Source organism: Pseudomonas sp. TTU2014-080ASC (genome assembly GCF_001446935.1).
GTDB lineage: Bacteria > Pseudomonadota > Gammaproteobacteria > Pseudomonadales > Pseudomonadaceae > Aquipseudomonas.
Genome location: NZ_LKKK01000012.1, coordinates 57,309 through 402,545, shown reverse-complemented (window position 1 = coordinate 402,545; position 345,237 = coordinate 57,309). Strand labels below are relative to the sequence as shown.

Below are 345,237 nucleotides of genomic sequence, written 5' to 3'. Positions count from 1 at the left end.
AGTACTAATTGCCCGTGAGGCTTGACCATATAACACCCAAACAATTTGTGGTGTCAGACCGTTGAAGTCGACAACAATCCGAAAATTTGCAGCAACTACAAAGCAATCACATACCCAATTCGGGATAACGCCTTAACCGCGATATCCCAGCTGAATCGCTTGACGACCATAGAGCATTGGAACCACCTGATCCCATCCCGAACTCAGAAGTGAAACGATGCATCGCCGATGGTAGTGTGGGGTTTCCCCATGTGAGAGTAGGTCATCGTCAAGCACCTATACCAAAACCCCCGATCAGGCAACTGATCGGGGTTTTTATTTGTCTGGATTAAACTTCGCTGATGCTTTCGGGCTGCGTCTCCACTGCCCTTATTCAGGCTAGAACTCTCTCTGGATTTTGTTCTGAACAGCTTCAGGCAGCTCTGCCGCTGCAAGCATGTGCGGCTCGGCATGCATCTAGGCACGTTGCACGATTGTAAGGTTCTGAGTGTTATCACCGCACTGATGTTGCTCTGTGTGGTTTCTTCGCATGGGGCCTCGCCTGAACCTCGTCGCCTGCTCTGTTGTTGCATGCTTGTCTACAGAAGGGGCTCAGTGGTTTAACGTACGCGGAGATCGTGGATGGTTAGCTGTGTGGGCTGCTGCGAAGTGCTCCTTGCGTAGGCGCGCGCTATGACGTCTAGGCGTGTTTGAAACTGAGGGCTAAGTTCGTGTGAGAACTTGCTAATTGATGCGCTGTAGGGCGTTATCTCGCGTCAGGAGTAACGGGGTTGTCGAGCTTCTTTTCATGCTGCGATAAATAGATCTTCAGAAACAACAAACCCCGCACAAGGCGGGGTTTGTTTATTCAGCGTAACGGCTTAGAACGCAGGCACTACAGCGCCTTTGTACTTGTCGTTGATGAAGGCTTTAACGTCTTCGCTCTGCAGAGCTTTGGTCAGCTTCTGTACAGCTTCGCTGTCCTTATTGTCGCTGCGAGTGACGAGGATGTTTACGTAAGGCGACTCGCTGCCTTCGATGGCCAGTGCATCCTTGGAAGGATTCAGTTTGGCTTCCAGCGCGTAGTTGGTGTTGATCAGTGCCAGGTCGACCTGTGTCAGTACGCGGGGCAGGGTAGCTGCTTCCAGTTCACGTACTTTGATGTTCTTCGGGTTTTCCACAATGTCTTTCGGCGTAGCCAGGATGCCTGCCTCAGGCTTCAGCTTGATGACTCCGGCTTTCTGCAGCAGTAGCAGGGCACGGCCACCGTTGGTTGCATCGTTAGGGATGACGACATTGGCGCCTTCTGGCAGCTCATCCAGGGTTTTAATCTTGCTGGAGTAGGCACCGAATGGCTCTACGTGGATGCCGGCCACGCTGACCAGATCGGTCTTACGGCTCTTGTTGAACTCGTCGAGGTAAGGCTGATGCTGGAAGAAGTTGGCGTCCAGGCGTTTCTCGGCGACCTGTACGTTCGGCTGAACGTAGTCGGTGAATACCTTGATCTCCAGTTCAACGCCTTCTTTAGCCAAGGTCGGTTTGACGAACTCGAGCAGTTCGGCGTGTGGAACGGCGGTAGCCGCGACGGTCAGGCTTTCAGCGTTGGCGGAGAAAGCAGCCAGTGCAGCAAATGCAGCGATAAGTTTCTTCATGACTCACTCCTTGTTGTGATTTCTATAGCGACTACGTGCCGCCCTACTTTCTTGAAAAATGCACGACTAGCTTGTCGCCAGCCGTTTGTAAAATTTGAACCAGAACCAGCAGCAGGATGACGGTTACCGCCATCACATCCGGTTGGTAGCGCTGATAGCCGTAACGCACGGCCAGATCACCCAGGCCGCCACCGCCGATCAAACCGCTCATAGCTGTGTAGGAGACCAAGGTAATGGCGGTTACGGTTATGGCGGCGATGATGCCCGGCAAGGCTTCAGGCAGCAGAGCATTGGTGACGATTTGGCGCGTGGTGGCCCCCATGGCCTGGGTGGCCTCGATGATGCCGCGATCGACTTCGCGCAGAGCAGTTTCCACCAAGCGGGCGAAGAAGGGCGTGGCACCGACCACTAGTGGCGGAATCGCGCCGGCAACACCCAGCGAGGTGCCGGTGATGATCACGGTGAAAGGGATCATCACGATCAACAAAATCACAAACGGCACTGAGCGTAGGATATTCACGATCAGCGAGAGTACGCCGTATAGAGCTTTCTGTTCGAACATCTGGCGCGGGCCGGTGAGGAACAGCAGTACGCCCAGCGGTAGGCCGAGCAGCACGGTGAACAGCATGGAGCCACCAAGCATGCTCAGGGTGTCGATACTGGCGTAGCCAATCTCTTCCCAGTCGACGTTGGGCAGCAATTGAGTGAGTAAGGCTTCCATTAGCGCAGCACCTCCAGATGCACATCAGCGGCGGCAAAGCGCTCAAGGGCAGCGTCGGTGTCGCCGCCGGTCAGGGCCAGGGTCAGTTGGCCGTAAGGGGTGTCCTTGATACGGTCGATGCGTCCGGCAAGGATGCTGTAATCCACACCTGTTTCACGGGCCACGGTACCCAGCAGTGGCGCATAGGTGGCGTCGCCCTGGAAGGTCAGGCGCAGGATTCGGCCTGTGACGTTATCGAAGTCGGCATGTTGGTCATTTTCATCCACATGCTCGGCTTCCTGAACGAAGCGCTTGGTGGTTGGGTGTTTTGGGTGCAGAAAGACTTGCGAAACTGGCCCCATCTCGACGATGACACCTGCGTCCATCACTGCAACGCGGTCGCAGACGCGGCGGATAACATCCATCTCGTGGGTGATCAGGACGATGGTCAGATTCAGTTCGCGATTAATCTCGGCCAGCAGTTGCAGGACCGATGCCGTGGTCTGCGGGTCCAGTGCGCTGGTGGCTTCATCACACAGCAGAATCTTGGGATCGGTAGCCAGAGCGCGGGCAATGCCGACGCGTTGCTTCTGCCCACCGGACAATTGCGCGGGGTATTTACGCGCATGGTCGCTCAGGCCGACGCGGGCCAGGAGCGAGGCCACACGCTGGTCGATCTCGTTGCGAGTCAATTTACCGGCCAGTTTCAGCGGCAGGGCGACGTTGTCCGCTACGGTTTTCGAAGACAGCAAGTTGAAGTGCTGGAAGATCATGCCGATCTGCTGACGCAGTTCGCGCAGGCCGTCGGCGTCCAGTGCGGTGGCGTCTTCGCCGTCGATCTCGATACGTCCGCCGGAAGGCTCTTCAAGGCGGTTGATCAGGCGTAGCAGAGTGCTTTTACCGGCGCCGGAATGGCCGATGATGCCGAATACCTCGCCGCGGGCGATCTGCAGGTCGCAGGGTTGTAACGCGGGGATGTCCTGTCCACTGACGCGGTATGCCTTGTGGACCTGATGAAAGTTGATCACTGATAAAACCTTTTGGGTTCTTGAATACGCCGGGTAGGCATAAGTGGTGGCTAGTCTACCCAGCACTTCTTAGGCCGCAAAAATCTTTGTAGACCTATGTTTATAGCTAAATTGCCTGAGCAGTTCTTATCACCAGAGTGCTCATGTTCCGATGCCTCGCTGCATTCAGGGGCAATCTGTCACAGGGACCGCTCAATACTTCGGCAGGAGGATCAGCCGTGGGGTTAACTGCTCGGGGTCAACTTCTGCGCTGTACAGCACTTTGAGCCCCGGACTCAACTGCAAGATGCGGCCATCAAGCGCTGCTGTGAGCATGGCTACATCCTGACTGTCACGAACTTCGATGCGTACCGAACGGGCGGACTGGACGACCTCAGCAGCGACCTCATCCAACACCTGACTCAAGGTCTCAGAATCATCCAGTGCTGGCAGTTCGATGACGATGCTGTTGGCGTGAGCGATGGCCTGATTGATGCCGGTGGTCAGGGCCGGTGCTTTGGGCAACAGACCACGGGCACGGCTCAGTGCGCTGGCGGCGGTGTTCACGTCGCCTTTTTGCAGAGCGCTTTGGCCGAGTTGCAGGTAAGCATCAGCGAGCAGGCGCTGGTAGCGCTCCAGTTCAGATTTGCTGCCGGCGCTTTCTTGCAAGTTTTTAAGTTGGCTCTCAGCGGATTCCAGATCACCCTTTTCAAGGGTTTGCTCGAACTGCTGAAGCGCATGGGATAGGTCTTCGCGGGCGGGCTCTGCCGGCTGCGGGGCGCTCTGGCATGCGGCCAGAAGCGAAACTGCAAACAGAAAAATGCCCCTTAAAACCAACGGAATCATGGCGGCGCGTCTCGAGTTGTTCAAAAAACGTGCAAGTTTACACCGCACAGACTAACTACACCAAATCAGTCAGGCATTACGCTTGGGCAGCGCAAAGCTCAGAAGAAATAGTGCCGCAGCGGTAACAACAATGGATGGCCCGGCCGGAGTGTCTTTGAACCAAGACAGGCTCAGGCCTCCGCAGACGGCAACAATCCCCAGTAGACTGGCACCCAGAGCCATTTGCTCAGGTGTGCGTGCATGCCGCTGGGCTGCCGCAGCCGGGATGATCAGCAGCGAGGTGATCAGCAGCACGCCGACTATTTTCATTGCCACGGCAATAACCACGGCAATCAGCAGCATCAAGCCGAGGCGGATTGCAGCCACAGGCAGCCCTTCTACTCTGGCCAGCTCTTCATGCACTGTGATGGCCAACAGGTGTCGCCACATCAGGGAGATTACGATCAGAACCAAAGCGCTGCCGCCGATGATCCAGGCCAGATCGGTCGGCCCTACTGCCAGAAGATCGCCGAACAGGTAGCTCATCAGGTCGATACGCACATCCTGCATAAAGCTCAGGGCGACCAGTCCCAGGGACAGTGTGCTGTGGGCAAGAATGCCCAGCAGGGTGTCGGAGGCTAGTGGCTGCCGGCTTTGCAGTGTTACCAACAGTGTGGCGAGTAGAACGCAGCCGACAGTTACTGCCAACGTCGGACTGACATCTAACATCAGACCCAGTGCGACACCGAGCAGCGCAGCGTGGGAGAGAGTGTCACCAAAGTAGGCCATGCGCCGCCAGACGACGAACGAGCCCAACGGTCCGGCAACAAGTGCCAGCGCCAAGCCTGCGAGCAAGGCGTAAAGGAGAAAATCAGGCATGCTTACAGCCATCTCCGTGGATGTGAGGTTTGACTAGGCCTTTGATGACCATGCCAGGTTTGTCTGGGGCCACCACGTCGCCGTGGGTGTCGTGCTCGTGATCGTGGTGGTGGGTATAGATCGCCAGGCTCTTGGCGTCCTGACCGAACAGCTCGACAAAGGCCGGATCGAAGCTGACCTGTTCAGGGTGGCCTGAGCAGCAGACATGACGATTCAGGCAGACCACCTGATCGGTCGTGCTCATAACCAGGTGCAGGTCGTGGGAGACCATCAGGACGCCGCAGCCGTAGCGGTCACGCAGCTGGGTGATCAGTCGGTACAGTTCGGCCTGACCGGCTACGTCGACACCTTGAACCGGTTCGTCCAGTACCAGCAATTCAGGCTTGCGCAGTAGGGCGCGGGCGAGCAGAACGCGCTGCAGCTCGCCGCCAGAAACGCTTTGTAGCGGGCTTTCGATAATGTGCGCTGCGCCCACTTCCGCCAAAGCCGCTTCGATGGCCGGGCGGTTAGCGCCGGGTACCAAGCGCAGGAAGCGCAGTACCGAAAGTGGCAGGGTCGGGTCGACATGCAGTTTCTGTGGCATGTAACCGACACGTAGCTTCGGCTTGCGCCAGACACTGCCGGTGCTGGCTTTGAGCAGGCCGAGCACGATGCGCACCAAGGTGGTCTTGCCTGCGCCGTTCGGTCCGATCAGGGTGACGATTTCACCAGGTTTGACCTTAAGTTCAACTGTCTGCAGGACGTTCTGCCCTGATAACGTCACGCTGACCTGACTAAGGCTGATCAGGTTGTCGTTCATGCCGGCTCCCGGCAGCCAGAGCACAGGCCAACGACTTCGACTGTTTGGCTTTCAACAGCGAAGCCAACGCCGGCTGCGCTGTTAACGATGGCGCTGCTGATCTCGGCATTCTCTAACTCAATGGCTGCATGGCAGGTGCGGCAGATCAGAAACTGACCCTGATGAGCGTGCTCAGGGTGGCTGCAGCCGACAAACGCGTTGAGGGAGGCAATGCGGTGAACCAGGCCGTTCTCCAGCAGAAAATCCAGGGCCCGATAAACGGTTGGTGGTGCCGCGCGGCGGCCGTCGGATTCGCTCAGAACCGCCAGAATATCGTAAGCCCCCAGCGGTTTGTGACTCTGCCAGACCAGCTCTAGCACGCGCTTGCGCAGTGCGGTAAGGCGCAGCCCCTGACGTTCGCAGATGCTTTCCGCTTCGGCCAGTGCGTGGCTGACACAGTGGGAGTGGTCGTGGGGACGTGAAGCCAAGGGTGCTTGAGTCATGGTCATCCGGCCAAAGACGAAAGAAGTGAGAGACGTTATTATATTACTTCACCCTTATCCTTGAGTGTGCCGTCTTGCGCCTTTTGTCCGCTATCAGTCTGATCTTCGTCTTATTTGTCCCCAGTCTTGCTGTACAGGCTCAGCCAGTTGAGGTGCTGACCAGCATCAAACCGCTGCAACTGATTGCCGCTGCGGTGCAGGATGACCTTGGCCAGCCTGAAGTGCTGCTGCCGCCAGGTGCTTCGCCACATCACTATGCCTTGCGACCGTCTGACGTACGCCGCGTGCGGGAGGCCGACCTGATGTATTGGATCGGTCCGGACATGGAAACTTTCCTTATGCGTGTACTCGAAGGGCGCAGCCGTCCCGATGTGCCTGTACAGAATTTGAGTGGCCTTACCTTGCGCCATTTTGCTGAGTCGGACGATCACGGCGACGAGCACGAGCATGATGGTCACGATCACGGCAGCGAGCTGGCCGCCAAACACGATCATGACCATCGTCCTGGGAGCTTAGATGCGCATCTGTGGCTGCTGCCGGCTAATGCCAAAATCATTGCGGCCAAAATGGCGCTGGACCTGGCTGAGCTCGACCCTGCTAACGCTGAGCGCTATCAGGCCAATGCGCAGGCCTTTAACCAGCGTCTGGATCAGCTGGACCAGCGCATCAAGGCGCAGATCAAGAGTGTCAGCAACAAGCCTTATTTCGTTTTTCACGAAGCGTATGACTACTTTGAGAGCGCCTACGGCCTGAAGCATACCGGTGTGTTCAGCGTGCTGGCGGATGTGCAGCCCGGCGCACGGCATGTTGCCGCCATGCGTGAGCGTTTGCAGCAAACCGGTCCGGCCTGCATCTTCAGTGAGCCGCCACTGCGTCCTCGTTTGGCGCAGACATTGAGTGAAGGCTTGCCGGTTAAATTGGCAGAGCTGGATGCCATGGGCGGCTCTCTGCCTGCCGACAGCAGTGGTTATGAAGCCCTGATTGAGAATCTGGCAAATGAGCTGGTCGGCTGCCTGAACTCGCTTTAATAAGCTCCGCTGCGGGAGTTCCTGTGTTCAGTAAAGATTTTTCAGGTTATGCCTGGCCACAGCACCGACCAGCGTAGTGGTGACTTTGCCGAGCGGTCCTTTGCCGTTCTGTGCTCTGAGTATTTTTGAAAACGCTGGAGTATCGCCTTCCTGCAGGTCGCTGTCGGGCTGCGAGGGGGCGCTTCTAGCAGCGAGCTGTAACGCTGGAGGCGATAGCGTTGCATGCGCAGTACTGTCCAACGGCAGGAACTTGTGGTTGATTGCCAGTGCTGCGAGTAGATTCGGGGCGGCGTTGAGCGTTGCGGTCCTGGTCACTGTCAGAGCAAATCCGCAGCTTAGGATCAAAAACGATACCGTCACCCTGCCGCCTTCTTCATTCTGCCGGAAACGGCTGTGGCCGCTGTCAGCGAAAATCTGGGCTTTAACGATGTCAGCACGTTTTACCGGGCCTACAGACGCTGGTTTGATCGGTCGCCCGTTCTGAGCCGGGCGACCGTAACAGCAGAGGCTAAAGTCTAGAGCGCCAACGGCAGCGGAAGGTGGGTCTTCAGGCGATGAGTCAGGCGCTGTTCAAACTCAGCTGGGTCGTGAATCAAAACCTCTTGCCCGGCAAACGATTGCGCAGCAATCAGGCGTGACAGCCAGAAGCGAACGCAGGCAATGCGCAGCATGCACGGCCATAGTTCAGCTTCGGTGGCGGTGAATGGGCGCTGGCTGGCATAGGCGCCTAGCAGTGCCTGGCTTCTTTTCTCATCCAAACTGCCGTCTTCGTTGGAGCACCAGTCGTTCAGAGCGATCGCCAGATCGTAGAGCATCGGCCCGGAGCAGGCGTTATAGAAGTCGATTACGCCTGCCAGATGATTGCCATCAAACAGCGCGTTGTCGCGGAACAGATCAGCGTGCAGATTGGCTTTGGGCAGGGCTTGCAGGTGCGGCTGCAATGACTGGATCTCGTCCAGCACACTAGTCAACAGGGCCGCTTGATGGGCAGATAAGTGCTGCGCCTGAGCCGGGCCTTCATTCAGCATCCACTCCAGCCCCCGGTCACTCTGGCGGCTCAGCGGGTTGTCGCGTGTGGCCAGGTGAATGCGTGCCAGCAGGCTGCCCACCTCCTGACACTGATGGGCATTGGGTGCCTGGACATGCTTGCCGCTCAGTCGTGGCTGCAACAAGGCTGGTTTACCCGCCAGGCTACGCAGTGCATTGCCGTCAGTTGTGCGCAGCGCGTAGGGCACTGGCAGGCCGGCAGTGTGCAGAACGTCCAGCAGTTCAATAAAGAACGGCAGATCGGCGCTTGGTCCCCGCTCGATCAGGGTTAGTACAAACTCGCCCTGTTCAAGGCTGATGAAAAAATTGCTGTTCTCACTGCCGGCTGCAATGCCCTGAAAGTCGATCAACCGACCCAGGTTGTAGGGCGTGAGAAATGCTTCGAGCTCTGTGCGCTCAAGCGGGGTAAACACCGACATTACAAAGTTGCCTTCTTACCAACTAAAAATTTCCCAGGCCGGAATCAACATATCCGGGCTGTCCGAGCGTATGAACTTGCCGTCGCTGCCATCGGCTCGCACCAGGAAGTAGGGCTTGCCGTTTTTCGGAGTGACTTTAATCGCGTACAGGAAACCATTGAGACGGTATTCGTGGATGGTGCGATCACCGTCCTGACGAATGGTTACATCCGGTTCCGCGCTGACAGGTTCTTCTGCGTGGGCAGTCACGCAAGTAACCGCGAGGAGTCCGGCCAGCAACAGGCTATTCAGTGTACGCATGATACCCTTACCTTTTTGTTTGCAATGGTGTGGCCATTCTAGCCTCGCCCCCGCTGAAAAGGTTGATCTTGAACATGAGCCAAGCTCCGTTAGTCCTCGTGGACGGTTCCTCTTACCTGTACCGTGCCTTTCACGCGCTGCCGCCGCTGACCACGTCCAAAGGGCTGCCAACCGGTGCGGTCAAAGGCGTACTGAACATGCTCAAGAGCCTGCGCAAGCAGTATCCGAAGAGCCCGTTTGCGGTGGTGTTCGATGCTAAAGGCGGCACCTTCCGCGATGAAATGTTCGCCGACTACAAGGCCAACCGCCCGTCTATGCCGGATGAGCTGCGAGTGCAGATTGAGCCTTTGCATGCCAGCGTCCGGGCGCTGGGCTATCCACTGTTGTGCGTTGAGGGCGTAGAGGCCGACGATGTGATCGGCACTCTGGCCCGCCAGTGCGCAAACAGCGGGCGCGATGTGGTCATCTCCACCGGCGACAAGGACATGGCGCAGTTGGTTTGCCCGCACGTTACGCTGGTCAACACCATGACTGGAAGCGTCTACGACATTGATGGCGTGAAAGAGAAATTCGGTGTCGGTCCTGAGCTGATCATCGACTACCTCGCGCTGATGGGCGATAAAGTCGACAACATTCCCGGCGTACCAGGTGTGGGTGAAAAAACCGCGCTGGGCCTGCTGACCGGCGTGGGTGGCGGGCTGGATGTGCTCTACGCCAATCTGGATAAAGTTCCCGAGCTGCCAATTCGTGGTGCTAAGACGCTGCCTGCCAAGCTCACTGAGCACCGGGAGATGGCCTATCTGTCTTACGCGCTGGCGACCATCAAACTGGATGTGCCATTGGACATCGAGATTGACTCCCTGCATCCAGGGGAGGCCGATGTACCTGCGCTGATGGAGCTGTACAGCGAGCTGGAGTTCAAGAGCTGGCGTGATGAGCTAGTGCGCAACAACCCAGTGGCCAAACCGCAGCCCAAAGCTCTGGATGATGACCTATTTGCGCTGACTCCGAGCGCCAGTGCGCCGCAAACCGCAGCTGAAAAGCCTGAGGCCGCAACTGATACGCCTGCTGAGCCTGTCCAGTCGGCTGTGTCGGGCGAGTACCGCTGCATCCTTACTCAAGACGACTTCGATGCCTGGTTGAAAACTCTCGAAGGCGCTGAGCTGATCGCATTCGACACTGAAACTACCGGGCTGGATTCGCAGCAGGCGCAGTTGGTCGGCCTGTCTTTTGCGGTCAAGGCGGGTGAGGCGGTGTATATCCCGGTCGCGCACTCCTATATGGGCGTTCCGGCGCAGCTGGATCGCGATACGGTGCTGAAGGCCCTGCAACCCATCCTGGAAAACCCGAACAAGCTTAAAGTCGGTCAGCACGCCAAGTACGACATGAACATTCTGGCCAATGCCTCTACGCCAATCAGCGTGCAGGGCGTGGCTTTCGACACCATGTTGGAATCTTATGTGCTGGACTCCACCGCTACGCGCCACGATATGGACAGCCTGGCCCTGAAATATCTGGATCACAGCACCATCCGCTTTGAAGACATTGCAGGCAAAGGCGCTAAGCAACTGACTTTCGACCAGATCGAGTTAGAGCAGGCTGCACCTTATGCCGCAGAGGATGCCGACGTGACGCTGCGTCTGCATCACCACCTGTGGAGTAAGCTGCAGGCTGAGCCGAGCCTGGCCAAGGTGTTGCAGGAAATCGACATGCCGCTGGTGCCGGTGCTGGCGCGTATTGAGCGTCAAGGCGCGCTGGTGGATGCCAATCTGCTTGGCCTGCAAAGTCAGGAACTGGGCGAGAAGCTGGTGGCGCTGGAGCGTCAGGCGTTTGAGATCGCCGGTGAGGAGTTCAACCTGGCTTCGCCCAAGCAACTGGGCGCGATCCTCTATGACAAACTGGGCCTGCCGGTTCTGAGTAAAACCGCCAAAGGCCAGCCTTCCACTGCTGAAGCCGTGTTGCAGGAACTGGCGGATCAGGACCACGAACTGCCCAAAGTACTGATGCAGTACCGCAGTCTGAGCAAGCTCAAGAGCACTTACACCGACCGCCTGCCGGAGCAGATCAATCCGCGCACCGGGCGTATTCATACCAGCTACCACCAAGCGGTGGCAGCGACTGGTCGTCTTTCTTCAACCGATCCGAACCTGCAGAACATCCCGATCCGCACCGCTGAAGGCCGCCGCATCCGCCAGGCCTTCGTCGCTCCCAAGGGCTACAAGCTGCTGGCTGCCGACTACTCGCAAATCGAACTACGCATCATGGCTCACTTGGCCAAGGACGAGGGCTTGCTGGAGGCCTTCCGCAATGGCCGTGACGTGCACAAGGCAACGGCGGCAGAGGTATTCGGTGTGCCGCTGGAGGAAGTCACCAGCGATCAGCGTCGCAGCGCCAAGGCCATCAACTTTGGCCTGATCTATGGCATGAGCGCGTTTGGTCTGGCCAAGCAGATCGGCTGTGACCGTAAGCAGGCACAGGCCTATATCGACCTGTACTTTGCCCGCTATCCGGGGGTTCAGGCCTATATGGACCGCACCCGGGAACAGGCTGCGGAACAAGGCTATGTTGAAACCCTGTTCGGCCGCCGTCTCTATCTGCCGGATATCCATGCGAAGAACCCGGCGCTGCGCAAAGGTGCTGAGCGCACTGCGATTAACGCGCCGATGCAAGGCACAGCCGCTGACATCATCAAACGCGCCATGGTCGCTGTGGATAACTGGCTGACCGAATCTGGGCTGGATGCCAAGGTCATCCTGCAGGTGCACGACGAATTGGTGCTGGAAGTGCGTGAGGATCTGGTTGAGCAAGTTACCGAGCAGATCAAACCGCTTATGGGCGGAGCAGCGGAACTAGACGTGCCGCTGTTGGTGGAAGTCGGTGTGGGTGGAAATTGGGACGAAGCGCACTAAGCTTGGAAACAGGTGCCGTTGATCACGCAGACGGGTTACCGGCACTTATTGCTCAATTGCCTTTTTTATCTGATATTTATAACTAATGGATTTAAGTGGTGCTGAACTTTCCTAAGTTCGGGCCGGTCAGAGATTAGGAATGGCAGAGATGCCCTTCGATGCTCCTTTGTTGTGTTAAGTGTTGGCAGACATCTGAACCCCGCCCTAGCGGTTCAGATTATTAAACTCCGAATCTCCCTCCCCATAAGAGGTTCGGAGTTTTTTTTTACCTTCAGTCCTGTGCTTCTTCTTCCGCTTGCGCAAACTCTCCAAGCTCCAGCCACTGGGCCAGAACTTTCTGCGCTTCATCAATGCCCTGACGCTTTGGTGCAGAGAACAGCTGGATAGTAATCCGGTCGCCCCAGCGTTTACGGATTTCCTGCTGAACCTTGAGCAGCGTGTTCTTGGCTGCACCAAACGCCAGTTTGTCTGCTTTGGTCAGCAAGATGTGCATCGGCATGCCGCTGGCAGTGGACCAGTCGAGCATCATTTCATCGAATTCAGTGAGTGGGTGACGGATGTCCATCATCAGGATCAGACCGCGCAGGCACTCACGGCTGCCCAGATAGGCTTCAAGGTGTTTTTGCCAGTGCAGTTTCAGTGGGATTGGCACTTTGGCGTAGCCATAACCAGGCAAGTCGACCAAGCGGCGTTCTTCATCCAGACTGAAAAAGTTGATCAGTTGAGTGCGCCCCGGAGTTTTCGACGTGCGGGCCAGGCTGGCGTGGGTCAGGGTGTTCAGGGCGCTGGATTTACCGGCGTTGGAACGTCCGGCAAAGGCGATTTCAAAGCCGCTGTCTTCAGGGCACTGCTCAACTTTAGCTGCGCTGATAAGGAAGCGGGCCTGCTGACAAAGGCCAATAATCGGGTTTTTAGCTTGCATGAGGGTATCCGTGGGGAGGGCTTGGGCGCGTGACAGATAGGCTGCCCTTGCGACATATGAGCGCAGTCTGCTTTTGTGTGCCTGACACAGCAAGCTGCCTCGTTTCCGTTTCAATGACGCCAGTATATAATGGCGCAGATTTTGTGTGCGCTTTCTACATTTATGTTGGGTAGGGTGCGTGGAGCAGGTCAAGATCAACTGCCGCTAGAAGCAGGTAGCTCCCCTCCTGGTGAGGATGATCTGATGACAAAATTGTTGTTTGCAGCCAGTGTATTGGCACTGTCCTTTAGTGTGCAGGCTGCACAGGACACAGAAGCTGTTTATGCGCGTTCGTGCGGGATTTGCCATAACGGTCAGATCCCAATCGCCCCGGCGCGTGGTGACAAGGCCGCCTGGCAACCACGACTGGAAAAGGGCCATGAGGCTCTGGTACAGAGTGTCACCAGTGGTCTGAATGCCATGCCGCCGCGTGGGATGTGTATGGACTGTAGCGCTGAGGATTACCTGGCACTCATCAAGTTGATGTCAGAGTAAACCCGGCTTAATAAACTATTTCTCTTAGCCGTAAATTGGATTAGCTGATGAACAAAGTACTCGTGAGTCTGCTGTTGACCCTGGGCATCACCGGCCTGGCACATGCCGCAGGCAATGCTGAAGCCGGCCAGGGTAAAGTTGTTGTGTGTGGTGCCTGCCATAATCCCGATGGCAACAGCGTTGCGCCTAACTTTCCCAAACTAGCCGGTCAGGGCGAGCGCTACCTGCTCAAGCAGCTGAAAGACATCAAGTCCGGCGCTCGTCCGGTTCTGGAAATGACTGGCATGCTGGATGCCCTGAATGATCAGGATCTGGCAGATATCGCAGCTTATTTCGCCAGCCAGAAAATGAGCGTTGGTGCAGCTGATCCAAAACTGGTTGAGCGCGGTGAAGCGCTGTTCCGTGGCGGCAAACTCGACGAAGGCATGCCAGCTTGCACTGGTTGCCATTCGCCGAACGGTGCCGGTATTGCCGCAGCGTCCTACCCGCATCTGGGTGGCCAGCACGCACAGTACGTTGCCAAGCAGTTGACTGACTTCCGCGAAGGCAACCGTACTAACGATGGTGACAGCATGATCATGCGTTCCATCGCTGCCAAGCTGAGCAACAAGGACATCGAAGCACTGTCCAGCTACATTCAGGGTCTGCATTGATTCTGTAAGAGTTTGAAATGTTCTGCGTAAATAGGGTGGCTTAGGCCGCCCTATTTCGTTGTGGGCCCCGCTACAATGGGCGGAACCGACTGCACTCTGATTGAGTCGAACCCCACTCAACTGCCTGTACTGTTTGCTCTTCAAGGAGTTATTCATGCGTAATCTGATTCTCAGTGCTGCACTTGCCACTGCCAGCCTGTTTGGCGTGGCTGCTCATGCTGAACCAATTGAGGCGGGCAAACAGTACGTCGAGCTGAGCAATCCTGTTCCGGTGTCTGAACCGGGCAAGATTGAGGTCGTCGAGCTGTTTTGGTATGGCTGTGGCCACTGCTACAAGTTTGAAGACACGATCAATCCGTGGATTGAGAAGCTGCCTGAAGATGTGAACTTCCGCCGTATTCCGGCGATGTTTGGTGGCATGTGGAACATCCACGGCCAGATGTTCATCACGCTGGAAGCGATGAAGGCTGAGCACAGCGTTCACTCCGCCATCTTCAACGCCATCCACGTGCAGGGCAAAAAGCTGGCAACCCCTGAAGAAATGGCTGACTTCCTCGCCACTCAGGGCGTAGACAAAGACGAGTTCCTCAAAACCTACAACTCCTTCGCTGTGAAGGGGCAGGTGGAGAAATCCAAGAAGCTGGCTATGGCCTACCAGATTACCGGTGTGCCGGTGATGATCGTGAACGGCAAATACCGTTTCGACATTGGCAGCTCGGGCGGCCCGGATCAGGCTCTGCAAGTTGCCGACTTCCTGATCCAGAAAGAACGTACTGCTCAGTAAATGTCCTACTTGGATGAGCATGTAAATGCTTAGACGCTGGCTGCCAAGGCGATCGATTGACCTGTGTGATCCACGGGTCAATCCGGCCTTTGAGCCACAGCAGGCGTGGCCTGAAAATGGCAGCCTGCGACTCCTCAGTTTCAATATTCAGGTTGGGATCAGCACTCAGCGCTATCACCATTACCTGACCCGCAGTTGGCAGCATGTGCTGCCTACCGCCGGACGCCACCACAATTTGCAACGCATCGCACAAGTCCTGCACGACTTTGATCTGGTTGCATTGCAGGAAGTAGACGGCGGCAGTCTGCGCTCTGGCTATGTTAATCAGGTCGAGCATCTCGCGCGCCTCGGCGCGTTCCCGTATTGGTATCAACAGCTCAATCGCAATCTCGGGCGATTGGCACAGCACAGTAACGGTGTGCTCAGTCGTTTGCGTCCGTCGCTGCTGGAAGATCATCCGTTACCGGGCCCGCGAGGGCGTGGGGCGATGCTGGTGCGTCTGGGGGAAGGCGAGGATGCAGTGGCGGTGGTGATGATGCATCTGGCGTTGGGAGCACGGGCGCGAACCCGCCAGCTGGCCTATATTCGCGAGCTGCTCAGTGATTACCGGCATCATGTGTTGATGGGCGACATGAACACTCACGCCACTGATTTATTGGAGCACTCACCTTTGCGCGATCTGAGTTTGCGCGCACCGCAGGTGGCTGCCACCTTCCCCAGCTGGCAGCCGCAGCGTTGTCTGGATCACATCCTGCTGAGTGCTGATCTGGAGTTGGAGCGCTGCGAAGTTCTGCCGTTACCGATCTCGGATCACCTACCTGTCGCAGTACAAATTCGCTTGCCCACTTCACGTTGAGGGGTTGGTACGCCTATGCTTCGTGCATTTACAAGCATGGATCCGAACCATGAGCGACGACGCCCAGCGCTGGAAAAGTAAGTACCTGGAAAGCCTGGAACAGCAGGAAAGCCTTGAGCAGCGCTGGGAGGCGCGCTTAGATCTGCTGCGCCGAGGTCTGGTGCGCAGTTCTCTGGCTGCCGAAGGCAGTGACAAGGCCGTGGATAGCTGCATGCAGGAGCTGCGCGAGCTGCTGCGTCGCAATGATATTGATGCCGGCATGTCTGCGCTTATTCCGCGTCTGGAGAAAGCCGTACTGCTCTCGGAAAAGCGCCGTGAGGAGCGTATCGAGCAAAACATTGCCGGTGTCAGCAAGCTGGCCAGCCAGTTGCTGGCCATGGACCTGCCTCGGGATGTGCGCCGCTCACTTAAGCAGTTCAGTCGCCAGGTTGAGCAGCGCGCCAGCCATTCCAGTGGCATTCCCGCCCTGCTTAGTGAGTTGGGTACGCTCCAGGGGCAGGTGCTGGAGACGATCAGTTCTGATGCGCCACGCCCGGGTTTTTTGCAGCGTCTTTTTGGTGGCGCAGCTGAGTCGGAAGAGGAGAAGTTGCAGAGCGCCGCAGTCGTCAGCGAATCAGCTGTACCGGTACCGGTACCGGTGACGGACTCTGATGACGAGCCTGAGGCGGCCCAGCAGTCGCCCCAAAATGCACCGGAATCACACTCGGTTGTTGCCGCGGAGCCTGTGCTCGCGCAAGTGGCTGCGCCGACGGTCGCCAGCGAGGTGTCTCAGGGTGTGACCAGCTCCGTTGAGGTTGATGAAGATCTGGCTGACGCAGCTGGCTCTGAAGCAGTGTTCGAAGAAGATGCTTATTCACTGCCTGATCCCCTTGAGCCCGGTTACAGCACAGTGGCTCCGCACATTGCCGAGAGCCTTACACGCCTGCTGGATGAGCTGGAGCTGCCCGCTCACCATCTGGACCAGGGGCAGGCCCTGCGCGAACGTATCTATGGCGGGCTGAACTGGTACGAGCTGGTGCCGGTGCTGGACGATATCGTGGTGCTGATCCGGGCGATGTCCAATACTGGTGAGCAGGAGTTCGTCAGTTACCTCAAGCAGCTCAATCAGCGTTTGGAGTCGTTCCTCGGCACACTCAGTGAAACCCATGAAGGCTATAGCGAGTCGGTCGAGAGCGTGCGCAGCTTCAATCAGGAGTTGCGTGAGCAAGTCAGCGGGCTGCAGGCCAGTGTGCAAGATGCAGTGGATTTACCCAGCCTCAAGGAGTCGCTGGAGGCGCGTCTGGATGGCTTGCTGAGCACTGTTGTCGAGCATCAGAAAACCCATGAAGGACGCGAGGCGTTGATCACTCAACGGCTGCAGCAGCTCACTGAGAAGGTGGCTGAGATGGAGCAGGAAGCCCAGGGCTTCCGCGATCACCTTGAAGAGCAGCGCCAGAAAGCACTGATTGATCCGCTGACAGGATTGCCTAACCGCGCAGGCTGGAACGAACGCCTGGAGTTGGAGGTGGCGCGTTTCAAACGCTACGGTGGTGAGTTGTTGATGGGCGTGCTGGATATAGATTTCTTCAAGCGCATTAATGACACCTATGGGCATCAGGCTGGCGACAAGGTGTTGCGCATCATCGCTACGGAGCTTTCCAAACGCATCCGTAAGACTGACTTCATCGCGCGCTTTGGTGGCGAAGAATTTGTCCTGCTCTTGCCTTCCACGCCGCTGGAAGGGGGCAGGCAACTGCTTGATACCTTGCGCATGGCTATTTCTGAGTGCCCGTTCCATTTCCGCGGTGAGCCGCTGGTGATTACCTTGTCAGGCGGGCTCAGCGCCTTTACCAGCGAGGATGAGGCCGAAGAGGTGTTTGAACGGGCCGATCAGGCGCTGTACCGGGCCAAGAACAGCGGGCGTAACCGGATCGAGCTGGGCTAGTCTGCAATCAAACGCCTGCGAGAGTTGGCCGGTCAGACAGTATTTCTGCCAAATGGAACGGGTTTCCTGCCGCGTTAGGGACTAAACTCTGCGTCCGTTTTTTAGGAGCATACATGGAAATATTTGGTATCGCGGCGTTGATCTTTCTGGTCACCGACCCCTTCGGCAATATCGCCATCTTTATTGCAGCCTTAAAGAACGTCCCTGAGTCGCGTCGCCTCAAGGTTGCTGCACGTGAGCTGCTGTTTGCACTGATCCTGTTGCTGGTGTTTCTGAGCTTTGGCGACAAACTGCTCAGCGCTTTGGGCCTGTCCCGCGAAGCGACGGCCATTGCCGGTGGCATCATTTTGTTTGTGATTGCCATGCGACTGATCTTTCCCGGCCCGCAAGGGGTGCTGGGGGATGTGCCGGATGGCGAGCCCTTGTTGGTGCCGTTGGCTACACCAGCAGTGGCCGGGCCATCGGCGCTGGCTGTGCTGATGACCTTACGCAATACCCATGATGGCCCCGTATGGGAGCTGTATGCCGGTGTGTTGCTGGCCTGGGCGGCGACCGCCTGTATTTTGTTGCAGGCGTCGTTCCTGCAGCGTTTTCTCGGACCTCGCGGGTTGACCGCAGTGGAGCGGCTGATGGGCATGTTGTTGATCATGCTCAGCGTCGACATGCTGCTGGATAACCTGCAAAGCGTGTTGCATATCACCCCATGAAAGTCTTTTTACTCAGTGTTTTGATGTTCCTTGTAGCCGGTTGCAGTACGGGCCTGCGTATTGATGACAGCTACACCTCCAGCGCACAGAACAGCCGGGTGCAATACATCGTGTTGCACTACACCTCGGCTGATCTGCAGCGTTCTTTGCAGCTTCTGACCCAGGGCGAGGTGAGCAGCCACTATCTGATCGGCGACAAACCCGCCACGGTCTATCGCCTGGTGGATGAAAACCGCCGCGCCTGGCATGCCGGTGTCAGCCAGTGGCAAGGGCGGACTTGGCTCAATGGCACCACCATTGGCATCGAGATGGTGAATCAGGGGTTCCGGGACACCCCGGCAGGGCGCGTCTGGCAGGCGTATACCGATGAGCAGATTGAGGCGCTGATCCTACTGTTGAAGGACATCATGCAGCGTCACAACCTGGCCCCGGGGAGCATCATTGCCCACAGCGATATTGCCCCACAGCGCAAAAGTGATCCGGGCCCGCTGTTTCCCTGGAAGCGCCTGGCCGATGCCGGGCTGATGCCGTGGCCGGATGCAGCGCAGGTGGCGCGCCAGCAAGCGTATTTCAGCAGTAGCTTGCCGAGTGTGCAGTGGTTCCAGGAGCAGCTGCAGCACAACGGTTATGAAGTGCCGCAGACAGGTGAGCTGGATAAAGCCACACGCAACGTCATTGCCGCGTTTCAGATGAAGTATCGGCCCGCCCGTTACGACGGCCAGCCGGATGCAGAGACTGCAGCCCTGCTGCGGGTGCTGAACAGCATGCCGCGCTGATTAGTGGGGGAGAGAGCCGCTCGCTGCTGTGCAGCCGAGCGGCTTTTTTGTGTCTGTGCTTAGCGCGGATGCGTGGCGATCAGGCGGGAGTCAAGCAGGGCGGCGCTGCGGTGAACTGTCGCCTGTTGGTATTCGCTGTCACTGAGCATGCTCAGAAAGGCGGCTTTGTCGGGGTAGCGGACCAGCAGCATCTCATCCCACTGTTCGCCGGGCGGTGCGATCAGTGCGGCGTGGGCGCTGGCCATCAGTTGCACCTCGCCACCGACACTGCGGACTTTGTTCAGGGCGATCCGGCTGTAGCGTGCATAGGCTTCGCGGCCGCTGCAGGGGCTGTGCTGGCTGTCGGCTGGATACTCGGCACGCTCGCGGAAAAGCAGCAGGTTGAGCATTAGCAAGGGCTTGGCGTCTTCGACCTGTTGCGTAAATACCGCCAGTTGTTCGCGGCTTGGGTTAATGCTGGGCATGGGGTTTCTCCGGCTGGAAAGCGCCAGCATCGGTAATCACCAATGCCTGCGCAATGTGCATCAGCCGCAGTGATAGCGGGCAATAGCGCTAAACCGGCAAGGCAAAATAGAACTGTGAGCCCTGACCTGTGCGTGAGTGCACGCCAATATGGCCGCCATGGAGCTGGACGATCTCTTTGCACAGAGCCAATCCAAGACCCGCGCCGCCCTTTCGATGGCTGACCTGGACGAAGGGCTCGAAAATACGGCTCTGCTGCTGGAAGGGGATGCCTTCGCCGTTGTCCTCTACAGTCACCACTACGCGCTCAGCGAATAGCCGAGCACGTAGGCGGATGGTGCCGCCGTAGTGGCTGTGGCGCAGGGCGTTGGCGATCAGGTTGTCGAGCACCCGCTCGATTTGTACCGGGTCGATCTGAATCAGCGGCAGCGGGCCGTTTATCTCGCAGTTGATGCTGACCTGCTGTTCTTTGGCCTGGCTAACGAAACGCTGGCGGGCGCGTTGCAGCAGCGGCTCAAGGTCGCAGGCACTGCGTTCCACGGATTGCAGGCCATGCTGGTAACGGGACACGTTGAGCAGGTCGTTGATCAGGCGCAGCAGCCGGTTCATCTCTTCTTCAACCGTGTTGAACAGGTCGGTTTCCCTTGCGCTCGATGGTGCCTGCATGCCTTCGCGCAACAGGGAGAACGCCATCAGCATGCCGGTCACCGGAGTGCGCAGTTCATGGGAGGCACGCAGAACAAACTCGCTGCGTACCTGATCGAAGGCGCGCTGTTCGGTGACATCCCGCAGCACCATCACAGCACCGAGAATGCGCCCGTCATCCAGGTTGATTGCGCTGAGGTTGTAGGCCAGCAGACGCTTTTCACCATCGATGTTCACTTCCAGATCGGTCGGATCGAACTCGCTATTGTCACCGCGCAACACCTGCTGCAATTGCTCGCTGAGTCCGCTGTGGCTGAGGGCATTAGTCAGGGGCTGGGCGAGCTGAATGGTGTTCCAGCCGAGCTGGCGCTGGGCCACTGGGTTGGCGTGTTCGATCCGCCCGCTGCAGTCGACGATGAGCAGGCCGTCATTGATGCTGTCGAGTACGCCTTGCAGTTGTTGCTGCTCCGCTTGCAGGGCTTGTACGTCGCTGTTCTTGAATTGGCGCAGGGCTTCTGCCATCAGGCCGAAGCGTTGACTGAGGGCGGACATTTCGGCAACCGTGGTGACTGGCAGCACCACTTCGAAATCACCCTTGCCGATCTGATCCGCAGCACGCGCCAGGGACTCAATCGGGCGGCCAAAGCGCTGAGCAATGGTGTGGGCGGTGATATAGCCGATTACCAGCACCGCCAGACCTGTCGCTGCCAGCAGGATCGTCACCAGCCAGGCGCGTTGCTGACCGCGCTCCTCCTCTTGCTCAACGGCCTGGATGTAGTGCAATTGCACGTTGTAGATCTGGTCGCGCAGTTCTTCCACAGCGTTGCCGAAGCCGTCGTTGCTGAGGATCGAGCGGCGCACGGTGAGCGGTTTAGCGAGCAGGCCGTCAACGTGATCGTAGGCTTGGGCGACTTGCCGGATGGCGATCTGTTCGTTCTGATCCTTGGCGATTTGCGCGGCTTTTCCCAGCCAGACCTTAAAGCGCTGATCTGAGCGCTTTAGCGCTTCGCGGTCGAGTTCTTCAGCCAGTAGCAGGATGACCTGTTTGCTCAGCTCCTGATGCATGCCCATGCTGGCTTCAATAATGCGCAGGTGCTGATCCATGGCTTGGTTTTTCGCCTGGGTTAGCTGGAGCACGCTGAAAATGGCCAGCAGCAGCCCGGCCAAGGCCACTGTGACCAAGGCGCTGCTGCCCAGAAAGAGTTTGCTGCGTAGTTTCACAGGCTCAGTTGTTTGCGTTTGCGGTAGAGGGTGGAGGCATCAATCCCGAGGGTTTTGGCGGCCTGATCCAGGCTCTTGCTGTTAGCCATCACCGCGCTGATATGGGCCCGCTCCAGTGCTTGCAGGCTGAGTTCATCGCCAATCTGCGGCTGGCTCGAACCGGCCTGCGGGCTGAAACCGAGATGGTTAGGCTGAACCCATTCTTCTGGGCAGATGATGCTGGCCCGTTCCACCACGTTGCGCAGCTCGCGGATATTGCCCGGCCAGGCATGTCGCAGCAGAGCCTCGCGGGCCTCTTCGCTGAAGCCTTGAGCCGGGCGGCTGTATTCGGCAACGAAGCGGGCGAGGAAGTTGTCTGCCAGCTCGAGGATGTCCTCTCGGCGTTCGCGCAACGGCGGCAAAGTCAGGGTGATGACATTCAGGCGGTACAGCAGGTCTTCCCGAAAACGGCCCTGACGCACCATCTCATCCAGCGGCAGGTTGGTGGCCGAAAGAATACGCACGTCGGCGCGGCGGGTTTGCGGATCACCAATGCGTTCGAATTCCTTGTCCTGAATAAAGCGCAGCAGCTTAGGTTGCAGGGTCAGCGGGAAGTCGCCGATCTCGTCCAGGAACAGGCTGCCGCCGTCGGCCTGGCTGACCCGGCCAAAAGTGCTTTCGGTGGCTCCGGTAAAAGCGCCGCGGTTGTGGCCGAACAGTTCGCTTTCCATCAACTCAGTGGTGAGTGACGGGCAGTTGATGGTGACCAGCGATTTATTGCCGCGTTTGCTCCAGCGGTGGATGGCCTGGGCCAGCTCGCCCTTACCGGTGCCTGACTCGCCGAGAATGAGGATGTTGGCGTCGGTGCTGGCCACCTGTTTGGCGGTTTCCAGCACGTTCATCAGCACCGGGCTGTGGGATTCCAGGGGATGTTTGGCGCTGTGTGATTGCAGCAGGAGCTGGCTACTTTGCTGGCGCAGGAGCAGCTGTTTGCTTGCGGCCTGGCGCAGTTGCTCCGGGGTGCAGGGCTTGACCAGATAATCTGCTGCACCGGCTTGAATGGCGTCCACTGCGGTATCAATGGCGGAGTGCGCGGTGACAATCACCACACGCATCCACGGTACGCGTTGACGCATGTAAGCAAGCACCTGCAGGCCGTCTTCATCGCCCAGGCGCAGGTCGAGAAAGCACAAGTCAAAGACCTGCTTGTGTAGCAGCGTTTCGACTTGATCCATGCAGGTAGCGGTGCGCACCTGGTAACCCTGATCTTCAAGGCAGTAGCGAAAGGTACGCAGAATGGCAGGCTCGTCATCGACCAGCAGAATTCGGCCCGGGGCCTGTGCTTCGGTTCCTGTTTGCATGCCGATCTCCTTTGGTGAAGTCACAGAAAATTAGTCCCCTGCTGGCGTTGCAAGTTGCACGGCCTGGCCGCCTGATCGTGCAAGGTGCAAGTGGTATGCAAGCTTTATGGCTGTTGTAACTCACTGATTTTCATGCGCTTTAATTTCACATCCAAGCTGGCACGACAGTTGTACTGCATAGCATAAGGCTGCGACGAACGGCAGCTGAACAGCTTGGGTGAAACCTGCGCAAACCTGCTTTCAACATAGTTGGAGATGGCATGTGCAGCCATGGCCCGGGCAATCAGTAGATAGACGGTGTCCTGCGCCAAATGGCGTGTGCAGCCAGCGAACCGAATGCTTCGGCAAGGATCAAAACTGCTGATTCAGAAAGGTTCACCTGTACTTTGGGCCGCGAGTGGAGTTAGCACCCGGGCCGGTGGCGGGACACCTGCATTCATTCCGGCTTGATGGGCCTGGCCCGGAGAGCATTTCGCGCACTGGCGCATGCTATGCAGGAGAGTTGCCATGTTGAGTTGGGCTATTACCTTTCTGGTCATCGCTATCATCGCTGCAGTACTGGGCTTTGGTGGTATTGCAGGCACCGCAACAGGAATCGCCAAGATCCTGTTTGTGGTCTTTCTGGTGATGTTTATCGTGTCCTTTGTGATGGGACGTCGCAAAGGCTAGGGAGATGCAATGAGAGCGTTCGATTCGCTGCTCGCTGCCCTGTTGTTAGGGGGCAGCGCAGCTGCAGTGGCTGCTGGTACGGATGCCGATACCTATCTCAATGACTTGCTGGAGCGTGACCCCGCATACCGGCAGGTGTGGACGGAGATGGTCAGTCAGGAAGCCGGGTTACCCAATTGGGTGCTCAGCCTCTCGGGCGTATCGATGCCGGTCGCGTCGCAGCGGGCCGGTGATGAAACCTACGAAGTGGCCATGCTGTGCAAGCAGCATGACTGCTTTAACAATCGTCTGTACGTGGCATTCAGCGCCGATAAGAAGCAGGTAGATGCGCTGTATGTCAGCGTACCGGAAGGCCTGGCCGACAGTGAGGCACCGAGCAGCCGGGCGCGACAGCGCTGGTTGGGTGGGCCGGGCTTTGAGGTGCGCAAGCTGCTGGAAGATCAACTGAGCAGCGACCCTAACTGGCGTTAAACGCCCCTGAGCGTGTCCGCAACACGACGGAGGCCGGTGGATAACCGGCCTCCTGATCGCATTCTGCTAAGCACCGGCACTCTGTTATGAGCAGGCGCGGTATGATCGCGGCCAGTGAATGATGGAGTGGCACGATGCTCAATACCCTGTGGCTTGGATTCTTTTTGGTGGCGGCTGTTGCCGGCCTTTCCCGCTGGCTGATCGGTGACGATCCGGCGGTGTTCGGGGCAATGGTGGAAAGCCTGTTTGCCATGGCCAAGCTGTCGGTAGAAGTGATGGTGCTGCTGTTCGGCACACTGACGCTGTGGCTGGGCTTGCTACGCATTGCCGAGAAGGCCGGGCTGGTGGATGTGCTGGCTCGCCTGTTGGGGCCGCTGTTTGCCCGGCTGATGCCTGAGGTGCCGCGCGGGCATCCGGCGCTGGGACTGATCACCATGAACTTCGCAGCCAATGGTCTGGGCCTGGATAACGCCGCCACGCCGATCGGCCTGAAAGCCATGCGCGCCTTGCAGGACCTCAACCCGAGCAGCACCACGGCGAGCAATGCGCAAATCCTGATGCTGGTGCTGAATGCGTCGTCGCTGACGCTGTTGCCAGTGACCATTTTTATGTACCGCGCGCAGCAGGGCGCACCTGATCCGACTCTGGTGTTTCTGCCGATTCTGTTGGCGACCAGCGCCTCAACGCTGGTTGGTCTGTTGTCGGTGGCGGTAATGCAGCGTCTGCGCCTGTGGGACCCGGTGGTGTTGGCTTATATGATCCCCGGCGCACTATTGCTGGGTGGCTTTATGGCGTTGCTGGCAGGCATGTCGGCCACGGCGCTGGCCGGGTTGTCTTCGCTGCTGGGCAACCTGACCCTGTTTGGGGTGATCGTGGCGTTTCTGGCGATTGGTGCTTTGCGCAAGGTGGCGGTGTACGAGGAATTCGTCGAAGGCGCGAAAGAGGGCTTTGATGTCGCCAAGAGCCTGCTGCCGTATCTGGTGGCCATGCTCTGTGCTGTAGGCGTGCTGCGTGCCTCCGGCGCGCTGGAGTTTGGTTTGGATGGCATCCGCTGGCTGATTGAGCAGATCGGCTGGGATACGCGCTTTGTCGATGCTCTGCCGACTGCGCTGGTTAAACCCTTCTCTGGCAGCGCCGCCCGCGCCATGCTGATCGAAACTATGCAGAGCCAGGGCGTGGATAGTTTCCCGGCCTTGGTGGCTGCGACTATCCAGGGCAGTACCGAAACCACCTTCTATGTGCTGGCGGTGTATTTCGGCTCGGTCGGTATTCAGCGTGTTCGTCATGCCGTCGGCTGTGCCCTGCTGGCAGAGCTGGCCGGGGTGATTGCGGCCATTTCAGTCTGCTACTGGTTCTTTGGCTGAGTTGCCCGGTGGAATAGGTTCTGCGCAAGCCTGTTCGGGCAGAACCTAGTCGACCACATCAAAACGCAGCACCCCAATCATCTGTCCGGCCTCAGTCAGCACCTGAACTTGCCAGTGCCCGGTGGCACTGGCGGGGAAGTTGAGTTTGTGGGTCCAGGCGCGATAGCCCTCTTTACGACCGCCGTGGATGTTCAGGGCGATGCGGTCGATCTCACGGCCGTTGAGCGTCCATACGTGATAAATCCGCTCATCCAGGCCTCTTGGGGCGCTGATCGCCGTGTAGGCGTACAGGCCCAGGCTGCGCAGTTGCGTTGAGGTCAGCACCTCAATGCTTTCGCCTGGTGTGCGGTTGCGGTTGTCGACGTGGCCTGTAACCGCAAACTCAGTCAGCCATAGGGTTGCCGGAGGCACCCAGACGCGCCCGAGCCAGCCACCTGCACCAATCGCCACCAGCAAGCCGACCAGAATCAGCGCCCGCCACCAGCGGCGCATCGGCACAATCGAGAACAGCGACGGGAACGACAGCACCACGGCAATGGCCAGGGCCAGCTGGTAGCTCTGGGTGGTGGTCAGCTTGAAGATGATCGGCAGTGCGGTAAGCAGCACCGCGAACAAGGTCAGGGTGTGGTAACCCAGATACAGCCAGCGCCTGCGCGCCAGCCATTTGTAATACAGCGGATCGGTGATTGATATCAGTGCGGCAATCGCCAGCAGGCCACTGAACAGCAGTTGGCCACTGTTCCAGGTGGTGGTGATGAAGAAGAACGGCAAGACAAAGAACAGACTTTCCTGGTGGATCATCTGTGTGGCGTAACGCAGCACCGGTGCCGGTATTTCAAAGCCGAAGCGCCGGAGAATGCGCTCACGCAGGATGTTCTCCAGGGTCAGCCACACCCAGCTGATCAGCATCACGGTGGCAATGACCTTGGCCAGCCCTGCCTGGCGGTCGACCAGCAGGAAGCTGGCAACGCCTGAAATAAAACCGAAGACGGCAACAACGCCGGGATAGCGCTTGATCAGTTCAATAATTTGCGTGGTGTAGTGTTTCCACCGGGGCATAAGCAACTCGTGAAGATGTACGGATACGGCAAGGGCGATAAGGATACCCCTGTTGATGGCTAATACATGTGCCAGTGGCCTGATAAGCCATGTATTTCGTCCTGGTACGCCACTGCCATTTTGATGGCATGGCCTTACCCTGCTGCTTAAAAGGACAGCCCCCACGGGCGCAGTGTAAATGCCAGCTAGGAAGGAGATAGTTGAGTGGAGAATTCAAAACGAGTCCTGATCACAGGATCAGCAGGGTTTATCGGCAAGCAACTGTTGGAACGGCTGGCTGCGGAGTTCCCCTACTGGACGCTTATTGCCGCTGACATTCGCCCGCAAGTGCAAATATGGGCCTGCCCGAACGTACAAACCGTGCAACTCGACATCAGTCGCGAAGAAGACGTACTCAACTGCGTCAGGGCCTACAAACCCCACGCCATCGTGCATCTGGCCTCCATGGTGACGCCGCCTCCCGGCATGAGTGAGCAGCAGTTGTATGCGATTGATGTGGGCGGCACCCGATCAATCGTCCAGGCCGCGCTGGACAATGGAGTCGAGCAATTGATCGTTACCAGCTCCGGGGCCGCTTACGGCTATCATCCGGATAACGCTGCCTGGCTGGATGAAGACCAACCGCTGCGGGGCCATGCTCACTTTGCGTATGCTCGGCACAAGCTGGAAGTAGAAGATCTGCTGGCGCAGGTGCGCCAGGACTACCCTGGATTTAAGCAGCTGATCCTGCGGCCGGGGACGATTCTGGGGGCGAGGGTGAATAACCAGATCACCCAACTGTTTAAAAAGCGGGCGGTATTGGGCATCTGCGGCAGCGACAGCCCGTTCGTGTTTATCTGGGATCTGGATGTGATTGAGGTGATTCGTCTTGGGCTGTATGAGCGCCGCGAAGGTATCTACAACCTGGCCGGTGACGGGGCGCTGTCCCTGCGTGAAATCGCCGGCATTCTCGACAAGCCTTATATCGCGCTACCGGCGCCTTTGCTGCAAGGGGTACTGCGGCTGTTGCATCCGTTGCGGCTAAGCCAGTACGGCCCGGAACAGGTGGATTTTCTGCGCTACCGGCCGGTGCTGGATAATCGGCGGCTAAAACAGGAGTTTGGTTACACGCCGCGCTACAGCTCGGTGGAGGCCTTCAATGCATTTCTGGCCTTGGAGGGCAATCAGGCCGGTGCCTGAGCTTTGTTCCGGGCTCGGTATTCGCCGGGGGTTAGTCCGGTCCATTGGCGGAACGCACGGAAAAACACGCTGGGTTCTGAGTAACCCAGCAGCAGGGCGATTTCGGCAGCAGGCAGGTCACCGCTGCTCAGGTAACGCTCGGCCAGTTGCTGGCGGGTGTCGTTGAGCAACTGCTTATAACTGCAGCCTTCATCAGCCAGACGTCGTTGCAGGGTGCGCTCGCTCAGATGCAGGGTGCGCGCCAGTTGCGCCCGATCAGGCTCGCCGTGGGCCAGTTGCTCGCCCAGCAGCGCCACCACGCGCGCTTGCAGGCTCTCGCTGGGTAGGCGCGCCAGCAGGCTTTCGGCGTGTTGGCGCAGTAGGGTTTGCAGCGGCGGATTGGCCTGGGTCAGCGCTGCCTGTGCGAGCTTGCGGGGCAGCACCAGAGCGTAATCGTCGGCGGAGAACTGCATCGAGCAGGCGAATATCTGCTGGTACTCTTCCAAGCGCTGCGGCTCGGCATGAATAAACTGGACCCGGCGCAGCTGCCAGTTATCCAGCAGCGGGCTGAGCATTTGTATCCAGCAGGCCATCAGTGCCAGCACACGGGTGCGGGTCTGCGGGGCTTCCGGATGTAGAGGGCGGTAAATCAGCCGCAGCTCGTCACCTTCTTCGAGCAGGCATAACTCGCCGCCATCTCCGACCAGGCGCTGATAGCGCAAACCCGCCGCGATCGCCTCGCCCAGAGTCGGGCTGCTCATCAGCAGATAGCCCAGTACGTTGAAGTGTCCGGGTGGCAGGTTACTGCCGATAGCCAGCCCCGGTTCCGGGTGCTCCATGCGGCTGATCTGTTCCCAGAGTTTTTCCTGTGTGGCGAAAGGCACACGGGCATCCGGGTTGCTGAGCTGCGCTTCACTGAGGTCACACGCCTGCATCAACTGGGCGCGATCAACCCCCAGGCGCGCAGCGGCGTGCAGCACCGAGAGGGTGATGCTTGCGCTGACAGAATGTTGATTGTGCTCGGGGGTTGTTTTGGCCATGGGCTGATTCTGCCCAAAGCTGACGTGTGACGGTAGCGTCACGATATGCAAAGCTGCATTTGAGTTCCATTTTGCTGCTGGAAGTCGGCGGTCAATGTCCTGTAGTTTGGGCGTCTGCCCCCATTTATCTCACTAAGAGGAATTAGGCAGTGACAGGCAAATTCCTGAGCTGCTTGTGCGCGTTGTGTGTCGCATCTGTAGTAGCCGTGCCGGTTTTTGCAGAGCGTTCCATGCAGCACATAACCGTGCTTACGGGGGGCGAGACCGGCGTTTACTACGCTGCCGGGCAAGCCATGTGCCGCCTACTTGCGCGCACTCAGGCGGATCACAGCCTGACCTGTCAGGCGCTAGGCAGCAGTGGTGGTGTTGCCAATGTGCGCGCGCTGCTAAACGGCCAGGCGCAAATCGCGTTGATCCAGTCCAGCCATCTGCACAAAGCCCTCAACCGCCTGCCTCCGTTTACAGAAGCAGCGCGCACAGACGATTTGCGTGTGTTGTTTGCCTTGCACCATGAGGTGTTCAGCATTTTGGCGCGTCGTGACGCCGGAGTCGTACACTTTAATGACCTGCGCGGCATGCGCCTGAACGTCGGCAATCCCGGTTCTGGCCAGCGTGATGCGTTGGAGGATTTGCTCCAGGCCTGGGGCTGGACGCATGGAGTGTTTGCCATGGCCGCCGAGCTGGATGCCGCCGAACAGGCACCCGCGCTGGGCGATGGCAATATTGATGCGATGACCTACTTCGTCGGCCATCCAAATGCTGCGCTGGAGGAAGCCAGCAGTGTGATCGATGCACGCCTGGTGGCCGTATCGGGGCGTGCGGTGGAACGCTTGCTCAGCAGCAAACCCTACTACACGCAGGCGGAGGTGCCTGGCGGTCTGTACCGGGGTAGCCCGAAAGCTACGCCATCGATTGGCGTGCGGGCACTGGTGGCGAGCACCCGGCAAACCCCGGCCGATACCGTGTATGAGTTGGTCAGGACGGTTTTTGAGGATTTGCCGCGCTTGCAGCACGCCCATCCTGCGCTGGCCGGGCTGGATGAGGTGGCCATGCGCCTGACTGGTGATCCCTCCCGCTTGCATGAAGGGGCGCTGCGTTATTACCGCGAGCGCGGCTGGTTGCCAGAGTTCTGAGGTGGCTCAGCTGACGTCGCGGCGGCCCTTAAACTGCTCCACCAGCAGCTCCAGGCGCTCAGCCAGACTGGCCAGATGCTGAGCGCTGGTGCGGCTCTGGTTACTGGCAGCAACACTACTGAGGTTGGCCGCGCGGATGGCGCATAGGTTGTTCTGGATGGTATCGCCGACTGCGCTTTGCTCTTCCACCGCTGCAGCAATCTGAATGCTCATATCGCTGATCTGGTTCACTCGCTGATTGATGCCGTTGAGCGCTTCGGCCGCCTGTATGGCCTGCTCGACGCTGGCGTGTGCTTGGCTCTGGCTGCGTTGCATGGTGGAAACTGCCTGATCCGTGTTCTGTTGCAGCACGCGGATAATCTCGTGAATCTGTGAGGTGGATTGTTGGGTACGCATGGCCAGCCCGCGCACTTCATCCGCGACTACGGCAAAGCCACGACCGGCATCACCGGCGCGGGCGGCTTCGATCGCTGCGTTCAGTGCAAGCAAGTTGGTTTGCTCAGCAATGCTCTGGATAACATCGAGGACCTGATAGATATCCTGGCTGTGCAGTTCCAACTGATGCACCACCTCATGGCTCAGGGCGACTTCGTCAGCCAGTGAGTGAATGCGCTGGCGGGTTTGCTCCACCAATTGCAGACCGTTGCCGGTCTCCATGTCAGCTTCACCGGCTGCGGTGGCACTGAGTTGAGCATGACGGGCCACCTCCTGCACGCTGTTGGCCATCTGCCCGATGGCGCTGGCGACCTGCTCCGCTTCGCTTTGCTGCTGCAGGCTGGCCTGGTTGCTGCAATCGACTGCCGACGCGAGCTCACTGGCCTCCTGGCTCAGTTCGCGGGCCGATTCAGCCAGTCGCCCGACCACAGCTGCTGACTCGGATTGCAGGCTGCTGAGGCTGAAGGCGATTTGCCCGATCTCGTCATTGCGCCCTGTATAGATCCACTGACTGAGCGGGTTGTGGCCGATTTCACGGGCTTTCTCAGCGAGCTTGCTCAACGGGCGCAACATCAGGTGCATGCCGCCGCTGAGCAGACCGCTGAGGCCAGCTCCAGCGAGCAGTGCTGCGGGCCAGGATAAGTTGCCGGTTGCACCCAGAAGGCCTGCGCAGATCATCACCGGCACGCTGACCAGCGCGCTCAGACGCAGAGCCAGGCTGAATTTGGCCGGGCAAATTTGCCAGGGTGTGCGGCCTTCCCGAAGTTGTGAGTAGAGCCATTCTGCGCGGGCGATGCGCTCAGGCGTGGTGCGGCTGCGGACGGACTGATATTCGACCGTCTGGCCGTCGTGAATGACCGGGGTGACGTAGGCGCTGACCCAATAGTGATCGCCGTTTTTGCAGCGGTTTTTGACCAGCCCCATCCATGAGCGATTGTCCTTGAGGGTGCTCCACATGTGCTTGAACGCCGACGGCGGCATGTCCGGGTGACGCACCATATTGTGGTTGTGCCCAACCAGCTCAGACAGCGTGAAGCCGCTGATGCTGATGAAGTCCTCATTGGCGTATGTCACCGAGCCTTTGAGGTCTGTGGTGGAGAGGATGTTGGCGTGTTCGGGAACGGTTATTTCATGCTGGCTGACCGGGAGATTGTTTTTCATTATGCGTTTGCTCTGCGGCTGTCGGCTTGTTTTCTTCCGTGAGCAGGCCTTCCATGTAGCCATCAACGCTCACGTGCTCCAAAAGCTCTTGTAGGTCACTTGCTGCACAGGGCTTACTGAACCAGTAACCCTGAGCCATCTGACATCCCTGCGTGCGCAGGAAGTCGATGTGTTCCGCCCGCTCAACCCCTTCAGCCACAACTTGCAGGCCAAGACTCTGGCCCAGACCGATGATGGCGCGACTGATGGCGGTCAGTTCGGCATCAATAGGGGCACCTCCGATAAAACTCTTGTCGACTTTGAGGATGTGCAGGGGGAAGCGTTTCAGATACCCGAGTGACGAATAACCGGTACCAAAATCGTCCAACGCCAGGCGCACACCCAGATTGGCCAGCGCCCTGAGGGTGATGAGCGTTGCCGTGCTGTCTTCCAGCAACTGGCTCTCGGTAATCTCCAGAATCAGACTGGACGGTGGCAGCGCGGTGCTGACCAGAATCTCCGTCAGCCGTCCGACAAAGTCTTCCTGACGCAGCTGGCGGCTGGACAGGTTGACCGCGCAATGCATGTGTTCGTGGCCTTCCAACTGCCAGCTGCGGACTTGGCGACAGGCCTGCTCCAGGACCCAGTCGCCGACCCGAACGATCTCTCCGGACTCCTCCAGCGAACTGATGAAATCCAGCGGCGGAACCAAGGTGTCGCCACGCCGCCAGCGCAGTAGCGCTTCCACGCCGGTCAGGCGCATACCGCCCTGCTCGATACGGCAGATGGGCTGGTAGTGCAGTTCGAATTCGTTGCGCTCCAGCGCCTGGCTGAGGGCACTCTCAAGCTCCAGCTGATAGTGCGCATTAACCTGCAAATCTTCGCTGAAGCGGGCGAACTGCGCCTTGCCCGATTGTTTGGCGCGATACAGGGCCAGATCGGCTGCTTGCAGCGCATCCTGTGAGGCAGCAGTGGCTTTGAGGGCGGCAATACCGATGCTGGCGGATACCACCAGTACCTGATCACCAATGTGGATCGGGTGATGCAGACTATCGAGCATGCGCTGGGCGACATATTCGGCATCTTCAGCGCGGGCTAAATCGGTGAGCAGCACGACAAATTCGTCACCGCCAAACCGGCACAGGTGGTCCCCCGCGCGCAGGCATGGGCTGAGTCTGCGACTGACCTCAATAAGCACCTGATCGCCGCACGCATGCCCGAGGCTGTCGTTGATCAGCTTGAAACGGTCCAGATCAATAAACAGCAGCGCCGCTTCGCGAGCCCCGCTTTTACCGAGTTGGTAGATGGTTTGTGGCAGTAGCTCATCAAGCCGCAGGCGGTTGCCCAGGCCTGTCAGCGGGTCATGGCGAGCGGCATGCCGCAGCTGCTGCTCCACCGCTTTACGGGCGCTGATGTCGCTTTGCGAGCCGGTAATACGCTGATGGCCAGATGCGTCGGTTTCGGCAACGCCGCGAACCTGCACCCACAGGTATTCACCGTTGGCACGGCGGATGCGGTGCTCATGGTGGATCAGCGGGCTGCTGCCATTGAGGTGAGAGTCGATAGCCTGACGCAGACCGGGGAAGTCGTCCGGGTGCACGCGGCTGAACCAACTGACACTGGTCTCACCAATACTGTCGCGGCTGAGATCGAGCATGCTCGCCCAGCGGTCCGATACATACAGGCGATCGTGTTCCAGGTGCCAGTCCCAGATGCCATCATTTGAACCGCGCAGGGCACGGGCAAAGCGTGCCTCGCTGTCCTCGAGGGCTTTGCGTTGTGCGGCACCGTAAGTGTCGATGGCCAAGGTCATGTCGAAGAAGACGATCTTCAGTAGGCTGGCAAACAGCGCCTGATTGGGGTGGTCGGTAAACAGGTTTTTGAGCATCTCATCGAGATACAGGCGATAGGCTGCCAGGTACCACTTCAATTCAATACCGGCGAGTTGGTGCACCAGGCCGATGCGCAGACGTGAGGAGACATACTCTTCGTCGTATGGGCCGTGCCACAACCGTTGGTAGTACTCCAGCTGGCTGTGAGACAGGCGCAGTAGGGTGGCATCGTCACCAATCAGCGTGGCTGGGCCGGGAAATCTACGCAGGTGGTCATACAGACGGTCAGTGAAAACAGCTTGGGCCGGGCTCATGGCTTCAGCATGCTCGTTGAGGCGGATGGCATCGGAAGGTTGCCAATCGAGCAGTTGGCTCCGGTTATGGATCTCCTTGTGGGTGAGACCCATGCGCCGCATCAACTCTTCAAGTGCTTGTGCTGAACCCATTTTATTCACCTACTGCAATTATTTTTATGGGCACAAAAAAAGCGCCGAGACTGCGTGTTCAATGAACATGCTGTCTCGGCGCCTTGTCTTGCAGGCCTGAAATCCTGCCCGGCAAAGCCGGCTTCCACCCTAGCGGAACCTACTAAGCGCTAGTTCTACCTCATTACTAATTGTCTGACAATTCCTCCAGGAGGCGTTCCAGACGTTTTCTTAAATCGGCAAGTTCACGGGATTTGAATGAATGGCGGGTACGCTCCAGTGTGCTGACGGCATCCTGGAGTGCAGAATGGATCTGTCCGTTTGGGCCCACAGGGGATGGATCAAGCCATTGGCACAGTGGGGCCTGGCTGCAATCCTGAGCACAATTGATGACTTCGCAGTGAGCATCGCGGGTGTCTAACCACTGACACAACTGAGCAGCCATATGCGGGTCTGAACAGATAATACGTGGGGTGGTTTTAGCAATGGACATAGTGATGGCAATTTAGAATTAAAGGTCACTTACGATATTGATCTGAGTCAAACTTTTAAATGACACCAAAGTACATCCCCGGTCATTTTTGACCTGCTAACCTAGCGCCCTGACAACGACACGGATACTCCATGCTCAGCCTCTTTCACGCGTCCGATTTGGAATCATTAGGCGAACTGGCCACGAAGCTACTGGCCACGCCGATGAGTGACCCGTTTGCACCGGCGCTGGTGGTGGTGCCCAGCCAGGGTATGGGCCGTTGGCTGACCCTGGAGCTGGCGCGCACTCAGGGCATCGCCATGCAAGTGGACGTGCAGCTGCCGGCCAAGTTTGTCTGGGACTTGTCGCGGCTGGTGCTGGGTCAGTTGCCGGAGCAATCCGCCTTCTCGCCGAGCAGCCTGAGCTGGCGTTTGTATGACTGGCTGTGTGAGCCGGAGCACCTCGAGCAGGCTCCTCGGCTGGCGCATTATCTGGACGGCGGCGACGAGCGCAGACGCCTGTCACTTGCCGTCAAAATCGCTGACGTTTTCGACCAATACCTGCTTTATCGTGATGACTGGTTGGCTGCCTGGGAGCGAGGAGAGCTACTTGATCTGGGCCCCGATGAAGTCTGGCAGGCGCTGCTCTGGCGTGAGCTGACTAAAGACGGTCACCCGCACCGCGCGCGCCTGCTCGAAGAGCTGCTGGCCCGGTTGTACGACCCACAACCGATTGCCGGATTGCCCGAGCGTGTCACCGTATTCGGCATCAGTTCGCTGCCGCCGCACCACATGCGCGTGCTCGAAGGGCTGGCGCGGCACACTGAAGTCATCCTGTTTGCGCTTAACCCATGCCGCGAAGCCTGGGGTGAAATCCGCGATATCCGCGAGCTGGCCCGCCAGCCCGATCTCAGCCCGGAAGAATGGTATCTGGATGTAGGCAACCCGCTGCTGGCCAGCCTGGGTAAACAAGGGCGCGACTTCTTCGACAGCCTGCTCAGCATTGCGTCAGCCGAAGGCGGGCAGGAAATTGGCCTGTACTCCGAGGATGCAGACCTGCGCGATGAAAGCCTGCTTAAGGCGTTGCAAAACGACATCCTGCGCCTGCACACCCGTCAGCCGGATGAGCGTTTGCAACTGCGCGCAGATGACCGCTCGTTGGAGCTGCACGTTGCTCATTCGCCGCTGCGGGAAGTGGAAATTCTCCACGATCAGTTGCTCGCCCGCTTTGCCGCTGAGCCCAATCTGACCCCGGATCAGGTGGTGGTGCTGACGCCTGATATCGAACGCTACGCGCCGTATATCGAAGCGGTGTTTGCGCCCCGCGAAGGCGTGCCGAGGATTCCCTTCAGCCTCGCTGACCGCAGCATGCGCGCCGAGATTCCGCTGATCGAAGCCTTCCTCAATCTGCTGGCACTGCCGGATAGCCGCTTCGCCGCTGAAGAAATCATCGCCTGGCTGGAGCAGCCTTCCATCGCCCGCCGTGCCGGAATTGAAAGCGAAGACCTGCCGCTGTTGCGCGACTGGTTGCGCAGCGCTGGGGTGCGCTGGGGGCGCGATGCCAAACACCGCGAACAACTGGGCTTGCCTGCGGATGCTGCGTTCACGTGGCGACAGGGCCTGGACCGCCTGCTACTGGGCTTTGCCGCGCCACCGCAACTGGCTGGCCAATTCGCGCCGCTGCTCGGTGACAGCTGGCCGCTGGATGCCATTGAAGGTGCGCGGGCGCAACTGCTCGGCCGGCTGTGTGCCTTTGTCGAGCGTCTGGCCGGCTTGGCGCAGGAGCTGCAACGGCCACGCAGCCTCAGCGACTGGGCCGAGACACTGCAACAATTGATCGATTTGCTGTTCGATGAGCGCGAAGCGGGCGACACCTTATTGCTGTTGTCCAAGGCCTGCGCGGCCTTGCAGGAACAGGCGACGGCGTCCGGCATCACTCGCCCGGTTGAGTTGGCGCTGATCCGTCAGCAGCTCACCGCCGCGTTGGAGCAGGGCAGTGCGGCGTCGGGCTTCCTCACCGGTGCCGTGACCTTCTGCACCATGATCCCGATGCGCAGCCTGCCGTTTCAGTTGGTCTGCCTGCTGGGGCTGGACGACGGTGCCTTGCCGCGCCGCACCCCGGCTGCCGGGTTTGATTTGATCAGTCGTCAGCCACGTCGAGGTGACCGTGCGCGGCGGCTGGATGACCGTTACCTGCTGCTGGAAACCCTGCTCAGTGCGCGCCATGGTTTGTACCTCAGTTATGTCGGTCGCGACCCGCGCAGCAATGCCGAGTTGCCGCCGTCGGTGCTGGTCAGCGAACTGCTGGATGTGGTTGATCTGACTGCTCAAACCGGTCAACTGAACGCAGATGGAAAACCGCTTAAAGCCAGTGAGCGGATTACTGTTTTGCACCCGCTGCAGCCTTTCTCACCGGCCAATTTCGCCGGTGACCAACATGCCGGTTTTGCCGCGCCCTGGTTCCGCGCTGCTCAGCGACTGAGTGAGCCGGTGGCCGCGCCTGCGCCGTTCGCCAGCCGACTGGCTGAGCTGGACAAAGACTGGCTGACCATCGAGCCAAGCCAACTGATTCACTGCTTCAAGCACCCGGCACGCTTCCTCTTGGAGCAGCGTCTGGGCTTGCGCCTGGCCGACAGTGAAGAGGCGTTGGCTGGAGACGAGCCGTTCAGCGTTGAGTGGACCAGCCAGCACGGCCTGCGCCAACTGGCCTTGCAGGCGGTGGAAAACGGCTGGAGCGAGCAGCAGGAGCGTGCCGTTGCCGCAGCGTCCGGTTGGCTGCCGGTGGGCGAGTTGGGTCAGGCCTATTGGGGACAGATTCGTGGCCCGATCCGCGCCTTCGCCCCGACTTTGTTTGATGAGCGCCCACAAGACGCACCGCAACCATTGTTGGTGGATATCGAATTGGCGGGCGTACGCATTCACGGCTGGCTGGATGGTGTCAGCGCCAGCGGTCTGTTCGACTACCGTCTGCGTGATCTCGGTGCCTGGGAGCTGGCACCGTTCTGGCTGCGGCACATCCTCCTTAACTGCTCAGCTACGGCGGAAATAACCCGCGACAGCCGCCTGCTCTCACCAAAAAGCGAATGGCGACTCGGCCCGCTGGCCAGCCCGCAAGAGCTGCTGCGTCCTTGGCTGGAAGCCTACAAATCGGCGTTGTGCGAGCCGCTGCCGGTGTTTGCTAAATGCAGCCACGGCTTTGCCCGCAAATTCCGTAACCCCGGTCGAAAAGAGCCCATCGACGCCGCCCGTAGCGAAGCACGGGTGATGTGGGAAGGTAATGAATTTATGAGCGGCGAAGGACAGGACCCGTGGAACGCTTTGGCCTTCCGCGACCGCAACCCGCTGGATGAACGCTTCGAAGCCTTAGCCGAACAACTTTACGGCCCTGCGCTGGATGCCCTCAGCGGCAGCGATGAGGATGAAGCATGAGCAGCCAAGCCCTGAACCTGCTGAGTGACAGCTTTACCGGCCGCTCGCTGATCGAGGCCAGTGCCGGTACCGGCAAAACCTGGACGCTGACCGCGCTGTATGCGCGTCTGTTGCTGGAGAAGCAGCTGAACGTCAGCCAGATTCTGGTGGTGACCTTTACCACGGCGGCTACCGCTGAGTTGCGTGAGCGTATCCGCAAGCGTCTGGCTGAGTTGCTGGAGGTGTACGAAAACGGCCCCGGCAGCGATGGGCTGCTGAATGAGCTGCACGCCCGTTATCCCGATCCGGCCAGCCATCGCCGTTTGCTGTTGGCGGTGCACGGTTTTGATGAGGCGGCGATTTTCACCATTCACGGCTTTTGTCAGCGTGCGTTGCAGGACGCGGCCTTTGAAGCCGGTGGCGATTTTGATAACGAGCTAACCCACGACGACCGCGAGATTATCGACGCGCTGTTAGCGGACTTGTGGCGACACGAACTGGCCAGCGCCGAGCCGGAGTGGGCGGCGTTTCTGGTGCACCAGAAGCTGACGCCGCAGGTGTTGCGCCAGCGTCTGCGCAATCATCTGGGCAAGCCGTACCTGCGTATCGAACCGCAACCCGGTGCGGCCAGTGAAATGAGCGGGCTGCGCGCTGCCTGGCAGGAAGCACAGCGGCTGTGGCAAGTCGAAAGCGCCGGTTGGCTCAACGAGCTGCGTGCCTTCGACGGCTTTAAAAGCAACATGGTTAACCCGGCCAAACTGACCGGCTGGCAGATCGAGCTGGATGGCTACTTCAGTGATGCCGCCGCGTTGTTCAGCAAGACCGACGCGCACCGCCGTTTATCCCGCGAAGGGCTGAACAAGGCCTGCAAGAAAGACTGTCAGGCGCCGGCCAATCCCCTCGCCGCAGCCTTGCAGGATTTGTGCGATGCACTGGATGAAGTCCAGCCCGAAGCCGAACAACGCCTGATCGACTTGCAAGTGCGGCTGATCAATCAGCTCAACGAACAACTTCCAGCACGCAAAGCTGCACAACGCCTGCTGGCCTTTGATGACCTGCTCAACCGCTTACAGTTGGCCCTGAGCAGTGAAGGCGGCGCGCATCTGGCCGAGACGCTGCGCACGCAATATCCGGTGGCGCTGATCGACGAATTTCAGGACACCGACCCGGTGCAGTACCGGGTGTTCAGCAGCATTTATGCACAGGGTGAGCCGGGCGACCTGTGCTTTGTTGGCGACCCGAAGCAGGCGATTTACGCCTTCCGGGGCGCGGACCTGGCGACCTATCTTAAGGCGCGCGGTGAGGCTGACCGGCAATACAGCTTGGCGACTAACCACCGTTCTATCCCGGAGCTTATCGACGCGCTGAACCAGCTGTTCGACCGACCCATGCCGTTTGCCGAGCAAGGTCTGGAGTATCAGCAGGTCGGTGCGAGTGAAAAGGCGCGTCCGCAGCTGGTGCTGCCAACTGTTGAAGGCGAAACTGATGCACCGCTGGCGTTCGTCTGGTTGGATGACGAACACCTCGGCAAAGGTGAGGCCGGTTCTCGCGTTGCCGAAGACACTGCCAAACGTATCGCCGCAGTTATTAGCGCGAGCAGTCGCGGCGAGGCGTACTTTGAACAGGACGGGCAGCGGACACCAATCAAAGGTGGCGATATTGCTGTGCTGGTGGCCAGCCACCGTCAGGCTGGCGAAGTGGCCGAACAACTGGCGCTGCGCGGCGTGCCCAGCGTGCGCCGGGGCAAAGAGAATGTGTGGAACAGCGAGGAGGCCGACGAGTTGGCCGCGGTGCTCGCCGCCTACGTCGAACCGGGCCGCGAAGGCGCACTGCGTTATGCCTTGGCCAGCCGCTTACTTGGGCGCAGTGCCGAACAACTGGCCGCCTGCAATGAAGATGCTCACGCCTGGGACGCTGAGCGCGAAGCCGCCGAACGCTATCACCAGCTCTGGCTGCAACAGGGGTTTATGCGCGCCTTCCGCGCCTGGCTGGATGAGCAGAAAGTTGCTGAACGCCTGCTGGAACGAGTGGACGGCGAGCGTCGCCTGACCAACCTGCTGCATCTGGCCGAACTGCTGCAAACCGAAAGCCTGCAACGCCCCGGTCAGGAACAACTGCTGGCCTGGTTCAACGCCCAGCGTAGTGCCGAAAGCCATGGCGAAGATGCCTTGCTGCGCCTTGAGAGCGATGCCGAGCGGGTGCAGATCGTCACCATCCACACCTCCAAAGGTCTGGAGTACCCGCTGGTGTTCTGCCCGTATCTGTGGGACGGCGCGTTGTTGCGTCAGCACGAAGACATCACCTGTCACGATGATGACGGCACACCGCTGCTGGACCTCGGCAGCGAGCAGTTTGATGACAACCGCGAGCGCGCCAAGCACGAACGCTTCGCCGAAAAACTGCGCCTTACCTATGTAGCGCTGACTCGAGCCCGCGATCGGTTGTGGCTGCACTGGGGGCCGGTGGACTGCAAGCCGAAGAAAGACGGCACCCTCAGCGAAAGTGGCTTGCACAGCAGTGCGTTGGGCTGGCTGCTGCATGGTCGTGACTTGCCCGGTGATGACGCGTTGGCCGAGCTGGCGGGGCATCTGCAGACGCTCACGCCGCAAGGCTTGCGCGCTGAGCTGGAACAATTAGTCGCCGCCAGCAACGGGCGTATGAGCGTACAAGCACCGCGCCGTGATGAAGCCAGCGCTGCCGGTGAATTGCGCGCCGTTGCGCCGCAACAGTTGTCGACCCTAAACCGCACCTTGCACAGCGCCTGGCGCGTCGGCAGCTTCTCCGGTCTCGCGGCGGGCCAGCATATGGAAGCGCCGGACCGCGATACGCTGGCCATCCCCGATGCCAGCGAGCCCGGTATTGGCTTCTTCGCGTTCCCCCGTGGTGCCCGCGCCGGTACTTGCCTGCACGCGATGCTGGAAGACTGGGCACGGAATAAAGCGCCGCTGGAAGAATTAATCGAACCGAATCTTACTGGTCACGGCATCAGCAACGACTGGAACGAGGTGGTGCTCAATCAGTTACAGCAGGTGCTGGACGCGCAGTTGGATGACAGCGGCCTGACCCTGAATACGCTGAATCCGGTGCGGCGCTTGCCCGAGTTGGGCTTTACCTTCCCGCTGGCCGGGCTGGATGTGCGCCGCCTGCGCGAGATTCTCAGCGATGAAGCCTACGGCTTGCCCGCGCCGATGCGCGAAGCGGCGAGTCGTTTGGAGTTCGATCACCTCAAGGGCTTCCTCAAAGGTTTTATCGACCTCACATTCGAGCATGACGGGCGCTGGTACATCGCCGACTACAAGTCCAACTGGCTCGGCCCGGATGTCAGCTATTACAGCGGCGAACGCCTGCTGCAAGCGCTGGCCAGCGAACACTATTACCTGCAATACCTGATCTATCTGGTGGCGCTGCGGCGCTTCCTGATGCAGCGTTTGGATGACTTCGACGGAAGCCAGTTAGGTGGTGCCTATTACCTGTTCCTGCGTGGCATGCCGGAGGCTGGCGTGTACTTTGCCCGGCCTGCGGATGAGTTGCTGGATGCCCTGGATACATTGTTTGCGGAGGGCGTCTGATGCTGCTCACTGAACTGCCTTTCGGCCCGCTGGAGCGGGCGCTGGTTAACAGCTTGCAGCGCCTTGATCCCGAAGCGTCGCCACTGGTGCTGGCATCCGCTGCGTTGCTGTCGAGCGCGCTGGAAAAGGGCGATGTGTGCCTGCCGCTGGCGCATTGGGCCGGGCAGCGTCCATGGCCTGAGCACCCCTTTGCCTTGCCCTCTCAAAGTGAGTGGCAGCAACAGTTGCAGGCCTCGTCGTTGGTGGGCGTTGCGGGCGCTTTTACCCCGCTGATTCTTGATCAGGGCCGTCTCTATCTCGCGAGATATCACAATTACGAACAGCAACTCGCTGAGCAGCTGTTGCAGCGTTCGGCTGATCTGCCGGAGGTTGACGAAGCCATTCTCAGCGCCAGCCTTGAGCGTCTGTTTGCTTTCAACAAACAGCAGCCGGACTGGCAGCGACTGGCCGCTGCGCAAGCGGTTCGGCGCAATCTGGCGGTGATCTCCGGCGGCCCCGGAACCGGCAAAACCACCACGGTGGTGCGCCTGCTGGCGGCACTGCTGGAGCAGCCCGGTGGCGAGCGTTTGGCTATCGGCCTGGCCGCGCCCACCGGCAAAGCCGCAGCGCGGATGGCCGAAGCAATCCGTAATGCCAAGGCCGGCCTTCCGGTCACCGATGCAATCAAGGCCGCTTTGCCGGATGAGGCGAAAACCCTGCACCGTTTACTCGGCAGCCGAGGCGACAGCCCAGCGGTACGCCACGATCAGCACAACCCGCTGGCGCTGGACGTGCTGGTGGTGGACGAGGCCTCCATGGTCGATCTGGCGTTGATGGCCAAACTGCTGCTGGCGCTGCCGCCGAAAGCTCGGCTGATTCTGCTTGGCGATAAAGATCAGCTCTGTGCGGTGGAGGCCGGTGCGGTGTTTGCTGAACTGTGCGAAGGGCGCGGTTTTGATCAGCAGGCTGCGGCTGATCTGCAGCGCATCACTGGCCAGCAGGTGCCGGTCAGCCAGCCGCAATCCAAACTTGGTGATGCCGTGGTACTGCTGACCCACAGCCACCGTTTTGCTGGTGACAGCGGCATCGGCGAGCTGGCCCGGCGCATTAACGGCGGCGATGTACGTGGCACTTTGAGCCTGCTCAAAGAGAATCGCCCCGATCTCAGTTGGAATGCCGAGCCGAGCAGTAGCGAGCTGTTGGAGCGTTTGGATCAAGGCTACGGGCCGTATCTGGCAGCCGCCCGCAGCGGCGATCCGGCAGCAGCATTTGAAGCCTTCAACAGCTTCCGCGTGCTCACAGCTCAGCGCGAAGGCGCGTGGGGCGTGGCGGGCATCAACGAGGCGCTGGAGGCGCGGATCAAACGCCGCAGCTCCATCGCCAGCCGCGAGCGCTGGTATGTCGGGCGGGCGGTGATGGTGCGGCAGAACGATTACGCGTTGGGGCTGTTTAACGGTGATATCGGCATCTGCCTGAACACCGAGTACGGCCTGCGCGTGTTCTTTGAGGGCGAAGAGGGCTTCCGTCCGTTTGCCCCGGCGCGCTTGCCCAGCCATGACAGTGCCTTCGCCATGACCGTGCACAAAAGCCAGGGTTCGGAGTTCCGTGAGGTCTTGCTGGTGCTGCCTGAGCTGCCCAGTCCTTTGCTGTCACGCAGCCTGTTTTACACCGGGATCACCCGCGCCAAGCAGCGTGTGGAAATCTGGGGCTTGCCTGCGCGGCTGAGTGAGGCGGTGGCAACTAAGGCTGAACGGGCTGCTGGTTTGGCGCAGCGTTTGTCGGGAAGATCGCCGCAAGTGCCGGTTTTGACGACGAGCGAGGTGCAGCTAGGGCTTTTCGACTAGCTCAAGTCCACCTACACTGCCCGGCCGCTGTTGTGACCGGTTGTTGGTTATGCGTTTTTCCAGAGCTCTGTGTGTCCTTTTCTGTTTTCTCCTCTGCACTGTTGTTCAGGCCAGAGAGGTACGGTTGGTCACGGGTGATGGCTACGTTCCCTATACCAGCCAGAACCTGCCAGATGGCGGCATGCTCAGTCTTGTGGTGCGCAAGGCGTTCGAGCAGCGCGGGCTGCGAACTACCTTGCAGTGGCGACCTTGGAACAGAGGCTATTTGCTGACCCAGCGCGGTCAGTACGACGCTACGTTCCCCTATATCGTTAGCCCGGATCGGCAGGTGCAGTTCCTTTATTCCGACCCGCTTTATGTCGGTGAGCAGTTCATCTTCAGTCGGGCTGGTGAACAGATCGACAGCACCTCGGAGCAGTCATTAAGCGGCAGACGCTTCTGTTATCCGCTGGGCTGGCAAGCGCCTCCGCAGGTGGAAAAACTGGTGGAAAAGGGCAAGTTGACGCGTCACTCGCCACAAGGCATGAGTGAGTGTGCGCAGCTGCTGCTACTGGGCCGTGATGATTTCTTTCTCGCTGAACGGCGGATGGGTGCGATGGTTCTGGAAGGCCTTGGGGCGGATGCTGACCATTTCACTCACTCCCGTGAGCCGATCAACCGCAACACCCTGCATCTGGTTATCCCGCGAACGCTACCTGACGCACAGTGGCTGATGGACGAGTTCAACCTGGGGCTGGCAGCACTGCACGCTTCCGGTGAGTACCAGCGTCTGGTGGAAGACTATTTCCGGCAGATCAACGAGCTGGAACCGTCCTTACCTTAAACGCACCTGCTGCGCGCTATAGGCTGCGGATAAGGCTTCGGGCAGCTCAATCCGGCCTGCAACGGCCAGCTCCCGGGCGCGCCAATGCAGAAAGCTGTCAGTCGGGAAGAAACCATCAGTCTGCGCCAATACATCGGCCATGACCCGGCTTAGCGGGCGCCATTCTTCACGGCAGCACTGCAGCAGTGGCTCATCCACCAAGGCGTAAGTGTGTTGGCTGAATTCCCCGGCCAGCCAGCAGCGGATATCGGCGTTGCCCTGTACGACCTGCTGCCACTGATCGGCTAGGCGCGTACGTTGCGCGGTGGTTAGTAGTGCGCGCTGCTGATAAAACGCCTGCAGTTCATCAGTCGAACGAAGGGATACAGCTTTGCGCGGCGGACGCTGAGGGTTGGCGCTGGCGACTTCCCACAGTTCTACGTTGCTGCCTTGCAGAGCGTGGGCAACGCGCGTCAGTAGCAGTTGCTCGCTGCAACTGTCGCCGGTCCAGACTGTTACTGCCTGAGTGTTTTGGCTGAGCTCGGCCAGCCATTTGGCGTCAGCGGCCAGACCGTTAGCGAAGTCGGGCACAGGCTGCATGGACTCGTGCCAGAGGTTCAACCAGAAGTGGATGCGAGTGGTGCAGGGAGGCTGGTCGATACCGGCCAGCGGGCCGATGGCCAGATCGTCACGCAGAACGCGTAAGCCTGCGCTTTCGGCAGGGCTGAGTACTCGCATCACGCTGGCAGCTGCCAGATCACCGCATACCAGATGCCACATACGCGCTCCTTGCTGGTTGATCTGACTGAGCTGATTCGCGGCTGAAGTCGCTCCTACACATCCTTCACGGTTGTGGGAGCGGCTTTAGCCGCGAATAGATTTGAACGGCTTATTTCTTCAACTTGGGATTGGGGAAGAACTGCACGGCCTGCACGGTTGGATCTGCGGCCTTAGGTTTCAGCGCGCTGACATTCACCCGTGTGGTCAGTTCGCTTGGTACCGAGTTGCCACGTTCATCCAGCGTATCGGCATAACCGCAGGCTACGCACTCGCGGTGCGGCACGCCGTCCACCGACCACATCTGGATCTTGTCCATTTCGCTGCACGCCGGGCACACCGCCCCGGCGATAAAGCGTTTGCTGGTCACTTCGCTCATGCTGCCTCCGCGCTCAGACCGAGGTGGCGCAGCAGGGCGTCGATGCGCGGCTCGCGCCCACGGAAGTCAACGAACAACACCATCGGCTCCTGCGAACCACCACGGGCCAGAATCGCCTCGCGGAATGCGCGGCCGGTGTCGCTGTTGAGCACGCCGTCTTCTTCGAATTTGGAGAAGGCATCAGCCGACAGCACTTCAGCCCACTTGTAGCTGTAGTAACCGGCGGCGTAACCACCGGCGAAGATATGCGCAAAGCTGTTCGGGAAGCGGTTGTAAGCCGGAGGCTGCATCACGCTGACTTCTTTGCGAATGCCCGCCAGCACGTCGAGCACGCTGCGGCCATCGCCATGGGTGGCGTGCAGTTCGAAGTCGAACAGGCTGAATTCGATCTGACGCACCATCATCAGGCCGGAGTGGAAGTTTTTCGCTGCCAGCATCTTGTCCAGCAGGTCTTTCGGCAGCGGCTCGCCGCTTTCGTAATGACCGCTGATCAGGGCCAGACCGTCCGGCTCCCAGCACCAGTTCTCCATAAACTGGCTCGGCAGCTCCACCGCATCCCAGGCCACGCCGTTGATGCCCGAGGCACCGGCATGCTCAACGCGGGTCAGTAGGTGATGCAGGCCGTGGCCGAATTCGTGGAACAGGGTGGTGACTTCATCGTGGGTCAGCAGCGCAGGCTTATCGCCCACCGCTGGGGTGAAGTTGCAGACGAGGTTAGCCACCGGGCTGATCAACTTGCCGTTGATATCGCGACGCTTGTCGCGGGCGCCGTCCATCCACGCACCGCCACGCTTGTTGGCGCGGGCATACAGATCAAAGAAGAAGCGCCCAACGTGTTGGCCGTTTTCGCTGATCTCGAACAGGCGCACATCTGGGTGCCAGGCGTCGAAGTCGCTCAGCTCCTTGATCTGGATGCCATAGAGCTTCTCGACGATGGCGAACAGGCCGCTCAGCACTTTGTCGATCGGGAAGTACGGGCGCAGAATTTCCTGGGAGATGCTGTAACGCTGCTCCTGCAGCTTCTCGCTGTAGTAGGTGGCGTCCCAGCTTTGCAGGTCAGCGCAGCCTTGGCTCGCGGCAAAGGCTTTCAGCTCTTCGAGGTCTTTCTCTGCAAATGGCTTGCTGCGCACAGCCAGATCGCGCAGGAAGTTCAGCACCTGATCGGTGTTGTCAGCCATCTTGCTGGCCAGGCTCAGCTCGGCGTAGTTGGCAAAGCCCAGCAGCTCGGCCAGTTCCTGACGCAGTGTAAGAATTTCATCCATCACCGGACCGTTGTCGTTCTGCCCGGCGTTCGGGCCCTGGTCGGAGGCGCGTGTGCTGTAAGCGCGGTACACCTCTTCACGCAGGGCGCGGTCGTTGGCGTAGGTCATCACCGCGATATAGCTGGGGAATTCCAAGCTGATCAGCCAGCCATCCAGCCCTTTGGCTTCGGCAGCTTGCTTCATTTGCGCCTTGGCCGAGTCGGTCAGGCCATCCAGCGCGGCTTCGTCGGTGACGTGCTTGGTCCAGGCTTGAGTCGCATCCAGCAGTTGGTTGGAGAACTTGCTGGACAGCTCGGAGAGCCTCATCTGGATTTCGCCGTAGCGCTTTTGCTTGTCCGCAGGCAGATCAATACCGGACAGGCGGAAGTCGCGCAGGGCGTGTTCGAGGATGGTCTTCTGCGCTACATCAAAACCGGCAGCAGCCGGGCTGTTGGCCAGCGCCTGATAGGCTTGGAAAAGTGGCTGATTCTGGCCAATTTCAGTCCAGTATTCGGACAGCTTGGGCAGGCAGGCTTCGTATGCAGCGCGCAGTTCGGCGTTGTTGCACACGGCATTCAGATGGCTGATAGGGCTCCAGGCCTGACCCAGACGTGCACCCAGTTCATCCAGCGCCAATACAAGGCCGTCCCAGCTCGGGTTGGCAGCTTGTTCTTCCAGCAGCTTAGCCATGGCCGCACGGTTGTCGGCGAGGATGGCATCAATGGCCGGCTCGACATGTTCCGGACGAATGGCTGAGTAAGGCGGCAGATCAAAGGCTTGCAGAAGCGGATTGGTAGCAGTCACGACAAGGCACCTGTAATAAAAATGAGCGGCCCGGCATTGTGTGAACGCAGTGGCGGGGCCTGGCGGAACAAGGGCGGTGTGTTTACCGCGACGTTGTTCTCAACATGGGGTGTATCTTAATTACAATCAAGGTTTGGCGCAGCTTAAGAGGTTTCTATCGTGTCGATTCGTAAGTACCAGCAACACACACCGAGGCTCGGCGAGCGGGTCTTTGTCGATGCCACTGCCGTGGTGCTGGGCGATGTGGAAATCGGGGACGACAGCTCGGTCTGGCCGTTGACTGTGATTCGCGGCGACATGCACCGCATCCGCATTGGCGCGCGCAGCAGCATTCAGGATGGCAGCGTGCTGCACATCACCCACGCCGGGCCGTTTAACCCGGACGGCTATCCGCTGCTAATCGGCGATGACGTCACCGTCGGCCACAAAGTCGTCCTGCATGGCTGCACCTTGGGCAACCGCATTCTGGTTGGGATGGGCAGCATCGTCATGGACGGCGCGGTGGTTGAGGATGAAGTCATCATTGGTGCCGGCAGCCTGGTACCGCCGGGCAAGCGTCTTGAGAGCGGCTTTCTGTATGTCGGTAGCCCGGTCAAACAGGCCCGTCCACTGACGGAGAAAGAGCGCAGCTTTTTCACCTACAGCGCGGGTAATTATGTGCGTTTGAAAGATCAGCATCTGCAGGAAGGTTACGCCGGATAGGCGGTGAGTGAACTCGTACGGATGGCGCGAAATGTTGACTCGCCCGTCAGGTAACCATTGCATCTGCGCGCGATAGGTCTATCCTGCGCGCTTTTTTTCGCAATCGCGCTGCAAACTGCCACTACAGGAGCCCCCATGAAACGCTTGATCTCTCCGCTGCTGATGTCCACTAGCCTGGTTGTCGGCGGAGAAGCCGTTGCCTCTGAACTGCTGCAATGGCAGAACAACAGCCTGACCTATCTGTACGGTCACGATTACAAAATCGATCCGGGTATTCAGCAAACTGTCACTTTTGAGCATGCCAGCGGCTGGTCATTTGGTGATCTGTTTGTGTTCCTCGATGTCATCAAATACAACACCGATGCCACCAACGGCGCAGGCGATGGCCACACCTTCTACGGTGAAATCAGCCCGCGTTTCTCGTTTGGCAAGCTCACAGGCAGTGATCTCAGCTTTGGCCCGATCAAAGACGTACTCATTTCCACCACCTACGAGTTTGGTGAAGACGATGTAGATGCCTACCTGATCGGCCCGGCTATCGATCTGGAGCTTCCCGGTTTCGATTACTTCCAGCTCAACACCTACCTGCGTACTGCTGATGGTGACCGCGCCGGTTCCAACACTTGGCAGATCACCCCGGTGTGGAGCTACACCATTCCGTTTGGCAACTCCGACATCCTGATCGACGGCTTTATGGACTGGGTGGTGGACAACGACGAAAACAGCCGCGGCGAATATCAGGCCAACCTGCACTTCAACCCGCAGATCAAATACGACCTGGGTAAAGCCTTGAGCTGGGGCGAGAAGCAACTGTACGTCGGCCTTGAGTACGACTACTGGAAGAACAAATACGGCATCAAAGATGGCGGCTTTGTCAGCGACAACTTTGTCGGGTCAACTGACCAAAACACCGTAAGTTTTCTGTTGAAGGCGCATTACTGAAACTGACCTAAGAGCAACTAACCCTGCACTCAGGGCGGCGCTGGTTGTTTCAACAGCGGTTTGGGTCTATGCGATGTTCGTGAGCTGCCTACGCGGCAGTGAAGATGGCTGGCACGCTCACCGTTCAGCGCGGGCATTTCTGAGCTGCCTACGCGGCAGTGAAGACGAACCACCTGCGGCCTGAATGACTTGTGCGTTTCTGAGCTGCCTACGCGGCAGTGAAGGCTGTGCAATGTTCCACGGCGCGACGAGCGACTTTCTGAGCTGCCTACGCGGCAGTGAAGTACCAAAAATGATTGACGCGCAATTGTGATTTTTTCTGAGCTGCCTACGCGGCAGTGAAGGGTTATTTCAAGCTCTGGCTTTGCTGCGCTGTTTTCTGAGCTGCCTACGCGGCAGTGAAGAAGGCTCGGGTATGGATCAAGGACAGAGTGCATTTCTGAGCTGCCTACGCGGCAGTGAAGGCGGTCGCTGTAGGTGTGGCGCAGGTCTTTGATTTCTGAGCTGCCTACGCGGCAGTGAAGGTAGCGCTCGGTGATATCGGCGCGCTTGATAATTTCTGAGCTGCCTACGCGGCAGTGAAGCAGTTCACCCGTGCAGACGGCCTAGTCATGAATTTCTGAGCTGCCTACGCGGCAGTGAAGGAACCAAGCAATCTGGCGCGGCAGCGCGCATATTTCTGAGCTGCCTACGCGGCAGTGAAGTCCGTCAGCGTAACGAGGAGTTCAGCTGGGTATTTCTGAGCTGCCTACGCGGCAGTGAAGTGACCCACACGACACCGAGGTCGCACGGATCAGTTTCTGAGCTGCCTACGCGGCAGTGAAGTGGCTCAACTGAAGACCATCACCAAGACCAATTTTCTGAGCTGCCTACGCGGCAGTGAAGGGCTGGTCGGGCTGCTGATATCCGTGGCCACCTTTCTGAGCTGCCTACGCGGCAGTGAAGTTTGCCGGTAACTACACAACCGGCAACGGTGATTTCTGAGCTGCCTACGCGGCAGTGAAGATCATCAGGCGCGCCGGCCTGAAGACTTCCCATTTCTGAGCTGCCTACGCGGCAGTGAAGTACCTGACCGAGGTCGGAACTGATAACGCGAATTTCTGAGCTGCCTACGCGGCAGTGAAGGCCCTCATTCGACGAAAACTGTGATGTGGATTTTTCTGAGCTGCCTACGCGGCAGTGAAGGCGTGCGCCGCAGCCTGAGCCTGACCGTTTCGTTTCTGAGCTGCCTACGCGGCAGTGAAGGCTTCGATCTCGTCGTAGTCGGCGCAGGTGTATTTCTGAGCTGCCTACGCGGCAGTGAAGATAAGCGCGCTGACCGTTGCCTATCTGGTTTTTTTCTGAGCTGCCTACGCGGCAGTGAAGGCAGAGCAATAGCGATCCCGCCGAGCATCAAATTTCTGAGCTGCCTACGCGGCAGTGAAGCTTCACCGAGGCCGCCGAAACCTTCCAGCAGTTTTCTGAGCTGCCTACGCGGCAGTGAAGTACCCGGAAGCCTGAGTGCTCGATCTCTTTCATTTTCTGAGCTGCCTACGCGGCAGTGAAGGATCACAGCCTTGGCGGTGATCAGATCGAATGTTTCTGAGCTGCCTACGCGGCAGTGAAGCAATCTCGGATGCCGGTACCGGCGTGTTGGGCTTTCTGAGCTGCCTACGCGGCAGTGAAGACGGCAATCCCGATGGCGACGGTGATGGCATTTTTCTGAGCTGCCTACGCGGCAGTGAAGTCCGCGTTAAGACTCTCCACCGCCTGCCTGGTTTTCTGAGCTGCCTACGCGGCAGTGAAGCCCTTTAGGACGCCAAAGTCATACCCGGCAACTTTCTGAGCTGCCTACGCGGCAGTGAAGCTACCCGTGAAGTGCCTTTGATTGATCAGCACTTTCTGAGCTGCCTACGCGGCAGTGAAGTCGATCATCCCGATGTCTTCACCGGGCAGCAGTTTCTGAGCTGCCTACGCGGCAGTGAAGGTCTTCTCCCGCTTTCGCGGCCTGAACTGCCGTTTCTGAGCTGCCTACGCGGCAGTGAAGGAGAATACGCGGCGTCACGCCCAGGGCTGTTTTTTTCTGAGCTGCCTACGCGGCAGTGAAGCATGCTGTAGCTGGCGACCCGCTGCGCGCTGTTTTCTGAGCTGCCTACGCGGCAGTGAAGTACGGCGGTTTCTTTTACCCATGCCATGTTATTTTCTGAGCTGCCTACGCGGCAGTGAAGGGCAGCCGCACAGGGTCCAAGCCGATCAGCTTTTTCTGAGCTGCCTACGCGGCAGTGAAGTAGAGTTTAAACCGCCACAGCCCTTATAGGAAAAGGGCTGTGGCGGTTTTTGGTTGGAACCCCCTATTTTTTGCCTAAAACCTAAGTCATTGATTTTTAAAGAGCTTAAATTCAGCGCAAAAAAAGGGTCAGAACCAGGGCACGGTGGCGGTGCTGCTTAGGCCGTATTGGTTGAAGGTTCCTGGTTGGGGGCTGTCGAGCAGCGGTCCGTGACGGATAAACAGGTTGAAGCGTTCCCCTGAGCTGTTGCTGCGCGTTACCACAAAGGGCAAGTCGCAGCGTTTGGCGGCGCTATCTGGGATGCGTTTGCGGGCCTCTTCTTCGCTGATGCCGTGACGCTTGATCAGGCGGCGGCGGGCGCGCTCTGGATTGCTGTCGACTTGCACACGGCTGACTAGACGGTGCTTGGTGTCTGCCGGTACAGCAGTCACTGCACTGACTTGCACATGGTCGCGCATGCCAGTCAGCCAGTTGAGGGCTAACAGTTTTTGCAACGCCTCGGCTGTGCCATGTACGCGCAAGCAGTCACCCAAGCCTCGAGTGGCGTCTTTGATGGTGGGGAAACTGACCCCGATGTCGTTGCGCTTTAAGTCGCTCAAGCCCCGATGAAGCTTACTGAACAGCGCACTCATTAGTTGTGTCTGCGCAAACTCCGGGTCGGGTAGCAATTTCAAGTCAAGGTAATGGTCCATGGCTTAGCCCTTGTCGGAGTCACCGAAGACGCCACCGCGAATCAGCGTGGCGATAACGAAGTGCTGCTGTTCGGTATCGGGAGCTTTGTCTTTAAGCACCCAGTTATCCAGCAGGGTGTAGAAGTCCTGCTTCTGCTTGGGCTGGCGATAGGCTTTGCCTTGGGTGGTGACGGAACCGTAGGGTTCAACGGCGATTGGGCCGTTGATATCTGCTCCCTCATACCAAGTGTCGATGCTGCGCAGGGCGTTGCCGATCTTCTGGGAGTGGATACCGGCGACTTTATTAACTGCATAAAGCGTCTTGCTCTTGCCGTCTTTGCCGCGTTCAAGGATCAGCTCTTGCGATGGGAATACTTCCTGCCCAGCTCCTAGCCGCACAAAGGCGATGACTTGCAGCAGTACGTGCTGTTTGCCAGCAAGACCCTCGGCAATCAGGCTGCTGAGTTCGTTCAGATGCTTGGCTTCGGCGGGCTGATCAAAGTTGCGCAGTGACAGCGCCAGTGCATCGAATGTCCACAGGCTTTGGGCTTTGCCGTCGACTAGGTGGGCAACACGCACTTCAACCTGTTCCGCACCAATACGGTTACGCCACAGGAAGCGGCCATTAGCCAGGTTGTGGGCATAGCGGCGGGCCAGCTCAGTAAAACCGTGGCTGTCGACGTAGCCTTTCACTGTGGCCAGCAGCTTGTCTCGGTAAGCTGCTTCGTTACAGGCTGAAGGCGATCCTGTGCCCGCCAGCACGCGTAGGGTGAACAGGGTTTTGAGGGTGTCGGCATCCGCTGGCAGGGCAGCAACGTCTACGGTTTGCAGGTTGGGGTTTTCGATGGCGGCATCGAGTTTTGCTGGGTCCTGATCTTTGGTTTTAAGGCGGTTGGAAATGGTGCCTCGTACAGATTTGGGAGTTACTGCAATCGGGCTCCAATTGTTGGCATTGCCGCGCTCATTCCAGTCACCGGCATAAAAAAGTGCGTCGGATGGGTCCAGCTTGCGCTCAAAGGCCAGTACGGATGCGGTTTTCAGGGTTTCATTGCTCATCTTTAAAATCCTTATAAGTGATCAGACAAAGTTGTAACCGGCATCGACCGGTAGTCATTGCGGCAGCGATACAGGCCGTTTTCCGGCTGGCTGTCGGCGTACCAGAGCAGTTGTTGCGGTGCGGTGAGGCGGTGCGGACTTAGCCATTGGCCAATGCCGTAGAGGCTCTCGACAAAGCAGAAGGGCGTGTGCCGGTCACGCACGTTGGCTACGGTCCCGGCGGGTTGAACGTCACTTAACGCGCCGTAGCCAACTGGAATGGGCACAACCCAGCCGAGGCTCTTGCGGTCGTGCTGCCACTCACCTTTACCCTCTTCATCGGTGTGCCACTGCCAATTGATGCGAGCCAGTGACAGCCAGGCATCAAGCCGACTGGCGTCGGGCTGAGTGAGTTGCAATTCCTGATGGCGTTGCTCCAGCAGGTCAGCTCGCTCGACCAGTGCAAAGCCAGGCAGTAATTGCAGCTTGAGTTTCCTGAAGCACTCTTTGGGTGAAGCGGTTGCATCCTCCACATCCGACAGGCTCACGATATAAGGCCGCTGCTTATAACGTGGGGCTTGGCTTTCGATCACGCTGCCGCCAGCAATGCGCATCTGCATCAGGATGTCCCGAACCTGTTTGGCCAGTTCAGCCTTGGCTTCATCGCTGCTACTGCTCAGGTGTGAATTTTCCACGGCAAACACCAGGCTGATATCCAGATGGACACGGCCTTCTTCGACAATGGCCGCTGTGCTGCCGTCTTTGTCCACAGGATTGCGGGTCAGGCGGAACTCATTGACGAAGCCGCCTTCGGTGATCTGTTCTTCAACACTGTGAGCCACCACGCCGACAGCATTGAATTGCAGATCAAGCCCTGCTGCGCTGGTTTTGCGCTCCAGTGCCCACATCAGACCGAGAAACGCGGTGATGGAGGGAAAACCGTGGGTCAACGGGCTGGAAATCGCGTTGGCGTTTTGCACCCGCAAACGCGGGATTACCAGAAGGTTTTCAACATAAGGGCACTCAGCCATGGATGACCTCCTCGCTGGTGGCTGGAACCACAGCACGGCGCTGCCTAGCGGCGGGCCAATCCACGTCAATCAAGGCCTGGCGTGCCCAGTGGGCATGCTCGGCGTCGCCGACGGGCAGGTCGTGACTGCGCAGTAAATCATTCAGCCAGTTGCCAAAGCGGTGAGCCACCTGGTCGGGCCAGTCCTTCCATTCATACGCCTGCACAAAGGCTTGATCGGCCTCTGCGTGCTGCGGGTGAGCAGGTAGTTCAACACGCAGAGGGTCCAGCCAGAGTTGCTCGCACTCAGGTAAACGGCAGTTCGGGTCACGGCTCCAGCCGGGTTCAAGGCCTGCATGGATTGAAGCGCCATAGGCGGCCAGCGATTCGCCCAGTGCCTGTTCGATTGCCCTGCGCTTCTTTCGTGTGTCGTCGTTAGCGGGCGGGTTGGATTTGAGCAGGTCAACCAGTGCATCAAGCAGTTCGCGAACCCCTTCATAGCGGGCAAAACGTGGCAGTGCCGAGTCAATAAACAGCAAGTGACGCGGGCGGTTTTGATCCCAACCCGGCGGCGCTGAAGCCAGCAGATAGTTCACGCCGCCGCGCTCGCTATTAAGCTGGCTGATATTTTGCGGCTTGGTGCCGCCCAGCTTACGTACCACTAGATCGCGGTAATCGTGATAGGGCGCATCGTGAGGCTTACCCTCGCGCTTGGCCTGACGGGCCAGCTTGTTAGCTTCGCCAAAACGGGCATCGTTGATGTCCTGATGCACCGCATGGGTCAGGCTGCTGGCAAACATAGGCTGCAACAGGTGATAGCCGTTGTCGTCAGCAGGCTCACCACTGATGCACCAGTAGAGTTGTTTGGCTTTTGTATCAGAGGCGAGTCTACTGGTCTTGTCTTCAAGGAGCTTTACACAGTTTGCCGCTAGCTCTTTTGCGTCTTGAGCCTCTGCTGCTGTATGGGCAAATGCGTCTATTGCGTCCTGATCATTCTCCTTTAACCACTCTCCAAATTTTTTCCCATCGAAGGTTGCATCCAGAAGTAGGTAGAGCTCATAAGTTGCGGTTACGTAAGCTCCGTTGCCTGTAGTGTCTGCGAGACTATGGCTGTGGTTAAGCAGGTGAGAGCCGATATCTGGATGTTGCTGCAGCTTGCTCGGGTTGATATTTAGATTTGTAGTTTCCTTAACCTGTAAGTCGGGGTGAGTGGCTTTAGCCACATGTGTGGCTATAGCAATTTGGGAAGAGCCTGCCGCTCCTTTTTCGATCATCAAGTCCAGTTGGTACTTGTCATTTATTTCTTTGATTTTATTTTTTGCGGCAGAGTCAGTTTTGCCTTCCCATTTGGCGAGGGCTTTTTCTTTTCTACGCACAACATGCTCTTCGAGCGCCCGCCGCATGGCTTGGCTTCGGACTGTTTTTTGTTTCATGCAGTCGCAGACCTCCCTATTTCTGTTTTGAAAAACCCAATTGCGGGTGATACCGCCACCCTTGTTTACTCTCAATCACGCTGACCGCCGTAAAGCGCTCGGCGCAGCGTCGCTGTGACAGGCCTTGTGCTTCGGCCAGTTGGTTGAGCAGTGTCAGCAGATCATCTTGCCCCCAATGATTGATACGCGGACCGAGCGTTAGCTGCAGGCGTTCGATCTGGCTTTCGGCGGTGGTGTAGATTGCAGGCTCTTTGCCCTGAGCCTGCTGATGGACGCGGTGCAGGATGAGCTGTTCGCCGTCTTCATCCGGCAAAAACAGTAATTCGGTTTCTCGGGTGGTCTGCTGACGGAACGGCTGGTGCTGGGGTAGCACCCACGTCAGCCCGGCCTGGGGGTATTGCCAGGCGCTGGCGGCATTCAGGTTTTCCCCCACCGGTTTGACGCCGCGCTGACGCGGTTGCGGGGTGACGGGGAGCATGCGCTCGGCCATGCGTGCGTGTTCAAGGTCAACCAGACTGTGCTGTGGCTGCCAGCTTTGTGGCGGGCGCGGTTGAATACGCGGGGTGGCCGTGGGAATGCGGTATTCGTCCTCTCTTAGCGATTCACTCAGTCGACGGTTGTTCAGGCGGAAGGGACTAAAGCCTATCGGCTTTGAGCTTTCAAAGCCCGGATGGATATAGGCTGCTCTGGGTTGGCCGCTGGCGTCTTTGTCCTGCGAGAAGCATTTGAGGTTGCTGTCAAAGATCAGGATGTTGGCGGTTTCACAGCGTTGGTTGCGGTGGCGTTGCACACGCCCGGCCAACTGAATCAGTGAGCGCATGGAAGATGGTTCCACCACCGCCCAGTCATAGTCGTGGTCGCGGCCTACTTCTGTAACCGGTGAGCCGAGCACGACAAACAGTTGGTGCTGCTCGGGATGCCTATCCAGCGCCTGACGAATCTCCGGCAAATCAAATACCGCCTGTGGATTGCGGCGGTTGAGGCAGGTATCCAGCCGGTTTTCGATCGCGGAACGCTGCAGCAGCGGGAAACGGGAGTGATAGACGCACAGGTGGATACGCTGATCCTCTACCGCTCCCAGGCGCAGCAGCTCCTGCGCGACATCGAAAAGCGGTTCGATATTAGCCATACGCACCAAGCCGAAACTGACCTGCTTGCCACTGTGTGGGCAGATGCTGTGATGACGGCTGTGGGCCAGTTGGATGGCTTTATGCACTTCGCTGGCAAAGGCGGCGCGCACGGCGTCCTGTTGTTTGGCGCTGATATTTAGCGGCAGCAGTTCGGCGCGGCGTTTGGCACCGTCGCGCTCAATGCTCTGTGCCAGCGCCTGCACGCGACGCGAGACAAAGGCTTGATGAGCCTCGCTAAAATTGGCGGCATCGCTGAGGGTGTGTGGCTGCGCGGTAAATTCATCGATCCACAGGCAAGCGATCTGCACAGGACTTTCCTGTCCGCCGTGTTGGCCGCGATTACGCTGATACTGCACGCGACCTGCGCGGTAGGCGTGGAACATGCCCTCAACCAAAGAAGGCGGCAGGGTGGCGGAGGACAGCAAGACGCGGCTGCCTAATAATCCGGCCCAGTACACCAAGCGGGTTAGGGCGGGCAGATCGGCAAGGTCGAAGTCGTCCAGCTCATCCAGTACCAGATCACTGCTCATCAGGCGCAGCATGGGGGCGATTTGCCGGCCTGCGCGTTGCGCTTCGGTGGCGGGCATCAAGTGGTCGATGGTGCACACCAGCATCGGCGCGGACAGCAAGGCGCGGATGCGATCGTCGTGCATGGCTTTGCTCAGCAGCGGATGGCTGTCGTGCTGGCCCTCGAACAGAACGTGGCTGTCTTCTTCGATCAGCTCCTGGATCGACTCCGAGCCTGTGCGTTCAGCTTGCTCCTGGTAATACTCAAACAGGCTGCGGCTGGCGGAACCGCCTACGCGGACGGCCAGTTCGTCTTCATCCAGATGCAGGTCTTGGCGGTAGCTGCGGCCGGTTTGTAGCGTCAGCGTGCGCAGGCCCAGGGCAAAGGTGGCACGCATACCGTGCTGCGGATCAGCCAGGGCATACAGTACGCGGGCATTGGCCAGGGTTTTTCCGCAGCCGGTAGAAGCCATGTTGACGATAAAAGCACCGTGCTCGGTCGCTTGTGCGCGTAATGCGGTGGCGGCATCAAAGGCTTTGTCCTGCCAGCGGAAGCGCTCGCTGGTGCTGCGTTTTTTCAGGCCACGATGGCGAGCAAGACGTGGCAGGTGCCGCTCAAAACCGGGCAGGCTGTGGCTGATGCTGCCAGCCAGGCGGGCGACGCCGAGCAGGTGTTCATCCAGCGGCTGCTTGAGCTTGCCGTGTTTGTCGGTATTGGCGAAGAGCTTCGGGTTTGCGTCTCCTTTGACCCGCTCTGGGGAGTGATCAAGGCTGGAGTAATGGTGGTCGGCGAGCATCAGGCACAGCCGGGCTAAGTGCATCACATAAGGGTTATCCAGCCAGTTTGTCTTGCCCGGCTTGCTGTTGAGCATTTGCAGGCGTGTCGCCAGTTTGGCGGCCTGGGTTCGCCATTTCGGTAGTTGCACTGGCAGTTCATGAGCAAAGTCCCAGTAAGGTTCAATTGCGTCCTGCGCGGCTTGCTGTTTGATCTCATTCCAACTGCTGGTGATGCCTTGCAGCAGATTGGTGAGCTCTGGGGCTTTGAGGGTGGAGGGTTTGCCGAGGTATTGCTGGCGCTGCTGGTCATCAAGAGCAGGCTTAACAGGCAGGCGGTGATGGGTGACAACCAGCCAGGCTATGGCTGCGGCCAGCGGCGGCAGGTCTTTAAACGGGGGCGGTGTGTCGGCATCCAACCCGTCCCGGTGATAGCGATCAGTGGCCAGCCAACTGGCATCGTTTTCTGCGCTTGGGTTGGCCAGCCGTGCCAGCCAGGTGGCATCGTCGTCTTGGCCAACAAAGGCGAGAAATAAACGTAGTGACACCCACTCATGGCGGTAAAGGTTCTTTTCCCGCGCATTACTGCGCAAACGCTGCTGAAAGGCCACACTGGCTTTGCCCAAGTCGTGGAGCAGTGCGGCGAGTTGAGCCAGTAGCTTAATGTCTTCGCCGGTGTGCCAGTTGTTTTCATCGGCGCTGCGTAGCACATCGCGTCGGGTTGTGTTGGTGGGCACTGCGCCTTGCTCGTTAAAACGGCTGGCGTCCCCGACTATCCACAGCAGCTCGCTGTGATCCTTGCCCCGTATCCAGTGACAAGCCACAGCAGTGTTTTTACGGGCGGTTTTACGCAGGAGTTTGCGCAGTGTATCCAGCCCGGCCTGGGTAATCGGCGTTTGCCAGGTGCGTTTGCCCCGGCGCTCGGCGAACTGATCGAGAATGCGCCGGGTTTCCACCAGCGCGCGTTTTTCGCACTGAGCGATTAGCAGAATATTCATCGGCCGGTGTGCTCGGCCACGTCTTTGAGCGTGTCGATCATGAAATCCAGCGCTTCACTGCGGGTGAGGTTTTCGATACAGGTTTGTCGGAACTCCTGCTCTTCATCGCCGCGCACCGCCGATATAAATGCCTGCGGCAGGATGGTGGCGTCCTTGATCAGATCCGCGACATCAAACACCAGACCGCCGCGCCGGGTCTTGCCATGCAGCACAGCCAGTCCGTGGGGGATACCCAAAACCCATGTGGCACTGGCTGCCAGGCCGTAAGCTAGGTAGTTACCGTGATCGAGAAAACGGTTGGCCGGGTCGCCACCTGTGCCGTTTTTGGCCCGGACAAAATCGCCATAGCCGCTGGCGCGGGCAGCCAACGCAAACAGTTGCTTGCTCAGGCGGGCTTCTTCAGTCAGTAGGTGCGTGTTATCGGGCAGGTTTTCGAGGGTGCGCAGTGAGGCGTCGAGGGCGCGCTCAAGCTCGGCATAATCAATATTGAAGCCCGCGTCGCGGAAGGTTCGGCTTTGCCAGCTCTGGCGGATGCGATTGAGGCGGGCACGTTGGAAGCTTTTGGCGGCTGCCAGGCGCAGGTTGTCATCAAACCAGAAACGAACCCAATGCTGTAAGTATTCAGTGGGGCGGTATTCACTCTGCGGGGAAAACCACGCCACCTCGACATCGGCCTCATTGGCCGAAAACAGTGGAGTGCCTCCGCCTCCACAAAACCCGACCAGCACACCGGCCTTGGCCAGCTCGCGCATGGCTGCTTGGGTAATAGATGTGCCGGTGCCGAGCAAAATAGTGGTGGTATTGGCGATGGGGATATTCCAGTACAGCGACTGTTTACCCGCATCGGTGACGTATTCGACTCGTCCGCCATTCACTAACACACGGCAGTGCTGTAGGTAGTAAAGGTTGGCCCGTTTGGAGTGCAGTATCGACTTGAGGTCACTTGGGCTCAGATCATCCATGAGAAGAGGCTGCCATTTATTGTTTTGATGGCATTCTGGCATTGCCCATTGAAAATGGAAGTAGACGAAGATCCAAGATGTGAGTGAGTCGATAACCCTTTTTTCGAATGATTTTTTTAGCCTTTTTAAATCAACGGGTTACCCGGATCTCAGAAAAAATGGTTTTAGGGCAGTTATTGGCTGCAAGGCTTAACTTGCATGGGTTTCACGGGTAACGTCTCTACTTCACTGCCGAATAGGCAGCTCAGAAATTGGCGTTAATCGCTATCGAGAGTTGAATGCTCTTCACTGCCGAATAGGCAGCTCAGAAAAGCACCTCGATACCAGCGCCGGTAATCATGTACTTCACTGCCGAATAGGCAGCTCAGAAACGCCCGCTTTCCGCCCTGATCTTTTAGCGCCGCTTCACTGCCGAATAGGCAGCTCAGAAAATGGAGCGCTGGAAGAAACGCGAACGAAAAGACTTCACTGCCGAATAGGCAGCTCAGAAAATTTGGGTGAGTAACGTAAAAGGCGGGCTGACCTTCACTGCCGAATAGGCAGCTCAGAAATTGAAAATGTCGGCGAGCTTTTCCTGCTCAACCTTCACTGCCGAATAGGCAGCCGGATCGTTTTCTGATTGCATAAAAAAGGCGAGCTAAGCTCGCCTCCATGTTCAGGGTCTGTCAGTCATTGCGCTGATAGATGATCTTCTTGGTGCCGCCGTCGCAGCTGCCGACCACCATGCTCGGGTCTTTGGAGTCTTCGTTGTTAACGATCTCCAGGGTGTAGCTGGCAACGCCGTTGGCCTGGATCTTGGCTTCGATCTCGGCGCGCAGCTCTTCGCAGGGCTTGGGGGCTGCCAGGGCGACGCTGCTGAACAGGGCGAGCAGGGCAATTGGGATCAGTTTGTTCATGTTGTAGCTCCTTGAATTTAATGACCTACAGATCGTTTGACTGATGGCTGTGGGCCAGAGTTCGGGACTGGGCTGCCAGCGCTTCCAGTTTCTGCTGGCGTTTGCTGGTTGTGAGTCGGCCTAAGTGCTTCACCTTTGTATAAAACTCAGGCCAGCTTTGCCCTGCCTCGTCATACAGCCTAGCAAAGGCTGACACCCATTGATCGTAAAGTCCGAATGGCAGCAGTTTGGCGTTGTTGATTGGCGTTTCAACCCAGCCATCGTAGCGGCCGTTTCCTTGCCATTGTGTGTCACGCAGATGACGGTATTCATGGCGCAGGCGTTCGATTTCCGCCTGTTTGGCTGTGCGCATTTGCTGCGCTGGCTGGCCGCTTTCATACAGCTTTTGCAGGCGCTCGCGGGTGGCCAAAACCAGTTGGGTGAACTGTTCGCGTTGTTGATCGGCATGTGGATCGGCAGGTGGCAGGCCGTTCTTTGCGCGCCATTGACGCAGACCTTGCTGTTCAACAAAGGTGGCGAAGGATTCGTTAAAGGCAGTGTCGTCCGCTACATAGAACTGCTGGTGCGCCAGTTCGTGGAAGATCACCGCGACAAATCGTTCTTCGCTCCAGCGCAGCATGGTGTTGAGCAACGGATCATCAAACCAGCCGAGGGTTGAATAGGCTTCAACGCCGCCGACGAAGGTATCCAGCCCTTGCTGTTTGAGCAGCGCCGCAGCGCCGCGGGCACGGTTCTGATCATAGAAACCGCGATAGGCCACGCACCCTGCAATCGGGAAGCAATACAGCTGCGGGCTCAGGGAAAACTCCGGGGTGGCGAAGACATTCCACAGCACAAACGGGCGCTGCAGATCGGCATACAAGCGGTAGCTGCGGTTATCCGGCAGGCCCAGTTCTTGGCTGGCGAATGTGCGCGCTTGCTGTGCCAGCTGCAGGCGCTTTTTCAGCTCGGGTGAGGTGGTGGAGTCAGTCAGCAATTTATCCACAGGCTGGCGGGCGTTGAGCAGATGCAGTTGTCCGCTGGCCAGGTGGCTGTAGTAGTCCAGCGTGCTGCAGCCGCTGAGCAGCAAAGCAAAGGCGAGGGTCAGCCAGCGTAAGGGCATAGTGATTGTTCCGTTGGGCGCAGATTGTCGAAGGCGGCTGTAAAGCCTACCCTGATCTGCATTCCACATTGGAGGTGTGCATGCGATTTCTGGTTCTGTTGCTGACTGCTTTGACGCTGGCCGGGTGTGCCTCCACGCCATTACCGCCCCATGATCCGGCGCAGGCTTGGGTAACGATGCATAGTACCGGGGGCAGTTTGCTCATGGCCGATCGTGTGGATAACCAGCGCTGGCCGGATGGCCGCTATTTTCAGGTCACGCCCGGTGAGCATGAGTTGCAGACGCGCTTTATCTTTGATGTGTACAGCGGTGGTTTTAACGGCTTTTCCGATCCGACTCAGGTCACTTGCTTTATCAAGTTTCGCTATGCCGATTTCAAACCCGGCCAGCGCTACCGTCTGGAAGCGCGGCCGTGGATGATGACGGCACAGGCCTGGATGTATGACGAGCAGCGCAATGTGCTGGTCAAGGGGGACATTGATCGCTGCGGCCCCATTTAGGCTGTCACTGCTGGGCGCATTCGTGGCTGAAGCCACGAATGATTTGAACGCTTCAGCGCCTCCCGGCCAACTCGGCGAGTAGGTCGAAGCTGTGCAGGCGGTCGGCGAAGTCGTACATATCGCAGGTGAAGATCAGTTCATCTGCGCCGGTCTGCTCCAGAATCATCTCCAGCCGCTTACGCGCTGTTTCCGGCCCGCCAATCACGGCCATGCCAAAGAAGTTGCTGACACCTTCACGCTCATGGGGCAGCCACAAACCATCCATGCTTTGCACCGGCGGGCGCTGCTTCAGGCTGTGCCCGCGCAGCAGAGCAAGAATGCGCTGGAATGCAGACGTCGCTAGGTATTGCGCCTGTTCGTCGGTATCGGCCAACAGCAGCGGCACGCCGAGCATCACGTACGGCTTGTCGAGGACTTCGGACGGCTGGAAGTGGTTGCGGTAGATGCGGATCGCCTCGTGCATATAGCGCGGTGCGAAGTGTGAGGCGAACGCATAAGGCAGGCCTTTTTGCCCAGCCAGTTGCGCGCTGAATAAGCTGGAGCCGAGCAGCCAGATGGGCACCTGAGTGCCTGTGCCGGGCACGGCGATTACGCGTTGATCGTCAGTGCGCGGGCCAAGGTAGCGTTGCAGTTCTTCTACGTCAGCGGGGAAGTCATCTGCGCTGCCAAGGCGGTCACGGCGCAGGGCCTGAGCGGTGAAGTGATCGGCGCCCGGTGCGCGCCCCAAACCCAGATCAATTCGCCCCGGATACAGGGTGGCCAAGGTGCCGAATTGTTCAGCGATCACCAATGGCGAGTGGTTGGGCAGCATGACGCCGCCGGAGCCGAGGCGAATGGTGCTGGTACCAGCTGCCAGATAGCCGAGCAGCACGGAGGTGGCCGAGCTGGCGATGCCATCCATGTTGTGGTGCTCCGCTACCCAGAAGCGCTCAAAACCGAGGCGTTCGGCGTGTTGGGCCAGGGCCAGAGAATTGTGCAGGGACTGAGCAGCGTCGCCGTCATCCCGGATGGGGGCCAGGTCGAGGATGGAGAGTTTGGTTTGCTGAAGAAGGCTCATCAGAACACCTGTAATGCTGTGTGATGCCGAATTGCATCAATACCTGAGTTGCATAGTAGGGCTTTAAAAGGCGATTCCAACCCCTGTTCGGGTTTTTATCCGTTTAATTCGCGGCGCAGCCAGTCTGCGAGCAGTTGCGCACGCTTGTCCATTTGCCTGCCCGGCACCCACAACGCCAGATGGGCCGAGGCCGGGACAAAACCCCACGGTGCGATCAGCCGACCGGCGGCTAGGTCGTCTGCCACCAGTTGTTGTGGGGCAATTGCCACGCCCAGACCGGCGGCAGCCGCTTCGAGCAGGTAATACAAGTGCTCGAAACCTTGTCCGAGTTTGAGCGCCGAGGCATCCAGTCCATTGCTCGATGCCCAGCTCGGCCAAGCCTGCGGGCGGGAGATGGTGTGCAGCAGCGGCTCATTCAGCAAGGCTGCAGCAGGAGCCTGATGCAGGGCTTCATAACGGCTGAAGCGCGGACTTAAAACTGGGCCAATGCGTTCTGCGGCCAGTTCATACACCTGCATGTCCGCAGGCCAAGGCGGCTCGGCATACCAGAGTGTGGCGTTGATACCGCTGCGGCGTGGATTCAGTTCGCCCTCACTGGCCGACAGTTGTAGGCGCAGCTCGGGCAGTTCACGGTTGAGGCGGTCCAGTCGTGGGATAAACCAACGGGCGAGCAGGCTGCCAGGGCAAGCGAGGACGAAGGGTGCATCAGCGCGATCCTGCTGCAAGTCGAGGCAGGTGCTGCGCAGGCGGCTGAACATTTCACTGCTCACATCCCGCAAGCGAATCCCCTGATCTGTGAGTTTAAGGCCGCGACCTTCCTTGCTGAACAGGCTCAGGCCGAGGTGTTCCTCCAGCTGCCGAATTTGCCGGCTGATCGCGCCATGTGTGACGTGCAGTTCGTCCGCAGCACGGCTTACGCTGCCTAAACGGGCGGCTGATTCGAAGGCGCGCAGGGCGTTAAGCGGTGGAAGGTCCTGGCTCATGTGTGAGTTTTCCTAACAGATTGAGGCGATCTTATCGCTTTTGCCAAAGGCTGCGCAGCTTTATCCTTGCCGCCATTACTCGCGCTTTACCCGGCCGGGTCTGAATTCACAGGAGAATGTTCATGTCGTCCTTCCGCACCGGTCCTGATGCCAAAGGGCTGTTTGGCAGCTTCGGCGGCCAGTATGTCGCCGAAACCCTGATGCCGCTGATCCACGATCTGGCTGCTGAATACGAAAAGGCTAAGGCTGATCCTGAGTTCCTTAAAGAGCTGGCTTACTACCAGCGTGATTTCGTCGGCCGTCCGAGCCCGCTGTACCATGCTGAGCGTCTGAGTGAGCACTTTGGTGGGGCGAAGATTTACTTCAAGCGTGAAGAGCTGAACCACACCGGCGCGCACAAGATCAACAACTGCATTGGCCAGATTCTGTTGGCCAAACGCATGGGCAAAAAGCGCATCATCGCTGAGACCGGCGCGGGCATGCATGGTGTGGCCACTGCCACTGTGGCGGCACGTTTCGGTATGGATTGCGTGATCTTCATGGGCACCACTGACATTGACCGTCAGCAGGCCAACGTCTTCCGCATGAAGCTGCTGGGCGCCACCGTGATCCCGGTCGTAGCCGGTACCGGCACTCTGAAAGATGCGATGAACGAAGCCCTGCGTGACTGGGTGACCAACGTCCACAACACCTTCTACATGATCGGCACCGTGGCCGGTCCGCACCCGTATCCGCAAATGGTGCGCGACTTCCAGGCGGTAATTGGCCGCGAAACCCGCGCACAGATTCTGGAGCACGAAGGCCGTCTACCGGACAGTCTGGTGGCGTGCATTGGCGGTGGCTCCAACGCCATCGGCCTGTTCCACGAATTCCTCGATGATAAAGACGTGAAAATCGTCGGTGTTGAAGCTGCTGGTTACGGCATCGAAACCGGCAAGCATGCGGCCAGCCTGAATGGCGGTGAGCCGGGCGTGCTGCACGGCAACCGTACCTTCTTGCTGCAGGATGACGACGGCCAGATCATCGACGCTCACTCGATCTCGGCTGGTCTCGATTACCCCGGCATTGGCCCGGAACACGCCTGGTTGCATGACGTCGGCCGTGTTGAGTACACCTCCGTGACTGACGATGAAGCGCTGAAAGCCTTCCACACCTGCTGCCGTTACGAAGGCATCATCCCGGCGCTGGAAAGCTCCCACGCCTTGGCCGAAGCCTTCAAACGTGCGCCGACCCTGCCGAAGGATCACATCATGGTGATCAACCTGTCCGGCCGTGGCGACAAAGACATGCAAACCGTTATGCATCACCTGGATCTTGATCAGCAGGAGAACCACTAATGAGCCGCCTGCAGACCCGTTTTGCCGAGCTTAAGCAAGAAAACCGCGCCGCACTGGTGACCTTCATCACCGCCGGCGACCCGGATTACGCCACCTCGCTGGAAATCCTCAAAGGCCTGCCAGCGGCGGGTGCTGATGTGATCGAACTGGGCATGCCGTTCACCGACCCAATGGCTGACGGCCCGGCGATTCAGCTGGCCAACATCCGTGCGTTGGGCAATGGCCAGAATCTGGCGAAAACCCTGGAGATGGTCCGCGAATTCCGCAAGGGTGAGCAGAACACGCCGCTGGTGCTGATGGGCTACTTCAACCCGATTCACCACTATGGCGTTGATCGCTTTATTGCCGATGCTAAAGAGGCTGGTGTGGATGGCCTGATCGTGGTCGACCTGCCGCCGGAGCACAACGCTGATCTGTGCGACCCGGCTCAGGCTGCGGGCATCGACTTTATTCGCCTGACCACCCCGACCACCGACGACAAGCGTCTGCCGGTGGTGCTGGATGGCAGCTCGGGCTTCGTTTATTACGTGTCCGTTGCCGGTGTAACCGGTGCCGGTTCGGCGACGGTTGAGCATGTGCAGGAAGCGGTTGCACGCCTGCGCCGTCACACTGACTTGCCGCTGTGCATCGGCTTTGGCATCCGCACGCCGGAACACGCGGCGACCATCGCCCGACTGGCTGATGGTGTGGTGGTGGGCTCAGCGCTGATCGACCAGATCGCTACTGCTGCCGATAAACCACAAGCTGTACAGGGCGTGCTTAAGCTGTGCAGCGCACTGGCCGAGGGTGTTCGCACGGCTCGCTGAAGCCCGAAGTCCCATAGGGTTTGGCAATAGTATCTAGCACTCTGATACCAAAATATCAGGTGATTGCGCTATGATCGCCCGGCTGCAATAACGCAGCCGGGCTTTCTTTTGCCCGTATCCCGCTGGCTGAAGGGTGTTGTGGGGTTCTGGGGTATTTCTACAGGCTCCACTCGGCTGGCGCAACGGGTGCAATCTGGTGTCCTGATGGCTGTTGATAAGAATATGAACGAGGCGCTGGAAAAGCCTCGCAACACAGAGTTTGTATATCGTCATCTGGGTGCGGCGCTTATTGTAGCCGCTGTGGTTTTTTCAGCTAGCCTGTTTGGCATCCTGACCCGTCCCTTCGATTTCTTAGCCGCATTCTGGCCTGCGAACGCCATTCTGCTTGGGCTTATGGTGCGCTGTCCGAACATGGCCACGCCAACTGGCTGGCTTGCGGCGCTGGTGGGCTATCTGTCCGCCGATTTCCTGACCGGCGGCGGGCTGGAAATGACCTTGTGGATGACTGCCGCCAACATGAGCGGTGTCCTGACTGGTTGTTATTTGTTCAGCCGACTGGACCCGGCCGACCGCAAGCTGCTGCGGCCGCAGTCGGTGTTGTACATGTTCTCCATCTGCGTGGTGATGGCTGCCTGTAGCGGTGCTGTAGGTGGTGGGATTACCCCGGTGTATTTCGGCCACGAAGTGTCCACAGGGGTTCTGCTCTGGTTCTCCACTGAGCTGGTTAACAGTCTGGTGGTATTGCCGATCATGCTGACTGCACCGGTGTGGGCGCTGGCGGCGCTGAATCCGGCGCGTTCAATCCGCCGTTGGACAGTGGAATGGCGGCGTGGCTTGCCGATTGTTGCGTTGATTCTGTCGCTGGCTGCCAGCTTTAGCATCGGTGGGCCAGGGGCGATTGCCTTTCCGGTCCCTGCGTTGTTGTGGTGTGCGCTGAGCTACAGTCTGTTCAGCACGGTATTGCTGACCGGTGCTGTTAGCACCGTCTACCTGATTGCGGTGGCCTTCAGTCTGGATGCTACGAATACTGGCACTGATATCGCCTCGACGGTTTCCATCCGCTTGGGCGTGACCTTCCTGGTGCTTGGCCCGATCATGGTGGCTTCGATCAACAGTGCCCGCGAAGAGCTGCTGCGTACGCTGGACCACGCGGCTAATCACGATGCGCTGACTGGTTGCCTGCTGCGTACGCCGTTTATGGCGCGCAGTGAGGTGCGCATCGCCCAGCAAAAGCAGCGCGGAATGAGTGTTGCGATGCTGATGCTAGATATCGATCACTTCAAAAGCATTAATGACCGCTACGGCCATCCGATGGGTGACCAGGCGCTGATGGCGTTTGCGGCAGCGATCAAACCGCTGCTGCGCAAGCGCGACCTGCTTGGACGTTTGGGCGGCGAAGAGTTTGCGGTGCTGATGTCCGGTGTTACCTACGAAGAGACGATGTCCATCGCCCAGCGCCTCTGCGATGAGGTACAGAAGCAGCTGATTACCCTGGAGGTGGGCGATACCATTTCCATCACCGTAAGTATCGGCGTGTGTTGGCAGCCTAAGGCGAGCATGACGCTGCGGCAAATGCTGATCAGTTCGGATCAGGCGCTGTATCAGGCCAAATCGACCGGGCGTAACAAAGTGGTCAGCCTTTAGGCTGGCCAGACTTGCGGCGGACGTACAGGCTGGCGTCCAATACGGCGTCCATCATTTTCGGGTTGATTCATGTCGCGCACTCCCACTGTCCGCAAGCCACGAGCCAGCAGCCAGACCCGCATCGCCGGGATTCTTGGGGCGGCCCGCGAGCTGCTCACTGAACAGGGCGTTGCGGCGCTGTCGATCTACAGCGTTGCGGAGCGCGCGGGGATTCCGCCGTCTTCGGTTTATCACTTCTTTGCCAGTGTGCCGCTGCTGCTTGAAGCATTAGTTGCAGACATCCACAGCGCTTTTCGAGCGTGCTTGTTGGAGCCGGTGTCGCATGACACCCTGAATAATTGGCGTGATCTGTCGCGGATCGTAGAGCAGCGGATGTTGGCCATTTACGCCAAGGATGCCGCTGCACGTCAGTTGATTTTGGCTCAGCATGGATTAGCCGAGATCAATCAGGCAGACCGTCAGCATGATCTGGAGTTGGGGCAACTGATGCAGGCGTTATTCGAGCGTCACTTCCCGCTGCCGCAATTGCCGGAAGATGTGGACGTGTTTGCGTTGGCGATGGAGTTGGGCGATCGGGTTTACGCCCGCTCTGTGCAGCTGCATGACGAAGTCACGCCGCGCATGGCCGAGGAAGGTATGCGCGTGTTCGATGCCTACCTGAGCTTGTACCTGCCGCCACACCTGCCCAAGCGTCCCTCGCCTTTGGTGTAAGCACGAATGGGGTGATGAGCCCGTGCCTGCAAACAGTCCGTAGCTTGGATTAGCCGTGGGCGTTATCCGGGGTGTCAGCGCTACCGCTGGTGGATGAAAACAGCGTCACCCACCCTACGTATCTACAAGATGGCCGCGTCCTGTAGGGTGCTGTAAGTCTGCGCAGCAGATTACCCACCGATGAGTGTTACAGCGGCTTTTCAAACACCTGCGAATTACGCTGGAAGTTGTACAGCGATGCCCGCGCTGCTGGCAGGCGATCAACGCTGCTGGGCTCGAAGCCGCGCTCACGGAACCAGTGCGCAGTGCGGGTGGTGAGCACAAACAGCTTTTTCAGGCCCATGGCCCGCGCCCGCTGTTCGATGCGCTCCAGCAGTTGATCTCCGCGCCCGCCGTGACGGTAGGCCGGGTTCACAGCCAGGCAGGCCAGCTCGCCGCTGTCTGAGTCGGCAATTGGGTACAGCGCCGCACAGGAAATGATCAGCCCTTCGCGTTCGACAATGGTGAACTGCTCAATCTCGCGCTCCAGCACTTCCCGCGAACGACGCACCAAGATGCCCTGATCCTCCAACGGAGTGATCAGCTCAATCAGGCCGCCGACATCTTCAATGGTAGCCTCGCGCACGGACTCAAACTGCTCCTGCGCCACCAGCGTGCCGTTACCGGTACGGGTGAACAGTTCACTGAGCATGGCACCATCTTCAATGTAGCTGACGATGTGACTGCGGCGCACGCCGCCCTTGCAGGCTTCGGCGGCAGCGTCCAGCAGCTCGCCCTGGTAACTGTCGCCCAAGCGCTTGAGATGGGCGGGTACCTGTTGCGGGCGCAGCTCCCGTACCAGTTTGCCACTTTCGTCGAGCAGGCCGGACTCTTCGCCAAACAGAATCAGCTTTTCGGCTTTGAGCTCAATCGCCGCGCGGGTGGCAACGTCTTCACAGGCCAGGTTGAAGATTTCCCCGGTCGGTGAGTAGCCGAGCGGCGACAGCAGCACGATGCTGCGCTCATCCAGCTGACGGTTAATGCCTTTGCGGTCGATCCGGCGGACTTCGCCGGTGTGGTGAAAGTCGATGCCGTCCAGCACGCCAATCGGCCGTGCCGTCACAAAGTTGCCGCTGGTGATGCGCAGGCGTGAGCCTTGCATCGGCGAGCGCGCCATGTCCATCGATAAGCGTGCTTCGATGGCGATACGCAGGTGCCCGACCGCTTCGATCACACACTCCAGCGTCGGTGCATCGGTGATGCGCAGGTTGTTGTGGTAGTGCGGTGTGAGGCCTTTATTGTTCAGGCGCGATTCGATTTGCGGGCGTGAGCCATGCACAAGCACCAGACGTACGCCGAGACTGTGCAGCAGGACAATGTCGTGAACGATATTGCCGAAATTCGGATGAGCTACCCCTTCGCCAGGCAGCATGACCACAAAGGTGCAGTCCCGGTGAGAGTTGATGTAAGGGGAGGCATTACGTAGCCAATTGACGTGATCTTGCATGATTTGAACCTGTATCGGGGATAAACGCGAAGGTGATGGCGCAGCAGCGCCGGGCGGCAGCCAGGGCGGGAGTTATCGTCGCAGTTGGGGCAGCTTCACGCGTTTATTCCTCGGTTGGTCAGGTTTCAGGCCGGTTGCAGGCAATAGTGGCCGATCAATTGTTGCAGTAGACGCACAGTAGGCTGCAAGCGTGACATTTCCAAGTATTCACCGGGTTGGTGGGCGCAGTCGATATCGCCAGGGCCCAGGACCAGGGTTTCGCAGCCAAGTTGTTGAAGATAAGGCGCTTCGGTGCCGAATGCTACTGCCGTTGCAGTATGGCCGGTGAGTTGTTCGGCGAGGCGTACCAATTCGGCATCGGCAGTCTGTTCAAACGGCGGCACGCTGGGGAACAGTGGTGCGAAGTCGATCTTCACCTGATGTTGTTCGGCCAGCGGTTGCAGCTTCTGGCGGATAGCCGCACGCAACTGCTCCGGCTGCATGCCCGGCAGAGGGCGCAGGTCGAACTCAAGTGAACACTGCCCGCAGATGCGGTTGGGGTTATCCCCACCATGGATGCAGCCGAAGTTCAGGGTCGGCTGCGGCACGCTGAATTGCGGGTTGTTGTACTTCTGCTGCCACTCGCCGCGCAGGTTGCGCAACTCCAACATCACGTCCTGCATGGCTTCCAGCGCGCTGTGGCCCAGTGCCGGGTTGGACGAGTGGCCGCTCTGGCCGAGGATGTCGATGCGCTCCATCATTACGCCTTTGTGCAGGCGGATGGGCTTCAGTCCGGTCGGTTCGCCGATCACTGCTGCTCGGCCAAGCGGTCGTCCGGCATCGGCCAGTGCTCGGGCACCAGACATGGAGCTTTCTTCATCGCAGGTGGCCAGAATCAGCAGCGGCTGTTTGAACGGCTGATCCAGCAGCGGCTTTACTGCCTCAATGATCAGAGCGAAAAAGCCTTTCATGTCGCAACTGCCCAGTCCGACCCAGCGGCCATCAACCTCAGTGAGCTTTAGCGGATCGGTCTGCCACAGCGCAGCATCAAATGGCACCGTGTCACTGTGCCCGGCCAGAACCAATCCGCCGGGGCCGGAGCCGTAGGTGGCGAGCAGGTTGTATTTGCCAGGAGTTACTTGCCGGATCTCGCAGGCAAAGCCAAGGTCGGCGAGCCAGGTGCTGAGCAATTCGATGACGGTGAGGTTGGACTGATCCCAATTGGGTTGAGTACAGCTCACTGACGGTGCAGCAATGAGTGCGGCGAATTGATCTTTGAAAGAGGGTAGAGGCATGAACCGGTCTCCGCGTGCGAAGGACCATCATAGGGCCTTCGCAGCGACAGGGGAAACCGTTCGGCACGCCAGCAGAGCCAGCGTGCCGGGCAGCATCAGAGGAAGATGCCGCTGAGGATGGTGAAGAAGATGATCGACAGCACGGCACCAACTGGCAGGGTCACAACCCAAGACAGGAAGATTTTACCGATCATGCCCAAGTTCAGTGCGCCGATACCACGTGCCAAGCCTACGCCGAGAATGGCGCCGACCAGCGTATGGGTGGTGGAAACCGGCAGGCCCAGGCCCGAAGCGCTGACCACGGTGGTGGCAGCGGCCAGCTCCGCGGCGAAGCCGCGGCTTGGGGTCAGTTCGGTAATTTCCTTACCAATGGTGGCAATCACCTTATAGCCATAAGTGGCCAGGCCCACCACGATACCGATCGCGCCCAACAGCAGCACCCAGCCCGGTACGGTGGCTTTGGCACCGATTGCCACATCACCGCCGGAGAGCAGCACTTCAACAATTGCTGCCAGCGGGCCGACGGCATTGGCTACGTCGTTTGAGCCGTGGGCAAAGGCCATGGAGCAGGCGGTGAAGATCATCAGGATAGCGAACACCTTCTCCACACTGGAGAAGTGGAAGTTTTTGTCTGCCTCTTCATCCACCTTGACGCGTTTGAGTAGGGCTATACCAATCAGCATCACCACTGCACCAATACCCAGCGACAGCAGGAAACCCTGGCCTGCGGTTAGGTTCAGGCCAACATGCTTCAGGCCTTTGGTCATAGTCATCAGGGAGATGACGAAGCCGGTGATAAACATGTACATCGGGACATAACGCTTGGCGTTCTGGAACGGGTTGTCGGTGTCGATGATCAGCTTCTGCACGCTGGTAAACAGAATGAAGGAGATGATCCCAGCCAGCACCGGTGTAACCACCCAGCTCGCCACGATCGGGCCGACGCCACCCCAGTGCACAGCGTCAAATGAGATTCCTACCGCAGCGAAGCCAATGACCGCACCCACGATTGTGTGTGTGGTGGAAACCGGCCAGCCTCGTGTTGAGGCAATCAGCAGCCAGCTGCCCGCGGCCAGCAGTGCTGACATCATGCCCAGCACCATCAACTCAGGGCTGATCAGTGAGGCATCAACGATGCCACTCTTGATGGTTTCGGTGACTTCACCACCGGCCAGATAGGCCCCGCAGAACTCGAAAACCATGGCGATCAGAATCGCCTGTTTGATGGTCAGGGCCTTAGAGCCGACCGACGTTCCCATGGCATTGGCCACATCGTTGGCACCCACGCCCCAAGCCATGAAGAAGCCGAATAAACAGGCAAGCAGCAGCAATACGAGGCCGTAGTCCGCGATAAAAGACATAGCTAGTTAATCTCTGAATTCCAAAAAGGAGACTGGCGCTTAACGCGCCAACAGTTGTTCCAGTCGGTTGCCGACACGCTCGGCGCGGTCGGCTACGTCGCCGATCCACTCGATGATCTTGTAGAGGAACATCACGTCGACCGGAGGAAGATCCTTCTCCAGTTTGAACAGGGCACGGCGCACTTCGATTTGCATCGCGTCGGTGTCACGTTCGATTTGCTCGAGCTCCATGACCATTGACTCAACCAGGGCAGCTTCACGCCCGCCAAAGCCGGTTTCGAGCAGCTCATCCAGCTCGTTCATGGCTTTCAGGGCCTGGGCACTGGCATCTACACTGCGCTGTACAAAGGCGCGCATCAGCGGTTGCAGCGGTTGTGGGATGGCCATCTCGCGGCCAAGCATAAGGCCAGCGATGTCCTTGGCGCGGTTGGCGACTTTGTCCTGTACACTCAGCAGTTCGAGCAGGTCCGAGCGCGGTACAGGCAGGAAAAGGCTTTTAGGCAGATTAATCCGCACGCTCTTCTTGAGCTTGTCGGCTTCGTGCTCCAGCGCAGACATGAACTGCTGGATTTCTTCCACTTTTGCCCAGTCCTGAGCCATTACGGCTTCGAAAAAAGGCACCAGATTGGCTGCGCACTCGTGAGCCTTGGCAAAATGTTTTTGCATTGGCCCAATCGGCGAGCGCCCAAACAGGCTGGCAAATGGATTGGCAGGCATAGGTTATGTCCAGGGGGTTGAAAGGCTTTAATTATACGAGCCACCCCTCAGCCTCGCCACCGCGTGTAATTAACCTGACACAATTTCGTAAAAGGCGTTGATCCTGATCATCATGAACAAAGAAACCGAAATCAAACTGCGTGCCAGCCGTGAAACCCTGGCAGCGCTACGCGAGCATCCGCTGCTGAAGAAGCGCAACAAGAGTGGCTGGCAGCGTTGCGAGTTGTTTAATCAGTATTTCGATACGCCGGCCCGTGATCTGTCCCAGGCCAAGGTGGCGTTGCGTCTGCGTCGTGATGGTGAGCAGGTGATCCAGACCCTGAAAAGTCGGGGGCAGAGCGTGGCCGGACTGTCCGAGCGCAATGAGTGGGACTGGTACCTGAGCAAGGCCAAGCTGGATTTGAAAAAGCTGGATGACAGCTGCTGGCCTGCATCTCTGGTTGATCTGGATAAGAAGCAGTTGATGCCGATATTTACCACTGATTTTGTTCGCGAGAAGGCCGAAATCGCCTGGGGCCGGGGCAAGTCGAAGGTGGTGATTGAGGCTGCGCTGGATCTGGGGAAGGTGATTGCAGGGGAAGGTGAGGAAGAAATCTGCGAGTTGGAGCTGGAGTTGCGTGAAGGCGATCCGGCTGCACTGCTGGAACTGGCCGCTGAGCTGGCGGCTGACTTGCCCTTGATGCCATGCGATATCAGCAAGGCTGAGCGCGGCTATCGACTGTTCGACTCCGCCAGTTACAGCCTGAACCTGCCATTACCGCAACTGAGTGCTGAGACCACGTTGGACGACAGCGTGCAGGCGCTGGGCTGGCACTTGCTGGGCAGCAGTCAGCGGCTGGCCGAGCAGTATCGTTTTAATGGTCACTGGCGCTTGCTGGTGGAGTGGGTTGAGCGCCTGTCCGAGCTGCGGGCACTGCTCGGCAGCTTGGGCCAGGCGGCACCGCGAGCCAGCTCCCATGATCTGAGGGAGATGCTTGATGCGTTGTTGCAGGATTGGCGCCCACGGGTTTGCGCCGGTCAGCAGGATGAGCAGGTGCGTCAGCAGGCGCCTGAGCTGTTTGCCGCTGAATTGCAGGCGGTGCGCTGGGGAGTGTTGTCTCTGACCGCTTCGCGTTGGTTCTTGGGGCGCGCCTGGACTCAACAGCGCAATGCCCGTGGTGAGCGTCAAGGCGTTGCGGCGCTGGGAAGCTGGCTGGCCACGTTGATTGCTGAGGAAGGCGCCGCACTACAGGTGCGTCGCTATCAGCAGCAGCCTGAGGACCTGGCCGAACAGCTGCCGCGTATTGGTCGATTACTGGTTTGGCTGCGTCTGGCTCGTAACGTGTTGGATGTGCTTGAGGTTGATCGCCTGTACGGAGAGATGGGCAAGCTGGAGGCGTTGGCTCAGCAGGCAATTGCTGACGAAGTGCTGGAAGCGCGCATGACTCAGCTGCAGATCATCGGGTCGTTGAAGGCCTGGCGCGAGCTGGTTAAGTAAGTACGCTGTTAACAAAAAACGCCGCCAGGGGAGGATTCCGCTGGCGGCGTTTTTGTTTGTTTACCGGGCTCAGATGTCAGTGCGGAACTGCGACCAGACTTGGTCACGGACGCTCTGATGTTTCTGTGGCAGGGTTTCCAGGGTGTACAGGCGGCGCTTGGTTTCCCGGCTCGGATAGAGGTCTGGTAGGTTGCGCAGGGACTCGTCAAGGTGCTCGCGGACGTGGGCGTTACCGCTCGGATACAGGGTTTCGGCGGTAGTCTTGGCGGCGACCTTAGGATCCATCAGGTAGTTGATGAAGGTGTGGGCAAGGTCAGGACGGGCCGATTGGGCAGGAATCACCATGTTGTCGATAAACAGCACGGAGCCTTCCTGAGGAATCACGAATCGCACGGGCTGGCCTGATTGTGCGGCCACCAGCGCATCACCGACCCAAGACACGGCCACACACAGGTTGCCTTCGTTAAGGTCATCGATATAGCGCTCGCTGTCTACGTAGCGCACATTCGGGCGGATGGCTTCGAGCAGACGTGCGCTGCGCTCGATGCGGCTGCGGCCGCTGCGGGCGAGGTTGTAGCCCTGGTAGTTGAGCAGCACGGTGAGTACTTCGTCCGGCGCGTCCAGTACGCTGACACCGCAACCGGCCAGGCGGGCGTTCTGTTCAGGGTCAAAGAGCACGCTCCAGCTTTCTGGTAGTGGCCCACCGTACGCCGCTTCAGCTTTCGGGACGTTGATCGCAAGGCCCATTGCGCCCCATTGATAAGGCATGGCGTGCTGGTTGTTGGGGTCCAGGGCAATGAGGTTGCTCAGCAGCTGCTTGTCGATATGGGTGCGGTTGGGCAGCAGGGTCTGGTCGAGCGGTTGGATCAGCTTCTTTTCGATCAGCATCGGCAGTGAGTTGTGCTGCGCGACAGCTACGTCGTAAGGCTCGCCGTTGTTCAGGGCTGCTTCCAGTTCTTCGGCGGTGCTGAAGGTCTGGTAGTCAACCTTGATTCCGGTCTGGGCGGTGAAATCGGTGAGTACTTGTGGGGCGATATAGTCGTTCCAGTTGTAAACGCGGATTACCTCTTCAGCACAACTCAGCAGCGGTGTCATAGCGAACAGCAGCGGGACAGCGAGGCGAAGCATCGGGTTCTCCTTAGGAGCGATTCAGGGGAATGTGACAGATTACGTTCTCATACCTTCCGGTTTCATGACATGAAGCAGATTTCCATAAGAAAACGCCGGTTTATTAAACCGGCGTCGGGATCATGTCAGACAGTATGCAAGTACCAGTTGTACTCCAGATCGGAGATGGTTGTCTCGAACTCTTGCAGTTCAGCCTCTTTGCAGGCGACAAAAATGTCGATGTATTTGGGGCTGATGTATTTGTTCAGGACTTCGCTGTCATCCAGCTCACGCAGGGCGTCGCGCAAGTTGTTCGGCAGGCTGGGCTCAAGTTGCTCGTAGGAGTTGCCTTCAATTGGCTCGCCTGGATCAATCTTGTTAGTCAGACCGTGGTGAATGCCCGCCAGAATCGACGCCAGCATCAGGTATGGGTTGGCGTCAGCGCCCGCTACCCTGTGCTCAATGCGGATGGAATCCGGGCTGCCGGTTGGTACGCGTACAGCAACCGTACGGTTATCCAGTGCCCAGCTCGGTGCGTTAGGCACGTAGAACTGTGCGCCAAAGCGGCGGTACGAGTTTACGTTCGGGCAGAGGAATGCCATAGATGCAGAGAGCGTGTCGAGGATGCCGCCGACTGCATGGCGCAGTGGTTCGCTCTGCAGCGGATCTTCAGAAGCAAAGATGTTCTTGCCGGTCTTTTTATCGAGCAGCGAGATATGCACATGCAGACCATTACCGGCTTGACCCGGGTAGGGCTTGGCCATAAAGGTCGAGTCCATCTCGTGGTCGTAGGCAATGTTCTTGATCAGACGCTTGAGCAGCAGGGCGTAATCGCACGCTTTGATCGCGTCTTCAACGTGGTGCAGGTTCACTTCAAACTGCGCAGGGGCACTTTCCTTGACGATGGCGTCTGCCGGAATGCCTTGTTCCTTAGCGGCTTCGAGCATGTCCTGCAGGCAGTCGACGTATTCGTCGAGATCGTCGATCAGGTAAACCTGAGTTGAGTGCGGGCGCTTGCCGGAGATCGGTGAGCGTGGAGGCTGTGGACGGCCATTCACGTTCTCCTGGTCAATCAGGTAGAACTCCAGTTCAAACGCTGCACAAATGCGCAGGCCAAGTTCGTCGAATTTCTCTACAACCTGACGCAATACCTCACGTGGATCGGCGAAGAACGGGGTGCCGTCCAGTTCGTGCATGGTCATCAGCAGTTGTGCGGTAGGGCGTTTCTGCCATGGCTCATTGCACAGGGTATTGGGAATAGGGAAACAGATACGGTCGGCATCACCGATGTCCAGGCCGAGGCCGGTGCTTTCTACAGTTGAGCCGTTAATGTCGAGGGCGAAGAGTGACGCCGGAAGGTTGATGCCTTTTTCGTACACTTTGTGCAGGGCATTTCGATCAATGCGTTTGCCTCGCACCACCCCATTCATATCTGCAATAAGAAGGTCGACGAACTGGACCTCAGGATGTTCCTTAAGGAACGCGTTCGCTTCGTTAAGCTGAACGGCACGCGGGGGTACCGACATGATGCAACACCTTTTTTGTTAAATATATCAATCATGCAATCGCACGGGGTTGAGTCAATCGTAAACGCAATATGCTGTCAAGTAAGGCTATTTTTGCCCTGTTATGGGGCGTGGTGGCCGGTTTTGGGGCGGAGAAGGGCCGTCAAATAGCTGTCTGTGTTGAGTTTGCCGGGGGGTTAACCGGGGTGTGTTCAGATTTTTATGTGACTATTGTGTAAAAAAATGAACAAGGCTAAGCTCGGGTCAAACCCATAACAGCTATAAAACGGGTGTCCCATGTCACGTCAGCCGATTATCGGCGTCAGTGCTTGTACCAAGTTGATTGGTCACAATGTTTATCACACCGCAGGTGACAAATATCTGCAGGCGGTGCTGCACGCAGCAGGTGCAATGCCTCTGATCATTCCCGCACTGGGCGATCAGATCGATTTGGCCTACTTGCTTGAACAGCTCGACGGGCTGGTTTTCCCCGGCTCCCCTTCTAATGTTGAGCCATACCATTATGCCGGTGAGCCAAGCGATCCGGGCACTCATCACGACCCCGCACGCGACAGCACCACGCTGCCGCTGATCAGAGCAGCAGTCGACGCAGGGATTCCCGTACTGGGCATCTGTCGTGGCTTTCAGGAAATGAACGTGGCCTTCGGCGGCTCGCTGCATCAAAAGGTGCACGAGGTCGATGGCTATATGGATCACCGTGAGCCGGAAAACCTGCCGGCCGAAGAACAATACGGCCTGCGCCACGCGCTGCATATTCAGCCCGGTGGCGTGTTGGCTGGACTGGGTTTACCGGACGAAATCCAGATCAACTCCATTCATGGCCAGGGCGTTCAGCGTCTGGCGCCGGGCCTTCGCGTAGAAGCTTTGGCGCCTGACGGGTTGATCGAAGCATTCTCGATAGAAAGTGCTAAAACCTTTGCAGTAGGGGTGCAATGGCACCCCGAGTGGCAGGTACGATCTAACCCGAATTATCTCGCCATCTTCCAGGCCTTTGGTGAGGCTTGCAGGAAGAGGGCGGGGCAACGCTGAACCGGCGACAGGTGCCGGTTCTCACCAACCCTGAGGTCTCTATGAGTACCAAATTAGACCAGCTTTCGAGCTGGCTGAAAGAACGCAAAATCACCGAAGTTGAATGTCTGATCAGCGACCTTACCGGCATTGCCCGCGGTAAGATTTCGCCGACCAATAAGTTCCTCGACGAAAAAGGCATGCGCCTGCCCGAAAGTGTGCTGCTGCAGACTGTAACGGGCGACTATGTCGACGACGATATCTACTATGAGCTGCTCGACGAGGCTGACATTGATATGTTCTGCCGCCCCGACGAGAACGCTGTCTTCCTGGTGCCGTGGGCTATCGAGCCGACTGCGATGGTGATTCACGACACCTTTGATAAGCAGGGCCGGCCTATTGAGCTGTCTCCCCGCAACATCCTTAAGAACGTCCTTAAGCTGTACGCCGATAAAGGCTGGAAGCCAATCGTTGCGCCGGAAATGGAGTTTTACCTGACCAAGCGCAACAGTGACCCGGACTTCCCGCTGGTGGCGCCGGTTGGCCGCTCCGGCCGCCCGGAAACCGGTCGTCAATCGTTCTCTATTGATGCGGCTAACGAATTCGACCCACTATTCGAAGACATGTACGACTGGTGTGAGATGCAGGGCTTGGATCTGGATACCCTGATCCACGAGGAAGGCCCGGCGCAGATGGAAATCAACTTCCGTCACGGCGATGCCCTGCACCTGGCTGACCAGATCCTGGTGTTCAAACGCACCATGCGTGAAGCCGCCCTGAAGCATGACGTCGCGGCGACCTTTATGGCCAAGCCGATCACCGATCAGCCAGGCAGCGCCATGCACATCCACCAGAGTGTGGTGGACATCAAAACCGGTAAGAACCTGTTCTCCAATCCGGACGGCACCATGAGTGAGCTGTTTATGCAGCACATTGGTGGTTTGCAGAAGTACATCCCTGAGCTGCTGCCGCTGTTTGCCCCGAACGTCAACTCGTTCCGCCGCTTCCTGCCAGACACTTCCGCTCCGGTTAACGTCGAGTGGGGTGAGGAAAACCGCACTGTAGGATTGCGCGTGCCTGAAGCCACGCCGCAAAACCGCCGTGTGGAGAACCGCCTCGCCGGTGCTGATGCCAACCCGTATCTGGTGCTCGCAGCCAGCCTGCTGTGCGGCTACATGGGCATGGTCGGTGATGTGAAACCGAGCGCACCAGTTAAAGGTCGTGGTTATGAGCGCCGCAACCTGCGCCTGCCAGTCACTATCGAAAGTGCGCTGGAGCGTATGGAAGCCTGTAAGGATGCCGAGAAATATCTGGGCGAGAAGTTCATCCGTGGCTACGTGGCGGTTAAACGCGCCGAGCACGAGAACTACAACCGGGTGATCAGCTCCTGGGAGCGTGAGTTCCTGCTGCTGTCTGTATAAGCCCCAAAGGCTGGCGCGGTTACTGCGCGCCAGCCCTCATCATCAGGCCGCTGTATGACCTGTTTGGAAAGGTGTTGTTATGAGCGAGCAAGTAAACCCGAAAACCCGTGAATGGCAGGCGATGAGCCGTGAGCATCATCTGGCCCCTTTCAGTGACTTTAAACAGTTGTCAGAGAATGGCCCGCGCATCATTACCAAGGCTGAGGGCGTCTATCTGTGGGACAGCGAGGGCAAGAAAATCCTCGATGCGATGGCCGGCCTGTGGTGTGTTGCGGTTGGTTATGGCCGTAAAGAACTGGCCGACGCAGCTTATCGCCAGATGCAGGAATTGCCGTACTACAACATGTTTTTCCAGACCGCCACGCCACCGGCGTTGGAACTGGCCAAAGAAATTTCAAAACTGACCCCTGAAGGGATGAACCATGTGTTCTTCACCGGTTCGGGTTCTGAAGGCAATGACACCATGCTGCGTATGGTGCGCCATTATTGGGCACTCAAGGGTAAGCCTAATAAGAAGGTTTTTATCAGCCGTATCAACGGCTACCACGGTTCGACCGTTGCAGGTGCGAGCCTGGGCGGCATGACTTATATGCACGAGCAGGGCGATCTGCCGATTCCGGGCATCGTCCATATTCCGCAGCCATACTGGTTCGGCGAAGGCGGCGATATGACTCCGGCCGAGTTTGGTATCTGGGCGGCTGATCAGCTCGAGAAGAAGATTCTTGAGGTGGGCGAAGAGAATGTTGCCGCCTTTATTGCCGAGCCGATTCAGGGAGCCGGTGGAGTCATCATTCCGCCAGAAACCTACTGGCCGCGCATTCGCGAGATTCTTGCCAAGTACGACATCCTCTTTATTGCCGATGAAGTGATCTGCGGTTTTGGTCGTACCGGCGAATGGTTCGGCAGCGACTATTTCGGTAATACCCCGCACATGATGACCATCGCCAAAGGCCTGACTTCGGGCTACATCCCAATGGGAGGCTTGGTGGTACGTGACGATATCGTCGCGGTGCTGAATGAGGGCGGCGATTTCAACCACGGTTTCACCTATTCAGGGCATCCGGTGGCCGCGGCTGTCGGCCTGGAAAACCTGCGAATTTTGCAGGAAGAAAAAATTGTTGAACGGGTTAAGGCAGAAACGGCACCGTACTTGCAGAAACGTTTACGTGAGCTGAGTGATCACCCGCTGGTTGGAGAGGTGCGTGGAGTTGGCATGTTGGGTGCCATTGAACTGGTAAAAGACAAAACCACCCGCACGCGCTATCCGGCCGATAAGGCAGTTGGAATGATTTGCCGTGGTCATTGCTTCAACAATGGCCTGATCATGCGAGCAGTGGGGGACACCATGATCATTTCGCCACCGTTGGTTATCAGCCATGCTGAGATTGACGAGCTGGTGGAGAAGGCTCGCAAGTGTCTGGATCTGACAGCAGCAGAGGTTCTGAAGTAAGGGATTTATCCTTTATTTTCATTTGCTTATATCTGAATGTTGTCACCAGACAAGGACCTTGCCAGACTGCGCCAATGCGTGCGTCAGGCCCACCGGAAAGGTGCGTAATGAGCGCGCTTTTCCGGTCTACGACTACAACAACAGGAGCTGTATGCATGAGTAAAGTCAGCAAAACCCTTCTTGCCGTGTCTTTGGCGGCCGCTGTTGCAGGTAACGCAGTTGCAGAAGATAAAGTTCTGCACGTTTACAACTGGTCTGATTACATTGCCGAAGACACTCTGGAAAACTTCCAGAAAGAAACCGGCATCAAGGTCGTTTATGACGTCTTTGACAGCAACGAAACCCTGGAAGCCAAACTGCTGGCGGGCAGCTCGGGCTACGACATCGTGGTGCCGTCCAACCCATTCCTGGCTAAGCAGATCAAAGCCGGTGTTTTCCAGAAGCTGGACAAGTCCAAGCTGCCAAACTGGGAGAACCTCGACAAGAACCTGCTGCACGCACTGGACCCAAGCGATCCGGGCAGCCAGTACTCCATCCCATACATGTGGGGCACCATTGGCCTGGGCTACAACGTAGACAAGGTGAAGGCTGCTCTGGGCGACGTGCCGGTTGATAGCTGGGACATCGTGTTTAAGCCGGAAAATATCGCCAAGCTGAAAGACTGCGGCGTAACCTTCCTGGACTCCCCAACCGAGATTCTGCCAGCGGCGCTGAACTACCTGGGCTTCAAGCCGGACAGCACCAAGCCGGAAGAACTGAAGAAAGCTGAAGAGCTGTTCCTGTCGATCCGCTCTTCGATCTCCTACTTCCACAGCTCCAAGTACATCGGCGACCTGGCTAACGGCAACATCTGTATGGCCGTCGGTTACTCGGGTGACCTGTATCAGTCCAAGTCCCGTGCTGAAGAAGCCAAGAACGGCGTGAACATTTCCTACAGCATCCCTAAAGAAGGTGCTGGCAGTTTCTTCGACATGCTCGCCATCCCAGCTGATGCGAAAAACGTCGAAGAGGCTCATGTGTTCCTCAACTACCTGATGAAGCCGGAAGTGATGGCCAACATCAGTAACTACACCCAGTTCCCGAATGGCAACGCAGCTGCCACTCCGCTGGTCGATGAAGTCCTGCGCAACGACCCGGGTATTTATCCGAACGCTGAAACTATGGCCAAGATCTACACCTTCCCGGATCTGCCAGCCAACGCTCAGCGTTTGATGACCCGCAGCTGGACCAAGATCAAATCCGGTCGTTAATGCTGTCGATGTAAACGGAGACGGCAGGCTTTTCTGCCGTCTTCCCTAGAACAAAAAAGGAAATCCTATGCGTCGTATTCCTCTCCTGGCAGGTCTGCTGGCCGCCGCTGTTACTGCTGCGCAAGCTGCCGAGCCTGTGGTCAAGGTCTATAACTGGTCGGACTACATCGGTGAAACCACTCTGGACGACTTCAAAAAAGAGACCGGTATAACAGTCCAGTACGACGTTTTTGATTCCAACGAAACCCTTGAAGGTAAGTTGTTGGCTGGTCGCTCCGGCTACGACATCGTAGTGCCTTCAAACCATTTTCTCGGTAAGCAGATCAAGGCGGGCGCATTTCAGAAGCTCGACCGTAGCCTGCTGCCAAACTGGGACAACCTGGACCCTGCTCTGCTCAAGCAGCTGGAGGCAAACGATCCCGGAAACCAGTACTCCGTGCCTTATCTGTGGGGCACCAACGGTATTGGTTACAACGTAGCCAAGGTCAAAGAAGTGCTCGGACTCGACCACATTGATTCGTGGAACGTTGTATTTGAGCCGGAGAACATCAAGAAACTCTCCACTTGCGGTGTGAGTTTCCTCGACTCGGCTGATGAAATGCTTCCGGCCATGCTCAACTACATGGGCCTGGACCCGAATACCCACAGCGCGGATGACATCGCCAAGGCCGAAGCCAAATTACTGGCCGTACGCCCTTATGTCAGTTATTTCCACAGCTCTAAATACATTGGTGATCTGGCCAACGGCAATATCTGCGTCGCAGTCGGCTTTTCAGGCGACGTAATGCAGGCTGCTGACCGTGCCGAAGAGGCTGAAAAGGGCGTCGAAATCGCCTACAGCATCCCCAAGGAAGGTGCCAATCTGTGGTTTGACATGATTGCCATCCCAGCGGATGCAACCAATGTTAAAGAAGCGCACAGCTTCATCAACTATCTGCTGGATCCGGCTGCCATTGCCGGAGTCAGCGATTATGTCGGCTATGCCAACCCTAACCTCAAGGCGGGCGAGCTGATGGATCAGGATGTACTCAACGATGAGTCCGTGTACCCGCCACAAGCGGTGCTGGACAAGCTGTACATCTCTTCGGAGTTGCCGGTTAAGGTGCAGCGACTGATGACGCGCAGCTGGACCAAGATCAAGTCCGGTAAATAATTTAAACGCCCGGTCGCGGTGCCCGGGCGCTCAATTCGTGGAGTTTTGGTAATGGCAGTTGCTTCCAGTGCCTATAAAAAAGTTCTCGAGGGTGGTCAGAAGCCGAAAGAGGTTCTGGTCAAAATCGAGCGCGTAACAAAAAAATTCGATGAAACGGTAGCTGTTGAAGATGTTTCACTGACCATCAACAAGGGCGAAATCTTCGCTCTGCTCGGCGGTTCCGGTTCCGGTAAGTCCACCTTGCTGCGTATGTTGGCAGGCTTTGAAAAGCCGACAGAGGGACGCATCTTCCTTGATGGCCAGGACATTACCGACCTGCCGCCATACGAGCGTCCGATCAACATGATGTTCCAGTCCTACGCCTTGTTCCCGCATATGAGCGTGGCGGACAACATCGCCTTCGGACTCAAGCAGGACAAAATGCCGAAGGCTGAGATCGACGCCCGCGTCGAAGAAATGCTCAAACTGGTGCACATGACCCAGTATGCCAAGCGCAAACCACACCAGCTTTCCGGCGGTCAGCGTCAGCGTGTGGCTCTGGCCCGTTCGCTGGCCAAGCGCCCGAAACTGCTGCTGCTCGACGAGCCAATGGGCGCGTTGGACAAGAAACTGCGTTCGCAGATGCAGCTTGAGCTGGTTGAGATCATCGAGCGCGTAGGCGTGACCTGCGTGATGGTGACCCATGACCAGGAAGAGGCCATGACCATGGCCCAACGCATCGCCATCATGCATCTGGGTTGCATTGAGCAGATCGGTAGTCCGGTCGATGTTTATGAGACGCCGACCAGCCGCTTGGTTTGCGAATTTATCGGCAACGTCAACCTGTTCGATGGCCAAGTGGTTGAGGACATGGAAGGCTACGCTCTGATCGCTTCTCCTGATCTGGAGCGTCCGATCTACGTCGGCCATGGTGTCAGTACTTCGGTTCAGGACAAGAGCATCACCTATGCAATTCGTCCGGAAAAAATGCTCATCAGCACTGAACAGCCGACATCTGAGCACAACTGGTCCCGCGGTATTGTTCACGACATCGCTTATCTGGGCGGCCACTCGGTCTTCCACGTAGAGCTGCCGAGCGGCAAGATTGTTCAGTCGTTCGTGGCTAACGCCGAGCGCCGCGGTGCACGTCCGACCTGGGATGACCAGGTATTCGTGTGGTGGGAGGACGACAGCGGGGTGGCGTTGCGCTCATGAATATCATCCGAAGCATTAGTCGCCGCTTGCCCACCGGGCGGCACTTCGTAATCGGAGTGCCGTTTCTGTGGCTGTTCCTGTTCTTCATGCTGCCGTTCTTCATCGTTCTGAAGATCAGCTTTGCTGAAGCAGACGTAGCCATTCCGCCGTACACCGACGTGTACACATGGGCAGAAAACAAACTCACCCTGATCATCAACCTGGGTAATTACATCTTCCTCAGTGAGGATGCGCTGTACCTGGCGGCCTATCTGGGCTCATTGAAGATCGCTGCGGTCAGTACCATTCTGTGCCTGTTGATTGGTTTCCCGATGGCATATGCCATTGCACGGGCTCCAAAAGATAAGCAGATGGTATTCCTGCTGCTGATCATGATGCCGACTTGGACTGCGATCCTGATCCGCGTGTATGCGTGGATGGGCATTCTCAGCAACAACGGTCTGCTCAATGGCTTCCTGATGTGGCTGGGCGTTATTGATACGCCGCTGCAGATTCTCAACACTAACTTGGCGGTGTACATCGGTATCGTCTACTCGTACCTGCCGTTCATGGTGTTGCCGCTGTATGCCAACCTGGTCAAACACGATCAAAGCCTGTTGGAAGCAGCAGCTGACCTGGGATCCAGCACCTTCAACAGCTTCTGGAAAATCACCGTACCGCTGGCGAAAAACGGCATCATCGCCGGTTGCATGCTGGTGTTCATCCCGGTTGTGGGTGAGTTCGTGATTCCTGAGCTGCTGGGCGGCCCGGAAACACTCATGATCGGTAAAGTGTTGTGGCAGGAGTTCTTCAACAACCGCGACTGGCCGGTGGCGTCTGCCCTGGCGGTAGTGATGCTGGCGATCCTAATTGTCCCGATCATCCTGTTTAACCGTAACCAAGCCAAAGAAATGGAGGGACGGCCATGAAGCGTTTTAGTTTCTCCAACTTCATGTTGTGGGCGGGCTTGGCGTTTATCTACTTACCGATGGTCATTCTGGTCATCTACTCGTTCAACGCATCCCGCCTGGTAACCGTGTGGGGTGGTTGGTCGATCAAGTGGTACGTCGGCCTGTTGGATAACACCCAGCTGATGAACTCGGTCATGCGCTCCCTGGAAGTGGCGCTGTACACCGCCATTGCGGCGGTGGCATTGGGCACCATGGCAGCCTTTGTGCTGACCCGCGTGACCCGCTTCAAAGGCCGCACGCTGTTCGGTGGTCTGGTGACTGCACCGCTGGTTATGCCAGAGGTAATCACCGGTCTGTCGCTGTTGCTGCTGTTCGTGGCAATGGCTCAGCTGATCGGCTGGCCGGCAGAGCGTGGCCTGCTGACCATCTGGATCGCGCACACCACCTTCTGCTCGGCGTATGTTGCGGTGATCGTCTCCTCTCGCTTGCGTGAGCTGGATTTGTCCATCGAAGAGGCTGCCATGGACCTCGGTGCACGGCCGTGGAAGGTGTTCTTCCTGATCACCATCCCGATGATCGCGCCGTCGCTGGTAGCCGGGGCCATGATGTCCTTCGCCCTGTCGCTGGACGACTTGGTACTGGCCAGCTTCGTGTCCGGTCCAGGTTCGACCACGCTGCCGATGGAAGTGTTCTCTGCTGTACGACTGGGCGTGAAGCCTGAGATCAACGCAGTGGCGAGCCTGATCCTGCTCAGCGTCTCGTTGGCTACCTTCGTGATGTGGTTCTTCGCCCACCGTGCCGAAGAAAAACGCAAGAAGGCCTTGCAACAAGCCATGGACGAAACCACCGGCGCAGCGCAAACCGCGTAAGCAAAGGTGTTATGAAAAGGGCCACTTCGGTGGCCCTTTTTTATGCTCTTGGGGCAAACATGATGATGCCCATACCGCAAAGCGCTACCGCTGTTCCAAGCAGATCCCAGCCTGTGGGTTTGATGCCGTCCACCCCCCATAGCCAGAGAATGGCGACAAAAATATAGACACCGCCATACGCGGCATACACTCGTCCCGCAGCGGTTGGGTGCAATGTCAGTAGCCATGCAAAAGCCGCCAAACTGAGCGCGGCGGGCACCAACAGCCAGATGCTTTTGCCTTCACGTAGCCAGAGATAGGGCAGGTAACAGCCAACGATCTCTGCGATGGCTGTCAGCACAAACAGCAAGACGGTTTTAATTTCTGGCATCACAGACTCGTCGAAAATAGGAATGAGGGATTGCCGCTTGCAGGTATCAGCGACTTTGCGGCCGATATTGTAGGGCTTCTGCCAGATGGGCGCGGGTGATGTGCGCAGCCTGTTCCAGATCAGCCAGCGTGCGCGCGACTTTCATCACGCGGTGAGCAGCACGCAGGCTCATGTTCAGGCGTTCGCAAGCGGCTTCCAGCCAGTGTTGGTCTTCACTGTTGAGCTGGCAGTGCTGTTGCACGCCTTTGAGGTCCAGATGGGCGTTGGCGCAGCCCTGGCGGCTGACCTGCTGTTGCCGGGCTTGAGCAACCAGCGCGGCGACTACGCTCGTGCTCTGGCCGGGTTCGCTGTTGCTTAGGCGCGTTGTCTCGCGGGGGACGGTCAGGTGCAGGTCGATGCGATCCAGCAGTGGGCCGGAGAGTTTGTTGCGGTAGCGTTGCACTTGCTCGGCACCGCAGCGGCAGGTGCCGGAGGGATCGCCGAGATGCCCGCAAGGGCAGGGGTTCATCGCGGCAACGAGTTGGAAGCGTGCCGGGAAACGGACTTTGTCCCGAGCGCGGGCAATCACGATATGACCGGATTCCAAGGGCTCCCTTAACACCTCAAGCACTTTGCGGTCGAACTCGGGCAATTCATCCAGAAACAATACGCCCTGGTGGGCCAAGGTGATTTCGCCCGGTTGTGGACGACTGCCTCCGCCGACCAGAGCCGGGCCGGAGGCGCTGTGGTGAGGCGAGCGGAACGGGCGTTGTGGCCAAGCGTCGAGTGGGGTGTGGCTGGCGACAGAATGAATGGCGGCGACCTCCAGCGCTTCGGATTCATCCAGCGGTGGCAACAGGCCGGGCAGGCAGCTGGCCAGTAAGGTCTTGCCCGTGCCAGGCGGGCCGGTGAACAGCAGGTTATGAGCTCCAGCCGCGGCCACTAGTAGGGCGCGTTTGGCGGCGAGTTGGCCCTGTACGTCAGCCAGGTCGGGATAGGGTTGTACCTGACGCAAAAGGCCTTGAGCTTCATACGGTGGCAGCGGTGTCTGGCCGTTGAGATGCGCGGCCAGTTCCAGCAAGTGGCCCACGGCAAGTACCGTCAGGCCGGAGGCGAGGCTGGCTTCTTCAGCGTTTTGTTTGGGTACCACCAAGGTGCGTCCGGCTGCTCTGGCCGCGAGGGCTGCAGGCAACACGCCCTGAACCGGGCGGACTTCGCCGGAAAGGGCCAGTTCGCCGAGGCATTCCAGTTGTTCCAGAGCAGTCACTGGCACTTGTCCGCTGGCGGCGAGAATGCCCAAGGCAATGGCGAGATCGAAACGGCCGCCGTCTTTGGGCAGATCAGCCGGAGCCAGGTTGAGGGTGATGCGTCGGGGCGGGAAGTCGAAGGCGCAGTTGAGAATGGCACTGCGCACCCGGTCTTTGCTTTCTTTAACGGCGGTTTCTGGCAAGCCCACCAGCGCCAGTGAGGGTAGTCCGTTGGCCAAATGGGCCTCGACGGTGACGGGCGGTGCTTCTACGCCGACCTGTGCACGGCTGTGGACGATTGCCAGGGACATCGATCACTCCTTGATCGTTGCGCATTGCTGCAGCGGATTATTTCTCGCGGGAGGCTTCTTCCAACTCAGCCAGTTTGGATTCCAGGGCTTCGAGGCGAGCGCGGGTGCGGGCGAGGACGACCATCTGGCTGTCGAATTCTTCGCGGCTGACCAGATCGAGTTTGCTGAAGGTGCTTTGCAGGAGTGCTTTGAACTGGGCTTCAAACTCTGCACGTGGCAGCGGGGTTTCGCCGCTGAACAGGCGTGAGGCTTGGCTACTGAGGGCGTCGAGAAGGGCTTTAGGTGGCAGCATAGTGAAGCTCCATAGTCGGGTTGGCGCAGTGTAGCACGTGAATTTTTTCACTCTTGTGCGTGTGGCGGATTGATAAATGGCGCAGTTGCACATTTTTTGAGCGCAAGGGGGTGTTTGGCTGCACCGTTATTGTGCGTCGACCTGTTCGCTTTTGCGTTGGATTGGTTTGATAGACCTGTAAATAGATGATTTTTAAGACTTTTCTGCACTTGGCAAGGTTTCTGCTAAGTGTCTGGTGACGCACGCACTGCAGGTGTTTGGGTGTGTCGGATGAAGCGGGGGGAGTGCTTCGTCGGGAGCGATTGAACGCATCAGAATCGCTGGTTCAGGGCACGATGCATTACAAAAGCCAAGCACTGCCTTAGACTTGCGCCGGGTTCGTTTTTCCTGGGGCGAGTCCACCTACACGGGAGAAGTTAAATGAAGCTAGTCACTGCCATCATCAAGCCGTTCAAGCTGGACGACGTTCGCGAGTCATTGTCCGAGATCGGCGTGCAGGGCATCACTGTCACTGAGGTCAAGGGCTTCGGGCGTCAGAAAGGCCATACCGAGCTGTACCGCGGCGCCGAATACGTGGTCGATTTTTTGCCAAAAGTAAAAATCGATGTGGCTATCGCTGACGATCAACTCGATCGTGTTATCGAGGCCATCACTAAAGCAGCCAACACCGGCAAGATCGGGGACGGCAAGATTTTCGTAGTTAACCTGGAACAGGCCATCCGCATCCGCACCGGCGAGACCGGTACAGACGCCGTTTAAGCCTCAGAACCCAACACGCCCCAGGAGAAAACAATATGACTCTGCGCAAAATCGCAGGGCTAGGAGCCCTGTTGTCCCTCGTAAGCCCTGGCCTGGCCATGGCGGAAGAGGTTGCTACCCTCAATTCCGGTGACACCGCGTGGATGCTGACTGCCACTGCGCTGGTGCTGTTTATGACAATCCCCGGCCTGGCGCTGTTCTATGGCGGCATGGTTCGTTCGAAAAACATTCTGTCGGTGATGATGCAGTGCTTTGCCATCACTGGTCTGATGAGCATTCTGTGGTTCGTCTACGGCTACAGCCTCGCGTTTGATACGTCGGGCATGGAGCAAGGCGTTACCAACTTCAACTCTTTCGTAGGTAGCCTGGACAATATGTTCCTGAGCAACCTGACTAAAGAAAGCATGGTCGGCGCGTTCCCTGAGAGCGTATTCGTGACCTTCCAGATGACCTTCGCGATCATCACTCCGGCGCTGATCGTCGGTGCGTTCGCTGAGCGTATGAAGTTCTCCGCGATGCTGATCTTCATGACCATCTGGTTCACCATCGTGTACGCCCCGATGTGCCACATGGTTTGGAGCGGCGACGGTGCGTTCCTGTGGGATGAAGGCGTGATCGACTTTGCTGGCGGCACCGTGGTGCACATCAACGCCGGTATCGCAGGTCTGGTTGCGTGCCTGGTGCTGGGCAAGCGTAAAGGCTACCCGACCACTCCGATGGCTCCGCACAACCTGGGCTACACCCTGATCGGTGCTGCGATGCTCTGGATCGGCTGGTTCGGCTTCAACGCCGGCTCCGCTGCCGCTGCTGATGAAACCGCTGGTATGGCCATGCTGGTAACTCAGATCGCTACCGCTGCTGCTGCTCTGTCCTGGATGTTCGCTGAGTGGGTGACCCACGGTAAGCCAAGCGCTCTGGGCATTGCTTCGGGTGTGGTTGCTGGCCTGGTTGCGATTACTCCGGCTGCTGGTGCAGTGGGTCCGGTTGGTGCTCTGGTGATTGGTCTGGTATCCGGTGTGATCTGCTTCTTCTGCGCAACCAGCATGAAGCGCAAGCTGGGCTACGACGACTCTCTGGACGTATTCGGCGTGCACTGCATCGGAGGTATCGTTGGTGCGATCCTGGTTGGTGCCTTCGCGGCTCCGTCCCTGGGCGGCTTCGGCGAAATCCCGGGTATCGCGACTCAGCTGTGGGTACAAACCAAGTCGGTTCTGTTCACCATCGTGTACACCGGCATCCTGACCTACATCATCCTGAAAGTGCTGGATGTGGTGATGGGCCTGCGTGTGAGCGAAGAGTCGGAAGTGGTTGGCCTCGACCTCTCCGAGCACAACGAGCGCGGTTACAACCTGTAATCCTCTCGCGGTATAAAAAAACGCCCGGTTCGCCGGGCGTTTTTGTGTCTGCTGGAATTAGCACGCTAATTGGAAACGGTGCCACTCTCTGCAAGTTCGGAAACACTACTTGATGTTCAGTAAAATAGAATGTATTAGACAGTTCTGATTGCTATAACTTAATTGCAATATCTTTTCTATCCGATGTCTTCTGCTGGTAACGCTCACTTTGAAGAGGTGATCAGAGTTGGAACAGGTGGATTTGCGTCATCAAGAACAGCGCCAGTTACCAGAGTTACGTGCCTACATCGACATCCTGCTCGCTAAAGGCTGGGTGATTGCGAGCCGCAGCCCGCTGACGTTGCAGGTCGGCCGCAAGACCTATCAGGTCGAGCACGGCATGCTGATAGGTACGTCGATTCACTGATACGGCACGGCCTGATCAGTCGCTAGCCCACATCGCTTTGCCGATGTGGAGTGTCCTGTTGTTTCTCTCCTGAATAGCCACTGGCGAACTTCGACGCTCCGTGGTTTCTGTTTCTGCGGGGCTTTGCTGTCTTATTTTGGACTCTTGTGCTCCTTTAGGCGGTTACTGCCAGGGTTTTTTGCGTTATAAACCCACAACCCCATCTGCCGAGGATGCGCCATGCATGCGTTCAGTTTTGCTACGACTGCCCAGATTAAGTGCGAGCTTGGGGCCTCGCGCCGCCTAGGATCGCTGTGCCGTGAGCGTGGTGCGCAGCGGGTCTTGCTGATTACGGACCCAGGCATCAGCAAGCTTGGCCTGCTCGATGAGGTGTTGCCCGGCTTTGCTCAGGCTGGGGTTAAGGTCGAAGTGTTTGACCAGGTGGTGGCCGATCCACCTGAAATCATTCTGTTGGAAGCTGTTAAGCAGGCCCTAGCCCTTAAAGCTGAGCTGATTGTCGGCTTTGGCGGTGGTAGCTCGATGGATGTGGCCAAGTTGGTGGCCCTGCTGGCTAACCCCGCCTGCACGCAAACACTGGATGAGATGTACGGTGTGGATCAGGTTACCGCTCAGCGCCTGCCATTGATTCTGGTGCCGACTACCGCTGGGACCGGCTCTGAAGTGACGCCGATCTCTGTTATCACCACCGGCACAACCACCAAAAAGGGCGTTGTTTCCCCTGTGTTGTTGCCTGATCTGGCTGTTTTGGATGCTGACTTGACGCTTGGCCTGCCTGCTTCTGTAACGGCCGCGACCGGAATTGATGCCATGGTCCACGCCATTGAGGCTTACACCAGCGCGATCAAAAAGAATCCCATCTCGGACCTCTTGGCTAAAGAGGCCTTACGCCTTTTGGCGCGAAACCTGGACGAAGTGGTGAGTAACGGCAGCAACCGCGAGGCGCGTCAGGCCATGCTGCTGGGTTCGTGCCTGGCCGGGCAGGCCTTCGCCAATGCGCCATGCGCGGCTGTGCATGCACTAGCGTACCCGCTCGGTGGTCACTTCCACATACCTCACGGATTGTCCAATGCGCTGGTGCTGCCCCATGTGCTGGGCTTTAACGCAAGTGTCGCAGCGCCGCTGTATGCTGAGTTGGCCCCGGTAATTTTGGGTGATCAGCTGCGGCCCGGCGGTGTGATGGAGCAGACCGAGCAGTTTATTTGCCGCATGGCCGACTTCAGCGAACAAAGCGGTCTGCCAACCCGTCTGCGTGACGCCGGTGTGCCGCAGGATGTTCTGCCAACACTGGCCCGAGATGCCATGTTGCAGCAGCGCCTGCTGGTCAATAACCCGCGGGAAATGACCGAAGCCCATGCGTTGGCCATCTACCAAGTGGCCTACTGAGAGAATTTGGAGCGCTTATGACCACTCCCCAGCATGCCCGCAGTGACTACCGTTTTTTTCAGCCGATCACCACGCGCTGGCACGACAATGACGTGTATGGCCACGTTAATAACGTCACCTATTACAGCTACTTCGACAGCGCGGTGAACACTTACCTGATCGAAGTCGGTGGCTTGGATATTCACCACGGCAACATCGTCGGTTTTGTGGTCAGCTCAAGCTGCGATTATTTCGCTTCCATCGCCTTCCCGGACAAGATCGAGGTCGGTCTGCGCGTGGCCAAGCTCGGCACCAGTTCGGTGCAGTATGAGCTGGCGGTTTTTAAGGCTGGAGATGATGACGCCTGCGCAGCGGGGCGCTTTGTCCATGTGTTTGTTGATCGCACCAGCAATCGCCCGGTATCCATTCCGGAGAACCTTCGTGCAGCCATGACTGCCTTGCTGATGTAATCAGCTGCGGCTCGGTGGCTTCCAGATCAGCGGTTTTACTTGCCACCAGCTTGGCAGCAGATTTTTCACCTTGGGCGCTCCATATCGGTCATCTAGCAGGTACACGCAGCCCTGATCCGCCGTGGTGCGGATCACCCGCCCGGCTGCCTGCACCACCTTCTGCATGCCGGGATAGAGATAGGCGTAGTCGTAGCCATTCTCTTCACCAAACATCTGCTGCATGCGTGCTTTCATTTCTTCATTGATGGCGTTGACCTGCGGCAGGCCGAGAGTGGCGATAAATGCACCGACCAGTCGCTTGCCCGGCAAGTCGATGCCTTCACCAAATGCACCGCCCAGCACCGCAAAACCGATGCCTTCTGAATGCAGGGTGAAGTTGTCGAGGAAGGCCTGTCGGTCCTGTTCGTTCATGCTGCGGGTTTGCATGCTGGTGGGGATAGTCGGGTACATCGCCCGGAACAGCTCGCGCACCTGATCCAGATAGGCATAGCTGCTGAAGAAGGCCAGATAATTGCCCGGTGCCTTTTGGTATTGCTCGGCCATCAACTGGCAGATGGGCAGCAAGCTCGATTCACGATCCTGATAGCGTGTGGAGAGGTTGCGTACGCTGCGCACGTCCAGCTGCTCGGCTGAGAAGGGCGAGGCCACATCCAGCCATTGGGTTTCGTAAGGCAGGCCGAGTAAGTCACGGTAGTAATTGGCCGGGCGTAATGTGGCGGAGAACAACGTGGTGGTGTGCGCCTCGGCAAAGCGGCCGCTGAGGAATGGCGCTGGGACGATATTGCGCAGGCACAGCGTGGTATGCAGGCCGATGGCGTTGCTCTCAAGGCGCGTTACATCGAACAGCGAGTGCGGCCCGTAGGCTTCGCACAAGCGGCAGAACAGCATGGCTTCCAGATAGAAAAGCAGCAGCTCGCGGTCATTGCCGCTGGGGTGTTCGGAGAGATGATCGGTGATCGCGCTGACGGTTTTTTGCAGCGCTGCGACAAACAGATCCGGCACCGCCGGGAAGATCTGATAATCCTGCTCCAGACTCTGGTTGATCTGCTCCCAATGACGACTGACCCGTTCCAGTACATTTTTTAATGAGCGCGGCGCGTTGCGGCACAACTCATAAAAGGCCAGCTGATTCAGCTCGGCGGTGTACATGCCGCGGGCTCGGTCAACGAGGTTGTGCGCCTCATCCACCAGCACCGCCACGCGCCATTCGTTCTGGCTGGTCAGGCTGTAGAGCAGGGCGGCAATGTCGAAGTAATAGTTGTAGTCGCACACCACCACATCGGCCCAGCGGCACAGCTCCTGACTCAGGTAATAGGTGCAGACTTTGTGCTCCAGGGCGATGCGTCGCACTTGTGCCTGATTTAGCCATTTCTGCTTTAAGGCCGCCGCACGAGCATCCGGCAGGCGGTCATAAAAGCCTTTGGCCAACGGGCAGGATTCGCCATGACAGGCTTTGTCCGGGTGCTCGCAGGATTTATCCCGCGCAACATGTTCCAACACCCTCAAAGGGATGTTGGCCTGCTCTCCACGCAGCTGCCACAGCGCATCCAGAGCCAAGCGTCGGCCGGGAGATTTGGCAGTGAGGAAGAACATCCGGTCCAGGCGTTGCGAAGGGAAGGCTTTCAGCTGCGGGAAAATCGTCCCCAGGGTTTTGCCAATGCCGGTGGTGGCTTGGGCCATCAGCGTGTTGCCGTCGCGAGCGCAGCGGTACACCTCTTCCGCCAGTTGGCGCTGGCCGAGGCGAAATTCTGTGTAGGGGAATTTCAGCTCATCCAGATAGAGATCGCGGCGCTCGCGGTGCGCTTCTTCCTGCTCGGCCCAATGCAGAAAGCGCCTGCACTGTTCATTGAAGAAGGCTTTCAGATCATCTGCGCTGTAGGTCTCGATAAAGGCGTTTTCGGCGTGGCTGAGCACGTTGAAGTACACCACCGCCAACTCCACCTCGGCCAGATTCATCTGTTCGCACAATAACCAGCCGTAAACCTTCAGCTGGGCCCAGTGCAGAGCGCGGTGGTTGGCGGGAATGCGGCTGATATCGCCGCGATGGGTTTTGATTTCTTCGAGGCGGTTTTGCTCCGGGTCGTAACCGTCGGCGCGGCCGCTCACCAGCAAACCGGGGTAACTGCCACTGAGCGGCAGCTCGGCCAGATAATCCGAGCCTCTGCGGCTGATCACCGTCTGGTGCCCGGCGATACCTTCCTGCGCGGTCGGTGCCGGGGTGAAACGCAGGTCGAGATCACCCTCTTTGGCGGTGAACTCACACAGCGCACGCACCGCCACTGAATAGGTCATGCAGGTGTCCAGCTCACGTAGCAGACTTCCACGTCGATGCCGTGCTCTGCGGCAAACGCCAGCCAGCGCTTCTGGTTGTCTTGCAGGCGGTCGCCGGGGCCTTTCACTTCGATCATCCGGTAGCGTTGCTCGTTGGGGTAGAACTGAATCAAGTCCGGCATGCCGGCGCGGTTGGCTTTCAGGTCGTGCAGCATACGCTGGAAACAGGCTGCTAGGTGTTCCGCGGGTATGCAATGCAGGGCTAATTCCAGCAGGGTTTCATCCAGCACGCTCCAGAACACAAAGGGCGACTGAATACCGAATTTGTCCTGATAGCGCTGGCGGATCAGGTCTTTGTAGTCATCCGAATCGAGACAGCGCAGGCTGTGTTCGAACAGCTCGGCACGCTGTTGGTAAAACTCCGGGCTGTACAAATCGACCGGTCCGGTGTGGAACGGATGGAAGAATGCGCCCGGCAGTGGGGCGAAAATTACGTCCCAGCAGAGTAGTCCGAACAGGCTGCAGATCAGCGTGTTTTCCACGTAATAGACCGGCGCATCGTCCTGCTGCAGGTGTTCGCACACAGCCACTTCCACGCACTCATCTGAGGGCGGTAGTTGCAGGTCGAAACGCTGCTCCTTGAATGCACGGCTGCGTCTTGGCGCCGGGAGACCGAGCTTGCGTTGCAAGCGGCTCAGGGCGCGCTCCAGACGCTGGCTTTCTTCATCGTCGTGGGGCTGTTGACTGAAGTTGATTGCGTACTCATGCGCTTCATCAAAGCGTTGCAGTGCCTCCAACACGCGGATCAGCCGCCAGCGGGCCTGCCCATAACCGCAGATTTGATACAGCGATAAGGCCAGCTCCAGTTCACTGAGCCTCTCCAACTGCTGACCAATTTGAAACAACAGCTTGCTGTGGCGTGAACGCAGATAGGGGTTCGCTGAGTCGAAGGTGAGCAACTCAGGCAGCCAGTCACTTAACGGCTCTCCGGCCTCCAGCTGCAACCGGTAATTGCGCAGGCTGATGTAAGCGTCGATGTCCTGCCGGCTTTGAAACCCTCGGGACTCGGGGCTGATTGCCACTTGTTCGTAGCGATAGATGCCTAAGTCGGCCAGCACAAACTCGGTCCAGTCCTGGCTCAGGTTACCGAAAAACATCAGCCGCAAACGATCACACAGCTCGGCGATTTGCAGGCTGTAGAGACGGTCATTGAGGTTGGGGCACCAGGTGCTGAATGGCTGCTCGGGATGTTCCTGAGCCAGCAGTTGTTCACGCAATTCGCTCTTCTTCAGTGAGGTGCGTCGCTCAGGTAGCGGAGCATGTGCCAGCAGCTCATCTTTGGTTAGCAGGTCTGTCAGTTCGGCAGCGTGAAGCGGGGTCTGATCATTCACCCAGCCGTATTCCAGTAATGGCTGAGCTGCGCTGTGGGTGTCACCGATTTCGCTGTAACTCAACTTGCTCTGGCGAAAATGCACGCCTTTGCGCATCACCATCCGCACCAACAGGGCCTGTGAAGGCTCAGGGCTGGCAGTAAATTGCTCGATAAAGGCCTGTTCCTGCGGTGACAACAGATCGCCATAGCGCTCGCTCACCCAGGCCAGTGCAAGGCGAAAATTGCTCAGGTAATAAAGTTCGGGAGGAAGGCTGCGGCTCATGACGGCGATACTGTATTTGCGTACAGGATTGTCTGGTCAGGGCCGGGGATTCGTCAACTCGGAGTGCTGGGCGGTGAGGGATATTTTTGCCGGAGTGAAGGCACAAAAACGTCCACATACTTGCGGTCTTTTGAGGCAAGATCAGCGGATAACAATACTAAAAGGAGTCTGCTCACATGAGTTTGCAAGGTAAGGTGGCTTTAATTACCGGCAGTAGTTCAGGAATCGGTCGAGCTGTGGCCTTGGCATTTGCCAGGGCAGGGGCCAGAGCGGTGGTCGTCAACTATCCGCAAGAGGCCGAGGCCGGTACTGCGGCAGAGGTGTGTCGCACGCTTAATGAGCTGGGCTGTGAGTCGATCGCCATCTGCGCCGATGTGTCCTGTGAACAGGATGTGCAGCGGATGGTTGAGCAGACTCTGGTTGCGTATTCGCGTATCGATATTCTGGTGAACAATGCGGGCATCGCCCACAGCGGAACAGTCGATCAATTGTCCGTAGAAGTTTGGGACCGAGTGTTGGCGGTTCACCTGCGCGGCACTTTTCTGATGACCCGTGCTGTGTTGCCGCTGATGTATGAGCAAAAGCAAGGGCGGATTATCAACACCGTCTCCCAATTGGCCTACAAGGGCGCGCCGGGGCTTTGTGCCTACACGGCGGCTAAAGGCGGAATTCTGTCCTTCACACGTTCAGTTGCCCTAGAGATTGGTGCCCGTGACATAACTATCAACTGCGTAGCGCCGGGGGCAACTCTGACGCCCATTCTGGAGGCAGTGCCCAGTGAAACGCTGGACAGGGTGAGGGCGGGAATACCTTTAGGCCGTTTAGCGCAAGTTGAGGATATTTCGCCGAGCTATGTGTTTCTGGCTTCCGACTCAGGTCGTCATTTCCAAGGGCAGTGCATCAGCCCCAACGGCGGCGATCACTTCTTGTAGCGGAAGGCGTGTGGCAGGACATCAAGGACGATTTTCTGCACTTCCAGCGCATGTTCAGGCACAGGGAGCGTCACGCAGGCAAGCAGGTAGTTTTTGCCTTGGCTGAAAGCGGTGAGTGGTAACTGTTAAGTAAAAACCTCAGAAACGAAAAAGGCCCACCTTTCGATGAGCCTTTAAATTTCGTGGTGCCGGCACCAAGAATCGAACTCGGGACCTACTGATTACAAGTCAGTTGCTCTACCAGCTGAGCTATACCGGCATCTGTGGGTCGGCATTATATCTATTTGGCTCGGCGAGTAAAGACGTTTAAGCGCTGATTTTGAAGAAATTGTTAAGTTGATTCAGATGCTTATGCACATGCTGGGATAGGCGACGCTGGTGTGTGCGATTTTTGTGATGGATTTCGTGGTATCCAGCTAAGTACCTGTAATCAAGGTAAATATCTAAAAGTCATATCCAAAAAGTACTTCGGTATAAAGATGAATGGCCCGTTTTGGCCATAGTGGCGTGAATTCTGTCAACAGAGTTATCCACAGGGTGTGTAGGGTAGGATCAGTTGCGTTCGGCTAGCAGCAGCAGGTTTCTGGGGCTTTGTTCATAAGCACAGAATGTACCGAGTTTTACCTGGTAGCCCGAGGCCTCAAGATAGAGCGCCCGATCCAGTAGAAGCCAGAGTTCTAGCGGTCTGCGGAATATATTGCGGAGTAATTCAAGGTTGCGTACGACGGCAAGTCGTTGCCAGCCGAGCTGCTCTAGAGCAGGCCAGTTTTGGGTATTGGGCTCAGGCAGCTCTTTCAGTTTTGCCAAGTCTTTGCAGAACACGTCGAAAGACTTATCCAAGTACGCCGCAGGCAGCGAGGGTGTGGATAAATAGCTGTTTTCTCCGCGTAGTTCACGCTGTAGCAGATCAAAGCCCAAGCGCCAGGCCATGGACTGGTCGCGGTGGCGTTTAACTCGCGCTCCGGCGGTAACGGTTTCGCTGAGTGGCAGGCCAAGGTCATCGATATCCAGTATCAGGGCTGACTGCTGCGCCTGTTGCGAAAGAGGCTGGTAGTGCTGGGTGCTGATGCGGTTGTAGCAACACGGCGCGATGGCGAGCTGGGTGCAGTTTGCTGCACTGGCGAGTTGCAGCAGGCGCGTGTGCAGTTCACCGCAGGCGTGCAGAGCCACGGGGGTGTGTGCGGTTTTGAGTTGCAAGGAGGCGTCGGCACTCAGCACATCTTGCTGAATGTGCTGGGCAGGTATGCCAAGTTTGCCGCTAAGTTGTTGGCCGCTGCGGACCAGTTCGTCGTCGTGCTCCAGGCAGGTCAGCTGTGCACCATCACGAGCCAGTAAGCGGCCGAGATGACCTTTGCCGGAGCACCAGTCCAGCCAGTGCGTGGGAGGGTGGGCAAAGTGCAAGCTGCGGCTAAATGCGTTGATCTGTTCCCACTTACGACCGGGAATGCCGTTACTTAGACGTGCAGGAATGCTGGTCGTGGCGGTTTGTGGGTGAGCACCAAGTTGGCTGAGTCGGGCTGCGGTTGCCGCCAGCTGGGGGAATGGATCGGGCGCACCCTTGAGTTGGTGTGGCTGGTTGTGGGCTGAGTCGGCATGCTCCAGCGACTGCTGACGAAGCCAGTGGGCCAATTCGGGGTGATCGGTTTCCCACGGCAGCGTCGGGTAATGCACAAATGGGCGCGGTCGCCATAAGGCCTGATGCTCAAGTAAGAACTGATCAAGCTCGGCGAAGCGCTGCTCCAAGGCAGCGCCGCTGAGTGTGTGGGGATTACTGTGATCAGACATGGCGTGAATGTGCATGAGGGCGAACCCTCATGCAATCAGCGGCCCTGGCAGGCGTCGACGCGCAGCCAGCGTTCCAGCAGTTTGAAGCCTTGCACCAGTACGAAGGCGATCACCAGATAGAACATGCCTGCGGCGAAGAAAATCTCTACCGGCAGGTAGGTGCGGGCGATGATGGTCCGCGCCATGCCGGTGAGCTCCAGCAGTGTGACGGTGCTGGCTAGAGCACTGGCCTTGAGCATCAGGATCACTTCGTTGCTGTACGCTGGCAGGCCGATGCGCGCAGCGCGGGGCAGGATGATGTAGAGCATGGCTTGGGCGCGGGACATGCCCAAGGCCCGTGCTGCTTCGATCTCACCCGGCGGTACGGCCTGAATCGCGCCGCGCAGAATCTCGGCGATATAGGCGGCGGTGTGCAGCGTCATGGTGATGACGGCGCACCAGTACGGATCGCGCAGGTAGGGCCATAGCGCGCTCTTACGCACCACGTCGAACTGAGCCATGCCGTAATAGACTAGGAACAGCTGAACCAGCAGCGGTGTGCCACGGAAGAAGAAAATGTAGCTGTACGGCACGGCGCGTACGTACCAGTGACGCGACGAGCGAGCCAGGCCCAGCGGGATGGCCAGAATCAGGCCGGCGATAACGGCAATGCCGACCAATTCGAGGGTTAGAAGCGCGCCTTCGGACAGGCGCGGCAGCCATTTGATGATCACTTCCCAGTTCATGCTGCACTCCTGACAAAGCCACGGCTGGCGCGTTTTTCAAGGAAGTGCATACCGATCATGGCGAGAATGGTCAGGCCCAGATAAATGAAGGCAGCCACTAAATAGAACGTGAACGGTTCCTTGCTCGCGGTCACGGCGATCTGCGAACGGCGCATGATCTCTTCCAGGCCGATTACCGAAACCAGTGCAGTGTCCTTCATCAGGATCATGAACAGGTTGCCCAGGCCCGGCAGGGCAATGCGCCACATTTGCGGCAGGATCAGGCGCATGAAAATACGTGGCTTGGACAGGCCTAAAGCCAGACCTGCTTCGCGGTGGCCTTTGGGAATGGCCAGAATCGCGCCGCGGAATACTTCCGTGGCGTAAGCACCAAAGCACAGTCCGAGTGCAATGGTGCCGGCGGCAAAGGCGTTCAGCTCAAGGCTTTCGATGCCGAGCAAGTCTGCCAGGTTGCGCATTAATTGCACGGTGCCGAAATAAATCAGCAGAACCCAGAGCAGCTCCGGGATGCCGCGCACAAGTGTGGAGTAAGTGCCGCCAAGCCATTGCAGCGGCTTGTACGGAGAAGTCTTGGCAAGGGCTCCGAGCAGACCGAGCACCAGACCCAAGCACAGTGCGCTGAGCGCCAGCTTGATGGTCATCAGGGTGCCAGCGGCAAGTGCCGGGCCGAATCCATAAAGGTCGAAAGTCATGTAATGCTCAAAAGCCTGCACCGCCCGGCGGGGCGGTGCAGTGCTGGCAGCTTATTAGTAGATGCTGAACGGGAAGTACTTGTCGTTGATCTTCTTGTAGGTGCCGTCGGCAACGATTTCAGCCAGCGCGGCATTCAGCTTCTCGCGCAGAGCGTCGCCTTTACGCACAGCGATACCGATCTTGTCGTTATCAAAGACAGGCTCGCCTTTGAACTCGAAGTCTTTACCTGCATCGCTCTTGAGCCATTCCCACTGTACGAAGGTGTCAGCCAGGATGCCGTCAACGCGGCCGGAGGCCAGGTCCAGGTAGGCGTTTTCCTGAGTGTCGTACAGTTTGATGTCGACTACGCCGTTCATGTTGTCTTCCAGCCAGGTGCCGGCGATGGTGGCACGTTGAGCGCCGATCACTTTGCCTTTCAGGGAGTCTTTGTCGGTTTTGAATTCACCGCCTTTAGGGGCAACGAATTGCAGTTTGTTGGTGTAGTACGGTTCGGTGAAATCAACCGCAGCTTTACGCTCTTCGGTGATCGACATAGAGGCGATCAGGAAGTCGAACTTTTTGGCGTTCAGGGCTGGGATGATGCCGTCCCAGTCGGAGGTAACAACTTCACACTCAACCTTCATTTTGGCGCACAGAGCCTGACCGATCTCAACGTCGAACCCGCCGACCTTGCCACTGGCATCAATCAGGTTGAAGGGAGGGTATGCACCTTCAGTACCCAGCTTGAGTTTGTCAGCTGCAACTGCTTGGGTGCCGAATGCCAGAGTGGCAGCGGCGGCCAGCAGGATCTTTTTGTACTTCTGCATAGGTAGTTGCTCCGTTTTTATTGATTGCTGGACATGAATTGTTTGCATCGTGCTGAAGTCGGGTTGGTGAAGACCTGTTCGGGCGAGCCCTGTTCTTCAACCAGCCCCTGATGCAGGAACACCACTTCACTGGAAACCTGACGGGCAAAGTTCATCTCGTGGGTCACTAGCAACATGGTGCGGCCTTCTTCAGCGAGCGCGCGGATCACGTTAAGCACTTCTTGTACCATCTCCGGGTCGAGAGCCGAGGTTGGCTCATCGAACAGGATTACTTTCGGCTGCATTGCCAGCGTACGGGCAATCGCTGCACGTTGTTGCTGACCGCCGGACAATTCGTTTGGATAAGCGTGACGCTTGTTGGCAATGCCAACTTTAGCTAACAGCGCTTCGGCTGCTTCGATGGCTTCAGCCTTGCTCTGCCCCAGTACACGGCGCGGTGCTTCGATGATGTTGTCGAGCACGGTCATGTGTGGCCACAGGTTGAAGTTCTGGAAGACAAAACCCAGTTGGCTGCGCAGGCGGTTGATCTGGCGATTGTCGGCAGCAATCAGTTCGCCGTTTTTAGCTGCTTTGAGTTTGAGTTCTTCACCGCCAATGATGATCTGGCCCTGGTGTGGGTTCTCAAGCAGGTTGATGCAGCGCAGGAAGGTGGATTTGCCGGAGCCTGAGGAGCCGAGAATCGAAATCACGTCACCGTCGCGGGCGGTGAGAGAGATGCCCTTGAGAACTTCAAGGTCGCCGTAGCGTTTGTGCAAATCGCGAATTTCCAGCGCAGGCGTGGCCGCAGCCATGGTTGTACCTCTCTTCTTGTTCGGGGGCTCAGGCATTACGTGGCCTTCCAGGCGAGGGTCAACCTAGCATAGCGTCCCGATAAGCGCCAAGCCGTTTGCCGTTCATGAGCTGTTGCAATACGTGTTGTGTCGCCTGATTACAGTTGCTTGTCGCGCCGTGGTAATTCCGACGGGTGCTCTGCTCGCTGGAGTGCAATCGCAATATTTCAGGCAATAAAAAAACCCCAAGGGATGTTCACTTGGGGTTTCTGTCTGTTTGTACCCGAGCCATGGCTGCAGGTACGGAAAACTTTAAACCAGTAGAACGCTTTGCTTACTCTGTATGAGCAAAGTGGCTGCATTTTAACGTGAACCGCCAAATCGTCACAAGCAAGCGCTGGTGATGAGCAGGGCGCGACTAATCTGATACAGAGGAGCTGCTGAACAAACGTGCCATTTTTGGCGATGTGCAGCTGTTGAGGTGTCAGTGCTGAGCACTTGTTGCGAATAGTGCAGAAGGCTACGTTTGTGCGAATACGGCAATTGCGATTTTGTATATAAGCTTATGCGAATATTATGGCTAAGTTTGGTTGTCTGTATTTAAATCAAAATTTATTTGTAAGTATTCCTTAATATGTATGATCAACACTGAAAGTCGATATTTAGGGAGTGATCAGCTTTCTGCGTGAGTTGTACTAAATTAGTCTAAGGTAGGGATACTGCAATGAAGACTTTTAGTAAGAATGGATTCGGAACTAAGTTTATCGCGGCTTCCACTTTCATCTTCTCCATGAGCGCTCAGGTCGGAGCCTCTGAGTTGATACCAGCGTACGGCCTTGCGCATGATGAGTATGCATACACGGATCAAGCGGGGCCTTACGGCGTGGACACTAGTGCGGTCGTTGCTGATTGCCGCGGGCTGGTAGGTACGTTAGCGAAACTGGTTCTGACTGATCCGGATGTTCAGTGCAACGAATCATTTCCATACGGATTTAAAAGTCCGGTTTCAACTAATGTCTACTATCCAGAGAACATAAAGGAATTGGATAAGCTACCGGTGGTGAATTTTGTCGGCGGTATTCTTTCCAATGAGGGACAGTACACGAATTTGGTACGGCAGTGGGCAAGTTACGGGTTTATTGTTGTCGTATCGTCTGACTTTATTAACTCTTGGCCCACCATGCATATATTGGGTGCTCTGGAGGTCAGTAAGTTGAATAAGGATCCAGCTTCTCCTTTATACGGTAAAGCTGATCTCACCCGGACGGTTGTGGCTGGGCATTCAGCAGGAGGTGGTGCGTCAATCCTCGCTTCTAGTTTGCCCGATGCTGCATTGCGTCTGATTGACCCGGATTTGAAGTTGGTGGGCTCATTGCCGGTTGAGCCGGGGCCATTGGGGGTGGGGGCGCTAGTGAGAGTGCCGACATTAATCCTGACCGGGGCTGCTGATGTGGTTGTGCCTGCGTTTACCTGGCCGCTGTTGTGGCAGAACGGAACCATCAAAGATACGCCGGCCTGGTTCGCGACTGCACGCAATGCGACCCATTTCAGTCCTGTCAGGGGCAATGCGAAAAACGAGTTTGCCGGGATTACAACCGCCTGGCTGTTGTACGCGGCTAAGAGTGATTCAAACGCAGCCGGCTATTTTGTGGGGCCTGACTACAAACTGTCCAAAGATTCGCAGTTCATCCAGTCGAGGCTCAATCCGCTTCGTGTGCAGCGAAATAGTGTGGCGGCTGCGCTGAAGTAAAACGTGCTGGATGTTGCTTCGTTCGGAGTTGGTAAAACCCGCAGGCAATAAAAAACCCTGAGTTCTTTCGAGTTCAGGGTTTTCGGTATTTTGGTGCCCAGGGACGGAATCGAACCGCCGACACGGGGATTTTCAATCCCCTGCTCTACCGACTGAGCTACCTGGGCAACGGGGCGCATTAAACGCGTTTTCCGAGGGGGCGTCAAGCGCGAATTGAAAAAATGTTTAATTATTTCGGGCGCTTAGGTTTCTTTGACGTTTCGGAGCAGGTTTTTCGAGGGGCGTGAGGGTGATCCTTCACGCCCGCCAGGAGTTATTCACTTGGAGGGACATAGCCGTCGGCTTTGGCGTATTCCTCGCCACTGAGGAACTTGTCCATCTCAGCCTGGAGGAATTTGCGGTCGTCGGCGTTCATCATGTTCAGACGACGCTCGTTGATCAGCAGGGTCTGGTGCTTCTGCCATTCATCCCAAGCCTGCTTGGAGACGTTGTTGAAAATGTCTTCGCCTTTGGCACCCGGATAAGGCGCACGATCAAGGCCGGGCAGATCCTTCTGGTATTTGCGGCAGTGGACGGTGCGGGTCATGTGTATCTCCAGAAATCAGTGGGCGTTTAGCTTCTGCATTAACATCAAGTACTTATGCAGAACCCAGGGCGTCGGCCGCGCGCTTCAGTAATTTTTTTACCGGGGCGGCCAAGCCCAGGCGCGGCGGGGTGGCGAGGTTATACCAGAGCCAGTCGGCCTCGGCCACGGCCTCCGGTGTTGCCTCGACATGGATCAGCCAGGGCTCTATGGCCAGCTGAAAATGGCTGAAGGTGTGGGTCAGGCCGTTAAGAGCCTGTCGTTCGCCGAGTTTAAGCTGGTGTTGCGTAGCCAGCGGTCCGATTGCGTCCAGGTCTTCCAGTTCTGGCAGGCTCCACAGGCCGCCCCAGAGCCCGGTAGAGGGACGTCGGTAGAGCAGGATCTCGCCGTTCTGGTTGGCAAAGACAGGCATCAAGGTGCTTTTTTGCGGTAGTGCCTTGCGTGGTTTGGGTATCGGGTAGCGGATTTCCAAGCCAAGCAGATGGGCTTTGCAGCCGCTTTGCAGCGGGCAGATCAAGCAGCTGGGTTTGCTCCGGGTGCAGAGTGTTGCACCCAGATCCATCATGGCCTGGGTGTAGTTGTTGACGCGCTGTTGCGGGGTGAAGCGTTCGGCGATATCCCACAGCTGTTTCGCCACTTTTGGTTCGCCGGGGTAGCCTTCCTGCGCGACATAACGGGCCAGCACCCGTTTGACGTTGCCATCCAGAATCGGGGCGCGCACGCCCATGCTGAGGCTGGCGATGGCTCCGGCAGTGGAGCGGCCGATGCCGGGTAGATCGCTGAGCTTATCCACGTCAGGGGGAAACTCGCCTCCGTATTCAGACATGATCAGCCGTGCCGTCTTTTGCAGATTACGTGCGCGGGTGTAGTAACCCAAGCCAGTCCACAGGTGCAGCACTTCGTCTTCCGGGGCTTCGGCCAGATCCTTTACGGTTGGCAGGGCGCTCATGAAACGATCGAAATAACCCAGCACGGTGCTGACCTGGGTCTGCTGCAGCATGATTTCGGATACCCAGACACGATACGGAGTGATGTTGTGTTGCCAGGGTAAATCCTTGCGGCCGTGCTGGTCATACCACGCCAGCACGGCCCCGGAGAACTGCTCGGGGGTCATTAACGGAATAGGCCCTTGATTGCGTCTTTCAGTTCAGGGCTGACTTTATCCCCGAGTTTTTCTTCAAGCTTCTCGCTGATTTTGTTACCCGCGAGTTTGGCGGCGACTTTGCCCAGGCCTTCCTGATCCAGGCGGCAGGCCTTGCCGCCCATTTCCAGTGGACCACGGCAGCGCACCGGCCAGGCAATGCCGACATAGCGCTCATTGACCTGACACGCTGGGTCGGGCATTTCGCGGCGGTCGCCTTCGATGGTGATGCCAATGTGGTAGTCGAGGCCGAGGGTGCGCACATCCAGCAGGCCATTACCGGCTACGGAAAGCCCCGGAATGCGGGCTTTAAGGTCGGGGTTGTTGGCCACGCCGTTGTGGATGTTGAGGCTGCCCTGCAGTGTCTCGAATGGCGTGTCTTTGGCGCGAGCTTCGTTGCTCAGGGATTTGCGGTTGAGCGTAGCGATGCCTCGGCACAGCTGTTGTTCGAGGTTCGCGCCGACGAGCATGCCGTTATCCAGACTGAAGTTGGCGGTACCGTTGAGGGCTTCGACCCAACTCTTCTGGTTGTTGCCCTGGGTAGTCAGGTCGGCTTGCAGGTTGAGGTTGCCTTTGACCGGAGAAGGTTGATCCGGTTTTTTCAGGAACGGTTCGACGGCAACATTTTTCAGGGTGGTTTGCAGGCTCATCAGGGCGGCGTCAGGGCGTGCATCTAGGCTGCCTTTGACGGCTACATCGCCGCTACCCAGTTTGCCGCGGACATCCTGTAGGGTGATCAGGCCTTGTTGGGCCTGTGCCTTGAGGGCGACGTCATTCAGCGTTTGCTTGTCGACGGTGAGTTGACCCAAGCTCAGGTCCAGCTGGGCGTCCAGCTTGCGCAGAGTATTGAGCGGGACAATGTCGGTGGCGCTCCAGGCATGCTCGGTCGGCGCGTTAGGCAGGGGTGTGCTGCCGCTTTCGCCTGCTTTGGCGATGCTGTCCTTCACTTCAGCGCTGCGGGCGGATTTGGCTTTCTGGCTCTCTTTGGTTTTCGCTGGCAGATAGCGGTCAAGATCAAACTGATCACCTTTGAGTTTGACGCGCAGGGCCTGCTTGGTGAAGTCGGCTACGCCCACGTCGCCGGTAAAGTGGCTGTCGTCGAGGGTGAGCTTCAGCTCGTCCAGCGACAGGCTTTTGTCGCTGCCGCTGAGACGGGTGGTCAGCTCAAACTTGCTCAGGGTTTTGTCGTCATTCAGCGGTGGCAGCTTCTGCCCGATGGTGGCGAGGAATTCGCGCAGGTTCAGTGGTGCGATGGACAAGCCGCCACTGAGTTTCGGGGCGCTGGAAAGGTCGCGTACTTTCAGCTCGCCCAGTGCGCGCAGTTGGTTGGCGGAGAGTTTCAGGCCATTCCACTCGGCTACTTGGGCGGCTTGGTCGATCAGTAGCTGGCCTTGTGCAGAGTAGGTCAGGGTCTGGCCGTTGAATGGGTCGCCGGAGATTTCGCCGGACAGTTTGGCGTCTTCCAGTTGATAGCGCTTCAGCGCGCGGTCAAAGCGCAGTTCGCCTTGCAGCTCGCTGCGAGCGCGCAGCAACGGCTTGTTGGAGCCGAAGAAGGCGCTGATTTTAACTGGGACCGGATTGCCTTCGGTGATGGCTCCGGTAGTGATCTGGATGCTTTCGGCGCTGAACTGGTCGCCTTTTTGCGCGTCCTGGTAACTGATGCGGGCACCGTTGACGATCAGGCTGTCGATGTCCAGTTTCAGGTTCTGGCTGCTTGTAGCGGTCTCGTCGTTGCCCGATTCACTGCTATCAGTCGGAGTGCTTGTGGCAGGCGTATCGCTTTGGGCGGTTTGCAGTGGTTTGCCGACGTTGTTCCAGTTGCTGTTGCCTTTGTCGTCGCGTTGCAGATCAAGATTAAGGCCGTCGATGCGGATATCGCTCATCTGCACTTCTTTGCGCAGCAATGGCAGCACGCGTACGGACAGACCGAGCAGGCGCAGGTTGGCAAACGGATGATCCGGTGTGTCGAGGCTGGCGACGCTGGCATCGGTCAGCTCAAGGCCGAGCCAGGGGAACAGGCTCCAGCCGATGTCACCGTTGAGGGTCAGCTCAACGCTGGCCTTTTCACGGACCAACTGGCGAATTTCGTCTTTGTAGTCGTTCGGATCGAACAGATGGGTCAGGGCAAAGCCCAGGGCCACAATGATCAGCAAGAGTCCGAGGAAGATCAGACCGAGGATTTTGCCGAGCGCTTTCATGTGCGAATCCTTGTGATGAAGCTGAACAGTGATCAGCAGCGTAATGGGCCGTCCAGTATAGCGCCAGCGTTGCGCTGTGGGCGGCGGCGGTACCCTTATTCAGGGCGAATTTGTGTATAGATTTAAGGTGGGCGGTTGGCGCGGTGCGGGGTGTCTGGCTGCGGCCTTGCACAACTTGTTGCCTGCCATGTTCGATGGTCATCCGGTATGCCGGTTCCGTTGTGCTGTCGTTTTCGGTGCGGCCATTTGGCGCAATAAGCTGGCGCGATGGCGGCGGTTCGGGAGTAGTCTCTGACGTAATAAGAAGAAAATCCGAGGTGCTTGTGAACGTCGCAATCCTGGCTATTCCGATGTACATCGTGCTGATCCTGCTGGAGCTGGCGTACGAGCGTCACAGCGGGCAGCGCACCTACCGCTTGGCGGATGCCACCACCAGTATCAATACCGGTGTGTTGCGGGTTGTGCTTGAAGGGCCGTTGCGTCTGCTGTTGATCGTCCCTTATGCCTGGCTTTATGAGCATGCCCGGTTATTTGAGTGGGACGCCCGCTCGCCATGGCTTTGGCTGCTGGGCTTTATCGCTGTGGATTTCTGCTTCTATTGGGCGCACCGCAGCATGCATACCTTCAATGTGCTGTGGGGTGCGCACCAACCCCATCACTCCAGCGAGGACTTCAACTTATCCACAGCGCTGCGCAAAGGTGCGGTGCAGACAGCTTTTGACTGGCCGTTTTATCTGCCATTGGCGTTGCTGGGTATTCCACTGCCGGTGTTTTTGCTGCTGCTGGGGATTCAGCTGGTCTATCAGTTTTGGGTGCACTCGCAGCATATCGGCAAGCTGGGCTGGCTGGAGCATGTGATTGTGACGCCATCTCTGCACCGGGTTCATCACGGTCAGAACGACTGTTACATCGATAAGAATCACGGCGGTGTTTTCATCGTTTGGGATCGCCTGTTCGGCACGCATGCGCTGGAGAGCGAGCCGGTGCGCTATGGCGTCACGACACCGGTAAGCACTTTTGATCCGCTGCGCTTGCAGTTCTCCTGGTGGCGCTTGTTGTGGGCTGATGCGCGGGCGACCCAGTCCTGGTGGGACAAGTTGCGGCTGTGGTGGATGCCCACTGGCTGGCGACCGGCCGATGTGCAGCATATGGCCTGGCCGAGCATGCCGGAGGCGAAGTTCAACGGTGCGTGCGCAGCGGCATTGCGTCCGTATGCCATCGTTCAGTTCCTGTTACTGAATCTGCTGACACTGGCGTTTATGGCCCAGGTTAAAGAGGCGGCGCTGTGGTGGTCAGTCGTATTAATGGTGCTGGTGGTCAGCGGTTGCGTCAGTCTGGGACGTTTGTTTGATGGGGCTTTGCGTCTGTCCGGTGAGTTGCTGAGGCTGGGGTTGTTGGCGGTGGTGGCGTTGTTCTGGGGCTTTTATCTGCCTGCGGGGCATGCGCTGGCAGGAGTGATGGTGGCGTTGGTGTGCCTGCTCTGTGGGCTTTGGTTTATTCGTCTGCAGGGCCGCGCGGCAGCCGGCTCAGAGGTCGTGGCGTTATGAATGCGACTGCATAGTGGGCGAACGTCGCACCAGATTTCGCCGTTCGCTGCCCAAGCGCGGGCGATAGTGATAATCTCCGCGCCCGCCTCGTCTATGGATTGATCGATAGCATCTATCAAGGTTGAGGCCCGGCCTGTCACTTACCAACAGAGAATGAGTCATGACTGACGCCCAAGCATTAAATGGCGCTTCAGCGAAGCCTGCTTTTTTGTCTAAAGAACGCATCATCGCTGCTCCCGGCTTTAACCGCTGGCTGGTTCCACCGGCTGCGCTGGCCATCCACCTGTGCATCGGTATGGCCTATGGCTTCTCGGTGTTCTGGCTGCCACTGTCGAAAGCCATCGGCATTGATGCACCGCTTGCCTGCTCGGCGGATTTGGGGTTCTTCGAGCAAGTGTTTGCCAGCGACTGTGACTGGCAGATTTCCATGTTGGGCTGGATGTACACGCTGTTCTTCGTTTTTCTCGGCTGCTCGGCGGCCATCTGGGGTGGCTGGCTGGAGAAGGCCGGGCCGCGTAAAGCCGGTCTGGTTTCCGCATTCTGCTGGTGTGGTGGTTTGCTGATTTCTGCCCTGGGTGTGTACACCCATCAGATCTGGCTGATGTGGGTGGGCTCCGGTGTTATTGGCGGTATCGGTTTGGGGTTGGGCTATATCTCGCCGGTTTCGACTCTGATCAAGTGGTTCCCGGATAAGCGCGGCATGGCCACAGGTATGGCGATCATGGGTTTCGGCGGTGGTGCGATGGTCGGTGCGCCGCTGGCGGCTGAGCTGATGAACCATTTCTCCGGGCCGGACAGCGTGGGTGTATGGCAGAGCTTTGTGGTGATGGCGGCGATCTACTTCGTCTTTATGTTGGCCGGTGCGCTGGGCTACCGCGTACCGCCGACCGGCTGGAAACCTGCCGGTTGGAAAGCTCCGGCCAGTAAGGCCAACAACGCCATGATCACGCAAGGTCACGTGCACGTAAGCAAGGCCTGGAAAACCCCGCAGTTCTGGCTGGTATGGGCGGTGCTGTGCCTGAACGTGTCGGCAGGTATCGGCATTATCGGCATGGCCTCGCCGCTGCTGCAGGAAGTGTTTGCCGGCAAGCTGTTGGGTAACGACCTGGCGTTCAATGAGTTGAGCGCTGCGCAACTGGCGGAAATCGCCGTGCTGGCCGCGGGTTTCACCGGCCTGCTGAGCCTGTTCAATATCGGTGGCCGTTTCTTCTGGGCGTCCATTTCCGACTTTATCGGCCGTAAAGCCACTTATTTCGTGTTCTTCGGCCTGGGTTTTGCTCTGTACGCGTCAGTGCCGATGCTCGGTCAGTGGGGCAGCTTGGCGCTGTTCGTGCTGGCGTTCTGCATCATCCTGTCTATGTACGGCGGCGGTTTTGCCACGGTGCCGGCCTATCTGGCCGATCTGTTTGGCACGCAGATGGTGGGGGCCATTCACGGTCGACTGCTGACGGCCTGGGCTGCAGCGGGGATTCTCGGCCCGGTGCTGGTGAACTACCTGCGTGAGTATCAGCTGAGCATTGGGGTTGAGCGTGCGGCAGCGTATGACATCACCCTCTACATTCTTGCGGGCCTGCTGGTGCTGGGGCTGATTTGCAACGCGCTGATCCGTCCGGTTGCGCCGAAGCACTTTATGACCGAAGCCGAACTGGCTGCCGAACGTGCCAGCCACGATCAGTCTGCGCCGGTTGCAGCTGAGCTTGAGTGGGCGGCGGATCGTGCCAGCATGCCGTGGGTGATCCTTGCCTGGTTGGCCGTAGGATTGCCGATGGCTTGGGGTGTGTGGATTACCCTGCAGAAGACCATCGTACTGTTCCAGTAAGACCTGGATCATGACCTGCTGACCCCGCTTTCAGCAGGTCAACGCCCCTGAGTCGATCAGAATCAGGGGCGACTATCGCGCCAATAGGCAGCCTGCGGCACCCGCCGGTAGCCGTACAGCGCCCGGCCCGCCTATAATGGCCCTCTTTTTCTTGGTCAATTTGTGGAGCGGGTGATGGCCGAACGTACGGCATTCGTCGAGCGCAATACCCTGGAGACTCAGGTCAAGGTCTCGATCAATCTTGATGGCACCGGTAAAGCCAAGTTCGATATCGGCGTGCCTTTCCTTGAGCACATGCTGGATCAGATCGCCCGCCATGGTCTGATCGACTTGGATATCCAGTGCAAAGGCGACCTACACATTGACGACCACCACACTGTGGAAGACGTCGGCATCACTGTTGGTCAGGCGTTCGCCAAAGCCATCGGTGACAAAAAGGGCATGACCCGTTACGGCCACTCTTATGTGCCGCTGGACGAAGCACTGTCCCGCGTGGTCATCGACTTCTCCGGTCGTCCGGGACTGCAAATGAATGTGCCGTACACCCGTGCAACCGTGGGCGGTTTCGATGTGGACCTGTTCCAGGAGTTCTTCCAGGGCTTCGTCAACCACGCGCTGGTGACCCTGCATATCGACAACCTGCGTGGCCACAACACTCACCACCAGATCGAAACCGTGTTCAAAGCCTTCGGCCGCGCCCTGCGCATGGCCATTGAGCTGGACCCGCGTATGGCCGGGCAGATGCCGTCCACCAAAGGTTGCCTGTAATGCAGACAGTTGCTGTTATCGACTACGGCATGGGCAACCTGCACTCGGTCGCCAAGGCGCTTGAGCACGTTGGTGCTGGCCGAGTGCTGGTGACCAGCGATGCGGCGGTGATCCGTGAGGCTGACCGTGTGGTGTTTCCCGGTGTTGGCGCGATCCGCGACTGCATGGCCGAAATCAAGCGTTTGGGCTTTGATGCGCTGGTGCGTGAAGTCAGCGAGGATCGCCCGTTCCTCGGCATTTGCGTGGGTATGCAGGCACTGCTGGATCATAGTGAAGAGAACGACGGTGTGGACTGCATCGGCCTGTTCCCCGGCAAGGTGCGCTTCTTCGGCAAGGATCTGGCCGAAGACGGTGCCGTCCTGAAGGTGCCGCACATGGGCTGGAACGAAGTCCAGCAGAGTGTGGCCCACCCGCTGTGGCACAACATTCCGGATCAGGCACGCTTCTACTTTGTGCATAGCTACTACATCGAGGCGCAAAACCCGCAGCAGGTGGTTGGTCGCGGCCATTACGGCAAAGACTTTGCCGCCGCGCTGGCTGAAGGTTCGCGCTTTGCCGTGCAGTTCCACCCGGAGAAGAGCCACACCCACGGCCTGCAATTGCTGCAGAACTTCGCCGGTTGGGATGGCCGCTGGTAAATGAGCCGTAGCAAATCGAAGCCCGCCATTCTGACCCTGACTGCACAGCAGGAACAGGATGCGTGCCTGGCCATCAAGCGTTTCATGGCGGATCGCTTTGAGCTTGAGCTGGGCACCTTCGAGGCCGCTGAAGTGCTGGAGCTGTTTGCCCGCGAAATGGCACCGCTTTATTACAACCAGGCGATTAACGATGTTCAGGCTCATTTGAAAGAGCGGTTTGAGAGCATCGAAAGCGACCTTTGGGCGCTCGAAAAGAGCTGACCCTCCGAATTTACGAGACTTGAGCAGGTTCAACCGATGCTGATTATCCCCGCTATCGATCTGAAGGACGGCGCATGCGTGCGTCTGCGTCAGGGTCGCATGGAAGACTCCACCGTATTCTCCGATGACCCGGTGAGCATGGCTGCTAAATGGGTTGAAGGTGGCTGCCGCCGTCTGCATCTGGTCGACCTCAACGGTGCCTTTGAAGGCCAGCCGGTTAACGGCGAAGTGGTGACGGCCATTGCTAAACGCTACCCGAACCTGCCGATCCAGATCGGTGGTGGTATCCGCTCTCTGGAAACCATCGAGCATTACGTCAAGGCGGGCGTCAGCTACGTCATCATCGGCACCAAGGCGGTCAAAGAGCCTGAGTTCGTGACCGAAGCGTGCAAGGCCTTCCCGGGCAAAGTCATTGTGGGTCTGGATGCTAAAGACGGTTTCGTTGCCACTGATGGCTGGGCTGAAGTCAGCACCGTGCAGGTGATTGATCTGGCCAAGCGCTTTGAAGCCGACGGCGTCAGCGCCATCGTTTATACCGACATCGCCAAAGACGGCATGATGCAGGGCTGTAACGTCGAAGCCACTGCTGCACTGGCTGCTGCCAGCCGCATTCCGGTGATCGCATCCGGCGGTATCCACAACCTGGGCGACATCAAATCGCTGCTGGACGCCAAGGCACCGGGCATCATCGGTGCAATCACCGGTCGCGCCATCTACGAAGGCACGCTGGATGTGGCCGAGGCGCAAGCCTTCTGCGACTCCTACAAAGGCTGAGGACTGATCCATGGCGCTGGCTAAACGCATTATTCCCTGCCTGGATGTGGACAACGGCCGCGTCGTAAAAGGCGTGCAGTTTGAGAACATCCGCGACGCCGGTGACCCGGTGGAAATCGCCCGCCGTTACGACGAGCAGGGCGCTGACGAGATTACCTTCCTCGACATCACCGCCAGCGTTAATGGCCGTGATACCACGCTGCACACCGTAGAGCGCATGGCCAGCCAAGTGTTTATCCCGCTAACCGTGGGTGGTGGCGTGCGTACCGTGCAGGACATCCGCAATCTGCTGAATGCCGGTGCCGATAAAGTGTCGATCAACACGGCTGCGGTGTTCACCCCAGAGTTCGTTGGTGAGGCGGCGTCGCGCTTCGGTTCGCAGTGCATTGTTGTGGCCATCGACGCGAAGAAGGTCTCCGCGCCGGGCGAAGAACCGCGCTGGGAAATCTTCACCCACGGCGGCCGCAAGCCAACCGGTTTGGATGCGGTGATGTGGGCGAAGAAGATGGAAGGCCTTGGCGCCGGTGAAATCCTCCTGACCAGCATGGATCAGGACGGCGTGAAAAGCGGCTACGACCTCGGCGTCACCCGCGCCATCAGCGAAGCTGTGGGGATTCCGGTGATTGCTTCCGGTGGCGTTGGCAATCTCGAGCACTTGGCTGCCGGCATCATTGAAGGCAAGGCGGATGCAGTGCTGGCTGCCAGCATCTTCCACTTCGGTGAATACACCGTGCCAGAGGCTAAGGCTTATCTGGCCAGTCGTGGAATCGTGGTGCGTTAAGCGATTTCAGTGCGTAAAAAAGCCCGGCCTGAGTGATCAGCGCCGGGCTTTTTTCTTGGTTAAGAGCGGTTTTCGCGATTGAAACTGCTCCTACGAACAGAGGGGCTTTCAACCGCGAAATGGGCGTCAGTCGCCGCGAGTGACGTTAAGCCCTTTGAGCAAGTTGAGAGCCTGGCTCAGCTGGTAGTCGTCATCCTGTGGCCGGCTTTGGGCTGCGGTTTTACCCTTGCTTGGGCGGTCTGCACCGCCGTTGCCGTTCCCCAGGTGCCCTTGCAGATCGGCTTCCTTGATACTGGTGATGTCCTGCTCGCGGGTGACTTTGGCGCGGGCTACTTCGATGTCCGGGACAATGCCCTGAGCCTGAATCGAGCGGCCTTTCGGGGTGAAGTACAGCGCCGTGGTGAGTTTCAGTGCACGGTCATTATTCAGAGGCAGCACTGTTTGCACCGAGCCCTTACCGAAACTGTCGGTGCCCATCACCACGCCACGCTTGTGATCCTGCAGTGCCCCCGCAACGATTTCGGAGGCCGAGGCGCTGCCGCCGTTGATCAATACGACCAGAGGTGCGCTGTCGCTGGCATCAGCCGGATCGGCGTTAAAGCGCAGCTCAGAGTTGGCGATGCGGCCTTCGGTGTAGACGATCAGGCCTTTCTTGAGGAAGTGGTCAGAGACTTCCACTGCCGCCTGCAGGACACCGCCTGGGTTGTTGCGCAAGTCGAGGATAATGCCGCGCAGACGCTTGCCGTAATCCTTGCGCATCTTGTCCAGGGCTTTGCCGACTTCTTCGCCGGTGTTGACCTGGAACTGGCTGATGCGGATATAGCCGTAGCCGTCCTCAAGGAACTGGCTCTTCACACTTTTAACTTTGATGACGGCGCGTGTCAGGGACACGTCGAATGGCTTGCCTCCATCCCGTACGATGGTCAGCTCAATCTTGCTGCCGGACTTGCCGCGCATCAGGTCTACCGCTTCCATCATCGACATGCCCTTGGTCGGGTGGCCGTCGATCTTCACGATCAGGTCGCCTGGCTGGATGCCTGCGGCGGAGGCCGGGGTGTCGTCGATAGGGGAGACCACTTTGATGAAACCGTCTTCGGTACCGATCTCGATACCAAGTCCGCCGAATTCGCCGCTGGTGCTTTCCTGCAGGTCGCGGAAGTCTTCCGGCTCCAGGTAGGCCGAATGCGGATCAAGGTTGCTGAGCATGCCTTTTATGGCGTTCTCCAGCAGCGTCTTGTCGCTTACGGGTTCCACATAGGCCGACTTGATGCGGTCCATGACCTCAGCAAAGGTTCGCAGCTCGTCCAGCGGCAGCGGGGCACTGCTGTCGACGCTGACGTCTTCGGACGGAGTGGCCATGGCGGCCGTATTACCCAGCAGGGCAAGGGCGAACGCCAATGTGGTGAGGCGGAACAAATGCGGCATGTCGAACGTACTCCTGTCCTGAATCAGTTAACGCAACACTTATCCTTGTGCGCGACACCATTGAGCGGGGTCGATGGCGCGCCCCTGCTGACGAATTGCAAAATACAGCGCTGGGGTATCCTGACCGCCGCTGTTGCCAACGGTGGAAATGGCTTCACCCGCTTCAACCACATCGCCGGCATCTTTAAGCAGGCTCTGGTTGTGGCCGTAAAGGCTCAGGTAGCCGTTGCCGTGATCCAGGATCACCAGCAGGCCTGCACCACGCAGCCAGTCTGCAAAGACGACGCGACCGCCGTGAATGGCACGAACTTGTGTACCGGCAGCTGCGCCAATCATCACTCCGTCCCATTTCGCCCGGGAGTCATCGCCTCGCGGAGCACCGTAGCGGGCGACCAGGCGTCCGTTAACTGGCCATGGCAGTTTGCCCCGGGCGCTGGCAAACGGGCCGCCATACGTTGCGCCTGAACTTACTAATGGACCACTGGTATTGGTATTGGTGCTGCGCCGTGGCTGTTCTTGTTGAGCGAGTAAGGCGCGCTTACGGGCCTCTTCAGCTTCCCGGGCTTGGCGGGCCAGGGTTTCTTCAATAGTTTTCAGCACACGCTGAAGGTTAGCCTGATCCTGCTGGCGGGCCTTGAGTCTTTGGTCGCGTGCCGCGTAATCCTTGTTCAGTTTAGCCAGTGCCAGCTGACGCTCTTTGCGGACGGCCGCGAGTTGCTCGCGGCGACTGTCCAACTGGGCTTTCTGCTCGGCTAATTGGGTTTGATGATCAAGGATGTCTTTCTCGACGTTAGCCAGTTGGCGCAGGGTTTCGTTGAACGAGTCGAGCTGTTCTTTGCGCGCCTGACTCAGGTAATCGTAGTAGGTCAGGGTGCGGGAGAATTTTTCCGGGTTTTGCTGGTTGAGCAGGAGCTTGAGGTATTCCTGGCGGCCGCCGCTCTGATAGGTGGCTCTGGCCTGGATGCCGATCAGCCGTTGTTGCTCGATACGCGCACCCTCAAGTTTTTTTTTCTCCTCGCCGAGCCGTTTGATCTCGCTCTCACTGCTGTTCATCTCGTGTTGCAGGTCTTTAACCTGGCGCTCGAGCTGACCCATCTCGCTTTCAGTCTTTTTCAGGCTCTGCTGCACGCCGGATTTTTCCTGCTGCAGCTTCTCCAGCAGTTTTTTTAGCTCGGTGATATCGGCGCGGGCCGCTTCCAGTTGCTTCTGGGTCGCCGCTTTGTCATCCGCATGAGCTGGCGTCAGGGCAAGGGCGAGGAAAATCAGGGCTAGGGCACGGAACATGGGGTTGGCAGTACCTAAGGCGTGGAGCTTCGTAGTATGCCTAAAAACGCAGGCAGGTTGCTTGTCTTCAATAGTGTATGAGATCAGACATTGCCGCTGTGAGTGCAGTCAGAGATTTGTTGCATCTGAGCTGGCATTGCGCCAGCTCAGATGTGTGTGCTTAGTGTAGCTCAACGATGCTGGTGCCCGTCATCTCCGCAGGTACCGGCAGCCCCATCAGGGTCAGCAGGGTTGGCGCGACGTCGGCCAGTACACCGCCTGTGCGGATGCTGGCGGCGCGTTTGCCGACGTAGATAAAGGGAACCGGTTCACAGGTGTGGGCAGTGTGGGCCTGACCAGTGGTTTCATCGGCCATCTGCTCGACGTTGCCGTGGTCGGCGGTGATCAGCGCTTCGCCGCCGACTTTATCCAGCGCCTCAACAATGCGGCCGATGCAGCTGTCCAGGCATTCAACAGCGGCTACGGCGGCAGAGAACACGCCGGTATGGCCGACCATGTCGCCGTTGGCGTAGTTGACGATGATCACGTCGTAACGCTGATTTTCAATCGCGTCGACGATCTTGTCGGTCACTTCCGGGGCGCTCATCTGCGGCTGCAGATCGTAGGTGGCGACGTTCGGCGACGGAATGAGGATGCGCTCTTCGCCGGCGAACGGGTCTTCACGGCCACCGGAGAAGAAGAAGGTGACGTGGGCGTACTTCTCAGTTTCAGCAATGCGCAGCTGGGTTTTGCCGTTGTTGGCCAGGTACTCGCCGAGTACGTTGGTCAGCGCCTCCGGCTTAAACGCGCTTGGAGTCTGAATGCTGGCTGCGTACTGGGTGAGCATTATGAAGCCAGCCAGTTGCGGTACGCGGGCACGCTGGAAACCCTGGAAGCCGTCTTCAACGAAGGCGCGGGTCAATTCGCGGGCGCGGTCGGCGCGGAAGTTCATGAAGACGATCGTGTCGCCGTCTTCAACCGTAACTGCTTCGCCGATGGTGGTGGCTTTAACGAACTCGTCGCTCTCGTCGCGCTGGTAGGCTGCGGCCAGACCTTCGCTGGCACTGGCGTAGCTGAAGTCGGCTTTGCCATCGACGATCAGGTTGTAGGCCTGCTCAACGCGATCCCAACGGTTGTCGCGGTCCATGGCGTAGTAGCGGCCGATCAGGCTGGCGATGCGGCCTTTGCCCAGCTTGGCGAAGGTGGCATCAAGCAGTTCGATGGAGCTTTGCGCGCTGCGCGGCGGGGTGTCGCGGCCGTCGAGGAAGGCGTGCAGGTAGATCTTCTCAGCGCCACGTTGAGCGGCCAGCTCTGCCATCGCTACCAGGTGATCCTGATGGCTGTGCACACCGCCATCCGACAGAAGGCCGAGAATGTGTACTGCTTTGCCAGCTTTAACGGCTTTATCCACAGCTTCGGTGATGGCGGCATTAGTGAAAAACTCGCCGTCGCGGATAGCTTTGGTTACCCGGGTAAAGTCCTGGTACACCACACGGCCTGCGCCGAGGTTCATGTGACCGACTTCCGAGTTGCCCATCTGGCCGTCCGGCAAACCCACGTCCATGCCGCTACCGGAGATCAGCCCGTGTGGCTGAGTGGCGCGCAAACGGTCGTAGTTCGGCGTGTTCGCCGCCATGATGGCGTTGGACTCAGGGTTGTCGCTGTGGCCGAAGCCATCAAGGATCATCAGTACCAGTGGTTTTGGCGTGGCGCTCATAAACGCAGGCTCGCTGTGTATATAAAGGGGCGAAAAGACTCGGCATTTTACGGCCAAGGAGAATAAAGGTCACGGTCGGCGGGCTTTGGCCGACCCTAGTGGCTGTGTATACTTGCCGACATTTTATCGTCCCGGAACTCTACGATGCTTGCCAACCTGATTGAATTTGTCTCTACCCACTATGTACTGAGCGGATCGTTCGTAGTGCTGCTGACGTTGCTGATTTTCACCGAGTCGCGCAAAGGCGGCCGCAGCCTCAGCACCCGTGAACTGACAGCATTGGTCAACAGTGACCAGGGCGTTGTGGTGGATGTGCGCGCTCAGAAAGACTTTTCCGGCGGGCACATTGTGGATGCGCTGAATATTCCGTACGACAAGCTGTCGACCCGTATCGTTGAGCTCGAGAAGCACAAGGCCAAGACCATTATTGTGGTTGACGCCATGGGCCAGCATTCCGGTACCGTATGCCGCGAGCTGAAAAAGGCCGGTTATACCGCCGCCAAACTGTCGGGCGGTATCAGCAGCTGGCGTGGCGATAATCTGCCGCTGGTGAAGTGATATGCAGCCTGTTGTCATCTATTCGAGCGATTGGTGCCCGTATTGTATCCGTGCCAAACAGCTGCTCAGCCATAAAGGCGTGCTGTTTGAGGAGATCCGTGTCGATGGTCAACCCGATGTACGTGCGGAAATGGCCCGTAAGGCCCAGCGCACATCGGTGCCACAGATCTGGATTGGTGAGACCCACGTAGGTGGTTGTGATGATCTGTACGCTCTGGAGCGCGCTGGCAAGCTGGACGCGCTGCTCAAGGGTTGATTGATTTCTATTTGAACGAACTGAACCAAAGGAAGGCTTAATAATGACCGAACAAGCTAGCAACGGCGCTGCGCAAGGCGAACAGGCTGCTCAATTCTCCCTGCAGCGTATCTATGTGCGTGACTTGTCCTTTGAAGCCCCGAAAAGCCCGGAAATCTTCCGTCAGGAGTGGGCTCCTAATGTTTCCATGGACCTGAATACCCGTCAGAAGGCCCTCGAGGGTGATTTCTACGAAGTGGTGCTGACAGTTTCGGTCACAGTTAAGACTGGCGAAGAAGTTGCCTTCATCGCTGAAGTACAGCAGGCCGGTATCTTCCTGATCAAGGGCCTGGACGCGGCGGCTATGAGCCACACGCTGGGCGCTTTCTGCCCGAATATCCTGTTCCCGTACGCTCGCGAAGCGCTGGACAACCTGGTGACCCGTGGTTCGTTCCCGGCGCTGATGCTGTCTCCGGTGAACTTCGATGCGCTGTACGCGCAAGAGCTGCAGCGCATGCAGCAAGCTGGCGAAGCGACTTCCCACTAAGGGTTGGCGCGCTGCTTGAAAAAACGCCCTTCGGGGCGTTTTTTTATGGGACTTTAAACACGTGGTGGGTACGCCTTTGGCCTTACCGCACCCTACAGAAGCATACGTAACGTAGGGTGTGGTAAGTCTGCGAAGCAGATTACCCACCGTTCGATTTAGCTGCCACGCGCTAATTTGGGCACGGGCCTCAGATAGCTCACTGCGCCTCGGCAAACCCCTGCTGCCGCCAGGCTTCATACACGGCCACGGCTACAGTGTTGGAGAGGTTGAGGCTGCGGCAGCCTTCGCGCATGGGCAGGCGCAGGCGTTGTTCGGGCGGTACGCTGTTGCGGATGTCTTCCGGCAGGCCACGGCTTTCCGGGCCGAACAGGAAGGCATCACCGGGCTGGTAGCTGACGTCGTGGAATGGCTGGCTGCCTTTGGTGGTAAAGGCGAAAACCCGGGGATTGCCAATGCTCGCCAGGCAGCTGTCCAGGTCCGGATGGCGTTGCAGGGTGGCGTACTCGTGATAATCCAGTCCGGCGCGGCGCAGGCGTTTATCATCCAGCTCGAAGCCTAAAGGCTCGATCAGGTGCAGGTGGCAGCCGCTGTTGGCGCAGAGCCTGATAATGTTGCCGGTGTTCGGCGGTATTTCCGGTTGAAAAAGGATTACGTGAAACATGCGCGGTTCCAGCCCTGAAGACGGCGACTATTCTACCCCCGATCTGCCGCCGCGGCCTCGTCCGTGGCTGCGAGTTATTGCGTCATTGGCGGTTTTCGCTTTTCTGATCGGTCTGATGATCGGGCGATTGGTGCACCCTGATCCGCAATGGCTGCGCGACGTACGGGTGATTGATCAGGGGCTGGAGCTGTGGTTTGACCAGGAGCCTAAGCCGCAAGTGGGCGAAGCTGAAGGCGTTTTCCTGCTGCGTATCGAGAGCTTTGGTAAGGAAGGTAGCGGTCAGCTGCAGGTGGGCGGTCATCGCGCCAACTGGCGTATCGTGCGGGAGCGTAGAGATTTGCTGCTGAAGGTGGTGGCGGCCCGTCCGCTTCAGGGCACGTGGCGTGCTCAGGAAGCGGACGGTCGCTGGCGGCTGGTGATCAGCCTAACGCAGTAATAAAAGAGGGGATTCCCCGGCCTGCCTGTACCAAGGTCCCCAAAACTGGGAATTGCTTATGTATATGCAGAGCCCGTGCCAACTTTTAAAAAATCGATGGAGTGCCCGTATTTGTTGGGCTGTGAGGGATTTCTCAGTGTTTGCCTGCCTGTTTTCTCAAACGCAGCGGCATCTGGTCGTGCACCAGTCTGAGGCTGCGTGCCTTGTTATGGAGCCAGATGGGGCGTGAGAGAGTCTGGGGCGCATTGGCTCGGGAGCCGTTAAGCCAGGCAAATGTCGATGCCAGCCCGAAATGCGTCTGATGACGGGGCTGCTGCAGTGGGATACGAAGGAGGGGAAGCAGGCGGCGCGGGCGCGCCGCCTGGAGGTGCGATCAGTCGTCGCTATCGTCGCCGTCATCACCGTCGCCACCGGCGACGTTCATGCCCAGCTCTTTGATCTTGCGGGTCAGGGTGTTGCGGCCCCAGCCCAGTAGCACGGCTGCGTCGCGACGGCGGCCAGCGGTGTGTTTGAGGGCGGTTTCGATCATGATCCGCTCGAACGCCGGTACGGCGCTGTCCAGCAGACTGGATTGGCCGCGCGCCAGGGACTGATCGGCCCACTGACGCAGCGCTTGTTCCCAGTTGCTGACCGGGGCGCTTTCCTGAGGCTGGCTGAGCAGTTCCGGCGGCAGGTCATCAATATGCACTTCACGGCCTGAAGCCATGACGGTGATCCAGCGGCAGGTGTTTTCCAGTTGGCGGACGTTGCCCGGCCAGGCCAGGTTGCGCAGGTACTCTTCGGTTTCGCTCTTAAGAATCTTCGGCTCGACGGCCAGCTCGGTGGCGGCGCGGCCGAGGAAGTGGCGGGCCAGCGTCGGAATGTCTTCGCGACGATCGGCCAGGCGTGGAATGTGGATACGGATCACGTTGAGGCGGTGGAATAAGTCCTCACGGAATTTGCCGGCCTGTACCAGGCTTTCCAGATTCTGGTGGGTCGCCGCAATGATGCGTACGTCCACTTTAACCGGCGTATGGCCGCCGACGCGGTAGAACTCGCCATCGGCCAGTACGCGCAGCAGGCGGGTTTGGGTATCGGCGGGCATGTCGCCGATTTCGTCGAGGAACAGGGTGCCGCCATCGGCCTGCTCAAAGCGGCCACGACGCTGGTTGGCTGCGCCGGTGAATGCGCCCTTCTCGTGGCCGAACAGCTCGGACTCCATCAAATCTTTTGGAATCGCCGCCATGTTAAGGGCGATGAACGGAGACGCTGCGCGCGGGCTGTGACGGTGTAGGGCGTGAGCGACCAGCTCTTTACCAGTTCCGGACTCGCCGTTGATCAGCACAGTAATGTTGGAGTGGCTGAGGCGGCCGATGGCGCGGAAGACTTCCTGCATGGCCGGTGCTTCACCGATGATTTCCGGGGTGCGCGGCTGTTCGGTCGGGGCTGCCAGGCTTTGCTGCTCTTTGGCGTGCTGGTTGGCGCGTTTGACCAGGGAGACGGCTTCATCCACATCAAACGGTTTGGGCAGGTATTCGAAGGCACCACCCTGATAGGAGGCCACCGCACTGTCCAGATCGGAGTGGGCGGTCATGATGATGACCGGCAGGCGTGGATACAGTTCGCGGATACGTGCCAGCAGATCAAGGCCACTGGCGCCGGGCATGCGGATGTCGGAGATGATGACGTCCGGCTGCTGACGGCTGAGGCGGTTGAGGACACCGTCTGCACTGTCGAAACTTTGAGTGGTCATGCCTTCCTGTTGCAGGGCCTTTTCCAGCACCCAGCGGATAGAGCGATCATCATCGACAATCCAGACGGTTTCACTGTGATTCATGACGGGGCAACTCCTTGTTCCAGAGGCAGGAAGACTGAGAATACGGTGTGGCCGGGATAGCTCTCGCATTCGATCAGTCCCTGGTGCTGACTGATGATGTTCTGGGTGATTGCCAGGCCAAGGCCGGTGCCGTCGGCACGCCCGCTGACCATGGGATAGAAAATGGTTTCCTGTAGTTCCGGCGGGATGCCGGGGCCGTTATCGATAATTTCAATCTTGGCCACGAGCCGGTGGCGGGTGTGACCGATGGTGAACTGACGCATGGTGCGGGTGCGCAGGGTGATGCGCCCGGGGTGCTGCTCGGTGCTGTAGGCCAGGGCCTGCATGGCGTTGCGGACGATGTTGAGTACCGCCTGGATCATTTGTTCGCGGTCGATCAGCACATCTGGGATGCTCGGATCGTAATCGCGCACCAGGACGATGCTGCCCTGGCTTTCGGCTTCGATCAGGCTGCTGACCCGTTCCAGCACTTCGTGGATATTGGTCAGGCTCAGGGTCGGTAATTTGTTTGAACCGAGCATGCGGTCGACCAAATTACGCAGGCGGTCGGCTTCTTCAATGATCACATTGGTGTAATCACGCAGGCTCTCTTCCGGCAGCTCACGGGCCAGCAGCTGGGCTGCGCCACGGATGCCTCCGAGCGGATTTTTGATCTCATGGGCAAGGCCGCGCACGAGCATCTTGGTGGTTTCCTGCTTGGACAGCTGCGCTTCTTCTTTAGTGATGCGAAGCAGTCGGTCGCGCGGGTGAATCTCCAGCAGCAACAGGGTTTCGCCCTGGTTGAGCACTGGTGTCACGGCGTAATCGACAGTCAGCGGCTGGCCGTTGAGGGTGGTCAGAACCGTCTCGCGTTTGTTGAACGGATGCGCTTGGGCAACGGCAATGTGCAGCGCATTGAGGGCTTCTGCTGATTCGGTGAACAGTTCGTTGATGAACTGGCCATGGCTGCGCTGGCCGCTGACAGCCAGCAGCATCTCTGCTGCCGGGTTCATGTATTCAAGACGCAGTTCGCCGTTGAGCAGCAGTGTGGCGGTCGTCAGGTTATCGAGCAGTAATCGGTGTAACGAGTCGTTGATAATCATGGCCTGGCCTGCTGAGGTTTCGCTTCCAGCCTGCAGGCATGGTGGCGTATGGGGTTGGACCTCGTCTGGCGTAGCCGGTTTTTCCTAGTGCGCGTGGTAATAAGCAAACCTCACTCCTGTCATGAACAGAAACTGCTGAAGCGGACTGCCCTCGCGCCTTGGCGAACTGCTCACAGCTCCTGAAAAACGTGGCTACTGAGTGGGTAAATGCAAAAAGCAAACCAAAGCCCCGAAAAGATGCGTGATTTGGACCGGTGTGCCCGTTTTCGCAGCTTCGCGTGTTGTCTCGGTGCTTTTTATGACCCAGAACAGGGACAGTATAGGAATAAGTTGACGGCATTTGCACCAAATTGGTGCAAATAAGTGTCTGCGATGGGAAGGATACGTGTCGTGCGTAGGTTAAATGAACGGCACAAAAGGAATGTCGGGCTCAGGCTTGGGTTTGTCGCGGATTGGGCATTCCGGGCGGACGCCGTAATCATCTTTTTTGCACGGGTTAACTTTGCGCTTTTGTGTCAGAGAAATGCGCTGCATGTGGAAGGGCTGGCTGGGCGTGCGTTCGACAATCCGGCCCTGCTCATCGACGATCTCAATGGCGATCTGGTGAGTGCCCCGGTCGATATTTTCCAGGGCAAACACCGGGCTGGTTTGCGGCTCGCCCTGAGGCTGGCCGTCCATCACCAGACGATAACGGTGTTTAGGGAACAAGCCAGGCTCACTGTCAGCAGTCACGATCAGGTTGCCAGCGCTATCACGAATGGTGGTGTCGGGCAGCGGAATTAAAATGCGCAGCACGTGATAGCGCAATTGGGGCGCTTCGATAACGGCAGGGGCCTGCGGCGCCTGATATTCATAAGAAGGCATGCTGTTGCTCGGGGCCAGTTGCACTGGCTTGGCAGTGCTGGAGCGCGGCTTGTCAGTGAATACGCGGTTCCCTTCAGCATCTATGTAGGTATACACCTGAGCCAGAGCGGGCAGGGCTAGCAGCATCAGGCTGCACAACAGCAGTTTGCGCATAGTCGATCAAATGGCCTTGTGTTTAAGGTGCAGGCTTGGGTTGTGGTTTAGGCGGGCGAGTGGCCGGGTTGTTGGTGTGTACGCGTTGGACCGTAAAGGTTTGGGTTTGGCTGGTCTGCAATGGCGTGTCACCACTGAGTACCTCAACCGCCAGGCTGTGTTCGCCGCGATCAATGTTGGTCAATTGCAGGCGCGGTGCTGTAGTTGGCTTGCCGTAAGGGCGACCATCCAGCAGTAAACGCAGGGAATGACCGCTTTGCAGGCGTGGTTGAATTTCAACGCCCACACTAAACGTGCCGTTGTTGGCGCGGATAGCGTCTGCCGAAGGCAGGTCTTTAAGACGCAGCACAGTGTAGGCAGCCGATTGTTCGGCGGTCTCGGTGTGACTTGGCATGTCGACAGGTGCTTGCGCTTCAACGGTGTTGGTCGGTGCCAGCTCGATGGTCTGAGCGGTGCGGCCTTCCGGCGGTTGATCGCTGTACACGACATTGCCGCGATCATCGGTGTATTTGTAAATCTGCGCAGAAGCAGGCAATGCTAAGGCGCAAAACAGAAACACGGTTAGCAGGCGCATGGGCAGCAATCCCTTGGTTTGCGGTGCTGTAAGCCTTGCATTGCTGGTGCTGCTTGGCAAGTCAGTACGCTTGTAATGTTTTTCTAATGCTGCTGTCAGAGGGGCAGGTCGTACGCAATGGACTGTGTCAGCCTGACCAGGGTGCGTGTAACTATGCTTCGCGTTAAGGGGATGTGTGTGAAGGTGATACAGCGCTTTTTGATTCTGCTGGTGATGAGTCTGTCACTGGCCTCTCCGGCTTTTGCAGCCTTGCCGGGGCTGCCTGGCAGTGGCGATAAGTCCGAGCAGAAAATTTCTGACGCGCAGTTGGAGCAGTCCCTGAATCAGGTGATTCAGGTGCTGGAGAACGACAAGCAGCGCGCGGATATGCTGAAGAAGCTCAAACAGCTGCGTGATGTCACAGAGAAAAATAAGCAGGAAAGTGGCGGAGTGCTGGGCCTGCTCGGCGAGACCATCGGCAGCTTCGAGCGTCAGTTTCAGGGTGAAAACAGCCCGTTAGTGCTGTGGACCAAGAAACTTGAGAAGACTCAGGAGGAGCTGGTCGCCCGGGCTCCGTCGTGGCAGCAGTGGCCGGAGATGGTGCTGGATTTTGCGATGGTCATTCTGATCTGGGGCTGCGTGGCGGTGGGCTTGCGTTGGTTGGCCAGGCGCATGCAGCAGCGCTTCGGCCTGGAGCAGGAGCTGCCACAAAACCCGAAAACCCGCGACCTGATGCTGTTCGCCGTGCGCAAGCTCGGGCCGTGGCTGATTGCCTTCCTGATCACTCTGTACTTTGCCGTGGCGCTGCCCAGCTCGCTGGGACGCATGCTGGCGATGATCACCGCCTATGTGCTGGTCTGCGGTACGTTGATTTCAGCCCTGTGTGTGATTTCGCTGTCGCTGATCAGTGGCCCTCACCGCACACCTGCTCTGAACATTCTGCGCCGCAAGGCCTTCCGCCCGTTGTGGCTGATTGGCAGCTTGGCTACGCTCGGCGAGGTGGTGCATGACCCGCGCGTGGTTGAAGGACTGGGGGTGTACACCTCGCTGTCGATTGCCTCAGTGGCAAATATTCTGGCAGCAACCCTGACGGCTATTTTTGCTCTCAAATTCCGTCGCCCGATTGCTCACCTGATCCGTAACCAGCCTCTGCAGCGCCGCCTCAAACAGCGCGGCGTGCAGGAGCTGATCGAGGTAGTGGGCAGCCTGTGGTATGTGCCGGTTTTGTTGCTGGTGGGTACGTCGTTGGTGGCCACGGTGATGACCGCCGGTGACAGCAGCGCCACTCTGCGTCGGGCTTTACTGTGCTCGGTGATTGCGGTGGTGTGGCTGACCGTTAACGGTTTGATCCGCAGGGCTCATACGCGTCCGCCACGGGCCGGACACCGCCAGAGCGCGCCGTATGTTGAGCAGCTGAAGAAGTTTTTCTACACCTTGGTGCACCTGGGCACGGTGCTGGTCTTCCTTGAGATCGGCCTGCGGGTGTGGGGCATGTCGCTGCTGAGTTATGCCGAAGGCGAGGGCTCGGCCATCAGTATTAAGGTGGTCAGTTTCGCCACGACCCTGATTTTTGCTTGGTTAGCCTGGATTCTTGCTGATACGGCGATTCAGCACGTACTCGGGCTGGGGGCGAAAAATCGTACCAGCACCCGCGCGCTGACCATGCTTCCGCTGATCCGCAACGTGATTTTCGTAACCATCGCCATCATTGCCCTGATTGTGGCACTGGCGAATATGGGGATGAACGTCACGCCGCTGCTGGCCGGTGCCGGTGTTATCGGTTTGGCAATCGGTTTTGGTGCGCAGTCGCTGGTGGCGGACCTGATTACCGGCCTGTTCATCATCATCGAAGACTCGCTGTCGATTGATGACTATGTAGATGTGGGCGGGCATCTGGGGACAGTTGAGGCGCTGACTATTCGCACTGTTCGCCTGCGTGACTTGGATGGTGTGGTGCACACCGTGCCGTTCAGCGAGATCAAAACGATCAAGAACTACTCGCGCCAGTTCGGCTATGCCATGTTCCGCTGGCCGGTGCCGGCGACGATGCCGATCAATGATGCGCTGGCGCTGGTGCGCGAGGTCGCAGGTGAACTGCGTAACGACCGGGTTGTCAGCCGCAACATCTGGTCGCCGCTGGAAATGCAGGGGGTGGAAAGTTTTGACAACGGTCAGGCGATCCTGCGCTTCCGTTTCAAAACGGCACCGATCAAGCAGTGGGAGGTGCAGCGCGCTTTTAATCTGCTTCTGCGGCAGAAACTGGATGCGCGGGGTTTGGAGTTGGCCATGCCGCGTCTGAACGTGCAGCTGACCCGGCCCAGGGCCGCCACCGCCGGTGCGCCGGACGAAGAGGCTTAAGCGCACGCGGGCAGGCCGCCGAAACACTCCGGCGGCCTGTTGTTTTAGAACATGCTGTTGTCGTTGGCAGCGGTTTCCGGTACGTCCTGAACCACATCCCAATGCTCGGTGATGCGGTTGTTCTCTACGCGGAAGATATCCACGATGGCCTGGCCGCGGTCAGTCGGGTTGTTGGTGAAGTGCACGTGCAGGTAGACCAAATCGCCGTCAGTGGCGCTACGCACAATTTTGGCGCGGGCCTCGGGGTTTTCCTTAAAGAACCCGCGAAAGTAATCCACCATCGGCGCTTTGCCGTCCGGGACATAGGGATTGTGCTGGCGGTAGTTATCGGTCAGCACCTTGGCGGCCTCGTCAATCTTGTGCTGATTGAAAAACTGATCATAGAAGGCCAGCACCAGTGTACGGTTGGCTTCTTCCTGTTTCAGATCACGGCTGGTTTCTGCCGCATGCAGCAGGCCGCTGCTTAGCAGCGTACAAGCCAGAACGGTGGCGGCGAATAGGCGGGTAATTAGCATCGGCTCACTCCTGTTGGAGATGCTTAGGGAACACGGCGCAGCCGTGCGTGGGAATCGGAGCTTTAGTCTCAAGTTTGTCCCTGCTCTACAATGTAGACCATGGGAATTCACGGAGGTTACAGCCCGCTGCGATGCCCCACAAGAAGTCATCAGGCGGCGACCAGGTCACTGCGCGTTGACCGCTTATTCAGATCAATTAGGTGAAAAATGGCGAAAAATCCAGCTGCGCTTACCCACCCATGTCCGATACGCGGTGTGCTCGACCGTTTGGGAGATCAATGGAGTTTGTTGGTCTTACTGGAGTTGGGCGAAGGCACGATGCGCTTTAACGAGTTGGGGCGCGAAGTGGGGGATATCTCCAAGCAGATGCTCTCGCGGACCCTTAAGCGCCTGGAACAAGATGGTTTTGTGCAGCGCACGTTGTATGCCGAAGTGCCGCCTCGGGTTGAGTATTGCCTGACAGAACTGGGGCGCTCCTTTCTGGTGCCGATGAATGCGCTGATCGATTGGGCCAGCGAGAACCGCCCGTTGATCGATGAGGCCCGGCGGCAGGCCGACCCACAGCCGTAAAAAAGCCCCCGCCAGCGGACTGGCGGAGGCTCGGTGGCATCAGGGCGGGGAATTACAGGCCGCTCTTCACCTTGGTCCAGATGCGGGTGCGGACGCGGTCGACGTCCATTGGCATCGCTTCCAGCGAGTAGAACGTGTTCATCTGCTCGGCTGCCGGGTAGATGCGGCGGTCATCCAGTACCGCTTTGTCGACCAGTGAATCAGCGGATGGAACGGCGTTGGCGTACTGCACGTAGTTAGTGATTTTGGCGATCACTTCCGGCTGCAGCAGATAGTTCATGAACGCGTAGCCTGCCTCTTCATTTCCGGCATCAGCGGGCATGGTGACCATGTCAAACCAGATCGGAACGCCTTCTTTCGGAATGCTGTATTCGATCTTTATGCCGTTCTTGGCTTCAGCCGCACGGTTGGCTGCTTGCAGGATGTCTCCGGAGAAACCAACTGCTACGCAGATGTCACCGTTGGCCAGGTCGCCGATGTACTTGGAGGAGTGGAAATAGCGGATGTTCTTGCGCACTTCCAGCAGCTTTTCTTCCGCTAGTTTGTAGTCATCCAGGTTTTTGCTGTGATGCGGCAGGCCGAGGTAGTGCAGGGTGATCGGCAGTAGCTCCGGACCGTTGTCGAGAACGGCGACGCCGCACTGGGCCAGCTTGCTGAGGTTTTCGGGCTTGAAGATAGCGTCCCAGGAACTCATCACCGCGTCGTCGCCCAGCAGCTCGCGGACTTTGTCGACGTTATAACCAATGCCGGTGGTGCCCCACAGGTACGGGAAGCCGTGCTTGTTGCCTGGGTCGTTGACTTCCAGTGCTTTGAGCAGAGTCGGGTTGATGTTTTTCCAGTTGGGGATACGGCTCTTATCAAGCTCTTTCAGGGCACCACGCTGAATCTGGCGGGCCATGTAGTGGTCAGAAGGGAAGACCACGTCGTAGCCAGAGCGGCCGGCTGAGAGTTTGGCGTCCAGCGTTTCGTTGCTGTCGTAAACGTCGTAGTGAGCCTTGATGCCAGTGGTTTCCTGGAACTCCTTAATGGTGTCCGGGGCGATGTAATCGCTCCAGTTATAAATGCGTACAGATTCCGCGGCCTGACTGATACTGCTGACTAACAGCAGGGGGACTAACTTCTTCAGCATGGGATACCTCATCGTATTTATCGGTTTTATCGAAGCGGCAGTTCAAGAGTAAGTGTTGGCCTGCGATTGTTGGCTTTTTAAGCAGGTTGTGGTTTGTGCATGTTCTCCCTGAAGTTCCGGTTGCTGAGGGTGCTGGTGCTGTTTTTACAGGGCCGAATCACCGACAGGCGGTATGAAGGTACAACTTCCGCACTCAAAGTGGCAGAAGTCTTGTGGCTCAATTTGCTTTGGGGCTGTACTGGCATGTAACGAGGCATTTCAGCCTGAAAAAAAGCCCCCGCAGATTGCTCTGGCGGAGGCCTTCAATTGGGTGAGGGTGGCTGTGAGTTACAGGCCGCTCTTAACCTTGCTCCAGATGCGCGTGCGAACACGGTCGATGTTCAGCGGCATGGCTTCCAGGGCGTAGAAGGTTTTCATCTGCTCGTCAGTCGGATAGATGCGAGTGTCAGTGCGGATGGCCTCATCCACCAGCTCAGTGGCTGGCACTACGGCGTTGGGGTATTGCACGTAGTTGGTGATTTTGGCCATCACCTGCGGCTCAAGTAGGTAGTTGATGAAGGCGTAACCGGCTTCCTCGTTGGTGGAGTCGGCCGGCATGGTGATCATGTCGAACCAGATCGGCACACCTTCTTTCGGGATGCGGTACTCAATGTTCAGGCCGTTCTTAGCTTCAGCCGCACGGTTGGCAGCCTGCAGGATGTCGCCGGAGAAACCTACGGCTACGCAGATGTCACCGTTAGCCAGATCGCCAACATATTTGGAGGAGTGGAAATAGCGCACGTTCTTACGCACTTCCATCAGCTTGGCTTCGGCTTTCTTGTAGTCATCCATGTTCTTGCTGTGGTGCGGCAAGCCCAGGTAGTGCAGGGTAATCGGCAGCAGTTCCGGGCCGTTGTCCAGAATGGCTACGCCGCACTGGGCGAGCTTTTCCAGGTTCTCCGGCTTGAAGATGGCATCCCAGGATTCCATGACGGCGTCGTCGCCCAGCACTTTACGTACCTGATCAACGTTGTAGCCGATACCGGTGGTGCCCCACAGGTAAGGAATACCGTACTGGTTACCCGGATCGTTGCCTTCAAGGGTCTTGAGCAGCACCGGGTTGAGGTTTTTCAGGTTGGGGATGCGGCTCTTGTCCAACGGCTTCAGTGCGCCGCTCTTGATCTGGCGGGCCATGAAGTGGTCAGAGGGGAAGACCACGTCGTAGCCGGAGCGGCCGGCCGACAGTTTGGCGTCCAGGGTTTCGTTGCTGTCGTAGACGTCGTAATGCGCTTTCAGACCGGTCGCTTGTTGAAACTCTTTAATGGTGTCCGGTGCGATGTAATCGCTCCAGTTATAGATACGGACGGTTTCTGCGGCCTGGCTGATGCTGCTGACCAACAGCAGGGGAACTAACTTCTTAAGCATGGGGTACCTCAACGTTCTTATGAGTTCTTATCGAAGCGGTAATACAAGGGCACGATTAGCCGGATAATTCGGGTTATTTGAGCAGGACGTAGGTCTTGCGGACGGTCTCCTCAATGTCCCAGATGCCAAAGGTGTTGGCCGGGAAAAGCATGGCGTCGCCTGCGTTGATCTGAATCGGTTCGCCGCCGTCCGGGGTGAAGGTGCAACGCCCGGAAATGAAGTGGCAGAACTCCTGCTGGGCAATCTGCCGACGCCAGCGGCCCGGTGTGCATTCCCAGACGCCTGCGGCTACACCGTCGGCATGCTCAACGCCCTGGCCGGTGGTGACTGCAACCGGTTCGCCCAGCGGTACGGCCACTGGTGTTGCGTCTGCCAGCGCCATGTTTGGGGTGTTCTTAAAGTGTTCGATGCTCATGGCGTACTCCGATTAACGCATGAAGGTTTCTAGGGTGTTAGCCAGCGTGATGGCCAGCCGGCGGCGCCAGGTGGCGCTGTCGGGTTTGGCCAGCACCTGGTCTTCGTGGACAAAGCTTTGGATGATCGCGTTGTAACCCAGCCAGCGCAGGGGTTCAGGCTCCCAGCCAGAGAGAGTGCTCAGCGGTTTGTCGCCCAGCACCCAGGGCTGTTGGGTGAGCTGGGTTTGTTTGCCCAGAATCAGGTCGGCCAAGGTGCGGCCGCCCAGATTGGTTGCGCCCACACCTTCGCCGCCGTAACCGCCGGAGAGGGCGATTCCGTTGCTGCGGTCTACCAGCATATGTGGGCGGAAGCGCCGGGCCATGCCCAGGTTGCCGCCCCAAGCGTGGGTGATGCGGACATCTTTAAGCTGCGGGAACAGCTCGCAGTACAGGTAACGGCGCAGTTCGCGCTCATCGGTGGTCAGATTAAAGTCGGTGCGCAGCTTGCCGCCGAAGCGATAGCCTCCACGGGCGCCGAATACCAGACGGTTGTCAGCTGTGCGCTGGCCGTATGTGACCTGACGGCTCCATTCGCTGAAAGCCTGACCACGGTCCAGGCCGATACTGGCCCAGATCTCATTGCTGAGCGGTTCAGTGGCAACGATCAGACTTTGCACCGGTAACTGGTATTTGCCCAGTGGCGGCAGGCTGGCAGCGTAACCCTCTACGGCAGGGACAACCCAGTCGGCACGGACGCTGCCGCGGTCGGTGCGGATCAGGCCTTTTTCCCAATGGCTAACACGGCTCTGCTCGTACAGTTCAACGCCCATGCCGATCAGGCAGTGGGCCAGACCACGTGCCAACTTGGCAGGCTGAATGGTTGCGCAGTGCGGTGAGTAGATCGCGCCGTAGGCGTTGTGGATACGTAATTGCTGATCCAGCTCTTCACGGGACAGCCAGCGGTAATCCGCCTCTGTGTGGCCTTGTGCGTGATAACTGTCGAGTTGCGCGCGCAGGGTGTCGCGCTGCTCGGGATAGCGTGCTGCGCAATACAGCGAGCCGCCTTTGCGGTAATCGCAGTCGATTTGCTCGCGCTGCAGCACCTGCGCTACTTCGTCCGGAATGCCGTGCAGCACTTCATGGGCAGTGTGGCGATCGTGGGCGGAGAGTTTGGCCAGCAGGCGGTCTTCACCGAGCATCGCTCCCATCAGCCAGCCGCCGTTGCGGCCTGATGCACCAAAACCGGCAGTTTCTGCCTCAAGGATGACGATGCGCAGGTTCGGAGCCTGACGCTTGAGGTAATAGGCCGTCCACATACCGGTGTATCCGGCACCAATGATGGCGACGTCGGCCTGTATGTCTTCGGTCAGTGCGGGGCGGGGAGTCAGCGGGTCATCCAGCTGATCCATCCACAGACTGATGGAGCGCCATGCTTCCACGAGTTCGTCTCCGGCAGATGTTCTTAATTGAGCCTGAGACTAGTGAAGTAAATTAAGAGTTGTCTTATATGCGTGCCCGCAAGGAAATTTCCTTGAGATAGGCCTTAGGCGACTGACCAGTGTGTTCGCGGAAGCATTTATAGAAGGCCGACAGTGAGTTGAAGCCTGAAGCAAAGGCGAGGTCGTCCACTGATGACGGTGATGGATTGTGTTGCAGGCTTTCCAGCAGATGCTGCAGGCGCTTGTTGTTGATATAGCGGTAGAAACTCTGCCCCAGCACCTGATTGAGCAGGTGTGAAACCTGATTGCGTGTGTAGCCGGTGTCAGCGGCGACCTGCTGCAGATTCAGCTGTGGGTTCAGGTAGGGCTGCTGACGCTGCATGTATTCATCAAGGTCCTGCGCCATCTGCCCGAGCTGGCGGGCACTGAGGCCCAGCCGGCTGAGTACTGGGCGCGGGTCGGTATTGGCCTGCTCGCGGTCATCACTGCGGATTAGCGTGGCGTACTCGTTGACCCGCCAGATCAGCCCGTCCAGCACGGTGATCGCTTCACATGAACGAAACGCGGCCAGCCCGTTCTGGCTGTGCAGGTGAATGCAGCACTGGATAAATGCAGTGCTGCCATCGAAGCGCAGGCGGTCTGTGTGTTCCAGGGTTTCGCCGGGGTGGCGCGGTAGGTTGTTACGCACGTAATCGCGCAGCTCGGCATAACCCATGAAGCGCTGCTGAAAGAAGTCCACATACTGCACGTCCGGGTGATACAGCGCCATCACGCCGTCCAGATCACGGGCTTTCCAGCACTCGTGATAGCGCATCACAGTCGCGCGGGTCTGCTCGGTCTGGGCTGCATCATCGGGGATTTCGTACGTAGTCATTGCCATTGAACTTCGATCTGATGGTACCGAGGTTGATTCAGTCTCACTCAAGGCCGCTGAGGATCAGCGCTGCTTAGGAATATAAGCGCAATAACCAGGGCGCGGGCCAATGCGCGGATGATTACGGCAGGTGTCCGGGCGCTTGTCGTAGATGGTGCACAAGCGGGTCTTGCGATCCAGATAGTAGCAATCGTTATTGCTCATGCGCACCAGAGTGAAAATTCCCGACTTCTGGCTGAAACGCTCAACGATCCCTTCTTTCTGCAAGCGTTTGGCGATGTTCTTTGGCGGCTCGCTGCGCTCGAACTCATCCACCACACCGATGCGGATCAAATCATTCAGGCGCACTTCCACCGGTAATGTGCAGCAGGTGGAGTTACAGCTGTGGCACATATCGCTGGTGTATTTAGCCCAGGTTTCCAGGCGGTCGACTTCGGCTGCGGCAATCAGGTTGTTTTTCATCAGGCAGGCATGTGTGGTTTGAGCGGCGGGCGATGATAACGGCAGTGGCGAATTTGTGAATGACTATCTGCCGGTTGGCTATGTTTTGCACAGCTTTTGCCGTAAAAGCTGTCTTCGGATTGTGACGATGTATCGCAGCTTTCAAGTAGGGCCATAGTTTTCCAGGTCATATACTGCTGCCAGATCGTATCCGCGATAGGAGCCGGCTTGTCGCGATTACCGACTAAGGGGTGCTTGGATGCAGTGGGTTTACATGGCGGTTGGTTTGGTGTTGGGCGCGCTGGCGGATGAAACGCTCAGCTCGGCTCTGATCGGTGCACTGTTGGGGCTGGGTATCGGCCAAGCCTTAAAGCTACGAGGACTGGAGCGTGAGAACAACAAGCTGGAGTCCCAGCTGAAGGTTGTCTCAACGCAATTCGAGCAGAGCGCAAACAGCCTCAAGGCGCGCTTGGATGAGCTGGAAAAAGCCCCGGTTTCGGCTTTGCAAACCCTGCCTGACAGCGCTCTGCCTGCTTTAACTCCCGTTACACCTGAGGTGGCCGAGCCAGATCCTGCGCTTGCACAGGAGGCCGATGACAAGCTCGACCTGGACTGGACGCTGGATTTTGATCAGCTGCAACACTCAACTCCAGACAGCAGCGAGCAGGACAGCGCAGCGCAGTGGAATGAGCCGGCATCTGCTGAGTCGCGTCAGCCAACGCTGATTGAGCGAGGGTATGCCGCTGCCAAAAACTGGCTGCTAGGTGGAAACACAGTACTGCGCGTCGGTGTGGTGCTGTTGTTTTTGGGCCTGGCATTTTTGCTGCGTTACGCCACCGAAGGCGTGGTGGTACCGGTTGAGCTGCGTTATGCCGGCGTGGCGGCCAGTGCGCTGGCGCTGTTGGGGCTGGGCTGGTGGCTGCGCAAGCGTAATCCGAACTACGCCTTGATGGTGCAAGGCGCCGGTGTTGCGGTGCTGTACCTGACGGTCTTCGCGGCGATGCGCTTGCACCCGCTGCTCGACCCCAGCATGGCGTTCGCGATGTTGGTACTGGTCACACTGTTCTCGGCGATTCTGGCGGTTAAACAGGATGCGCTGGTGCTGGCTGCCGCAGCGGCGTTAGGTGGCTTCGCCGCACCTATCCTGGCGTCTACTGGTAGCGGTAGCCATGTAGCGCTGTTCAGCTACTTTGCCTTGCTCAATACCGGCATTTTCGCCATTGCCTGGTTCAAGGCCTGGCGGCAGCTCAACCTCATCGGCATGGTCGGCACCTTTAGTATCGGCCTCGCCTGGGGGCTGCGTTCTTATACGCCGGAGTTGCTGTGGAGCACTGAGCCGTTCCTGATTCTGTTCTTCCTGATGTATGTGGCGATTGGGCTACTGTTTGCCCGGCGCAAGTTGCGCGAGGCCGAGGATGCGCCCAGCGTGCCCGGCGAGATGTTGCGTTGGGCAGCGCGCAAAGGTGATTACATTGATGCCAGCGTGCTGTTCGGGCCGCCGCTGGTGGGCTTTGGCTTGCAGTTTGCGGTGGTGCAGCACATTGAGTTTGCTGCGGCATTCAGCGCGCTTGGCTTAGGACTGTTCTATCTGCTGCTGGCGCGGCTGCTAGTGGAGCGCACGGGTAATCGTGCGGCGTTGTTGGTGGAAACCTGTCTGGCATTGGGCGTGGTCTTTGCCAGTTTGGCGATCCCGCTGGGGTTGGATGCCAATTGGACCTCGGCCGTTTGGGCGCTAGAGGGCGCGGGCATCTATTGGTTGGGGCTACGCCAGCAACGCAAACTCGCCCGTGCTTTTGCCCTGCTGCTGCAGTTTGGTGCGGCGCTGGCCTTCCTTATCGGGCTGCGCCCAGGCGACTCCACGCTGCTGGATGGTTCTGCGCTGGGCGCGTTGATGCTTGCTGTGGCGTTGCTGTTTAGCTACTGGCAATTGCGTCACAGCGGCACTGAGCTGAGCACCCATTGGGAGCGCCGAGGTATATCGCTACTGGCTAGCAGTGGGCTGGGCTTCTTTTATCTGATCGCGCCGCTGTTGTTCGCGGTACAGGGCACGGCAACCTGTTGGGCCGTGGCCGGGTTGCTGACGTTATGGATTGGTTTGCGCTTGCCGGCACGTAGTTTTCTGCTCTGCGCCTTTGCCGTGCAACTGCTGGGTGGGTTGCTGTTTCTGGCGATTAGCCCGCTGCTTGGGCATTTGAATGCAGAAGGCTTGCGTCCGTTGGCGCATGGCGACTTCTGGGCACCGCTGGTGCTGGGGATCACGGCATTAGTAGGCGCGTGGAAATTGCAGCAGCAAGCGCAGCGTGAAGGTGCCATTAGCTTGGGTAATTTCAGCCTGCTCGGCCTCTCGCAGTTGTTGATGCTATGGGGCGCTGCCTGGTGGGCGCTGGCGCTGAGTAGCGAGGTACTGCGTTTTGTCGATGGCGATAGCCAAGCCAGTGCTTTGCTGCTGGTTCTGACCGGAAGCGTAGCGCTGGCGGCTTATCTGGCCGGGCGGGTGCGTTGGACCGGGCTGGGCGTGCTCTGCTGCCTGCTGACGCCGCTGGCCGGTGTGGTGCTGTTGTATGCCTGGCATGAGCAGTATCACCCTGCGGCAAATTGGGGGTGGCTGGCCTGGGGGCTGCTGTTTGCCGTGCACTTCTGGTCGTTGCGTCGGCTTGCTGGCCTGCTGCCGAGCGGGGCGCTGAGTACTGCCCATGTACTGGGCTGCTGGTTGCTACTGGGCGTGCTGTCGTTGGAGCTGCGTTACCTGTTTATGAGTTTGGCCGAGCATTACAACGCCTGGCGCTGGTTGGGCTGGGCGCTGCTGCCGAGTGCTTATTTGTGGCTGATGTCGCTGCACAGGCGCTGGCCATGGCCGTTGGCTGCGTATCCACGGGAGTACCAAGTGCTGGCGGCGGCTCCGCTGGCGCTGTTGCTGTTGGGCTGGTTCTGGCTGGCCAATGTGATGAGCGCCGGGGATGCCGAGCCGCTGGGCTATCTGCCGCTGCTTAACCCGCTGGAACTGGGGCTGTTATTTGCCTTGGGTGCGGTGTTCCTCTGGGCGCAGAAGGGCTTGCCGGTGCTGGGGATGAGCGTCGCGCACAGTCGCGTGCTAAACCAAGCTGTGCTGGGCGCGTCGCTGTTTGCGCTGCTGACCGCCATGGTGATGCGCACGGTTCATCATTGGGCCGCGGTGCCGTATGAGTTGAATGCGCTGCTGGACTCGATGCTGGTGCAAGCTGGCTTGTCGATCGTCTGGACCCTGATTGCCTTGCCGCTGATGGTCTTCGGCAATCGACGCGGGAAGCGTGAGCTGTGGCTGATCGGGGCCGTATTGATCGCCTTGGTGGTGGCCAAACTATTCTTTGTGGAACTGGGCAATCGGGGCGGCCTTGAGCGCATCGTGTCGTTTATTGGCGTAGGCGTGTTGCTGCTGATTGTCGGCTATTTCGCGCCGTTGCCAGCGCGCAAGGTGGGTATGGATAAGTCGCAGGAGCCAACATGAAGCGTTGCCTGATGGCGGGGGTTGCATGTGCAGGGATGATGGTTGCTGCACTGGGCTGGGCTCAGGAGCAACTGGACGACTATGCGCAGCAGCTTCCTCTGGAACTCTCTGGCGAAGGGCCTTGGTATCGCCTGGATATTCCCATGGCGCTGCATTTTGCTGCGAACTATGGCGACTTGCGCGACCTGCGGGTCTTCAACGGCGAGGGGCAGGCTTTGGCCTATGCGCTGGTGGCGGGGCAGGGCGAGGCAAGAGCTAGCCAGCAAGAGCACCGCGTAAAGTGGTTCCCGCTGTATGCCGGAGAGGGTGACGATCACGCCGTGCCGAGCCTGCGGGTGCAGCGTGGCACAGGCGGCACCTTGATCGAGTTGCTCGACGAGCCTGCGCAGGCGAAGCCGGCAGTGCTGAGGGGCTGGTTGCTGGATGCGAGTGCGGTAGACGATTCACTGGTGCAATTGCAGTTGGACTGGAGTGGCCCGCAAGAGGGTTTTCAGCGTTTCACTATCGAGGCCAGTGATGACCTTAAGAGTTGGCGGCCATGGGGCACAGGCCAACTGGCGCGCCTGAGTTTTGCTGACGAGCGTGTTGAACAGCGCCACGTGGAGCTGCCGGGGCAAAAAGCACGTTACCTGCGTTTGTTGTGGCAAAACCCTGAGCAGGCACCGCAACTAACCGCCGCTAGTCTGCGCAGTCAGCGCACTGAAACAGCTCCAGCGCCGCTGGTGTGGTCGCAAACCCTTGCCGCAACCCACGCAGCCAATGGTGAATACCACTGGCACCTGCCGAAGGGCTTACCGTTACAGCGCATGCAGGTTGAACTCAGTCAGCCCAACAGTTTGGCTCCGGTGCGTGTCAGCGGCCGCAGCGAAGAAAAAACCAGCTGGCAGCCTCTGGCGCAGGGGCTGCTATATCGCTTGCCGGAGAGCGGGGATGAGATTGTTCAGGATGAGCTGACGTTACCGGGCTGGCCCGTGCAGCAACTGCGCGTGCAGGTCGATGAACGCGGTGGCGGGCTTGGCCGTGACCCTCAGATCAAAGTGGCGTTGCGGGCTAGCCAACTGGTGTTTTTGCAGCGTGGCAGCCCGCCTTACCGTCTGGCATTAGGCCGTGCCAATGTGCAGTCGGCAGCCTTACCGCTGACTACGCTGATTCCCGGTTACCAACCGCAACGTCTGCAACAGCTGGGCAGCGCTGAGGTGCAGCTACCCGCGGCTGACGCGCTTGTGCAAAAACAGTCGGCAGCACCCAAACAGGATTGGAGGCGCTGGGGTTTATGGCTGGTGTTGTTGCTTGGCGTGGGCTTGCTGGCAGCGATGGCGTTTAGCGTGTCGCGTCGCCCGAGTACTGAATAGGGGGCATCGACAGGTTTACTACGCAAAAAACGTCGGCACAGCGTGTTTAATTTCTACGCCAGGTCTGTCAGGAGTCAGCCAATCACGCTGTGCGCAAGTGTGAGGCATGGATCAAGATTGCCACTTTTAGCAGCAGTTCTACGGGATATTGCAATTTTGCCGATTGTTTTGTGCGCTGCTAAGGAAAGCTGGCTACATTTGACGTTGATAAATTCCAATAACAATAAAATCAAGGTGCCTTATGAAGCGCATACTGACGCCCATCGCCGCATCATGCTTGTTACTGCTCTCCCCGTCCCATAGCTCTGCTTCTCCTTATTCTTCATTAGTGGTTTTCGGCGATAGCCTGAGTGACGCCGGACAGTTCCCCGACGCGGATGGCCCAGCCAACGCCACCCGCCGTTTCACCAACCGGGTGGGCCCGACCTTCCAGCCCGGTAGTGGCGAAATTTATGGTTCTACCTCGCCGATGTTGCTTGGCGAGATGCTCGGATTAGGCCCGCAGACGCCGTCAACCTCTTCGGTTTACCAGAGCAATGGCTGGGCAGATGGTAATAACTGGGCAGTCGGCGGCTACCGCACCGATCAGATTTATGACTCTATCGCCGCGCCAGGTGGCTCGGTAGCCGGAACTCGGACCCGCGATGGCTATCTGGTTGATCTGGCTAGCCGTGGCCTGAGACTTGACCCCAAAGCGCTGTTTTATGTGAACGGTGGGGGTAATGACTTCTTGCAGGGGACTATCTTTGCACAAGGTGCTGCGGCTTCAGCCGGGCAGCTGGCTGACGGTGTTCTGGCCCTGCAAAATGCCGGTGCGCGTTACATCTTGGTTTCCCTGCTGCCTGACGTTGGCACAACGCCTGCGATCAGTGGATCGCCCCTGGCGGCAACCGTCAGTGAAGTGGGGGCACAGTTCAATGTTGAGCTGGTCAAGCGTCTTGAAGGCATGAGTGCTCAGATCATCCCACTCAACGTCCCGCAGATGTTTACTGAGGTGCTTGCCAGAGCTGATGCCTTTGGGCTGGATTCGACCCAGAACCTGACAGGCACCTGCTTCGACGGTTGCGCGACGGTCAATCCCAAGTGGGGCATTAACAGCCCGACACCTGATCCGACCAAGCTGGTCTATAACGACAGCGTGCACCCGACCACGGCGGTGCAGGAAATCTTCGCGGACTACATGTACTCCTTCCTTTCCGCGCCTTGGGAGCTGAGCCTGCTGCCGGAAATGGCGCAAGGGACGTTGCGCGCCCATCAGGACCAGTTGCGCGCCGAGTTGCTGGCCGATTGGTCGGCCTGGCAGGCAGTCGGACAGTGGCGCACCTTTGTTTCGGCCTCGGCCCAGCGTCTGGATTTTGATCGTCAGGCTGCCGGTGCCAGTGGTGACGGCAATGGTTACAACCTCAATCTGGGCGGCAGTTACCGGTTAAATGAGGACTGGCGTGTGGGGCTGGCCGCAGGTTTGTACGAACAAGACCTGGAGGCCGGGCGGGCTGACTCCAAATACAACCTGCGCAGCTACATGGCCACTGCTTTTGCTGAATTCCAGCGCAACCGCTGGTGGGCGGATCTGTCGGCCAGTGCCGGTTATCTGGATTACGACGACCTCAAGCGCAAGGTTAAGCTAGGCCGCGTCACGGACACCGAGAAAGGCGACACCGAAGGCCAGCTTTGGGCGTTCAGTGGCCGTTTTGGCTACGACATTGCCCAGCCTGGCGATAACTGGCACTTAAGTCCGTTTATCAGCGCCGATTACGCCAAGGTGGAAGTTGACGGGTACAGCGAGAAAGGCGGTAGCGCGACGGCTCTGCGCGTCTATGATCAGGAGCGCACCTCCAAGCGTCTGGGAGTGGGTTTGCAAGGGCGCTGGCAAGTCGCGCCGGCCACCGAACTGTTTGGCGAGATCGCCCGTGAGCGTGAATATGAGGATGATCCGGGCAAGGTCCGCATGGCACTCACTAGCTTGCCGACACTCGATTACCAGTTGCAGGGCTACGAGCCGGATGACCGGATTGATCGTTTGAGCGTTGGTTTTAGGCAAAAGCTCGCCGCAGACCTCTCGCTGCGGGGCGCATACAGCCTGCGCAAGGCTGATGACGACAAGCAGCAGGGCGTGAGTCTGGCTGTGACACTGGACTGGTAATAGCCAACGGGCGGCAGCATGAGGCACTGCCGCCCTGAAAATAGTAAACTGCGCGAGATTATCTATTTCTGGAGACCTCCATGTCCCGCGTTACCCTCAGTCGCTTCCTGATCGAGCAGACCCGTAGCCACAACACTCCCGCAGACCTGCGCTTTCTGATCGAAGTGGTCGCGCGCGCTTGCAAGGCCATCAGCCATCAGGTCTCCAAAGGCGCGCTGGGTGGCGTACTGGGCAGCCTGGACACTGAAAACGTGCAGGGCGAAGTGCAGAAAAAGTTGGACGTGATCTCCAACGAAATCCTGCTGGAAGCCAACGAGTGGGCCGGTAATCTGGCGGGTATGGCTTCTGAGGAAATGGACAAGCCCTACCAGATTCCTGGTCAGTACCCTAAAGGTGCCTACCTGCTGGTATTCGATCCGCTGGACGGCTCCAGCAACATCGACGTAAACGTTTCCGTCGGCACTATCTTCTCGGTACTGCGTTGCCCGGATCGTCAGGGTGAGGAAGGCGACCTGGGCGATGAAGCCTTCCTGCAGAAAGGCACTCAACAAGTGGCCGCCGGTTACGCCATTTACGGCCCGCAAACCATGCTGGTACTGACTCTGGGCGACGGCGTTAAAGGCTTCACTCTGGATCGTGAGCTGGGCAGTTTTGTGCTGACCCACGACAACATCAAGGTGCCAGAGGCGACCAAAGAGTTCGCCATCAATATGTCCAACCAGCGCCACTGGGAAGCCCCGGTACAGCGTTATGTGAGCGAGCTGCTGGCGGGCGAAGAAGGCCCACTGGGCAAGAACTACAACATGCGCTGGATCGCCTCCATGGTCGCGGACGTGCATCGCATCCTGACCCGTGGCGGCGTGTTCATGTACCCGCGCGATGCCCGCGAGCCGGACAAGGCTGGCAAACTGCGCCTGATGTACGAAGCTAACCCGATGTCGATGATCATCGAGCAGGCAGGCGGCGCAGCTACCAACGGTACTCAGCGAATTCTCGACATTCAGCCGGACAACCTGCACCAGCGCGTGCCAGTCTTCCTCGGTTCCAAAGAAGAAGTGCTGCGCATTACTGCGTATCACAAGGGCTAACCCCATGACTCAGCCTTGGCAGCCTGTACTTGACTGGTGGTTCGGCCCCGGTAAGACGGCCGCCGAGGTGTCTGCCCGCCAACTGCCTCTGTGGTTTGGTAAGCGGGCCAGCCAGGATGCCGAGGCGCAGCAGCGCTTCGGACATCTGGTCGAACAGGCTCTCAGCGGGCAATTGCCCGAATGGAGTGCCACGCCAGATGGCTGGCTTGCCCATATTCTCCTGCTCGACCAACTCCCGCGAATGATTTACCGCGATACGCCCAAGGCCTTTGCCGGTGATCGGTTGTCCCAGCCATTGCTGCGCATGGGGTTGGAGAAGGGCTGGGATCAGCAGCTCAAACCCATACAGCGCCTGTTCGCCTACCTCGTCTATGAACATGCCGAGGATCTGGTACTTCAGGACCAGGCCGTGGAACTGTTTGAAAAGCTGCTTGCCCAAGTACCACCTGATGAGCACGAACTGTTTGCCGGGTATCTGGATTACGCCGAGCGGCATCAGCGAGTGATCGCCAGATTTGGTCGTTTTCCGCATCGAAATCAGATACTTGGTCGCACCTCAAGTGCCCAGGAAAGTGCCTTTCTGCAAGAGCCAGGCTCAAGTTTCTAGCTCGCTGGCAGGCAAGATTGGCTCTCCTATGCCAAGCTGAAACAGTCATCTGTTAAGGAGTTTTCTCATGTCTATGCGTGTTCTGGCCGTTCTCGCTGCATGTTTGTTATTAGCTGCCTGCAACAAGGTCACTCAGGAGAACTATGCAAAATTGCAGTCAGGCATGACTAAGGCTGAAGTGGAGAAACTGCTGGGTGAGGCCGCCGAGTGCTCCAGCGCGCTGGGCATCTCCAGCTGTACCTGGGGCACTGAACAAAGCTTTATCAGCGTTCAGTATGCCGGTGACAAAGTCATGATGTTTTCAGGGAAAGGATTGAAATGATGCGTCGACTGATTATCTTGGGTGCCGCAGCACTGTTGGCTGCATGTGCAAACTCGGGTACAGGCGAAGTGCCGCCTAAGACCGTAAACAAAGTGGACTTGAAGCGCTATCAGGGCGTCTGGTACGAGCAGGCGCGTTTGCCGCTGTTCTTCCAGCGCAACTGCGCACAGTCCGAAGCGCTCTATGAGCTGCAAAGCGATGGCAGCGTCGGTGTGACCAATACCTGCATCACCTATAAGGGTGAGAAGGACCAGGCCAAAGGCCGTGCGGTGCTGCAGAGCCCGGATGACAGCAGCAAGCTGTGGGTGACCTTTGGCGACAGCTTTTTCTCGGGGCTGACCAAGGGCCACTACTGGGTGCTGTATCTGGATCATGATTACTCCAGTGTGCTGGTTGGCACACCGGATCGTGATCATCTGTGGCTGATGACCCGCGACAAGAGCATGAGCGCAGAGCAGCGCAGCACATTGCTGGAAGAAGCCCGTAAACGCGGCTACCAAACCGATGAGCTGATTTGGCGCGCGAAGGACTGAGTCAGTTGCGTTTTTTCGGCTGACGCAGGCGGATGCTCACCTGAGTATCCGCGCTGCCATGTTCGAAGCGGGCTTTATCCGCCGATGGCTTGCCGTTGAACAGTGACGGGTTGCCGGAAAAACCCACCGGCTCTAGCGGCACGCCGCGCCGGCTTTGGTCCAATTCAGCGTTGCCATTGAGATCCTGAAACACCTGAATGGCATATTCACCGGCCGGCACATCGGCAAAATGCAGTGTTTCACCTTCATTGCGGCTTACCTGCAGCGCCGGTTGTGCCCAATCGCCGCTTGTGCTGTTGACCAGTGCGCCATACAGCGTGGCTGTGGCTTGAATCCCCTCAACCGTGACCAGTACGTCACCGGCGTAACTCTGTCTACCGATAAAAAGTAGGAAAAGCGTACCTGTGTAGCAGGTCTTCTTTACGGTCTTAAGAATTCTCTGTGGCATAATTCCGGCATTTCGCGTTGAAGTGGCTGGTGATGCGGCACGTCTTAATTGTTCATTACTCTCAAACTGGGCAGCTTGATCGGCTGGCGGAATCCGTCTGTGCGCCATTGCAAGATTGCAGCGACATTCAAGTCGATTTTCTGCAGTTGCAGCCGCAGCAACCTTACCCGTTTCCCTGGCCGTTTCTAGAGTTTTTCCGCATTTTCCCGGAAACCGTACTGATGCGCCCGCAGCCGCTCAAGCCCTTGGCGGTGGATGCAGGCAAGCGCTACGACCTCATCATCTTGGCCTATCAGGTGTGGTTTCTTTCGCCGTCGCAACCAATGACCGCGTTCTTGGCGTCGCCAGAGGCCGCGCAACTGCTCAAAGACACGCCCGTCGTGACCCTGATCGGCTGCCGCAATATGTGGCTGATGGCGCAGGAAAAAGTGAAGACCAAACTCAGCCAGCTGGGTGCGCGTCTGGTGGATAACATCGCCCTTACCGATGCCTGTGGCACCGCCGCGAGTTTTTTATCCACACCACTGTGGATGTTTACCGGCCGGCAAAAGCCCTACAGCTGGGTGCCGCGCGCCGGCATTGATGAAGCCGAAATTGTTGCCGCCCGCCGCTTTGGTGAAGCCATCAGGCAGCGTCTGACTGCCGACCACCTGCCCATTGAACAGCCCATGCTGAAAGGTCTTGGCGCGGTAAAGGTGGATGAAAAACTCATTGCCAGCGAGAAGGTCGGCAACCGCAGTTTCCAACTCTGGAGCCGCCTGCTTGTCGCCATTGGCCCTCGAAGGAGCCGCCGCCGCGCTGCTGGGTTGGTGGTCTACATCGTATTTTTGTTGTGCCTGATCGTCACCGTGGTGCCGGTCACTGCACTGTTGAAGAAATTGCTGGCCCCCTTGACCAAGGCGCGGGTACAGCGTGAGAAGGCCTACTTTGCCGGCCCGTCCGGCGAGTGAAGTGGCTTGAGGAATGTCTGTGGTACAGCCTGTTTACATCAACCGAGTGAATGCCTTCCTGCCCCATGAGGCGGTCGACAATGAACAGATGGAAGACCGTCTGGGCAAGGTCGGCGACAAGCCTTCGCGGGCGCGCAAGCTGATCTTGCGCAGCAACGGCATCCGCCAGCGCCATTACGCCATCGACCCGCAAACCGGCGAGCCGAGCATGAATAATGCCCAGCTCAGCGCCGAAGCCATTCGCGGTCTGTTCGAGAACGAAGGCCAACTGCGCGAACTCGACTGCCTGGTTGCAGGCACGGCCTCGCCAGATCAGGTCATGCCTGGCCATGCGGTGATGGTGCAGGGTGAGCTGGGCAACCCGCCTTGCGAAGTGGTGTCCACCGCCGGGATCTGCCTGTGCGGCATGACGGCGCTGAAATACGCCTGGATGAGTGTCGCCAGCGGTGAAAGTTACAACGCTGTGGCCTGTGGCTCTGAATTGGCTTCGGCACTGATGCATGCACGCAACTTCAACGCCGAATATGAAAGCCGACTGGAAGAGCTGGAAGAGCGCCCGGAAATCGCCTTTGAAAAAGACTTCCTGCGCTGGATGCTCTCTGATGGCGCTGGTGCTGTGCTGTTGCAGAATCAGCCCAATGCCAAAGGCCTGAGCCTGCGCGTGGACTGGATCGACATCCTCTCCTTTGCCGATCAAATGCCTGCCTGCATGTATGCCGGAGCGGAAATGGTCGACGGCCGCTTGCAAGGCTGGAGCCGTTACGACGGTGCCGAGCGCAACCGCCTGTCGGTGATGGCGATCAAGCAGGACGTCAAACTGCTTAACGACAACATCGTCAAATACACCGTCGAAGAAACCCTCAAGCGCATCATGCAGCGCCGCGAGTTGAGCGTTGACGCGATTGATTACCTGCTGCCGCATTACTCTTCGGAATTCTTCCGCGACCGGCTGGCTGTGGGCCTGGCCAACGTCGGCCTGCCGATTCCGCAGGAGCGCTGGTTCACTAACCTCACCAGCAAAGGCAATACCGGTGCGGCGTCGATCTTCATCATGCTTGATGAGCTGTTTAACTCCGGCAAACTGCGCAGCGGCCAGCGCCTGCTGTGCTATGTGCCGGAAAGCGGCCGCTTCTCCAGCGCCTTTATGCACCTGACCGTGGTCGGAAAAGACGAGTAACGCCGATGAAACTCGACGAGGTTCCACAGGATTCCAGCACCGTTTATGGCGGCCACAGCAAGCTGCTCTACGCAGTGGATGACAGCGGCCATTACCAAGGCGCACAGAGTGCTGGCTGGGAGCCGGAAACCTACTCGACGCAACTGGCTGTGGCTGAACTGCAAGAGCAGGAAACCGAAGCCCATGCAGCCTGGCAGCGTGGTGAACTGTCGCCGCTGAAGTTTCTGATGTACCGCTACCGCCTCGATGAACCGGCGTTGGCGATGGTCACCGGGCTGTGGCAATGGCGGATTCGCCGTCACTTCCGCCCGGCCATCTATCGCAAACTTTCGCCAGCGCTGCTGGCACGCTACGCGGAGGCTTTTGGTCTGCCCGTTGAACAATTGATTTCTTATCAGAAGGGTCAGGCATGAGCCGTTTCCAACACCAACAAAGCGCCCACTGCGAAAGCGGCGTAATGGCCAGCCTGCTGACCCACGCCGGTTTGCCCATGAGTGAGCCGATGGCGTTTGGTTTGGCCTCAGGTTTGGCCTTCGCCTACCTGCCGATCGTCAAACTCAGTGGCATGCCGTTGATTGCCTACCGCATGCCGCCTAAGCACCTGATCAAAACCCTGAGCAAACGCCTCGGCGTGCGCCTGCAAACCCGCACTTTCGGCAATCCTGAGCAGGGTAAGCGTGCATTGGACGAGGCGCTGGACGGCGGCAAGCTGGTTGGCCTGCAAAGCTCAGTGTTCTGGCTGCCATATTTCCCGCCGGAAATGCGCTTTCACTTCAACGCCCACAACTTGTTGGCTTACGGACGCGAGGGCGATGAGTACCTGATCAGCGATCCGGTTCTGGAAGAGCCGGTACGCTGCCCTGCTAAAGACTTGCAAAAAGCCCGCTTCGCCAAAGGTGCGCTGGCCGCCAAAGGGTTGATGTACAGCCTTGAGCAAGTGCCGCTGGAGCACGACTGGAACAAGCTGATCCGCAAAAGCGTGCTTTCTACCACCCGCATCCTCGACGGTATGCCACTGCCGTGGATCGGTATTCGCGGCATTCAGCATTTGGCCGGGCAAGTGGCCAAGCTCGACCCGAGCAATACCAAGTACAACCGCTTGTACCTGACCCATATCGTGCGCATGCAAGAAGAGATTGGCACCGGCGGCGCGGGCTTCCGCTTTATGTACGCCAGCTTCCTGCAAGAAGCCGGTGAGTTGCTGGGCGAGCCAACGCTTAATGAGGCTTCAAGCCAACTGACGGCCATCGGCGACAACTGGCGTCAGTTTGCCTCCGCCTGCGTACGTGCCAGCCGCAGTAAAGGCGAAGCCCCCGACTTTGCCCCGATTGCCGACACCCTGCGTGGCATCGCCCTGCAAGAGCGGGAGTTAATGAAGGAATTGGCGGCGTGGAGTAAGCGTAAATAAGCGCTGAACGTATGCTTTGTGGTGGATAAGCCTACGGCCTATTTACCCTGCGCATCGCTCCGGCATTTATGCACGGTAATTGCCCCGCAAGCGTCATCCCCAGGGCTAGCCGTGCTCTTTTAACGCAAAGAGGCTTGGCAAAGGGATGCGCTAAGCGGTTTATCGGTGACTCAACGCGTTAAGCTGCGGCCGGGCAAAGAGGTAACCTTGCATATAACGCACGCCGAGCTCACGCAGTGCGTCTCGTTCCCCGGCGCTCTCAATGCCTTCGGCAATGATCCGAATGTTGAGGCGTCGGGCGGTCAGCAAAATGCCAGCGACAATCGCTTGGCGTACGGGGTCTTGGTCAATCCCCCGGGTCAGCGCCATATCAAGTTTGAGAATGTGGGGCTGGTATTCAGCCAGCAGATTCAGACCTGAATAGCCGGAGCCAAAATCATCAATCGCGGTCGTGAACCCTTGCCGGTTGTACTCCGCGAAGATGCTCTTGAGGTGCTCGGTGTCGTGAACCTGCTCACTCTCAGTCATTTCAAACATCAACCGCTCTTGAGGGAACTCAAAACGATTGGCTGCCTCAAGCGTTGCGCGGATGCAGGTTTCGGCCCTGTAGACGGCATTGGGCAAAAAATTGATGCTCAATAGGCAATCCGGAATGGTCTGCAACTCAAGGCGCGCAGCCTGTTCGATAGCTTTAACCCTGCAGGCCTGATCAAAACGATAACGGTTGGTGTCGTTCACCTGCCCCAGGATTTCGCCGGCAGACTCGCCGTTGAGACCGCGGACCAAGGCTTCATAAGCAAACGGACGTTGCTCCTCGATATCGAGAATCAACTGAAAGGCCATGCTGAAATCAAAGCCCAGCGCTTCGTGGTTACGGCATTCTGCACAGCCGACTGGACGAAACGGCTGTGGGAAAAAGCTTTGATTGGAGTTCACTGCAAAATCCTTAGAGACCGAGCGTGTGTATTTGAGCGGGTTCAGCATGCGTTAAGGGGGCTCAACACCCTCATAACCTGGCAATTGACATGCCCTTGATCTCACAACCAAAGGGCTGGTTTACAGAGCATAGTCCGGTTTAACGTGGGGCCTAAAGGTATAGGCCCCGTGCATCGTTGCCCCCTCAGCAATGCCCGGCATTGTAGGGGCTATTAGGCTTTGCTCGCACGGCCAAAAAATCAAGAATATCTGGAAGCGTGGGCACTTGAACTCCGCCGTTGAAGACACTTGAGTGCCAATGGCATCCAACCACGGGTTATTGGTGTATCTCAACTATCAGAAGCGGCTGTACGGTGACAGCAGCCCTGTGTAACCCACGTAGCCACTCGCTAAATCAATCTTTCCGCAGATCGGTGTTGATGTTTTCACCCACAGTTAGCGGGCTGCCTTTTAACAATACAGGCGGCTTGAGCTCAAGCCGCAGGTACGGTGCAAGTGCTGCTACTTTGCGGTAGTTGCGTTCTCTGCCGAAACGCGCTGCAACCTTGCTTTGGCAAATTCGGCTCCTTTGCGGCGCAGTGGTTGCTCAATAATCCGGTAGTTCAACTCACTGAGCACAACCACCAGAACCGCAGCGGTCAGCAATAGTTCGGCGGTCAGGCCAGCATCGAATCCAACCCCTTTTTTCTCCGCGTAGCGGTGCCATAACTCGGTACTGAGATGGTAGGCCGGTAAGTGGATGACATACATGCCGTATGAGCGAGATCCTGCCCATGTCAGCAGTGGTGTGAGTAGCGGCACGCTGAATATATAGCCGTTGTTGAAACTGGCGAGGAACACCAGCATCGCTGCAACAATGGCAATCAACCCTACTGCGATGGGCATCGCCATCAGTTGGGCAGATATAGCCCCAAGCAGATAAAGCAGAAGTAGATTCAGACCAAGCACTTTCAGTGGTGCCTTTTTCAGAAAGGTCGGCTCAAACTGGCTGTACAGCTTACTGCGTGAAAACAGACAGATCAGGATGCCCCACATCATGGCATCGAGCCTGAACGACGCGCCCAGCGCGCTGCCTTTATCGCCAAACAGGCTCCGCTCAAAACAGAACTGAAGGGCAATCAGAGCCAGAAGGATGCGAACACGCCACTTGTTATCCGTGATCAGCAGCAGGAACAGAGGAAATATGAAATAAAACTGCTCCTCCAGCGCCAGGCTCCAGTAAATGGCATTAGGCCCGAACATATCCCCGTAATTGTTTGCCAGGTTCATGGTGAACGTCATGACTGCAGTAATGCTGCGCAGGTTGGCATACCAATCACCAAATGCCCCTGAATGGTTGAAGGCGATGGATAACAGCAACGAGACAAAGACCCAGAACCAGGCCGTGGGCAACAGGCGGTAGATCCGGCGAATCCAGAAAGCCTGAGCGGCTATCCAGAAGTGTCCCTGCTGGCGGTGCTGATCAAGGGTATCCAGATAGGCTTTGCTGACCACATAACCGGAGACGCAGAAAAACAAATCGACCCCTGTCCAGGGCATATACACCGTGAAGAAATGCAGGAAGGCATTGCCGTGGAATGGCAGCAGGGTCGGTAGATGGCAAAACAAGGTCATGCCTATCGCTACTGCTCGTAGGTACTCAATTTCCAGATTCTTTTTATTAGTCATATCTGCGTATTGGAGTTGTTAGTAGCGGGCAGGCAAGGCCACGGCTGCTGGTTTAGTGGTATGAAGTTGTCGAGAGCTTTCCAGATTTGAGTGATTTTGGATACAGGGGCAGGAGCAAGTCATAGTCCGGAGGAGTCAGGCAATAGGGCAGGTTCTGCCGCTATGGCGAGCTCAGCTCTTGTCGGTTAGCCCTGAAGTTGAGTAACCATGAAACCGTGGTTGTTTCGGTTCAGTCACTGGCTACCAAAGCCAGTCTGCTAGTGCGGAGCATTATGATATTGCCTCCGCCACCGAGTCTTTCCGTGCGCTTTCAATCAGTACTGCTTCGGCGACAAAGTCTCCCCGGTCCTCACACACCACCGCCAACGCCTGCTCAATCACCCCATCGTCCAAATCCAGCTTGGCCAATGCCTTTAGCTGCTCCCACACATTCTCCCCGGCACCAATAAACAAGTTCGGACCTTCAAGACCTAACTGTTGGGCGATATGGAAGCCTGCGGCGTTACTGACGCTGTTGACGAACTCGAATGGCTTGGGCTGTTTGTGCTGGACGCAGACGCTGTTGAGCAGGGCACCCATGGTGCTGCGGTCGGGGTGGGCGGCGGCTAGATAAAGACCGCAGCGACCGCTGATGTGGCGTTTAAGCGGGGCGGCGGCGAGCAGGCATTGCAGAATCAGCCGGTCGATGCGCCGTGGCGGTTGCTCCAGCCACTGAGAAAGTTGGGCTTTGAGCTGTTTATCGGTGTCGGCGGCGCTGCCGCGTACTTCGTTGCGGGCAATCACGCGCATGGTTGTTCACCTTGTTCACAGCCTTGCAGGACCAAGCTGGCGTTGTTGCCGCCAAAGCCGAAGAAGTTGGCCAGTAGCAGGCTGTCTGCGGGCAGTTTCAGCGGCTCAGAGGGTAGCGGCAGCATGGCGTCGGTGGCGTAATCCACGGCGGGCAATGCACCGGTTTGCAGGGTGCGCAGCAGCAGTAAGGTTTCGCTCAGGCCGCAGGCGCCGAGGGTGTGGCCGAGCCAGGGTTTGAGCAGGCTCAGGTGTGGCATCTGCTGCGAATACATCAAGCGCATGCCGTTGCTTTCGGCTTCGTCGTTGGCGCTGGTGGCGGTGCCGTGGAGTTTGATCAGGTCGATCTGTTCGGCGCTGCAACCGGCGCTGCGCAAGGCTTGTTGCATGACCCAGTGAATATGGCTGCCGTCTTCACGGGTGGTGGTCAGGCTACTGGTGTCGCAGGCGCTGAAACCGCCGAGCAGGCGCGCCAGCGGTTGCTCGCCCGGCTCGCGGCTGAGCAGGGTGCAGGCGTAGGCTTCGCCCAAAATCAGGCCGTCACGCTGCGGGTGAAATGGCCGGTACTGGCCGCTGGGGCTGCTCAGCATCAGCGCGCCGAAGCCTTGTTGGGCAATGGCGCTGGGCGTTTCAAAACTCATGACCACAGCGCGCTGATACAGCCCCGACGCCAGCATGCGTGCGCCGTAGAGCAGGCCGTTGGCGCCGCTGGTGCAGGCGGTGTTAAGGGTGAAGGCATCAGCAAAGCCCCAGTGCTTGCGCAATTGGGCGGAGAGCAGGTCCAGTGGCGTGGAGTCTTCCGGTTTAAAGCCGCCGTTGCTGCGGGTTAGCGCTTCCAGATCGCTGATGTCGAGGCTGGTGCTGGCGACGATCAACAGGCAGTCGCTCAGCTCGCCCGCATTGGCCCCTAGGGTGTTTTCGAGTACGCGGTTAAGCCGTGCGTCTAACGTATCCCGCTGGCCTTGTGCAGGCAGATAGCAGCGCGGCTCGTTCAGCTCATGCAGCAGAAAGGTTTCGCCAGCGGGCATTCTTCCGCTGTGCAGGGCGTTGGCAGCGCTGTCCAGATCGGCACCCAGGGCGCAGTCCAGCGTGGCCCGTTGCAGGTAGATCGGGATCACTGGTGCTGCCTGATAAAGCTGGCGATGCTGCTGATGGTGCTGAGGATACGGCGGCCTTCTTTAGCGCCTTCAATGCGCACGCCGTACTGTTGCTGCAAGGCCAGGGAGACTTGCAGGGCGTCGAGGCTGTCCATCTGCACGCGGCTTTTGCCGCCGAACAGCACTTCATCGTTGGTGATGTCTTGCCAGTCGATGTCGTCTTCTTTGTCGCACTCGCGAATGATGAGTTGCTTGAGTTGTTCTTCTAGTAATGAGTGGTCCATTGCGTGTGCCGTATTCTTCTTGTGAACAAAAACAGCCCGCCTACGCCCAGCAGCACTGCAACGATCAGCAGGCGGGCGCAGTAAGGGGCGATGTCGGCCAGTGTGCCCTGGCCTACTAGTAAGGTGAGAAAGGCGTCCAGCGCCCAACTCATGGGTGACAGTTCGGCGATTTGCGCCATGGCGGCGGGCATTACGCTCTTCGGCACCATGATGCCGCCCAATGCCGCCAGCAGGATATTGATACCGCCGCCGAGCAACAAGGCCTGTTCGGCACTGCGGGCCAGGGCCGCCAGCAGCAAGCCAAGGCTACAGGTGGCGAGTGTCAGGCTGATGGCCAGAACGATATAGCCCGCAGCACTGCCCGGCAGGCTCAGAGCAGGTAAGCCCAGCAGCGGCAGGCCGTACACGCCGAGGGCGAGCAGGGCGCTGAATTGAACGAGGTTGATCAGCACATAGGGCAGCAGCTTGCTCAGTACCAGTGTGCCGAGGCTCAGGCCCATGCAGCGCAGGCGCAGCAGCGCGCCACTTTGTTGTTCGCGCTGGAAGCCACCGGCCATAGGCAGGACGATAAAGAACATGCCGAAGATCAGCCACGCGGGCACGCTCAACTGAGTGGCGTTGGCTCGGCCACTGAGGTCGCCGCTGCTGAGCAGTTCGTGTTCGCTGATCTGGCTTTGGGTGCGCTGCTGAATCAGTTGCAGGCGTTCGGTCTGGCTCAGCCCTTCGTCAATCTCGCCGCTGTCTTCCAGATAGGCAAGCAGGCGGGTTTGCGCGAGGGCGATCGACACCGCGCTGTGCAGGCGCTGGCGCGAGAGTTTGTCGAACTGCGGCGGGAAGCTCAGGGCCGGGCCTTGATGCGGCGAGTCGAGCAGGTGCTGATCAAAATCAGCAGGCAGGCTGACGCGAGCCAGGCGTTCGTCGCTGCTGCTGAGCAGGTCGCTGTCCGGCAATTGGGCTTGCAGGGCTGCGCGGAAGAACTCGCTGCTGGCGTCGCTCGGTGCTTCGACAATCAGGCGCAGCGCCGGTGGCTTTTCTTGCATGTAGTTGGACATGGCACCGGCCATCAGCAGCAGGAACAGCGCGGGCATGATAAACAGCACCGCCAGCGCGTGCGGGTCGCGCAGCAGTAGGAGCAGTTCTTTACATATCAGCGCTCGGAGTCTCACAGGCGGCCTCCGTTCAGGCGCAGGTATAGCTGTTCAAGGGAGGGGCGGCCATAGCGCAGCAGGCTCGGTTGCTCACTTTGCGCGGCAATAAACTGGCTGATCTCCAGTAACTGTTGCGGGCTGATGGCGTTGATGCGCAGGCCTTTGTGCAGGGCTTCTGCCTTCAGTTGCAGGCGCTCAAGCAGAGCGTCGAGCCCTGCCGGTATCTGATCCGGCCATTCCAGCAGTAGGCCGTGGTCGTCGCCGAGCAGTTGGCGTTTATCCACATCCAGTCGCACCTGGCCTTCATGCAGCAGCAGGATGCGCTGAGCGACGCGCTCCACTTCTTCCAGATAATGGCTGGTGTAGATCACCGCTTTGCCGTCCTGGGTGAGTTGTTCGACGGCGCTGAGCAACTGCTGACGGTTGCTGGCATCCACACCCACGGTGGCCTCATCGAACAGGTACAGATCCGCCGGTTGCAGCAGGCCGATGGCGAAGTTGAGACGGCGCTGTTCACCGCCGGAAAGCTGCTCGCTACGGGCGTTGAGCTTGTCACTCAGGGCGCAGGTGTCGATGCAACGTTGCAGCGCTTGCTGGCGCTCTGGCCCGCGCAGTTGGTAGAGATCGGCAAACAGCGCGAGGTTTTCTTTCACTTTCAGCCCGGCGTAGAACGCCAGTTGCTGCGGAATCAGACCCAGGCGCGGCTGATCCTGCCAGCGCAATTCACCTTGCTGCACCGCTAGCACGCCGCTGATCAGCGACAGCAATGTGGTTTTGCCCGCACCGTTGCTGCCCAGCAGGCCGATGCATTCTCCAGCTTGTACGTGCAGGTCGATGCCTTGCAGCGCAGCACGGCTGGCACCAGGGTAATGATGACTGAGCTGTTTGAGTTCAAGCATGGACCAGCACCAGAAGCAGTTTGCCGTCCAACAGCAGCTGGCCGTGATGGTGGACGCTAAAGGCGTACAAAGCACCTGCCGGGCTTAACGCCTCTTGCTCTGCAGCCAATTCCAACGCACCGTCGCGATGCTCGGGTTCGTGATGAACCTGCAACTGGGAAAGCTTGCCCACCAATGCCATTTCAATAGCACTGCTGTCGCCGTATAGGGCACCATGTGCGGCGCACAACTGAGCAGCTGCCTCAAACAGCAGGCAGGGCGATGCATCCGCGCCGAAGGCATCCAGATAATGCCAGGCGCTGAGCCCCTGAATGTGCGTGCTGTCGTGCGCCAACAGGCGATCCAGCCACAGAGCCGGGCCTTGGTGGGGCAGCAGATTGTGCAGTTGTGAGCGATCCATTGGCTGGGCCGAATTAAGTGGTACGGAAGTGTAACAGAGGGGCTCTAAAGCGCGCAGCGCCGGGCCGGTTGGGGAGAGTAGTGGATGGTGTGGGTGCAAGCTGGGGCGTTTGTAATTGGGTCGTTGTTGTTGCTGGGGTTGTCCCGGCAGGCGTTGCTGCGGCCTAAGTCCCACGGTTTTTATCGGTTCTTCGCCTGGGAGGCGATTCTGGCGTTACTGGTGCTCAATGGCCCGCAGTGGTTTGAGGATCGTTATAGCGCACATCAACTGGTGTCGTGGGCGCTGCTGTTCAGCTCGCTGCTGCTGTTGTTTGTCGGCCTTTATCAACTGCGCAAGATCGGTAAGCCGGACGCTCAGCGTCAGGATGCCGAGTTGTTTGCTTTTGAGCGTACTTCGCAGCTGGTGACGTCCGGTATTTACCGGGTAATCCGCCATCCGTTGTATGCCTCATTGCTGTTGTTGGCTTGGGGTGTGGCCTTTAAGCAGCCGGGGCTGGCCAGTTGGGTGTTGGCGGCGGTGACCAGTGTGGCGCTGTATCTGACCGCGCGTTGCGATGAGGCTGAGTGCCGACACGTATTTGGTCAGGCCTATGCGGACTATATGCAGCGCAGCCGGATGTTTATCCCTTTCATCTTTTAATCCCAATTCAGGCGCGCCAGTTTCCACTCGCCGTCTTCCTGCCACCATTCAAGCTTTACCGTGTAATGCCCGGCGCTGTTGGGAATCAGCCCTTCTGCGCCGGTCAGCGCCACTTGCGCCTCTGTATGGCCGCGGTCGCGGTAAGTGCTGTCCAGCGAGCTCTGTTTGCTTAGGCCGATGACCTTGACGTTTTTGTGCCGCATAAACAGCAACAACATGGTGCGCTTAGCCCAGTCGCGGTCGTAGTTTTGCTGAGCAGAGAACTGTGGGTGCAGTTGATCCAGCACATCGCCGGTCTGTTTGGCTTCGAGGTTGGTTTGCAGCTGCTCCACGGCCGCTTCAAGTGCGGATAGTGGGTCATCTTTGCGGCCACAGCCGACGAGCAGAGTGATGGAGATCAAGATTGCGCTGGCAAAGATCCGGCGTGTCATGCTGAATGCCTTTTTCGTGGTTATGATGCGGCTATCGTGACGAAGGCTGATGCGGACGCAGACAGTCTCGAGCGCACCCTTTCAGGAGCTAAACATGCAGACCCTGTACCCGGACATCAAGCCCTACGCCCGTCATGAGCTGGCAGTTGAGGCGCCACATGTGTTGTACGTGGATGAGAGCGGTACGTCCACCGGCTTGCCTGTGGTGTTTATTCACGGCGGGCCAGGCGCGGGCTGTGATGCCTCAAGCCGCCGCTATTTTGATCCGGCTCTGTATCGCATCATCACCTTCGATCAGCGCGGCTGTGGGCGCTCAACGCCTCACGCCAGCCTGGAGAACAACACCACTCAGGCGCTGGTTGAGGATATGGAGCGTATCCGCGAGCACCTCGGTATTGATAAGTGGGTGCTGTTCGGCGGCTCGTGGGGCTCGACCCTGGCGCTGGCTTATGCACAGGCACATCCGCAGCGGGTGCTGGGGCTGATTTTGCGCGGCATCTTTCTGGCCCGGCCTGAAGACGTGCGCTGGCTGTATCAGGAGGGCGCGAGTCGTCTGTTCCCCGATTATTGGGAAGACTATCTGTCACCGATTCCGGCAGATGAACGCGACGATCTGGTCAGCGCCTTCTACAAACGCCTGACCGGCCCGGATCAGATCGCCCAGATGCATGCAGCCAAAGCTTGGTCAACTTGGGAGGGGCGCACCGCGACCTTGCGGCCTAACCCGCTGATCGTTGACCGTTTCAGTGAAGCTGCGCGAGCCCTGTCGATTGCGCGCATTGAATGCCATTACTTCACTAATAATTCGTTCCTTGAGCCTAACCAGCTGCTGCGCGATATCGGCAAGATCGCCCATCTGCCCGGCGTGATTGTGCATGGTCGCTACGACGTAATCTGCCCGCTGGACAACGCTTGGGCGCTGCACAAGGCTTGGCCGAACAGCGAACTGCAAATTATTCGGGATGCCGGCCATTCAGCAGCAGAAAGCGGTATAACAGACGCCTTGGTCAGGGCGGCCGATGAAATGGCCCGCCGTTTGTTGAACCTGGCACCGGATGAAGCATGAAAGCATTGATCCAGCGCGCCCGTAGCGCGCGCGTAGAAGTCGCTGGTGAAGTTGTCGGCGCTATTGATCATGGACTGTTGGTCTTGGTTGGGGTAGAACCCCAAGACACGCCGGCAAGTGTCGAGAAAATGCTGCACAAACTGCTGAACTATCGTGTGTTCAGCGATGCGGCTGGCAAGATGAACTTGTCCCTGAAGGATGTGAACGGCGGCCTGCTGCTGGTCTCTCAGTTCACCTTGGCAGCCGATACCGAAAGCGGCCTGCGCCCAAGCTTTTCCAGCGCCGCCTCGCCGGTGATGGGGGCTGAGTTGTTCGATCTGCTTGTGGCTCAGGCGCGCAACCTGCACGCCGATGTCGCCACCGGCCAGTTCGGTGCGGACATGCAGGTGCACCTGATCAACGATGGCCCGGTCACCTTCCTGCTGGAAACCTGACCGGGTAGCGCTTCAGCCCTGCAACGCTTCGGCGACAAAGTCGAGGCGGTCCTGGCCGAAGAACATCTCCTTACCGACAAAGTAGGTCGGTACACCGAACAGGCCGCGTTTGACGGCTTCGTCGGTGTTGTTCTTCAGCGTCTCTTTGATGTTCTCATCATTGATCAACTCCTTGAACCGAGCGGGATCGAGCCCGGCTTGAGTCAGCACTGTCGCCACCTGTGCCACGTCACCCAAGTTCAGGCGCTGAGTCCAAATGCCTTCGTAGATGGCTTTAACGTAGCGGGGGAAGTCTTCTGTGCCGAGGTACCCGGTTGCGCCACGCATAAGCTGTAGCGTGTTAATCGGGAAGAACGGGTTGGGTGCCAGCAGGACTCCGTAGCGTCGCGCAAAGCGGGCCATATCGTTCAGCATGTAGCGGCCTTTAGTTGGAATCGCTACCGGTGAACTGTTGCCGGTGGCCTTGAAGATTGCGCCGAGCAACACCGGTCGCCAGATTATTTCGGCACCGTGCTCCAGGGCGATACGTGGCAGTTGGGTCCAGGCCAGATAGCTGGTCGGGCTGCCGAAGTCGAAAAAGAACTCTACTGTCTTACTCATGCACATATTCCTTATGTTTATGGGGATCAGAAGGTTTCGGACCAGGGGCGCAGGTCCATTTCGTGGACCCAGCAATCGCGCGGTTGGCAATGGATCTGCCAGTAGGTCTCGGCGATGTGATCCGGGTTTAGGATGCCGTCTTGCTCCTTGAGCTTGTACAGCTGCGGGAAGGTGTCGCGGATAAAGGCGGTGTCGATGGCACCATCGATAATCGGGTGAGCCACATGAATGCCCTTCGGCCCCAACTCCCGCGCCATGCTTTGTGCCAGCGCACGCAGGGCAAACTTGGCGCTGGCAAAGGCGCTGAAATTAGCGCGCCCTCGTAGTGAAGCTGTCGCACCGGTGAAAATGATTGTGCCGTGACCTCGGGGCAGCATCACCTTGGCGGCTTCACGGCCAGTGAGAAAGCCTGCCAGCGCTGCCATTTCCCAAACTTTGCGGTAGACCCGCTCGGTGGTTTCGGTAATGGAGAACTGCACGTTGGCCCCGATATTGAAGACGACAGCATGCAGCGGGCCGACTTCCCGCTCGATGGTGGCGAACAATTCGACTACCTGTTCTTCAACCCGCGCATCGCAGCCAAATGCCCGCACGCTGCCGCCTGCTGCTTCGATTTCGTCCACCAGTGGCTGCAGCTTTTCGGCATTACGCCGGGCGACACAGGCCACATAACCCTCTCTGGCGAAGCGCTTTGCAATGGCACCGCCTGTTGCATCACCGGCACCGACAACCAGAACTGCCTTGCGATCTGTCATTGGATTCTCCATTAGTTCCTTTTTAGAACTTATTTGATAGTCGGTTCCATTTTAGAACCTGTCAAGCTATTGTTCGCAGACGTTTGTGGAGATTGGCTTATGCGGTGGGAAGAGCTGGACCAACAACCCTGTTCGCTTGCGAGAGCGTTGTCGGTTGTGGGAGATCGCTGGACGCTGCTGGTGCTGCGTGAATGCTTTCTGGGTACGCGTCGTTTTGACGTTTTTGAAAAACGCTTGGGCGTGACCCGCCATCTGTTGGCCGACCGCCTGAAGAAACTCACCGAGGCCGGTGTGTTGGATAAGGTGGCTTATCAGGAACGGCCGCTGCGTGAGGAATATCGTCTGACAGATAAAGGCCGGGATCTGTATCCGGTGATCGTCACCTTGGTGGATTGGGGTGACCGCCATATGAGCGGCCCGGAAGGCGCGCCGATCCAGCGCACACACCGCACCTGCGGGCATCGCATGCGCGGCGTGTTGGTGTGTTCCGAATGCGGTGAACCGCTGCGTGCGGACGAGGTGAAGCTGGAGGAGGCGCAAGCGTTTAAAGGGCAGTTGCTACCGGAGGATTGGGGGAGCAGGTTCGCGTGAGGCGGTTTTGCGCCTGCTTGCCTTGGTGCACTCTCGATCCAATGGTGGATAAGCTGCTTCGCAGCCGTATGCCACCCTACGGTACGTGCGCTGTTGTAGGGTGGGTAAGGCCGCAGGCTTACCCACCGCAGCCTCAACAGTTGGATTAGTAAAGTCGAGCCAACAGCGCGGTAACAGCTGTCTCAACCCGCAGAATTCGCTCGCCAAGCTGGACGGGCTTCAGCCCGGCCTTGCTGAGCAAATCCACCTCATAGGGAATCCAGCCACCTTCCGGGCCGATGGCCAAGGTGACAGGTTCGTCTACGGCGCGGGGGCAGGCGGGGTAATCGCCGGGATGGCCGATTAGACCGAGAGTGCCGCTGGCCAGTTGCGGCAGGCGATCCTCCACAAAGGGCTTGAAGCGTTTTTCGATGATGACCTCAGGCAGAACCGTATCGCGGGACTGTTCCAACCCTAAGACCAGCTGTTCGCGGATGGCATCCGGCTCCAGAAACGGTGTTTGCCAGAAGCTTTTTTCGACCCGATAGCTGTTCAGCAGGACCAGGCGCGGCACACCCATGCTGCTGACGGTTTGCAGTACGCGGCGAAGCATCTTCGGGCGCGGTAGAGCCAGCAGCAGGGTAATGGGGAGTTTGGCTGGTGGGGGCTGATCAAACGCTACTGCCAGCTCGGCGTATTCGCTGCCCAGATGTAGTAACTGGCCCTGACCCATCAGGCCACCCAGCTTGCCGACGCGCATACTGTCGCCGCTTTCGGCGCGGTGCACCTCAAGCATGTGCTTGAGGCGACGGCCGCTCAGGCGGACCCGGTCAGCCGCGATAAAGTCGGCGTCTTCCAGTAGCAGCAGATTCACGGGCGGGTAGCAGGCGGTTGGTCGCCAGACTCTTCTTCGCTGGCTTCGGCTTCTTTCTCTTCTGCGCGCTTGATCATGCTGCCGAACAGCAGGCCAACCTCGAACAGCAGCCACATCGGCACAGCTAATAGTGTCTGCGAGAAGATGTCCGGCGGGGTAAGGATCATACCCACCACGAAGCAGCCGATGATCACGTATGGACGGCTTTTGCGCAGGGTTTCCACATTCACGACACCCACCCACAGCAGCAGGAAGGTGGCGACGGGAATCTCAAAGGCCACGCCAAAGGCGAAGAACAGCGTCAGGACGAAGTTCAGGTACTCGTTGATGTCGGTCATCATCGCCACGCCTTCCGGCGTTACGCTGGCGAAGAAGTGGAAGATGACCGGGAATACCAGAAAGTAGGCGAAGGCCATGCCTGCGTAAAACAGGAAGATGCTGGAAGCCAGCAATGGCATGGCGATGCGCTTTTCATGCTTGTACAGGCCGGGAGCGATAAAACCCCAGGCTTGATACAGCAGGATCGGCACGCTGAGGAACAGAGCAACCCACGCGGTCAGCTTGAATGGCGTGAGGAAGGGCGATGCCACGCCGGTGGCGATCATGGTCGCGCCTTCAGGCAGGTAGGCCCGCAACGGTGCCGAGACGATGGTGTAGATGTCCTGCGAGAAGTAGAACAGCGCCATAAACAGGACAAACACCGCAATCACGCAGCGCAGCAAGCGCGAGCGCAGTTCAGCCAGGTGAGAAATCAGGGGCATTTCCTGATCGTTTTCCGGGGTAGAACTCATGGCTGAGGCTTATCCTGATTGATCACGTGGTTCGGTGTGGCGGGTGTTACGTTGGCAGCGGCTACAGGCTGCTCAAGTGGCAGCACGGTTTGGGCATCGGAGGCTGGTGTGACTGGCGTCGCTGCTTCGCTAGCTGGCTGTGCCGCCTGTGCAGTTTGCTCTGGTGCAGGTGCGTTTGGATCAGCCAGTTTGCCAGCTGAGATCAGCTCCTGCTTCATGGCGTTCATTTCACGCTCAAGTTGTAGGATCTGCTCGTTGTGCAGCTGGCGGCGGATTTCGTCCGCACCGATTTCCTGCTCAACCTGCTGTTTGATTGCGTTGAAGCTGCGTTTGATTCGGCCAATCCACAGGCCTGCGGTACGCACAGCACCCGGCAGACGCTCAGGGCCGAGCACAATCAGGGCCACGAGGCCCACTAACAGGAGTTCGGAGAAGCCGATATCAAACATGGACTGACTCAGTCTTTACGTGCAGGTTCTTCAACTTTCTGAGCCTGACCGTCAATGGTGTGCGGTTGGTTCAGCGGTGCAGCTGGCTGTTGCGGTGCAGCAGTCGGAGTAGGCTCGGTCTTCTCGCCTTCTTCGGTATTCATGGCTTTGCGGAAGCCTTTAATGGTTTCGCCCAGATCCGAGCCCAGGTTTTTCAGGCGCTTGGTGCCGAATACCAGGATCACTACGATCAGGATGACGACCCAGTGTTTCCAATCAAAAATGCCCATGTTCAATGTCCTCGCAGGTTATTTAGTCAGTGTCCGGGCGGCTTTTTCGTCGTGCCCGGAGAGGCCGAAACGGCGGTCGAGTTCGTCCAGAACCGCCTGAGGGTGCTGGCCAAGTGAGGCGAGCATAACCAGGCTGTGAAACCACAGGTCGGCGGTTTCATATATGAGATCGCTGCAATCGCCGGATTGCTGCGCATCCTTGGCGGCGAGAATGGTTTCCACCGATTCTTCACCGACCTTCTCGAGAATTTTGTTCAGACCTTTGTGGTACAGGCTGGCGACATAGGAGCTATCCGGTGCCGCGCCCTTACGTTCTTCCAGTACCTGGGCCAGGCGCGTAAGGGTATCACTCATGGTTATGCCCCTTGTGATAGATGCTGTCGGCAGATTTGATAACCGCATCAACGGTGTTCCAGGTGCCATTTTCATAGACCCGGTAAAAGCAGCTCTCACGCCCTGTATGACAGGCGATTCCGCCGATTTGCTCAACCTGAAGTGTGATCACATCAGCGTCACAGTCCAGGCGCAGTTCATGCAGTTTTTGCACATGGCCGGATTCTTCGCCTTTGCGCCACAGTTTGCCGCGCGAACGTGACCAGTAAATGGCACGTCCTTCTTCTACAGTGAGCGCCAGTGATTCACGGTTCATCCAGGCCATCATGAGGATGCGCCCGGTTTGGTAATCCTGAGCAATGGCGGGTACAAGCCCGTCTTTGTCCCAGCGAATTTCATCAAGCCAATCAGTCATTTTCCGTTCCGCCCGGCGGGTCGTACTGCACTTAAGTGTCAAAAGGCTAAGTTTGACAGTCTGTTAGCCTGCTGGCTATCTGCGCACGACCAAGTACAGGCCTGCGGCCCCCATTAACCAAGCTGGCCAGGTGGCCGGATCGGTGATTGCAGTTGCGCCGCTAAGCATGACCGCAGCGCCTGCCAGCAAGCCGGCCCCCAGCACGCGCAATGCGCGGCTGTCGCGGCCTCCGAGCTCCGGGGCCGGTTCGTTGTGGGCATGGGGCTGTGACAGACGCTCCAGCAGATCGCGGGTCATGTTAGCCAGATGAGGAATCTGTTCGGCCTGGGACTGCACATTCTGCAACAGAGTTTTCGGGCTGTGGCGCTCACGCATCCAGCGCTCCAGGAACGGTAGCGCCGTGGTCCACAGGTCAAGATCAGGGTAGAGCTGGCGGCCTAGACCTTCGATGTTGAGCAGGGTTTTTTGCAGCAGAACCAGCTGCGGCTGCACTTCCATATTGAAGCGCTGTGCGGTCTGGAACAGGCGCATCAGCACCTGGCCGAAGGAAATATCCTTGAGCGGCTTGTCGAAAATCGGCTCGCAAACAGTGCGGATGGCGGCTTCGAATTCGTTGACCTTGGTCTCTTTCGGCACCCAGCCGGAATCGATGTGCAACTGAGCAACCTTGCGGTAATCACGCTTGAAGAAAGCCATGACGTTACGCGCCAGGTAGTCCTGATCTTCCGGTGTGAGGCTGCCGACGATGCCGCAGTCGATGGCGATGTACTGCGGGTCCCACGGCGTGCGGGTGCTGACAAAGATGTTGCCGGGGTGCATGTCGGCATGGAAGAAACTGTCGCGGAATACCTGGGTGAAGAAGATCTCCACGCCGCGCTCGGCCAGCAGTTTCATGTTGGTGCCCTGGTCGGCCAGGGTAGCCAGATCGGTCACGCCGATGCCGTAGATGCGCTCGGTTACCAGCACTTTCGGCCGGCAGTAATCCCAGTAAACCTGCGGTACGTAGAGCAGCGGCGAGCCTTCGAAGTTGCGTCGCAGCTGGCTGGCGTTGGCCGCTTCGCGGAGCAGGTCGAGTTCGTCGTAGATGGTTTTTTCGTAGTCGCAAACCACTTCGACCGGGCGTAGACGGCGGGCATCGGCGGAGGCTTTCTCGGCGATGGTGGCGATCAGGAACAGCCAGGCAATATCCTGTTCGATTACCGGACGCAAACCGGGACGAATGACTTTCACCACCACCTCTTCGCCGGTTTTCAGCTTGGCCGCATGCACTTGGGCGACGGAGGCCGAAGCAAGCGGCTGCGGATCGAAGCGGGCAAAGAGCTGGTCGACTTTTGCGCCGAGCTGGGATTCGATCAGCGCCAGGGCTTTGTCCTGATCAAACGGCGGCACGCGGTCCTGCAGTTTGGCCAACTCGTCGGCGATATCGGTTGGCAGCAGATCGCGGCGAGTGGACAGCAACTGGCCGAACTTGATGAAGATCGGCCCCAGCTCCTCAAGCCCCAGGCGCAGGCGTGCACCGCGTGATAGCGGCGATTTGCGCCGTGGCAGCCAGCGCCATGGCAGCAGGTAGCGGGTCAGGTTGGCCCAGAAGGGCAGTGGCAGGCTGAACAGCAGATCATCCAGCTGGTAGCGGATCATCACGCGCAGGATGCGCAGCAGGCGACGCAGGGCAAGCAGCTTCATGCAGTGGGCTTATGGCGTTGGGCGAGGCGCTCGATGCGCGCTTCGAGTCGATCGAGGGACAGTTTCAGGTCGTCCAGTTCGGCAAAACGGGCGTCGGCCTCGCGCTGGCCAACCAGTGTGCGGGCTTCTTCGCTGACGTAGTCGGCCAGATTCTGACGCAGGCTTTCCAGCGAATCGCCAAGCCAGTTGGCGCGGCTGCGTAGGTGGGCACCGATCAGCGGGCTGGCCACTGGGCCAAGCCACCGGGACAGTTCGTATTCCCAGTCCAGTTCGAGGTCTTGCAGGATGCCTGCAAGTTCGAGCAAGGCGGCGCTGTCTCCATCCAGATCGACTTCGGGGCTGTGCAGGATGCTGGTTTTATCTTTGCTCAGCGCCAAGCGCATCAGGCTACTTGCCGGTGCGCGCAGGTGGCAGTCCACATCCCCGTGCCATTGCCCGGCCAGTTGCAGGCCTTCGGCATTGGGCAGGATGAATAGCTGCACCTTGGGTGCAGTGCATTCGACGGCAATAACATGACCGGATAGCTTGGCCAGGCGTGGCAGCGCGGTGCTATCCATAGTCAGTACGCGATTGAGGCCAAGCTCAACGCCGGCCAACAGCCCGGTCAGCAGCATCAGGGTTTGACACCTCGGTGCAAGGCGACAATGCCGCCTGTCATGTTGTGGAAGGTGACGCGTTCGAAACCTGCATCAGCCATCATGCCCTTCAGGGTTTCCTGGTCGGGGTGCATGCGGATCGACTCGGCCAGATAGCGATAGCTGTCGGCGTCATTAGTGATCAGCTTGCCGGCCAGCGGCATGAAGTGGAACGAGTAGGTGTCGTAGAACTTCGACAGCAGGTTGTTGGAGGGTTTAGAAAACTCCAGAACCAGCAGGCGGCCGCCCGGCTTGAGTACGCGCAGCATTGAGCGCAGGGCGTCTTCTTTGTGGGTGACGTTACGCAGGCCGAAGGCGATGGTGACGACGTCGAAGTAGTTGTCCGGGAACGGCAGCTTTTCAGCATCTGCCTGTACAAAACGGATGTTGCCAGCAACGCCCTTGTCGAGCAGGCGGTCGCGACCAACCTTGAGCATGGAGTCGTTGATGTCGGCCAGCACCACTTCGCCAGTGGGGCCAACCAAGCTGGAGAATTTGCGGGTCAGGTCGCCGGTGCCTCCGGCGATATCCAACACGCGGTTGCCGTTGCGTACGCCGGACAGCTCAATGGTGAAGCGCTTCCACAAACGGTGCATGCCGCCGGAAAGTACGTCGTTCATCAGGTCATATTTGGCGGCCACAGAGTGAAAGACTTCGGCGACTTTCTCCGCCTTTTTGCTTTCCGGCACATTCTGGAAACCAAAATGCGTTGTGGCTTCGGTGTCGCTGCTCTTGCGCGGGTCGTTCATCTTGCCCTTTCCTAAACACAGATGCTGACTCAAAAGTAATAGTCATTCTAAACCCAAATCGATTGGCTGGGTTCGGCTGTGGCAGGGCAAACCGGTAAGTTAATGCCCGTTGGTCGTAGTTATTTAGCATGCGGCGTGTCCCTTGCAGCCTTGATATAGTTGCAGCGACGTATAGTCGCAGTAGCCTGCAGGAGAATTGTCATGGCCAAGATTACTATTGAACGCCCGCATAACCTTGGTCGTGAAACCGCCCGGGAGAAGGCTGAACAACTGGCCGAGCGTCTGGCCAGCCAGTTTGATGTGCGTTACCGCTGGAGTGGCGACACACTGGAATTTAAACGCAGTGGTGCTGACGGCCGCATTGATGTGCACGAAGACTCGGTGCGCGTTCAGTTGAGCCTCGGTTTGCTGTTGTCGCCGATGAGCAGCAGCATTAAACGCGAGATTGAAAAGACGTTGGATAAGCACCTCCAGGCGTGAGCCTGAGTGCACCGAATGTAGGGCCTGGCAGCGCAATGTTCCGGGCCTCGAAGTAAGTTTTCAGCGCTTAGTATGTGAATTCTAATTTTCCCCGATACCGTGCACTTACGCCTGCAAAAGCAGGCATCCATATTCTGGAGGTGCACATGTCTAAAGTTGCCGTTAAGAAAGTTGCTGCTGCCGATAACAGCGCTGCTGTTCTCTCTGATGCAAAAGTGTATGCCCGTAAAATCTGGCTGGCTGGTCTTGGCGTTTACGTTAAAGCCGGACAGGAAGGCGTGGCGTATTTCAACGAGCTGGTAAAAAGCGGTGAGGGTGTTGAACAGCAAGGTAAAAAGCTGGTCAACAAACAAGTTGAAGCTGCCAATGGACAAATCGGTAGCTTTAAGCAAACTGTAAGCAGCGTTAAGGACAAGGTTGAAGTACGGCTCGACATGATTGAAAGAGCATTCGACAGCCGTGTCGCTAGCGCTTTGAATCGCCTCGGCATCGCCTCTCAGCAGGATGTAGAAGGTCTCTCTGCTAAGCTGGATGAGCTGAGCGCATTGCTTGAGCACGTCGCGCGTACCAAATAAGGAGAGCAGGATGGCCGTCAAAAAGAAAACCGATAAACAAACCCCTTCCTGGATCGGCGAAGTAGAAAAATACTCGCGTCAAATCTGGCTGGCTGGGTTAGGTGCTTATTCCAAGATCAGTAAGGACGGCAATAAGCTGTTCGATACCTTGGTTAAGGATGGTGAAAAAGCTGAGAAGCAAGCCAAGGTCGAAGTCGACGGTGTGAAGTCTGCCGTCGGTGCGAAGGTGGGCTCGGCGAAGTCCAAAGTTGATGAAGTTAAGGACAAGGCAATCGGCAAATGGGGTGAGCTGGAAGAGGCTTTTGATAAGCGTCTGAATAAAGCCATTTCGCGTTTGGGCGTACCTAGCCGTAACGAAGTTAAAGAGCTCAACGCCAAAGTTGAAAGCCTGACTAAACAGCTGGAAAAGTTGACCGGTGTTTCTGTAAGCGCGGTCAAACCTGCAGTTAAGAAAGCCGCTGCAAAACCTGCAGCCAAAGCTGCCGCAAAACCGGCCGTGAAAGCTGCAGCCAAGCCGGCAGCTAAGCCTGCTGCGAAAGCTGCAGCCAAACCAGCTGCTAAAGCCGCTGCTAAGCCGGCCGCAAAAGTTGCAGCCAAACCGGCAGCTAAGCCTGCTGCGAAAGCTGCTGCCAAGCCAGCCGCGAAAGCCGCTGCTAAACCAGCCGCTAAGCCTGCTGCTAAAGCCGCTGCTAAACCGGCCGCCAAACCTGCTGTGAAAGCCGCAGCTAAACCAGCCGCAAAACCGGCCGCCAAATCAGCTGCTAAGCCAGCGGCAAAAGCTGCAGCGAAACCGGCTGCCAAGCCGGCTGCTAAACCAGCGGCTAAGCCTGCTGCTAAAGCCGCTGCTAAGCCAGCCGCAAAACCGGCAGCCGCTCCAGCGGCACCGGCAGCAGCACCGGCTCCAGCCGCTGCCGCTGCACCTGCAGCGACTCCGGCACCGGTAGCCAGTGCAGCAGCAACACCTGCTCAGTCGTAATACGGCAGGTGTACAAAAGCGCCCGGCTTATGCCGGGCGTTTTTGTATGTGCAGGGTGTGCCCGTGCCAGCTAGTCGTGCAAATAACGTTCTGCCAGCAGCACAGCTGCGCAGCGGGCGTCTTCCTGCAGGTGTGGGGCGAGCAGCAGCATCACCTGGTAAACCACCAGACGCGGTTCGCCATGCTGGCCAAGGACGCGCTGGTAGTCGAGTGAGAAGAGTAGGGTGAGGGTGATCTGCTCAACCAGTTGCCCCAGCTCCTGGGTGTCACTGCGCAACTGTTGTTGTACGTGTAGCTGGGCCAGTAGTTGGGCCAGCGCTTGCTTCAGGGTGTTGAGCCACAGGCGTATGCCGCGCTCCAGTTTGGGCAGGCGGCCGGTGAGGTTGGAGAGGTCTTGAAACAGGAAGCGGTAATGCGCCAGGCGTTCGGCGATAAGGTGCAGAAACAGCCAGCAGTCTTCAATCTCCAACTGCACGTCTTCCGGCGGTGACAGTAGTGGTGCCAGCTCGTTCTGGAAGCGTTCAAACAGGCCTAGAACCAGCGGTTCCTTACCATGAAAGTGGTAATACAGATTGCCAGGGCTGATGCCCATTTCGTTGGCAATCTCGAGGGTGGATACGTTCGGCTCGCCCTTCTGATTGAACAGCATCAGTGAGCATTCAAGAATGCGGTCGCGGGTTTTCATTGATCTCCCTGTCACCTGTGACGTTCCTGTCATTGCCGTCGCTTAGTGGCGAGCGATTTGGGCCTGTGGATGGATCACCGCGCGCTGACGCTCTTCGCTGAGAAACTTCATGATGATCGGGGCCACCACTTCAGCGCGGGTCACCAGAAACAGGTGGCCGTCGTCGATGATATGCAGGTCGGAGTTGGGAATTCGCCAAGCCAGCAGGCGCATGTTCACCAGTGGGATTAGCGGATCATCGTCACCGGCCAGTATCAGCGTCGGCTGACGGATTTTGTGCAGCCAGTGGATGCTGGTCCAGCCCAGCCCCGCAAAGAGCTGCCAGTAGTAGCCCATCTTGCCGCCGGAGCGCACTTTACTGGCATGCGCCAGAGCTAGTTTCGGGTCGCGCCTGAATGCGCCGCCGTAAATGTCCGGGGCAATTTCAACGCCATAAGAGGGCTGTACGTAACGCCGTGGACTGGCCATGCGCCAGAGTACTTTGGGCTTGCCTGGGAGCATCACTGCACCGGCAGAGGTGGCCGCGAGGATCAGTTTTTTGCAGCGCTCCGGGTAGTCGCGGGCGAACTGTTGCGCCAGAGCGCCGCCCCAGGACACGCCAATGGCGTTGACCTGACCGTAGTCGAGGTAGTCGAGCATGCGTGCGGCGAGTTTGGCCAGGCCGGGAAAGCGGTAGGGCGTTGCCGGGGTTGATGAACCGCCGACACCGGGGACGTCGAAGGCAATCACTTCCAGATTGGGATCAAGCGCCCGGACAAAGGGCATCACCAGTTCAAGGTTGGCACCAATGCCGTTGAACACCAGCAGCGGCGTCATCTCACCATTGCCGGGGCGCACAGCGGTACGGATGGTTTGTCCGTCCAGATCAATGCTGCGAAATACGAAAGGTAGCGACATGCGCAAAGCCCTATCTGTTGAAACGCTGGACCTGTATCCGGCGGTTTATCCGTCAGATTGATGGCCGGTAAAGCGGCCTGCCCGGCAGTTGCCTGCAGGGCAGGTTGTGCACCCGCAGGTGCGGTTTATCGCTCGTGAACGTAGGTGCCCGGCGCAGCTTCGCCTGCCGGGAATTTTTTACTGCCCAATTGGCTTGGTGCCTTCTTGTTGGCTCCTGAACGCTCGGACAGCCAGTTTTGCCAATGCAGCCACCAGGAGTCGGTGTGTTTGGTGGCGCTGGCTTGCCAGTCTTTCGGGTCCTCCGGCAGCTCGCTGTTGGTCATGTAGCGCGCTTTGGGGTTGCCCGGAGGATTGAGGATGCTCTGGATATGTCCGCTGTTGGACAGGATGAAGTCGACTTTGCCGCCAAACAGGCGCGCTGACTTGTAGCAAGCATCCCAAGGCGTGATGTGGTCAGTGGTGCCTGCCACGCAGTACAGATCACAGGTGACCTGCTTGATATCCACCGGCGTACCGCACACTTCAAGCGCGCCGGGGCGCAGCAGCGGGTTGGTCTTGAACATCTCGATAAATTCGCCGTGCAGGGCAGCGGGCAGGCGTGTGGTGTCGTTGTTCCAGTAGAGAATGTCGAACACCGGCGGCTCGTTGCCGAGCAGGTAATTGTTGACCCAGTAATTCCAGATCAGGTCGTTCGGGCGCATCCAGGCGAAGACTTTGGCCATGTCGCGGCCTTCCAATACGCCTGCCTGGTAGGAGCGGCGTTTGGCCAGCTCCAGGCTCTTCTCGTCGGCAAACAGGGCAACATCAGTCTCCAGGCGATAATCCAGCACGCTGACTAACAGGGTCAGTGAGTTGACCTTGTTTTCACCCAGTGCAGCGTAATGGCCCAGCAGCGAGGTGGTGGTGAGGCCGCCGGAGCAGGCACCGAGCATGTTGATGTCTTTGCTGCCGGTGAGGGCGCAGACGACGTTGATGGCTTCTTTAAGCGCTTCAATGTAGGTGGACAGGCCCCATTCGCGGTGCGCTTTGGTTGGGTTGCGCCAGCTCACCACAAAGGTCTGAATGCCGTTGCGCAGCAGGAAGCGGGCGACGCTCTTTTCCGGCGACAGGTCGAAGACGTAGAACTTGTTGATCTGCGGGGGCACCACCAGCAGCGGGCGTTCATGCACCTGCTCGGTGATCGGCTTGTACTGAATCAGCTCCAGCACATCGTTGCGGAAGATCACTGCGCCATCGGTGGTGGCCAGGTTCTTGCCGACTTCAAAGGCATTCATATTGACCTGGCTGGGCATGCCGCCGTTGTGCACGAGGTCTTTGGCCAGGTGAGACAGGCCGTCAAGCAGGCTCTTACCACCGGTTTCGAAGAAGCGTTTAACCGCTGCCGGGTTGGCCAGGGTGTTGCTCGGCGACATGGCTTCGGTCATCAGGTTGACCACAAAGTGGCCGCGGCTGGCATCTTGCTCAGAGAGGTTGCTCTCTTCGATCCAGCTGTGCAGCTCTTTGCGCCAGGCCAGGTAGGTCTGCAGGTAACGCTTGTACAGCGGGTTCTGGCTCCAGGCTGGATCACTGAAACGGCGATCGCCTTCTGATGGAGCAAGATCGGATTGGCCGAGCAGGACGTCTTTGACTTCCATCCCGAAGCGGGTCAGGTGCTTGGCGCTGTGCAAGGGTTGGCGAATAGCCTGGGTCAGTACGGTGCGGGCCGAGCTGAGCAGGTCTTTGCCCTGGATCCCAATGACCGGGTTGAGGCCAAGGGTGTTTTCGGAGGCTTGGTGTTTCAGGTCTTCATTATTCTTATTAGGCATCTGCAACGCTCCACTGTCCTGGGATGTATAGCAACCAAATGCTATGCACGATCAGTACCAAACAATGCTCTGTAAGCGCGCCTATTCGGGCGTCCCTTTCTTACAGATTTGGGGTGCTGAAGGTTCCGCGATCCTTACCGCGAGCGCATGGGCTGTGCTGCGATAACATCTGACTGCTTGTTTACCCGACTTTGCGAATTTGCGAAAGATGGTGGGCAAAAACAGCGAATGTGTCGCCAGTATGCCGACAAGGATTAGAAAATGCGCTCTAACTGCGCAAGCGGCGAGATAGACGGTTTGGTGGGTGGAGGCAGGGGCAGGTCGTAGATCGGACGGTTACAGCATCAGCCGGACGACACTCTCGCTGGGGTCTCGGGATTTGCCCGCAGCGGCTAGCGCATCAAGGTACTGCTGCCAGAGTTCATCCTGACGCAGGCACAGTTGCTCGAGATAGTCCCAGGTGAACAGGCCGCTGTCGTGGCCGTCATCAAAGGTCAGTTTGAGGGCGTAATTACCCGCAGGCTCGATTGCCACCAGGCCGACATTGAGCTTGCCGGTTTGCAGAATCGGGTTGCCGTGGCCTTGCACTTCCGCTGAAGGTGAATGCACTCGGAGAAACTCTGCAGGCAGGCTGTAGAGCTCGTTTGCGCCGTATTGCAGCTCCAAGGTTTTTGAAGCTTTGCGCAGTTTGATGGCGGTTGGCGTACGCATGGCGTTATCCGTTAAGGCCGCGCCTGGCGCATATACGCCAGGCGGGCGGGGGGAGTTACAGGATGTAGCGGGACAGGTCTTCGTCCTGCGCCAACTCGCCCAGATGGCTGTTGACGTAGGCAGCGTCGATCTTAATCGCTTCGCCATTCTGCTGACCGGCCAGATCGCCGGCGCTGAAAGACACTTCTTCCAGCAGGCGCTCAAGCAGAGTGTGCAAGCGGCGGGCACCGATGTTTTCGGTCTTCTCGTTGACCTGCCAGGCGATTTCGGCGATGCGCTTGATGCCGTCGGCAGTAAACTCGATGTCCAGGCCTTCGGTTTTCAGCAGCGCAGCGTATTGCTCAGTCAGCGATGCGTGCGGCTCGCTGAGAATGCGCTCGAAGTCTTCCGGCGACAGGGCTTTGAGTTCGACGCGGATTGGCAGGCGGCCTTGCAGCTCCGGCACCAGATCGCTCGGCTTGCTCAGGTGGAACGCGCCGGAGGCGATAAACAGGATGTGATCAGTTTTGACCATGCCCAGCTTGGTGTTGACGGTGCAGCCTTCAATCAGCGGCAGCAGGTCACGCTGCACGCCTTCGCGGGACACGTCGGCACCGCCAGCGTTGGCGCGCTTGGCGACTTTGTCGATCTCGTCGATGAAGACGATGCCGTTCTGCTCAACCGCTTCCAGGGCGCGTGCTTTCAGCTCTTCTTCGTTGACCAGACGCGCGGCTTCTTCGTCGCGGATCATCTTGAAGGCGTCTTTGACTTTCAGCTTGCGCGTCTTGGTCTTGCCTTTGCCCATGTTGGCAAACAGGTTCTGTAGCTGGCTGGTCATTTCTTCCATGCCCGGCGGGGTCATGATTTCAACGCCGATCGGTGCATCAGCCACTTCGATGTCGATTTCCTTGTCATCCAGCTGGCCTTCGCGCAGGCGCTTGCGGAACAGCTGACGGGTGTTGGAATCGGTCGGGGTGCTGGCTTCTTCACCAAAGGTGCGGGCTGGCGGTAGCAGGGCATCGAGGATGCGCTCTTCGGCAGCATCATCGGCACGGTGGCCGACTTTGACGATTTCCTGCTCGCGCAGCATCTTGATCGCGGCATCTGCCAGATCGCGGATGATGGATTCAACGTCACGGCCCACGTAGCCCACTTCGGTGAACTTGGTGGCTTCTACCTTGATGAACGGGGCGTTGGCCAGCTTGGCCAGGCGACGGGCGATTTCGGTTTTACCGACGCCGGTCGGGCCGATCATCAGGATGTTTTTTGGGGTCACTTCAGCGCGCAGCTCAACTGGCAGCTGCATACGCCGCCAGCGGTTGCGCAGGGCGATAGCAACGGCGCGTTTGGCGTCGTCCTGGCCGATGATATGGCGGTTAAGTTCGTGGACGATCTCGCGGGGCGTCATGGACATGCAGGGTACTCCGAAGCGACTGCGCTTACTCAGCGCAGTCTTCTTCCTCAATTGTCAGGTTCTGATTAGTAAAGACACAGATGGAACCGGCAATGTTCAGTGCCGTTTCAGTGATTTCACGGGCGCTCAGATCGGTCTTCTGCAGCAGTGCTATGGCTGCGGCCTGGGCGTAGCCACCACCGGAGCCCATGGCGATCAGGCCGTGTTCGGGTTCGACCACATCGCCGTTGCCGGTAATGATCAGCGAGGCGTCTTTGTTGGCGACTGCCAGCATGGCTTCAAGGCGGCTCAGGGAGCGGTCGGTGCGCCAGTCTTTGGCCAGCTCAACTGCTGCACGAACCAAATGGCCCTGGTGTTTTTCCAGTTGTGCTTCAAAGCGTTCGAAGAGAGTGAAGGCGTCTGCGGTGGCACCGGCAAATCCTGCCAGAACCTTGCCGTGGTACAGGCGGCGAACCTTTTTCGCGTTGCCTTTCATCACGGTATTGCCGAGGGAAACCTGGCCGTCGCCGCCCATGACGACTTTGCCGTTACGGCGGACAGAAACGATGGTGGTCAAGGGGGAAATCTCCACGCAGCGAGGCGAAAGTGCCTGATGTGCAAGAGATTGGGGCGCGAGGGGGAAGCTTCAAGCCCTGGGCGCAGATACTCCGACAAAATGTCGCGTAAATGCGCGCAGGGCCTGGCTTTACTGGACTTGGCGCTGCTGTAACAACAAGTTGCTGTAGCCGCTGGCTGCCAGGGATTTTTGTGCCTGACCCAGCTGCTCGCGACTGGCGAACGGGCCGACCATCACCCGGTACCAGGTTTCATCGCGTACGGTGCCTGACTCCACCTGCACGTTCTGACCCAGCAGAATCAGCTGGGCGCGCAGGTTGTTTGCGTCGTCTTTGCGGCGGAACGATCCGGCCTGCAGGAAGAACTGCGAGGTGACCGGGCCTTTGGCCACAACAGGCGGCGGTGGCGGAGTCTGGCCGCTCAGGGCTGCCAGTGCGCGGGCTTCGTCGATCTTCTTGGCCTCCTCCGGCGTTACCGGCTTTTGTTCCGGTTTCTTCGGTGGTGGCGTTGGCTCGATCGCCTGCGGCGGCAGGATGACTTCCGACTCCGGCAGCAGTGTGTAGAAGTCATATTTTGGCTTGGCCGGTTCCTTCGGCTCGGGTTTGGCTGGCTTGGCCGCTTGCGCGTTACGGCCCTGATCAGGCCGCTCGCGTTTGATGTCGTCCTTGCCTGGTTCCAGACTGAACAGAAAGACCATGAAGCCACCAATAACCAGGCCGCAGACCAGCCAGAACCAGCCCGGGACCGGCTTTTTCGCCGGAGGCTGGTAACGACTTGCGCCTCGCTTGGGTGCAGGTTTCTTCTTGGCTGCCACTTACATGCGCTCCAGAGTTTCCAGACCCAGCAGCTGCAAGCCCTGCTTCAGGGTGCGACCGGTCAGTGCAGCCAGGCGCAGGCGGCTTTGCTGAGTGGCCGGGTCTTCAGCGGTGAGGATCGGGCAGTGCTCGTAGAAGCTGGAGAACAGCCCGGCGAGATCATACAGGTAGGCACAGAGCAAATGAGGGACGCCTTTGTCGGCGACACCATTGAGCACTTCAGAGAACTGCGCCAGCTTGGCACCCAGTTCGATCTCTTGTGGCGCTTGAAGGTTCAGTTGGCCTTCGATCTGATCAAAGCTCTTGCCCAGTTTGCGGAATACGCTGGCTACGCGGGTGTAGGCGTAGAGCAGGTACGGCGCGGTGTTGCCTTCGAAGCTGAGCATCAGCTCGAAGTTGAAGCTGTAGTCGCTGGTGCGGTGCTTGGACAGGTCGGCGTATTTCACCGCCGAGATGCCCACAGCACGGCCAATCTGGCGCTGTTCGTCTTCGCTCAGGTCCGGGTTTTTGCCTTTGACCAGGTTGTAGGCGCGTTCTTCGGCTTCGATCAGCAGGTCGATCAGTTTGACCGTGCCACCGTCGCGGGTTTTGAACGGACGACCGTCCGGGCCGTTCATGGTGCCGAAGCCCATGTGTTCCAGTTGCATTTCCGGGTGGACGAAGCCCGCGCGGCGAGCGACTTCAAAGGCCATCTGGAAGTGCAGGGCCTGGCGCTGGTCAACAAAGTACAGGGCGCGGTCAGCATGCAGCTGCTGGCTGCGGTAGCGCATGGCAGCGAGGTCGGTGGTGGCGTACAGATAGCCGCCACCGGCCTTTTGCACGATCACCGGCAGCGGGTTGCCTTCGGCGTTTTTGAATTCTTCGAGGAAGACGCACTGCGCGCCGTTGTCTTCGGTCAGCAAGCCTTTCTCGCGCAGAGCTTCAACAATGCCCGGCAGGTCGTCGTTGTAAGCGCTTTCGCCCTTAACGTCGGCCATCGACAGCTTCACGCCGAGCAGGTCGTATACCTGCTGGCAGTGGGACAGGGAAATGTCGTTGAAGCGGTTCCACAGGGCCAGGCACTTCTCATCACCGGCTTGCAGTTCAACCACCAGCTCACGGGCGCGGTCGGCAAACTCCGGGGATTCGTCAAAGCGCTTTTTGGCCGCGCGGTAGAAGCCTTCCAGATCGGACAGCTCGCTTTCGGCGGCTTCCGGGTTGGCTTCCATAAAGGCCAGCAGCATGCCGAACTGGGTACCCCAGTCGCCAACGTGGTTCTGGCGGATAACGTCGTCGCCAAGGAATTCCAGCACGCGGGCAACGCCGTCACCGATGATGGTGGAGCGCAGGTGGCCGACGTGCATTTCTTTGGCCAGGTTCGGCGAGGACAGGTCGATAACCACTTTCTGCGCCGCGCCAGCTTTGCGCACGCCGAGCTTGGCGTCAGCCAGGTAGCCATCAAGACGAGCCGCCAGGGCTTGGGTGTTTTGATAGAAGTTAAGGAAGCCGGGGCCGGCGATTTCCACTTTGCTGATCTGCTCGTCAGCAGGCAGCGCGGCAATCAGTTTTTCGGCCAGATCACGTGGCTTCATGCCCGCCTGCTTGGACAACATCATGGCGATGTTGCTGGCGAAGTCACCGTGGGTCTTGTCCTTGGTGTTCTCCACCTGAATGGCCGGGCTCAGGCCTTCAGGCAGCACGCCTTCGGCAGTAAGGCGGGTCAGGGCTTGCTGGATCAGGTGGCGAATAGTGTCTTTCATGGTCTGCTCAGTCGGCCGTTTGGGCGGCGGCGCGCAATGCGCTGGTTGAAAACTGGGCATTATCGACGGCCTTGGGCGGTGGCTTCAAGCTGCACGTAGAGGGTTCCGGCCAGTGGGCGTCTGTCAACGCTGATCCGGGACTGAGTGTTCGCGACTGAAGTCGCTCCTACAAGGTGTGTACAGCCCTGCGGGAGCGGCTTTAGCCGCGCAGAATGAGCTGCTCAGATGCGGCGCAATGGCGTGCCGCGCACCGGCGCACCGTTGGCTTTGTAATACGGGGCGGTGCTGCGTGGCAGCGGTGTGCGGCCCCGGATTTTGTCAGCGATTTTCTCGGCCATCATGATGGTCGGGGCGTTGAGGTTGCCGGTGACGATGATCGGCATGATCGACGCATCCACCACGCGTAGTCCCTGCATGCCATGCACACGGCCCTGGCCATCGACCACTGCCATGTCATCTTCGCCCATCTTGCAGGAGCAGGACGGGTGATAGGCGGTTTCCGCGTGTTCGCGGATAAAGGTATCCAGCTCGGCATCGCTCTGAGCGTGCAGGCCTGGGCTCAGCTCGCGGCCACGGTAAGGGTCCAGCGCTGGTTGGGCCATGATTTCGCGGGTGATACGGATGCCGTCACGGAACTCCTGCCAGTCCTGCTCGGTGGACATGTAGTTGAAGAGGATGCTCGGGTGTTGGCGCGGGTCTTTCGATTTAATCTGAATACGGCCACGGCTTGGTGAGCGCATGGAGCCCATGTGTGCCTGAAAGCCGTGTTCCTGTACACCTTTACTGCCGTTGTAGTTAATCGCTACCGGGAGGAAGTGGTACTGAATATTGGGCCACTCAAACTCCGGGCGGGTGCGGATAAAACCACCGGCTTCAAACTGGTTGCTGGCGCCCAGACCTGTGCCGAAGAACAGCCACTGCGCGCCGATGGCAGGCTGATTCCACCACTTGGTGGCCGGGTAAATGGAGACCGGCTCCTTGCAGGCGTATTGCTGATACAGCTCCAAGTGGTCTTGCAGGTTTTGGCCAACACCGGGCAGGTCATGCACCACGGGGATGTCCAGTGAACGCAGCAGGTCTGCCGGGCCAACGCCGGAGCGTTGCAGAACTTGCGGTGAGGCAATCGCACCGCCACAGACGATCACCTCACGCTGAGCGTGGGTGGTATGCAGGGTGTTGTCGTTGCCCAGCAGGTAGGCCACGCCAATGGCGCGCTTGCCGCTGAACAGAATGCGGTCGGTCAGAGCGTGGGTGACGATGGTCAGATTGGGACGCTGGCGGGCCTGATCGAGATAACCTCGGCCTGTTGCTGCGCGGCGGCCTTGCGGGGTGACGGTGCGGTCCATCGGGCCGAAGCCTTCCTGCTGGTAACCGTTAAGGTCGTCGGTGCGGGGGAAACCGGCTTGCACACCGGCTTCAATCATGGCGTGAAACAGCGGGTTGTTGCCGTTCTTTGGCGTGGTCACGCTCACCGGGCCGTCGCCGCCGTGGTAGTCGTTGGGGCCGATGTCGCGGGTTTCAGCTTTGCGGAAGTACGGCAGGCAGTCCAGATAGCTCCAGTCTTCCAGCCCTTTAAGTCGCGCCCAGCCGTCGTAATCCATGGCGTTGCCGCGGATGTAGCACATGCCGTTGATCAGCGATGAGCCGCCCAAGCCTTTGCCGCGCCCGCATTCCATGCGGCGGTTGTTCATATAGGGTTCCGGGTCGGTCAAATAAGCCCAGTTGTAGCGCCGGCCTTGCAGGGGATAAGCAAGGGCAGCAGGCATCTGGGTACGGAAGTCGAGGCGGTAATCCGGGCCGCCGGCCTCAAGTAGCAGCACACTGACGTCGGCGTCTTCGGTCAGGCGGGTGGCCAGCACATTACCGGCAGAGCCGGCACCGATGATGATGTAGTCGAACGCATGAGTCATGGAACCACCTACTGCAGACCTGAATGAGGGCAAAGCAAGTCAAGCCCCGTTGCCGGGGCTGGAATGAGGAAGTCAGAACACCGAGTTGTAAGCACCCAGCTCGACCTGAACGGATTTGATGCGGGTGTAATGGGTCAGGGTGGCCAGGCCGTTTTCGCGGCCAACGCCGGATTGTTTGTAACCGCCGACCGGCATTTCCGCCGCCGACTCGCCCCAGGTGTTGATCCAGCAAATACCGGCTTCCAGTTGATGGATCACGCGATGGGCACGGGTTACGTCGCGGGTGACGACACCGGCAGCGAGGCCGTATTCGGTGTCATTGGCGCGGCGGATGACTTCTTCTTCCGTGTCATAGATGAGGATGCTCATCACCGGACCAAAGATCTCTTCGCGGACGATGGTCATCTCGTCACGGCAATCGGTGAACACAGTCGGCGCCACATAAGCGCCTTTGCCATACTCGCCATCGGTCACGCGGTGGCCGCCGACCAGCAGACGGGCACCTTCAGCGCGGCCTTTTTCGATGTAACCGAGCACGCTTTCCATGTGAGCAAAACTCACCAGCGGGCCGAAGTTGGTGGCGTCGTCCAGCGGGTCTCCGAGGCGGATGCGTTTAACCCGCTCCAGCACCTTGGCTTCAAAACGGGCTTGCAGCATGCGCGGCACAAACACGCGGGTGCCGTTGGTGCAGACCTGGCCGGAGCTGTAGAAGTTGGCCATGACGGCGATATCGGCGGCGCGGTCCAGATCGGCATCTTCAAAGATGATCAGCGGCGATTTGCCGCCCAGCTCCATGGTCACTTCTTTCAGGGTCGAGCTGCTGGCGCTGGCCATGACTTTTTTGCCGGTCACCGTGCCGCCGGTGAAGGAGACTTTCTCGATGCCAGGATGTTCAGTCAGCCACTGGCCGACCTCGCGGCCACTGCCAGTGAGCACGTTGAATACGCCGTCCGGTACGCCTGCTTCGGTGTAAATCTCAGCCAGCTTTACCGCGCTCAGGGAAGTGACTTCGCTGGGCTTGAAGATCATCGCGTTGCCAGCAGCCAGTGCCGGGGCGGATTTCCACATAGCGATCTGAATCGGGTAGTTCCAGGCGCCGATACCCGCAACTACGCCTAGCGGCTCGCGGCGGGTGTAGACGAAGCTGGTGTCGCGCAGCGGGATTTGTTCGCCCTCGATGGCCGGAATCAGGCCCGCGTAGTACTCCAGTACATCCGCGCCGGTGACGATATCCACATAGCGGGTTTCCGAGAGTGGCTTGCCGGTGTCGAGGGTTTCCAGCTCGGCCAGCTCATCGTTGCGCTCGCGCAGGATGTCCACAGCTTTACGCAGGATGCGTGAGCGCTGCATGGCAGTCATTGAGGCCCAGACCTTTTGCCCGGCTTGAGCGCTGGCGACGGCTTTATCCACATCCTCACGGGTGGCGCGTTGGACTTTACCCAACACTTCACCGGTAGCGGGGTTGATGCTGTCAAAGGTTTCGCCACTGCTGGCGGCTACGTAGCGGCCACCGATATAGAGCTGTTGTTCACTGAAACGGGGCATGGCAAATCCTCTGAAGCATGCGGAAGTTGAGCTCCAGTGAGGGTATGCAATTTATATTGAACGCTCAATCAACAAAAACGACGGAGGAAAAGCCAATCACGACATAGAGGGCAATTGAGGTCATTGCACTGCTGTGCTTTAGGTGGGAACGGCTTCAGCCGTGAACAGGCTGGCAGCAATACGGACTTTGAAGGTAGATGCGATTCGCGGCTAAAGCCGCTTTTACGGGAGTCTTTAGGCGTTGGCCTTGGCTAACTGCAGATCGACATATTCAACAGCAATATTCTGTGCCAGCTCGACATCGAAGGCTTCGCCGCTCAGTGCGCCACGCAGCCACAGACCGTCGATCAGCGCCGCCAACCCGCGGGCGGCTGCTCGTGCTTGGGGCTGTGGCAAGGCAAGGCGGAACTGGAAACAGATATTGGAAAACAGGCGATGGTCGTTCACCCGTTGCAGGCGGCGCAGGGAAGGGTGATGCATGCTGCTGGCCCAGAAGGCGAGCCAGGTTTTCATCGCCGGGCCGTTGACCTGAGAGTCGTCGAAATTGCCCTGAATAATCGCCCGCAAATGAGCCCGAGGGTCGTTCTCCGGCAGGGCTGCGCGGCGCTCCTGCATGGCGTTACTCAGTGCCTGCATCAGGTGGCGCATGGTGGCCTCAAGCAGGCCGTTCTTATCCTTGAAGTAGTGACTGATGATGCCGTTGGAAACCCCGGCAATCCGCGCAATCAGAGCGATGCTGGCATCGTTCATGCCCACTTGATCAACTGCTTCCAGGGTGGCTGCAATCAACTGCGAACGACGAATCGGCTGCATTCCGACTTTAGGCATCGGATTCTCCGTATCAGTGGCTGGGCGCGAATGGGCGAAGTCTAGGCCTGTCGCGGGTTGTCAGGCAAATGGGGTGCTGAAACCTTCCAGCCGATAATTACAGCTTGTTCTTCTCCTGAGAGCGGCTGCTGGATTTCAATACCTCTTTTTGGCTCCCACATGCTTAGCTTATCCAGACATTGCGACCAGCTCTGCCCGTGTTCAAGAACCTTATGTACTGACACCATAAGAAGGAGCTGTATTGGTAGTTAGAATTGGGCGCAAGTGCTTGAAGAGCTTCGTGGTCACGTTCAATTTAATTACGCCATTTGTTTTGCGTGTAGTCGTGAATTAGCTTCATCTCAACAAAAGCAGACTGTTCGACATCTTGTTGAAAAATCAGAAGATCGCCATAACGTTTATTGCTGTTCGTTTCGACGGGGTGCTTGGGTTTAATAGAACACTTGTTTTAGGTGCTGATCAGAGTGAAATAAAGCTCTCAACTGAACCACTCCTCAAATGAATAGCCGTTTTTCCGAAACTCACCTGATTTCTGGGCGCTTCGTTGCAGAGTCGTCCGCAGGCAGCGATCTAATATTTCCAGCATGTAGGGTTAGTTCCATGTGTATCTGATGGGGTTGGCAGTGCCAAATCTGAACGCTTCGGGTATACGTCGACCTAGGTACATTTTTTTGATTTCTTCATCGGCTTCACGCCCAATAAAACCTAGTCGTCCCGGTCGGTCCGGGCGTCCCGGAAAGTTCTGAGCTGTGGCTTCCAGCCATTTTTCGGGAATGTAGGCTGCCTTGATAATGCCTTTTTCAGAGGCCAGAACGATCTCGGTTTCCTTCGCCCGTTTCTGGCTAAGTTTCCACGCATATCTTGTTGCTTCATACAAGGGCCTTTCAGATGCGCTCCGGTTGATGCTGATCAACAGAATCCGATGATTGAATATTGCGGGCTCAGCCGAGTACTCCCTAATAATTTCATTGGCATGCATTGCGCCGCGTTCGCCGCTGCCTTCTCCTCCCATGATGTTGGTTAGGCCCGGATAGGCATCAATCAGGGCTGCTTCCACTTCCTTGGCTGTCGCCAAGTCCATGCCATGTCGATGGATTACATGGGCAACTTCAAAACCAGAGAGGCGTATTTCTCTGATACGCCTGAGCTTGTCACTGACTTCATCTGTTTCGCTCCCAAGCTCATCGTGGATATGTGCGTATAAACGATTACCAACGCCACGGCCTACGTAGAAGGTGTCACCATTTCTAGGGTCGATTAGCCTGTAAACGTAGTTTTTCAGGATTTCGATGATTTCAGCAGGGAAAGCTTCGATTTCTTTCGGGGGCATAGTGCTCTCACTTCATTCGATTGCATGCAGGGGCATGGGTCGAGAATTCAAGTCGGTAGTCTTGGGGTTATTTCTATGTCCCCTGAATTGATATCGACGCATACGTAGTAAATCCCAGGCTCATGTCTTGCAGAGTATCTAGGCGATGGTGCACCTGCGTTAAACATGATGATGCGATGTGTACTGTCTGCCGCTTTGCTTCTAAGTTTTTTAAGGGCGCTGGCTTTTTTACTATGGAAAAAAGATGGGGCAACATTGAAGGCTTCACCTGCAAGGCTGCAGGAGTCAGAGGTCGCACGTATATCGAAGCCGTTTTTATCTTCGTTCCCGAATTCGACGGTATATTCCGTAAAAGGGAATGCTTGCAATTTCAGCAGTCCGGCAATGCCATGCAGGATTACAAGGTCAGACATTATCCTGTTCGCGGCTTCAAATAACGTTACGCTTGGATAGGGACCGAGTCCAACCTGCTTACGCTTGAGGGCGGTTAATAGTGAGACGCCCGTGAGTCCTTGGATTGAACTCCCAACTGGTGCAATGCTTTCTGTGAAGGCTTCCAGGATTGCAGAGATGTTTGCAGCGTTCAGTGTTCTTATAGGCTGTTGCATATTCGTTTGGTCTGGTAATCCACAGTGTCGACTTGTCGGATTCTAAGCTGCTGCAATTTCTTAGCCCTACTCTGGGCTGTGAGGGGCCGCAATCAAAACGCGGATATGAAAAAAACGGGCCGAAGCCCGTTTTTTATTAACCTCAGAGTACGCCTTACTCCAGCCAACCAGCTACGCGCTCCGGGTTTTTCTCAACCCAGGCTTTGGCGGCTTCTTCTGGTTTTTTGCCGTCGCGGATTTCGAGCATGACGCTGCCGACTTCTTCCGCGCCCCAGGAGAATTTCTTCAGGAAGGCGGTGGCTTCAGGTGCTTTAGTGTTGATGCCGGGGTTGGCCACGGTGTCGATGCGCTCAGCTTCGCCGAAGACGTTTTTCGGGTCCTCAAGGAAGCGCAGTTGCCATTTGGCGAACATCCAGTGCGGAATCCAGCCGGTTACGACGATAGGTTTCTGGGCTTTTTCTGCACGGGCCAGGGCGGTGGACATGGCTGGGCCGGAGCTGGGCATCAGTTTGATTTTGGTCAGGCCGTATTCCTTCACGGCATCTTCAGCGCGGCGCATAACACCGGCACCGGCGTCGATGCCGATGATTTTGCCGTCGAAGTCAGCAGCGTAGGTGTCGAGGTCGGCGATGGTTTTGGCTTGTACATAGTCCGGGACGATCAGGCCGATTTTGGCACCGGCGTAGTTGGTGCCGAGCACCTCTACTTTGTCTTTGAGTTTCTCGTAGTACTCGCCGTGGGTGGCGGGCATCCAGGCGGAGAGGGTGGCGTCCAGGTCGCCGCGGGCTACGCCTTGCCACATGATGGCTGGTTCAACGGGTTTGAGTTCGACTTTGTGGCCGAGCTTGCTTTGCAGAATTTCGGCTGCAACGTGGGTGGCAGCAACGCTGTCGTCCCAGCCGTTGACGTAGCCGATCTTGAGGGTGGCTTTTTCGGCAGCAAGGGCGCTGCCGGCGCTGAAAGCCAGGGCGGCGAGGCCGAGGCAGAGTTTGCTCAGGGTGCGCATGGTAGTTCTCCGTCAGGTGGATGGCAGTTGTTGTGGTTGTGCATCCATGCGGACTTATTGGGTCTACTGGCACGGACGGTCACTCCCCCGCATGGCTGCATGCAGCCATGTTGAAATTGAGGGAGTGCGTCCGGGCAGTTGCGGGTTAAGCGATTACAGACCCAGGTGTTTTTTTACGGCAGCGAGGCCGTCCTGACCGTCGTAGGTGGTGACACCAGCCAGCCATTGTTCAAGGATGGCCGGGTTGGCTTTGATCCATTCGGCGGCCACTGTGGTTGGATTCTGTTTATCCAGAATCTTCTCCATCAACTGGCTCTCGATCTCTACGTTGAACTGCAGGTTATTGATCAGCTTGCCGACGTTAGCGCAGCGAGCTTCGTAGTCGGTGGGCACTACGGTGAAGACTTTGGCTGCGCCGAAGTCGGGACCGAAGACGTCATCACCGCCGTCCAGGTAGGTCATGTCGAACTGGGTGTTCATTGGGTGCGGGGCCCAGCCGAGGAATACCGCAGGTTCCTTTTTCTTCACCGCCCGCTGGACCTGGACCAACATTCCGGCTTCGCTGGACTCGATCATTTTGAAGTCGCCCAGGCCGAATTTGTTTTCTTTGATCATGCCGTCGATCAGCAGGTTGCCGTCGTTGCCCGGTTCGATGGCGTAAATCTTGCCGCCAAGCTGGTCTTTGAATTTAGCGATGTCAGCAAAGGTTTTCAGGCCTGCCTCTGCCGCATAGGTCGGAACGGCAAGGGTGTATTTGGCACCTTCGAGGTTGGCTTTAGGCAGTACTTTAATGCCGCCTTTTTTCAGGAACGGTTCAATTACCGAGTCCATCGATGGTGCCCAGTAGCCCAGGAAGATATCGACCTGACCGGTTTGCAGGCCGGTGAAGGCGATTGGGACCGAGGCCATGATTTTACGCGGTTGGTAGCCGAGCCCTTCAGATAGGGTCATGGCAACACCGGTTGTGGCGGCAATATCTGCCCAGCCAATTTCAGCAAAACGCACAGTCTTGCAGCTTTCTGGTTCCTGTGCCCATGCGCTTTGCAGCAGTGCCATGGAGAGCAGACTTACACCGGCGAGCTGTTGCAGCTTTTTCATATGCGGCCTCTTTGCTGGCTATTTGTAATTTATTGGCGTTGTAGTTTTGCGCTTACCCAACTAAAGAACGTGCTGCGTTTGGCTGCTTTGGTGGTGCCAAAACTTTCAGTGATGCGATCGAGAATGATCGCCAGCAACACCACGGCCATGCCGCTTTCAAAGCCCAGCCCGATATCCAGACGCTGGATACTCGCGAGAACGTCGTTGCCCAGACCGCCCGCGCCGACCATTGAGGCGATGATGACCATCGACAGCGCCATCATGATGGTCTGGTTAACCCCGGCCATGATTGACGGCATGGCATTGGGCAATTGAACTTTGAACAGCAGCTGCCTGGGTGTGCAGCCAAAAGACTGGCCGGCTTCGATCAGCTCTTTGTTGACCTGACGGATGCCCAGCGCAGTCAGGCGCACAGCCGGTGGCATGGCGAAAATAACGGTCGCGATGATGCCGGGCACGCGCCCCAGTCCGAACAGCATGGCCGCCGGAATCAGGTAAACGAATGCCGGCATGGTCTGCATGAAGTCGAGGATCGGCCGCAGGATGGTGGCAACCCGCTCGCTGCGTGCAGCCCAGATGCCCAGTGGAATACCCAGCAACAGGCTGATAAAGGTGGCGGAGAAGGTCAGGCCGAGGGTAACCACGGTCTGGTCCCAGAAGCCGGTCATGACGATAAGGCTGAAAGCCGCTGCGGTGAAGATGGCGAAGCTGGTACCGATACGCCACAGACCAAGGGCTACAAAGATGCTGATCAGAGCCCAGGCTGGCGGAGCCATTAGCAGGCTTTCGACAACTTCTGAAAAGCCATCGACGACACTGCCGATGCTGTTGAAGGCGTCGCTGTAGTTGTCCAGCAGGTGCTGGACGATGTCATTGACCCAACTGCCCAGGTCGAGTTTGTTATCGCTCATAGCTTTCTCCCTGCAGGCGGCTCAGCAGGCGGCCTTTGCTGATGGCGCCGCAGTAGCAGCCTTGTTGATCGACTACCGGTACCGGACCTTCGTTGTCGACAAGACGCTCGATGACTTCGTTTAGTGTGAGATCTTCGGGAATCGGTGTGACCGGTTTGAGCACCTTGTGATCCAGGGCAACGCTGTTGCCGCCTTCGACCAGCAAGGCGATCTTCTCCAGGCTGATCGAGCCTTTGAAGGTGTTCTGCTCGTCCACCACAAAGGCGTAGTGTTTGTCTTTGGCCAACAGTTCCTTACACACCATTTGCGCATCCGGTGCTTTGCCGTTGTGCACGTAGACCGGCACGCTGTCGGCCTTGAGCTGGCCAGCGGTGAGGTAGCGGTTGGTATCGACGGTATTGAAGAAGTTGCGCACGTAATCGTTGGCAGGGTTGTCGATCAGCTCTTGTGGTGTGCCGACCTGAATCAGGCGGCCACCTTCCATGATGCCGATGCGGGTGCCGATGCGGATGGCTTCTTCAATATCGTGGGAAACGAAGATGATGGTGCGGCGGTCGGTCTTTTGCAGTTCCAGCAGGATGTCCTGCATTTCCCGGCGCTTGAGTGGATCGAGGGCGGAGAAGGCTTCGTCCATGATGATCATGGATGGGTTAACCGCCAGTGCGCGGGCCAGGCCTACGCGCTGCTGCATACCACCGGACAGCTCGCCCGGCAGCTTGTGGGCAAAGGTGTCGAGGCCAACTTGCTTGAGCACGTGCATGGCGCGCTGTTCGCGTTCTTTTTTGCTTTTGCCTGCTACCTCCAGACCAAATGCTGCGTTTTCCAGCACGGTGCGCGAGGGCATCAGGGCAAAGGACTGGAAGACCATGCTCATGTCACGGCGACGCAGGTCGATCAGTTGCTTTTTGGGTAATTTGGCGACGTTCTGACCGTCGATGTAGACGTTGCCGGAGCTGGGTTCAACCAAGCGGTTAATCAGGCGGATAAGGGTGGATTTGCCTGAGCCTGAAAGGCCCATCAGGACGAAAATCTCGCCCTCTTCAACGCTGAATGAAACATCACTGACGCCGATAATGGCGCCTTTCTCTGCGAGAATCCTTTCTTTGCTCCAACCTTGCTTGAGCAGGTTGATGGCTTCCTGTGGCTCTGCGCCAAAAACCTTGTAGAGGTTTTCAACGACGATTTTTCCAGACTGCATGGGATGATTCCCCTTCAGTAGACATCCAGATCAGTGCTGCGGAACCACGCCATCGCCAGTTGGCGTTTGGGTGGTGATGCCGACTGTTCTTGCCTGTGTGGTTACCGGGTTGCTGGGTTGGGCAACGGTTAGCGCAATGGCTTTGAAACGCTGCAATATCACCGTTGTAGCCGCAGGGCTTGCAGCGGTTGGTTGCGAATGTTTTTAAGCCATTAAGCAATCCGTGTTCCAAATCCTCTGGCAGTGTTACGAAGCCCATCCTGGGATTTCGCAGAGCCTCCTGCTCTGCGCGTACATCCGAAATTTTTTATATGACCGATCTGCGTTCTCGCTGGCCGGTGCTTGTTGGTGTTCCGGTCCGGGCTTTGGTTTCCCGGTCTGTCTTGCACCTTTAAGTGCGACAGTGACGAATTCAAGTGACTCAACGATATAGTCTTCAGCCCTTGGCAATTGTCGGTTTGCGACCCTGACGTGTTGCCTCACGACATTGCCGGTATATGCCGGTCAGGCTGTTCAGGGCGCTTGTGCGTATGTCGTAAAAGCTCAAGTCCATCAGGGTTGAGCGTCTGTCGGCACGCTGTCTGAGGCGGGTTTAAAGGCGCTTGCAGCGGGTTCTCCGGCCAGTGTTGTAACCCCCTCCAGCCAGCCCATGACAATCTGAGGATTGGCCTCGATCCACTTTTTCGCCTCGCGGTGGGGGTTGGTGTTGCTGTCGAGAATGGCGCTCATCAGGTGGTTTTCCATGTCCAGGTTGAAGTGCAGGTTCTTCAGCAGACGCGCCACATTCGGGCAGCGTTCAATGAAGGTTGCATTGGCGTTGGTATGAACGGTGGCACCGCCGTAATTAGGACCGAAGAACTCGTCTCCGCCCTTGAGGTAGTGGATGCGCATGGCGGTGTTCATCGGGTGAGGCTCCCAGCCAAGGAAGACGATCCACTGTTTCAGGTGCTGTGCCCGCTTGACCTGAGCCAGCATGCTGGTTTCGTTGGACTCCACCAGCGTGAAGTCGCCCAGGTTGAAGGCGTTCTGATCAATCATCTGCTGGATCAGTTTGTTGCCGTCATTACCCGGTTCGATTCCGTAAAGCTTGCCGCCAAGTTGCTGCTTGGCAGCAGCCAGATCGGCAAAGCTTCTAAGGCCGCCCTCATAAGCCGCCTGATTGATTGCCAGGGTGTATTTGGCACCTTCCAGGTTGGTGCCGAGGGTGAGCACGTGGCCGGTTTGTTGGTAAGGACGCAGGTCGTTTTCCATGCTCGGCATCCAGTTGCCGAGGAATACATCAATCTTGCCGGCGGCCAGAGACTTATAGGTATCCGGCACAGACAGCTGCTTTACCTGCGTGCGGTAACCGAGCTTGCTGAGAATGTGGCGGGTCACTGCGGTGGTGACTGTGATATCGCTCCAGCCGACGTCGGCAAAGCGCACCTGGTTGCAGCGTTCGGGTTCAACAGCGTGGGCAAACAGGGGAACACAACAAAGGAGTGCAGCCAGCTTGCTGCGGATATCCAATGACATGACAGGTCTCCCTACATCGTTTTGTGACGTTGACGGCAGCAGCTCCTCCGGCTCGGGGGATACGGAGCGTTAAGGAGGTATCTGGCCGAGGCGGGGTGTCTGGCTGTTGGTGGTTGTCAAAAAATCACCGTCAAGTTACTGCCACTGGGTTGATCATGCCGATGCAGCTTTGTACCTGCCTATGCAGCTTGTCGCTGGGAGAACGGTTTTGTCGCACATGGATTGTCCAAATGATGTTCAGCCGAGCTGAGCGACGTGGCGACCAAAGCGACCTGTGTTGGCGTATTCAGATAAGACCGGGTCGGTGTGGGACGCCGGGAGCGGGGCGAAATCCTGATCATGGCCGCAGCTAATCGTGCGGAGAGTGTCGTGGCTATCAGCGTATTCGACTTGTTCAAAATCGGTATTGGTCCATCCAGTTCTCACACCGTCGGGCCTATGCGCGCCGCAGCCCAATTCAGTGCGGTGCTGGTCGAATATGGCCTGCTGGATGACTGTGTGCGGGTTGAGGTGTGCCTTTATGGTTCGCTTTCGGCAACCGGCATCGGGCACGCCACTGATCGTGCTGTGGTGATGGGTCTGATGGGCGAGTGGCCGGACCAGATTGATCCGGCCAGCATCGCACCACGCATTGAAGCGCTGCTGGCAGACAAGCAGTTGCTGCTATCTGGCCGTAAAACAGTACAGTTCGACTGGCAGCGCGACATGCTGCTGCTTGAGGAGAATCTGCCGTACCACCCTAACGCTATGCGTCTCCGTGCTTTTGCAGCAGATGGCAGCCTGCTGTACGGCAACACCTATTACTCAGTCGGCGGCGGCTTTGTGGTGGATGAGGCGCAAGCCAGCAGCGGCCAGCTGGATCAGGATCAAACCCCGCTGCCTTATGACTTCAACAGTGCCGAAGAGCTGCTGCAGCTGTGTCGGCTGCACGGCCTGCGTGTCTCTGAGCTGATGATGGCCAACGAAAAGGCCTGGCGCAGCGAGGAGGAAATCCGCAGCGGCCTGATGAAGCTCTGGCAGGCCATGCGAGATTGCGTGGAGAACGGCCTGCGTCAGGAAGGCATCTTGCCGGGTGGGCTGTTTGTGCAACGCCGCGCAGCTAAGCTGTACCGCAGCTTGCAGCAGATGAGCCGGCCCAATGTGATCGGCTCAACGCTCAGCGGTATGGAGTGGGTCAACCTGTTTGCCCTGGCGGTGAATGAAGAAAACGCTGGTGGCGGCCGCATGGTCACGGCACCGACCAATGGCGCGGCGGGGATCATTCCGGCGGTGCTGCATTATTACGTGCGTTTCAGCCCGGCGGTGAGCGAAGACAACGTGGTCGATTACCTGCTGGCTGCGGCTGCAATCGGCATTTTGTGTAAAAAAAATGCGTCGATCTCCGGTGCCGAGGTGGGCTGTCAGGGCGAGGTGGGTTCGGCCTGCGCCATGGCCGCAGCCGGTTTGGCGGAGATTTTGGGCGGTACGCCGGAGCAGGTGGAGAACGCCGCCGAAATCGGCCTGGAGCACAACCTCGGTCTGACCTGCGACCCAGTAGGCGGTCTGGTTCAGGTGCCGTGCATTGAGCGCAACGCGATTGCCGCGGTTAAGGCGATCAACGCCGCGCAAATGGCGCTACGCGGCGATGGCCAGCATTTTATTTCACTCGACCGGGTGATCCGCACCATGCGCGATACCGGCGCGGATATGCACGATAAGTACAAGGAAACCTCCCGCGGCGGTCTGGCGGTTAGCGCTGTGGAGTGCTGATGCCGCTTCTGGTGCAAGCTGTTTACAGGTCGCGTTGGGCTGCTCGGTTTTGGTGCGTTTAGTGTTTTGAGCTTTAAGTGCTGCAGTGGTCTAAGGAGCGTAACGACCGCTGGCAGCATGTGCGCCAAACAGTTACAGCGCGGCGCTCTCTGAGTGCTACCGAAATGCTCAGAGCACTGAAATCGAAGCGTCATGAGAGTGTCGCGCTCAGATAAGTGATGGTGATTCGATCAGAGAAATCCGCAACTTGAGAGGCATCAATATTTTTTATTGAACAGCCAATCAATTTAGGCATGGCCTTTGCCTAAGTGAATGCAGCCCGAACGGGCATGAATAAAAACAACTAAGAGCCTCTTACGAGCTCTACCGTGCGTTGCTTTGCGTGAGGATACCCCTGATGACACACCTCAACCCAGGTGCTCAGCCGTCCAAAGGTAACACCGCTCCACAATCCATCGGCTTTCTGTTGCTCGATAACTTCACCCTGATTTCACTGGCATCGGCAGTCGAACCGCTGCGCATGGCCAACCAGCTTTCCGGTAAGGAGCTGTACCGCTGGCATACTCTTTCCCAGTCAGGCCAGCCGGTGAGTGCCAGCGACGGATTGCAAATTACCCCGGATGCCAGCTTCGCCGGAACGCCGCGTCTGGATGCAGTGATTGTCTGCGGTGGTGTGGATATTCAGCACAGCGTTACCCGCGAGCATGTGCAGTGGTTACAGAGCATGTCGCGCCAAGGGGCTCAGCTCGGTGCGGTTTGTACGGGCAGCTGGGCATTGGCCAAGGCCGGTCTGCTGGACGGTTTTGAGTGCAGCGTGCATTGGGAGTGTCTGGCCGCCATGCAGGAAGCCTTCCCCCGCGCCGGTGTTAGCACACGCCTGTTCTCCATCGACCGTAACCGTCACACCAGTTCCGGTGGTACCGCGCCGATGGACATGATGCTGCACATGATCGGTCGCGAGCATGGCCGTGAGCTGGCCGCAGCGATTTCCGAAATGTTTATCTACGAGCGCATCCGCAACGAGCAGGATCATCAGCGCGTACCGCTCAAACACATGCTCGGCACCAATCAGCCGAAGCTGCAGGAAATTGTCGCGCTGATGGAGGCCAATCTGGAGGAGCCGATTGATCTGGACCAGTTGGCCCTGTACGTGGATGTATCCCGTCGCCAGCTCGAGCGCCTGTTCCAGAAGTACCTGCATTGCTCGCCTTCACGTTACTACCTGAAGCTGCGTCTGATCCGTGCCCGTCAGCTGCTCAAGCAGACCAGTATGTCGATCATCGAAGTAGCCTCGGTGTGCGGGTTTGTTTCCACGCCGCATTTCTCCAAGTGCTACCGCGAGTACTTCGGCATTCCGCCGCGGGATGAGCGCGCAGGTCAGCAGCACAGCAATGTGGTGCTGATGCCGATGCCTGAAGATCTGGCCCGCACGCCGTCGGCTGCCATGGCGGCGCTCAACCGGGCACAAGGTGAGTCCACTTTCGCCAGCGTGCGCCTGTAGAAAGATGCCCTGTCATTGTTGATCCACAGGTCCCTTCAATAGGGACCTGTCCTTCCGTTTTCTGGGGTAGCAGACTCAGACTACTGCCTTAGTTGTGTGTCTGCGGCGTAGAATTCTGCGCTATGGTTTGGTTCCCCGCCTTCAGGTCTGCTGTTCTGCTCAACGGATTCAATAATGAAATTGCCAGGATCGCCTTTCTTCTGGGTGAGTTTTGCCATGATTGTCGGAGGGATGAGCACGGCGCTGATCAGTCCGCTTTATCCCTTGTACCAGCTTGAATGGGACTTGCTTGTCAGCCAGGTTTCGCTGATTTACGTGGTGTACATGTTCGGGGCGTTGGGCTGCCTGCTATTTCTGGGGCGCCTGGCGGATCGGATCGGTTTTCGAAAGGTATTGGTGGGCGGACTGACGCTGATGCTTGTTGGTACCGGCCTTACGGTCGCGGCGTGGGATATAAACAGTCTGCTGTGCGGCCGCTTTATCGTTGGGGTGGCCGCCAGCTTGCTGACCACATCGGGGACGGGCTATTTGCTGGGGGCATCCGAGCCAGACTCTTTGCCGCGGGTCTCGACCATTACCAGCGTGCTGGTGACCATTGGCTTCGGCCTTGGGCCATTGCTGGGCGGTATTGTCGGGCAGTGGCTGGCGTACCCATTGATCACGGCTTATATCCCGGTGTTGGTGCTGGGCACGTTGGCGCTGTATGCGCTGCTCACACAGGTGCCATCGATCAAAGTCGCACAGGCAGGCAATGCTTCTCACTGGTTGAAAAGTTGCCTACCCAGGCTGACATGGCCAGGCCCTGGCAGTTCGAGTGTCTTTATTCTGATCTGCTGGTTCCCGTTTGTGGCCTTCAGCGTGTTTGGCCTGTATGCCTCCATGGCCCCTCTGTTTCTGGAAAAAATGGTGACTTGGCATGGCCCGTTTGTTGGCGGTGCTGCCATTGCCTTGATCCTGTTTATCTCGGCCAGCATGCAAGTGTTCTGTCGGCAGTTGCATATCCACGTCAATGGCATGTGGGGCATGTTGTCGATGGCCATGAGTAATGCGCTGATGGTTATTAACCTGCACCAAGGGTCATCACTGGTGTTTGTAATGGGGGTGCTGCTGGCTGCCATTGGCCACGGCATGGCTATGTTGGCGGGGGCCAGTATGGTCAACCGTCTGGCGCTGCCGCATAACCGCGCCGGGATGTTTGCGACCTTTTGGGTGGCCGGTTATATCGGTGCCATAGGGCCGATGATGGGTATGGGCTGGATTGCTGACCATTGGGGGATCAGCACGTCGGTGACGGTGTTCTGCTCGTCAATCATTTTGATTGCGGTAGTGCAGGCGGTATTTACCCGGCGTCATCCGGGCTTGCGGGCGATGCAGGAGTAATTCTGTTGTTCTCCTGTTGTTTGAGCGACCGAGTCTGATATCTCGAAGCGTTTCGCCCTTTCCGGGCGAGTTTCTTTTGTCAGGGCAAAAGTAACCAAAACCGTTTACCCCGTCATCCGGCCCTGCGCTTCGCTACGGGTTCGTGCCCAGAATCACCCTGCTGAAGCGGTAATTGGCGTCGCTCTGACATTCAGCGCCCATAGCTCGTAGCCTGGATTAGCCGCAGGCGTAATCCCGGGTTCGCAGGCGCAGTCACCGCGACCTGCGAACCGGTGCGGTTAAAAATCAATCGACACGTCGCTGGTCGGCACGCTGCAGCAGGCGAGGATATAGCCTTCGGCGACGTCTTCATCGGTGATCGCGCCGTTGTGTTCCATGTTCACCTCGCCGCTGTTTTTCATCACCTTGCAGGTGCCGCAAATGCCCATGCCGCAGGCTTTGGGAATGTGCAGGCCGATTTTCGCCGCGGCTGCGTGGACGGTTTCGCCGGGGGCGATGCGGATGCTCTTGCCGGTGCTGCTGAAGCTCACTTCAAACAGTTCGGACTCGGCCGGTGCCGGTTCGCCAGCAGCTTCGGCGGCCAGCTCTTTGACCTCTTCGCGGACTTCTTCCGGCGTCGGGCCAAATGCTTCTTCGTGGTAATGGCTCATGTCAAAGCCGCTGGCTTCAAGCATGCGTTTTACCGCATTCATGTAAGGCGTCGGGCCGCAGCAGAAAATCTCCCGCTGCATAAAGTCCGGGGCAATCAGCTCCAGCATCGGCTTGTTCAGGTAGCCGCGATAGCCTGACCAAGGCTCGCCCAGGCCGTGTTTCTCGCAGATCAGGTGCAGGCTGAAGTTATCCACTCGCGCGGCCATATGCTCCAGCTCGCGGTGGTAGATGATGTCTTTCGGCGAACGGGCGCTGTGCACGAACACCATATCCACATTGGCGTTGGTGTCGTAGAACCAGCGGGCCATGGACATCACCGGCGTGATGCCGACGCCGCCGCTGAGGTACAGCACTTTGTCGGCCGGGAAGTCGATGGCGTTGAACAGCCCGACCGGGCCATGCACGGCGATCTCCTGACCTTCCTGCAGGTTGTCGTGCAGCCAGTTGGAAACCTTGCCGCCCGGTACGCGCTTGATGGTGATGGAGAAGCTATACGGCACCGAAGGCGAGCTGGAGATGGTGTAGGAACGCATCACCGGTTCGCCGTCGATATTCAGCTCCAGGGTGACGAACTGCCCCGGCTTGAAGAAATACATCAGCGGCTGATCCGCCATAAAGCAGAAGGTGCGTACGTCCCAGGTCTCCTGAATGATTTTCACGCAGCGTACCGGGTGGCGGCCGTTGCTCCAGGTCTGGGTGGTGACGGGGTTCAGGAAGCTGTTCGACATGGTCGTGATCTCGCGCACTGCGGCCTGTTATCGGCCTGATGGGAACGATTGTGCGCATCGCTTCCGGCGCTCATTTATCTGCCAGCGACATTTGCATGCTTATCACGACCTGCCCCGTAGAACGGGCTTTACCGCGTCGGAAACGGACGTGGTCATGTCGTGCATAGGTAAGGATTACCCGCCCTTCAGGCCCACACTCCAGCCAGCCGGACAATAAGGTTATGAGCAGGTTTCCCTTTCCTGAAGAGGCCGCCGGCAGGCGCAGAAAGGGCAGACCATGCCGCCCTGCGTGAGCCGCTGCCGGAGGCTGGCAGCGTAACCGACCAGACACTTTGATTACGGCCATTTGCAGTGCGAGTGGCCATAAGGAGTTACCGATGGATACCACCGCTACGCTGAGCCTGGGTGATGTGCTTGAGCCTGCTCGTAAGGCCACTGCTGAAATGCTGCAGACCCGTGAGCGTACGTTTTCTCTGCCGCAGCCGTTCTATAACGATGAGCGCCTGTTCAAGATCGACATGCAGGAAATCTTCCACAAGGAGTGGCTGATTGCGGGCATGACCTGCGAAATCCCGGCCAAGGGCAACTTCCTGACGCTGCAAATCGGTGATAACCCGATCATAGTGATTCGTGGTGCTGAAGGCAGCGTGCATGCCTTCCACAACGTCTGCCGCCATCGCGGTTCGCGCCTGTGCACCAGCGACAAGGGCAAAGTGGCCAAGCTGGTCTGCCCGTATCACCAGTGGACTTACGAGCTGGATGGCCGCCTGCTGTTCGCCGGTACCGAGATGGGCGAAGACTTCAAGCTCAGCGACTACAACCTCAAGCCGGTGAACTGCAAAGTCGCAGGCGGCTACATCTTTATCTCCCTGGCGGAAAACCCGCCAGCCATCGACGACTTCCTCTCCACCCTGTCGCACTACATGGAACCGTACGACATGGAAAACACCAAGGTGGCGGTACAAACCACCTTGATGGAAAAGGCCAACTGGAAGCTGGTGATGGAGAACAACCGTGAGTGCTACCACTGCAACGGTTCGCACCCAGAGCTGCTGAATACGCTGCTGGAATGGGATGACGTCACCGACCCTCGCGCCACCCAGACCTTTAAGGATCAGGTCGCCGAATGCACCGCCCGCTGGGACCGCGACAATATTCCGTACGCCCACGCCAGCTTTGGTCTGCGTAACCGGATCGTGCGTATGCCGCTGCTCAAGGGCACTGTGTCCATGACCATGGATGGCAAGCCAGGCAGTAACAAACTGATGGGCCGTATCACCGACCCGGATCTGGGCTCGATGCGCATCCTGCACCTGCCGCACTCGTGGAACCACTGCATGGGCGACCACATGATCGTCTTCACCGTGTGGCCGATCAGCGCGCAGGAAACCATGGTCATCACCAAATGGCTGGTGCACAAAGATGCTGTCGAAGGTGTGGACTACGACGTCGCCCGGCTGCGCGAAGTGTGGGATGCCACCAACGCACAGGACCGCCAACTGGCCGAAGAGAACCAGCGCGGCATCAACTCCACGGCTTACCAGCCAGGCCCATATTCCAAAACCTACGAGTTTGGCGTCGTCAATTTCATCGACTGGTACAGCGAACGCATGCTCAATAACCTGGGCGCGGCCCCGGCACCGTATTTGCGCAGCGTCGGGAATGAGCAGGCATGAGTCTGACGCTTTTGTTTCTGATCGGGCTGAGTCTGTACGGGGTGCTTGCAGCACGCCCTCAGCCCTAGCTCTATACAAAAAGTGCCTGCGCTCGATGATGCTTCGTTAAAAACCGGTTCGGAATGCTCATTTACCACTCGTAAACTCCGCCTCCGAACCGATTTTTGCCTCGCCTGATCTTTGCTCGGAGACTTTTTGTTCAGAGCTCAATTGACACACTGAGATCCTTCCACAGGGATCACGCTCACCTCTGTCAGCGCTGGTTTGGCAGAGGTTTTTTTTGTCTGCGCGCCGGCGCTCCCCCGACCTGCCTAAATGCGACTGCGGCTTGACGCTTTCGGCAATCCCCCAGTCGCTTTTGCGCCGGGTCGCTAAATCCCCCGGGGATATTCTCACTGCACAGCGCCAGCAACGGGTTTGGCGACATAGCTTGAGGGGACAGCCAGATGAGCCCAGCCGAATTACACGCCGACAGCATCGTTATTGACGGGCTGATCATCGCCAAGTGGAACCGTGAACTGTTTGAAGACATGCGCAAAGGTGGCCTGACGGCAGCCAACTGCACGGTGTCGGTATGGGAAGGGTTTCAGGCCACAGTCAACAACATCGCCGCCAGCCAGAAGCTGATCCGCGAGAACAGCGATCTGGTGATGCCGGTACGCACCACGGCGGATATCCGCAAGGCCAAAGAGCTGGGTAAGACCGGCATCCTGTTTGGCTTCCAGAACGCCCATGCCTTTGAAGACCAGCTCGGCTATGTCGAGGTGTTCAAGCAGCTCGGCGTGGGCATCGTGCAGATGTGCTACAACACCCAGAATCTGGTGGGCACCGGCTGCTACGAGCGCGATGGCGGGCTGTCCGGGTTCGGCCGTGAAGTGGTCGCGGAAATGAACCGCGTCGGCATCATGTGCGACCTGTCCCACGTCGGTTCCAAGACCTCTGAAGAGGTCATCCTCGAATCGAAGAAGCCGGTGTGCTACTCCCACTGCCTGCCATCCGGGCTGAAAGAGCACCCGCGCAATAAGTCCGATGAAGAACTGAAGTTCATTGCCGATCACGGCGGGTTTGTCGGCGTGACCATGTTTGCGCCGTTCCTGGCCAAGGGCATCGACTCGACCATCGACGACTACGCCGAAGCCATCGAATACACCATGAACATCGTCGGTGAAGACGCCATCGGTATCGGCACCGATTTCACTCAGGGCCATGGTCAGGATTTCTTCGAATACCTGACCCACGACAAAGGCTACGCCCGCCGCCTGACCAACTTCGGAAAGATTATCAACCCGCTGGGCATCCGCACCGTGGGCGAGTTCCCCAACCTCACCGAAACCCTGCTCAAACGCGGCCACAGCGAGCGCGTGGTGCGCAAGATCATGGGTGAGAACTGGGTAAGGGTGTTGGCCGACGTCTGGCACGAGTAGGTGAATACCTTTGGGCCTACTGCGCACACCGATAGCTGCGTCGCGTCCTCGCGACAGGCTCGCTACGGCCCAAGGGCATTCACGTAATTAGCGCAGGAATGAAGAACGTAGGGTGAATGACGCTTTATTCATCCACCAATGAAACAACGCGGTGTCTGCTGGTGGATGGCTTCGACCATCCACCCTACGCAAAGCAGCGGCGCAACGAATATCGACTGATTTGAATTCTGGAGTCTGTACACATGGCCAAACACGCCCCTGAACTGCCGATTGAGGTGGATAGCGAAACCGGCGTCTGGACCACTGATGCCCTGCCGATGCTGTACGTGCCACGGCACTTTTTCGTCAACAACCACATGGGCATCGAAGAGGTGCTGGGCGCTGAAGCTTACGCCGAGATTCTCTACAAAGCCGGCTACAAATCCGCCTGGCACTGGTGCGAGAAAGAAGCCGAATGCCATGGCATCTCTGGTGTGGCGGTGTTCGAGCACTACATGAAGCGCCTGTCGCAACGCGGTTGGGGGCTGTTCCAGATTGAAGACATCGACCTGGAAAAAGGCACCGCCAGCGTGCGCCTGAAGCACTCGGCGTTTGTCTACGTGTACGGCAAGTGCGGGCGCAAGGTCGATTACATGTTCACTGGCTGGTTTGCCGGGGCCATGGACCAGATTCTCCAGGCTCAGGGCAGCGCTGTGCGCACCGTGGCCGAGCAGGTTTACGGCGGTTCCGAAGAAGGCCACGACGACGGTCTGTTCATCGTCAAACCACTCTAAAAATAAATTTATCCGTGATCGAAAACACAGCGAGCGCAGTCGTTTTCAGAGGGTGCCCTAATGGCTTTTGAGGCTATGTTCCAGCCGATCCAGATCGGCAAACTGACCATCCGCAACCGCGTGCTCAGTACAGCGCACGCCGAGGTGTATGCCACCGACGGCGGCATGACCACTGATCGTTACGTGAAGTACTACGAAGAGAAGGCCAAGGGCGGTATCGGCCTGGCGATTTGCGGCGGCTCCTCTGTGGTGGCTATCGACAGTCCGCAGCAGTGGTGGAGCTCGGTGAATCTGTCCACCGACCGCATCATCCCGCACTTCCAGAATCTGGCTGACGCCATGCACAAGCACGGCGCCAAGATCATGATTCAGATTACCCATATGGGCCGCCGCTCCCGCTGGGATGGTTATCACTGGCCGACCCTGATGTCGCCGTCCGGTATCCGTGAACCGGTACACCGCGCCACCTGCAAAACCATCGAGGTGGAAGAAATCTGGCGGATCATTGGCAACTACGCACAGGCCGCACGCCGCGCTAAAGAGGGCGGGCTGGATGGTGTGGAACTGTCCGCTGTACACCAACACATGATTGACCAGTTCTGGTCGCCGCGTGTGAACAAACGCACCGACGAATGGGGTGGCAGCTTTGAAGGGCGAATGAAATTCGGCCTCGAAGTGCTCAAGGCGGTACGCGCTGAGGTGGGCGATGATTTCTGCGTGGGCATGCGTATCTGTGGTGACGAGTTCCACCCGGACGGCCTGTCCCATGACGACATGAAGCAAATTGCCGCCTATTACGACGCCACCGGCATGATCGACTTTATCGGCGTTGTAGGTTCGGGCTGCGATACCCACAACACCCTGGCCAACGTGATCCCCAACATGAGCTTCCCGCCGGAGCCGTTCCTGCATCTGGCAGCGGGCATCAAAGAAGTGGTCAAGGTGCCGGTGCTGCACGCGCAGAACATCAAAGACCCGAACCAAGCCACGCGCATTCTCGAAGGCGGCTATGTGGACATGGTCGGCATGACTCGCGCCCATATCGCCGATCCGCACCTGATCGCTAAGATCAAAATGGGCCAGGTTGATCAGATCAAACAGTGCGTAGGCGCCAACTACTGCATCGACCGTCAGTACCAGGGCCTGGACGTGCTGTGCATCCAGAACGCTGCCACCAGCCGTGAATACATGGGCCTGCCGCACATCATCGAAAAGTCCAGCGGGCCGAAGCGCCGCGTGGTGGTGGTTGGTGGTGGCCCCGGCGGTATGGAGGCTGCCCGTGTCGCGGCAGAACGCGGTCACGAGGTGATTCTGCTGGAGAAAAAAGACAGCCTCGGCGGGCAGATCACGCTGGCCGCCAAGGCACCGCAACGGGACCAGATGGCTGGTATCACCCGCTGGTATCAGCTGGAGCTGGCTCGCCTGAATATCGACTTGCGCCTGAATACCGCCGCTGATGCCGAAAGCATTCTCGCGCTGCAACCGGACATCGTCGTCTTGGCCAATGGCGGCCATGCCTTTATCGAACAGAACGAACACTGGGGCGCGGCCGAAGGGCTGGTGGTCAGCAGTTGGGATGTGCTCGACGGCAAGGTTGCACCGGGTGACAACGTGCTGGTCTACGACACCATTTGCGAGTTCACCGGCATGTCGGTGGCCGACTTTATGGCTGAGAAAGGCTCGAAAGTTGAGATCGTCACCGACGACATCAAACCCGGTGTGGCGGTTGGTGGCACCAGCTTCCCGACCTACTACCGCAGCCTGTATCCGAAAGAAGTGATCATGACTGGCGACATGATGCTGGAGAAGGTCTACCGCGAAGGCGACAAGGTGGTCGCGGTGCTGGAGAACGAATACACCGGTGCCCGTGAGGAGCGGGTGGTGGATCAGGTTGTGGTGGAAAACGGTGTGCGTCCTGACGAGAGCCTGTACTACGCGCTCAAACAGGGCTCGCGTAACAAAGGCCAGATCGACGTGGACGCGCTGTTTGCAATCAAACCGCAACCGTGCCTGAGCGAAGCGGGTGACGGCTATCTGCTGTTCCGCATCGGCGACTGCGTGGCGCAGCGCAACACCCACGCCGCGATCTACGACGCTCTGCGCCTGTGCAAGGACTTCTGATCGGGCTTTCGTAGGGTGGATGACGCTTTTCTCATCCACCAATGGGAAGTGTGTTGCTTGCTGGTGGATGGCTTCGGCCATCCACCCTACGTGACTGAAGTTGTCGTGCAACGGATCGATGCGATTCGGGTTATCGAAAGGGTGCGCTCATGTTAAACACCATCCTGCCTATTCTGCTGTTCGCCGCGCTGGCGTTGGCGGTGTTGGGCGCTGTTAAACGCTTTTTAATGTGGCGCAGAGGCCGCCCGGCCAAGGTTGATTGGCTCGGTGGATTGCTGGCCATACCGCGTCGCTATCTGGTGGATTTGCACCATGTGGTCGAGCGCGACAAATACATGTCCAAGACCCACGTGGCCACGGCGGGCGGCTTTGTCCTCGCGGCTGTACTGGCGATTGTGGTGCATGGCTTCGGCCTGCACAGCAAGATTCTCGGTTTCGCGTTATTGGCCGCCACTGTGCTGATGTTTGTCGGTGCTCTGTTTGTGGCCAAACGCCGCAAGAACCCGCCGTCACGCCTGTCCAAAGGCCCGTGGATGCGCTTGCCGAAAAGCCTGCTGATGTTCGCGGGTAGCTTTTTTATCGCCACCTTGCCGGTAGCCGGGATTCTCCCGGAAGGTTTTGGCGGTTGGCTGCTGGCGCTGCTGCTGACTGTGGGCGTGGCCTGGGGCGTGTCGGAGTTGTTCTTCGGCATGACCTGGGGCGGGCCGATGAAGCACGCCTTCGCCGGTGCTCTGCATCTGGCCTGGCATCGCCGCGCCGAGCGCTTTGGAGGTGGCCGTTCAACCGGCCTTAAAGCCCTGAATCTGGATGACAGCAGCGCGCCGCTGGGCGTGGAGAAACCGACTGATTTCACCTGGAACCAACTGCTCGGTTTCGACGCCTGCGTGCAGTGCGGTAAGTGCGAGGCCATGTGCCCGGCCTTTGCCGCAGGCCAGCCGCTGAACCCGAAAAAGCTGATTCAGGACATGGTGATTGGCCTGGCCGGTGGCAGCGATGCCAACTTTGCCGGCTCGCCCTATCCGGGTAAACCGATTGGTGAGCACAGCGGTGGCCCGCACCAACCGATTGTCGACCTCAACGGCAAGGCGCTGGTGGATGCGGAAACCCTGTGGTCCTGCACCACCTGCCGTGCCTGCGTGGAAGAGTGCCCGATGATGATCGAGCACGTCGACGCCATCGTCGATATGCGCCGTCATCTCACCCTGGAAAAAGGCGCGACGCCGAACAAAGGTGCCGAGGTGCTGGATAACCTGATCGCCACCGACAACCCCGGCGGCTTTGCCCCCGGCGGTCGCCTGAACTGGGCGGCGGATTTGAACCTGTCGCTGATGAGCGATAAACAGCAGGTCGACGTGCTGTTCTGGGTGGGTGACGGTGCCTTTGATATGCGCAACCAGCGCACCCTGCGCGCCTTCGTCAAAGTGCTGAAAGCCGCCAACGTGGACTTTGCCGTGCTCGGTCTGGAAGAGCGCGACAGCGGTGACGTCGCCCGTCGTTTGGGTGATGAAGCCACCTTCCAGAGCTTGGCCAAACGCAACATTGCCACGCTGAATAAGTACCGCTTCAAGCGCATCGTCACCTGTGATCCGCACAGCTTCCATGTGCTGAAAAATGAGTACGGCGAGCTGGGCGGCAACTATCAGGTCCTGCACCACAGCACTTATCTGCAAGAGCTGATCGCCAGCAATAAAGTCAGCCTCGGTCAGCATAAAGGCGGCACTGTTACCTACCACGATCCGTGTTATCTGGGCCGCTATAACGGCGAGTACGAAGCGCCGCGTCAGGTGCTCAAGGCCCTGGGCATTGAAGTGAAAGAGATGGAACGCTCCGGCTTCCGCTCCCGTTGCTGCGGTGGTGGTGGCGGTGCGCCGATCACCGATATTCCCGGCAAGCAGCGGATTCCCGACATGCGCATGGTGGATATCAAAGAGACCGCCGCCGAGTTGGTGGCCGTGGGTTGCCCGCAGTGCACGGCGATGCTTGAAGGTGTGGTCGGCCCGCGTCCGGAAGTGAAGGACATCGCTGAGCTGGTGGCTGATTCGTTGATCGAACAAGACGCCGCCCCCGCGAAGAAAACAGCAGTCGCCGAGGTGATGGCATGAGCCGGATTATTCGACGAGACCCGCGGGCCGAGTGGATTGCCCGCAACCGCCTGCATCCACTGCACGCCAGCCTGCAAAGTAACGTGATCAGTTGGATGGGGCCAAATGGCGTAATCCGCAAGAACCCTCATGCTGTGGGCTTTATCGGCCCCAATGGGATCAAACGGATCGACCGCAGCGGCACGCAGCAAGGCAGCCAGCGCGTACGCGACAGTGGCGAAACCCAAGTGCAACTGCCGCTGCATGTGGTGGCGCAACCAGCGTTTTATATCGCCGTGGTGCCGGACATGCAGGGCGGCCGCCTCAGCAGTCACGATAAAGACCTGCTTGGTCTGGCGCGCAAACTGGCGGGCAGCGACGGTGCGGTATTGGCGGTGATCTTTGGCGAGCATAAAGAGAGCGCGCTGGATGTGAACGGCGTCGACCGCCTGCTGCATCTGCAAGACAACGCCTTTGCCGGTTACAGCCCGGAAGCCAGAGTGTTGGCCCTGTGTGAGCTGGAAGGGCAGTTGACACCGCGTCACTGGCTGTTCCCGGACAGCCGCAGTGGCGGTGCTGAACTGGGCCGTCGCGTGGCGGCCAAGCTCGGCGAGCGCCCGGCCACACGGGTTTGGCAAGTTGCGGAAGGTATTAGCAGCGGTCGTGCCGGTGCCGGTCGTGAGGATGTGCATCAACCCGTTCCACGCATGCTTCTGGCCTCGGCTGAGTGTGCTGAGCCGGTCAGTGAGACGCGCCATGAAGTTCGTGCATTGGAACTGGAGTTGTCGGTCACCGCGCAATTGCCACGGATTCAAGACATGGGCGCGGTAGCGGTCGACCCGGCGCAAATTCCCATGGCCGAAGCGGAGTTTATTCTCTCCGGCGGCAACGGCGTGAAGGACTGGGCGCTGTTCCATCAGGCCGCCGAAGCCCTCGGCGCTACCGAAGGCGCCTCGCGGGTGGCGGTGGACGACGGCTTTATGCCGCGTAACCGTCAGGTCGGTGCGACCGGCACCTGGGTCACCGCGCGGGTGTACGTGGCGGTGGGGATTTCCGGTGCGATCCAGCACCTGCAAGGCATCGGTGCCTGCGACAAAGTGGTAGCGATTAACCAGGACCCCGGTTGTGACATGATCAAACGGGCCGACCTCTCGGTGATTGGCGACAGCGCAGAGATTCTGCGGGCGCTGATCGAACGAGTGGCCGCCCATCGTCAGGGAGGTGCCCGTGATGCAGCCTGATGCATTGAATGTGGTGACTCTGGTGTCCGTTGGGGCGCACCCGACTTCAGGGCGTGCGCGGCGCGCTGAGCAGGATGCTCGAGCGGTGGAGCTGGGCCTGCATCTGGTCGGCGGTCGCCTGCAAGTGTTGCATGCCGGTGATCCCCATGCCGAAGCCTTGCGTGCCTATCTGGGCATGGGCCTGAATGAAATCAACGTGCTCGAACAACCCGCCCACAGCGACGCTGTACCGGTGCTCAGCGAGTATCTGTCACGCAGCCCGGCGCAATTGGTGCTGACCGGCACGCAAGCGGAGACCGGCGAAGGCTCCGGCATGTTGCCGTACCTGCTGGCCGAACAACTGGGCTGGCCGCTGGTGGTGGGCCTGGCTGCGGTGGAAAAGGTTGATAACGGCGTCGCGCAGGTGCTGCAGGCATTGCCCCGTGGCCAGCGCCGTCGCCTGCAGGTGCGTTTACCGTTTGTGGCCAGTGTGGATAACGCCGCGCCCATCGCCCGGCAGAGTGCCTACGGCCCGGCTCGGCGTGGTCGGCTGAGCGCAGTTGACGTGGAAGTGGTGGCTGATCCGCTGTTTGAACAGGGTGAGCTGCAACCAGCCAAGCCCCGCCCCAAGCGCCTTAAAGTGATCAAGGCGAAAACCGGTGCTGAGCGTATGCGTGCGGCAACGGCCAAGGCCAGCGGTGGCGGTGGTCAGGTGCTTAAAGGTGTATCGGCGGCTGATGGCGCTGAAGCGATCTTCAAACTATTACTGGAAGAGGGCGTGCTGCGCTAAGGCAGCCGCAGGAGGGTTTGAACATGATGCATGCTGACCTGATTGATCAGGACGACCTGCGCGAGCGTCTGGTGGCGCTGGGCTTTGCGATTCCCTCGGGAGTCAGTGCCGAGCAGGCGTGTGAGTTGGCCGTCAGCGGCCTGAGCCCGGAGCGGGCGCAGGCGCTGCGTAAGATGGTGGAGGCGCTATTGGGCGGCAGCGCGACTTTGCTGCCGAATGTGCGCGAAGCGATTTCGCGTACGCTGCTGCCAGCGTTGGTGCCGCGCAGCGTCTGAGCTGAAGAAGCGGAGGCTGTTTCGAGCGGCCTCCGTTAGCGTCCGGCGTTCATGGCTAAGCGGATATCCGCTGCCAACTGACGGACGCGCTCTTCTTCGGTATCCCACGAGCACATAAAGCGCGCACCACCAGCCCCGATAAAGGTGTAAAAGCGCCAGTCTTTGCTGCGCAGAATTTCCAGTGCCGGTTCAGACAATTGCAGGAACACGCCGTTGGCCTGCACCGGGAACATCAGGCTGACGCCTTCCACATCGCTAACCAGTTCGGCCAGCAGTTGCGCGCAGCGGTTAGCGTGATTGGCGTAACGCAGCCAGGCATCGTTCTGCAAAATGCCGACCCAGGGCGCGGACAGGTAGCGCATCTTCGAGGCTAACTGACCGGCCTGCTTGCAGCGGTAGTCGAAGTCTTCGGCCAAGTCCTTATTGAAGAACAGAATCGCCTCACCCACTGCCATACCGTTCTTGGTGCCGCCAAAGCACAGCACATCTACGCCGGCCTTCCAGGTCAGTTCAGCCGGTGTACAACCGAGAAACGCGCAGGCATTGGAGAAGCGCGCACCGTCCATATGCAGGCGCAGGCCCAGCTCTTTGCACACATCGCTGATCGCCCGTACTTCTTCTGGCGTGTACACCGTGCCGACTTCGGTGGCCTGGGTGATGGTGACCACGCGGGGTTTGGGGTAGTGGATGTCCTGACGTTTGAGTGCGATTTCGCGGATCGCTTCTGGCGTGAGCTTGCCGTTCTCGGTCTTTGCCAGCAGCAGCTTGGAGCCGTTGGAAAAGAACTCCGGCGCGCCGCATTCGTCAGTCTCGACGTGAGCCGTCTCAGAGCAAATCACGCTATGGTAGCTCTGGCCGAGTGACGCCAGTGCCAGTGAGTTGGCCGCAGTGCCGTTAAAGGCAAAGAACACCTCGCAGTCGGTTTCGAACAACTGGCGGAAATGATCCGCCGCCCGGCTGGTCCACTCGTCATCACCATAAGCACGCTGGTGCCCCTTATTCGCCTCGGCCATCGCCTCCCAGGCTTCCGGGCAGATACCGGAGTAGTTGTCGCTGGCGAATTGCTGGGATAGATCGGGCATGGCAGGCATTCCTTGCGGGTAACAGGCGGGGAGAAGAAAAGCAGGTGCCAATACTTTAGCCCCAGGGGCTCAAACTTGCAGATAGCAGGGCGACAAGATGTGCTGATTTGGCGAAGTGGTGACTGGCGGGTTAGTCGCAATAAAACCGACTGGAGCCAGTTTCATTCTCATTGAACTTTGCAGGTGTTACAGCCCAAGTATTTTGCGTAAGGCTGATACAAGCCTTGAGGTAAAAACGGGCGCGACGGTTTTTCTGGTCACCTGCTTCTAATATCACGGAGTAGAGTCCGGGATTAATGGGCTGTGCAGGTGTTTTGGTAGTAAAACCAGCCAGGCTTTGCCCATAACTTATGCAGGTGTCTGACGTGACTCTGACCCCTTCCGCTGAAGATTCAGGCGGGATGTAGGCGTGCCACATATCTTTATCAACTGCGCTTACCGATATCGCGTGTAAGCGCACATCGTTGTCATTTACCTGAGCTGTACCGGAGAACAGGATTCCGCCTGTCTTATAAGTGGGGGCGACACCCAGGCAGAGCTTGTCGTCCTGGCTCCACACGCGGGCCTCGCCATCGTGATGGCGGGACATGGCTTGAGCAGGAAATGCTAAATGACAAGTTAAAAGTAAGATCAATAAATTGAGTAAGCCCTGCTTTTTCATACTGACTACAGAGGGTTTAGCAAGGTTTATTCGCAGTACCATCGTGCAAAGCCAACTGCATTTTCATTGACCTTGGCGGGTGCAACTGACCAAGCATTTGAAGACCCTTTTAGGCAGGTAGTTGTACTGAACCAAGCTCGTCGTCCTTTGCTATCACCTGCGCGTAATAAAATTGAATATATTCCAGGCTCAAGGTTTTTTGCCGGAGTGGGAGTGGCGAAATTATCTATATTCTCGCCATAGGGAATACAGGTGCTGGTGTTTAGTGTTAGTCCTTGCTTGGTTTCAGAGTTGCTATAGTTTTCCCAAACTACCCCTTCATCATTTCTACTAATCGATACTCCGTAGAGTGTTAGTTGGTTTTCATCAACTTGAGCATTTCGGGAGAGAAATACTCCTCCAACCTTATAGGTGTTTTCTACTCCAAGGCATAGGTTGTTGTTTTCAATCCAAACTCTGGCGTCACCGTCGTTGTAGCGTGACATTGCCTGAGCCGAGAGGGTTGCTAGTAGTGAAAGTTGAGTAACTAGTAGTTTAAGGAAGAAGTTTTTTATCATTTGGATTACTCAAAAATTCAGAAAGAACAGATTCGTATTTGGCAGCAGCTTGGCTGCTTACTAGCGTTGTTCCGCTATCGGATCTGGTTGAGTTTCCAATTGTCCAGCAGAAGTAATCGGCAATAATGTCACCCTGCTGTTCCATATTGAAGTCTTGGATCTTGTCACCTGGTTTAAGGGTGTACTCATAAGCATCGCCCAAGAGGCCCCAAAGGGTCCCTGGATGCAGCAATATCCCGTGTAATTTGACCCAATAGCCAAGTTGGTACTGCCACACATGAACCATCTCATGAATGAACCAGTGTTTATAGCTAGGCCTTGGTGGGTTCGAGAAGTCAGATACATACCAATCAGGATTGAAATACATCTCCCCGTTCGGCGTCATCGCCGTGTTATCCGGCTGCAAACCAAAGGGAAGATATTCCTCGTTGTGAACCTTCACTTTGCTGTAGTCGATTGAGTCTTTAAAAATGCTTTGGGCCATCGCGATTTCACCGCTGGTCAGCGGGCGCGACTTGTCGTCTTTTTTAACGGCTGTGAGGTTGTTGGTTTGCCCATTGGCAGAGGCGGTTTGGACGCCACTCAGCGCAATGGTGACGCCACTGCTTTGGGCAGGGGCGCTGCGGGCACAGCAGGGCGCGGAAGTTGACGGCGGCAGGATCTGTACGCTGGCTAATGCTGTTTCAACAGCGGTGGTAATGGCTTGCGTGGTACCGGTTGCATCGGTTGTGCCTTTTTGCACCGAGCCGTCGGCCAGTGTCACCCGGTAGGGCAGGTTTGAGTAGGGCTGCCCGTTAGGTGCGGACAGTTGCAGTTTGCAGTTGCAGACACCGGGCATCGCTATGGGCGGCACAAACTCAGCAGGCGCGTGCTGAGTGCCCACCAGCACATCACCTGAGCCGGTGATGATGACGCCGCCGTGGGCGGTGGCGCTGCCTAAGAAGGCGATGGGTTTGCCGTTGACCAGAATATTGCCGATGCCCTGCGTGACGGTGTCACCGCAGGCGGTGCTGTCGCCTACGCGCAGGGCGGCAAGGCCGTTGATCAATACATCAGGTGAGCCGGTGACGGTCGGGTTAACGCCGTGGCCGGTTTTAGGACAGTCGTTTTTGTCGCTGAGCCGGGCTGCTGGTTTGGCCATGCGCTACTCCTTGCGTGTCGTATTGGCCTGTCCAAGGCCATTTTCAGACGTTTTCGAAAAAATGAAGGAATGCGTCTGAAACGAGGGTTTCAGACAACTCTACTTATTTTTGCGACCTATGCAATGTCGCAAACGATATTACCTGCGGCGTCCCTAGGCATCTGACCAATCGGGGCCAGTCATACCATCGCTGGCAAGTGGGGCCTTCCCGAACGACACCCGAGTGTCGCATGCAGTTGCCGCAGGAGATCAGCGATGTTTAGCAAGCAGGACCAGATTAAGGGCTATGACGATGAGCTGCTCAGTGCCATCGAGGCCGAAGAGCGCCGTCAGGAACACCATATTGAGCTGATCGCCTCAGAGAACTATTGCAGTAAGCGGGTCATGCAGGCCCAGGGCTGCGGCCTGACCAACAAATACGCCGAAGGCTATCCCGGTAAGCGCTATTACGGCGGTTGCGAGCATGTGGATAAGGTAGAGCAGCTGGCCATTGACCGGGCCAAAGCGCTGTTCGGTGCTGATTACGCCAACGTGCAGCCGCACTCCGGTTCATCTGCCAATGCGGCGGTGTATCTGGCGCTGCTCAATGCGGGTGACACCATTCTCGGTATGAGCCTGGCCCACGGCGGCCACCTGACCCACGGCGCCAAGGTGTCCTCCTCCGGCAAGCTGTACAACGCGGTGCAGTACGGCATTGATAACGAAACTGGCCTGATTGATTACGACGAAGTCGAGCGTCTGGCTGTTGAGCACAAGCCGAAGATGATCGTGGCCGGTTTCTCGGCTTACTCGAAAACCCTCGACTTCCCACGCTTCCGCGCCATTGCCGACAAAGTCGGCGCGCTGCTGTTTGTTGATATGGCCCACGTTGCCGGTCTGGTCGCTGCAGGCCTGTACCCGAACCCGATTCCGTTCGCCGATGTGGTGACCACCACCACCCACAAAACCCTGCGCGGTCCCCGTGGCGGTCTGATTCTGGCCAAGGCCAATGAAGAGATCGAGAAGAAGCTCAACGCAGCTGTCTTCCCCGGTGCTCAGGGCGGTCCGCTGATGCATGTGATTGCAGCCAAGGCGGTGTGCTTTAAAGAAGCCATGGAGCCAGCCTTCAAGACTTATCAGCAGCAGGTCATCAACAACGCCCAGGCCATGGCCAAGGTATTTATCGAGCGCGGCTATGACGTGGTCTCCGGCGGCACCGACAACCACCTGTTCCTGGTCAGCCTGATCAAGCAGGGCATCACTGGCAAAGACGCTGACGCCGCGCTGGGCCGCACTGGCATCACCGTGAACAAAAACGCCGTGCCGAATGATCCGCAGTCGCCGTTTGTGACTTCAGGCCTGCGTATCGGTACTCCGGCGGTGACCACCCGTGGCTTTAAAGAGGCGCAGTGCATTGAGCTGGCCGGCTGGATCTGCAACGTGCTTGATCACCTCGGTGATGCCGATGTGGAGGCGCAAGTGGCGGTGATGGTGGCGGGCCTGTGCGCTGATTACCCGGTTTATCGCGGATAAGTGCCGGGCCAAAACGGCCTGAGCATTTGTTCCAGAGTTTCTGAGGGAGCATTCCATGCAACGTTATTCCGGCTTCGGCCTGTTCAAGCATTCGTTCAGCCACCATGAAAACTGGCAGCGCATGTGGCGTAACCCAACGCCCAAGCCGCTGTATGACGTGATCATCGTCGGCGGTGGTGGCCATGGTCTGGCGACTGCGTATTACCTGGCCAAGGAATTCGGCGTGAAGAATGTCGCGGTGATCGAGAAGGGCTGGCTGGGCGGCGGCAACACCGCGCGCAACACCACCATCGTGCGTTCCAACTACCTGTGGGATGAGTCAGCGCACCTGTACGAGCACGCGATGAAGTTGTGGGAAGGCCTGTCGCAAGACCTCAACTACAACGTCATGTTCTCTCAGCGCGGCGTTTATAACCTGTGCCACACCTTGCAAGACATGCGTGACTCCGAGCGTCGGGTCAACGCCAACCGCTTAAACGGTATTGATGGTGAGTTGCTGGACGCGCGGCAGGTGGCGGAAGAAATCCCTTACCTGGATTGCAGCAAAAACACCCGCTATCCGGTGATGGGTTCTACCGTGCAGCGTCGCGGCGGCGTGGCCCGTCACGATGCCGTGGCCTGGGGCTATGCCCGTGCCGCCGATGCGCTGGGTGTGGACCTGATTCAGCAGACCGAAGTGATCGGTTTCCGCAAGCAGAATGGCGCGGTAATTGGCGTCGAAACCTCCCGTGGCTTTATCGGCGCTAAACGTGTGGGCGTGGTCACCGCTGGTAACTCTGGACACATGGCCAAACTGGCTGGCTTCCGTTTGCCGCTGGAGTCCCACCCGCTGCAGGCGCTGGTGTCGGAGCCGATCAAGCCGATTATCGACAGCGTGATCATGTCTAACGCCGTACACGGTTATATCAGCCAGTCGGACAAGGGTGACCTGGTGATCGGTGCCGGTATCGACGGCTACAACGGCTACGGTCAGCGCGGCTCTTACGGCACCATCGAGCACACCTTGCAGGCCATTGTTGAGCTGTTCCCGGTGCTGTCGCGTGTACGCATGAACCGCCAGTGGGGCGGGATTGTGGATACCACGCCGGACGCCTGCCCGATCATCTCGAAAACGCCCGTGCAGAACCTGTTCTTCAACTGCGGTTGGGGCACCGGTGGCTTTAAGGCTACGCCGGGTTCGGGCCATGTGTTTGCTGCGAGTCTGGCCAAGGGCGAAATGCATCCGCTGGCCGCGCCGTTCTCCATTGACCGCTTCCATACCGGCGCACTGATTGACGAGCACGGCGCTGCTGCCGTGGCTCACTAAGGGGGCTGATTTATGTTGCTTATCCATTGCCCGCACTGCGGCGAGTCGCGCAGCGAAGAAGAGTTTCATGCCAAGGGCCAGGCCCACATTCCACGTCCGCTGGACCCGGCGGCCTGCAGTGATGCCGAGTGGGGCGAGTACCTGTTCTTCCGTGATAACCCCCGTGGTATCCACCATGAGCTGTGGGTGCACTCGGCCGGTTGCCGCAAATACTTTAACGCGACCCGCCACACCGTCAGCTACGAGATTCTGGAAACTTACAAGATCGGCGAAAAGCCCAGCGTGACTGAGGCTCCAAGCGATACCAAAACGACCAGTGCCCAAGGAGTACCCGCATGAGCCAGGTCAATCGTCTTGCCCAGGGCGGCCGTATCGACCGCAGCAAGCCTCTTACTTTCAGTTTCAACGGCCAGAGCTATCAGGGCTATGCCGGTGACTCGCTGGCCGCCGCGCTGCTGGCCAATGGTGTTGATGTAGTCGGCCGCAGCTTCAAGTATTCCCGCCCGCGCGGCATCGTCGCTGCCGGTGCTGAAGAGCCCAACGCCATCCTGCAACTGGGCAGCACCGAGGCCGCGCAAGTGCCTAACGTGCGTGCCACCCAGCAGGCGCTGTACAACGGCCTGGTGGCTAAGAGCACAAATGGCTGGCCGAGCGTAAATACGGACTTGATGGGCATTCTCGGTAAGGTCGGTGGCGGCATGATGCCGCCGGGCTTCTACTACAAAACCTTTATGTACCCGCAAAACCTGTGGCTGACCTACGAGAAGTACATCCGTAAGGCCGCAGGTCTTGGCCGCTCGCCAACTGAAGTGGACCCGGACAGCTACGACCACATGAACCAGCATTGTGATGTGCTGGTGGTCGGCGCAGGCCCGGCCGGTCTGGCTGCTGCGCTGGCCGCAGGTCGTAGCGGTGCCCGGGTGATTCTGGCTGACGAGCAGGAAGAGTTTGGTGGCAGCTTACTGAGCACTCGCGAGACTCTGGACAACCAGCCTGCTGCTCAGTGGGCTGCGCAAGCAATCAGCGAATTGTCGGGGATGGCTAACGTCACCCTGCTGCTGCGCGCCACGGTTAACGGCTATCACGATCACAACTTCCTGACCATCCACCAGCGTCTGACTGATCACTTGGGCGAAGTCGCGCCTATGGGCAGCGTGCGTCAGCGCATGCACCGTGTCCGCGCCAAGCGCGTGGTGCTCGCCACCGGTGCCCACGAGCGCCCGCTGGTGTACGCCAACAACGATGTGCCGGGCAACATGCTGGCCGATGCGGTAAGCACCTACGTGCGCCGTTATGGCGTCGCGCCGGGCCGCAAGCTGGTGCTGTCGACCAACAACGATTACGCCTACCGCGTGGTGCTGGACTGGCTGGACGCTGGCCTGGAAGTCGCCGCCGTGGCCGATGCACGGTCCAACCCGCAGGGCAGCTGGGTGGCGGAAGTTCGCAGCCGTGGCGTGCGGATTATTACTGGCAGCGCAGTGGTCGAGGCCATTGGCAGCAAGCGTGTCAGCGCTGCCCGTATCTGCCCGATTGATATCACCGGGCACAAGGTTAAAAGCGCAGGCGAGACCATCAACTGCGACCTGATCGCCAGCTCCGGTGGCTACAGCCCTGTGGTGCATTTGGCATCTCATCTGGGCGGTAAGCCGGTTTGGCGTGAAGACATTCTGGCGTTTGTCCCGGCTGAAGGCGGCTTCCAGCAGCGCGTGTGTGCCGGTGCCGTCAACGGTGTATTCAACCTCGGCGATGCCCTAAATGACGGTTTTGAAGCGGGTGTTCGCGCAGCCACTGAAGCAGGCTTTGCCGCCGTCACCGGCAGCCTGCCGCAAACGCTCAAGCGCACTGAGGAACCGGCGGTTGCGCTGTTCCAGGTGCCACACGACAAGCCGACTTCCCGTGCGCCGAAGCAGTTTGTTGACCTGCAAAACGACGTAACGGCTGCCGGTATCGAACTGGCTACCCGCGAGGGTTTTGAGTCGGTCGAGCATGTTAAACGCTACACCGCTCTGGGCTTTGGTACTGATCAGGGCAAGCTGGGCAATATCAACGGTCTGGCCATTGCCGCCCGTTCGCTGGGCATCAGCGTGGCGCAGATGGGCACCACCATGTTCCGCCCCAACTACACGCCAGTGACCTTCGGCGCGGTGGCGGGCCGTCACTGTGGTGCGCTGTTCGAGCCTAAGCGCTACACCGCCATGCACAGCTGGCACCTGCAAAACGGCGCTGAGTTTGAGGATGTCGGTCAGTGGAAGCGTCCGTGGTACTTCCCCAAAGCCGGTGAAGACATGCACGCCGCCGTGGCCCGGGAATGCAAAGCGGTGCGCAACGCGGTGGGGATTCTCGATGCTTCGACTTTGGGCAAGATTGATATTCAGGGCCCGGATGCCCGCGAGTTTCTCAACCGCGCGTACACCAACGCCTGGACCAAGTTGGATGTGGGCAAGGCGCGTTACGGCCTGATGTGTAAAGAAGACGGCATGGTCTTCGACGACGGTGTCACCGCCTGTCTGGCCGACAACCACTTCCTGATGACCACCACCACTGGCGGCGCGGCGCGTGTACTGGAGTGGCTGGAGATTTATCACCAGACCGAGTGGCCGGAGCTGAAGGTGTACTTCACCTCGGTTACCGATCACTGGGCAACCATGACTCTGTCCGGCCCCAACAGCCGCAAGCTGCTGGCTGAAGTGACCGACATTGATCTGGATAAGGACGCCTTCCCGTTTATGAGCTGGAAGGAAGGTCTGGTCGGTGGTGTACCGGCGCGGGTGTTCCGTATTTCCTTTACCGGTGAGCTGAGCTACGAAGTCAACGTGCAGGCCAACTACGCCCTCGGCGTGTGGGAGCAGTTGATCGAGGCGGGCAAGAAATACGGCCTGACTCCATATGGCACCGAGACCATGCACGTACTGCGGGCAGAGAAGGGCTTCATCATCGTCGGTCAGGATACCGATGGCTCGGTCACTCCGGACGACCTCAACATGAGCTGGTGCGTGGGCCGCAACAAACCGTTCTCGTGGATTGGCCTGCGTGGCATGAACCGCGATGACAGCCTGCGTGAAGACCGCAAACAGCTGGTCGGGCTCAAACCCATTGACCCGAACAAAGTGCTGCCGGAAGGCGCACAACTGGTCAACGACCCGAAACAAGCCATCCCTATGGATATGGTGGGGCATGTCAGCTCCAGCTACTACAGCGCTGCCATGGGCTACAGCTTTGCTATGGGCCTGGTTAAAGGTGGCCTGAAACGCATGGGCGAGCGAGTGTTTGCGCCGCTGGCGGATGGCAGTGTGATTGAGGCTGAGATCGTCAGCTCCGTGTTCTATGACCCGAAAGGGGAGCGCCAGAATGTCTAATTTGAGCAATGTGTTTCAACAGCGTCCGGATGCAGGCCGGGCTGAATCGCCTCTACACCATGCCGGGCTGGCTGAGCTGGTCGGCAAAGGCCCGGCCAACGCCGGAGTCACCCTGCGCGAGAAAAAGCTGCTAGGTCATCTGGTGCTGCGCGGTGATGGCAAAAGCGCTGAATTTGCCGGCTCTGTGCATCAAATCCTAGGCCTCGAATTGCCCAGCGCGTTGATGCTGGTCAGCAACGGCGACACCTCGCTGCAGTGGCTGGCACCGGATGAGTGGCTGCTGATCGTGCCGGGCGGCAGTGAGTATGAGACTGAGCTGAAACTGCGTGAGGCGCTGAACGGTCAGCACATCTCCGTGGTCAACGTCAGTGGCGGGCAAACCCTGCTGGAGCTGAGCGGGCCGAAGGTGCGCGACGTGCTGATGAAGTCCACCAGCTACGACGTGCACCCACTCAACTTTCCGGTGGGTAAAGCCGTGGGCAGCAACTTTGCCAAGTCCCAACTGGTGATGCGCCGTACCGGCGAAGAAGTCTGGGAGCTGGTGGTCCGCCGTAGCTTTGCCGACTACATCTGGCTGTGGCTGCAGGATGCCAGCGCTGAATTCGGGTTGGCGATCAAGGCCTGAGGATGGACTGAGCGCCCCGCATCGGCTGGGCGCTCCCGCAAGGAAACAGGAGATATACGCATGAGCCGCACGCCGGATACCTGGATACTGACCGCCCATTGCCCCAGCGTGCTTGGCACTGTGGATGCGGTGACGCGCATTCTGTATGAGCAGCAGTGTTACGTCACCGAGCACCACAGCTTTGATGATCGTCTGTCTTCGCGTTTTTTTATCCGCGTAGAGTTTCGTCAGCCTGATGCATTCGATGAGCAGGCGTTCCGTAGCCTGCTGGCCGAGCGTCTGGCTGCTTTCAACATGCAGTTCGAGCTGACCCCACCGGGCTATCGGGCTAAGGTGGTGATCATGGTGAGTAAAGCCGATCATTGCCTGAATGATCTGCTCTATCGCCAACGCATCGGCCAACTTGGCATGGACGTGACAGCGGTGATCTCCAACCACCCGGATCTGGAACCGCTCGCCCGCTGGCACGATATCCCTTACTACCACTTCCCTCTTGATCCCAACGACAAGCCCGCGCAGGAGCGCAAGGTGTTGCAGGTGATCGAAGAAACCGGCGCTGAGCTGGTGATTCTTGCCCGCTATATGCAGGTGCTGTCACCGGAGCTGTGTCGCAAGCTGGATGGCTGGGCGATCAACATTCACCACTCGCTGCTGCCCGGTTTCAAAGGCGCCAAGCCCTACCATCAGGCGTATCAGAAGGGCGTCAAACTGGTGGGCGCTACGGCGCATTACATCAATAACGATCTGGACGAAGGCCCGATCATTGCCCAAGGCGTGGAGCCGGTTGACCACGCCCATTATCCCGAAGACCTGGTTGCCAAGGGCCGCGACATCGAATGCCTGACCCTGGCCAAGGCCGTCGCCTACCACATCGAACGGCGGGTGTTCCTCAACGCCAACCGAACGGTGGTGTTGCATGCCTGACGCAGGCTTGCCTGCCCAGTAGCAACTCCAATACCGGCCGGAGAGAACTAACCGCACTGCCTTAAAGGGGCCTCTGAAACGTAGGCGAGGCAGTCAGCACAAGGCAAAAACAGGCGAGAAAGCGCAGTTTACGTGTTGTAAATGAGCATTTTGATCGGACTCGCGCCCGAGCCTGTTTTTAACGCAGTGATGACAACGCAGGTAGTTTTAGAGGTTCCCTTTAGCGGTCTCTCCGGCAGTTATGACTCAACGCTCCAGTGCAAGGCCGCGTGGCCGTTGGCTGCGCCTTTGTATTCACAACAAGAAAGGAGAAATGCGATGTCTGGTAATCGTGGTGTGGTGTACCTCGGCGCTGGTAAGGTCGAAGTGCAGAAGATCGACTATCCAAAAATGCAGGATCCGCGCGGCCGCAAGATTGAGCACGGCGTCATCCTGCGCGTGGTCTCCACCAATATCTGCGGCTCCGACCAGCACATGGTGCGTGGCCGCACGACGGCGCAGGTCGGGCTGGTGCTGGGCCATGAAATCACCGGTGAGGTGATCGAGAAGGGCAGTGATGTCGAAAACCTGAAAATCGGTGATCTGGTTTCCGTGCCGTTCAACGTCGCCTGTGGCCGTTGCCGCTCCTGTAAGGAACAGCACACCGGCGTTTGCCTGAGCGTCAACCCGGCCCGTGCCGGTGGTGCTTATGGCTATGTGGATATGGGCGATTGGACCGGCGGCCAGGCCGAGTACGTGCTGGTGCCGTATGCCGACTTCAACCTGCTGAAACTGCCGGATCGCGACAAGGCCATGGCCAAAATCCGCGATCTGACCTGCCTCTCTGACATCCTGCCGACCGGCTACCACGGTGCAGTAACGGCGGGCGTTGGCCCTGGCAGTACCGTGTATGTAGCCGGTGCCGGCCCCGTCGGGCTGGCGGCTGCCGCTTCGGCGCGTTTGCTGGGGGCGGCTGTGGTGATTGTCGGTGATGTGAACCCCGCCCGTTTGGTGCATGCCAAAGCGCAGGGATTTGAGGTGGTTGATTTGTCCAAAGACACGCCGCTGCATGAGCAGATCGCGGACTTGTTAGGTGAGCCGGAAGTAGATTGCGCGGTGGATGCCGTAGGCTTCGAGGCCCGCGGTCATGGGCATGCCGGTGCGCAACAGGAAGCTCCGGCTACCGTGCTCAACTCGCTGATGGGCGTGGTGCGTGTCGCCGGCAAAATCGGCATTCCGGGCCTGTACGTTACCGAAGATCCGGGCGCGGTGGATGCCGCCGCGAAGACCGGCAGCCTGAGTATTCGCTTCGGTCTGGGCTGGGCTAAATCCCACAGCTTCCATACCGGGCAGACGCCAGTGATGAAGTACAACCGCCAACTGATGCAGGCGATCATGTGGGATCGCATCAATATTGCCGAAGTGGTGGGTGTGCAGGTGATCAGCCTGGATGACGCGCCGCGCGGTTACGGCGAGTTCGATGCCGGTGTGCCGAAGAAGTTTGTGATCGATCCGCACAAGCTGTTCAGCGCCGCCTGAGTCAGTGTTGATCGGGCATACCTTCGTGGTTGCCCGATCATATCAGCCGTTTTTATCCCGTAAATTTCAGCGCATTGGTTAGGTCGCCCATGGGCTGCTGTCCGCGGGCAATCATGGCGTCATCCCGAGCTTTGATGCCGTCCAGTGTCTCCAACTGAAACACGCGTGTGATCAGACGCAGGATTGAAGCGGTGTCGTACACCGTGTGATCCACCGTGCCTTTACGCGCGAACGGCGAGACCACCAGCGCCGGAATCCGCGAACCCGGCCCCCAGCGGTCGCCCTGCGGCGGTGCAACGTGATCCCACCAGCCGCCGTTCTCGTCCACCGTGACAATCACCACCATGTTCTGCCACTGCGGGCTTTCCCGTAGCACCTTGATTGCCCGGTCGATATGCCGGTCGCCGCTGGCCACATCGGTGTAACCAGCGTGCATATTGAGGTTGCCCTGGGGCTTGTAGAAGCACACCGGCGGTAGCTTGCCCGCCTCGGCATCGGCAAAGAATTTATTGGTTGAAGATTCGTCACCCAACCCGCCGTCGCGCAGGTGTTTGGCACGGTCAGCGGGGCGCTTGGGACTTAGTGTCTCGAAGTAATTGAAAGGTTGATGGTGGTACTGAAAGTTGGGGATTTTGGGAATGCCGTCTGACTCTTTGAAGGCGTCGATAGTGGCTTGCCATGCGCCGCCATACCAGGCCCAGTCGAGCCCTTTTGCCGACAATTTGTCGCCTATGTGTTCGTGGGTTTGAGGCACGAGCACATTGGGCTGCTCGGCCTGAGCGTAGTCGGGGCGCTTAGGGTCACGGGATGAGCTGGGCCAGTAAGGCGGGGCCATGGTGTTGACGGCATAACCGTCTGGCGTAAGTGCGCTGGGGCCGAATTGCGGTGGGCCGTCCATGGCGCTGGTTGGTGAGGTTTCAAGCGGTTTCAGGCGAGTGCCTTTCGGGTCGCTGCCTTCAAGGGTGGCGATCTGGGACTTAGCAGCTGAGTTTGTAGCATCCGGATAGAACGGCACTTGTGCACTGATCAGATACTGGTGATTGAGGAACGAGCCGCCAAAGGCGCCCTGAAAGAAGTTGTCGCACAGCACAAACTCCCGGGCCACATCCCACAGGCGCAGCGAATACTTGCTTTGGGCGTAGTAACCCATGGGCAATGCGCCGGAATCAGCCCAAGCGACGAAACCATCGTTCCTGCCGCCGTTGATCTGCATCTGGTTCTGATAGAACACATGCCACAAGTCGCGGGTAGCCACGCTTAGCGGCAGGTCTTCGCCACTTGGGCCTTTAAGGGCGAACGGCGCGTTGGGCAGGTTGTGCTGGAACTGGGTTTCATTGGCGTAAGTCACCCCATCCACAACTTGCGGCCCCAGTTGCAGCACACCACCCCACACCGGCGGCAGGGTGGTCAACAGACGGCCATCGCGGTCGCGCTGTTGGTAGTCCTCAGGCTTGAGCGACGAGAGCGGTTTTTCCACACCGGGAAAGTTGGCAAACAAGTTATTGAAGCTGCGGTTCTCGGCAAAGATCACCACGATGTTTTTGACGTTATTGCGCAGCGCCTGATCAAGCGCGGCACCCGTCAGCGAGTGTGCTGGTGCGGGGGCGTTGGCGGTAGTGCTGCCGTAGGCGCTGAGGGTTGCGCCAACACCCAGGGCGGCAACACCGCCGAGAAAACGGCGGCGGGTAGTGGCGGTCGGCTGGTCGGGGTTGCTCGGAACATCTTTCGGGGGGATTGGGTCGCTCATGTGTTCTCCTGAACTATTGCTCTGATTGTCCGTAATAAAATGTTTCATTTGAGGGGCGGTCAGGATGATCTGTCAGGCGATCACGGCGAACGGGGTGGATAATTCTGAAACTTGCCTTAACACTGTGTGCATGCACTTTGCGGCCAAGCTGCGCTGTAAGTTGACGAACGTCTCAGGACGAGAGGATTTACAGCGCCTCAGGATGTGAAGCAGCAGCGTGATGGAACGATCGAATCAAGATGCCGGTCGAACCAGCGTTCACCCGTCGCAATAGCGACGTCATTACTGTTTATGAGGTTTTTGATGAAAATTTCCCGCAGCGTTGTATTGGCCAGTGTTCTGAGTCTGGGAGTCAGCCCGGTGTTTGCTGCCGGCTTTAACCTGAATGAAGCGGCTGGTGCACTCTCGACCTTGAGTGGCGGCAAAGTCGCTGCTGGCAACAACGCCCAGACTGCTGGCCTGATTAGCTCCCTGGCAGGGCTGGATGTCACTCCGAAGCAGGCGGTAGGCGGGACTGGTGCAATGCTCAGCCTGGCAAAAAACCAGCTCAGCGGCAGTGACTATTCACAACTGACCCAGAGCGTTCCAGGTGTTGAGAAGCTGGTCGGCAATCAGGGCCTGAGCAACCTCGGCGCGCTGACTGGGCTGCTCGGCAAGAAAGCCGATGCTGCGCCAACTCCAGCCATGCTGGATGCCGTGGGTAATGTAAAAAACACCGCTGACCTGAACAGCGCCTTCAGCGCATTGGGTATGGATTCAGGCTTGGTCGGCCAGTTTGCACCGATCTTGCTGCAGTACCTGGGCCAGCAAGGGGCTAGCAGTTCGTTGCTGAGCAGCCTGGGCAGCATCTGGGGTGCCACCGCTCAGTAAGCGGTCGTGGTGTAGACGCCCGTGCATGGCGTCTACACTGCCTATCTACAATCGGAGCCTGTATTGCAACGGTGCAGTTGCTCCCCGCCATCCGATCTTTTTCCACAGCTACTGGCTTGTCTATCAATCTGGGTTGATGGATTGTCTGGCAATAATGCGGACAAAAAGCAGTACTTTAGGCGATACTAGCCAAGTAATGGCAATTCTCTGAGCGAGCCTGGTTTGCTCGGGTTGGAGTGACTTGATGCTGTCAGATCCTGCAGCGGTCTCTCCTCCTTCGTTAATGCATTCCAGCGCGTCACTGCTCTACACGTCTAAGGCACGTCGACCTGATTATGTTGAAGCGTATTGCAGTCAATGACTTGCGATTAGGGATGTACATTCACGAGTTTTGTGGTGCATGGACTGCCCATCCGTTCTGGCGATCCAAATTCCTGCTGAAGTCGTCCAAAGATCTTGAGCGCATCAAGGCCACCAGCATTGCTGAACTGTGGATTGATGTGAGTAAAGGCCTGGATGTTGAGCAAGGCGCGCCCAGTGTGACGCCCGAGCAGGTGGCGGCTGAAGTTGAGGCCAGCCTGATGGTCGTGACAGAGCAAAAGCCGCTGTTACTGAAAACCAGCATGGACGAAGAAGTGCAGCGGGCGATTGAGCTGTGCGAGCGCTCCCGTGCGGCGGTGATCGACATGTTTACCGATGTGCGCATGGGCCGGGCTCTGCATTTTGAAGAGGCTGAGAACCTGGTCAACGAGATCGCCAATTCGGTCAGCCGCCATCCCGATGCCATGATCAGTTTGGCGCGCCTGAAAAAAACGGATGAATACACCTATATGCACTCAGTGGCCGTCTGTGCGCTGATGATTGCCCTGGCCCGCCAGCTGGAGCTGGACGCAAAGTCTGTGCGCGAAGCGGGGCTGGCAGGCCTGCTCCACGATATCGGCAAGATGTCGGTTCCGGATTCGGTGCTGAACAAGCCAGGCAAGCTCACGGATGCTGAGTTCGGCCAGGTACGCATGCATCCGGAGGCCGGTGCCCGCCTGCTCCAGGAGAGCCATCGGGTCAGTGCGCAGGTGGTGGATGTCTGCCTGCATCACCATGAAAAGGTTGATGGCAGCGGCTATCCGCATCGGCTGGTAGGTGACGACATCAGCTTGTTTGCACGCATGGGCGCAGTCTGTGATGTGTATGACGCCATCACTTCCAACCGCCCGTACAAGCAGGGCTGGGACCCTGCCGAAGCGATCCGCAAGATGGCCGGCTGGACCGGACACTTTGACCGGTACGTGTTCCAGTCGTTTGTAAAGGCTGTTGGCATCTACCCGGTTGGCTCGCTGGTGCGGTTGCAAAGTGGCGTGATTGGCGTGGTGATCGAACAACTGCCCGGCTCGCTGCTGACACCCAAGGTCAAAGTGTTTTTCTCGGCCACCACCCGCATGCCTATCGCCCAGACTGTGATTGATCTGAGCGAGCGGGTCGGCCAGGACAAAATCGTCAGCCGCGAATCCGCGAAACAGTGGGGGTTTCGCAATATTGATCAGCTTTGGAACAGTCAGGCGAGCAAAAAGAGTACAGCCTGACTGCCCCTGTGCTTTGGCGCACGCCGTGCGTGACTTATGCGCTTAGGCTGGCGGCTCTAGCTCAGCCTTGATTGCCGCTATGCGTGCGTCTTTGTCTTCCCACAAGCGCGTCACCCAGCCCTGAACGAAGGCGCGGAATTGCGGGTCGTTCTCGTAATCGCCTTGCCACAGCGCCGGGTCCAGTTCGCGGGTCTGGATATCAATGATGACGCGATCCACCTGGCCGCTGATCAGCTCCCAGAACCCCGGAATGCGCTCGCCGGGGTAAACTAGCGTTACATCCAGAACCGCATCCAGCTGCTCTCCCAGCGCCGCCAGGACAAAAGCCACGCCGCCTGCCTTAGGTTTGAGCAGGTACTGATAGGGCGACTGCTGCTGAGCCTGTTTGGCCGGGGTAAAGCGGGTGCCTTCGAGGTAGTTCACCACTGTTACGGGCAAGTCGCGGAACTTCTCACAGGCGCGCTTGGTGATTTCAAGATCTTTGCCCTTCATCTCCGGGTGCTTGGCCAGAAAGGCTTTGGAGTAGCGCTTCATAAAAGGGTAATCCAACGCCCAAAAGGCCAGCCCCAGAAACGGCACCCAGATCAGCTCCTGTTTAAGGAAGAATTTGAAGTACGGCGTTTTGCGGTTGAACGCTTGTACCAGCGCCGGAATGTCGACCCACGATTGGTGGTTGCTGATGACCAGATACGAAGTGCTCTGGCGCAGGTCGGCATTGCCACGGATATCCCACTGCACAGGCAGCAGGGTGGCAAAAATCAGCTTGTTGATCTCAGCCCAGGTTTCCGCAATCCACATCACAGCCCTTGAGCAGGCGTGCTTCATGGCTTTGCCGGGCAGGACAAATTTGCCCAGCGCAATCAGCAGCATCGGGCCGATCAGGGTTACGGTATTGATAAGGGCAAGCAGCGTGACACTCACAGCCGTCAACAGAGGACGCATGGGGATTCCTTGTGGAACACAGTGACGGTCATGATAGTAGCGCAGTAGAGGCTTCCAAACGCGGCTTGGCGCAGTTGGCTTGACGTCAGCCGTGGGCCTCGCGCAGGCTCGCCTTCAGATTCAAGGATGCCTGAGACCATGCCGCATATTCTGATCGTAGAAGATGAAGCCGCGATTGCCGACACGCTGATCTTTGCTCTGCATAGCGAAGGCTTCACCACACATTGGGTCAGCCTGGCTGAGCAGGCGCTCAGCGAGCAGCAAAGCAACCCGGCGGATTTACTTATTCTGGATGTCGGCTTGCCTGACATCAGTGGCTTTGAAGCCTGCAAACGGTTGCGGCGTTTTTCCGATGTACCGGTGATCTTCCTGACCGCCCGCAGTGAAGAAATTGATCGCGTCGTTGGGCTGGAAATCGGCGCTGATGATTACGTAGTCAAACCTTTCAGCCCACGTGAAGTGGCGGCTCGGGTTAAGGCTATCCTCAAGCGGGTCGCCCCCCGAACCGAGCCGCTAGCGCAGACTGCTGACAGCCTGTTTCAAGTAGATGAGTTGCGGGTGCAGATTCATTACCGGCAACAATTGCTGAACCTGACCCGGCATGAATTCCGCCTGCTGCAGCAACTGTTATCGCAGCCGGAGCGCGTATTTACCCGTGAGCAGTTGTTGGATGGTCTGGGCGTGGCCAGCGATGTCGGCTACGAGCGAACCATCGACAGCCATATCAAAAGTCTGCGCGCCAAGTTACGCCAGGTTCAGGCTGAGGCTGAGCCGATCCAGACGCACCGGGGGCTCGGTTACAGCTATTCGCCGAGGCAAGCCTGATGCCTTTGGGGATACGCATCTTCCTTGTGTACTTCCTGTTTGTCGGTCTGTCCGGCTGGTTTGTCCTGAGCACCGTGATGGATGAAATCCGCCCGGGTGTGCGCCAGTCTACGGAGGAAACCCTGGTGGACACGGCCAACCTGCTGGCTGAGTTACTGCGAGATGACCTGAAAAGCGGCCGCTTGCAGGACAGCAATCTGCCTGCCCTCCTGCAAGCTTACGGGCGTCGCCAGCCGCAGGCGCAGATCTGGGATATCAAGAAGGAAGCCGTTAACCACCGCATCTATGTCACGGATGCCAACGGCATCGTCCTGCTGGATTCGACCGGTCGCGCGGTCGGCCAGGACTACTCGCGCTGGAACGATGTATTGCGGACCCTGCGCGGTGAGTACGGTGCCCGCTCCACCAAAGAGGACCCGAATGATCCTGATTCGTCGGTGATGTATGTGGCTGCGCCGATCAGAGACGGGGGGGAAATCATCGGTGTGGTTTCGGTTTCCAAACCCAACCGTACCTTGCAGCCCTATATCGAGCGTTCGGAGCGGCGGCTGACGCTGTTCGGTGGAGCACTGATCGTATTGGGGCTGCTGGTTGGCGGTTTGCTTTCGTGGTGGCTGAGCGGCTCGGTGCGCAAGCTGACCCGTTATGCTCAGCAAGTCAGTGCCGGTGAGCGCGCCGAGTTGCCTCACGTTAGCGGTGGCGAGTTAGCCCAGCTGGCCCAGGCACTTGAACGCATGCGCACGGAGCTGGAGGGCAAGGCCTATGTCGAGCGCTATGTGCATACCCTGACCCATGAGTTGAAGAGCCCGCTGGCCGCCATTCGCGGTGCAGCTGAATTACTTGAGGCGGATATGCCTGCCGAGCAGCGGCAGCGCTTTGTGGCCAATATCGACCAGGAAAGTCTGCGCATGCAGCAACTGATTGAGCGCCTTCTGCACCTTGCCCAAGTCGAGCAGCGCCAAGGCCTTGAGGAGCAGGTAGAGGTACCGCTGCGGGAGCTGGTCGGGTCGCTGTTGGATGCTCAAATGGCGCGTTTGGAAAGTGCCGGGGTTCAAGTTGAGAACAGCATAGAGCCAGCCGTCTCAGTTCGTGGCGAACGGTTTCTGTTGCGCCAGGCACTGTCCAACGTGCTGGATAATGCGCTGGACTTTACCCCCTCCGGAGGGTGGGTGCGTTTTAGTGCACAAGTGCAGGATAAAGACTTGGTACTGAGCGTGTTCAATCAGGGGCCGGCTATTCCTGATTACGCGCTAGCGCGGGTCAGTGAGCGCTTTTATTCGCTGCCGCGACCGGCCACCGGACGCAAGAGCACCGGTCTGGGGCTGAACTTTGTGGCCGAAGTGATGCAACTGCATGGCGGGCAACTGCTGGTCAGAAATGCCGACGACGGGGTAAAGGTTTGTCTTATGCTCCCCCGAGCTTGTAGATAGTGCGCCTGGCTGTGCATTTGTGTTCGGTAATTGGCTGGAAAGCACACACTAGAGCGGCTTGTCCATGGATTGGCATTAAGCGTTGCTATAGTCTATTTCTATTAGTACTTCGGTTTGGTTGCGGGCAATTTATATGCACTTCTGCCCGCCTCGCGACCGTACAGACGCTTGTAGGCCGGGTACACATATAAGATCGAAGGGGAACCACAGCATGATCACAGTCGCCGAAATACTCAGAGCCAAACCCAATGTCGCTGTTTTCAGTGTAGGTCCGGACACATCGGTACTCGATGCGGTCAACGTGCTTGCGGAAAAGGGCATCGGTGCCCTGGTTGTGCTGGACAAGGGCAAGCTGGTCGGCATCGTCAGTGAGCGTGATTTCGCCCGTAAATTCGAGCTGTTGCACAACTCATCACTGGATACGCCGATCAGCCAGATCATGACCGCCAACGTCATCACCGTTGGTCCCCGCGATACTTCGCAGGAGTGTATGCAACTGATGACTGATCGCCACCTGCGTCACTTGCCTGTGGTGGCTGAGGGCGAACTGATCGGCCTGCTGTCTATCGGTGACTTGGTCAAACACACCATCGCCGAACAGGCCAGTCTGATCCAGCAGTTGGAACAGTACATTCGCGGTTGATGCTGAACGACTGTCGCACGCTTGCGGCAGTCGTTGATGCGCAGTCAGGCGAGCCGCCGCTGCGGTTCGTGCTGATGCAAAAAACGGGTAAAGATATCCCGTGGTGGTGGCAGATCCAGTTGCGCCATGATCCTGCCTACAGCTCCTCGGTGATAGCCACCGTGGGTAACCAGATGCAGCAGTATCTCTTCGCGGCTCATGCAGCCGTTGTCGCCATCGGTAAAGCGGCATGTAATCCGCTCAGCCAACTGCTCATTGCTGAACGTGGCGACATAGTCCAGATACCAGCGATCCAAGTTCTGCACTTCAAGATGCAAGGCCTCAAGGGCTGGAGTTTCCGGCGTGTTGGTGGCGCTGTAGGTGTGGGTGAGTCCCTGCAGATTGGCGGCAAAGATTCGTTCGACTACGTGGATATGGTTGAGGATACGCAGCGCGGCGTGTAGCTCTGAGCCTTGGCTGTGCGGATCAATTCGGCGCACCTCAGTAAACAGTTCTTCGTTGGCCCAGGCTTTGTACTGCAGAAGGGAAACCAGCAGGGTGCGGGTGCTCATCAGGCATTTCCTTATGTGGCCAGCGGACGCTGGCATTGCGTGTTTCAGACCTTGAAACGTGGCTCGCAACGTACCTCAGATTTAACCGAATTGGCGATAAAGCATTCCTCATGGGCCTGATGGTGCATCTGCTCAATCTGCTCCCGCGTTGGCAGGCGTTCGCCTGAGAAGTTGACCTCAGGACGCAGAATAACCGTGGCGATATACAGCTTATCCGCCTCGTTCTTGCCCATGTACCCGCTGACCCGATCGTGATAGGTATCCACACGGAAGCGGCGTTTGGCGGCAATGGAAAGGAACCACAGCATGTGGCAACTGGAGAGTGAGGCGATAAAGGCTTCCTCTGGGTCCAGAGCATTTGGATCAGAGAAGGGCAGCGGAACCACATGCGGGGAGGATGAGCCGGCGATCTCCTGACCACTGTCAAAGCGCAACCAGTGGCGGCGGCTGTACTGGTTATCGAGAAAATCCTGCTCACCGCGTTGCCAGCCTAGTTCAGCTACATACTCATCCATGTCCAGGTAACTCCTTTTAAAAGACGGTTATAGAACGGCGGGTACTACGCCTCACCACCAGCCGTTATCGTTCAGCAGCATTTTTTTGTAGTAATCGATGTTGGCGCGGGCGGCGAATACGGCTGCCAGACCGTAACTGAGGGCTCGGGTGAATTCGCCGTAGCCAAAGTGCTCCATCACCAGGCCGACAGTGATTGCCACGGCAGCGCATACCGCAAACAGGCTCAGCGCCTTTCTCCACATGCCTTTGGTGATGTAGTAAAGCGGCCCGAAGAGAAAGGCCAGTATGTTGAATGCGCCGATTTGCCTGCGCTCTGCTTTGCTGAGTTGCTTGAGGTTGGGCATCTTCGGCCCACCGGCGCGGTTTAATGCGCTAAAGCGTTTTTTCCAGGTGTCGGAAACCTCAAGCGCGGCAATCTGCTCATCTGTCACCTGCGCTTGCGGGTCGGTAAGGCTGGTTTTGGGTGTGGCGTAAGGGGAGGGTTGTGTCATCAGTCTTCATCCATGGCTGAGTTTGGCCACGCTACGCATTTGCACGGTCGCTGTCCATTAAGACGAATGCCGTCATTGACTCTCCACACACTCTCCACGATGTCTCCATAAAACCAGCATACGGGCTGCCCAGACTGAACTCACCTGAACCATTGGAGAGTTCCGAGATGAACCGAGTGCTGGGCTTTAAATTGGGGGCCATTGGCCTGTTGATTCTGTTGTTGCTGGTGCCCTTGATGATGATTGACGGGCTGGTGAGTGATCGTCAGTACCAGCGTGAAGAGGTGCTGCGCGATATCGCCCGCAGTTCCAGCTTCAGCCAGAACATCACCGGGCCGGTACTGGTGGTGCCATTTGTGAAAAAGACCCACAAGTGGAAAACCGTTACGGCGACCGGTGAGCGTTACATGGAGGAGCAAACCTCTCAGGGACGTTTGTACTTCCTTCCAGAGCGTCTTGCCGTGAAGGGAGATATCGGCACTGAAGAACGAGCGCGGGGGATTTACAAGGCATTGCTGTACCGCAGCGACAGCCAGATCAGCGGTTCTTTCAAGCTGCCAGCCAGAATGGGGCTGGAGGATGAGCTGGACAAGTATGAGTTCGGCAAGCCGGTCCTCGCGGTAGGCATCAGCGATGTGCGCGGCATCAGCAATGACCTGCAACTGAATCTGAATGGCAGCACCCTGAGCTTCGCCCCGGGCAGTTCCGACTCATTACTCGGCGAAGGTGTACACGCAGAGCTGCCGCAACTGGACAGTCAGGGCGGGCAAACGTTGGAGTTCGCTTTCAACCTCAAGTTGCAGGGCACCGAGAAGCTCACCATCACCCCGATTGGCCGCGATACGCAGGTTGAGCTGACTTCAAGCTGGCCACACCCGAGCTTTATCGGCGATTACCTGCCGCACAGTCGCGAGATCAGCGCTGAGGGTTTCAAGGCCAACTGGCAGACCAGTTTCTTCGCCACCAACATGGAGGAGGTCCTGAATCAGTGCATTCGTCGCGGAGACTGCGAAAGCCTTAGCAGCCGCAGCTTTGGCGTCAGCTTTGTCGATCCAGTGGATCAGTACCTGAAGACCGACAGGGCGATCAAATACGCACTGCTGTTTATCGGCCTGACCTTCGCCATGTTCTTCCTCTTTGAGGTGCTCAAGCGCATGGCCGTACACCCGGTGCAATACGCATTGGTGGGCATGTCACTGGCCATGTTCTACCTGCTGTTGCTGTCCCTTTCTGAGCACCTGAGTTTCGCCCTGGCTTATGCCGTTGCCGCTTCGTCCTGTGTGCTGCTGATTGGTTTCTACGTCAGTTTCGTCTTACGCAGCATGGCGCGTGGCAGTGCATTCGCCGGGTTGCTGGCGCTGTTGTACGGCCTGCTCTTCGCCCTGCTTGGCGCAGAGGATTACGCCTTGCTGATGGGCTCGGTACTGGTCTTCGGTGTGCTTGCCGGAATCATGGTGCTGACGCGCAAACTCGACTGGTACAGCGTGGGCAAAACTGCGCAACCCAACTACCAACTTGATAACTAAAGCAGACACGGGCGCAGGCTGACTTGCGCCCATGGAGAACGATCATGTTTAGCAAATTGATGAGATTTACCGGCTGCTTTGTACTTGGGCTGGTGCTGGCGGTGATCCTGCTGGTGGTGCTGATGTTCTTTGGGCAGTTTGATCTGATCAAACTGCTGCAGCTCAGCGGCCAGCCCCTAGCCCAACTGGGGTTGATGCTAATGCCGGATGGGTTTTGGAACAGTCTGAGTGGCACTGCCAACGCGTCCAGTAACCCACACGTGCAATCGTTTCTGAGCCTGTGCACGGCGCTGGGTCAAGTCGGCCTGCTGCTGGCCGCCGGTTTCTACCGCCTGTGGTATCGCCCATGAATGTTCACGTCGGCTTACGCGAAGAACGACGCGCCGGACGTTTGTTGGCCCGGCGCATTGCACTGCTGTTTGAGACGAAGCCAGCCGCCCAGCGGCTCATATCGGCGGTTGAGTTGCCTGCATCTCAGGGTGCTGGCTGAACTGGGCATACCACTCTGCCAGTTGCGGGAAGCGTTCACGCCAATTCAGGTTGGGCAGGCGCAGGTCGAGATAGCCAAGGGCGCAGCCCAAGCTGAGGGTGGCGATGTTCAGAGGCTGGCCGAGGCCGTTGGTGACTTCCTGTTCGAACTGCTGCAGTGCACGTTCGATCTTGTCTTGTTGGCTGCTCAGCCATTCAGCAGAGCGCAGTTCTTCGGGGCGAAGGAACGTCTCGTAGCGGATCAGAATCGCAGCATCGGCAATGGCGTCGGCCAGCGAGGCCAGTGTCAGTTGCTGCCAGCGTTGTGGGCCACTGCGTGGGATCAGGGGGGGGCCGCTGTGCTGATGGTCAAAGTAATCGAGGATCACCCGGCTGTCGTGCAATGTGCTGCCATCCGGCAGGCACAGGGCTGGAATCTTTCCGGCAGGGTTTCTGCTGTTGACTCGCTGACTGGGCGTGCTGGGCGTCAGTTGCACTTCCTCAATGTTGACTGAGTCCAGTTGTCCGGTATGGCGCAACAGCACCAGGACCTTACGCACAAACGGTGATGCAGGAGCAAACAGCAAAGTCGGTTTGGTCATTACATAAGGCCTTAAGCTGGGCGTGAGTGTTGAAATACTAGGCAGCATTGTTCGCGTTGGAAATAAAAAAGGCAGCCCGAAGGCTGCCTCTTAAGCTGCTGCACATACCTTAGTGAGCGCTGGCTGCGCTGGCACCCAGGCCGGTTTGTGAGCGAACGAACTGCGGCAGGAAGCGTGCACGTTCTTCGCTGGCTGCGTGGGACTTGTCGGTGATCGAGAAGAACCAGATACCGATAAAGGCCACGATCATTGAGAACAGTGCCGGGTACTCGTACGGGAAGATCGCTTCGGCGTTGCCCAGTACCTGAACCCAGACGGTTGGGCCAAGGATCATCAGGGTCACCGCAGTGATCAGGCCCATCCAGCCGCCGATCATGGCGCCGCGGGTGCTGAGGTTTTTCCAGTACATGCTGAGGATCAGCACTGGGAAGTTGCAGCTAGCCGCGATGGAGAAGGCCAGGCCCACCATGAAGGCGATGTTCTGCTTCTCGAAGGCAATGCCCAGCACGATGGCCAGCACGCCCAGTGCCACGGTGGTGATTTTTGAAACGCGCAGCTCGTCTTTCTCGTTGGCTTTGCCTTTCTTGATCACGCTGGCATACAGGTCGTGGGACACCGCCGAAGCGCCAGCCAGAGTCAGGCCTGCAACCACAGCCAGAATGGTGGCGAAGGCTACGGCGGAGATAAAGCCGAGGAACCAGCTGCCGCCCACGGCATTAGCCAGGTGCACCGCTGCCATGTTGTTACCACCGATCAGGCCGCCCGCAGCATCACGGAAGTCTGGGTTGGTGCCCACCAGCAGGATTGCGCCGAAGCCGATGATAAAGGTGAGGATGTAGAAGTAGCCGATAAAGCCGGTTGCGTAGAACACCGATTTACGCGCTTCTTTAGCGTCGGATACGGTGAAGAAACGCATCAGGATGTGCGGCAGGCCAGCTGTACCGAACATCAGCGCCAGGCCCAGGGAGATAGCCGACAGCGGGTCTTTAACCAGACCGCCAGGGCTCATGATGGCTTCGCCTTTCGGGTGCACCGCAACCGCTTCGCTGAACAGACGGGCGAAGTTGAAGTCGACGTGCTTCATCACCATCAGCGCCATGAAGGATGCGCCGGAGAGCAGCAGTACGGCCTTGATGATCTGTACCCAGGTGGTGGCCAGCATGCCGCCGAACAGTACGTAGAGCACCATCAGAATGCCGACCAGTACCACGGCGACGTGGTATTGCAGGCCGAACAGCAGTTCGATCAGCTTGCCGGCACCGACCATTTGCGCGATCAGGTAGAAGGCCACCACTACCAGCGAGCCGCTGGCGGACAGCGTGCGGATCTGCTTCTGACCGAGGCGGTAGGACGCCACATCAGCAAAGGTGTATTTGCCCAAGTTACGCAGACGTTCGGCGATCAGGAACAGGATCACCGGCCAGCCGACGAGGAAGCCGATCGAGTAGATCAGGCCGTCGTAACCGGAGGTGAATACCAGTGCGGAAATCCCCAGGAAGGAGGCTGCCGACATGTAGTCACCGGCAATCGCCAGACCATTCTGGAAGCCGGTGATGCTGCCGCCTGCGGTGTAGAAGTCAGAGGTCGAGGTGTTGCGCTTGGAGGCCCAGTAGGTGATGTACAGGGTCGCGCCGACAAAGGCGAGGAACATCACGATTGCTGAGGTGTTCATCGGCTGGCGCTGCACGTCGCCTTCCAGCGCGCCAGCGGCCCAGAGCGCCGGAGTAATGGCCAATAGGCCGACAGCAGTGAGGATGCGGGTGATCATTTCTGCAGCTCCTCGAGAATCGCCTGGTTGAGGCTGTCGAACTCGCCGTTGGCGCGGCGCACGTAGACTCCGGTCAGAATAAACGCGGAAAGAATCAAACCTACGCCGATCGGGATGCCCCAAGTGACGGATGAGCCCTCACTCAGCGGTGCGCCGAGCAGTTGCGGTTCGAAGGCAATCAGCAGAATAAAGGCCACATACAGGCCGAGCATGATGGCGGAGAGGGTCCAGGCGAACCGATCGCGGGTGGCGACCAGTTCCTTGAAGCGCGGATTGGCTTGAATCCGCGCGTAGCTGTCGTCGTGCATTATTGTTGTCCTCCGACGGTGGTTGGTGAGCTAACTCTAGGCTGGCTCCGGCGGAGTGACAGGCGACATTAGTCGTAGATCATGGCTGTTCTAGACGAAGGTCGTAGGCGACCTGATGGCAGACGTTGCCGGTTATTTTCGGTGTTTTTCTGCCTCAGCGGCGCAGCAGCGGCCAGCTACCCAGCAGCGCTGGAATGCCGAGCCCAAGCCAGGCGACGGCGTCCCAGCCACCATCGCCGAGCAGCGCGCTGATCAGGCCGATAGCGCTTAGAAGGCCGATCAGCATCGGCAGGGCAAAGGTCGATTGACGCCAGTTCATACGGCAACCTCCGTGCGCTCATTGCGTTTGGCCGGGGCGCGCTGGCGCACCCACCACAGGTATAGGCCGCTGCCCAGAACGATGATGGTCAGTACATCCAGAATGGCCCACAAGATTTGCATCGGGCGGCCGCCGTAATCACCGAAATGCAGCGGCTGTGACATCGACAGCGCGTCCATGTACCAAGGGCGTTGGCCGATGGCGGTAACCTCCAGGGTTTTGGCGTCGATCAATACCGGGGTCCACAGGTGTGCGGTCAGGTGTGTGCTGCCTTTCATGAAGACGCTGTAGTGGTGCTCGCTGGAGAAACGCGTGCCGGGGAAGGCGATAAAGTCAGGCTGCATGCCGGGCGCAGCCTTGGCGGCAATGTTCAGTACCTCGTTGACGGGCGCTCGCTCAGTCAGGGGCGGTGCGTCGCGATAAGGCTCGACCATCGCGGCCAGTGATTCGTTGCGCCAGGCTTCGATCAGCAGGTCAGCGCAGGCACTGATCACGCCGGTTACACCCACCACCAGCGCCCAGGTCAGGGTGAGGATGCCGATCAGGTTATGCAGGTCCAGCCAGCGTGTGCGGCTGGATTTATGCCGGCGTACTTCGGCGAACTTGAGCCGGCGCATAAATGGCGCGTAGAGCACCACGCCGGAGATGATCGCCACGACAAACAGCAGTCCCATAAAGGCCAGCAGTAGCTTGCCGGGCAGACCGGCGAACATATCCACATGCAGCCGCAGGATCACCATCAGCAGGCCGCCGTTGGCCGCAGGCATTTCCACCGCCTCGCCGCTGCGGGCATCGAGCATAAAGGTGTGCGACGAGTTGGGTTCGGTGCCTGCGGTGGCAGCGGTAATGGCAATCACGCCGTTGCGTTCATCTTCGTCGTAGCCGAAGTACTGCACCACTTCGCCGGGGCGATGCAGTTCGGCGGCCTGCACCAGCTCCTGCAGGCTCAGGTGTGGTGTGTCCACGGGCATGGCGCGTAGCTCGGGGGCCTCACCGAGCAGGTGCTCAAGCTCGTGGTGAAAGATCAGAGGCAGACCGGTCAGCGCCAACAGCAGCAGAAACAGGGTGCAAATCAGGCTGGTCCAGGTGTGAATAAATAACCAGCGTCGAATGGTTGTACTTTTCATATCAAATCCAAAAACCAAAGCCGGTCATGGACCGGCCTTGATAACACTAAGTTCTGAACGTTGAATCAGAACTCCAGTTGAGCGGAGAAGGTCAGGGTGCGTGGCGCGCCCAGGTAGTAGCTGCTCAGCCAGTATTCTTTATTGCCGATGTTGCTGATGTTGCTGCGCAAGGTCAGTGCGCTGTCGTCGCTTAACTGCGCGCGGTAGCGGGCACCGGCGTCGAAGGTGGTGAAGGACGGCAGGCTGTGTTGGTTGGCTTCATCTGAATACTGTTTGCCGGTGTAGTAGGCTCCGCCGGTCAGGGCCAGGCCCGGTACGGCGTTGATTTCATACTCGGCATACAGCTTGGCCAATTCGCTGGCGACATTGGTGGGTTTCTGACCTTCATGGGCCGGGTTGCTGGCATCTTTGACCTTCGGATCAAGCAAGGTCACCCCCCCCACCAGCGTCAACTCAGGCAGCACTTTGCCGGTGATGCCGAACTCCAGGCCATTGTTCACCTGGCGACCATCGTCGGTGTAGATGTTGGCGTCGTTCTTGAACGCGTTGGGCTTGTCGATATTGAACAGCGCCAAGGTCAGCAGGGTTTCGCCAACAGTGGCTTTAACGCCGATTTCGTATTGCTCACTGACTTGCGGAGCCAACGCCTGTCCGGCGTTGAGGGCATCATTGGGGGCGATGCCGCCGGCCTGCATGCCTTCGATGTAGCTGGCGTAAGTAGTCAGCCAGGGCAGCGGTTTGTAGATCAGCGAGACGTTGGGCGAAGTCTTGCTCTCTTTGTAGTTGTTTTCGGTCAGTGGGAAGGAGCCGGGATAGGCCTCGTTCCAGACGAAGTTGCTGTCGAAGGTTTTGATGGTGGTGTGGGTCACGCCGAGGATCGTCGACCACTGATCATTGAAGGAGATGACATCACCAATCAGCCAGTTGTCCGACTGGCTGCGCGAGCCCAAACGCTGGTCGCCATGACCGACCGAGTAATCCGGCTTCGGTACTTGCGGGTGTTGGCCGAGAGGGATTTCACCGACTGGCGACTGGTATTGGTAGGCCAGGTCGATGTAGTCGGTGTACTGGCGGATACGGGCGATATTGCCCTGATACCCCACCGTGGTTTTGTGATTGACCGAGCCGGTGTTGAAGTCGGCATCCAGGAACAGATTAGCCGAGGTTTCTTCCGTTTCTGTCGGAGCGAAGGCGTAGAGCGGCTGGCTGTAGGTGCCTGCGCTGTAGACCGTTGGCCCGGTGTAGGCGTATTCCTCGGTGTAGCGGGTATAGGCGAGTGCGCCGCGCAGGGTGAAGGTGTCGTCGATGCTCCAGTTAAAGCGGCTGCCAACACGCTTGTGTTCGCTGTCGGAGAAGGACCAGCGCTGGCTGTACAGCGTGTCGTTATCCAGATCGCTGGCGTCCGGGCGCAGGGCCTGGTCGCCGAAGTACCAGTAGCTAGTCAGCCCGCGGTTTTCGGTCTTTTTGTAGGAGGCATCGAACTGGATTAACAGGTCGTCACTGACGTTCCAATCCAGCGCGGCGCTGAGCATTTGGCGGCGGCGCTTTTGCATATCAATAGCGGTTTCGCCGTCTTGCGTGAGCACGTTGACGCGATAGGCAAGCACGCCGTTGTCGTCGATTGGGCCGCCAAAATCGCCATGCAGGTAATAGTTCTCACCGCCGGCGTTGCCCAGGGTCACGCTGTTGTAGCGCTCGTAGGTCGGGCGCTTAAGCACGTAGTTGACCAAGCCGCCGGGGCTGGCTGGGCCGTACAGGAAGCCGCTGAGACCGGTAAGAATCTCAAGCTGCTCCATTTCTTCAATGTAGTTGCCGCTGTCGTAGCCGGTGCTGAAACGCAGACCGTCATTGGCCACGCTCAGGTTTCCCGGACCGCTGAAGCCGCGCATGCTGACAGCGCTGGCATAACCGGCGGTGGTGGGTGAGGTGAACTGGGTGGCCGGGTTGAGCTTGAACACATCATCGCTGGCGGTGGCCTGAATGTTCTTCAGCAATTCGCTGGAGACCACGCTGACCGAATAGGGCGTGTCCTGCAGGCTCATGCCGCCGAGGGCACCGAGGTTTTTCACTGCACTGCTGCGGTAACCGTCTGCGGCGCTGCCCTCCATGATCTGCTGGCCGCTGATGCTGGCGCTGGAAAGGGTCATTTCCGCTTCAACAGGGGCCAGACTGTAGCTGCCGCTGCCGTTGGATTTCAGTTGCAGGCCGCTGCCTTGCAGGGCTTGTTGCAGCGCACTGATGGCATCGTATTCCCCTTGGACCGGTGCGGATTGCTTGCCTGCGGTAAGGGCAGGGTCAATGCTCAGGGCGATTCCTGCCTGGCTGGCAATCTGGGTCAGGGTGCTGCTCAGCGCGGCGGCGGGCAGGGTGTAAGTCTGTGCTTGGGCGACGCCCGCGCAGGTAATCGCAAGCGCAAGCACGGCGGGGCGGAACAGGGGCAGGGAACGGGTCATTAGAAAACTCTCCTTAACGGGAATGCATCTCATTGACCAGTTGCCGAAGCAGGATCAAAAAGTGACAGGGCTAAACGAAATTTATTTTCATTTGGCCCTTTCTGCCGGAATGACCCGTGTCCACCAATCGCCAATTTGCTCGATCTGCACGGGCAAACTGGGTGGTAAGGCTGCCAGCGCTTTATCTGTGTCATGCAGTGGGAAGCTGCCGCTGATGCGTAGCCCGGCCAGGCTCGGATGCACACTCAGGTAGCCGTTGCGGTAGTCACTGAGAGCGGCGAGCAGGTCCGCCAGGGGCATGTTGTCAGCCACCAGCATACCGTGGCTCCAGGCCTCAGCGCCTAGGGCTGCCGGCTGGTTGGGGCCAAGTTGATCGCGCTGCATTAACACTTCCTGACCTGCGTTAATGACGCGCTTTTCGCTGCGGTTAGCCGGAGTCGCGGCCACGGCAGACTGGAGGACGGTGAGGCGGGTGGCGTCGCCTTCACGCCGTACCAGAAAGCGTGTGCCCAAGGCGCGCAGGCGGCCTTGGCCGGTTTCGACGATAAACGGGCGGGTGTCACCGGCAGCGGTTTCGATCAGGATTTCACCGCTGCGCAGGTACAGCAGACGCTGTTTTTCGTCGAAGCGAATATCCAGTGCGCTGCCGCTATTCAGGCGCACGCGGCTGCGGTCGCTGAGCTGCAGCTCACGCTGTTCGCCAAAGCCAGTATGCTCATCGGCCAAGTAGTCGCTCAGGGGGCGGTGCTGATGCAGAGCGGCCAATGCCAGTCCAGCGCTCAGAACCAGACTCAATACGGCTCTGGGCACACGACGGCGTTGTTTAGGGGCGCTGTGAAGCAGTGCATGGCGGGCTGGCGCGTCAGCCGCCGAGGCCAGGCGAACATCCAGGCCGTTGAGCTGTTGCCAGACCTTGGCGTGATCCGGGTGAATCGCCAGCCAGAGGGCAAACTGTTGTTTTTGCTCATCGCTGGCTGTGCCCGAATCCAGGCACAGCTGCCATTCGATGGCGGCGTCGAGAACCTTAGATGAAACCGCGCTCATTCGGGTTGTCCATAAACGGCGATGTAGCACTGACGCAGGCCTTGGGCCAGATACTGACGCACGCGGGATACGGAAACTCCCAGGCGCTCGGCAATCTCAGCATGGCCCATGCCATCCAGGCGGTTGTGCAAGAACGCGGCGCGGGCGTTGGCGGAAAGCCCGCCCAGCAGGCGGTCGATCTCTTTTAGCGCTTCCAGTGCCAGCGCCTGATCTTCCAGGCTGGGTTGGGCGCTGTCGGGCAGTTGTCCCAGCTCATCCAGATAGGCGCGTTCCAGCGCGCTGCGGCGGAAATAGTCGATCAGCAGGCCGCGGGCGATAGTGCTGAGCAGAGCGCGGGGTTCGCGGGTTTGGTCGAGGTCGCTGCGCCCCATCAGGCGCACGAAGGTGTCCTGGCTGAGGTCTTCGGCGCGGTCTGGGCAGTACAGACTTTTGCGCAGCCAGCCCAGTAGCCAGTCGCGGTGGTCGCGGTAGTACAGGCTGAGCAATTGCTGATGAGTAGAGTCGTCAGCGCGCACGATAACCTCGATGGCATGGCTTTATATGAGAATAATTCGCATATCGTGTCAGGACGCATCTCGCTTCGCAATCAGGAGTTGGTACTAATTGGTACTAAAGTGATGGCCGGTCGTAGTTGGGCGATGTATAGACTCAGATCAATGCTTGCCTGTGCCTGCGTGGATAAACTGCCCGGCTTTTTTCGCTGAGTGTGTGATCCATGGCATCCCTTCCTCGTTACACCGAACTGTTATCTCCGGCAGGCACCCTCAAGAACATGCGCTACGCCTTCGCCTATGGCGCGGATGCGGTGTATGCCGGGCAGCCGCGATACAGCCTGCGGGTGCGTAATAACGAGTTTGATCACGACAACCTGCAACTGGGCATTAACGAAGCGCACGCTCAGGGCAAGCAGTTTTATGTGGTGGTCAACATCGCCCCGCATAACGCCAAGCTGAAGACCTTTTTGCGCGACCTTGAACCGGTGATTGCGATGCAGCCGGATGCGCTGATCATGTCTGATCCGGGCCTGATCATGATGGTTCGCGAGCATTATCCGCACATGCCAATCCACCTGTCTGTGCAGGCCAACGCGGTGAACTGGGCCAGCGTCAAATTCTGGCATCAGCAGGGACTGACCCGAGTGATTCTGTCCCGTGAGCTGTCGCTGGAAGAGATCGAAGAAATCCGCCATGAAGTACCGGAAATGGAGCTGGAAGTATTCGTCCACGGCGCCTTGTGCATGGCCTATTCCGGCCGCTGCCTGCTCTCCGGCTACATGAACAAGCGCGACCCGAACCAAGGCACCTGCACCAATGCCTGCCGCTGGCAGTACAAGACCGAAACCGCGCAGGAAAACGAGCTGGGCGATATCGTCAAAATCGTTGAGCCGACCCTTGGCGTTGGCGCGCCGACTGATCAGGTGTTCTTGCTTGAAGACGCCAGCCGCCCCGGCGAGCAGATGGCCGCCTACGAGGATGAACACGGCACCTACATCATGAACTCCAAAGACTTGCGCGCTGTGCAGCATGTGGAGCGTTTGGTGAACATGGGCGTGCATTCGCTGAAGATCGAAGGCCGCACCAAGTCCCACTATTACGTGGCGCGCACTGCGCAGGTGTACCGCAAGGCGATTGATGATGCGCTGGCCGGTCGACCGTTCGACAAGAGCCTGATGGATACCCTGGAGTCGCTGGCCCATCGCGGCTACACCGAAGGCTTCTTGCGCCGCCATGTGCATGACGAATACCAGAACTACCAGCACGGCAGCTCGGTGTCAGACCGTCAGCAGTTTGTGGGGGAGTTGACCGGCGAGCGCCGCGGCGATCTGGCCGAAGTACGGGTGAAGAACCGCTTTGCAGTCGGTGACGGCATTGAGCTGATGACGCCCAAAGGCAACCTGCGCTTCAAGCTGGAGCACTTGGAGAACCGCAAAGGCGAGTCGATGCCAGTCGCGCCGGGCGACGGCCACACGCTGTACTTGCCGGTGCCACAGGATGTGGAGTTGCCGTTCGGGCTCTTAATGCGGGATTTATAAGCCCTACATCGACAACGCCTGCTGCCGTCTGCGCCACTGGCTCAGGCGCTGTTCCAGCGCTTGCAGGCTATCGGCCTGTTGCCGCCGCGCTTTGCTAAACAGGATCAGCCCCAGCTCGGCGGTGGCCAGTGCATCGGCGCTGGCATGGTGGCGCTGCTGGACCTGCAGGCCAAAGTAGCGGGTCCAGTCATCCAGCCCGCCGTTGCGGATACCGGCCTGCGGGCAGAGCATCGGGGCCAATTCCGCCACATCGAAGAAGCTGTGTTGCAGGCGATAGTCCAGGCTTTGCTTGAGGGCGCGGGCCAGCATGCGTTGGTCAAATCCGGCATGAAACGCCAGCAGCGGGCTGTCGCCAAGAAACTCCATAAAGTCCAGCAGCCCTTGCGCGGGTTCCACGCCGCTGGCGATGGCGCTGGGCGCGATGCCGTGAATCAGGGTGCTGGCGCTGGGCTGATGATCCGGCCGTTGCAGGGTGCATTCAAAGGTCTGAGCCAGTTGAATCGCGCCCTGATCGATCACCACTGCACCGATCGACAAAACCTCGTCGCGTTTCATGTCCAGACCGCTGGTTTCCAGATCAACCACCACCAGGCGCTGCTGACTTAACGGCTGCCCACTCAATGGAGCAGGCGCGGGCAGTTGTGCACGCCGTTGCAATTGTTCGGCGCTCAGGCTTGGGCCGCGACGGCTAAACCAGTTGAAGCTGTTCATAGTTGATACCGCAGGGCGAGGCTGCTTTGCAGGCGCTGAGCCTGACGGAACGATTCGCGCAGAATGCGTTGATCGAGCACGTTAAGGTGCGCCGGGTCGATCCGGTTGGAATAAGGTTGCTGCGCACGGGCTTGGAGCTGGTGCTGCTGCATGCGGGTTTGCTGGATGAAATGATAGGCCTCTTCATAGGCCGCGCCGTCTTGCGCATCAATCACCTCCAGGCGGATCAGCTCGCGCAGGCGCTCCAGCGTGTTGCAGGCACTGATGCCGTGGCTTAGGGACAGCAAACGCGCCGCGTCTACAAATGGCGTCAGGCCCTGCACTTTGAGATCGAGTGTGTCCTTGTCAACGCCTCTGCGTGCGACGACGAAGTTACGCAGCATGCCCACCGGTGGTTTTTGGCGCAGGGCGTTTTCTGCCATGCGCCGCTGGAACAGGCTGTTATCCGCAATCTGTTGCAGCAGCTCACTGCGCACGTGCTCACAGCCTTGTGCATCGCCCCAGACAGCACGCAAATCAAAGTAAATGGTGGAGGCCAGCAGGCTGTCCGGCGAGGATTCGTGGATAAACTGGCTGAAGCGTCGCGACCATTCGTGGCGTGACAGACACAGCTCGGCATTACCCGCCATGATTCCGCCTTTGCACAGACTAAAGCCGCACAGTGCCAGGCGCTGGTTGATCTCTTGAGCGAGTGGCAGCAGCTTGCCGCGAATGGCTGCGGCCTCCACTGCGTCGGCGGCTTCAAAGAGAATGCCGTTGTCCTGATCGGTGTGCAGGGTTTGCTCGCTGCGGCCTTCACTGCCAAAGCACAGCCAGGTAAAGGCAATACCGGGGTCGCCCAAGTCTTCCAGGGTCAGTTCGATCACGCGGCACACAGTGTGGTCGTTGAGTAGGGTGATCAGTTGAGTGATCTGGGTTGAGCTGGCTCCGTGGGCCAGCATGCTGTCGACCAGACGTTGCACGTCGCTGCGGATCGCTACCAGTGTTTCGATGCGTCCGGCATGGCGGATGCTGCGGGCCAGATGGACCAGATCGACCCGTTGCAGGCTGAACAGATCACGCTCGGAAATCACCCCGACCAGCTTGTCATCCGCAACCACACAGACGTGGGCGATATGCCGTTCGGTCATGGCCATGGCCGCATCAAAAGCACTGGCTTCTGGCGGCAGATGGAAAGGGGATTGGGTCATCAGTTGGCTGATTGGCTGATCCAGATTGCTGCCGTCGGCGACCACTTTGCGCAGGTCGCGCAGGGTGAAAATACCTTGGACACGCTCTTGGTTATCCACAATCACGATGCTGCCCACGTGCTGTTCGTGCATCAGCCGCACGGCTTCGCGGGTGCTCAATTGTGGGCCGCAACTGATTGGCTGGCGCACGGCCAACTGGCCGAGGCGGGTGTCCAGTGAGTATTGCGAACCGAGGGTTTCTACCGCACGCATCTGCACTTGCTGATTGACCTGATCAAGCAGGCTGCTGACCCCGCGTAAGGCGAAGTCGCGAAACGGTGCAGACAGGCTGAACAGGCGCACAAACGCCGGTTTGTTAAGCAGCAGGCAGAAGCTGTCTTCGGCGGCCAGGTGCTCAGTACGGGTGGCGCGCTCGCCGAGCAGGGCCGCTAGCGGGAAGCACTCGCCGGTGGTGATCTCGAAGGTGGTCTCGGTACCGCGTCGCGCTGAATGTGGGCGCTCACCGTGCACACGCCCCTGCTTGACGATATAGAAGTGCTCAACCGGGCCGTCTGCCGGTTTGATGATGGTCTCGCCCTCGGCATAGAAACGCAGCTGGCAGTTCTCCACGAGAAAAGCGAGTTGCGCCACATCCATCTGATTGAAGGGCGGGTACTTCTGCAGGAACTCCATGGTGCCGTGAATGTTTTGCTTCACGGCAGTCACGCCCGCCTGAGTGATTGCGTCCGTAAGCGTCATGGGCTTTCTCACGCCAGTTATGGCCAATAGCCTCATGTTTGTGCGGTTTATTGACCATTGGACGTAAGTCTATGAGCGGCACGATGCACAGGGTCAAAAAACTACTGAGTGGTTAAAACAATGCGCAGCTGCTTTTAATGGGACGAATGTATTTCGTCGGATTGTAGTCAATTTAATGTCGTTTGAGTGGCATCATTGCGCGAATGGTCAAATACATGTCGTTTAGTGACAGGCAGTGAAGGAAAACTGGGCTGCCGCACAAGGATGTAAAAAGTGCTCAGAAGTGATGTCGTCAGGCATGCAGGCTACCCCTGCGGCCGTGGCTCTGCTGTATTCAAATTGTCTGTTTTGTGTTCATCGCTGTTGTTTTGCCGCCTGGCTCTGGCGCAACCCGCGTACGATGCCTTGCTCGAGAAAGCGAGAAATGGCGACTACGCACCAGCGTTGAACTTCCTGCGTGAACACCGCGCAGAAGCCTCTCCGCGCTATCAGACCGACCACCTGCTAATCGCCGGCTGGGCCGGTGAAGATGCGGAAGTCACAGCGCTGTACGAGCAGATAAACCGCCCTGCGTTTCTGTCAGCTGATGCTCTGGCAACGGTTGCCCGTGCCTACCGTAATCAGCGGCTGTGGCAGCAGTCTCTGCACGTATCCGACGCAGGCGTGCAGCGCTTTCCTGAGCATGAAGGCTTGCAGCTGGGGCGCGTGATGACCTTGGCTGATGCAGGCAAGTTCTCCGCCGCCATTGCGCGGGGCCAACTGCTGGTCAACGAGGCACCGCAAAACCCTGACCGGCGTTTGGCGCTGGCTTACGCCTATGCCGCGTCCGGGCAGAATTATGCGGCCCATGCCGAGATAGACCGGGCTGTTGAGTTGGCTCCGCAGCGCGAAGATGTTTTGCGCGAGTACCTGTTCAGCCTGCAACGCTCAGGCATGCCTGAGCCAGCCCTGACTTTGGCCGTGCGTCATCCGGGGTTGCTGTCAGCGTCACAACTGCGGCAGTTGGAGGGTGATCTGCTGGCTGAACGGGTGCGATTGTCGGACCTTTCTACCCGTTCTGAGCATGAGCGCTATCAGGTGGCTGATGCTGCACTGACGCGGGCTGACGAGCTGATCGGCAGTTGGCGCGAGGAGCCCGATGCGCAGGCGGATGTGAACCGCGCACGGATTGATCGGATCGGCGCACTGCACACGTTGGTGCGCATGCCCGACGTTCTGGCTGAATACCACGCCCTGCAGGCCGAGCAGATCAGTCTGCCGCCTTATGCCAAACGCTGGGTGGCTTCCGCGGCGCTGTATATGCGTCAGCCGGAGCTGGCTGCGAGCCTGTATGAAGAAGTGGTGGCGTCTGAGAACGACAAACACCCGGACTGGCTGGAAGACAATCGCAGCCTGTTTTATGCGCGTGTGGAAAGTTGGCAACTGGAGCAGGCCCAGCAGCAAGCTGAAGACTTGGCTGTGCTGCAGCCGCCACGCTTATATCTGACGGGCAATCCAGAGCCTGAGCCCAATCCACGTTGGCTGGATGCGCAGGTGCTCAGAGCTGTAGCGTTCATGGAAAACAATGATCTGCCCCAAGCCGAACAGGTATTGGCTGATCTGGTCAGCCGCGCGCCCAACAACTCCAACCTTCGCACCACCCTGGCCAGCCTGTATCTGGCCCGTGGCTGGCCGCGTCGGGCTGAGGACCAGTTAAAAATCGCCGAGAGCACTAGCCCGCGTAACCCCGCACTGGAAGTGGAGCAGGGCATGGCTGGCCTTGAGCTTCAGGAGTGGCGTCAGGTCGATGCGCTGACTGCAGACGTGGTTGAGCGTTATCCGGAAACCCTGCCTGTGCAACGTCTGGAACGCCTGCATGACGTGCATCAGATGGCCGAGCTGCGGGTTTCCGGCTACAGAGGCCAGGGGGCGGGCAGTGCGGTGTCTGGCGGTGACAGCATGGGCATCGACACTGTCCTCTACAGTCCGCCAATCGCCAGTGACTGGCGGCTGTTTGCCGGTGCCGGTTACGCCAGCGGGGATTTTGATGAAGGTCGCGGCCGTGATCGTTGGCAGCGTGCGGGAGCCGAGTGGCGGGTGCGCAATCACACCGTCGAAGGTGAGGTGTCGCGGCATAACTATGGCGAAGGTGACAAAGTCGGCGCACGCCTCAGTGGCACCCACGACATTGACGATTACTGGCAGTACGGCTGGAGCGCCGACTACCTGTCCGCGCTAACCCCGCTGCGGGCACTCAACTCTGGGGTGACGTCCAACAGCGTGAGCGGCTTTGTGCGCTGGCGCGGGGATGAGCGGCGTGAATGGCAGCTGTCTTCTGCGGTGGCTGACTTCAGTGATGGCAACAATCGTTTCGGCTTGGTTCTGGATGGCTATCAGCGCTTCTACAGCCGCCCGACCTGGCAGGCGGACTGGGGCCTTGAACTGGCCTACAACCGTAACAGTCGTGATAACGACGTGCCCTATTTCAACCCCAAATCCGAGATCGTGATGATGCCGCGTTTGCGCCTCCAGCAGACCTTGTATCGGCGCTATCAGACAGCCTGGACACAGCAGTTGGAAGTCGGGGCCGGGGCCATCAATCAGCAAAATTACGGCACCGATCCGGTGGGGCTGATCAGCTATTCCCAGCGCCTGAGGATGGATGACCGCTTCGACGGCGGCTTGGGTATTTCGGCCCTGAGCCGTGCATATGACGGCGATCGTGAGCAGGAAATCCGCCTGCTGTTCGACCTCAACTACCGCTTCTGAGGACTCCAGATGATGACTGTTTACCGCAGTGCATTGCTCATCATGGCACTGTTGATTCTTAACGCATGCGCTGTTGAGGCACCGCCTTTCACGCCACCCGCGCAGCGTGTGGTGGAGCCCGGCGAGAATCCTTGGCCTAAAGGCAAGGTGCTGGTGCTGGGCTATCACGATGTTGAGGATGCCACTGCCGATCAGGCTTTTATGTCGGTGCGTACGGCCAACCTTGCCGAGCAATTCGCCTGGCTTAAAGCCAATGGATATCAGGCAGTCTCGGTGGATCAGATTCTGGCTGCGCGCAAAAACGGTCCGGCGTTGCCCGACAAAGCCGTATTACTGACTTTTGATGATGGCTACAGCAGTTTCTACGAGCGTGTGCTGCCACTGCTCAAGGCTTACCAATGGCCGGCGGTGCTTGCTCCGGTGGGCGTTTGGGTCGATACGCCGGCTGGGCAGAAAGTGGATTTCGGCGGCCTGCCGGTGGATCGCAAGCGTTTCCTGACGTGGCAACAGGTGAGTGAAATCTCCCGCAGCGGCCTGGTCGAAATCGCCGCGCACACCAACGCTCTGCACTACGGCGCGCTGGCTAATCCCCAGGGCAATCTGCAGCCTGCGGCGGTCACGCGCCTGTACGACGCGCAGCGTGGCGAGTACGAAAGCGAGGCCGACTACAGCACGCGCATTGAGCGCGATGTAAAGCAGATATCCGACAAGATCCAGGCGGCTACTGGCCGTAAGCCGCGGGTTTGGGTTTGGCCTTACGGTGCGGCCAGCGGCACTGCACTGCAGATTGTTGGCGAGCAGGGTTATGAGCTGGCGCTGACCCTGGAAGATGGGATGAGTACGCTGTCCAGCCTGCAGGACGGGCCGCGTCAGCTGATTAACGGTGATCCTGATATCGGCCGTTTTGCTGATCAGGTCACCGGGGTTGAGGCGTCGCCCTTGATGCGCATCGCCCACGTTGATCTGGATTATGTCTACGATCCGGACCCGCAGCAGATGGACGCCAATCTCGGCGAACTGGTGCAGCGTATTGCAGACATGCGCATCAGCACCGTTTTCCTTCAGGCATATGCCGATCCTGAAGGCGACGGCCTGGTCAAATCCCTGTATTTCCCCAACCGTCACCTGCCGATGCGCGCCGACCTGTTCAACCGGGTCGCCTGGCAGTTGCGTACCCGGGCCAAGGTGGAGGTGTTCGCCTGGATGCCGGTGCTCAGCTATGACCTTGATCCGTCTTTGCCACGGGTTCAAAGCTGGTCCGAAGATGGCCGTGTCGCGGTCAGCACAGAACAGTACAAACGCTTGTCACCGTTTGATCCGAAGGTGCGCCAGCAGATTGGTGAAATCTACGAAGACTTGGCGCGCCACACCAATTTCACCGGCGTGCTGTATCACGATGATGCGTTGCTGTCGGATTTCGAAGATGCCAGCCCGGCGGCACTGGCGGCTTACCGTAAGGCCGGTCTGCCCGGTGATATCGCCAGTCTGCGTGCTGATGAAGACACTCTGCAGCGCTGGACCCGTTACAAGAGCCGCTACCTGATCGACTTCACCCACGAGTTGACGGCGAAGGTCAAAGCCATTCGCGGGCCACAGATTAAGACAGCCCGCAACATGTACGCAGAACCGATCCTTAATCCGTACAGCGAAACCTGGTTCGCGCAGAACCTGGATGACTTCCTCGCGGCCTATGACTGGACAGCTCCGATGGCCATGCCGCTGATGGAAGGCATCAGCAAAGAAGACTCCAACGCTTGGCTGGATCGCCTGGTCAAGCGCATCGCCGAACGCCCTGACGCCTTGTCACGCACTGTGTTCGAACTGCAGGCGCGGGATTGGAGTACGCCGCAAGGCAAACCCATCGATACCGAACTGCTGGTGCAGTGGATGCATCGCCTGCAATGGAACGGCGTACGCAACTACGGCTACTACCCGGATGACTTCATCAATGACCAGCCCCGTTTGCAGGAGGTTCGCCCGGCGTTTTCCAATGCCTGGCATCCGTTGCCATGATTGATCGCATATATGCATTACTGATTCTGGCCGTGGTGTTGGGAGCGCCGTTTGGCGTTGCACTGACACTGACGGGGCAGGTCATGCTGGACTTCATCTTTCTCTACCCGCTGTTTATGTCGGCCCTGTGGATTTCCGGTGGTCTGTATTACTGGCTGCATTGGGAACGGCACTGGCCGTGGACTCAGGGCAGGGACTCGTCCCCGCCGAAGCTGCCGGGTGAGCCGCTGATTTCGATTCTGATCCCCTGCTTCAATGAGGGCGAGCACGCGGTGGAAACCATCAGCGCAGCGCTGGCCCAGCGTTATGCCAACATTGAGGTGATTGTGATCAATGACGGTTCCCGCGACAACACTGGCGAAGTGCTGGACCGCCTGGCTGAAGCGGAGCCGCGCCTGCGCGTGCTGCATCTGGCGCAGAACCAAGGTAAAGCCGTAGCCCTGCGTATGGGCGCGCTGGCAGCACGCAGCGAATATCTGGTGTGCATCGATGGCGATGCTCTGCTGGATCAGGATGCGGCGAGCTATCTGGTTGAGCCAATGCTGGCCAACCCGCGTGTTGGGGCGGTCACCGGGAATCCGCGGATCCGCACACGCTCAACCCTGATCGGACGGATTCAGGTCGGCGAGTTCTCTTCCATCATCGGTTTGATCAAGCGCACCCAACGCGTGTACGGCCGGGTGTTTACCGTATCCGGTGTGATCGCCGCCTTCCGCCGCAGCGCTCTGGACCGCATCGGTTACTGGAGCCCGGACATGATCACTGAAGACATTGATGTCAGCTGGAAGCTGCAGCTGGATCATTGGAGCATCTTCTACGAGCCCCGCGCGCTGTGCTGGATTCTCATGCCGGAGACCCTGCGCGGGCTGTGGAAGCAGCGTCTGCGCTGGGCGCAGGGCGGAGCAGAGGTGTTGCTGAAGAACATCCGTAGCATCTGGGAGTGGCGTTACCGCTATATGTGGCCGCTGCTTGCAGAGTTCAGCTTATCCGCCATATGGGCCTTCACCTTTGCCATTTCCATCGGGCTCTGGGCTCTCGGCTATGTGGTCGATCTGCCGGAAAACCTGAGAGTGGCGAGCATGGCTCCGCCAGCCTTTACCGGATTGGTGTTGGCCAGCGTGTGCCTGATGCAGTTTGCTGTCAGTTTGGTGATTGAGCGGCGCTACGAGAAAGACCTGCCGCGCTCACTGTTCTGGATCATCTGGTACCCGATGGCGTTCTGGTTGCTGACTTTGTTCACCACCTTGGTCAGCTTTCCCAAAGTCATGCTTAAAGCAAAACAACAACGGGCTCGCTGGGTGAGCCCTGATCGTGGGATTAAAAGGAATTAATCATGTCTCTCCTGATTAGGACGCAGCAGCACTGGCTGCCGCGCACCATAGATACGCTGCTTACTTTGATCGCCTGGGTTGGTTTCATCAGTCTGATCATCATCGGAGTCCGCGACCTGTACACCGGTACCTCGACCAGGACCTTCATGCAGTTGCTGTTTGAGGTCAGACCAACTCTGGACACCTTGATTGTGTATCTCATCTGCGGGCTGGTGATTGGCAGCATTTTGCTTATCTGGGCCAAATACAACGAAGTGCGGGCCGGTCGCTATGCGCGACGTAAGGAGACTGCTCAGGTTGATACGGTGGGGCTGGCGTCGAGCTTTCGGGTCTCTGCGGCAGTCATTGAGTTTCTGCGTAGCGAGCAGGTGTGGATTCTGCATAACCACGAGCATGGCGATCTGGCAGCCATTGAGGTGCCGGGATTCGGCATGAAAGTCCCTGCCAATGCTGACTACACCCGGGTGCAGCTGGCCTTTTCAAAAGGCCCGGGGCGCTTGCTGAATCTGTTTGCCTAAGCCTTTGTTGAATAAAAAAACCGCCCAGAGGGGCGGTTTTTTTATTGCAGTGCGTCAGTCTTAGCGAGCGTTTTTCGCTTTGAACTCACGACGGCGGCGGTGCAGAACCGGCTCGGTGTAGCCGTTTGGCTGCTTGGCACCTTCAATCACCAGCTCCAGAGCCGCCTGGAAGGCGATGTTGTTATCGAAGTCCGGAGCCAGCGGACGGTACAGCGGGTCATTGGCGTTCTGACGGTCAACCACCGGCGCCATGCGCTTGAGGCTAGCCACGATCTGTTCTTCGGTAGCGATGCCGTGGCGCAGCCAGTTAGCCAGCAGCTGGCTGGAGATACGCAGAGTCGCGCGGTCTTCCATCAGGCCGATGTCGTTGATGTCCGGCACTTTGGAGCAGCCTACGCCCTGGTCGATCCAGCGTACTACATAACCGAGGATGCCCTGAGCGTTGTTGTCCAGCTCGTTCTGGATTTCTTCGTCGCTCCAGTTGGTGTCCTTGGCCAGTGGGATGGTCAGGATGTCGTCCAGCGAAGCGCGCTCGCGCTTGGCCAGCTCAGCCTGACGGGCAGCCACGTCTACCTTGTGGTAGTGCAGGGCGTGCAGGGTGGCAGCAGTCGGCGACGGAACCCATGCAGTGTTGGCACCCGCCAGCGGGTGAGCGATTTTCTGCTCAACCATTGCAGCCATCAGGTCCGGCATGGCCCACATGCCTTTACCGATCTGAGCGCGACCTTGCAGGCCGGTGGCCAGACCGATATCCACGTTCCAGTTCTCGTAGGCACCAATCCACTTCTCAGCTTTCATGGCCGCCTTGCGCACAACCGGGCCGGCTTCCATGGAAGTGTGGATTTCGTCACCGGTACGGTCGAGGAAACCGGTGTTGATGAACACCACGCGCTCGCTGGCAGCCTTGATACAGGCTTTCAGGTTGACGGTGGTGCGGCGCTCTTCGTCCATGATCCCGACTTTCAGGGTGTTGCGGGTCAGGCCCAGGACGTCTTCAACGCGGCCGAAGATCTCGTTAGTGAACGCCACTTCTTCCGGACCGTGCATTTTCGGCTTCACGATGTAAACCGAGCCGGTACGGGTGTTTTTGCGGGTGGTGTTGCCATTGAGGTTGTGGATAGCAATCAGGCTGGTGAACAGTGCGTCCTGGATGCCTTCCGGAATTTCGTTGCCCTGTGCGTCGAGGATCGCCGGGTTGGTCATCAGGTGGCCGACGTTACGCACGAACAGCAGGCTGCGGCCGTGCAGGGTCAGCTCGCTGCCGTCTGCCTTGGTGTACACGCGGTCCGGGTTCATGGTGCGGGTGAAGGTGGTGCCGCCTTTGGACACTTCTTCAGCCAGGTCGCCCTTCATCAGGCCGAGCCAGTTTTTGTAGACCACGACTTTGTCTTCCGCATCGACAGCGGCAACCGAGTCTTCGCAGTCCATGATGGTGGTCAGCGCGGCTTCCATCAGCACGTCTTTTACGCCAGCGGCGTCAGTGCTGCCAACCGGGGTGCTGGCGTCGATCTGGATTTCGAAGTGCAGGCCGTTGTGCTTGAGCAGAACCGCTTTCGGTGCAGCCGCATCGCCCTGGAAGGCAATGAACTGAGCTGGGTTCTTCAGGCCGGTGCTGCTGCCGTTTTTCAGGCTGACTTGCAGTTGGCCGTTGGCAACCACATAGGCTGTGGAGTCAACGTGGGAGCCGGATTCCAGTGGCGCGGCTTCGTCGAGGAAGGCGCGGGCGAAGGCGATCACTTTGTCGCCACGGACTTTGTTGTAGCCCTTGCCTTTTTCCGCTCCATTTTCTTCGCTGATCACGTCGGTGCCGTACAGCGCATCGTACAGCGAGCCCCAGCGGGCGTTGGAGGCGTTCAGAGCGAAACGGGCGTTCATTACCGGCACCACCAGCTGTGGGCCTGCCATGAGGGCGATTTCTTCGTCGACGTTCTGAGTAGTAGCCTGGAAGTCAGCTGGCTCCGGCAGCAGGTAGCCGATTTCTTCCAGGAACGCTTTGTAGGCCACCGGATCATGGGCCTGACCGGCGCGGGCCTGGTGCCAGCTGTCGATTTGCGCCTGAAGCTGATCGCGTTTGGCCAACAGGGCGCGGTTTTTCGGAGCCAGGTCATTGATGACCGCTTCCGCACCTGCCCAGAACTTCTCGGCGCTCAGGCCGGTACCCGGAATAGCTTCGTTGTTAACGAAGTCGTACAGCTCTTTGGCAACCTGCAGGCTGCCTACTTGAACGCGCTCAGTCATCACTAGCCTCACTCTGCTCAGCTCTACTTTTTAGCCGCTTCGGACAGGAGAAAATAATTTTGTAGTCCGAGGCGCGGCATACTACATGAAGATCATCAGAAATGCAGCGGATGCGCGCTGTGCTGCGACTTTAGTCGGTCAGAAGGGCACTACATAACGCCAGTTTGAGCCATTGCGACGGCCTTAATTGGGCTTTTGTCGGGAGGCGGTCTAGCCTGTTTCTTACTCACTACGGAGGCGTCAAACATGGAGCATCTGATTCTGACACTGATTGCCCGGGACGAGCCGGGGCTGGTCGGCCGAGTCGCTCAGTGCATCAGCAGCCACGGCGGCAACTGGCTGGAAAGCCGAATGGCACGCATGGCCGGGCAATTTGCCGGGATTGTGCGCATCGCTGCGCCACCGAGCGCCCATGCCGATCTGGCGGCGGCGCTCAGGGCGTTGGAAGACACTGGCATCCGCGTCCATGTGGCTGATGCGGGCGGTGAACCGGTTGGCACCTGGCAGGCGATCCGGCTGGAACTGGTAGGTAATGACCGTCCCGGTATTGTCCGCGACATTACCCGGCTGCTCAGCGGGGTGGGTGTCAATCTGGAACGGTTCAACACCGAAGTCATCCCCGCGCCCATGAGCGGCGAGCTGCTGTTTCAGGCGCAAGCGCTGTTAGCTGTGCCACAAAGTCTGAGCCTTGAGGACTTGCAGAACCATCTGGAAGGCCTGGCAGACGAGCTGATGGTTGATCTGAAACTGCACGCTGAGGACTGACTGCACGGTTTATCCACCTCTGCTGTGGGTAACCGTGTGAGTGGTATGGGGAGTTGTCCGGCAAAGCCCCGCCGCATAAGGCTTTGCCGGGATTGATCAGTATTTGTTCAAACGCCTGCTGTTACACACAAACGGCGGGGATGGCTGTGTGGATAAGCCCTGAGCAGGTCGGGCGATGCCGCGTCACACAAGGCGTTGCGCGGCTTGTACGAAATTTAATCAGTTTTTCCCCACGTTTCCCGCTTGTTACGGTCTGTTGGCTATCGCTCTGTTTCTCTACAGCTCGCTTTGTCTTTATCCACCAGTCACGTGGATAAGTGTGTGGGCGATTTGGGGAGCTTGAGAGGCGGCCATAGTGCCTTGCGGGCTGTAGCCATGTGACTGTTTTTTGAACAGTATTTCCTGCTTGCACACAATTGCCGGGGATGGCCCTGTGGAAAAGCCGGGGGCAAGGCCTGCCAAGCCCCGCCATATCTGGTGTGCAGCTTCATGGTTAAAAAATAATCAGTTATTCCCGCTCCCGCACCGCTAGCCGGCATTGGCTTATGGTGAGGGGCTCGATCTGGCTGCAAGCACGATGGTGACTGGGTTATCCCAGTATCGCGTGGATAAGTCTGTGTGCGCTTTGGGGAGCCTGGCGGCTAAGCCACGGCTGATCAGGCTTTGACGGTAATGTTCAGAAAATGAACAGCCCGCACTGCTTGTACACAAACGGCGGGGATGCCTCTGTGGATAAACAGGGGGTATAGCGCGCAGGGCCTTTGTCTACGCGGCTTGTGGCTGGCTGATCATATTTTGATCAGCTACGTCGGCGAATTGGGCGCACCGCACTGAGGCGTCAGAATCAGTCGATATCAGTTACTGCATTTTAAGTCCAAGCCCGGATTTATCAGGCTTTGATAGTGGGTTATGCACCCAATGCGTGGATAACTCTGTGGGCGTATTGGGGAGCTTGCACGCCAAGCCTTGCCAGCCGGGGCCTGCAGAGAAGTGATTGAAAATTAACCAGGTGTTTTGCCTTGTTCACAATGCGCGTGGATGGCTTTGTGGATAAAACGGGGGCAACTGGCTGAGCGCCGCAGACGGTAAGGATTAGCGCAACTTGCCTAAAAAATGATCAATGCCGCGCAAAGCTATTCACACTGCGAGCGCAGCGTTGGTTGAGGCCTATTTTGCGCCGTTGAAATGGGCCACAAGCGCGACATTACTGGTCTCGCAGCGGTTTTATCCCCGTTGCGGGTGGATAAGTCTGTGCGCGGTTTGGGGAGTGGGGCGCAGAACGCTAGTGCCACGCGACTTTGCGCGGACTGCTCAAAGAATGAGCAGTGTTTTTGCATTACACACAATTGGCGGGGACTGCTTTGTGGATAAGGCGGGGGTAGTCGCCTGGAACCTGCACAATCAAAGGCGTGCAGAGGTTTGATCAAAATATGTACAGCTGCTCTGTCACTGGCCTGGCGCAGGCGTTGCTGTCTCTGTACCTGCCTGAGGCTATGGGTGGCAGAGTCCTTTATCCCCGCGTTGCGTGGATAACTCTGTGAGCGATTTGCGGAGCATTCAACCAAGCCCTAGTGCTGTCTGGGTTTGATTCGTGTGGTCAAAAAATAGCCAGTCATTTGGGCTTACACACAAACGCCGGGGACGGAGTTGTGGATAAACCGGGGGCAACAGGCTGTAGCCCTTATGCCCCGGCGTCTACAAGAAATTGATTATTTTTTGCTCAATGCGTTTTTACGCAGATTCAGCCATGCATCTACGCTGTAAACCACCAACCCTGCCCAGATAAATAGAAACGCCACTATCTTGCTGCCAGAGAAGGGTTCGCCGAAGAGGAAAACTGCCTGCAACAACACCAGCGTGGGTGCCAGGTATTGCAGGAAACCCAGCGTGGTGTAGGGCAGATGGCGTGCAGCTGCGTTGAAACACACCAGCGGAATCAGCGTAATCGGCCCCGCGGCCATCAGCCACAGTGCTTCCGAGCTGCTCCAGAACTCCGGTTGAGTGCTCTGTGCAGCGGGATGAAGCAGTAACCAGCCGATGGCCAATGGCAGCAGTAACCAGGTTTCCACAACCAACCCCGGTAGCGCGGCCACCGGTGCCTGTTTACGGATCAGCCCGTAAAAACCAAAGGTCAGAGCCAGAGCCAGTGAAACCCAAGGCAAGCTGCCGAACTGCCAGACCTGCTCCAGCACACCAATTGCAGCCAGTGCCACCGCCAGCCACTGCAAACGACGCAGACGTTCGCCGAGGATCAACATGCCCAGCAGCACATTGACCAGCGGGTTGATGTAGTAACCGAGGCTGGCCTCGAGCATGCGGTCGTTATTCACAGCCCACACATACACCAGCCAGTTGCTGGCGATCAGCACACCGCTCAGGGCCAGAATCGCAAAGCGTTTGGGGTTTGTGCACAGCTCACGCAGCCAGCCGGGATGCTTCCACACCAGCAGCATCAGCGCGCCAAACAGGGCTGACCAGAGTGCACGGTGAACAATGATCTCCAGCGCCGGAACGCTCTGGATCACTTTGAAATAAAGCGGGAACAAGCCCCAGATGATGTAGGCCGCAAGGCCCAGTACGTATCCGCGGCGCGGATTGACAGTGTTCATGAATGTCCTTGAGGAAAGGGAGCTGAAGCGTGATTCCAGATGATTGCTGTATTGCTGAGTGAACATTGTAGTGGCTGAGTCAAGTTGACACAGCAGACAGGATTTCAGGGCATTTGTTGTTCCAGGACAACAAAATCAGAGTGGAGCTGCCGTGCAATGTAGCCATACCTCAGCTAAGGAGAGCTACATGAAACATCTGTCCCCCCTCGCATTGGCCGTCACTCTGGTCTTCAGCAGTTATGCACAGGCTGACAGCACTGCAGGACTTGAGCGGGTAAAGGTTAATCTGGTCCCGCCACCTAACGTGCATGTGCATGATCAGGCTGTGACTGGTAAGCCTAAAGTCGTCCAGTTCCGCATGACCATTGAAGAGAAAAAGGTCGTCATCGACGGTAAAGGCACCACGCTGCAAGCCATGACCTTTGACGGCTCAATGCCGGGGCCGACCATGGTGGTGCACGAAGGTGACTACGTTGAGCTGACCTTAGTAAACCCAGCTAGCAACAGCATGCCGCACAATATCGACTTCCACGCGGCAACGGGAGCGCTAGGCGGCGCCAAGCTCACATTGGTCCAGCCTGGGCAGGAGGCGGTGCTGCGTTTTAAAGCAGATCGCAGCGGCACGTTTGTGTATCACTGCGCCCCGGAAGGCATGGTGGCTTGGCATGTGGTTGCCGGGATGAGCGGAACCCTGATGGTGCTGCCCCGTGACGGTTTGAAAGATCCGGCTGGAAACCCGCTGCGCTATGACCGTGCTTACACCATCGGCGAATTCGATCTGTATATCCCCAAAGATAAGGACGGCAAGTACAAGGACTACCCGAGCCTGATGGCCAGCTACCCGGACACCCGCGAAGCCATGCGCGGACTTATCCCCAGTCACGTGGTGTTCAACGGCAAGGTGGGAGCCCTGACCGGTGAGAACGCCATGACCGCCAAGGTCGGTGAAAGCGTCCTGTTTATTCACTCGCAAGCCAATCGCGATACCCGTCCGCACCTGATCGGCGGGCATGGCGACTGGGTTTGGGAAACCGGCAAATTCGCCAATCCGCCTGAGAAGGATCTGGAAACCTGGTTTATCCGTGGAGGTTCCGCCGGGGCCGCGCTGTACACCTTTAAACAGCCCGGCGTATATGCCTACGTTAATCACAACCTGATCGAAGCCATGGAACTGGGCGCAGCAGGGCATGTGAAAGTTGAGGGCGAGTGGAATGATGATCTGATGAAGCAGATCAAAGAGCCCGGGCCGATCACCAGCGAGTAACGCAGTGGTGAAAGGGTTATGCACAGGCCTGCTGGCTGCGTGTGTGCTGACTGCCTGCTCGTCACCGGAGCCACCTATCGAGGTGGCTCTGCAGGTGATTCCGGCAAGTATGGTGCGCTATCAATTGCCTGGTAATTCTGCGGTAGTTGAGGAACACGTCGCGGCGTTCTCCATCATGCAGCGCCAGGTCAGTCAGGCCGAATATGCCTTGTGTGTTGAGGATGCAGTCTGCGCGCCACTGGACAAGGGCAAGAGAGGCTATGCCGCTGATCTTCCCGCCACTGGCCTGAGCTGGCTGGATGCTCAGGCTTATGCCACTTGGCTGTCGCAACGCAGTGGGCAGACCTACCGCTTGCCCCATTACGCCGAGTGGCAGTTGGCTGCTGCTGAGGCCTATGTCCAGGATGCTGCCATTGTGGATAACCCTGATAACCCCGCTCAGCGCTGGCTGCAGGAGTACGAGCGTGAAGCGCGGCGCGGTCCGCCATCCCAGACTCTGCAGGAGTTTGCTGAGCAGACGCGTAACAGCCTGGGCTTGCTGAATGTCGGTGGTAATGTCTGGGAGTGGACCCAGACCTGCTTCGGCCCGCCGGGCCTGATGGCTGCCAATGGCGTTTGCGGCATTCGCATTGCGGCGGGCAGACATCCCAGTGCCTTATCAGACTTTATCCGCGACCCAATTGCCGGTGCTTGTTCAGTCGGCACGCCGCCTGCGCATCTGGGCTTGCGTCTGGTGCTGGAAAATTAAACCTGCTGTTGACCGCGGCGCGGCGATCAGGCGTTATGCGCGGCACACATCCTGCTGGGCCTTGGCGGGACGGTTTGAATCTGATCGAGTCATTCTGGATGAAGGTATTGGTGACCGGTGCCTCCGGCCTTGTCGGGCGCGCCCTTGTTGAACATCTGCTGGCTACACAAACGAGCCAGGTTGTGGCTGCGTTGCGCACAGCCGACAGCGGCTGGTCCGTGCCGCAGCGGGCAATGGGCAACTTGGCTGCTGGCGAAGTCCCTGCCGGTCTGCTGGATGGAATTGACGTGGTTGTGCACTTAGCAGCGCGGGTGCATGTGATGAATGAAACCGCCAGCGATCCGCTGCAAGCCTTCCGCGCGGTCAATGTGCAGGGCACGCAGGCCCTGTTGCAGGCCGCTGCCAAGGCTGGCGTACGCCGTTTTGTGTTTGTCAGCTCAATCAAGGTCAACGGCGAAAGTACCGGCGCTCAGCCCTTCAGCGAGAGCGATCCAGCCAATCCGCAGGACCCTTACGGTCAGTCCAAATGGGAGGCCGAACAGCTGGTGCGTGCTTTCTGTGAAGAACACGGCATGGAATGGGTGATTGTGCGTCCGCCGCTGGTGTACGGCGCGGGCGTGCAGGCTAACTTTTTGCGCTTGCTGCAAGCACTGGCGCGCAACCGACCGCTGCCCTTGGGCGCGCTGCATAACCGCCGCAGCTTAGTGGCGCTGGATAATCTGGTGGATTTTCTGCGCTTGTGCACTACGCATCCGGCAGCGGCCAACGAGCTATTTCTAATCAGCGACGGTAACGACCTGAGTGTCGCTGAACTGGCACGGCACATGCGCTCGGCACTCCAGTCGCGCTCATGGCTTGTACCCGTCCCAGCAGGGCTGCTGAGCACCGGTCTGCGCCTGCTGGGCGCTTCCGGCGCAGCCCAACGCCTGTGTGGTGAATTACGGGTCGACAGCCGCAAAGCGCAAGTCCAGCTGCAGTGGCAGCCCCCGGCCTCGGTGGACGAGGTTATCCACAAGGCCGTTGCGGCGATGCAGCGTTAGCTGAACAAGCGCAACGGTTCCTCATCCAGCGCGGCGATCTGTTCGCGCAGGGTCAGAATCTGCTCACCCCAATAACGCTCCGTGCCGAACCAGGGGAAGCTCATGGGGAAGGCCGGATCATCCCAGCGCCGTGCTAGCCAGGCGCTGTAGTGTATCAGGCGCAGGGCGCGGAAGCCTTCGATCAGCACCAGCTCGCGCGGGTTGAAGTCGTGAAACTCCTGATAGCCTTCGACCAGCTCGGCCAACTGACTGAGACGCTCGTGGCGCTCGCCTGCAAGCATCATCCATAAGTCCTGGATGGCCGGGCCCATACGGCAGTCATCCAGATCGACGATGTGGAAGCTATCGTCCCGGCACAACAGGTTGCCGGGGTGGCAATCGCCGTGCAGACGGATCGACTGATACGGATTGGCCGCGAACAGCTGGTCCAGACGCTTGAGCAGGTCGCGGGCGACGGACTCGTAAGCCGGCAGCAGACTCTGCGGAATAAAGTTGCCGTTCAGCAAGGTTGCCAGTGATTCATGGCCGAAGTTGCTCACCTGCAAATGTTCACGATGGGCAAACGGTCTCAGTGAGCCTACCCCATGCAAGCGGCCAAGCAGCTGACCGAGACGGTAAAGCTGATCCATATTGCCCGGCTCTGGCGCACGGCCGCCGCGACGGGGAAACAGGGCAAAACGGAAGTCGGCGTAGCTGAACAGGGTTTCACCTTCGAGGCTGAGCGGTGCAACCACCGGCACCTCGCATTCGGCCAGCTCTTGGCTGAAGGCGTGTTCTTCGCTGATCGCCGCATCAGTCCAGCGCTTGGGGCGATAGAACTTGGCAATTAGCGGCTGTTCGCCTTCGATGCCCACCTGATAGACGCGGTTCTCGTAACTATTCAGAGCCAGTACGCGGGCGTCGCTGAGGAAGCCGAGGCTCTCCACGGCATCCAGCACCAGATCAGGCGTGAGTGCAGCAAAGGGATGGGACATGATCGGCTCCAGAATATTGGGCCGAGCAGTTTAACCCCAACCTCTACTTCCCGCTCATTCGCCCGGACGCGGCGTGCGCGCCAGGCAGTACACATCCACCTGTGCAGCTCCGGCACGCTTGAGCAAACGGGCGAGCATTTCGGCTGTCGCTCCGGTGGTTAGTACGTCATCCACCAGCGCGATATGGCGGTTTTTGACCTCAGCATTTGTCATCAGCTGAAAGGCGCTGCGCAGGTTGCGTCGACGTGTTTTGGCGTCTAGCTGTTGCTGGGCTGGCGTATCAATCTGACGGATCAGCCAGCGCTTTTGCACAGGCACCTCCAGCGCTGTGCTGAGCCACTGGCAAATCAATTCAGCCTGATTGAACCCGCGTTGGCGCAGGCGCTTGCCCGCCAAAGGCACAGGTAGCAACAGGTCGGGTTTGCTTAGCCCGTCATTCATACCGTGCTGGATATGCTGGGCTAACAACTCAGCCAGCAGATGACCTAGCGGCAGCTTGCCTTGATGCTTAAAACGGGTGATCAGCGTGTCGACCGGGAATGCATAGCGCCAGGGCGCAATCACCCGGTCAAAGGCTGGCGGCCGTTTCAGGCAACTGCCGCAAACCAGTCCGTCCACCGGCAGCGGCAAGGCACACGCGGCGCATTGCCCGCCGAGCCAGGGCAGCTCCAGCTCGCACGCGGTGCAGATGCCGCTAATGCTGTGTTCGCTGTGCTCATCGCAGAGCAGGCAGTGGTTAGCGGGTTTGAGCCAGGCAGGCAGCAGAAGGCGCTGAAACATAACGTGCTCGTCCATGAGCAGGAGAAAGCATTGAGATTGATCAGTATTTGATCATTAGTAAACCTGAATTAAAAACATGGTTGACAGCTTGTGATCTGTATCTATGATTTGCCTGGCCTGATGACCGGCTTTGCCGACTGAACCACAGAACAACATGCGCCACTGAGCAAGGACACAACCATGAGTGCCACTGCAGTCTCTTCCACTCGCCACGACTGGACCCTCGCCGAGGTCAAGGCGCTCTTCGAACAACCGTTCAATGACCTGCTGTTTCAAGCGCAGACCGTGCATCGCGCCCATTTCGATCCGAACCGCGTTCAGGTTTCTACCTTGCTCTCGATCAAAACCGGCGCCTGCCCGGAAGACTGCAAATACTGTCCCCAATCCGGCCACTACAACACCGGTTTGGATAAGCAGAAGTTGATGGAAGTGCAGAAGGTGCTGGAGGCCGCAGCGGAAGCCAAGGCGATCGGTTCCACCCGTTTCTGCATGGGCGCGGCGTGGAAGCACCCGTCGGCCAAAGACATGCCTTACGTGCTGAAAATGGTTGAAGGCGTGAAGGCGCTCGGTCTGGAAACCTGCATGACCCTGGGCAAGCTCGACCGCGAGCAGACCCAGGCGCTGGCAGCAGCCGGGTTGGATTACTACAACCATAACCTGGACACCTCGCCGGAGTTCTACGGCAACATCATCACCACCCGCACCTATGCGGATCGCCTGGAAACCCTGGCCTATGTACGTGAGTCCGGGATGAAGATCTGCTCCGGCGGCATCCTTGGTATGGGCGAGTCGCTGGACGACCGCGCCGGTCTGCTGATCCAGCTGGCTAACCTGCCGGAGCACCCGGAGTCGGTACCGATCAACATGCTGGTGAAAGTGCAGGGCACACCGCTGGCGGAAGAGAAGGATGTCGATCCGTTCGACTTTATCCGCATGCTGGCCGTGGCCCGCATCATGATGCCGAAATCTCACGTACGCCTGTCCGCAGGCCGCGAGGCGATGAACGAGCAGATGCAGGCGTTGGCGTTCTTTGCCGGTGCCAACTCGATCTTCTACGGCGAGAAGCTGCTCACCACTACCAACCCGCAAGCGACCAAGGACATGGAGTTGTTTGCACGCCTGGGCATCAAGCCGGAAGAGCGCGAAGAGCACGGCGACGAGGTACATCAGGCGGCCATCGAGCAAGCCCTGATCGAGCAGCGCGACTCCAAGCTGTTCTACAACGCTGCCGTTTAATCTCCCGGCGGGTGCTTAGTCACCCGCTACTGCCCGGCAGGTTTTTCTATGAGTTTTGATCTCGCCAGCCGTCTTTCCGAACGACGCGCCGCCCAGCTGTATCGCCAGCGCCCGCTGCTGCAAAGCCCGCAGGGTCCGAGCGTGCAGGTGGACGGGCGCGAGCTGCTGGCGTTTTGTTCCAACGATTACCTTGGCTTGGCCAATCATCCACAAGTGATCGAAGCCTGGCAGGCTGGCGCAGCGCGCTGGGGTGTCGGCGGTGGTGCGTCCCATCTGGTGATTGGCCACAGCACACCGCACCACGAGCTTGAAGAGGCGCTGGCCGAGTTCACAGGCCGGCCCAAGGCGCTGCTGTTTTCCACCGGTTACATGGCCAACATTGGCGTAGTCACGGCGCTGGTCGGGCAGGGCGATACGGTGCTGGAAGATCGTCTCAATCACGCCTCGCTGCTGGATGCGGGTCTGCTCAGCGGTGCGCGCTTTGCCCGCTATCAGCACAACGATATCGACAGCCTTAACCTGCGCCTGCAAAAGGCTGCCGGAAATACCCTGGTGATCAGCGATGGCGTGTTCAGCATGGACGGCGATCTGGCTGACTTGCCTGCCCTGTGCGCCGAAGCCAAGCGCGCCGATGCCTGGGTGATGGTGGACGATGCTCACGGCTTCGGCACGTTGGGTGCGACCGGCGGCGGTATCGTCGAACACTTCGGCCTGCAGCAGGATGATGTGCAGGTGTTGGTCGGCACGCTGGGCAAAGCATTCGGCACCGCTGGTGCGTTTGTGGCCGGCAGTGAAGAACTGATCGAAGCCATGGTGCAGTTCGCCCGGCCCTATATCTACACCACCAGCCAACCGCCTGCGCTGGCCTGCGCTACCCTGAAAAGTCTCGAGCTGCTGCGTACTGAGCATTGGCGGCGCGAGCATCTGAGCGAGCTGATCCGCCGCTTCCGCGAGGGGGCAACGGCGCTGGGGCTGGAGCTGATGGACAGCCCGACACCGATCCAGCCGATTTTGGTCGGCGATAGTGGCCGTGCCCTTCGCTTGTCACAAATGCTGCGCGAGCGTGGCTTGCTGGTGACGGCGATTCGTCCGCCAACCGTTCCGGCTGGCACCGCCCGGCTACGGGTGACGCTCTCGGCGGCGCACAGTTTTGAGCAGTTAGATCGCTTGCTGGAGGCACTCGGCGAGTGTTGCCCACAGCTGGCTAATGAGGATGCTACCCATGCGTAATCGCCTGATTCTGCTGCCCGGCTGGGGCTTGGGGACTGCGCCTTTGCAACCGTTAGCGGATGCCTTGAGCGGGATTGATCCGCATCTGCTGGTGCAGGTTGAGCCGCTGCCAGCGTTGACTTCATCGGATCCGGCCGACTGGCTGGATGAGCTGGACGCCACCCTGCCGGAAGATGCCTGGCTGGGCGGCTGGTCCCTTGGTGGCATGCTTGCCGCTGCATTGGCTGAGCGTCGTGGTGGAGGCTGCCCCGGCTTGCTGACGCTGGCCAGCAACCTGAGTTTTGTTGCCGAACCGGACTGGCCGACGGCGATGCCCGGTGAAACCTTTGATGCCTTTATGCAGAACTGCTCGGCTGATGCCCAGGCAACCCTGAAGCGCTTTGCCTTGCTCTGCGCACAGGGCGCTGCAGATGCACGCAGCTTGTCGCGGCAACTGCTGGCCAGTGCGCCGACCGTGCAGGCAGACATTCTGCTGGCCGGGCTTGAAGTGCTGGCCGCATTGGATACCCGCATGGCCGTTGAACAGTTTGTCGGCCCGCAATTGCACCTGTTTGCCGGTAACGATGCGCTGGTCCCTGCCGATGCCGCGCAGGCCTTGCTGGCGCTGGTTGGCGATGTGAAAGTCGGCCTGATCGAAGAGGTCAGCCACGCTTTTATTCTGGAGCGTCCCCACGAAATCGCCGCTGCGATTCAGGCTTTTTTGCATGAGGCCCGCGATGACTGATCTGGCTCAGCAACAATTCGTCGGCCTGCCCGACAAGCGTCAGGTCGCCGCTTCGTTCTCCCGCGCTGCGACCACCTATGACAGCGTTGCTGCACTACAGCGTACGGTGGGCGAACGCCTGCTGAGCCTGTTGCCTTCCTTAGATGTGCAGCGCTGGCTTGATCTGGGCTGCGGCACCGGGCATTTCAGTCGGGCGCTGGCACAGCGCTATGCGGCGGCTGAAGGCGTGGCGCTGGATATAGCTGAAGGCATGTTGCAACACGCCCGTCCACTGGGCGGTGCGCAGCAGTTTATTGCCGGGGATGCGGAAAACCTTCCCCTGCAGGACGCATCCTGCGATCTGATTTATTCCAGCCTGGCGCTGCAGTGGTGCGCGGACTTTCAGGCGGTTCTGGGCGAAGCGCGCCGCGTGCTGCGGCCGGGTGGCGTGTTTGCCTTCAGCAGCCTGTGTGTCGGCACATTGCAGGAGCTGCGTGACAGCTGGCAGGCGGTGGATGGTTTTGTCCACGTCAACCGTTTCCGTCACTTGAGCGATTATCAGCGCCTGTGCGCAGGCAGCGGTTTAACGCAGCTGAGTGTGCAGGTAGAACCTGAGTACCTGTTCTATCCTGATCTGCGCAGCCTGACCCATGAACTCAAGGCCCTTGGGGCTCACAACCTAAACCCCGGACGGCCGGGCGGGCTCACCGGGCGGGCGCGGATGCTGGCGCTGATCAATGCCTACGAACAGTTCCGCCAGCCCCAAGGCCTGCCTGTCACCTATCAAGTGCTCTACGGCGTATTACGTAAGGATTGAAATGAGCGCAGCGTTTTTTGTCACTGGCACAGACACCGAAATCGGTAAAACCACCATCGCAGTCGGGCTTTTGCATGCTGCCCACAAGCAGGGTTTATCCACCGCTGCGGCAAAGCCGGTGGCATCGGGCTGTGAACCAACCGCTAACGGTTTGCGTAATGAGGATGCCATGGCGCTGTTAGGCCAGTGTTCTCTGGAGTTGAGTTACGACGAGATCAACCCGGTGGCCTTTGCCCCGGCCATTGCGCCGCATCTGGCAGCCAGAGAGGTCGGTGTGCAGCTGAATGTCGCTTCACTGCTGTCTCCTGTTCAGGCAGTGCTGAGCAAAAATGCTGACTTCACCATCGTCGAAGGTGCTGGTGGCTGGCGCGTACCGTTGGAGGGGCAGGAGACCCTGGCGGATCTGGCGATTGCTTTGAAGCTGCCAGTGATCATGGTGGTTGGTGTGCGCCTGGGTTGCATCAATCAGGCCTTGCTGACGGCAGAGGCCATTCAGCGTGATGGGCTGGTGCTGGCTGGCTGGGTCGCCAATGTGGTTGACCCGGAAACCTCGCGTATCAAAGAGAACCTGGCAACGCTGGCTGAGCGCTTGTCGGCGCCCTGTATTGGCTACCTGCCGCGCCTCGTCAGGCCGACTCCGGAAGATGTGTCCGGTTATCTGGATCTCAGCTTATTGCTGGATAAGGTCTAAGCTGAAATACATTGATAGCTTTTTGGTTGTACATTTTTCGTACAGCATCTGCTTCAATGAACCTTATCCATTTTTTGCTGCGGCGGGAGTTTAGTCATGGACATTTCGCGTAGTGCGTTCAGCTCGGCGATCAGCACCGTGCAAAGCGGGCAGCGGCGTGTCGATCAGGCGGCTGCCGAGATTGCCTCTCAGACGCTGCCGCAATCCCCGAGTGTCAATCCAACACCGCCGACTAACCCTGTCGAGTCCTCTTCCCGTGCGTCCGAGGCAAATCGTCCAGACCTGGCTGAGAGCCTGGTCGGTTTGCAGGAGGGGTTGCAGCAGGTGCAGGCGGGCAGCAAGGTTGCTAAGAGTGCGGATGAAGTCCTCGGTACGCTGATCGATACGCGTGCATGAGCTGATTAGTCAGATTTTCGTGTGGGGCTTCAACCCGTCTTCCGGGTGAGGGCGAGTCCATGCAGATAGCTGATGTTCCTGCCGGTTTCTACTCCTCAGTATGGTCCCGCTCTGACCAGCCTCGCCCTGCGTCTACTGCTCAGCCTCCTGCTACAGAGGCTGAGGCTGCCGACTCCTCCGCTAACACCGATGTGCAGTCCACCCAAGCGGTTACGCCTGCACAGGCTGCAGCTAAATCCACTGAGCTCGAACAAGCCGAACAGCTCGAACTGACCCGCATGATCAAGCGCGATCAGGAAGTTCGCCAGCACGAGCAGACACACTCAGCCATCGGCGGCCGTCACGCCGGAGCACCCAGTTACACCTACGAGCGTGGTCCGGACGGCAAACGCTACGCCGTCGCCGGTGAAGTGAGCATTGATGTCAGTGCTGTGCCCGATGATCCACAGGCCACGCTGATCAAGATGGAGCAGGTAATTCGTGCCGCGCTGGCTCCGGCTGAGCCTTCAGCGCAGGACCGACAGGTCGCCGCACAGGCTCAAATTCAGTTGGCCCAAGCCCGTGCAGAGGTGGCTCAACAGCGCCTTGATGAAGCTGAAGCGGTGCGTGCTGCACGCCGGGAACAGCGTGCAGACGATAAACAGGACGAAAGCGGGCAGACGAAATCGCCAGATGTTGCCGGTGCTGACACTCCAGCCAGCGTGCTTGAGCTGTATCAGCAGATTCGTGCAGGAGCAGATCAGCTTCCGCTTATCGACCTGAGCATTTGAGTGTGCTTGGCAATGCTTGACATCGACAGGGCATAAACGTATGTTTCAAACACCTGTTTGACTCGTCGATCATTTAGCGTGACGACTCGTCCAGACACCGAAAACAGTCGATTTCCCCTGTACCTATACATCCAAGAATCTACCGCAGAGGTCTACCGTCATGCCTGAGTACAAGGCTCCCTTGCGCGATATCCGTTTTGTTCGTGATGAACTGCTGGGCTATCCAGAGCATTATCAAAGCCTGCCGGGCTGTCAGGATGCGACGCCGGACGTGGTTGACGCCATTCTTGAAGAAGGCGCCAAGTTCTGTGAGCAAGTCATTGCTCCTCTCAACCGTGTAGGTGATCTGGAAGGCTGTAAGTGGTCGCCTGAAGGTGTGAAGACCCCGACTGGTTTTAAAGAAGCCTACGAGCAGTTTGTTGAAGGCGGCTGGCCAAGCCTGGCGCACGACGTTGACCACGGCGGTCAGGGTCTGCCTGAGTCCCTTGGCATCTGCATGAGCGAAATGATCGGCCAGGCCAACTGGTCCTGGGGTATGTACCCGGGCCTGTCCCATGGCGCGATGAACACTATTGCAGCTCACGGTACTGACGAACAGAAGCATCAGTACCTGAGCAAGCTGGTAACCGGTGAGTGGACCGGTACCATGTGCCTGACCGAGCCACATTGCGGTACTGACCTGGGCATGCTGCGCACCAAGGCTGAGCCGCAGGCTGATGGCAGCTACAAAGTTTCCGGCACCAAAATCTTCATCTCCGCCGGTGAGCACGACATGTCGGGCAATATTGTCCACATCGTTCTGGCCCGCCTGCCGGATGCGCCGCAAGGCACCAAAGGTATTTCCCTGTTTATCGTGCCGAAGTTCCTGCCGAATGCTGACGGCTCTGCCGGCGAGCGTAATGGTGTGTCCTGCGGTTCCATCGAACACAAGATGGGTATCCATGGTAACGCAACCTGCGTGATGAACTTTGACGGCGCCACAGGCTTCCTGATCGGCCCGCCGAACAAAGGTCTGAACTGCATGTTCACCTTCATGAACACTGCGCGCGTGGGTACTTCTCTGCAAGGTCTGGCTCACGCTGAGATCGGCTTCCAGGGCGGCCTGAAATACGCTCGTGAGCGTCTGCAGATGCGCTCCCTGACTGGCCCGAAAGCGCCGGACAAGCCAGCTGACCCGCTGATCGTTCACCCGGACGTTCGTCGTATGCTGCTGACCATGAAAGCGTTCGCTGAAGGCAGCCGTGCTCTGGTTTACTACGCAGCCAAGCAGGTCGACATCGTTCGCTACAGCCAGAACGAAGAAGAGAAGAAAGCCGCTGATGCGATGCTGGCTTTCCTGACCCCGATCGCTAAAGCCTTCATCACTGAAGTGGGCTTCGAAGCGGCTAACCACGGTGTTCAGATTTACGGTGGCCACGGCTTTATCGCTGAGTGGGGCATGGAGCAGAACGTGCGTGACGCCCGTATCTCCATGCTGTACGAAGGCACCACTGGTATCCAGGCGCTGGACCTGCTGGGCCGTAAGGTGCTGATGACTCAAGGCGAAGCGCTGAAAGGCTTCACCAAGATCGTGCACAAGTTCTGCCAGGCTAACGAAGGCAACGACAGCATCAAAGGTCTGGTCGGCCAACTGGCTGAGATCAACAAGGAGTGGGGCGACATCACCATGAAAGTGGGTATGGCCGCCATGAAGGATCGCGAAGAAGTGGGTGCCGCTTCCGTCGATTACCTGATGTACTCCGGTTATGCCTGCCTGGCTTACTTCTGGGCTGACATCGCCCGTCTGGCTGCTGAGAAACTGGCTGCTGGTACATCTGATGCTGCCTTCTACGAAGCTAAGATCCAGACTGCCAAGTTCTACTTCGCTCGTATCCTGCCACGTACCCGTGCGCACGTTGCAGCGATGCTGTCAGGTGCCAACAACCTGATGGACATGGCAGAAGAGAACTTCGACCTGGGCTACTGAGTTCAGGTTTGAGTCAGAAAAACCGCTGCTTTCGGGCAGCGGTTTTTTTATGGGCGGTGTTTTTTGACTGGCCGGTTCTGCCTATTTTTAAAGGCGAAACGTGTCGTGAATATATGGTCATAACCTGACGCTACGTGTCTGTAATGTTGTTCAGTTAGACTCGCTGCGTCCCGTTATTTTCGCTGGTTTGTGTGAGGATTTCCGATGGCTGACTACAAAGCTCCACTGCGCGACATGCGCTTCGTACTCAATGAAGTGTTTGAAGTTTCCAAGTTGTGGGCCCAGCTACCGGGCTTGGCTGAAGTGGTCGATGAAGACACGGCCAACGCAATCCTTGAAGAAGCTGGCAAGGTCACCGGCGGCGTAATCGCCCCGTTGAACCGTATGGGCGATGAAGAGGGCTGCAGCTGGAACAACGGCGTGGTCAAAACCCCGGCAGGTTTCCAGGATGCCTATAAGGCTTATTCCGAGGGTGGCTGGGTTGGCGTAGGCGGCGATCCGGCATTCGGCGGCATGGGCATGCCGAAAGTGATCTCCGCACAGGTTGAAGAAATGGTGAACTCCGCCAACCTGTCGTTCGGCCTGTACCCGATGCTGACTGCCGGTGCCTGCCTGTCGATCAATGCGCACGCCAGCGAAGAGTTGAAAGAGAAATACCTGCCGAATATGTATTCCGGTGTTTGGGCAGGCTCCATGTGCCTGACTGAACCGCACGCCGGTACTGATCTGGGCATCATCCGCACCAAGGCTGAGCCGCAGGCGGATGGCAGCTACAAAATCAGTGGCACCAAGATCTTTATCACCGGCGGTGAGCATGACCTGACCGAGAACATCATCCATCTGGTTTTGGCCAAACTGCCGGATGCACCGGCTGGCCCGAAAGGCATCTCGCTGTTCCTGGTGCCGAAGGTGCTGGTCAACGAAGACGGCTCGCTGGGCGAGAAGAACTCCCTGTCCTGCGGCTCCATCGAACACAAGATGGGTATCAAGGCTTCCGCGACCTGTGTGATGAATTTTGACGGCGCGACTGGCTGGATCGTCGATGCGCCGAACAAAGGCCTGGCGGCCATGTTCACCATGATGAACTACGAACGCCTGGGCGTTGGTATTCAGGGCCTGTCCTTGGGCGAGCGTTCCTATCAGAGTGCGATTGAATACGCCCGTGAGCGTATCCAGAGCCGTGCACCGACCGGTCCGGTTGCCAAAGACAAAGCGGCTGACCCGATCATCGTTCACCCTGATGTGCGTCGCATGCTGCTGACCATGAAGGCGCTGAACGAGGGCGGTCGTGCCTTCTCCAGCTACGTGGCCATGCAGCTGGATACCGCCAAGTACAGCGAAGACCCGGCAACCCGCAAGCGTGCTGAAGAACTGGTTGCGCTGCTGACGCCGGTGGCCAAGGCGTTCCTCACTGATATGGCGCTGGAAACCACTGTGCACGGTCAGCAGATTTTCGGCGGCCACGGTTATATCCGCGAATGGGGTCAGGAGCAGCTGGTGCGCGACTGCCGCATTACCCAGATTTACGAAGGCACTAACGGCATTCAGGCGCTGGACCTGGTGGGACGTAAGGTGATCGGCAGCGGTGGTGCTTACTACAAGCACTTCGCTGATGAGATCAAAGCTTTCACTGACAGCGCAGACGTCTCACTGGCTGAGTTTGTGAACCCGCTGAAGGATGCGATCGCCAATCTGGAGCAGATGACGGCTGATCTGATGGAGCGCGCCAAAGCCAATTCAAATGAGGCGGGGGCGGCTTCTGTCGAGTATCTGCAAGTCTTCGGTTACACCGCATACGCTTATATGTGGGCGCTGATGGCGCGTACCGCCTTGGCTAAGCAAGGCGAAGGCGACTTCTACGTGAGCAAACTGGGCACTGCCCGTTTCTTCTTTGCCCGTTTGCTGCCGCGTATCCACTCGCTGACTGCATCGGTAAAAGCCGGTAGTGAGAGCCTGTACCTGCTGGATGCTTCGCAGTTCTGATTGGTCAGGTAGAAACAAAAAACCCGGCAGATGCCGGGTTTTTTGTTTTGGCGTTTCGGGTTTTTAACCTGTCAGCCCCGATTATTCCTGAATCAGCTCACTGACCAGCGCCGGATTATCAATAAAACGATTGCGTGTGCCTTGGACTGCTTCGATTTTGTCGTTGCGCGTACGTTCTTCTGCGTCCGGCGGGTCCATCTCATGCCATTGTTTGTAGGAGGCGATGTCGCCCGGGATCGGCAGGTCGTACTCTACGTGCATGTAGAACAGGGCGCGGGCGACATTGCCTTTGGCGTCGTCGCGGGGTTCGATCATTTTGAAGCTGGTTTTCATCTCGCAGCCCAGCTCGGCAAAGCTGACCTGAGCACTGTCATCCAGTACACCGAATTGTGCGTTGGCCCGGGCTTGTTCGATCTGGCTCAAGGCCGGGTAATAGTTGTGCAGGTCTGAAGCCATGAACACATAACGCGGGTTCATGATGTTGCACTGGCGGTCGGTAACGCAACGCAGTGAGGCTTTCAGCTGTTTGGTGCTGTAAACCGGGCTGGCTTTTAGCTGGCTGGTGTCGGTGCTGAAGCTGCTTGAGCAGTAAAGCGTTTTGCCACCTTGCTCATAGACTTTGCTCCAGAGCAGTTGCGGTGTGGCTTTCGGATCGGAGAGTTGAGTCTGACCGTTTGCAACGGCAGACATGCTGATGCTGGCTGCCAGGCAGCCTACGGCGATAACGAGCGAGCGCATTGCTAACCCCAATGACTCCGTCGTCGGAGTCTGTTGTTTTTGTAGTTGACTGGCAGTCTAACAAGAGCCCTGCTACAAAATAAAGCCGAGCATGTGCTTGGTTTTTCCGTGTAAGCATTTGCCTACAAATAGTTAGGCGGTTACCGACTATTTGATAGTGTTCAATGTGGGTAATCTGTGTTCCATGGACGTCGCGCAGGAAGCGCTCTTAGCAACATGGAAACGTGGATTGCCGCCAGGATGGCGGTAGACCAAGGATGTTCAAAACAGTCTGCAAAGGCCCCGCAACGCGGGGTTTTCTTTTTTGGGCGCTCGCCCGGTTTATTACTATCAGCAAGCCTCTTGCACACGTCTGACCGCCTCAGGGCGTGAGGTGCGCGCTGGTTGTGTGAATCATGACTGAGCCGGTTTATTCAGCCCGGCAAACCACTCCAAGGCTTCGTCCCACAGCGTTTGTGAAGACGAGCGGAAATAACCCATATGACCGATATTACCGAGGCCTCGTGCGCCGTCGATGGTACGGGCTTCGTATGGGGCGTTGCGGTAGCCGGCCATAAAGGCGTCGCGGGACGCGGGTGGTGCCCACAGGTCATCTGTAGCGTTGATCGCCACAATCGGCGTGGTGACGCAGGCGAAACGCTCTGCCAGCTCCGGCATATCCGGATCTTCAAAGAAGTAACGCGGATGTCGGCACCATTTTTTCCAGTCGGTGTAGACCCCCATTGGCAGGTCTTCGCCCATGCCAAGTTTGCTCCAGGCCATGTAGCCTTTCATCCGGGTCAGCACTGGGGCGATTACGTGCCACAGAGTCAGCACGCGGATTTGTTCGCTCTTCGGCATCCAGCCATGCCAGCCAGCGCCGGTGCCAAAGGTATAGAAACCATTGACCTGTTGGTGATTGGGCAGCAAGCCGAAAGCATGCCCGCCAAAGGAGTGTCCCACCATATACAGAGGAAGCTGCGCATGGCTGTGCAGGTTAACCGCCGCCGCCAGGTCGAGGTTGGCCCAGTCCAGATAGCGCATGTCGAAGCCGCGCAGCGTTTCGGGTTTGGATTTTCCAATACCCCGGTAGTCCAGGGTCAGGGTGGTGAAACCCTGCTGCGCAGCGTACTCGGCGAAGCGTCGGTAAAAGCCTTGAGGGACTGCAGTAGCACCCGCAATCAGTAAGTGAGCTTGTGGCTGTGGCGCGTGATAAAGCGTGGCCGCCAGCGGATAGCCGTCGAGTGCCGGCAGTGACAATTCTTCGCTGCGAATAGTGAGGCGTTCAGTGCTCATGGCTGGGGTCCGTGTGAGGGATGTTGGGTGAGCTCAAACAGTGCGTCGATGGCGTTGCGTAATGGCGTGGTGGTGCCTGCCACCCGTGCTTGCAACAGGCCGCCTTCATAAAGCGAGACGAACAGGGCAGCGAGGTTGTCGGCCTGGGATTGGTTGTAGCCAAAGCGGTGCAGGTGCTCACTGAGCACACGGCGGATGCTGGTAAAGCAGCGTTGCAGGGCGTCGCGGATTTCCACGTCGTCAGGGCTGCTCTCCAGAGCGATGGTTGCCAGTGGGCAACCACGTTCGAAGCGGCTCTGTTCCAGCTGTTGGAGTGCTCCATCCAGCCACTTGCGCAGGGCCTTGAGTGGATCGGGCTGCTGGCTGAAAAGGCGACTGAAATGCTGATTGATCTGCGCACTTATGTCGTCGATGGCAGCGACGGCAAGCTCGGTTTTGCCACCTGGAAAGTGGTGATAAAGGCTGCCTTTGGGCGCTCCGGTCATTTCCAGGATTTCGCTCAGGCCAACGCCGTGAAGGCCTTTGCGTTGCAGGGAGTCGGCCATGGCGTGGATCAGTCGGGTGCGGGTCGGTAATGTGTCCATGGAGTATGTATAGACCGATCGGTCTAGTCGGCCAAGTGGCGTAATGGACATTGCCGCTGGGATTTCGGTCGGGCACCCGTGGGGTAAATCAGGTGGCAGGGGGGGGGGCACCGTTTATACAGAGGGTGACTGGCACGCAAATTCCGCTACTATCGGACTTTTCCCAGACAGGCAATAAGGGTTCTCTATGTCCGTTTCCACGATGATTTTCCTGGCTGTAGCCGCTGTGCTGGTTTTTTATGTAATCGGCATCTTCAACAACTTGGTGGCGCTGCGTAACCGCTATAAGAACGCCTTTGCCCAGATCGAGGTGCAGCTTAAGCGCCGCTACGATCTGATCCCTAACCTGGTGGAAACGGCCAAGGCGTACATGGCCCATGAGCGCGATACCCTGGAAGCGGTGATCGCTGCCCGTAATGCTGCGGTCAGCGGTCTCAAGGCGGCGGCTGCTCAGCCCGGCAGCGCCCAGGCGATTGCTCAGCTGAATCAGGCCGAGTCGATGCTGACCTCGGCCATGGGCCGCATGGCGGTGACGGTTGAGGCCTACCCGGACCTGAAAGCGTCAGCCAACATGCAGCAACTCAGTGAGGAACTGAGCAGCACAGAGAATAAGGTGGCGTTTGCCCGTCAGGCCTATAACGATGCAGTCATGGCCTACAACACCTACAAGCAGACATTCCCCCCGGTGCTGGTTGCGGGGACCTTTGGTCATGGTCCGGATGCCAGCTTGCTTGAATTTGCTGACAGTGCTGCGATTCAGGATGCACCTAAAGTCGCCTTCTGATTCGGGGTTGTGAATGAATTTCTTCGAACATCAGGCGCAGGCTCAGCGCAACAGCGGCCTCTTGCTGGTTTTGATGGTGTTGGCGGTGGTGAGTCTTATCGCTATCACCAGTTTGCTGTTGGGGATGATTTGGAATTTAAGGGACACCGGGCAGACTCAGTCACTGCCGGGTCATATGGATTGGTTACCCTCTTGGGAACTGATCGGCGTGGTTTCCCTGGCGATCATTACCGTTGTGCTGGGGGGCAGCCTGGGCAAGTGGGTTGAGCTGCGTAAAGGCGGTTCGGTCATTGCTGAGCGTCTGGGAGGGCGGTTGATTAACCTGTCGCCACAGAGTTTTGAAGAGCGCCGCTTGCTTAATGTGGTCGAAGAAATGGCTTTGGCTTCTGGTTCGCCGGTGCCGCCGGTGTACGTGCTGGACGATAGCAGTATCAATGCTTTTGCCGCAGGTCTGACGCCGCAGGATGCGGTGATTGGTGTGACTCAGGGGGCCATCAGCCACCTGAGTCGGGAGGAGCTGCAAGGCGTGATTGCCCACGAATTCAGCCATATCTTCCATGGCGACATGCGCCTGAACACACGACTTGTGGCGGTGCTAAACGGCATTCTGCTGATGGGGCTGATCGGCAGTTTGCTGGTGCGCAGCATTGGCAGAAGTCGCAGTAGTGGCCGCAATCGTTCCAAGGACAATTTAGTCGCCTTGCTGATGCTGACCGGCGTCACGCTGTGGGTCACCGGCGCGGCGGGAACCTTCTTTGGCAATCTGATTAAGGCGGCAGTTAGTCGTCAGCGTGAATACTTGGCCGATGCTTCGGCCGTGCAATTCACCCGCAACCCGCAGAGCATCGCCGGTGCGCTGAAAAAGATCGGTGGCAGTGCGCGCGGCTCGCAGCTGCACAGCGGATACGCTGCTGAGTTCAGCCATATGTTCTTCGCTGCCGGGGTCAGACAAACGCTGCTGGGCTTGCACGCGACACACCCTCCGTTGGAGAAGCGTATACGCCGCATCACTCCAGAGTGGGATGGAAGCTTTCCGCCTGTCACGGTAAATCCACCACTAACGCCTAAGTCTTGGGCGGCTGAAGAAGCTGCCTTTGCCGGGTTCAGGGCGCAGTCTGCGCTGGACGCTATCGATGCAGTTGGCGAGCCGACGCCGCAACACTTGGAGGTGGCGCAGCAAGTTTTGGAGCGGATTGATGTGGCGCTGAAAGAGGCTGCCCACCGTTGTATTGGGGCTCAGGCAATTGTGTTTGGCCTGTTGCTTGATCAGCGTCCGGAATACGCTCGCGCACAGCTGCAGTCATTGCAGGGCGTGTCGGCTGCCGAGGTGTTTGAGGAGTTACAAGGCCTTAAAAATGCGTTGCTGCGGTTGCCCTCAGGGCTTCGCCTGCCACTGCTGGATCTTAGTTTGCCGGCACTTAAACTGATGAGCCGTGAACAGTACGCGGCGTTTAAGGAGTCTGTTAAAAGCCTGATCATTGCGGATGGTCGGGTCGCGCTGAGTGAGTGGGCGTTGCTGCGGATTGTCGAGCGCAATGTTATGAATCAGCGCCAACCCTACAGTCGCTACCGGTTGTCGCAACTGGCGGATGAGGTGTCGATTGTGTTGACGCTGATGTCCCGTACCGGGGCTGCCACAGAGCAGGACGCGCAGCTGGCATTTGATAAAGGCTGTACAGAGGTCGGGCTGACCTCGTTGCGTATGCGTGCGGTAACCGAAACGTCGTTGCGGGCGCTCGAGCAGTCTTTGGAGCGCCTCTGTCAGCTCAAACCTCTACAGAAGCCGCGTCTGCTCAAAGCGTTGGTCCGTTGTATTGAGCATGACGGGCAGATTGAGCCGCTTGAGGCAGAGCTGTTCCGGGCTGTGGCTGATATTTTGGATTGCCCGATGCCGCCATTGCTGGCTGATTCACGCTGATTAGGCCTTTGTCTAGTACGGATATACCTATACTCAGTCTGATGGCAGAATGATGTTTGTTATTTTGTTCAATTGTCAGACATTATGTTCGCCATTAACTAAGCTCACAGGCGTTGGGCTGCGTTACAGGCTATAGGTGATCAGGGTTACAGCATGATTCGAAAGGGACGCACGCATGCTTCTTCTCCAGACTCTCCTGCACTAAGAGAGCTTCAAGACGAAGGACAGCGGTCAGTTATACGGATAATTTTTGCCGTTACCGGTCTTGTGCTGGGTTGCTTTTGCGTTATGCAAATGGCTGCCGGTAATTTCCTGTTTGCCGGATTTGAGTTGGTCTGTACGGTTGGTCTGTTATACGCCGCCTGGCGTGTGGATACGGTGCGCAATCTACAGCTGTGGATTTACGGCTACATTTTCAGCACCGTAGCTTTTCTGATTTACATCATCGTGATGCCTGGTGCCTCGACTACTGCCTTCGTCTGGGGGTATATCGTGCCGGTGCTCAGCTATCTGCTGGTAGGGCGGCTCAAGGGCGCCCTGATCACCATTGCTTATACGGCTCTGGCGGCTTTTTTATACTTACGCAAACGCGAAGTCTCACTGACGCCCTCCGACATGATCGACTTGGGTAACGCCATTGGTTGTGTGGTGATGGTGATGCTATTTGTGCACCTGTTTGAGTCGCGCCGGGCGGCTGCTCACCATCGTTTGCAGTTGATGGCCCGCACTGATGGGCTCACTGGCGTGGCAACCCGTGGCAGCTTTCAGCAGTATCTGGATCAATGCATCCTTGAGTCTGTACGCTCGCAAAACCGCTTTGTTCTGGTCATTCTTGATATCGACCATTTCAAGGAAGTTAATGACCGCTGGGGACATGATGCCGGTGATCAGGCCCTGCGCCATATATGTGATGTGCTTGGTCAGCGTTTACGCAATTCAGACACCCTGGGGCGTTTGGGGGGGGAGGAGTTTGGCTTGTTGTTGCGCAATACCGATCGCTTCAGTGCCGAGCCGCTGATTGAGTACCTGCGCGAACACTTGTGCCGTAATCCGCTTAATTATCGCGGTCATGAGATTCCCTTATCGGCGACGTTCGGTATGGCTGAGTGGCCACTGGATGGCGAGTCATCAGAGGCGCTGTACCGTCAGGCAGACAGGCGCCTGTATCGCGGTAAGGAGGCTGGGCGTAATCAGCTGATCAGCGAGGATGTGCCACTGAATCAGTCAATTGCGCAGGAAGGCGGGGTGGCCTGAGGCGAATTCTTCGTTTGGTGAAGGCCTGCGGAGTACAGAGCTGTACTCCGCAGGTGTCGTTTATTGCACCGGCTTGGCTTCCGGGAATTTCCAGCTGCCATCGAGAATGGACGCTTGCGGACGGTACAGGCGGACCATGTAGTTCCAACCGTCTACGATTGGCAGGCAGTTAACGACCTTGCCGTCACATCCCCCAAACTGCACCTTCACGCTGCCATCATTCGCCGCCTTGGCGGTCATGTTATTTAGCGTGTAGGCATTTTGCGCATTGGGTGTGTAGTAACCGTCCTTGTTATACACACTGATCGACCAGAAGCCATCGACCGGTACATCTTTGACCGTCATGGTGTAAACGGTTTTGCCGTCGTTTTTCGCGGGCGTCACGTTAAGGTAGGTGGCCTCTTTCTGTGGGTTACCGCCCCATGCTGTCGCTGAGCCGATCAGGTGACGGATTGGTTTGATCTCATCCTTATTGCCGAACATGTCGTTGGTGTTAGGCAGTGCAGCACCGAGTGCCAGAAGCTGGTCACGTACGGCTTTCTGGCTGGCCAGATCCCAGTTTGGGAACTCCAGCTTACCAATGCCATTTTCCTGCTTAACGATGATCTGGTCCTGCAGCATGTTGGCTGCTTTCATGTCTTTTGGATCGGCCGGATTGGCCAAAATACGCACGGCCAGCACTACGTAGCGGGTGCCTACATTTTCTTTGGTGAAGGTGTAGTCGCCGGCGTCATAGATCACCCGGGGTGTCAGGTGATCCTGGTTAATGACCTGCATGGACATGAAGCGCTTACCGGCATCCGGCAATGTGATTGTTACCGGACCGGCTTCCAGGTCAAACACCGCGCTGGAATACAGGGTGTCACGATTCAGGCGAATGACGGTCTGCTTGTCCAGCGGGGTCAGCTGACGGAAGTGGTTGAACTTGCCAAAGCCGTTGTCTTTGGCAATAGAGGCAAAATACAAGTCGCTTTCCGCACGCACAAAGTTATCAACCGTAACCTTGATTGCTTCCTGCGCTTGGACGACGCCTGCCAGTGCAAGCATGAGACTACCAGCAGTTACTGCATGAACCATTTTCATGGATGAAGTCCTTATTTGGTTTCTACCAGAGGGGGTTGTTTCCAGTCGCCGTTGAGCGCTTCTTCTTTCGGCCAGTAGAGGCGCAGCGTGGTCCAGAAGGGGCCTTTAGGTGCAGGCAGCCAGTTGCTTTCCTTGTCTTTACCCGGAGACTCATGTTGCAGATACAGAGTGATGCCGCCGTCTGCATCGCGCTTGAGGTCCGGCAGCATTGCCGAGTTGATCAGGTAGCGGTTGAGCGGGTTGGCAACCAGCAGGCTGGAGGGCAGTTCGTACATGGTCAGCGACCAGAACGAATTCACTGGCGGTAATTGGCCAGGTGCAAAACGCAGTGTGTAGCGCTTTTTCGCGCCGTCCATGGGTTGGCCGTTGGCGTCAACGAAGTACGCCGGATATAGCGCTTCTTCCTTGGAGTTTCCGTAGATACCCAATACGGCAGAGGACATGCGCGCAAGGTAGTCGTTCTTGAGAAACTCGCGGGTACCAAAACCATCGGCTGCTGTGCGCTTGCCGCTGTCCAGCTCCTTAACTTTGAACTCGGCCAACGATTTCCACGCCTCAGCCATACCGGCGCTGATCGCCAGGCGGGTATCGGGATCCAGCTTTTCAGGCGCGAATGGCTTGCCGGGTTCAATGCCGATTTTGCTCAGGCGCGCGCGCAGATCAGCTTCGCTCGGGTGAGTCGGTGCGAATTGCAGGACGAAGTTGAGAACATTGAAGAACTCAAGCGAGGTACGCGATTCTTCAACTGTAGGTGGTTTGGGAAAGTCCAGCTTAGGGGCGGGGGCTGGAGGTTTTTCGCCCAGATAGGCGGAAAGTGGCTCCACTTTGTAGCCCGCCTGGATGGCTTTGACATTATCAATGTCGCCAGGTCCTTTGAGTTGGGTGCGGTAGAGCACGAATGCGAAGTCAGTCTCTGAGCGGATGACCTGTTTGATGCCGTCTGGCGTCGTACCACTCCAATGTGGGCCGGCCAGTAGGAACTTGCCCGCTTCATTGCCAGTTGCACGGCTGCCGACATAGGCGAAATTGAAGGTGTGCAGGTCGATGAACTGCAGCGAGTAGTAACGATCCTTCTCGACTTCCGGAACCGTCAGCACCAGCGGTTCGGCGCGCAGGTCAGCTCCCAGTTGGGAGTATGGCGTGTCGGAATTGGGGGTCTGGATGGCTTTGTCATCCGGGGTGAAGACCCGGCTGACGTTGTTTATCTGGTTCCACGGTGCTTTGAATTCAGCTCCGTTCTTGTCAACAAAATACGAATACTGGACGCGGTAGTTATCGACCAGCGGGAAGCCGTAAATGACTGCTTCTTTGGCGATGGCCTTGGTTTCTTCTGTCGTGATCTGTTGTGCGTTGCTGTAGGTGGGCCATACAAGGGACGCCATTACGGTCAGACCAAGTACTGCCGGCAAGCTCGCCGCCTTGTGTAAACCTCTTAGCTCCATGTCGATGCTCCTGCTTATTGACTGAGGGGGTAGGGCGGTGAGCGTTTAGAAACGCATCACGACACCAATAATTGGGCCTTTCTGAACCACGTCGTAAATAAAGCCGCCTTTGTCGTAGTCCACGCCAAAGGCGCGGTAACCGGCGACGGCGGACACGCTGTCGGTGAACTGGTAGCCAACGGTGGCGGCGACATCCCAATCCAGATCAGCTTCACCGGCGCCCACCAGGCCCCAGCCGCTGAGATAGATTTCAGGTGTCAGGGCATAGCGGCCACGCAGGCCAGTGACTACATCCACCCAGCTGTCACTGTCGTGAGCAGAACGCTCAGCGAGCAGGCCGCCTTTGAGATTGATATCGGTGCTGGCATGCCAGATGCGTGCGCCTGCAACCCAGTCCACCAGGGCCCGATCGGTTTCGACGATGGCGTAGCCTCCACCGAAGATGCCGGCGAAGGTTTCAGATTTGACGTTGATGTGATCCACCAAGATGCCCCGCGGGGTGTCGCCGCGGCTGGAAATCTTGGTGTAGATGATGTCGGAAAACAGGCTGAAGCGGCCTTTACGGGCTTCGGCAATGGCCATGAAGGAGAAGTCGAGGTCTTTCCAGATATCACTGAAGCTGGAGTCCACCTCTATTTTGTTGCGGTCAAACTGGCCGACATCACCGGAGATTCCTGCACCCCAAAAGTAAGGGCTGACTGTGAAGTGCCATTCGTCGTTCGAGCCTTCGGAGGCGTATGCCGGGCTTAGGTGAAGGGCTCCGGCAGCGATTGCCAGTGCGATCGCGGGGCGAAATTTCATGATGTCCTCCTGAGGGCTGCACGATGTAACGAGCACTACCAAATCCCTGGATTACGCTCAGTCGCTCGTCTGGATAAGGCGTTTTGATATGTGTTCTGGGCCTGTTATTTAAAACGGGATCAGTATGGGCCGACTCGATTTAAATCCGAGTTCAACTAAACGACCGCTGTAAGCATAGTCCGGGATTGCTAAAACGCCTGTCGGGATATGTGTGCAGGGTATTGAGTGGCAGTTGAATGTCGGAAATATATCGTCAGAGCAGAACATACATGCCAAGTGAATGTGGCATGTTCTGACCGCCTCACAAATTTGAAGTTTCAGGTTTTTTTTATATGCGCCGTTTTTAGTTATTAAGTGTTATTTGGGGAATAACAGTGTGACAGTTGTTCTTATTCCCCATTGCGGCCCGCCTTCGGGAGTCTCTGCGTAGTATTTCCCACCGAGTTGCAGGCTAAGCGCCTGTTTGCCAATAACCAGTACTTGCGAGACGCCAAGATTGATCGGCACCGTCCATTGCTCGGCCTGCCAGTTGTAGGTGGAGTCCACACTCAGCGCTACTGAGGTGCCATGGCCGAAGTTATAGGACGCAAAGGGTTGTAGCAGGCTACTGCTGACATCCTCACGGTTGTGGTCACCGGCGACCGACCAGATGTGGTTGGCCAGCGCGCCTAAGGTCCACGGGCCTTGCTGGGTCAGACCTACGGCAGTTGGGCCAAGGCCGAACTGCTCGCTGCCCAGGCGTTCATCGGTGGCCGTTGGCAGCAGTAATACCGGCCCGGCACCCCAGATCAGCCCTGAATCGCTCTTGGGTGAAAGAAAAAAGCTGGCTGTTGTATCGCCCAGGCCGGATACATCGCCACCCGGGAAATAATCGTGATAAGCCACCGGAACAATAGTTCGGGTTATCAGGTTCCATCGGTCATTCAATTCAAACGGAATCACCGGTTGAACATTGAGGGTAAGGCAAGGCCGTCATCATCCGGGCCTGCGTCAAAATCAAAGTTGGCCTGAAAAGGCACGCTGATCAGGTCAGAAACCGGATTGGCCAGTTGTTGTGAGAGTGAGTCTGCATCGGCGGCCCAAATGATTGGGCTGGATACCATAAGAATGGTCGTCAGCAGTTTATTGGCTTTCATGATCAACTAATCCGTATCGCTTAGGTTATGCAAGCTGGCTGTCAATCAGAGTAGTTGGTATTTAACTAAGTGCGACGTTTGATGACGAATGAGAGAGTTTTTGTCATGAAATGATTAATGGTCAGCAATAATTAACTTTTGCGGTAAATAATACGCCGCAACTTTGCGGGAAAGTTGCGGCGTATTGTGCAGCGCTTTAGCAGGTTTGGTTTAGAAGCTCAGGCGCATGCCCACGGTGAAATTGCGGCCCGGTTGCAGCACGTCATCCTTGATGAACGAGCTGTGGTTGCGTACGCGCTCATCCAGCAGGTTGTTGCCTTTGAGGAACAGCTGATAGTCGGTGTTTTCCAGTTTGCCGCTGTAGCTCAGACCAGCCCCGAGCATGTTGTAGCCGGAGGTTTCGGTCTCGTAGTTGGCGATGTTGTGCTGGTGCTGGGAGCGGTAGAACTCAACGTCGCCACTGATGGCATCGGTGAAGCGCTGATTAACCCGTACACCCAGGCGATCGGCCGGGATACGCGGCAGGTCGCCGCCACTTTTGAGCTTGCCGCGTACGTGGTCGCCAAATAGCGTGACGTCGGTCTGCTTGGTCAGGGCGTAGGTCACCGAGCCTTCGGCGCCGGTCAGCACCGCGTCACGCTGGCGGTACTCGATCTCACGATAGCCGCCGCCGACGTTATGGCCGGTGTCCGCAGCGTAGATGAAGTCTTTGACCTGGTTACGGTACAGGCTCAGGGCGAAGGTGGTGCGACCGCTGAACTTGCGCAAGGTCACTTCGGCGTTGGTCGAGGTTTCTTTATCCAGGTCGACATCGCCCAGTTCGACAGTTCGGGTGGCGGCGTGCGGACCATTGGCATACAGCTCTTCGGCAGTGGGCAGGCGTTGCGAGCGGGACAGGGAGAAGCCCAGCGAGTATTCCGGAGCAAAGGTCCACACCGCACCGGCAGAGGCGGAGGTGCCGTTGTGGCTGGTGTCTTTCGCGCCCTGGGCATCGATGTCCTGCCATTCATGGCGCAGACCCAGCTCGTAACGCCAGTCGCCGGTGGTGTATTCCTCAAGCAGGAACAGCGCATGGTTGCGGGTCAGGGTCGGCGGTACGTAGGCCTCTTCCCCACTGGCTTCAAAGTCGCGGCGCAGGGTTTGGCCGCCGAGCACACCGCGCCAGCCAAAGATCGGTGCGTGGGTCAGCTCCAGGCGTGCATCGGTGGCCTTGTTGTCAAAGCGTGTGCCGACTTCGCCGCCTTCGATTTCGTCATGGTTGTAGTCGCTGTGGCCGACACGCAGTTTGGCCAGTTCGAAGCCTGGCAGCGGGTCAATCAGCTCGCCGCGCAGGTCCCAGCGTTTCTGCTTCATCTTGATGTAGGGCGTACCGCCATGATCGTGGTCGTGTCCGGCATGGGCGTGGCCATGGTCGTGATCATCATGGCCGTGATCGTCGTGCCCATGCTCATCGTGATCGTCATGCTCGTCGTGGCCGCCATGGCCTTCATCGTGGCCCATGCAGTGCCAGTCACGCGGGCCGTGGGTGTGGCAGTCAGCATGCTGGTGAGCGAGCAGGCCGTATCTGAAGTTCTGTTCGCTGTAGGCCGCGCCGATGTAGCCGCGTTCGCCGATAAAGCTGGCACCCAGGCTGTAGCTGTCGTTGTCGTTGTACGAACCTGCCTGTTTGCTCGGCGAGCCGGGGATTTTGTATTCGTTGTCCTGGCGCTTGCTGCCTTCTGCACGGACCGCGAAGTTGCCGGTACCGGCAGTGATGCCGAACAGTCCGGCACCTTGGTTGGCCACTGAGTTGGCGCGCACTTCCAGGTCACCTTCGTAGCCTTTTTCCGGGATATAGGTCGGTACCTTTTTATCCAGGACGTTGACCACGCCGCCAATTGCACCTCCGCCATAAAGCAGAGTGGCCGGGCCTTTGAGCACTTCGATGCTCTCGGCAAACAGCGGGTCGCTGGTTACGGCGTGATCCGGGCTGATTGTTGAGGCGTCGCCTAAGTCGACACCGTCACTGAGGACTTTCACCCGCGCGCCGTCCAGGCCGCGAATAACCGGGCGGCTGGCTCCGGCACCAAAGCTGCTGGAGTGTACGCCGGGGAGACCGTTGAGGGTTTCGCCCAAGGTCGACTCGCGGCGTTTGACCAAGTCGTCACCCTGCAGCACTTCTGCGGGAGTGGTCATTTCATTGATTGAGCTGTTCAGAGCGCTGGCGCTGATGGTGGTGCTGTCCAGTTTCAGCGGCGAGTTGTTGTCCTCAGCCGCCAGGGCGGAGGCGCCTGGCAGCAGAGACAGGGCGACGGCGTAGGCAAGAGGGTGAAGGCGGTTCATGATGGATTCCGATGTTATATCGTTACAATATTGGTGCGTGCTAATGGCTGCCTGAGCAGTGCGTTCAGGCTTTACCGGCAAAGCCTGCAAAGCGCTTGTTAAATCCGGCGATGCGGCCTTCGGCTTTGGTCTGGCGTTGCTGGCCGGTGTAGATCGGGTGCGAGGCACTGGACACATCGAGGCTGATATAGGGATAGGTATTGCCGTCGGTGTGGGTAGCGGTTTTGTCTGTTTCGGCGGTAGAGCCAATCAGGAAGTAGGTGTTGGCAGAGGTGTCATGGAAAAGTACTGGGCGATAGTTTGGGTGAATTCCTGGTTTCATGAGTGCTTCCTTAGATAATGTTATAAAATAACATTATCCGTGCTGAGACCTTTTTATCAACCTGAAATTTCCGTTAGTCGTCTTCGTCTGCGCCTAAGGTTTCGGATGGGCGCGCGATGAAGTGCTGCCTAAGTCAGCGTTTTGGCGTGCAAGGATAGGGCTGCCCGCGCTGGTCACTGGTTAATCTCTTTAGCACATAACCAGACCAATAAGGATGTTGCCATGCGTACAGTGCTTGCGGTCCTGCTTGCTGCTTTTGCTTATCTTCTGTTGTGGCCGAGCTCATTTCGGCCTGTTGCCTGGACACCGCCGACGCCTCCGGCAGCGGAGGGTATATGGGCACCCAATCAGCGGATGAATGCCGCTATCAAAGAACAGAGCAATATCCCCGGCCCGGATACGGTTGTGCAGGACGCTGACGGTTGGCGTTACGCCGGTTTGGCGGATGGACGCATCGTGCGTTGGCGGGCCACACAGCCACTGGAGACCTTCGCAAAGGTGGATGGGCGTCCGGTTGGGCTGGCCTTTGGCCCGGACGGAAGTCTGTTCGCGGCAGATGAAGTGAAGGGCGTGGTGTGGAAAGTGACGCCGCAGAAAGAGGTTACGCAGGTGGTGAAGAGCACCGATGAACAGGCCTTCACCTTTGTGGACGATCTGGTGGTGGCTAAGGACGGGCGACTGTTCTTTACCGAAGCCTCCACCCGCTGGGCACTGCCGGATAACAAGCGGGCGATGCTGGAACACGGTGGTGATGGTGAGGTCTGGCTGCGCCATCGCGATGGCTCACTTGAGCGGGTCATGGAGGGACTGGAGTTTGCCAATGGCATCGTGCTTGCGCCGGATGAGTCCTACCTCCTGGTGGTCGAAACCGGGGCTTACCGCGTATCGCGTCTGTGGCTGGCGGGGGCGCGTAAAGGTGAGCGCGAGGTGCTGCTGGATAACCTGCCGGGTTTTCCGGGGGATATCTCGCTCGCGCCGGATGGCACGTATTGGCTGTCTTTGTTTACGCCGCGTAAAGCTCTGTTGGACCGGCTGGGGCCATATCCTTTTGTACGCAAGATCCTGTCCCGATTGCCGATGGGGTTGCTACCCAAGCCCGTGGCGTTTCCCTATGTATTGCGTATAGATGCGGAAGGTCGAGTGCTTGAGACCTTGCAGGCTTCGGCGGGTGCCGGTTTACCGAGTTTCAGCAGTGTGGTGCAGGTGGGAAATGAGTTGTTGCTGGGTACGCCGGGCGGTGTAGGGGAGATCGATTCGGATGGCGCATTTAGTTTGAGATTAAACTGATGGCATGATTACCGACTGTCGGCTAGCGCTCAAGAAGCCCGTTCTAGAGCCGATCAAGCAAGTATGGGCTGAACCTGGCTCATGGGTTTAGCCCTCTCGGTAGGCGTAATGGCCTACCAGCTTATTTGATCAAAGCCGCACGAGGGGGAGTCATGAAGAAGGCACGCTTTTCAAGCTGCTTGGCTGTCGTTATGGGGATTTCGTCGAGCTTCCTCTTGGTGGGAGCTACAGCTGCCGAAATCAGCGGTGTGATCCGTTTTACCGGCTCGATTGTGGAAGGCTCATGCGATGTCATTCCGGTACATGACAACGTTCAGGCCAACTGCCAGCGAAATGGCCAGGACGTGATCAGTCGCCACGCTTTAGAACTGGCGGCATCGGCTCCGCAGCCGCTGCCGGAGTCAATCGGAACCAGCCAGCTGAACTGGCTTGATGTTTCACGTAAGCAGGGCATCCTGCTGGTCAGCTACAACTGATAGCGATTGTGCTGCCCTGCAACGGGGTATGCGAGAAGGGCGGTGCAGCGGAGTCTGTAACGCCAGGGTTTAGCATTCAGGCTGCTGCAAGTGTTCGCCGCGGCCTTACATCTCCCTCCTTTGACCGTCTCAACAGTACTCAGTGTTGCAGGCTTTACAGATGTATTTGTGGTTCGCCCAGTTACCGCAGCTGATATGCAGCATGCGCCAGCCGTTTTCGCTGTGCTGCGCTGCTGGCAGCCATTGGCGGCCCCAGCCAGACATGGCAATGATGGCCGGATACAGTGCTGCGCCGCGTGGCAGCAAGCGGTAGCCGTCTTCTCGGCGGCTGGCCATGCTTGCCTGCTGCAGCAATTCCAGTCGACCGGACAGGATATTCGGGGCGATATCCAGAATGGATTGCAGGTCATTGAAGCGGCGCACGCCGAACAGTAGGGCACCGATGATCAAGCTGCTCCAGCGGTCGCGCAGCCATTCCTCGGCGCTGACGTCTTCCGGTAGCACGCTGCGTTCTTTGCTGGCCAGGGTATGGCGGGTGCGGCGGTAGCTTTGCAGGGGCGTGTGCTCCGGCAAGTCGTGGAAGAACAGTGGTTTTACGTTGTTAAGCGCCAGTGGCTCACTGCAGTGGCGGCACACCACCGCCAGTTGCAGTGCCTCATGGCAGTGGTGGCAGGTGACGGGCGCTGATTCCTGTTCGTGATTGTGTAGCCACTCGCGATTCCATTGATCAAGCAGCAGCAGCGTCGGGCGCAGAGCATCGCCCATGGGCGTCAGTGCGTATTCGTAGCGTGGCGGAAACTCGCAGTATTGCTGACGGGCCAGGCAGCCCTGTTCTTCAAGGCGGTTGAGGCGAGTGGACAGTGCCGCGCGGGAGATCTTCAGTGCTTCAGCCAGGCTGACAAACTTCTTTGGTGCATCGGCCACGGAGCGGACCAGTTTGAGGTTCCACGGGTCGCCGAGTATTTCCAGGACCGGATGCATGATGCTGGTGCGGATCAGGTACGCCTTTACCTGAAGGCTAGAGAAATCAATTTCACTGGCGTTCATCAGTTCTCCCGGCTTCCGGCCGTGCAGCAGCAGGTTTTTCGAGCGCGCAATTTAGCACGCTGGTGGTGGGGCGGGCAGCAGGCGTGCTTCAGCGAAAAGAAACAGGCCGTCCCGATACGGGATCGGGACGGCCTGAGGCAGCCTTTACTCAGCGAGTTGGTGGTCGCGGATAAAACGACGATCCGCCCAGACGCTGTGAGTTCCGCTGGAGATTTTGTGTGGCAGGGCGATGCGTACCACCGGGCCTTCATCGAAGCGTTTGCAGTCGATCAGGATGCACTCGGAAGTCTGGGTGTTTTCATCAATGATGAAGCTCACCAGATAGCCGTCATCCTCGTCTTTGGCGTTGATGCGCGGCACGAACGGAGCCTCGCTGGCGTAGCGACCTTCCGGCAGTGTTACGGTCCAGGATTCGCCGGTGTGCAGATCGTGCTTCACGAATGACTTGAACAGGAACCAGCCCGGCTCGGTCATGGTGGAGTACGCATAGCGGTAGGGTTTGCCGGCATAGCGCTGGTTGAACATGCCGAACTCCAGCACGCGGTCATCCAGGTTGTACTCGTGGGTGGTGCCATCTTTCAGGTTGAAGTGCCAGCGGTGCAGCTTCGGCTTGAAGGAGTGCTCATCCAGATAGGCCATCATGTGCGAGAAGCCTTTCGGTGCGCCTTCCAGTGGAGTCGGTGTCGGGTTCTCCTGGAAGTAGCCGTCCATGATGATCTCGTCGCCGTCCTCGTATGCATTAAGGAAGTGCAGTACGTAGGTCGGGGCCGCCTCGAACCAGCGCACGTCTTCCGGCTTGCCGTAACGCGGGATGATGCCGAAGCGCGATGGCAACTTGTGCATGCGCGCCAGATGGATGTTCTGCTTGAGGAACGACTCATCCCAGAACAGTGGGAAGTCATTGAGGATCGAATAGTTGGTGGTGAACGCCATGTCGTGCGGCAGGCGTGGGCCGGGCAGCGGCACCGGTACGTAGTGCACCAGTTTGTTGTCTTTGTTGACTACGCCGTAATGCATATAGGGCGGGTACTTGGAGTAGTTGAAGATGAGCATCTCGCCGGTGGCTTCATCCACTTTCGGGTGGGCGGAAACACCGTCAATCGGTCCCCAGCCTGCTACGCCTTCCTGCTCCATGGTTTCCGGGTCCAGCAGGTAGGCTTCGCCGCACTGGTAGAAGGTCGAAACAATCTTGCCGGCGTGCACGACTACGTCAGTTGAGGATGCGTCCTTTAACTCGCCATGGGCGCCGGTACCCGGCCGCAGTGAGGTGCCCGGTGCATCGAGAATTCCGCCCCACAATGCCTGCCCGGCTTCCTGCTCGGCCTGAAAGCCACGGGTGCGGACGAAGCGGTTACGGTAATCCGCCTTACCATTTTTGAAGCTGATGGTGTGCAGCATGCCGTCACCGTCAAACGGGTGGTAACGGGCCAGCGGTGCGTGTACCGGAATCTCGGTGTTACGCACGTAGATGCCGTCGATGTCGTCCGGGATCTTGCCTTCGATAACGTCCAGATCAGTAGCGTTTACTTCGCTGTACATCGGTGCCCAGGCACCTTTCATGTACGGATGCTTGCTGGTGTCTTTCAGAGTCGTACGCACGGGGGGCAGCTGCTCAACCTTCATGGAACCTCCTTTGACGATGTTTAGGAACGCGCCGATCCTAACATCAAGGTTCACTTATGCAAGTTCATGAATATCTGTCTATATGGTTTTATATTAATTGCTTATGTGAACTCACTAAGTCTGGTATTCCATCCTCCGGATCAACAATAACAACGGAAAATTCGCTATGAGCCATGCAGTGATTGTCGATGCCGTACGCAGTGCCCGGGGGCGGGCGAGTGAAAAAGGTGCGCTGTTCAATCTTCCTTCTGTTGAGTTGCTGGCCCAGCAGCTGCGGGCGCTGGATCGTCATCATCCGCAAGCCTCGGCTGAGGTTGTCGGTGCGGTGATTGGCTGCGTAACGCAAGCGGCCGGGCAGGGCGGCAACATTGCGCGTCCGGCGTTGCTGGCGGCCGGCTGGCCGGATCGCGTGCATGGCATGACCGTCACCAGTTACTGCACCTCCGGCCTCAGCGCCTTGCGCATTGCAGCGCTGCAGGCGCAGGCTGAAAACGGCCTGATGCTGGCCGGTGGCGTGGAGATGATGTCCCGCGTGCCGGTGGGTACCGACAAAGGTCTGCTCACCCACGATCTGGCGTTGCAAAAGGCTCAGGGCTTGCTGCCGGTTGGGATGGCGGCGGATTTAGTGGCGTCTGTTGAAGGATTCAGTCGTGAGGCGTGTGATGCCTATGCGCTGGCCTCCCAGCAGCGGGCATCGCAGGCTCAGCGTGAGGGGCGCTTCCGTTCGCTGGTGGCGGTCAAGGATGCCGAAGGCAATCCGCTGCTGCTGGCAGATGAAACGCCACGCCCGCAAACCACTCCGGAAAGCCTCGCCGAACGCGCGCCGGTCTTCGCTGAAATGGGCCAGAGCACCGGGCTGGATGCGTGGCTGTGTCATCGCTACCGGCTGGCTGCGATCAACCACGTGCATCACGCCGGTAACTCGCCGGTGATGGCAGACGGTGCGTCTGCTGTATTGGTCGCAAGCGCCGATGCTGCCAAACGACTGGACTTGCCAGTGCGCGCAAGAATTGTGGCGTTCAGTGAGCTGGCGGTGGATCGCACCATGGCGCTGACCGGCGCGGTGGACGCTACCCGTGAAGTGCTGCGCAAGGCAGGTCTGACGGTTGATGACATTGACCTGTTCGAGGTCAACGAAGCCTTCGCCGCATTGATGCTGCACTATATGAAACACCTGGGCGTGCCCCATGAACGTTTGAACGTGAACGGCGGCGCCATCGCCCTTGGGCACCCGATGGGCTCGACGGGCACCGCGCTGATCAGCGTGGCGCTGGATGAACTGGAACGCACCGGTGGCAAACGGGCAGTGATCGCGGCGTGCGGTGCGGCGGGATTGGCGTCGGCTGTATTGATCGAGCGCGATTGATCCGCGAGGCCAGCGCCGCTGAGAACAGCAGCGCTGGCTCAGGCTTAAACGCCGACTACGAAGCTGACTGTGGTGGTGGTCGAGCCGCCAATGTTCAGGGTCTGGCAGTTCTTCGCACCTTCCACCTGATATTCACCGGCCTGGCCGCTGACCTGCTTGTACGCATCCAGCAGCATGCGCACGCCGGTTGCGCCGACCGGGTGGCCGAGGCCGATCAGACCGCCTGACGGGTTCACCGGAATCCGCCCGCCAAGGGCAATATCGCCCGCTTCAATCGCCTTCCATGATTCGCCCGGAGCGGTAATGCCCAGATGGTCGATGGCCATGTATTCGGAGGCGGTAAAGCAGTCGTGGGTTTCCACCACATCAATCTGCTCAATGCTGCTGAGCCCGGCGCGGCTGCGCGCATCCTCAATGGCCCTGCGTACCTGCGGGAAGATATAGGGCTGATCAGCGCTGGCGTCGATCTTGGCCTGATAGCTGATTGGCGCGCTGCGATGGCCCCAGCCCTTAATGCGCGGCAGGCTCTCCAGCGGGATGTTGTGGCGTTTGGCATATTCAGCGGCCCGGCGGGGCGAGGCGAGGAACACCACGGCTGAGCCATCCGACACTTGGCTGCAGTCCTGACGGCGGATCAGCCCTTCAATCACCGGGTTGGCTACGTCGTTGGCCTGGAAGCTTTCCGCGCTGAACTGCCAGCCGCGGGTCTGCGCATTGGGGTTGCGTTTGGCGTTGGCGAAGTTGATTTCAGCAATGCGCATCAGGTGCTCATGCTGGAGTCCGTAACGGCGCTGGTATTCCTCCGCCACATTGGAGAAGGCGCGGGGCCACACGTAGCGGGCATCCTGAAACTCATGGCCAACCCACGCCGCTGCGGCGAGGTTGTCCGCCGCCTGCTGGCCGCTGACATTGCGCATCTGCTCAATGCCGACTACGCAGGACAGGTCATAACGCCCGGCTTCAATCTCCGCCGCTGCCGCCAGAATGGCGATGCTGCCCGATGCGCAGGCCGCTTCATGGCGCGCAGTCGGCAAGCCGTCAAAGGCTGGATCAACCAACCCGAAGAAGCCGCCCATCAAACCCTGGCCGCAAAACAGATCGCCGACAAAATTGCCGACGTGGCCGCTTTCGATTTCGCCCGCATCAAGCTTTGTCGCTGCCAGACCTTGCGTTACGCACTGGGTAAATGCATCCGCCAGATCCAGCCCCTCACGGTTCCAGTTGGCAGAAAAGTCGCTCTGCCAGCCGCCCAGTACATAAACCATTTGCTGCTCCTTATTCGTATTGTTGAGTTGCCTGCAAACTGATCAATGGCTGTCCGGCACACGCTGCCAGATAAAGATGTGGGTGCGTTGCGCTGGGCTGCCGGGGTTATCCACACCCGTGTAGCGCAGGCGGTCCGGGCTGAGCACTTCAATGGTTCTGCTGTGGGCATGGCCGACCATGTGCGGCGCGGAGGCCATGATCACCGCGTGGGTGACCACGCTCTGCGACAGGCTGAAACGGGCGAGGTAATGCAGATAGCTTTTGAACGCGTCAGCCAGATCAGCATCGCCGGGCTTGCCCTGCCAGAGGGCACGCTCACGCCGGCTGATGGTGGCGCTGACCAGTCCGGCTGCGCTGTAGATCAGCAGGCCTTCTGCGTCTTCGCCGTAAGGGTGGTGAACGGCGTTTTCCGAGCCGCTCAGCATTTGCCAGCTTTGCAGGCGCCAGGTACCGATAAGGTCCTTGGGCTGCAGTTCGCGATCACTGCTCATAAATACGCTCTTTTTGTTGTTCTAACTTGCAAAACTAAACCTATATCAAGCCAAAGCGGCATAACAAGCACATTGCTGTGGGTGATAAGGCAAGCGCGTTTGCTTAGATGATGCACGTTGGAGCCCGGTAAATACTGACCAAGCGGCCATATTCATCGGGAACTGGCGTAGTTGACCGTATATAACAACAAGGCGGCAGATCAGCCTGCACACAGGGCAAGCACGCCACGATAAAACAGAAGGTAAGGCTGCTAGTCCGCAAATGGATTGTAAGCCTTTGATTTCACGTAATTATTCTCGCTACTTATGGTGCGGGATAAGCCTTTTTATTTCCTTGCGCTTCGACAGACGGCTTGGTAGGTTTAGTTATGCAAGTTTTGAGGGGCTGGGGTCATCGACCAGCCTCTATGGATTGGCTCTCAGGGCCGCCGGACTGCAACAGCTATTCCAAGAATAAAAAGAGGCTCGTGATGAATAATAAAACTGCGCTCGCGCGCGGCTCGATGTTTGCCGTGGTATTTGCATTAAGCCCGCTGGCTCAGGCCATTACGTTTGGCAGTGGGGACTTCCAGGGCGCGTTCGATACGCAACTGTCTATCGGTGCCAGCTGGTCAACTCAAGACCCATCCCGACACCTGATCGGTGCCAACAACGGTGGCTCAGGTGCGCAAGCCTCAGTAGGCGATGACGGCCGGTTGAATTTCCGCAAAGGCGAAACCTTCTCCAAGCTCTTCAAAGGCACCCACGACCTTGACCTGCGCTACAAGGAAAACACCGGTGTGTTCCTGCGCGGTACTTACTGGTACGACTTTGAGCTGAAAGACGAGAACCGTCGCTTTGTCGATATCAGCGACCATGGCCGTGAAGAAGCGTCCAAATCCGCTGGCGCAGAACTGCTCGATGCCTTCGTTTATCACAACTATTCCATTGCTGATCAGTCCGGCAGTGCGCGCCTCGGCAAGCAGGTCGTAAGCTGGGGTGAGAGCACCTTTATCCCTGGTGGTATTAACAGCATCAACCCGGTCAACGTCGCCGCCTTCCGCCGCCCAGGTGCGGAAATTAAAGAAGCGTTGGTGCCGGTCAACATGTTCTACGTGGCTCAGAACCTGACTGAAAACCTAAGCGTTGAAGGCTTCTACCAGCTGGATTGGGAGCAGTCGATTCTGGATAACTGCGGCACCTTTTTCTCCGGTTCCGACTTCGGCCCGGACGGTTGCGCACCGGCTCACCTCGGTCCGGATATTTCCAGCTACAACGAGCTTGCCAATGGCCTGATCGAGTCATATTTCCCCGGTCAGGGCTATGCGCTGGATCTTGATCCGCAAGGTATCGGCGTGCAGCGCGTGGCTGACAACAAGCCCCGTGACAGTGGCCAGTTTGGCCTGTCCATGCGCTACTTCAGTGAAACGCTGGGCGGCGAAATTGGCGCCTACATGATGAATTACCACAGCCGTATGCCGAACCTGTCGGCCTACGCCAGCCCGCTGATCAACAACCCGATCATTAATGGTTTGGGCGCGCTGTCCGATGCTGTGCTGGTGGGTACCTCCACCTACTTTATGGACTACCCGGAAGACATCCGTCTGTACGGTCTGAGCTTCTCCACCAACCTGTCCACCGGTACCGCGCTGTCCGGTGAGATCAGCTACCGTCCGAACATGCCGATCCAGCTCAACGCGACCGACATGATCCAGTTAATTACCGGCAACCCGGTGATCAGCGCCATTTACTCCGGGGAATATGATCAGGCCATGCCGGGTGAGTTGGTGCAGGGTTACCACCGCAAGCCGGTTACTCAGGCGCAGGTGACGGCCATCCATATGTTCAACCAGGTGCTCGGCGCTTCGCAGCTGACGCTGGTGGGCGAAGTGGGCTGGACTCACGTGGCCAACCTGGAGAGCGCACTGCGTTATGGCCGTGATCCGATCTTTGGCATGAGCGAGACCCTGCCGAACAGCTACTGCGAAGGTGGTGTGAACAACAAGCACTGCAACACCAACGGATTTGTCACAGCCAACTCCTGGGGCTATCGCATCCGTGGTGTGTTGGATTACCCGAACGTGTTTGCCGGGGTGAACCTCAAGCCGAATATTGCCTGGTCCCACGATGTGGACGGCTATTCGCCGGTGCCGGGCGGCTTTAACGAAGGTTCCAAAGCCGTGAGCCTGGGGCTGGATGCTGACTATGCATCGACCTACACCGCGTCGCTTTCCTACACCAACTTCTTTGACGGCACTTACAACACCCAGCGCGATCGCGACTTTGTTTCGCTGAGCTTTGGTGTGAACTTCTGACAGGGAAATAACAATGAAACTGAAAAAACTCCTGTGTGCATGTCTCGTCGGAATGTTCTGCCTGCCGGCAGCGGCCAGCGATTACACAGCCGCTGACCTGGGCGGCCGTCTGACCCCGTTGGGTGGCGATGCTTCGGCCAACGCCGATGGCAGCATCCCGGCTTATACCGGTGGCCTTTCCACCACGGCCGCGCCGATTCTGGAGCACGGTTACATGGCTGATCCGTTTGCCGGTGAACAGCCACTGCTGACTATCACCAAGGCCAACTATGCTGAGCACAAAGAGCGTCTCACGCCGGGGCAGATCGCCCTGTTGGAGCGTTATCCGGATCAGTACCGAATCAACGTCTACCCGACTCATCGCAGCGCTGCAGTCCCGGCTGCGGTTGCTGAGAAGGTCAAACAGAACGCCACCAGTGCGCGCCTGATTGAAGGCGGCTACGCGGTTGAAAACTTCCAGACTGGTGCGCCGTTTCCACTCGCCACTCAGGCGCTGGAAATGGTCTGGAACCATGCTCTGCGTTATCGCGGTGGCAGCTCCCGTCGCCAATTCGTGCAGCTGACGCCGCAGACTAGCGGCAGCTTCACCCCAATCGTGTTTATGGATTTGGGTGCTGAGGCCAAAGAACTGTCTGACTACAACCCGGAAAACGCCGGCTTTACTCAGATCTACCTGAAGCAGTATGTGCTGTCTCCGGCGCGCCTGGCCGGTACTGCACTGCTGGCTCATGAGTCCAGCAACGAAGCCAAACAACCCCGTCGCGCCTGGATCTATAACGCCGGTCAGCGTCGCGTACGGATGGCCCCGCAGGTGGCTTACGACGGCCCGGGTACTGCGGCTGACGGCCTGCGTACCTCCGACAACTACGACATGTACAACGGTTCGCCAGACCGTTACGACTGGAAAGTGGTCGGCAAAAAAGAAGTCTATGTGCCGTACAACAGCTACAAGCTGGCTTCGCCAAGCCTGAAGTACAAAGACATTGCCCATGCCGGCGTACTCAACCCTGAGCACACCCGCTATGAGCTGCACCGCGTATGGCAAGTGGAAGGCACTCTGAAATCCGGTGCCCGTCACATCTACGCCAAGCGTGTGTTCTTCCTGGATGAAGACACCTGGCAGATCGTCCTCGCCGATCACTACGACGCCCGTGGCGCGCTGTGGCGGGTGGCGGAAGGTCATGCGATCCAGTACTTCAACAAGCAAGTGCCGTGGTACGCAGCCGAAGCCTTGTACGACCTGATTTCAGGCCGCTACATCGTCATGGGCCTGCACAACGAAGAGAAGCGTGAGTACGAGTTTGGGGTTAAATACACCTCCGGCGACTTCTCCCCAGCAGCCCTGCGTCAGGCTGGTGTGCGTTAAGGTCTGCTGACTGAGTGCAATAAGCCCAGGCATTGCCTGGGCTTTTTATTTGTGGTCACAGCGGCGGGTGGTGCCTTAGCTCAAACCGAGGGCATCATCCCAGCGCGGTTGGTTGCCATACACGCCCTGGGTCACGATGGCCCGGATGTTGCCGTCATCCTCCAATAACAGAGTTGGAAATCCTTTCGCCTCGAACTTATTCATCAACGTACGCGACTCAGCAAAGTGCACCGTTATCGCTCCATCAAGCTGGTGTGTGTAGGCGCTTTTGTAGGCCTCGTTGTTGAGAGATAAATTCGCTGCGAGACGATCAAGTGTCGACTGTTCAGCAATGGGCGACCCCGTCTGGAATTGCGCTACCTGAATGGCTGAAATCATCTCAAGGCCTTTACCCGCAGCCAGCTCAGCTGCTACCACCGCAGCGGTTGGCGGTGCTGAGTTCATCACCCAGTCCTGATCCAGCATCTGGTAATAGCGATCACTAAAAGGCACGCCAGCCAAACTGGTAATGGCTGGTTGGTTGTCTTTCAATACCTTGCGCAGCTCAGCACTTGGCGGGGCGATGCGCTCGCCTGTGATCATCCCGCCGCCATGCAATACCACCTCAACGCCATGGCTGCTGGCGTACTGAACAAACGGGGAAATGGCATAGCACCAGCTGCAATACGGGTCGTAGATGTAATGAAGTTTCTTGCTCATGACGGGCCTGACTTTTTGGGTGCAAAGAAAAGGGCGCGCTGAATACCATTGCCTTCAACGTGCCCTTAGGGATTTAAAAGACGTTGCTGACCTTCGACGTCTCAGGAATCTCCTGAACGATGTCCCAGTGCTCTTCGATCTTGCCGTCACGGAAGCGGAAGATATCCACAGCAACAAAGCCATTGTGTTGGCTGCTGAACGCGTTGTGGTTGTGCAGGACAACGTAGTCGCCATCCACAATCACGCGCTTAACTTCGCTCTTGAACTCTGGGTTTTCATTGAAGAAACCCTTGAAGCAGTTAATGAAAAACGGCTTGTCGGTAATCGGATCGAAAATGCTGTGGCTGACAAATTTGTCATGCAGATAATCGTCGAGATTATCGAATACGTGATCTTGGAAAATTTCCTTATGAAATTTCAGGGCAACTTGTTTGTTATCAGACATGGTTAAACTCCTTTAACTCAGGGCAATAAGAAACCGTCAGCCAGAATTGAAATCTGACTCAACTATTCATTTATGGTTAAGGCCTTATCAGGCCAGAGGTACAGCGGTAAGCAACTAGATGTTCAGCAGCGCCTTGTATTCGTCCGCGCCGGTGCCAAGGACCTCAATGTCATGCACAGTAACGGCGGAAACCGGGTAGAGCGGGTCAGTCGCCAGAACCTTATCCAACTCATTACGGGGGATCGATTTCACAATAAAGAACCCGCCGTCAGCGCGGTTTCGCTTAGGCCCGGAAGCAATAAAAATATCGCTTTCGGAAAATTGCTTATCCATCCACTCGGTATGTGCAGGAATCAGCTCTTTAACTTCGCTGATATCTTTTTGATAAGTAATATCAACGTAATACATATATCCTCCAGCGCCAGGCAGATTTATCTGGGGGGCTCTATACAGCAAATAGATCAGGCTTATGTAACGCCATTGCGGTAGGAAGTTATCACCAAGAAATCACTAACTCTAATATCAAAAGTGTCCGTGACTTATCGGTTTGCAGAAGGAGTAAAATCCAGATTTTGATGTTTTTACGCACGTGCAGGGGCGAGGTGCGCCATGCGGTCACCGCTGTGTCGGCTGTGGCTAATCCAGGCTACGGATAGCGCCTGGCTTTACGTTCAGCCTCTGCAATCTCAGTAAAGGCTTTTATGTGTTCGGCGTCAGCGGGTTGGTCGGCGTGTACTTCCTGAATATATTTGCCTGATATTTCTCCGCCGTGCAGGGCATCCACTGAGAGGGTGGCAACGAACTGCCGGTTGAGCACATCCAGATAGAGGTAAAAGTAATCCTCTGGCTGATTGGGTTTGGCAAACGCGCTGTAGGCATACCGGTAGCGGTTGCTCAGGTCAGGTTCTGAAAGCACAAAGGGCTCAATATCCAGCTCATCGTATGAGCTCATACCGAACGCTTGTCCTGCAGCCAGCCCTAGCTCACTGATTTGTGTATCTGTCAGCTCAGGCTCTTGAGTGCGCAGCATGGTGACATGACTCGCGCTGCCATCCGCTTCAATATTGCGCGGCTTATACATGCCGCTTGTGAACCACTGAGTGGCATCGAACATCTCCTCAGTGTCCCAACCGCCGTAATACATCATTACCTTAGTATCCGTATGATCCTCGGCGAGCCTGAGCCCGACTGCTACAGCCAGTAATACAGCTACTAATAACAACCAAGTACGCGGCTTTTGGAGTCGTAGGCCTGTCACGCTATCCATGTGCTGTTTGATGCCATTAGTTTTTCTTAATTGGTCTTGCGTTCAGCCTCAGCAATATCAGCAAAGACTTTTATATGTTCGGCATCGGCGGGTTGGTCGGCGTGTACCTCCTGAACATATTTGCCAGATAGTTTTTCTGGTTTTTGGGCATTCATAGAAAAGGTCACCACGTACTGTTTTTTCTGCCAGTCCAGATACAAATAGTAGTAGTCCTCTGGAATGTTAGGTTTGGCAAATGCGCTGTAAGCGTATCGGTAACTATTGCTCAGGTCAGGTTGATTGGTGGCAAACGCTTCAAGGTCCAGGGTGAGATCTGCACTGAAGAAAACTCCCGCCACCACAATCGGGAGCTGGTCGACCTGTTGGGAGGTCAGTTTGAGCGGCTTATTACGAAGCATGGTGACATTACTCGCGCTGCCATCCGCTTCAATATTGCGCGGCACATACATGCCGCTTGTGAACCAACGTGTGGCATCGAACATCTCTTCAGTGTTCCAACCGCCGTAGTACATCATCACCTTGGTATGCGCATCATCCTTAGCGAGCCTGAGCCCGGCTGCTACGGCCAGTAATACAGTTACTAATAACAGCCAAGTTCGCGGCCTTTGGAGTCGCAGACCTGTCACGATATCCATGTGTTTTTTGATTCCATTCGCCTTGCTTAATTCGCTTTGCGTTCGGCTTCGGCGATTTCGGCAAAGACTTTGATGTAGTCAGCATCGGCGGGTTGGTCTGCAGATACCGGTTCTGCGTAGCGGCCGGTCAGTTCACCACCTTTCTGAGCGTCTACAGAAAAGGTCACCACAAATCGCTGGTTGGCTATTTCAAGGAAGAGGTCGTAATAGTCTTCCGGCACGTTGGGTTCTGCAAATGCGCTGTATGTATATCGATAACGCTGGCTAAGATTGGGTTGGGACGTGAAGTAATCCTCACGCTCTGGCGTCATCAGGTCATTACTAAAAAATGAACCCGCAGCAATGAATGGAAGGTCGTTCAGCTGTTGTGACGTTAGCTTCATGGGCTGTGCGCGCAGCATTGTGACGGCACTTGCACTTCCATCCGCCTCGATATTGCGTGGCTTATACATGCCACTTGTGAACCAGCTAGTGGCATCGAACATTTCCTCAATGTCAGGACCGCCGTAATACATCTCCACCTTGCTGCTCGCCTCATCATCTCTGGCGAATTTGAGGCCGACACCTACGGCAAGCAATGCAGTCAGTACCAGTAGCCATATCAATGGCTTTTGAGGCTCTAGGGCTTTCATGATGTCAATGTGAAACCTGACCACTGTTCCATTGGGCGCAACCGTTACTTTCCTAGCGAGCCTTGTGTTCAGCCTCAGCAATTTCAGCAAAGACTTTTATGTGTTCGGCATCGGTGGGTTGGTCTGCATATACCTCACTGATGAATCTGCCAGCTATGTCGGCTCCACTTTGAGCATCGCGTCGTATCGTGGCGACAAAGCGCCGCTGCTCAAGCTCGAGATAAAGGTAGTAGTAATCTTCGGGATGGTTGGGCTTGCTGAACGCGCTGTATGCATAGCGATAGCGTTTGGATAGGTCGGGAGGGTTGTCGAGATACGTCTCCCGATTGATCTCGGGGAACTCATTCCTAAGCAGCGCCAGGACGGTGAAGGGGAGTTCCTGAATCTGATCTTTGGTGAATGTAAGCGGCTTGGCTCGCAGCATAGTGACCATGCTAGTACGGCCATCTGCTTCACTGCGCGGCTTGTACATTCCACTGTTAAACCACCGGCTGGCATCAAACGTATCCTCAACGTCCCAGCCGCCGAAATGCATCATCACCTTAGTATCCGCATCTCCCTTAGCGATTTTGAACTCGGCTGCTACAGCCAGTAATACAGTTACTAATAACAGCCAAGTGCGCGGCTTTTGAAGTTGTAGGCCCGTCACGATATCCATGCGCTGTTTGATTCCATTCGCTTTTCTTAATTGGCTTTGCGTTCGGCTTCTGCGATTTCAGCAAAGACCTTGATGTAGTCAGCACTGGCGGGCTGGTCAGGGTAAACCTCCTGAACATATCGGCCCGTCACTTCTCCGCCGTTCTGTGCATCAACAGAAACCGTTGCTACAAACCTCCTTCCGAATAAGTCGAGGTAAACCTCGTAGTAGTCGACAGGTACATCTGGTGCATCAAAAGAACTGTATACATAGCGGTACCGCTTGCTCAGATCGGGTTCCGAAAACTCAAACGGCTCTGTATCCAAGTCATCGAACGAACTGAGCCCAAAAGCCTGGCCGACTGAAAAAGGCAATTCTTCAAGCTGTTGTTTCGAGAAATCAGGTGCTTTAGTGCGGATCATTGTGATCATGCTGGCGCTGCCATCTGCCTCTATATTGCGTGGCCTGTACATGCCTTTCGTAAACCACTGAGTTGCATTGAATACTTCCCCTTCGCTCCGGCTGCCGTAATACATCATAATTTTTGGGGACATACTTTCTTCCTTCTTGTTTACCAGCGTAATGCCAATAAGAAAAATTGCTGCAAGTACGACCAAGGTCAGTAGTCGAGTATTGGTCAAATTGGGTTTCACTTTGGGGAGTACTCCAGCAGTGTTGCAGGAAGTCCAGTAGGAGTATCGCCGGCTCGTACAGGACGAACTGCTCCATCAGCATCTAAGGGATAATTGATTGTATTCTCATAGCCTTCGCGGCTAATGGCGTGCTTAGCAAGTGTCCTTTCTAGATCTGAGGCTGTTGTCTTTGGTGGTGTGGGCGCGAACTCATTGGGTAGCTGTGCTGTAGGGTCATTTAGTTTTTTGCGATGAGCAGCCAGTCGTCGTTGATAAGCAAATAGTCGTTGTTTGTAGTTCTTGTTGGCCAATTCGTCTGCTTTGTACTTCTCCACCGCCTTCGCCTGCTGCGCCCGGTCACTCGCATTGCCGTATGTGCCATCGTAGTTACTACGCCGTGGAAACGCCCACACCGAACAGCGAGTTGTATTTGCAATCAACTGCGCCAGGCTTTGGTCGTATTTTGGATCTTCGCCTTCTCGGACTATCACATCTGCTTGAATACCCAAGCCGGTACGGCAGGCGTAGGAATAAATCTTCCCTTTCATATCGAAAGCATCTGCCTGAAGCATGCGGGCCTGGGCGTCACGCAGGCGGTAGCTGTCGACCTTGCTCAGCTCGTAACCGAACTCGATGCTGCCGACCAGACCATGGGCGAACATATCCAGTTGCATCACCTCGCGATCTTTGCGGATGCGCAGGTTAATGAAATCCAGCAGTTGGGAAATGTTGTCGAGCTCGCGGTACTTTGCGCCGTATTTCTTTTCGACGATGCCTTTGACTGCGTTTAGCAGCGGGCGCTCGTAGTCATCAATAAAGATCAGAAAGATGCGCTGTACCGAATCACTTGGCGTCGCCGCCGGATACTGGCGTAGCTGGCGGATGCCCTGATTGATAAAGCGCATTTTGTTGCCTTTCTGTCCGCGCACCTTCTCCATAAGGGTCATATGCGAGGCACCGACCACGGTGATGTAGTCGCGGGCGAGGCTGACGGGAATCTGTTTTGTAGCGTGCTCAGCGCTGGTTTTACTTTGGTGAGGTGTGGCCATGTTCTGTCCCTAGAAGCTGATCCCAAGCCCTTTCAAATACCGGGCAGCATCCCGCCCCCAGCGCACAGTGACGGACTGCGGATCATCAGAGAACACCCGCTCGGTATTGCCATAAGCATTGGTGTAGCCAACCAGTCGCTGACCGTCGCCGCACTCCACACAGTACAGCGCGCCTTCAACCGGTTCGCCACTGTGCTTGTCGACCAGGTTGTATTGCTCGCTGTGGCGCGGCAAAACCTCGGGCGCGGAAAACGGCGCGCTGGAGGTCTGCGTGCCCACCAGCACATCCCCCGAACCGGTAATGATGATCCCGCCATGGGCAGTTGCACTACCCTGAAAAGCAATCGGCTTGCCATTGATGAGGATGTTGGGGATGCCCTGTGTGACCGCATCGCCACACGCCGTACTGTCACCTACACGCAGTGCAGGCAGGTTGTTGATCAATACATCCGGCGATCCGGTCGTTGTTGGGTTGGTGCCGTGTCCAGGCAATGGACAGGCATCCAGGTCGCTCAGGCGAGCTGCGGGTTTGGCCATCGTATACATCCTTGTTTGCGGGTGTTTCTGGGCAGTGGCTGCCCACAAGAGCGCACTATGTTTCGCACTTAAGTACTGGTAATGGGCCGAGTTAGAACGATTGCACGTGAAATAGTTGCGAAGGATTGATATCTGTCAAATTCAGCTGCAGGCATTTGCGGGGGCTCGCTTCGTAAATTAGGCAGCCAGACCACATATGCCTCTTACTCAGAGGCCGTTATGCGTTAAGCCGCAACATCGAGTGAATGCTGTGCTCAATCATCAAAAGTGGGCTAAAACCATGTTGTGACTGACACACCGGTGCAACAAAAACTGTCTGTTCAGACTCTGTAGTGTTGTGGAGGCTAACCCCGGCTCGCTAAACCGCTTCTGCCAGCGGTGGGAAAGCAGGGGGATGGATGCCTTTTAAGTTTGAATACCAACAGGGAATTTTGGGGCCACGATGCTTGATCTTGCTGCCGCGTTTATAACGCTGACTACACTGCTGACCTATCTGAACTACCGCTTTCTAAAACTGCCGCCAGCAATCGGGGTGATGTTGAATGCGCTGCTTTTATCCTTAGCAGTGCAGGGCGTCAGCGCGGCGGGTTATCCCATTCTGGAAAAGAGTTTTATCCAGTTTTTGCAGGGCATCGACTTCCATCAGGTGCTGATGACCTGGTTCCTGCCCGCGCTGCTGTTTGCCGGTGCACTGCATGTGAACCTGGCTGACCTGAAAGAATACAAGTGGCCAATTGGTTTTCTGGCCACGATTGGCGTGGTGATCTCAACCTTTGCAGTCGGTGGGGTGGCCTATGTGCTTCTGGAAGCGCTGGGCTGGCAGGTCAGCTTTATCTATTGCCTGATCTTCGGAGCGCTGATTTCCCCCACTGACCCGATTGCGGTTATGGGCATTCTGAAAACCAGTGGCGCACCTAAACCGCTGAGCATGACCATCGTCGGCGAATCGCTGTTCAACGACGGCACCGCAGTTGTGGCGTTTGGTGTGCTGCTGGGCATTGCCGCATTGGGGCACTCGCCAAGTGCCGGGGAAATCACCTGGCTGCTGGTGCAGGAGGGTATCGGCGGTGTGCTGTTCGGGCTGCTGGTTGGTTATGCCGGATGCCAGATGATCAAGACCATCCACCAGCCCCAGCTGACTGTCATGGTGACACTGGCAATGGTGTTTGGTGGCGCATCGGTTGCGTCCAAGCTGCATGTGTCAGCCCCTATCTTCGCGGTGGTGGCTGGGCTGGTGATGGGCAACGTGGGCCGCTTGCGGAACATGGGCGATAAAGAGCGCGAATATGTGGATGACTTCTGGGAGCTGGTGGATGACATCCTCAACGCGCTGCTGTTCGCACTGATCGGCCTTGAGCTTCTCCTGCTGCCGATCAGTTGGCTGCACTTCGGCGCGGCGATTTTGCTGGGCGCAGGCGTGCTGCTTTGCCGTCTGGCCGCCGTTGCTCCGGGAATCATGGTCTTGCGTTTACTGCAGCGTAAAGGCGAGCGGCAATTTGCTAAAGGAACCATCCGTACCCTGTGTTGGGGCGGCCTGCGCGGCGGGGTTTCCGTGGCGTTGGCGTTGTCGCTGCCGCCGGGAGAAGAGCGTGATGTGTTGGTGGTGATCACCTACATCATCGTGCTGGTGTCGATCCTGATTCAGGGCCTGAGTATCGGCCCGCTGGTACGGATGTTGTTTGGTGAGAGTGAACAGTCTGAGATGGCTAAGTGATCCGTGTCTTTCAAGTTCTGGTCTGCATGACCTTTGTTGAAAGTCTGTAACAACGGATTGCCTGGGGGGAGTGGCTCGGATTGGGTAGGAAGGTGCTGCCAGGCTTGTTTGAAGAGGCTGGGGTGTCGGCTTCCATCGCAGGTTTTGGCAGCATGGTTGAATACCATCCAATCTGCAGATCTGAGTCTTATCAGCCAAGCGCCTGAAGTATCTGCTCCACTGCGGAGCTTACGCTGGAGCTGAGTGTTTCTATGTGGATATCTGGATTTACAGGGGCTTCGTAGGGCGAGCTTATGCCAGTGAAGTTTAATAGCTCGCCGCTTCTGACTTTGCGGTACAGACCTTTGGGATCACGACGCTCGCACTCTTGTAGCGGTGTGTCGATGAATACCTCCAGAAAGTTTTCTGGGCCGATGATTTTTCTGGCTCGGTCACGGTCCTCCCGGAAGGGAGAAATCAAAGCCGTTATAACGATGAGCCCTGAATCTATTAGCAGTCTGGCCACCTCAGCGACTCGGCGGATATTTTCTTTGCGGTCTTTGTCGCTGAAGCCCAGGTCACTGCATAGGCCTGAGCGCAACCTGTCTCCGTCCAGTAAACAGGTGTGATTTTGCTGTGTATGCAGGGCTGCTTCCAGTGCGTTGGCGATGGTGGATTTGCCTGCGCCACTCAAGCCGGTCAACCAAATGACCCGTGGCCGTTGTTGTTTTAGCGCGGCTCGTTGTTCGGGGCTGACGGTAATTTCTTGAGACGTCATCTGGATCAATACGCACCTCATTGATGGACGCAGCGCTTAGCGCCTTGCAGTTATCGCCGGTAGGAAAATCGCCGTGATCATAATTCGGTTATTGCCAGTTAATCCAAGATTGGCTGGGTTTTATTGTCCATTTATTGGGTGATGCAGTTGGAGGTGATTGCCGCGGCTGAATCTTGCCTGATGCCGGGTTGCTGAAATACGCCGGTCTACTCCGGCGCCACCGTAAAGCTCTTTAACTGCGCCGCGCCCTGGCGGTCGCTCTGCTGGAATTTCTCCCGCGCCTGCAGCATCAGTGGGCGGTTCTCTATGGCCCATTGGAACAGTGCCTGGAGCGGTGTCAGCAAGCTGCGCCCGAGGTCGGTGAGGGTGTAATCGACCCGTGGCGGAATGGTCGGGTAGACGGTGCGTTCGACGATGCCGTCCTGCTCCAGGCTCTTGAGTGTCAGGGTCAGCATGCGTTGGGAAATTCCGCCGATTCGGCGGTGCAGTTCGTTGTAGCGCAGCGAGCCATCTTGCAGGGCGCTGACTACCAGTACAGTCCATTTGTCGCCAATGCGGGCCAGGGTTTCCGCCAGCGTCCGGCAGTTTTCCCCGGCATGCTGGATGCCTGAGTCACGAACATGGGTGTCTGTATCGCTCAAAAAAGTGCCTCCTTGTTCAGTTTCATTGCGCTAACTAGTATAGCCCTACGAACATTTTGTTCGCGTCTTGGGTGATCAGGGCTTAAGTGCCCTATGTGCTTTCCCGCCGTCGCGAATCTGTTCTAACGGTCGAGTTTTCTGATGAGTGCCTGAATGAGTCTGCTTATTCAGGAACCAAAAGGATCAGGCCGTTTCGTAGCACTGGGACTGAACCCAGGCTACCGGAGGAGATGCGATATGAAAAACGCCGTATTGAATGTGACCCCTCTCACTGCGCCATGGTCCGGGGCTGATCCGTTTCTGTTTTGTGCTTATCACCTGGATCATTACCCGGCCAGCGATGGCGATATGGGTGTGCCTGTTGAGGCGCTGGGCGGTCGTCCTTTGGGCAGCGATTTTAGCCGTAAGAATGGCTTCAGTATGTACCACAGCGAGCGCGTGCCAGGCTTCCCGGTGCATCCGCACCGTGGCTTTGAGACGGTGACTTTTGTCCGCCGTGGTTATGTGGACCACGCCGACTCGCTGGGTGCGACCGCCCGTTATGGTGCGGGCGATGTGCAATGGCTGACCACCGGTAAAGGCGTGCAGCACGCGGAGATGTTTCCGCTGCTGGATAAGGGCGAGGACAACACGCTGGAACTGTTCCAGATATGGCTCAACCTTCCGGCGCGCAATAAGTTTGTCGAACCTGAGTTCAAGATGCTGTGGGCTGAGGAAATTCCGGTCTGGCGCAATGTGGACAGCCAGAATGAGCAGGCTGTGAATGACGTCACCATCATCGCAGGGGCTTTCAAGCCTGCCGGTGGTGAGGCGATTGTGCCGCCAAGCCCGGCTAAAAACTCATGGGCGGCGGACGAGAGCAACAAGCTTGCGCTGTGGGCGATTCGTTTGTCCGCCGGGCAGCGCCTGACGCTGCCGGAAGAGCTGGATGCCGATGTGGTGCGCACGTTGTACGTCTATGAGGCAGATACGTACCGTGTGGCCGGTCAGCAGTTGTCCGGTAAGACTCAGATTGAGCTGCTGCCTGGCGCCAGTGTGGAGATTGAAAACACCGGTGACGGCCTGCTGCAGATCATGCTGATGCAGGCTAAGCCCATCGGTGAGCCGGTGGCCGCTCATGGCCCGTTTGTGATGAACAACGAGGCTGAGTTGCATCAGGCCTTTGCTGATTACCGCAGCACTCAGTTCGGTGGTTGGCCATGGCCGAGCAATGGCCCGGTTCATTCTGCCGACGCGGGGCGTTTTGCCCGCTACCCCGGCAGTTCGGTGGACGATCGCCCACCGGTTAAATAAGCCGTTTGATGCCTGCTGTTTTGCAGCAGGCATCTGTCTTTAAAGTAATCCATTCAGCCTCCCGCACATGCTCCGGCATGGGCGTGCCGTGTGCTGCCTACAAGGAAGGTTTAATCATGACTAACGTAACTACCGTACTGACTGCTCAACGCCATGGTGGCCCGGAGGTGCTGGAGTTTTTGACTCAGCCGGCTCCACGTCCTGCTCAGGGGGAAGTGCTAATCAGGGTGCGTGCAGCCGGGATCAACCCGATTGATGCGCGACGCATGACCGGCGAGTTCGGCCAGGTGCTGCCGCAACACTTCGGGACGGAGTTCGCAGGCGTTATCGAGCAGCTTGGCGAAGGTGTCAGCGGTTGGCAGATGGGTGATGAGGTGCTGGGTTCCGGGGCCGGATTCACCCACGCCAGCTATATCCTCGTACCGGCTACCAATCTGGTCGCCAAGCCTGCTTCTCTGAGCTGGGAAGTGGCCGGTTCGCTGGCGGGTGTGAGCCAAACTGCCTCGACAATCCTGCGCGAACTGGCGCTGAGCGCTCCGGCTTCTTTGCTGATTCACGGCGGCGCAGGCGGTGTGGGTTCGATTGCCATCCAGCTGGCCAAACAGCAGGGGCTCACAGTTGTGGCGACGGCCTCGGCGGCAAATCAGGACTATCTGCGTGAGCTGGGCGCTATCGCAGTTGTGTACGGTGAGGGGCTGATTGAGCGCATTCGCGCCGTGCATCCTGAGTCGTTTGATGCCGCGGTTGATATGGCCGGTACCGCCGAAGCCATTGAGGCGTCCCTGCAACTGGTAAAGGCCGACGGGCATATCGGCACCATCGCCGGTAAGCCGGTTAACTCACCTCGTGTGCAGCCGATGTGGGTTAAGCGCAACCCGGCGGATCTGCGCCGCGTGGCTGACGGTGTAGCAGATGGCAGCCTGAGTTGGGTGGTGAGCCGCACCTATCCGTTTACCGAGGCGCGCGCGGCTTATGGGGACATTCTTGACGGGCATACCCGTGGCAAGTCAGTGCTGCTGTTTGATTAAGGCCACCGTGACCGTGGGCTAATCAGCCCACGGCTTATTCCTGCTTTTGTGCCACAAGCCGATCAGCGGGGCTTTTATTGCGGCTGTTGGTGAGAAAATCTGCGGATTATTTTCGGCGTCCGGTGTCATCCATGGCTCCGCTTTGCGCCACTGTCTATCCCTCCCGAACGGAAATCCGCCATGAAAAAACTGATCAATGCAGCCAACACGGTCGTTGAGGACATGCTCGAAGGTGTTGTCCTGGCTAACCAGGAGCTGGCGTTGCTTGAGGGTGAAAACGTCGTTGTGCGCCAGGATTATGAGGCGCTCAAGGCAGCCAACAAGGTGGCGATTATCTCCGGCGGCGGTGCCGGGCACGAGCCTGCCCATGCCGGCTACGTAGGCAGCGGCATGCTCACGGCGGCAGTGGCCGGGCCGGTGTTTACCTCGCCGAGTGTGGATGCAGTGCTCAGTGCAATCATGACTGTCGCAGGGCCAGCGGGTGTGCTGCTGATCATCAAGAGTTACACCGGTGACCGCTTGAACTTTGGCCTGGCTGCCGAAATCGCCCGCACTCAAGGGGTGAAGGTTGAGGTGGTCGTGGTGGGTGACGACGTGGCGCTGGATGATGCCGGTCGTGCTGTGGGCCGTCGCGGGATTGCCGGAACTGTCTTTGTTCACAAAGTGGCGGGAGCTGCGGCGAAGGCGGGGTTGTCGCTGGCTGAGGTTAAGCGTGAGGCCGAGCAGGCGGCTGCTGATCTGTTCAGCATGGGCCTTGGCCTGAGCAGTTGCACGGTGCCTGCGGCAGGTAAGCCGGGTTTTGAGCTGGGCGCGGATGAAGTTGAATACGGGCTGGGCATTCATGGTGAAAGCGGCGTGCGCCGCGAAACCCTGCAAAGCGCAGATGTGATGGTGCAGGCGCTGTTGGATCGCATCTTTGATCAGGGCCGTTTGGTTGCTGGCGAGCGTGTGGTGCTGATGGTGAATAACCTCGGCGGCACGGCGGCTCAGGAGCTGGACATTGTTACCCGCCGTGCCCTGCTCAGTTGCAGCGCCCACGGCTTGCAGGTTGAAGCGGTGATGACTGGGACCTTCCTAACCGCACTGGAAATGCCGGGTTGCTCGTTGTCGTTGATGCGTTGTGATGACGTGCGTTTGCAGCGCCTGTTGTCGCCGACGTCAGCCACCGCCTGGCGTGGGATGACCACGCCTAATCATGCTGTCGTACGTAAAGCTTGCGTGAATGCAGCGGCTGAAGGTGTAGCGCAGGGCGCGGCCTGGCCCGCTGAACACGCGGCTCGTTTCAAGTCCGTACTGACCACAATCACCCGTGCACTGCGTGAGCAGGAACAAAAGCTCACTGAGCTGGATTCAGTGGTGGGTGACGGTGATATCGGTATCAGCCTGGCCCGTGGAGCGCGGGCGATTGAGGATTCGCTGAGCAGTTTCGATTTCCAGCGTCCGGGGCTGGCGCTGCAACAGATTTCTGCGATTTTGCGCCGCGTACTGGGCGGTACATCCGGGCCGTTGTACGCAGTATTTGTATTGCGCGCCGGGGCGAGTCTGGCCAATGCGGCGAACCCGGCTGACGTTGCCAGCTGGGCGGCTGCCTTCCGTGCTGGATGCGACGGCATCGTGCAGTTGGGCGGTGCTGGCGTGGGCGACCGGACGATGCTTGATGCCTTGTTGCCAGCCGCGCAGGCGCTTGAAGCAGCGGCCAGTCAGCCGGCTGTCGAGGCTGCCAAAGCAACTCATGCAGCAGCGGCTCAAGGCGCTGAGGCCACTAAAGACATGCTGCCGCTGAAAGGCCGTTCTTCCTATATCGGCCAGCGTGCGCTGGGTCATGTTGACCCCGGCGCGTATGCGGTGACGATCTGGACGCAGGCGATTGTCGAAGCGTTAAGCGCCTGATCTGAACTGCATTAAAAAGCCGCGCATTGCGCGGCTTTTTAATGTCTGCCGGACGGGAATTTGTTCGTTGTGCCGCTGGCCGGTCTATAAAAGTGACAACGGATAGCTGATGATCAGCCTGTTCTCGTCAAAGCTGGTGTTGTTGCCCCAGTTGCGGCGCATGCTGATGTTGCGCCATTTGGTACTGAGTCCCTTGAGCTGGCCGGACTGCACCACGTAGCCCAACTCGCTTTCGCGGGCGCGCTCGCTGCCAACGGTAATGCCGCTGACATGAGCGTCACTGGCGCGAATGTAACGGTTCATCATGGTCAGCCCCGGAAGACCCAGGGCGGCAAAGTTGTAGTCATGACGCACTTGCCAGGAGCGCTCGCGGGCGTTGTCGAAGCTGGAACTGAAACTGTCGTTGGCCAGCTGTCCGCCGCTGGTGCCGTTGATACGCATCCAGGCATCCTCACCGCTGACCTTTTGCAGACCGATATAAAACGTATGGGCGCCGGTGCTGGCTGAAAGCAAGGCAGATGCCGTGCGGTTATTGAGGTCGCCGGCCAGTGCTTTACCGTCTTCTTTACCGAAGAAATAGCCGAGGTTCGCGCCGAGGGTCCAGTCACCTGCAGGCTGACGGTGGAGTACTTGCAGGTATTGCTGTTGATAGACGTCCTGCAGCTCCGCATGCCAGGCGCCGATCATTGTCTGGTTCTGATTAAAGCTGTATTCGCTGCCGACGAAGTTGAAACGGTCGGACTGGGCGCGGCTCTGGGTATTCATAAACATGTCTTCCAGGCCGCCGTCATTTCGCGGGCTGTTGCTGCGGAACTGGCCGCCGGTGAGCATCAGACCGTCGATTTCTTTCGAGGTGATTTGCGCGCCCTGGAAGGTTTGGGTCAGTGAGCGGCCGTCATCGGAGCGCAGCACCGGTAAGAGCGGCGCCCACTCGCCAACTTTCAGCTCGGTCTGGGATATGCGCATTTTACCGGCGGCGGCCAGACGGCCGAATTGATCCGCTGGGCGTCCGTCATCATGAATCGGCAGCAGCTGCGTGCCTGCGGTGCCGCGCCCACCATCCAGCTTGATCGAATACAGCCCCAAAGCGTCGACACCAAAGCCGACGGTGCCGTCGGTAAAGCCGGATTTGTAGTCGAGAATGAAGTTCTGCGTCCATTCTTCGGCTTTGTCCTGCGTAGTAGCATCACCCAGCATGTTGCGGTTCATGTAGAAGTTGCGCAGGGTCAGTGTGGCGTTGGAGTCTCCGATAAAACCGGAGGTGGATTCTGCTTCAGCCGGTGGGGCGATCAGGCATCCGGCAATAGCCAGTACAGAGGCACAGAGCGGCGAGGTGTGGGCATGATTCATGGGCTTACCTTGAGACGACAACGGCAGTGCTGCGGGCCTGTATGAGTCAGGCTCGCAGTCGAAAAATGGAAGGGCACAGCGACCTGTGCGGCGGGCGATCGGGCTGTATAGCGGCGGGATCAGTGAGTTGATTGCGGCTGGCGGGCCGTCGCCGGAGAGGTGTTGTGCAGAGCCCGCAGATAGTGAGATTTGCCCTTGGCCGGTGCAATCACCTGGGCTCGTAAGTGTTCGTACTGCGAACGCTAATCTGCAAGGAATAAAGCTTTCAGGCTTCAGGCCCCGGCTCATTATGCTGAGCCGGGTATCCGGCGGCTGTATTCGAGCGTGCCGCCGGCGCCGCTTATTTAGAAGCTCTTGCTGACGCTGGCAACTACGGTGGCATCGCAGACATCATCGAAGCCCAGATAGTTGGCGCACTCGCTGTCGCTGGTGTTGGTATCAACGTAGGCCAGACCCCAGTTGAAGCCGAGGATGTCTTTGCTGACTTTGACTTCCCACTCGTTGTAGCGCGATTCAGCGCTGCCGGAGTTGGATACCAGCACGTCATCCTTGTAGTCGACCATGCCGTAGCGCATGGACAGGGTGGTATCCATCGGCAGGCTGGTTTCGTAGCCGATGTAGGTCCAGCTGTAGGCGTTCTCAGCAAAGTCGTCCGAGTACTGGTGACCGAACATCACGCCGTACGCATTGAGGATGGCGTACACCTCAGCGAAGTTCAGATCCCCGGAGTTCTCGTAGACATACTTGGCGTAGCCCACGTCCAGGCTGATGTCGTCGTTGATCTGCCAGAAATAACCGGCGAAGTAGTCGATTTCCTGACGGGTTTTGATATCGAAGCCAAAGTCTACGTTGGAGGTCCAGATGCCTGCGTACAGACCGCTGCTGTGGGACAGCACTGCGGAGGCTTGCAGGGCCGGATCACCCAGGGTTTGCGACTGGCCGCGTGAACGGTAATCGCTGACCAGATCAGCACTCAGGGCGAGGTCAAAGCTGTCGTTAAGGGTGATGGCCTGAGAGGTTGTGGCCACACACAGCGCGAGCATGGCCAGCAGAGATTTGCTAAAAAAACGCATTGTTGGATTCCTTAAAACAGATAAAGGAGGCCCAGCGGTCGCCGCAGCGACCGTGGGCAATGCCAATACAACCGGGTGATCAGGCTACGCTGGCAGCCGGAGTTGCGGGCGCTTTCTGTTGGCGCACCGCGGCCAGTGGAACCAGCGCGGCGAGCAGGGTCAGCAGGACGACACCAACAATGCCCCAACCAACCAGCGTGAAACCGCCGGCCTCAGCCAGCACACCAGTGAAGGCCGGGCCAACCGCGATACCGAGGGTCAGGAAGGCACCGGATGCAGCGGCGATACGGCCTTCGCTATCCAGTTGCGCAGCCAGTGCAGTCAGGTAAGCCAGTGCGTAGAAGTAAGTGGTGGAGATCATCATCACTGCGATGGTGTACATCTGCTTGGAGCTTTCACCCAGCACGTAACCGAGGCTCACTGCGCCAGTGGTGAGGATGCCGATGATCACCGGGGTGCTCATGCCGAAGCGCTTGCCGATCACCGCAGCAGCCAGCGGACCGATCAGGCCGATCACCGATTGCAGGGAGAACAGGCGGCCCAGCTCTTCACCGCTGTAGCCAACGGTCACACCTACCTGCTCAACGAAGGCCCAGCCCATGGTGTCACGCATGGAGAACAGGAACATCGCCGCCATCATGCAGATTGCCGTGGTGGAGAACAGGTTCTTGTGATTGCCGCCGTGCTGAAAATGCGGCGCGTTGGCATGGATGATCGCTTTCTGCGGCATGAAGAAGATCAGAACCAGCATCAGGATGTTGGTGATCGCGATGGCGTAGTACAGACCCGCCAGTCCGCCGCTGCCCATGGCATCGGCATACGCGATCATGACGATGGCCATCAGGCCGACGAACAGGAAGTTCATCTGTCCTGCTGCCTGATCCGGATCTTTGGCGCTGGATACCGATGCGTTACCGCATGCCAGGCACAGACCGGCACCGACACCGGCAATGCAGCGGATGGCCGCCAGCACATAAACATCCGTGATGGACGCGGAGATGATGTTGGCTGCGATGACCACGATAGCACCGGCAATTGCCAGTGTGCGGCGTGGTGCGCGGCCCATGGCCGGAGCCACAATCAGCGAAGCGAGCATGGTGAAGATGAACTCAGCTGACATCAGGAACCCGGCTTGCGCCGCATCCAGCTTGAGGTCACTCATGACCGCACTGATCAGAAACGGTAAGGCGAGAAGGTTGAGAATGCCCACTCCGTACGCAGCTGCGAAGGCGGAAAGGACGAGGCCCCAGTTATCCGGTAGGTATTGACGCAGGTTATTCATATGAGTGCTCCAGTTTTATTTTGCTTGTTTATCGGCACAGTGAGGTTGAGCCTGCGCGCCCTATGCGCAGGCGTTGTAGCAACAGCCTTAACGGCTGAGAGGTTTATCCGGGTGGGCTGCATCTACCGGCAGGCCGTCGTCGTATTGCGACAGCCAGGTCACCGCGGCATCGCGGTAACGGGTAAAGCCCTTGTAATCCACCAGTTGCTGATCGAGTGTCTTGAGCACGCGGTGCATGCGTTTAGCCCACTGCGGGGCAAACTCGGCCAGCTCCTTGAGGCTCACCAGGTATGTGCGAATCGGGAACAACACCGCATTGCTGCGCGGCAGGCGATGCAGGGGTTGCAGCTCGATGCGTAGGTTGACCAGTTCACCGGCGTTTTCCGGGGTGACAATGGTGCGGTCCGGTGCCCAGTCCGGCAGAGTTTCTGCGGAGGTTTCCAGGCGCGGATGAACCGTTACGGACCAGTTCACGCGGCGTACCGGGTGCCCGGCGCGCAGGCGCAGAAGGAACTTCAGCGCGCGGTCGAGCACGCCCATCTCCTGAATCTTCGGTACCGGGCCGTGGAACTCCATAAAGCTCATGCCCAGGTTGAAACGCAGCGAATAATCCGCGCGCTGGGTGGCCATGCCTGCGCCGATGTAGAGGGTGTTGTCACGCTCTTCCAGCACCACAAACTCGCCCTGAGCCTGACGGGTGATGTACTCCAGAGGCTCCAGCGGCAGGGTGGTCGGATCGCCAAAGGTGAAGGTCTGGTCGATGTTCAGCAGGCGGTTGACCCAGTGCCACTGGCTGCCGTTTTTCTCCAGCGTGAAGTGCTCGGGGAAATCCCGTGCGTAGGACTCCATGATCAGCTCCACAACGTCCCACTGCGCTTCCATCATGTGTGGCAGGGAGGCGTAGTGAAAACCCGGATGCTCTTCCAGCGCACGGGCGCGCTCGGCACATTCGCTGATGTAGTGCTCGTCGATATCCAGCGCCGCTTTCATCGCACCTTCACCGAAGGGTACGTGCGGCTCTAGGTTCATCGAGTACATGTACTCGTCTTCCGGGTAAGGAAAAGGCAGGCGCAACACGGCTTCAGCGCTGTTTCGGTAGCTGTAGTCGTCGCGGTAAGTTTCATTTGGTTTGAAGGCTGTGTTCATAGGTATTGCCTCGAATTTAAAGATCGACGACTAAGCGATTGCCGCAGGCGCGGGAGACGCAGGGCATGATTTTCGTATTGGCGTGCTTGTCCTCATCGGACAGCCAGTCGTCGCGGTGCTGAATTTCGCCATCCAGCTCCAGAACAGTGGTTTCACAGTGGCCACAGGCTCCGCCACGGCACAGATACGGCGGGTTGTGTCCGGCCGCTTCGAGGGCTTCGAGCATGGATTGGTCCGGCGAGACTTCCACGCTGATACCCGCGCGGGCGAGGGTGACGGTGAAGGCTTCACCGCTTGAGCCCTGCTCAACAAAGCGCTCGTAGTGGATGTGGCTGTCAGTCCAGCCGAGGCTGTGGGCTGCGTCCACGGTGTCGTCGATCATCCGGCCTGGGCCGCACACGTAAACGTGGCTGCCCAGAGGACGTTTGCTCAGCACTTCGGTGATGTTCAGCGCAGTGCCTTCACCATCCACATACAGGTGCACGGCATCGCCGTAGCGGGCTTTCAGCTCACGGCCAAGACCAGCATGCTCAGGGCCGCGCACGGCGTAATGCACTTCGAAGGGCAGGTCTTTTACGCGCAGCTCTTCCAGTTGTGAAAACACCGGAGTAATGCCCACACCACCGGCGATAAACAGTTGCAGGCGGGCGTGCTTATCCAGCGGGAACAGGTTCACCGGTGCGGTGATTTGCAGTTCATCGCCTTCGTTCAGGGTGTGAATCAGGCGCGAGCCGCCACGGCCATCTTCAACCCGGCGCACAGCGATCTGGTAAGCACTGGAGTCGTAAGGTGAGCCCATCAGCGAGTAAGCGTTGCGGATGGTCTGCTCACCGTTCTTGAGGACCAGCACGATATTGCTGCCACCGGAGAACGGCGGCAGGTGCTTAGCGTCTGGCGAAACCAGGGTCAGCCGACGGATTTCCGGGGTGACATCCTCAATGCGGGCGATGCGCACGCTGAGGGTTCCGTTATTGAACATCATGTGTCGAGTTCCTCCGCTTGCGGCAACTCGCCGGGCACTTCGCCGTCTGCTTTCACCGCCTGAAATGCAGCCAAACGCCGCGAGTAGTGGTCACGCACGATCAGGTCAACGCCGCAGCCGGGGCACTTGAATAGGCGCTGGGTGACGTTTTCCGTGTAGGTGTCGCAGTGCACGCACCACACGCGGCGCACCAGGGTGCCGCTGTTTTCACGCAGGACTTCGTCGCTGTTCAGGTCGAACGCGTTAGCCACCTGCATGGCGGTGCCGATAAAGCTTTCCGAGCCAGACAGATACAGGCGGGTGCCCATATAGGCATTGCTGAGCAGCTCGTTGAGGGCCTGTAACAGCGCTTGGTTACTGTCGAACTGGCACAGTTCGTCCACAGCAAAATCGCGCAGGGCACCGATGTGGTTTTGCCCTGAGAAGGACTCTGTGGAGTACAGCACCGTGGTCGCCTGGCGCTGGGCTTCGGTCATTTCACTGAGCAGGCGCAGGATGGCAACGCCACCGCTGCCCTGTGACGCGAGCACATGGCGCAGACCACCGGCCATGGGCCGCAGTTGGTCGTACACCGGCCGGCTTTTGATTCCGGTAATGAGCATGGAACGTGAACCTCTCGTGTATCGATTGTTGTGGCTACCGCTACGAACGATGAGTGTTTGGCCCTGATCTGAAAAACAAAGCAGGAGTCATGCCATTCAACATATGATCTTATATGTTTTAAGATAGAGGCATTTCGCCATTGCTTTGTTTCTCAGTGCGCCCCGCATTGGGGCGTTTCTACTCAATCGCGCTTCATTTGGTAGCGCAGGGCTTTAGTGTTTCACCATCACGTGACGCACTACGGTGTAATCCTCCAGGCCGTACATGGACATGTCCTTGCCGTAGCCGGAAGACTTCATACCGCCGTGAGGCATTTCAGTGGTTAGCATGAAATGCGTGTTGACCCAGGTGCAGCCGTATTGCAGGCGTGCAGCCAGGCGATGGGCGCGGCCGACATCAGCCGTCCATACCGAGCTGGCCAGGCCATACTCGGAGTCGTTGGCCCAGGCCAGCGCTTGTTCTTCGGTGTCGAATTCGGTGACGGACACCACCGGACCGAACACTTCGCGGCGGACGATTTCATCGTTTTGGCGAGCACCGGCAATGACTGTCGGTTCAATGAAGAAGCCAGGGCGGTCTGCTGCCTTACCGCCGGTGACGATGCGGATGTGCGGCTGCGCCTGAGCACGTTCAATAAAGCCCAACACGCGGTCGCGTTGTTGGGCGGTGATCACCGGGCCAAGCTCCACGCCGTCTTCATCCTGCGTGCCGAGTTTGAGGGTGCTGACCGCTTCGCCGAGCTTGCGCACGAATTCTTCGTAAATGCCTTTTTGCGCATAGATGCGGCAGGCAGCGGTGCAGTCTTGCCCGGCGTTGTAGAAGCCAAATGCGCGGATGCCTTCTACGGCAGCATCAACGTCAGCGTCATCGAACAGAATCACCGGTGCTTTGCCGCCCAATTCCATGTGCGTGCGCTTCATGCTGGAAGCAGTGCTGGAGACGATATTTACGCCGGTGGCCACCGAGCCGGTGAGCGACACCATGCGCACTTTCGGATGGGTTACCAGCGGCTGGCCGACGGTAGCGCCACGGCCGAATACCACGTTGATAACACCGGCCGGGAATACCGGTGCGATCAGTTGGGCCAGCTTCAGCGCGGTCAGCGGGGTCTGCTCGGACGGTTTGAGCACCACGGTGTTACCGGCTGCCAGTGCCGGAGCAAGTTTCCATGCCACCATCATCAGCGGGTAGTTCCACGGTGCGATGGAGGCCACTACACCAATCGGGTCGCGGCGGATCATTGAGGTGTGACCCGGCAGGTATTCACCGGCAGCAGAGCCGGACATGCAGCGCACGGCGCCGGCAAAGAAGCGGAACACATCGGCAATCGCCGGCAGCTCATCGCCCAGCGCTGCGGCATACGGCTTACCGCAGTTCTGCGACTCCAGGCGGGCCAGCTCTTCGGCGTTGGCCGCGATCAGATCCGCCACTTGCAGCAGCAGGGCAGAACGCTGCGCCGGGGAGGTTTGCGACCATTCAGCAAAGGCGGCATCGGCCGCTTCTACGGCAGCTTCCAGTTGCGCTGGGCTGGCCTCAGGGATTTCTACCAAGGTGGTGCCCAGTGACGGGTTGAGCACGGCTTGCGGCTCTCCTTGGCCAGTCACCAGTTGTCCATTGATCAGCAGTTGAGTTTGCATAATTCGCGTCTCGGGTGGTTGCAGTTAATGGATGGAACTACTTGCCGCTGCCTGCTACATCTTCACCGCCCTTGCTCAGGTAGTAAGCGATGAGGATCGGCAGCATGGTCACCAGCATCACCAGCAGGGCGACGACGTTGGTGATGGGTACATCTTTGGGGCGTGAAAGTTGGTTGAGCAGCCAGATCGGCAGCGTGCGTTCGTGGCCAGCGGTAAAGGTGGTGACGATGATCTCGTCGAAGGACAGGGCAAAGGCCAGCATGCCGCCCGCCAGCAGCGCCGAGCCCATGTTCGGCAGCACGATGTAACGGAAGGTTTGCCAGCCATCGGCACCGAGGTCCATTGAGGCTTCGATCAGGTTGTGATTGGTGCGGCGCAGGCGGGCGATCACGTTGTTGTAAACCATCACCACACAGAAGGTGGCGTGACCGATAACCATGGTCAGAATCCCCGGTTCAATGCCGAACGACTTGAACGCCGAAAGCAGGGCCAGGCCGGTGACGATGCCGGGCAGCGCAATCGGAATCACAAACAGCATGGAGATGCTGTGCTTGCCAAAAAACTCGCGACGGTAAAGCGCCCCGGCCGCCAGTGTGCCGAGCACCATGGCAATCAAGGTGGCGATGCTGGCTACCTGCAGGGACAGCTTGACCGCTTCCAGCACATCCGGGCGGGAGAAGGTCAGGCTGAACCATTTCAGGGTGAAGCCCTGCGGTGGAAAGCTGAAGCCCGAGCTTTCGCTGTTAAAGGCGTAGACCACGATCAACAGGATCGGGATGTGCAGGAATAGCAGGCCACTCCAGGCTGCCGCTTTCAATCCCCAAGAGGCGTTCTCAGAGTGCATTGAAGGCCCCCAGACGTTTGACGATGGACAGGTAAATCGTGATCAGCACGATCGGCACCAGGGTGAACGCCGCCGCCATCGGCATGTTGCCGATCGCACCTTGCTGGGCGTAGACCATGTTGCCGATGAAGTAGCCGGGCGGGCCGACCAGTTGCGGCACGATGAAGTCGCCCAGGGTCAGGCAGAACGTAAAGATGGAACCTGCGGCAATGCCCGGAATCGCCAGCGGCACAATCACCTGCCAGAAAGTCTGCGTGGGTCGCGCGCCAAGGTCGGCACTGGCTTGCAGCAGTGACGGCGGCAGGCGTTCAAGCGCTGCCTGAATCGGCAGAATCATGAACGGCAACCAGATGTAGACGAACACCATAAAGCGCCCGAGGTGTGAGGTGGAGAGGGTGCTGCCGCCGACACCGGGAATGCCCAGAATGAACTGCAAAACCGGCTCCAGATGCAGCGTCTGCACCAGCCACATGCTCACCCCGCCCTTGGCCAGCAGCAGGGTCCAGGCGTAGGCCTTAACGATGTAGCTGGCCCACATCGGCAGCATTACCGCGATGTAGAAAAACGCCTTGGTCGTGCCCCGTGTGTAGCGCGCCATGTAATAAGCAATCGGGAAAGCGATCACGGCGCAGCCGAGGGTGACGGCAATCGCCATGCTCAGGGTGCGCAGCAGAATGTCGAAGTTTGCCGGTTGCAGCAGCGCCCTGAAGTTGGCCAGGGTCAGCTCGCTGGACACCTCCATGGTGAAATCATCGAAGGTGTAAAAGCCCTGCCAGAGCAGGTTGAACAGCGACGCCAGATAGATCGAGCCGAACCACAGCAGCGGTGGAATCAACAGCAGCGACAAGTACAGATTAGGCCTGCGGTAGAGCAGGGTAGCGAGCCGCCTCGACAGGCTTTGCTGAGGAAGCTCAACGCTCAGACTCTGGCTCATTTCACACGTCCTCGCGCAGACTGACCATGGCTGCACGGGGCCAGCGCGCAGTCAGACGCTGGCCGATCTGCAGGTTCAACTCTGCCGTCTGCCATTGGTTGTTGGCCTGGCTGACGCTGAAGCTCTGGCCGTTATCCAGACGCAGCTCGTAGCGGGTGGCTGCGCCCTGATACTGAATGTCGTGCAGTACGCCTTCGATCTGCAGCTCATCGCCGCCCAGGGCGTTCGCGCCTGACAGGCGTACATGTTCCGGGCGAATCGAATAAGCACCTGCAGTGCCGAGCAATTGTTGAATGAGATCACCGCGCAGCACGTTGCTGGTGCCGACAAACTCCGCCACAAAGGCGGTGGCCGGTTGCATGTAGAGGTTGCGTGGCGTGTCCACCTGCTCGATGCGACCATTGTTGAAAACGGCCACTCGGTCGGACATAGACAGCGCTTCACTCTGATCGTGGGTGACGAAGATAAAGGTGATGCCGAGCTGGCGCTGGAGCTTCTTCAGCTCGCTTTGCATTTGCTCGCGCAGTTTCAGATCGAGTGCACCCAGTGGCTCATCCAGCAGCAACACGCGCGGGCGATTCACCAGCGCGCGGGCCAAGGCCACACGCTGGCGCTGCCCGCCGGACATGGCCGCCGGTTTGCGCTGGCCGAAGTCCGCCAGGGCCACCATCGCCAGTGCTTCTTCGGCCCGGCGCAGGCGCTCGGCTTTACCCACGCCTTTGACCTTGAGGCCATAGGCGACGTTATCAAGCACGTTCATGTGCGGGAACAGGGCGTAATCCTGAAACACGGTATTCACGTCGCGCTGGTACGGCGGCAGGCCGCTGGCCTCGGCACCGTGAATCTGGATAGAACCGGAGGTGGGTTGCTCAAAACCCGCAATCAGGCGCAGGCAGGTGGTTTTGCCGGAACCGGACGGGCCGAGCATGGAGAAGAATTCACCTTCTTCGATGGCCACTGAGACCCTGTCGACGGCCTTCACATCGCCAAACAGACGGGACACGTCGGTGAATTGCACAGCAACAGTCATAAGAACTCCAAGAACCCGGAAGTGCATCTGCCAGACCGTGGCAACCAGCCCGGCAGATGCGGCAAACAAAGCAGCAAGGCTTGCCGTGCAGGTGCGGCTCAGCCGCTGAGCGAGTCAGCAGGGCGGCACCGGCACGGCAGGCGGGTGCGGTTAACGGCCACCCATGATGGCGATGTAGTCCTGAGTCCAGCGGCTGTACGGTACGTACTTGCCGCCATCGGCTTGCGGAGTTTTCCAGAAGGCGATCTTCTCGAAGTTGTCGAAGCCATTAGTGGCGCAGCCGTTTTCGCCGAGCAGCGGGTTGTCTTTACAGGCACTCGGCACGGACGGCACGGAGCCAAACCAGGCCGCCAGATCACCCTGGAATTTGTCCTGCAGGGTCCAGTCCATCCACATGTAGGCGCAGTTCGGGTTCTTTGCGTCGCTGTGCAGCATGGTGGTGTCAGCCCAGCCTGTGGCGCCCTCGCTTGGAACGGTGGAAGCGATGGCGGCGTTTTCGGCCCGCAGGGCATTGACCTGGAACGGCCAGGAGCTGGAGGCAGCGACACCTTCGTTTTTGAAGTCGTTCATCTGCACGGTGACGTCGTGCCAGTAACGGTGGATCAGCCCGTGTTGCTGGCGCAGCAGTTCAAGCACGGCGGCGTACTGGGTTTCGTTGAGCAGGAACGGGTCTTCAATGCCCAGCTCCGGCTTGTGCGCCTTGAGGTACAGCGCGGCATCGGCGATGTAGATCGGGCCGTCATAGGCTTGCACGCGGCCTTTGTTGCTCTTGCCGTCAGGCAGGTTGTGTTCTTCGAAGACGACTTTCCAGCTGGTCGGCGCTTCTTTGAAGACGTTGGTGCTGTACATCAGCACGTTTGGGCCCCACTGATACGGCGTGCCGTAATGCACGCCATTGACGGTGTGCCACGGCGCATTCTTCAGGCGGTCATCCACCTTGTTCCAGCTCGGGATTAGTTCCAGGTTGACCGGTTGCACACGCTTGCCGGCAATCAGGCGCAGGGAGGCGTCGCCGGATGCGGTGACCAAGTCGTAGCCGCCTTTGCTCATCAGGCTGACCATTTCATCGGAGGTGCCTGCGGTTTTGACGTTGACCTTGCAGCCGGTCTGCTTTTCAAAGCCGGTGACCCAGTCGTAGTTCTTGTCGGTTTCGCCACGTTCGATATAGCCCGGCCAGGCAATGATGTTCAGCTGGCCTTCACCGGCACCGATGGCTTTGAGCGGCTCGGCGGCATGAGCTGCCGTGCTGGTGAGGATGGCGGTGCTTAAGGCACTAAGCAGCAGAGTGATGCGCTTGGACATAGGTATTCCCTCTTGTAAGTCTTGTGTCTGGGGCAGTTATGTCTGCTGCTCGCCGCCTGTTGGCTTCGTCCGCAGCGGTAAAACGCTAAAATTATTGTTGTTAATTCAGCTCTGTGCCGTGGCGCGCCATGATGTGGCGCACAACGCTGTAATCCTGTAACGAGTCGCTGGATAAATCCTTGCCGTAGCCCGAGCGTTTCAAACCACCGTGGGGCATTTCACTGACCAGAGTGAAGTGGGTGTTGATCCAGGTGCAGCCGTAATGCAGGCGATTGGCAATCTGCATGGCCTTATCCAGATTCTGCGTCCACACCGAGCTGGCCAGCCCGTACTCACTGTCGTTGGCCCAGTCCACCGCCTGGCTCAGCTCATCAAAGCGGGTCACTGAGACCACTGGGCCGAACACTTCGCGTTGGACGATTTCATCGCTCTGTTTGCAGCCCGCCAGCAGCGTTGGCTGATAGTAAAAGCCGGGGCCTGAATGCACCGCTGCGCCGGTCACTCGTTCGATATGGGGCTGGCTCAGGGCACGCTCGACAAAGCTGGCTACGCGGTCGCGCTGGCGTGCGCTGATCAGTGGGCCAAGTTCGTTATCGCTGTCTTTTTTGCGGGCAAAACGCAGGCTGCTGACCGCTTCGCCCAGGCGTTCAACAAGGCGGTCATGGATGCCGTTTTGTGCGTACACACGGCAGGCTGCGGTGCAGTCTTGCCCGGCGTTGTAGTAACCGTAATCACGCAGGCCCTGGACCACGGCGTCGATATCCACGTCGTTGCAGACGATCACCGGGGCTTTACCGCCCAGCTCAAGGTGGGTGCGCTTAATCGTGCGGGCGGCGGCCTGGAGGATTTTCTGCCCGGTGACGATATCGCCGGTCAGCGACACCATGCGCACCTGCGGATGGCTCACCAGCGGGCTGCCGACGCTGTCACCCGCGCCGCAAATAATGTTCAGCACTCCGGCTGGTAGCAGTTCGGCGAACGTGGGCGCAAGCGCCAGAATGCTCAGCGGAGTGTGTTCAGAAGGCTTGAATACCAGCGTGTTACCGGCGGCAATCGCCGGAGCGATTTTCCACGCGGCCATCATCAGCGGGTAATTCCACGGTGCGATGGAGGCGACTAGGCCAATCGGGTCACGCCGCACCAGGCTGGTATGGCCCGGTGTGTATTCACCGGCCAATTGGCCTTGCTGGCAACGAATGGCTCCGGCAAAGAAGCGGAACACATCCACCGCCGCCGGCAGATCATCCTGCCGCGCCAGATGCAGCGGCTTACCGCAATTCAATGCTTCCAACCCGGCCAGTTGATCGGATTGTTGCTCGATGGCATCGGCGATTTTCAGCAACATCAGCGAGCGCTGTGCCGGTGTGGTCCGAGACCAGCTCGGGAAGGCTTTGCGCGCCGCGTCGATGGCCAGCTCAAGCTGTTCCAGAGTGGCTTCGGGAATGCTGCACAGGGCTTCGCCGGTGGCGGGATTCATAACGGTTTCAGACGGGCCCTCACCACGGATCAACTGACCGTTGATCAGCAACGCGGTGTTGTAGGTGGAGGCGAGTGCTGCCGTCATTTTTTTGCTTCTTGTTTGAGTAGTGACTGCGTTGGGCATGCCGGGCGCTCTCCGCGGCGCTGGTCATGCACGGGCTGGGTTGAGACTAGAGTCAGCGCCTGTGCACGACAATTTCTAATTATTGAAAGTAGCCTTGAGTTAAATCGATACCTTGCGTGAATGCGGCTGATCACGGGCGATAGACAAAAACGGATCGACCAATAACGGTCTTGCTGTACCGCGTCGCCAGGCCAGTCCGACATCCAGCGTGGCACCCAGATCAACAATCGGCCGCGCTTCGATGATGTCGCCTTCCAGCGACCAGGGCCGGTAGGTCATGTCCGGTTGAATCGAAATCCCCAGCCCGGCCGCCACCAGACTTCGCACGGCCTCCACGGATGCAGTACGCAGGCTCACCTGCGGGCTGAGGCCGGCGCGGGTCCAGATGCGCTGAGTGTGGGCGGCCATTTCGTCAGCATTCAGCTGAATCAGCGGTTCTCTGGCGATATCAGCAAGGGTGATGCTGTCCCGCTCCAGCAGGGCGTGCTGTGGTGGTAGCCAGAGCCGGTGTGGCGAGTGGGTCAGTACCTCGGTCTGTAAGGCGTGGCGGTCTTCGAGGTTGGACAGAATCAGTACGCCAACGTCGATTTCACCTGACACCAGCAGGTGCTCAATATAGCTGCGTTCATCTTCCACTACCCGCGTTTGCACATTGGGAAACGCACGCTGGAAGCGGGTGAGCAGGTCGGCCAGATAGTAGCCAGCGACAAGGCTGGTTACGCCGATGGTGAGGTGGCCTTCGACCTGATCGGTGCTCTGCTGCAGGCTGCGTTTGGCGTTATCAACCGTGGCCAGAATCAGATGCGCCTGACGCAAAAACTGATGGCCCTGATGGGTCAGGCTCATGCCCTTGGCGTGGCGGTTGAAGAGGGTGACTTCGATCTCTTCTTCAAGGTGCTGGATGGCCAGGGTCAGGGTCGATTGGGAGACAAATACGGCCTGTGCCGCCGCTGAGATAGAGCCGGTTTCGGCCACTGCAATGAAGTAACGAATCTGCCGCAGAGTCATCATGAGAAGACTGGCCTTTCGTAAAAATTGAATGAGGCTGCGGGTGTTTTGTTATTCCGACTGAACACGGCCGTCAACCTCATTCTCACAGTGCGTCTGAATTGGGCTGGGGTTTGGCCACTACAGACGCAGTGGGTCAGAGGCTGTCGAGGTAGCTGCGCAGCAGTTCTCGGCAACGGGCGCGATTGGCGGGCTCGCGCTCAATGATTTCCGCGCGCATGCGCTCCGGCAGATCACCGGCAGTGGCGAGGAAGCGCTGGCCGTCTTCGCTGCTTTTCCAATAGGCAATCCAGGTGTCGAACATCTCCGGGGTGATTTCCGGGTGGAACTGCACGCCCATGGCATTGCCTTGGCGATAGACCTGCGCGGCCAGTTCAGTGCGACCCAATAGGGTGGCGCTGGCAGGCGGGGTAAAAGCATCAAAGTGGAAGTTTAGCCACGGCCCTTCATGGGCACCGCCTGCGGCGACCGGCTCAATCGGTGTCCAGCCGATTTCCGCTTGGCTGTTGCGATACACCTCGCCGCCCAAGGCCCGGGCCAGCAGTTGGCTGCCAAAGCAGATGCCGAATGTAGGCGTGCCGCGTTGCTGCAACTGGCGCAGCCAACTTAGTTCAGCTGGCAGCCAGGGCAGACGGTGGTCGTAGGCGGATTCAGGGCTGCCGAGCAGCAGCAATAGATCGATCTGCTCTGGTTCGGGCAGTGGTTGTTCTATGGAGCGTATATCCAGAGCAATGCCGAAATCGGCAAACAGATCCGGCAGGCTGCCGGCTGAATCACCCGCATCGTGAAGCAGAACAGTGGCGCGCTTGGTCATCGTGGCTTACCTCGTAAAAACCTATGGAACCATATCGAAAACTTTGGGTTCAGCCAACCGTTTTACCGGCTTACTCAGCATTTATGGCGATGTAGCCGCGCAGAAAGGGGATTTAGCCGCTTAAAAAATCGTCACGTGAGGCATTGAAAGATATGAAACCATATTTTAAATTGAATTCACCTGCCGCGATCCATGCGTTGCTGCCGGCACCTTCCTACAAGAACAGAACAACACTGGGGCACTGCCGAGCGTGTGCACTGCCTGAGGAGAACGCTGATGACCGCTCTTGATCTACACCGGGAACTCAACACCAGTTCCGCCGCAGCCGCTGACTTGGCTGCGCGTATTCGTGATTCCGGGGTCGAGTACCTGTACTACCAGGTGGTGACATTGTCCGGTCGTGTTCTGGCCAAAGTGGTTCCAGCTAAACACTTGCTGCGTAACCTGGAAAAAGGCGTGCAGTTTCACCGCACCGCCCTGAGCGACCTGCAAAGCACCCGCGGTGGTGTGTTGCTTGGCGGCGGCGCGCAGGCGGCAGAGTTCACCGCGATCCCAGATGTCGACAGCTTCCGCGTGTTGCCATGGGATCGCAGCATCGGCAGTTTCTTCTGCCGTCTGTATGAGCCAGATCATCGCCCGGAAGTCGGCGGACAGCCGCTGGCAACCGATGCCCGCGGTAACCTGATCCGCGCTCACGATGCCTTCACTAAAGAGACCGGCCTGCGTCTTAAATCCGGTTGCGAGCCGGAAATGTCGTGGCTCGGTGAGTCGATGGAAGTTCAGGTGCGCACCGGTGCCAGCCCGGCCTATCACCTGGGCAATCTGGAACTGATGCGGCCGATCTTCAAAAAGGTCATGGAATACTCGATTGCCATGGGCCTGGACATGATCGAAGGCGACTACGAAGATCCGGGCCAGCTCGAGCTGAACTGGATGTTCGACTCCTGCGAACTGACCGCCGACCGCCTGATTACCTATCGTCTGATCTGCCGTCAGGTCGCTCGCGAGCACGGCGTTATCGCAAGCTTTATGCCCAAGCCGAGCACCGGCTGCATGGGCAACGGCTGCCACCACAACGTCAGCCTGTGGCGCGGTGATGAGAACGTCCTGGCCGAGGCGGGCCGCCGTGATCTGCACCTGACCGAAATCGGCCGCCATGCCCTTGGAGGCATGCTCCAGCACGCGCCAGGTTCGATGATGGTGATGGCGTCTACCGTCAACTCCTACAAGCGCTTCTGGGACACCGGCCTGTTTGCGCCAACCCGCATCAACTGGGGCATGGACAACAAAACCTGCACGGTGCGCCTGTCTGCTAACGGTCGTCTGGAATACAAACTGCCGGATGCCAGCGTTAACCCGTATCTGTCTCACGCCCTGCTGCTGGCGGCCATGCGTGATGGTCTGCAGAAGCAATCCGATCCAGGTGCCTCGGTGGATAAAGACAGCTACGCCGATGTCAGCGAAATCGGCGTACTGCCGCTGACCCTGGGCGATGCCGTGACCGCCTTCCGCAATGACGAAGTGATGCGTACTGCGCTGCCGCAGGAGATGAGCGACCTGTATCTGGAGCTCAAGGCTGATGAATGGGCCCGTGCTTGCGGTGCTGTGACCGACTGGGATCGCGCCATGTATCTGGAGTACCTGCCGTGAGTGAATTACCAAAACTGCGGGTGATCTGCTGCGACCTGCCCGCGCCACCGTTGTTTGAACGCGACGCCGATGGCGTGCGCCAGGGCTATGAAGCAGACGTTTGCCGTCTGCTCGCCGCCCAGTTGGGACGCGAGGTGGAGTGGGCCTACGAAAACTGGGCCGACTTCTACCCGGCGCTGCAGGCGGGGCGTGGTGACTTTATCCTCTGCGGTCAGGGCATTTCTGATTACCGCAAAACCCTGGCGGATTTCACTGCGCCGTATGCGGTGTTTGATGAAGCCGTGATGGTGAAGCGCGGCAGCCCGATTCAGTCGCCGGCTGATCTGGCGGGCAAACGCGTCGGCGCCATCGCCAACAGCCTCAACATGGCATTGGCGGAAACCTTCAGCGGAGCCATCTGCGTGCCGTTTGGTGGTGACAGTGACGATGTGCTCGGCGACATGGTGCAGGCCGTGCGTGATGGCAGCATTGATGCCTTTGTCGATGATGACGTCGCGCTGGTGCCGCTGGCCGAAGAAGACGACCTGGCAATCGCCTTCTCTGTGCCGACGCAGAACCGATGGGGCATAGCGGTGGATAAGGCTCGTCCGCAATGGCGCGCTGAAGTTGACGCGGCGCTGGCTGCCTTGATTGCCGACGGGCGCTTACAGCAAGCCTGGCAACGCTGGATGCCGGGGTTGAAGTATCCCTTTGCGTGATCATCTGCTCTGGGAGCAGATGTGTTGTCAGGCTGTTCTGACGGATATGCCGTGCGTTTTTCGCACGGCTTTTTTTACTCCGGTCAGATGAGTCCCGTCTCAAGGCCAGTAGTAAAAGGAATGCTTGTGTAATCAAATGAAACGCCATGCGACAATTCGCTTTGGCAACTGTTGTTATATTTAATGGTGCAAGTCAGTCGGTCGCCTCAATTTTGCTACAGTCCACTGTGCGTCACGCAGGTGGTTTTTTGCCTTCATAACTGACTGGAGTTCGATTTCACGACCATGCAGCCTACCAATGGAACCCGCACAACCTCTTTCATGCGGTTGCGCCAGGAAGGGCGTACAGAAGAAGTTTTACGGCGCTTGATCGAAGTGATCGACTTGGGCCTGTTTGCCCAAGGTGAGCAACTGCCAAGTGAAACCGAGCTGGCTCTGCAGTTCGGCGTGGCCACCGTCACGCTGCGTGAGGCGCTGGCAGTGCTGCGTCAGCGCGGCTTTATTGAGACCCGCCGTGGCCGCAATGGTGGTAGCTTTGTTTGTGCCACGCCGGAAACCTCCGATCGCGACTTGCAGGCGCGTCTGGTGGAGCTCAGCGCTTTGGAGCTGCGTGACCTCGGCGACGAGCACATGGCTATCGCCGGTACGGCTGCCCGTCTGGCTGCGCAGCGCTCAGCAAAAGAGCATCACCAGCGCCTGATGCACTATATCGAAACACTACGCACCGCCTCGACTCGTCTTGAGCGCCGACGTGCCGATGCGCGCTTTCATATTGAAGTGGCCGTGGCAGCCCAGTCAGTGCGCCTGACCCACGCCGAGATGCAATTGCAGGCCGAAATCGGCGAATTGGTGTGGATTGATGCAGAGGGTTTTCCCGATGCAGAGGCCATTTGTGCCGAACATCAGGCCATAGCTGACGCCATCGTCAATGGCGATGCCAATCTGGCTGGAATTCTGGCTGAAGCCCACGTCACCCGGGCGGTTAAGCGTCTGACCGGTCTGCGTTTGCAGCTGCTGGCTCAGGAGAAAGATGAGGCTTGATTGGCTCAAGCATTGCATAAAGATATGGAAATGGTTTTTTTTCGTCGTTGATGTGTCCTTTGGGAACACTTCACGGGCCATTACCCGCAATGCACGAGAGTACTCATCATGCCAGGCAGTATTGATGTACCCGTTTGTATCGAGCGACTGAACTCCACCCTCCATGGTGTGTTTGCCAATTTGCAGGAGCTCAGCCAAGAGGTTGAGCGCATCTGGACGCTGTGCGACAAGCAGAAGCGCAAACCGAGTTCACGGGATCTATCCCAACTACGTGAACTGATTGATGATCAACTGCTCGGGCGCGGCACCTGCGCTCACGGTTCCGGTGTGGTGATGGAACCGGGTGAGTTGAGCGACCAGCCCATGTATCTGGAGTGGTGGCGTTTAGCGGGTACAGAGAAAACCCTGCCGCTGATGCTCAATTTCAACCAGCGCAGCGAAAGCTTCTACAACTACACCAGCATGCCGTGGTTCAGCGGACCGCGTGAAAGCGGCAAAGGCACGGTCGAAGGGCCTTATGTCGATCTGTATGGCTCCGATATGTACGTGCTGACCTGCACCATACCGATCTTCTTTAACCAGCGTTTTATCGGTGTGGCCGGGGCTGATCTGCCGCTGCACCAGATTGAGCGAGTGTTGATCAGTTGCCTGATGCGTCTGCCCCATGAGGCGTTGTTGGTCTCGGCCACAGGTCGGGTCATTGTCGCCAACACGGCGGACTGGGCGGCGGGGGATTTGGCTTTGCGCATCATGCAAAGTGATGGCGCTGAGTGTTACCCGCTGGATAACGACATGCTCGGCTGGCAGTTGGTCTGCCTGCCGCAGCCGTTGGCGTTGTCGGCAGCCTGAGTGTGTGCTGCCTCTAAGCATTGAGTCGTCTGTGCGTTTGGGTTGCGCCCCTTACGAACGCCTTATGTTTCTTTGCGTGGACAAAGAAACGTAAACAAAAGATATGCACCCCGGCATCCGGGGTTCGCTACGCGAAACTTCCAGCTCTCCGGCATCGCTCCGGAAGCCGGTGTACATGGGGCGTCCATGGCCCATTACACCTTTCGCCGCATCCATGCGGCTCATCTCCCTGCGCAATGCCTGCGTTTGGCCTGCTGATGGGGCAGTGCTCACACAGTCGTGGATACTCAGGAGTTGTGTGGGTGTAACTGCTGTAACGGTGGCTAAGCTTGCGGCCTCATCCGCCCTACAAAAGCACGCGGAAATAAGGTGGATAAGGCAGCAAGCAGCTTATCCACCAGCGGTCTTCAGACCGGCGCGTTGTTGCGGAAGAACTCAGCGGCCCAGACGGCTACCCGCGCGTTGTCCACCGACAGTTGTTCAAGGCTGGCCAGAGCCTGGTCGGCGATGGCCTGAGGGAGTAGGTTGCCACCGAACTCTTCGGCCAGGCAGCGGATGTATTCGCGGCTGAACTCCGGGTGGTATTGCACTGACAACGCCGGGAAGGAGTAGGCCAACACGCCGTTTTTGCAGTGACCTGAACCGCCGATGCAGCGGGCGTCATCCGGCAGGTCGACGACCTGATCCTGATGGAAGATAAAACTCGCGCCCGAGCTTGGTGCGCCATCTTGGTTGTCGTAGTGCTGAGCGCCCACGCCCCAGCCCTGCACGGCTTTTTGCGTCTGGCCGCCAAAGGCGTCTGCCATCAACTGGTGGCCGAAGCAAATGCCGAAGATCGGCCGTCCCGCATCGCGGGCCTGACGTAGCAGTTCAATTTCCGCCAGCATCCAGTCAGTGCGCTCATACACACTGTGTTTGGAGCCGGTCAGCAGGTAGCCGTCGAAGTCAGTGCCCTTTGGCAGCGCTTCGCCCTGAACGGCAGACACCACCGTGAAGCTGGCTTCCGGCAGGTGCGGGGAGAGCCAGTCGATGATCATTTGCGGGTAGCTGCCAAAACGCGGTTGCATGGCATCGGGGACGATGCCGTTTTCGATGATGCACAGATTTAATGGTTGTTGCGGCTTCATGCCGGCAGGTCCTCGAGCAGTTGACGGGCCCATTCTACCGCCACATCGCCCGGAAGCAGACCGCTGGATGCGTCATGCAGACCGCGCTCGCCGACGCTGTGTGCACCCAGTTCAAGCAGGCGCTCGGCAATGATTTGACTGCCGTTGTTGTAGGTGCCGTAAAAGCTGTCGCCCAGGCCGAAGGTAGCAAAGCGCAGACCGTTCAGATCAGGGCTCAGCTCGCCCAGGGCGTTATAGAAAGGCTGCGCCGAATTGGGCAGTTCGCCGTCGCCGTAAGTGGAGCAAACCACCAGGTAAAGCGCTTCGCGGTCAAGGCTGTCGGCAGCCACCTTGGACATGTCGTGTGCTTCGATATCGTGCTCAGCGGCCAGTGCATCTACGATGTCTTCGGCGACCATTTCTGCGTTGCCGGTTTCAGTACCAAAGAGAACTTGGATTTTCATCTGCATATTCCTTACTGCGTACGTGCGGCGGCCAGCATGTCGGCTCGGCTGCGTAATTTCTGACGGGTGCGCTGCGGGCCGGCTTGCTCCAGCTCGCGGCGGTCAATCTGTTGCCAGGCCTGATAGCTGACGCAGTGCGCCGGTAACGGCAGCTCGCCGGGTTTACCCAAAGGCAGTCTGCCGCTGTTGACTGCTGCGATGATGGCGTCAGCAACCAAGCGGGCATCGGCACGGTTTTCCGGAATGGTTCCGCGCGGGCCACGGCGCAGCCAGCCTGCGCAATACAGGCCCTGATCCAGCCGGCCGAGGTTGAGATCGGCGTCGCCGCAGAGCTGATCGCGGTGCAGCGTTTGTTGCGGGTGTTGGTTAAAGCCGATGGCGGTGATCAGGTTGTCGATGTCCAGCGTCTGCTCTGCACCATTTTGTGTGGCAGTCATGCGCAACCCTTCAACTTGCTGCTGGCCAATGATGGCCTGCGGGACCTTGCCGAAGTGCAGACGAATCGTCACGCCTTCAGCAGGCTGCTCACGTTCGATCAGCGCTTTAAAGGCATCAAGACGCGCCTGTTCAGCGGGTGACTGGGGTTCGCCCAGCAGGGCATCATCTGCCAGGCTGAAGCAGGCGTGGTTGAGTTTGCCCAGCTCGCGCAGCATCACCGTGTCGCATTTAGCCTGGGCAGCAGGTGAGCGGCCGATTACATCAATCTCGCGCACCGGCTGGGCCTGCAACCAGGCCAGGCTTTGTGGTGAAAGATCGGAACCGGCGAATTCGTCCGCTTTTTTGCTGAGCAGGCGGATCAGGTCGATGGCGACGTTGCCGTTGCCTATGATGGCGATGCGTTCACCGAGTACGGGAGCAGTGTCGACTTCATCCGGATGATCATTGAGCAGGCGGGTCAATTGACCTGCGCCGTACACGCCGGGCAGTTGATCGCCGGGTATACCCAGACGGCTGTCACCGGCCAGACCGAGTGTGAGCACCACCACATCGAAATGCTCGCGCAGCTCGTTGAGGGTGATGTCGCGGCCGATCTCCAGATTGCCGCAAAAGCGGATGTTTTCGCGTTCGAACAGGCGGGCGAACTGGTTAGTGACCGCTTTGGTGCCGGGGTGGTCCGGGGCCACACCGTAGCGTGCCAGCCCGTAAGGCACCGGCAGGCGCTCGAAGAGGCTGATCGGAGCATCCGCCCAGGCTTTACGCAACGCCTGGGCGACGTAGCAGCCGGACGGGCCGGAGCCGACAATGGCGATGCTTGGAACGGTCATCGCATTATCCCCGCTCGAACGCCATCGGCAGTGAGTTGGCGCCGGTGTTGCCGCTGTCCGGAAGCCAGGTCGGCTCGCCGTTGAGGCGGATGTTTTTCAAGCGCTGAGCCAGCAGCGACAGTGCTTCAGTCATATCGCCCCGGGCGATAAAGTGGCCGATGCAGTGATGCGCACCGGCACCGAAACCGAAATGCGCCGGACGCTGGGCGGTAATGTCGAACTCAGGGTTGCTGAAGGTGCGCGGATCGCTTCCCGCCGCCTGGCTGAATAGGTGCACCGTGGTGCCTTTCTTGATATCCAGGCCCTGATAGTTGAAGTCTTCAAGGGCTTCGCGGGTGACCCAGGTAACGGTCGGACGCACGCGCATCACTTCTTCCACCGCCGCGCGGGCCAGATCGGGCTGCTCGCCGAGCAACTTCCACTGATCCGGGTGCTGCAGGAACATATCCATGGCCAGCGACAGCTGATTGCGGGTGGTATCGATGCCGCCGAAGATCGCCAGCACGATCATGTCGTACAGCTCTTGATCGCTCAGGGCGCTTTTGTCTTCCTCGTTGGCGCGAACCAGCATGCTCAGGAAGTCTTCGCCAAGACCCTGAGCCTTAAGGTGGGTAACCGCCTGCTTGGCGTAGCCGAACATCTGGTCGGTAGCGGCGTTGATGCGCGCCTGGTCTTGCTTGAAGGTCACACCCAGGGCCAGGCCCATTTCCACAGCCAGATCAGCGAGTTTTTTCCACTCGCTGCGCGGCAAACCGAGCAGGGCGCAGATGACCATGGTGGCGTATGGCTCAGCAAACTGGCGGACGAAATCGCACTGGCCATCGTCGATAAAACTGTCGATCAGCTCGTTGGCTATCTCCTGAAAAGCGGGGGTGAGTTTGCGTACCAGCTTCGGCGAGAATGCCGGATTGGCCAAGCGGCGCAGACGGGAGTGATCAGCACCTTCCTTGCTTAGCAACATGCGCATCCACCAGTCGGCAAAACTGCCAGTGGCCTGATTATGCGCAGGCCAAGCGTAGCTGCCCTGGCGCAAGCGCTGATCACGAATCAGGGCGTTAACCTCGTCGTAGCGCAACACGGCAATGCCGTATGGCGTGCGGGCAAACCAGCTTTGTTCACGGGCATCGAGAACCGCCTTGGAACGGATCGAAAAACTGGGGTCAGCAACGTCCAGAAACGGAGCGCATTCAAGCGAGGTCGGCGACATTTTTATTACCTACTTGATCGGTTAAGCATACGAGCTGCTAGGCCCTGTGTTTCGATTTAATTTAAAATATGATTTCATATCTTTCAATGATTATATGAGCCGGTTCGCTCAGCGCTTGCTTGGGGGGATTTCAGCAAGTGCAAGGGCGCAGATCCGACTACCCATTACTAATAATTAAAGAGGGTGAGGCGAGATATGTGGTTTGCAAAACGTTCCCAAGACTTGGTTAATGACCTGACATTGCTGTTTTCACGCTGGGCTGCCGGCGACTGGCTCGACCCCAGCAAGCTTGCACATCTGAACGAAGAGAAAGAGCTGACCGACCTGATTTGCAGCGTCTGGGCCAAGGTCCAGGCAGATGGCCAAAGCGAGAGCGCAAAGCGCCAAGAGGTTGAGCGCGAACTCGCGCAGGCTTTGGGGGAGGCCCGCCAGTTAAAGGAAGAAATAGAGGACGAACGCCGCCTGATGCGTGATCGGCTGGAGGAATCCTATAACCAGATCGCAGCGTTACAGGCGCGTATTGATGAGCTTGAGCAGGAAGCTCAGGTCTGGGAACTGACCAAGCAAACCCTCACCGAAGGCTGCTGGGACCTCAAAGTGGTCAACGGCGACCCCAACCATCCCGCAAACGTGATTCGCTGGTCTGATCAGTTCCGGGCACTGGTCGGTTACTCCCGTGAAGAGTTCGCCGATGGTTGGGACCACTATTTCGCGATTGCCAATCCGGATGATCAGAAAGGCGTGATGAAAGCCTTTGCCGACATGATGGCCGACCCCACCGGATCTCACGTGTATGTCGTTGAATACCGCATGCGCCACAAAACCCGTGGTGACCTCTGGTTCCGTGAACGCGGCCGCTGCTTGCGAGACAGTCACGGCAAGCTGATCCGCGTCACCGGCGCTACCCGCGACATTACCGATGAACGTGCAGCTGAAGCCATGCGCGAGCGCGAAAGCCAGAACATCCACAAGACCTACCAGGAAATCTCAGTCGTCGCTTCGGCAATCAAAGGCATCGCCGAGCAAACCAACCTGCTGGCACTCAACGCAGCCATCGAAGCCGCCCGTGCCGGTGAACAAGGGCGCGGTTTTGCCGTGGTCGCCGACGAGGTGCGCAACTTGGCCAAACGCACGCAGGATTCGGTGTTGCAGATACAGACCATGCTGGCCAGCAAAGGGAATGATGACGGCTAGGTGCTCTCACGTAATGCCCGGAGCGAAGGATTTCTGCTTCGGGCATGTCACTCATTAAATGCAGCTGTACTCGGCGCGGCCCAGTTCGACACCATCGGCCAGAGGCCAATGCATTTCCTTATGCGCATCGTCTACTGCTTCATGCCCCGCGAAGAGTAGGTGCAGAGGTTTCATCACTATTTGAGCGGCTTAGGTGAATTACATCCACAGCTAAGCAAATGGTATTAAAAGGCTCCTCTCCTCAAGAAGCATTAAAACGCGAAGTAGTCGAATACATTGAGTACTTGGTAAACGAGGCGTCAAAAGGGGTTGATGCCGGATACCCGAATTGCCTGAGCGTGTATGCCTGTAATGGGCAGGAGAGCCCGCTCAGCTTGCTGATTGAAATGCTAAAGCTGGCGGTAAGCCTATGACCCGAGATCGATTGGGTCGTGATAGTCCCCCGCAAGTACTACATGAAAGAGCAAGTCTTCTCAGACCGACAGACCATCGGCTGGATAGGCATCTGCCCCCCCAAGAGCTAAATCGCAGCGACTTTCCGGATGCCAAAGAACTCATCGACATTCCAGGCCGTGGAACCGTCATGGTGAACGTCGAGCAGGTGATGGATGAGCGCAACCGCGACCACTCCCGCATCGTCGGAACTCACGACACCAAGCTCGTCGAGTTGGGGTATTTGCCGATGTTTAATAATTGATCGTGTTATTGGTAGTGATCTGGAAGGGCAGAGTCTTTGTGATACCGCTACTTACACCCGCTCTAACATCTCATAGGCTCGTAACTACCAGATGGACGAGATGAGGCACGCGCTCGTACATAGATCAGTCCCCTTTATTTCTTTATTGTCTAGCTAGGTAGCTTACTATTCAGTATGCTCAAGAGAATGAAGGCTCTCTAGCAGGTAATGCTATGCCGCTCCGTCTAGCTTATATATTACGCACCCCTTGCCGATCCATAGCCCTACGGGCTTTGCATCACTGCAAAGTCATTATCAAAAATAGCGGAAGCGTAAAAACGAGCATTCAAGCGAATACGTTATCTGTGGCCTTATGTGCGCCCAACAGATTGACCGCTAAGGATTTATTTTGCCTTATGGTTCGGCCAATGGCGGAGTTATATCGCGTACACGCACTATGCGTTAAACACGAATGCGGTCTAATCACTGTTAGGCACTAATCATGAATCCACAGCTAGTCGCTCTACATAAACATTGGTGCACGGCAGATGCAGTGAAGCAGTTTGTGTCTGCAGAGTTACCCAATATCGGTAATTTCGATGCTGAAGAGTGGGTTAAAGAGATTGGGGGTATGGCCTCAACTCTCCACAGAATGTCAGTGTGGTATTCATTAATTTACGTTGTAGTCGAAGGCTATAAAGAGCTGAATTGCTCGCATGAAGCGGTAGACAAGCTATTAAGTAATGAAGAGTACGTCGATTTCCTCAGATTATTACGGAATGCGACGTTCCATTATCAAAAAGATCCATTAACAGAAAAGGCTCAGAAATATTTGATAGTTCAGGATAGTGAGATATGGATTCGAGAGCTTAATAGAGCACTCGAAAAGTTCTTTCTAGATAACTTGCCTGTCAGAGAGTTTCTAAATTCGGTCAAGGTTAAAAATGCCTACAATCCAATTAACGTCGCGCCTTCGGCGTCGGACGCGCAAAAAGACGCGCGCCGGTTATTGGGGCGTTAGGCTACATAAGCGAGAATTATGGACATAAAACGCGTTAATGATCTTGGATCAGCAGTACTGCATTGGCTTTGCTTTCAAAATCTTTGCGGTCGTGGAGCACTCATGTCCGAACACTATCTTAGTCAGCCTATTGGTGAATATTTACTACATCATCACTCCGGGCCGCTAGATTCCGAAGTTGACCATCCTAACCTCAATCCTGCAGGAAGGCGCGGCCGTCCTCGTCAAATTGATTTCTGTCTTTCCAGCCGTGAGAAAAACCGGCTTACAGCTGCCTTTGAATTGAAATGGGTTGGCAAAGGCGCCTTTGACAAACAGCGCGTAATTGATGATTTGCTAAGGCTTGAGGCGTTACGAAATGCAGAGTCACAGCACGTTTTCCGTTATTTTCTAGTGGCAGGTGAAGCAACTAACTTCACAAACAATTTCCAGAATTCACAAGCAAATATAGGGAGTCGCGGCGGCAGAGTGAATTTCTTTCAAGAATTTCTGGATTTTTCAACCAGCACTGACAAAACAATTGTCGTCAATTCTCTGTCCGCCCCACAACTTGAAGCTTGTAATGAATTCTCTAGCTACTATCAATCACAATGCCCTCGCCGCTTCATCACTCAGCGAGTTCATGCAACAAGCATGAATGGCTTTACTGTTTACATTTGGCGAATTAGAAGTGCTAAGCACCGCACAACACTGCCACTCCCGCCCCCGCAGCCTTAAATGCGACCTAACAAGAAAAGGGGGCGGATTTATTTACGTTCGGGAAACTCCAACTTCGTGCCATTTTTAGAGCAAGCCTTAGGTGCGAGCTTGTGTAACTTTGACAAAGACGGCGGGGAGGTCTTAGGTGCCGTCAAGGATTACTTCGTCAGTCCCGCCTTCAAAAAAAACGCCCCAATTGCTGATCTGGGAAATCCCTGAACGGGATCTGCAACCTGCCATTAACGATGACCTGCCATTGCCGCCGGGATAATGATCAAATGCTCGCGGTGGAAGGCTGTTGCGCTGGTCTTGGGAGCGCTAGCCCGATTCGCTGCTTGATATGTCTGAATTGCTGATTTGATAACGCGTACTGCGCCCGCCGCCAGGCAGGCGTACGATGCAGCCTTAATAACGGATTAAGCTTGGTATGCTCTCAAATCAAGCGTTAAATCAACCAGCGCACTTTCGGTTCGGCATGCCGAGTTACCGCCCTTGGGCCTGATTTTAGGCGAGCAGATGCGGGCAAGCAAAGCTTAGGAGCGGCCAAGTGAGCTGATTGTGTCGCCATAGACCAATCTTGTTATCTGATTGGCTGGTGCTGCTTTTTACTTGGGCTTCGTTTAGCACTAAGCCTTTCGGCCGCTATCGTTCTCTGTCCAGTCAAAGTCCAGCTGTCGTGCTGTACGCTCAGCCAATTCGCGAGAGTGTAGGCGTTCCAGAAGGTGCAGGCTCATGTCTATCCCTGTCTAAATACCGGCTGATGTGACGAAAGAATCTTCATCGACCCAGCGCACTGCACTGAGAACGTCGAGTGAGGGGAGCATGGCCTTGAGGTCGTCAATGTCTTCCCTGTGTGTGGTCACTCGTTTACCTGCCAGCTTGCCGGGCTTCGCCAGCAAGAATGCGTCGGTACACACGCTTGCAATTAAGCGATCGGGGATCAATTCAGTGCGGATCCAGTCGATTACATCGACTTTATCCAGCTCAATATCCACCACACCGGTCGGCACAATCAGGTAATCAATGTCCGGGTGATCACTGATTGTGCAGTCAGGGGCAACCTTCAGCCTAGCGAGGGCTGTGACTGAGGCGGAAGTACGGCCAATGGTGAAGACATTGGGCAGCGGAGCCCCGCTAGGTTATTGCGCAGACACATGCGGGGTGCGGTGGTAAAGACTTCATAAGGGCCGGCAAAGTCGAGGACCTCAACGTCGTCGTAAACGTAAATACCGATATTGATTGGCACGGCTAACTGCCCAGGCGCTCATATGGCTGTGGGGCATTAGTAGCGCGTGTGGACGTTTTGTGAACACATTGCTGATTTTGACTTCTTTTGAAGGCGTCAGAGCCTATTGTCCAGAAACACAAAAGCCGCGCAGTGCGCGGCTTTGAAGGTGGTGGGCCCACACGGACTCGAACCGTGGACCAAAGGATTATGAGTCCTCTGCTCTAACCGACTGAGCTATAGGCCCTCAGGGGTCGGGCGATTATAGCGAGGTGATTTGCCGATAGCCAAGCTAAAGCGTTGATGTAGTTGGTTTTGTGCGTCAGGCACGGGAAAACTGGAGCCTATAAAGCAAAACCCCGGCAGAGCCGGGGTTTTGGTGTTACTCGTCGAGGAAGGAGCGGAGGTGCTCGCTGCGCGTCGGGTGACGCAGTTTGCGTAGCGCTTTCGCTTCAATCTGACGGATACGTTCGCGGGTTACATCGAACTGTTTGCCGACTTCCTCAAGGGTGTGGTCGGTGTTCATGTCGATGCCGAAGCGCATGCGCAGTACTTTGGCTTCACGGGCGGTGAGGCCGGAGAGTACTTCGCGGGTGGCTTCTTTGAGGCTTTCCACGGTCGCCACGTCGATTGGCGATTGCATGGTGGAGTCCTCAATGAAGTCGCCCAGATGCGAATCTTCGTCGTCGCCGATCGGGGTTTCCATGGAGATCGGCTCTTTAGCGATCTTCAATACCTTGCGGATTTTGTCCTCTGGCATTTCCATGCGTTCGCCCAGCTCTTCCGGGGTCGGCTCGCGGCCCATTTCCTGCAGCATCTGGCGGGAAATACGGTTGAGTTTGTTGATCGTCTCGATCATGTGAACCGGGATACGGATGGTCCGTGCCTGGTCAGCAATGGAGCGAGTGATCGCCTGGCGAATCCACCAAGTGGCGTATGTGGAGAACTTGTAGCCGCGACGGTATTCGAACTTGTCCACCGCTTTCATCAGGCCGATGTTGCCTTCCTGAATCAGGTCGAGGAACTGCAAACCGCGGTTGGTGTACTTCTTGGCGATGGAGATCACCAGGCGCAGGTTCGCTTCAACCATCTCTTTCTTCGCACGGCGGGCCTTAGCCTCGCCGATGGACATGCGACGGTTGATGTCTTTGATCTCAGCCAGGCTGAGTTCGGTCTCGGCCTCCAGTGCGATCAGCTTTTGCTGGCAGCGCTGGATGTCTTCTTTCAGGTTGCCAATCGCTTCTGCGTATTTGGCTTTACCTTTGGCCAGTTGGTCGGCCCAGCTTTCGTCGATTTCGTTGCCTGGGAACAGGCGCAGGAAGTCGGCGCGAGGCATGCGGGCGTCACGCACGCACAGTTGCATGATGGCGCGTTCCTGGGCGCGCAGGCGCTCCAGAGCACTGCGAACATGGGCAACCAATGTGTCGTACTGCTTCGGCACGAGTTTGATCGGCATGAACAGGTCGGCCAGCTCGCTCAGAGCAGCGATGCTCTGCTTGCTGCCACGGCCGTTCTTTTTCAGGGCTTTTTTGACTGCATCCAGTGCTTCGGAAACGGCAGCAAAACGGCGCTGTGCTTCCTCCGGATCTGGACCGCCATCACCTTCGTCTTCGTCGTCGGAGGCTTCTTCGTCGGCTTCTTCGTCGTCGCTTTCTTCAGCGGCTTCACCGTCCTTCAGTGGGACAGGTGCAGCTGTTTCCGCAGGCAAGGTGCCGTCATCCGGGTCGATGTAGCCACTGAGGACTTCAACCAGGCGGCCACCTTCTGTGGTTACGCGGGTGTATTCGGCGAGAATGCTGTCGACAGTGCCGGGGAAGTGGGCGATAGCGCCCATGACTTCGCGGATGCCTTCTTCGATGCGTTTGGCGATTTCGATTTCGCCTTCGCGGGTCAGCAGTTCCACAGTACCCATTTCGCGCATGTACATGCGCACCGGGTCGGTGGTGCGGCCAATATCGGTTTCAACGGCTGCGAGTGCTGCGGCTGCCTCTTCGGCGGCTGCTTCATCAGTATCGGCTTCGGCCAACAACAGGGCATCCGCATCCGGGGCAGTCTCGAATACGTTGATCCCCATGTCATTGATCATGCGGATGATGTCTTCCACCTGTTCCGGATCGGAAATATCCTCCGGCAGGTGGTCATTGACCTCCGCGTAAGTCAGGTATCCCTGCTCACGTCCACGGCTGATCAATTCTTTCAAACGAGATTGCTGTTGCGCTTTTCCGGACATAACACCCTATCCATTGAAGGTCTTGGCGGGCAAAAAACAAGCGGAGGATTATACCCGAGTTACATGCTTATGCGCCAGTTGGGCGCGGTATATCCCCTGAGGAGTTGCGGGTTAACAGGTTTCGTAGCTGGTCTTTCTCTTCCGCGCTGAGCTCACTTTGACGTGCTTTGCTTAGTAAATGTTCCAAGCTGCGCTCGCGCTGACGGTCGATCAATCTAGTTATAGTGTCGAAAAACTGTTGTTCAAGGTTGTCATCTGAAATTAACCACTCTTTTTCTGCCAGAGCGCGAAGTAGTCGGCCTTGTTCGGTGCCGTGCCAGCGTGCAATCAGCTGTAAAGAGCGCATTTTCGGATTTTTCTGTAGCGCGCCGAGCAGTGCAACCAAGAGCTGGGCGTAAGTGTCGTCTTCAGCGGCGAAATGGCTCACATCTTCGACTTTTTGTGCCAGATGTGGGTGGTGCAAGAGGGTGCGCAGGGCGACCAGGTGGGGTGATTCCACGCTGATGGCGGTGCGTGGCTGGCGAGGTGCGAAGTCGCCCTTTTTCGTCCACTTACCACCTTCTTTCTTCCACTCTCCTTTGCCTTTTCCCTTGCCTTTGAAGCCGCTGCTGTCGAATTCTGGGGCCGGATTAGGCTGTATGAAATCGCTGTGGCTGGGTTCTGCGTCGTAAAAGGCGCTATCCGGCATATCCGAGTAGTCGGGATAGTCAGCGCTTGCGGCTGGGCTGCTGGCCGGGGCGGTATGGCCCGCGGGTGTCAGTTCATCAAGGGCTTGCGCGGTGAGTCCGGTGATCTGGCTCAGGCGCTGGCGCATCAGGGCGCGCAGAGTGTTGCCCGGGATTTTCTCAATCAGTGGCGCAGCCAGCGTGGTCAGGTGGGCTTTGCCTTCAAGCGAGCTGGGGTCGGCTTCTTCGCTGAGGTGCTGGAAGAAGTAGTCGGCCAGCGGCTGTGCCTGCTGGTTAATGCGGGCGCGGAAGGCGTCTGTGCCTTCCTGGCGCACCAAGGTGTCTGGGTCTTCACCATCCGGCAGGAAAAGGAAACGTGCGCGGCGGCCGTCCTGCAGGTTGGGCAGGGTGGCTTCCAGTGCGCGCCAGGCGGCATTACGCCCGGCGGTATCGCCATCGAAGCAAAAGAGTACGCTGGGCACCAGGCGGAACAGGCGTTTCAGATGTTCTTCGCTGGTGGCGGTGCCGAGGGTGGCGACGGCGTTGCGCAGGCCTTGTTGGGCGAGGGCGATGACATCCATGTAGCCTTCCACGACCATGATTTCATCAAGGTTGCGGTTATGTTTGCGGGCTTCGAACAGGCCATAGAGTTCCTGGCCTTTGTGGAAAACCGGGGTCTCTGGCGAGTTGAGATACTTGGGCTTTTCGTCGCCCAGCACTCGGCCGCCGAAGGCAATGACCCGCCCGCGAGAGTCGCGGATCGGGAACATGATGCGATCACGGAAACGGTCGTACTGCTTGCCGCTTTCGGCGTTCTCCACCAGCAGACCGGCGTCGATCATGGCCTTTTGTTGCAGGCCGTCGCCGCCAAGGTGTTTGCGCAGGTTGTCCCAGCCGGGCGGGGCAAAGCCGAGGCTGAAATCGCGGGCGATTTCTCCGGACAAGCCGCGCCCTTTCAAGTAGTCCACTGCTGCTTTGCGTTGCGGATGGTGCTTGAGAGCCTGCTTGTAGTACTCGGCGGCGGCGCTGAGCAGTGGGTAAAGCGGTGAGTCGGTGGGCTGGCGCGGTTTGCTGTTACGGCTGCGTTCTTCCCTGGGGACTTCCATGCCGGCGCGTTTGGCCAGGTCTTCGATTGCCTCAGGGAACTCCAGCTGGTCGTGGTCCATGATGAAGCCCAGTGCGTTGCCGCCAGCACCACAGCCAAAGCAGTAATAGAACTGTTTGTCCGGGCTGACACTGAACGATGGGGTTTTCTCTTTATGGAACGGGCAGCAGGCGGTGTAGTTTTTGCCGGCTTTTTTTAGCTGGATGCGCGAGGAGACCACGTCGACGATGTCGGTGCGGTTGAGCAGATCATCGATAAAAGACTGTGGAATCAGGCCGGCCATAGGGACTCAGAATACTGTTCTGTGTGCTGACAGAACAGGGGAGGGCAGAAACTAAAAGACTCCGAAATCACCGGAGTGACGCGGAGTCTAAAAGCGAAACCCGGCCGGAGCCGGGTTCGTTCGTTGCGCGAGTACTGATTAGTACAGGCGAACGCTGCGGCGCTGCTCGCGCTGCACTTTCTTAGCGTGACGCTTAACAGCGGCAGCGGCTTTGCGCTTACGCTCAGCGGTCGGCTTCTCGTAGAATTCACGGCTGCGAACTTCAGCCAGAATACCGGCTTTTTCGCAGGAGCGCTTGAAACGACGCAGAGCTACGTCGAAGGGTTCGTTCTCTTTAACTTTGACGGCTGGCATCCAGGGCGTACCTTTTTCTTTACCGGGGGTAACGTTACTCCTGGCAAATGGCGCTGGAGAACGTAGTTTTTAAGGGTTGCGGATATTACCGCCTTGTTGTGAGGAATGCAAAGCCTCTCGGCGAAAAGCGCTGGCCGGGCCATGCTGCGGGCCATTATCATGCCTGCCCTCATAAGTTGCACACTTTACTACGAAGGCACTGCCCATGCTGGTTCTGGGATTGGAAACCTCTTGCGACGAAACCGGTGTCGCACTTTATGACAGCGAGCTTGGCCTGTTGGGCGATGCGCTGTTCAGTCAGATCGATCTGCACCGCGTTTACGGTGGCGTCGTGCCTGAGCTAGCGTCCCGGGATCACGTGAAACGTATGTTGCCGCTGATTCGTCAGGTTCTTGAGCAGGCTCAGCGCACGCCGGAAGACATTGATGCCGTGGCCTATACAGCGGGTCCGGGGCTGGTCGGTGCGCTGTTGGTTGGTGCCTCCTGTGCACAGGCGCTGGCGTTTGCCTGGGGTATTCCGGCCCTGGGGGTTCACCATATGGAAGGCCATTTGCTGGCTCCGATGCTGGAAGATCAGCCACCGGCGTTTCCGTTCGTCGCTTTGCTGGTTTCAGGCGGGCACACGCAATTGGTGCGCGTCGATGGCATCGGTAAATATCAGTTGCTCGGCGAGTCGTTGGACGATGCGGCGGGTGAGGCATTCGACAAAACTGCCAAGTTGATGGGCCTGCGCTATCCCGGTGGCCCGGAGATCGCTCGCCTGGCCCAAGACGGCACACCTGGGCGCTTCAAGTTTCCACGTCCGATGACGGATCGTCCGGGACTGGAGTTCAGTTTCAGCGGTTTGAAGACCTTCACCCTGAACACTTGGCAGCAGTGCCAGGCTGAAGGGGATGACAGCGAGCAGACCCGCAGCGATATCGCCCTGGCGTTTCAGGATGCAGTGGTGGATACGCTGACAATTAAGTGCCGTCGCGCATTGAAGCAGACTGGCCTTAACAACTTGGTTATTGCGGGCGGTGTGAGCGCTAACAAGGCGCTGCGCCAGTCGCTGGAGAAGATGCTGGCTGAGCTGAAAGGCGAGGTGTTCTACGCACGCCCGGCATTTTGTACGGATAACGGCGCGATGATCGCGTATGCGGGCTGTCAGCGTTTGTTGGCCGGGCAGCAGGATGATTTGGCGATCAAGGTGCAGGCGCGCTGGCCGATGGAGCAGTTACCAGCGATCTGATTCCAACGTGAGACAGGCTCATTATCTGGATTTAAAAATGTCGCTCACGCCCGGCAAACAGGTCGCGTAGATTGCTCCGGTGCCGCCAGACGATCAGCCCGCACAGCACGCAAACTGGTAACAGTGCTGCGGGTTGTTGCCAGGCCAAAAGCGGCAAGGTGAGTGGTGTGGCGATCAGGGCCGCAAGTGAGCTGGTGCGGGTCAGGAGAAAGACCAGCACCCAACTGGCGAGGGCCAGCAAGGCTGCGGGAGGGTAAAGCCCAAGTAGCATGCCGGCGGCAGTGGCGACACCTTTGCCGCCCCGGAAGTTGAAGTACAACGGATACAAATGGCCAATGACGGCGGCAAGGCCGATCCAGGCTTGTTCCTGGAGGCTGAAGTTGGCCAGTTTGGCGATCAGAATGGGTAATAAACCTTTGAACAGGTCGCCAATCAGGGTAAAAACGGCAAGGCGTTTACCCGCTACTCTGAGCATGTTGGTGGCGCCGGGATTGCCTGAGCCGCTGGCGCGCGGGTCCGGCCCACCGGCCAGTTGGCTGAGCAGAATGGCGAACGACAAAGAGCCGAGCAGGTAGGCGACAATCGCCAACAGCCAAAACATGGTATCCATTCCGGGCAAGGGAGCCCTGATTCTAGCGAGGTGCGGCCAGATTGTCGTGCCGTGGAGAGTATTGTTGGACACAGTTTTTATCGAAGGCCTGGAAGTCGATACGGTGATTGGTGCCTACGACTGGGAGCGCACCATCCGCCAGTGCCTACGCCTGGATTTGTATCTGGGTTGGGATAATCGTCCTGCTGCAGCCGGGGATGATTTGACCAAGGCACTGGATTACGCCCAAGTGGCGCAGCGTATTCAGGCGTTCTCCAGCGAAGCGCAGTTCATCTTGGTGGAGACCTTCGCAGAGCGCTTGGTCGAGCTATTGATGAGTGAGTTTCAGATTCCGTGGGTGCGGCTCAAGCTGACCAAGCCCGGTGCCGTGCCTGCTGCCATCGGTGGCGTTGGAGTGGAGATCGAGCGCGGATGTCGCTAACTCCTGTGCTGTTGGGCCTCGGCAGTAATATTGAGCGCGAAACGCATCTGTGTGCCGGGCTGGATGCGCTGGCTGAGGTGTTGGTGGACATGCGCTGTTCGCCGGTATTCGAAAGCGAGCCGGTGGGTATCAAAAGTGGCCCGTTCTTCAATCTGGTGGTTTCGGGCCTCAGCGCGTTGCCGCTGGGTGAGCTGGATCGCCGCCTGAAGTTTATTGAAGCCGACAACGGCCGTTATGCGCCGGACCGTAAAGGCTTGCCGTTGGATATTGATGTGCTGATGTTTGGTGATCTGGTTGGCAATTTCGACGGTCTGATCCTGCCTCGGGCTGAAATCCTGAAGAACGCCTTTGTGCTCTGGCCATTGTCGCTGCTGGTGCCGGAGACTGTGCATCCGGTTCAGCAGCAGTGTTTCAGGCAGTTATGGCAAGCCGCGCAGATCGACCAGAGGCTCTGGCCTGCTCCGTTCACTTGGCGTGGGCACGCGCTTACGCCTCCAGACTTGCTAGGGGCGTCCGTTCAGTAGTGGCTTGGGTCTACGATCATCACTACGCGACGGTTTTCGCTGCGGCCTTTGGAGGTCTGGTTGTCGTACAGCGGTTTGCTTTGACCCACTCCGCGCACAGTGATGTGCCGGCTGTCCATCCCGGCTTCCGCCATTGCATTTGCAACGCTTTGGGCGCGTCGGGTCGATAGCTCGTCGTTGTAGCTGCGCGGGCCCTTATCGTCGGTGTGGCCTTCAAGGTGGGCGCGGTTGATGCCAACTTTGAGCAGTTGTCGGGTGATGTTGGTGATCCGGGCTTTCACTTCGGGGGAGAGCTGATCCGAGTCGCTGGCAAACAGCAATTTGGCAGACATGTTTAGCATCCAGCCATCGTCAGTCTGGTAGAAGCCCGATTGTTGAAGGAGATCTCTCTGCTCTTTGCTCAGGCCCGTGGTCTGGCAACCGCTCAATGCGAGTGCGAATAAGAGGAATGGCACTAGGGTGTTGCGGATACTACGCACAGTGTTTCTCCTTGAGTGTCTAGCCGGGGGCGGTATGCCTTAGTCAGCAAAGCCCGCCAGGGTGTGTCCGTTCTGGTTGCGTTTGGTTTGATACATCGCGGTGTCTGCTTCGTTCAAAAGCTCCTCGGGTGTCTCCGCGTGCTCTGGGTAGAGCGCAATGCCAATGCTCAGTGAGGTGTAAATCAGCTGGCCATTACTGAGCAGGATGGGCTCGGCCATGCTGGCGTTGATTTTGTCGGCAATGGTGGTGGCATCGTTGGAGTTGAAGATGGGTTTGAGCATCACGGCGAACTCGTCGCCACCGAGTCGGGCCACCACATCATCCTCGCGCAGTTGTGTCTGTAAGCGTTTGGCGATGGCCACCAAGACATCATCTCCGGCGGCGTGGCCGAGTTGGTCATTAATCTCTTTGAAACGGTTGCTGTCCAGAAACAGCACAGCAATGGATGTCTTGCAGCACCGGGCCTCTCGGATGGCATCGAGCAGACGGCTGTGGAACAGGGCTCGATTAGGCAGGCCGGTGAGGGCGTCGTGGTTGGCTTTGTGGGCCAGCGAGGCTTTCTCGGACTCAAGCTGATGCTGCCAGGCTTCCAGCTGATCAAGCAGGCTGTTGAAGTCATCGGCCAGGTCGCTGAACTCGGCAATTTCTGTGGTGGGGACGCGCTGGTTGAAGGTGCGGTCCGTGGAAATGCTGTGGGCCAGCCGAGATAGGTGTCGCAGCGGTTGGGTGATGACCCGACGCATGCGTCTGGAGCCGTAAACAGCCC

314 protein-coding genes, 3 tRNA genes, 1 rRNA gene, 4 pseudogenes and 2 CRISPR repeat arrays (1 of these 324 cut by a window edge) are annotated in these 345,237 nt (G+C 58.0%); of the genes and pseudogenes, 139 read left to right on the top strand and 183 right to left on the bottom strand.

Annotated features, from left to right (window positions below; translation table 11 throughout):
• Positions 1 to 158 precede the first annotated feature (158 nt).
• Positions 159 to 274: ribosomal RNA gene (gene rrf, locus AO726_RS16565) — 5S ribosomal RNA — on the top strand.
• Between the two features lie 586 nt (positions 275 to 860).
• On the opposite strand, the gene AO726_RS16560 is transcribed toward rrf, so the two are convergent.
• The 7 genes from AO726_RS16560 to zur all read right to left on the bottom strand — a co-directional run bounded on the left by AO726_RS16560 (position 861) and on the right by zur (position 6,323).
• Positions 861 to 1,631 (bottom strand): MetQ/NlpA family ABC transporter substrate-binding protein, encoded by a 771-nt coding sequence (locus AO726_RS16560; protein WP_058069199.1) that lies wholly within the window; start codon positions 1,629 to 1,631, stop codon positions 861 to 863.
• 43 nt (positions 1,632 to 1,674) lie between these two features.
• Positions 1,675 to 2,352: a methionine ABC transporter permease gene (locus tag AO726_RS16555; RefSeq protein WP_058069198.1), complete on the bottom strand. Its 678-nt coding sequence runs from the start codon at positions 2,350 to 2,352 to the stop codon at positions 1,675 to 1,677.
• Complete coding sequence (locus AO726_RS16550) at positions 2,352 to 3,359, bottom strand: methionine ABC transporter ATP-binding protein (protein ID WP_058069197.1); 1,008 nt, start codon at positions 3,357 to 3,359, stop codon at positions 2,352 to 2,354. Before AO726_RS16550 ends, AO726_RS16555 begins: the two co-directional genes overlap by 1 nt.
• A 192-nt stretch (positions 3,360 to 3,551) precedes the next feature.
• Positions 3,552 to 4,184: a hypothetical protein gene (locus AO726_RS16545; protein ID WP_058069196.1), complete on the bottom strand. Its 633-nt coding sequence runs from the start codon at positions 4,182 to 4,184 to the stop codon at positions 3,552 to 3,554.
• 69 nt (positions 4,185 to 4,253) lie between these two features.
• Positions 4,254 to 5,042, bottom strand: coding sequence for a zinc ABC transporter permease subunit ZnuB (gene znuB, locus AO726_RS16540; protein WP_058069195.1), 789 nt, complete (start codon positions 5,040 to 5,042; stop codon positions 4,254 to 4,256).
• Entirely contained in the window at positions 5,035 to 5,841 is an 807-nt protein-coding gene (znuC, locus tag AO726_RS16535) for a zinc ABC transporter ATP-binding protein ZnuC (RefSeq protein WP_058069194.1), read from the bottom strand. Before znuC ends, znuB begins: the two co-directional genes overlap by 8 nt.
• On the bottom strand, positions 5,838 to 6,323 hold the full coding sequence (gene zur / locus AO726_RS16530; RefSeq protein ID WP_058069193.1) for a zinc uptake transcriptional repressor Zur: 486 nt from the start codon (positions 6,321 to 6,323) through the stop codon (positions 5,838 to 5,840). Before zur ends, znuC begins: the two co-directional genes overlap by 4 nt.
• A gap of 92 nt (positions 6,324 to 6,415) precedes the next feature.
• Here zur and znuA point away from each other — a divergent pair, with 92 nt between their 5' ends.
• Positions 6,416 to 7,351, top strand: coding sequence for a zinc ABC transporter substrate-binding protein ZnuA (gene znuA / locus AO726_RS16525; RefSeq protein WP_058069220.1), 936 nt, complete (start codon positions 6,416 to 6,418; stop codon positions 7,349 to 7,351).
• A gap of 27 nt (positions 7,352 to 7,378) precedes the next feature.
• Here znuA and AO726_RS16520 read toward each other — a convergent pair whose 3' ends face one another.
• From AO726_RS16520 to AO726_RS16510, 3 genes are all read right to left on the bottom strand, one after another.
• Positions 7,379 to 7,711 (bottom strand): hypothetical protein, encoded by a 333-nt coding sequence (locus tag AO726_RS16520; protein ID WP_058069192.1) that lies wholly within the window; start codon positions 7,709 to 7,711, stop codon positions 7,379 to 7,381.
• 155 nt (positions 7,712 to 7,866) lie between these two features.
• The gene (locus tag AO726_RS16515; protein ID WP_058069191.1) at positions 7,867 to 8,817 is read right to left on the bottom strand and encodes a homoserine kinase; all 951 of its coding nucleotides are present in this window, start codon (positions 8,815 to 8,817) and stop codon (positions 7,867 to 7,869) included.
• 15 nt (positions 8,818 to 8,832) lie between these two features.
• Positions 8,833 to 9,117, bottom strand: a complete 285-nt coding sequence (locus AO726_RS16510; protein WP_058069190.1) for a DUF2782 domain-containing protein — start codon at positions 9,115 to 9,117, stop codon at positions 8,833 to 8,835.
• Between the two features lie 74 nt (positions 9,118 to 9,191).
• On the opposite strand from AO726_RS16510, the gene polA reads away from it, so the two are divergent.
• Positions 9,192 to 12,026: a DNA polymerase I gene (gene polA / locus AO726_RS16505; RefSeq protein WP_058069189.1), complete on the top strand. Its 2,835-nt coding sequence runs from the start codon at positions 9,192 to 9,194 to the stop codon at positions 12,024 to 12,026.
• Between the two features lie 271 nt (positions 12,027 to 12,297).
• Here the strand turns inward: polA and yihA are convergent, their stop codons facing one another.
• Positions 12,298 to 12,948, bottom strand: a complete 651-nt coding sequence (gene yihA, locus AO726_RS16500; RefSeq protein ID WP_058069188.1) for a ribosome biogenesis GTP-binding protein YihA/YsxC — start codon at positions 12,946 to 12,948, stop codon at positions 12,298 to 12,300.
• A gap of 243 nt (positions 12,949 to 13,191) precedes the next feature.
• On the opposite strand from yihA, the gene AO726_RS16495 reads away from it, so the two are divergent.
• From AO726_RS16495 to AO726_RS16465, 7 genes are all read left to right on the top strand, one after another.
• A complete protein-coding gene (locus AO726_RS16495) occupies positions 13,192 to 13,482 on the top strand; it encodes a c-type cytochrome (RefSeq protein ID WP_058069187.1) in 291 nt (96 codons plus the stop codon).
• 47 nt (positions 13,483 to 13,529) lie between these two features.
• Positions 13,530 to 14,135, top strand: a complete 606-nt coding sequence (locus AO726_RS16490) for a c-type cytochrome (RefSeq protein WP_058069186.1) — start codon at positions 13,530 to 13,532, stop codon at positions 14,133 to 14,135.
• Positions 14,136 to 14,289: 154 nt separating this feature from the next.
• A complete protein-coding gene (locus AO726_RS16485; RefSeq protein WP_058069185.1) occupies positions 14,290 to 14,919 on the top strand; it encodes a thiol:disulfide interchange protein DsbA/DsbL in 630 nt (209 codons plus the stop codon).
• Between the two features lie 25 nt (positions 14,920 to 14,944).
• Positions 14,945 to 15,775: an endonuclease/exonuclease/phosphatase family protein gene (locus AO726_RS16480; RefSeq protein ID WP_058069184.1), complete on the top strand. Its 831-nt coding sequence runs from the start codon at positions 14,945 to 14,947 to the stop codon at positions 15,773 to 15,775.
• 49 nt (positions 15,776 to 15,824) lie between these two features.
• The gene (locus AO726_RS16475; RefSeq protein WP_058069183.1) at positions 15,825 to 17,699 is read left to right on the top strand and encodes a GGDEF domain-containing protein; all 1,875 of its coding nucleotides are present in this window, start codon (positions 15,825 to 15,827) and stop codon (positions 17,697 to 17,699) included.
• 113 nt (positions 17,700 to 17,812) lie between these two features.
• Positions 17,813 to 18,406, top strand: coding sequence for a MarC family protein (locus AO726_RS16470; protein WP_058069182.1), 594 nt, complete (start codon positions 17,813 to 17,815; stop codon positions 18,404 to 18,406).
• On the top strand, positions 18,403 to 19,182 hold the full coding sequence (locus AO726_RS16465) for an N-acetylmuramoyl-L-alanine amidase (protein ID WP_058069181.1): 780 nt from the start codon (positions 18,403 to 18,405) through the stop codon (positions 19,180 to 19,182). Before AO726_RS16470 ends, AO726_RS16465 begins: the two co-directional genes overlap by 4 nt.
• 59 nt (positions 19,183 to 19,241) lie before the next feature.
• On the opposite strand, the gene AO726_RS16460 is transcribed toward AO726_RS16465, so the two are convergent.
• The 3 genes from AO726_RS16460 to AO726_RS16450 all read right to left on the bottom strand — a co-directional run bounded on the left by AO726_RS16460 (position 19,242) and on the right by AO726_RS16450 (position 22,850).
• The gene (locus AO726_RS16460) at positions 19,242 to 19,646 is read right to left on the bottom strand and encodes a DUF1330 domain-containing protein (protein WP_058069180.1); all 405 of its coding nucleotides are present in this window, start codon (positions 19,644 to 19,646) and stop codon (positions 19,242 to 19,244) included.
• A gap of 88 nt (positions 19,647 to 19,734) precedes the next feature.
• Positions 19,735 to 21,510 (bottom strand): ATP-binding protein, encoded by a 1,776-nt coding sequence (locus tag AO726_RS16455; protein ID WP_058069179.1) that lies wholly within the window; start codon positions 21,508 to 21,510, stop codon positions 19,735 to 19,737.
• Positions 21,507 to 22,850 (bottom strand): sigma-54-dependent transcriptional regulator, encoded by a 1,344-nt coding sequence (locus AO726_RS16450; RefSeq protein ID WP_058069178.1) that lies wholly within the window; start codon positions 22,848 to 22,850, stop codon positions 21,507 to 21,509. The genes AO726_RS16455 and AO726_RS16450 overlap by 4 nt, the downstream gene beginning before the upstream one ends.
• A 507-nt stretch (positions 22,851 to 23,357) precedes the next feature.
• Here AO726_RS16450 and AO726_RS21035 point away from each other — a divergent pair.
• From AO726_RS21035 to AO726_RS16435, 3 genes are all read left to right on the top strand, one after another.
• On the top strand, positions 23,358 to 23,519 hold the full coding sequence (locus tag AO726_RS21035; protein ID WP_082629166.1) for a DUF1328 domain-containing protein: 162 nt from the start codon (positions 23,358 to 23,360) through the stop codon (positions 23,517 to 23,519).
• Positions 23,520 to 23,528: 9 nt separating this feature from the next.
• Positions 23,529 to 23,990 (top strand): inhibitor of vertebrate lysozyme family protein, encoded by a 462-nt coding sequence (locus AO726_RS16440; protein ID WP_058069176.1) that lies wholly within the window; start codon positions 23,529 to 23,531, stop codon positions 23,988 to 23,990.
• A 134-nt stretch (positions 23,991 to 24,124) separates the two neighbouring features.
• Positions 24,125 to 25,354: a nucleoside recognition domain-containing protein gene (locus tag AO726_RS16435; protein ID WP_058069175.1), complete on the top strand. Its 1,230-nt coding sequence runs from the start codon at positions 24,125 to 24,127 to the stop codon at positions 25,352 to 25,354.
• Positions 25,355 to 25,399: 45 nt separating this feature from the next.
• Here the strand turns inward: AO726_RS16435 and AO726_RS16430 are convergent, their stop codons facing one another.
• Positions 25,400 to 26,413: a DUF5924 family protein gene (locus tag AO726_RS16430; protein ID WP_058069174.1), complete on the bottom strand. Its 1,014-nt coding sequence runs from the start codon at positions 26,411 to 26,413 to the stop codon at positions 25,400 to 25,402.
• Positions 26,414 to 26,617: 204 nt separating this feature from the next.
• On the opposite strand from AO726_RS16430, the gene AO726_RS16425 reads away from it, so the two are divergent.
• A complete protein-coding gene (locus AO726_RS16425; protein WP_058069173.1) occupies positions 26,618 to 27,592 on the top strand; it encodes an SDR family oxidoreductase in 975 nt (324 codons plus the stop codon).
• On the opposite strand, the gene AO726_RS16420 is transcribed toward AO726_RS16425, so the two are convergent.
• Positions 27,577 to 28,611 (bottom strand): AraC family transcriptional regulator, encoded by a 1,035-nt coding sequence (locus AO726_RS16420; protein ID WP_058069172.1) that lies wholly within the window; start codon positions 28,609 to 28,611, stop codon positions 27,577 to 27,579. The genes AO726_RS16425 and AO726_RS16420 overlap by 16 nt on opposite strands.
• A gap of 149 nt (positions 28,612 to 28,760) precedes the next feature.
• Between AO726_RS16420 and AO726_RS16415 the strand changes: the two genes are divergently transcribed.
• Positions 28,761 to 29,744 (top strand): TAXI family TRAP transporter solute-binding subunit, encoded by a 984-nt coding sequence (locus AO726_RS16415; protein ID WP_058069171.1) that lies wholly within the window; start codon positions 28,761 to 28,763, stop codon positions 29,742 to 29,744.
• Between the two features lie 6 nt (positions 29,745 to 29,750).
• On the opposite strand, the pseudogene AO726_RS21640 reads toward AO726_RS16415, so the two are convergent.
• The 3 genes and pseudogenes from AO726_RS21640 to AO726_RS16405 all read right to left on the bottom strand — a co-directional run.
• Positions 29,751 to 30,329: pseudogene (locus AO726_RS21640) on the bottom strand (methyl-accepting chemotaxis protein); the annotation flags it as partial.
• Between the two features lie 318 nt (positions 30,330 to 30,647).
• Positions 30,648 to 31,340, bottom strand: a pseudogene (locus AO726_RS21635) (PAS domain-containing protein); the annotation flags it as partial.
• Positions 31,309 to 33,597, bottom strand: coding sequence for a putative bifunctional diguanylate cyclase/phosphodiesterase (locus tag AO726_RS16405; protein WP_082629165.1), 2,289 nt, complete (start codon positions 33,595 to 33,597; stop codon positions 31,309 to 31,311). The pseudogene AO726_RS21635 and the gene AO726_RS16405, both read right to left, overlap by 32 nt.
• A gap of 603 nt (positions 33,598 to 34,200) precedes the next feature.
• On the opposite strand from AO726_RS16405, the gene recC reads away from it, so the two are divergent.
• The 4 genes from recC to AO726_RS16385 all read left to right on the top strand — a co-directional run bounded on the left by recC (position 34,201) and on the right by AO726_RS16385 (position 43,670).
• Positions 34,201 to 37,476, top strand: coding sequence for an exodeoxyribonuclease V subunit gamma (recC, locus tag AO726_RS16400; RefSeq protein ID WP_058069169.1), 3,276 nt, complete (start codon positions 34,201 to 34,203; stop codon positions 37,474 to 37,476).
• Positions 37,473 to 41,024 (top strand): exodeoxyribonuclease V subunit beta, encoded by a 3,552-nt coding sequence (recB, locus tag AO726_RS16395; RefSeq protein ID WP_058069168.1) that lies wholly within the window; start codon positions 37,473 to 37,475, stop codon positions 41,022 to 41,024. The genes recC and recB overlap by 4 nt, the downstream gene beginning before the upstream one ends.
• Positions 41,024 to 42,847 (top strand): exodeoxyribonuclease V subunit alpha, encoded by a 1,824-nt coding sequence (gene recD, locus AO726_RS16390; protein WP_058069167.1) that lies wholly within the window; start codon positions 41,024 to 41,026, stop codon positions 42,845 to 42,847. The genes recB and recD overlap by 1 nt, the downstream gene beginning before the upstream one ends.
• 124 nt (positions 42,848 to 42,971) lie before the next feature.
• Entirely contained in the window at positions 42,972 to 43,670 is a 699-nt protein-coding gene (locus AO726_RS16385) for a substrate-binding periplasmic protein (RefSeq protein ID WP_241492132.1), read from the top strand.
• On the opposite strand, the gene AO726_RS16380 is transcribed toward AO726_RS16385, so the two are convergent.
• The 3 genes from AO726_RS16380 to prlC all read right to left on the bottom strand — a co-directional run bounded on the left by AO726_RS16380 (position 43,662) and on the right by prlC (position 46,850).
• Complete coding sequence (locus tag AO726_RS16380; RefSeq protein ID WP_058069166.1) at positions 43,662 to 44,429, bottom strand: DUF1835 domain-containing protein; 768 nt, start codon at positions 44,427 to 44,429, stop codon at positions 43,662 to 43,664. The genes AO726_RS16385 and AO726_RS16380 overlap by 9 nt on opposite strands.
• A gap of 109 nt (positions 44,430 to 44,538) precedes the next feature.
• Positions 44,539 to 44,805 (bottom strand): YheV family putative zinc ribbon protein, encoded by a 267-nt coding sequence (locus tag AO726_RS16375; protein ID WP_058069165.1) that lies wholly within the window; start codon positions 44,803 to 44,805, stop codon positions 44,539 to 44,541.
• A complete protein-coding gene (prlC, locus tag AO726_RS16370) occupies positions 44,802 to 46,850 on the bottom strand; it encodes an oligopeptidase A (RefSeq protein ID WP_058069164.1) in 2,049 nt (682 codons plus the stop codon). The genes AO726_RS16375 and prlC overlap by 4 nt, the downstream gene beginning before the upstream one ends.
• A gap of 159 nt (positions 46,851 to 47,009) precedes the next feature.
• On the opposite strand from prlC, the gene AO726_RS16365 reads away from it, so the two are divergent.
• On the top strand, positions 47,010 to 47,552 hold the full coding sequence (locus AO726_RS16365; RefSeq protein ID WP_058069163.1) for a gamma carbonic anhydrase family protein: 543 nt from the start codon (positions 47,010 to 47,012) through the stop codon (positions 47,550 to 47,552).
• Positions 47,553 to 47,687: 135 nt separating this feature from the next.
• Positions 47,688 to 48,494, top strand: coding sequence for an outer membrane protein OmpK (locus tag AO726_RS16360; RefSeq protein WP_058069162.1), 807 nt, complete (start codon positions 47,688 to 47,690; stop codon positions 48,492 to 48,494).
• 76 nt (positions 48,495 to 48,570) lie between these two features.
• A CRISPR array of direct repeats spans positions 48,571 to 50,761; the repeat unit is 28 nt; unit sequence TTTCTGAGCTGCCTACGCGGCAGTGAAG.
• 128 nt (positions 50,762 to 50,889) lie between these two features.
• On the opposite strand, the gene cas6f is transcribed toward AO726_RS16360, so the two are convergent.
• From cas6f to AO726_RS16320, 8 genes are all read right to left on the bottom strand, one after another.
• A complete protein-coding gene (gene cas6f, locus AO726_RS16355) occupies positions 50,890 to 51,453 on the bottom strand; it encodes a type I-F CRISPR-associated endoribonuclease Cas6/Csy4 (RefSeq protein WP_058069161.1) in 564 nt (187 codons plus the stop codon).
• A 3-nt stretch (positions 51,454 to 51,456) separates the two neighbouring features.
• Positions 51,457 to 52,488 carry a type I-F CRISPR-associated protein Csy3 gene (gene csy3, locus AO726_RS16350; RefSeq protein WP_058069160.1) on the bottom strand — a complete coding sequence of 344 codons (1,032 nt, stop codon included), beginning with the start codon at positions 52,486 to 52,488 and terminating at the stop codon, positions 51,457 to 51,459.
• Positions 52,489 to 52,499: 11 nt separating this feature from the next.
• Positions 52,500 to 53,498: a type I-F CRISPR-associated protein Csy2 gene (gene csy2 / locus AO726_RS16345; protein WP_058069159.1), complete on the bottom strand. Its 999-nt coding sequence runs from the start codon at positions 53,496 to 53,498 to the stop codon at positions 52,500 to 52,502.
• The gene (csy1, locus tag AO726_RS16340; protein WP_160320969.1) at positions 53,491 to 54,852 is read right to left on the bottom strand and encodes a type I-F CRISPR-associated protein Csy1; all 1,362 of its coding nucleotides are present in this window, start codon (positions 54,850 to 54,852) and stop codon (positions 53,491 to 53,493) included. The genes csy2 and csy1 overlap by 8 nt, the downstream gene beginning before the upstream one ends.
• Positions 54,853 to 54,925: 73 nt before the next feature.
• Positions 54,926 to 58,318: a type I-F CRISPR-associated helicase Cas3f gene (gene cas3f / locus AO726_RS16335; protein WP_058069157.1), complete on the bottom strand. Its 3,393-nt coding sequence runs from the start codon at positions 58,316 to 58,318 to the stop codon at positions 54,926 to 54,928.
• A complete protein-coding gene (cas1f, locus tag AO726_RS16330) occupies positions 58,315 to 59,280 on the bottom strand; it encodes a type I-F CRISPR-associated endonuclease Cas1f (protein ID WP_058069156.1) in 966 nt (321 codons plus the stop codon). Before cas1f ends, cas3f begins: the two co-directional genes overlap by 4 nt.
• A 223-nt stretch (positions 59,281 to 59,503) precedes the next feature.
• A CRISPR array of direct repeats spans positions 59,504 to 59,831; the repeat unit is 28 nt; unit sequence CTTCACTGCCGAATAGGCAGCTCAGAAA.
• 114 nt (positions 59,832 to 59,945) lie between these two features.
• Positions 59,946 to 60,176, bottom strand: a complete 231-nt coding sequence (locus AO726_RS16325) for a DUF1161 domain-containing protein (RefSeq protein WP_058069155.1) — start codon at positions 60,174 to 60,176, stop codon at positions 59,946 to 59,948.
• A 25-nt stretch (positions 60,177 to 60,201) separates the two neighbouring features.
• Positions 60,202 to 61,278, bottom strand: a complete 1,077-nt coding sequence (locus AO726_RS16320) for an aminopeptidase (RefSeq protein ID WP_058069154.1) — start codon at positions 61,276 to 61,278, stop codon at positions 60,202 to 60,204.
• An 80-nt stretch (positions 61,279 to 61,358) separates the two neighbouring features.
• Between AO726_RS16320 and AO726_RS16315 the strand changes: the two genes are divergently transcribed.
• Positions 61,359 to 61,778, top strand: coding sequence for a PA0061/PA0062 family lipoprotein (locus AO726_RS16315; RefSeq protein ID WP_058069218.1), 420 nt, complete (start codon positions 61,359 to 61,361; stop codon positions 61,776 to 61,778).
• Between the two features lie 52 nt (positions 61,779 to 61,830).
• On the opposite strand, the gene AO726_RS16310 is transcribed toward AO726_RS16315, so the two are convergent.
• Positions 61,831 to 62,835 carry an LLM class flavin-dependent oxidoreductase gene (locus AO726_RS16310; protein WP_058069153.1) on the bottom strand — a complete coding sequence of 335 codons (1,005 nt, stop codon included), beginning with the start codon at positions 62,833 to 62,835 and terminating at the stop codon, positions 61,831 to 61,833.
• Between the two features lie 95 nt (positions 62,836 to 62,930).
• Positions 62,931 to 63,818 (bottom strand): LysR family transcriptional regulator, encoded by an 888-nt coding sequence (locus tag AO726_RS16305; protein WP_058069152.1) that lies wholly within the window; start codon positions 63,816 to 63,818, stop codon positions 62,931 to 62,933.
• Positions 63,819 to 63,940: 122 nt separating this feature from the next.
• Here AO726_RS16305 and trpB point away from each other — a divergent pair, with 122 nt between their 5' ends.
• From trpB to AO726_RS16285, 4 genes are all read left to right on the top strand, one after another.
• Positions 63,941 to 65,155, top strand: coding sequence for a tryptophan synthase subunit beta (trpB, locus tag AO726_RS16300; RefSeq protein WP_162491587.1), 1,215 nt, complete (start codon positions 63,941 to 63,943; stop codon positions 65,153 to 65,155).
• A complete protein-coding gene (gene trpA, locus AO726_RS16295; RefSeq protein WP_058069150.1) occupies positions 65,155 to 65,961 on the top strand; it encodes a tryptophan synthase subunit alpha in 807 nt (268 codons plus the stop codon). Before trpB ends, trpA begins: the two co-directional genes overlap by 1 nt.
• A gap of 204 nt (positions 65,962 to 66,165) precedes the next feature.
• Complete coding sequence (locus AO726_RS16290) at positions 66,166 to 67,605, top strand: GGDEF domain-containing protein (RefSeq protein ID WP_082629163.1); 1,440 nt, start codon at positions 66,166 to 66,168, stop codon at positions 67,603 to 67,605.
• Between the two features lie 69 nt (positions 67,606 to 67,674).
• Positions 67,675 to 68,316 (top strand): TetR/AcrR family transcriptional regulator, encoded by a 642-nt coding sequence (locus tag AO726_RS16285; protein ID WP_058069149.1) that lies wholly within the window; start codon positions 67,675 to 67,677, stop codon positions 68,314 to 68,316.
• A 187-nt stretch (positions 68,317 to 68,503) separates the two neighbouring features.
• On the opposite strand, the gene argA is transcribed toward AO726_RS16285, so the two are convergent.
• The 4 genes from argA to AO726_RS16265 form a co-directional block, all read right to left on the bottom strand.
• Positions 68,504 to 69,802: an amino-acid N-acetyltransferase gene (gene argA / locus AO726_RS16280; RefSeq protein ID WP_058069148.1), complete on the bottom strand. Its 1,299-nt coding sequence runs from the start codon at positions 69,800 to 69,802 to the stop codon at positions 68,504 to 68,506.
• 125 nt (positions 69,803 to 69,927) lie between these two features.
• On the bottom strand, positions 69,928 to 71,076 hold the full coding sequence (gene argE, locus AO726_RS16275) for an acetylornithine deacetylase (RefSeq protein WP_058069147.1): 1,149 nt from the start codon (positions 71,074 to 71,076) through the stop codon (positions 69,928 to 69,930).
• 95 nt (positions 71,077 to 71,171) lie between these two features.
• Entirely contained in the window at positions 71,172 to 72,437 is a 1,266-nt protein-coding gene (locus AO726_RS16270) for an inorganic phosphate transporter (RefSeq protein WP_058069146.1), read from the bottom strand.
• 39 nt (positions 72,438 to 72,476) lie between these two features.
• Entirely contained in the window at positions 72,477 to 73,154 is a 678-nt protein-coding gene (locus AO726_RS16265; RefSeq protein WP_058069145.1) for a TIGR00153 family protein, read from the bottom strand.
• Positions 73,155 to 73,266: 112 nt separating this feature from the next.
• On the opposite strand from AO726_RS16265, the gene AO726_RS16260 reads away from it, so the two are divergent.
• On the top strand, positions 73,267 to 74,631 hold the full coding sequence (locus AO726_RS16260; protein ID WP_058069216.1) for a CYTH domain-containing protein: 1,365 nt from the start codon (positions 73,267 to 73,269) through the stop codon (positions 74,629 to 74,631).
• 69 nt (positions 74,632 to 74,700) lie between these two features.
• Here AO726_RS16260 and AO726_RS16255 read toward each other — a convergent pair whose 3' ends face one another.
• Together AO726_RS16255 and AO726_RS16250 are read right to left on the bottom strand one after the other, a co-directional pair.
• Positions 74,701 to 75,759, bottom strand: coding sequence for an extracellular solute-binding protein (locus tag AO726_RS16255; RefSeq protein WP_058069144.1), 1,059 nt, complete (start codon positions 75,757 to 75,759; stop codon positions 74,701 to 74,703).
• Between the two features lie 125 nt (positions 75,760 to 75,884).
• Positions 75,885 to 77,264: a glutamine synthetase family protein gene (locus tag AO726_RS16250; protein ID WP_058069143.1), complete on the bottom strand. Its 1,380-nt coding sequence runs from the start codon at positions 77,262 to 77,264 to the stop codon at positions 75,885 to 75,887.
• 276 nt (positions 77,265 to 77,540) lie between these two features.
• Here AO726_RS16250 and AO726_RS16245 point away from each other — a divergent pair, with 276 nt between their 5' ends.
• From AO726_RS16245 to AO726_RS16210, 8 genes are all read left to right on the top strand, one after another.
• Complete coding sequence (locus AO726_RS16245) at positions 77,541 to 78,293, top strand: gamma-glutamyl-gamma-aminobutyrate hydrolase family protein (protein WP_058069142.1); 753 nt, start codon at positions 77,541 to 77,543, stop codon at positions 78,291 to 78,293.
• A gap of 41 nt (positions 78,294 to 78,334) precedes the next feature.
• Positions 78,335 to 79,693 carry a glutamine synthetase family protein gene (locus tag AO726_RS16240; protein ID WP_058069141.1) on the top strand — a complete coding sequence of 453 codons (1,359 nt, stop codon included), beginning with the start codon at positions 78,335 to 78,337 and terminating at the stop codon, positions 79,691 to 79,693.
• A 79-nt stretch (positions 79,694 to 79,772) separates the two neighbouring features.
• Positions 79,773 to 81,143 (top strand): aspartate aminotransferase family protein, encoded by a 1,371-nt coding sequence (locus AO726_RS16235; protein ID WP_058069140.1) that lies wholly within the window; start codon positions 79,773 to 79,775, stop codon positions 81,141 to 81,143.
• Between the two features lie 155 nt (positions 81,144 to 81,298).
• The gene (locus tag AO726_RS16230) at positions 81,299 to 82,393 is read left to right on the top strand and encodes a polyamine ABC transporter substrate-binding protein (RefSeq protein WP_058069139.1); all 1,095 of its coding nucleotides are present in this window, start codon (positions 81,299 to 81,301) and stop codon (positions 82,391 to 82,393) included.
• A gap of 67 nt (positions 82,394 to 82,460) precedes the next feature.
• Complete coding sequence (locus AO726_RS16225; RefSeq protein WP_058069138.1) at positions 82,461 to 83,546, top strand: polyamine ABC transporter substrate-binding protein; 1,086 nt, start codon at positions 82,461 to 82,463, stop codon at positions 83,544 to 83,546.
• Between the two features lie 51 nt (positions 83,547 to 83,597).
• The gene (locus AO726_RS16220; RefSeq protein ID WP_058069137.1) at positions 83,598 to 84,740 is read left to right on the top strand and encodes an ABC transporter ATP-binding protein; all 1,143 of its coding nucleotides are present in this window, start codon (positions 83,598 to 83,600) and stop codon (positions 84,738 to 84,740) included.
• Positions 84,741 to 84,766: 26 nt separating this feature from the next.
• Positions 84,767 to 85,648 carry an ABC transporter permease subunit gene (locus AO726_RS16215; protein ID WP_177330564.1) on the top strand — a complete coding sequence of 294 codons (882 nt, stop codon included), beginning with the start codon at positions 84,767 to 84,769 and terminating at the stop codon, positions 85,646 to 85,648.
• Positions 85,645 to 86,499, top strand: a complete 855-nt coding sequence (locus tag AO726_RS16210; protein ID WP_058069135.1) for an ABC transporter permease subunit — start codon at positions 85,645 to 85,647, stop codon at positions 86,497 to 86,499. The genes AO726_RS16215 and AO726_RS16210 overlap by 4 nt, the downstream gene beginning before the upstream one ends.
• A 40-nt stretch (positions 86,500 to 86,539) precedes the next feature.
• On the opposite strand, the gene AO726_RS16205 is transcribed toward AO726_RS16210, so the two are convergent.
• The 3 genes from AO726_RS16205 to AO726_RS16195 are packed head-to-tail and all read right to left on the bottom strand — an operon-like array spanning position 86,540 to position 88,698.
• Complete coding sequence (locus AO726_RS16205; protein ID WP_058069134.1) at positions 86,540 to 86,869, bottom strand: YnfA family protein; 330 nt, start codon at positions 86,867 to 86,869, stop codon at positions 86,540 to 86,542.
• A gap of 46 nt (positions 86,870 to 86,915) precedes the next feature.
• Positions 86,916 to 88,406, bottom strand: coding sequence for a YifB family Mg chelatase-like AAA ATPase (locus AO726_RS16200; RefSeq protein WP_058069133.1), 1,491 nt, complete (start codon positions 88,404 to 88,406; stop codon positions 86,916 to 86,918).
• A 37-nt stretch (positions 88,407 to 88,443) separates the two neighbouring features.
• Positions 88,444 to 88,698, bottom strand: a complete 255-nt coding sequence (locus AO726_RS16195) for an accessory factor UbiK family protein (RefSeq protein WP_058069132.1) — start codon at positions 88,696 to 88,698, stop codon at positions 88,444 to 88,446.
• A 420-nt stretch (positions 88,699 to 89,118) separates the two neighbouring features.
• On the opposite strand from AO726_RS16195, the gene glnK reads away from it, so the two are divergent.
• From glnK to AO726_RS16170, 5 genes are all read left to right on the top strand, one after another.
• Entirely contained in the window at positions 89,119 to 89,457 is a 339-nt protein-coding gene (glnK, locus tag AO726_RS16190; RefSeq protein WP_021700071.1) for a P-II family nitrogen regulator, read from the top strand.
• Between the two features lie 35 nt (positions 89,458 to 89,492).
• Positions 89,493 to 90,812, top strand: coding sequence for an ammonium transporter (locus tag AO726_RS16185; RefSeq protein ID WP_058069131.1), 1,320 nt, complete (start codon positions 89,493 to 89,495; stop codon positions 90,810 to 90,812).
• A 226-nt stretch (positions 90,813 to 91,038) separates the two neighbouring features.
• Positions 91,039 to 91,218 (top strand): hypothetical protein, encoded by a 180-nt coding sequence (locus tag AO726_RS16180; protein ID WP_058069130.1) that lies wholly within the window; start codon positions 91,039 to 91,041, stop codon positions 91,216 to 91,218.
• 219 nt (positions 91,219 to 91,437) lie between these two features.
• Positions 91,438 to 92,601 (top strand): iron-containing alcohol dehydrogenase, encoded by a 1,164-nt coding sequence (locus tag AO726_RS16175; protein WP_058069129.1) that lies wholly within the window; start codon positions 91,438 to 91,440, stop codon positions 92,599 to 92,601.
• 17 nt (positions 92,602 to 92,618) lie between these two features.
• Positions 92,619 to 93,050 (top strand): acyl-CoA thioesterase, encoded by a 432-nt coding sequence (locus tag AO726_RS16170; RefSeq protein WP_058069128.1) that lies wholly within the window; start codon positions 92,619 to 92,621, stop codon positions 93,048 to 93,050.
• Here the strand turns inward: AO726_RS16170 and AO726_RS16165 are convergent, their stop codons facing one another.
• A complete protein-coding gene (locus tag AO726_RS16165) occupies positions 93,051 to 95,342 on the bottom strand; it encodes an ATP-dependent DNA helicase (protein WP_058069127.1) in 2,292 nt (763 codons plus the stop codon).
• A complete protein-coding gene (locus AO726_RS16160) occupies positions 95,339 to 96,976 on the bottom strand; it encodes a VRR-NUC domain-containing protein (RefSeq protein WP_058069126.1) in 1,638 nt (545 codons plus the stop codon). Before AO726_RS16160 ends, AO726_RS16165 begins: the two co-directional genes overlap by 4 nt.
• A 176-nt stretch (positions 96,977 to 97,152) precedes the next feature.
• On the opposite strand from AO726_RS16160, the gene AO726_RS16155 reads away from it, so the two are divergent.
• Positions 97,153 to 97,908 carry an SDR family NAD(P)-dependent oxidoreductase gene (locus AO726_RS16155; protein WP_058069125.1) on the top strand — a complete coding sequence of 252 codons (756 nt, stop codon included), beginning with the start codon at positions 97,153 to 97,155 and terminating at the stop codon, positions 97,906 to 97,908.
• Between the two features lie 183 nt (positions 97,909 to 98,091).
• Here the strand turns inward: AO726_RS16155 and AO726_RS16150 are convergent.
• The 6 genes from AO726_RS16150 to AO726_RS16125 form a co-directional block, all read right to left on the bottom strand.
• Positions 98,092 to 98,167: transfer RNA gene (locus AO726_RS16150), tRNA-Thr, on the bottom strand.
• A 293-nt stretch (positions 98,168 to 98,460) separates the two neighbouring features.
• Positions 98,461 to 99,708 (bottom strand): methyltransferase, encoded by a 1,248-nt coding sequence (locus AO726_RS16145; RefSeq protein WP_446737430.1) that lies wholly within the window; start codon positions 99,706 to 99,708, stop codon positions 98,461 to 98,463.
• Between the two features lie 20 nt (positions 99,709 to 99,728).
• Positions 99,729 to 100,418: an ABC transporter permease gene (locus tag AO726_RS16140; protein ID WP_058069124.1), complete on the bottom strand. Its 690-nt coding sequence runs from the start codon at positions 100,416 to 100,418 to the stop codon at positions 99,729 to 99,731.
• On the bottom strand, positions 100,415 to 101,110 hold the full coding sequence (locus tag AO726_RS16135) for an ABC transporter permease (protein ID WP_058069123.1): 696 nt from the start codon (positions 101,108 to 101,110) through the stop codon (positions 100,415 to 100,417). The genes AO726_RS16140 and AO726_RS16135 overlap by 4 nt, the downstream gene beginning before the upstream one ends.
• A 54-nt stretch (positions 101,111 to 101,164) precedes the next feature.
• A complete protein-coding gene (locus AO726_RS16130; RefSeq protein ID WP_058069122.1) occupies positions 101,165 to 101,917 on the bottom strand; it encodes an ABC transporter substrate-binding protein in 753 nt (250 codons plus the stop codon).
• 17 nt (positions 101,918 to 101,934) lie between these two features.
• Positions 101,935 to 102,708, bottom strand: a complete 774-nt coding sequence (locus AO726_RS16125) for an ABC transporter ATP-binding protein (RefSeq protein WP_058069121.1) — start codon at positions 102,706 to 102,708, stop codon at positions 101,935 to 101,937.
• A 703-nt stretch (positions 102,709 to 103,411) separates the two neighbouring features.
• Between AO726_RS16125 and AO726_RS16120 the strand changes: the two genes are divergently transcribed.
• Positions 103,412 to 104,437 (top strand): poly(ethylene terephthalate) hydrolase family protein, encoded by a 1,026-nt coding sequence (locus tag AO726_RS16120; RefSeq protein WP_058069120.1) that lies wholly within the window; start codon positions 103,412 to 103,414, stop codon positions 104,435 to 104,437.
• Between the two features lie 91 nt (positions 104,438 to 104,528).
• Here the strand turns inward: AO726_RS16120 and AO726_RS16115 are convergent.
• The 4 genes from AO726_RS16115 to AO726_RS16100 form a co-directional block, all read right to left on the bottom strand.
• Positions 104,529 to 104,604: transfer RNA gene (locus tag AO726_RS16115), tRNA-Phe, on the bottom strand.
• Between the two features lie 146 nt (positions 104,605 to 104,750).
• Positions 104,751 to 105,023 carry an oxidative damage protection protein gene (locus AO726_RS16110; RefSeq protein WP_058069119.1) on the bottom strand — a complete coding sequence of 91 codons (273 nt, stop codon included), beginning with the start codon at positions 105,021 to 105,023 and terminating at the stop codon, positions 104,751 to 104,753.
• Positions 105,024 to 105,075: 52 nt separating this feature from the next.
• A complete protein-coding gene (mutY, locus tag AO726_RS16105) occupies positions 105,076 to 106,134 on the bottom strand; it encodes an A/G-specific adenine glycosylase (RefSeq protein WP_058069118.1) in 1,059 nt (352 codons plus the stop codon).
• The gene (locus AO726_RS16100) at positions 106,134 to 108,359 is read right to left on the bottom strand and encodes an AsmA family protein (RefSeq protein WP_058069117.1); all 2,226 of its coding nucleotides are present in this window, start codon (positions 108,357 to 108,359) and stop codon (positions 106,134 to 106,136) included. The genes mutY and AO726_RS16100 overlap by 1 nt, the downstream gene beginning before the upstream one ends.
• Before the next feature lie 323 nt (positions 108,360 to 108,682).
• Here AO726_RS16100 and AO726_RS16095 point away from each other — a divergent pair, with 323 nt between their 5' ends.
• The 7 genes from AO726_RS16095 to hisF all read left to right on the top strand — a co-directional run bounded on the left by AO726_RS16095 (position 108,683) and on the right by hisF (position 114,947).
• Positions 108,683 to 109,906: a sterol desaturase family protein gene (locus AO726_RS16095; protein WP_160320968.1), complete on the top strand. Its 1,224-nt coding sequence runs from the start codon at positions 108,683 to 108,685 to the stop codon at positions 109,904 to 109,906.
• A 160-nt stretch (positions 109,907 to 110,066) separates the two neighbouring features.
• The gene (locus AO726_RS16090) at positions 110,067 to 111,725 is read left to right on the top strand and encodes an OFA family MFS transporter (RefSeq protein ID WP_058069115.1); all 1,659 of its coding nucleotides are present in this window, start codon (positions 110,067 to 110,069) and stop codon (positions 111,723 to 111,725) included.
• A gap of 174 nt (positions 111,726 to 111,899) precedes the next feature.
• Complete coding sequence (hisB, locus tag AO726_RS16085; protein ID WP_058069114.1) at positions 111,900 to 112,493, top strand: imidazoleglycerol-phosphate dehydratase HisB; 594 nt, start codon at positions 111,900 to 111,902, stop codon at positions 112,491 to 112,493.
• On the top strand, positions 112,493 to 113,131 hold the full coding sequence (gene hisH, locus AO726_RS16080; RefSeq protein ID WP_058069113.1) for an imidazole glycerol phosphate synthase subunit HisH: 639 nt from the start codon (positions 112,493 to 112,495) through the stop codon (positions 113,129 to 113,131). Before hisB ends, hisH begins: the two co-directional genes overlap by 1 nt.
• A complete protein-coding gene (locus tag AO726_RS16075; protein ID WP_058069112.1) occupies positions 113,132 to 113,392 on the top strand; it encodes a DUF2164 domain-containing protein in 261 nt (86 codons plus the stop codon).
• 36 nt (positions 113,393 to 113,428) lie between these two features.
• Positions 113,429 to 114,166: a 1-(5-phosphoribosyl)-5-[(5-phosphoribosylamino)methylideneamino]imidazole-4-carboxamide isomerase gene (gene hisA / locus AO726_RS16070; RefSeq protein ID WP_058069111.1), complete on the top strand. Its 738-nt coding sequence runs from the start codon at positions 113,429 to 113,431 to the stop codon at positions 114,164 to 114,166.
• Positions 114,167 to 114,176: 10 nt separating this feature from the next.
• On the top strand, positions 114,177 to 114,947 hold the full coding sequence (gene hisF, locus AO726_RS16065; protein ID WP_058069110.1) for an imidazole glycerol phosphate synthase subunit HisF: 771 nt from the start codon (positions 114,177 to 114,179) through the stop codon (positions 114,945 to 114,947).
• A gap of 126 nt (positions 114,948 to 115,073) precedes the next feature.
• Here the strand turns inward: hisF and AO726_RS16060 are convergent, their stop codons facing one another.
• The 3 genes from AO726_RS16060 to gpmI all read right to left on the bottom strand — a co-directional run bounded on the left by AO726_RS16060 (position 115,074) and on the right by gpmI (position 119,352).
• On the bottom strand, positions 115,074 to 116,372 hold the full coding sequence (locus tag AO726_RS16060; RefSeq protein WP_058069109.1) for a S41 family peptidase: 1,299 nt from the start codon (positions 116,370 to 116,372) through the stop codon (positions 115,074 to 115,076).
• Between the two features lie 39 nt (positions 116,373 to 116,411).
• Positions 116,412 to 117,656, bottom strand: a complete 1,245-nt coding sequence (locus AO726_RS16055) for a murein hydrolase activator EnvC family protein (protein ID WP_058069108.1) — start codon at positions 117,654 to 117,656, stop codon at positions 116,412 to 116,414.
• 160 nt (positions 117,657 to 117,816) lie between these two features.
• On the bottom strand, positions 117,817 to 119,352 hold the full coding sequence (gene gpmI, locus AO726_RS16050) for a 2,3-bisphosphoglycerate-independent phosphoglycerate mutase (RefSeq protein ID WP_058069107.1): 1,536 nt from the start codon (positions 119,350 to 119,352) through the stop codon (positions 117,817 to 117,819).
• Positions 119,353 to 119,496: 144 nt separating this feature from the next.
• Between gpmI and AO726_RS16045 the strand changes: the two genes are divergently transcribed.
• From AO726_RS16045 to secB, 3 genes are read left to right on the top strand one after another with little or no spacing between them, the layout of a single operon-like run.
• Complete coding sequence (locus tag AO726_RS16045; protein ID WP_058069106.1) at positions 119,497 to 119,910, top strand: rhodanese-like domain-containing protein; 414 nt, start codon at positions 119,497 to 119,499, stop codon at positions 119,908 to 119,910.
• 1 nt (position 119,911) lies between these two features.
• The gene (gene grxC / locus AO726_RS16040; protein ID WP_058069105.1) at positions 119,912 to 120,166 is read left to right on the top strand and encodes a glutaredoxin 3; all 255 of its coding nucleotides are present in this window, start codon (positions 119,912 to 119,914) and stop codon (positions 120,164 to 120,166) included.
• A gap of 43 nt (positions 120,167 to 120,209) precedes the next feature.
• Positions 120,210 to 120,692, top strand: coding sequence for a protein-export chaperone SecB (gene secB / locus AO726_RS16035; protein ID WP_058069104.1), 483 nt, complete (start codon positions 120,210 to 120,212; stop codon positions 120,690 to 120,692).
• A 196-nt stretch (positions 120,693 to 120,888) separates the two neighbouring features.
• Here the strand turns inward: secB and trmL are convergent, their stop codons facing one another.
• Positions 120,889 to 121,353 carry a tRNA (uridine(34)/cytosine(34)/5-carboxymethylaminomethyluridine(34)-2'-O)-methyltransferase TrmL gene (trmL, locus tag AO726_RS16030; RefSeq protein ID WP_058069103.1) on the bottom strand — a complete coding sequence of 155 codons (465 nt, stop codon included), beginning with the start codon at positions 121,351 to 121,353 and terminating at the stop codon, positions 120,889 to 120,891.
• On the opposite strand from trmL, the gene AO726_RS16025 reads away from it, so the two are divergent.
• Positions 121,352 to 121,789, top strand: a complete 438-nt coding sequence (locus tag AO726_RS16025; RefSeq protein WP_058069102.1) for a hypothetical protein — start codon at positions 121,352 to 121,354, stop codon at positions 121,787 to 121,789. The two genes, trmL and AO726_RS16025, sit on opposite strands and share 2 nt — an antisense overlap.
• Before the next feature lie 373 nt (positions 121,790 to 122,162).
• Here AO726_RS16025 and ntrC read toward each other — a convergent pair whose 3' ends face one another.
• The 4 genes from ntrC to AO726_RS16005 form a co-directional block, all read right to left on the bottom strand.
• A complete protein-coding gene (gene ntrC, locus AO726_RS16020) occupies positions 122,163 to 123,605 on the bottom strand; it encodes a nitrogen regulation protein NR(I) (RefSeq protein WP_058069101.1) in 1,443 nt (480 codons plus the stop codon).
• Entirely contained in the window at positions 123,602 to 124,687 is a 1,086-nt protein-coding gene (gene glnL / locus AO726_RS16015) for a nitrogen regulation protein NR(II) (protein WP_058069100.1), read from the bottom strand. Before glnL ends, ntrC begins: the two co-directional genes overlap by 4 nt.
• Before the next feature lie 399 nt (positions 124,688 to 125,086).
• Positions 125,087 to 125,704: a DUF4124 domain-containing protein gene (locus AO726_RS16010; protein ID WP_058069099.1), complete on the bottom strand. Its 618-nt coding sequence runs from the start codon at positions 125,702 to 125,704 to the stop codon at positions 125,087 to 125,089.
• Between the two features lie 22 nt (positions 125,705 to 125,726).
• Positions 125,727 to 126,278, bottom strand: a complete 552-nt coding sequence (locus tag AO726_RS16005) for a DUF4124 domain-containing protein (RefSeq protein WP_058069098.1) — start codon at positions 126,276 to 126,278, stop codon at positions 125,727 to 125,729.
• 153 nt (positions 126,279 to 126,431) lie between these two features.
• On the opposite strand from AO726_RS16005, the gene AO726_RS16000 reads away from it, so the two are divergent.
• Positions 126,432 to 128,615 (top strand): mechanosensitive ion channel family protein, encoded by a 2,184-nt coding sequence (locus AO726_RS16000; RefSeq protein ID WP_152987306.1) that lies wholly within the window; start codon positions 126,432 to 126,434, stop codon positions 128,613 to 128,615.
• A 44-nt stretch (positions 128,616 to 128,659) separates the two neighbouring features.
• On the opposite strand, the gene AO726_RS15995 is transcribed toward AO726_RS16000, so the two are convergent.
• The gene (locus AO726_RS15995) at positions 128,660 to 129,130 is read right to left on the bottom strand and encodes a nuclear transport factor 2 family protein (protein WP_058069097.1); all 471 of its coding nucleotides are present in this window, start codon (positions 129,128 to 129,130) and stop codon (positions 128,660 to 128,662) included.
• A 207-nt stretch (positions 129,131 to 129,337) separates the two neighbouring features.
• On the opposite strand from AO726_RS15995, the gene AO726_RS15990 reads away from it, so the two are divergent.
• Positions 129,338 to 129,700 (top strand): winged helix-turn-helix transcriptional regulator, encoded by a 363-nt coding sequence (locus tag AO726_RS15990; protein WP_058069096.1) that lies wholly within the window; start codon positions 129,338 to 129,340, stop codon positions 129,698 to 129,700.
• Between the two features lie 52 nt (positions 129,701 to 129,752).
• Here AO726_RS15990 and AO726_RS15985 read toward each other — a convergent pair whose 3' ends face one another.
• From AO726_RS15985 to AO726_RS15960, 6 genes are all read right to left on the bottom strand, one after another.
• Entirely contained in the window at positions 129,753 to 130,829 is a 1,077-nt protein-coding gene (locus AO726_RS15985) for a polyamine ABC transporter substrate-binding protein (RefSeq protein ID WP_058069095.1), read from the bottom strand.
• A 327-nt stretch (positions 130,830 to 131,156) separates the two neighbouring features.
• The gene (locus AO726_RS15980) at positions 131,157 to 132,233 is read right to left on the bottom strand and encodes a polyamine ABC transporter substrate-binding protein (protein WP_058069094.1); all 1,077 of its coding nucleotides are present in this window, start codon (positions 132,231 to 132,233) and stop codon (positions 131,157 to 131,159) included.
• Between the two features lie 73 nt (positions 132,234 to 132,306).
• The gene (locus AO726_RS15975; protein ID WP_058069093.1) at positions 132,307 to 132,648 is read right to left on the bottom strand and encodes a cupin domain-containing protein; all 342 of its coding nucleotides are present in this window, start codon (positions 132,646 to 132,648) and stop codon (positions 132,307 to 132,309) included.
• Between the two features lie 12 nt (positions 132,649 to 132,660).
• The gene (locus AO726_RS15970) at positions 132,661 to 134,067 is read right to left on the bottom strand and encodes an NAD(P)/FAD-dependent oxidoreductase (RefSeq protein WP_058069092.1); all 1,407 of its coding nucleotides are present in this window, start codon (positions 134,065 to 134,067) and stop codon (positions 132,661 to 132,663) included.
• A gap of 64 nt (positions 134,068 to 134,131) precedes the next feature.
• Positions 134,132 to 134,941 (bottom strand): helix-turn-helix domain-containing protein, encoded by an 810-nt coding sequence (locus AO726_RS15965; RefSeq protein ID WP_058069213.1) that lies wholly within the window; start codon positions 134,939 to 134,941, stop codon positions 134,132 to 134,134.
• Between the two features lie 63 nt (positions 134,942 to 135,004).
• A complete protein-coding gene (locus AO726_RS15960) occupies positions 135,005 to 135,403 on the bottom strand; it encodes a YkgJ family cysteine cluster protein (RefSeq protein WP_177330561.1) in 399 nt (132 codons plus the stop codon).
• 238 nt (positions 135,404 to 135,641) lie between these two features.
• On the opposite strand from AO726_RS15960, the gene AO726_RS15955 reads away from it, so the two are divergent.
• From AO726_RS15955 to AO726_RS15925, 7 genes are all read left to right on the top strand, one after another.
• Complete coding sequence (locus AO726_RS15955; protein ID WP_058069090.1) at positions 135,642 to 138,866, top strand: DUF2339 domain-containing protein; 3,225 nt, start codon at positions 135,642 to 135,644, stop codon at positions 138,864 to 138,866.
• Entirely contained in the window at positions 138,863 to 140,218 is a 1,356-nt protein-coding gene (locus AO726_RS15950; RefSeq protein ID WP_058069089.1) for a DUF3999 domain-containing protein, read from the top strand. Before AO726_RS15955 ends, AO726_RS15950 begins: the two co-directional genes overlap by 4 nt.
• 241 nt (positions 140,219 to 140,459) lie before the next feature.
• The gene (gene estP / locus AO726_RS15945) at positions 140,460 to 142,361 is read left to right on the top strand and encodes an esterase EstP (protein ID WP_058069088.1); all 1,902 of its coding nucleotides are present in this window, start codon (positions 140,460 to 140,462) and stop codon (positions 142,359 to 142,361) included.
• An 80-nt stretch (positions 142,362 to 142,441) separates the two neighbouring features.
• Positions 142,442 to 143,449, top strand: a complete 1,008-nt coding sequence (locus AO726_RS15940; RefSeq protein ID WP_058069087.1) for a class 1 fructose-bisphosphatase — start codon at positions 142,442 to 142,444, stop codon at positions 143,447 to 143,449.
• Between the two features lie 4 nt (positions 143,450 to 143,453).
• Positions 143,454 to 144,056, top strand: a complete 603-nt coding sequence (locus AO726_RS15935) for a DUF924 family protein (protein ID WP_058069086.1) — start codon at positions 143,454 to 143,456, stop codon at positions 144,054 to 144,056.
• 67 nt (positions 144,057 to 144,123) lie between these two features.
• Entirely contained in the window at positions 144,124 to 144,378 is a 255-nt protein-coding gene (gene bamE, locus AO726_RS15930; RefSeq protein ID WP_058069085.1) for an outer membrane protein assembly factor BamE domain-containing protein, read from the top strand.
• The gene (locus AO726_RS15925; RefSeq protein WP_058069084.1) at positions 144,378 to 144,911 is read left to right on the top strand and encodes a lipocalin family protein; all 534 of its coding nucleotides are present in this window, start codon (positions 144,378 to 144,380) and stop codon (positions 144,909 to 144,911) included. The genes bamE and AO726_RS15925 overlap by 1 nt, the downstream gene beginning before the upstream one ends.
• A gap of 1 nt (position 144,912) precedes the next feature.
• Here AO726_RS15925 and AO726_RS15920 read toward each other — a convergent pair whose 3' ends face one another.
• Positions 144,913 to 145,359, bottom strand: coding sequence for a DUF2141 domain-containing protein (locus AO726_RS15920; RefSeq protein WP_082629159.1), 447 nt, complete (start codon positions 145,357 to 145,359; stop codon positions 144,913 to 144,915).
• 32 nt (positions 145,360 to 145,391) lie between these two features.
• Here AO726_RS15920 and AO726_RS15915 point away from each other — a divergent pair, with 32 nt between their 5' ends.
• From AO726_RS15915 to AO726_RS15900, 4 genes are read left to right on the top strand one after another with little or no spacing between them, the layout of a single operon-like run.
• Complete coding sequence (locus tag AO726_RS15915; RefSeq protein ID WP_058069211.1) at positions 145,392 to 146,309, top strand: hypothetical protein; 918 nt, start codon at positions 145,392 to 145,394, stop codon at positions 146,307 to 146,309.
• A 19-nt stretch (positions 146,310 to 146,328) separates the two neighbouring features.
• Entirely contained in the window at positions 146,329 to 147,486 is a 1,158-nt protein-coding gene (locus AO726_RS15910; protein ID WP_082629169.1) for a beta-ketoacyl-ACP synthase III, read from the top strand.
• Between the two features lie 5 nt (positions 147,487 to 147,491).
• Positions 147,492 to 147,899: a hypothetical protein gene (locus AO726_RS15905; RefSeq protein ID WP_058069082.1), complete on the top strand. Its 408-nt coding sequence runs from the start codon at positions 147,492 to 147,494 to the stop codon at positions 147,897 to 147,899.
• Entirely contained in the window at positions 147,896 to 148,894 is a 999-nt protein-coding gene (locus AO726_RS15900) for a BtrH N-terminal domain-containing protein (RefSeq protein ID WP_058069081.1), read from the top strand. The genes AO726_RS15905 and AO726_RS15900 overlap by 4 nt, the downstream gene beginning before the upstream one ends.
• A gap of 159 nt (positions 148,895 to 149,053) precedes the next feature.
• Here the strand turns inward: AO726_RS15900 and AO726_RS15895 are convergent, their stop codons facing one another.
• The 8 genes from AO726_RS15895 to AO726_RS15860 form a co-directional block, all read right to left on the bottom strand.
• The gene (locus AO726_RS15895; RefSeq protein ID WP_058069210.1) at positions 149,054 to 149,830 is read right to left on the bottom strand and encodes an EAL domain-containing protein; all 777 of its coding nucleotides are present in this window, start codon (positions 149,828 to 149,830) and stop codon (positions 149,054 to 149,056) included.
• A 501-nt stretch (positions 149,831 to 150,331) separates the two neighbouring features.
• Positions 150,332 to 151,498: an acyltransferase family protein gene (locus AO726_RS15890; RefSeq protein ID WP_058069080.1), complete on the bottom strand. Its 1,167-nt coding sequence runs from the start codon at positions 151,496 to 151,498 to the stop codon at positions 150,332 to 150,334.
• A 270-nt stretch (positions 151,499 to 151,768) separates the two neighbouring features.
• Positions 151,769 to 152,287 (bottom strand): hypothetical protein, encoded by a 519-nt coding sequence (locus AO726_RS15885; protein WP_058069079.1) that lies wholly within the window; start codon positions 152,285 to 152,287, stop codon positions 151,769 to 151,771.
• Complete coding sequence (locus AO726_RS15880; RefSeq protein ID WP_058069078.1) at positions 152,278 to 153,402, bottom strand: beta-ketoacyl synthase N-terminal-like domain-containing protein; 1,125 nt, start codon at positions 153,400 to 153,402, stop codon at positions 152,278 to 152,280. The genes AO726_RS15885 and AO726_RS15880 overlap by 10 nt, the downstream gene beginning before the upstream one ends.
• Entirely contained in the window at positions 153,399 to 153,665 is a 267-nt protein-coding gene (locus AO726_RS15875) for an acyl carrier protein (RefSeq protein ID WP_058069077.1), read from the bottom strand. Before AO726_RS15875 ends, AO726_RS15880 begins: the two co-directional genes overlap by 4 nt.
• Positions 153,647 to 154,831, bottom strand: coding sequence for an ABC transporter permease (locus AO726_RS15870; protein ID WP_058069076.1), 1,185 nt, complete (start codon positions 154,829 to 154,831; stop codon positions 153,647 to 153,649). The genes AO726_RS15875 and AO726_RS15870 overlap by 19 nt, the downstream gene beginning before the upstream one ends.
• On the bottom strand, positions 154,828 to 155,712 hold the full coding sequence (locus AO726_RS15865; protein ID WP_058069075.1) for an ABC transporter ATP-binding protein: 885 nt from the start codon (positions 155,710 to 155,712) through the stop codon (positions 154,828 to 154,830). Before AO726_RS15865 ends, AO726_RS15870 begins: the two co-directional genes overlap by 4 nt.
• Positions 155,705 to 156,112, bottom strand: coding sequence for a hypothetical protein (locus AO726_RS15860; RefSeq protein WP_058069074.1), 408 nt, complete (start codon positions 156,110 to 156,112; stop codon positions 155,705 to 155,707). The genes AO726_RS15865 and AO726_RS15860 overlap by 8 nt, the downstream gene beginning before the upstream one ends.
• A gap of 84 nt (positions 156,113 to 156,196) precedes the next feature.
• On the opposite strand from AO726_RS15860, the gene AO726_RS15855 reads away from it, so the two are divergent.
• A complete protein-coding gene (locus AO726_RS15855; RefSeq protein WP_058069073.1) occupies positions 156,197 to 156,751 on the top strand; it encodes a methyltransferase family protein in 555 nt (184 codons plus the stop codon).
• On the opposite strand, the gene AO726_RS15850 is transcribed toward AO726_RS15855, so the two are convergent.
• Entirely contained in the window at positions 156,748 to 157,182 is a 435-nt protein-coding gene (locus tag AO726_RS15850; RefSeq protein WP_058069072.1) for a hypothetical protein, read from the bottom strand. The two genes, AO726_RS15855 and AO726_RS15850, sit on opposite strands and share 4 nt — an antisense overlap.
• Before the next feature lie 94 nt (positions 157,183 to 157,276).
• Between AO726_RS15850 and pip the strand changes: the two genes are divergently transcribed.
• Positions 157,277 to 158,248 carry a prolyl aminopeptidase gene (pip, locus tag AO726_RS15845; RefSeq protein ID WP_058069071.1) on the top strand — a complete coding sequence of 324 codons (972 nt, stop codon included), beginning with the start codon at positions 157,277 to 157,279 and terminating at the stop codon, positions 158,246 to 158,248.
• Positions 158,245 to 158,682, top strand: a complete 438-nt coding sequence (dtd, locus tag AO726_RS15840) for a D-aminoacyl-tRNA deacylase (protein WP_058069070.1) — start codon at positions 158,245 to 158,247, stop codon at positions 158,680 to 158,682. The genes pip and dtd overlap by 4 nt, the downstream gene beginning before the upstream one ends.
• Positions 158,683 to 158,694: 12 nt before the next feature.
• Here dtd and AO726_RS15835 read toward each other — a convergent pair whose 3' ends face one another.
• Both AO726_RS15835 and AO726_RS15830 read right to left on the bottom strand, forming a co-directional pair.
• Positions 158,695 to 159,282 (bottom strand): 2-hydroxychromene-2-carboxylate isomerase, encoded by a 588-nt coding sequence (locus AO726_RS15835; RefSeq protein WP_058069069.1) that lies wholly within the window; start codon positions 159,280 to 159,282, stop codon positions 158,695 to 158,697.
• Positions 159,283 to 159,308: 26 nt separating this feature from the next.
• Positions 159,309 to 160,037 carry an SDR family oxidoreductase gene (locus AO726_RS15830; protein ID WP_058069068.1) on the bottom strand — a complete coding sequence of 243 codons (729 nt, stop codon included), beginning with the start codon at positions 160,035 to 160,037 and terminating at the stop codon, positions 159,309 to 159,311.
• Between the two features lie 99 nt (positions 160,038 to 160,136).
• On the opposite strand from AO726_RS15830, the gene AO726_RS15825 reads away from it, so the two are divergent.
• Positions 160,137 to 160,628: a winged helix-turn-helix transcriptional regulator gene (locus AO726_RS15825; RefSeq protein ID WP_058069067.1), complete on the top strand. Its 492-nt coding sequence runs from the start codon at positions 160,137 to 160,139 to the stop codon at positions 160,626 to 160,628.
• 145 nt (positions 160,629 to 160,773) lie between these two features.
• On the opposite strand, the gene AO726_RS15820 is transcribed toward AO726_RS15825, so the two are convergent.
• Genes AO726_RS15820 through ubiE form a run of 9 tightly spaced genes read right to left on the bottom strand, consistent with a single transcriptional unit; the run spans position 160,774 to position 166,805 of the window.
• Positions 160,774 to 161,481: a 16S rRNA (uracil(1498)-N(3))-methyltransferase gene (locus AO726_RS15820; protein ID WP_058069066.1), complete on the bottom strand. Its 708-nt coding sequence runs from the start codon at positions 161,479 to 161,481 to the stop codon at positions 160,774 to 160,776.
• A complete protein-coding gene (tatC, locus tag AO726_RS15815; protein WP_058069065.1) occupies positions 161,478 to 162,272 on the bottom strand; it encodes a twin-arginine translocase subunit TatC in 795 nt (264 codons plus the stop codon). The genes AO726_RS15820 and tatC overlap by 4 nt, the downstream gene beginning before the upstream one ends.
• Positions 162,269 to 162,721 carry a Sec-independent protein translocase protein TatB gene (tatB, locus tag AO726_RS15810; protein WP_058069064.1) on the bottom strand — a complete coding sequence of 151 codons (453 nt, stop codon included), beginning with the start codon at positions 162,719 to 162,721 and terminating at the stop codon, positions 162,269 to 162,271. The genes tatC and tatB overlap by 4 nt, the downstream gene beginning before the upstream one ends.
• Before the next feature lie 8 nt (positions 162,722 to 162,729).
• Entirely contained in the window at positions 162,730 to 162,990 is a 261-nt protein-coding gene (locus tag AO726_RS15805) for a twin-arginine translocase TatA/TatE family subunit (protein WP_058069063.1), read from the bottom strand.
• A gap of 18 nt (positions 162,991 to 163,008) precedes the next feature.
• Positions 163,009 to 163,344 (bottom strand): phosphoribosyl-ATP diphosphatase, encoded by a 336-nt coding sequence (locus tag AO726_RS15800; RefSeq protein ID WP_058069062.1) that lies wholly within the window; start codon positions 163,342 to 163,344, stop codon positions 163,009 to 163,011.
• Entirely contained in the window at positions 163,337 to 163,780 is a 444-nt protein-coding gene (hisI, locus tag AO726_RS15795; protein ID WP_275044102.1) for a phosphoribosyl-AMP cyclohydrolase, read from the bottom strand. Before hisI ends, AO726_RS15800 begins: the two co-directional genes overlap by 8 nt.
• A 33-nt stretch (positions 163,781 to 163,813) precedes the next feature.
• Positions 163,814 to 165,421 (bottom strand): ubiquinone biosynthesis regulatory protein kinase UbiB, encoded by a 1,608-nt coding sequence (gene ubiB, locus AO726_RS15790; RefSeq protein WP_058069060.1) that lies wholly within the window; start codon positions 165,419 to 165,421, stop codon positions 163,814 to 163,816.
• Positions 165,418 to 166,035 carry a ubiquinone biosynthesis accessory factor UbiJ gene (locus tag AO726_RS15785; protein ID WP_058069059.1) on the bottom strand — a complete coding sequence of 206 codons (618 nt, stop codon included), beginning with the start codon at positions 166,033 to 166,035 and terminating at the stop codon, positions 165,418 to 165,420. The genes ubiB and AO726_RS15785 overlap by 4 nt, the downstream gene beginning before the upstream one ends.
• Positions 166,035 to 166,805 (bottom strand): bifunctional demethylmenaquinone methyltransferase/2-methoxy-6-polyprenyl-1,4-benzoquinol methylase UbiE, encoded by a 771-nt coding sequence (ubiE, locus tag AO726_RS15780; protein WP_058069058.1) that lies wholly within the window; start codon positions 166,803 to 166,805, stop codon positions 166,035 to 166,037. Before ubiE ends, AO726_RS15785 begins: the two co-directional genes overlap by 1 nt.
• Positions 166,806 to 167,006: 201 nt before the next feature.
• Here ubiE and AO726_RS15775 point away from each other — a divergent pair, with 201 nt between their 5' ends.
• The 3 genes from AO726_RS15775 to AO726_RS15765 all read left to right on the top strand — a co-directional run bounded on the left by AO726_RS15775 (position 167,007) and on the right by AO726_RS15765 (position 168,836).
• Entirely contained in the window at positions 167,007 to 167,285 is a 279-nt protein-coding gene (locus tag AO726_RS15775) for a polyhydroxyalkanoic acid system family protein (protein ID WP_058069057.1), read from the top strand.
• A 146-nt stretch (positions 167,286 to 167,431) separates the two neighbouring features.
• On the top strand, positions 167,432 to 167,860 hold the full coding sequence (locus tag AO726_RS15770; protein WP_058069056.1) for a phasin family protein: 429 nt from the start codon (positions 167,432 to 167,434) through the stop codon (positions 167,858 to 167,860).
• A gap of 10 nt (positions 167,861 to 167,870) precedes the next feature.
• Positions 167,871 to 168,836 carry a phasin family protein gene (locus AO726_RS15765; protein WP_058069055.1) on the top strand — a complete coding sequence of 322 codons (966 nt, stop codon included), beginning with the start codon at positions 167,871 to 167,873 and terminating at the stop codon, positions 168,834 to 168,836.
• Positions 168,837 to 168,906: 70 nt separating this feature from the next.
• On the opposite strand, the gene AO726_RS15760 is transcribed toward AO726_RS15765, so the two are convergent.
• The 18 genes from AO726_RS15760 to choX all read right to left on the bottom strand — a co-directional run bounded on the left by AO726_RS15760 (position 168,907) and on the right by choX (position 189,385).
• Complete coding sequence (locus AO726_RS15760) at positions 168,907 to 169,521, bottom strand: TetR/AcrR family transcriptional regulator (RefSeq protein ID WP_058069054.1); 615 nt, start codon at positions 169,519 to 169,521, stop codon at positions 168,907 to 168,909.
• A gap of 42 nt (positions 169,522 to 169,563) precedes the next feature.
• Positions 169,564 to 170,418, bottom strand: a complete 855-nt coding sequence (phaZ, locus tag AO726_RS15755) for a poly(3-hydroxyalkanoate) depolymerase (protein WP_058069053.1) — start codon at positions 170,416 to 170,418, stop codon at positions 169,564 to 169,566.
• 125 nt (positions 170,419 to 170,543) lie between these two features.
• Positions 170,544 to 172,223 (bottom strand): class II poly(R)-hydroxyalkanoic acid synthase, encoded by a 1,680-nt coding sequence (gene phaC / locus AO726_RS15750; RefSeq protein ID WP_058069052.1) that lies wholly within the window; start codon positions 172,221 to 172,223, stop codon positions 170,544 to 170,546.
• Between the two features lie 336 nt (positions 172,224 to 172,559).
• Entirely contained in the window at positions 172,560 to 172,934 is a 375-nt protein-coding gene (locus tag AO726_RS15745; protein ID WP_058069051.1) for a gamma-butyrobetaine hydroxylase-like domain-containing protein, read from the bottom strand.
• A gap of 55 nt (positions 172,935 to 172,989) precedes the next feature.
• Complete coding sequence (gene hslU, locus AO726_RS15740) at positions 172,990 to 174,327, bottom strand: ATP-dependent protease ATPase subunit HslU (RefSeq protein ID WP_058069050.1); 1,338 nt, start codon at positions 174,325 to 174,327, stop codon at positions 172,990 to 172,992.
• A 25-nt stretch (positions 174,328 to 174,352) separates the two neighbouring features.
• Complete coding sequence (gene hslV / locus AO726_RS15735) at positions 174,353 to 174,883, bottom strand: ATP-dependent protease subunit HslV (RefSeq protein ID WP_058069049.1); 531 nt, start codon at positions 174,881 to 174,883, stop codon at positions 174,353 to 174,355.
• Between the two features lie 129 nt (positions 174,884 to 175,012).
• Positions 175,013 to 175,696 (bottom strand): SPOR domain-containing protein, encoded by a 684-nt coding sequence (locus AO726_RS15730; RefSeq protein WP_058069048.1) that lies wholly within the window; start codon positions 175,694 to 175,696, stop codon positions 175,013 to 175,015.
• Positions 175,697 to 177,436 carry an arginine--tRNA ligase gene (gene argS, locus AO726_RS15725; protein WP_058069047.1) on the bottom strand — a complete coding sequence of 580 codons (1,740 nt, stop codon included), beginning with the start codon at positions 177,434 to 177,436 and terminating at the stop codon, positions 175,697 to 175,699. It lies immediately after the preceding gene.
• A gap of 221 nt (positions 177,437 to 177,657) precedes the next feature.
• The gene (betA, locus tag AO726_RS15720) at positions 177,658 to 179,346 is read right to left on the bottom strand and encodes a choline dehydrogenase (protein ID WP_058069046.1); all 1,689 of its coding nucleotides are present in this window, start codon (positions 179,344 to 179,346) and stop codon (positions 177,658 to 177,660) included.
• 72 nt (positions 179,347 to 179,418) lie between these two features.
• A complete protein-coding gene (gene betB / locus AO726_RS15715) occupies positions 179,419 to 180,891 on the bottom strand; it encodes a betaine-aldehyde dehydrogenase (RefSeq protein WP_058069045.1) in 1,473 nt (490 codons plus the stop codon).
• 234 nt (positions 180,892 to 181,125) lie between these two features.
• Positions 181,126 to 181,719 carry a transcriptional regulator BetI gene (betI, locus tag AO726_RS15710; protein WP_058069044.1) on the bottom strand — a complete coding sequence of 198 codons (594 nt, stop codon included), beginning with the start codon at positions 181,717 to 181,719 and terminating at the stop codon, positions 181,126 to 181,128.
• 592 nt (positions 181,720 to 182,311) lie between these two features.
• Positions 182,312 to 183,049 carry an LEM-3-like GIY-YIG domain-containing protein gene (locus AO726_RS15705; RefSeq protein WP_058069043.1) on the bottom strand — a complete coding sequence of 246 codons (738 nt, stop codon included), beginning with the start codon at positions 183,047 to 183,049 and terminating at the stop codon, positions 182,312 to 182,314.
• A gap of 47 nt (positions 183,050 to 183,096) precedes the next feature.
• Positions 183,097 to 183,657 carry a hypothetical protein gene (locus AO726_RS21020; protein WP_082629158.1) on the bottom strand — a complete coding sequence of 187 codons (561 nt, stop codon included), beginning with the start codon at positions 183,655 to 183,657 and terminating at the stop codon, positions 183,097 to 183,099.
• A 154-nt stretch (positions 183,658 to 183,811) separates the two neighbouring features.
• Positions 183,812 to 184,663 (bottom strand): glycine betaine ABC transporter substrate-binding protein, encoded by an 852-nt coding sequence (locus AO726_RS15695; protein ID WP_058069041.1) that lies wholly within the window; start codon positions 184,661 to 184,663, stop codon positions 183,812 to 183,814.
• 153 nt (positions 184,664 to 184,816) lie between these two features.
• Complete coding sequence (locus AO726_RS15690) at positions 184,817 to 185,761, bottom strand: choline ABC transporter substrate-binding protein (RefSeq protein ID WP_058069040.1); 945 nt, start codon at positions 185,759 to 185,761, stop codon at positions 184,817 to 184,819.
• A 29-nt stretch (positions 185,762 to 185,790) separates the two neighbouring features.
• A complete protein-coding gene (locus tag AO726_RS15685) occupies positions 185,791 to 186,672 on the bottom strand; it encodes an ABC transporter permease (protein WP_058069039.1) in 882 nt (293 codons plus the stop codon).
• Entirely contained in the window at positions 186,662 to 187,870 is a 1,209-nt protein-coding gene (locus tag AO726_RS15680; RefSeq protein WP_058069038.1) for a quaternary amine ABC transporter ATP-binding protein, read from the bottom strand. The genes AO726_RS15685 and AO726_RS15680 overlap by 11 nt, the downstream gene beginning before the upstream one ends.
• Positions 187,871 to 188,422: 552 nt before the next feature.
• Positions 188,423 to 189,385, bottom strand: a complete 963-nt coding sequence (gene choX, locus AO726_RS15675) for a choline ABC transporter substrate-binding protein (RefSeq protein WP_058069037.1) — start codon at positions 189,383 to 189,385, stop codon at positions 188,423 to 188,425.
• A gap of 369 nt (positions 189,386 to 189,754) precedes the next feature.
• On the opposite strand from choX, the gene AO726_RS15670 reads away from it, so the two are divergent.
• The 3 genes from AO726_RS15670 to AO726_RS15660 all read left to right on the top strand — a co-directional run bounded on the left by AO726_RS15670 (position 189,755) and on the right by AO726_RS15660 (position 194,015).
• Positions 189,755 to 191,134, top strand: a complete 1,380-nt coding sequence (locus tag AO726_RS15670) for an L-serine ammonia-lyase (RefSeq protein WP_058069209.1) — start codon at positions 189,755 to 189,757, stop codon at positions 191,132 to 191,134.
• 397 nt (positions 191,135 to 191,531) lie between these two features.
• Positions 191,532 to 192,635 (top strand): choline metabolism transcriptional regulator GbdR, encoded by a 1,104-nt coding sequence (gbdR, locus tag AO726_RS15665; protein WP_058069036.1) that lies wholly within the window; start codon positions 191,532 to 191,534, stop codon positions 192,633 to 192,635.
• Between the two features lie 174 nt (positions 192,636 to 192,809).
• On the top strand, positions 192,810 to 194,015 hold the full coding sequence (locus tag AO726_RS15660; protein ID WP_058069035.1) for an MFS transporter: 1,206 nt from the start codon (positions 192,810 to 192,812) through the stop codon (positions 194,013 to 194,015).
• 278 nt (positions 194,016 to 194,293) lie between these two features.
• Here the strand turns inward: AO726_RS15660 and gbcB are convergent, their stop codons facing one another.
• Positions 194,294 to 195,394, bottom strand: coding sequence for a glycine-betaine demethylase subunit GbcB (gene gbcB / locus AO726_RS15655; RefSeq protein ID WP_058069208.1), 1,101 nt, complete (start codon positions 195,392 to 195,394; stop codon positions 194,294 to 194,296).
• Positions 195,395 to 195,771: 377 nt separating this feature from the next.
• On the opposite strand from gbcB, the gene gbcA reads away from it, so the two are divergent.
• The 8 genes from gbcA (at position 195,772) to AO726_RS15615 (ending at position 205,754) form a co-directional block, all read left to right on the top strand.
• Positions 195,772 to 197,070, top strand: coding sequence for a glycine-betaine demethylase subunit GbcA (gene gbcA / locus AO726_RS15650; RefSeq protein ID WP_058069034.1), 1,299 nt, complete (start codon positions 195,772 to 195,774; stop codon positions 197,068 to 197,070).
• Between the two features lie 446 nt (positions 197,071 to 197,516).
• A complete protein-coding gene (locus AO726_RS15645; RefSeq protein ID WP_058069033.1) occupies positions 197,517 to 198,494 on the top strand; it encodes a dipeptidase in 978 nt (325 codons plus the stop codon).
• 242 nt (positions 198,495 to 198,736) lie between these two features.
• Entirely contained in the window at positions 198,737 to 199,267 is a 531-nt protein-coding gene (locus AO726_RS15640; protein ID WP_058069032.1) for a DUF5943 domain-containing protein, read from the top strand.
• Between the two features lie 60 nt (positions 199,268 to 199,327).
• Complete coding sequence (gene dgcA / locus AO726_RS15635) at positions 199,328 to 201,388, top strand: dimethylglycine demethylation protein DgcA (RefSeq protein ID WP_058069031.1); 2,061 nt, start codon at positions 199,328 to 199,330, stop codon at positions 201,386 to 201,388.
• 149 nt (positions 201,389 to 201,537) lie between these two features.
• Positions 201,538 to 203,490, top strand: a complete 1,953-nt coding sequence (dgcB, locus tag AO726_RS15630; RefSeq protein ID WP_058069030.1) for a dimethylglycine demethylation protein DgcB — start codon at positions 201,538 to 201,540, stop codon at positions 203,488 to 203,490.
• Complete coding sequence (gene etfA, locus AO726_RS15625; RefSeq protein WP_058069029.1) at positions 203,487 to 204,710, top strand: electron transfer flavoprotein subunit alpha; 1,224 nt, start codon at positions 203,487 to 203,489, stop codon at positions 204,708 to 204,710. The genes dgcB and etfA overlap by 4 nt, the downstream gene beginning before the upstream one ends.
• Positions 204,700 to 205,479, top strand: coding sequence for an electron transfer flavoprotein subunit beta (etfB, locus tag AO726_RS15620; RefSeq protein ID WP_058069028.1), 780 nt, complete (start codon positions 204,700 to 204,702; stop codon positions 205,477 to 205,479). Before etfA ends, etfB begins: the two co-directional genes overlap by 11 nt.
• A 23-nt stretch (positions 205,480 to 205,502) precedes the next feature.
• Positions 205,503 to 205,754 carry a hypothetical protein gene (locus AO726_RS15615; protein ID WP_058069027.1) on the top strand — a complete coding sequence of 84 codons (252 nt, stop codon included), beginning with the start codon at positions 205,503 to 205,505 and terminating at the stop codon, positions 205,752 to 205,754.
• Positions 205,755 to 205,789: 35 nt separating this feature from the next.
• On the opposite strand, the gene AO726_RS15610 is transcribed toward AO726_RS15615, so the two are convergent.
• The 4 genes from AO726_RS15610 to AO726_RS21475 all read right to left on the bottom strand — a co-directional run bounded on the left by AO726_RS15610 (position 205,790) and on the right by AO726_RS21475 (position 209,195).
• Positions 205,790 to 206,836 carry a threonine aldolase family protein gene (locus AO726_RS15610; protein WP_058069026.1) on the bottom strand — a complete coding sequence of 349 codons (1,047 nt, stop codon included), beginning with the start codon at positions 206,834 to 206,836 and terminating at the stop codon, positions 205,790 to 205,792.
• Positions 206,837 to 206,966: 130 nt separating this feature from the next.
• Complete coding sequence (locus tag AO726_RS15605; protein ID WP_152987305.1) at positions 206,967 to 207,497, bottom strand: hypothetical protein; 531 nt, start codon at positions 207,495 to 207,497, stop codon at positions 206,967 to 206,969.
• Positions 207,498 to 207,523: 26 nt separating this feature from the next.
• Entirely contained in the window at positions 207,524 to 208,054 is a 531-nt protein-coding gene (locus AO726_RS21190; RefSeq protein WP_152987304.1) for a hypothetical protein, read from the bottom strand.
• Positions 208,032 to 209,195, bottom strand: a complete 1,164-nt coding sequence (locus AO726_RS21475) for a PAAR domain-containing protein (protein ID WP_082629157.1) — start codon at positions 209,193 to 209,195, stop codon at positions 208,032 to 208,034. The genes AO726_RS21190 and AO726_RS21475 overlap by 23 nt, the downstream gene beginning before the upstream one ends.
• 255 nt (positions 209,196 to 209,450) lie before the next feature.
• Here AO726_RS21475 and glyA point away from each other — a divergent pair, with 255 nt between their 5' ends.
• The 7 genes from glyA (at position 209,451) to fdhA (ending at position 218,436) form a co-directional block, all read left to right on the top strand.
• A complete protein-coding gene (gene glyA, locus AO726_RS15595) occupies positions 209,451 to 210,707 on the top strand; it encodes a serine hydroxymethyltransferase (RefSeq protein WP_058069024.1) in 1,257 nt (418 codons plus the stop codon).
• Positions 210,708 to 210,762: 55 nt separating this feature from the next.
• Complete coding sequence (locus AO726_RS15590; RefSeq protein WP_058069023.1) at positions 210,763 to 212,013, top strand: sarcosine oxidase subunit beta; 1,251 nt, start codon at positions 210,763 to 210,765, stop codon at positions 212,011 to 212,013.
• A gap of 12 nt (positions 212,014 to 212,025) precedes the next feature.
• Positions 212,026 to 212,352 (top strand): sarcosine oxidase subunit delta, encoded by a 327-nt coding sequence (locus AO726_RS15585; protein ID WP_058069022.1) that lies wholly within the window; start codon positions 212,026 to 212,028, stop codon positions 212,350 to 212,352.
• Positions 212,349 to 215,369, top strand: a complete 3,021-nt coding sequence (locus AO726_RS15580) for a sarcosine oxidase subunit alpha (protein ID WP_058069021.1) — start codon at positions 212,349 to 212,351, stop codon at positions 215,367 to 215,369. The genes AO726_RS15585 and AO726_RS15580 overlap by 4 nt, the downstream gene beginning before the upstream one ends.
• On the top strand, positions 215,362 to 215,994 hold the full coding sequence (locus AO726_RS15575; RefSeq protein ID WP_058069020.1) for a sarcosine oxidase subunit gamma: 633 nt from the start codon (positions 215,362 to 215,364) through the stop codon (positions 215,992 to 215,994). The genes AO726_RS15580 and AO726_RS15575 overlap by 8 nt, the downstream gene beginning before the upstream one ends.
• 60 nt (positions 215,995 to 216,054) lie before the next feature.
• On the top strand, positions 216,055 to 216,918 hold the full coding sequence (gene purU / locus AO726_RS15570) for a formyltetrahydrofolate deformylase (protein ID WP_058069019.1): 864 nt from the start codon (positions 216,055 to 216,057) through the stop codon (positions 216,916 to 216,918).
• 318 nt (positions 216,919 to 217,236) lie between these two features.
• The gene (gene fdhA, locus AO726_RS15565; RefSeq protein WP_058069018.1) at positions 217,237 to 218,436 is read left to right on the top strand and encodes a formaldehyde dehydrogenase, glutathione-independent; all 1,200 of its coding nucleotides are present in this window, start codon (positions 217,237 to 217,239) and stop codon (positions 218,434 to 218,436) included.
• A 52-nt stretch (positions 218,437 to 218,488) separates the two neighbouring features.
• Here fdhA and acpA read toward each other — a convergent pair whose 3' ends face one another.
• Positions 218,489 to 220,183: an acid phosphatase gene (acpA, locus tag AO726_RS15560; protein WP_058069017.1), complete on the bottom strand. Its 1,695-nt coding sequence runs from the start codon at positions 220,181 to 220,183 to the stop codon at positions 218,489 to 218,491.
• A gap of 303 nt (positions 220,184 to 220,486) precedes the next feature.
• On the opposite strand from acpA, the gene AO726_RS15555 reads away from it, so the two are divergent.
• Together AO726_RS15555 and AO726_RS15550 are read left to right on the top strand one after the other, a co-directional pair.
• A complete protein-coding gene (locus tag AO726_RS15555; protein WP_058069016.1) occupies positions 220,487 to 221,053 on the top strand; it encodes a DUF2780 domain-containing protein in 567 nt (188 codons plus the stop codon).
• 335 nt (positions 221,054 to 221,388) lie between these two features.
• Positions 221,389 to 222,630, top strand: coding sequence for an HD-GYP domain-containing protein (locus AO726_RS15550; protein WP_058069015.1), 1,242 nt, complete (start codon positions 221,389 to 221,391; stop codon positions 222,628 to 222,630).
• A gap of 42 nt (positions 222,631 to 222,672) precedes the next feature.
• Here the strand turns inward: AO726_RS15550 and AO726_RS15545 are convergent, their stop codons facing one another.
• A complete protein-coding gene (locus AO726_RS15545; RefSeq protein ID WP_058069014.1) occupies positions 222,673 to 223,572 on the bottom strand; it encodes an acyltransferase in 900 nt (299 codons plus the stop codon).
• A gap of 138 nt (positions 223,573 to 223,710) precedes the next feature.
• On the opposite strand from AO726_RS15545, the gene creB reads away from it, so the two are divergent.
• The 3 genes from creB to AO726_RS15530 all read left to right on the top strand — a co-directional run bounded on the left by creB (position 223,711) and on the right by AO726_RS15530 (position 226,470).
• Positions 223,711 to 224,397 (top strand): two-component system response regulator CreB, encoded by a 687-nt coding sequence (gene creB, locus AO726_RS15540; protein ID WP_058069013.1) that lies wholly within the window; start codon positions 223,711 to 223,713, stop codon positions 224,395 to 224,397.
• A complete protein-coding gene (gene creC, locus AO726_RS15535) occupies positions 224,397 to 225,827 on the top strand; it encodes a two-component system sensor histidine kinase CreC (RefSeq protein ID WP_058069012.1) in 1,431 nt (476 codons plus the stop codon). The genes creB and creC overlap by 1 nt, the downstream gene beginning before the upstream one ends.
• Positions 225,828 to 226,038: 211 nt before the next feature.
• Positions 226,039 to 226,470 (top strand): CBS domain-containing protein, encoded by a 432-nt coding sequence (locus tag AO726_RS15530; RefSeq protein WP_058069011.1) that lies wholly within the window; start codon positions 226,039 to 226,041, stop codon positions 226,468 to 226,470.
• 44 nt (positions 226,471 to 226,514) lie between these two features.
• Here AO726_RS15530 and AO726_RS15525 read toward each other — a convergent pair whose 3' ends face one another.
• The 3 genes from AO726_RS15525 to AO726_RS15515 are packed head-to-tail and all read right to left on the bottom strand — an operon-like array spanning position 226,515 to position 228,028.
• Positions 226,515 to 227,021: a DinB family protein gene (locus tag AO726_RS15525; RefSeq protein WP_058069010.1), complete on the bottom strand. Its 507-nt coding sequence runs from the start codon at positions 227,019 to 227,021 to the stop codon at positions 226,515 to 226,517.
• Between the two features lie 44 nt (positions 227,022 to 227,065).
• On the bottom strand, positions 227,066 to 227,536 hold the full coding sequence (locus AO726_RS15520) for an OsmC family protein (protein ID WP_058069009.1): 471 nt from the start codon (positions 227,534 to 227,536) through the stop codon (positions 227,066 to 227,068).
• A 51-nt stretch (positions 227,537 to 227,587) separates the two neighbouring features.
• On the bottom strand, positions 227,588 to 228,028 hold the full coding sequence (locus tag AO726_RS15515) for a DUF2628 domain-containing protein (protein WP_058069008.1): 441 nt from the start codon (positions 228,026 to 228,028) through the stop codon (positions 227,588 to 227,590).
• 167 nt (positions 228,029 to 228,195) lie between these two features.
• Between AO726_RS15515 and creD the strand changes: the two genes are divergently transcribed.
• The gene (creD, locus tag AO726_RS15510; RefSeq protein ID WP_058069007.1) at positions 228,196 to 229,554 is read left to right on the top strand and encodes a cell envelope integrity protein CreD; all 1,359 of its coding nucleotides are present in this window, start codon (positions 228,196 to 228,198) and stop codon (positions 229,552 to 229,554) included.
• A gap of 44 nt (positions 229,555 to 229,598) precedes the next feature.
• Positions 229,599 to 229,904, top strand: a complete 306-nt coding sequence (locus AO726_RS15505; protein WP_058069006.1) for a hypothetical protein — start codon at positions 229,599 to 229,601, stop codon at positions 229,902 to 229,904.
• Between the two features lie 96 nt (positions 229,905 to 230,000).
• On the opposite strand, the gene AO726_RS15500 is transcribed toward AO726_RS15505, so the two are convergent.
• The 8 genes from AO726_RS15500 to AO726_RS15470 all read right to left on the bottom strand — a co-directional run bounded on the left by AO726_RS15500 (position 230,001) and on the right by AO726_RS15470 (position 238,170).
• The gene (locus AO726_RS15500) at positions 230,001 to 230,624 is read right to left on the bottom strand and encodes a glutathione S-transferase family protein (protein ID WP_058069005.1); all 624 of its coding nucleotides are present in this window, start codon (positions 230,622 to 230,624) and stop codon (positions 230,001 to 230,003) included.
• A gap of 109 nt (positions 230,625 to 230,733) precedes the next feature.
• Positions 230,734 to 232,392 carry a cation acetate symporter gene (locus AO726_RS15495; protein WP_058069004.1) on the bottom strand — a complete coding sequence of 553 codons (1,659 nt, stop codon included), beginning with the start codon at positions 232,390 to 232,392 and terminating at the stop codon, positions 230,734 to 230,736.
• Positions 232,389 to 232,700, bottom strand: a complete 312-nt coding sequence (locus AO726_RS15490; protein WP_058069003.1) for a DUF485 domain-containing protein — start codon at positions 232,698 to 232,700, stop codon at positions 232,389 to 232,391. The genes AO726_RS15495 and AO726_RS15490 overlap by 4 nt, the downstream gene beginning before the upstream one ends.
• Before the next feature lie 154 nt (positions 232,701 to 232,854).
• Positions 232,855 to 233,019, bottom strand: a complete 165-nt coding sequence (locus AO726_RS21275; protein ID WP_162838889.1) for a hypothetical protein — start codon at positions 233,017 to 233,019, stop codon at positions 232,855 to 232,857.
• A complete protein-coding gene (locus AO726_RS15485) occupies positions 233,016 to 234,146 on the bottom strand; it encodes a PepSY-associated TM helix domain-containing protein (RefSeq protein ID WP_058069002.1) in 1,131 nt (376 codons plus the stop codon). The genes AO726_RS21275 and AO726_RS15485 overlap by 4 nt, the downstream gene beginning before the upstream one ends.
• A gap of 65 nt (positions 234,147 to 234,211) precedes the next feature.
• Complete coding sequence (locus AO726_RS15480) at positions 234,212 to 236,599, bottom strand: TonB-dependent receptor (protein WP_058069001.1); 2,388 nt, start codon at positions 236,597 to 236,599, stop codon at positions 234,212 to 234,214.
• Between the two features lie 87 nt (positions 236,600 to 236,686).
• Entirely contained in the window at positions 236,687 to 237,643 is a 957-nt protein-coding gene (locus AO726_RS15475; RefSeq protein WP_058069000.1) for a FecR domain-containing protein, read from the bottom strand.
• Entirely contained in the window at positions 237,640 to 238,170 is a 531-nt protein-coding gene (locus AO726_RS15470; protein WP_342633129.1) for an RNA polymerase sigma factor, read from the bottom strand. The genes AO726_RS15475 and AO726_RS15470 overlap by 4 nt, the downstream gene beginning before the upstream one ends.
• A 188-nt stretch (positions 238,171 to 238,358) precedes the next feature.
• On the opposite strand from AO726_RS15470, the gene trhP reads away from it, so the two are divergent.
• Complete coding sequence (trhP, locus tag AO726_RS15465; protein ID WP_058068998.1) at positions 238,359 to 239,675, top strand: prephenate-dependent tRNA uridine(34) hydroxylase TrhP; 1,317 nt, start codon at positions 238,359 to 238,361, stop codon at positions 239,673 to 239,675.
• A 3-nt stretch (positions 239,676 to 239,678) separates the two neighbouring features.
• Here trhP and AO726_RS15460 read toward each other — a convergent pair whose 3' ends face one another.
• Entirely contained in the window at positions 239,679 to 240,386 is a 708-nt protein-coding gene (locus tag AO726_RS15460) for a 3'-5' exonuclease (RefSeq protein ID WP_058068997.1), read from the bottom strand.
• The gene (locus AO726_RS15455; protein WP_058068996.1) at positions 240,383 to 242,314 is read right to left on the bottom strand and encodes a putative nucleotidyltransferase substrate binding domain-containing protein; all 1,932 of its coding nucleotides are present in this window, start codon (positions 242,312 to 242,314) and stop codon (positions 240,383 to 240,385) included. Before AO726_RS15455 ends, AO726_RS15460 begins: the two co-directional genes overlap by 4 nt.
• 273 nt (positions 242,315 to 242,587) lie before the next feature.
• Between AO726_RS15455 and pgaA the strand changes: the two genes are divergently transcribed.
• From pgaA to pgaD, 4 genes are read left to right on the top strand one after another with little or no spacing between them, the layout of a single operon-like run.
• The gene (gene pgaA / locus AO726_RS15450; RefSeq protein ID WP_446737429.1) at positions 242,588 to 245,062 is read left to right on the top strand and encodes a poly-beta-1,6 N-acetyl-D-glucosamine export porin PgaA; all 2,475 of its coding nucleotides are present in this window, start codon (positions 242,588 to 242,590) and stop codon (positions 245,060 to 245,062) included.
• 12 nt (positions 245,063 to 245,074) lie between these two features.
• Positions 245,075 to 247,075, top strand: coding sequence for a poly-beta-1,6-N-acetyl-D-glucosamine N-deacetylase PgaB (gene pgaB, locus AO726_RS15445; protein ID WP_206542522.1), 2,001 nt, complete (start codon positions 245,075 to 245,077; stop codon positions 247,073 to 247,075).
• Positions 247,072 to 248,406: a poly-beta-1,6-N-acetyl-D-glucosamine synthase gene (gene pgaC / locus AO726_RS15440; protein WP_058068994.1), complete on the top strand. Its 1,335-nt coding sequence runs from the start codon at positions 247,072 to 247,074 to the stop codon at positions 248,404 to 248,406. Before pgaB ends, pgaC begins: the two co-directional genes overlap by 4 nt.
• A 2-nt stretch (positions 248,407 to 248,408) precedes the next feature.
• A complete protein-coding gene (gene pgaD, locus AO726_RS15435) occupies positions 248,409 to 248,924 on the top strand; it encodes a poly-beta-1,6-N-acetyl-D-glucosamine biosynthesis protein PgaD (RefSeq protein ID WP_058068993.1) in 516 nt (171 codons plus the stop codon).
• Between the two features lie 60 nt (positions 248,925 to 248,984).
• On the opposite strand, the gene AO726_RS15430 is transcribed toward pgaD, so the two are convergent.
• Entirely contained in the window at positions 248,985 to 251,162 is a 2,178-nt protein-coding gene (locus tag AO726_RS15430; protein ID WP_058068992.1) for a malate synthase G, read from the bottom strand.
• A 246-nt stretch (positions 251,163 to 251,408) separates the two neighbouring features.
• Between AO726_RS15430 and AO726_RS15425 the strand changes: the two genes are divergently transcribed.
• Positions 251,409 to 251,927, top strand: coding sequence for a glycine cleavage system protein R (locus AO726_RS15425; protein WP_058068991.1), 519 nt, complete (start codon positions 251,409 to 251,411; stop codon positions 251,925 to 251,927).
• A gap of 1,709 nt (positions 251,928 to 253,636) precedes the next feature.
• On the opposite strand, the gene rarD is transcribed toward AO726_RS15425, so the two are convergent.
• Positions 253,637 to 254,536, bottom strand: a complete 900-nt coding sequence (gene rarD, locus AO726_RS15420; protein ID WP_058068990.1) for an EamA family transporter RarD — start codon at positions 254,534 to 254,536, stop codon at positions 253,637 to 253,639.
• A gap of 187 nt (positions 254,537 to 254,723) precedes the next feature.
• On the opposite strand from rarD, the gene nirK reads away from it, so the two are divergent.
• From nirK to AO726_RS15405, 3 genes are read left to right on the top strand one after another with little or no spacing between them, the layout of a single operon-like run.
• On the top strand, positions 254,724 to 255,800 hold the full coding sequence (nirK, locus tag AO726_RS15415) for a copper-containing nitrite reductase (RefSeq protein WP_058068989.1): 1,077 nt from the start codon (positions 254,724 to 254,726) through the stop codon (positions 255,798 to 255,800).
• Between the two features lie 4 nt (positions 255,801 to 255,804).
• Complete coding sequence (locus AO726_RS15410; protein ID WP_058068988.1) at positions 255,805 to 256,548, top strand: formylglycine-generating enzyme family protein; 744 nt, start codon at positions 255,805 to 255,807, stop codon at positions 256,546 to 256,548.
• Between the two features lie 35 nt (positions 256,549 to 256,583).
• A complete protein-coding gene (locus tag AO726_RS15405; protein ID WP_342633126.1) occupies positions 256,584 to 257,588 on the top strand; it encodes an NAD-dependent epimerase/dehydratase family protein in 1,005 nt (334 codons plus the stop codon).
• On the opposite strand, the gene AO726_RS15400 is transcribed toward AO726_RS15405, so the two are convergent.
• Together AO726_RS15400 and AO726_RS15395 are read right to left on the bottom strand one after the other, a co-directional pair.
• The gene (locus AO726_RS15400) at positions 257,585 to 258,562 is read right to left on the bottom strand and encodes a serine/threonine protein kinase (protein WP_058068987.1); all 978 of its coding nucleotides are present in this window, start codon (positions 258,560 to 258,562) and stop codon (positions 257,585 to 257,587) included. The genes AO726_RS15405 and AO726_RS15400 overlap by 4 nt on opposite strands.
• A gap of 54 nt (positions 258,563 to 258,616) precedes the next feature.
• Positions 258,617 to 259,327 (bottom strand): phosphoribosyltransferase family protein, encoded by a 711-nt coding sequence (locus tag AO726_RS15395; protein WP_446737431.1) that lies wholly within the window; start codon positions 259,325 to 259,327, stop codon positions 258,617 to 258,619.
• A 195-nt stretch (positions 259,328 to 259,522) separates the two neighbouring features.
• Between AO726_RS15395 and bioB the strand changes: the two genes are divergently transcribed.
• From bioB to AO726_RS15350, 9 genes are all read left to right on the top strand, one after another.
• Positions 259,523 to 260,578, top strand: coding sequence for a biotin synthase BioB (gene bioB, locus AO726_RS15390; protein WP_058068985.1), 1,056 nt, complete (start codon positions 259,523 to 259,525; stop codon positions 260,576 to 260,578).
• A 48-nt stretch (positions 260,579 to 260,626) separates the two neighbouring features.
• Positions 260,627 to 261,808 (top strand): 8-amino-7-oxononanoate synthase, encoded by a 1,182-nt coding sequence (gene bioF / locus AO726_RS15385; RefSeq protein WP_058068984.1) that lies wholly within the window; start codon positions 260,627 to 260,629, stop codon positions 261,806 to 261,808.
• Positions 261,801 to 262,532, top strand: a complete 732-nt coding sequence (locus AO726_RS15380) for an alpha/beta fold hydrolase (RefSeq protein WP_058068983.1) — start codon at positions 261,801 to 261,803, stop codon at positions 262,530 to 262,532. Before bioF ends, AO726_RS15380 begins: the two co-directional genes overlap by 8 nt.
• Complete coding sequence (gene bioC, locus AO726_RS15375; RefSeq protein ID WP_058068982.1) at positions 262,525 to 263,328, top strand: malonyl-ACP O-methyltransferase BioC; 804 nt, start codon at positions 262,525 to 262,527, stop codon at positions 263,326 to 263,328. The genes AO726_RS15380 and bioC overlap by 8 nt, the downstream gene beginning before the upstream one ends.
• A 1-nt stretch (position 263,329) precedes the next feature.
• Positions 263,330 to 264,019 carry a dethiobiotin synthase gene (gene bioD / locus AO726_RS15370; protein WP_058068981.1) on the top strand — a complete coding sequence of 230 codons (690 nt, stop codon included), beginning with the start codon at positions 263,330 to 263,332 and terminating at the stop codon, positions 264,017 to 264,019.
• Between the two features lie 96 nt (positions 264,020 to 264,115).
• Positions 264,116 to 264,415, top strand: coding sequence for a hypothetical protein (locus tag AO726_RS15365; protein WP_058068980.1), 300 nt, complete (start codon positions 264,116 to 264,118; stop codon positions 264,413 to 264,415).
• Between the two features lie 59 nt (positions 264,416 to 264,474).
• Entirely contained in the window at positions 264,475 to 265,185 is a 711-nt protein-coding gene (locus tag AO726_RS15360) for a putative metalloprotease CJM1_0395 family protein (RefSeq protein WP_058068979.1), read from the top strand.
• A gap of 160 nt (positions 265,186 to 265,345) precedes the next feature.
• Positions 265,346 to 267,151, top strand: coding sequence for a phenylacyl-CoA dehydrogenase (locus AO726_RS15355; RefSeq protein ID WP_058068978.1), 1,806 nt, complete (start codon positions 265,346 to 265,348; stop codon positions 267,149 to 267,151).
• A 204-nt stretch (positions 267,152 to 267,355) separates the two neighbouring features.
• Entirely contained in the window at positions 267,356 to 269,134 is a 1,779-nt protein-coding gene (locus AO726_RS15350) for an acyl-CoA dehydrogenase C-terminal domain-containing protein (RefSeq protein ID WP_058068977.1), read from the top strand.
• 81 nt (positions 269,135 to 269,215) lie between these two features.
• Here the strand turns inward: AO726_RS15350 and AO726_RS15345 are convergent, their stop codons facing one another.
• The 3 genes from AO726_RS15345 to AO726_RS15335 form a co-directional block, all read right to left on the bottom strand.
• Positions 269,216 to 269,872, bottom strand: a complete 657-nt coding sequence (locus AO726_RS15345; protein WP_058068976.1) for an endonuclease — start codon at positions 269,870 to 269,872, stop codon at positions 269,216 to 269,218.
• Between the two features lie 393 nt (positions 269,873 to 270,265).
• Positions 270,266 to 271,147, bottom strand: coding sequence for an alpha/beta hydrolase family protein (locus AO726_RS15340; RefSeq protein WP_058068975.1), 882 nt, complete (start codon positions 271,145 to 271,147; stop codon positions 270,266 to 270,268).
• The gene (locus tag AO726_RS15335; protein ID WP_058068974.1) at positions 271,144 to 271,731 is read right to left on the bottom strand and encodes a TetR/AcrR family transcriptional regulator; all 588 of its coding nucleotides are present in this window, start codon (positions 271,729 to 271,731) and stop codon (positions 271,144 to 271,146) included. The genes AO726_RS15340 and AO726_RS15335 overlap by 4 nt, the downstream gene beginning before the upstream one ends.
• Positions 271,732 to 271,918: 187 nt before the next feature.
• On the opposite strand from AO726_RS15335, the gene AO726_RS15330 reads away from it, so the two are divergent.
• From AO726_RS15330 to AO726_RS15320, 3 genes are all read left to right on the top strand, one after another.
• Positions 271,919 to 272,515 (top strand): LemA family protein, encoded by a 597-nt coding sequence (locus AO726_RS15330; RefSeq protein ID WP_058068973.1) that lies wholly within the window; start codon positions 271,919 to 271,921, stop codon positions 272,513 to 272,515.
• Between the two features lie 13 nt (positions 272,516 to 272,528).
• Complete coding sequence (locus AO726_RS15325; RefSeq protein WP_058068972.1) at positions 272,529 to 274,433, top strand: M48 family metallopeptidase; 1,905 nt, start codon at positions 272,529 to 272,531, stop codon at positions 274,431 to 274,433.
• Positions 274,434 to 274,586: 153 nt separating this feature from the next.
• On the top strand, positions 274,587 to 275,687 hold the full coding sequence (locus AO726_RS15320; protein ID WP_058068971.1) for a GGDEF domain-containing protein: 1,101 nt from the start codon (positions 274,587 to 274,589) through the stop codon (positions 275,685 to 275,687).
• A gap of 60 nt (positions 275,688 to 275,747) precedes the next feature.
• Here the strand turns inward: AO726_RS15320 and AO726_RS15315 are convergent, their stop codons facing one another.
• From AO726_RS15315 to AO726_RS15290, 7 genes are all read right to left on the bottom strand, one after another.
• The gene (locus AO726_RS15315) at positions 275,748 to 276,764 is read right to left on the bottom strand and encodes a DUF1254 domain-containing protein (protein WP_082629167.1); all 1,017 of its coding nucleotides are present in this window, start codon (positions 276,762 to 276,764) and stop codon (positions 275,748 to 275,750) included.
• A 17-nt stretch (positions 276,765 to 276,781) separates the two neighbouring features.
• On the bottom strand, positions 276,782 to 278,212 hold the full coding sequence (locus AO726_RS15310; protein WP_058068970.1) for a DUF1254 domain-containing protein: 1,431 nt from the start codon (positions 278,210 to 278,212) through the stop codon (positions 276,782 to 276,784).
• A 45-nt stretch (positions 278,213 to 278,257) separates the two neighbouring features.
• Positions 278,258 to 279,013: a hypothetical protein gene (locus AO726_RS15305; RefSeq protein ID WP_082629156.1), complete on the bottom strand. Its 756-nt coding sequence runs from the start codon at positions 279,011 to 279,013 to the stop codon at positions 278,258 to 278,260.
• 357 nt (positions 279,014 to 279,370) lie between these two features.
• The gene (locus tag AO726_RS15300) at positions 279,371 to 279,955 is read right to left on the bottom strand and encodes a transporter (protein ID WP_206542520.1); all 585 of its coding nucleotides are present in this window, start codon (positions 279,953 to 279,955) and stop codon (positions 279,371 to 279,373) included.
• Complete coding sequence (locus tag AO726_RS21340; protein ID WP_206542519.1) at positions 279,952 to 280,149, bottom strand: hypothetical protein; 198 nt, start codon at positions 280,147 to 280,149, stop codon at positions 279,952 to 279,954. The genes AO726_RS15300 and AO726_RS21340 overlap by 4 nt, the downstream gene beginning before the upstream one ends.
• 210 nt (positions 280,150 to 280,359) lie before the next feature.
• Positions 280,360 to 282,471 carry a TonB-dependent receptor gene (locus AO726_RS15295; protein ID WP_058068969.1) on the bottom strand — a complete coding sequence of 704 codons (2,112 nt, stop codon included), beginning with the start codon at positions 282,469 to 282,471 and terminating at the stop codon, positions 280,360 to 280,362.
• Between the two features lie 64 nt (positions 282,472 to 282,535).
• Positions 282,536 to 282,793 (bottom strand): type B 50S ribosomal protein L31, encoded by a 258-nt coding sequence (locus AO726_RS15290; protein ID WP_058068968.1) that lies wholly within the window; start codon positions 282,791 to 282,793, stop codon positions 282,536 to 282,538.
• A gap of 222 nt (positions 282,794 to 283,015) precedes the next feature.
• Here AO726_RS15290 and AO726_RS15285 point away from each other — a divergent pair, with 222 nt between their 5' ends.
• Both AO726_RS15285 and AO726_RS15280 read left to right on the top strand, forming a co-directional pair.
• The gene (locus AO726_RS15285) at positions 283,016 to 284,080 is read left to right on the top strand and encodes an SMP-30/gluconolactonase/LRE family protein (protein WP_058068967.1); all 1,065 of its coding nucleotides are present in this window, start codon (positions 283,016 to 283,018) and stop codon (positions 284,078 to 284,080) included.
• A gap of 152 nt (positions 284,081 to 284,232) precedes the next feature.
• Positions 284,233 to 284,556, top strand: a complete 324-nt coding sequence (locus AO726_RS15280) for a hypothetical protein (protein ID WP_152987302.1) — start codon at positions 284,233 to 284,235, stop codon at positions 284,554 to 284,556.
• Positions 284,557 to 284,685: 129 nt separating this feature from the next.
• Here the strand turns inward: AO726_RS15280 and AO726_RS15275 are convergent, their stop codons facing one another.
• Complete coding sequence (locus tag AO726_RS15275; protein ID WP_058068965.1) at positions 284,686 to 285,603, bottom strand: winged helix-turn-helix transcriptional regulator; 918 nt, start codon at positions 285,601 to 285,603, stop codon at positions 284,686 to 284,688.
• A gap of 144 nt (positions 285,604 to 285,747) precedes the next feature.
• The gene (locus AO726_RS15270; protein WP_058068964.1) at positions 285,748 to 287,226 is read right to left on the bottom strand and encodes a carotenoid oxygenase family protein; all 1,479 of its coding nucleotides are present in this window, start codon (positions 287,224 to 287,226) and stop codon (positions 285,748 to 285,750) included.
• A gap of 166 nt (positions 287,227 to 287,392) precedes the next feature.
• On the opposite strand from AO726_RS15270, the gene AO726_RS15265 reads away from it, so the two are divergent.
• On the top strand, positions 287,393 to 288,592 hold the full coding sequence (locus AO726_RS15265) for an acetyl-CoA C-acyltransferase (RefSeq protein ID WP_058068963.1): 1,200 nt from the start codon (positions 287,393 to 287,395) through the stop codon (positions 288,590 to 288,592).
• Between the two features lie 44 nt (positions 288,593 to 288,636).
• Here the strand turns inward: AO726_RS15265 and AO726_RS15260 are convergent, their stop codons facing one another.
• Entirely contained in the window at positions 288,637 to 289,857 is a 1,221-nt protein-coding gene (locus tag AO726_RS15260) for an acetyl-CoA acetyltransferase (protein ID WP_058068962.1), read from the bottom strand.
• Positions 289,858 to 289,899: 42 nt separating this feature from the next.
• Positions 289,900 to 290,349 (bottom strand): lipocalin-like domain-containing protein, encoded by a 450-nt coding sequence (locus AO726_RS15255; RefSeq protein ID WP_058068961.1) that lies wholly within the window; start codon positions 290,347 to 290,349, stop codon positions 289,900 to 289,902.
• A gap of 470 nt (positions 290,350 to 290,819) precedes the next feature.
• On the opposite strand from AO726_RS15255, the gene AO726_RS15250 reads away from it, so the two are divergent.
• Both AO726_RS15250 and AO726_RS15245 read left to right on the top strand, forming a co-directional pair.
• Positions 290,820 to 292,643, top strand: a complete 1,824-nt coding sequence (locus AO726_RS15250; protein ID WP_058068960.1) for a DUF1302 domain-containing protein — start codon at positions 290,820 to 290,822, stop codon at positions 292,641 to 292,643.
• Positions 292,644 to 292,656: 13 nt separating this feature from the next.
• Positions 292,657 to 294,009, top strand: coding sequence for a DUF1329 domain-containing protein (locus tag AO726_RS15245; RefSeq protein ID WP_058068959.1), 1,353 nt, complete (start codon positions 292,657 to 292,659; stop codon positions 294,007 to 294,009).
• A 75-nt stretch (positions 294,010 to 294,084) separates the two neighbouring features.
• Here AO726_RS15245 and AO726_RS15240 read toward each other — a convergent pair whose 3' ends face one another.
• The 10 genes from AO726_RS15240 to AO726_RS15195 all read right to left on the bottom strand — a co-directional run bounded on the left by AO726_RS15240 (position 294,085) and on the right by AO726_RS15195 (position 300,551).
• A complete protein-coding gene (locus AO726_RS15240) occupies positions 294,085 to 294,708 on the bottom strand; it encodes a DsbA family protein (protein ID WP_058068958.1) in 624 nt (207 codons plus the stop codon).
• A 73-nt stretch (positions 294,709 to 294,781) separates the two neighbouring features.
• Positions 294,782 to 295,153: a nuclear transport factor 2 family protein gene (locus AO726_RS15235; protein ID WP_058068957.1), complete on the bottom strand. Its 372-nt coding sequence runs from the start codon at positions 295,151 to 295,153 to the stop codon at positions 294,782 to 294,784.
• Positions 295,154 to 295,267: 114 nt separating this feature from the next.
• Positions 295,268 to 295,561, bottom strand: a complete 294-nt coding sequence (locus tag AO726_RS15230) for a YciI family protein (RefSeq protein ID WP_058068956.1) — start codon at positions 295,559 to 295,561, stop codon at positions 295,268 to 295,270.
• 238 nt (positions 295,562 to 295,799) lie between these two features.
• Positions 295,800 to 296,300, bottom strand: coding sequence for a hypothetical protein (locus AO726_RS15225; protein ID WP_058068955.1), 501 nt, complete (start codon positions 296,298 to 296,300; stop codon positions 295,800 to 295,802).
• Between the two features lie 146 nt (positions 296,301 to 296,446).
• Positions 296,447 to 297,055 carry a hypothetical protein gene (locus AO726_RS15220; RefSeq protein WP_152987301.1) on the bottom strand — a complete coding sequence of 203 codons (609 nt, stop codon included), beginning with the start codon at positions 297,053 to 297,055 and terminating at the stop codon, positions 296,447 to 296,449.
• A gap of 26 nt (positions 297,056 to 297,081) precedes the next feature.
• A complete protein-coding gene (locus AO726_RS15215) occupies positions 297,082 to 297,687 on the bottom strand; it encodes a hypothetical protein (protein ID WP_058068953.1) in 606 nt (201 codons plus the stop codon).
• A gap of 52 nt (positions 297,688 to 297,739) precedes the next feature.
• Positions 297,740 to 298,345: a hypothetical protein gene (locus AO726_RS15210; RefSeq protein ID WP_058068952.1), complete on the bottom strand. Its 606-nt coding sequence runs from the start codon at positions 298,343 to 298,345 to the stop codon at positions 297,740 to 297,742.
• A gap of 26 nt (positions 298,346 to 298,371) precedes the next feature.
• Positions 298,372 to 298,977: a hypothetical protein gene (locus tag AO726_RS15205; protein ID WP_058068951.1), complete on the bottom strand. Its 606-nt coding sequence runs from the start codon at positions 298,975 to 298,977 to the stop codon at positions 298,372 to 298,374.
• Positions 298,974 to 300,005 (bottom strand): hypothetical protein, encoded by a 1,032-nt coding sequence (locus AO726_RS15200; RefSeq protein ID WP_058068950.1) that lies wholly within the window; start codon positions 300,003 to 300,005, stop codon positions 298,974 to 298,976. The genes AO726_RS15205 and AO726_RS15200 overlap by 4 nt, the downstream gene beginning before the upstream one ends.
• Before the next feature lie 9 nt (positions 300,006 to 300,014).
• On the bottom strand, positions 300,015 to 300,551 hold the full coding sequence (locus AO726_RS15195; protein ID WP_275044101.1) for a PAAR domain-containing protein: 537 nt from the start codon (positions 300,549 to 300,551) through the stop codon (positions 300,015 to 300,017).
• Between the two features lie 433 nt (positions 300,552 to 300,984).
• Between AO726_RS15195 and AO726_RS15190 the strand changes: the two genes are divergently transcribed.
• Positions 300,985 to 302,256, top strand: a complete 1,272-nt coding sequence (locus tag AO726_RS15190; RefSeq protein ID WP_058068948.1) for a cation:proton antiporter — start codon at positions 300,985 to 300,987, stop codon at positions 302,254 to 302,256.
• A 190-nt stretch (positions 302,257 to 302,446) separates the two neighbouring features.
• On the opposite strand, the gene cysC is transcribed toward AO726_RS15190, so the two are convergent.
• Positions 302,447 to 303,013, bottom strand: a complete 567-nt coding sequence (gene cysC / locus AO726_RS15185) for an adenylyl-sulfate kinase (protein WP_058069203.1) — start codon at positions 303,011 to 303,013, stop codon at positions 302,447 to 302,449.
• Positions 303,014 to 303,219: 206 nt separating this feature from the next.
• Positions 303,220 to 303,654: a winged helix-turn-helix transcriptional regulator gene (locus tag AO726_RS15180; protein WP_177330559.1), complete on the bottom strand. Its 435-nt coding sequence runs from the start codon at positions 303,652 to 303,654 to the stop codon at positions 303,220 to 303,222.
• A gap of 237 nt (positions 303,655 to 303,891) precedes the next feature.
• Between AO726_RS15180 and AO726_RS15175 the strand changes: the two genes are divergently transcribed.
• The 3 genes from AO726_RS15175 (at position 303,892) to dhaL (ending at position 307,865) form a co-directional block, all read left to right on the top strand.
• A complete protein-coding gene (locus AO726_RS15175) occupies positions 303,892 to 304,947 on the top strand; it encodes a pirin family protein (RefSeq protein WP_058068947.1) in 1,056 nt (351 codons plus the stop codon).
• A gap of 116 nt (positions 304,948 to 305,063) precedes the next feature.
• A complete protein-coding gene (locus tag AO726_RS15170; protein WP_058068946.1) occupies positions 305,064 to 305,975 on the top strand; it encodes an NADP-dependent oxidoreductase in 912 nt (303 codons plus the stop codon).
• Positions 305,976 to 306,155: 180 nt separating this feature from the next.
• Positions 306,156 to 307,865: a dihydroxyacetone kinase subunit DhaL gene (dhaL, locus tag AO726_RS15165; RefSeq protein WP_058068945.1), complete on the top strand. Its 1,710-nt coding sequence runs from the start codon at positions 306,156 to 306,158 to the stop codon at positions 307,863 to 307,865.
• An 84-nt stretch (positions 307,866 to 307,949) separates the two neighbouring features.
• Here the strand turns inward: dhaL and AO726_RS15160 are convergent, their stop codons facing one another.
• The 14 genes from AO726_RS15160 to AO726_RS15095 form a co-directional block, all read right to left on the bottom strand.
• On the bottom strand, positions 307,950 to 309,215 hold the full coding sequence (locus AO726_RS15160; protein WP_058068944.1) for an OprD family porin: 1,266 nt from the start codon (positions 309,213 to 309,215) through the stop codon (positions 307,950 to 307,952).
• Between the two features lie 344 nt (positions 309,216 to 309,559).
• Entirely contained in the window at positions 309,560 to 310,288 is a 729-nt protein-coding gene (locus AO726_RS15155) for a TorF family putative porin (RefSeq protein WP_058068943.1), read from the bottom strand.
• Positions 310,289 to 310,367: 79 nt separating this feature from the next.
• Positions 310,368 to 311,570 (bottom strand): MFS transporter, encoded by a 1,203-nt coding sequence (locus AO726_RS15150; protein WP_058068942.1) that lies wholly within the window; start codon positions 311,568 to 311,570, stop codon positions 310,368 to 310,370.
• A gap of 87 nt (positions 311,571 to 311,657) precedes the next feature.
• Positions 311,658 to 312,716 carry a heme-dependent oxidative N-demethylase family protein gene (locus AO726_RS15145; RefSeq protein WP_058068941.1) on the bottom strand — a complete coding sequence of 353 codons (1,059 nt, stop codon included), beginning with the start codon at positions 312,714 to 312,716 and terminating at the stop codon, positions 311,658 to 311,660.
• 16 nt (positions 312,717 to 312,732) lie between these two features.
• Positions 312,733 to 313,698, bottom strand: coding sequence for a PDR/VanB family oxidoreductase (locus tag AO726_RS15140; protein WP_058068940.1), 966 nt, complete (start codon positions 313,696 to 313,698; stop codon positions 312,733 to 312,735).
• Positions 313,695 to 314,300 carry a dimethylamine monooxygenase subunit DmmA family protein gene (locus AO726_RS15135; protein WP_058068939.1) on the bottom strand — a complete coding sequence of 202 codons (606 nt, stop codon included), beginning with the start codon at positions 314,298 to 314,300 and terminating at the stop codon, positions 313,695 to 313,697. Before AO726_RS15135 ends, AO726_RS15140 begins: the two co-directional genes overlap by 4 nt.
• Before the next feature lie 213 nt (positions 314,301 to 314,513).
• Positions 314,514 to 315,938, bottom strand: coding sequence for a gamma-aminobutyraldehyde dehydrogenase (locus tag AO726_RS15130; RefSeq protein ID WP_058068938.1), 1,425 nt, complete (start codon positions 315,936 to 315,938; stop codon positions 314,514 to 314,516).
• A gap of 37 nt (positions 315,939 to 315,975) precedes the next feature.
• Positions 315,976 to 316,782 carry an ABC transporter permease gene (locus AO726_RS15125; protein WP_058068937.1) on the bottom strand — a complete coding sequence of 269 codons (807 nt, stop codon included), beginning with the start codon at positions 316,780 to 316,782 and terminating at the stop codon, positions 315,976 to 315,978.
• Positions 316,772 to 317,716, bottom strand: coding sequence for an ABC transporter permease (locus AO726_RS15120; protein WP_058068936.1), 945 nt, complete (start codon positions 317,714 to 317,716; stop codon positions 316,772 to 316,774). The genes AO726_RS15125 and AO726_RS15120 overlap by 11 nt, the downstream gene beginning before the upstream one ends.
• A gap of 1 nt (position 317,717) precedes the next feature.
• Positions 317,718 to 318,746, bottom strand: coding sequence for an ABC transporter ATP-binding protein (locus AO726_RS15115; protein ID WP_058068935.1), 1,029 nt, complete (start codon positions 318,744 to 318,746; stop codon positions 317,718 to 317,720).
• A gap of 150 nt (positions 318,747 to 318,896) precedes the next feature.
• Positions 318,897 to 320,048: a putative ABC transporter substrate-binding protein YdcS gene (ydcS, locus tag AO726_RS15110; protein WP_058068934.1), complete on the bottom strand. Its 1,152-nt coding sequence runs from the start codon at positions 320,046 to 320,048 to the stop codon at positions 318,897 to 318,899.
• 100 nt (positions 320,049 to 320,148) lie between these two features.
• A complete protein-coding gene (locus AO726_RS15105) occupies positions 320,149 to 321,612 on the bottom strand; it encodes a gamma-aminobutyraldehyde dehydrogenase (protein WP_058068933.1) in 1,464 nt (487 codons plus the stop codon).
• Positions 321,613 to 321,750: 138 nt separating this feature from the next.
• Complete coding sequence (locus AO726_RS15100; RefSeq protein ID WP_058068932.1) at positions 321,751 to 322,662, bottom strand: LysR family transcriptional regulator; 912 nt, start codon at positions 322,660 to 322,662, stop codon at positions 321,751 to 321,753.
• Positions 322,663 to 322,795: 133 nt separating this feature from the next.
• The gene (locus AO726_RS15095; RefSeq protein WP_058068931.1) at positions 322,796 to 323,473 is read right to left on the bottom strand and encodes a type 1 glutamine amidotransferase; all 678 of its coding nucleotides are present in this window, start codon (positions 323,471 to 323,473) and stop codon (positions 322,796 to 322,798) included.
• Positions 323,474 to 323,749: 276 nt separating this feature from the next.
• Here AO726_RS15095 and AO726_RS15090 point away from each other — a divergent pair, with 276 nt between their 5' ends.
• The 4 genes from AO726_RS15090 (at position 323,750) to AO726_RS15075 (ending at position 327,711) form a co-directional block, all read left to right on the top strand.
• Complete coding sequence (locus AO726_RS15090) at positions 323,750 to 325,123, top strand: glutamine synthetase family protein (protein WP_058068930.1); 1,374 nt, start codon at positions 323,750 to 323,752, stop codon at positions 325,121 to 325,123.
• Positions 325,120 to 325,821, top strand: coding sequence for a substrate-binding periplasmic protein (locus AO726_RS15085; protein ID WP_058068929.1), 702 nt, complete (start codon positions 325,120 to 325,122; stop codon positions 325,819 to 325,821). Before AO726_RS15090 ends, AO726_RS15085 begins: the two co-directional genes overlap by 4 nt.
• 285 nt (positions 325,822 to 326,106) lie before the next feature.
• Positions 326,107 to 326,862, top strand: coding sequence for a FadR/GntR family transcriptional regulator (locus tag AO726_RS15080; RefSeq protein WP_058068928.1), 756 nt, complete (start codon positions 326,107 to 326,109; stop codon positions 326,860 to 326,862).
• A 108-nt stretch (positions 326,863 to 326,970) separates the two neighbouring features.
• Positions 326,971 to 327,711: a PDC sensor domain-containing protein gene (locus AO726_RS15075; RefSeq protein WP_058068927.1), complete on the top strand. Its 741-nt coding sequence runs from the start codon at positions 326,971 to 326,973 to the stop codon at positions 327,709 to 327,711.
• A gap of 407 nt (positions 327,712 to 328,118) precedes the next feature.
• Here AO726_RS15075 and AO726_RS15070 read toward each other — a convergent pair whose 3' ends face one another.
• From AO726_RS15070 to AO726_RS15055, 4 genes are read right to left on the bottom strand one after another with little or no spacing between them, the layout of a single operon-like run.
• Positions 328,119 to 328,838 (bottom strand): type 1 glutamine amidotransferase, encoded by a 720-nt coding sequence (locus tag AO726_RS15070; protein ID WP_058068926.1) that lies wholly within the window; start codon positions 328,836 to 328,838, stop codon positions 328,119 to 328,121.
• Positions 328,835 to 329,281, bottom strand: coding sequence for a flavodoxin domain-containing protein (locus AO726_RS15065; RefSeq protein WP_058068925.1), 447 nt, complete (start codon positions 329,279 to 329,281; stop codon positions 328,835 to 328,837). The genes AO726_RS15070 and AO726_RS15065 overlap by 4 nt, the downstream gene beginning before the upstream one ends.
• An 11-nt stretch (positions 329,282 to 329,292) precedes the next feature.
• Positions 329,293 to 330,546: an FAD-dependent oxidoreductase gene (locus tag AO726_RS15060; RefSeq protein WP_058068924.1), complete on the bottom strand. Its 1,254-nt coding sequence runs from the start codon at positions 330,544 to 330,546 to the stop codon at positions 329,293 to 329,295.
• A gap of 4 nt (positions 330,547 to 330,550) precedes the next feature.
• A complete protein-coding gene (locus AO726_RS15055) occupies positions 330,551 to 331,753 on the bottom strand; it encodes a cytochrome P450 (protein ID WP_058068923.1) in 1,203 nt (400 codons plus the stop codon).
• Positions 331,754 to 331,948: 195 nt separating this feature from the next.
• Between AO726_RS15055 and AO726_RS21540 the strand changes: the two are divergent.
• The 4 genes and pseudogenes from AO726_RS21540 to AO726_RS15030 form a co-directional block, all read left to right on the top strand.
• Positions 331,949 to 332,920, top strand: a pseudogene (locus AO726_RS21540) (methyl-accepting chemotaxis protein); the annotation flags it as partial.
• A gap of 1,205 nt (positions 332,921 to 334,125) precedes the next feature.
• Positions 334,126 to 334,644: a hypothetical protein gene (locus AO726_RS15035; RefSeq protein ID WP_058068919.1), complete on the top strand. Its 519-nt coding sequence runs from the start codon at positions 334,126 to 334,128 to the stop codon at positions 334,642 to 334,644.
• A gap of 102 nt (positions 334,645 to 334,746) precedes the next feature.
• On the top strand, positions 334,747 to 335,361 hold the full coding sequence (locus tag AO726_RS21180; RefSeq protein WP_152987300.1) for a hypothetical protein: 615 nt from the start codon (positions 334,747 to 334,749) through the stop codon (positions 335,359 to 335,361).
• Complete coding sequence (locus AO726_RS15030; protein WP_058068918.1) at positions 335,362 to 335,562, top strand: alginate O-acetyltransferase AlgX-related protein; 201 nt, start codon at positions 335,362 to 335,364, stop codon at positions 335,560 to 335,562.
• A 407-nt stretch (positions 335,563 to 335,969) separates the two neighbouring features.
• Here AO726_RS15030 and AO726_RS15025 read toward each other — a convergent pair.
• From AO726_RS15025 to rpsU, 5 genes and pseudogenes are all read right to left on the bottom strand, one after another.
• A pseudogene (locus AO726_RS15025) lies at positions 335,970 to 336,589 on the bottom strand (DJ-1/PfpI family protein).
• A 149-nt stretch (positions 336,590 to 336,738) separates the two neighbouring features.
• Positions 336,739 to 336,815: transfer RNA gene (locus AO726_RS15020), tRNA-Ile, on the bottom strand.
• Positions 336,816 to 336,950: 135 nt separating this feature from the next.
• Positions 336,951 to 338,798: an RNA polymerase sigma factor RpoD gene (rpoD, locus tag AO726_RS15015; RefSeq protein ID WP_058068917.1), complete on the bottom strand. Its 1,848-nt coding sequence runs from the start codon at positions 338,796 to 338,798 to the stop codon at positions 336,951 to 336,953.
• Positions 338,799 to 338,865: 67 nt separating this feature from the next.
• On the bottom strand, positions 338,866 to 340,851 hold the full coding sequence (gene dnaG, locus AO726_RS15010) for a DNA primase (RefSeq protein WP_058068916.1): 1,986 nt from the start codon (positions 340,849 to 340,851) through the stop codon (positions 338,866 to 338,868).
• Positions 340,852 to 340,989: 138 nt separating this feature from the next.
• Positions 340,990 to 341,205 (bottom strand): 30S ribosomal protein S21, encoded by a 216-nt coding sequence (gene rpsU, locus AO726_RS15005; protein WP_058068915.1) that lies wholly within the window; start codon positions 341,203 to 341,205, stop codon positions 340,990 to 340,992.
• Positions 341,206 to 341,410: 205 nt separating this feature from the next.
• Between rpsU and tsaD the strand changes: the two genes are divergently transcribed.
• Positions 341,411 to 342,436 (top strand): tRNA (adenosine(37)-N6)-threonylcarbamoyltransferase complex transferase subunit TsaD, encoded by a 1,026-nt coding sequence (gene tsaD, locus AO726_RS15000; RefSeq protein ID WP_058068914.1) that lies wholly within the window; start codon positions 341,411 to 341,413, stop codon positions 342,434 to 342,436.
• Positions 342,437 to 342,467: 31 nt separating this feature from the next.
• Here the strand turns inward: tsaD and plsY are convergent, their stop codons facing one another.
• Positions 342,468 to 343,037 carry a glycerol-3-phosphate 1-O-acyltransferase PlsY gene (plsY, locus tag AO726_RS14995; protein WP_058068913.1) on the bottom strand — a complete coding sequence of 190 codons (570 nt, stop codon included), beginning with the start codon at positions 343,035 to 343,037 and terminating at the stop codon, positions 342,468 to 342,470.
• A 73-nt stretch (positions 343,038 to 343,110) separates the two neighbouring features.
• On the opposite strand from plsY, the gene folB reads away from it, so the two are divergent.
• Positions 343,111 to 343,467, top strand: a complete 357-nt coding sequence (gene folB, locus AO726_RS14990) for a dihydroneopterin aldolase (protein ID WP_058068912.1) — start codon at positions 343,111 to 343,113, stop codon at positions 343,465 to 343,467.
• The gene (gene folK, locus AO726_RS14985) at positions 343,458 to 343,991 is read left to right on the top strand and encodes a 2-amino-4-hydroxy-6-hydroxymethyldihydropteridine diphosphokinase (RefSeq protein ID WP_058068911.1); all 534 of its coding nucleotides are present in this window, start codon (positions 343,458 to 343,460) and stop codon (positions 343,989 to 343,991) included. The genes folB and folK overlap by 10 nt, the downstream gene beginning before the upstream one ends.
• Here the strand turns inward: folK and AO726_RS14980 are convergent.
• On the bottom strand, positions 343,985 to 344,323 hold the full coding sequence (locus AO726_RS14980; protein ID WP_241492129.1) for an OmpA family protein: 339 nt from the start codon (positions 344,321 to 344,323) through the stop codon (positions 343,985 to 343,987). The two genes, folK and AO726_RS14980, sit on opposite strands and share 7 nt — an antisense overlap.
• 186 nt (positions 344,324 to 344,509) lie before the next feature.
• On the bottom strand, positions 344,510 to 345,237 hold the 3' portion of the coding sequence (locus tag AO726_RS14975) for a diguanylate cyclase domain-containing protein (protein WP_058068910.1). It continues 520 nt past the right edge of the window; only the last 728 of its 1,248 coding nucleotides appear in the window; the start codon falls outside the window, past its right edge; its stop codon occupies positions 344,510 to 344,512.

Excerpts from the sequence above, each read along its gene's own strand:
- AO726_RS16560 (WP_058069199.1), bottom strand. The coding sequence starts at position 1,631 with ATGAAGAAACTTATCGCTGCATTTGCTGCACTGGCTGCTTTCTCCGCC.
- AO726_RS16555 (WP_058069198.1), bottom strand. The coding sequence starts at position 2,352 with ATGGAAGCCTTACTCACTCAATTGCTGCCCAACGTCGACTGGGAAGAG.
- AO726_RS16545 (WP_058069196.1), bottom strand. The coding sequence starts at position 4,184 with ATGATTCCGTTGGTTTTAAGGGGCATTTTTCTGTTTGCAGTTTCGCTT.
- znuB (WP_058069195.1), bottom strand. The coding sequence starts at position 5,042 with ATGCCTGATTTTCTCCTTTACGCCTTGCTCGCAGGCTTGGCGCTGGCA.
- znuC (WP_058069194.1), bottom strand. The coding sequence starts at position 5,841 with ATGAACGACAACCTGATCAGCCTTAGTCAGGTCAGCGTGACGTTATCA.
- zur (WP_058069193.1), bottom strand. The coding sequence starts at position 6,323 with ATGACTCAAGCACCCTTGGCTTCACGTCCCCACGACCACTCCCACTGT.
- AO726_RS16515 (WP_058069191.1), bottom strand. The coding sequence starts at position 8,817 with ATGTCGGTGTTTACCCCGCTTGAGCGCACAGAGCTCGAAGCATTTCTC.
- AO726_RS16510 (WP_058069190.1), bottom strand. The coding sequence starts at position 9,117 with ATGCGTACACTGAATAGCCTGTTGCTGGCCGGACTCCTCGCGGTTACT.
- polA (WP_058069189.1), top strand. The coding sequence starts at position 9,192 with ATGAGCCAAGCTCCGTTAGTCCTCGTGGACGGTTCCTCTTACCTGTAC.
- yihA (WP_058069188.1), bottom strand. The coding sequence starts at position 12,948 with ATGCAAGCTAAAAACCCGATTATTGGCCTTTGTCAGCAGGCCCGCTTC.
- AO726_RS16495 (WP_058069187.1), top strand. The coding sequence starts at position 13,192 with ATGACAAAATTGTTGTTTGCAGCCAGTGTATTGGCACTGTCCTTTAGT.
- AO726_RS16490 (WP_058069186.1), top strand. The coding sequence starts at position 13,530 with ATGAACAAAGTACTCGTGAGTCTGCTGTTGACCCTGGGCATCACCGGC.
- AO726_RS16485 (WP_058069185.1), top strand. The coding sequence starts at position 14,290 with ATGCGTAATCTGATTCTCAGTGCTGCACTTGCCACTGCCAGCCTGTTT.
- AO726_RS16480 (WP_058069184.1), top strand. The coding sequence starts at position 14,945 with ATGCTTAGACGCTGGCTGCCAAGGCGATCGATTGACCTGTGTGATCCA.
- AO726_RS16475 (WP_058069183.1), top strand. The coding sequence starts at position 15,825 with ATGAGCGACGACGCCCAGCGCTGGAAAAGTAAGTACCTGGAAAGCCTG.
- AO726_RS16470 (WP_058069182.1), top strand. The coding sequence starts at position 17,813 with ATGGAAATATTTGGTATCGCGGCGTTGATCTTTCTGGTCACCGACCCC.
- AO726_RS16465 (WP_058069181.1), top strand. The coding sequence starts at position 18,403 with ATGAAAGTCTTTTTACTCAGTGTTTTGATGTTCCTTGTAGCCGGTTGC.
- AO726_RS16460 (WP_058069180.1), bottom strand. The coding sequence starts at position 19,646 with ATGCCCAGCATTAACCCAAGCCGCGAACAACTGGCGGTATTTACGCAA.
- AO726_RS16450 (WP_058069178.1), bottom strand. The coding sequence starts at position 22,850 with ATGCAAACAGGAACCGAAGCACAGGCCCCGGGCCGAATTCTGCTGGTC.
- AO726_RS21035 (WP_082629166.1), top strand. The coding sequence starts at position 23,358 with ATGTTGAGTTGGGCTATTACCTTTCTGGTCATCGCTATCATCGCTGCA.
- AO726_RS16440 (WP_058069176.1), top strand. The coding sequence starts at position 23,529 with ATGAGAGCGTTCGATTCGCTGCTCGCTGCCCTGTTGTTAGGGGGCAGC.
- AO726_RS16435 (WP_058069175.1), top strand. The coding sequence starts at position 24,125 with ATGCTCAATACCCTGTGGCTTGGATTCTTTTTGGTGGCGGCTGTTGCC.
- AO726_RS16430 (WP_058069174.1), bottom strand. The coding sequence starts at position 26,413 with ATGCCCCGGTGGAAACACTACACCACGCAAATTATTGAACTGATCAAG.
- AO726_RS16420 (WP_058069172.1), bottom strand. The coding sequence starts at position 28,611 with ATGGCCAAAACAACCCCCGAGCACAATCAACATTCTGTCAGCGCAAGC.
- AO726_RS16405 (WP_082629165.1), bottom strand. The coding sequence starts at position 33,597 with ATGGGTTCAGCACAAGCACTTGAAGAGTTGATGCGGCGCATGGGTCTC.
- recC (WP_058069169.1), top strand. The coding sequence starts at position 34,201 with ATGCTCAGCCTCTTTCACGCGTCCGATTTGGAATCATTAGGCGAACTG.
- recB (WP_058069168.1), top strand. The coding sequence starts at position 37,473 with ATGAGCAGCCAAGCCCTGAACCTGCTGAGTGACAGCTTTACCGGCCGC.
- recD (WP_058069167.1), top strand. The coding sequence starts at position 41,024 with ATGCTGCTCACTGAACTGCCTTTCGGCCCGCTGGAGCGGGCGCTGGTT.
- AO726_RS16380 (WP_058069166.1), bottom strand. The coding sequence starts at position 44,429 with ATGTGGCATCTGGTATGCGGTGATCTGGCAGCTGCCAGCGTGATGCGA.
- AO726_RS16375 (WP_058069165.1), bottom strand. The coding sequence starts at position 44,805 with ATGAGCGAAGTGACCAGCAAACGCTTTATCGCCGGGGCGGTGTGCCCG.
- AO726_RS16360 (WP_058069162.1), top strand. The coding sequence starts at position 47,688 with ATGAAACGCTTGATCTCTCCGCTGCTGATGTCCACTAGCCTGGTTGTC.
- cas6f (WP_058069161.1), bottom strand. The coding sequence starts at position 51,453 with ATGGACCATTACCTTGACTTGAAATTGCTACCCGACCCGGAGTTTGCG.
- csy3 (WP_058069160.1), bottom strand. The coding sequence starts at position 52,488 with ATGAGCAATGAAACCCTGAAAACCGCATCCGTACTGGCCTTTGAGCGC.
- csy2 (WP_058069159.1), bottom strand. The coding sequence starts at position 53,498 with ATGGCTGAGTGCCCTTATGTTGAAAACCTTCTGGTAATCCCGCGTTTG.
- cas3f (WP_058069157.1), bottom strand. The coding sequence starts at position 58,318 with ATGAATATTCTGCTAATCGCTCAGTGCGAAAAACGCGCGCTGGTGGAA.
- cas1f (WP_058069156.1), bottom strand. The coding sequence starts at position 59,280 with ATGGATGATCTGAGCCCAAGTGACCTCAAGTCGATACTGCACTCCAAA.
- AO726_RS16325 (WP_058069155.1), bottom strand. The coding sequence starts at position 60,176 with ATGAACAAACTGATCCCAATTGCCCTGCTCGCCCTGTTCAGCAGCGTC.
- AO726_RS16320 (WP_058069154.1), bottom strand. The coding sequence starts at position 61,278 with ATGCCCTTACGCTGGCTGACCCTCGCCTTTGCTTTGCTGCTCAGCGGC.
- AO726_RS16315 (WP_058069218.1), top strand. The coding sequence starts at position 61,359 with ATGCGATTTCTGGTTCTGTTGCTGACTGCTTTGACGCTGGCCGGGTGT.
- AO726_RS16310 (WP_058069153.1), bottom strand. The coding sequence starts at position 62,835 with ATGAGCCTTCTTCAGCAAACCAAACTCTCCATCCTCGACCTGGCCCCC.
- AO726_RS16305 (WP_058069152.1), bottom strand. The coding sequence starts at position 63,818 with ATGAGCCAGGACCTTCCACCGCTTAACGCCCTGCGCGCCTTCGAATCA.
- trpB (WP_162491587.1), top strand. The coding sequence starts at position 63,941 with ATGTCGTCCTTCCGCACCGGTCCTGATGCCAAAGGGCTGTTTGGCAGC.
- trpA (WP_058069150.1), top strand. The coding sequence starts at position 65,155 with ATGAGCCGCCTGCAGACCCGTTTTGCCGAGCTTAAGCAAGAAAACCGC.
- AO726_RS16290 (WP_082629163.1), top strand. The coding sequence starts at position 66,166 with ATGGCTGTTGATAAGAATATGAACGAGGCGCTGGAAAAGCCTCGCAAC.
- AO726_RS16285 (WP_058069149.1), top strand. The coding sequence starts at position 67,675 with ATGTCGCGCACTCCCACTGTCCGCAAGCCACGAGCCAGCAGCCAGACC.
- argA (WP_058069148.1), bottom strand. The coding sequence starts at position 69,802 with ATGCAAGATCACGTCAATTGGCTACGTAATGCCTCCCCTTACATCAAC.
- argE (WP_058069147.1), bottom strand. The coding sequence starts at position 71,076 with ATGCCTCTACCCTCTTTCAAAGATCAATTCGCCGCACTCATTGCTGCA.
- AO726_RS16270 (WP_058069146.1), bottom strand. The coding sequence starts at position 72,437 with ATGTCTTTTATCGCGGACTACGGCCTCGTATTGCTGCTGCTTGCCTGT.
- AO726_RS16265 (WP_058069145.1), bottom strand. The coding sequence starts at position 73,154 with ATGCCTGCCAATCCATTTGCCAGCCTGTTTGGGCGCTCGCCGATTGGG.
- AO726_RS16260 (WP_058069216.1), top strand. The coding sequence starts at position 73,267 with ATGAACAAAGAAACCGAAATCAAACTGCGTGCCAGCCGTGAAACCCTG.
- AO726_RS16255 (WP_058069144.1), bottom strand. The coding sequence starts at position 75,759 with ATGCTTCGCCTCGCTGTCCCGCTGCTGTTCGCTATGACACCGCTGCTG.
- AO726_RS16250 (WP_058069143.1), bottom strand. The coding sequence starts at position 77,264 with ATGTCGGTACCCCCGCGTGCCGTTCAGCTTAACGAAGCGAACGCGTTC.
- AO726_RS16245 (WP_058069142.1), top strand. The coding sequence starts at position 77,541 with ATGTCACGTCAGCCGATTATCGGCGTCAGTGCTTGTACCAAGTTGATT.
- AO726_RS16240 (WP_058069141.1), top strand. The coding sequence starts at position 78,335 with ATGAGTACCAAATTAGACCAGCTTTCGAGCTGGCTGAAAGAACGCAAA.
- AO726_RS16235 (WP_058069140.1), top strand. The coding sequence starts at position 79,773 with ATGAGCGAGCAAGTAAACCCGAAAACCCGTGAATGGCAGGCGATGAGC.
- AO726_RS16230 (WP_058069139.1), top strand. The coding sequence starts at position 81,299 with ATGAGTAAAGTCAGCAAAACCCTTCTTGCCGTGTCTTTGGCGGCCGCT.
- AO726_RS16225 (WP_058069138.1), top strand. The coding sequence starts at position 82,461 with ATGCGTCGTATTCCTCTCCTGGCAGGTCTGCTGGCCGCCGCTGTTACT.
- AO726_RS16220 (WP_058069137.1), top strand. The coding sequence starts at position 83,598 with ATGGCAGTTGCTTCCAGTGCCTATAAAAAAGTTCTCGAGGGTGGTCAG.
- AO726_RS16210 (WP_058069135.1), top strand. The coding sequence starts at position 85,645 with ATGAAGCGTTTTAGTTTCTCCAACTTCATGTTGTGGGCGGGCTTGGCG.
- AO726_RS16205 (WP_058069134.1), bottom strand. The coding sequence starts at position 86,869 with ATGCCAGAAATTAAAACCGTCTTGCTGTTTGTGCTGACAGCCATCGCA.
- AO726_RS16200 (WP_058069133.1), bottom strand. The coding sequence starts at position 88,406 with ATGTCCCTGGCAATCGTCCACAGCCGTGCACAGGTCGGCGTAGAAGCA.
- AO726_RS16195 (WP_058069132.1), bottom strand. The coding sequence starts at position 88,698 with ATGCTGCCACCTAAAGCCCTTCTCGACGCCCTCAGTAGCCAAGCCTCA.
- glnK (WP_021700071.1), top strand. The coding sequence starts at position 89,119 with ATGAAGCTAGTCACTGCCATCATCAAGCCGTTCAAGCTGGACGACGTT.
- AO726_RS16185 (WP_058069131.1), top strand. The coding sequence starts at position 89,493 with ATGACTCTGCGCAAAATCGCAGGGCTAGGAGCCCTGTTGTCCCTCGTA.
- AO726_RS16175 (WP_058069129.1), top strand. The coding sequence starts at position 91,438 with ATGCATGCGTTCAGTTTTGCTACGACTGCCCAGATTAAGTGCGAGCTT.
- AO726_RS16170 (WP_058069128.1), top strand. The coding sequence starts at position 92,619 with ATGACCACTCCCCAGCATGCCCGCAGTGACTACCGTTTTTTTCAGCCG.
- AO726_RS16165 (WP_058069127.1), bottom strand. The coding sequence starts at position 95,342 with ATGACCTATTCAGTGGCGGTGCGTGCGCTGTGTGAGTTCACCGCCAAA.
- AO726_RS16160 (WP_058069126.1), bottom strand. The coding sequence starts at position 96,976 with ATGAGCCGCAGCCTTCCTCCCGAACTTTATTACCTGAGCAATTTTCGC.
- AO726_RS16155 (WP_058069125.1), top strand. The coding sequence starts at position 97,153 with ATGAGTTTGCAAGGTAAGGTGGCTTTAATTACCGGCAGTAGTTCAGGA.
- AO726_RS16145 (WP_446737430.1), bottom strand. The coding sequence starts at position 99,708 with ATGCACATTCACGCCATGTCTGATCACAGTAATCCCCACACACTCAGC.
- AO726_RS16140 (WP_058069124.1), bottom strand. The coding sequence starts at position 100,418 with ATGAACTGGGAAGTGATCATCAAATGGCTGCCGCGCCTGTCCGAAGGC.
- AO726_RS16135 (WP_058069123.1), bottom strand. The coding sequence starts at position 101,110 with ATGACTTTCGACCTTTATGGATTCGGCCCGGCACTTGCCGCTGGCACC.
- AO726_RS16130 (WP_058069122.1), bottom strand. The coding sequence starts at position 101,917 with ATGCAGAAGTACAAAAAGATCCTGCTGGCCGCCGCTGCCACTCTGGCA.
- AO726_RS16125 (WP_058069121.1), bottom strand. The coding sequence starts at position 102,708 with ATGGCTGCGGCCACGCCTGCGCTGGAAATTCGCGATTTGCACAAACGC.
- AO726_RS16120 (WP_058069120.1), top strand. The coding sequence starts at position 103,412 with ATGAAGACTTTTAGTAAGAATGGATTCGGAACTAAGTTTATCGCGGCT.
- AO726_RS16110 (WP_058069119.1), bottom strand. The coding sequence starts at position 105,023 with ATGACCCGCACCGTCCACTGCCGCAAATACCAGAAGGATCTGCCCGGC.
- mutY (WP_058069118.1), bottom strand. The coding sequence starts at position 106,134 with ATGACCCCCGAGCAGTTCTCCGGGGCCGTGCTGGCGTGGTATGACCAG.
- AO726_RS16100 (WP_058069117.1), bottom strand. The coding sequence starts at position 108,359 with ATGAAAGCGCTCGGCAAAATCCTCGGTCTGATCTTCCTCGGACTCTTG.
- AO726_RS16090 (WP_058069115.1), top strand. The coding sequence starts at position 110,067 with ATGACTGACGCCCAAGCATTAAATGGCGCTTCAGCGAAGCCTGCTTTT.
- hisB (WP_058069114.1), top strand. The coding sequence starts at position 111,900 with ATGGCCGAACGTACGGCATTCGTCGAGCGCAATACCCTGGAGACTCAG.
- hisH (WP_058069113.1), top strand. The coding sequence starts at position 112,493 with ATGCAGACAGTTGCTGTTATCGACTACGGCATGGGCAACCTGCACTCG.
- AO726_RS16075 (WP_058069112.1), top strand. The coding sequence starts at position 113,132 with ATGAGCCGTAGCAAATCGAAGCCCGCCATTCTGACCCTGACTGCACAG.
- hisA (WP_058069111.1), top strand. The coding sequence starts at position 113,429 with ATGCTGATTATCCCCGCTATCGATCTGAAGGACGGCGCATGCGTGCGT.
- hisF (WP_058069110.1), top strand. The coding sequence starts at position 114,177 with ATGGCGCTGGCTAAACGCATTATTCCCTGCCTGGATGTGGACAACGGC.
- AO726_RS16060 (WP_058069109.1), bottom strand. The coding sequence starts at position 116,372 with ATGCCGCATTTGTTCCGCCTCACCACATTGGCGTTCGCCCTTGCCCTG.
- AO726_RS16055 (WP_058069108.1), bottom strand. The coding sequence starts at position 117,656 with ATGTTCCGTGCCCTAGCCCTGATTTTCCTCGCCCTTGCCCTGACGCCA.
- gpmI (WP_058069107.1), bottom strand. The coding sequence starts at position 119,352 with ATGAGCGCCACGCCAAAACCACTGGTACTGATGATCCTTGATGGCTTC.
- AO726_RS16045 (WP_058069106.1), top strand. The coding sequence starts at position 119,497 with ATGCTTGCCAACCTGATTGAATTTGTCTCTACCCACTATGTACTGAGC.
- grxC (WP_058069105.1), top strand. The coding sequence starts at position 119,912 with ATGCAGCCTGTTGTCATCTATTCGAGCGATTGGTGCCCGTATTGTATC.
- secB (WP_058069104.1), top strand. The coding sequence starts at position 120,210 with ATGACCGAACAAGCTAGCAACGGCGCTGCGCAAGGCGAACAGGCTGCT.
- AO726_RS16025 (WP_058069102.1), top strand. The coding sequence starts at position 121,352 with ATGCGCGGTTCCAGCCCTGAAGACGGCGACTATTCTACCCCCGATCTG.
- trmL (WP_058069103.1), bottom strand. The coding sequence starts at position 121,353 with ATGTTTCACGTAATCCTTTTTCAACCGGAAATACCGCCGAACACCGGC.
- ntrC (WP_058069101.1), bottom strand. The coding sequence starts at position 123,605 with ATGAATCACAGTGAAACCGTCTGGATTGTCGATGATGATCGCTCTATC.
- glnL (WP_058069100.1), bottom strand. The coding sequence starts at position 124,687 with ATGATTATCAACGACTCGTTACACCGATTACTGCTCGATAACCTGACG.
- AO726_RS16010 (WP_058069099.1), bottom strand. The coding sequence starts at position 125,704 with ATGCGCAAACTGCTGTTGTGCAGCCTGATGCTGCTAGCCCTGCCCGCT.
- AO726_RS16005 (WP_058069098.1), bottom strand. The coding sequence starts at position 126,278 with ATGCGCCTGCTAACCGTGTTTCTGTTTTGCGCCTTAGCATTGCCTGCT.
- AO726_RS16000 (WP_152987306.1), top strand. The coding sequence starts at position 126,432 with ATGCTTCGCGTTAAGGGGATGTGTGTGAAGGTGATACAGCGCTTTTTG.
- AO726_RS15995 (WP_058069097.1), bottom strand. The coding sequence starts at position 129,130 with ATGCTAATTACCCGCCTATTCGCCGCCACCGTTCTGGCTTGTACGCTG.
- AO726_RS15990 (WP_058069096.1), top strand. The coding sequence starts at position 129,338 with ATGGCGAAAAATCCAGCTGCGCTTACCCACCCATGTCCGATACGCGGT.
- AO726_RS15985 (WP_058069095.1), bottom strand. The coding sequence starts at position 130,829 with ATGCTGAAGAAGTTAGTCCCCCTGCTGTTAGTCAGCAGTATCAGTCAG.
- AO726_RS15980 (WP_058069094.1), bottom strand. The coding sequence starts at position 132,233 with ATGCTTAAGAAGTTAGTTCCCCTGCTGTTGGTCAGCAGCATCAGCCAG.
- AO726_RS15975 (WP_058069093.1), bottom strand. The coding sequence starts at position 132,648 with ATGAGCATCGAACACTTTAAGAACACCCCAAACATGGCGCTGGCAGAC.
- AO726_RS15965 (WP_058069213.1), bottom strand. The coding sequence starts at position 134,941 with ATGACTACGTACGAAATCCCCGATGATGCAGCCCAGACCGAGCAGACC.
- AO726_RS15960 (WP_177330561.1), bottom strand. The coding sequence starts at position 135,403 with ATGAAAAACAACCTGATTGCCGCAGCCGAAGTCGACCGCCTGGAAACC.
- AO726_RS15955 (WP_058069090.1), top strand. The coding sequence starts at position 135,642 with ATGCAGTGGGTTTACATGGCGGTTGGTTTGGTGTTGGGCGCGCTGGCG.
- AO726_RS15950 (WP_058069089.1), top strand. The coding sequence starts at position 138,863 with ATGAAGCGTTGCCTGATGGCGGGGGTTGCATGTGCAGGGATGATGGTT.
- estP (WP_058069088.1), top strand. The coding sequence starts at position 140,460 with ATGAAGCGCATACTGACGCCCATCGCCGCATCATGCTTGTTACTGCTC.
- AO726_RS15940 (WP_058069087.1), top strand. The coding sequence starts at position 142,442 with ATGTCCCGCGTTACCCTCAGTCGCTTCCTGATCGAGCAGACCCGTAGC.
- AO726_RS15935 (WP_058069086.1), top strand. The coding sequence starts at position 143,454 with ATGACTCAGCCTTGGCAGCCTGTACTTGACTGGTGGTTCGGCCCCGGT.
- bamE (WP_058069085.1), top strand. The coding sequence starts at position 144,124 with ATGTCTATGCGTGTTCTGGCCGTTCTCGCTGCATGTTTGTTATTAGCT.
- AO726_RS15925 (WP_058069084.1), top strand. The coding sequence starts at position 144,378 with ATGCGTCGACTGATTATCTTGGGTGCCGCAGCACTGTTGGCTGCATGT.
- AO726_RS15920 (WP_082629159.1), bottom strand. The coding sequence starts at position 145,359 with ATGCCACAGAGAATTCTTAAGACCGTAAAGAAGACCTGCTACACAGGT.
- AO726_RS15915 (WP_058069211.1), top strand. The coding sequence starts at position 145,392 with ATGCGGCACGTCTTAATTGTTCATTACTCTCAAACTGGGCAGCTTGAT.
- AO726_RS15905 (WP_058069082.1), top strand. The coding sequence starts at position 147,492 with ATGAAACTCGACGAGGTTCCACAGGATTCCAGCACCGTTTATGGCGGC.
- AO726_RS15900 (WP_058069081.1), top strand. The coding sequence starts at position 147,896 with ATGAGCCGTTTCCAACACCAACAAAGCGCCCACTGCGAAAGCGGCGTA.
- AO726_RS15890 (WP_058069080.1), bottom strand. The coding sequence starts at position 151,498 with ATGACTAATAAAAAGAATCTGGAAATTGAGTACCTACGAGCAGTAGCG.
- AO726_RS15885 (WP_058069079.1), bottom strand. The coding sequence starts at position 152,287 with ATGCGCGTGATTGCCCGCAACGAAGTACGCGGCAGCGCCGCCGACACC.
- AO726_RS15875 (WP_058069077.1), bottom strand. The coding sequence starts at position 153,665 with ATGGACCACTCATTACTAGAAGAACAACTCAAGCAACTCATCATTCGC.
- AO726_RS15865 (WP_058069075.1), bottom strand. The coding sequence starts at position 155,712 with ATGCTTGAACTCAAACAGCTCAGTCATCATTACCCTGGTGCCAGCCGT.
- AO726_RS15860 (WP_058069074.1), bottom strand. The coding sequence starts at position 156,112 with ATGGATCGCTCACAACTGCACAATCTGCTGCCCCACCAAGGCCCGGCT.
- AO726_RS15855 (WP_058069073.1), top strand. The coding sequence starts at position 156,197 with ATGGTGTGGGTGCAAGCTGGGGCGTTTGTAATTGGGTCGTTGTTGTTG.
- AO726_RS15850 (WP_058069072.1), bottom strand. The coding sequence starts at position 157,182 with ATGACACGCCGGATCTTTGCCAGCGCAATCTTGATCTCCATCACTCTG.
- pip (WP_058069071.1), top strand. The coding sequence starts at position 157,277 with ATGCAGACCCTGTACCCGGACATCAAGCCCTACGCCCGTCATGAGCTG.
- dtd (WP_058069070.1), top strand. The coding sequence starts at position 158,245 with ATGAAAGCATTGATCCAGCGCGCCCGTAGCGCGCGCGTAGAAGTCGCT.
- AO726_RS15835 (WP_058069069.1), bottom strand. The coding sequence starts at position 159,282 with ATGAGTAAGACAGTAGAGTTCTTTTTCGACTTCGGCAGCCCGACCAGC.
- AO726_RS15830 (WP_058069068.1), bottom strand. The coding sequence starts at position 160,037 with ATGACAGATCGCAAGGCAGTTCTGGTTGTCGGTGCCGGTGATGCAACA.
- AO726_RS15825 (WP_058069067.1), top strand. The coding sequence starts at position 160,137 with ATGCGGTGGGAAGAGCTGGACCAACAACCCTGTTCGCTTGCGAGAGCG.
- tatC (WP_058069065.1), bottom strand. The coding sequence starts at position 162,272 with ATGAGTTCTACCCCGGAAAACGATCAGGAAATGCCCCTGATTTCTCAC.
- tatB (WP_058069064.1), bottom strand. The coding sequence starts at position 162,721 with ATGTTTGATATCGGCTTCTCCGAACTCCTGTTAGTGGGCCTCGTGGCC.
- AO726_RS15805 (WP_058069063.1), bottom strand. The coding sequence starts at position 162,990 with ATGGGCATTTTTGATTGGAAACACTGGGTCGTCATCCTGATCGTAGTG.
- AO726_RS15800 (WP_058069062.1), bottom strand. The coding sequence starts at position 163,344 with ATGAGTGATACCCTTACGCGCCTGGCCCAGGTACTGGAAGAACGTAAG.
- ubiB (WP_058069060.1), bottom strand. The coding sequence starts at position 165,421 with ATGAAGCTGCTTGCCCTGCGTCGCCTGCTGCGCATCCTGCGCGTGATG.
- AO726_RS15785 (WP_058069059.1), bottom strand. The coding sequence starts at position 166,035 with ATGCTGCTGACCGGGCTGTTGGCCGGCGTTGAGCTTGGCCTCAATCGC.
- ubiE (WP_058069058.1), bottom strand. The coding sequence starts at position 166,805 with ATGAACGACCCGCGCAAGAGCAGCGACACCGAAGCCACAACGCATTTT.
- AO726_RS15775 (WP_058069057.1), top strand. The coding sequence starts at position 167,007 with ATGGCCAAGATTACTATTGAACGCCCGCATAACCTTGGTCGTGAAACC.
- AO726_RS15770 (WP_058069056.1), top strand. The coding sequence starts at position 167,432 with ATGTCTAAAGTTGCCGTTAAGAAAGTTGCTGCTGCCGATAACAGCGCT.
- AO726_RS15765 (WP_058069055.1), top strand. The coding sequence starts at position 167,871 with ATGGCCGTCAAAAAGAAAACCGATAAACAAACCCCTTCCTGGATCGGC.
- AO726_RS15760 (WP_058069054.1), bottom strand. The coding sequence starts at position 169,521 with ATGAAAACCCGCGACCGCATTCTTGAATGCTCACTGATGCTGTTCAAT.
- phaZ (WP_058069053.1), bottom strand. The coding sequence starts at position 170,418 with ATGTCGCTACCTTTCGTATTTCGCAGCATTGATCTGGACGGACAAACC.
- phaC (WP_058069052.1), bottom strand. The coding sequence starts at position 172,223 with ATGCCTAATAAGAATAATGAAGACCTGAAACACCAAGCCTCCGAAAAC.
- AO726_RS15745 (WP_058069051.1), bottom strand. The coding sequence starts at position 172,934 with ATGCGTACGCCAACCGCCATCAAACTGCGCAAAGCTTCAAAAACCTTG.
- hslU (WP_058069050.1), bottom strand. The coding sequence starts at position 174,327 with ATGTCCATGACGCCCCGCGAGATCGTCCACGAACTTAACCGCCATATC.
- argS (WP_058069047.1), bottom strand. The coding sequence starts at position 177,436 with ATGAAAGACACTATTCGCCACCTGATCCAGCAAGCCCTGACCCGCCTT.
- betA (WP_058069046.1), bottom strand. The coding sequence starts at position 179,346 with ATGACTCATGCGTTCGACTACATCATCATCGGTGCCGGCTCTGCCGGT.
- betB (WP_058069045.1), bottom strand. The coding sequence starts at position 180,891 with ATGCCCCGTTTCAGTGAACAACAGCTCTATATCGGTGGCCGCTACGTA.
- betI (WP_058069044.1), bottom strand. The coding sequence starts at position 181,719 with ATGCCTAAAGTCGGAATGCAGCCGATTCGTCGTTCGCAGTTGATTGCA.
- AO726_RS15705 (WP_058069043.1), bottom strand. The coding sequence starts at position 183,049 with ATGCCCCCGAAAGAAATCGAAGCTTTCCCTGCTGAAATCATCGAAATC.
- AO726_RS21020 (WP_082629158.1), bottom strand. The coding sequence starts at position 183,657 with ATGCAACAGCCTATAAGAACACTGAACGCTGCAAACATCTCTGCAATC.
- AO726_RS15695 (WP_058069041.1), bottom strand. The coding sequence starts at position 184,663 with ATGCGCACCCTGAGCAAACTCTGCCTCGGCCTCGCCGCCCTGGCTTTC.
- AO726_RS15690 (WP_058069040.1), bottom strand. The coding sequence starts at position 185,761 with ATGAAAAAGCTGCAACAGCTCGCCGGTGTAAGTCTGCTCTCCATGGCA.
- AO726_RS15685 (WP_058069039.1), bottom strand. The coding sequence starts at position 186,672 with ATGAGCGATAACAAACTCGACCTGGGCAGTTGGGTCAATGACATCGTC.
- AO726_RS15680 (WP_058069038.1), bottom strand. The coding sequence starts at position 187,870 with ATGCAGTCTGGAAAAATCGTCGTTGAAAACCTCTACAAGGTTTTTGGC.
- choX (WP_058069037.1), bottom strand. The coding sequence starts at position 189,385 with ATGTCATTGGATATCCGCAGCAAGCTGGCTGCACTCCTTTGTTGTGTT.
- gbdR (WP_058069036.1), top strand. The coding sequence starts at position 191,532 with ATGACACACCTCAACCCAGGTGCTCAGCCGTCCAAAGGTAACACCGCT.
- AO726_RS15660 (WP_058069035.1), top strand. The coding sequence starts at position 192,810 with ATGAAATTGCCAGGATCGCCTTTCTTCTGGGTGAGTTTTGCCATGATT.
- gbcB (WP_058069208.1), bottom strand. The coding sequence starts at position 195,394 with ATGTCGAACAGCTTCCTGAACCCCGTCACCACCCAGACCTGGAGCAAC.
- gbcA (WP_058069034.1), top strand. The coding sequence starts at position 195,772 with ATGGATACCACCGCTACGCTGAGCCTGGGTGATGTGCTTGAGCCTGCT.
- AO726_RS15645 (WP_058069033.1), top strand. The coding sequence starts at position 197,517 with ATGAGCCCAGCCGAATTACACGCCGACAGCATCGTTATTGACGGGCTG.
- AO726_RS15640 (WP_058069032.1), top strand. The coding sequence starts at position 198,737 with ATGGCCAAACACGCCCCTGAACTGCCGATTGAGGTGGATAGCGAAACC.
- dgcA (WP_058069031.1), top strand. The coding sequence starts at position 199,328 with ATGGCTTTTGAGGCTATGTTCCAGCCGATCCAGATCGGCAAACTGACC.
- dgcB (WP_058069030.1), top strand. The coding sequence starts at position 201,538 with ATGTTAAACACCATCCTGCCTATTCTGCTGTTCGCCGCGCTGGCGTTG.
- etfA (WP_058069029.1), top strand. The coding sequence starts at position 203,487 with ATGAGCCGGATTATTCGACGAGACCCGCGGGCCGAGTGGATTGCCCGC.
- etfB (WP_058069028.1), top strand. The coding sequence starts at position 204,700 with ATGCAGCCTGATGCATTGAATGTGGTGACTCTGGTGTCCGTTGGGGCG.
- AO726_RS15615 (WP_058069027.1), top strand. The coding sequence starts at position 205,503 with ATGATGCATGCTGACCTGATTGATCAGGACGACCTGCGCGAGCGTCTG.
- AO726_RS15610 (WP_058069026.1), bottom strand. The coding sequence starts at position 206,836 with ATGCCCGATCTATCCCAGCAATTCGCCAGCGACAACTACTCCGGTATC.
- AO726_RS15605 (WP_152987305.1), bottom strand. The coding sequence starts at position 207,497 with ATGAAAAAGCAGGGCTTACTCAATTTATTGATCTTACTTTTAACTTGT.
- AO726_RS21190 (WP_152987304.1), bottom strand. The coding sequence starts at position 208,054 with ATGATAAAAAACTTCTTCCTTAAACTACTAGTTACTCAACTTTCACTA.
- AO726_RS21475 (WP_082629157.1), bottom strand. The coding sequence starts at position 209,195 with ATGGCCAAACCAGCAGCCCGGCTCAGCGACAAAAACGACTGTCCTAAA.
- glyA (WP_058069024.1), top strand. The coding sequence starts at position 209,451 with ATGTTTAGCAAGCAGGACCAGATTAAGGGCTATGACGATGAGCTGCTC.
- AO726_RS15590 (WP_058069023.1), top strand. The coding sequence starts at position 210,763 with ATGCAACGTTATTCCGGCTTCGGCCTGTTCAAGCATTCGTTCAGCCAC.
- AO726_RS15585 (WP_058069022.1), top strand. The coding sequence starts at position 212,026 with ATGTTGCTTATCCATTGCCCGCACTGCGGCGAGTCGCGCAGCGAAGAA.
- AO726_RS15580 (WP_058069021.1), top strand. The coding sequence starts at position 212,349 with ATGAGCCAGGTCAATCGTCTTGCCCAGGGCGGCCGTATCGACCGCAGC.
- AO726_RS15575 (WP_058069020.1), top strand. The coding sequence starts at position 215,362 with ATGTCTAATTTGAGCAATGTGTTTCAACAGCGTCCGGATGCAGGCCGG.
- purU (WP_058069019.1), top strand. The coding sequence starts at position 216,055 with ATGAGCCGCACGCCGGATACCTGGATACTGACCGCCCATTGCCCCAGC.
- fdhA (WP_058069018.1), top strand. The coding sequence starts at position 217,237 with ATGTCTGGTAATCGTGGTGTGGTGTACCTCGGCGCTGGTAAGGTCGAA.
- acpA (WP_058069017.1), bottom strand. The coding sequence starts at position 220,183 with ATGAGCGACCCAATCCCCCCGAAAGATGTTCCGAGCAACCCCGACCAG.
- AO726_RS15555 (WP_058069016.1), top strand. The coding sequence starts at position 220,487 with ATGAAAATTTCCCGCAGCGTTGTATTGGCCAGTGTTCTGAGTCTGGGA.
- AO726_RS15550 (WP_058069015.1), top strand. The coding sequence starts at position 221,389 with ATGTTGAAGCGTATTGCAGTCAATGACTTGCGATTAGGGATGTACATT.
- AO726_RS15545 (WP_058069014.1), bottom strand. The coding sequence starts at position 223,572 with ATGCGTCCTCTGTTGACGGCTGTGAGTGTCACGCTGCTTGCCCTTATC.
- creB (WP_058069013.1), top strand. The coding sequence starts at position 223,711 with ATGCCGCATATTCTGATCGTAGAAGATGAAGCCGCGATTGCCGACACG.
- creC (WP_058069012.1), top strand. The coding sequence starts at position 224,397 with ATGCCTTTGGGGATACGCATCTTCCTTGTGTACTTCCTGTTTGTCGGT.
- AO726_RS15530 (WP_058069011.1), top strand. The coding sequence starts at position 226,039 with ATGATCACAGTCGCCGAAATACTCAGAGCCAAACCCAATGTCGCTGTT.
- AO726_RS15525 (WP_058069010.1), bottom strand. The coding sequence starts at position 227,021 with ATGAGCACCCGCACCCTGCTGGTTTCCCTTCTGCAGTACAAAGCCTGG.
- AO726_RS15520 (WP_058069009.1), bottom strand. The coding sequence starts at position 227,536 with ATGGATGAGTATGTAGCTGAACTAGGCTGGCAACGCGGTGAGCAGGAT.
- AO726_RS15515 (WP_058069008.1), bottom strand. The coding sequence starts at position 228,028 with ATGACACAACCCTCCCCTTACGCCACACCCAAAACCAGCCTTACCGAC.
- creD (WP_058069007.1), top strand. The coding sequence starts at position 228,196 with ATGAACCGAGTGCTGGGCTTTAAATTGGGGGCCATTGGCCTGTTGATT.
- AO726_RS15505 (WP_058069006.1), top strand. The coding sequence starts at position 229,599 with ATGTTTAGCAAATTGATGAGATTTACCGGCTGCTTTGTACTTGGGCTG.
- AO726_RS15500 (WP_058069005.1), bottom strand. The coding sequence starts at position 230,624 with ATGACCAAACCGACTTTGCTGTTTGCTCCTGCATCACCGTTTGTGCGT.
- AO726_RS15495 (WP_058069004.1), bottom strand. The coding sequence starts at position 232,392 with ATGATCACCCGCATCCTCACTGCTGTCGGCCTATTGGCCATTACTCCG.
- AO726_RS15490 (WP_058069003.1), bottom strand. The coding sequence starts at position 232,700 with ATGCACGACGACAGCTACGCGCGGATTCAAGCCAATCCGCGCTTCAAG.
- AO726_RS21275 (WP_162838889.1), bottom strand. The coding sequence starts at position 233,019 with ATGAACTGGCGTCAATCGACCTTTGCCCTGCCGATGCTGATCGGCCTT.
- AO726_RS15485 (WP_058069002.1), bottom strand. The coding sequence starts at position 234,146 with ATGAAAAGTACAACCATTCGACGCTGGTTATTTATTCACACCTGGACC.
- AO726_RS15480 (WP_058069001.1), bottom strand. The coding sequence starts at position 236,599 with ATGACCCGTTCCCTGCCCCTGTTCCGCCCCGCCGTGCTTGCGCTTGCG.
- AO726_RS15475 (WP_058069000.1), bottom strand. The coding sequence starts at position 237,643 with ATGAGCGCGGTTTCATCTAAGGTTCTCGACGCCGCCATCGAATGGCAG.
- trhP (WP_058068998.1), top strand. The coding sequence starts at position 238,359 with ATGGCATCCCTTCCTCGTTACACCGAACTGTTATCTCCGGCAGGCACC.
- AO726_RS15460 (WP_058068997.1), bottom strand. The coding sequence starts at position 240,386 with ATGAACAGCTTCAACTGGTTTAGCCGTCGCGGCCCAAGCCTGAGCGCC.
- AO726_RS15455 (WP_058068996.1), bottom strand. The coding sequence starts at position 242,314 with ATGACGCTTACGGACGCAATCACTCAGGCGGGCGTGACTGCCGTGAAG.
- pgaB (WP_206542522.1), top strand. The coding sequence starts at position 245,075 with ATGACTGTTTACCGCAGTGCATTGCTCATCATGGCACTGTTGATTCTT.
- pgaC (WP_058068994.1), top strand. The coding sequence starts at position 247,072 with ATGATTGATCGCATATATGCATTACTGATTCTGGCCGTGGTGTTGGGA.
- pgaD (WP_058068993.1), top strand. The coding sequence starts at position 248,409 with ATGTCTCTCCTGATTAGGACGCAGCAGCACTGGCTGCCGCGCACCATA.
- AO726_RS15430 (WP_058068992.1), bottom strand. The coding sequence starts at position 251,162 with ATGACTGAGCGCGTTCAAGTAGGCAGCCTGCAGGTTGCCAAAGAGCTG.
- AO726_RS15425 (WP_058068991.1), top strand. The coding sequence starts at position 251,409 with ATGGAGCATCTGATTCTGACACTGATTGCCCGGGACGAGCCGGGGCTG.
- rarD (WP_058068990.1), bottom strand. The coding sequence starts at position 254,536 with ATGAACACTGTCAATCCGCGCCGCGGATACGTACTGGGCCTTGCGGCC.
- nirK (WP_058068989.1), top strand. The coding sequence starts at position 254,724 with ATGAAACATCTGTCCCCCCTCGCATTGGCCGTCACTCTGGTCTTCAGC.
- AO726_RS15405 (WP_342633126.1), top strand. The coding sequence starts at position 256,584 with ATGCGCGGCACACATCCTGCTGGGCCTTGGCGGGACGGTTTGAATCTG.
- AO726_RS15400 (WP_058068987.1), bottom strand. The coding sequence starts at position 258,562 with ATGTCCCATCCCTTTGCTGCACTCACGCCTGATCTGGTGCTGGATGCC.
- bioB (WP_058068985.1), top strand. The coding sequence starts at position 259,523 with ATGAGTGCCACTGCAGTCTCTTCCACTCGCCACGACTGGACCCTCGCC.
- bioF (WP_058068984.1), top strand. The coding sequence starts at position 260,627 with ATGAGTTTTGATCTCGCCAGCCGTCTTTCCGAACGACGCGCCGCCCAG.
- AO726_RS15380 (WP_058068983.1), top strand. The coding sequence starts at position 261,801 with ATGCGTAATCGCCTGATTCTGCTGCCCGGCTGGGGCTTGGGGACTGCG.
- bioC (WP_058068982.1), top strand. The coding sequence starts at position 262,525 with ATGACTGATCTGGCTCAGCAACAATTCGTCGGCCTGCCCGACAAGCGT.
- bioD (WP_058068981.1), top strand. The coding sequence starts at position 263,330 with ATGAGCGCAGCGTTTTTTGTCACTGGCACAGACACCGAAATCGGTAAA.
- AO726_RS15365 (WP_058068980.1), top strand. The coding sequence starts at position 264,116 with ATGGACATTTCGCGTAGTGCGTTCAGCTCGGCGATCAGCACCGTGCAA.
- AO726_RS15360 (WP_058068979.1), top strand. The coding sequence starts at position 264,475 with ATGCAGATAGCTGATGTTCCTGCCGGTTTCTACTCCTCAGTATGGTCC.
- AO726_RS15355 (WP_058068978.1), top strand. The coding sequence starts at position 265,346 with ATGCCTGAGTACAAGGCTCCCTTGCGCGATATCCGTTTTGTTCGTGAT.
- AO726_RS15350 (WP_058068977.1), top strand. The coding sequence starts at position 267,356 with ATGGCTGACTACAAAGCTCCACTGCGCGACATGCGCTTCGTACTCAAT.
- AO726_RS15345 (WP_058068976.1), bottom strand. The coding sequence starts at position 269,872 with ATGCGCTCGCTCGTTATCGCCGTAGGCTGCCTGGCAGCCAGCATCAGC.
- AO726_RS15340 (WP_058068975.1), bottom strand. The coding sequence starts at position 271,147 with ATGAGCACTGAACGCCTCACTATTCGCAGCGAAGAATTGTCACTGCCG.
- AO726_RS15335 (WP_058068974.1), bottom strand. The coding sequence starts at position 271,731 with ATGGACACATTACCGACCCGCACCCGACTGATCCACGCCATGGCCGAC.
- AO726_RS15330 (WP_058068973.1), top strand. The coding sequence starts at position 271,919 with ATGTCCGTTTCCACGATGATTTTCCTGGCTGTAGCCGCTGTGCTGGTT.
- AO726_RS15325 (WP_058068972.1), top strand. The coding sequence starts at position 272,529 with ATGAATTTCTTCGAACATCAGGCGCAGGCTCAGCGCAACAGCGGCCTC.
- AO726_RS15320 (WP_058068971.1), top strand. The coding sequence starts at position 274,587 with ATGATTCGAAAGGGACGCACGCATGCTTCTTCTCCAGACTCTCCTGCA.
- AO726_RS15315 (WP_082629167.1), bottom strand. The coding sequence starts at position 276,764 with ATGGTTCATGCAGTAACTGCTGGTAGTCTCATGCTTGCACTGGCAGGC.
- AO726_RS15310 (WP_058068970.1), bottom strand. The coding sequence starts at position 278,212 with ATGGAGCTAAGAGGTTTACACAAGGCGGCGAGCTTGCCGGCAGTACTT.
- AO726_RS15305 (WP_082629156.1), bottom strand. The coding sequence starts at position 279,013 with ATGAAATTTCGCCCCGCGATCGCACTGGCAATCGCTGCCGGAGCCCTT.
- AO726_RS21340 (WP_206542519.1), bottom strand. The coding sequence starts at position 280,149 with ATGAAAGCCAATAAACTGCTGACGACCATTCTTATGGTATCCAGCCCA.
- AO726_RS15295 (WP_058068969.1), bottom strand. The coding sequence starts at position 282,471 with ATGAACCGCCTTCACCCTCTTGCCTACGCCGTCGCCCTGTCTCTGCTG.
- AO726_RS15290 (WP_058068968.1), bottom strand. The coding sequence starts at position 282,793 with ATGAAACCAGGAATTCACCCAAACTATCGCCCAGTACTTTTCCATGAC.
- AO726_RS15285 (WP_058068967.1), top strand. The coding sequence starts at position 283,016 with ATGCGTACAGTGCTTGCGGTCCTGCTTGCTGCTTTTGCTTATCTTCTG.
- AO726_RS15280 (WP_152987302.1), top strand. The coding sequence starts at position 284,233 with ATGAAGAAGGCACGCTTTTCAAGCTGCTTGGCTGTCGTTATGGGGATT.
- AO726_RS15275 (WP_058068965.1), bottom strand. The coding sequence starts at position 285,603 with ATGAACGCCAGTGAAATTGATTTCTCTAGCCTTCAGGTAAAGGCGTAC.
- AO726_RS15270 (WP_058068964.1), bottom strand. The coding sequence starts at position 287,226 with ATGAAGGTTGAGCAGCTGCCCCCCGTGCGTACGACTCTGAAAGACACC.
- AO726_RS15265 (WP_058068963.1), top strand. The coding sequence starts at position 287,393 with ATGAGCCATGCAGTGATTGTCGATGCCGTACGCAGTGCCCGGGGGCGG.
- AO726_RS15260 (WP_058068962.1), bottom strand. The coding sequence starts at position 289,857 with ATGGTTTATGTACTGGGCGGCTGGCAGAGCGACTTTTCTGCCAACTGG.
- AO726_RS15255 (WP_058068961.1), bottom strand. The coding sequence starts at position 290,349 with ATGAGCAGTGATCGCGAACTGCAGCCCAAGGACCTTATCGGTACCTGG.
- AO726_RS15250 (WP_058068960.1), top strand. The coding sequence starts at position 290,820 with ATGAATAATAAAACTGCGCTCGCGCGCGGCTCGATGTTTGCCGTGGTA.
- AO726_RS15245 (WP_058068959.1), top strand. The coding sequence starts at position 292,657 with ATGAAACTGAAAAAACTCCTGTGTGCATGTCTCGTCGGAATGTTCTGC.
- AO726_RS15240 (WP_058068958.1), bottom strand. The coding sequence starts at position 294,708 with ATGAGCAAGAAACTTCATTACATCTACGACCCGTATTGCAGCTGGTGC.
- AO726_RS15235 (WP_058068957.1), bottom strand. The coding sequence starts at position 295,153 with ATGTCTGATAACAAACAAGTTGCCCTGAAATTTCATAAGGAAATTTTC.
- AO726_RS15230 (WP_058068956.1), bottom strand. The coding sequence starts at position 295,561 with ATGTATTACGTTGATATTACTTATCAAAAAGATATCAGCGAAGTTAAA.
- AO726_RS15225 (WP_058068955.1), bottom strand. The coding sequence starts at position 296,300 with ATGATGTATTACGGCGGTTGGGACACTGAGGAGATGTTCGATGCCACT.
- AO726_RS15220 (WP_152987301.1), bottom strand. The coding sequence starts at position 297,055 with ATGGATATCGTGACAGGTCTGCGACTCCAAAGGCCGCGAACTTGGCTG.
- AO726_RS15215 (WP_058068953.1), bottom strand. The coding sequence starts at position 297,687 with ATGAAAGCCCTAGAGCCTCAAAAGCCATTGATATGGCTACTGGTACTG.
- AO726_RS15210 (WP_058068952.1), bottom strand. The coding sequence starts at position 298,345 with ATGGATATCGTGACGGGCCTACAACTTCAAAAGCCGCGCACTTGGCTG.
- AO726_RS15200 (WP_058068950.1), bottom strand. The coding sequence starts at position 300,005 with ATGGCCACACCTCACCAAAGTAAAACCAGCGCTGAGCACGCTACAAAA.
- AO726_RS15195 (WP_275044101.1), bottom strand. The coding sequence starts at position 300,551 with ATGTATACGATGGCCAAACCCGCAGCTCGCCTGAGCGACCTGGATGCC.
- AO726_RS15190 (WP_058068948.1), top strand. The coding sequence starts at position 300,985 with ATGCTTGATCTTGCTGCCGCGTTTATAACGCTGACTACACTGCTGACC.
- cysC (WP_058069203.1), bottom strand. The coding sequence starts at position 303,013 with ATGACGTCTCAAGAAATTACCGTCAGCCCCGAACAACGAGCCGCGCTA.
- AO726_RS15175 (WP_058068947.1), top strand. The coding sequence starts at position 303,892 with ATGAAAAACGCCGTATTGAATGTGACCCCTCTCACTGCGCCATGGTCC.
- AO726_RS15170 (WP_058068946.1), top strand. The coding sequence starts at position 305,064 with ATGACTAACGTAACTACCGTACTGACTGCTCAACGCCATGGTGGCCCG.
- dhaL (WP_058068945.1), top strand. The coding sequence starts at position 306,156 with ATGAAAAAACTGATCAATGCAGCCAACACGGTCGTTGAGGACATGCTC.
- AO726_RS15160 (WP_058068944.1), bottom strand. The coding sequence starts at position 309,215 with ATGAATCATGCCCACACCTCGCCGCTCTGTGCCTCTGTACTGGCTATT.
- AO726_RS15155 (WP_058068943.1), bottom strand. The coding sequence starts at position 310,288 with ATGCGTTTTTTTAGCAAATCTCTGCTGGCCATGCTCGCGCTGTGTGTG.
- AO726_RS15150 (WP_058068942.1), bottom strand. The coding sequence starts at position 311,570 with ATGAATAACCTGCGTCAATACCTACCGGATAACTGGGGCCTCGTCCTT.
- AO726_RS15145 (WP_058068941.1), bottom strand. The coding sequence starts at position 312,716 with ATGAACACAGCCTTCAAACCAAATGAAACTTACCGCGACGACTACAGC.
- AO726_RS15140 (WP_058068940.1), bottom strand. The coding sequence starts at position 313,698 with ATGATGTTCAATAACGGAACCCTCAGCGTGCGCATCGCCCGCATTGAG.
- AO726_RS15135 (WP_058068939.1), bottom strand. The coding sequence starts at position 314,300 with ATGCTCATTACCGGAATCAAAAGCCGGCCGGTGTACGACCAACTGCGG.
- AO726_RS15130 (WP_058068938.1), bottom strand. The coding sequence starts at position 315,938 with ATGCAAACTCAACTGCTGATCAATGGACAACTGGTGACTGGCCAAGGA.
- AO726_RS15125 (WP_058068937.1), bottom strand. The coding sequence starts at position 316,782 with ATGCACTCTGAGAACGCCTCTTGGGGATTGAAAGCGGCAGCCTGGAGT.
- AO726_RS15120 (WP_058068936.1), bottom strand. The coding sequence starts at position 317,716 with ATGAGCCAGAGTCTGAGCGTTGAGCTTCCTCAGCAAAGCCTGTCGAGG.
- AO726_RS15115 (WP_058068935.1), bottom strand. The coding sequence starts at position 318,746 with ATGACTGTTGCTGTGCAATTCACCGACGTGTCCCGTCTGTTTGGCGAT.
- ydcS (WP_058068934.1), bottom strand. The coding sequence starts at position 320,048 with ATGTCCAAGCGCATCACTCTGCTGCTTAGTGCCTTAAGCACCGCCATC.
- AO726_RS15105 (WP_058068933.1), bottom strand. The coding sequence starts at position 321,612 with ATGACGGCAGCACTCGCCTCCACCTACAACACCGCGTTGCTGATCAAC.
- AO726_RS15100 (WP_058068932.1), bottom strand. The coding sequence starts at position 322,662 with ATGATGACTCTGCGGCAGATTCGTTACTTCATTGCAGTGGCCGAAACC.
- AO726_RS15095 (WP_058068931.1), bottom strand. The coding sequence starts at position 323,473 with ATGACCAAGCGCGCCACTGTTCTGCTTCACGATGCGGGTGATTCAGCC.
- AO726_RS15090 (WP_058068930.1), top strand. The coding sequence starts at position 323,750 with ATGACCGCTCTTGATCTACACCGGGAACTCAACACCAGTTCCGCCGCA.
- AO726_RS15080 (WP_058068928.1), top strand. The coding sequence starts at position 326,107 with ATGCAGCCTACCAATGGAACCCGCACAACCTCTTTCATGCGGTTGCGC.
- AO726_RS15075 (WP_058068927.1), top strand. The coding sequence starts at position 326,971 with ATGCCAGGCAGTATTGATGTACCCGTTTGTATCGAGCGACTGAACTCC.
- AO726_RS15070 (WP_058068926.1), bottom strand. The coding sequence starts at position 328,838 with ATGAAGCCGCAACAACCATTAAATCTGTGCATCATCGAAAACGGCATC.
- AO726_RS15065 (WP_058068925.1), bottom strand. The coding sequence starts at position 329,281 with ATGAAAATCCAAGTTCTCTTTGGTACTGAAACCGGCAACGCAGAAATG.
- AO726_RS15060 (WP_058068924.1), bottom strand. The coding sequence starts at position 330,546 with ATGACCGTTCCAAGCATCGCCATTGTCGGCTCCGGCCCGTCCGGCTGC.
- AO726_RS15055 (WP_058068923.1), bottom strand. The coding sequence starts at position 331,753 with ATGTCGCCGACCTCGCTTGAATGCGCTCCGTTTCTGGACGTTGCTGAC.
- AO726_RS15035 (WP_058068919.1), top strand. The coding sequence starts at position 334,126 with ATGAATCCACAGCTAGTCGCTCTACATAAACATTGGTGCACGGCAGAT.
- AO726_RS21180 (WP_152987300.1), top strand. The coding sequence starts at position 334,747 with ATGTCCGAACACTATCTTAGTCAGCCTATTGGTGAATATTTACTACAT.
- AO726_RS15030 (WP_058068918.1), top strand. The coding sequence starts at position 335,362 with ATGCGACCTAACAAGAAAAGGGGGCGGATTTATTTACGTTCGGGAAAC.
- rpoD (WP_058068917.1), bottom strand. The coding sequence starts at position 338,798 with ATGTCCGGAAAAGCGCAACAGCAATCTCGTTTGAAAGAATTGATCAGC.
- dnaG (WP_058068916.1), bottom strand. The coding sequence starts at position 340,851 with ATGGCCGGCCTGATTCCACAGTCTTTTATCGATGATCTGCTCAACCGC.
- rpsU (WP_058068915.1), bottom strand. The coding sequence starts at position 341,205 with ATGCCAGCCGTCAAAGTTAAAGAGAACGAACCCTTCGACGTAGCTCTG.
- tsaD (WP_058068914.1), top strand. The coding sequence starts at position 341,411 with ATGCTGGTTCTGGGATTGGAAACCTCTTGCGACGAAACCGGTGTCGCA.
- plsY (WP_058068913.1), bottom strand. The coding sequence starts at position 343,037 with ATGTTTTGGCTGTTGGCGATTGTCGCCTACCTGCTCGGCTCTTTGTCG.
- folK (WP_058068911.1), top strand. The coding sequence starts at position 343,458 with ATGTCGCTAACTCCTGTGCTGTTGGGCCTCGGCAGTAATATTGAGCGC.
- AO726_RS14980 (WP_241492129.1), bottom strand. The coding sequence starts at position 344,323 with ATGTCTGCCAAATTGCTGTTTGCCAGCGACTCGGATCAGCTCTCCCCC.